Raw genomic sequence first — 453943 nt, forward strand, 5'->3', positions numbered from 1 at the left:
CTTGCCGATCGAGTGCACGCCGGCGTCCAGCGCCGCCACGGTCCCGGAACCTTCCGGCCGTGTCGCCGCCTTCTCACCCAGCTCGGCAAACAGCTCCTCGAAACTCTTCATCGCCCGCCCAGCCTACGGGTCCCGTCCGCGCGCCCCGTCCCCAGGTCCGCTAGCCGGACTGTGCGAGCGCCTCGGAGAGTTGCCGCGGGGGCGAGTGGGCGTCGACGTACCAGTTGTGGCGCTCGGCGAGCAGGCGCTTGACCATCGCATGGTCGACGGTGTCGTCGGGTGTGCGGAGGTGGTACGGCGGTGGGTAGAAGGCGTCTCCCAGGAGGGCGACGCCGTCGGCGACGACGATGACGGAGTCCGGGGCGTGGTTGCCGCCGACGTGCCGCAGTACGACGTCGGTCGGGAGGGTGAGCGTGTCCTCGAAGGTCTGGTCCGGGAGGACGATCCGGAAATCGGTCCAGTCGGGGACGGCCAGGGCGCGGGCTCGGAAGCTGGGGGCGAGCTTGGGGTTGGCTTCGACCTGGTCGCGGAGGTAGCGGTGGCTCCAGGGGCGGCCGGCCTCGGCTTCGAGAAGGTCGACAGCTGTGGAGTGGGCGATGACGGTGACGTCGGGCCAGGCGCAGGCGCCCCAGGTGTGGTCCCAGTGGTGGTGGGTGTAGACGAGCCACGTCGGCGCGGGCAGGCCGGCGGCGGCAATCGCCGTACCGACGGCTCTTGCGTGCTCGGGGCTGTTGCCGGCGTCGACGAGGACGCTGCCGCGTTCGTCGGCGATCACGGCGACGGACGGGCGGATCGCGTCGGGATCGGGGTCGTGCGGGTAGATCCAGACCCGGCCGGCCAGGTGCTGCAGCATGTGGCCGACGATAGCTGGATGCAGAGTCCTCGGAGAGTTCGTGAGCTGGGTGTTGTCGTCGGCACGCTGCCCACCGGGCCGCTCAACGCGATCACCGACGTACCGGGGGTGCGGGTCGGACAGACGACGATCACCGGCAACGGGCTGAACACCGGGGTGACGGCGATCGTCCCGGACGGCTGGGCGGAGACTCTGCCGGCCTCAGTTGCTGTCGGCAACGGGTACGGGAAGCTGGTCGGCTCGACGCAGGTGGACGAACTCGGCGTCATCGAAACCCCGATCCTGCTCACCGGGACACTCAGCACGTTCCGCGTCGCGGACGCGCTGGTCACCTGGCTCCTTGATCGCAACCCACGAGCGACCAGCCTGAACCCGATCGTCGGCGAGACCAACGACGGCTACCTCTCCGACATCCGCCGCCGCCCGATCACGCCCGAGCACGTCTACGCCGCGCTGGACACCGCCTCGGCCGACCTCCCCACCGAAGGCTGCGCTGGAGCCGGCACCGGCACCTGCGCACTCGGTTTCAAGGCGGGAATCGGTACTGCGTCCCGCACGATTCCGGCGGACCCCACCCGCTCTGCAGAGTTCGGCGAACACACAGTTGGTGTACTCGTGCAGGCGAACTTCTCCGGTCTGCTGACCGTGCTCGGCCGCCCGGTTCCCGCCCAGGCGATCGATGCGGACGGTAACTCCTGCATGATCGTGGTCGCGACCGACCTCCCGCTCGACTCCCGGCAACTCGGGCGACTCGCGCGCCGGGCGATCTTCGCGATGGGCCGAGTCGGCTCCGACTACGCCCCCGGCAGCGGCGACTACGCGATCGCCTTCACCACCGCCCGTACGCCGAACTTCCCCGACCGCGACCTCCGCACACCATTCCAAGCAGTCACCGAATCAGTAGAGGAAGCCCTCCTGAACTCCCTCACCACGGCCCGAACCACCACCGGCCACCAGACCCACACCGCCCACGCCGTACCCCACCACCTCATCGCGAACCCAAGGGTTCTTTGAGCACCCACCAACCAAATTCGCGGCCGAGATTTGGTTGGTGGGTGCCCAAAGATGATCGGTGGAGCTACGCGAGGACGGGCGTGGGTGGGGTGCGGTGCTTCGTGGGGGCTCGGTGGGTGAGGGCGGATGCGGTCAGGGTGCCGAAGGCTAGTAGTGCGGCGGTGGTGCGGATCAGATGTGCGAGCTGCCAGCGGTCGCGTACGGCGGCCCAGTCGGCGGGCGGGTTATGCACCGACCACGCGGACTGGTCCGAGTTGATCGGCAGGTTGATCGCCAGCGTCGTAGCGAAGACAACGACGAGCAGCGCGACCGCGACCAGCACCACACGCCGATCGTTGCCCCGGGCCCAGATCGTCAGCACCACCGTGGTGACGATCGCCGGTATCAGCGTCACCGAGGCGAGCCGGTCCAGCGAATCCAGTTCGACCAGCCGGACCTGCGTATAAACCGACGCCCCGAACCCCCGCAACGAGTTCTCCAGGACCAGCACGCACACCAGGAACCCGGCAAAGACCCCACTGAAGAGCAGGCTCAGTCCACGAACAACGCGCGCCATCAGTACGCCAGCCCAACCGGCTGACAGACCGTCGCCGGCATGTCCAGCGCCGCTAGCATCAGGTGCGCGACGTCCGCCCGCGAGATCGCGTACCCGCGGGTCACCGTGCCGCCGACCTCCGTCCGGTAGGTCCCGGTCAGCGCCTTGTTCGTGAGTTTCGGCGGCCGCACGATCGTCCACTCCGTCGTACTCCTCATGATGTCCGCCTCCATCACCCGCAGATCGGCGTACACGTCGGCGGCGAACGCGTTGATCATCGGATAAATCACCCGGCGGTTGAGGAAGCTCTCGTCCGCCGGCACCGGTCCGAGCGGTGCTGCGCTCACCGCGACAAAGCGCCGTACCCCAGTGGCTTCCATCGCCGCCAGCATGGACCGCGTGCTCTCCGACGCGACCGGCCCGTCCTTCCGCCCGCGGGCGCCGACACCGGAGATCACCGCTTCACTTCCGTCGACGGCGTCCCGCAGCGGCTCCGCCTCGGTCAGCCCGGGCACCCGAATCACCTCCAGCGCCGGGTGCTCCAGCTCGTACGTCGACGACGTACGCACCACCGCCGTCACCTTGTGCCCCGCGTCGAGCGCCTGCCGTACGACGTGACCGCCGATCCCGCCCGTCGCCCCGAACACCGTGATCCTCATCCCGACCGCCTCCTTCGAATCTTCTCTGTCCTTCATATAGTATGGAACTCATAAGATATGAGCCAGATAGAAGGAGGTGACATGCGCCACCGCCGGCGGACCGGGAACGAGATAAAGGCCGCGCTCCGCGACCTGCGGATCCAGCTCGCCCTGCTCAACCACCAGGTCGGCGGCAGGCTGGCACTGAAGGACGTCGACCTCGACTGCCTCGACGTACTGGCCCGCAGCGGCCCCCTGACGCCGAGCGCCCTGGCCCGTCAGGCCGGACTGCACCCGGCGACGCTGACCGGCATCCTCGACCGGCTCGAACGCGCCGGCTGGATCGCCCGCGACCGCACCGGGGCGGACCGCCGGAGCGTCACGATCCGGGTGCTGCCGGACCGCGGCATGGAGGTGTTCCGCCTGTACCAGCCGATGATGGGCGCGATGGACGACGTACTCACCGACTACACCGACACCGAGCTCGACCTGATCGCCACGTTCCTCCGGCGGAGCGCCGAGGCCTGCGAGCGTGTGCTGGGGCGCTCAGCTCAGGAATAGAGGTCGGACAGCGTTCGGCCGAGGTTCGCCAGCTCGGCCCGCAACTCCGTGGGCTCCAGTACCTCGAGCGCGTTCCCGAATCGGCAGAGGGAGGCGGCCGCGTTCGGGATCGACTCGATCGGGATCGTCACCACGACGCTTCCGTCGGCCTCGGGTTCGGTGGCGGCGACGGCTTTGACGAGGGCTGGGTACGAGACGTCGTACATTTTGGCGGCCAATCGTGCGGACACGCGGACGACGGCCTCACCGGTGAAGCGGACCTGGTCGAAACCCTCCAGGTGCTCCTGCCAGAACCGTTGCAGCTCGAATCTGTCGTCCCGCTCGAACGTCTCCTCGGTCGGCGTCAGGTCGAGGATGTTGGAGACGCGGTACGTGCGCAGTCCGCCGGGGGTGGACGCCACGACGTACCAGCTGCCGTTCTTCAGCACGAGTCCGTACGGTTCGAGGATCCGCTCGACCTCGCGCGGTTCCTCCCAGCGGCGGTACCGGACCTTGATGCGGCGGTCGTGGAGTACGGCGTCGGCGACTGCGGACAGCTGTGGTGAGGCTTCGGCGTCCTGGTACCAGGCGGGCAGGTCGAGGTGGAAGCGGTTCTTGAGCCGGCCGGCGCGGTCCCGCTGATCGGGCGCTAGCGCTGCTAGCAGTTTGAGTTCGGCGGCACTCGTCTCGGCGGTCAGACCGAGCGCGGCGGCCGCGCCCGGCATGCCGACGAGGAACAGCGCGGCGGCCTCCTGTTCGGTGAGGCCGGTGAGGCGGGTGCGGTAGCCCTCGACCAAGCGGTACCCGCCTGCTCGGCCTTGGTCGGCGTACACCGGGACTCCGGCCGCGGCGAGCGCCTCGACATCGCGGTAGATCGTCCGCAGCGACACCTCGAGCTCGTCGGCGAGCTCGCGCGCGGTCAGCTGCCGGCGCGTCTGCAGCAACAGCAGGATCGACAGGAGCCGGCTCGAACGCATACTTCGAGGTTAGTCCTTATCGCTGCCATAGGTTGTCAGGTTTTGCTCGCACGCTTGGTCGTATGACGACTTGGACCAAGGTGACCGGCGACTTCGACTTCCTCAACGGGTACTTCGACGTCCACCACCGAACCCTGAAACAGGCCTTCGTGGGGTGCGACGAATGGCTCGAGTACGACGGAACGACGACCGCGCGCACGTACTTCGACGGGCAGATCAGCATCGACGAGATGCGGTTCCCGACGAAGGGGTCGTACGGGCTGTCGCTGCGGCTGTTCGACCCGGTGAGCGAGCAATGGAGCATCTGGTGGGTCAGCAGCACCACGATGCAGTTGTACCCGCCGGTGCACGGCAGCTGGTCTGCCGACGGTTCACGCTGCCGGATGGTCGGCGAGGACACCCACGAGGGACGGCCCATCCTGTGCAGCTACGAGTGGTCCGACATCACCTCTGAGACCGCGCACTGGGAGCAGGCGTACTCCGATGACGGCGGCGAGACGTGGGAGACCAACTGGACCATGGACTTCACCCGGCGGCACACTCCCCCGCCCGCGCTCGACGTACCGAAGCTCACCGACGACTTCGACTTCCTGGTCGGCCGGTGGTCGTTCCACAACCGCCGCCGGCGGCCGGTCCTCGGCGAACCGTTCGAGTGGTACGAGCACGACGCGACGATGGAAGCGACGACATACTTCGACGGCGCGATCAGCTTCGACGAGGGCTGGTTCCCGAGCGAAGGTTTCCGCGGGGCGACGTTCCGCCTCTACGACCCTTCCGCGAAGGCGTGGTCCATCCACTGGATCAACAGCCAACGCGGCCGCCTCGAGTCCCCGGTCATCGGCTCTTTCGAGAACGGCACCGGCACCTTCGAAGGCCCCGACGTGTGGGACGGCCAACCCATCGACGTCCGCTTCCTCTGGATCCCCGGCACCGACAAAGCCGCCTGGGAACAAGCCTTCTCCACCGACCACGGCCAAACCTGGACCACCAACTGGCAAATGGAACACACCCGCACCGACTAATCCCATCCCACGCGCGCTACGCACGCTCCCACCCACACGGCGTCGACGGCCGGCGGGCGTCCCGCCATCGGCAGGGCGTCACGGGCCGCTGAGCCGGGGAAGGACGGGTCTCACGCGGCTGGGGAGACAACTCGCTGTGGTAATCTCGACGTCGCAGGCGCGGGTTCGAACCCGGTTGTAGGGCGCAGCGGCAGAGCAAGCCGAAAGGGCAAGGCCCACCTACTTCACGACCGAAGAGGGAGCGCCATGCCCAAGCTAGAAACCTACAAGAAGCAGGCGAAACTGCTCGTTCGCTGGCACCGCGAGGGAAACTTCTCGATCGGCGGTCGCATCCGACAGCTCGCGCGCTATCGCACGTTGTCCGACCGCGAAGCACTCGCGCTGAAGTTTCCCCTCACCGAAGCCCAAGAGATCATCGCCCTCGAAGCGGGCAGCGCCAGCTGGGCCGAACTCAAGGCGAGCACGGAAGCGGCCCAGCCCAACGGCGAGCAGCCGCGGACTCAGGACACGGCAGTCGCCAGCGCCAAACCGGTGCTGTACGTCGCCGACGTCGACGCCTCGGCCGCGTTCTACCGCGACCAACTCGGCTTCCGGATCGACTTCTTGCACGGCAACCCACCGTTCTACGGATCGGTGTCGCGCGACGGCGCGACCTTGCACCTGAAGCTCGTCCACGAGCCGGTGTTCGCGGCCGGTGCCGCGGAACGAGAAGGGCTCATCATGGCGTTCGTCGATATGCCGAACGTACGCGAGCTTTACGCGGAATATCGGGCCGCTGACGCCGAGATCGTGCAGAAGCTGACCAAACAAGCGTGGGGCGGCACCGATTTCATCGTGCGCGACCCGGACGGCAACGCGATCACCTTCGTCGGCTGAGACCCGACGCGGCCGAGGCGCGCGCAGGCTCGATATCCAGTCGCCGGTAGCACATCCATCTCATCGGGAGCGCTGGCCAAGTAGTCGCCCGCGCGGCAGCGCGAACTCGCCGCGCGGGATGGACTACGCGTTCAGTTGGCGGATGGCGGCCAGGGTGGACAGGGCTGCTTGGGTTGCTTCGTAGCCTTTGTCTTCGCGGCTGTCGGGGAGGCCGGCTCGGTCCAGGGCCTGGGGGTCGTTGTCGCAGGTGAGTACGCCGAAGCCGACGGGGACGCCCGTCGTGACGCCGACCTGCATGAGGCCGTCCGTGGCCGCCTGGCAGACGTATTCGAAGTGGGGAGTGTCGCCCCGGATCACCACACCGAGGGCGACCACCGCGTCGTACCCGGACTTTGCCGCATGCAACGACGCGACGGGAAGCTCGAACGAACCGGGGACCCGGATGACGGTGTGGTCGGTGACGCCGGAGTCCTCCAGCGCGCGGAGGGCTCCGGCGAGCAGGCCGTCGGTGACCTTCGGGTGCCACTGGGCGGCGACGATCGCGACCCGGGCGTCCTCAACGCGGGTTACCTCGATGGTGGGTGCTCCACTGCCCGACATCAGCCGGCTCCGTTCTCTTCGGTCAGCAGGCCGCCCGGCAGGTGATGGCCCATTCGATCGCGCTTGGTGCGCAGGTACCGCAGGTTGTGCTCGGTCGGGTCGATGGAGATGCCCCGGCGCTCGACCACGTCGATGCCGTACCCCTGCACGCCCGCGAGCTTGTCGGGGTTGTTGGTCAGCAACCGCACTTCCTTGACGCCAAGATCGGCCAGGATCTGCGCACCGGTCCCGTAGTCGCGCGCGTCCGCCGGCAACCCGAGGTCCAGGTTCGCGTCGACCGTGTCCCGGCCCGCGTCCTGCAGCTCGTACGCCTGCAGCTTGTGCAGCAGCCCGATCCCGCGCCCCTCATGACCGCGCAGGTACACCACGACACCGCCCTCGGCCGCGACCTGCCGCATCGCCTCGTCCAGCTGCGGCCCGCAGTCACAGCGCAGCGACCCGAACACATCACCGGTCAGGCACTCCGAGTGCAATCGGACCAAAACAGGCCCATCATCCAGCGAGCCGCGCACCAGTGCGAGCTGCTCCGACCCGTCCACCGTGTTGCGGTAGCCGTGCGCAACAAAATCGCCGTACTGCGTCGGCAGCGTCGTCGTCGCGACCTTCTGGATCTGGGATTCGGTACGGCGCCGGTACCGGATCAGGTCGTCGATCGACACCAGGACCAGCCCGTGCTCGTCCGCGAACGTCCGCAGGTCGAGCCCGCGCTTCATCGTCCCGTCGTCGTTCACCAGCTCCGAGATCACCGCGGCCGGCGTCAGCCCGGCCATCCGCGCCAGGTCGATCGACGCCTCGGTGTGCCCGGGGCGGACCAGCACGCCGCCTTCGCGACCGCGCAACGGGAACACGTGTCCCGGCTGCACCAGGTCGTACGGCTCCGAGGCCGAATCGGTCAGCACCCGGATCGTCCGCGCCCGGTCGGCGGCCGAGATCCCGGTGGAGATCCCGTCCCGCGCGTCGACGGAGATCGTGTACGCCGTCCGCATCCGCTCCCGGTTGTGCGGCGTCATCAACGGGATCCCGAGCCGGTCGAGCTCCGCGCCCTCCATCGGCACGCACACCACGCCGGAGCTGTACCGGATCAGGAAGGCCAGCAGCTCCGGCGTCGCCTTGGACGCGGCGAAGATCAGGTCGCCCTCGTTCTCGCGGTCCTCGTCGTCGACCACGATCACCGGCCGGCCGGCGCGGATCTCGTCGATCGCGTGCTCGATCGTGTCGAGCTTCAGTACGTCGCCCATCTAACCCACCACCACAGGCTCAGGAGCTTGGACCCGCTCACGGTTCTGGATCTTCCACCACGACACGAACCCGACGACGCAGAACAGCCCGTACACGATGTACATCGTCGCCGACGGGTAGAACCCTGCCTTCACCAGCAGCGGTACGCCGACCACGTCGACAGCGATCCAGATCAGCCAGAACTCGACGAAGCCACGCGCCATCCCGTACGTCGCCAGGATCGACCCTGTGAGGATCCACGCGTCCCACTGCGGGCCCCACGATCCGAGCTCACGCAGCACGAAGTACGAGATCGCGTACAGGACCACCGCGATGCCGCCGAGCTCGAGCCGCTCGCGGGCGGTCGCCCAACGCGGCTGGACGCCCGTGGCGGCGCCGCCGTGCCGGGTCTGGTACCAGCGGTACCACCCGTAGAGGCTGACGATCGCGAAGAACACCTGGCGGCCGGCCTGCCCCCAGAGGTCCTTGTCCTGCGGGGTGTCGAAGATCCCGCCGACGAAGACGGTGAACAGCAGGACGTTGCCGACGATGCCGACCGGCCACGCCGACACCAGCCGGCGCATGCCGAAGAGTGCACTGGCCAGACCGAACACGTTGCCGACGATCTCCCGGACCAGGACCTCCGACCCGGCGATCGTCACCGTGGAGTGCAACAGCCAGTCGATCGGGTTCACCGCACGCCTCCGTTGTCCGTCACGATGTTGTCCTTGACGATGCTGTCCTTCACGATGCTGTCTTTCACGACGCTGTCCTTCACGACGCTGTCCTTCACGACGCTGTCCTTCACGACGCTGTCCTTCACGTTGCCTGCCGTCAGAAGTCTTTCGACGTACTTCGCGATCACGTCCACCTCGAGGTTGACGGTGTCGCCGACCGAGTTCCCGCCCAGCACGGTCAGCTCCAGCGTGGTCGGGATCAGGCTGACCCCGAACGTCCCGGACGCGTCGTCGACATCGGTCACGGTCAGCGAGACCCCGTCGATCGCGATCGAGCCCTTCTCGGCGACATACTTGAGGATCTCCGGGGACGTCGCGATCCGGACGTCCTCCCAGTGCTCCCCCGGCGTCCGGCCGGCGATCGTGCCGGTGCCGTCGACGTGGCCCTGGACGATGTGCCCGCCGAGCCGCTCGTGCGCGGCGACGGCCCGCTCGAGGTTGACCGGCGAGCCCTTCTGCAGACCGCCGAGGCTGGTCCGCTGCAGCGTCTCGCGCATCACATCCGCGGTGAACAGGCCGCCGCCGTACTCCACCACCGTCAGGCAACAGCCGTTGACCGCGATCGAGGCGCCGTGCGCGGCGTCCTCGGTCACCTTCGGTCCGCGGATGGTGAGCCGCGCGGCGTCGCCGTCGAGCAGGTCCAGGGACTCGACGGTGCCGAGTTCTTCGATGATGCCGGTGAACATCTACTTTCCTCCCAGAGGAACCAGGGTCAGCCGGACGTCGTCGCCCAGGCGGGTGACGTCCGCTAGCTTGAACCGCCGCAGGTGGTCGATCGATTCCGCGCCGAGGTCGCCGACCGCGCCGTACCCGGAACCGAGGACGGCCGGGGCCACGTACGCGACGATCTGGTCGACGAGCCCGGCGCGCAGGAACGCGGCGGCCAGGGTCGGGCCGCCTTCGAGCCAGAGGTGCCGGATCTGCAGATCGTCCAGCTGCCGGAGCACCTCGGCGGGATCGTGGGTCGGCAGCAGCAACGTCTCCGCACGGTCGTTGCGGACCCGCGCGGTGGGTGGGATCTCCCGGTCGCCGACGACCACCCGCAACGGCTGCCGCGCCGCGGGTACGTCGTTCTCGTCGCGAACCGTCAGCTCGGGGTCGTCGACCAGCACCGTCTGGGTACCGACGGCAATCGCATCGCACTCGGCCCGTTGCCGGTGTACGTCGGCGCGTGCGATCGGCCCCGTGATCCATTTACTGCTCCGGTCCGGGGCCGCGGACCGCCCGTCGAGCGTGGTCGCGAACTTCCAGGTGACGAACGGCCGACCCGTCCGGATGCTGTGCAACCAGACCTGGTTGACCGCCTCCGCCTCGGTCTGCAGGACGCCCTGTACGACGTCGATGTTCTTGTTCCGCAGCTTGTCGGCGCCCCCGGAAGCGGTCCGGTTCGGATCGGGTACGGCGTACACGACCCGGGCGACCTCGGCCTCGATCAGGGCGTCCGCGCACGGTCCGGTCCGGCCGGTGTGGTTGCACGGCTCGAGCGTGACGTACGCCGTACCGCCGCGGGCTCGTGCCCCGGCCATCCGGAGCGCCTCGACCTCGGCATGCGGGCCGCCGGCAACGGCATGGAAGCCCTCGCCCACCGGATGCCCGTCGCGGCCGGTGATCACGCACCCGACCACCGGGTTCGGATGGGTGCTGCCGGTACCTCTCGCAGCCAACTCGACAGCACGCCGCATCCAGGCGATGTCGATCGGCGACGCGTCGTTCACTTCTCGGGCCCCTCGTCGTCACGGACGCACTCCGGGGCCTCGACCGGCACGTCTGCTCCGTCGCCCTCACCGTCCGGACCTCTCGTCCGGCCCGGTCTCGCGGTCCGTCGCCGGACCTCTCGCCGCCGCGTCCCGTGGGCTGTGCAGTCCACGCTCCGCGCCGTCGGGCGCCAGAGCACACCCGCCGACCGCGTGCGCCTCCCATCCGGACTTTCACCGTCGGTCCTGGAATTCCACCAGGTCAACCGATCGCCGAACCGCAGCGACCGGGTCGCGGACTGTAACCGCCGGCTCGGAATTACACCGACCCCGGAGCACGCGAGTGGGTTCACTCGTGCTTCAAGTATGCCCCTCCCCGCAACCCGCACCACGACCCAGGTCACATCGTGAGCCCATCCGCCCGACAAGGAACATGCCGCGGGGACTGGGAACAGGGTATTTCCTGTTCCCAGTCCCCACGGGGGGTTCCCAGTCCCGATCCACCGCGGCCGGGAGCCCCCGATATAGCACGATTTGAGTAGACATTCGGCGCTGTCTCAGGCTTCGTCGGCGGGGAATGCGGGTCGCTCGGCTGGTGTTGGCTTGCTCCGGCGGGGCGAACCGTCCTGCCTTCGTTGACGTTGTGAGGAGACAGTTGTGCGCGCGTTCGGCGCTTTTCGGCGGGTTGTCGCAGTGGTCGGGGCCATCACCTTGGCGAGCGCGATGGTTGCCTGTGGCAGCAATCAGGACAAGTCCGCGGGCGGCGAGGATCTGGGGCTGATGTCGGCGGGGACGCTGCGGATCGGGACCCTGACCGACGCACCGCCGAACGTCTACGTGAAGGACGGGAAGTTCACCGGTTTCGACAACGACCTGATCACCGCGGTCGCGGCGAAGCTGAACCTGAAGCCGGAGTTCGTCGGGACCGACTTCTCCGCGCTGCTGTCGCAGGTGAACGGCGGCCAGTTCGACCTCGGGAGCTCGTCGATCACGGTCACCGAGGCCCGCAAGAAGACGGTTGCGTTCAGCAACGGGTACGACTTCGGCTACCTCGGCCTGAACACCACCAAGAGCTCCGGAATCACGTCGTTCGACCAGCTCACCGGCAAGCGCGTCGTGGTCGTCCAGGGCACCGTCCAGGACGACTACGCCACGCAGAAGAACCTGAACCCGGTCCGCGTCCCGAACTACAACGCCGCGCTCGGCCAGGTCAAGGCCGGTACGGCGGACGCCTGGGTCTCGCCCGCCGAGATCGGCGAGAAGATGGCGAAGGAGCAGGGCGGCGGCACGGTGATCCTGGCCGCGAAGGAGCTGAGTGACGCGCCGATGGCGTTCGCAGTGGCGAAGAGCAACGACAAGCTCCGCGAAGCCGTGAACAAGGCGCTCGACGAGGTGATCGCCGACGGCACCTGGACCAAGCTGGTCGAGCAGTACTACCCGGGCCGCGCCGTACCGGCGAACTTCAAGCCGGGCAGCGGATCGGTCAAGTTCACGGCTCCCAAAGCCTGATGGACATCTGGTCCACCCTGAGTGACACCTTCCTCGACTGGGAGTCGATGAAGGCGGTCCTGCCCGAGATGCTGAAGGTAGGACTGGTCAACACGCTGATTCTGGCGGCCGCCTCGGTCGTGCTGGGCACCCTGCTCGGTATGATCGTGGCGGTCCTCGCCCTGTCCAGCAAGCGCTGGCTGCGCTGGCCGGCGAAGATCTACACCGACATCTTCCGCGGCCTGCCCGCGATCCTGACCATCCTACTGATCGGCCAGGGCCTGTCCCCGATCACCCGGCACTGGTGGGGCCCGAACCCGTACCCGCTCGGCATCCTCGCGCTCTCGCTGATCGCCGCGGCGTACATCGGCGAGATCTTCCGTTCCGGCATCCAGAGCGTGGAGAAGGGGCAGCTCGAGGCCGCCCGTGCGCTGGGCTTCAGTTACACGAGCGGCATGCGGCTGGTCGTCATTCCGCAAGGGGTACGGCGGGTTCTGCCGGCGCTGGTGAACCAGTTCATCGCGCTCGTGAAGGAGTCGAGCCTGGTGTACTTCCTCGGCCTGCTGGCGAGCCAGCGGGAACTGTTCCGGATCGGTCAGGACGCTGCCGCGACCAACGGAAACCTGTCCCCGTTGCTGCTCGCGGGCATCTTCTACCTGCTGATCACGGTCCCGCTGACGCACTTGGTGAACCACTTCGACAAGCGGCTGCGTGAAGGACGACCGGTCGAGTCGGAGGACGTAGAACTGGAGGAGCTCGCGCATGCGAACCGTTGAGGCAGCGAGCCTGGAGGTGAGCGGTGTCGAGCTCGCCTTCGGCAGCAACAAGGTGCTGCGCGGCGTCGATCTCGCCGTACCTGCGGGGCAGACCGCGTGCGTGATCGGCCCGTCGGGGTCAGGGAAGTCGACGCTGCTGCGTGCGATCAACCGGCTGCTCGAACCGGACGCGGGTGATGTGAAGCTCGGCGGCGAGTCGGTACTGCGGGGCGATGCCGACGTACTGCGACGACGCATCGGCATGGTGTTCCAGCACTTCAACCTGTTCCCGCACAAGAGCGTGCTCGACAACATCACGCTTCCGCTGCGCAAGATCAAGAAGCTCGACGCCGAGGCGGCACAGGCGGCGGCCCGCGCGCAGCTCGAGTTGGTCGGCCTGGCGCACAAGGCCGGAGCGCGACCCGGGAACCTGTCCGGCGGTCAGCAGCAGCGGGTCGCGATCGCGCGGGCGCTGGCGATGGAGCCCGAGGTGATGCTGTTCGACGAAGCCACGTCGGCGCTCGATCCCGAGCTGGTCAAGGGCGTGCTGTCGCTGATGGCGGACCTCGCCGAGGCCGGGATGACGATGGTCGTGGTCACCCACGAGATGGGGTTCGCCCGCGAGGTCGCCGACCAGGTGGCCTTCATGGACCACGGCGTCGTCGTCGAGTCCGGCGTACCCGAACAGATCTTCGACGCCGCCGAGTCGGCTCGGTTGCGCCAGTTCCTCTCCCAGGTGCTCTGAGACCCGTCCAGCCCTGGCCCCAAGAGTCATCTGGGCGCACGATGGAACAACCCCGTTCGGGGGTGGAGCAGCAACTGGGGGTAGTCATGTCTCCATATCGTCGGTCGTCCGGGCGGTCCAGCCGGTTCGTGATCGCAGCAGTCGCCATCGCACTCTCCGCTTCACTCGGCCTGGTGGCGACAGCCACGTCCCAGGCCACGAACCGAGCAGCTACCAGCTCGGTCGCACAGGTCAGTACGACGAGCAAGTACGTGTATCTCACCTTCGACGACGGCCCGAGTTCGCGCTACACCGCGCAGATCCTGAAGATCCTTCGCGCTTACGGGGCGAGGGCGACCTTCTTCGAGATCGGCCAGAACGTGGCGCGCTACCCGTCCCTGACCCGACGGGTCTATCAGCAGGGCAACAGCGTGCAGAACCACACCTGGTCGCACCCGGACCTCCGCCACGTCTCCGCGAGCGCCTTCAGGTCCCAGGTGCAGAAGACGGACCGGTACATCCGGGCCCAGACGGGGTACACCCCGCGCTGCCTCCGGCCGCCGTACGGCGGGACGAACAAACTGGTCTCGCGGAGGGCTGCTGCCCTCGGCAAGAGCATCCGCCTGTGGACCATCGACACCCGCGACTGGTCCCGCCCGGGCACGTCGGTGATCGTGCGCCGGGCACTGGCGCACGTGCACAGCGGTTCGGTGATCCTGATGCACGACGGCGGCGGCAACCGCAGCCAGACGGTCGCCGCGCTGCCGACGATCCTGCGGACCCTGAAGGCCAGAGGCTACGGCTTCACCACCATGTCCTGCACCTGACGCGCGTCCGCTATCCGTGATTTGTTGACGGGGAAGCGGCGTGGTGCCTGGCTTTCGAGGCCGACGCACCCAGGGTGGACCGCAGGAAGCGAGCCACCCACCGCCCTGGGGGGATGCATGGATGTTCGTTTGACGCGGTCCGGTCATCGCATGATCGGGCTCGCGATGATGATGCTGGTGAGCGCGGTGATCGGCTCGGTGGTCGTCGCTGCGGCGAAGTCACCGGCCGGACCACCCACGCCCACGTCCACTCCACCCGCAGCGGCACCTGCGACACCGACGAAGACGCCGCTGCCTACCAAGTACGTCGTACTGACGTTCGACGACGGGCCCGATGCCACCTACACCCCGATGGTGCTCGACATCCTCGCGAAGTACGACGCCAAGGCCACGTTCTTCGAGGTCGGGCAGAACGTCCGGAAACATCCCGAGCTGACCAAGCGGGTCCACGAGGCCGGCCACAGCGTGCAGAACCATACCTGGACGCACGCCGACCTCCGGCTCCTCGGCGCCGCCGCGTTCCGCCAACAGATCACGTCGACGGACCAGGCCATCCGAGCCCAGATCGGCAGTACGCCGGCGTGTCTGAGACCGCCGTACGGCGGGGTGAACCCGGCCGTCCGGCAACGGGCGAAGGCGCTCGGCAAGGACCTCGTGGTGTGGACCGTGGACTCGCGGGACTGGACCAAGCCCGGTACGGCGGCGATCGTGCAACGCGTGCTGAAGAACGTGCACAGCGGCTCCGTGATCCTGATGCACGACGGCGGCGGCAACCGCACCCAGACCGTCGCGGCACTGCCCACGATCCTCAAGGCCCTGAAGGCCCAGGGCTACGGTTTCCGTGTTCTGACCTGCTAGGGGGTGGCATCAGCCACCCCCTAAGACAGCGCGGTCACCAGCGGTACGACGTCGGCGATGGACTGGACCACGCGGGTCGGGCGGTACGGGAAGCGCTCGACCTCGTGGTCGGCGGTCGATCCGGACAGCACGAGCACGCTCCGCAGGCCTGCCTCGAGACCGCTGATGATGTCGGTGTCCATCCGATCACCGATCATCACGGTGGTTTCGGAGTGTCCCTCGATCCGGTTCAGTGCGCTGCGCATCATCAGCGGGTTCGGCTTGCCGACGAAGTACGGCGCGACGCCTGTGGCCCGGGTGATGAGCGCGGCCACCGAGCCGGTTGCCGGCAGCGGACCTTCTTGTGACGGGCCGGTCGGGTCCGGATTGGTCGCGATGAAGCGGGCGCCTTCGGCGATCAGCCGGATCGCCTTGGTGATGGCCTCGAACGAGTATGTCCGGGTCTCGCCGAGGACGACATAGTCCGGGTCGCGCTCGGTCAGCACGTACCCGATCTCGTGCAGCGCGGTGGTCAGTCCTGCCTCGCCGATCACGTACGCCGTTCCGCGCGGCCGCTGGTCGTCGAGGAACTGCGCGGTGGCGAGCGCGCTGGTCCAGATCGACCGCTCCGGGATGTCGATGCCCGCGGCAAGCAGGCGGGCGCGGAGGTCGCGTGGGGTGAAGATCGAGTTGTTCGTGAGGACCAGGAACTTCTTGCCGGAGGCCTGCAGCGCCGCGATGAACTCGCTGGCTCCGGGAATGGCGCGTTCCTCGTGCACCAGCACGCCGTCCATGTCGGTCAGCCAGGTATCCACCGGTTTGGGGTCGGTCACCCGCTCATCGTAGAGGCCTGACCGGCTGGGGCACGGAAACTGTCGGCGGCGGGGGCAAGAATGCGGGCATGGATTTGGCCGGGTACCGCGAGTTGTGGCGAGCGCACGGTGTGATGACGCTGCTGGTGGCTTCACTGCTCGCCCGGCTGCCCATGCTCGCGACGATGGTGCCGATCGCGTTCCTCGCCAAGGACGCGAGCGGCTCGTTCCGGTGGGCAGGCGTTGTCGCTGGCGCCTATTCGGTCGGTGCGGCGGTTGCGGGACCGCTCTGGTCGCGCACGGCCGATCGGCGGGGACCTCGTGGCGTCTTGCTCGCGACGGGGATCGCCTGGAGTGTCGCGCTGTTCACGATCGCTCTCCTGCCGTCCGGGCTGCATCGGTTGCTGCCGCTGCTGGCCGTGATCGCGGGCGCCCTGGTGCCGCCGGTCATGCAGACGTTGCGGGCCGCGTGGCCTCGGGTCGTCTCGGGCCCGGTACTGCGGACGGCGTACTCGGTGGATGCGACGGCGCAGGAGCTGTTGTTCATGGTCGGGCCGATGCTCGGGGCAACCGCGGTGAGCGTGGCGAGCCCGCGGGCCGGCGTACTGCTCGCGGCGGTGATGTCGGCAGTCTTCATCTGGTGGTATGCGCTCCGACAACCCGAGCCGCTCCCCCGCGACCACCACACCACGGTGCCGCTGACCGCGCGGCAGTTGCTCTGGCATCGGCACCGGTTGCCGCTGATCCTCGCGTTCGGCCTCTGGATCATGTCGTTCAACGGGATCTCGCTGGCCATCGTCGCGTTCGCCGACGACCACGGTCAGCGGCTGATCGCCGGGATCTTCGAGGCCGTCTGGGCGTTCGGCAGCCTGGTCGGCGGCGCTGTCGCGGGCGCGTTGCCCGGACGGCGTACGTCGTACCTCTGGCGGCGGGCTGCTCTGGTCGCGGTGGGGATGCTGCTGTGCGTCTTCGCTACCTGGTCGTCGGTGTCGCTCGGGATCGCATTGACGGTGTCGGGGCTGACGTTGGCGCCGGCGATCGGTGCGCTGTACGGGAGGCTGGGTTCGTTGACGCCGGACGTCGCGCGGACCGAGGTGTTCGGGTGGATGGGCAGCGCGGCGACCGGCGGTGCGGCGATCGGGGCCGCGGTGGCGGGTGCGGTGATCGAAGGCTTCGGCGTGCGGTATGTGTGGCTGCTGGCCGCCGTACTCGCGGTGGTCTCGACGGTCTTGCTGTTGCGAGTGCCGCCGGAGGTCGAGCCGGAGCCGAGCGGGCCTGACTTACCGGCCGGCGGACTGCTCGGCGAGACCGCGTAGCTGCTCGACCATCGCGTTCGGGTCGTCGGCGGCGTACACGGCCGAGCCGGCCACGAACACGTCCGCGCCTGCCTCCGCGCAGCGCTCGATGGTGTCGGCCGAGACACCGCCGTCGATCTCGATCCACAGGTCCAGGCCGTGCTTGTCGAGCAGTTGGCGGGTGCGGCGGATCTTGGGTAGGCAGACGTCGAGGAACTTCTGACCGCCGAAACCTGGCTCGACGGTCATGATCAGGATCATGTCGAGCTCGGCCAGCAGGTCCTCGTACGGCTCGATCGGAGTTGCGGGCCTCAGCGCCATCGCCGCCCGTGCGCCCTTGGCCCGGATCTCCCGCGCGGTCCGGATCGGCGCCCGGCAGGCCTCGACGTGGAACGTGACGCTCGACGCGCCCGCCTCGACGTACCCGGGCGCCCAGCGGTCCGGGTCCTCGATCATCAGGTGACAGTCGAGCGGCAGGTCGGTCGCCTTGGCCAGTGACTCGACCACCGGCAGCCCGAGGGTCAGATTCGGCACGAAGTGGTTGTCCATGACGTCGACGTGCAGCCAGTCCGCATTCGACACGGCAGCCGCCTCGTCAGACAGCCGCGAGAAGTCGGCGGCCAGGATGCTGGGCGCGATCTGAATCCCCATGGCGTCAATCTATCGACCCACCCACCGCCGCCCGTCAGCGCATGCCGCGCTGTGGGCAGGGCTCGTCGGGCGTGCTCTACACAGTCAGCTCAGCGACGAGTACTTCGCGGAGCGTCGTGGCCGGGCGGCCGAGGATCGCCGGCAGCGCGGGATCGACGACGGCGAACTCGCCGCGCCGGGCGGCTGCGAAGATGCCCAGTGTCAGGTCGACGAGAAACTCCGGCATCCCACGACCGAGAGCCGTCCGCTTCCACTCCTCGTCCGGCACAGTGACCCGGACGATCTTCCGGCCGACGAGCTCCGAAGCGATCGCGACGATGTCCGCGTAGTCGAGCAATGCGGGCCCGGTCAGCGCCGGCGTGATGCCGTCAAGGCGTCCCGGCTCGGTGAGCGCGAGCACCGCCGCGTCGGCCAGATCCCGGTGCGCTGTCCAGGAGAACGGCCCGTCCTCCGGCAGGATCAGCTCCCCCGTCTCCAGCGCGGACCGCAGCAGGAAGACCGGCGTACTGGCGTAGAAACCGTTGCGGAGCGCCGTGAACGGTACGCCGGAATTCACCAGATCCTGTTCGGTCGCGGCGTGGCCTCGGGTCGCGAGGAACAAGGAGTCCGGGTTCGCGGCCTGGTGGCTGGTGTAGAGGATCCGCTCGGCGCCGGCGGTCTTGGCGAGATCGATCGCGACGTGGTGCGGCTCCGGGTCAGCCGGGCCCGAGACGATCAGCACCTGGGTGGCGCCTTCGAACGCGTGCGCGAGCGAGTCCGGGTCGCCGAAGTCTCCGCGCCGTACCCGGACGCCACGGGCCGCCAGGTCCGCGGCCTTCTCCGGGTCACGCACGCTGACGCCGAGCTGACCGGTGGGAACACGGTCGGCGAGGCGATCGACAACAGCACGGCCGAGGCGGCCGGTAGCTCCGGTGACGATGATCATGCACAGCTCCTTGTTATCGATGGATACAGATTAACGCTATCACTGTTAACACGACGAGCCAACCGCTACCGTTGGGCCGTGGAGGAGCCGCAGACCGACAAGACGCCAGACGACGCGCCCACCGGTGGCGACGGCACGAGCGACGGCATCAGCGGGCGGGATCGGATGCGGGCGCACATCGTCGAAGTTGCTGCCGGGCTGCTCGCGGCGGGTGGGCGGGACGCGGTGTCGACACGGGCGGTCGCGACTGCGGCCGGCACGCAGGCGCCGACGATCTACCGGCTGTTCGGCGACAAGGACGGGCTGCTCGCGGCGGTGCTCGAGTACGGGTTCTCGACGTACCTCGCGGACAAACCACCGCTCGATCCGACGGCGGACCCGATCATGGACCTCCGCGCGGGCTGGGACCTGCACATCGGGTTCGGGCTGGCGAACCCGGCACTCTTCCTGCTGATGTACGCCGACACGCGGCCGGGCCGTCGCCCCGCGGCAGCCGAGGCCGGGCTGGCGATCCTGCGAACCCGGATCCGCAACATCGCGGCCGCCGGACGGTTGCGCGTCGACGAGGACCTGGCCGCGGAACTGGTACAGGCGGCCGGTTCAGGCGCCGTACTGGCGCTGCTGGCCGTTCCCGAGGACCGCCGCGATCCGCGGCTGCCAGACGCCATGTTCGACGCCTTGATCACAGCAATCGCAACAGACCACGAAACCGCAAACGGGCGCGCGGTTGTGGCGGTGAACCAGGATTTGGCGGCGCCTGCGAATGCGTTGCGGGCGCGGTTGCCGGAGCTTGAGATGCTGACTGAAGGCGAGCGTCACGTGCTCGGTGAGTGGCTCGCTCGCATCACCCACTGAACGGCCGCCTCGACCGTCTCGACAACCTCAGGCCCCGCCGGTAGGGGTGGGCGGCGGATCATGATGACAGGAATCGCCAATCCGCGGGCCGCGGTGAGTTTGGCGGCTGTCGCGGGTCCGCCACTGTCCTTGGTGACCAGTACGTCGATGGTGTGGTCGCGCAGAATCCTCTCCTCGTCGGCGACGGTAAAGGGGCCGCGGGCAAGAATCAGCGTGCACCAGGTGGGACGAGGTTGAGGCGGGTCGACGCACCGAGCGAGCGTCCAGAGCCCCGTACCAGCGAAAGCATCAAGGCCCTGCCGTCCGATCGTGAGAAACGCCCGCGTCCCCAGCTCTGGCAGCAACTCAGCAGCCGCGGAAGCGGTCTCGACCCAGTGCCAATTGTCGCCAGGCTCCGCGGCCCAACCCCGCCGCCGCAGCACAAGCAGCGGCACCCCGACCTCCCGCGTGGCGGAAAACGCATTCGCAGTGATCATCGCTGCAAACGGATGCGTCGCGTCGATCACCGCGTCGACCGGATGCTCCCGCAACCAGCCCGCAAGCCCGGCCGCCCCACCGAACCCACCGACCCGCACCTCACCAACCGGCACCCGCGCATCGGCAGTACGTCCCGCCAGCGACGACACCGCGTCGACCCCGGCCCCAGCCAGCAGACCCGCCAGCTCACGAGCCTCCCCCGTCCCGCCGAGCAGCAGAACCTTCATCGAGACCGATCGGCCGAGTAGAGATGACTGTCCCGGAAGGCTGTTGCCGACAGCACCTTTCCGGCGATGATGACGGCGGTACGGCGAACGCCCGCAGACTTCACCTGCTCCGCGATATCAGCGAGCGTGCCGCGCAGGACGACCTCGTCGTCGCGGGAGGCACGCGCGACGACCGCGACCGGGCAGTCCGCGCCGTAGTTCGGGACGAGCTCCTCGACCACCCGTTCGATCTGCTGCACCGCAAGGTGCAGGACGATCGTCGCCTGACTCGCGCCGAGGGTCGCGAGATCCTCACCGGCCGGCATCGCGCTGGCGCTGCCGCCGATCCGGGTGAGGACGACGGTCTGCCCGACCTCGGGGACGGTCAGCTCCCGGCCGAGGGTGGCGGCGGCCGCGGCGTACGCCGGTACGCCTGGCGTCACGTCGTACGGGATCTCGAGGGCGTCGAGGCGGCGCATCTGTTCGGCCATCGCGCTGAACACGGACGGGTCGCCGGAGTGCAGGCGGGCGACGTCGAGGCCGGCGGCGTGCGCGGTGGCGAGTTCGGCGACGATCTCGTCGAGGGTCAGGTTCGCGGTGTCGACCTTGCGGGCGCCGGGCGGGCAGTGGTCGAGGAGTTCGACCGGGACGAGCGCACCGGCGTACAGACAGACGGGCGACGAGGCGATCAGGTCGCGGCCGCGGACGGTGATCAGATCGGCCGCGCCCGGTCCGGCACCGATGAAGTGGACCGTCATGAGTCGATGCCCCAGCGGAGGCCCGGCATCAATACCGTCACTTCGTCACGCTCCAGATGGTTACCGGCATGGCGGGGCGCCAGCCGGTCATGGTGCCGATGGCGGAGGCGCGTTGTACGTCGAGGCGGATGAGGTCGCCGCCGACGGCCTTGTACCACTGGGCGATCAGGGACTCGGTCTCCAGCGTGACGCCGTTGGCGACCAGTCGCCCGCCGGGGCGGAGCGCGTTCCAGCAGGCGTCGAACATACCGGCGGCGGTCGCTCCCCCGCCGATGAAGATCGCGTCCGGCGATTCGAGACCGTCGAGCGCTGCCGGGGCTGCACCTTCTACGGTCTCCACGGCCGCACCCAGTGCGGCCACGTTGCGTTCCAGGCGTTTCGCGCGGTCGGGGTCGCGTTCGACGGCGATCGCATGGCAGGACGGATGGTGCCGGGACCACTCGATCGCGATACTCCCCGCGCCGCCGCCAATGTCCCAGAGGAGTTGGCCAGGGACGGGTGCGAGGCGGGACAGGGTGACAGCGCGGACTTCGCGTTTGGTCAGTTGGCCGTCGTTCTCGTACGCATCGTCGGGCAGGCCGGGTGCTGTTGAGAGCATCGGAGCGTCGAGTGGGCAGAGTACGGCGATGACATTGAGCGGGTCGACGTCGTCGGACCAGTCGGTGGCGTTCGTCGTACGGACGCGTTCGGCTGGGCCACCGAGCTGTTCGAGGACAGTGAACTCGCTGGAGCCGTAGCCGCGGGCAACCAACAGGTCCGCGACCTCGGCCGGGGTTTGGGCGCCTCGGCTGAGGATCAGGACCCGTCGACCGGGCTGCAGGTGCGGGTGGAGTCGCTCGACCGGGTTGGTCACCAGGCTCACCACTTGCACCTGGTCCTGCGCCCAGCCGAGTCGCGCACAGGCCAACGAGACGCTCGACGACTGCGGAATCACCCGTACGGCGTCAGCGCCGAGCAACCGGACCAGCGTGGTACCGATGCCGTGGAACGTCGGGTCACCACTCGCCAACACACAGATCCGCCGACCCCGGTGCTCCGCCAGCAACCGCGGGAGCGCCTCCGACAAAGGCGAAGGCCAGGCGAGGCGCACGGCGTCAAAAGAGCTGGATGAGGCGGATGCCACGGACGAAGTGGATGCGGTGGAGACCGGAGAGGTGGTGGGGGTTGGCGCCGGGATCAGGGCTAGTTGGCGGGGGCTGCCAAGTAGGACTTCAGCTTGCTCGACGGCTTGGCGGGCTGGGGTTGAGAGGCCGGTCCAGCCGTCGGCGCCGAGGCCTACGACGGTGATGGGGTCAGGCATTGCCGAGGACCTTCGTCACGGTGATCTCGATGACTACGCGCTGCGGGTTGACCCGTGGCTCCTTGTAGCGCTTGGCGTACCGCCGTTCGGCCTCGTGCACCCGCGCAGGGTCGTCACTGACCACAGCACGCCCTTCGATCGTGCTCCAGCGCCGGCCGTCCACCTGTGTGACGGCGACAGCCGCCTCACCGAGCCGCCGGATCGCCCGGGCCTTGTACGACGTACCGGAGCAAATCACCCGCACCAGCCCCGCCTCGACGTCCAAGGTCGCTCCGACCGGTGTCGCGTGCACCGTCCCGTCTGACCGGACCGTACTCAGCACACACAGGTGCCGCTCGCTCCAGAACTCCACCAGCTGCTCACTGAACACCCAGCGATCGTAGACAGGCCCGCCCGGTGACATGCCGGGCGGGCCTGTGAGCGCTGGACCCCTCAGACCAGCGCTGATCATCGGTTAACCGATATCGCGGCGGCGGAAGGTGGTGAAGCCGGCGATGGTGAGTGCGGCGGCGATCGCGGTCAGCCAGAGCACCGGCGCGACGGAGAAGTCACCGCCCGGCAACCGCGGCGTGTGGTCGTACGGGCTGAGGTTGATCATCCACTGCGGCAGGTTGAAGATCTCACCGAACTGACCGATCAGCAGGAACACGCCGTACAGCACCCACCCGCCCGTTACCAGCTTGGGCGCGAGTCCGAACAGGACGACGACCAGAGCGGTCACCAGCCAGATCGCAGGCAGCTGTACGGCGGCCGCACCGATCATCCGCGGCACCTGACGGCCCAAGTTGCCGAGCGAGGCCCCACTCGAGATGCCAGAGCCCAGCCCGGCGACCAGGATCAGTACGCCGGTGCCGAGCAGTGCCATCAGCACGTGACTCGCCAGCCACTGCGCCCGGGTCACACCGGTCGCCAGCAGCGGCTCGGCCCGGAGCGCGGTCTCCTCCGACCGCAGCCGGAGCGCCGCCTGAATACCGAACGCCGACGCGAGCAACCCCACCATGCCCATCTCGGTCGCCAGGAACGCATCCGTGATGCCCTCCACACCACCGAGCTTCTGCACCATCTCCTTGGCACTGTCGCTCGTGACGAACCCGTCGACGTTGCTGGCGATGTTGCCGACCAGCAGACCGAGTAGCAGGAACGCGAAACCCCAGGCGTACAGCGAGCCTCGGTGCAGCCGCCAAGCGAGTGCGAGCGGCGAACGCAACGACTTGGCCGCCCTGGGCGGTCCGGGACGTGGGCGCACCAGACCGGCTCCTAGGTCACGCCGCCGGATCAGTGCGGTCGCGGCAGTGATCAGTAGCGCGAGAAACGCCAGCGGCAGCAGCAGTACGGCCCACCGCTCACCGGCGTACGGACGGACCTGCTGCGCCCAGCCGATCGGTGACAACCACGAGACCCACTGCGTGCTGCCGTCCGCGGACGAGTCGCCGATGGCGCGCAGTACGTACGCCACGCCGAGCACTATCGCAGTGAGCCCGTTCGCAGCCCGGGCGCTCTCGCTGACCTGTGAGGTCACCGCAGCCACGCCCGCGAACGCCAATCCGGCAGCCGCCCACATCAACCCGAACGCGAGCGATCCCTTCGTGTCCAAGCCACTGCCCACCAGGGACAGCGCAGTCAGCAGCCCGAGCACGATCACGGTCGCCCCGGACACGATCAGTGCGGAGGCCAGAGCGGCGTACCGACCGAGTACGCCGGCACTCAGCAGCTCGAGCCGCCCGGACTCCTCCTCGCTGCGGGTGTGCCGTACGACGAGCATGCCGCCGAGCAACCCGACGAGTAGCGCGCCGAACGCGGTGAGCTTGAACAGCGAGACCGCCCCGAGCGAGGACTCGTCGAAGATCCGCCCGTACAGCGAGACCAGCGCCGGCGACGCGTTCGACGTACGCGCGGCCTCCACCAGAGCGTTCTGGTCGGAGTACAGATCGATCGACGCCTTGGCCGATCCGGCGGCCGTGATCACGAAGACCAGGATCCAGATCGGGATCAGGATCCGGTCCCGGCGCAGCGCGAGCCGCACCAGCGTCCCGGTACCGACGAAGTCGTTCATCGCACGGCCGCCTCGGGCTCAGTTGAATCCTGGGCAGGTACGTCGTCCTCGTAGTGCCGCAGGAACAGCTCCTCGAGCGTCGGCGGCTGAGCTACCAGGCTCTTGATCCCGCTCGCGGACAGCTGCCGCATCACAGCGTCGAGCTGGGCGGTGTCCACCTCGCAGCGGACCCGGTTGCCCTCGACATCGAGATCGTGGATCCCCGGCAGCTGGGCCAGCCCGTTCGGCGATCCGGCCAGCTCGGCCTGGATCGACGTACGCGTGAGGTGGCGCAGGTCGGCGAGCGTGCCGGTCTCGACCACCTGGCCGCGGCGGATAATGCTGACGCGGTCACACAGGGCCTCGACCTCGGACAGGATGTGGCTCGACAGCAGCACGGTGCGGTCGCGCTGACGCTCCTCCTCGATGCACTGCCGGAACACCTCCTCCATCAGCGGGTCCAGACCGGACGTGGGCTCGTCCAGGATCAGCAGCTCGACGTCACTCGCGAGAGCGGCGACCAGGGCGACCTTCTGCCGGTTGCCCTTGGAGTACGTCCGGCCCTTCTTGGTCGGGTCGAGGTCGAACCGGCGCAGCAGCTCGTCGCGCTTCTTCTCGTCCACCCCGCCACGGAGCCGGCCGAGCAGGTCGATCACCTCGCCGCCGGTCAGGTTCGGCCACAGGTTCACGTCGCCCGGGACGTACGCCAGCCGGCGGTGCAGCTTCGCGGCGTCGTGCCACGGGTCGCCACCGAGCAGCGAGACATCACCGGCGTCACCACGCAGCAGTCCGAGCAGGACGCGGATGGTGGTGGACTTCCCGGCGCCGTTCGGCCCGAGGAAGCCATGCACCTCACCGGTCGCGACCTCAAGGTCGAGACCGTCCAGGGCGTGCGTACTTCCGTACGACTTGTGCAGTCCAGAGACCACGATGGCTGATGTCATGATTCATAACGTACACTTCATTCAGAAGTTTGTGAATCTTGCTAACACGTTTCTCACAGGACAGGTAATCGAGTGACCCAGAGGGGATGATGGGGCGGTGAGTGCACTTCGAGACGACGACGCCGTCCGGCGATACACCGAGCAGTTCGGCAATCTGCTGGCCGAGACGGGCTGGCCGCGGATGGCCGCCCGGGTGTTCGCCGCGATCCTGTCCAGCGTGGACGGCCGGATGACAGCCGCCGAACTGTCCGACCAACTGCAGGCGAGTCCCGCCGCGGTCTCCGGCGCGGTCAACTACCTGCTGCAACTGCGCCTGGCGACCCGCGAGCGCGAGCCCGGCAGCCGTCGCGACGTGTACGTCGTCCAGGACGACGCCTGGTACCAGACGATGATGAGCGAGGACGCCTCACTGGTGCGCTGGTCCGAGTCCCTCCGCAAGGTCCTCGACGCAGCCGGCGAAGGCACCGACGCCCACCACCGCATCCGCATCTCCCTGGCTTTCATCGACTTCATCAGCGAAGAGGTCAAGGGCCTCACCGAACGCTGGGTCAAACGCAAAGCCGAACTCGACGCCGAAATCGCCGCGGAGTACGACGCGCCCGACCGCTGACCGCCGTACTGCGGACAGGCAACGGGGACCTTGAACAGGCTATTGCTTGTCCAAGGCCCCCATTGGGTGTCTCCGGTCAGCGGAGAGTGCTGTTCGCCACGACGTCGAGGCTCTGCTGCAGGATCGGGTTCACCCGCGGCTGCTTCGACTTCGGCAGGTGTACGGCGTTGCCGTCGACCGGGCCGTCGACCGGGTAGACCGACAGCTCGGCGGGAAGCGGTGACGTCCCGCAGACCTGGTCCTTGCCGGGTAGCTCGCCGGCGAACACGAACCGGTCGCCGATCTCCTCCACGCAGGCCGACGGCGAGCCGACATACTGCCCGTGCTGACCTTCGTCGTCGATGGCAACGAACCGGGTCGCCTTGGCGGTGTCGTCATGGGTCCGCAGCGCACCCTCGTACGCCGTCGCCGGGTCCAGCTCGTCCTGCACCATCAGGATTCGCGGCGCGCCCACCAGGTCGACCTTCCGGTCCTGCGGCGGGTACGGCCAGAACGCGCACATCGGTACGCCGTTCAGATAACCGAAGAAGCTGTACTTGCGCGCCATCTTGTCGGCCTCGCGCAGGTAGTACCCCGGGTCGTGGCTGAACGCGGTGTCGTTGCAGCGGACCGTCGTACTGATCGCGCCGAGGTTCACGGTCGCGTCACCGCTCGACCTCGCCGCAGTCGCCCGGGCGTCCGCAATGACCGACCGGGCCGAGTCGACACGCACCGCGGCGGCTGCCGCGGACGTGGCCGCCGGTGTCACGCCGTACCGGGCGCGGATCGCGGCGAGGGTGTCGAACGCCTGCAGTTCAGGCGAGATCCGGGCCCATGCGCGGTCGACGTGCCGCAGCTCGACCTCACCGGACGCCGACGGGTCCTTCACGTACTCGTCGTGCACGAGGACGTCGAGCGTGGCCCGGATGAAGCGCACGTTGCCGTACTGCGCGCTGTAGATCATGCCGTCCAGGTTGTCGCCGCGGACACCACTGGTGCCGGCCTTCACGAGCTTCACCAGGTCGGCGCGGACCTGGTCGTACTTCGCGGTCACCTGCTTCGGCGTCGACCCGAGCCCCTGGATCATGTCGGCGTGCCGGGCGATCCACGGGATGAGCTGGGTGTCCCGCCGCCGCTGGCCGGAGAACGGGTCGAAGTTCATGTTCTCCCACTGCGTGTGGGTCCAGTCCATGTTCGAGTCGAGCACGAACCGGCCGACCCGCGCCGGGTACGCGTCCGCATACCAGCCGCCGAGCCAGGTCCCGTAGCTGTAGCCGATGAAGTTCAGCTGACGAGCCTTCAGCAGTGCCCGCAGGAACTCCATGTCGTACACGGTCTGCTGGCTGCTGACGAACCGGCCGAACTCGGTCGCCGCGCACGCCTCGGCCTGCAGCTTCGCCTCGGCCACCTCGACCTCGTGCGTCAGCTTGGTGCGCTCCTTGTAGTCCGGCGTCACCGGCAGTGCGTTCAGCTTCTCGGTCGTAGTGATGCACTGCAGCGGCGTGCTCTGACCGAAGCCGCGCGGGTCGAACCCGAGCAGGTCGAAGTCGCTGAACAGCTGCGGCTTCTCGATCGCGAGCGACGCGGACAGCGTCAGGCCCGCGCCACCCGGTCCGCCCGGGTTCGTGGTCATCAAGCCCTTCGACGTACCGGTGGCCTTGCTGTAGGAGATCGCCACCTTCACGTCCGGATGCGCGTCCGGGTGCGCCCAGTCCATCGGGACGGTGACCGTGGCGCAGTTGGTGGTCGGCGCTTGCGGGTACAGGCGCTTGACTGCGGCATCGAACGAGCAGACGGACCAGTTGACCGGCTGGTCGAGGTACTTCTGCGGAATGGCGGGCACCGGCGGATCCACCGGTCCCCTCGACGGGTGCACCGCGTTGGCGGTGCCGACGGCCAGCTGCGGTACGACGAGCAGCGCGGCGAGGGCCAGGGCGATCGTGCGAGATCTCATCATCTGCGAACTCCGTGTATCCGGGCGGGGATCAGGAATGCAGGCAAACCTATCGTCAGAGCTCGTACGCGGTGAAGATCGTGCAGAAGATCGGCGGTGACTCGAGTCCCGGGTAGTAGAGCCGACCGGCTGCGTCGGTGATCTTGAAGTACGCCGTCGACGCGCCGACCTGGGACGGCGCCCGCAAGGTCATCCGCACCGTCACGACGTCGCCCGGCCCGGCGTCGGGCACCCGCTCGCGCGCCGGTGACCTCAGCCACCCCGGCGCGCCGGGGGCGCCTTGGCGGGTGAGGTAGCGGTTGCGCCACGGGCGTTCGCCGCTGTTGCGGAGCTCCCACGTCTTCTCGAACACCTGCTCCCGGCACACCCGCGTACCGTCAGGCACTGTCTCCCCCACCAGTTCGGCCCGGTCGTCGGGGTGATGATCGATCGGTACGGATCCGCCGAGCAGCACCGGTTGCACATGCCGGCGCATGTCCCGCTGCGACATGTCCCGGCCCGCGCGTACGGCGGCGTCGAGCTCCATCAACTGGTTGACCAGAGCCTGGTTCGCTCCGAACGAGTCGTCGTACCACTCGATCAGCTCGCGACTCGGCTTGGTGTGGCCGCGCTCGACCCGGGACAGGTGCCCCTTGTCCCAGCCGGACTCGGAGGCGGCGCGGGTCAAGGCGACCCCGGCAGCCTCGCGCAGCTCGCGCATGCGAGCTCCGATCACGTACCGAGCCTGGGCTGGGCGCACGGCGCACTCTCCGCTCTCGCCGTCACTTATCTACACAAAATACCAAACCGCAGTGAGTCACCTCCGTTGCCCACTGCGACAACACGGTCACTTTTTGGTTCCCTGCGAAGGACAACTCCAGAAGGGAACACCACCATGCGTACCGCCCTCATGCGCATCACGTCCCGTCTCACTGCCGTCGCCCTCCTCAGCGGCGCCGCCCTCGTCGGCACCGGCGTTCTCCCCGCCAGCGCCGCCACCGGAACCGTTGTCACCGACAGCGGCGCCGGCGTCACCATCCGGTCCGGCAACGCGACCAGCTTCGGCTCGGTCGGCACCCAGCCCGACGGAGCGGTCGAGATCGACTGCCAGATCTACGGCGAGCCGGTGACCGGCAAGTTCGGCCGCAGCCTGATCTGGGACCACATCCCCGGCAAGGGCTTCATCACCGACGCCTACGTGAACACCGGCAGCAGCGGCCTGGTCGCACCGCTGTGCGCAAGCAACCCGCGCGCCGACAAGGCCGTCGCCTGGTACGCCGCCCGCAGCGGGTCGACCGCTTACCAGGGGTACTGCGAGATGGCCGCCGAGAACTCGTACGGAAAGACCGGCATCTGGGCCTCGGCCATCGCCGACTGGAACGACGCCGTGGCCCGTGGCGCCGCGCACCGAGGCGACCTGAACCCACCGAAGGGCGCCCTGGTCTTCTGGAACATCAGCGCCTACGGCCATGTCGGCGTAGCCAAGGGCGACGGCACGTTCTGGGCAACCAGCGTCAGCGGCGCGATCGGCACCCGCGCGCTGCCCTACTTCAACAACTACCTCGGCTGGGCCTGGCCGAACTTCTGACCCACCCCTGGACGAGCGCCCGGACGCGCGTTCCGCCCCTCACGCGTCCGGGTGCTCGACACTCTGCTCGATTCTGGCCAGCCAGTCCGCCACCAGCGCGCGATACACCGCCGATCCGGGTCCGGGCAGGAAGTGGTCCTCCTGATCCAGTACGGCGAACGTCGCGCGTGGGTAGTCGTCGAGGATCGACCACGCGTCGGCGTACCCGGCTGTCGTGTCCTGCCGGCCGGTCACGAGCAGCGTCGGCCGCTCGAAGCGGATCGACGGGTCTTCCCGCAGGCTGTACGTCGACACATCGCGCTGGATCGCCCCGAGAAAGGCGAGGTTCGCCTGCGTCTCGGCCGCGTCGTAGTACTGGTGCTGGCGTTCACGTGACGCCGACGGCATCAGGTACTCGTCGGTCGGGAGCGTGCGTCGTGAGCGGTCGATGACGATGCCCGGCGCGCGCAGCAACAACCCCAGGACGCGGGCCGGGTCGCGTTTGACGATGCCCCGCGCGTGCAGGCCGCCGGCCGAGGTACCGGCGAGGGCGAACGGCTCGTCGCCGGCCAAGTCGTCGATCAGCTCCACGATCGCAGACAGCATGCCGTCCTGGTCGGTGATCGACGGAACAGCAGGCGACCGCCCGGTGCCTGGCGGGTCCACGTAGATCCGGCGCCATCCCGGCCGCTGCGCGAAGACCGGCTCGTGGACGTCGCGCCCTTCACCGGCGTCGCCACCCCAGCTGGGCAGGAAGAAGATCGGCCGACCGGCACCGAACGACTCGTAGTACACGCGTCGACCCTAGCCAGCGCGGCGAACTGTCACCGCGCTTTTCTCTTGCCGGCAGAATCCGGCGGGCGCTCCCCCGACCCGCGCTCGATCAGCGCGCACGGCAGCACGATCCGCTGCGGCGGGCGGGTGTCCGCACCGGACGCGCGGTCGAGCAGCAACCGCGCCGCGCTACGGCCGAGCTCGGCGATGTCGGAGGCAACGACCGTGACCGGCGTGGGCAGCATGTCGGCGAGCCGGAAGTCGTCGAACCCGACCACCGCCGGCTCATTGTCGAGCTCACTGCCGAGCTCACCAAGAGCACGCAGCACACCCTCGGTGAGGAAGTTCGTGGAGGAGAAGATCGCGGTCGGCGGATCGGGCCGCAGCATCACCTCGCGGGTCGCCTTCTCCGCGGCCTCCGCGTTGCCCTCGGGAAGCTGGATGACGAGCGACTCGTCGACCTCGATCCCCGCGGCCCGGTGCGCGCGGCGGAACCCACGCAGGCGGCGCCCGATCGTGTAGTACGACGGGGCAAGGATGATCGCGATCCGCTCGTGGCCCTGCTCCAGAAGGTGCTCGGCCGCGATCCGCCCGCCGCCCTCGTTGTCGACCATCACGATGTCCGCGTCGATCCCGGTCGCCGGCCGGTCGACGAACACGACCGGTACGCCGGCGCCCTGCAGGAACGCGTGATCGCCCTGGTCGGGCACGATCATCAGACCGGCCACCTGCCGGCTGACCAGCTCCTGGATGGCCCGCTTCTCACCCTCCGGGTCCTCGTCCACACTGCCGAGTACGACGGCGAAACCGGATTGTCCGGCGACTTCGAGCGAAGCCTTCGCAATGCTCGCGTAGAACGGGTTGGTCAGGTCGCCGAGCACCAGCGCGAGGCTGGTCGACTTCTTGCCCGGACGCAGTGCCCGGGCGACCTCGTTGCGCTGGAACCCGAGCTCGTCGATCGCGGCCCGGACTCGCTGCGCGGTCTCGTCGCGGACGCCATGGCCGCCGTTCACCACACGCGACACCGTGCCGAGGCCCACACCGGCCCGCCGGGCGACGTCGATCATCGTCGGCCGGCTGACCTCTGGCTGGCTTGGAAACGTTTCGGACACGGGGTTGACTTCCTTTTCGCGACACGGCATCGTCACCCAACAGTAAAACGTTGGAAACGTTACCGTCCAGGAGGCCGGATGAAACACTTTCCGAGCGAAGCGGAGGACGGATGACCGCAGTCACCACCGGCGGACCTGCCAACCGCAAGCGCGGCCGCACCCGGGGTGGGATGAGCCGGAACGCCGGCTCCGACGTGAGGGCGGCGTACCTGTTCATCGCACCCGCGGTGATCGGGTTCCTGGTCTTCGTGGGGTATCCGCTGATTCGATCGTTCTATCTCGCGCTGACGAAGTACAACGGGTTGACCGACCCGGTCTTCGTTGGCCTCGGCAACTTCCGGAGGCTGTTCACCACCGACCCGGCGTTCTGGCCGGCGTTGCGGGCGACCGGTTATCTGGTGCTGCTCTATGTCCCGTTGTCGCTGATCCTCGGTCTGGCGCTGGCGATGTTCTGCAACCAGCGCTTCGCCGGCGTGCGCGTCGTCCGGACGCTGGCGTACCTGCCGGTCGTGCTGCCGGCGGTCGCGACGATCACGCTGTGGAAGTTCATCCTCGACCCGCAGGTCGGGTTGATGAACACGATCCTCGACCGCCTCGGCCTGCCGACGAGCCTGTGGCTGCAGAGCTCCACGATGTCGATGCCCTCGGTGGTGCTGGTGATGCTGTGGGGTGTCGGCGGGACGATGATCATCTTCCTGGCCGCGCTGCAGTCCGTGCCGACCGAGCTGTACGAGGCCGCGAAAGTAGACGGCGCCGGCCCGTGGTCGGTGTTCTTCCGGATCACGATGCCGATGATCAGCCCGATCATGCTGCTGCAGGTGATCCTGCAGACCACTGCCGCGCTGCAGACCTTCAACCAGCCCAAGATCCTGACCAACGGCGGACCGGGGTTCAGCACCAAGGTGCTGATGCTCTCGATCTACGAGAATGGCTTCCCGACCCTGGGCCGGATCCCGCAACTGGGGTACGCGTCCGCGCAGGTGTGGGTGCTGTTCGTGATCATCATCGCCGTGATCGCCCTGACCGCGAAGTTCTCCTCGCTCTGGACGTACAGTGACAGCACTTCCGACTGAGACCACCGTCGCCGGCGCAACGCAGAGCGTCGCCCCGGCGAAGAAGAAGCCCCGCCTGATCGGTACGACGTCGTGGTACGTCGTCGCGTTGTTCATCTGCGCGGTGATGGTCGTACCGCTGCTGTGGATGATCACGATCGGGCTGAAGAGCCGCACCGCGGTGTTCGACATCCCGCCGAAGTTGCTGCCGCACGAGTGGACGTGGAGCAACTTCATCAACGGGCCGAAGGCGATCCACTTCCCGAAGCTCCTGCTGAACTCCTTCGTGATCACCGGGTTGAGCGTCATCGGCGGCGTGATGACCGCGATGATGGCGGGCTACGCGCTGGCCCGGTTGCGGTTCCCCGGCCGCAAGATGTGGTTCTACCTGTTCGTCGGCAGCATGCTGCTGCCGGGCGTGGTCGGGCTCATCCCGTTGTTCCAGATGTACAAGAGCATCGGCTGGTACGACACCTGGCTGCCGCTGATCGTTCCGGCGTTCCTCGGCGGGAACCCGTTGTTCATCTTCCTGGCCCGGCAGTACTTTCTCGCGATCCCCTATTCCATCGATGAAGCGGCGAAGATCGACGGCGCCGGGCACCTGCGGATCTTCGTCAGCGTGATGCTGCCGTTGACCCGGCCGGCCTGGCTGACGATGGCGATCCTCGCGTTCCAGGCGTCCTGGAACGACTACCTGAATCCACTGGTCTACCTGTACTCGTCCGGCAAGTGGCCGTTGTCGGTCGGTATGGCGTCGTTCATCTCCCCGTTCGCCGGGAAGACGCCGGACTGGAGCTACTACATGGCCACCAACCTGCTCTACATGCTGCCGCCGCTGATCATCTTCTTCGCCGCGCAGCGCTATTTCATCCAGGGCCTCGGCGCTCTCGGCAGCACGAACCAGAAATGAGGATTGTTGTGAAGAGGACAATCGGTGTCACCGCGCTGGCGTGCGCGGGGTTGCTGACGGCAACGGCCTGCAGCGGCGGGTCGGACGGCGGCTCGAGCGACGGGCCGGTCACCGTCAAGGTGATGACCTGGGAGTCGGCCGAGACCAACGCCGCGATCAAGAAGGCCTTGGCGGACTTCAAGGACGACAACGTCAAGGTCGAGCTGCTCGAGACCCCGAGCGGTCAGTACGGCGACAAGCTCGCATCGCTGACCCAGGCGAAGCAGCTGCCGGACCTGTTCTGGTGTGGCAACGACACCGAGCAGCAGTACACGTCGCAAGGCCTGCTGGTCGACTGGGCCGACAAGCTCAACAACGGTGACGGCGACTTCAAGGCCGACAAGTTCGTGCCGTCCGCGATCGAGAACTGGAAGACCGCCGACGGTCAGATGGGCGGTCTGCCGTCGCTGATGAACACGTACGGTGTCTGGTACAACGCCGACGCGTTCACCGCAGCCGGGATCCCGCTGCCGAAGGCCGGCTGGACATGGGACGACATGTACGCCGCGGCCGCGAAGCTGGCGAACAAGAACGGGGCGAAGTACGGCCTCGTCGCCGACCAGCTGACCGGTCCGGACGGGCCGTTCACGATGAGCATGTACTCCGTCTCGGCCGGCGGCGCGCCGTTCACCGACAACGTGAACCACCCGACGAAGGCCGAGGCCGACGACAAGTACAAGGAAGGCGTCGAGAAGCTGACCGCCGCGATCAAGAACGGGTCGGTCGCCCCGCCCGGGTACGACGCGGCGAACGTGCAGTCGCTGTTCGCGGCCGGCAAGGTGCCGATGACGTTCGGCGGGCAGTGGCTGGCGGCCGGGTTCCAGACCGACAAGCCGAAGATCAAGTACGGGTTCGCGCCGTTCCCGCAGGTGCAGACGCCGACCACGCTGTACGACTCGGTCGGGATCTGCACGCCGCAGTACACCAAGGACCAGGACGCGACGTACAAGGTGCTGCAGTACATCAACACCAAGGTGTGGGACGCCGTACTGCCGGCCTCCCCGGTCGCGCCGCCGGCGTACACACCCGCACAGACGAGCTACTTCGACGCCCTCACCAAGGCGCAGCAGCAGACGGTCGTCGACACGGTCAAGGCTGACCTGTCCGCGGAGAAGACGGTCGGCGTCCGCTTCACCACCCAGTGGGCCTCACAGGTCGGCGACCTCACGACCGCCAACTACCAGCCCATCCTGAGCGGCAAGAAACCCATCACCGACCTCCCGGCCTACGTAGACAAGATCAACGGATTGATCAAGCAGGGCAGCTGACCCATTTGCCTGGCTGACCCACGAATTTGCCTGGCTGACCCACGAAGTGAGGGGTTCCCCACCCGTGTTGAGGGTGGGGAACCCCTCATTTGCTGGGGCAACCAGCCACCGGGGACAGCACGAGACGCCGCGAGGCGCGGGGCGCGGCCGCGGGTGCGGGTGGCGGGTGCGGGGGCAGTGCGGGGCGCGGCCGCGGGTCAGGGTGCGGGTGGCGGGTGCGGGTGGCGGGTGCGGGGGGCGGGTGCGGGGGGCGGGTGCGGGTGGGCGCGGCACGGGGGTGCGGCGCGGGATGGGGGTTAGGTGGTTTGCCAGAGGGAGAGGGCGAAGCGGGATTTGGTGTCGGTCCACCAGGCGGCGGGGGTGAAGTCTGCTTTGTCGAGTTCGGCTTCGACGCCGGAGCGGTGGAACTTGGCGGAGATCTCGGTGCTGATCTCCTCGCCCTCCTCGAACGTGATCTCCAGGTGGATCTCCGGGATCAGCACCCGCATCGCGCGGGTGGCGCGCAGATGCATCTCGATCCACTCGTTGTCCGCGTCCCAGAGTGCGACGTGCTCGAACGCGTCCACGTCGAAGTCCGCACCGAGCTGCCGGTTGATCACCCGCAGCACATTCTTGTTGAACTCGGCGGTGACACCGGCGGAGTCGTCGTACGCCGCAACCAGCGTGGCCGGATCCTTCACCAGATCGGTGCCCAGCAGCAACCACTCCCCCGGCTCAAGGACCTCGCGAACCGAACGGTAGAACGCCTCTCGCTCGGCCGGGATCAGGTTGCCGATCGTGCCGCCGAGAAACGCGACGACCCGCGGCGGATCACCCGGGAGCTTGTCGAGGTGCGCGGTGAAGTCGCCGACCACACCATGTACGTCGAGACTCGGGTAGTCGGCGTTGATGGCATCGGACGCGTCCCGCAGCGCTGACTCTGACACGTCGAGCGGAACGAACGACGTGAGCGTCCCGTGGGCCCGGAGCCCGTCCAGCAGCAGGCGGGTCTTCTCCGAGGACCCGGACCCGAGCTCGACCAGCGTGTGCGCGTTGGTGATCGCCGCGATCTCACCGGCCCGTGCGTGCAGGATCTCTCGCTCGGCCCGCGTCGGGTAGTACTCCGGCAGCCGCGTGATCTCCTCGAACAGCTCACTCCCGCGCGCGTCGTAGAACCACTTCGGCGGCAGCCACTTGGGCGTCGCCGCCAACCCCGCCCGAACATCGTCCCGCAATGCCCGAGCCGCATAGTCCGGCGTCAGATGTACGTCGATGAGGGTCACTCTCGTCCTTCCATCGGGGTGAGCTGCAGTGTTGTGGCGGTGGCCACGAGCAATGAGTGGTCCGGTACGGCGGACCAGCCGTCGGAACCGAATGGTTCGGATGCGACCGTCACGGAGTCCTCGGTACGGCGGACCTGGAGCGAGTGGGTCCACGCCGTGGCGACGAGTTGCTCACCATCGGTCAGCAGGATGTTCAGTCGCGATCCCGGCGCCGCCGCCTCGACATCGTGCACAACCTCCGCGACCGCGTCGGCCGGCGGCACACCGTCGCCGAGGCGACGAGCGATCAGGGTCCACAGGAAGGCAGAATCGGTAGGGGCGTCGAGACTCAGCAGGTCGGCGACCGGTAACTGCTCGGCCAGCTTGAGCGTCGTGTCCGGCCAGCCGGGGATGCGCCCGTTGTGGCTGAACAGCCAGTGGCCCGACGTGAACGGTGCGACCGCCGACAGACCGTACGGCATCCCGACGGTCCCGTTCCGGACGGCCGCGACGACCGCACCGGACCGGATCGCGCCGGACAGGCCGGGCAGGTTCTCGTCGGTCCAGATCGGTACGTCCCGCCGGTAGCGCACCGGCCCGCCGGACACGGCGGCATCCCCTTCGGGATACCAGCCGATCCCGAAGCCGTCGGCGTTGACCGATCCCCCGCCGCGCATGTCGGCGGGGGCCCAGCTCTGTTCGTACAGTGAGTGCTCCGGCTCGAGCAGCAGCGACGCCAGCGTGACGGGTGGCCCGAGATAGGCCAGGTGGCGGCACATCAGGCGTGCAGCTCCTCGGCGTGCACTTCTTCAGGGCGAGCGTCCCTGGCGCACCGGAAACCGGCGAAGATCTGCCGGCGGATCGGGTAGTCCCAGTTCCGGAAGGTGCCGCGGGCAACGACCTCGTCGGTGCCGAACGAGCCGCCGCGGAGCACCTTGTAGTCGGGCCCGAAGAAGACCAGCGAGTACTCGTCGTACGGCCATGCACGGAACCCGGGGTACGGGCGGAAGTCGCTCGAAGTCCACTCCCACAGGTCCCCGATCAGCTGCTCGACGCCGAGCGGCGAAGCGCCCGCCGGATACGCACCGACCGGCGCCGGCCGGAGGTGCCGCTGACCCAGGTTCGCGTGCTGCGGACCCGGCGACTCGTCACCCCACGGGAACCGTCGCGTCCGGCCGCTCGACGGATCGAACCGCGCCGCGAACTCCCACTCCTCCTCGCTCGGCAGCCGCTTGCCGGCCCACTTCGCGTACGCCTCCGCCTCGTAGAAGCAGACATGCATCACCGGCTCGTCGAGCGGCAACTGCTCTCGGTGCCCGAACCGCAGCCGCCACCACTCGCCGTCGACCTGCGACCAGAACCGCGGCGCGACCAGCGAGGCCTTCTGGACATGTGCCCACCCGGCTTCGGACCACCACTGCGGATCCTGATACCCGCCGCCGAGCACGAATCGCAGGTAGTCGCCGTTCGTCACCGGCACGGTGTCGATCACGAACGGCTTCACGTGTACGCCGTGCGCGGGCCGCTCGTTGTCCAACGCCCACGGCTCGATCGACGTACCCATCTCGAACACGCCACCCGGCACGAACACCTCCGGCGACGGCAGCGGCCGACCCGCGGGAGGCGGCGGCGCGTCGAGCACCGGCGCACCCTCCCGCAACTGGTGTGTCGCCAGCATCGTCTCGTCGTGCTGCTGCTCGTGCTGCGTGATCATGCCGAACGCGAACGCGTTGTGTACCAGCTCACGGTCAGCGCCCAATTTCTCAGGATCGAACTTCACGTGGTCCAGCACATCCAGCACCTTGTCGCGTACCTCGGTCACATAGGCACGCGTTTCCACCGGACCGAGCAGTGGCAGTGACGGACGGTCCGCACGCGGATGCTGGAACGCGTCGTACAGCTCGTCGATGTCCTGACGCAGGGGCTCGCGGCCGCCCACGTCGCGGACCAGCCAGAGCTCCTCCTGATTGCCGATGTGCGCGTAGTCCCAGACCAGCGGCGACATCAGCTTGGAGTGCTGCTTGACCAGGTCGTCGGTGTCGACCGCATCGGTCAGCTGGACCGTCCGCGCCCTGGACCGCTCGAGCTGCTCACCGACGAAGGTGCGCAGACCCTCCGGCGACAGATCGGACAGTTGGTGATTCATGAAGCTCGCCTTCCGTGGGTGTTGTCGACGGCGCGCTGCAGCCGGGTTGCGACGGCAGCGATGTGTTCGGGATCCGCACCGGTCCGGTCCATCACCTCGGTGCCCAGCGCGACCACATCGCGCGCGGCACGCAGTACCAAGGCGTCGTCCAGCCCTTCGCGGGCCGCCGGGAACCAGCGGCCGGCAGCAGGCTCGGCCGCGGCCAGCACATGGTCGATCGGGGCGGACATTAGTGCGGTGAGCAGCAGGGTCGGGGCGATCCACCCGTCCCCCGGCTGCGCGTCGAGGTAACGCACCTCGAGATACCCGCGCGGCCGGACCGGCGGGAACAGCGTGGACAGGTGGTAGTCGAGATCGTCGTACGTCGGTCTGTCGCCGGGCAGCTGTCCGTCCGCCCAGGCCCCGAACGTCAGCCCGGTGGGTGCGTCCCACGTGTCGCCCCGTCGCAGACAAAGGACCGGCGCCTCCATCGCCGTCCGGGCCCAGGCAGCGGCCGGGTCGGCGTCGAGCGGCGGCGGCTCGGTGAACGGTGCACAGGTGCCGAACGTCGCCTCCGTGCGGGCCGAGGCCCAACCGGTGTCCGCACCGGCGCGACGGCGGGAGTTGGCGAACAGACCGACCAGAGCGGGACCGAGGTCGTGGAGTGCGCGCCAGCGGAGTGCGGTCTGGTCCGATTCACCGGCGTCCAGGCAGATCTGCAGGCCGGCGGTGCTGCACATCATCCGCGGCCCGTGCGGTCCGAGGCGCTGGAAGGCGCGTTCCATCGCGGCGTACCGCGGGACGGTGAGGATGCGGCGGGGTGTTCGGAAGGGGTCGAGGCCGTAGTCGCCCGGGACCAGGTCCGCATCCAGCAGGAGAGCCGTCACCTCGGCCGCGTCGGCGGCGGTGTCGTCGATCAGCTGCGGGATCGAGTCCGACGCGGGGCCGGAGATCTCTACCTGGCCACCCGGCTCCACGGTGACCAGCGCTCCCCGGCTCAGCGGCAGCTGCGGACTGCCTCTGACCAGGGTCGCGGGGGCGTGCACGCCCAGGGCTTTGCTCAGTCGGCCGGCGTCGAGGGGCCGGTGCGGATCATCCGCATGATGCACTGTCCACTCGAGCTCGACGCCGTACAACCGAGGTGGACCGTGCTTGAAACAGACCATCGCGACGTAGCCCTCCGCCTCGGCCCGGGAGCCGATCGGAGTCGTCGCCGGAGAACCACCGGACGAGGTCACGTCAGCGAACCTAGCTCCGGGCCAGGGGCTGGACAACCGACCAGAAATTACCTGCCGGTGACGTCTGGGGTGTGTATCGACTCATGCCGAACATGCTTCCCGGGGCCACCGACAGTTTCCGGCCGGATCCGGACGAACCCGGCCCTGGTTCAGCTCTCAGCGAAATCAGGTCAGCGGAATCGCGGACAGGTGGTGCACGCAGCCACGTTCGGCAGCACGTAGAAGTAGCAGCACGACGTACGCAGCTTCTCCTCCAGCGACACCCCGAAGGCCGTCGCGGCGCGGTCGGCGTACGGCGCATCCTCCGGCAGCCGGATCGCCGCCCGTACCTCGTCGTCAACCGCACCGAACCGCTGCAGCGACCCCAGCTTCACACCGGGTTCGTAGCCGTCCAGAAACGCCCTGGTGTGGTCCTTGAGCTGCACCGCCGCCGCAGCCAGCGGCACGACCTCGTCCGACAGCAGCGCCACCTCGGCCGGGTAGTGCGCAACCGGGTGCCGCTTGAACGCCAACGACGCCGGTGACACGTCCGGAGACAGCCCGGTGACTGCACTGGTCACACCTGCGACCAGTGACGGCACCTGGACGTACCACATGAGCGTGAACATGGCCGCGACCTGCACCGGCGGCTCGATCGAGTAGTCCCGTGCGTAGTCAGCTGCTGCGGCTGCGCGCCACGAGTACGTCGGGTCACCGCCGGCCTGCTGCTCCGCGATCAGGTCCGCACACGAGACCCAGTCGGGTCCGGGCACCGCGTCCGCCGTACGCACGGACAGCCAGCTGACCGAGTCAGCCAGGACCTCCGCCAGACGGCTCACGGTGTAGCTCATCCAGCCAGCCTACGATCCGGTACGACGACCGGTGCGCCGCCGACCTCCACCACCGTGGCCTTCAACCCGAACACGTCGTCCAGCAACGCCGCTGTGAGTACATCGAACGGACGGCCCTGCGCAGCGATCTGCCCATCGCCCATGACCACCAGGTGCTCGGCGTACTGCGCTGCCAGCGTCAGGTCATGCAACACCGCCACGACGGTCCGCCCCGTCGTAGCGGCCGCGTGGACCACGTTCATCACGTCTACCGCGTGTGCGAGGTCCAGGTACGTCGTGGGCTCGTCGAGCAGCAGGTGCTGCGTCCCCTGTGCCAGCACCATCGCGATCCACACTCGCTGCCGCTGGCCGCCCGACAGCTGGTCTACTGGCCTGTCACGGAGCTCTGTCAGCTCTACTGCCTGCAGCGCCTCGTTGGTCGCGGCATCGTCCTCGCTTGTCAGTCGCCCGAACAGACCGCGATGCGGATGCCGTCCCCGCGACACCAGCTCGGCAGCCGTGATCCCCTCCGGTGTCACTGGCCCCTGCGGCAGTACGCCGAGCTTGCGGGCCAGTTCCCGCGCAGGCAGCTGGTGAATGTCCTTGCCGTCGAGCAGCACCCGTCCGCTCGCTGGAGTGAGCAGTCTGCTCATCCCACGCAGCAGCGTGGACTTGCCGGACCCGTTCGGCCCGACAACTGCAGTCAGCTGACCAGACGGCACTTCCAGCGTCAGTCGGTCGACCACCGGCGCATCAGCGCCGTACGCGAGGGTCAGGTTCTCGACGTGCACGGTTCAGCGTCCCTTCTGCTGACGGCCGATGAGGTGAAGCAGGTACGGCGCTCCGCACGCAGCCGTGACCACGCCGACAGGTAACTCGTACGGACCGACCTGCGCCCACTGCAACCCGTTCCGCGCCAACAGGTCAGCCAGTACGACGAACAGCGCGCCGAGCATCGCGGTGGTCAGCATCGGCGGTCGTTCCATCCGGGTCAGGCGCAGCGCGACCTGTGGCGCCACCAACGCGACGAACGCGATCGGACCGGCCCCGGCAGTAGCCATCGCGGCCAGCACCGTCGCGATCACCAGCAGCACCAGCCGGATCCGCGCCACACGGACGCCGAGCGATGACGCCACATCGTCACCGAGAACCAGCGCGGACAGGTCCCGGTTGAACATCATTGCTACCGGCAACAGCAGTACAACCGCGATCAGCACGGGAACGGCGTCACTCCAGGCCCGCGAGTTCAACGAGCCCGCCAACCAAGCGGCCGCCCGGCCGGCGTCGTTGACGTCGCCGATCACCAGCAGCCAGGCGACCAACGAGTTCGCCGCGGCCGCGATGCCGACGCCGATGAGCACCACCTTGCCCGCGTCCACCACCCCGCGTTGGATCGACAACGCACCCACGATCAGCGTGGCGAGCAGCCCGCCAAGGACCGCGGCCAGCGGGATCCCGACCTTGGCCGCGACGCCCGAGATGTTGCCGCCACCGGTGCCCGCGAGCACGATCACCGCGACGGCGCCCGCGGACGCACCGGAGTTCACACCGACGATGTCCGGGCTGGCGAGCGGGTTGCGGGACAGCGTCTGCAGCAGCGCGCCGGACACCGCGAACGCGATGCCGACAAGGAGCCCGGTGGCAACTCGAGGCAGGCGCAGTTCGAGTACGACGAGCCGGGTGCCGCGACGGCCGCCGCCGAGCAGTACCTCGACGACGTCCGCGAGCGGGAGTTTCGTCGTACCGACGCTCAAGGAGACCAGCGCGACGACGATCGCAAGGGCCGCGAACAGGATGCTGAGGACGACCGTCCGGGACCTCACAGGGCCACCGCCCGGCGACGTACGACGAGCACGAACATCGGGGCGCCGACGATGCCGAGGACGACCCCCGCCTGCACTTCGCCCGCGCCGCCGACGAGACGGCCGACGAGATCCGCGAGTACCAACGCCGTCGCACCGATGACGCCCGCGGCCGGGATCAGCCAGGTGTTGCGAGCACCGAAGATCCGTCGTGCGACGTGGCCGGACAGCAGACCCAGGAACCCGATCGGGCCGCACGCCGCGACACCGGCCGCGGTGAGCAGACCGATCGCGCCTAGCCCGAGCAGCCGGGCTCGGCGGATCGACAGCCCGAGACCCGCGGCCACATCGTCGCCCAGAGCAAGCATGTCGAGATCACGGGCATTGACCGCAGCGAGCAGCAATCCGATCACCGCGAACGGCAGGACCTGGCCGGCGACGTCCATCCCGCGGCCGGCAACGGACCCGACTGCCCAGAACCGGTAGCTGTCCAAGGTGTCCGCGTCGAGGAGCACGATGGCGGATGTCAGGGCCCCGAGGAGCGCCGCGACGGCCGCGCCCGTGAGCGCCAGACCGACCGGAGTCGAGCCGGTGCCCCGCGACGCCAGCTGCTGTACGGCGAACGTCGCGATCAACGCGCCCAGCAAGGCGGCCCAGACCGTCGACGAGACGGACTCGACCAGGCCGACCTGGAGCCCGAGGACGACCGCGAACGCCGCGCCGGAACTCACACCGAAGATGCCCGGCTCGGCCAGCGCGTTGCGGGTGTGCCCCTGCATCAACGTGCCGGCGATCCCGAGACAGAGCCCGATCAGGATCGCGACGACCGTCCGCGGGAATCGCAGGCTTCGCACGATCACGTCTGGGTCCGAGCCGGTGTTCGCGGTCAGCGCGTGCCACAACGCGCCCGGTCCGAGCCAGCGTGAGCCGAGCGCGAGGCTGGCCGCGAACGTGAGCACCAGGACGACTACCAGGGCGAGGAGTGCGGCGGCCCGGCGTACCGGTCGACTCGCAGTGGGAGTGGCGGAGCACATATGGTTAGGTTTGCCTTACTTCGCTGTGGTCGTCAGTCACCTTATCCCGTTGCTTGGAGACACCTGTGCGCCTGCCCCGCATCACCGCTCTGCTCGCTGTCGCAGCCCTCGCCCTGTCGGGCTGCGGCTCCTCGGACCCTGACGATTCCGGCGATTCCGGCGATTCCGGCGGTGCCGCGAGCGCCGGGTATCCGCGGACGATCGAGCACGCGATGGGCAAGACCGAGATCAAGACCAAGCCGAAGCGGGTGGTCGCGCTCGACACCAGCTACGTGGACGCGACGCTGATCCTGGACACCCCGGTCGTCGGGTACACCGACTACCGCACCATCAACGGGAAGTTGCCGGACTACCTCGGCGACGACCGGACGACGTACGGCTCCGAGGCCCAGTCGGTCGGCACGCTCGCCGAGCCCAACCTGGAGAAGATCGCCGCGCTGAACCCGGACCTGATCATCAGCGCGAAGGTCCGGCACGAGAAGCTGTACGACCAGCTGTCCGCGATCGCGCCGACGATCATGTCGGAGACCACCGGGGCGACCTGGAAGGACAACATCCGGCTGGAGGCGAAGGCGGTCGGCGCGGAGGACCTGGCCGAGAAGGAGATCTCGGCGTACGAGCAGGCCGCGAAGACGGTCGGCGCCGCGATCAACGCCAAGGCCGGTGACCCGACCATCTCCGTCGTCCGGTTCGTCGACGGCCCGACCCGGCTGTACCAGAACGCGAGCTACTCCGGGATCGTGCTCAAGGACGCCGGCCTGAAGCGGCCGAAATCGCAGGACGTCGCCGGCTTCGCGCTCGAGATCAGCCCGGAACGGATCAAGGACGCGGACGCCGACGCGATCTTCGTGGCGACGTACGCCGACGACAAAGGCCTGAGCAAGAAGACCGAGGCCCAGTTCAAGGCCAACCCGCTCTGGAAGCCGCTGGCCACCAAGGTCCACGACGTCCCCGACCTCACCTGGATGACCGCCGTCGGCCTCCAGGGCGCCTGGTCCATCCTCACCGACCTCGCCAAAACCTTCGACGTACCAGGCCCCGTCAAGCCCGCCTGATCAGCTGGTTATGGTGCGGGTATGACGGCTCTGGTGCGGTGGCATGTTGGTCCGTGGACCGCTCGGGGGGCGCGGGTCGGTGAGGATGCGGTGCCGGGGCGGCGGCGGACGAATGACGAGTTGAACTTCGACGTCGTCGGGCTGGCGCGGATTCTCGGGAGGCGGTTGTCGGGGCGGGACGAGCTGCAGGTGCGGCTGTGGCAGAACGAGTTGCGGCCGACGCACACGCGCCAGTGCGGCGTACACACGCTGGCGGATCCGGACAACGCCCAGCTGCTGCGCGAGACCGCACAGGAGGCCCTTGCCTGGTTGGGCGAGCGCGCACCGACCGGCTACGAGTTCGTCCTCACCGACGCCGTCGAACTGCGTCCGCGCCTCGACTTGTCCGCCGCAGTGGTCGCCGTCGACGCCGTCGTACAACTCGCTGGTTTCCCCCTCCCTGCTGCTCGTCTGGCAACAGCTCACGTACGTCGGTCCACCACAGGTGACTGGTACGCCGGGGACGCGGTGTGCAACTGGTCCGGCCCGCACACCACGCCCGACGAGGCGGTAGCCGCCGTACGCCGTGCCCGTCACGAGTTGGTAGAGCAACTACGCGCCGCGGGACATGACGACCTCGCCGACACCGCGCCCCGATGGCCGGCTGTGCCGATCGAGTCCGACTAAGCGCTGGTTTCCGGAAGTTTTTCGGCAGCAGGTGACTGTTTCTTTCCGGAAAGCGGCGCTGTCAGGTGCCGGTTGAGGAAGGTGAGCTCTGCCTCGACCACCTGTTCGTGAGCGTCGAGGAAGGGCGCGTAGTGGTTGCCGGGGACCTGGAGTACGTCGGCGTTCGGGGAGCCGGCGGCAGCCTTGAGGGTCGGGGCTGCTAGGGCGGACTGGTCGTCCTCGCAGACGACGTACAGGATCGGGCATCGCACCTTCGCCGCGTGTTTCAACGGGCGGTAGAGGGCAGCGGGGACGATCGAACGGGCTGCGATCGCCTGCTGCCAGTCCGGGTATCGGTTGCCGGGGTTGAGGGTCGCGTTGCTCAGCTGGGCGTCCGGGGTGTTGAGCAGCGCCACCGTCCCGGGCGGGCCGGCGAGATCGACCAGGCGCGGCGGACGGCCGAAGAGACTGCCGGCCACGTCGAGCAGGCTTCGGCCCATCAGCCGGAGCACGCTGCCGGGCGTCTGGTAGCGGGAGGCGTTGCGGGTCACGGTCGGGCCGTCGACGTTGGCCGACTGGGCGATCGCCGCCGAGATGCCGAGATCCTCCGCGGCGAGCTGCACGACGTACCCGCCGGGTAGCGAGAACGCCCAGATCGCCACCCGTTCGACGCCCGGGAGCGTGTTGGCGTAGGCGATCGCGGCCCGCCAGTCGGCCAGCTGATCGGACACGCGGGCAACCTGCCGCGGTTCGCCCTCGCTCTCGCCGAGGTTGCGGTGGTCGAAGGCCAGCACACCGAATCCGGCCGCGGCGAACCGCTCCGCGAACCGGTCCGTCCCGGGCTCCTTCGTGACGCCGAAGCCGCCGGTCATCACCACGCACCCGCCGTTGGTCCCCGGGTAGTGCCAGGCCGCGCACGCGACGCCGCCACTCGTGAAGCTCACCTTCTCGCGCATGCTCAAAGTGAACCACGTGGTTCGCAAAACGTCTAGGCTCGTTCTTCGCGCTCCAGCGCGCGCACCAGCGCCGCGAACCCGGCCTCGATCCCGGCCGCGTCCCCGCTCGTCCGCCACTCGATCAGGAACCCGCGCAGCGTCGCCAGGATCAGCTCCGCGACCTCGGTCTTCCGCTGCTCGTCCCACTCATCCGGACACAACGACAGCAACGTCGGCAGGTACTGCCGCGACGCCGAGCGCGCCAGGTCGGCGTACCGCCCGGCGTCGTACATCGCCAGCCCGATCGCCTGATCCAGCACCCACGACTCCGCGCCGATCAGCGTGGGCCACATCGAGTGGACCCGCTCCGCCAACGACCGGTCGCCCTGCTCGGTCGCGGCCGCAAGAGCCCGGCTGATCCGGCGTTCGCGCAGTTGCAGGACAGCCTGCGTGAGCAGGTCCTCGGGTCCGTCGAAGTGGTACAGCAACACCTTGTGCGTCGTACCGGCCGCACGCGCCGCCCGCCGGAGCGAGAAGTCGACCAGCCCGTTGACCCCGAGTTCGTCCGCCACCTTGTCCAGCAACTCGCGCCGCCGCGCCTCACCCCGCGGCGACTTCGCCGACCGCCGATACCCCGTACGTTCCTCCGTCACCCGGCCAGTATCCCGGGCGGGCGTGTCGTCAGGACGGGGTCGGTGGCGGGAAGCCCCCGAGCGCAGTGGTCTGCTCATGGAGAAGTCTCCAGCGACCGTCACGCTCGACGTACACCACGGTGTGCCACGAGTCGTGCTGAACCCGTTCGGAGGCCGACACGGCATCGATGTGCGAGCGGTAGGTGAGGACGGCAGTGCCGCCGGCCAGCCGTACGTCGATGGCCGAGAGCGGCTCGAACGACGCGAAGTCCAGCGAACCGTCGGCGAGCGCTTCGAGGAACGCGCTCCGGGTGAGCCGATCTCCCGTGGGCGGCACGGCCCAGTAGTCCGCGGCGTAAACGCGCTCCAGGTAGGCCAGATCCGCGTCGACGACCGCACGCAGCCGCTGCAACTCGATCTCCTGCAGGCTCGTCACGGTCGCCCGATCACCCGAATCCGACCGCAGGCTGACCGTGTAGCCGCTCAGCCCGCCCACCACGAGTACGGCGGCCACCACGCCGACCCCGATCGCCAGGAGCCGGCCCCATCGCGGAACCCTCGACCACATCGCTCCCCCTCGTGACCACGGTCCCCGGAAACGGGCTGGGGCGCAAGGTCGAGATCAGGTAAACGAAGCGACGAAGTAGCCGACGCCGTACGGCGCTGCTTCGTAGGTCAGGTCGCCGGACAGCGACGTACCTTCGAGGGCTCCGGCAAGCACCTGCCACGGCGCGCGTCCGGCTGCTTGCAGCTCGGCGACGAGATCGGGATCCAGGGCCTTGAGTACGTCGAGATCTCTGTGGTGCAAGGCGTTTGCGACGGTTGCGTCGAAGATCTCCGCGCGCGGATGGAGGTGTACCGGGGAGTGCTCGCTGCGGCGGGCCGAGCCGTCGCCCATCACCAGCAGACCGACACGATCGTTGCCGTCAGCAATCTCACGGCCGAGCTGTACGCACATCTCAGGCACCGTATCGGCCGGGACCGCACGATAGGTGCGCGGCAGCTGCGCGGCCTTCGTCTGCTCGAGCAGCCATCCGCCGATCGCCAGCGACAACGGGAGGACAGGCGGGCCCGAACCGAACCGCACACTGGGCGCACCGTAGGCGCCGAACGAGCCGCCGGCCGAAGCGTCAAACGTGCGCGGGTCCGTGCCGGCCCCGATCAGCAGGATGTGGTCTGCGGTGGCGAGTGATTCGACAGCTGCCAGGCACGCCGCGCGCAGGTCGTCGAGCTCGGGTGCTGCGCCGGACGCGACCTCGGGCACGAGGAGCGGCGGATGCGGGCAGACCGTAGCAGCGACGACAGGCACGACTCAGGCCTCCCGGACGTAGCGGAAGAAGAAGTAGTCGTCCTCCGCGGACAGCGCCGTCTCGAGCTTCATCCGCCGGGTGAGAGTCGATGGGGCACCGGCGATGATCCGGCTGGATCCAGGTCCCGCCAACAGCGGTGCCAGCGCGAGGCAGAGCTCGTCGACCAGATCGGCCGCGGTCAACGCACCGAGGAGATGCGGTCCGCCCTCGGACAGGACCTGCGTCATACCGCGCCCGGCGAACTCGTCCACGACCGCCTTGAGGTCGACTTCGGCCTCCCCCAGTACGAGCACCTCGGCAACCTCCGCGAGCGCTTCCCGGCGGTCCTCCGGTGAGCTCGCATGCGTGACGACGATCGGCTGTACGGCGGACTTGAACACCGGATTCACCGGACTCAGCTCGAGCCGCGACGACACGATCGCGAGCGTCGGATTCTCGGCGATCCCGGTCGCCGTACGCCATTCGCGTGCCTTCGCGGACAGCTTGAGCGGGTTGTAGCCCTCGTCGCGAATCGTCCCCGCGCCGACCAGGACGACGTCCGCCAACCGCCGGAGCATGCTGAAAACCCGGCTGTCGGAGTCGCTCGACAGCGCCTTCGACTGGCCGTCGATCTCGACCGCGCCGTCCAGGCTGCTCACGAAGTTGGCGCGTAGGTGCGGCACCGCTCGGTCGGCGACCTCGTAGGCCGTGATCAGTTCCTCGTCACTCAGCTCGTCCACGCGGCGCATCAGGCCAGGCTCCTTCGGGTTCCAGCGGGCTGCGCGGTTCCACGCAGTACGGCGATGAAGTCAAGGGCTTGCCGCGCGGCCGGTACGTCGTGCACGCGGAAGACGCGGGCGCCCAACCAGGCCGAGACACTGAGCGCCGCGAGGGTGCCGTTGCCGCGCTGCCCGGGCGGCAGGTCGAGGGTCTCGCCGATGAAATCCTTGTTCGACACCGCGACCAGGACCGGCCAACCGGTGGCGGCGAGTTCGTCGAGGCGGCGGGTCAGCTCGAGCGACTGCAGCGTGTTCTTGCCGAAGTCGTGCGTCGGGTCGATCAGGATGCCGTCCGGACGGACGCCGGCGGCGAGCGCGCGGTCCGCGAGGGCGGTGGTCGTCCGGATCACGTCCGCGACCACGTCGTCGTACGCCATCCGGTGCGGATCGGTGCGCGGCGAGAGGCCGCCGACGTGACTGCAGACCAACCCGGTGCCGGACTCGGCGGCGGCGTTCACCAGGTCGGGATCGGCACCGGCCCAGGTGTCGTTGATCAGATCGGCGCCGGCCTGCGCGACCTGCCGGGCGACACCGCTGCGGTACGTGTCCACGCTGATGACCAGGTCCGGGTGCCGGGCGCGGATCGCGGCCACGAAGTCCACGGTCCGGCGGAGCTCCTCGGTCTCGCTGACCGGTTCGCCGTACCCGGCCTTCACGCCGCCGATGTCGACCAGGTCGGCACCCTCGGCGACGGCCTTGTCGATGGCCGCGAACGCCGCGTCGGTCGCGTACGTCGCCCCGCGGTCGAAGAACGAGTCCGGCGTCCGGTTGACGATCGCCATCACCGCGAACTCGCCGGGCCCGAACGACCGGCTGCCCAGGCGCAGCACTCCGTCACTCGTGGTCACGCGACCGACTGTACGGGGCGGACCTGCGGCACTCACCAACCCCCGCGCCGACGGCACTGCCGCCCCGTCCCGAGCGGGCGCGCCGCCAGGTTCCGCGAGTTGGTGAGTGCCGCAGGTCCGGGGCAATCTATCGCGGGAGCCCCATATCCTATAGGATTCGTCCCGACAGACCGCCCACCGCAGCAGATCGGGTCCTCGATGCCACGATTCACCGAGTTCGAGACGTACGACGTCCGCTTCCCCACGTCGCTGGACCTGGACGGCTCCGACGCGATGAACACCGACCCGGACTACTCCGCGGCGTACGTGATCCTGCGGACCGACGCCGGCGACGGGCTCGAGGGGCACGGGTTCGCGTTCACGATCGGTCGCGGCAACGACATCCAGACGACCGCGATCGAGGCGCTCCGCGACCACGTCCTCGGGCTCGACCTGGACGCCACGCTGAACGACCTCGGCGGGTTCTGGAAGTCGCTCGTGCACGACTCGCAGCTGCGCTGGCTGGGCCCCGAGAAGGGCGTCATGCACATGGCGATCGGCGCGGTCGTCAACGCGGTGTGGGACCTGGCCGCCAAGCGTGCCGGCGTACCGCTGTGGAAGCTGCTGTCCGACCTGACCCCCGAGCAGATCGTCGACCTGGTCGACTTCCGGTACCTGACCGACGCGCTGACGCGGGACGAGGCGCTCGACATCCTGCGCAAGGCCGAGGCCGGTCGCGCCGAGCGGGAGGCGGTCCTGCGGGAGCGCGGCTACCCGGCGTACACGACGACCCCCGGCTGGCTCGGGTACGACGACGCGAAGCTGGTCCGGCTCTGCCACGAGGCGATCGCCGAGGGGTTCACGCAGATCAAGCTCAAGGTCGGCGCGAACCTGGACGACGACATCCGCCGGATGCGGCTGGCCCGCGAGGCGGTCGGCCCGGACATCCGGATCGCGGTCGACGCGAACCAGCGCTGGGACGTCGCCGAGGCGATCACCTGGATCGAGGCCCTGAAGCCGTACGACGTCTGGTGGGTGGAGGAACCGACCAGCCCGGACGACATCCTCGGGCACGCCGCGATCGCGAAGGCGATCGCGCCGATCAAGGTCGCGACCGGTGAGCACGTGCAGAACCGGATCGTGTTCAAGCAGCTGCTCCAGGCCGAGGCGCTGTCGGTCCTGCAGCTCGACTCGGCGCGGGTCGCGGGCGTCAACGAGAACATCGCGATCCTGCTGCTGGCGGCGAAATTCGGCGTACCGGTGTGCCCGCACGCGGGTGGGGTAGGACTGTGTGAGCTGGTCCAGCACCTGTCGATGTTCGACTACGTCGCGGTGAGCGGTTCGCTGGACGACCGGGTGATCGAGTTCGTGGACCACCTGCACGAGCACTTCCTGGACGCGGTGGTGATCCGGGACGGGCACTACGTGGCACCGGTACGGCCCGGGTTCGGCGCCGAGATGGACGCGGAGACGCTGACCGACTTCCGGTTCCCGGGTGGCAAGATCTGGACAGACCTGGCAGAGGAGAAGAAGTGACGGATTTCGCCGGCCTGCGGGCCGTGGTGACCGGTGGTGCTTCGGGGATCGGCCTCGCGGCGGCGCAGCTGCTCGCGGCGCGCGGCGCCCAGGTGGTCGTGTTCGACCTGAAGCCTGAGGTCGACGCGCCGCTGACCGCGATCGCCGCGGACGTCAGCGACGACGGCTCGGTGCGGGACGCGGTCGCCGCGGCCGCGCTGCAGCTCGGTGGGATCGACGTCGTGGTGAACAACGCCGGCATCGGCGCGCAGGGCAACGTGACCGCGAACGACGACGCCGAATGGCACCGCGTGCTGGACGTGAACGTGGTCGGGATCGCGCGCGTGACCCGGGCCGCGCTGCCGCACCTGCGGAAGTCGGAGGCGGCCGCGATCGTCAACACCTGCTCGATCGCCGCGACCGCCGGCCTGCCGAACCGGGCGCTGTACTCGGCCAGCAAGGGCGCCGTCCTGGCGCTGACGATGGCGATGGCCGCGGACCACGTACGCGAAGGGATCCGGGTGAACTGCGTGAACCCGGGTACGGCGGACACGCCGTGGGTCGGACGTCTGCTCGACGTCGCGGCGGACCCGGCCGCGGAGCGTGCGGCCCTCGAGGCGCGCCAGCCGATGGGCCGCCTGGTGTCGGCCGACGAGGTCGCCCAGGCGATCGCATACCTGGCCAGCCCGCTGTCCGGATCCACCACGGGTACGGCGCTGGCCGTCGACGGCGGGATGCAGAACCTGCGGATTCCGGCGACCCGCTGATGAGGATCTTTCCGGAGGGTCAGCGCGTCGGGCTCGGCAGTGCGCCGCTGGGCAACCTGCTCGGTGAGGTGCACGAGGCCGACGCCGCCGCGGCCGTGAACGCCGCGTGGGACGACGGGTGGCGGTACTTCGACACCGCCCCGCACTACGGACTCGGGCTGGCCGAGGAACGACTCGGCAGGGCACTGCGGGACAAGCCGCGGGACTCCTACGTCCTGTCGAGCAAGGTCGGCCGGATCATCTACGAGGCCTCTGACGCCGCGACCGACGACGAGGGCTTCGAGGTCAGTACGACGCGCCGGCGGCGGTGGGACTTCTCGCGGGACGGCGTACTGCGGAGCATCGAGGACTCGCTGCGGCGGATCGGGACCGATCGGCTGGACGTCGTGTTCGTGCACGACCCGGACGATCACTTCGAGGAGGCGGTCGCGACCGCGTTCCCGACGCTGATCGAGCTGCGCGAGCAGGGCGTGATCGGCGCGATCGGGTCCGGGATGAACCAGTCGGCGATGCTGACCCGGTTCGTGCGGGAGGTCGACATCGACGTGATCATGCTGGCCGGCCGGTACACGTTGATCGATCCGGACGGTCTGGACGACGTACTGCCGGCCTGCCTGGAGAACGACGTGCAGGTCGTTGCCGTGGGCATCTTCAACTCCGGGCTGATGTCGCAGCCGCGGCCCGCGGCCGGGACCACGTTCAACTACGAGCCGGCTGCGCAGACGCTGATCGACAAGGCCAACAAGCTCGCGGACGTGTGCGAGTCGCACGGCACCACGCTTCCGGCGGCGGCCATCGCGTTTCCGTTGGCACACCCGGCGGTCGCTGGGATCGCCGTTGGCTGCCGCACGGCGGAAGAGGTCCACACCAACGCGACGCTCGCTCGCACCGAGATCCCGACAGCCCTCTGGTCGGACCTCAAGTCGGCCGGCCTCCTGCGCGAGGACGCGCCTACTCCGTAGGCGCAGAGCAAGCGAGGGGACGGCGGGCGGTCCGCGTCCTCCTCTCCCCGCACGGCGAGCGGTCCGTGTCCTCTCCTCCCCGCTTGGGGCGGGACTATTCCGTGGGTGATGTGCGGGAGGCAAGGTGTAGGGCGAGGCGCTCGTCCGGGTTGGTGAGGTCGACGCCCAACAGGTGCTGGATCTTGCTGATGCGGGCAGCGGCGGTGTTGCGGTGGATGCCTAGTACTGCGGCTGTTTCGGCCAGGGACGACTCGGTATCCAGGTAGACGGCCAGCGTGGTGACCAAGTCACCAGGCTGGTCCTTGATCGGAGCCAGCAGTGCCTGCGCAGCCGGCTGGAACGTGTCTGTCCGGGTCCAGGCCAGGAGAAGTTGCGCCAGGCCCAGACGGTCAACGTGGAGGAATCGCCCCGTTTCGGCGCGTCCGCGCGCCAGACCGGCCGCATCGCCCGCCTCGGCCAGCGTCGTGGCGATTCCACTCGGCCCCGGTTGCACTCGCCCGACTCCGACGTACGCGTCCACTGTCTGCACCAGTCGGCGGTGCACGCGGCGGATCACGGCGGCCTGCTGCTGCACCTCGGTCGCGGTCGGTTCGCGGACGGCGGTGACCCACGCGGACCAGCCGTCGCCCTGCTCCACCACCACCGCCCGCAAGCCCTCGGCGTCGAACGCCTCCACGACATCGGTACGTCGACCAGCAACGTCCACTTGTCCCTCGGCGCCGATCCGGATGCCCGTATGCCAGCCGTCGAGTTGCCATCCGAGATCCACTGCGCGCCGGCGCGTCGCCTCGGACGGTTCGCCGTGCAGGAGTTCGCCGAGCAACGACGTACGTTGACGGGCGTCCCGCTCGAGCTCCAGCCGGCGCAACGCCAATCGCTCCCCCACCGCCGGTGCCACCACGCTGAGCACATCAGGTACGGCGGCAACCTCAGCCGGCACCACTCGAGGCAGCCGCGCCACCAGCCAGCACACTGGCCCGACACCGACCACAGCAACCGCGATCAGCACCGCACCACTTGGCAGATCAACCCGGTACGGCGCCGCCCACGCCACTGGTACGCGCGGCAACGCACCCACCAACGCCGTACGCTCATCAGCCTCCAACGGCTCACCGGCCAACGTGCCGCCGTCAGTACCGGCCAACGTGACAGGGCGTTCCAGGACGTCGGACGTTGTCCGCAGTACCGAGGTGAGGTCATCACTCGCGCGCCGCAACGCTGCGACGGCCCGCAGTACCAGCTCCGACCGCACCACCTCTGGCTCGGCTGTCACGCGTCGCAGGTACTCATGTGCTGCCAGCGGGTCCGAGCATCCCAGCACCGGCAGCTGCAACCGCTCTGCGAGCAACTGAGCGCCACGGCCCAACGGCTCCACACCAGCGAGCAGCAACGCGCCTGCTCCGGCAGCCGATGCCCTACTGATCAGAGCGTCGATCCGCCAGTCGGTGTGGTCATCCGCCAGCAGTACGACGAGCAACTGCCCGTCGAGCGACTCCGGGTGGGATGACACCTCCAACGACACCCGTGATCCCGTGAGCCGAGGACCATCGTCGACCGCGGCGCTGAGCACCACCACGTCGCTCCAGCCGGGTGAGCTGAGCATGGCCGCCAACGATGGCGCCAGGTCCCTCATGACGCTTCCAGCAGCTGCGGGGCGCAGGCCAGGCCGAAAGCTTGTGGGCCGACATGGGTAATGCGGTCGGCGCGACGCCACCAGGCGGGACCGGGGAGGGCGAGGACCAGGATCTCGTCGCCGCTGCGGATGGCGTCCACGGCGATAGGCTGGAGGGTACGGCGGTCCAGGACGCAGAGCAGGTCCGGTGTGGTGGCCACGGGCGTGCCGTCGACCAGTGCGAGCAGGTACTCGTTCTCGGTCTCGATCCGGATGACTGCGCGGCTGCCGGCGTCGACAACGCAGACACTGCCGCGACCGAACGCTGCGCCGCCGTCTCCGATGAGGTGGCGGGCGACCTCCTCGACGCGACCGGTACCCAGCAATCGTCCGCCCAGGTCCTCGGCGACAACAGCCGGTGTGGCGCCGGGCTCGAGGGCGGCGTGGGCTCGGCCGAGGGCCAGCGCCCGGGTCAGGCTGCCCTGCACTGCGTCCGCCGCCGCAGCCTCCACCGGAGTAGGCGCGAGTGCCAGCACCGCCCACCCGCCGGTGTGCGCGACGAAGCTGCGCACTGCTCGTTCGAGACCCGCTGCGTCGACGTTGTCCACGACGATCACCTGACCGCTCGGTTCGCTCAGCGCACAAGGCGTCAGCGAGCGGCCGGCTACAGCCCACGAGAACTGGTCGAGCCGCGGCAGGGCCCGTCCCATCAGGTCCGCGTCGACTACCGGGAGGCCCAGATCGAGCGCGGCGATCAACGGTGTCAGCCCGTTGAGCCCGTCGGCCTCAAGCGACATCAGCCCGGTGACCTCGGTACCCGTCCAGCGGCTGACCGCCCGTACCGCCGCGTCGAACTCACCACCACCCGGGAGCTTCTCCATCAGCACACTGGTCGCTCCGACCACGCCGATCGGACTCACCGACACACCAGCCACGTCTGCGGCGTCCCGCAGTACCAACTCCCCCGCACCGAGCCGGCGACGCAGCATCCGGCCGAAAGCACCCGTGTCCCCGCCACCACCGGAGCCCAGCAGCGTAACCCCGACAACCAGCGCCCCCAGGTCCTGCTCCCGGATGACCGTACCCATAGGGGGATCCTGCCACCGCGGACCTGCAGCACTCAGTAAACGCGCCAAATCGGCAAGGTCGACCGCGTGTTGAGCGTGGCGGTCGCGCGAGAAGGGCGGTTGGTGAGTGCTGGGCGTCCGGGTGGAACCTCAGCCCGCCGTGGAGGGGTCAGCGCGGCGGGCCGAGGGCCTATTGGACGAGCGCCTCGGTACGGCGCTCGACGGGGGTGAACTCGACGTTCAATCCGAAGCAGGACGGGCCGAAGACGGCAAGCGCCTCGGGTGTTCGCATCAGGTCGGGTGTGGAGATGCCCACCACGGTCACGCGCTGGCCGTAGCGCAGGCCTTCCGTGGTGATCGGCTCCGCGGTGTCCGCCTCCAGTACGCAGATCAGGTCCGGCACGGTGCACACCACCTCTCCGTCGACCTCCGCGACCAGGTTCTCGTTCTGGAAGCGCAGCTCGAGCTGTGACGTCCCGTCGTACCCGGTGAAGCGTGCCCGTCCACGCGCGAAGCCCTCGAGGGTACGGCGTTCCACGTCGACGACCTTCCCGCGGAACAGCACCCGCAGGTGGTTGTAGAGCGTCGGAGCCAGCGCCGCCCGCACAGCCTCGATCGGGTCCTCGTGCGCCGCCCGCGCCTCCCGGACAGCGCGCCCGATCGACAAACCGAGTGAGAGCGTCCGCGGTACGGCGGTCCGCTTCACCTCCGCGCCCGTCATCGAGTACTCCGCGATGTGCGCAACCCCGCCGAGCCGGATGGTGATCCCCCGCGCCAGCCACTCCATCTGCTTGTTGTCCGCGCCGGTGTCGATCACCACGGTCTCATCGTGTTCCCCGGCGATCGCCATCGGCGACCCGGGGACGCCGTACACCGAGAACGTCTCCATCTGCAGTTCGGGGAACGCCCGCCCCATCCCGTCCGCGTCGACGACCGGCAGCCCGGTCCGCGCGGCGACGAGCAGCGGGATCATCGAGTTGATGCCGCCGCACTCGATCGGCATCGTCGCGTCGGCGCGCCGGCCGAGGTGCTTCTCGAGGGCGCGCAGGGCGCCGACCGGTTCGCTGCCGCGCGGGATCTTCTCCACGATCACGGTCGGCGCGCCCATCTGCGCGGTCGGGATGACGAACGCGTCGTCGTCCAGCTCGTCCGGATCGAGCACCGTGATCGGGCCGTGCTCACGGATCGCCTGCTCGACGAGCAACCGCCCGATCAGCGGATCACCGCCACCACCTGTCCCGAGGATCGCCGCCCCGCGAGCGAGATCCTTGAGGTGCTCGATCCCGAGTTGCCAGCTCATGCCAGTGCCCGGATCGGGTCGAGGTCGTAGCCGAAGTACCGGGGGCCGACCAGCTCGATGCCTTCCGGAGAGTGCCAGCGTTCGTCGGCCGGTGCGGCGAGCACGCTGACCCGGTGGCCGTAGCGCAGCGCCTCGGTGGTGATCGGCTCGCCCGACTCGGTGTCGAGCACGATGATCAGGTCCGGCGTGGTCGCCACCGCCGCCCCGTCGAGCTCAGCGACCAGGTGCTCGTTCTGGAACCGCAGCACCAGCAGCCGGCCGTGTGAGGCATCCAGTCCATCGACCGCCGCGTCACCGCGCGCGAAGCCGGTTGCCGTACGGCGTTGCACGTCGACGACCTTGCCCACGTGCAGCAGTCGACCGCCCAACTCGTCCACGACGGCCGCGACCGGATCGGTGTGCGAACGCTGGGCCTGCTCGATGGCGCGGCCGATCGTGACGCACTTGCTGAGGGTCCCGGCGACGAACGAGCCGCGGGCCTCCGCGCCGGTCATCGCGTACAGCGAGACGATCGCCGAGCACCCCATGTCGATGGTCGCCGAGCGCGCCAGCCGTTCGGCCCATTCGTTGGTGACCGTGTCGAAGACGCCGCGGTTGCCCTTCTCGTCGACGATCGACATCGGCGTCGCCTCGATGCCGGCGAGCGTCGGCAGCACCATCTGGAGTTCGGGGAACGCGCGGCCCATGCCGTCGCCGTCCACCAGCGGCAGTCCGAGTTGCGCGGCGGCGATCACCGGGACGGTCGAGTTGACCCCGCCGGCCTCGATACAGGCCAAGTGGCTCGGCGTCTTCCCGACATACTTCGCGAGCGTCTGCACCGCGACCGAGATCTGGTCGGCGGACGGCAACTTCTCCACCATCACGGTCGGCGCGCCCATCATCGCCACCGGGAGTACGGACGCGTCGTCCGGAAGGTCGCCGACGGCAACGATCTCGACCGGCCCGTGCTCGCGCAACGCCTGCTCGGCCAGCAGCCGCCCGATGTGCGGATCCCCGCCACCCCCGGTGCCCAGCACGGCGGCACCGCGGGCGAGGGCACCCAGATCTTCAGCACGCAGCTTCATCGCAACCACTCCACCCCGGACGTCAGGCCCATCACAATTGCCGACTCCGCCGCCCGTCCCGCGTGGCCGGTCGCTCGCGCCGCATTTGTGATGGCGTGGCGGTCCGCGCTCACGACGCAGCCCCCAGCCGGAGGTCGCCGACTGCCTTGCAGCGGATCCGAGTCGCGTTGCCGGGGAGGTACGGGATCGGGACCTCGTCGAAGTCCACGATCCGCACGGCCGCCGGATCGGCGCCGGCGGCGATCGCGCGGTCGACGGCCTCCTGCCGCGCCTCGTCCACCACCGCGTCCCGGCGGCCCGGGTCGATCGCGTACACCCGGTCGACCTCGCCGCCGACCTGCGCGATCGCGGCACCGATCGCGTTCGCGACCGCGAAGTGGTCCGGGCGATGGACGGCGAGACTGCCGGGGAGATCGTCCGGAAGCAGGATCGACCCGCCGCCGACCGCCACCACCGGCAGCGGGTCCGGCGACGTACGCATCCGCTCCACGGCGTCGGCGATGTCCGCCGCGACCCTGGCGAGTGCGGCCTTCACCAGTGTCGGATCGAGACCGGCGACTGCGGCCGGGTCCCCGACCTCGGCCCGTCCCGCGGCGACCGCGATGTCCGTCGCGGTGAGCGTTTTACCGCCGAAGACCAGTGCCTCCGAGGTCAGCCGGTAGCCGACCGAGCGCGGGCCGACGCTCACCTGGTCGTTGCCCTCGGCCACCAGACTGCCACCGCCGATCCCGATGCTGAGTACGTCGGGCATCCGGAAGTTGGTCCGCACCCCGGCGACGTCGACCTCGGTCGTCGCCTCCCGCGGGAAGCCGTGGGTGAGTACGCCGACATCGCTCGTCGTACCGCCGACGTCGACGACCGCGCACGTGTCGAGGCCGGACAGCAGCGCCGCGCCGCGCATCGAGTTGGTCGGGCCGGACGCGAACGTGGCGACCGGGTACCGGCGGGCGAAGTCGACGTCCATCAGGGTGCCGTCGTTCTGGCTCAGGTACAGCGGTGCGGAGATCCCGTGACCGGCGACCGCGCCGGACAGTCCGTCGACGATGCTCGCCGCCAGCTCACGGAGCGCGGCGTTGATGATGGTCGCGTTCTCCCGCTCCAGCAGGCCGATCCGGCCGATCTCGTGCGACATCGAGATCGCCACGTCGTCGCCGAGCTCGGCCCGGAGGATCTCGGCCGCGCGCAGCTCGAACTCGTTGCTCACCGGCGAGAACACCGACGAGATCGCCACCGACCGGACGCCGTGCGCCACCATGTCCGCGGCGTGCCGACGCAGCTCGTCCGGGTCCAGTTCGGCGATGTGCCGGCCGTCGAACTCGTGACCGCCGTGCGCCAGGTAGCTGCGGCCGCTGATCGCCTCGACCAGCCGCTCGGGCCAGTCGACGAGCGGCGGCAGGGACGCGGTGGCGGGCAGTCCGAGCCGCAGCGCCGCGGTCGGTGCCAGCCGCCGCGCCTCGACGAGCGCGTTGATGAAGTGCGTGGTGCCGATCATCACGGCCTGCACCTGCGCCGGGTCGAAGGATCGCTCCGCCTGCAGCCGGTCCAGGGTGTCGATGATGCCGGCCGTCACGTCCGCGCTGGTCGCCGACTTGTTCGCCGCCAGCACCCGAACATCGCCGCCGGTGCCGTCCAGCAGCACGGCGTCGGTGTTCGTGCCACCGACATCGATGCCGATACGCATTCCAGATCCTCCCGTTGGTGACACTCAGTTGGTCGCGGGTACGGCGGTGGCCGGGGCCGGCTCGCTGTCCATCGTGCGGCTCGTTCCGAGACCGCGGATCAGTCCGAGCTTGCCTGCCACGACGTACGCGAGGAAGCCGACGACGAGCGAGTTGATGCTCGGCAGGCCCCACGCGACGTACTTGCCGATCAGCGCGGCGCCGATCCAGATCACGATCGTGGCCGGTACCCAGGTCGGCGCGGTCGCGGGCAGCGTGCCGGTCGCGCGGGAAGCCTCGAGGTCGGGGCGCCAGCGCTTCACCACGAAGTACTCCGCGACCATGATCCCGGCGATCGGCGGGAACGCGACGCCGAGCACGATCAGGAAGTCGGTGAACTTGTCCAGGATCCCGCCCGCGGCGAGCACACTGCCGAGGACACCGACCACGAGCGTGACGGCGGCCCGGTTGACGTGCCGGCCGAAGACGGTGCCGATGAAGTTCACCACGCCGAGGCCGGAGCTGTAGAGGTTCCAGTCGTTGATCTTGATCGTGCCCAGGATGATCACCAGCGTGCCGACCCAGCCGACCGACGAGGTGACGATGGTGACCACGTCCGCCGAGCCGATCGCGTGCGCCAGCAGTACGCCGACCAGACCGATCACGTACTCGCCGAGGGTGATGCCGAGCACGGTCTGCTTCACCACGTCGCCGACCGTCCGGTTGAAGCGGGTCATGTCCGGGGTGATCACCGCGCCGACGATGAATCCACCGGCGACCAGCGTCGTACCCTCCAGCAGACTCAGGTGCGGACCGGCCGGTGCGGCGTTGACCAGCGAGCCGAAGCTGTGGTCGGACAGCTCGCTGATGATCGACCAGCCGACCAGGAGCAGGAAGGCCGGGACGGTCACGTAGGCGACCCAGGCCATCGAGTGGAAGCCGCGCAGGACGACGAGCGTGACGGCGAGACCGAAGACGAGCGACCAGCCCCAGGTCGGCAGGACGCCGACCAGCTGGCTCAGCCCGGCCGCGGACACCGCCGACTGGATCCCGAACCAGCCGATCAGGCTGATCCCGATCGCCAGCCCGATCAGCGACGAGCCGGCCTGGCCGAACCCGGTCCAGCGCGCGATCACCGAGGTCTGCAGGCCCTCGCGGGCGCCGATCACGCCGATCAGGATCGCCACCAGTTCGAGGACCACCGCGCCCAGCGTGAGCGCCCAGAACGCGGACCAGAAACTCATCCCGAACCCGAGCGTCGCGCCGAGCAGGAACTGACTGAGCGCCGAGATCTGCCCGAAGCGCTGGGTCGCGACCGACCACCACGAGTACCGTGCGTGGTCAGGGACCCTGGCGAGCGCGTAGTCGTCCGCACCAACAGATGTACCGGCCATGGAAACCTCCAGCCCTGGGATTTCACTGACCGTACGTCGGTTGCAGACGCCCCTCACCGTGGAATCTGCACACCCGGTGGGTCCTGACTGTGCAACCGGCCCACCTCGCCGCCCTTGTCGCGATGGCTGGTCGCGTGCTGCGGTTGCTCGGCGCACCCACAGTAGTTGGTCGTTCAGGCAGGCTGCCAGACGACCTGCAACCCGTCGCGTCTGGCGATCTGCTCGACCCGGTGCGCCACCCGGGCACTCTGCTGCTCGAGCTCGGCCGCGTCTTCCGCCTCGAGCCGCAGCACCAACTCCTGAGGCGCGGCACGCACCGACCAGGTCGCCGTACCGAGGTCGACGACCAACTCGTCGGCGGACGTGGACAGCACCGTCAACCCACCCGGGCCGTGCGACATGTGGCTCGTCAGCTGAGCGAGATACCGATCCGCACGCGCCGTACCGAGCCGTGCTTCGAGAGCCGCCACGGCACCCTCCTTTTTCGAGACACTGTGTCTCGATCATAGGCAGACTGTCCCGCTAGAATCCAGCCATGCCGAAGTTGTGGAACGACAGCATCGCCACCCACCGCCAGGCGGTCCGGGAAGCGATCCTCGACGCCACCGCCGCGCTCGTCGCCGAACGCGGACTGACCGGCATCACCATGGCCGAGGTCGCGCACCGCGCCGGTGTCGGGCGGGCGACGCTCTACAAGTACTTTGCCGACGTCGACTCGGTCCTCACCGCCTGGCACCAGCGTCAGGTCGCCGGGCACCTGCAACAGCTCTCCGAGATCTGGGAGCGGACCCATCGCATCGACGACGTGCTGGAGGCGTACGCGTTCATCTGCCACGAGCACCCGCCGGCCGAGGCCGCCTCGTCAGTGCATCGGTCGGAGCACGTCGGTCACGCCCGCGAGCATCTGGTGGAGTTCATCGCGGAGCGGCTGGGTGCGGTGCGCGACGACGTACCGCCGAAGGAGTTGGCGACGTACTGCGTGCACGCTCTCCAAGCAGCAGGCGCCGTACCGTCGAAAGCGGCGGTACGGCGCCTGGTGCAGGTCACGCTGGACGGGCTACGAAGCCAACCGGGTGGGTGAGAGGTCGAGGCGGCGGAGCAGCTGGGCGTTGAGAGCTACGACGATCGTGGAGACCGACATCAGGAGGGCGCCGGCGGCGGGCGAGACGACCACTCCGGCGAAGGCGAGGACTCCGGCGGCCAGCGGGACCGTGATCACGTTGTAGCCGGTGGCCCACACGAGGTTCTGCCACATCTTGCGGTAGCTCGCCTTGGACAGCTCGATGACCGAGAGGACAGCGCGCGGGTCGTCGGCGGCGAGGACGACGCCGGCGGACTCGATCGCGACGTCGGTGCCGGCGCCGATCGCGATCCCGACCTCGGCCCGAGCCAGCGCCGGCGCGTCGTTCACCCCGTCACCGACCATCGCGACCTTCAGCCCACGGGACTGCAACTCCGCGACCTTGGCGTCCTTGTCCTGCGGCAGCACCTCGGCGAAGACCTCGTCGATGCCCAGTTCCTTCGCCACCGCCTCGGCGACCTGGTGCGCGTCACCCGTGATCATCGCGACCTTCACCCCACGCTTGTGCAGCGCGGCGACCGCCTGCCGGGACTCTTCGCGGACCGCGTCCTCGAGCGCGATCGCACCCAGCACCTGCCCGTCCCGAACCACATGCAGCACCGCGGCCCCGCGAGCCTTCCAGTCGGCGACCTCCGCGTCGAGCGCGTCCGGCTCGGCCAGGCCGTTCTCCCGCAGGTACGCCGGTCCGCCGACCGCAACCTCCGAACCGTTCACGACCGCCTGCACGCCGCGACCGGTGAGCGACCGGAAGTCCGTAGCCGCCACCCGCCCGCCACCGACCGGAACCCGGTCGGCATGCGCACGAACGATTGCCTTCGCCAACGGATGCTCGCTGTCGGCCTCGACAGCAGCGGCCAGCTCCAGCAACTCGTCCTCCGACACCGCGTCGGCAGTGGCGACCCCGGTGACAGCCGGCTCGCCCTTCGTCAACGTGCCGGTCTTGTCGAACAGGACCGCGTCGATCGTCCGCATCCGCTCCAGCGCGAGCCGGTTCTTCACGAGTACGCCGGCCCTCGCCGCACGCTCCGTGGAGATCGCGATCACCAGCGGGATGGCCAGCCCGAGGGCATGGGGGCAGGCGATCACCAGGACGGTCACGGTTCGCGTCACGGCCTCGTCGAGCTTGCCGAGGAGCGCCCAGACCACGAACGTGATCAGACCGGCGATCGACGCGAAGTAGAAGAGGAACGCGGCGGCGCGATCCGCGAGCGCCTGCGCACGGGACGACGAGGCCTGTGCCTCAGCCACCAACCGCTGGATGCCGGCCAGTGCCGTGTCGTCGCCGACGGCGGTGATCTCGACCCGCAGAGCGTTGTCCGTGGCAACAGTTCCCGCGACCACGGCGTCACCGACCGCCCGGGACACCGGCCGCGATTCGCCGGTGATCATCGACTCGTCGACCTCGGCCTGCCCCTCGACCACGGTGCCGTCCGCCGGCACCCTTCCACCGGAACGCACCAGGACGACATCACCGGCCTGCAACTCGTGCAACGACACCTGGACGACCCCGTCGTCGGTGACCTTCTCGGCCGAGTCCGGAAGCAGCGCGGCCAACGCGTCGAGCGCACCGGATGCCGCGCCGAGCGCCCGCATCTCCAGCCAGTGCCCGAGCAGCATGATCACGATCAGCAGCGCGAGCTCCCACCAGAAGTCCAGGTCGAACCCGCCGATCCGCAGCGTGGTCACCCACGACGCGACGAACGCGACGGTGATCGCCATCGAGATCAGCAGCATCATCCCCGGGCGACGCGATTTCAGCTCGCTCCAGCCACCGGTCAGGAACGGCTGACCGCCGTACACGAAGATCACCGTGCCGAGCACCGGCGCGATCAACCCCGCTCCGGCGAAGTCCGGCCGCATGTACCCCAGCAGGTCCGCGAACATCTCGCTGAAGAACACCACCGGCACCGCCAGCCCCAGGCTAATCCAGAACCGGTCCTTGAACTGCGCCGCATGATCCCCGTGCCCACCGTGCCCGCTGTGCGCGTCGTGCCCACTGTGCCCGTCATGCCCGCTGTGCGCGTCGTGCCCGCCGTGGTTCATGTGGTCCTCGTGACCACCGCGCTCGTGCCGCTCATGCTCGTCCATGCGTCAGAAGATACCCCTAGGGGGTATCAGAAATCAAGGCACGGAAAAGCCCCGCCACCTGAAGGTGACGGGGCTTACCTCCGAACCGGCTACAGCGGATCGATGTCGGTCAGCGTCTCCGGTGTCAGTTCCACCCACCGGGTGATGCCGATGTCGCGGAGGAACGGCACGTCGTGACTGGCGATCACGAGCGCTCCGTTGTACGACGCCAACGCGTCCTTCAGCTGCGCCACACTGGCGAGGTCGAGGTTGTTCGTCGGCTCGTCCAGCATCAGCAACTGCGGCGGCGGTTCCGCGAGCAGCAGCGCCGCCAACGTCGCCCGGAAGCGTTCGCCGCCGGACAGCGTGCTGACCAGCTGATCCGCCGCCCGCCCACGGAACAGGAACCGGGCCAGCCGCGCCCGCCGCTCCTGGTTCTCCGTACTCGGAGCCAGCAACGCCAGGTTGTCCACGATCGACAGGTCGTCCCGCAGCAGGTCGAGCCGCTGCGGCAGGTACCGGAACGGGACGGCCGGCAACTTCCCCGCCACGATCGACTGCAGCAGCGTGGTCTTCCCGGCGCCGTTCGACCCGGTCAGCGCGATCCGCTCCGGACCCCGGATCTCCAGGTCGACGTGTGCCCCGGTCCGCAGTACGTGATCCTCCAGCCGCAGCACGATGCGGCCGGCGGGTACGGCGGTCTTCGGCAGGTCGACCCGGATCGTGTCGTCGTCGTGGACCTTCTCCTCCGCGTCCGCGAGCGCCTCCTGCGCCGAGTCGAGGCGCTCGGACTGCATCCCGAGATGCTTACCCGCCGACACCTGCGCGGACCGTTTCAGCCCTCCCGCGACGATCTTCGGGATCCCGCCCTGCTCGAAGGCACGCTGCCCCCGGGCCCGGCGCTGATCCATCTTCATCCGCGCCTCGACCAGATCCTTCTTCTGCTTGCGTACGTCGGCCTCGGCCGCCCGCAGCATCCGCTCCGCGGCTTCCTGCTCGACAGCGACCGCCTCCTCATAGGCCGTCAGGTTCCCGCCGTACCAGGTGACCTCGCCCTTGCGCAGGTCCCCGATCTGGTCGACGCGATCCAGCAGCTCCCGGTCGTGGCTGACGATCACCAACGCCCCCCGGAACTGATCCACGGCGTCGTACAGATGCCGCCGCGCCCGCAGGTCGAGGTTGTTGGTCGGCTCGTCGAGGAGCAGTACGTCGGGACGCCGCAGCAGCTCGGCCGCGAGCCCGAGCAGGATCGTCTCGCCGCCGGAGAGCTCGCCGACGCTGCGGTCGAGGTCGATCGCGCCCAGCCCGAGCTTGCCGAGCAGCGCCTCGGCGCGTTCGTCGACGTCCCAGTCGTCGCCGACGATCGCGAAGTTCTCCTCCGAGGCATCGCCCGACTCGATCGCGGTGATCGCCCGCCGGACGGCCTCGATCCCGAGCGCCTGGTCGACCCGCAACGAGGTGTCGAGGGTCAGGTCCTGCGGCAGGTACCCGAGCTCGCCGCTGACCCGGATCGCCCCGCGCTGCGGGGTGAGCCGGCCGGCGATCAGCCGGAGCAGCGTCGACTTGCCCGCGCCATTGCGGCCGACCAGGCCGGAACGGACCGGACCGGCGACGAACGTCAGGCCGTCGAACAGCACCTCGCCGTCAGGCCAGGCGAAGAAGAGGTCGGTACAGGACAGGGAAATGCTCATGAGTGTCGACTCCAACGAGGTCTCAGAACGAGACCGCACACCAGAACGGTGGCGATCAATCGGTTGCGGAGAAAGACCTCAGTTCGACAACTCGAACCCCTGCCGTCGGGAATGTGACTCCCCAAGCTTACGGACCCTGGTTGGGTTGATCAACCATTTTCCGAACGCTTGCGCCAGGCAACGACCACCAGGTCGACGAGCGCGACGACCGCGAACGCCCCGAAGACGATCACCCATCCCGCCGGAAGGTCGTAGACGACGGCCAGTACCGCGGCCGCCACGAACAGCACGACCCCGAAACACGCCAGCACGATGCGCAATGTCAACGCACTACGGGGTGGAGGCGGTTCGAACGCCATACCTCCGTAGTACCCAGCAACCAACGCTCCGACCCACCATCTGGTGGGTCCACCAGCCGCGTCCGGGGTTCTACACCCGCGTTCAGGGTGGATAACCCCCCATTTGCTGGGTCTGCCAGGGAAATTGCTGGGTCTGCCAGGGAAATGGAGGCGGGCTAGGAGGCCTTGCGGAGCCAGGTTTCGACGCCGGCTATGTGGGCGGTCATCCAGGCGCGGGCCGCCTCGGCGTCGCGGATCTCGATGGCGTCCAGGATCGCGGCGTGCTCGGCGAGAGTCCGCTCGACCGCGCCCGCCTGCGTGACACCACGCCAGATCCGGGCCCGCTGGGTCGCGCCGGAGATCCCGTCGAGCAGTGAGCAGACCACCTGGTTCCCGGTCGCCTCGGCGATCGCGCGATGGAACCGCAGGTCGTTCGCGACCAGTTCCTCGACCGAGGCATCCGGTCCCAGGTCACTGGTCAGCAGCCGAAGTTCGGTCACCTGTTCCGGGCTGATCCGCGTCGCGGCCAGCGCCGCCACGCCCGGCTCGAGCAACCGCCGTACCTCGAAGAACTGCAGCACCGAGTCGTCGCGGTGCAGGTCGACCATGAAGTTGAGCGCGTCGAGCAGATGCGCCGAGTCGAGGCTGGTCACGTACGTCCCGTCGCCGTGCCGCACGTCCAGCACATTGACGAGCGTGAGCGCCTTGACCGCCTCGCGCAGCGAGTTCCGCGACAACCCCAGCCGGGCGGCGAGGTCCGCCTCCTTCGGCAACCGGTCCCCCGGCCCGAGCTCCCCCGAGGTGATCATCCCCTTGATCTTGACGATCGCCTCATCCGTCAACGCCATCCCGTCAGTATGCCGCCAGCAGAGCCTAAGAACAGGTAGTAGTCCTCGCCCGACGAACCCCGCCCGCCTGACGCAGCCCACCGCCGGCCCGATTTCACCCACCACCTCCTGTTCTTAGGTACATCAACCCGCGCCGACCGCCCCAGAGCTCCGCACGCCCGAACACCGCCTAACATCCGCGTATGAGCACTCCGGGGTACTCGGGCAAGCCGCTCGCGGCCAAGCTCGGGATCAAGGCGGACCATCTGGTCCTGCTCGACAACGCCCCGGCCGGTTTCGTCGTCGAAGGACTTCCGCCCGGTACGTCGGTAGCGCGCCGGGCCGGACGTACGCCGTACGACGTCGTGCTGATGTTCTGCCCGGACCGGGCCCGGCTCACGAAACGGCTGCCGGTCCTGCTCGCCAGGACCACGACCGCCGGGATGATCTGGACCGCCTGGCCGAAGCGGTCCTCCGGGGTGCCGACCGATCTCGACGAGAACGGGATCCGCGAGCTGGCCCTGCCGCTCGGTGTCGTCGACGTCAAGGTGTGCGCGATCGACGCGACCTGGTCGGGCCTGAAGCTGGTCCGGAGGTTGTCCAGCCGATGAAGGCCAATCATGCCCAGGTGGACTGATTCGGAGCGTGACGTTGACCACACTTCTGCGCGGTCGTGATCGTCACGGGTGGCGAGTGGACAACTGCATACAGTGGGCAGCCACGCTCAGGACGCCGTACCGACCGGCCGTGACGGACCGCCGGAAAGCCACCTCTGCAAGGCGTCCCGCAGCGATGGCCGTTGCTCTCCGCGTCGGCGGGCGGTGAGAGGACGACATGTGGTCTGAAACACCTTGGTGGGCAGTGTTTCAGGGGCCGATCGGTCCGGTCGCCAGAGCCCGACCACTGGACACACTGGTCCGGTGGTCCCGAGCTGTGGAAGTGGTCCCCCTGCTATTAGCCTTTGCTTGGGACACCACCCATAACATCAGCATTGACGAACCGCGGTACCGGACCCGAAATCGGAAGAGGCGAACTGCCAAGTGGCCACCGAGCCATCAGACACCAATCCCCTAGCAGCCTTCGGTGCGAACGAATGGCTGGTCGACGAGCTGTACGAGAAGTACCAGCAGGACCCGAATTCGGTGGATCCGGCGTGGTTGGACTTCTTCAAGACGTACAAGCCAGGTGAAGCGACGCCGGTGAAGACCACCCCGGCCGACGCTCCTCGACCGGACGCGGTGTCCGACAACAAGACCCCAGAGGCTCCGAGCCGCGGTACGGCGACGTCCGCGCCGGCCTCGAGCGCACCCGCGGCCACGACCGCGGCGACCCAGCCCACCCCGGCCGCTGCGCAGGAAGCCGCACCTCAGACTCAGCCGGCAGCGAAGCAAGCACCGGCCACGTCCGGCGCCCCGACCGGAGGCACGGTGAACCAGCCGCCCAGCGCACAGCCCAAGCCCGCCCCCGCGACCAGCGCGGAGTCCGAGCGGCTGATCCTGCGCGGCGCCCCGGCGCGGACCGCGCAGAACATGGAGACCAGCCTCACGGTCCCCACCGCGACGAGCGTTCGCCAGGTGCCGGTCAAGCTGCTGATCGACAACCGGATCGTCATCAACAACCACCTCAAGCGCGCCCGCGGCGGCAAGGTGTCCTTCACCCACCTGATCGGCTGGGCGCTGGTCAAGGCGCTGAAGACGCTGCCGGACATGAACGCGTCGTACGACGAGACCGACGGCAAGCCGACCCTGGTCCACCCGGCGCACATCAACCTCGGCCTGGCCATCGACATGCAGAAGCCGGACGGCACCCGGCAGCTGCTGGTGCCGTCGATCAAGGCGACCGAGACGATGACGTTCGCCGACTTCTGGATGGCCTACGAGGACATCGTCCGCCGGGCCCGCGACAACAAGCTCGCGCTGCCGGACTTCCAGGGCACCACGATCAGCCTGACCAACCCGGGCACGATCGGCACCCAGCACTCGGTGCCGCGGCTGATGACCGGCCAGGGCTGCATCGTCGGCGTCGGCGCGATGGAGTACCCGTCGGAGTACCAGGGCGCGGCCGAGGAGACGATGGCCAAGCTCGCGGTCAGCAAGGTGATGACGCTGACCTCGACGTACGACCACCGGATCATCCAGGGCGCGCAGTCGGGTGAGTTCCTGCGCCGGATCCACCAGCTGCTGCTCGGCCAGGAGGGTTTCTACGACGAGATCTTCCAGTCGCTGCGGATCCCCTACGAGCCGATCCGCTGGGCCGCCGACCTCCCGCACAGCCACGAGGAGGACATCAGCAAGCAGGCCCGGATCCTCGAGCTGATCCACGCGTTCCGGGTGCGCGGCCACATCATGGCCGACACCGACCCGCTGGAGTACAAGCAGCGCAGCCACCCCGACCTCGACGTCGCCACCCACGGCCTGACGCTGTGGGACCTGGACCGTGAGTTCGCCACCGGCTCGTTCGGCGGCAACGACCGGCGGTTCATGAAGCTCCGCGAGATCCTCGGCATCCTGCGCGACTCGTACTGCCGGACCACCGGTATCGAGTACATGCACATCCAGGACCCCGAGCAGCGCAAGTGGATCCAGGAGCGGGTCGAGCGGCCGCACACCAAGCCGCCGCGCGAGGAGCAGCTGCGGATCCTGGCCAAGCTGAACGAGGCCGAGGCGTTCGAGACCTTCCTGCAGACCAAGTACGTCGGTCAGCGCCGCTTCTCGCTCGAGGGCGCGGAGACCACGATCCCGCTGCTCGACGAGCTCTGCGAGGAAGCCGCCGGCGCCGGCCTGGACGAGGTCGCGATCGGAATGGCGCACCGCGGCCGGCTGAACGTGCTGGCGAACATCGTCGGCAAGTCGTACGGCCAGATCTTCCGCGAGTTCGAGGGCAACATCGACCCGCGGACCGTGCAGGGGTCGGGTGACGTCAAGTACCACCTGGGCGCCGAGGGCGAGTTCGTCTCCGAGTTCGGCGACAAGATCAAGGTCTCGGTGGCGGCGAACCCGTCGCACCTGGAGACCGTCGACCCGGTGCTCGAGGGCATCGTCCGGGCCAAGCAGGACATCCTGGACCGCGGCGCGGCGTTCCCGGTGCTGCCGGTGCTGGTGCACGGTGACGCGGCCTTCGCCGGCCAGGGCGTGGTCGCGGAGACGCTGAACCTGTCCCAGCTGCGCGGCTACCGGACCGGCGGCACGATCCACGTGATCGTGAACAACCAGGTCGGCTTCACCACCTCGCCGGCCTCGTCCCGCTCGTCGATGTACTCCACCGACGTGGCCCGGATGGTGCAGGCGCCGATCTTCCACGTGAACGGCGACGACCCCGAGGCCTGCATCCGGGTCGCGGACCTGGCCTTCGAGTACCGGCAGGCGTTCAACAAGGACGTCGTCATCGACCTGGTCTGCTACCGCCGCCGCGGTCACAACGAGGGCGACGACCCGAGCTTCACCCAGCCGCTGATGTACGACCTGATCGAGCAGAAGCGCTCGGTCCGCAAGCTGTACACCGAGGCCCTGATCGGTCGTGGCGACATCACGATCGAAGAGGCCGAGCAGGCGATGCAGGACTTCCAGCAGCGGCTGGAGCGGGTGTTCGCAGAGGTCCGCGACGCGAAGAACGAGCCGGACACGCCGCCGCCGTACGTGACCGCGCCGGAGTACCCGGACAAGCCGGACGGCCCGGACGCGACCGCGATCAGCCGCGAGATGCTGAAGAAGATCGCCGACGCGTACACCACGCTGCCCGACGGCTTCACCGTGCACCCGAAGGTGCAGCCGCAGCTGCAGCGCCGGGCGCACGCGATCACCGAGGGCCCGCTCGACTGGGCCAGCGCGGAGATCACCGCCTTCGGCTCGCTGCTGCTCGACGGGCGCCCGGTCCGGCTCGCCGGTCAGGACAGCCGCCGCGGCACGTTCGTGCAGCGGTTCGCCGCCGTCATCGACCGGGTCAACGGGCAGGACCACGTCCCGCTGCAGCACCTGGACGAGGGTCAGGGGAACTTCTACGTCTACGACTCGCTGCTCAGCGAGTACGCCGCACTCGGCTTCGAGTACGGGTACTCCGTGGCGCGGCCGGAGGCACTCGTGCTGTGGGAGGCGCAGTTCGGCGACTTCGTGAACGGCGCCCAGTCGGTCATCGACGAGTACATCTCGTCCGGTGAGGCGAAGTGGGGCCAGAAGTCCGGCGTCGTACTGCTGCTGCCGCACGGCTACGAGGGCCAGGGCCCGGACCACACCTCGGCCCGGATCGAGCGGTTCCTCCAGCTCTGCGCCGAGAACGCGATGACAGTGGCGCAGCCGTCGACCCCGGCGTCGTACTTCCACCTGCTCCGCCGGCACACGCTCGGCGAGGAGCACGTCCCGATGATCGTCTTCACGCCGAAGCAGCTGCTGCGGCGCAAGGAGGCGGTGTCGCAGCCGGAGGAGCTGACCCACGGCACCTTCCGGCCGGTGCTCGGCGACGCCGAGGCCGAGGCGAACGCGGCGGGAGTCGAGCGGGTGATCCTGGCCTCCGGCCGGATCGTGTACGACCTGCTCGCGGAGCGGAAGAAGGTCGAGCCGGACAAGATCAGCACCGCGATCGTCCGGGTCGAGCAGCTCTACCCGCTGCCCGCCGACGAGATCGTCGCCGAGCTGGCGAAGTACGGCAACGCGACCGAGATCCGCTGGGTGCAGGACGAGCCGGCGAACCAGGGCCCGTGGCCGTTCATGGCGCTGAACCTGACCGAGCACCTGGGCGGCAAGCCGTTCTACCGGGTGTCCCGGCCGGCCATGTCCGCCCCGGCGGTCGGCTCGCACGGTGTGCACGGCACCGAGCAGGCGACCCTGCTGAAGCAGGCGTTCAGCTGACGTGTACTTCACCGACCGCGGGATCGAGGAACTCGAGAAGCGGCGTGGCGAGGAGGACGTCACGCTCGCTTTCGTGGCCGAACGGCTGCGCGAGTTCGTCGACCTGAACCCGGAGTTCGAGACGCCGATCGAGCGGTTCGCCACCTGGCTGGCCCGCTTGGACGACGAGGACGACTGATCCTCTAGCCCTCTAGCCTGAGTGAATGCCCTTCGCTTCCCAGCCCGTACGACGGGTTGCCGCGGCGGAGGGCATTCGCGCGTCCGGACGCTGGCCGCACACGATCCCCGCCGTCCGCCAACTGCTGACCGACGGCCTGGACCTCGAGCCCGGCGTCACGTTCCTGGTCGGCGAGAACGGCGCCGGTAAATCCACCCTGGTCGAGGCGATCGCGGTCGCCTTCGGCCTGTCCCCCGAGGGCGGCTCCACCGGCGCCCGGCTGACCACCCGGGCAACCGAGTCGTCACTCGCCGACGACCTCCAACTGACCCGCGGCGTCGGCGGCAAGCGCGCCGGGTTCTTCCTCCGCGCGGAAACGATGCACGGCTTCTACACGTACCTGGAGCAGAACCCGAGCCATGTTCGCGAGGACCCGGTCTTTCACGAGCTGAGCCACGGCGAGAGCTTCCTGACCCTGATCAACGACCGCTTCACCCGCCAAGGCTTCTACTGCCTCGACGAGCCCGAGTCCGCCCTCTCGTTCTCCAGCAGCCTGGCGGTCGTCGGCGTACTCAACCGTCTAGCCGAGTCCGGCTCCCAGGTCCTCTGCGCCACCCACTCCCCCGTGATCGCCGCCCTCCCCGGCGCGACCATCCTCGAAGTCGGCGACTGGGGCATCCGCCGCACAACCTGGGAAGACCTCCAACTCGTCCAAAACTGGAAGGCCTACCTCCAGGCACCCGAACGGTACCTGCGGCACGTGTTGTGAACCCGCGCATACACAAATGGCCCTAACCGGCTCGTTGCACCCGCTTGAGCACGGTTCTGCATGCACGCAGGCCCAGTTCAGTCCGTGTGGGGTGGTCTTGTGCGGCGGGGTGGGTCGGGGGCCAGCGTGCCGTCGGGGGCGATGTGTTCGAAGATTTGGTCTACCAGGTTCAGGACGTGGGGGTCGTCGACGGTGTAGATGTGGCGGCGGCCTTCGCGGCGGGCGGTGATGATGCCGGCGAGGCGGAGCTTGCCGAGGTGCTGGCTGGCGGTGGCGATACTGACGCCGACCCGCTCCGCCAGGGTGCCGACGTCGTACTCCCCCTGGGCGGCCAGCGACACAAGGTGCAGCCGGACCGGAGCGGAGAGCATGGCGAAGGTGCCCGCGGCGGAATCGAGCTGCGCCTTCGTCGGTTCAGGGTTGGTCATCGCGCAGTCATTGTGACCGCTCCGGCGGTCTCCGGGCAGCCCGGCGTGCCGTGGTGACCACGGTCTCATACTTTCGCAATTGCGAAAGTATCGAAACGGTGGCAGGCTGGAAGGCGTGTTCCGAGCTCTCCGCCCTGTTCTGCTGCTGCTCCTGGTGGCGATCCCCGCGGTCGCCCTCCGGGTCACCGGCACCCATCCGCCGGCGCTCGCGTCGATCCTGATCTTCGGTCTCGCCGTGGTCGCCGCATCGTTCGTGCTGGCCTGGGCGGCGGAAGCGGCGGAGATGGACATCTCCGGCGGTCTGGCGATCGCGCTGCTCGCGGTCATCGCCGTCCTGCCGGAGTACGCGGTCGACCTCTACTTCGCGCACACCGCCGGCTCGCACCCGGAGTACGTGCAGTACGCCGCCGCCAACATGACCGGATCGAACCGGCTGCTGCTCGGCCTCGGCTGGTCCAGCGTCGTCCTGATCAGCCTGTACGTCGCTTCGCGGCGGAGCGGACGCTCGGTCAAGGCGCTCGTGCTGGAGACCGGGTACCGGCGTGAGCTGGGCTTCCTCGCTGTCGCCGGCGTGGTCGCGTTCGTGATCCCGGTGACCGGCGAGATCCACCTGTTGCTGGGGATCCTGCTGCTCGCGTTCTTCGCGTTCTACCTGTACCGGGCGGCGACGTCGGAGCATGACGACGAGCCGGACCTGATCGGGCCGGCGGCGACGATCGGCGCACTGCCGAAGCTCCAGCGCCGGATCACCGTGACCGGGATGTTCCTGGTCTCGGCAGGGGTGATCCTGGCGGCCGCGGAGCCGTTCGCGGACTCGCTCGTCCAGGGCGGTCAGGCGCTGGGGATCGACCAGTTCCTGCTGGTCCAATGGTTGGCTCCGCTGGCGTCCGAGGCGCCTGAGTTCATCGTGGCGCTGCTGTTCGCGTGGCGGGGCAAGGGCGCCGCGGCACTGGGTCTGCTGATCTCGGCCAAGGTGAACCAGTGGACGCTGCTGATCGGGAGCCTGCCGATCGCCTACGGGATCGGTGGCGGCGGTGCCGCGCTGCACCTGGACGGCCGGCAGATCGAGGAGTTCCTGCTCACCGCCACGCAGACGCTGCTCGGACTTGCGATCCTCTTGAACCTGCGCTTCCCCCGGTGGGCGGCGTGGGCCTTGCTGGGCCTGTTCGCGATCCAGTTCGCCGTACCGGGTCAGACCGGGCGCTACGTGATCAGCGCGATCTACCTGGCGCTCGCGGTCGGCGCGGCGATCCACAACCGCAAGCAGCTGGTGCCGACGATCCTGGCCCCGTTCCGGCGTACCTCTGCAGAGCCCGCCGACGCGGACCGCGCCGACGAGCTCGTCAAGGTCTAGCTGGCCTGCTGCTCTTCGATGATGGGGCGGGTACGGCGTTCCTGCGGGCCGGGGCGGCCGCGGCGGCGGCCGGCGAGGAACTTCTCGCCCGCGGCGGTGCCTGTGAACTTGGTCCGGCGCGCCCACTCCCGGCATTCCTCGATCACCGGGCACGACGTCAGGCAGATGGCCTGGGCCTTGCGCTGCTCCCACGAGCTGGCCGTCTCGTCGTACGACGGCGCCTGACCGACACACGCGGCCTTCGTCATCCAGTTGTCGGCCGGGTCAACAATCACCGTCAAAGTGGGCCTCATGGGCTTCATCGCTCCTCGTCGATCGGGCGGATCGTAGGAACAGAGTGACCCCGTCGCGTTGCCCCGGTGCGACGCGAATGTTTCAGCCGTGAAACGTCACACCGGTTAAGTGTCACAGGTGTGCCGCTGGCACTACCTCCGGAGCAGCCGGATCTCCCACAGGTCGAAGTACGGGTCGTGCTTGCGGACGCCGTCCGGCTCGAACCCGTTCCGGCGGTAGAACCGCAGCGCCCGCTCGTTCCCCTCGAAGACCCACAGGAACGCCGGCTGCTTGCCCACAGCAACGTCGAACAGCCGGCCGCCGAGGCCGGTCTTCCAGTACGCCTGCCGGGTGTAGATCGCCTCCAGCTCGAACGCGACCGGCCCGTCCTCGTCGCGCCCCGGCCCGGTGCCGACGAAGCCGACCACCCGGTCCTGCGACAAAGCAGCTGGATCCGGGTTCAGCGCAATCCAGCGCGTGTCCCCCGCGCCCAGCCGGGTCGCCCAGCGCTCGGTACGACGGTCGATGTCGGACGTCCGCTCGAGCAGGAGATCGGCCGGCACCAGATCGGCGTACGCCTCCCGCCAGCACAACAGATGACGCCACGCGCCGGCCTCGGCGTCCTCAACCGTGGCCGGCCTGATCTCGGGTTGCATTCAGACAGTAAAAACGATCTTGCCGAAGACGTCGCCCGCATTCATCTTCTCGAAGCCGGTGCGGGCCTCGGTGAGGGGCAGGACCGTGTCGATGTGGGGCGAGATGCCGGCGTTCGCCATGAACTGCACCAGCTCGGCGAGCTCGGTCCGGGTGCCCATCGTCGAGCCCTGTACACGGAGCTGCAGGAAGAAGATCCGGTTCAGCTCGGCGGACTTCGGCGCCTGACCGCTGGTCGCGCCGGAGATCACCAGCGTGCCGCCCTGCTTCAGCGACTTGAGCGAGTGCGACCACGTGGCCTGCCCGACCGTCTCCATCACCGCGTCGACCCGCTCCGGCAGCCGCGCGCCCGACTCGAACGCGTCGTGCGCCCCGATTTCGACCGCCTTGGCCCGCTTGCCCTCGTCCCGGCTTGTCGCCCACACGCGGATCCCGGCGGCCCGCGCCAGCGTGATCAGCGCCGTCGCCACGCCACCACCCGCGCCCTGCACGAGGACCGTGTCACCCGGCTTCAGCCCCGACTGCGTGAACAACATCCGGTACGCCGTCAGCCACGCCGTCGGCAGGCACGCAGCCTGCTCGAAACTCATCCCGGCCGGCTTCGGTACGACGTTCCGCGCCGGTACGGCGACCTTCTGCGCCAGCGTGCCCTGGTACCGCTCGCTCAGCAGCGACCGCTTCGGGTCGAGCGTCTCGTCGCCCTTCCACGCCGGGTCCGAGACCACCGCGTGCACGACGACCTCGTTCCCGTCCGGGTCCACGCCCGCCGCGTCGCACCCGAGGATCATCGGCAGACTCTGCTCGGCCAGCCCGACCCCCTTCAACGACCACAGATCGTGATGGTTGAGCGCAGTCGCCCGTACGTCGATCGTCACCCACCCCTCGGGCACCGCCGGATCGGGCCGCTCCCCCACCTCCAGCGCGGCGATCGGGTTGTCGGCATCGAACTTCGCGGCATAAGCAGCAAGCATGCGAACCACCCTAGGCGCTGGTCCGCACCACGTCAGTTACCGACTTCACGCCCGCGGGCCGCGAGATCTGGTCAGCGGGGCGACGGTGTGGTTTGATCCGCGATTAACGGCCCTGACCGTAATTCCCCTGAGGAGGACCGATGTTCCGCGCTCTGGTGACCGCGGGCGTGACCGCCGCCCTGCTGATCGGACCAGCCGCCCCGGCTCCTGCCGCGACCACCTCGGAGGTCGCCGGCGCCTATCTCCAGATCACCGCGGACGGTGCTTCCACCAGTCCCGGGTTCGAGGGTGCGACGCACGCCTTCGCCGCGCTGGCGGCGATCTACGACGTGACCGGCGAGCCGGATCAGCGTCGTACCGTCGACGAACTGCTCGACTACATCCTGCGGCAGCGTCCGAACCACATGAACACCGATATCGCCCTGCAAATGCTGCGGAGCCCTTATCTGCAAGGCGATGCGCGACTGCAAGCCAACCTGGACAGGTACCTGACCTCGCTCTTCGACCTGTACGCAACCCGCCCGGACACGGTGTTGCGCAGCGGCGACATCCGGACCCTGAGCGGGCGCGCCGAACTCCTGGTCGGGTACGCGCGGTACCTCGAGCAGCGCTCCGGCGACCCGGCGCGCATCCAGGCGGCCGACACCGCGGCGCGCGCGATCCTGGATCGTCTGGCGGCCCTCCAGTACACCCGTCAGGAGGCCGTCCAACTGTTCCGCAACGACCGGTACGTCGGCGCCTTCCCGCACTTCGTGGCCGGTGACGACGGCAACATGGGTACCTGGGACGTCGAACACTGGGCGCCCGCGATGCTGTCGCTGGACCAGTACGCCGCGGTCCGCGCACTCGCCCTCGGGTACGGCCGGTTCCATTCCACGGCGTACAACAATGCCGCTGCCTCCGGGACCCGCCACCTGCTCGGCACCACCCAGATCGATCCCGAACTGGTCTACGCCGGTGCGCCGGCCGGATTCCCGCTGGACGGTGCGACGTACCAGATCGGCGAGGAGACCGGCGAGCACCCGTACCTGATCACCTACGGATGGTCACCCAACGCGATCGCCCAGATGGGTACGACGTTGCAGGCCGTCCGGGACAGCCTGGTCATGGTGCCGCAGTCGCCGGCCTGGCAGACGGCGTACTGGCGCGGTACTCCCCCGCGGTCCGTCCTCGCGCCCGGCCTGTTCTGGCTCGGGCTGGAGGAGAAGGTCCGGTACACGCACCGGTTCATCGAGGCCACGCAGCTCCCGGTCGCCGCGGACTTCCCCTGGCTCGACCTGGAACGGACCACGTTCCCAGGCACCGGCGACGACCCGGTCCGTCGCGACGGCTGGTACGACGGCTCCGGGCGCGGCGCGATGTCGGCGGTCTACTCACGGCTGGCGATGACCGGGTACGTGCAGTCCGGGGGCCACGACGCCGACATGCTGAACCGCGCCGCGCGCTGGTGGGAGCGCATGGTGGTCCGCAGCTAGGTCCTGTCTGGTGACAGGCAGGACCTGAGACCTCAGGGCCGGGCGACCCCGTCCGACACGGCAGCGGCGGCCACGGCCGCCGCGACCGCCGGCGCGACCCGCTCGTCGAAGGGCGACGGGATGATGTAGTCGGGGCGCAGGTCCGACTCGGTGATCAGGCCGGCCAGGGCGTCGGCGGCGGCGAGTTTCATGCCTTCGGTGATGCGGGAGGCATTCGCATCGAAGGCGCCGCGGAAGATACCGGGGAAGGCCAGCACGTTGTTGATCTGGTTCGGGAAGTCGGAGCGACCGGTGGCGACCACCGCGGCGTGCCGGTGCGCGATGTCCGGATGCACCTCGGGGTTCGGGTTCGCCAGCGCGAAGATCATCGCGTCGTCGGCCATCTGCGCGACGGCGTCCTCCGGGACGGTTCCGCCGGAGACGCCGAGGAACAGGTCCGCCCCCGCAAGCGCGTCGACCAGCCGGCCGGAGATCCCGCCGGTGTTGGTGTCCCGGGCGAGCGACAGCTTCACCGGGTTCAGGTCGGCACGGTCCTCGTGCAGCACGCCCTTGCTGTCGACCACCGCGAGGTCGCCGACCCCTGCCTGCAAAAGGATCCGGGCACACGCGACCCCGGCAGCACCGGCCCCGGAGATCACCACGCGGATGTCGGAGATCGACTTCCCGGTGACTCGCAGCGCGTTGCGGAGCGCGGCGAGTACGACGACCGCCGTACCGTGCTGGTCGTCGTGGAAGACCGGGATGTCCAGCCGCTCCTTCAGCCGGCGCTCGATCTCGAAGCAGCGCGGCGCGGAGATGTCCTCGAGGTTGATCCCACCGAACGACGGCGCCATTCGCGCGACCGTGTCGACGAACTCGTCCACGTCGGTGCAGTCCAGCGCGATCGGCACCGAGTCGACGCCGCCGAACTCCTTGAACAGCAGGGCCTTGCCCTCCATCACCGGCAGCGACGCGGCCGGACCGATGTCGCCGAGGCCGAGGACCGCGGTGCCGTCGGTGACGACCGCGACCACGTTCGACTTCCAGGTGTAGCGCCGGACCAGCGACGGGTCCTCGGCGATCGCGGTGCAGACCCGGGCGACGCCGGGGGTGTACGCCTGGGAGAGCTCGTCGGCGTTGGTGACCTTGACCGAGGACGTCACCTCGATCTTGCCGCCCAGGTGCAGCTTGAACACCGGGTCGCCGCCGAACGGATCGGGTGCGGCGCGGTCGGAGCCGGTCTCGGACGGGAGCAGTTCGGCAACCATGAATGACCCTTCATCGGGAAAAGCAAAGCGGCCCACCGCGAGGATGGGCAGGCGTCTACAGAGGAGTGGGGGCACAAGGCGGTCCGTTCGGGTGCGTCGAGCACCGCCGTTGCCACTCGGGGGTCACCCGTGCCTACGAGTAAACCACAGGCCCACTGGTCTGCTCTGTGAGGGCCACCACAGGAGCCTGCGACGGTGACGATCGAGTCTCGTCGGGAGTCGACAGCCGCCACGTACCTGCTTGCTGTGTCAGGATGCGAGGAATCCGGCCCGAGTGCTGTCCGGGGCCGGCGTTCCACAACCAGTGTCGAGGAGTACCAGCGATGAATATCGTCTCCACCCTCCGCAACAGTCGCCTCACCGTAACCGCTGCCTCGGTGGCGGTGTTCGCGCTCGCGATCTCTGCCTGCGGCAACGGCTCGGACAGCGGTGGAGGAGGCGAGGACAAAGCGAAAGCGGCCGGCATCACTCTGGTGAAGCCCGGCAAGCTGACGGTCTGCACGCACCTGTCGTACAAGCCCTTCGAGTACAAGGAGGGCACCAAGGTGGTCGGCTTCGACGTCGATCTGATCGACCTGCTCGCCAAGGATCTCGGCGTGGAGCAGGAAGTGATCAGCATCGAGTGGGCCCAGGTCACGTCGGGCGCCGCCTACCAGGCCAAGAAGTGCGACATGGGCATGGGCGCCATGACGATCAACGCGTCGCGCAAGGCCGCGATCGGGATCAGCGACCCGTACATGGACGCGACCCAGGTGCTGCTGGTGAAGAAGGGTGCGCCGTACAAGTCGCTCGATGACCTGAAGGGCAAGAAGGTCGGCGTCCAGGCCGACACCACGGGCAAGGACTACGCCGAGGCGGCGGCGAAGAAGATCGGCTTCGAGGTCGTGGTGTTCAACGATCTCGCCCTGCAGACCAACAACGTCAAGTCGGGCCGCGTCGACGCCGCCATCAACGACAACGGCGCGCTGTACAACTTCGTCCAGGGCAACCCGGACACCGAGGTGACGGCCGAGTTCAACACCGGCGAGCAGTACGGCTTCGCGGCCAAGAAGGACGACCCCAGCGGCACCAAGCTGCTGACCAGGTTCAACGAACTGCTGGCCAAGGCCAAGTCCGACGGCACCTACAACCAGATCTTCAAGAAGTGGTTCGGGGTGGAGCCGAAGAAGTGACGGTCAGCGACGCGGTAGTCGAGAAGCGCCGCGGGCTCAGCCCGCGGCAACGCGCCCAGCGCTCGCGCGGCATCCAGTACGCCGTCCTGATCGTCATCGTCGTGGTGGCGGCCTTCACGGCGAACTGGGGCCAGATCGCCAGCGTCTTCTTCAAACCGGAGTTCGTGAAGTCCGCGTTCACCAGCGGGCTGCCCGGAGCGTTCCTGAAGACCATCGAGTACACGGCCGGGGCCTTCGTCATCGGCCTGCTCGGCGGCACCCTGCTCGCGTTGATGCGGCTCAGCCGGGTCGCGCCGTACCGGTGGTTCGCGACGGCCTACATCGAGTTCTTCCGCGGACTGCCGGCGATTGTCGTGTTCGTGGCCTTCAGCCTGCTGCCCTTGGCGTTCGCCGACCTGGTGATCCCGCTCGACCCCTACGGCACAGTGTGGCTGGCCCTCGGCATCGTCGCCGCCGCCTATATGGCCGAAGTGATCCGGGCCGGCATCCAGGCGGTTCCGAAGGGGCAGATCGAGGCCGCCCGGTCACTGGGCATGCCCGCCGGCGTCGCGACCCGCAAGATCGTGCTGCCGCAGGCGTTCCGGATCGTGCTGCCGCCACTGGCCAACGACCTGATCCTGCTGGTGAAGGACTCGTCGCTGGTCTTCATCATCGGCACCTCCGCGGCGGCGTACGAGCTGACGGGTTTCGGCCGGGACCTGGCCAACACCGAGTCGAACCTGACCCCGCTCGTCACCGCCGGCTTCTGCTACCTGGTCATCACCCTGCCGCTCGGCCTGCTGGTCCGCTGGCTGGAGGCCAAGGCTGCGAGGGCACACTGATGGCACTGGTCGAGATCAAGAACCTGCACAAGTCGTTCGGCAGCAACCACGTCCTGCGCGGTATCGACTTCACCGTCGAGCAGGGCGAGGTGGTCTGTGTGATCGGGCCGTCCGGCTCGGGCAAGTCGACCCTGCTGCGGTGCGTCAACCTGCTCGAGGTACCGGAGGTAGGCGAGGTCTTCGTCCGCGGCGAGGACATCACCGACCGGGACTGCCACCTCGACGCCGCTCGGCAGCAGATCGGGATGGTGTTCCAGCAGTTCAACCTGTTCCCGCATCTCTCGGTGCTGGCCAACTGCACGGTGGCGCAGACGAGCGTCCTGAAACGCGGGAAGGCCGAGGCCGAGCAGATCGCCCGGGCCAACCTCGATCGAGTCGGCCTGAACGAGAAGGTGACCGCCTATCCCATGCAGCTGTCCGGCGGCCAGCAGCAGCGGGTGGCGATCGCCCGTGCACTGTCGATGGACCCGGCGCTGATGCTGTTCGACGAGCCGACGTCCGCGCTCGACCCGGAGCTGGTCGGCGACGTGCTCACGGTGATGCGCAAGCTCGCGCTCGACGGTATGACGATGCTCGTCGTCACCCACGAGATGGCGTTCGCGCGCGAGGTCGCGGACCGGGTGGTGTTCATGGACGCGGGCGTGATCGTCGAGCAGGGACCGCCCGCCGAGGTGATCGGCAACCCCAAGGAGGAGCGCACCCGCACCTTCCTCCGCCGCGTCCTCGACCCGACCCACGTAGAACCCACCCCCTGACGGCACCGTCACGGTGCGTGGCGGGATGGCGACCAGGGGTGGGGTTGCGGCGGGCAAGCTACGAATCGGTCTCTGTTCGGGGTTGGTCCGTGCGCTGTCCGCAGGTCGCTGTGTCAAGATGCGGACACATGGCACCGGGCCGACCGGTGCCCGGTTTTGGAGGATCAGATGTCTGTCGTGCGGAGGACGCTGGCGCTGTCCGGCGTTCTGGTTCTGGCGGCCGCCGGCTGCGGTTCGAACTCTCTCGGAGGTGGCTCGTCCACCTCACCCTCGAGCGCCCCCTCCAGCGCTCCCTCCAGTGCGCCGTCGAGCAGCGGACCCGACCTGAGCGGATCCTTGCCGCCGAAGATCAAGTCCGCCGGCAAGATCGTCGTCGGCGTGGACGCCAGCTACCCGCCGAACGAGTTCCTGCAGGGCGGCAAGACCGTCGTCGGCATGGACGTCGACCTGTTCAACGCGGTGGCCCAGAAGTTCGGCGTCACCGTGGACTGGCAGCCGGCCGGCTTCGACACCATCATCACCGGCGTCCAGGGCGGCAAGTACGACATGGGCATCTCGTCGTTCACGATCAACGACAAGCGCAAGGCGCAGGTCAACATGGTCAGCTACTTCAGCGCCGGCACGCTGTGGGCCACCGCCAAGGGCAACCCGAAGGGCGTCAACCCCGACGACGCGTGCGGTAAGACCATCGCGGTGCAGAAGGGTACGACGCAACTCGAGGACGACATGCCGAAGCGGCAGGCCAAGTGCAAGGCGGCCGGTAAGCCGGAGATCAAGCTCGTGGTCCGCGAGAAGCAGGACCAGGCGACCGCGGACCTGGCCGGCGGCAAGGCCGACGCGATGCTGGCCGACTCCCCGGTCGTGCTGTACGCGATCAAGCAGACCAGCGGCCAGCTCGAGCAGCTCGGTGAGATCTACGACGCGGCGCCGTACGGCTATGTGGTCCCGAAGGCGCAGACCGCGTTCGCGCAGGCGATCGTCGAGGCGCTGAAGTCGCTGGACAGCGAAGGCACGTACAAGTCCACGCTGGCCAAGTGGAACAACGACTCGGGTGCGATCACCAACTTCGCCGTCAATCCGTGAGCTGACATGACTACCGATACCGCAACCCGCCCGGCCGCATCGGACGCCGATCGGCCGGGCCCGATCAAGGCCGTGCCGGTCCGGCATCCGGGCCGGTGGGTCGCGATCGCGATCATCGCCGTACTGGCCGCGATGCTGGTGCACCTGCTGGTGACCAACAAGGCGTTCGACTGGGACTTCGTCTTCCAGGCGATGAACCAGAAGCCGGTGATCAACGGCTTCCTCAAGGGCACCTTGCTGGTCACCGTGCTGTCGATGGTGGTCGGTGTGGCCGGCGGCGTGATCCTCGCGGTGATGCGGCTGTCCGACAACCCGATCCTGTCCGGCGTCGCCTGGTTGTTCACCTGGTTCTTCCGGAGCATCCCGCGCTACATCCTGCTGTTCACGATGGGCACGCTGGGCATCCTGTTCCAGCAGGGCATCTCGTTCGGGGTGCCGTTCGACTGGAAGATCATCGACTGGCTGGGGCTGTCCGGCGACTGGCGGTTCTTCACCCTGGACGCGAACCAGATCTTCACCGGCCTGGTCGCCGGTGTGATCGGGCTCGGCCTGTCCGAGGCGGCGTACATGGCCGAGATCGCCCGGGCCGGCATCCTCAGTGTCGACAAGGGCCAGGCCGAGGCCGCGCAGGCGCTCGGTATGAGCAGCGGCAAGGTGATGCGCCGGGTCGTCCTGCCGCAGGCGATGCGGGTCATCGTCCCGCCGACCGGCAACGAGACGATCGCGATGCTGAAGGACACCTCGCTGCTGCTCGCGGTACCGGTCCTCGGCGAGCTGTTCTACCAGTTGCAGTCGATCGGCAGCACGTACTACAAGACGTTCCCGATCGCGGTCGCGGCGACCCTGTACTACCTGGCCGCGACGAGTGTCCTGATGGTCGGGCAGTACTTCCTCGAGCGGCACTTCGGCCGGGGCTTCGGAACACAGGCGCCGCGAGCCGCTCGTCCGGCCGGCGCGGGAGGTGCGTGATGACCGCAGCAGCAGCCGCCGAGCCTGCCCAGTCGCTGGCACAACCGCTGGTCCACGCGGTGAATGTGACCAAGTCCTTCCACCACAACGAGGTGCTGAAGGGCATCGACCTCGACGTGGACCGCGGCCAGGTGGTCTGCCTGCTCGGTCCGTCCGGCTCCGGCAAGACGACCTTCCTGCGGTGCGTCAACCAGCTCGAGACGATCGACGGCGGCCGGATCTGGGTCGACGGCGAGTTGATGGGGTACGCCGACCGCGACGGGAAGCTGTACCGGCTGAAGAACAAGGAGATCGCGGCGCAGCGGCGTGAGATCGGGATGGTGTTCCAGCGGTTCAACCTGTTCCCGCACATGACCGCGCTGCAGAACATCATCGAGGCGCCCACGCAGGTCCGGGGCGAGTCGCGGAAGAGCGCCCGGGAGCGGGCGATGAAACTGCTCGACCGGGTGGGACTCGCGGATCGCTGCAACGCCTATCCGGCGCAGTTGTCCGGCGGTCAGCAGCAACGCATCGCGATCGCGCGGGCGCTGGCGATGCAGCCGAAGCTGATGCTGTTCGACGAGCCGACCTCGGCGCTCGACCCCGAGCTGGTCGGTGAGGTGCTCGCGGTGATGCGCGAGCTCGCCCTGGACGGCATGACGATGATCGTGGTGACCCACGAGATGTCGTTCGCGCGCGAGGTCGCGGACACGGTCGTGTTCATGGACGCCGGCGTCGTGGTCGAGGCAGGCCCGCCGAAGGACGTGATCAGCAACCCGCAACACTCCCGTACCCAGGCATTCCTCTCCCGCCTCCGCTCGGAGCACGAACACCCCTGAGGCCCTTTGTCCACAGGTCCGGCCCGCCCGCCGTGCATCAGAGCGCCACAGCGGGGAAGATGTACGGCGTGGTGGGTCGATCGCCCGCCTGACACGAGGGAGGCAGCGTGAGCAGCATGGGACGACCCGCGGAGGTCCGTCTGAGCATCCCGGCGGACGGCGCGTACATCGCCGTACCGCGGTCTGTGGTCGGCAACCTGGCTGCTCGCAACGACTTCACACTGGACGCGATCGACGACCTGCGGATCGCGGTCGACGAGGCGTGCGCGCTGTTGCTGCCGCAGTCGGCCGACGGCGTGCTGGAGTGCGTCTTCGAGATCGCTCCGCCGCAGTTGACGGTGCGGACGAGCGCCGTCGTACCCAACGGCTGGCGGCCCGACACCACCTCGTTCGGCTGGACGGTGCTGACCGCGCTGGTGGAGTCGGCCGCCGCCGAAACCGTCGACGGCCGGCTGACGATCACTGTGACGGCCACCGCGACCGCCACGGAGAAGGCGTGAGTGACGAAAGCGGCCTGGAAACTCAGGAGTCCCCGGATCTGCGGACCCGGACGGCCGCGTTCTTCCGGCAGATGGCGGCAGGTCCGACAGATCCGGGGTACGCCGGGGCACGCGAGGGCCTGGTCGCGCTGCACATGCCGCTGGTGGAGCACCTGGCGCGCCGGTTCCGCAACCGGGGCGAGCCGTACGACGACCTCGTGCAGGTCGCCACGATCGGGTTGATCAAGGCGATCGACCGGTTCGACTCGGATCGTGGCGTCGAGTTCTCGACGTACGCGACCCCGACGATCCTCGGCGAGATCAAGCGGTACTTCCGGGACAAGGGCTGGGCGATCCGGGTGCCGCGGCGGCTGCAGGAGCTGCGGTTGTCGCTGACCGCGGCGACCGCGGAGCTGACGCAGGAGCTCGGCCGCGCGCCGACGGTGGCCGAACTGTCCGAGCGCCTCGGCCTCTCACCGGACCTGGTGATCGAGGGTCTGGAGTCCGCGAACGCTTACAACACCTTGTCCCTGGACGCTCCCGATCAGAACGAGACGGATGCGACCACGGTCCTGGACGGCCTCGGAGGCGAGGACGAGGCGCTGGAGAGTGTGGAGTACCGGGAGTCGCTGAAACCGCTGCTGGCACAGCTCGACACCCGGGAGAAGCGGATCCTGACGCTGCGGTTCTTCCGCGGCATGACGCAGTCCCAGATCGCCGAGGAGATCGGGATCTCGCAGATGCACGTCTCCCGGCTGCTCGCGCGGACACTGACCGAGCTCCGGGCCGGCCTGCTCAAGGAGTAGGGCAGCTAGAGCACCGGGTGGTCGTTGGAGCCACCACCGATCAGGGCCTCGGTGGAGGCCTTCTGGAACACGCAGACCAGGATCACGACGGCGAGCACCGCGAGGACGACGGCGATGGTCCGGGCGCCGCCGTTCCAGACGCTGTACGCGATCAGGAGCTGGATCAGCTGCGTGAACACTGTCGGCCCGCGGCTCCAGCGTCTGGCCTTCCACAGACCCCGTACGGCGACGAAACCGAGACCGGCGCCGTACAGGATGAAGAAGGCGGTCGTGGTCAGCCCGAGCACCAGGCGGGAGCTGTGAATCGTCAAGGCTTCGGCAATTCCGAGAACGATGAGCACAAGCCCTTCCACAGCGACCACTGCCGCGGCTACTTTGAGCGGTCTCGGGACGGCGGCAACTGGGGAGTCGGTCGGCACTTCGCCAGCTTAGTGCCCGGTTCGGTACACGGTCCTCGAGAGGTTCGCCAACCGCAGCCCTACAGGGATTTGAGGTTGTGCGTAACCAAAAGAAGGTTGCAACGGTTACTTGCAGTGAACGGGTGCTTGCGGAAGGGCTGCTTCGTCCGATAACCGGATGGAGAGAACCGCCGCGCTCCAGTTCGAAGTGTTAAGGAAGCGTTGTGATCGGATCGACAACTGCATAACCCTTGTTTCGATCCCCCAAGATTGGGAACATGGTCTCGTTCGTGAATGCGTTCACAACAGACGCGGCACCAAACCCCCGTGCTACACGAACCGACGAGTACAGCACCGCTGTTCGGGTACAGACCTAACCGGCAGCATACGTCAACTACTGAGAGAGATGGGATCCGCCATGGATTGGCGCCACCGGGCCGTATGCCTCGACGAGGACCCGGAACTGTTCTTCCCCATCGGTAACACCGGGCCGGCGATCATGCAGATCGAAGAGGCCAAGCAGGTGTGCCGACGCTGCGACGTGCGTGAGCAGTGCCTGGCGTGGGCTCTCGAAGCCGGCCAGGACCACGGTGTCTGGGGTGGTCTGAGCGAGGACGAACGTCGCGCTCTCAAGCGCCGCAACGCTCGCCAGCGCATCCGCACCGCCTGAGCAAGTCCTCCTTCGAGGCCCCGCGGAAACCCGCGGGGCCTTTGTGTTTCCCGAGCCGTCACGGGACGGCGAAGGAGCGCGAGGCGGCGCCCATGGTTTTGAGGACGCCGGAGAGCAGATCACGGGTCTTGTTCGGCCGTGGCGCCGCGATGCAGAGGGCTTCCATTGTCTCCGTGTACTGATCGAGGTCCTCGGCCTTGTCCAGGTAAAGCGCGCTGGTGAGGTGCTCGACGTACACGACGTCCGGCAGATCCTGCTCCGCGAAACGGAGGATGGTGAACGCGCCGGCGGACCCGGAGTGACTGCTGATCGTGAACGGCATCACCTGAAGCGTGACATTGGGCAGCTCGGTCATGTCGATCAGGTGCTCGATCTGCACCGCCAGCGCCTTCTCGCCACCGATCGGCCGCCGCAGCGCCGACTCGTCGACCACGGCCCAGAGTCGCACCGGGCTCGAGGTGGTCAGGACGGTCTGCCGCCGGACTCGTAGCGCGACCCGCCGGTCGACCTCCTCGGCGGGAATCACGCCACGCCCGAGCTGGACGGTGGCGCGAATGTACTCCTCCGTCTGGAGCAGCCCCGGGACGAACTGCAGCTCGTAGGTACGGATCAAGGCGGCAGCGGCCTCGAGATCCAGGTACGAGTGGAACCAGCTCGGCAGGACGTCGCCGTACCGGTGCCACCAGCCGGGGTTGTTCGCCTCGCGGGCCAGCGCGAGCAATCGCTGCCGTTCCTCGGCGTCGTCGAGGCCGTAGAACGCGAGGAGGTCGTCGACGTCACGTTCCTTGAAGCCGACGCGGCCGAGCTCCATCCGGCTGACCTTGGACTCCGAGGAGCGGATCTCCCAGCCTGCGTCCGACCGGCTGAAACCTGCTGCCTCCCGCATCCGGCGGAGATGCGCTCCGAGGATGATCCGAAGCGCGGTCGGCCCGCTCTGCGCGCCCAACGCGGTCACGCCCACCTCCCAGGCCCGCTTGCAGAATCTCAGAACGCCGTGCGTGCGCGCGCGACGCTGCGTCGGCGCGCGCGCACGGCGCGGCAGGTCACTCCTTCTTGGCAATCCCAGCCATCAGGATCCGCTGCCACGGCTGCAGCTCCGCCGCGTCCGGAACGTCGGCGTCGGGTTCCTCCGGGAACCAGCGGGCGAGGAAATCCAGGCCCGGAGGTACCAGCGGCATTCCGAGGAAGTGCTGCTCGATCCGCTCCGGCGTCCGGATCCAGCCGTTGCCGAGGCTCTCCAGACCGGCGCGCTCCATGTTCTTCTGCAGCGGCTCACCGGTGTCGACGAAGTCGGTGATGAACAGGTAGCTTCCGGGGGCGAGCGCGTCCATCAGGGTGCGGACCCACTCGTCCGGCTTCTCGTCGTCGTGGAAGTGCATGTGGATGCCCACGACCATCAACGCGATCGGACGGCTGAAGTCCAGGTGCTGCCTGATCTCCTCGTTGTCGAGGATCGTCTGCGGCTCGCGAAGGTCGGCGGTGACCACGATGGTGCTGTCGTTGGTGGCCAGCAGGGCCTGGCCGTGCGCGAGCACGATCGGGTCGACGTCGACATAGACCACCCTGGCGGTCGGATTGATCTCCTGTGCCGCCTCGTGGGTGTTCTTCTGCGTCGGCAGACCGCTCCCGATGTCGAGGAACTGGTCGATCCCCGCGGAGCGGGCAAGATACTGAACGCCCTTCACCAGGGCCTCACGGTTCTCGATCGCGCATCGGCCGGCATCCGGCACGTACTGCAGGTACAGCGCCGCCCCTTCGCGGTCGGCAGCAAAGTTGTCCTTGCCGCCGAGCAGAGCGTCATAGACGCGAGCGATGGTCGGTTGGGAAGTGTCGAAGCTCGGAACGGCATCCGGAGCGTCTGAGGTCGCCATCGGCAAAGCCTTCTTGGTCGGGGAGTCTTGGGGTCATCGTAGGGGTAGGTGGCGACGCGTGGACACACTGTGTAGCAAGTCGCTGACAATCAATCGATCGCTCTCCGCAGTGACCGATCGCGTCAGCTGAGTCAGTCCTTGACCGGGATGTCCAGGGTTACCTGGGCGCCGGGGTGGCCGTCGTGGCGGTTGCCGAAGACCAGGGTGCCGTCCAGTTCCCCGATGACGAGGGTGCGGACGATGGACAGACCCAGATTGCCGGACAGTTCGGAGTCGAAGTTCGCCGGCAGGCCGGAGCCGTCGTCGATCACGTCGACGTGCAGCCGGCCGACCGAGCGTTCGGCGGTGAGTTCGATCGTCCCGCTCGCCGCTCCCCCGTCGCGGGCGCCGAACGCGTGCTCCACCGAGTTCTGCATGAGTTCGGTCAGCACCATCGCCAGCGGGGTCGCGATCTCCGAGTCCAGTACGCCGAACGATCCGCTCCGCCGCGTCTCCACCGCGGTCGCCACCGTCGACACGTCCGCGACCATCGCGGCCACCCGGTCGGCCACGTCGTCGAAGTCCACGTGCTCGTCGAACGACTCCGACAGCGTCTCGTGGACGATCGCGATCGACCCGACCCGCCGTACCGCCTCGGCCAGCGCGGCCTGCCCTTCGGGAACAGTGATCCTTCGGGCCTGCATCCGGAGTAACGCGGCGACCGTCTGCAAGTTGTTCTTGACGCGATGATGAATCTCCCGGATGGTCGCCTCTTTGGTGACCAGCTCCCGTTCCCGGCTGCGCAGCTCCGTCACGTCCCGGAGCAGGATCAGCGCCCCCACGTGCTGTCCGTCGGCCCGCAGCGGGATCGCCCGCAGGAACAGCGTGGCGTCGGAGTTCTCGATCTCGATCTCCTTGGCCGCGCGCCCGGTGACCACCGACGCCAGTACGTCGTCGACCTTGTGCCCGGACTGCAGCAGGTCCGCGGTCACGTCCTTCAGCCGCGAACCGACCAGGTCCGTGACGAGGCCCATCCGGCGGTACGCCGACAACGCGTTCGGGCTCGCGAACGTCACCATCCCGTGCCGATCGACGCGGATGCAGCCGTCACCGACCCTTGGCGTCGTGGACAGCAGCCGTTCCCCGCCGTACGGGAAGATGCCGTCGGTGATCATCCGGGCCAGGTCCGTCGCGCTCTGCAGGTACGCGATCTCGAGGCGGGACGGCGTCCGGACACCGAGCAGGTTGGTGTTGCGCGCGATCACCGCGATCACCCGGGAGCCCCGGCGTACCGGGATCGTCTCGACCCGGACGGGTACGTCGTCGCGCCACTCCGGGTCGCCCTCGCGGCAGATCCGGCCGCCGTCGTACGCCTGGTCGAGCAGATGCCGGCGGCCGCGCGGGATGAAGCTGCCTACGATGTCGTCCAGGTACGCCGTAGGTCCGGTCGTCGGCCGCATCTGCGCCCCGGCCCAGAACCCCAGCCCTTCGGTGTCCGGCAACCAGAGCACCAGGTCGGCGAACGACAGGTCGGCCAGCATCTGCCAGTCCGAGACGAGCAGTTGCAGGCGGTCCAGGTCGGCCTGGTCCAGCGTGGTGTGGTTCCGCGCCACATCGCTCAAAGACGGCACGCCCCGATGCTACCGACGGTCAAGGGAAGGAAAGAAAGAAAGGGGTGGAGGAGGAGGCTACCGGTGCTTATACCAGCGCCTCGGGTGGTCCGCTCGACAAGAGGGTGTGGGTAGGTGTTGATTGATCAGGCACAGATGAAAGGATGCTCGGGTGGAGTCGACGTACTGGCAGGACGTGATGGCCGCGGACTACGCGGTACCGCACGACCGTACGCTGACCGAACTCACCGAGGAGCTCGTGCGCGGCCTGGCGAGCACCAACCCGCAGGTCCGTGACGCCCTGGCCTACCCGACGCTCGCCACCTGGCTGGAGCGCGGGGTGTACGACGACCTGCTCCCGGGGTTCGGGGACGGGCTCTGCGCCGGGCTGAACTACGGCCTCGGTGAGGACGGCACCGACACGGTCTTCCGGCGCTCGTTCACGGCGCTGACGCTCGCGGAGGTGATCCACCGCGACAACGCCGAGTTCCTGGTGCACGACGAGGTGGTGATGCGCTGGGGCGACCGCCTCGCGACCTGGCTGCTGCGTGAGCGCGACCTGCGCGGGTACGTCGCGGACTGCGGCTGGGCGCATGCCGTTGCCCACGGCGCCGACGCGATCGGCGCGCTGGCCAGGTCCCGGCACTGCGACGCCGGCGTCCTGCGGGCACTGCTCGACGTCCTCGCGGACCGGATCGTCAAGGACACGCCGTACCGCTGGGTGCACGAGGAGCACGATCGCGTTGCCCATGCGGTGATGACGATCCTGCACCGGAACATGCTGACCAGCGACGAGCTCGAGCGCTGGCTGAAACCGATCGCGGCGACCGCGGCCGAGCAGCCGTTGATGCACGAGACCCTGCCGGAATGGCCGACCCCGAACGTGTTCAACGCCCGCGGCGTCCTGCACGTCCTGCTCAGTCAGCTCGCGATCGGTGTGAAGGGCTTTCCGATCCCGGGTGACGACGACCTCTTCGGCCGTCCGATCGAGGCGCGTGCCGACCTGCTGCTGATGCTGACCGAAGCGGTCCAGTCCTCACAGCCGTACATCTACCGGCCGGCGACGAACTCCTCCTAGGGCAGCACGGCGGCGGTAGCGACAACGGCCCGATGATCGGTCCCCGCGATCGGGTACGTCGTGAACCGGCCGGGCTCGAACTGCCGCGACACCACCACGTGGTCGATCTGCGTCCGCAGCACCGCGGGCTGATCCGCGGGCCAGGTGCCGCGCAGCCCACCGCCCACGGTCGGGCCCACGCTGCGGCAGTAACCGCCCAGCGCCTGCCGGAAGTCCGCATGGTCGAGGGTCGCGTTGAAGTCACCCGCGACGACTGTCGGCTGGTCCTGCGCGCACCACCGGCGTACCGCCTGCAGGTCGGTCTTCCAGGTGGTGACCGAGTCCGGCAACGGCGGGAAGCCGTGGTACGCGACCAGCCGGACGGCACCGAGGTTCCCGCCCGTCACCACGATGTTGCCGAAGCTCGTGCCGGCCTCGGACGCGAACGCGACGTTGCCGAGTGACGAGGAAACCAGCACGCTCGTGGCGCTCTCGACTGCCCGGCTCGGCTGCGCCGTGAATCCCTTGTACTGCTGGTCCTGCAGCTGCGCCCGGATCTCCTCGCGGACGTCGACTTGTGCCTCCGGCAACGAAACCAGGTCGGGTCTGCGGTCCCGGATCACCTGCGCCACGTCCGCGGCGTGGGCGCCGCCGCCCAGCACGTTGGCGACCATGATCGTCAGCACCCGGGCCCCGGCCGGCGCCGGACGCGCGTCGGAGAACTGCCGGGGCGCGGTCGCCGCGGCACCGATCAGCGCCAGTACGGCGATCAGCGCGGCGGCGATCCGCCAACCCCGGCGTACCAGCATCAGCAGGGCCAGTGCCAGGACGACGACCAGGGCCTGTGGACGGAACGCGACCAGCTGTGCGAACGGTGTCACCTCGTCCAGACCGAACAACTCCGGATAGAGCGGCACGGCAACGACGACCAGGAACAGCACGGACAGCACGACGCGCCGTACGAACCATGCCTTTTCGTTATCCATGCACCAACCTGTTGGTCTAGTGGCCGCTCCGGTCGGACGGTAGCGTGCTGCGTTGCGCCTGTGTCCCGAGGAGGTTTGCAGTGTCCCGATTGTCCGCGGTCAAACCCGCGTACTGGATCTCCGGTGTCCTTCTGATGGTGGCCATCGTCGTACCGCTGCTGGTGCCGACGTTCGCCAAGGTGAACCCGCACCTGTGGGGTTTCCCGTTCTTCTACTGGTACCAGCTGATGTGGGTCTTCCTCTCGGCGATCCTGGTCAGCATCAGTTACCGGCTGCTCCGCACCGAGGAGCGCAGGCGGCGGGCGGCTCAGGGACTTGGTGACCCTGACGCACCGGACGCCGGTACGGCGAAGGAGGGAGACCAGTGAACACCACGGTCGACTGGGTGCAGCTGATCATCGTCATCGCGATCTTCGCCGGCGTCACGGTGATGGGCTTCATGGCGTCCCGCTGGCGGAGCACCGGCCGCCTGGACAACCTCGACGAGTGGGGTCTGGGCGGTCGCGGGTTCGGCACGTTCATCACCTGGTTCCTGCTGGGCGGCGACCTGTACACGGCGTACACGTTCATCGCCGTCCCCGCGGCCATGTACGCGACCGGTGCGATCAGCGGCTTCTTCGCGGTGCCGTACACGATCGTTGCCTACCCGATCGTGTTCATCTTCATGGCCCGGCTGTGGTCGGTCTCGCACCGGCACGGGTACGTGACGCCGGCTGACTTCGTCGGCGGTCGCTACGGCAGCAAGGCGCTGTCGCTCGCGGTGGCCGTGACGGGCATCCTGGCCACGATGCCGTACATCGCGCTGCAGCTCGTGGGTATGCAGGCGGTGTTCGAGACGATGGGTCTGGGCGGCAACAACACGCTCGCCAAGGACCTGCCGTTGCTGATCGCGTTCGCGGTGCTGGCGGCGTACACGTACTCCTCCGGGCTGCGCGCGCCGGCGATGATCGCGTTCGTCAAGGACATCCTGATCTACCTGGTGATCCTGGTCGCGATCTTCTACCTGCCGCACGTGCTCGGCGGCTGGGACTCGATCTTCGGTGCGGCGCAGGAGAAGCTGGCCAAGCCGAACCCGGCAACCGGCAAGCCGACCGGGGCGTTCATCCCGGGCGAGGCCGGCTACGTGTCGTACTGGACGCTGGCGCTGGGATCCGCGATGGCGCTGTTCATGTACCCGCACTCGGTCACGGCGGTGCTGTCGACCAAGACGCGCAACGTCGTACGGCGGAACGCGACGCTGCTCCCGGCGTACTCGCTGCTGCTGGGGCTGCTCGCCCTGCTCGGCTTCATGGCGATCAAGGCGAACGTCAACGTGAAGGGCCTGGACGGCCTGGCGAACCCGCAGCTGGCGATCCCGCGGCTGTTCGACCAGGAGTTCCCGTCCTGGTTCGCGGGGATCGCGTTCGCGGCGATCGCGGTCGGCGCACTGGTGCCGGCGGCCATCATGTCGATCGCGGCGGCCAACCTGTTCACCCGCAACATCTACCGCGACTTCCTCAAGCCGTCCGCGACACCGGCACAGGAGGCGAAGGTCTCCAAGCTCGCCTCGCTGCTGGTGAAGGTCGGCGCGCTGGTGTTCGTGCTCGCGATGGACAAGACGGTCGCGCTGAACCTGCAACTGCTCGGCGGGATCTGGATCCTGCAGACGTTCCCGGCGATCGTGGTCGGTCTGTACACCCGCTGGTTCCACCGGTACGCGCTGCTGGCCGGCTGGGCGGTGGCGATGCTGTTCGGCACCATCTCGGCGTACAACGTGGTGAACCCGGCGACCAAGAAGCACTTCGGTGGTTCGCTCGCGAACATCCCGGGCACCAGTATGCCGGCCTACATCGCGCTGACCGCGTTCGTGCTGAACCTGGTCGTCGTGATCGCGCTGACGTTCGTGTTCCGGGCCCTGAAGGTGCCGGACGGCAAGGACAGCACGCATCCGACCGACTTCGTCGCGGATCGCGGCGACCCGGGCGTGAAGGACCTGCCGGAGATCATCGACGACGGCGGAGCGGCAACCGCCAAGTCCTGAGGTGTTGCGACGGCGGCCCGGAGGTTCCGGGCCGCCGTTACGTTTTGCGGTTAAATCGACACGCTGCGGGGTCAGCTTGCCCGGTTCCGGGTCGGTGCTTGGGGCAGAATCGCACACGTGCTGCTGGTCCTCCTCGTCATGGTGCTCGCTGCCGGGGCGGCGGTCGCGACCGGCGGAGGGTTCGGCCGGTTGGCCGGCACCACGTTGACCGGCGTGCACTGGCTGGCCGCGGCGGCCATCGGGCAACTCCTCGGCTCCCTCTTCGGAGGTACGGCGTACCCCGTCGGACTGATCGGGTCGGCGGTCTGCATCGCGATCTTCCTGCGGATGAACCTGCGGCACCCGGGCGTCGGCCTGCTGGCGCTGGGATTCTTCTGCAACGCCGTCGTCGTCGCGCTGAACGGCGCCATGCCGGTGTCGCAGAACGCGTTGGCGCGGGCCGGGGTGAGCGGCGCCGCGGTGACCGATCCACGGCACGAGATCTCCGGTGCTGGGACGCGTCTGCCCTGGCTCGGCGACGTCGTACCGGTGGCGCTTCCCCGTCTGGGACAGGCGATCAGCCCAGGCGACGTACTGATTGCCGCCGGCGCCGGTCTGCTGCTGTACGCCTTGATGGGCGGCTCGGGGCACGTCCCGGCCACGACTGCTCCGGTGTGGGACGCACTGGAACCGTGCGCCGGTACGCCGGCCCTGCTCCACCTGTCCCCGAAGGCGAGTAAGGAACTCTCAGAACCTGAAGCCGCGGCCGACGATCCGGCGGAGTGACTCCACCACGACCGGGTCGTACTCCGCGCCGATCCCCAGCCCGATCGACTCCATCGCCTTGGCCGGCGACTGTCCCGACCCCTCGCCGACGAGCTGTTCGTAGGCCAGGGCAACGTTCACGATCCCGCTCTCCACCGGGATGGCCGAGTTGTTCGCCCGCCCGTGCCGGTACGGATCGTTGGAGTGCCGGACGATCTCCGCGACGTGGTCCAGTACGCCGGACCGCTCGATCACCGCCGCCCCGATCTCCGCCGCCCGCTGCCGCTCCTCCCGCGTCCGGAGCAGCGAAGCCCCGCCAGGACTGGGATCCGCCAGCGCCAACTGCCCGACACCCGACAGCAGAGCGGCGTACTCCAACGCCTCCATCCGCGCCGGCCTCAACCCCAGATCGTTGCCGATAGCCACCGCCAGCGCCGCCGTCCGCGCATTCTGCCCCGGACTACTGAACCCGGCAATCTCCGTACTCCGAGCCATCGACCGCACCGTACTCCGGTAGGTGCGCTGCGCCGACGAGTACCGCCGGAACGCGAACTGCGTCAACAACAGCGGCACGATGACGAGCGGCGGTGCCCAGAGCCCGGCGATCGAGGTCCCGGCCGCGAGCAGGATGCCGCTGATCGCCATCGCCATCCCGATCCGGGCCGTCACTCCCAGTTCGTCGCGCAACGCAGCGGGGAACGGCTTGCTGTACCGCTCGGTCATCTGACCGGCTCCGACGACGGCATCGAGCCCGGCGGCGGACAAGACCGCGAGCAGCATCGCACCGCCCAGCGGCAATGCGTGCGCCACCGAACCGTTCCAGGACATGTCGGTCGGCGCGATCGCCGCGAACACCACCGCGGCCGCACCGACCGACAGCAGGCGCCGGCACGAGACAACCGCGTCCCACCACAGGCCTGCGACGATCCGCGGCAGGAGACCGATCGCTGTGGCCACCGCGACGACCGCGACGATCTGCGCGACCTCCGGCGGCACCGTGACCTCCGGGCCCCGCAGCAGGCAGTAACCCAAGGCAGCACTGGTGGCGATCGGTGCCCGGTTGCGGGTCCGGTCGACCCGGAACTGGACCATCTCGCCGACCGCGATCAGGACCCCGAAAGTGAGCGCGAAAGGCCAGCCCGTGACCCCGCGGTGGGTAGTCATGGCCAGACCCGCCACCCCCAGCACGACACCCGCGAGCACGATCACGACACCGCTGCCGGACCTGGGGAATTCGAGGCGCTCGGCCTCGCCGGTCACGCTCATGCCGGTCCGGCCGCCGTTCCGGTGGCGCCGCCACCACTGCCGAGGCTCAGATCGTCATGGTCGATCGGCGACTCGAGCTCCGCGTTCGGGGCCGGCTGCTCGGCAGCCGCCGGTTGCCAGCCGTCGCGCCTGATGACCGCGACGAACGCATCCACAAGCTCTGGATCGAAATGCGTGTAGCGATCCTGGAGCAGGATCGCCACCGTTTCCTCGACGCTGCGCGCGGGCCGGTACGACCGGGTCGAGGTCAGGGAGTCGAACGCGTCGACGATCCCGATCATCCGGGCGAAGTACGGAATGTTGGTGCCGCTCAGTCCGGCCGGGTACCCGGTTCCGTCGTACTTCTCGTGGTGATGGAGGACCGCGGACTTCACTTCCTCCAGGAACGGGATGTTGCCGATCAACTCGACCCCGCGCGCCGGGTGCAGCCGGATCGCGTCCATCTCGGAGTCGTCCAGGCGACCAGGCTTGCGAATGATGCTGGTCGGTACGCCGACCTTGCCGACGTCGTGCAGCAGACCGGCGTGCTCCAGCGCCTGCTGGCGATCGACCGGCAACTGCAGGTGGCGGCCGAGCATGCCGACGCCCTCACTCACCCGCTCGGAGTGACCGCGGGTGTAGAGGTCCTTCGTCTCGATCACCTGGATGAACGCGCGCATCGTCGCGGCCTGGGCCGCGCGCTCGGCGGCATCCTGCGAGAGCGCCCAACGGGCGACGACCAGTGGAACGAGGGTGATCAGGCCTGCGACCAGCCCGAGGCCGCCCAGCCACATGAACGCCATGACCAGGCCCAGATAGCCGTATCCCAGCATCGGTAGGGCGGTCGCCAGTACGACCTCGCGGAAGAACGCGCCGACCACCTTGCGGCCACGCTCGAGCCACAGCACGGCCGCCGTCAGGAGCGCGTTCACACACCGGTGGGCGATACCCGTCAAGGTCACCGCGAGAATGGCTCGCGGTTCCTCGGTCAAGGCGGAAGCGCCGACCGGTCCGTGGACGGCGACGAAGGCGACGGCGCCCCCGGCCGCCGTGAGAACGCGTTGACCACTGTTGAAGACACGTTTGATCGGTGGAACCTGTTTGCCTTGGACGAGCGACCCGACACCCGCAACCACAACGGCGGTCGCGGGTCCGGCAATGACGTACACGGCCATCAGCACGATCGAGCCGAGCGAGGCGCCCTGAGTCGGGCCGTGGGGAGAGCGCAGCGCACTGCCGAACAGAACCAGCAGGCACAGAGCCACCATCGTGAGGTAGTTCGACAAGGCGAGAGCGGACATGACGAACACGACCAAGGCCGAAGCAGCAACGACCGCGACCAACAGGTGGAGCCCAGTGCGGTGTAAGGCCGGCGTCATGTAGTGCCTTTGCGGTCGGTCACCAGTCCCAGTCGTCAAACATCTTAAGTCACCTCCGATCAGCGGCGAAGTCTTGGGCCCGCGGTTTTCCGCGAGTCCAGGGGGGCCAGACAGCGCGTCGCTGACGCATCTCAATTTTGCTCATCCCCGCTGCGCCGAAACACTGTAAGCCAGACCGTAACCCGCGGCCGGCTTCGCGGCAGATGCCGCCGTATGAGAAACTGTGACTCTTTGCAGTTGTTACAAGGAGGCTTTGAAATGGGAAAGACCGGCCGGAAGCGCCGCGCACGCAAGAAGAAGGGCGCAAACCACGGCAAGCGCCCGAACGCCTGACTCAGGGCGACTACGGACAGCGAGGACCCCGGGGAAATCCGGGGTCTTTGCGATTTGGTCACAGATTTACAGCAGACCAGTTTTCCAGAGGTCTCGTATTCGGAGAGTTCCCGAGCGCATACTGAATGCTATCTTTCAAACGATCGTTGGTCATTCGGCGTCGCCACCGGCGAGGCTGTGGACAACGGCCGACGGCCATCGGCGAATCCCCCTAGAGTTGGGCCCGGCAGTTTTCGGCACTGACCGATATCGGGCCTGGATCCGAGGAGAGTGGGGCAATGAGCGGGTCGGCGTTGCCAACGCTGAGCGAGCTTCTCCGCACCTTCCGCATCCGCGCCGGCCTCACCCAGGCGGCTCTCGCCGAGAAGGCCGGCCTCAGCGAGCAGGCCATCAGCGTGCTCGAGCGCGGCACTCGCAGCCGCCCACGCATCGACACCGTCCGCTCGCTCACCGCAGCGCTCGCCCTCACGTCCACCGAGGCCGACCAGTTCCTCTCCGTTGCCCGCGGCAAGCTCGGCACACCACGGACGCCGCCGAAGGAGCCCGCTGCCGATCAGCTCCCGACCCCGTGGCAGCTACCGCCGGCCGCTCCGGACTTCACCGGCCGCGCCGCCCAGGTCGAAGCAATCCTTTCTGTACTTCGGGATTCGACCGGGGACGGCGCCGCGGTCGTCGGCCTGGTCACCGTCACCGGCATGGGCGGGATCGGCAAGACGACCCTGGCCGTCCATGCCGCGCACAAGCTGACCGAGAGCTACCCCGACGGCCACCTCTACCTGAACCTGCGCGGGTACGGCCCGGGCGAGCCGATGACCCCCGCCGACGCACAGCGTCACCTCCTGCGCTCGCTCGGCTCCGACATCGCCTCGATCCCCGAGGACGTCGAGGAGGCAGCGGCCCTGTTGCGATCCCGGCTCGCCGGCCGGCGCGTGCTCATGCTCCTCGACAACGCCGCAGACGTCGCTCAGGTCCTGCCCCTGCTGCCAGGTCATGCGGGATCCGGGGCGATCATCACCAGCCGCGGCTCGCTGGCCGGCCTGCCAGGCGCTCGTCAGATCCTCCTCGACGCACTGTCGGAGTCGGAGTCCGTCGACCTGCTGGCCGGTGTCATCGGGCCGAACCGGGTCGCCGCGGAGCCGGAGGCCACCCAGGTTCTGGCTTCCTACTCCGGTCGGCTGCCGCTGGCGATCCGGCTCGTCGGCGGGCGACTCGCCACCCGGCCGAGCTGGCCGATCCAGCACTTCGTCGACCTGCTGCAGGACGAGGAGCGCCGCCTTGACAGCCTGGGCTCCGACGAGACCGGAGTGCGTGCCAGCATCGCCAGCTCGGTGCACTTCCTGGAAACCAGCGAGCGCGGCCTCGATCGGCAGGCCGCCGACGCGCTGCCGCTGCTGTCGGTCCCGGACGGCTCCGACATCACGACGGCCGTTTCCGCCGCCCTCCTGAAGATTCCGCTCCGACGCGCGGACGCGATCGTCGAGCGGCTCGTGGACCTCAACCTGCTGGAGTCCGTCGCCCCGGCTCGCTTCCGGTTCCACGACCTCATCCGCGCGTACGGCCGGGAGGTCGCCGACCGCACTCTGTCCACGGCTGAGCGTGACGAGGCACTGGCCCGCGTTCTCGAGCTGTACACGGAGGCCGCTTGGATCTGCCATGCCTTCACGCATCCCACCAGTCCGCGTTTGCCGCTGGCAACTGTCGGGGTCAGCGGACTCCTCCCGGCCTTCAGCGGCCGAGACGATGTCGTGCACTGGCTGGATGCGGAGCAGCGAAATCTGATGGACCGCGTTCGGCAGGCTCGGCAGACCGGCCTGGCAAACCACCCGCTGTTCGCCGAGCTGCCACTTGCGTTCTTCAGCTATCACGAGTCACGAGTTCGCTGGCAGGAGATGCGCGAGCTGGGCTCCGGCGCGGTCGCCGTCGCACTACGGAACGAGCGCCCCGCGACCGCCGCCTGGCTGCAGCACGACAGCGCCATCCCGGACGCGGAGACCGGCGCCACCGGTTCTGCCATCGACAGCATCCGGATCGCACTGCGGATGTTCTCCGGGATCCACGATCCCTTCGGCCAGGCACGCTGCTGCTCGTCCCTGGCCTATTTGCTCGGCCTGGAGGGACAGCTCGACGACGCCTTGGCGTACGGCCGGCTGGCGCTCTCCCTGAGCCGCACGATCCAGGACGCCACCCTGGAAGGCGTCGCACTGACGGCGGTCGGCGCACTCTACGATCGCACCGGCGACTTCGACCGGGCCGACGAGGCATTTGCCGAGGGCATCGGCCTGGCGGAGCAGGCCAAGGACACGCGGGCCGTCTTCAAGCGGTGCCTGAACGCAGCCCTCGCACATGTCCAGGTAGGACGCAACGAGGATGCCGTACGGATGGCGCTGCGGGCTCTGGACACCGTTCAACGGGCCGGTGACGCGACCTTCCTGGGCGAGAGCCACCATCTCCTGGCGGTCATCTACGCCGCGCAGGGCGACTTCACCTCCGCAACCGCCCACGTCCGGTCCGGTCTCGTCGTGTCGCGAGCCGCTCGCGACGTCCTGCGAGAGGGACGGTTGTGCATGGAACTCGCGCGAATCAATGCGGCACGGGGCGACCGGGAGGCCGCCGCCGAGCAGTTGAACGCCGCAATGACGCTGCTCCGGAATGCACCCGAGGTTTACATCGCGGCTGCCCGGGATCTCCTCGAAAAACTCCACCGCGGCGAAATCGACACCTACCAGTTCGCCAGGTACTCGCTCTGACCGGCGCTGAATCAATCCGTCGTGGTGATGGAGGTTTCGATTTGGATTTGGGTGAGGCGGAGGAGGATTTTCTGGCGGAGGGCGTCGGGGGCGTGGTCGGAGCCGCAGGAGCGGTGGACCAGTTTCTTGACGCAGCGTTCCAGGTCGTACTCGTCGAGGCAGGGGGCGCACTCTTCGAGGTGCTGGCGGATCTCGTCGGAACTGGCGTCCTCGAGTTCGTTGTCGATGAAGACGTAAACCCGCTGCAGGATCTCTCCGCAGTCGACGTCGTGGTGCTCGCCGCAGCTCACGACTCCTCCTTCTCCGCAGCTTCGCCGGTGCTCGACGCGGCCGCGTCCGTGCTGTCGTCGGCCGGGATCAGGCCGCGGTCCCGGGCATAGTCGCCGAGCAGCTCACGCAGCTGGCGCCGGCCGCGGTGCAGCCGTGACATCACGGTGCCGACCGGTGTGCCCATGATCTCGGCGATTTCCTTGTAGGCAAAGCCCTCGACATCGGCCAGGTACACGGCCAGCCGGAAGTCCTCCGGGATGGACTGAAGAGCCGACTTGATGTCGGAGTCGGGCAGGTGCTCGAGCGCGACCGCCTCGGCTGACTTCAGCCCACCGGGAGTGTGCGACTCGGCGGCGGTGAGCTGCCAGTCCTCGATCTCCTCGGTCGGCGACTGCGTCGGCTGACGCTGCCGCTTCCGGTATCCGTTGATGAACGTATTGGTCAGGATCCGGTACAGCCACGCCTTCAGGTTGGTGCCCGGCGTGAACTGGTGGAACGAGCTGTACGCCTTGGCAAAGGTGTCCTGCACCAGGTCCTCGGCGTCCGACGGATTACGGGTCATCCGCATCGCCGCGGCGTACATCTGGTCCAGGAAGGGCAGCGCTTCGCGCTCGAACCGCGCGGTGCGCTGCTCGGGAGTCTCGGTCGTGGTGGGAGTCGGCATCGTGATCGAGAATACCGGGGTCTTCCCAGTAGTCCGCGCCGGAGCCTCTCTCGTCGCCATCATGTTCGTCACAACACGCCCGGCCGCGGGGGCATTCCCTCGCCCGGCCCCGCCCCGCGTCCCGTTATCCGGACACCTCGCGGCTCACCCATTCGAACACGGCTTCGACCAGCAGGTCGTAGGTCTCCTGCTGGTCCAGCTCCGCCCGCTTCGGCACCTTGAAGGAATGGTCGGCGTCCGGCACCACGGCCATCTCGGTGAGCGGCGGGAACTCCTCCGGCGTACCGAACGGATCCCTCTCCCCCTGGACCACCAGCGTCGGCAGGCCGGCCGACTGGAGCTCGCCGACCCGCGACTTCTCCGGTTTCCCGGGCGCGTGCAGCGGGAAAGCCAGTGCGAGTACGCCGGAAGCTCCCAAGCTGCTCGCGGTGCGGCAGGCCACCCGCGCACCGGCACTCCGGCCGCCGATGACCAGCGGCGTACGGACCCGGAGCTGCCCGATGATCGCGATCCACGCCTCGTCGAGCACCTTCGGCGCGGGTGCCAGCTTGCGGCCGGCGCGCCGCCAGGGCTGCTCGATCAGGAACACGTTGATGTCCTGCTTGGGCAGTCGAGCGGCCAGTGCGGCCAGGTCACCGGACTCGATCCCGGCCCCGGCGCCGTGCCCCAGGGCCAGCGTCGCCACCGGGCGGCGGGCGCGGTGTGCCACGATCCGGGCCTCTCCGTGCGGCGTCCCCACAATCCGTTCGTCGGTCACCCGCCCCATCCTGTCATCACGACCGGTGAAGAGCGGGCACGAAACTCAGAAGAGAGTGGTCGGGCTGTCCTGCGGGTCCTCGCCGTCGGGCGGCAGCGGATCGAGGAGGTGCGGGCCGTTGTTCTTCACGGAGCTGACCGCTTTCGACACGGCGTACGCCTCGAGGCGGCCCGGTGCGGCAGGGACCAGGAGCTCGAGCAGGTCGTCGGTGTTCGAGGACAGCGGATCCAGCCAGGCGTCGTACCGCTCGCGCTCGACCAGGAGCGGCATCCGGTCGTGGATGCGGCCGAGGTCGTCGGTGGCCGACGTGGTCAGCACGGTGCAGGTCCAGAGCCAGGCCTCGTCCTTGTCCGGGTCCTCGACCGACTTGTCCCGCCAGATCTCGTACAGCCCCGCCATCGACAGGATGCTGCCGTCCGGCGGGTGGATGAAGTACGGCTGCTTGACCGGCTTGCCGTTCACCTTCTCCTCGGCGGTGTACCACTCGTAGTACCCGTCGGCGGGCAGGATGCAGCGGCGGGTGGCGAACGCCTTCTTGAAGGCCGGCTTCTCCGCGACGGTCTCCATCCGGGCGTTGATGAGCCGCGAGCCGATCGACGTGTCCTTGGCCCACGACGGCACCAGGCCCCACTTGACCGTGGTCAGCTTGCGGATCGTCTCGTCGGGCTGGTCGCGGTTCTTCCGCTCGACCACCGCGACGACCTGATTGGTCGGCGCGACGTTGTAGTTCTCGCCGAGCTCCTCGACCGACTCACGCACGTTGCCCGCCTCGATCTCGAACTCCGCGACGAGGTCCGACGGAGCCCGACTGGACGCATACCTACCGCACATACCGACAGCCTAGGCCGAACTTCTCGGCGTCTGCTGCGTCAAACCGCAGGGCGGGCGGCGTACACCTTCCCGCGGACAGCTACCAGCAGTAGGAGGAGGACAACGTGCGAGTCGCGGTGCTGTGCGGTGGCGAGAGTTCGGAGCGGGACGTCTCGCGCTCGTCCGGTTGGGCGGTGGCGCAGGCGCTCGTCGCTCGCGGTCACGACGTGGTGCTGATCGATCCGGCCGCCGAGCAGCCGATCCTGGCTGATCCCGTGCCGGCCGGCGATGCCGTCGTACCGGTGCCGAAGGAGCCTCCGGCACCGGGGGACCGCGCTCTCCTGCGACGTCGGATGTACGACGCCCTCACTGGTGGACTGGAGCAGCTACGGAGTGCCGATCGGGTCTTCATCGCGTTGCACGGCGGCTGGGGAGAGGACGGGCACGTCCAGGCGTTGCTCGAGCTGGCGGGCATCCCGTTCACCGGTGCGGGCCATGACGTCTGCGCCGTTGCCTGGCACAAGGGCCGTTGCCAGGCCGTGCTCGAAGCGGCCGGGATCCCGGTGCCGCCTCGGGTGCTCTACAACCCGGCCGAGCAACCTGAGCCGCCGATCGGGGTGAAGCAGCTGCTGGCGAGCGGACCGGTGGTGGTGAAGCCAGTTGCCGACGGGTCGAGCGTGGCCGTCCGCAAGGTCGACTCGCTGGACGCGCTGCCGACCGAGGGCGAGCTGCTCGTCGAGCCGTTCCTGAGCGGCCGGGAGTTCACCGTCGCGGTGATCGGTGCAACGGCGCTGCCGGTGGTAGAGATCGAGCTGACAACAGCCGTGTTCGACTACGAGGCGAAGTACCAGCCGGGCGCGGTGCAGGAGGTCTCCCCCGCCGACATCCCCGCACACTTCGCCGAGCGGTTGCAGGAGCTCGCGATCGGAGCGCATCGAGCCCTCGGGTTCGGTCCGGCGTACTCCCGGGTCGATTTCCGCTGCGATGCCGCGGGTACGCCGTACTGCCTGGAGGTCAACGCGCTGCCCGGGCTCACCCCGGGCAGCCTGGTCCCGGTCGCCGCGCGGGGTGCCGGGATCGAGTACGGCGAACTGGTCGAACAGTTGCTGACCGCAAAGAAGGCATGAGGCGGCGGATCGCCCACCCCGTGTCAGGCGATCCGCCGCCGTACTGATGCGCCCGGCCGCCCCCCTGTAGGCGTCCGGACGCAAGCCTCAGGTTCTGGCCAGCTCGTCGAGCAACCTCCCGGCCATCTCGTCGCTACCGGGCAGTCCCTCGATCCAGGTCCGGGCCAGCTGGGGTACGTCGGTGTCCAGCCGCCACTGCGTGATCAGGGCTCGTACCGTCGCGACCTGCTCCGGCAGGTTCGGGTCGCGGCCGACGAGCGCCGCCGCGCGGCGTGCGCCGACGCGGCCCAGTACGTCACCGCCGCAGAAGACGATCCGCAGGCACTCCGCGACGTCGACGAGGGTGAGCTCGCGGTCGAACGGCGACGTACCCGGGGGATGGAGCGGCTCGACAACCACCAGTGCGTGGGTTTGCCGTACGGAAGTTCCACGGAGTTCCGCCTCTCGGTAGAGCTCGCCGAGCCGGGACCGCAGGTGCGCCAGGCTGGACAGCCCGGTCAGCGGGTCCTCGCAGGACAGCGAGTGCAGGTAGACCAGGGACGCCTCGGCCCAGCTGGAACTGAGTGCGCGTACCGCGGCGAAAGCCGGCTCGCCCCCGGCGATCGAGCGGTACAGCGCACTCAGCCCATCAAGTGCCTCCACCAGCGAGATGCCGTCGGCCGCCAGGCGGCGTCCGGTCTCGTCCGATGCAGGCACGACATCGGCACCGTCGGTGAGCGCCTCGGCGATCGCGAGATAGGCGCTGTGGTCGATGCCAGCTGTGCCGTGCGGCTCCCTCCGGCCGCGCGGTTGATCTGATGACGACGCTTCCGGCGCGATCCGGGCGGGCGACCCCGCCAGGTTCAGGGACTTGGCCGGACGCAGGTCGAACCGTCTACGGATGTCCGCGAACAGCGACATGGTCCTCCTCGAAAAAGCCCCGTCAGTCTCCCGACCGGTCGGCCGGAAGCGTCGTACGCCGATGAGACAGACCGTGACGCGATTCATGACGCGGATTCGCAGAAGTTTTTTCGCGTAACTTCCGGACTGGTCATCTCGTCAGACAAGGAGCACAGTTCCGCGTCAGGAAGGGTGCGCGATTCCGTCTCACGTGGGAGCCTTGTCTCCGGCAACAAAGTGACGGACCGTCACGTTGCGGCACAGACAGTCAGAACCACGGGGAGATCGATGGAGACGCCGGAAGGGCAGCCGGATGGCCCGAGCGACGCCGAGTTGATCTCGCGCGTTCGCAACGGCGACCTGGAGGCGTACGGCGAGCTGTACGCGCGGCACCACCACGCCGCCGAGCGGATGGCCCGCCAGCTGGTCCCGGCCAACGACGCCGACGACCTCGCCAGTGACGCGTTCGCCAAGGTCCTGGACGCGCTCCGGGGCGGCGGCGGTCCCGACGTCTCGTTCCGCGCCTATCTGCTGACGACCGTACGGCGGGTGCACGTCGACCGGATCCGCTCCGGGAAGAAGGTGCAGACCACCGACGACATCGCGTCGTACGAGCGGGAGCCGGAGACCTTCGACGACCCGACCGTCACCGGGTTCGAGAGCGGCGCGGCGGCGAAGGCGTTCGCCAGCCTGCCGGAGCGCTGGCAGGCGGTGCTGTGGCACACCGAGGTCGAGGGTGAGAAACCCGCCGCGATCGCCCCGCTGCTCGGTCTGACGGCGAACGGCGTGTCCGCGCTCGCCTACCGGGCCCGGGAGGGCCTGCGTCAGGCGTACCTGCAGCAGCACCTGGCCGACGTCGCCGGGGACCGCTGCCGCTGGACGACAGAGCGCCTCGGTGCGTACGTCCGCGGCGGCCTGACCAAGCGCGAGAACCGGAACGTCCGCGAGCACATGGACGACTGCGCGAAGTGCACCGCTGTCTACCTCGAGCTCGTCGAGGTCAACAGCGCGCTGCCGGCGCTGCTCGCCCCGGCCCTGCTGGGCACCGCGGGCATCGGCTACCTGGCCGCCGCTTCGGGCGCCAAGGTCGGCCTGGTCGGCTTCTTCGTCACCGGCTGGAAGAAGGTCACCGAGAACAGCACGCGCTCCGCGGTCGGCGCCGGCACGGTGGTCGTGGTCGCGGTCGCCGCCGTACTCGCGGCGTTGGCGCTGACCGGCAACGACACTCCCCCGGCCGCGATCAACCAGCCGTCGGCGCAGCCGACGCAGCAACCGACCCAGCCGCCCGCGCAGAAGCCGACCGTGCCGCCGGTCAAGCCGCCGGTGAAACCGCCGTCGGCCAAGCCGCCGGCGTCCAACCCGACACAGGCTCCGACGAGCGCACCGACGACTGCGCCGACCAGCGAACCCACGCAACCCAGCGCGACACCTACTCCGACGGCCACGACTCCGGTCCCGACGCCGCCTCCGACGACGCCGACACCGCCGACGCCGACTCCCACCACGCCGGTGTTCGACGAGGCTCTGGTGACGATCAGCATGCCGAGCGGCGGCGGCAGCCCGGCCTTCGAGGGAGCCAGGGCAGCAGCGAGTGGGATCCGGTTCGTGATCACGATCAAGACTCCGGCCGCGAACGCGAATCCGGTGGTGATCGGACTCAAGTACGGCACTGAGCTCGAGTGGCCGCTGAACGGCAACCCGCCGGGCTGGGTCTGCAACCAGGCTGCCGGCACCTGCACGGCGAGCGACCCGGCCGCCCCGGCGCCGCTGCCGGTCACCTTCGACGCCCCGACCGGCGGCTCGGCCGCGGACCGCACGTTCACCGTCTCGGCCAAGACCGGCCGGCTGTACGACGACGACTCGGCGATCGTGGACGCGAAGCCGAGCACCGACGAGAACCTGCTGAAGATCCTCGACGGCAGGACCGACCCGGACGTCCACCACCGGATCCTGACCGTTGCCCCGCGCACCAACCGCAAGAGCGTCACGCTGAAGCTCACGTACGGCGCGGCGCTCGAGTGGCCGATCGCGGCGAGCCCGGCCGGCTGGAAGTGCACCCGGTCGACCAAGACGTGTACGGCGACCAACCCGGACAAGCCCGCTCCGCTGGCGGCGGACTTCGACGTACCGGACAAGTCGTCGGACGTGGCGCGGACGTTCTCCGTGACGGCGACCGCGGACCTGGTCAGCGACACCGACTCCGAGGTACTGCCTGCTGTCCAGCAGGACGAGTCGTTGCTGCAGATCCTCACGCCGACGCCGCAGACCGATCCGAATCCGTTCGTCTACAACCGGTTCCTGAAGGTCAACGGTGCCCAGGGGCGGACGGTGACCCTCGACATCTCGTGGGGACGCAACCTGAGCTTCCTGCCGTCGTTCGACCTCGGCTGGACGTGCGAGCGAACCAGCGACATCCGCCGCGCGACCTGTACGACGAAGAACTACAAGAAGCCGCTGAACTCCGAGTGGAACGCCTGGCTGCCCGGCAACGGCTCCAGCAACGCGATCACCGTCCACGCGCGGGTCGGCGGCCGCGAAGACACCGACACCGCCCAGATCCCCCCGACGAGCTCCCGGCGATGAAATCGAGTTGCCGGGTCGCCTATCCTGGTGGTGTTCGCGTTGAAGGAACCAAGTAGCGTCGTACGCCACGTCAGAGAGAGTCGCCGGTAGCTGGGAAGGCGATACGTGGAGCGGTTGCGAAGACACTCCTGAGCGACTGTTGTGCAAGAGGCCGGGCTGCTTGTGGTCCGGTGAAGGTGTGGTGGCACCGCGAGATTCCCCTTCGCCCACACCTCCGGGGTTCGAGACAAACCTGGAGGTGAAAACAGCGATGCGAATTCTCAGCCATGAGATCCCCTCAGCAGTAGGCCAGACCGTCACGGTGGCCGGCTGGGTGCACCGAAGACGACGGCTCGCCGCCGTCAGTTTCCTGATCCTGCGCGACCGGTCCGGCCTGGCCCAGATCGTCGTCAAGGGTTCTCAGGCCCAGTTGGACGAGCTGGGTGAAGAGACTGTCGTTCAGGTGACCGGTACGGTCGCCGCCAACCCGCAGGCTCCCGGTGGCGCCGAGATCGTCGACCCGGTGATCGAGCCGCTGACCGAACCGGCCGTGACGCCGCCGATCGAGCTGTGGCGTCCGGCGGTCGGCGCCGGCCTGCCCGTGATCCTCGACAACGCCCCGGTCGCGCTGCGGCATCCGGCGGTGCGGGCCGGCTGGGAGATCGCCGCGGCCGCGCTGCACGGGTTCCGGTCCGCGCTGGACGGTCAGGGTTTCACGGAGATCCAGACGCCGAAGATCGTCGGTACGGCGACCGAGTCCGGGGCGAACGTGTTCGCGCTGGACTATTTCGGCGGTCCGGCGTACCTGGCGCAGTCGCCGCAGTTCTACAAGCAGACGATGGTCGGCGTGTTCGAGCGGGTCTTCGAAGTCGGTCCGGTGTTCCGGGCCGAGCCGCACGACACGGTCCGGCACCTGGCCGAGTACGTGTCGCTGGACGCGGAGTTCGGGTTCATCACCGACCACCGCGACGTTCTCGCCGTACTGCGTTCCGTGATCGCGGAGATGTTGTCGTCGGTGGGTGCGCGTGCGGGCGGCGCGTTGGAGCGGCTCGGGGTGACGGCGCCGGAGATCCCGCTCGACGTACCGGTGGTGCACTTCACCGAGGCGCTGAAGATCGCCGGCGCGGACCCGGAGGAGCCGGACCTCGCACCCGCGGACGAGCGCGCGATCGGCGAGTGGGCGTTGCGTGAGTACGGCAGCGACTTCGTCGCGGTCGAGGGCTACCCGATGGTCAAGCGGCCGTTCTACACGCATCCCCAGCCGTCGGACCCGCGGTGGTCGAACTCGTTCGACCTGCTGTTCCGCGGGGTCGAACTGGTGACCGGCGGCCAGCGCCTGCATCGGTACTCCGACTACGTCGCGGCCCTTGCGGCGCGCGGCGAGTCGGCGGACGCTCCGGCGTACAGCTCGTACCTGCAGGCGTTCAAGCACGGGATGCCGCCGCACGGCGGGTTCGCGATCGGGCTGGAGCGGTTCGTGGCGCGGCTGACCGGTGCGGAGAACGTCCGCGAGGTCACGCTGTTCCCCCGCGACCTGCACAGGTTGACGCCCTGATGGAGACCACCGAGTCGGTTGTCGCCGAGCTGAACGTTGCCCTCGGCACCGATTACCGGGTCGTGCGGCAACTGACCGGTGGTCTGCAGTCGACCGCGTACGAGCTGACGGGCGGCGTGGTCCTGAAGTGGACCGACAACCCCGGGTGGGCACCACGCGTCCGGCAGGCGGCCGAGCTCGTCCGCCGGGCGCGTGCCGTCGGCTATCCCACCCCGGCCTGGCTGACCGTCGGCACGACCGCCGCCGGGTCGCCGTACCAACTGCAGGAACTCGTCCCCGGCAGCCCGCCGACGCTCGACGAGAGCCTGGCACGACAGCTGATCGAGATCTGTGAGCTGCAGCGGGACCTGCTCCCGGAGAACCGCGACGCGAGCTGGTCCGCGTGGTCGCGCGGCGTCGTCTTCGACGGCTGGGACGGCGTGTGGGAACGGGTGCAGGCGTACGACGATGACGCCTCCGAACTCCTCGAACGGTACGGCGACTTGTGCCGCCCGTACCGGGACCACGATTTGCCCCACCACGACTTCGTCCACGGCGACCTGAACATGGGCAACCTGCTCGCGTCCGACGGGCGGATCACCGGCATCGTGGACATCGAGGCGGCCGGCGCCGGTTCACGCGTGTACGACCTGGTCTCACTGGCAGCCTCCGCCGCCCGCGACGGCGCGGCAGACGGCGTCGACGAACTCTTCCTCGAGGCAGCACTACGAGCAACCGGCCGCGCGGCAGTCGCCATCTGCGCGGGCGCCGCTTTCGCGAGTACGGCGGAGTTCGTCCACAAGCGTTCGACGTACGGCCAAGAGCTGGTCAACCACGGCGGCCGCCGCGTACTCGAACTGCTCAACGCCTAGCAGTCCTGTCTGTTGGCCGGGCTTGGGGAGGGTTTCTTCCCGATTCGGGAAGAAACCCTCCCCAGGTCCTAGTTGGAGATCGTGACTGGGATGCTGCTGCTCGGCTGGCTGGCGTTCGTGACGTTGTCGGTGCTGACAGCAACCAGACGGTAGGAGCCGTTGACCGGCTGACCACCCCAGATGACGCGATAGTTCGTCGCGGCTGACGTCGAGGAGGCGATCGGGGTCCAGTTGGAGCTGGTGCACGAGCCCGAGAGGCCGGCGCAGTAGTAGTACGCGACCGACTTCACACCGGAGCCCGACCCGTCATCGGTGGTGTCGGTGAGAGTTGCGCCATTGGCGACCGCGACCGTGACGTTGAAGGTCGACGACGGCCCGGTCGAGGTCAGACCGCTCGCTGAGGCAGTCAGCGTGAGCCCGACGGCTGCGGTATTGATGACCACGCCGCTGAAGGTGGCTCGGCCTGAGCCGTTGGTGCTTGCCGTGGCGCCGGAATCGATCACCCCAGTGGACGGGGTCAGCGTGACGCTCACGCCGGACGTCGAGACCGGGTTGCCGTACTGGTCCTGTAGCTGGACGGTGATCGCGGGCGTCAGCGCCGTACCGGCGGACCCGGACGTCGGCCCTTGGACAAAGGACAGCTTGCTGGCCGCACCAGCGGTGACTGTCACCTGCGGCGAACCCGCCGTCAAGTTGACCGCGCTGCCGTTGTTGCCGGCGCGAGACGCTGTCGTGAACGTTGCCGTTTGCGGGGTGGTCGGCGCGGTCACACGGGTCGCGTTTGTCCCCGCGCCATACGTCAGAGTCAGCTGATCGCCGACGTCACATGTCTGAGCCACGGTGATCGTCCAGGGACCCGATCCCGAGATCGAAGGGCTCACGCCCCCGCAGGACGACGCGCCTGACACCTGGACGAAACCGGCGTTACCCGACGTCGCCGACGGTTGGGTCCACCCGGCGGGCACGGCCAGGGTGATGAACGAGCCGGTGGTGAACTTGCCGGTCGTCGCCTTGAAGACGAACGTGAACTGATTACCCGTCGATCCGGCGACGACCGTGGCCGGCGAGACGGACATCGTCCCGTCGCCGCTGCCGGCATTGGCGGCGAAGGCGGGACCGGCGTTCATCGAACCGAGTGTCGCGAGCGCTGCGACCAGGGCGGCAACTGCTACCCGGCGCAGGCGGGATGTCCCCGTTCGACCCTCGACCTTCTTCCACAGGATGCTCATCACGGATGTCCGTTCACTGTCGGGCGGGAGACGGTGGGTGGTGTGGTGTCGACCGTCAACGGGGTGGCGACGCTCGGGACGCTGACGTTGCCGGTGGCATCGGTTGCGACGGCGACGACGCGGTAGGCGCCATCGGCGGCGAAGGGTGCGTTCCTCGTGATGGCGAAGTTGGTGGCCGCCGAGGTGGACGATCCGATCGCGGTCCAGTTCGTCGCGGTGCAGCCGCCGGCCGCACCGGTGCAGCGGTAGTACGCGACAGAGGCGACGCCTGAGAAGTCGTCGGTGGCCGCATCGGTGAAGGTGACAGCCGTGTTGCCGACGAAAGTCTCGAAGGATCCGGTGGCCGTGGCAACCGGTGCCGGCGCCGTGGGTGCCGTCGCGTCGTACGTGACTGTGTTGTCGGTGCTCGTCGACGCAGTGTTCCCGGCACCGCCCGAGTCGTAGGCGGTGTTGGCCGCGATCGACACCGTGACCGAGCTACTGCCGGCCAGTCCGCTGACCGCCAGGTTGTACGTCGGTCCGCTGCCGCTCACCACGACTGTCGCGGTGCCAGGGCTGACGGTGACGTCCGCACTGGTGAAGTCGGTCACCGCTTCGCTGAAGACCGCGGTGAAGTTCACGGGGGACGTAGCGGTCGGGTCCGCCTGCGCCGCGGCCTGATTGACCGTGACGGACGGCCGGGAGTTGTGCACGGTCACGTCGGCGCTCGCCCCGGATGCCGTCCAGCTCGCGGAGATCGCGGTGACGACGTAGTGGTAGATCCCGTCGGGAACATTGACCTCACTGCACGAGGTAGCAGTCGTCGTGCTGCAGGCCGCAGCGGTCAGACCGTCGCTGGTCCGTACGCGGTTCACGGTGTAGCCGGTCGCCCGGGCCGACGCCGTCCAGGTCACGTTGACCGTTCCGGCACCGGGTGGAGCCGAGGCGGTCACCGGGGTCGGCGGAGCTAGCGTTCCGGTCGTTGCGGATCCGGTGCCTGCACCGGCTGCGGACCAAAAGGCCCAGGCGGTGCCCCCGCCGGCCATCGCGAGGACCACGAGTCCGAGGACGAGCAGTACGCGTCGAGTCATGATCCGCTCCCTGCACCCGAGTAGGCGAGCTTGACCGTGGCGCCCTTGCATCCGTCCTGGTTCGTCGCCGTGTCGAGCATCGTCACCTGCGGCCAGATCGACTGCGGTACGGCGAGACCGGACAGCGCACGGCTCGCGTTGCCGGGAACAGTCAGCGGATACGTTCCGCCGTACTGCGTGATCCGGTAGTCCGCCGGTCCACACGGGAGGTTGTGCGCAACGGCGTACGGCGTCCGCGTGATCGAGCTCAGCGCGACCGTCAGATTCGTCACGGAGATGGGTTTCTTGTTCGGGTTGGTCAGCGTGAGGTCGAGTGGTCTCGAGATGCCCGGAGCGAGCAAACCGGACAGGTTGCCGCTGATCGCGAAGTCCTTGCCGGTGGTCTGCACGACCAGCTTGACGCTCGCGTACGCCGATCGCGTGACACCTGCTGGGTCGTTGCCGCTCGCGGTCAAGGAGAGCGTGTAGGTGTCGTCGGAGGCGGTGTCCGGCGTGCTGATCTGAACGCTCGCGGAGCTCCCGGTCACCGGGTTCGGTGTGAACGTGGCCACCGCCCCTTGCGGCAGTCCACCAGCGACGCCGAGGGTGACAGGCCCCGGCAGGTTCGTCCGGGTCAGTTGGATGCTGAAGACTGCGATCGTTCCGGGTGCCTGCGTGATCGAGGCCGGCGTAGCGGTCATCGACAACGAACTGGAGAGCGGGGCGTTCACCACCAGGCCGGCGGTGACGGTGCCACTGACCTTCGCGCCGGCGCCTTGGACGGTGATCCCGGCCGATCCGGTCGGCGTACTCGCCGTCGTGGTCACGGTCAGCGTCGTACTCGCCGTACTGCCGGACGTGAGCGTCACCGACGATGGGCCGAAGGACGCGGACGCCCCGTTCGGCACTCCGGTGGCGCTGAAGGCGACCGCGCCGGTGAAGCCGCCGGTCGACGTCACGCTGACCGTGTACGTCGCCGTCTGGCCCCGCGTCACCGACTGGCTGGTCGGTGTGATGCCCAGCTGGATGCCGGGTTTCGCCGGCTGGGCCGCGTACGACAGGCCGGCCACGGCGAGCAGCAGGCAGACACCGGCGATCAGGAACTTGATCACCCGGTACCGGCTCGTTCGCGTGCCTCGCATCTACTGCTCACTCCCCCCAAGAACTTTGTCGCGGTCCCGGCCTGGACGGGGCGCTGGGTCGAGGTAGCGCCCCGCCCAGGCCTGGGAAACCGCGGTGACGAGCTAGTTGCTGGCGTACGACAGGTTGACGGTCGCGCCCTTGCAGCCGTCCTGGTTGGTGGCCTTGTTGTTGAACTTCAGGGTCGCGCCGTTGAAGTTCGCCGTGCCGCCAGGGGCGACGTCGGTGGTCACGCTCATGGTCGGCGAGGCCAGCGTGTAGTCGGTGGCGTCGCAGATGCCGGTGGCGCCGGAGGCCTGGGTGACACCGGCGATGCTGACGGTGACGCTGTTGACGTAGGCGCTGCTGTCCGCGTTGTTCGTCACGGTGCCGCTGATGGTCTGCGCGGCGTCACCCGGACGCAGGTTCGAGACGGTGCTGGTCTGCACGATCGCGAGGTTGCTCGTGCCGGCGGACGTGGCACCCGAGCCGCTGCCGGAGCCGGTGGTGCTCCAGTAGGCGAAGGCCGAGCCGGCTCCGATGACGACGGTGGCTGCGGCGGCGATGATGATCTTCTTCTTGCGGTGCATGGCGGTTTCCCTTCCCCCCGGCCCCGATCGGGCCGTCTTCCCAGGAAGGTTGCCATCGACGAAATGGCCGGTCTGTCGGCCGAACGGCCAGACTTTGTCGTCCGATCGGTGGTATTCCTGTGCTGTGGATTTCGAGACTGAGCAGGCCGTCCTGGCAGCGGTCGACGACGAGCGGATCGTTGCGGAACTGCGGGAGCTGGTGCGGATTCCGAGCGTCGACGGGACCGCGGCCGAGGTCGACGTACAGGCCTGGTGTGCTGCCCGGCTGGAGGCGCTGGGGCTGACCGTTGATCACTGGCGGCTCGAGTTGTCGGCCGATGAGCCGGGGTTTCCCGGGATGGAGGTCGAGCGGTCCGAGGCCTGGGGCTGTGTCGGCGTACTCGGTGGCGATGCGACGCCGGGGCTGATCCTCAACGGGCATGTCGACGTGGTGCCGGGTGGCACATTCGACGCCCGGATCGAGGACGGCGTGATGTGGGGCCGCGGGACCTGTGACATGAAGGGCGGTGTCGCGGCGGTCCTCGGTGCGGTGGCGGCGATCGTTGCCTCGGGCATCACGCTGCGCAAGCCGCTCGCGGTGCACACCGTGATCGGTGAGGAGGACGGCGGCGTCGGTGCGTTCGCGACGTTGCGCCGCGGTCATCGCGGCGAGGCGTGCCTGATCGCCGAGCCGACCGCCGGGACGGTCATCCCGGCCAATGCCGGCTCGCTGACGTTCCGGCTGGAGGTCCCGGGGCTGGCCACGCACGGCTCGACCCGCAGTCGCGGGGTGAGCGCGATCGAGAAGTTCACCGTGATCCAGACCGCGCTGCAGGAGCTCGAACGTGAGCGCAACCGGGACCCGCATCCACTGCTCGCCCACCTCGACCTCGCCAACCCGCTGTCCGTCGGCACCATCGCGGCCGGCGACTGGGCGAGCACCGTTCCCGACCACCTGATCGCCGAGGGCCGGTACGGCGTACGTCTCGGGGAGGCCGTCGCGGACGCGCGGACCGCCTTCGAGGACGCGGTAGCGGTGGCGTGCGCGAAGGACGACTGGCTGCGTGAGCACCCGGTAACGGTCAGCTGGCCGGGTGGTGAGTTCGCCTCCGGTCTGCTACCTGAGGGCGACCCCTTGCTCGCGGACACGGTCGAGGCAGCGTCCGACGCGGGCGGAGCGGTCCCGGCGGTCAAGGGCGCGCCGTACGGATCAGACCTTCGGCAGTACGCCGCAGCGGGCATCCCCACGCTGCAGTACGGGCCGGGTGACGTGCGGTACGCCCACGCCGCCGACGAGCACGTCGTACTGGCCGACGTACTGCACGCCGCACGCACGTACGCCCTGCTGGCTGTACGTCGCTGCGGTTGATACAAATCCACCATGGTGCCGCTGCGGGGACGCTCTGAGGAGCTCGGCAAGCTCCTTGCCGCGCTACGAGCGGCCGGCAACGGACAGGCCTCGCTGGCCGTCGTCAGCGGTGAGCCCGGGATCGGCAAGTCAGCGCTGCTGGCCGCCGCTGTGGAGCAGGCTGAGCGCCAGGGCTTCCTCGTCGCGAGTGCGGCCGCGCACCAGACCGACAACATCAGTCCGCTCGCGTCCCTCGCTCCTGCTCTGCGGGCCGGGGCAGAGCCGCTGATCGACACGGACCAGTTCCTGGAGCTGGCGGCCCTCAACACCCAGCCGCTCTGGCTTGCCGAGCGGCTTGCCGACCTCATCGGCCGTCGTCTCGCCGGTGTTCGCGCCCTGATCGTGCTGGATGACGCCCAGTGGTCCGATCCGCTCACCGCGTTCGTACTGCGGGTTGCGGTCGACCGTCTGCCCGCGGCGAGCGTGCTCTGGCTGCTCGCCACTCGCCCGAGCCCGGGTGGCCCGGCCGACCAGCTGAGCGAGGCGGTGAGCGTTCCGGTGCACAGCATCCCGCTCGCACCCCTGACCGCGGACGCGATCCAGGACCTCGCGGCGGACCGTCTGAACCACGCGGTCGACCCGTCGCTGGCGCTACAGCTCGCCGGCGTCCAGGGCATCCCGTTCCTGGCCGAGCAGCTCATCGCGGGTCTGTACCTGAGCGGCAGCGACCTGTCCGCCGGGCTGATCGAGGGTGTACGGCGCCGGACCAGCGACCTGTCCGAAACCGGCCGGGACCTGATCCGCACCGCCGCCGTTTTCGGCAGCGAGTTCCGCCTGGAAGACGTCGCCGCACTGATGGCCGCACCGGTCGCCAGGCTCGCCGCACCGCTGGAGGAGGCGATCCAGGCCGGTCTGCTCACAGACGCCGGCTCGGTGCTGCGTTTCCGCCACGAGCTCCTGCGCTCCGCGGCGTTGGCCGACGTACCGCCGTCTGCTCAGCGGGCGCTGCACGGCGCGATCGCGAACCAGCTCATGTCCGCGGGGCGTGGTGCGGCCGCTGCCGCACCGCATGTCCTCGCAGTCGCCCAGTCCGGTGACACGAGCGCTGTCGCGACACTGCGGGAGGCAGCGCGGGACCTGCTCTCGACCATGTCGATCACGGCCGCGGAAGTGATCCAGCAGGCGTTCGACCTGACGCGGGTGGACGACCCACTCCGCGCTGAGGTCGGTGTCGACGTGGTGAGCATCCTGCTCGTCGCCTGGCAGTACGACCGCGCCAAGGCGTTCGCCGACGACCTGCTCAGCGGTACGGCGCTCTACCACGGACCGATCACCCCGGACCTCCAGGCGACCCTCCGTCTGCACCTGGCGCCGCACCGGCGTCTCGACGTACAAGAACTCACCGTCCCCGGCGCCGCACCCCACCTGGCCGAACGGCTCGCGGCCCACCGCGCGCTGGCCGGTGCGGACGCTCCGAGCGCTGCAACGGACCCGATTGCGCAGTCGCTTCAGCAGGTGGCTGCGGCCGAGGCGGCACAGTCCGAGGGCAGGTACGCCGACGCACGCGACCTGTACGTCGCAGCACGCCAGGCGGAACCCGATCTTGGGAGCTTGCCGCCTACGCTGGTCGAGGTGGGCGAGCTGTACTGCCGCGCCGAGTCGGACGACCTGTCCGCTGCTCTGGAACGTGCGCGGGAGCTGATGACCGCAGGCTCCTCCTGGGCCGCTCCACAACTCGCCGTGCTGCATGCGCGGCTCGAGTACGCCTCCGGCAACCTGCAACAAGCAGAGGGCGCGGCGCACGCCGGTCTGCGCTGGATGGACCAGCTGCATGACCGATCGCTCGCCCCTGCAGCGGACCAGGTACTCGCACTGGTCGCCCTGCTCCGTGGCCACCTGACCCAGGCGCGCAAACTGGCCGGCAGCGATCCGACGATCAGTGCGCTGCTGGCCATCGCGGACGGCGACGCCAAGGCGGTCAAGCGGTTGGCCGCGACGCCGCAGGACTTCCCGGAGCGCATCGGCCTCCTGCTGCAGGCCGACGCCCTGGACGAGCTCAAGCGACTCAGTCCGTCTGCAGCAAGCCGTGGCGCGCTCGCCGTGGTGGCTGCGGGCAACGACGTCGAGCAGCTAGCTGAAGCGGTCGAGATCGTCCGTACGGCGCAGCGGCCGCTGCTGCTCGCACAGGCCGAGGAGCGCTACGGGCGGGCCGCTCTGGAGTCAGGTGATCGCAAGACCGGCGTACCGGCTCTGGAGCGAGTGCTGGACAGTCTGACGGCTCTTGGCGCGACTGCTCCGGCCGGGCGGATCCAGGCGGTGCTGCAGGCAGCCGGCGTACGACGGCGTCGCTGGGCCGCCGTACCGCCGCGGGCTCAGGAGGGGTGGGAGTCGCTCACGCCGATGGAGCGACGGGTCGCCCTGCTCGTCGCCGAGGGGCACACGAACCGGTCTGCGGCCGACGAGCTGGTGGTGTCGGCCAGCACCGTCGGGACCCATCTACGGGCCGTGTTCGGCAAGCTCGGGGTGAATTCGCGCGTCCAGCTCACCCGGCTGGTGCTGGAACGGTTCGCCCCTCCCCCGAACGCATGAGATTCGGGTGCACCGCCTGCTCTGAGCACCGGAGCGGTCCCTGACAGGTTCACGTGTTCGCTCGATCCGCCGGAGCGGCCTTCAGCGGTTTCCTTCTACCAAGCAACCACGAAGGGAACAGCGAAAATGACTGAGCAGTCAGACAAGACCCCCACCGTCGTCCTGGTCCACGGCGCGTTCGCCGAGAACGCCAGCTGGTCCGGTGTGATCGCCGAGCTCACGAGCCGCGGCATCCCGGCGATCGCGGTCGCCAACGAGCTGCGCGGCCCCGCCCTCGACGGCAGCCGGGTCGCCGCCCAGGTGCGCGAGATCGACGGCCCGGTCGTCCTGGTCGGGCACTCGTACGGCGGTGCGGTCATTACCGCGGCCGCCAACGAGGCCGACAACGTCTCCGCACTGGTCTACGTAGCCGCGTTCGTACCGGAGGAGGGCGAGAGCCTGCAGGACCTGCTCGGCAGCTTCCCGGCCAACGACTTCGCGTCCGGCCTGGTCCCGCACCAGCTGCCCACCGGTGACGGCGGCGAGGAGACCTGGCTGAGCATCGACCGGTCCAAGTTCCGGGCGCTGTTCGCGGCCGACGTCGAGAACGCCGAGCAGCTCGGCCGGACGCAGCGGCCGATCGCCGCGGTCGCGTTCGAGGAGAAGTCCGGTGCGGCGAGCTGGAAGCGCGTCCCGGTCTACGACCTGGTCGCCAGCGGCGACGAGGCGATCCACCCGGACGGCCAGCGCACGATGGCCGCCCGCGCGAACGCCACCACGATCGAGGTCGACGGCTCGCACGCGGTCGCCGTCTCACAGCCGAAGGCCGTCGCCGACTTCATCGCGAGCGCCGTCGAGGCAGGTGCGAACCGATGAAGCCGATCAAGCTCAGGCACCTGGTCACGGTCGCCGCGACGGCGGTCCTCACCCTCACCGGTGTCACCACGGCGAGTGCCCAGACCGAGCACAAGCCGAAGCCCACCATCGTCCTGCTGCACGGCGCCTTCGCCGACGGAGCCAGCTGGTCCGAGGTGACCAGCCGGCTCCAGCGGGACGGGTACACCGTGGTCGCCCCCGCTGTCCCGCTGCGCGGGATCGCGTCGGACACGTCATACCTGAAGGGCGTGCTCGACAACATCTCCGGCCCGAAGGTGCTCGTCGGCCACTCGTACGGCGGTGCGCTGGTGAGCCAGCTGGCCGGGACCGCCGGGGTGAAATCGCTGGTGTACGTCGCCGCGTTCGTCCCGCAGGCCGGTGAGACGCTCGGGGCGCTGAACTCGAAGTACCCGGGCAGCGAGATCGGCCCGGACACGACGAACACGATCAGCTACCCCGGTGGGGTGGATCTGGTGATGAAGCCGGAGTCGTTCCGCCGGGTGTTCGCGGCCGACCTCCCGGCGCGGCAGGCCGCCGTACTCGGGGCCTCGCAGCGCCCGGTCAACGCCGCGGTCTTCGACGAGAAGATCCCGACGGGCGCTCCGGCCGCGCTCCCGAAGTACGCCGTGATCCCGACCGAGGACCACGCGATCGCACCGGCCGCGGAGCGCTTCATGGCCGACCGCGCCCACGCCACCACGGTGGCGGTCCAAGGAGCATCCCATCTGGTCGCCCTCTCCCACCCGGGCACGGTGACCCGAGTGATCGAGCAAGCCGCCCGCTGAAACAGCAACGTCGGCCGGACCGCAGCCAGCGGTCCGGCCGACGTGTTGCCGTCAGTCCTCGAGAGCCTGGTAGAGCGTGGTCCAGAAGTCGTTCATGAGCTGGACCGAGGACGGCACGGTCGTGCCGACCTGGGTGAGCAGGATGCCGACGACCTGGTTGACCGGGTCCGCGTACGTCGACGTACCGGCGCCACCGTCCCAGCCGAACTGACCGATCGGCGCGTAATCGCCCCGGTAGGTACGAACCGCCATCCCGAAGCCCCATCCGCCCTGCTGTCCCTGGCCGAACGAGATGTGCACGTTGTCCCGGGCCAGCGTCTCCCGGGCCGCCAACTGCTCGGCCGTGAGGCTGTTGCTGGTCATCAGCTGCACGGCCGGCTTGGAGAGAATCCGCTGGTCCTGATGTACGCCGTGGTTCAGCAGCATCCGGAAGTAGGCGTGGTAGTCGTCGGCGGTGGAGTTCAGCCCGCCGCCACCGCCCTGGAACGCCGGCGGGGCGCTGTGCCGGCCGCCCTCCGCCTCGTCCCACACCTGGAACTCGCCGGTGGCGGGGTCCGGCGCATAGAGCGGTGGGAGCCGGTGCAGTTGGTCGGCGGGAACGGAGAACCCGGTGTCCTTCATGCCCAGCGGCCCGAAGATCCGCTCCTGCAGGAACTCGTCGTACGACTGACCGGTGACCCGGGAGACGAGGACGCCGATCAGGTCGCTGCTGATCTGGTACTGCCAGCGCTCACCGGGCTGGTACATCAGCGGAAGCGTGCCGAGGCGCCGCATCCACTCGTCCGGCTCCGGCATCGGCACCGGCCCGTTGGGCGTGATGCCCTGCTCGAACAGGGCGGCCATGATCGGCGTACCGATCATCGTCATGTCCATGCCGAGCCCGAACGTGGACGTCAGCACGTCCCGGACGGTGATGGGCCGCTTGGCCGGCACGGTGTCGTCGACCTGGCTGTCGATCCGCTTCAGGACCTGACGGCCGGCCAGCTCGGGCAGCCACGGCTCGACCGTGTCGTCCAGCCGCAGCCGGCACTCGTCGAGCAACACCATGGCCGCCGACACCGAGACCGGCTTCGACGTCGAGGCCATCCGGAAGATCGTGTCGCGTCGCATCGGCGCGCCGCCCTCGTGACGCATCGTCCCGAGGGTCTCGACGTACGGCTCACCGTCGCCGCGGCTGACCAGGGCGACGACGCCGGGGATCTTCCCGGAGTCGACGTGCCGGGCCAGTACGTCGTGCAGTCGGCGCAACCCGGCCTCGGTGAAGCCGGAGGAAGTCGTTGACATGGTGGTGCTCCTTGGAGTGGTACGGATTGCGGTCAGAGGCTGCGGGCGACGATGTCGCCGACCGAGGTGGTCGCGCGGATCGTGAGTTCGGGGCCCGCGCCCTCGCTGTTCTTGAGCGCGTTGCTGATGCGGCCGGTGGAGGTGCCGGCATCGAGCGTGGCCGAGACTCCGGCGGCGGCGACGATCTCCACCTCGCCGACATCGGTGCGCAGTACGACGGTGCCGCGCACCGCCTCGGCGATCCGGATGTCGCCCTTGCTGGTGCGAATCTCCGCGGGACCGTTGAGGCGGCCGACGGACACGTCACTGGCGGAGGTCGTGATGCGAGCGCTCGCGACGTCCTCGAGGTCGATGGGACCCTGGGCGCTCTCGATGACGACATCGCCGAAGCGTCCGGTCGCCCGGAGATCGGCGCCGGCCGCCTTCACCTCGGCCTGGGAACCGGCCGGCAGTTGCACCGTCACCGCGACGGCTCCGGAGGGCCCGAAGTACTGGTTCTTCGCGACGACCGCGATCCGCAGCACGCCGTCGGCGTACTCGACCGTGGTCTGCTCGGCAGCCTTCACGTCGCGGCTCTTCGAGGCGTCCGCGGGGAGCACCTCGACGGCGGTGTCGGCCCGGTCGGTGGCAACGAGCTGAATGCGTCCGGCGGGGATGTTCAGGACTGCGGAGATCGGCTGGGAGGTGCTGTACGTCGGCATTGTGGTGCCTTCCTGGAGTGCTTGGTGTGTTGCTGACAAACACCAAGATCCAGGGCCGTCCTGACACCGAACCGCCGCGGCCCTGACACGGCTCCTGACACCGGTCGATCAGAGAATTCGATCCAGGGCCTCGTGCCCGATCGGGCCCCAGTGGGTCTTGCCGCCCGGGATGCCCTTCTCTCCGTTGATGCCCATGGCGATCAGGAACAGTGCGCGCGTCAGGGCCCAGCCGCGGGCTCGTCGTACCGTCGCCTCGTCCACCCCGTAGGCGTCGAGGAAGCGCTCCGCCTCCGGGAGCAGGATCCAGGCGGCCGCGAGGTCGTTGGCCGGGTCGCCGGCGCCGATCTCCTCGAAGTCCACGACGCCGGCGAGCGTACCGTCGGCAACGACTACGTTCGCCGGGTGCAGGTCGCCGTGCAGCCACACCGGCGCCCCGTCCCACTTGGGCGCCGCGATCGCGTCCTCCCACACCGCACGGATCTCGCCGGCGCGGCCGACGTACGCCTGCACCTCGTCGAAGCCGGGGGTCGGCGCGAGACTGCTCCGTTCGCTCACCGGCGCGTCGGCCGGTGGCTCGGTGTGCAGCGCCTTGAGGAAGTCCGCGAGGACGTCGGCGGCGGCCGGATCCGTGATCGGTGCGTGGTCCGCGGGTTCTCCGTGCACCCAGGTGGTGATCATCCACGTCCGCGGGAAGGCGTCGGACGGGTCACAGAGGTGGAGTGGGGAGGGGACGGGCAGCGGGAGCTGGGCAGCGAGGCTGGGCAGCCACCGGTGTTCTCGGCGGAGTGGTTCGGGACCCTGGTTCCCACGGGGCAGTCTGACGGCCAGGTCGTCGCCCAGGCGCCACATCTGGTTGCCCCAGCCGCCGATGATCTCCTTCAGTTCGAGATCGGCCAGGTCAGGATGCTGGGCTTTCAGCAGGGTCCGCACGAGGTCGTCGTCCATTTTCAGATCCACGGCCCGTCAGACGCATCACATCGGTGGCTGGTTGGGAATAGGTTCACAGAACGGACAGTTGCCGACAGTTATGCGCATTGATGTGTGGTCCGACGTCGTCTGCCCGTGGTGCTACATCGGGAAGCGGCGGCTCGAAGAGGCCCTCGCCGACAGCGGTGAGAGCGCCGAGATCGTCTGGCACAGCTTCCAGCTCGACCCTTCGTCGACGAACGACGACCCGCGGGACCTGGCGACGCGGCTGGGCGAGAGGTACGGTCGCGGCCGCGAGTGGGGCCTGCAGGCCAACGCCCATGTCACCGAGGTGGCGGCCGAGGTCGGGCTCGAGTACCACCTGGACCAGGCGAAGCCGGTCAACACCGTCGACGCGCACCGCATCCTGCACCTGGCCCGTGACCTCGCTGAGGCCGGAGAGGTGCCCGCTGACACGCAGGGCCGCCTCAAGGAGCGTCTGCTCAAGGGCTACTTCACCGACGGCCTCCCGGTCGGTGACCACGCCACGCTGACCGAGCTGGCCACCGAGGTCGGCCTTCCCGCCGAGCGAGTGCGTGAGGTTCTCGCGAGTACGACGTACACCGACGACGTGGCCGCGGATCAGGCACAGGCCCTGGCGTACGGCGCCAACGGCGTACCGTTCTTCGTCATCGACGAGAAGTACGGCGTGAGCGGCGCCCAGCCCGTCGACGTCTTCAAGGAAGCACTGCGCCGGGCGAACGCGGACCGCAAGCCGGTGACGCTCATCACCGCACCGGGCGCGACGACTGACGGTGACGCGGAGTGCGGGCCGGACGGCTGCCCCATCTGAGTCCGACGTTCAGCGGTGGGTACCGGGACTCATACGAAACGTGGTGTATGAAGGAGGCATGACTGTCGTGCGCGCACTGGCCAGGCCGTTGCTGTCCGTCATTTTCGTCGTGCAAGGCGCCAACGCCGTCCGGAACCCCGAGCCGCTGGTACCCAAGGCACAACCCGTCACCGACCGGCTCGTACCGATGGTGAAGAAGGTCGCGCCGCCGCAGGTCAGCGACCGCATCCCCGAAACCACCGCCAACCTGATCCGGCTGAACGGCGCGGTCCAGGTCCTCGGTGGTCTCGCGCTGGCGACGGGTAAGGGCCGTCGCCTCGGCGCCGCCGTGCTGGCGGCTTCGCTGGTGCCGACGACGCTCGCCGGGCACGCGTTCTGGCAGGAGAAGGACAAGGACGCCCGCAACCAGCAGCGCATCGCTTTCATGAAGAACCTGGGCGTGCTCGGCGGTCTGCTGCTCGCGGCGGTCGACACCGAAGGCAAGCCGGGTGTCACCTGGCGCGCCACGCACGGTGCGCGGGCGGCGAAGCGCGAGACCAAGCGCGGCGCGAAGGCCGCCAAGCGCGAGGCGAAGCAGTTCGCCCGCGAGGCGAAGCACGCCGCCCGTCTCGCGAAGGCGGAGCTCAGCTGATCGCGATGCCCTAGGCTCAGGGCAGTAGACAGCTGAGCTTGAGGGAGTGGGATGAGCGAGCAGGGTTGGCCGGCGCCGCGGGTCGATGGAGCAGTGACCGGTACCGTCACAGTGCCCGGATCGAAGTCGATCAGCAACCGCGCCCTCATCCTCGCCGCGATCGCGGACGGCCCGTCGCACCTGACCGGCCTGCTCGCGGCTCGCGACACGTCCCTGATGCGGTCGGCGCTGGTCTCGCTCGGCGTGGGCATCTCCGAGAGCGGTACGACGGTGACCGTCACCCCGGGCTCGCTCAAGGGCCCGGCGAACGTCGACTGCGGCCTGGCCGGCACCGTGATGCGGTTCGTCCCGCCGGTCGCCGCGCTGGCCGACGGCGTGGTCGCCTTCGACGGTGACCCGTACGCGCGGGAGCGGCCGATGGGCGTCATCCTCGACGCGCTGCGCACCCTCGGCGTACAGATCGACGACGGCGGCACCGGCCGGATGCCGTACACCGTGTCCGGCACGGGTTCGGTGCGCGGCGGGAAGGTGACCCTGGACGCGTCCGGGTCGAGCCAGTTCGTGTCCGCGCTGCTGCTGGCCGGCGCGCGGTACGACGAGGGCGTCGACATCCGGCACGACGGCAAGCCGGTCCCGTCGCAGCCGCACCTGGACATGTCGGTCGCGATGCTGCGCGAACGCGGTGTCACGGTCGACGACACGGAGCCGAACCGGTGGGTGGTTGCTCCCGGCCCCATTCGAGCGCTGGACACCGCGATCGAGCCCGACCTGTCGAACGCGGCGCCGTTCCTGGCCGCGGCCGTCGTCACCGGCGGCGAGGTGACCGTGACCGGCTGGCCGGCGGAGACCACGCAGCCGGGCGGCCAACTGCCCGAGCTCTTCACGCGGTTCGGCGCCGAGGTGACGCGCACCGAGGACGGTCTGACCGTGCGCGGGACCGGACGGGTGCAGGGCTGCGACCTCGACCTGAGCGAGGTCGGCGAGCTGTCCCCCGTGATCGCCGCGGTGGCCGCGTTCGCCGACGGGCCGTCGTACCTGCGGGGAATCGCGCACCTGCGCAACCACGAGACCGACCGGCTGGCGGCGCTCGAAACCGAGTTCAACGCGCTCGGCGGGGACGTCACGCAACTCGAGGACGGGCTGGCGATCCGGCCGAAGCCGTTGCGCGGAGGGCTTTTCCACACGTACGACGACCACCGGATGGCGCACGCCGCCGCTGTCGTCGGCCTGCTCGTCGACGACCTGCAGATCGAGAACATCGGCACCACAGCGAAAACCCTGCCCGAATTCCCCCAGTTGTGGTCGGGGCTCGCCGGCTGATGTCGCGGTACGACGAGGAGGCCAAGTACGACCGTCCGAAGCGCCGGACCCGGCCACGGACCAAGGACCGTCCCTCGTACGACGACGCCGCGATCGGGTTCGTCTTCACCCGCGACCGCGGGCGCTACGCCTGCTGGGTCGAGGATCCGGACGGCGGGCGCGAGGTGACCGCGATGAAGGCCCGTCAGCTCGGCCGCACCGGCGTGATCGTCGGAGACCGGGTCAAACTCGACGGCAACGCCAGCGGCGACGAGGGCTCGCTGGCCCGCATCGTCGAGGTTCTCCCCCGTACGACGCTGCTGCGCCGCTCCGCCGATGACGACGACCCCGTCGAGCGCCCGCTGGTCGCGAACGCAGACCAGCTTGTCATCGTCGTCGCAGTCGCGAACCCGGAGCCCCGGACCGGGTTGATCGACCGCTTCCTGGTCGCGGCGTACGACGCCGGCATGCGCCCGCTGCTCTGCCTCACGAAGACCGACCTGGCCGATCCGGACCCACTGCTCTCGATCTACCGCCCCTTGGGCGTCGAGTCGGTCGCCACGCACCAAGGCGGCGACCTGACGGAGCTCCAGGAGCAGCTCGACGACCGGACAAGCGTGCTGGTCGGTCACTCGGGCGTCGGCAAGTCCACGCTGGTCAACGGCATCATCCCCGGCGCCGCCCGGGCGGTCGGCATCGTCAACGAGGTCACCGGCCGCGGGCGCCATACGTCGACGAACACCGTCGTACTGCGCCTGCCGGACGGCGGCTGGCTGATCGACACCCCGGGCATCCGCTCGTTCGGCCTCGCGCACGTGGACCCCGACAAGTTGATCGGCGCGTTCCCGGACCTCGCGGAGATCGCGGCGGACTGCCCGCGTGGCTGCACACATGCCGCGGACGCGCCCGACTGCGCGCTGGACGAGGCCGTCGCCGAGGGGCGCGCCGACGCCGAGCGAGTCGCGTCCTTCCGCCGGCTGGTCGCCAGCCGCGGATCAGCCAACTGACTACTTGGGAAGCTGTCCTTGCCATACCGCCTTCGCGCCGGCGTCGCCGGTGCGGATGGTCTGCCAGATGACCAGTACGCCGATCACAACGACCGCGGCCTGGGTGAGCAGCTCGAGCGGCCGGCTCGTCGTTGCCTTGTCACCCTTGATGCCGGCCAGCAGCAAGAAGGCGGCGACGGCAACGACCGCGAAGATCAGGCAGTACCAGAACAGCAGGTCGCCGCGCTTCGCGTGCAGTTCGACGGCCTTCTCCAGCGTCGGCACCGCGTTGACGAACGCCTCACCGCTCTCCTTGGCCACGAACGCGCACACCACCGTCCCGACGCCGAGAATCAACGCCGGCCAGCGCAGCACCCCGCGCCACCGCGGCACCAGCGCGAACACGATGCCGGTGAGCGCGGCCACCGGGAGCAGCACCACGGTCAGATGAATCACCAGCACGTGCAGCGGCAGATCCCCGAAGCGCTCGAACATTGACGCCTCCCGGCGGTCGTAGGACGTGATCAGACACTAGTGGCACGTTCAACGACTGCCTTTGGTTCAATCCACACCGCAATCGATCCGCAACTGATCCCGGACACCCGGTCCGCTCCGCAGCGGTTCAGGCTAGCCTTCCGGCATGCCTTCGCACACGGATGACCTGCGGCTCGCCCACATCCTGGCCGACGACGCGGACTCGACCACGATGGACCGCTACAAGGCGCTCGACCTGCACGTGGCCACCAAGCCCGACCTCACCCCGGTGAGCGAGTCGGACAAGAAGGTCGAGGACGTGATGCGCAAGACGCTCGCCCGGGCCCGTCCGCGGGACGCGTTCGTGGGCGAGGAGGACGGCACCAGCGGCTGGGGCGTACGGCGCTGGGTGGTCGACCCGATCGACGGCACCAAGAACTACATCCGCGGCGTCCCGGTCTGGGCCACGCTGATCAGCCTGATGATCGAGGACCAGGTCGTCGTCGGCGTGGTCTCCGCCCCCGCACTCGGGAAGCGCTGGTGGGCGTCGTACGGCGACGGCGCCTGGACCGGCCGCGCACTGCACTCCTCGCAGCCGTGCCGGGTCAGCGACGTGAGCAAGATCGAGGACGCGTCGCTGTCGTACGCCTCGCTCAAGGGCTGGGAGAAGATCGGCAAGAAGAACCAGTGGGCGGACCTGATGGACTCGGTCTGGCGGACCCGCGCGTACGGCGACTTCTGGTCGTACATGCTGGTCGCGGAAGGCGCGGTCGACATCGCCGCCGAGCCCGAGCTCAACCTCTACGACATGGCCGCGCTGGCGATCATCGTCGACGAGGCCGGCGGCAGGTTCACCTCCGTCGACGGCGCCCCCGGCCCCAACGGCCCGAACGCCGTCGCCACCAACGGCCGTCTGCACGACGAAGTCCTCAAACGCCTCGAGTAACGTCCCCCGCCCGCTGCACACCACCACCACCTTGTCCGTATCCCCACCACTCCACCGCGTGGAACCGGCGCTTGTAACTGATGTGTGGGTGGGTCGACGGTTTCGAGGGCGGCTCCGGGCTTGGTGTGATCGGCAGCTCGACAGGATGTCTCAGGTGGCCGGGTAGTGCACCTGAGCGTGAACCCGTCCGCGCGTACACCGTCCCATCGGTGCACTACCTGTCGAGGTTGCACATCACACCGCCGCGAGCAGCCGAGCCACCAACCCCCACACATCAGACCGGAGAGCCGGAAACCTCTTTGGGCGCGGGTCAACCAGATCTCGTGGCGGATTTTGGTTGGTGGGGGCTCAAGGTGGGCGCGGGGTGGTTGGTGGGGGCTCAAAGTTGTGCTCGCTTTTGCAGGAAATCTGCTTCGGTCGGGTTGGTGGTGAAGGCGAGTGCTTCTTCGTAGGCTGCTCGCGCTTCTTGGGTGCGGCCTAGGCGGCGGAGGAGTTCGGCGCGGGTGGAGGCGAGATACGGGTACGTCGCCAACGCCGGGTCGTCCGGTAGTTGTTCAAGTGCAGCCGCGGGGCCGGCGACGTAGCTGAGCGCCACAACCCGATTCAGTGCTACTACCGGCGACGGCCATTTTGCGAGCAGTACGTCGTACAGCCCGAGGATCTCGGGCCAGTCGGTGTCTTCCCACCGTGCCGCCTCCGCATGCACCGCGGCAATCGCGGCCATCAGCCCGAACCGTCCAGCCGGCCCCACCGCTCCCGGCACCAACTCCAGCGCCTCGGCGATCAAGGCGTGGTCCCAGAGCGAGCGGTCCTGGTCCTCCATCAGCACCAACTGCCCGTCGACCTGTGCAGGACGCCGCGCTTCGGTCAGCAACAGCAACGCCAGTAGCCCGGCCGCCTCGGAACTCTCCGGCAACAGCAGGCGAATCATCCGCGCAAGATCAAGCCCCCGCCGGCTTGCGGTGTCGTTCGCGGTGTAGCCCGCTGTGTAGACCAGGTGGATGACGTCCAGGACTGCGTCGATGCGCTCAGGGAGATCTGTCAGGCGTGGGATGCGGTAGGGGATGCCGGTTCGGGAGATCTTCTGTTTGGCGCGGGTGATGCGGGCCTGCATCGTGGCTTCCTTGACCAGGAACACCCTGGCGATCTCCGCCGACGAGAGGCCGCACACCAGGCGCAATGTCAGCGCGATCCGGGCCTCCTGTGACAGCGCCGGATGGCAGCAGGTGAAGACCAGCCGCAAACGATCGTCCGGGAACGTCTCGTCGACGGCATCCTCAACCGGAATCAGCAACGGGAGCTTCCGCCGTACGACGTCCGCACGCCGCCGGTGCTCCAGCGCGCGCCTCGTCGCGACAGTCGTCAGCCACGCACCCGGGCGCCCAGGCACCCCCTGTTCCCGCCAGTGCACCAGCGCCTTCGCGTACGCGTCCTGAACGCAGTCCTCTGCCAGGTCGAGGTCCGCTGCCACGCGGGCAGTCGCGGCGAGGACGGCGGCCCACTCGGTCGCATGGGCCGCCGCCACCGCTTCAGCTACCGGATCAGCCACCGTTGACCAGCGGACGGACCTCGACACCGCCCATCGGCGACGGGACCTGCTTGGCGATCGCGAGCGCCTCGTCCAGGTCGGCGGCCTCGATGACGTAGTACCCGCCCATCACTTCCTTGGTCTCGGCGAAGACGCCGTCCGTGACGACGTACCCGCCGTTGCCGTCGGAACGGATCGAGGTCGCGGTCTCGCTCCCGTCGAGCTGCCCGCCGCCGCGCACGGTGGACCCGTTGGCCTCGACGAAGGCCTGATGGTTCTTGTGATTCTGCTCCGCCACCGACCCGTCGTCCGCGGCCCACTTCGCCTCGTCGTCGTAGATCATCACCAGGTACTTGCCCACTTGTGGTCACCTCTCTCGTCCACACTCGGTTACAGCATCCACCTCTCCGATGCGCGACCCGGGCCGGAATCGACAACCCCCGCGAGGAAGTTTCCCGACCACGTATGGTGGCCGGTATGCCCTTGACGTACCCCATCGCGGAGCAGACGCTCGACAACGGCCTCCGGGTCGTCGTGAGCTCGGACCGCGCCGTCCCGATCGTTGCCGTCAACCTCTGGTACGACGTCGGGTCGCGCCACGAACCACCGGGGCTGACCGGGTTCGCGCACCTCTTCGAGCACCTGATGTTCCAGGGGTCGCGCAACGTCGCCTCCGGTCAGCACTTCAGCCTGCTGGAGACCGCCGGCGCCAGCCTGAACGCGAGCACCTTCTTCGACCGCACGAACTACTTCGAGTCGCTGCCCAGCGGCGGTCTCGACCTCGCGCTCTGGCTCGAGGCGGACCGGATGGGCTACCTGCTCGACGCGGTCAACCAGGAGAACCTGGACAACCAGCGTGACGTGGTCAAGGAAGAGAAGCGGCAGAGCTACGACAACCGCCCGTACGGCGACTCGTACGAGCGGCTCGTCCGGCTCGCGTTCCCCGAAGGCCACCCGTACGCACACATGACGATCGGGTCGATGGAGGACCTGGACGCAGCCTCACTGGAGGACGTGCACGCGTTCTTCCGCAAGTACTACGGGCCGAACAACGCGGTGCTGACGATCGTCGGCGACGTGTCCGAGGAGGACGCGTTCGACGCCGCCAAGCGGTACTTCGGCCACCTGCCCGCGATCCCCACGCCGCCGCCGGCACCCGACGGGACGATCGGCCCGATGACCGGCGTACAGCGTGACGACGTCGTGTCCGACGTACCGTCCGACCTGATCACGATGATGTTCCGGCTGCCGGTCGACGGCACGCCCGAGCTGGACGCGGCCGGGCTCGCGCTCGACATCCTCGCCGCGGGGCAGAGCGGCCGCCTGAACCGGCGGCTGGTCCGCGACGAGCAGATCGCACAGTCGGTGTCCGGTGGGGCGCTTCCGCTGATCGGCGGGGTGTCGTTCGGGACGCTGACCGGGATCGCGTCGGACGGTATCGACCTGCAGAAGGTCGAGGACGCGCTGCTCGAGGAGATCGAGAAGCTGGCCGCGGACGGAGTCACCGCGGAAGAGCTGGCCACGGTGCAGGCACAGGCCGAGCGGGACTGGCTCGAGCAGCTGGCGACGTGCGCGGGCCGTGCCGACGAGATCTCGCACCATGCGTTGCTGTTCGGCGATCCGAACCGGATCAACACGCGCATCGACCAGATCCAGGCCGTGACCGTTGAGCAGGTGCAGGCGGCCGCGCAGAAATGGATCCGCGCGGAGGGCCGTGTGCAGGTCACCTACCGCCGCAGCGAGTCGGGAGAAGAAGAATGAGCCAGGTTCTGACCACCCCGCCGCCTGTCGGCGCGCCGCGTCCGTGGAAGTTCCCGGAGGCGGTGACCACGCGGACCAGCGTCGGCGCACCGGTGCACGTCTTCGACCGTCCGGGGCAGTACGTCGCCACCGTCCGGGTCACGATCGCGATGCCGCTGATCGCCGAACCGCGCGAGCTGGAGGGTGTCGCGACGATCATGTCGCGGACGCTCGACGAGGGCACCGAGCTGCATTCGGCCAACGAGTTCGCTGCCGCGCTCGAACGGCACGGAGCGGCGTACGGCGTCGATGTCAGCTCGGACGCCCTGCACGTGGAGATCTCGGTGCCGGTGTCGCATCTCGCGCCGGCGGTCGAGCTGCTGGCCGAGGCGATCACGCGGCCCGCGTTCAACCAGGCCGATGTCGGACGGCACGTGACGATCCGGCTCGGCGAGATCAACCAGGAGCGGGCCAACGCCGGGTACCGGGCGCGGGAGGCGTTCGCCGCGCACCTGTTCGACCCGTCGACGCGGCGGTCCCGGCCGACCGCGGGCCGGCCGGACACGATCCGTCCGCTGACCAACGTCGAGGTTGCCGACTTCTACCGGAACAACATCGGCCCGGAGCGGGCAGAGATCCTGTTCGCCGGCGACGCGACCGGTGTGGATGTCGCCGGCGTCATCGACGCGGCCTTCAGCAACTGGACGTCGTCCGCCGGTACGGCGCTGGAGACGCCGGAGCCGATCTACCTTCCGGGCAACCGGGTCGTGCTCGTCGACCGGCCGGGCTCGGTGCAGAGCCAACTGCTGATCGGGTGCGCCGGACCGGACCGGCGGGACCCGGGTTGGGGTGCCGCCGCGGTCGCGAATCACGTTGTCGGCGGGACGATCACCTCCCGGGTCGACACCGTGCTGCGCGAGGAGAAGGGGTACACGTACGGGACGCGGACCAGCTTCGCGGCTCCCCGCAAGGGCGGGACCTTCAGCCTCGGCGGCGCCGTACGGACCGAGGTGACCGGCGCCGCGATCAGTGACGCGCTACGGATCCTGCTGGAGGCCCGCGACGGCCTGACCGAGCAGGAGGTGCAGGAGGCGAAGGACAGCCTGATCCGCACCGCGCCGCTGCGCTACGAGCAGGCCGACTCCGTGGCCCAGCAGGTCGGCAGCAACATCGCGAACGGCGTACCGATCGACTTCGCCGACACGTACCTGACGAACATCGCCGCCACCACGGCCGCCGAGGCGACCGAGGCCTACCGCCGGTACGTCGGCACCGACGGCCTGCTCGTGGTCGTCGTCGGCGAGGCGAAGGACGTGCGCCCGCAACTCGAGGGCCTCGATCTGGGCGAACTGATCGAGGTGAACTGACCGACGCTGCCCCGGCCCCGGCCGGGGGTAGCGCGCATCAGCTGCTGATGTAGTTGGAGAGCTGTTCCCTCTCGAACTCGAGCTCACCGATCCGGGACTTGACCACGTCACCGATGCTGACCAGCCCGGCAAGGTTGCCGTCGACAACGACCGGCACGTGCCGGATGCGGCGATCGGTCATCAGCCGCATCAGGTCGTCGATGTGCTCGTCCGGCCCGCAGGTGGCGACCTCCGACGTCATGATCGCGCTGACCCTGACCTCGCCCGCGTCCGGCGTACCGTTCCAGAGCCGGACGATGTCGCGCTCGGAGACGATGCCGTCCACCGACGCTCCGTCCGCGCTGACCACCACGGCGCCGATGTTGTGGTCGGCCAGCAGGGCCAGCAGCTCGGTGACAGTGGCGTCTGGCGAGATGGTGACGACCTGGTTGCCCTTACCGCGCAGTACGTCGTTGATCTTCACGGAGCCTCCTGCAGATCGAGGGACCAATACCCAAAGGTAGCGAAATCCCACGCCCAGCGGCAGTCCCCGCATGTCACACCGTGTGACAACGAAAGACAACCTCCGGCCCTCGCGTCTGGTGCCGATGAACCGCCCCGACACCCAGGACGAAGGTTCTTTTCCACGCGTCACCAGGTCCTCCGGAGCGGCCGGCGGCGTTTAGGTGTTTGAACGCTCAAAAGGACTTCAGTCCCTGGTCCTCCTGCGGCTTGTTACATAGCGTTACCGCAATTGGTGCGCGCGGAGGGGTGCGCACCACAACGGGAGGCTGTTCATGAGCAAGCACGGCAGGATTGTGCGACGGGCGGCGCTGGGGACGGCGCTCGCCGCTGCCGCAGCACTGACCATCGGCGGTATCGCATACGCCGACAACATCAACGACACGATTGAGGGCCTCGGCGCCGTGACGTTGGTCGCGGGCGACTCCACGTCGACCGGATCGGCCCAGGTCAAGGTGGTCCCGAACAACGGGGACAGCGACAGCGGCTGCAACATCGACACGAACGAGCATTTCGTCATCACCTTCGTCACGCCTGCCGGCGTGACCGCCTCACCGGCCTCTATGTCCTTCAGCGACTGCAACGTCTTCCAGACCGTCAGCTTCAGTGCTGCGGCCGGGGCGGTCGACGGCACCGTGACCGCCACCATCACCACGAACACCACTGGCGCCGGCAGCTACAACAACAACGTCCAGATCCCCATCGACGTGACTGCCCCGGTGGTCGTCGTCGTTGACGCCGACGGGGACGGCGTACCGGATGCATCCGACAACTGCCCGGCCACAGCCAACGCCGACCAGGCGAACGCGGACGGCGACGCCCTCGGGAACGCCTGCGACACGAACTCCTACGCACCGAAGGCCGGCGCTTCCCCCGCTGACGGGAACGGCGACGAAGGGTCGACGCTGAGCACCTCCGGTGCGTTCACCGATGCCGATGGCAACGACAGCCTGACGATCACCAAGGTGAGCGGCGCGGGAACAGTCACCGACAACGGCAACGGCACTTGGTCGTGGTCTCACAGCACAACCGACGACGCCACCGGCACTGTGGTCGTGCAGGCTGCGGACGGCGAGCACCTGGCCGCCAGCGAGACGTTCAACTGGACCGCCTCGAACGTGGCACCTACCGTCGGCCCGGTCACCGCGACACACACCAGCGCCTGCGCGGTCTCGCTGAACGCACCGTTCACCGACCCCGGCACAGCCGACACCCACACCGCCACGATCTCGTGGGGTGACTCCGGTACGACGAACGTCGCCCCGGCCACCTCCGCGATCACCGGATCGCACGCGTACACCGCCAACGGGACCTACACGATCGGCGTCTCGGTCACCGACGACGACGGCGCGAACGGCACGGGCGACGCCTCGTTCGCCACCCAGAACACGCCGAGCGCGCTCCAGCAGCCCATCAACGCCACCGGCACCCGGAGCTCGTTCAAGATCGGCAGCACGATTCCGGTCAAGATCACGGTCACCGGCTGCGACGGCGGCGCCGTCTCCACTCTGACCCCGACGGTCACTCTGACCAAGCTCGACCCCACGCCCGACAACCCGCTGAACGAGGCCTCGCTCGACACGGTCGCGACCAACGGGCTGCAGATGCGCTGGTCGGACACGCAGTACATCTACAACCTCTCGACCAAGCTCAGCCAGCAGACCGGCGCCGCGCTGACCGGCGGCACCTACAAGGTCACTGTCTCGGACAGCAGCTTCTTCGCTCCTGTCTCGGCCCAGTTGGACCTGCGGAAGTAGCCAGGACGGAACCGATCGTGCGGGCGGTGAGGAGGGGGATCTCCCGCACGATCGGTTCAGCTGTCAGAAAGGTTGGTCACGGAGCAGGTCGATGGCGGACTGGCGGTCCTTGACCCGGAGTTTTCGCAGTACTGACGAGATGTGCACACGGATCGTGGTCGGCGACAGGTACAGCCGCTTGGCGACCTCCTCGGTCGTGAGGCCGTCTCCGAGCAGGCCCATCACCTCCCACTCGCGGGAGGTGAGCACGGCCGCCTTCGACCGCCGCTCGCTCCGCCGGCGCCCCGGTTCCCGGAACTCGTCCAGGATGCGGGCGACCAGCGACCGCGGGATCGCCGCCTCGCCGGACAGCACGCCCCGCAGCGCCTCCGGCAGCCGGCCGGGATCGGTGTCCTTCAGCAAATAGCCGGAGGCCCCCGCGCGCAGCGAGTCGAACAGGTCGTTGTCGTCGCGGGACACGGTGAGCATCACGATCGCGAGCTCCGGCAGCAACCGGGAGAGCTCCGCGGCCGCTCGGATCCCGCCGCCGGGCATGTGGATGTCGAGCAGTACGACGTCCGGCTGGTGCTCCTGCGCGAACCGGACAGCCTGCGGCCCGCTGGCCGCCTCTGCGCAGACCTCGAATCCACCCGTCTCCAGGGCCTGCCGGATGTGTGCCCTGAGCATCGGATGATCGTCCGCGATGACCACCCGGCGCGGTTCCGTGTTCACCACCTGACCATCACCGTTGTCCCCTCGTCCGGCCGCGACGTCAGTTCGAAGGTACCGGGCAACGCCTCCGCGCGCTCGCGCATGCTGACCAGCCCGAACCCGTTCTTCGGTCCCGCCGCGTCGAATCCCGGCCCCTCGTCCGAGATCCGCAGCCGGCGCCCGTCGCCGGCCCGGCCCAGCTCGACCTTCACCCGATCCACCTTGCCGTGCCGGACGGCGTTCAGGACCGCCTCCCGGGCGATGCGGACCAGCGCGTGCCGTTGCGGGCGGTCGACCACGATCGACTCGTCCAGTTCGAGATCGAGCGTCACGCCGTACCGCTGGGCCAGCTGCTCGACCGCCCGGTGCAGCATCAGACCGAGCGGCTCGTCGTCCGATCGCCCGAGTGCCTCCAGCATCTGCCGCGCCTCGTCCAGTGCGCGGTCGCTGGCGCCGAGGATCCGTTCGACCCGTTGGCGATCCGCGACGCTGAAGGCCGAGACCTCGGAGCGGATGTAGCCGAGCTCCTGCAGTACGCCGTCGTGCATCTCGCGAGCGACCCGTCGCCGGTCCTCGACCACCGCGGCCTCCGCCTGCAGCGCCCAGTGCCGGCTGATCTCACGGCCCGCGGCGACGAGCAGCAGCAGGTACGACGCGGTGCGCAACACGCTGCCGGAGTACAGCCAGTCGGCACGTTCCGGAGGAAAGAACAGGTAGTTCAGCCGCGCGAGCGCCCCCAACGCGCAGGCAGGACCGAGCCAGCGCAGCAGTACGTCGTCCCGGCTGCGCGCCTGCACTGTGAACGCCACCGCTGCCACCGCGAAGCAGATGAGCGTCAGGAGCTGCGGGACGAGGAGCGCCTTGGAACTGGGATCCTGCGGCAACGAGTCCTTCCGCCAATACAGGACGGCGCCGACCACGAACATCGCCGCGACCGCGGGCGCCAACGCCCAGTGCCGCCAGCCACGCCGACGCGTCCGGCGGTCCGGCACGAGGGCCGATGCGGCGATCAGCAGCGTTCCGACGATCCGCAGGGCCGGCGGCAGCCAGTTGCCGAACGCACCGGCCGGCTGGTTCTTGATGAGCGTGACGCTGAGCAACGCGTTCGCCGTACCGAGAACAACCAGCCCTTGCAGCAGCAGAAGATCCTGGCGAGTCTTCGTACGCCGGAATCGCCCGTAGACCAGGAACGCGAGCAGCAGCGCGACACACGCGTTGACCGTCTCGAGCACGAGATGCGCGGCCGGACTCTGAGCCCCGAACTCCTGCTCCCACCGCCCCACCACGACAGCCGCGCCCGCCAACCCGAGCACCAGCAACCCAAGCGCGACGCTCCCCCGCATCCGCCAAACCCGGTCTCTCACAATCACTGACCGTACGCCGAACCCATACCCTCCGGAAACACCCACCCAATCGTGGACTTCGGCCGGTCCCGCCAGCCATGTCTCACGACTCGAAAGACGCATCGCGAGCCGAACGCCACGACTCGGTGGGAAGGTGTCCTGAGGGAGGTGCGTTGATGGACGTTCTGGAGCCGGCCCGGGTCAGGCAGTGGGCGACGCGCGACTGCCTGGGGATCCGGGTGGTGACGCCCTTCCGGGGCATGTTGGGGAAGCGGAACGAACTGCTCGACGAGCTGATCGCCTGGCTGGCCGACCAGGGGATCGACGACGTCGGCCCGTTCTTCCTCCGGTTGCACGTGATCGACATGAGCGGGCCGATGGACCTGGAGGTCGGAGTGCTGACCCCGACCGCCCTCGCCGGCGACGCCCGCGTGAAACCCAGCACGCTGCCCGCCGGGCGGTACGCGACGTTGACGTACCGCAACCACTCGCTCCGGGCCAACCGCGCCCTGCTCGAGTGGGCAGCTGCCGAGGAACTCGCCCTCGATCGCCACGAGACCGCGGCCGGCGACGTCTTCGGCTGCCGGTACGAGGCGTACCGCACCGATCCGCGCACCGAACCGCGCAAGACCAAGTGGGAGGTCGAGCTGGGCATCCGTCTCGCCGACTGACGCGCGCGCTGCTCCTGGGCGACCCGTAGGATCTGCAGGTTCGCGAATCGGCCGGGGGGATTGCGGTGGGGTTTCGGCAGGATCTGGCCGTACTGCGGCACCGGGACGTGCGGGTCTTCGTGTCGGCGCGTTTCATCTCGATCCTCGGATCGGCGATCGCGCCGGTGGCGTTGGTGTTCGCCGTACTGGACGTATCGCACTCGGCCGGTGCCGTCGGGACGGTGCTCGCGGCGCGGAGCATCCCGAACATCGTGTTCCTGCTGATCGGCGGCGTGATCGCCGACCGGCTGCCCCGGCACCTGGTGCTGGTCGCGGCCAACACGATCAGCGGACTCACCCAGGGGCTGGCCGCCACGCTCGTGCTCACCGGGCACGCGACGATCTGGCAGCTCGCGGCGATCGAGGCGGTGAACGGGATCGCCGCCGCGTTCGTGATGCCCGCGATGACCGGGATCCTGCCGTCGATCGTGGACCGCGCCGAACTCCCCCAGGCCAACGCGATCTCCGGGTTCGCGCGCTCGGCGGCGATGATCGGCGGCGGCGCGGTCGCCGGTGTGATCGTCGGGCTGATCGGTCCGGGGGTCGGGCTCGCGGTGGACGGCGTGACGTTCCTGATCGCTGCGCTGTTGCTGTTCCGCCTGAGGATCCCGCGGATCGAGCGGGCGGCCAGCTCGGTCCTGACCGACTTGCGGGAGGGCTGGAAGGAGTTCGCGTCGCGGCAGTGGGTCTGGGTGATCGTGCTCGCGTTCGCGCTGCTCAACCTGATCTACACGGCCTGCTACCAGGTCCTCGGCCCGGTGATCGCGGACCGCACCTTCGGCCGGGCCGGCTGGGGTCTGGTGAGTGCCTGCTTCGGCGCCGGACTCATCGCGAGCGGCCTCATCATGCTCCGCCTCAAACCGCGCCGCCCGCTCCGCACGGGGATGCTCGGCATGCTCCTCACGGTCCCGGTGATGCTCTGCCTGGCGCTGCTCCCCCAGCTCTGGGCGATGGCGATCGCGGCGTTCGTCCTCGGGGTCGGCTTCGACATCTTCGGGATCAGCTGGGAGACAGCACTCGGCCAGCACGTCCCTATCGACAAGCTGTCGCGAGTGTCGTCGTACGACATGCTCGGCTCGTTCATCGCCGGCCCCGTCGGCCAACTCACCGTCGGGTACGTCGCCGTCGCCGTCAGCGCGAAAGCCGTCGAACTGTACGGCGCTGCACTCTTCGTCCTGATCACCCTCATCACGCTCGTCGTCCCATCTGTTTGGAACCTGCGTAGGGTGGACGTGTGAGCTCAATCGTGCCTGGACCGCAGAAGAAGATCGGCGAGGAGATCGACGCGGCTCGCTCCGGCGCCAAACCCCTCGACCCGAGCGCCCTCAACGCACCCGCGCCTCGTCAGCAGCAGTTGACCGGTCTCGACGACTGGCCGGAGTCGGTGCGCGCGGCGATCGAGGCGGAGCACGCACGCGTCTCCGCCCTCGACTCGAACCGCCGCAGGACGGCTGACAAGGCCGTACCCGAGCTCGTCAACCGCCTCGACACGCTCCTGGACGAGATCGCCGACCGCCTCCAGGCCGACAAGCCCCGCCTGTTCGGCAAGGCAGCTCCTGCCGCGGAGCCGTCGGAGGACGTCGCGGAACTTCTGGGCATTCCTGCCGACGAACTCGACCAACCGTCAGGCCGCGGCGAACACCGTACGGCGCTCCGCACGATCAAACAGCTCCGCGGTCAATTGAAGGACCTCGAGACAACCCCCGACCACTCCCGCCTGACCCGCCTGGCAACCTTCACCATCCGCCTGGCCCTAGTCGTCGAGGCCGCCCCAGAAACCGCCACCACGCTGGCCCCCATCGCCCTCTCCCGCTTCACCCAGGGCGTCTCCGACTCCCAATGGAACGCAACATTCGCTGAAAAGCTGACCTCCTGGCAAGAAACGCGGCGCACCCTCACCAATTCCTGAAACGACACCGCTGCGTGGCGGCGTCTTGTCGGCCGGCTCCGCCACCGTGCACGGCATGTGCTTTGTGTCGGAGCTCTTCGGCGTCGGCGGCTCTGGTGTGGTTCAAGCGGTCAGCGGGCGATCATCCCCACACCACCAACCACCCGCCACGACCCGCACAGGTCGGCGGCGCCCGGCAAAGAACAGCCGCCGCGAAGGGGTGGGGTTTCGCGGCGGCTGTTCTGTTGTCAGCCTTTGATGGCGCCGCCGAGGGCGAAGGCGCCGCCTAGTTTGCGGCTGAGGAGGAGGTAGAGGAGGAGTACGGGGGTGGTGTAGATGAGGGAATACGCCGCCAGCTGCCCGTAGTTCGGTTCGCCGTACTGGCCGAAGAACGTGAAGATGCTGACCGATGCCGGCAACCGCTCCGGCGAGAGCAGCAGCATGAACGGGACGAAGAAGTTCCCCCACATGCCGATGAAGGTGAAGATCAGCACGACCGCGATCCCCGGCCACATCAACGGCAGCACGATCGCCCGCAGCGCGCGCATGTTCCCGGCGCCGTCGACCCAGGCCGCTTCCTCGAGCGAGATCGGTACGCCGTCCATGAACGTCTTCGTCAGCCAGATCGCGAACGGCAACGCACTCGTCGCCATGAACATGATCGTGCCGCCGAGCGTGTCGACCAGGTTCAGCTGCACGAACAACCCGTACACCGGCACCATCACCGCGGTGATCGGCAACCCGGTGCAGAACAGCACCGTGAGCAGGAACGGCCGGTTGAACCGCGTCCGGAACCTCGACAACGGGTACGCCGCCAGCACCGCGCAGACCATCGTCAGCAACGCGGCTCCGCCGCACAGCACGATGCCGTTCAGCACCGGCCGGTACGTCGTGTCGGTGTTCAGCACCGCCTTGAAGTTCCCGAGCGTCGGATGCGTCGGGAACTCGACCCGCAGCCCCGCGGTCCGGTTGATCGACGCGAACAGCACCCACAGCAGCGGAAGCACGAACAGTACGCCGATGGCCAGCAGCACCAGGTTCGATGCCAGCTTGCTCATCTTGTCGCGGGCAATCACGCTGCCTCCGAGTTGAGTCCACGCAGGTAGATCAGCGAGAAGACCGCGCCGATCGCCAGCATCACCAACGCGATCGCGGTGCCGTAGCCGATCTGGGAGAAGCTGAACGCCTGCTCGTACATGTACAGCGGCAGCGTCTGGCTCTTGGTTCCCGGGCCGCCGCGGGTCATCGCGAAGATCAGGCCGAACACGCTCAGCGTCTGCAGCGTGATCAGCATCAGGTTGGTCATGATCGCGCGGGTGATCATCGGCAGCGTCACGAACGCGAGCCGCCGCCAGCCGCCCGCGCCGTCCATCTCGGCGGATTCCTCGATCTCCTTGGGAATCTCGCTCAGGGCGGCCGAGTACACCAGCATCGAGAACGCTGTACCGCGCCAGATGTTGGCCAGCGAGACCGCGATGATCGGTGCCGCGTACAACCAGTCCTGACCGGGCAGGCCGACCGCGCGCAGCATCACGTTCAGCGTGCCGTCGTCGTTGAAGAACGCGCTCAGCAGGTACGCCGCGACCACCTCGGGCAGCACCCACGCGCCGATCACCGCCGTACCGACGAAGTTCCGGACGACCTTGGTGGACTTGCGCATCAGCAGCGCGAGGCCGAGGCCGAGGCTGTTCTGCCCGATGATCGCCGAGATCAGCGTGAACACCAGGGTCAGCCAGATCGCGTTCGTGAACGCACCGCTGGAGAACGCCTTGCGGAAGTTGTCCAGGCCGACGAACTTCACGTTCGCCGCGCCGGTGCCGGTGAGCGCCATGTTGGTGAACGCGGCGTACACGCAGTAGAGGATGGGGCCGGCCAGGAAGACCAGCATGAGTCCGATCGCCGGCGACAGCGGCAGCATCCGGACCAGCTTGGCGGCCTTCGGCTTCCCGCTCCCTCCGGGGGACTTACCGGAGGGAGCGGTGGCCGAGGTGGGAGCGACGGTCGTCGTCACAGGGGAGATTTCCCTTCGAGCCGGGACCTACTGGCCGGTGCTCTGCGTCGTCGTCTTGTCCTTGCCGCCGACGATGCCTTCGACCGCCTGGTCGTAGTTCTTCGCGGCATTGTCAGGCGAGGTCTGACCGGTCATCACCGACTCCATCGCGGTGATGATCTCGTTCGAGACCTTCGGGTACTCCGGCAGCGCCGGCCGGTACACGGTCACCGACACCAGGTCGGTGAAGAACTGGGTGCTCGCCGACGAGGACTTGTACGCCGCGTCCGAGGCGACGTCCTTCCGTACGGCGATCTGAGCGCCGTCGGTGGCGTACTTCGCCGCGTTCTTCTGCGTCTGCAGGGTCTTGATGAAGTCCCAGGCCGCGTCGGGGTTCTTCGACTTGGCCGGGATCGCCCAGGTCCAGCCGCCGGAGAGGCTGACCTTGCCCTTGCCGCTGCCGTCCTGGGTCGGCATCGCGGTCTGGCCGAGCACCGTGCTCCACTGCGGCCACGGCTTGGCGCCGGACTTCAGCCAGTTCCCGTAGATCCAGGAGCCGTCCAGGTCAATGGCGAGCTTCTGCTGCGGCAGCAGCTCGGTGCCGACCTTGCTGCCCATGTTCGGGCTGAGCGCGTCCTTCGGCGACGGCGCCAGGCCCTCGGAGAAGACGGTCTTGACGAAGTTCAGCGAGTCCTTGAAGCCCTGGCTGCCGACGACCCACTTCTTCTGGTCGTAGTTGTACAGGGTGTCCTTCGTGCCGTAGAGCAGCATCTCGAAGCCCTGCATTGCCGAGGCTTCACCCATCGGCTTGCCGGAGTACATGTTGAACGGGATCACGCCCGGCACCTTCTGCTTGATGGTGCGCGCCGCGCTGAGCACGTCGTCCCAGGTCTTCGGCTGCCAGTCGGCGGGCAGGCCCGCCTTGGCGAAGATCTGCTTGTTGTACCAGAGAGCCCGGGTGTCGGTGCCGTCCGGTACGCCGTACGTCTTGCCGTCCTGACCGCGCGCCGCACCCTTGGCGGTGTCCTCGAACTGGCTCCACTGGTCCCACTTGGCGATGTAGTCGTCGAGCGGCTTCAGGTACCCCGCGGTGATGTCGGAGTTGATCAGGAAGGTGTCCTCGTAGACGATGTCCGGCGCCGTGTTCGGCGAGCGCATCATCAGCTGGATCTTGGTGTAGTAGTCGTTCTCGCTGGCAACGACCGGAACGATCTCGACCTGCGATCCAGGGTGCGCGGCTTCGTACTCGCTCTTCACGCCGGCGAGGAAGTTCTTCATCACGACGCCCGGGCCCCACTGCTGGTACGCGATCTTGATGTGCGCGGGACCGGAGCTCTGCGAGCTGCCGGCGTCCGGCTGCTTGGTCGTCGACCCCTGGCTGCAGGCCGTGACCGCCAGCAGCAGCGCGCTGGCCACGGCGGCCACTTTGAAACGTTTCCTAGACATCATTCAGGTCCACCTTCGGGCAATCGTTGTCATGCCGGTACCACGACCCAAACCCTGCGGGCTTTCCCGCGACCGTAGGAGCCTCGAATGGCCGAAGTCAATGCTTGACAGACAACGTTGTCGCCGCAGTCACGCGATAACGCGGCGACCGGAACGTAACGATCCGGTCACCGCGTTGCCATACCCCTACTTTGTCAGGCCGCGACGGCGGACGCCTCATGCCGAGCCGGTACGGCGCGTCCCCGAGAGCGCAGCGCGCCGAGCCCGCAGAGCAGGACTCCGGCGAGTAACCAGCACGCCAGTACGACGAGTGGCCGGGCAGCACCGGCGCCGTCGAAGAAGCTCACCGAGCGCAACGCCGTACCCGCGGCTCCGGGCGGCAGCAGCTGGCCCAGCGCGCCCCATCCGCTCGGCAGCATCTCCGGCGCGCTCGTCATGCCGGAGAGCGGATTGCCGAGCAGCATCATCACGGCGCCGCCGAGCGCGAGTCCCGCCGTACCGAGCAGCCACTCGAGGCCGAGCAGCGTGAGACTGATGGCCGCGATCGACGTCGCGATGACGCCTGCGTTGCCGAGGTAGCTGCCCTCGAGCGAGCCGAGCCAGTACTGCAGTACGGCGGCCAGTGCGAGCCCACCGGTGATCGCGAAGCTGACCGCGCCGACCATTCGTTGCGCACCGGATCGCACCAACTGGGTGAGCCCCGCGGCGGCGATGATCCCTCCGAGCACGAGCGGCAGCGCGCCGGCGGCGAGTCCCGCACCGCGCGGATCATCCTTCGGCAACGGCACGATGTCGGTCACCTTCGCCGGGTTCTCCGGGGACATCCGCGCCGACAACTGCGTCAGCACCTGCGCGACAGCGGGTCCGCCCGCGGAGGCGGTCAGTACTTCGGGCTGCGCCGCGTCCAGCACGATCGCGCCGTACGCGTCCCGGTCCTCGATCCGCTGCACGGCCGCCTGCCGATCCGGTACAGCGGTGATCTCGAAGCCACCGGGCATCGCCTTCTCGAGCGCGGCCTGGATCTGCGTGACCGCCGGCACCGGACCGGACACCGCGAGCGGGACGTCCCGCGGTTCGGAGCGCGCGGACGGCCACGCGAAGGCGATCAGGAACACCGTGAGGACCGCGGTCAGCAGCGTGATGACGGCGATCAGGGGCGGCCGGCGACGTTCGGCCGCGTGCGCCTCAGTGGTCATGGTTGGTACTCCCTCGAGCATTAAAACCGAATGATCGTTCTTTATATCTCCGAGCCTGGCAACGGCTCGGCGACTTGTCAAGAACGGACATTCGTTTTATGTTGCGAACGTGCCCAAGGTCACCGAGGAACACCGCCTGGCCCGTCGCGCGCAGATCGTCGCGGCGGCCCGCACCTGCGTGCTCGAGGAGGGCTTCCACAAGACGACGATGGCGGACGTGATCCGCGTGTCCGGGCTGTCCGCGGGCGCCGTCTACGGGTACTTCAAGAGCAAGGAGGAGATCGTCGGCGCGATCGCCGAGGACGCGCTCAGCACGATCGACGAGCTCTTCGGGAAGATCCTCGCCTCCGAGGAGCCGCTGACCCCGCTGGCGGCGCTCGAGGCCACCATCAAGCACGTCGTGACGGTCGCCGAGCGCCCCGGCGGCGACGTCACCCGGGTCGCGGTCCAGGCCTGGGCGGAGGCGCTGCGGAACCCGGCGATCATGGACACCGCCCGCGACAAGTACAGCCAGCTCCGCCGGAACTTCGAGGCCGTCGCCCGGCGCGCCCAGGCCGACGGAACGGTCGACTCCGACGTCGCGCCGGAACACGTCGCCCAGGTGATGCTGGCCCTGATCCCGGGATTCGTGCTCCAGCGGCTGATCATCGGCGACGTCACACCGGAGAGCTATCTCGACGGACTCCGCGCGCTGCTCCGTCCGGCTTAGGTGGACTTTCGTCCACCCTGCACGGCGGTCCAGCACCATGGGTCGGTACGCCGCTGATCCGTAGCGTCAGCGGCATGAAGAAACGGACGCAGGAAGCAGTCGACGGGACCGGGTACTCGGTCGTCCTGCAGGAGGTACGACGGGTCTACGGCCGTGGCGGAAACGCCGTCACCGCCCTCGACGGGATCTCGATGAAGTTCGCCCCCGGCACCTTCACCGCGGTGATGGGTCCGTCCGGATCGGGCAAGAGCACCTTCCTGCACTGCGCGGCGGGACTCGACCGGCCGACGTCCGGCAGTGTCTCCATCGACGGCCAGCCGCTCGCCGGACTCAGCGAGCGCAGGCTGACCGAGCTCCGGCGGGAGCGGATCGGCTTCGTGTTCCAGTCCTTCAACCTGCTCCCCGCACTGACCGTCTGGCAGAACGTCTGCCTGCCGCAGGAGCTCGACGGGCGCCGCGTGAACAAGGCCGCCGTACGCCAGGTGCTGGAGCGCGTCGGTCTCGCCGACCGGTCCAAGCACCGCCCGGGCGAGCTGTCCGGCGGCCAGCAGCAGCGGGTCGCGATCGCCCGCGCGCTCGTCGCGCGTCCGGCCGTGATCTTCGCCGACGAACCGACCGGCGCCCTCGACACCCAGACCGCTGCCGACGTCCTCGAGCTCCTGCGCGAGCCGGTGCGGACCCAGGGCCAGACGGTCGTCATGGTCACCCACGACCCGGTCGCCGCGTCGTACGCCGACCAGGTGGTCTTCCTCGCCGACGGTGCGCTCGCCGGCAGCCTGACCGCCCCGACCGCCGAAGCGGTCGCCGACCGGATGACCCACCTCGGCGCACGCTCGGCCCTGCAGGCGGTGGCGGGATGATGCGCCTCGCCCTCCGCACCTTGCGCCATCGCAAGAGCGGATTCATCGCCACGTTCATCGCGGTCGTCTTCGGTACGGCGATCGTGATGGCCTGTGGCGGCCTGATGGAGACCGGTATCCGTTCCAACGTGGAGCCGCAACGCCTCGCGGGCGCCTCGCTCGTTGTCACCGGCAAGCAGTCCCATCTCCGCCCCGGCGTCGAGGACGCCACTCCCCTGACAGAACGCGTCGGCGTACCTGTCGACCTGCTCGCCAAGATCCGTTCTGTACAAGGCGTTTCGTCCGCTGTCGGCGACTATACGTTCACGACCATCGGCCCTTCTGTTGCTGAGGGCCACAACTGGTCAAGCGCGTCCCTCGCTCCCTATCACCTGAGTGCCGGACGCGCACCTCGGTCCGGCGAGGTCGTCGTTTCGACCGGGAAGCCGGGCGAGCAACTGACCCTCCTGATCAACGGCGAGCCGAAGGCCTTCATCATCAGCGGCATCGCGCCGCAGGCCTCCAGTCACGCCTTCTTCTCCGACCACGACGCCGCGCAACTCGTCCGCAACCCGGTCCGCTTCGCCGATGTCGGCGTACTGGTTGCTCCTGGCACCGACATCTCCGCGGTCAAGGACCGGTTGGAAGAGGTTGACGGGAACCTGGCCGTCCGTGCGGGAGTCGACCGCGGCCTCGCGGAACACCCCGACGCCGAATCACACCGTACGGCGTTGATCGCGATCGCCGGCTCGTTCGGCGGGATCGCGGTGATGACGATGATGTTCGTGGTCGCGTCCACATTGGCGCTCGCCGCGCAGCACCGGGAGCGTGAGTTTGCACTGCTCCGCGGGATCGGCACGACGCCCGGTCAGGTACGGCGGATGATCCTCGGCGAGGCGCTCATGGTCGCGCTGCCGGCCGTCGTCCTCGGATGCCTGCCAGGGATCTTCCTCGGTCAATTCCTGTTCGATCAGCTCGGTGCGCACGGCGTCGCCTCGCCGGTCATCGAGTTCTCGCAGGGGTGGATCCCGTTCGCGGCCGGTGCCGGTGCCGCGGTCCTCGCGGCGATCGGCGCGGGCCTGATCGCAGCGCGGAAGTCGGCGAAGATCAAGCCGGTCGAAGCGCTGGTCGAGGCTTCGTTGCAGCGGAAATGGTTCAGCTGGATCCGGTTGCTGTTCGGCCTCCTGTTCCTCGGTGGCGGGATGGCGTTGCTGATCGTCACCGCGACGGTGATGTCCGGTCCGCTCGCCGCATCGACCGCCGGTCCGTCCATCCTGTGCTGGGCGATCGGTGTCGCGGTGCTCGGGCCGTTCTGGACCAAGGCGGTGCTGGGGATCTGGCGCTGGCCGGTCCAGGCCCTGACCCGGGTGAACGGCCGGCTCGCGATCCGCAACCTGTCGGCGCGTTCGGTCGCGCTGTCGGCCGCGGCGATGCCGGTGATGCTTGCCGTCGGCATCTCGACCGCCAACTTGTACATGCAGACCACGCAGGTGCACGCATCCTCGGAGGCGTTCACGCGGGATCTGCGTGCGGACGCCGTACTGGTGTCGGATGCCGGCCTCTCGCCGACAGTACTCTCGCAGGTTCGGGCCGTGCCTGGCGTGGCGAGTGCTTCGGCGTTCGTCCGCAGCATGGGTGCGGTGGATGAGCCTCGTAAGGCTCCGTTCGACGAGGACGGCGCGCCGGTGATCGGCGTGGATGCGCAGGGCGCGAACGGCACGGCGCCGGTTCGGTTGACGAGCGGATCGCTGGCCGGCCTCACCGGGGCGACCGCGGCGGTGCCGGAGTACATGGCGAGCAAGACCGGTCATGGCGTCGGGTCCGACATCACGATGACGTTGGGCGACGGGACCACGGTGAAGCTGCGGGTGATCGCGACGTTTGCGGCCGAGCGCGGGTACGAGACGATCATCCTGCCCGCCTCGCTGGTCGCGGCACACACGACGGACGGGTTGACCAAGCAGATCTTGGTACGGGCCGCACCGGGCGCCGACGTACGACCGGGTCTGGCCAAGCTCGCTGCCGCCCATCCAGGTGTCCAGGTCGCCGACCGCAGCACCCTGGTCGCCTCGAACGTCGAGGACCTGCAGACACAGGCATGGATCAACTACATGCTCGTCGGCATGCTGATCGCCTACACCGCGGTCTCGGTCGTCAACACCCTCGTATCCACCACGTTGCGCCGCCGTCGGGAGTTCGCCCTGCAACGGCTGACCGGCTCGACCCGCTTCCAGGTGCTCCGCATGCTGACCACCGAAAGCACCCTGGTCACCCTCACCGGCGTCACCCTCGGCACCGCAGTCGCCCTGGCCTGTCTCCTCCCCTTCTCCGCGAAGGTCTCCAACGACGCCCTGCCCACGGGCCCGATCTGGATCTACCTCGTCGTAGTGGGCGCAGCCGCCCTACTGACCTTCGGCTCAACCCTCATCCCAGCAACCACGGCCCTCCGCCACTCCCCAACCCAACCCACCTACTCGGATTGACCGCCGGCTTTCCGGAAGATTGTTGCCACCCAGCGCAAACTTTCCTCCGGAAAGCCGCTCTCGTGATGGGATGGACGGATGAGGTGGTTGGCCGAGGGGTCTTCGGAGGCGGTTGCAGACGCATTGCGAGTGGTTGCTCCGGAGCTGAGCGGGCACGAGGTTGTCGTTCGGGAGACGCTGGGCGAGGAAGATCCACAGTGGTGGGCCGCCAGCGCGATGGTCGGGGACCAGTACGTCGTGAAGTTCGCGTGGTCGCAACCCGCAGCACTCCGGGTCGCCCACGAGATCGGCGTACTGGCAGCACTGGCGAACGAATCTGGTGTTCCGTTCCTCCCGGAGGTCACTGCCAGCAGCACCGATCCGGTACTGCTGGTGACCAGGCGCGTTCCCGGTACGGCGTTGTTCGACATCGTCGACTCGATCGACCGTGATCACGCCGGCCGGCAGCTCGCGATCTTTCTGGCCGGCCTGCACCAAGCCTTCGAGCGGGCCGACCACCTCGTCGGCGGCCAACAGCCCGTATTGCTACCACCCGCGACCACTCAGACGATCCGCGCCGGCATCGGGCCGTGGATCCGGCCGGACCAGGTCGATTCGGTGATGCGCTGGTGCGATTGGACCGACGACATCCTCGCCTCGCCTGCGCCGACAGTACTGGCGCACGGAGATCTCCATGGTGGGAACCAGGTCTGGCAGGGCGATGAGCTCCGCGTGGTGATCGACTTCGAAACAGTCGGCACGGCCGAGCCGGAGTACGACCTCCGTGCCTTCCCAGGCACCGGACCAGGCGTCGAACTTTTACAGGCGACCATGAATCACTACCAACAGATCTCCGGCCGCAACCTGTCTCCTGAACGCGTCATGGCGTGGCATCTGCGCACCGCACTCGGCGACGCCCTGTGGCGGAGCGAAGCCGGCGTACCGCTCCCGGATCATCGAACCCCGATCGCCTGGATCGACGACCTCGCCGCCCGCTTCAGCGCCCTCCGCATCCACCCGGCCAGTTGAATGTGATCAGCCTCCCACCGCACGACACGTGAGGAGCCAGGTTTGCGCTAGCGGGCGGGGGTTGGTTCGGCTACTGGCTGGAGGGCGATTGTGGTGGCCTGGACGATGCCGGCGTTGTCGCGGATCCAGCCCGACAGCACGACCTGCAGGTCCTCGAGATCGCGCTCCTCCAGAATCACCCCGGGCACCGGAACGCTCGCGCCCAGCTCCGCCAGCACCGGACGGATGTGCTGATCCGCCAGCAGCTTGTGGCTCGGCGCCGCCGACACCGTCACCGGGACGACCACGGAGCCTGCCAGCGCAGAAGGTCGCAGGACGTCGAGGAAGCTCTTCAACAGCCCGGTATAGCTGCCCTTGTAGACCGGAGTCGCGACAACGATCACCGACGCCGACGACACCAGATCGACCGCACTCTCCAACGCCGCCTGCGCCTCGGCACCGGCCTGCTCGCCCTGGAAGATGGCCGGGGCGATCGTCACCAGGTCGATCAGCTCGTCGATCCGGTACGGCGTACCGAGCTCGGAGGCAAGCAACTCCGCGACGGACGCCGCCGCGGCCGCTGTCCGCGACCCGGCCCGCGGATTGCCCACCAGGGTGACCACCGACTGCGGCCAGACCGGCGGCTCTTGCGCACCTTGGGGCACGACCTGCGACTCGAACGCGACTGACGGCATCTGACCCATCTCCTGAAAACCTCGACGGCAACTCCCCTGAAGCGTAGTCAAAGTCGAGCCGCTTACTGGACTTTCTCAGAATCCGAACGCCGGGCCCGCAGCTTCGCCACGACGAACCACCCGACCGCGGCCACCGCGGCGGCGATCACCACCTTCTGGAACACCCCGACCGACGACTCCACCACATGCCACCGCTCGCCGAGCTGGTAGCCGGCCAGGATCAGCAGCGAGTTCCACACCAGGCTCCCGACGGCCGTCAGCGGGAGGAAGAGTGCGACCGGCATCCGCTCGACCCCGGCCGGGATCGAGATCAGGCTGCGAACCACCGGGACCAGCCGCCCGATCAGCACCGCCTTCGCTCCGTGCCGGGCGAACCAGTCCTCGGCCTTGTCGACGTCCCGCAGCTTCACCAGCGGCAGCTTCGCGGCAAGCGCCCGCGTCCGGTCCCGCCCGAGCGCGGCGCCCACGCCGTACAGCGCGAGCGCACCCACGACCGACCCGAGCGTGGTGAACAGGATCGCGGCGACCAGCCCGAGATCACCCCGCGCGGCCGCGAACCCGGCCAGCGGCAGGATCACCTCACTCGGCAACGGCGGAAACAGGTTTTCCAACGCCACCGCAAGCCCTGCCCCCGCCGGCCCCAACCGCTCCATGAGGTCGATCGCCCACCCGGCCACCCCACCCGTCGGCTCCTGCACCGCACCCGCCAGCACCTGATTCGTCATACCCACGACGCTATTTCCGCGGACAAGCCGACACACTCCAGCCACCCACCGACCCAACCTCCGGCAAACCACCGCCCCACCCGGGGGCTAACCCCCGGGTCGCCGGGTCCGCGGATGTGGGCACCCCCGCCGGGGACGGGGAACTAGCTATTGCCTGTTCCCGGTCCCCGGCGCTGGTTCGCAGTCCGGCAGGGCGCGGCGGTGGTCCGGAGAGTGTGCGAGCCTTTCTCCATGACTGTTGAGCACGCTCCTCGGGTCGTCACCTGTTCGGACCGCACGGAGCTCGGGCGCGCTGCGAGCGCCGCTGCCGCCGAGCGGCTGAGGAAGGCGATCGCCGCGACCGGGCGGGCGCGCGTCATGCTTGCCGCCGCGCCGAGCCAAACAGCCACCCTGGCCGCCCTCGCCGCCGAACCGGACATCGACTGGAGCCGGGTCGAGTGCTTCCACATGGACGAGTACGTCGACCTGAAGCCCGACGCACCGCAGTCGTTCCGCAACTGGCTGCGCCGGAACTTCCTCGACAAGGTGCCGCAGGCAACGTTCCACCCACTCGCCCCCGAGGACGGCCCGGACGCCTACGCGCAACTGATGGGCGACGACCCGTTCGACCTCGTACTGTTCGGCCTCGGCGTCAACGGCCACCTGGCGTTCAACGATCCCCCCGCCGACTTCAACGACCCGGAAGCCACGAAACGCGTCGCGCTCGACGAGACCAGCCGCCGGCAGCAGGTCGACGAGGGCAACTTCCCGGCGCTCTCCGACGTACCGACCCACGCGGTCACCGTGACCATCCCCCGCCTGCTGAACGCACACGCACTGATCGGCTCGGTCCCCGGATCCGTCAAACGCCAAGCTGTCCAGGACACTCTCACGCGACCGATCGGCCCCGATTACCCCGGTACGGCGCTGCGCACGCACCCCGACGTACAACTCTTCCTGGACACCGGGTCGACGCCGGGCTCAACCCCCTAGCCGACCCCGAGGTGCAGACCACCGGACGCGTCCACGACCTGTCCGGTGATCCACCGCGCCGCGGGTGACGCAAGGAACGCGACCACCTCCGCGACATCATCGGCGCTGCCCAACCGCCCGAGCGCTGTTTGCGCGACGATCAGCTCCGACAACCCGGGCGCCTCGAAGATCGCCCCGTTCGCCTCGGTCCGGGTCGCACCGGGAGCCACGGCGTTCACGGTGATGCCCCGCGCACCCAACTCCTGCGCCAACGCGAGAGTCATCGTCTCCAACGCACCCTTGGTCATCGCGAACGAGGTCTGGGCCGGGTTCGCCATCCGGGTCGCGACCGACGAGATCGACACGATCCGGCCGTCGTCGGACAGGATCGGCAGCAACCGCTGGATCAGGAAGTACGGCGCCCGCACGTTGACCGCCATCAACCGGTCGAACGCTGCCTCCGTGTCCGCACCGATCGGGCCCGCCGGCGACGCCGCCGCGTTGTTCACGAGCACATCCAGCCGCCGCCCGGACAGCCCCGCAACCAACTGGTCGACGACGAGCTCCGCATCCCCAGGCACCCCAAGCTCGGCCCCGATCACGAACCCACGACCGCCGATCCGCGAGAGCGTCTCCTCCGCACCGGCCTTGTCCTGGTGATAGTGCACGGCCACCTCGGCACCCGCCGCGGCCAGCCGTCCCGCGATCGCCCGCCCGATGCCCCGGGAGGCACCCGTCACCAATGCCACCTTGCCGTTCATGTTAGAAACTATCATGTTGTTAGTATCTACCATATGAACTTGAGAGACCGCCAGCGCGCCGACACCCGGCAGCGCATCCAGCGGCAGGCGCTCCGCCTGTTCACCGACCGTGGGTACGACGCGACCACGGTGAACGATGTCGCCGACGCAGCCGGTGTCTCGGCGATGACGGTCTACCGGAACTTCCCCACCAAGGAAGATCTGGTCCTGTACGACGACTTCGACCAGCTGACCGCGGCCACGCTCACCGAACTGCCCGCGACGGGCTCACTCACCGACCGCATCGGCCGTACCGTCCTGACGATCCTCGACCTGGCCGCCACGAACGAGCACGACCTACTGCTAGCGCGACTCCGGCTGATGATCTCGACACCGGCGCTGCAAGCCCGCCACCTGGACAGCCAGTACCGGTTGCAAGAGGCCTTCGTCAGCGCGATCGACCCTTCCCTCGAGTACGGCGCCCGCGCTGCCGCGAGCGCCGTACTGGGGGTGACTCACACCGCCTTGCTCCGTTGGGCCGCCGACGACGGCGAGCCCGATCTGGCCGATCTGTTCCGCGAGGCGTTCACGGCCGCATTCGGTCACGCACCATGACCGGATCACACCGTGACCGATCAGGTCAGCTCAGGGACTCGTAAATGGGCGATGGCGAGCTCGAACTCACCGACGTCCAGCATCTCGGCGCCGGCGTCCTTCGCGGTCGAGGCACGCATCGAGGCCGCCGCTTCCCGGCTGCCGTCCAGCGTCTCGTGGCTGTCGTAGGTGACCGACGAGACCGCCCGGCCGGACGCCCGGTCGACCAGCAGGCTCGCGCTGCAGAACCCGGCCAGGTCCTCCAGCCTCGGCAGTGAGGCGAGCTTGTAGACGTCGATCGCCCGGTCGAGGTTCGCGGGGTCGACCTTCACCCAGGTGGCCCGGACGCATGCGCCGGCCACCGAACGGTGATCACGGTGCAGTACGGCGATCTCCCACTCCTGCACCATCGGGCTGCCGCCGAGCTCCGCGGCGATCCGCTCCCGGACCGGCTGCAGTTCTTCGTCCGTGGCCCGCATCGCCTCCTCGGACTGCCAGGCGCTGGTCGTGATGCAGCGGCCCGACTCACGGTCGACAAGCATGGACAGGCCGATACAGCCGTCCATCCCCATCAGCATGGGCATCACCTCGTCGCGCACCCGCGCGACGCCGGCGTCGATCGACGCCGGGGCGGCATTGATCGTGGTGGAACGCGCGTACACGATCCACCCCCCTTACGCTCAGGGCAGCGCCCGGGCGGCGCCGCCGGACACTTCTCACCCTCCTCCCGGAACAGGTGCCTGGCAAGGCCAAGTTCAGTGGTGCTCGGCCACGTCGAAGACGTTGCCTTCGGGGTCCGCGAGGGTGATCCAGTGGGTGCCGTACTCGTTGTGTTCGTCGAGCCGCTTGGCGCCCAGTCCGACCAGGCGGTCGACCTCGGCGGACCAGTCCGTGGCGGCCAGGTCGACGTGCAGGCGGTTCTTGCCGTTGCGCGGCTCCGGGACCTGGAGGAACATCAGCGTCGGCCCGGCCGCGGCCCGGTTCACGGTCGCGAAGAACTGGTTGCCATCAGCATCGACCTCGGTCGACAGCACGCCGGCCCAGAAGGTGGCGAGCGCCTGCGCGTCGGCGCAGTCGAAGGCGATGTTCTCGAGCGTTACGGACATGGTTCAGCCTTTCAGCACAGGGATCCGCCGGATCGGCCAGCAGACCTCGGTTCGGTAGTCGGCCGGATCGGGGACGTCCCCCGGGCCGATGGGGTACAACTCACGGATCGGTCCCGGCGCCACCTCGCAGTACTCCGCGACATGGCTGCCGAGCGCGCCGTACGTACGGTCGAAATCGGTCATCGGGCCGGCGTGCACGGCGATCGCGAAGTAGCCGCCGGGCAGGTCGACGAGCTCGACCCCGTCGGCCGGCGGCTGGTCCGGCGCGACCGGGAGGAAGGTCACCACCTCACCCGCGTCGTCGGTGAAGAACTCGTCGCTGTACGTCGCTCCCGAGGTCGCCCGGATGTCACCGGCGACGGCGCCGAGCTTCCCGAAGGCGTACTCACACCACGGCCCGATCTCGTCCCGCACGACGTGCCCGGTCACGCCGTACGCACGGAACGGCGGAATGAACCGGTACTGCACGTCGAGCACCGGCCGGCCGGGGGTCAGCAGTTCACGCAGCGACGTGACGACGTCTCGCGTATGGGCGAGCTCCTGCTCCATCCGCTCGAGATGAGCGCGCAACGTCTCTTCCCGGGCCGGACCGTCGGACGCCTCGACCACCGCCCGGACGTCCGGCAGCGGCATCCGCAGTTCCCGCAGCCGCCGGATCAGCAATGCGGTATCGACCTGATCGGTCCCGTAGCGCCGATAGCCGGACGAAGCGTCGATCGCGACCGGCGCGAGCAGGCCGATGTCGTGGTAGTGGTGCAGGGTTTTCACACTCAGATGCGTCAGGCGGGAGAACTCCCCCACCGTCACCGTCGCCGTCATGCGACAAGCTTCCACCCTCCGGTAGCCGGAGGGTCAAACCCGAAACTGCCCGCCTGGAAGATCCAGGCGGGCAGTTGCCGTGCGAAGGGGGTCAGCCTCGGTAGCGGCCGATCACCTTCGAGAAGTCCCACGGGTTCTGGGAGACGCCGGAGCAGGTGTCGGCGCCGCCGCCCGTGCACGGACGGTCGCGGTTCACCGACCAGAACGTGAACCGGGCCAGGTGGTGCTCGGACGCGTAGGACAGCATCGACTCGAAGTCCGACAGGTTGACGCGCTCACCGGCCACGTCGGTGATGCCGTTCATCGAGGAGATGCCGATCTTCCGGTACGCCGCGTCGTCGGTCAGCCCGTACGCCGCCTTGACCCGGTTCTTCAGCCCGTCGGCCGCCTGCCGGGTCAGCGTGCCCATGTTGGTCGACCCGCCGCCGAAGTCGAACGGCATGATCACCCAGCCGTCCAGGTTCAGCCCCGAGTTCGCACCCCGCTGGATCAGGTCCTGACCGTTCCCGTCCGGCCCGGACGTCGTGGTGCCGAAGGTCAGGTACGTCGCGATTCCCGGGTTGTTCTGCTCGACGATCTTGAGCGCGTCGACGACCTTCTGCCGGACGGCCGCCTGCGAGAACTCCTGGTCCTCGATGTCGACGTCGATCGCCTTCAGCGACAGCGCGTTGATCACCTTCTGGTACGCCGCCGCAAGCTCGCTCGCCGTACCGCAGCTCTGACCCAGCTTGTTGCCGGACCAGCCGCCGACCGAGACCACGACGTCACCGCCGTTGGACCGGATCGTGTTGATCGCCTGCTGGTCGACGCCACCGGTCAGCGGCCGGTTCCCGTCCCACTGCGGGTTGCAGTACCCGTTGGACAGGATGAACGCCATCGTGAACCACTTCACGCCGGCCGCGTTCATCACGGTCGCCGGGTTCGGCGGCTCACCCCAGCCCTGATAGAGGTACGGCGCTGCAGCCATCGGCGCACCGCCCGCCGGAGGAGGCCCGCCATCCGCGGCCGGCACGTTCCACTTCTGGTTCGCCGCACCGGTGCAGGTCCACAGCTGCAACGGCGTACTGTTCGCCGAGTTGTTGCCGGTGACATCGAGGCACTTGTTGGCCTGCGGGTTCACGAGGTCACGGCCGGACGTGTACGTCCACTGCTGCGCCGCGGACCCGTTGCACGTCCACAGCTGCACCTTCGCACCGTTGGCCACCGAGCCACCCGACACATCCAGGCACTTGCCGAGGGCCCGTAAGGTCCCGTCACTCGATCGGCTCCACTGCTGCGCAGCTGTCCCGTTGCAGTCGTACAGCTGGACCGCCGTACCGTCTGCGGAGTTGGCGCCGGCCACGTCCGCGCACTTCCCCGCGAGACCGGTGATCGTCCCGGTCGCCGCCTGTGCGGGACTCGCCATCGTCAAGAGCCCGCCGCCGAGCACGAGAGCCGCGGCGGCCGCCGCAACGCGCTTCATGACACTGTCCACTTCTGGTTGGCCGCGCCGGTGCACGTCCACAGCTGCAACGGGGTGCCGTTGGCCGAGGTGTTGTTCGTGACGTCGAGACACTTGTTCGCCTGTGGATTCACCAGGTCTCTCCCACTCGTGTAGGTCCATTGCTGGGCGGCACTGCCGTTGCACGAATAGATCTGTACCTTCGCGCCGTTCGCGACGGAGCCGGCGTTGACGTCGAGGCACTTGCCGAGGGCGCGAATCGTCCCGTCACCAGGACGGGACCACTGCTGGGCCGTCGTACCGTTGCAGTCGTACAACTGCACCGCCGTACCGTCCGCGGAGTTGGCGCCCGCGACGTCCATGCACTTGCCGGCCAGACCAGTGATCTGACCACTGGTCCCGCCACCACCACTCTGCGAGCCGGACCAGGTGAAGGTCGCCGATGTCTTGGTCGGCAGCGTGTAGACGAACGACTGCGAGCCCCAGTTCACCCGCACGGACTGCGAGCTACCCGTGGTGTTGAAGGCGATCAGGGCCTTGGAGCCGTCCGGGTTCTTCCAGGCCACGTTCTTCACCGAGCTGTTCGCGGTCGAGTCGATCCGCAGCGCCCCCGGCTTCACGAACTTCGTCAGGTGGCCCATCGTGTAGTACTCGACGGTCTTGGTGACCTGACCGCGCTGGCTGTCGTTGCGGTGCACGGTGACGAGACCGGTGCACACGTTGCAGCCGGCGCCGACGTACGGCAGGTGGTTCTCGTCCAGGGCGATGCCCCACTTCACCCACGACTTGTCCCAGTTGCGGGTGTAGTCGATCAGGTTGTTCATGTCCTCGACCTGCTGGTTCGCGATCCACGTACCGCCGGAGTGCTCGGTCATGTACGCGTTCACGCCCGGGTACTGGTTGTGCACCTGGGTCTGCAGGTTCACGTCGCCGCCGTACCCGTGCCAGGCGATGCCACCGAAGTTCGGGTCGTTGCGCAGGGCGGCGTCCGCGATCGGGACCGAGCCGAGGTCGTTGTAGTTGCCCCAGTTGTAGTCGAGGATCAGCACCTTCGTGGTCAGCCCGGCCGCGTGCAGCGCCGGCAGCAGGTTGTTCTTGGTGAACTCGAGCAGGCCGGAGCCGTTCCAGTTCATCGACGCGTAGCCGGTCGAGTCCGAGCCGCAGCACGTCGGTTCGTTCTGCACCGAGATGTAGTCGATGTGGTTGCCCTGGGCCTCGTTCTGCTGCAGGTACTTGACGAAGTACTGCGCGTACGTCGGTGCGTACTCCCACTTCAGCCAGCCGCGGTGGACGAAGTCGTTGTTGTCCTTCATCCAGGCCGGCGCGCTCCACGGCGAACCCATGACTTTCAAAGCAGGGTTGAGCTGCCGGGCCTGCTTGGTGAGCGGTACGACGTCCGCGAGGTCGTGCTGGATGCTGAAGTCGTTCAGGTCGCAGCACGTGTCGTCGTACGAGTAGTTGAAGCGGGCGAGGTCGGACGCGCCCATCGGGTTCCGGACGAAGGCGAGGCCGATCCCGTTGACCGGGTCGAACAGGTCCTTCATCACCTGGTCGCGGGTCGCGGCCGAGATCACGTTGCTGCTGTTCAGCAGCCATGCCGAACTGTCGGCGAACGACGCACCGCCGCCCTCGAAGGACTGGTACGTCGTGTTCTCGTTGACGGTGATGGTCTGGTTCGCAGTGCCGCCGGCCGGACCGAAGTTCACCGGCGTCTGCGGCTGCAGACCGCGGGTCACGTTCTGACCGGCCGCGTCGTTGGTGGTGGTCAGCCAGATGTTGACCTGTTCACCCGCGGCGGTCGAGCCGGCAGCGGGTGGAGCGGTACCGAAGCCGAGCCCGGCGGCGGCCACGCAGAGCGCGGCGACCGCCACCGGCAGGAGATGTTTGGCAGGCATGGGGCGGTTCTCCCTTGTTGCGGTATCCCTTTAGATACGGGGAGTTCGGGGCGGTTCGAGTTGTCGGCGTCTGCCCGCGCCGCAACAGGTGGTCAGCAAGAGGTAACCATCCGTGCTGATCGCTGTCAACGCCGGAACCGAGACTTTTTTCAGATCTTTTATTTAGTCCCGGGGTTGACGTGGGAGCGTTCTCACGGCACGCTGCCGCCCATTCGTTGTCCTCATTCAGACGCCCCCGAAATGAGGTACTCATGAAGCGTTCCCGCTTGCTCGCGCTCGTCGCGATCGGTGCCGCACTGATCGGCACCGCCCTCCTCCAGCCCGCGGCCACCGCGCACCAGCAGGCCGCCGCGGCAACGACCGCCACGGTCTGGGAGGACAACTTCGACGGCCCGGCCGGCCAGGCCCCCGATCCCGCCAAGTGGCGGTACGACATCGGCGGCAGCGGCTGGGGCAACAACGAGATGGAGTACTACACCAACAGCACCCGCAACTCCGCGCTGGACGGCAACGGCAACCTGGTCATCACCGCCCGCCAGGAGAACGGCGGCTTCCAGTGCCACTACGGCCCGTGCCAGTACACGTCGGCGCGGTTGCTCACCGCGCAGACCTTCACCCAGACGTACGGCCGGTTCGAGGCCCGCATCAAGATCCCCCGCGGGCAAGGGATCTGGCCGGCGTTCTGGATGCTCGGCGGCGGCAACTGGCCGAACGACGGCGAGATCGACATCATGGAGAACATCGGCAAGGAGCCCGCGACCGTGCACGGCACGATCCACGGCCCCGGGTACTCCGGCGCCGGCGGGATCGGTGCCGCGTACAACCATCCGAACGGCTGGTCGTTCGCCGACGACTTCCACACGTTCGCGGTGGACTGGGCCCCGGACTCGATCACCTGGTACGTCGACGGCGTGCAGTACCAGCGCCGTACGCCGGCCGACCTGAACGGCAACGCGTGGGTCTTCAACCACCCGTTCTTCATGATCCTGAACCTCGCGGTCGGCGGCTACTGGCCCGGCTACCCCGACGGTACGACGGTGTTCCCGCAGACCATGACCGTCGACTACGTCCGCGTCTCCACCCTCGGCAGCTCCGGCGGCACCGGCTCGCAGATCACCGGACTGGCCGGCAAGTGCCTCGACGTGGCCGGCGCAAACGCCGCTGACGGTACGGCGGTGCAGCTGTACGACTGCAACGGCACCAACGCGCAGAAGTGGAGCCGTCCGGGCGACGGCACGATCCGTGCCCTGGGCAAGTGTCTCGACGTGAACGCCGGCTCACTCACCGACGGCGCCAAGGTCCAGCTCTGGACCTGCAACGGCACCGGCGCCCAGCAATGGACCTACACGGCCGCCCACGACCTGGTGAACCCCCAGGCCAACAAGTGCCTCGACGTCACCGGCAACAACTCCGCCAACGCAACCCCCACTCAAACCTGGACCTGCACCGGCGCCACCAACCAGAAGTGGACGCTCTGACCCACCTTCCCCACACGACCACCCCCGCCCACGCCACCGCCGGGGCCCTCCCCAAACCAGTTTGGGGGAAGCACACAACCACAACCGGGGAGCACAACCGCTCGATTCGGGTGGGTAAGGCTCCCCAAACCGGTTTGGGACACGCCCAACCGCGACCGGGGAGCGCTACTGCTCGATTCGGGTGGGTGAAACTCCCCAAACCGGTTTGGGAAGGTGCGCCCAACCGGGACTGGGGAGTGCTACTGCTCGATTCGGGTGGGTGAAACTCCCCGAACCCCCGACCAGCCTGGGCAGGGGGCCCTCGGCGACGGAACTTGATACATGAGCTTCGGCGCGGGACGACTATCGCGGTAGGGGTACGGCGCCGCCGTCGCGGAGTAGGCGTACTACGGGGAGGGTCGCGGCGCCGAGGGCTACGGCGTCGCGGCCCAGTTCGCACAGGACGATGGACACCTGGGCGTACGGGCGACGGAGGGCGTGCTTGCCCACCTCAACACGTAGCTCTTCCAGGTGCTTCTCGCCCAGCAACAGGCCCGCCCAGCCGCCGAGAACGATGCGCTCGGGGTTGACCAGGTTGACCAGGTTCGCGAATCCCGCGGCCAGGTAGCCGATCGTGTCGTTGACGATTGTCGTCGCCGGCTCGGTCGTCGACTCCAGTAGTTCGACGAAGGCTGTCTCCTCGTCGCCGTCGGCAGTCCCGCCGGCAAGACGGTACCGGTCCAGGACGCCCTCCGCGCCGACGTACGCCTCGAGGCAACCCAAGGCGCCGCAGCGGCACTGGCGACCGCCGTACACGATCGTCATGTGGCCCCACTCGCCCGCACTGCTGCGGGCCCCGCGGTAGCTGGATCCACCGGCCACAAGGGCCGATCCGACACCGGAACCGACCAGTGCGACGACGGCGTCGGTCGCGCCGCGGCCCGCGCCGAACCACATCTCCGCCTGACCGAGCATGTTCGCACCGTTGTCGACGTGCACCGGAATATCGGTGCCCTCGGCAAGCAGCCTGGCGAGCGGCACGGCCTCCCAGCCGAGCGTCTGCGCGTCGACGATCGCGTTGTCCTCGACCACACCGGCGACCGCGACGCCGAGCCCGAGCACCTGCTCGGACTGGATGCCGGAGGCAGCGATCACGGTCGAAAGCCCTTCCAGTACGTGCTTCACGACCTCTTCGGGTGTCGGCGTGGCGATCGGATGGTCGGCCCGCGCCAGCACGTTCATGGCCAGGTCGAACAGTTCCACCCGGACCCGGGTCTCCCCGACCTCGGCGCCGACGACGTACCGGAATGTTGGTGCCACCCGCAACAGGACCCGCGGCCGGCCGCCCTCGGACTCGACCGAGCCGGCCTCCTCGACCACGCCCTCCGCGATCAGTTCGGCGACCAGATTGCTGACGCTCGCGGCGCTGAGCGAGGTCCGGACGGTCAGCTCCTGGCGACTCAGCGGACCCTCGCGATAGATGCCGGTGAGGATCACCGAGCGGTTGGACCGGCGCATGTCACGCACCGTGGTCCGGCGTACTTCCATCCTCGACCTCACCGTGGCAGAGCGCAGTGCGGCCCCGGGCAGGCCGCTCGCCCTGAGTTCATCATGCCGCCCCGCGGGACGGAAGAGCTCCCTTCTTCCAGCTCGTGAATTAAGCCGCGATTCGTTACCACTCCGTGATTGACGGCCCGTTGCGGTAGGGGCTTTGATCTACGGAACCGCTTCCGAAACCGGTTCCGGATCCAATCGACGATGCAGCACCCCGACCGCCCGAGGGGAGATTCAGCGTGTCCATCACGATCGCCGATGTCGCGGCCCGTGCCGGAGTCAGCAAGACGACTGTGTCACGCGTCCTCAACGGCAAGGGCGAACTGGACCTGCGCACCGCCGAACGGGTCCGGCAGGTGATCGCCGAGCTCGGCTACGTGCCGAGCGCCCGCGCGGTGGGCCTGGCCCGCGGCCGGACCCGGATCGTCGGGATGCTGGTCCCCTCGCTCACCTGGCCCTGGATGGGCGAGGTGCTGCAGGGCGCGGTCGACGTGGTCGAGAGCGAGGGCTACGGGCTGCTGCTGTTCACCTTCAACCGGGGTGAGGAATCCATGCAGCAGTTCGCGTCCCAGGTCTCGGCGCAGTCGTTCGACGGCCTGCTGGTGATCGAGCCCGAGGGCACGCTCACCTACATCGAGCAACTCCACGCGCGTGGTCTGCCGGTCGTCCTGATCGACGACCGCGACAAGCGCCCGCAGTTCCCGTCCGTCGCCACCACGAACTACGCCGGCGGCCAGTCCGCCGCCCGGCACCTGCTGGAGCTCGGCCGTCGCCGGCCACTGGTGATCACCGGCGTCGAACGCTTCGGCTGCACCCATGAACGCCTGGACGGTTTCCGCGACACCTACGCGGAGGCCGGCATCGAGCTCGACCCGGGACTGGTGTTCGAGGGCGACTTCACCCACGAGAGCGGACGCCGCGGCGTCCAGCACGCGCTCGACGAGCGACTCGAGTTCGACGCGGTCTTCGCCCACAACGACCTCTCCGCCGGCGGTGCCATCCAGGCCGTCCGGGAGACCGGGCGGAACGTGCCGAACGACGTGTCGGTGGTCGGGTTCGACGACATCCCGTACGCCGAGCACACCGAGCCGCCGCTGACCACGGTGCATCAGCCGATGCGCCAGATGGGTCAGGCCGCGGCCCGGATGCTGATGACCCACTTCGGCGGCACCCCGCTGCCGGAGGAACCCCAAGTGCTGCCGACGACCCTCATCGTCCGCAGCTCCACCGCCCCGAAGGCCCGGACCAGACCCGCCCCCCAGACCCGGTCCCACTAAGGCTCCGGTGGCGGGGCAGCTGCCCCTGTCCCGCCGCCGGCGTACCCCTCGATATCGATCCGTTAAGGCGTCCGCTCTTCCCATGAGAGCGTTCTCACGCCACGATGCAGTCGCTCTCCCGGCTCAGGGGAGAGCATCCGCCAACAGATTCACAGGAGGAACCGATGCGAGCACGACGTACAGTCGCGCTGGCCCTCACGGGCTTGCTCGCGGCAGCCGCGCTGGCTGCTTGTAGCAGCGGGGACGGTCAGTCAGGCAGTTCCGGGAACAACGGCTCGGGCACCGCCGCGACCGTTCTGAACATCGGCATGCCGAACGGTCCGCAGACCGAGAACCACAACCCGTTCCTCGGCTCCTCCTCGGGCGCCTCGCTGGGCTACCGCTGGATGATCTTCGAGCCGCTGGTGATGATCAACGGGATCAAGCCGACCGAGCCGGGCAAGCCGTGGCTGGCGACCGAGTGGAAGTGGGACGCCAACTACACCAAGCTCTCGCTGACCGTCCGCGAGGGCGTGAAGTTCTCCGACGGCCAGCCGATGACCGCCGACGACGTGGCGTACTCGTTCCAGATCCGCAAGGACAACGAGGGCCTCAACCAGGACGCGATCCCGTACGGCACCATCACCGCGTCCGGCAACAAGGTCGACCTGACCTTCACCCGGTCGCAGTTCACCAACCAGAACAAGATCCTGACCGTGTTCGTGATCCCGAAGCACCAGTGGTCGACGATCAAGGACCCGAGCCAGGACACCCTGAAGAGCCCGATCGGCACCGGTCCGTACACAGTGAAGTCGTTCACCCCGCAGACCACCACGCTGACGTTGCGCGACTCGTACTGGCAGGACCTGCCGAAGGTCAAGGAGCTGCGGTACACGTCGTACAACGACAACAACGCGCAGACCACCGCGCTGGCCAACGGCGCGTCGGAGTGGAGCTTCGTCTTCGTCCCGAACGTGAAGGCCGTCTTCCAGGACAAGGACCCGAAGAACCACAAGCTGTGGTTCCCGGCGAACCTCGGCATCCACGGTCTGTGGATCAACACCACCCGCAAACCCTTCGACAACCCGGCGTTGCGGCGCGCGATGAACCTGGTGATCAACCGCGACGACATCTTCCAGCAGGGCGAGGCCGGGTACTTCTACCCGAAGGTCGAGTCGATGACCGGCATCCCGACGCCGGCCGGTGAGTCCTTCATCGCTCCGGAGTACAAGGACCTGAAGCACAAGGTGGACGTGGAGGCGGCCAAGAAGGAGCTCACCGACGCCGGCTTCAAGCTCGAGGGCGACGCGCTCAAGGACCCGACCGGCAAGCCGGTGACGATCACGCTGACCGACCCGGCCGGCTGGTCCGACTACATCACCGATCTCGAGATCATCAAGGACAACCTGTCCACGATCGGGATCAAGGCGACCGTCGACAAGGCCAACCAGGACGCCTGGTTCAAGAACATCGACGAGGGCAACTTCGACGCCGCGATGCACTGGACCAACGGCGGAGCGACGCCGTACGACATCTACCAGAACATCATGGACGGCAAGATCCTGAAGCCGGTCGGCAAGGGCGGCGTGAGCGGCAACTACGGGCGGTTCAACAGCCCGGAGGCGACCAAGGCGCTCGACCAGTACGCGAACGCCGCGGACGATGCGGCCCGCACCACCGCGCTGAACACGCTGCAGAAGATCATGGTCGAGCAGATGCCGATCATCCCGACCTCGGCGTCCAACGTCGGCGGTCTCTACAGCACCAAGAACTGGGTCGGCTGGCCCGACGAGCAGAACCAGTACGGGCCGGCGCAGCCGACCCAGCAGAACGCTCTGCAGATCATCCTCAACCTGAAGCCCGCCGGCACCCAGTGATTCGGACCGCGGCGCCGGAGGGCCTCCTCCGGCGCCGCGGACCCACCACCTACATCCGGCGAGCGCAGCCAGGCGGCGAGCGCAGCGAGCCGTGATTGGAGTCTCATGACGGTCACTGAGACCGAGGTTGTTCTGGAGGCCGAGGGCCTCACCAAGCATTTCCCGGTACGGCGCGGACTCCGCGACCTGCTCACCCGCGAGCACAAGGCCGTGCACGCGGTGGACGACGTGAAACTCACCCTGCGCCGGGGCCGCGTGACCGCGCTGGTCGGCGAGTCCGGATCGGGCAAGTCCACGGTCGCGCGACTGCTGGCGCAGTTGTACGGGCGTACTGCGGGTGAGATCCGGCTGCACGGGGAGCCGATCACCGTGCGCGGCGGCCGGAAGTTCCGTGCGTACGCGCGCCGCGTGCAGATGATCTTCCAGGACCCGTTCGCCTCGCTGAACCCGACGCACACCGTGCGGTACCACCTGACCCGGTCGCTTCGCATTCACGGTCGCGCGGGCGACCTCGAGGACAATCTGCGCGACCTCCTGGTGCAGGTTCAACTCACTCCCCCGGAGCGGTACCTGGACAAGTTCCCCCACGAGCTGTCCGGCGGTCAGCGGCAGCGCGTGTCGATCGCCCGCGCGCTCGGCGCGGACCCCGAGGCGCTGCTCGCCGACGAGCCGGTCTCGATGCTGGACGTGTCGATCCGCCTCGGCGTACTGAACCTGCTGCGGGACCTGAAGGAACGGCTCAACCTCGCCATCCTCTACATCACCCACGACATCGCCTCGGCCCGGTACTTCGCCGACGAGACGCTGGTGATGTACGCCGGCGGCATGGTCGAGGGCGGCGACTCCGAGACCGTCACGCAGAACCCCGCGCACCCGTACACCCGGCTGCTGATCGAGAGCGCGCCGGATCCCGATCGGCTCGGTGAGCTGAGCAAGCCCGAGGACCAGGCCGGTGGCGAACCGCCCAGCCTGATCGCGCCGCCGGGCGGCTGCCGGTTCAATCCGCGCTGCGTGCACGCGATGCCGAAGTGCTCGACCGATCTTCCGCCTCGCTTCGAGCTCCCTGTTGCAGGCCATTGGGCTGCCTGCTGGCTCTACGAAGAGGGGGCGGCGCGATGAAGTTCCTTCTGCAGCGGCTGGCCTTCTACCTCTTCACCGCCTGGGCCGCGCTGACCATCAACTTCTTCATCCCGCGGCTGATCCCGGGCGACCCGGTGACGTCGCTGATCAACAAGTTCCAGGGCCAGATGAGCACCGACGCGATCAACTCGCTGTACGTGCTGTTCGGCCTGGACAAGAACGCGTCGATCTGGAGCCAGTACGTCGACTACTGGGGCCAGGTGTTCCACGGCGACCTGGGGCTGTCGTTCACGTTCTTCCCGACGCCGGTGTCGGAGATCCTGAGGCAGAGCCTGCCGTGGACGATCGCGCTCGTCGGCATCACGACGTTCGCCAGCTTCATGATCGGTACGTCGCTCGGCGTGCTGGCCGGCTGGCGGCGCGGCTCGATCATGGACGGGCTGTTGCCCGTGACAACGTTCCTGTCGTCGATCCCGTACTTCTGGCTCGGTCTGCTGGCGATCACGCTGCTCGCCGGACCGGACAGCTTCTTCCCGTCGTCCGGTGGTTACGAGCCGGGGCTGGTTCCGTCGTGGAACGCCGAGTTCATCGGCAGCGCCGTACAGCACAGTCTGCTGCCCGCCATCACGATTCTCATCTCGTCGGTGAGCGGCTGGATCCTCACCATGCGGAACATGATGGTGACGGTGGCCTCCGAGGACTACATCACCGTCGCGCATGCCAAGGGCCTGCCCGAGCGCCGGGTGATGGTGAGCTACGCGGCCCGGAACGCGCTGCTGCCGAACGTGTCCGGATTCGCGCTGTCGCTCGGCTTCATCGTCGGCGGCACGCTGCTGGTGGAGATCGTCTTCTCCTACCCGGGCATCGGCTACAACCTGTTCCAGGCTGTCGGCGCGAAGGACTACCCGCTGATGCAGGGCGTCTTCCTGGTGATCACGCTGTCGGTCCTGGTGGCCAACCTGCTCGCCGACGTCGTGTACCTGCTCCTCGACCCGCGTACCCGGAAGGAGGGCTGAGATGTCCGCACCAGCCACCACCATCACCGCGGTCACGCCAGATGGGCCGGAGGTCGCGGTTGCCCCGGTCAAGCGCCGACGGCTGCGGTTCGTCGCGAACCCGAAGGCCGCGACCGGCCTGGCCGTGCTGGCGTTCTTCTGCCTGATCGCGATCATCGGCCCGTGGGTCGCGCCGTACGACCCGTCCGCCCGGAGCAGCGACCTGATCCAGGCGCCGTCCGGCAAGCACTGGTTCGGTACGACGCACCTCGGGCAGGACATCTTCAGCCAGGTGCTCGTCGGCACCCGCGGCGTGATGTTCGTCGGCCTGCTGGCCGGCCTGGTCGCGACCGCGTTGTCGATCCTGATCGGCGTCAGCGCGGGCTTCCTCGGCGGTGCCGCGGACGACAGTCTGTCCGCGCTGTCCAACGTTTTCCTGGTGATTCCGGCACTCCCGCTGATCATCATCGTCGCCTCGACGATCCCCTCGGCCGGTGACCTGATGGTTGCCCTGGTCATCGGTTTGACCTCGTGGGCGTGGGGTGCGCGGGTGCTCCGGGCGCAAACGTTGTCCTTGCGCCGGCGGGACTACGTCGAGGCCGCGCGGGCGACCGGTGAGAGCACCTGGCGGATCATCACGTTCGAGATCATGCCGAACCTGACCGCGATCATCGCGTCCGGTTTCGTCGGCACGGTGATCTTCGCGGTGATGTCCGAGATCACGCTGGCCTTCATCGGGATCTCGACGATCTCCGAGTGGAACTGGGGCACGATCCTGTTCTGGGCGCAGAGCCAGCAGGCACTCGCGCAGGGCGCGTGGTGGTGGTTCGTCCCGGCCGGTCTGGCCATCGCGGTCCTCGGTACGGCGCTGTCGCTGATCAACTTCGGCATCGACGAGTTCGTCAGCCCGCGGTTGCGGTCGAGCGGTCACACCCGGGTCAAGACGAAGGACGGGCACTCTGTGCGGATGCGGGTCGGGTTCACGCCCGTCCTGTCGTCGAAGGCCGCGCCGGTGACTCCCGTCGTACCCCGTCGTGAAAAGGAGGAGGTCGCGTGAAGGCGCCGGTGCTCGAGATCAAGAACTTTCACGTCGACTACGGCTTGGGGGAGCAGGCGGTGCAGGCGGTGCGGGACGTCACGCTCACGTTGCACCGCGGCGAGGTGCTCGGGCTGGCGGGTGAGAGCGGCAGCGGGAAGTCGACGCTGGCGTACGGCGTGACGCGGCTGCTGCCCCCGCCCGGGGTGATCAGCGGCGGGTCGGTCGTCTACCACCCTGCTTCGGGCGATCCGTACGACGTGATGACGCTGACCGATACGGAACTGCGGAAATTCCGGTGGGCCGAGACGTCGATCGTGTTCCAGGGGGCGATGAACTCGCTGAACCCGGTGCACAAGGTCTCGACCCAGATGCTCGACGTGATCAAGGCGCACGAGCCGCACCTGTCGCCGCAGGCCCGGATCGCCCGGGCTCAGGAAATGCTGAAACTCGTCGGGATTTCCGCGGACCGGATGGATGCGTACCCCCACCAGTTGTCCGGCGGGATGCGGCAGCGGGTGATGATCGGGATGGCGCTCGTCCTCGAGCCGCAGGTCGTGATCATGGACGAGCCGACGACCGCGCTGGACGTGGTGATGCAGCGGCAGATCCTCGCGCAACTGGTCGAGCTGCGCGAGCGGCTCGGGTTCTCGGTGCTGTTCATCACCCACGACCTGTCGTTGCTGGTCGAGTTCTCGGACCGGATCGCGATCATGTACGGCGGCCGCATCGTCGAGGAAGCCCGCTCCGCGGATCTGTACAAGGACTCCCTGCATCCTTACAGCGAAGGTCTGCTCAAGTCCTTCCCCGCACTCCGCGGCGAACGGCGCGAACTGGCCGGAATCCCCGGCTCCCCACCGGACCTGCGCGGCATGCCGTCCGGCTGCTCGTTCCATCCCCGATGCCCACAAGCCTTCGACCGTTGCGCTGCCGAGATCCCGCTGCTCGAGATCCCGTCGGCCCGCAACGATCCCAACCGTTCCGTCGCGTGCTGGCTCCCTGGCCGCACCGCCTAGAAGGGCAACTATGAACGAGCGAAGCGAGTTCATCATCAAGCACAGCGCATCTCGTGTCTCATCCGCGCCCGGAGCGAAGCGAGGACGTGGATGAGCACAACTTCTGTTTCGGGGGCGGCCGCACTGGTCGCGGGGTTTCCGTCCGGATTCCGCTGGGGTGTCGCGACGTCGGCGTACCAGATCGAGGGCGCGGTCGCGGAGGACGGCCGGACGCCGTCGATCTGGGACACGTACTGCCGGGTGCCGGGAGCGATCGACAACGGCGACACCGGCGACACCGCCTGCGACCACTACCACCGGATGCCGCAAGACGTTGCCCTGATCAAGGACCTCGGCCTGGACACGTACCGCTTCTCGGTGGCCTGGCCACGGGTGCAGCCGCACGGCAAGGGCCCGGTGAACCCGGCCGGGATCGGGTTCTACGACCGGCTCGTCGACGAGCTGCTTGCCCAGGGCATCGACCCGTGGGTGACGCTGTACCACTGGGACCTGCCGCAGGAGCTCGAGGACGCCGGCGGCTGGCCGGTGCGCGACACGGCGTACCGGTTCGCCGAGTACGCGATGCTCGTGTTCGACGCGTTGAAGGACCGGGTCAACACCTGGACGACGCTGAACGAGCCGTGGTGCTCGGCGATGCTCGGCTACGCGTACGGCGCGCATGCTCCGGGTCGGCGCGAGTACCCGGCAGCGCTGGCCGCCGTACATCATCTGCTGCTCGGCCACGGCCTGGCGACGCAGGCGATGCGCGAGGCGTCACCACGCAAGCTCGACATCGGCATCACGCTCAACGTCGCGACGTCGTACCCCGCTTCGGATGCGGAGCCGGACGTGGACGCGGCGCGACGTGCGGACGGGATGGGCCGACGGATCTACCTCGACCCGCTGGTGCACGGGCACTACCCGGCCGACGTGGTCGCGGACCTCGCGCGGGACGGGGTCGAGTTGCCGATCGAGGACGGCGACCTGGAGATCATCGCGGCGCCCATCGACGTACTCGGGGTGAACTACTACTTCAGCCAGAAGTTCACCGGGTACGCCGAGGACGGCAGCACCGTCGACGCTCAGGGCCTGCCAGTAAGTCGCGACGTACCGCTCGGCAAGCCGCGCACCGCCATGGACTGGGAGATCGTCCCGGAGGGATTCACCGACCTCCTCCTCAGCATCGCCCGCGACTACCCCGGCCTCCCGATGGTCATCACCGAGAACGGCTCCGCCTTCGAGGACGTCCCCGACGAGAACGGTTACGTCGACGACACCGACCGTACGGCGTACTTCACCTCCCACCTGTCCGCGGTCGCCGACGCCATCACCCAAGGCGCCGACATCCGCGGCTACCTCGCCTGGTCCCTCATGGACAACTTCGAATGGGCCTACGGCTACGCCAAACGCTTCGGCATCACCCGCGTCGACTACGAAACCCAGGCCCGCATCCCCAAGGCGAGTGCCCTTTACCTCAAGGAACTAGCCGAGCAACACCGGGCGAGGTAGGACGCCCAGGCCATCACAATCGTCCCGTTGCCCGCCCGTCAGGCGGGCACCACCTGCACAGCCGACGATTGTGATGGCCTGGAGATCCGCTTGGCGTGCGGCCATTGCCTCGGGCTCAGCCGCTGGTGGTGGCCTCGACGATCTGTTCGGCGACTACCCGGAGCTTCGTGTTGCCGTCCTGGGAGAGTCTGGTGAGGAAGGCGAAAGCGCGGTCGTCGGTGAGCTTGTATCGCTCCATGACGACCCCCACCGCCTTGCCGATGAGCCCGCGTGTGCGCACGGCCTCTTGCAGGTTGTGGATCTCCCGGGCGTACTCGATCGCCATCGCGGCCTGGTGCTGGAACAGCACGCCCAGCGCGCCGAAGTCACCGAACGCACCGGGCCGGCGGGCATAGAGATTCAGCGCACCCCGCGACTTCGGAGCGTCGAAGAGCCGGATGCCGGCCTGGGCCTCGATACCGGCGGCGACGGCTGTCGCGGCGTACCGCGGGAAGCGTGGATCGCCGTCCAGGTTCGGCGAGATGACGTGGACGGAATCGGCCGCGGCGTCGTAGCAAGGTCCTTCCCGCAACTCGTACTGGGCCGCGTCGACCCCCCAGAGCAACTCATCGGTCGGCGCGACCGTTTCCAGACGGCCGTCGAAGTGCAGAATCGTGATGCTGGCGAAGTCCACCTCCGGCAGCACCTCGACCGCGGCCGCCGTAATCCGCCCGAGAGTATGGTCGAGGTCACCGGGCGTGAGCACCTTCGACAGACGTTCTGCCTGCTCCAGCAGCAGTTGCGTATCCATTGCCGCCCGGTACCCGTTTCAAGCCCCACCGACGCCGACGTACACAACGTGGCCGTCCGGTCGCGATGTGACGCAGAATCGTCGGATGAACCTTCCTCTGATCCCGGCACCGGCGACCGCGTCCGCCTTCGATGAAACGTTTGTCCTGACGTCAGCCTCGGGTGTCGTCCACTCATCTGAGCTCGCCGGTCCCGTCGCTCGCTTCCTCGAGGACGTGCAGCTCGATGCCGGCCTCACGCTGACTGGCGACTCGGGTATCCACGTCGACCTCGGGAGCGTCGCCGGCGTACCACCGGCCGCTGGTCTGCGAGCCGACGGTGCGGCCCTGGACGAGCGCCACGGCGTGGAGGTCACGCCCGAGGGCGTCCGGGTGTGGGGTCCGACGCCGGAGGCGGTGTACCGAGGCCTCACCTCGCTCCGGCAACTCATCTCCGCGCAAATTCAGGAGGGTACGGCCGTGCTGCCGGCTGGTCGGATCGTCGACGGGCCGCGGTTCGCGTGGCGGGGGTTGTCACTCGATGTAGTGCGGACGTTTCACGCGCCGGACGAGGTACGGCGGGTCATCGACATGCTCGCGTTGTACAAGCTCAACGTGCTGCACCTTCATCTCACGGACGATCAGGGCTGGCGGGTCGAGGTACCGTCGCGGCCGGCGTTGACCGAGGTGGGTGCGACCGGGGCGATCGGTGATCGTCCCGGTGGGTACTACACGCAGGCGGAGCTGGCGGAGCTGGTCGCGTATGCGGCGGACCGCTACGTGACCGTCGTACCGGAGATCGACATGCCTGGGCACACAGCGGCCGTGTTCAAGGCGTACCCGGAGCTCGGGCCCGCGGAGCCTCAGACGATCGACGTCGGGAACGGCGACAAGCTTCACCTCGGCACGCTGGATCCGGGACGGGACGAGACCTGGGCGTTCGTCGAGGACGTGCTGGATGCGGTCATCCCGCAGTTCCCGCGAAGTGCGTACGTTCACATCGGCGGTGACGAGACCTGGGGTATGGCCGACGAGGACCACGCGGCGTTCGTCGAGAAGGCGGCTGCGCTCGTCCGGGAGCGCGGGAAGAAGGTCGTCGGCTGGCAGGAGATCGCCCGCGCGAAGCTCGGATCCGAGGATGTCGTGCAGTACTGGCTGGACCTCGACATCGACAAGATGGGCGAGAACCCCGACGCGCCGACACCGCCCGAGGAACTGCTGCCGGTGCTGGTCGAGGCGCTGCGGAAAGCGAAGTACGACGCCCCGAAGGCGCTCGAGCAGGGCGCGAAGCTGATCGTCTCACCGGTGACCTGGCTGTACTTCGACCGCCCGCACGCCGACACGTCCGCGGACCCATCGCAAGAGCAGGCGCGAGAGCGTCTGGGCCTGCAGTTCTACGGCGCGGCGTCCATTGAACACGGCATCTCGTGGGACCCCGTCGACACCTTGCCCGGTATCGACAGCACCGATCAGATCGCCGGCGTCGAGGCCGCCATCTGGTGCGAGACCATCACCAGCTCAGAGGATCTGGAGCTGCTGCTCCTCCCCCGCATCCCCGGTCTGGCGGAGAAGGCCTGGTCTCACCAGACCGCCACCAACTGGCCGGAGTACGCCCTCCGCCTGGGCCAGCAGTCCCCTACCTGGCGCAACCGCCGGTGGACCTGGTTGCGTTCAACCGAGGTGCCCTGGACCTGACCGCACCTTGAGCACCCCCAACCATTCTTGGTTGGGGGTGCTCGAAGGGCTGTCAGCAGGTTGCGGTGGGCGCTGCCCAGTCGGCGCGGTCGTTGTAGCCGCCGTCGCCGGCGTCGCCGACGAGCAGGTCGAGGACCCGTACGCCGGTCAGGTCGACGTCGAACTGCTTCGGGGTGAAGCGGTCGACGGTGCCGCTGTCGAACAGGACCTTGCCGTCCCCGGCGACCTGGAACGTCGACGTACCACCGTCCGGACCGACGTTACTGACCACATCATCGATGCCCACGGTGCCGGTCAGCCGCGAGCACGACTTGCCGAGGTAGTACCGGATCAGGGACGGGGACGCGACACCGATGCCGGTGGAGTACGTCGTACCGGTGAGCTTGATCGGGTTGCCGCCGCCGACGCTCTCGTCGATCGTCGGCGACATCCAGCCGCTGGTCGCGGTGATCCACTGGTGATGTGACAACGGCACGGTCCCACTCGGTGGCGCGGGTGCGACGACCACCGGAGACAGCACGGTCGTCTGCCGCTGCTCGCCGTACAGCAGCGTCCGGTACGTCGTGGTGGCCGTGAGGCTCGCTGTTCCGGGTGGCGCCGTGGGCGGGAGCGTCACAGTGAATGCGAACGTCGCCTGCTTCCCGCCCTCGATCAGGTCAGGCGCCTTGGACAACGGCGTCGCGGTCCATCCGGTGCCACCGGCAACCTTCACCGTCGGCGCGAACACAGGCACTGAACTATCGTTGCGCACGACAACCTGCACCGTCAGCTCGTCCCCACCGGCCACCACCGGCGCCGTACCTTCGGGCTGGGCGTCCGTTCCGACCTTCGTCACCTGCGGGATCCCCGCTGTCACATGCGGAATCCCCGGAACGCCACGGGCGGGTTCGACGCGGAACAACGCCGTACCGTGGGCGGGCACCGCTGCGCTGATCACGCCGGCGCTCTCGGTCACCTTGTTCGTCCACGCGTTCTTCAGCGTGAACCGCGACCCGCTCAGACCGACCGCGGTGGCCGTCGTCGTCAGGGTCTTCGCACTGTCACCCCGGTTGAGCAGTACGACGGCGCGGCTGCCGTCGGCGAGCCGCTTGACCCACGTCTCCGTCGTACCGGCCGCACCGACCCGGACAGCCTGTACGGCGGCTTTGTCCTGGTTGATCGCGAGTACGTCGGGATCGGTCAGCATCCCGATCGTCGTTGCGCTGAGCTTGCGGACGTCGCTGCCGATGACCAGCGGCGCGGCGGCCACCGCCCACAGCGTGAGCTGTGTACGGAACTCCTCGTCGCTCATCCCGAGCTCCGGTGCCAGGTAGTCCGGGTCACTGAACGCACCCGGCTTCACGACCTCCGGGTGCCGCGCGTTCGCGTCGTAGTTCCGCAGTACGTCCTTGAACTTGATGTCGCCCTGGAACCCGACGTCGGTGTACGTACGCCACGACTGCGCGATCCCCGGCGCGTACGACCACGAGTTGATCGACTGCTGGGACTCCGGGTAGTTGCCCCAGTCCGGCGACGTCACCGGGTTGCACAGGTTGAAGATCATCGGCCGGTGGCTGGCGTTGTTGCGCAGCGCCTGGGCGAACTCGGTGTAGACCGTCTTCGGGTCCAGGTTCGCCGCGATCCCGCACAGGTAGTCGACCTTGACGGCGTCGAACCCCCACGCGGCGAACTGATCTGCGTCGCGCTGGTAGTACCCACCGCTGCCGAGGCCGCACTTGCCCGGGATGTACGGACCGGCGTCGGTGTAGATGCCCGCCTTCAGGCCCTTGCCGTGGATGTAGTCGACCAGCGGCTTCAGCCCGTTCGGGAACTTGGCCGGGTTGGGCACCAGGTCGCCGGCGTCGCTGCGGGACTGATCGGCCTGCCAGCCGCCGTCCAGCCAGACGATGTCGTAGCCGGCCTTCGCGAGGCCGCGGCTCACCAGGGAGTCCGCGACCGACTTGATCGTGTCCTCGGTGAAGTCGCCACCGAGTCCGTAGTACGTGTTCCAGCCCTGGTACGGCGTCGGGCTGAGGACCGGAGCTGTGGCCTGAGCCGCCACAGCTCCGGTCGTGGTGGTCACGCCGGCTATCAGAGCCGCCGCGATCAACCCACCTAGAAGTCGCGTGAGAACCCCACCAGAAGGTCTTTTCATGTTTTTCTTCCCTTGCTGCCGTTTGAGCGGACGGTCAGTCGAGCTGCTCGACGACCAGGCAGTGCGAGTCGGCGGGCCCGTCGAACGGGATCCCGACCTGCAGCAGGTAGCTGCCCGGGTAGGTCTCGTTGTCCACCCGGTAGTTCTTCGCCGGATGCAGCCCGGCCAGCGGCACCCGCCGCGGCCGGGTCGGCAGCGTGCCGCGCACGTTGCCGTCGCCGGTCTCCCACAGGAACACCACGGACCGGTCCGCGCCGACGTACTGCACGCCGTCCGACAGCCCGTAGACCTCGCTTTCGGCAATCAACTCCCGAAAGTCCTTGTACTGCTCGATATGGCGTGCTGCCGTCTTCAGCGGGTGACCTGGACGTGGAGGCCGTCATTCAGGAACTGACGGAGATCGGCAAGGCCGGGAAGTACCTCTGGTCGTCGGTCCAGCGCGAGAGATCCGCGCCGATCCCGAGCACGCCGGCCATCGCGACGTGGAACCGGAAGTCGAGCGACCGCTCGCGACCGTCGTGCGTCCCCTCGGCATCGGTCACCCAGGAACTCATCAGGTGCGGCGCGAACCCGGTCCGGAAACCTTCCTGGATCCGCAGCCGGTCCAGCGGCGCCGTGTTGTCGCTCGGCCACAACGTGTCGACCCGCGAGGCCATCGCCAGATCGATGCGCGCCCCGCCACCCGCACAACCTTCGACGGAGACCTCCGGGTGCCGGTCCCTGAGCTTCTCGAGGATCCTGTACAGGTTGCCAATCACCCGACCATCGAGGTCCCGACGTTGGTCGCCACTGTCCAATCGCGGCCGATTGGCGTCCCACTTCAGGTACGAGATGTCGTACGTCGACAGCAGCCGGTCCAGCGTGCTCCAGATGAACTCCGCTACGTCGTCCCGGCTCAGATCGAGCAGGAGCTGGTTGCGGATCAGGATCGGATCGTGCCCCGGCGTACGAAGGATCCACTCCGGATGCTCTCTGGCCAGTTGCGATGTCGGGCTGACCGACTCCGGCTCGACCCACAGCCCGAAGTCGAGCCCGATTTCCTTCAATTGACCGATGAACGCGTCCAGTCCGCCCGGGAACCTGGCCGGATCGACCTCCCAGTCCCCCAGCCCGCCGGTGTCGTCAGAACGCCCGACGAACCATCCGTCGTCCACCACGAACGTCTCGACGCCGATTCCCGCCGCGCGCCGCGCCAGTTCGAGTTGATGGTCGGCGCGGATGTCGAACTCGGTCGCGAACCAGGAGTTGTACAGCACCTTCGGAACACGTTTTCTCGATGCGGCCCGCTCATAGTCATGGAATACTCGCGCCAACCCGTCGGTGCCCTCGGCACTGCACGCGCCGACGGCCTTCGGCGACACCCACGTCTCGCCCGGCTTCAGCGTGATCCCGAGACTCGACGACGTCCGGCCCGCCTGGATCCGCACCAGGCCGGTCGTGTCCACGTCCGCCGACATCTCCCACGACCCGGACCACGCAAGCTGTACGCCGTACGCCACGTCGTCATCGACTACCAGGTACGGCGAGTACGAATGCCCGGTGATGCCCTGCGCACTCCCGATCGTGAACCGCCCACGCGGCAGGGTGACCGAAGCCTGCTGGAACTCGCTGTTCCACTCGCCCCACAAGTACTTGACGGTGTTCCCACCAGGTACGACGAACCCAGCCGAGTCGTGCCGATGCAGCACGAGTTCATCAGGACCGTCGTTTCGCACGGCGACCCACCGCTCCACTACGTCCCCGACCATGCGGTAGCGCAGGACGATCCGCACCGCCCGCACCTCATCCACGAACTCGAGCTCGAGCCGCTGGGGCGGTTGGGTCGAGTTCGTCAGCGTCGGGCGGAGTTCGTCGGATCCGTCGGAGCCGCTCACCACCAGGTCGACGGGTGCGGTGTAGCGGACGCCGCGGACGGCGTACTCCAACGGCTCCACGTCCGCGCGCGGAACGAAATGCTCCGTCCCGGCAACAACAACTGGCGCGAGACCGTCATGCGGGCCCCAGGCGACCAGCTGCGCCCACTGACCGTGATCAGGTACGCCGACGACGTACGAGGTCGTCGTACCGCGTAAGGTCCACGTCCTCACTTGACCGCTCCGATCGCCAGCCCGCCGACGAAGTGCTTCTGGAACCGGAGGAACACCGCGACCGTCGGCACCGCGGCGATCACCGTACCGGCCGCGATCACGTTCCACGACGACACGAACAGGCCCTGCAGACCGAGCAGCGCCGGCGTGACCGGCATCTTCTCGCCGGAGCGGATCACCGTGATCGACCACAGCAGGTCGTTGAAGATCCACGTGAACGACAGCGCCCCTAGCGCCGCTAGCGCCGGACGGGTCAGCGGCAGGATCACCGCAGAGTAGATCTTCCCCGGCCCGGCCCCGTCGATCGTCGCCGCCTCCTGGATCTCCCGCGGCAGATCCCGCATGAACCCGTGCAGCACGAACGTGTAGAACCCCAGCCCGAACCCGACATGGACCGCGATGAGCGCGATCAGCGTGTCGTAGTACCCGATCAACTCCACGAACCGGGAGATCGGGATCAGCAGGATCTGCGGCGGCAACAAGTTCCCCATCAACATCAGCAACAGGATCGTCCGCCGGAGCGGGATCGAGTACCGCGCGAGCCCGTACGCCGCCACCGACGCGAGCCCGAGGCTCAGGAGCACGGCCGGGATCGTCACCAGCAAGCTGTTGATCAGCGCGCGGAACTCGTCCGCGTCCTCCCACGCCGACTTGTACGTCGAGAACGTGAACGAATGCGGCAGCGATCCCAGCCCGTTCGCGGCGACGTCGTCGAAGCTGCGGAACGAGATCACGATCACCCACAGGATCGGCGCCACCCACAGGAACGAGATCAGCCCCATCGCGACGTGGTAGCCGGTACGCCGTATCACGATTCCTCCCGGAAGGCGCGGATCAGGTAGCCGAGGATGACGGCCAGGGCGAGTACGAAGATCACCACGGCCAGCGCGGACGCGTACCCGAGCTGGGTGGACTGGAAGGCGGTCGAGTACATGTACGTGCTGAGCAGCTCGGACGAGTGGTACGGCCCGCCCTTCGTCATCGACCAGACGATGTCGAAGGACCGCAGCGAGTCGATGACGATCACCGACAGTACGACGGAGTTGACGCCCTTGAGCTGCGGGATGGTCACGTACCGCGTGCGTTGCCAGGCGGACGCGCCGTCGACCTTCGCGGCTTCGTAGAGCGCGGGGTCGACCGCCTTCAGGCCGGCCAGGTACAGCACCATCACGTACCCGATCTGGCGCCACAGGGCCGGCACGATCACGGCGTACAGCGCGGTGTCGGGGTCGGCGAGCCACGGGCGGATGAAGTTGCCCAGGCCAACGGTTCGGAACACCGTGTCGACAAGTCCATCCGGCTGGTAGAACACGCGCCAGATCAGTGCGGTGACGACCAACGAGAACACGACGGGGGTGAACAAGGCGGCCCGGTAGATCCCGACCCCGCGGCGCTCCCGCTGCAACAGGAGCGCCATCCCGAACCCGCCGATCACGCTCAGCCCACCGAACAGCACCAGCCAGATCGCGGTGTTCTTCAACGCGGTCCGGAAGATTGGATCCGACACCATGTCGGAAAAGTTCCCGAACCCGACGAAGCGGGGCGCCGACAACCCGTCCCAGCTGGTCAACGCCAACCAGAACCCCTGCAGAGCAGGCCAGAACACCCAAACAGCCTCAACAACAAACGGCACCAACACAAACGCAAGAATCAAAGGAGAAACCCGCCGCGGACCCGAGCGTTTCGTACGACGCGACGCACCCCCGCTCCCCTTCGCGCGACTTCCGCTCGCCCCACTCCCCCGCTCGTCCCGCCGCGAGCGCGACGAGCGGGTTTCCGCGGTTGACGATGACACGCTCACGCCTTGAAGACCTTTTCGGCGGCGGCCTGCCAGTCCTTGAGGATCTTGTCGATCTGGTCGGGCTTGTCGAGGAACTTGGTGAGGGCGGCGTCGGCGGTCGGCTGCAGGGCGTCGCTCGAGTCGCGGTTGAAGAACTGCGTGATCTCGGCGGCCCCCTCGATCATCGCCTTACCCTTCTGCACGAGCGGAGTGTCCGCGGACTTCCCGTCCGGGTTCGCCGGAATCACCGTACCGGACGAGTTCTGCACGTAGATCTCCTGCGCCTCGGCCGTCGCCAGCCAGGTCAGGAACTTCTTCACCCCGTCCACGTCCTGCACCTTCTTCGAGGCGAAGTACCCGTCCGTCGGCGCCTCTTCGGCCACCGGTACGGCGGGATCGATGATCGGGAACTGGAAGAAGTCGATGTCGTCCAGCGCGTCCTTCGGCGCCGAGTCCGCGAAGAACGTCCCGATCAGGAACATCCCGGTCTTGCCCGCGAGCAGCGCCGACGTCGCCTCCTGGAACGGGAACGACTTGCCCTTCGGATCGAAGTACGGCAGCACCTCGCGCCACTTGGTGAAGACCGCCTTCACCTTCGGGTCCGTGAAGTTCCCCTGGCCGGCCAGCAACTGCCGGTGGAACGGAGCGCCGTTGATCCGGATGTTGAGGTAGTCGAACCACGCCGAGGCGACCCACGGAGTGTCGCCGAGCCCGATCCCGATCGGCGGGATGCCCTTGCTCTGAATGGTCTTGCACACGGCGACGAACTCGGCCCAGGTCTTCGGCGGCGTCACGCCCCACTTGGCGAAGTTCGACTTCCGGTAGAACATGCCCCACCAGTAGTAGCTGGTCGGCACGAAGATCTTCTGCCCGGCGCTGCTCGTGGACAGCGTCTGCATCGCCTTCGAGTAGTTGCCCATCGAGTCCCAGACGCTCGAGACGTCGAGCAACAGGTCCTTCTTCGCGTACGAGTCCGCGACCGATCCGGCGTACCAGGTGTAGACGTCCGGCGGGTTCGCCGAGGTCAGGTACGTCGGGAGCTGGGTCCGGAAGATCTCCGACGCGACCGTGTTCAGCTTGACCTGGGAACCACCGGTCTTGTTGTACGCGGCAACGAGTTTCTCCATCGCGGCCTTCGCCTGCTCGCTGGAGAGGTTCGACTGCAGCGCCAGCTGACCGGATGGCGCGCTGCCGCTGCCGGGACTCTTCGACGACGTCGCGCACCCGGGCACCAGGGTTGCTGCCCCGAGCAGTCCGAGTCCCTTGAGGAAAGTCCGCCGATCCGAACGAGGCACTGCCAGACCCGTCATGCACAACTCCTGAGATCTGCCCGCCGGCGATGCCAGTCGGGTGGGTGGTGTGTTCCGGACGATCTTGCGGCGGCCCGTCGCAGCTGTCAATATTAATTCGTAAATTACGAGCAAATCGCTTGACCGGGAAGTGCCTTTCACGGTCAACTGATGGCTCGTTCATCGTTGGAAGCGGCCTGCCTCCGTGCTTGGGTAGGAGCAGATCGAAGGAGGCGCGGGTGCGGCTGGCAGGACGGGTGATCGTGGTGACCGGCGCTGCGTCGGGGATCGGCGCGGCCTGTGTCGAGCGGGCGCTGATCGAGGGTGCGCAGGTCGTGCAGGTGGACATCCACCCCTGCAAGAGCCAGCCAGGCAAGGCGATCAGCGTGGTCGGTGACGTCGCGTCGGCCGACACCTGGGCGGAGGTCCGGTCCCGCGGGCGTGACGAGCTCGGCCCGATCGACGGCCTGGTCAGCAACGCGGTCTTCGTCGACGTGAAGCCGGCGCACGAGCTGTCGCCACCATCCTGGCAACGCCAGCTCGACGTCAACCTGACCGCGTCCTTCCTCGGTTTCCAGGCGCTGTACGACGACCTCGTAGCGAACGCGGGCTCCGTCGTACTGGTCTCGTCGGTCCACGCCATCGCCGGGCTACCCGGCCATCCGGCGTACGCCGCGACCAAGGGCGCACTCGTCTCACTCGGACGGCAACTGGCGGTCGAGTACGGTCGCTCGATCCGGGTGAACACCGTGCTTCCGGGGCCGGTCGTGACGGCGATGTGGGACCGCGTCGATGACGAAGGACGCGAGCGCAGCGCCCAGGCGACGGCACTCAAGCGGCTCGGGCAACCGGACGAGGTGGCACAGGCGGTGACGTTCCTGCTGTCACACGAGGCGTCGTTCATCACCGCGACCAGCCTGGTGGTCGACGGCGGATGGTCCGCCGTCAAGGACTCGGCGTGAGGGAGAGCAGGGTGACGGGGATTCAACGCGGGGTGTCACGGGGCCTGCACGGGCAGATCGTGGAGGAGATGGCGCAACGCATCCTGTCCGGGCAGATCGCGGAGGGCGCGACCATCAACGTCACCGAACTGCAGTCCGACCTGGGCGTCAGCCTGACCGCCGTACGCGAGGCCTTGAAGGTGCTGACCGCGAAGGGCCTGGTCGACGCGCGGCAGAAACGCGGCACGTTCGTCCGGCCGCGCTCGGACTGGAACCTGCTCGACGCGGACATGATCCGCTGGCACTTCAGCGACGCGGACGCCCGGCCCGAGCTGCTCGAGGAACTGCACGAGGTCCGCGGGATCGTCGAGCCGGCCGCCGCCCGGTTGGCCGCGGTTCGATCCGACGATGCGGACCTCGCGGCACTCGACGAGGCGCTCGCAGCGATGGAATCCGCGGGTGACAACGTGGCGGCCGCGGCCGCCGACCTCGCGTTCCACCGTGCGCTGCTCGCGGCAACGGGCAACGAACTGCTGACGAAGATGGAAGTGATCATGGAAACCGGGCTCGCCGGCCGCGACCGGCTGGTGCACAAGGTGAAGCCGTCGGACGATCCGGTGCCGAGCCACCGGCGCGTCGTGGACGCGGTCCGTGCGCACGACCCCGAGGGAGCCGAACTCGCGATGCGGGATCTGCTCGCGAAGGCCGCCGAGGACCTCACCGAGGTCCGCGGATCGACCCGGCGGCGGCACCGGTGAAGATCGAGAGGATCGAGACGTTCCTGGTTCCGCCGCGCTGGTTGTTCTGCCGCATCGAGACGAGCGACGGTGTCGTCGGGTGGGGGGAGCCGGTCGTCGAAGGGCGCGCCGAGGTCGTCCGGGCAGCGATCGACGTACTGTCGGAGTACTTGATCGGCCAGGATCCGCTGCAGATCGAGCGGCACTGGCAAGTGTTGACGAAGGGCGGCTTCTACCGAGGTGGGCCGGTGCTGAGCAGCGCGGTCGCCGGGCTCGACCATGCACTGTGGGACATCGCCGGGAAGGTGTACGGCGCTCCGGTCGCCGCGCTCCTCGGCGGGCGGGTCCGGGACCGGGTCCGCGTGTACGCCTGGGTCGGCGGGGACGAGCCGTCCGCGATCGGTGAGTCCGTCGCGGAGCAGGTCGCGGCCGGGATGACGGCCGTGAAGATGAACGCCAGCGGACAGATCCAGGCCTCGCCGTCCGTGGCCGAGGTCAACGACATCGTCAACCGGCTCACTGCCGCTCGCGCGGTCCTGGGGGATTCCCGGGACGTCGCGATCGACCTGCACGGACGGGTCGGCGTGGCCGCGGCGCGCCGCATCCTGCACGCGGTCGAGGACCTGCAGCCGATGTTCGTCGAGGAGCCGGTGCTGCCCGAGCAGATGGCACACCTGGCCGAGGTGGTCGCGACGTCGACGGTGCCGGTTGCGCTCGGCGAGCGGCTGTACCACCGGTCCGACTTCATGGCGCCGTTGAACGCGGGCGTGGCGGTCGTCCAGCCCGACGTCTCGCACGCCGGCGGGATCTCCGAACTACGACGCATCGCCGTACTCGCGGACGCTCACGGTGCAATGCTCGCGCCGCACTGCCCACTCGGGCCGATCTCGTTGGCGGCTTCGTTGCAGGTGTCGTTCGCGACGCCGAACTTCCTCATCCAGGAGCAGAGCCGGGGCATCCATTACAACGTGACGAGCGATCTCACGTCGTACGTCGTGGATCCCGCGCCGTTCGCCTGGGTCAACGGTCATGCCGAATGGAACCCCCTGCCCGGCCTGGGAATCACGGTCGACGAGGAGGCTGTCCGCGCCGCGGACCGAACCGGCCACGCCTGGCGCAACCCGGTGTGGACCCACGAAGATGGATCATTTGCCGAATGGTGACCATCGATCCAGCTGACGGCGGCCGCTGGACCTCTCTGCGGCTCGGTGGCCGCGAATGGCTCTGGGCCGGGCCCGGCCTGGTCACCGGTCCGCGCACCGGCCTCGCCACTTTCATCGACGCGGGCGGCGTCGACGAATGCTTCCCCACCGTCCGCGGGTTCCCTGACCACGGCGGTCTGTGGAATCAGCCGTGGGACGGGATGGTCACGTACAACAACGTGATCCTGACGCGGGCGTTCAATGCCGGCACCGACACCGTCAGCGTCGACTACCACCTGCAGGCTCCGGCCGGCTACCGCTTCATCTGGGCCGCCCACGCGCTCCTCGACTGCGTACCCGGCGCAACCATCTCCGCTCACCCCGGCACCGAATGCCGCCTGTATCCCGAGGCCGCGCCGTGGTTGCCGTGGACGTGGCCAGGCGACGCCCACTGGGTGACCGCCATCTGGCCGACCCCTCTCGAGCTCGGAACCTTCGGCCCGACGGACGGGACGGCGGCCGGTGCGGTTCTGCTGGACTGCCCGACGGTTTCGGTCCGTGATCGCGGCGCCGAGCTCACCATGACCCTGAGTTGCCCGGGGCAACCAGTCTCCACCGCGTTGTGGCGAAACCAGGGCGGCTTCCCGGACGATGCGCCGTACCGGAGTCTCGGGGTCGAGCCGATGCTCGGCCGCGTGTTCGACCTGGCCACCGCCGGTCCGGGCGACGCCGCGGTGGTGCCGGAAAGCGGTGAACTGACCTGGCGGTTGACGCTGTCCGCCAGGCCAGTGTGATGTCACCCGAGCGGCAGATCGAGTACGGCGTCACGCACCGACGTGCTGTTCACGGTGCGAATTCGGTGTCCACGCCAGAGCTCATGGGATGTCCTACGTCTTCCTACATCACATAGGTTGGGGATTATGGATCTGCTTGCCGAACTCCGGAGCCGGAAACTGCTCGCGATCGTCCGTGCCGACGGGGCGGACACCGCCTTCGCCTGCATCCAGACCCTCGTCGAGGCCGGCATCATGGCCCTCGAGGTCTCGCTCACCACGCCCGGCGGCGTCGAGGCGATCGCCAAGGCACGCGCGCAGTACGACCCGAGCATCCTGATCGGCGCCGGCACCGTCATCACCGCGCTTCAGGCCGACGAGGTGGCCGCCGCGAACGCCGACTTCACCGTCACCCCTGCGATCACGCGTGGCGCCTACCGTTCGGTCGAGCTCGGTCTGCCGCTGTTGTGCGGCGCGCTCACGCCCACCGAAGTGGTGGCCGCCCTGGATCTCGGCGCCACCGCCGTCAAGATCTTCCCCGCCAAGCTCCACGGCCCCGGCTACCTCTCCGAACTTCGCGCGCCGCTCCCCGACGCCCCGCTCATCGCGGTCGGCGGCATCGACGCGGTGTCCGCCCCGAAGTACCTCGCCGCCGGAGCCCTCGCGGTCGGCGTCGGCTCCCCCCTCCTCGGCGACGCCGGCACCGGCGGCTCCCTCTCCGAGCTGGCCATCCGAGCAAGCACGTTCCGCACAGCCCTCAACATCTGACACCATGCGCCCGCTCCCTCCGCATTTGCCTGGCCCACCAGGCAATTTGGCTGGTCAACCAGGCAATTTGGCTGGTCAACCAGTCGAGTCGGGGGTTACCCACCCTCCATGACGGTCAGGAACCCCCCATTTGGTGGGTGGACCAGGCAAATGGGCGCGGGAGGCCGGCGCGGGCGGCGGGGCGGTCCGACGGGTCGCCCTCGTTCTCGGAGTACTGAAGGAGTACTGACATGACGGATCTGCTGACGCTGGGCGAGACGATGGTCTCGGTGCGGACTGCTCGCCCGATGCGGCTCGGCGGGGACGCGCAGCTCTCGATCGCCGGCTCCGAGAGCAACGTCGCGATCGGTGTCGCCCGGCTCGGGCACGACGTCACCTGGCTGAGTGCCTTGGGCAACGACGAACCGGGCCGGCTGATCGAACGCACCCTCCGCGCCGAGAACGTCGACACCCGGATCCGATTCTCGGACGATGCGTTCACCGGGTTCATCGCGTTCGACCAGCCGTCGCACGACATCACCCGCGTGAGCTACCACCGCCGCGGTTCGGCCGCTTCCACCCTCACGCCGGACGAGACCACAGCTGCTGTGACGACCACGGCCCCGACACTGCTCCACGTCACCGGCATCACTCCAGCACTCTCCGACACGGCACGTGCCGCAACGCTGGCCGCCGTACGCACGGCCTCCGCAGCCGGTACCCGAGTCTCACTCGACGTGAACTACCGCGCCCGCCTCTGGGCTCGCCCCGAAGCAGCCACTGCGCTGCGCGAGCTCCTGCCCCACGTCCACACGGTCTTCGCGTCCGACGACGAACTCGACCTCCTCACCGACGCTGAAGATCCGGTCGCCGACCTGCTCCGGTCCGTCGACACCGTCGTCGTGACGGCCGGAGGGAAGGGCGCTTGGTCCCACACCAAGGGCGCCGAATCCATCGACGCGCCCGCGCCTGAGGTGCACACCATCCACAGCCCTGCCCTCCCGGTCACGGTCGTCGACAGCATCGGTGCCGGCGACGCGTTCGTCTCCGGCTACCTCTCCGCCACCCTCGACAACCTCACCCCCGACGCCCGCCTGACGCGCGCCACAACCTCAGGCGCCTTCTGCGTAACGGCGTACGGCGACTGGGAATCCCTCCCCACCCGCCAAGACCTAACCCTCCTGACCCACACCCAAGGCACCGCCCTCCGCTAACCCCACCCCTCACCCACCCAGGCTGTTCCCCTCCGCCCCGCCCAACCAGCAGGCTGCTCCACCACCACCAAGCCCGACCAACGGGCTGCGCCACCACCACCCACGGCCCCGCCCGACTGGTGGCTGTTTCCCGCCGGTTCGTCGAGTGGCGGGTTGTTTCATGGCTGGCTCGCTGTAACCCGTCAGCGGTCACATAGCCCGCCACCCCGATCTGCTCGGTTCGCCTAGCGTTGCCGGACGGAGTAGGTCAGGTGGGTCACCTTCGGGGAGTGTTCCGCGTTGATCTGGTCGAGGGCGACGCGGCTCGCGTCGATGCCCTCGAAGAGGCGGATTCCGGAGCCGAACAGCACCGGCGACAACGCGATCGAGAACTCGTCGATCAGCCCGGCGTTCAGGTACTCCAGGATCGTCGCACCACCACCCGCGATGCGCACATCCCGATCGCCCGCGGCCTCGCGCGCCTGCTCGAGCGCGACCTCGATGCCATCGTTGACGAAGTAGAACGTCGTCCCACCCGGCCGCTCCCACGGGTCACGCTTCTCGTGCGTCACCACGAAGACCGGCGTATGGAACGGCGCCTCCTCCGGCCACATCCGCTCGCCGGCATCGAACATGCGCTTACCCATCACGCTCACGCCGGTGCGCTCGTACGTCTCCCGCGCGATGTCGTTGTCGCGCCCCTCCTCGCCGCCCTTTCCGAGCTTCAGGTTCTCCCGGAAGAACCGCAGCGGAAAGACCCACCGCTGCAGCTCCATCCACTGCTTCCCCATCAATTCCTCGGGCGAGTCGGGCGCGATGAACCCGTCCAGCGACATCGACACGCCGAAGAACACCTTCCCGGCCATCAGCCCTCCACTCCCAACCGAGAGCTGACGTACGTCGCCAGCTTGCTCAGCGTCTGCCGGCCGCCCTCGATCGCGCCGTACTTCTCGACCGCCTCGTCGCGCAGTTCCTTGGTACGGAACACCGTGCGCATCTCGATCCGCGTCGCCGCACCGTCGAGCACGAACGTCAGCACCGACTCGAACGGGTTCGGGTCATCGCGGGATTCACCGTGCAGCAACGCAATCCGCTCGGGTACGGCGATCTCGGTCCAGGTGATCCACTCGGCGTAGTCCGTCCCGTCCGGCCCGTGCATCACGAAGTCCCACACCCCACCGACACGGAACTCGAACGCCCGCGTGGTCGTGGTGAACCCCTCCGGTCCCCACCACCGCGACAGGTGCCGAACCTCGGTGAACGCCTCGAACACCAACTCCCGTGGAGCTTCGATGACCCGCGAGATGACGACCTCCCGCTCGGCCGTCGAGGACCGCACCGGCACCCCCTGCCCCGTCGCGGACTGCGTCGACGCCCCTTGCCCCATGGCGGACTGGGTCGACGCTCCTTGTCCCGTTGCGCTCATCAGTTTTCCTCCAGCCGCGTCTGCTTCAAGTCCTGCACGTATGCGTCCAACCGGTCGAAGCTCTCGTTCCAGAACCGCTCGAACCCGCCGGCCCACTCGTGAACCGGTCGCAGCCCCCGGGCATCCAGCCCGTACAGCCGCTGCTTGCCTGCCTTGCGGTCCCGCACCAGCCCCACCTCCCGCAGCACCCGCAGGTGTTTGGACGCCCCCGGCTGAGTCATCCCCAACTCCTGGGCCAACTCGGTCACCGGCCGCTCGCCCGCGCGCAGCAACACCAGGATCTCCCGGCGCTGCGGCTCGGCGATCGCGTTGAAGACGTCCGAAGTCGTCGCTGCTCGTGCCATGCCCGCAATCATATGCCCATATCGGAATGCGTCAAGCGACTGTCACCCCGGAGGTAGCTGGATCGTCCTGGACAGGTACGTCGGACGAGGAGGATCTGTGATGGGTCGATGGGATGAACTACCTGTCGTGCGGAGCGTGGCGGAGCTGGAGCAGTTCGGTACGCCGGAACCGATCGCCCGCGACAAGGTCGAGGCGCGATTGAGCGACGTACATGCCGAATGGATCGGAGGCTCACCACTCGTCTTCGTCGGTACGTCGTCCGCCAACGGCCACTGCGATGTCTCGCCGAAGGGCGACCCACCCGGTTTCGTGAAGGTGCTGGACGAGGTCACGCTCGCGATTCCGGAACGTTCCGGAAACCGCCGGATGGACGGATTCCGCAACCTCCTCGAGAACCCGTACGCCGGCCTGATCTTCGTCGTCCCCGGTCGCCCCGAGACGCTCCGGGTGAACGGCCGCGCGAGGATCGTCACGGACGGGCCGTTCTTCGACGAGATGATCGTCCGCTCGCACCGCCCGCGGCTGGCGCTCGTCGTCGACGTCGAGGAGGCGTTCTTCCACTGCCCGAAGGCGTTCGCGCGATCCAGCACCTGGAAACCCGAGACCTGGAACCCGACAGCGATCCGCCCGTACGCCGAGATTGCCCGGGCACTGTGGCGACAAGGCGAGTCGCTGGAGTCGATCGAGGCCCGGAACCGCCCCGAGGTGCTCGACGCCCAACTCTACCCGGGGCCTGCCGTGGACTAGGAGGCGTTGTATTACCAAGTCCCCGGACATCTGGACCCGGCAGTCGTCGCCGCCGTCGTCAACTGGTTGCCTTAAGCAAGCAGAGCCGGGTCGGACTCCAGTTCGCGTTCGGGGTCCAGGGGCAGGACGATCTTGAAGACCGTGCGGCCCGGCTCGGACTCGACGCGCAGGTCGCCGTGGTGCTTCTTCACCACGATGCGCCACGAGATGTCGAGGCCCAGGCCGGTGCCTTCGCCGATCGGCTTGGTGGTGAAGAACGGCTCGAAGATGCGGCGCCGGATCTCGTCGGGGATGCCCGGTCCGGTGTCGCCGATCTCGACGACCGCGTAGCCGCCGTCGCGACGGGTGCGGAGCGTCAGCGTTCCGGATCCGCCCATCGCGCTCACCGCGTTGTCGATGATGTTCGTCCACACCTGGTTGAGCTCCGCGGCGTACGCCGGGATCGCGGGCAGCTCGGGATCGAAGTCCTTGACGACCTCGTACCCCTGCAGCTTCCCCGACATCATCACCAGCGTCGACTTCAGCAACTCCCGCAGATCAACGGTCTGGTACGGCGCCCGGTCGATCTGCGAATACTGCTTGGCGGCGCCGACAAGAGTCGAGATCCGGGTCACGGAGTCGTCGATCTCGTTCATCAGCGACTCGGTGTCGATGGTGTACATCAACCACCGCACCGCGCCCTCGAGGTACTTCGGCCCGACCGCCGCCAGCACGTTCTCCATCCAGGGCACGTCCAGGCCCGCGGCCGCGAGCACCGGCGCCACGTCCCAGCTCGCGTGGACGTCGTGGTCGTCGAGCCAGTCCGTCAGCGTGTCCTCGCGGTCGGACAACTCCATCGGTGGGACATCCTTGTCCTTGTTCTTCTCCAGCCGCTCGACCGCGTCGTCCTGCAACGCGACGATCTGGTGCAGCTTGGTCGCGTCGAGGGTGCCGTCGGCGAGCATCGCCAGCTTCGACCGCATCCCGGACACTCGCTGCCGCAGGGTCGCCGCGGCCCGGACCGCCGCCGCTGCCGGGTTGTTCAACTCGTGGGTCAGACCCGCGGACAAGGAGCCGAGGGCAAGCAACCGCTCGCGCTCCCCCAGCGTCTCGTTGGTCCGCCGCATGCCCATCACGAAACCCTCGATCAGGTGCACCGCCATCGGGAACCAGGTGTTCATCATCGTCGCCATCGTCTCGGCGCTGACGACGAAGAACTCCGACGGCTTCGTGACCTGCATGGTCGCCGTGTACGCCTTCGTCTCGGCGGCACCGAAGAACGCGTTGAACGCACCGGCGTACACCCCGCGCTGGCTGGTCCGGTTGATCTCCACCAGCTCACCGTGCGACAGCTTGCAGAGCCGGAGCTCGCCCGAGAGCAGGACGTAGCAGCAGGTCGCCTCGTCGCCCTCGTTGAAGACGGTCCCGCCGTGCACTTCCTCGACGTACCCGGCGTTCGACAGCCACTCGAGCTGCTCCTCGGTGAGGCTCTCGAAGAGGAACAGCGTGCGCAACTCGTCGGGGGTCAGCCGCCGCGGCGCCACAGCTTGGTCAGTCATCAGAGCATCTCCAGGTATCGGTGCACCAGTGTCACGGCCATCGCTCCGTCACCGACCGCGGACGCGACCCGCTTCACCGACTCGGCCCGTACGTCGCCGGCGGCGAACACGCCCGGCATGCTCGTCTCCAGGTGGTACGGCTCCCGGTCCAGCGGCCAGCCCGGCGGTCTGCCGTGCAGGTCGGGTCCGGTGAGCACGAAGCCTCGGTCGTCGCGGAGCACGTCACCGGGCAGCCAGTCCGTCCGCGGAGCCGCGCCGATGAACACGAACATCCATTCCGTGTCCACTTCACGCTTCTCCCCGGTCTCGCTGTTCAGCAAGGTGAGGTGTTCCAGGTGCTCCGAGCCGATACAGGAAACGACCTGCGTGCAGGTGTGCACCTCGATGTTGTCGATCCCGTCGATCTGGTCGATGAGGTACGACGACATCGTCGCGGTGAGCGATGGTCCTCTCACCAGCATACGCACGCGTTTCGCATGCCTCGAGAAATAGACCGCCGCCTGACCGGCGGAGTTCGCCCCGCCGATGATGTAGACCTCGGCGCCGGCGCACGCCGGACCCTCGGTGGTGGCCGATCCGTAGTAGATGCCACGGCCGCACAGATCGTCGACACCGGGCGCTTGCAGCGTCCGGTACGAGACCCCGGTCGCCAGGATCACCGAGTGCGCCGAGATCTCGCTGCCGTCGGCGAACACCAGCCGCCGCGCGTTGCCGAGCGTCTCGAGGCCGACGACCTGGCGAGTCGTCAGCAGCTCGGCCCCGAACCGGACCGCCTGCCGCCGGGCTCGGTCAGTCAGCTGCGCGCCCGACACCCCGTCCGGGAAGCCCAGGTAGTTCTCGATCCGGCTCGACTGCCCAGCCTGACCGCCGGTCGCCAACTGCTCGACCAGCACGGTCCGCAGGCCCTCGCTGGCGCCGTACACCGCCGCACCGAGCCCAGCCGGGCCCCCGCCGACCACGACCAGGTCGTAGAAGTCCTTCGCCGGCGCCGTGGACAGGCCGACCTTCTGCGCCAGCTCGGCCTCGGACGGGGCGACCATCACTGTGGCGTCGGGCGTGATCACGACCGGCAGCGTCGTACCGTCCACGTCGGCGGCGTCCAGGAGCCGCTTGGCCTCGTCGTCGTCGACATTCAGCCAGCGGTACGGCACCGCGTTGCGGGCGAGGAAGTCGCGGGCCGCGAACGACGGCGCCGACCAGCGGTGACCGATCACCCGGGTCTCGTCGCCGGACGGCTCGGGGGTCGACCGCCACAGGTCGAGCATCGCGTCGACCACCGGATACAGCTTCTCCTCCGGCGGGTTCCACGGCTTCAGCAGGTAGTGGTCGAGGTCGACGACGTTGATCGCCTGGATCGCGGCGTCGGTGTCGGCGTACGCCGTCAGCAGCACCCGGCGGGCCAGCGGGAACAGGTCCATCGCGGCCTCGAGGAACTCGATGCCGGACATCTGGGGCATCCGGTAGTCGGCCAGCAGCAGCGCGACCGGTTCACCACGGAGCTTCAGCTCCTTCAGCGCGTCGAGCGCCTGCACCGGGTTCTCCGCCCGGACGATGCGGTTCTCCTCGCCGTACCGACGGCGGAGGTCACGGGCGATCGATCGGGAAACGCCGGGATCGTCGTCGACGGTGAGGATCACCGAGCGGGTCGTTGACGCTGTCATGCCTCCTTCATACCAGCGGATGCCTACAAACAGGGATCGGTAATCCACAGGCTCCGGCCCGGCTCGCGGGGGCGGCGCGAGCCGGGCAGGCCAGGAAAGGAGTCAAGGTACGGCGCGTGGCTGTCCAGCAACTCCCGGTTCGTTTAGTAGAGATGCTCCATAATCACCGGTCAATGCGTCGGCGACGGCGGATACCCGACGCTGTCGGGAACCCGGCCTAGGGTGGTCGCGTGACGGAGATGGACTGGGGCAAGGGCAGCTACGAACCGACCGCCGCGGATCTGCTGCCCGCAGCTCGGGAGCTGGTGACGGCAGCGAACATCCAGCCCGGTGAACATGTGGTCGATGTCGGTGCGGGCACCGGCAACGTCGCCTTGCTCGCGGCCGACCTCGGGGCCCGCGTGACCGCGGTCGAGCCGGCCGCCCGTCTCCGTGAAGTGATCGCGGAGACCGCCCTCGACCGCGACCTCACCGTCGTCGACGGAGAGGCCGCGTCGATCCCGCTGCCGGACTCCTCCGCCGACGTGATCCTGTCCAACTTCGCCGTCATCTTCGCGCCCGACCCGGCCGCCGCCTTCACCGAACTCGCCCGCGTCGCGAAGCCGACCGGCCGCATCCTGCTGACCACCTGGCAACCGGGCGTCCTCAGCAAGCTCGTCGGCGTCCTCATCGCTGCGCTTCGCGAAGTCACCGGCGGCGTCGACATGGGCACCCCGTTCAACTGGCACGAGCCGAACGCCCTGTCCGAACTGCTCGCCCCTCACGGCTTCACTGTCTCCGGCAGAACCCTCGACCTCGACATCGTGACTGCCTCCGCCACCGAGTACTGGGACACCCGTATCGCCACCCACCCCCTCGGCATCGAAACCCTCCCCATCCTCGAGAACGCAGGCCGCCTCGAAGAGGTCCGCAACCGCGTCCTGGGCATGATCAACGACGACTGGACCACGTCAACCGGCCAGGTGCGCCTGAAGGCGCAGTACCTCCTGGCAACGGCGGTGCGCTGACTGGCAGGTTTTCGCCAGCGGCTAGTTGAAGCCAAAACCGTGTGGTCGGAGCGGTGGATTGGCAGGCTCTTCGGCGTCCGAGCTCGGGGGCGGGCGGCCGGGGCTACAGCCACGGCCAGGACTACATGCCGTGGAGGCATCACGTGAACCATCCGAACCTGCGTCGGCGCGCCGCACTGCTTGCAGGGGCCGCGCTGATCACCACCGCCTTGGTGGCTCCACCGGGCTCCGCTGCACCAGGCACCGATGCGCCGTCCAGCAGCCGTTTCACCTTCGCGCCTGGGCGGTACGTCGTAACACTGGCCGACAAGCCGCTCGCGACGTACCAGGGTGGCGTGACCGGACTCAAGGCCACCAAGCCGGCAGCTGGTCGCAAGGTCGAGGTCAACAGCACGAGCGGGAAGGCGTACCGCGCCTATCTGACCGGCAAGCACGCAGAGGTTGCTGCGAAGGTCGGAGCACACGTCGACCAGGACTACTCGACCACACTGAACGGTTTCGCCGCTTCGCTGACCTCGAAGGAGGTCAACGAGCTCACCAAGACACCTGGTGTGATCGCCGTCGTACCGGACCAGCTGCACGTCGCCCTGGACGACCGCAACCCGACCGACTTCCTGAAGCTGTCCGGCCAGACCGGCGTATGGAACAAGCTCGGCGGTACGGCGACCGCGGGTCAGGGTGTCGTCGTAGGTGTGGTCGACACGGGCATCTGGCCCGAGAGCGCGTCGCTGGCCGGCCCCAAGCTCGGTACCGAGCCGCCGACGGCTGCGGACCCGTACCGTCCTTACCTCTCTGGCTCGACGACTCTGATGCACAAGGCCGACGGCAGCACGTTCACCGGCAGCTGCGAGGCCGGCCAGGACTTCACCGCCGACCTGTGCAACACCAAGCTCATCAGTGCGAAGTACTTCGGTGACGGGTGGCTCAGCCTGGTCCCGCCGGAGCGCCGTGCCGACTACGAGTCGCCGCGCGACGGTGAGGGCCACGGGACGCACACCGCTACCACCGCGGCAGGTCGTGCGGACGTGGACGTCGTACTGGGCGGCCGCGATCTCGGTACGGTCACTGGTGTCGCACCGGCCGCCAAGATCGCTGTTTACAAGGCACTCTGGTCCGGCAAGACGACCCAGGACTCAGGTGGATTCACGTCCGACATCGTCGCTGCAATCGACCAGGCCGTCGCGGACGGCGTCGACGTCATCAACTACTCGGTCGGCTCGACCTTCGAGTCCCCGGCCACGGACCCGATCCAGCTGGCGTTCCTGTCCGCTGCGTCGGCTGGTGTCTTCGTCTCCGCAGCCGGTGGCAACTCCGGCCCGGACGCGTCGACGCTCGACAACACCTCCCCCTGGGTGACCACGGTTGGAGCGACCACCGTCGCGCCGTGGAACGGGACAGTCGTGCTGGGCAACGGCCAGAAGTACTCCGGTGTGAGCACGACGGTCACGTCGCCGACGGGCAGCAAGCCGCTCGTCAACGGAGCTGCGGTCAAGAAGGACGGCGTGAGCGACGAAGACGCACTCATCTGTCTCGCGAACACTCTCGACCCGGCCAAGACGGCCGGAAAGATCGTCGCCTGCGACCGCGGTATCAGTGCGCGGGTCGACAAGTCCGCCGAGGTCCAGCGCGCCGGCGGCGTCGGAATGGTGCTGCTGAACCTCTTCGACCAGGACGTGGTCGGCGACTCCCACGTCGTACCCACTGTGCACCTGAACGCCCCGGGCTCGCTGTCGGTGAAGTCCTACGCGATGCAGGCAGACGCGACCGCTGAACTGGTACCGGGCAACCAGACGAGCACTACTACGCCGTACCCGCAGATGGCCGACTTCTCGTCGCGTGGACCGTCTCTGGCAAGCAACGGCAACCTGTTGAAGCCTGACCTCGCCGCACCGGGTGTCAACGTGCTGGCCGCTGTCGCGCCACCTACCAACGGCGGACAGAACTACGCGTTCCTCTCGGGTACGTCGATGGCTGCACCGCACGTGGCGGGTCTGGCAGCTCTGTACCTGTCGAAGCACCCGGACTGGTCGCCCATGGCGGTCAAGTCGGCGCTGATGACGACTGCCGGCAACGTGCTGACCTCTACTGGAGCCGTCAACACCAACCCGTTCGACGCCGGCGCCGGTGAGGTGCAGCCGTCGAAGATGCTGGACCCGGGCCTCGTCTACGACTCGAGCGACACGGACTGGCTGGGCTACTTGGAGGGCACTGGCGTCAAGACCGGTACCGGCGTACCGGCCATCAACCCGAGTGACTACAACGCTCCGTCGATCGCGGTCGGCCGGTTGCTGGGCACGCAGACGATCACCCGGCGAGTGACCGCTGTGACTCCGGGCCTGTACCGAGCGACTGCTTCGGTGCCGGGCATGAAGGCCGTGGTCACGCCGTCAATCCTGCACTTCAGCAAGGCCGGTGAGACGAAGACCTTCACAGTGAAGCTCACTCTCGACACGGCTGACTCCGGCACCACCACCAACGGCTGGCTGACCTGGCAGGGCGCCGACAAGGCAGTCCGTAGCCCGATCGTCGTCGTACCGACGTCCGCGCTCGCTCCGACTGCAGTAACCGGCACCGGCGCTTCCGGCTCTACATCGTTCACAGCAACCGTCGGAAAGGCTGGTGTACCGATCCGGTCGTACGGCGTGGTGTCGGCACCTCTCGTTCCTGGCGCGGTGCCTGCTGGCGCGGCGGATGCCGACCTTCCCAACTACCCGGTGACAGCGACCTCCCAGACCAAGGCAGTGCAGTGGAACATCAAGACCGTGGACCCGGCCGGCAGCATCTGGCTGGTGCTGTACAAGGTCGTGAACGGTCAGATGCAGTTGCTGTCGTTCGTCGGTGACGGATCGAACCAGGCGTCCGCCAGCGTGCCCGCGCCCACTCCTGGCGTGTGGGGTGTTCTGGCGATCACCCTGTCCAACCCGCCGGGTGCGAGCACGACGGAGTACACGATGCAGACGAACGTCGTGACCTCCTCGACCGGCAGCTCGCTCAAGGTCACGCCGTCGGTGGCACCGGCCGCGTTCAAGCCGTTCCAGGTGACGGCCTCGTGGTCCGGCATCCCGACCGACAAGCGCTCCACCGGCTTCGTCGAGTTCCCGAACCGGGCCGGGACGGTGGTGACGATCAACTAGGCCCTGTCTGGTGATCCAGACAGGGACTTAGATCCAGCGGCGGCGGGCGGCCTGGACGCCCGCCTGGAACCGGGTCTGCGCGCCGAGGGCATCCATCAGCGCGCGGACCCGGCGCTGGGTCGTCCGGGGACTGATCCGCAGCCGCCGGCTGATCATGTCGTCGGTGGCTCCGCCGGCCAGCAGCATCAGGATGTCGCGGTCCGGCGCCCGCAACTCCGCCACGTCGCCGTTGGCCTCCAGCTCCGGCATCGGTACGGCCAGTCCCCACAACATCTCGAACATCGCGATCAGCCCGTCGAGCAGACCGGACGACCTGATCAGCAGGTGGGACTCGGCGGGCGCCCGCTTCGTCAGTGCGACCAACGCCATGGTGTCGTCTCCGAGCACCATCTTCATCGGCATCTGCGGCAGCACCCGGCTCACCTCACCGGCTGCCCGCAGCTCCGGCAGCACCGCCATGACCTCCTCGGACTCGAACACCTCGAACCCGTAGATCGCCCGGTACACCAGCCCGTCCGCCAGCCGGTCCAGCTCGAGCTTCTGCTGCGACGCGGGCGGCGTCGAGTACGGCGGCCGATCCAGCGCCCGGACCTGCACCTGGCAACTGCGCTGCATCTCCTCGTACGTCCGCAGCAGTGTGTGCCCGTCCTCGATCAGCTCGACCTGGTTGCCCTCCAGAACCGGCTTCCCCCGAGCCTCCCGCAACTCGTCCGCCACTACCCGCAGCCGAGCCACCTGAGCATCCAGTTCGTCCAGCGGATCCACCACCGCACCGTCCGCCACCAGCACCACCCCTCACCAACCCGACCCAAACCCCCTCACACTAAACCGCGTCAAGTAACTCCTGGCACCGATGTCTCACGCACGGCTAGGGAGACGCACCCTAGGGACCGCAGTCGAGGCAGGGCCACGGGCGGCCGCAGCGTGAGCAGAGGCCGTCAGGAGCCGGTGCCGGCAGCCAGACCGTCTTCTCCTGCGGCTCGGGAGGTGGTGCGGCCGGCCGGACCGGCGGCGGGTCGAGCCAGTGCAGCCGGGTGTCGCCGTCGGCGGCGTGAACCGCCAGCAGTGCCTCGATGTCGTCCCAGGTCGAGGTGCTCGCCCAGCGGCCGAGCCACCTGAGCGCGACGGCACCATCGGACCACTCCGCACCTTCCGCGAGCATCCGGGAACCAGGGGCGGCGATGGGCCGGACCAGACGGAAGAGGCGAGCCTGTCGCTTCAGCGTGTTCACCTGCTCAGGGTCGCCCAGAACGCAGTGCGCACAACAGGTGTGGGCTGTGGGCTGTGGGAACAGCCCACAGCCCACATGCCCTTGTTTTCCACGGTTTTTGTCGGCGAGGGCTTGTAGCTTGTCCGGCACGCACCACATGAGCTCGAAGCGCGAACGGGGTGGTCCTGTGACCGAGACATCGATTGGGACATCGTTCGGCCCGTTGCTGCGGCAGTGCAGGCAGGCGGCCGGGCTGAGCCTGCGCCAACTCGCAGCACGGGTCGGGTACGACCACAGCTATCTGTCGCAGGTGGAGCGCGGGCAGCGGCCCGGCTCTGCGGACTTGGCCCGGCTCTGCGACCGGGAGCTCGGCACTGACGGCCGACTGGCTGCCACCTTCGAGCGAAGGCCCGCCCGCGCAGGTCAGCTCCGGCCGGAGGCCGACCCGTTGGAGACGGCGTGGCGAGGGCTGGTCGCGACGCTCGATGCCGGCGGACCGGTGCCCGACGACTACCGCAGTGTTCCACCGGCCTGCCTGCTACCGGAGCTGGTGAGGCAGCTGCACGGCGCTGATGGAGTAGAGGCAGCCGAGCTGAGCATGCTGATCGCCGAGACCCTCGCCAGGCTGGGTGAGCGAAGCACTGCCAGGCGCTGGTGGTGGGCCGCACGCGCGGCCGCGGACAGCGTCGGCGAGGGCCCGCTGCCGGCGCTGGTACGCGCCAAGGAAGCAATTACCGGTCTGGCCGAGCGACGCCCGTTGGCAGAGCTGCTCGAGCTCGCGGACGAGTCGGTCGCGCTGGACCTGCAGGCGCCGGGCGCAGCAGGCTGCGTGCCGCGGACAGCGCGGGCTCTCGTCCTCGCCGAGCTCGGACACACCCAGGACGCGCACCGCGCATTGCAGGAGCTGATCGGTATCGGCGACGAGCTCCTGCGCACCACCCCACAGGCCCAGCCGTACCAGTTGCACTGGGCCGAAGGACGGGTCTGCACCCTGCTGGGGTACGGCGTGCCCGGCTGTGTCCTGCTGGAGCGCGCCAGAGAGCTCTGCCCGGAGAGCTGGATCGGCGAGCGTGCACAACTCGACCTGTGCCTGGCCGAGTGCCTAGTGGTCGCGGGCGAGGTCGCGGCAGGCCTGGCCACGGCACTCCGGGTCCTCGTCGAGCTGCCGGACGAGTGGCACGACTCCTTGGTGTACGACGCTGCCGATCGAGTGCTGCGCGTCGTACAGGCAGAGCCCGGTGCAGCCGAGCTACGGCAGCTGCTGGCGCGATCGGCGTACCGGAGTGGTCGGAGTGTGGGCGGCGGGTCGAGCTGGAGGTGAGAGCAGGGGTAGCGTGCGGCGAGTGACAGGTGAACAGCGGGCAACGGTAGTGGCAGATGCGTGGGACTTCGCGGTCGAACTGCGCAGCGATCCGGCCGGTGCGGAGGCTCGGGCGGCCGTGCTTGCCGATCCGGCCTTCGGACAGTCGTTCACGGACCACATGGTCGTTGCGAACTGGTCGGTGGACCGCGGCTGGCACGACTCGAAGGTCACGGCGTACGCACCGCTGTCACTCAGCCCGGCGGCCGCTGTCTTCCACTACTCGCAGGAGATCTTCGAGGGCCTGAAGGCGTACCGGCACGCCGACGGCTCGGTGTGGGCCTTCCGGCCGGACCGGAACGCCGCTCGGTTCACCGCGAGTGCGGAGCGGCTTGCGCTGCCGCAGGTGCCGGAGGACGAGTTCGTAGCAGCCCTGCGTGCGCTGGTGACCGTTGACGAGGCGTGGGTGCCGTCGGCCGAGGACGGCGAGACCAGCCTGTATCTCCGCCCGTACATGATCGCCACCGAGGCCGCGCTGAGCGTCAGGCCCGCGCACGAGGTGCTGTTCGGCGTGATCGCCTCCCCCGCCGGCCCGTACTTCGACACCGGCCCCAAGCCGGTGTCCATCTGGCTCACGACCTCCACCATCCGTGCGACGCCCGGTGGGACCGGAGCGGCCAAGTGCGGCGGCAACTACGCGTCCAGCCTCGCCGGCCTGGCCGAGGCGGTTGCGAACGGGTGCGAACAGGTTGCGTTCGTCGATGCGGTCGAGCACAGGTGGCTCGAGGAGATCGGCAGCATGAACATGTTCTTCGTGTACGCCGACGGCCGGATCGCGACACCCGAGCTGAACGGCTCGATCCTCGAAGGCGTCACCCGCGCGTCCGTGCTCGAGCTCGCCGCCGACCTGGGCCACCCGGTCGAAGAGCGCCGCATCTCCGCCGACGAATGCAAGGACGGCATCCGCTCCGGGGAGATCACCGAGGTCTTCGCCTCCGGCACCGCCGCCGTCATCACGCCCATCGGCCGCCTCGCCTGGCCCGACGGCGACCTCACCATCGGCGACCACACCGTCAACCACGGCGTGGGTCCGGTCACCGCCAAGATCCGCACCACCCTCCTCGACCTCCAGTACGGCCGCACCCCCGACACCCGCGGCTGGCTCACCCGCCTGGCCTGATGCCGTTTGTCCCCGGCGCCGGTTAGGTTGGCGTCATGGCCCAGTCCAAGGCGAAGTCTCCGGCGATCGAGCTGGAGGTGGGTGAGCGAACCGTTCGGATCTCCAATCCGGAGCGGGTGTACTTTCCTGCGCGCGGGGAGACCAAGCTGGATCTGGTGAAGTACTACCTGTCCGTCGGAGACGGCATCGTCAACGCGCTGCGGGAGCGGCCGTGCATGTTGCACCGGTTCCCGGAGGGTGTCGCGGGCGAGAAGGTGCATCAGAAGCGGCTGCCGCACGGAGCGCCGCCGTGGATGGAGACCGTGCGGGTGAAGTTCCCGCGGTACAACCGGACCGCGGATGAGCTGTGCGTCACCGAGGTCGCCCACGTCGCCTGGGCGGTGCAGATGTCGACGGTCGAGTTCCATCCGTGGAACTCGCGGCGCGCCGACACCGAGAAGCCCGACGAGTGGCGGATCGACCTCGACCCGATGCCCGACTGCCCGTTCGATCGGGTACGTCGGGTCGCGCACACTGTCCACGAAGTGCTCGACGAGCTCGGCGCGGTCGGCTACCCGAAGACCTCCGGCGGATCGGGCATCCACATCTACGTCCGGGTCGAGCCGGCGTACGGCTTCTCCGACGTACGGCGGGCCGCGCTGGCGTTCGCACGTGAGGTGGAGCGGCGTGCGCCCGAGGACGTGACGACCACGTGGTGGCGCAAGGATCGCGACCCTCGATTGGTCTTCGTGGATTTCAACCAGAACGCCCGCGACCACACGATCGCGGCCGCCTACTCGGTCCGCGGCAACCCGGAAGGCACGGTCTCGACCCCGATCCGCTGGGACGAGATCGACGACGTGAACCCGAAGGACTTCACGATCGCCACCGTCCCCGCCCGCTACGCCGAACTGGGCGATCTGCACGCGACCATCGACGACAACGTCTACTCGCTCGCCACGTTGATGGAGTGGGCCGAGCGAGACGAACGCGAAGGCGCCGAGGAACCACCTCCGCCCGAGGACTAGCAGCTGGCGGACTGCCCGTTCGGTGTGCGGATCTGCGCCACTCATCAAGCTTCGCCTGAGGGCCGTTGTCACGCGTCGGCCTGCGGGCGAACACCCGATCGGACGACCTTGGTGAGTGGCTCAGGTCCGCATCTCCAGGCCATCACAATCGCATCGAGCTGCCGGCTCCACGCTGGACGAGGCTGACGACCGCTCGATTGTGATGGCCTGGGCGTCCGCCTCTACCCCGCCAGCCCGTGGTGCAGGAGGTTGGTGAGCGTGTCGATTGCGTCGTCGTCGGAGATGGTTCGGCCGTTGGACGGGTTGACGACGAGCCAGGTGTAGGCGAAGCCCTCCATCAGTGCGTTCATGGCGGAGATCGTGACCAGCGGATCGGCGGGCGGGTTCGGCAGGTGTGCGAAGTGCTCGACCATGTGCTGGTCGTCGTCGGCCATGATCTGCTGCAGCCGCCGCCCCAGCTCCGGGTCCGCCATCGCGGCCTGCTTCACCGCGATCATCTCCGGCAGATGCGCCTGGTAGAACCGCCAGAACGCCGCCACATGCCAGCGGATCGCCGACCGTTTACTGAAGTCGGCGTCGTGCCCGGCGTCGTCGAAGACCGCCTCATCCGCTGCCGCGAGCATGTCGCGAAGCAGCGCCTCGAGCAGCTCTTCCTTGCTCGCGAAGTGGTTGTAGAACGATCCCGTCGCGCGGCCCGCGGCCGCGGTGATGTCGGTGATCTTCGTGTTCAGGTACCCGCGCTCGGCGAAGACGTCGCGCGCGGCCTGCTTCAGCGCCACCTCGGTCCCGGCCGCCCGCTGCCGGCGGCTCACCGTGTCCGTCACGAGTACCTCCTTGACAGCGAACCCTAGTCCCGGACAAACTGAATCTGAATTCAGTGAATCATGATTCAGCCAAGGAGACCACCATGAACGTCCTGATCGCGGGTGCCGGACCGACCGGCTTGACCCTCGGTATCGAGCTGGCCCGGCGCGGCATCGCGGTCCGAGTGATCGACAAGGCGACCGAGTTCTTCAACGGATCGCGCGGCGACGGCCTGCAGCCGCGGACCCTCGAGGTGTTCGAGGACCTCGGCGTACTGGACGAGGTACTGCAGCAGGGCCGCCCGGTCCCGCTGATGAAGATCTATGTCGGCGGCCGGCTCGTCGACGAGCGCCGGATGGCCGACCCGGTCGAGCCCACACCTGACATCCCGTATCCGAACGGCCACATGCTCAGCCAGTCCCGCACCGAGAAGATCCTGCGCGACAAGCTCGCGGAGTACGGCGTGGATGTCGAACTGGCGACCGCGATCGTCGGCTTCACCCAGACCGCGGATGCGGTGACCGCCGAACTGTCGACCGGCGAGACGCTGGCCGTCGACTACCTGGTCGGTGCTGACGGCGGGAGAAGTTTCGTCCGCAAGCACCTGGGCGTCCCCTTCGAAGGGACGACCGACGAGTCGATCCGCATGCTGCTCGGGGACGTCGCGGCCGACGGTCTCGACCACGAGGTGGGCTACTGGTTCGGCGCGGCGGACAATCCGATGTCGGGCATCGCGATGACTCCGCTGTCCGGCGGCGATCAGTTCCAGTTCGGCGCTCCACTCGACGGCGAGGACGCGGACACTTCGCTCGAAGCACTGCAGGAGCTGGTCGACAAGTTCGCCGGCCCGGGAACGGCGAAGCTCCGCGACCTGACCTGGTCGACAGTGTGGCGTCCGAACGTGCGGCTCGCCGCGAAATTCCGGGTCGGCCGTGTCTTCATCGCCGGCGATGCCGCCCACGTGCACCCGCCGACTGGTGGTCAGGGGCTGAACACCGGCGTCCAGGACGCTTACAACCTCGGCTGGAAGCTGGCCGACGGACGTAAAGAGATACTGGCGACGTACGAGACCGAACGCCGCACGAACGCCGCGCGGGTGCTCGGTATCAGTCAGGACCTGATGCAGAAGCACGTCGACGGCGACGAGTCGGCTTTGGAGCGCGGCGAGAACACCCGCCAGCTGGACATCACGTACCGCGACCCGGCGGACGCCCGGCCCCTGGTCTCCGGGGACCGCGCCCCCGACGCTCCACTCACAGATGCCGAGGGCAACAAAGTGCGTCTGTTCGAGCTCCTCCGCGGTCCGCACGAGACCCTGCTGCGGTTCGCCCCCGCCACGGCGTCGCCCCACCCGCACGCAGTCGACATCACCTCACCCGAAGCGTTCGCGATCTACCATGCGCAGCCGGGCGACGAGATCCTGATCCGCCCGGACGGCTACCTCGCTTAGGATCCTGGACGTGCAGATCTTGGACTCAGCCGCCGCCTATGACCGTGCCGTCGAACTGGCGACGCGGGGGCGGCGGCAGATTCTGGGGATCACCGGGGCGCCGGCGGCGGGCAAGTCGACGTACGCCGAGCAACTCGCCGCGAAGCTGACTGCCGACGGACACAAGGTGGCGCTCGTACCGATGGACGGCTACCACCTCGCCCAATCGGTTCTGGAAGCTGAAGGACTGGCCGATGTGAAAGGCGCGCCGCGCACCTTCGACGGCTACGGCTTCGTCGCGCTGCTCAAGCGGTTGAAGGAATCACCCGACGAGCAGATCTGGGCGCCGCGCTTCGACCGCAGCATCGAGGACTCGATCGCCGCGAGCATCGGCGTTGCGGCCGAGGTCACGCTCGTCCTGACGGAAGGCAACTACCTGCTGCTGGACGAGCCGCCCTGGTCGACGGTCCGCGATCTGCTCGACCAGTGCTGGTACGTCGAAGTACCAGAGGACCTGCGCCACGAACGGCTGGAAGCCCGGCACCGCCTCTTCGGGAGATCACCCGAGGAGGCACACGAACGCACCTACGGGTCGGACGAACGCAACGCGCAGCTGATCGCCGCCAGCGCCCCGGCGGCGGACGCGATCATCCACCCTTGACGCCGACCCGGTCGATGAACGCGGCGACCCCGTCGAGGTAGATCTGCAGACCGAAAGCGAAGTCGGCGTCGCTGTCCTCCTCGAAGCTGGTGTCCATCGCGAAGACACCCGCGGCGATCACCTTCGCCACCGACGGGTACACCCGCGGATCCACGACCCGCGCGAGTATCGCGCCGTACTGCTGGAAGGCCGCCGGATTCTCGTCGAAGCCCGCGGCGAGATCGAACGCGACCCGCACCTCTCCCTGGACGTAGGTGATCAGGCCCATCACCACCCCGACTTTCGCCTCCTCCGCCAACCCCGTGTCCTCGAGCGCGCTGAGTGCAAGGTCGAACCAGGCCAGGTTGTTCGGCCCCGCCGGCGGACCTGAGATCGGGACCTTCGCGTACCACCTGTGCTTACGGATCGCGGTCAGGACGCCGTTCGCCCAGAACGTCAGACCGGTGCGCCAGTCGACGCCATCGGGCAGCGGTTCGGGACGTTCGAGAGCGGCGTCGGACATGAGGACGAACAGGTCGTCCTTGCTCTTCACGTGCCGGTAGAGCGCCATCGTGGAATTGCCGAGCCGCTCCGCGACCCGCGCCATCGAGACGGCGCCGAGATCGCCGTCTTCGTCGGCGATCGCGATCGCCGCCGCGACGATGTCGTCGAGCGTCAGCGACGGTTTCGGCCCGCGCCGCGGCGTCTCCCGCAGCCGCCACATCAGCGCGACGTCGGCCGGCAGCTCGTTGTTCTCCACCGGGTCAGTTTAGGGCTTGCCGGCCCATACTGCGTACCTGCTACGCTATTTAGCGTATTCGATACGCAGTAAGGAGGGGACGATGATCGTCGAGGCGACCGGCTTGCGGAAGTCGTACGGCGCGACCGAAGTACTGACCGGGGTCGACCTGAGCGTCGCGGAGGGGTCGGTGCTCGCGTTGCTGGGCCCGAACGGCGCCGGCAAGACCACCACGGTGCGGATCCTGACCACGCTGACCCGCCCGGATTCCGGTACGGCGACCATCGCGGGGTACGACGTACTCCGCGAACCGGCGCAGGTCCGCGGCGTGATCAGCCTGACCGGGCAGTACGCCGCGGTCGACGAGAACCAGACCGGGCGGGAGAACCTGGTGATGGTCGGCCGGTTGATGCACCTCGGCCGGCGTACTGCGCAGCGGCGAACCGGTGAGCTGCTCGAGCAGTTCGGGCTCACCGACGCGATGGATCGGCGCGTGAAGACGTACTCCGGCGGCATGCGGCGCAAGCTCGACCTGGCGATGAGCCTGATCGCGCGACCGCGGGTGATCTTCCTGGACGAGCCGACGACGGGGCTCGATCCGGCCAGCCGTTCGGCCATGTGGGACGCGATCGTCGAGCTGGTTCGCGACGGTACGACGATCCTGCTCACCACGCAGTACCTGGAGGAAGCCGACCGGCTGGCCGACCGGATCGTGCTGCTCGACCGGGGACGCATCGTGGCCAGTGGTACTGCGGACGCGTTGAAGACCCAGATCGGTGGCGAACGGATCGAGCTGCGCTTCACCGACGAGGTGCAGCTGCTGAAAGCGGCCGGTGTACTGAGCGGTGTGGTCGACCAGCTGGTGCTGAACGTTCCGTCGGACGGTACGGCGGCGCACCTGCACCAGGTCCTCGACGTACTGCGTGACAACGGGCTGACGCCGGAGCGGGTCTCGTCCCACCGGCCCACGCTCGATGACGTGTTCCTAGCACTGACCGCCTGAGAGGTTGCTGATGTCACACCAGGGAGTCGTCGCCGCCTGCTCGGACGCGGTGACCATGATCGACCGCAGTGTGCGGCTGGCGCGGCGCAACGTCGACACGTTGTTCGTGTCGCTGCTGCTGCCGTTGCTGATGATGGCGCTGTTCGTCTACGTGTTCGGCGGCGCGATCAACACGGGGACGGAGTACGTGAACTACGTCGTACCGGGGATCCTGCTGCTCACCACCGGGTACGGCGCCTCGTCGACGGCGATGGTGGTCGCTGACGACATGCACAGCGGGATGATCGACCGCCTGCGCTCGCTGCCCATCCACAGCCTCGCCGTACTGACCGGGCATGTGGTCGCAAGCGTCGCGCGCAACGCGACGTCGACGGCGATCGTCATCCTCGCCTCGCTCGCCATGGGGTTCCGCCCCGAGGGCGGGGCCGTCGACTGGCTGGCAGCGATCGGTCTGCTGTTGCTGTACGTCGTCGCGCTGTCCTGGCTCGCAGCGGGGCTCGGTGTGATCGCGAAATCGGTGGAGTCGGCCAGCACGCTCAGCTTCTTCATGCTGTTCCTGCCGTACCTGAGCAGCGCGTTCGTGCAGCCGGAGTCGATGCCGTCGTGGTTGCGGCCGATCAGCGAGCACCAGCCGATCACACCGGTGATCGAGACCGTCCGCAGCCTGCTGATCGGAACGCCGATGGAGAGCAACGGCCGGGTCGCACTCGCCTGGTGTTGTGGTCTACTCCTGTTCTCCGTCGTACTGGCGACTTCGCTGTATCGGAGACGGTCGAACCGCTGAACGAGCTTCTGATGCCGTTCGGCGAAAACTGCTGAGCGTGACCCCTTGGTCGGGTTAACGTCAAGGTCCCCCCCAACGTGTGGTGGTCCCACTCCCCCCGGGACCCACACGGACGAGCGCCCCGGTCATCGATCGGGGCGCTTTGTTTTCCCGATTTTTTCTTTCGAGGTCGTGTCGAATCCGGCCCCTCTGGTCCGACGTATCAGTAAGAGCGACCAAAGGAGAGGGTCAGAATGAACATCACCACCGACGTCCGGAACATGATCGTCACCATGCTGGCCGAGGGGAGCCCGGTCTGGTACGTGGCAGGCATGGTCAAGATGAGCAACCACGACGTCTACCTGGTCGGCCGCGAGGCCGGCTACCCGGACAAGGCCAAACTGCGCCGAGCCGTCTGGGCCGCCCGGAACCGCGTACTGCAAGCCGCCTGACCCGAATCCGTTCAGGCCGCTCGAACCGCCGCCTGCCCCGTGCTACCGGGGCGGCCGGCGGTTTTGTCTGTTTAGGGTGGATGCGTGGACGACGTCACTGTTGTGGACTATCACACGGCCGGGGAGCCGTTCCGGATCGTGACCTCGGTCGAGATCCCGGGAACCTCCGTGGCGGACCGCCGGGTCGTGGCGCAGTCGTCCGAGGCGATCGACGCCGTACGGCGGTTGCTGGTGAACGAGCCGCGTGGTCATGCGGACATGTACGGCGGGTTCGTCGTACCGGGTGATGACGACGGCGCCGACTTCGGCGTGGTGTTCTGGCACAAGGACGGGTACTCGACCGCGTGCGGGCACGGGACGATCGCGCTCGCGACCTGGGCGGTCGAAAGCGGTCTGGTCCAGGTAGCTGCTGATGGCGAGACGGATGTTGTCATCGACGTACCGTCGGGCCGGGTGACCGCTCGGGTCAGTTGCGCCGGTGGTTCGGTGGTGAGCGTTGCCTTCCGCAACGTTTCGTCGTACGTGCTGAGCCGTGGCGTGCAGGTGCCGACGGCGCGCGGGGAGGTGTTGGCGGACATCAGCTACGGCGGGGCGTTCTACGCGTCCGTCCTCGCCTCGTCAGTCGGTCTGTCGGTGACGCCGGCGTGTTACGCGGACCTGATCGCGATCGGCCGCGAGATCAAGTGGGCCTTGGACGCGGTCGCCGTACATCCTCACGATCCTCGCTTGAGCGGTCTCTACGGAACGATCCTGTACGACGATCTCGGGCCGGCGCACCAGCGCAACCTTGCGGTGTTCGCCGACGGTGAGGCCGACCGCTCCCCTTGCGGCTCAGGTACGTCGGCACGCCTGGCCCTGCTGCACAACGAAGGACACCTGCGCACGGGCGAGGTCCTGCGCCACGACTCCATCATCGGTACGACGTTCCTCGGCCGTGTCGTCGAGGAGACCCCGGAGGGCGTCATCACCGAAATCACGGGCACCGCCTACCGGACCGGCACGGCGACGTTCACCCTGGATCCACGCGACGCCCTCGGCACCGGGTTCACCCTTCGCTGATCTCAGATTGCGACCGCCGTCGCTGCGGTGACGGTTAGGTTTGTCCTCATGATCTTCATCACCGCGAAGTTCCGCGTGAAGCCCGAGCACGCCGACAACTGGACGACCATCACCGCCGACTTCACCACCGCAACCCGCGAAGAACCCGGCTGCCTGTGGTTCGACTGGTCCCGCTCCGTCGACGACGTGAACGAGTACGTCCTCGTAGAAGCCTTCGCCGACGACGACGCCGCCACACACCACGTCACCTCCGACCACTTCAGGGCCGCCCAGCAACACCTCCCACCCCACCTGGTCGAAACCCCCCGCATCGTCAACTTCAAACTCCCCCAAAACACCTGGTCCGAACTCGGCGAACTCGCCGTCAAGTGACTCGTTTGACAGTCGCTTCCCTCAACACCCGCGGCGTCCCACTCTTCAGCTCCGACCTACGCTCCCGTTACACCGCGATCGCCAAGGCCTTCGAGACGTCCGACACAGACGTGGTCAACCTGCAGGAGGTGTTCACCTACTACCACCTGCGCCTATTGCGCACGTCGATGCCGTCGTACCGCGCCAGCTTCCGCCCGTCCGCAGCCGGCCCGGCAGGCGGCCTGGTGACGTTCTCGCGCCACCCCGTCACAGGCACCACCTACAAGCGTTTCCCGACTCCTCCGGTCGCTGAAATCAGAGCTTTGCCACGCATGACTCGCCTGACCGCATCGCTCCAGGGCATGCTGCGCACAGGCCTCCCGGGCATCACAATCCTCAACACCCACCTCTCGGCCAACCGCGACGGGGACTGGTCTCCAACAAGCCGCTACCACGGGCTCCAACAGACCCAGTTGACGACGCTGGCGCAGTACGCCGGAACCGTTGAAGAGCCGGCGGTCCTCACCGGCGACTTCAACATCGCCCGCGACAGCTCGCTGTACCGCGACTTCCTCGGCAGCTCCCGCCTGACCGACGCCTTCGGCGACGACTGCCCACCGACCTTCCACCAGGCCTATCTCCCTCCGGACAGACCCCCGCACTGCATCGACTTCGTTCTACTCTCCGGTCCGAAGCTGACGGTCGAATCCGCCCACCTCGACGACAGCTACCCCAGTGACCACCTCGGCCTGACCGTCCGTCTGCTGATCTAAGAGGCGCGGGACGTCCGGAATATCCTGACGGCTCTCTCGCGAAGGGGCTTCAGGATGAACGGACAGGTTGTCTGGGATGCCGCGGTGATCGGCTGGCGCCGGTTGGCGGAGCTGCCGTCGGCCGACAGGGTATTCACCTGGGAACAGCACGGCGACGCCGACTGCTTCTGGTGGACCGGTCGGCCCGGCAAGATCGCGCATCAACTGTTCCTGAGTGCGCCGTCGAGCGAGGCAATGACCCGGTCGATTCGCCTGGCCCTGGGCTCACCGACCCCTCAGGACGGCTGCGACCTCTCCCTCCGCGTCCTCGATCGCCCGGATCTCGCGGCGGCACTCGACGAGCTCCATCCGACGTCCACCAACACCGCGCCCTTGATGCTCTGCGATCTCGCCAACCGCCCGCCGTCATCACCCTCAGAGTTCACCACCGGAATCATCAGCACTTCTGAGGAACGAGCCCGACTGCTCCGCATGGTCGGAGGCGTGTACGACGACCCAGACGGTCTCACCGGCTTCTTCCACGGCACGGGCGCCGCCGACATCGTCGGAGCCTTCGACGGCGACACCCTCGTGGCGTCAGCAACCGTCGTCACTGCCGGAGACACAGCCAACCTCTGGTCAGTCGCCACACCCCAAGAGGAACGCGGCCGGGGAGCAGCCTCAGCAGTAGTAGCAGCCGCCCTGGACCACGCAGCCGCCACGGGCTGTACCCAAGCAGGCCTCGGCACCTCAGACGAGCTCGTCCCCTGGTACACCCGCTTCGGCTTCACCAAGGTCGCCCGCGAACGCACCGCAACCCTAAGCAATCCCGTGCGAGCCGAGCACGGGCCGACCGCCTAGCTCACCGATCAACCTATCCGAGGGACTGGGGACACCCGCTGGGGCCTGCGAACAGGCTATGTCCTGTCCCCAGTCCCCGGCGCCTGTTCCCAGTTAACGCCTCGCTCTTCGCCGCGCGGCTTCGCCGAACAGGGTTTGACACGGCGGGTAGCAGCTGTCACATTCCTGCAGTGCACCCAGGGTAACTATTCACGGCGTCGGCTGTTCCGGTCGCCGCGCGTGCTCGCGGTCGTCGTACTGGCTCGCGCATTCCCACGCTGGTTCGCCTTGCTGATCGGGTGCATCGTCCTCACCGCCATCTGGCCGGCGATCTTCGCGGCGCTGGTCGCACACCTGATCACAGTCCTTCCCGCTGCCGCCCGGTCAGGCCCGAACTCACCCGCGGCAGCCGACCTCGTTTCGGCACTCGCCGGCATCGCGCTTGTGCTGGCAGCTCAGGAGATAACGCGCGCCGCCTACGAGGTGGTGCGCTGGGCGCTGTACCGGCGGTATGAGGAACACCTGATCGGTCGCGTGATCCGGGCCGCTCTCGGCGCAGGCACCTTGGACATCTTCGAGCGGTCCGACCTGGCCGCCAAGACTGACCGTGCCGTGCGCATCGCGGGCCTCGAACCCGGGGACCTGGTCGACGGCTTGAGCATGAAGTGGCCCCTGCAAGCCCAGGGTCTCGCGGCCGCTGTGCTGGTGGCCACCGTCTCCACCCCGGCCGCCGCAATCCTGGGCCTGGTCTGGATCCTGGTCGGCAACAGGCTGCAGGCGAACATGCGTCGCTCCGACCAGTTCACCTGGGAAGACGCCGTACACGCCGCGAGCTACACGCATCGGATCGGCTTGCGTCAGGAGTGGGCCAAAGAGGTCCGCATCTTCGGTCTCACCGGCTGGTTGTCGGATCGGTACGGTTGCCAAACGGCTCGCATACTCGCGGAGCTGGCCAAGGCCCGCAAAGTCGGACAGCGCCCGCTGGCCGTGCTCCTAGCCCTCGTCGTTGTGGTCAATGCCGCCGTCATCGCCCTGGCCACACGGTCAGACCTCGGCGTCGGCTCTGTCGTACTGCTGCTCCAAGGCATGCTCGGCATGAGCCTTCTCGCCGATCAGTGCGGTGACGATCTCATCGAGTACGGCGCTAGTCGCGTCCCGGTCGTTCTTGAGCTGGAACACCTCGTTTCCCACCACGCCACGACACACTCTGGCACTGCCAGGGCATCAGGACGTCCGACGGAGTCGATCGTGTTCGAGGAGGTGACCTTCGGATATCCCGAGTCCGGCAGAGTTATCTTCGATCGGCTGAACCTCGAGATCCGGGCGGGTACGTCGCTTGGCATCGTCGGCCTGAACGGAGCAGGCAAGACAACGTTGACCAAGCTACTCACGGGGCTCGAAGTACCGCAGAGTGGCCGGATCCTCATCGACGGAACCGATCTTCGCGAGCTCGATCAGGAATCGTGGCGGAAGTCCGTGGCAGCGATCTTCCAGGACTTCGTCCACTACGAGATGTCCGCGCGGGACAACATCGGTCTCGGCGCAGTCGAGCAGTTGGCACAGCCAACGATCGACGGGGAAATCGAGCGCTCCGCCGTACGAGCCGGCGCGGATGCCATCCTCGGCGCGCTCCCGCATGGTCTGGACACGACGCTTTCTCCCCGGCTCGAGAGTGGAGTCGACCTGTCGGGTGGACAGTGGCAGCGGATAGCCCTCGCCAGGTCACTCATGGCGGTTCAAGGTGGCGCGCGCATTCTCGTTCTCGACGAACCAACCGCGCAACTCGACGGACGCGCCGAGGCGGACATCTACGACAGGTTCCTCGATCTCACGTCCGGCTTGACCAGCGTCGTGATCAGCCATCGCTTCTCCACGATCCGCCGCTCCAGCCGGATCATCGTGCTTGACGGCGGACAGGTCACCGAAGACGGCAGTCATGAACAGCTCCTCGCGGCCGACGGAACCTACGCACGCATGTTCCGCAAGCAAGCGATGCGGTTCAGTTCCAACGCCGAGGAGGACATCGATGACTGAGAACTCCCGTCGTACCAGCCGCCGGCGCGTCATCACAACGATGCTGCGCCTAGCTTGGCAAGCAGATCGCGCAGCGGCGGTGCTCGCGTTCGTCCTGGCCGGGCTTGGGGCGATCACGCAGTCGTTCTACGGTCTGTGGCTGAAGTTCATCGTGGATGGCATCCACACCGGCAGTCCACTTCCCCTGGGGGTCGGCGCTGTCGGAGGCGTCGTCTCGATTGCCGCCAGTGTCGCTGTGGCCTACGGCGGACAGCGTGCCCAGTCTCGGCTCCGCGATCACACACGGTACCTGATGAACGCGCAGATCCTCAACCTGGTCAGCGCCGCGCCAACGCTGGAACTCCACGAGAACCCCCACCACCTGAACGAGCTGCATGCGTTCCAACGAGAAGGCCATCAGCTCAGTCAGGTCCTGCCGAGGATGGTCGAACTCTGCGCCGTCACCGTGCAGATCGTCACGACCGCGGTCCTCATGGTGCTTGTCGATCCACTCCTCCTCGCTCTGCCGTTGTTCGCAGTGCCGTCGCTGCTCGTCAGCTTCAAGACAAGCCGCATCTTCCGCGACAGTGGCCGGCGCGCAGCCGAACCCGCCCGGCTTGCTGAGCATCTCGTCGAGCTGACGGCCACGCCCGGCGGCGCGAAGGAGGTCCGCCTGTTCAGGTTGCAAGCGGAGATGCTGCGCAGGTTTCAGCGGGCCCACCACCAGATTCGACGCCTTCATGGACGAGCCCAGCTCCAGGCCGCCGGCTGGAGTCTCGCCGGACGACTGGTCTTCATCGCCGGATACATCGCTTCCATCGCTCTTGTGGTGCGGCAAGTCACCATTGGCGAGGCAACCATCGGCGAAGCCGCGCTGATCGCGGTGCTGGCCGGTCAGGTGCTAGGGCTGGTCAGCGGTTCCAGTGAGGTCCTACAGCTCACAATCCGAAGTCTGGTCGCCGCCGACCGTTTCGTCCGCCTGCAGGACCTCTTCGGCCACGCGGCTCGGGGCCATCGTCCTGTGCCGCAGCGGCTTGAGCACGGCATCTCGCTGCGCAACGTTTCCTACCAGTACGACGGCGCAGCGCAGCCTGCCCTCGAGGAGATTGATGTGGACCTGCCCGCCGGCTCGACAATCGCCATCGTCGGCGAGAACGGCGCCGGCAAGTCGACTCTGGTCAAACTCCTTGCGGGCCTCTACAGCCCGACCAACGGCAGCATCACCATCGACGGGGAGGATCTAGGCTCGGTCGAACTCACCCGATGGCAGCACAGAGTCTCTGCTGCGTTCCAAGATCACGCCCGCTTCGAGTTTCTGGTGCGCGAAACCGTTGCGCTCGGAGACATCGAAAACGCTGACACCGACCTGTTGGTCCTTGATGCGCTCGAACGCGCCGCAGCCACCGACGTACTGTCCGCCCTGCCCCGCGGGCTCGACACACAGCTCGGCTCAGGCTGGCCGGCCGGGGTCGACTTGTCCGGAGGCCAATGGCAGAAGCTCGCCATCGCCAGAGCAATGATGCGCCCAGCTCCTGCCTTACTGCTCCTCGACGAGCCCTCAGCAGCCCTGGACCCCGAAACCGAGCACCGCCTCTTCGAAGCGTGGACCCAGGCTGCACATCATCTCCGAGAGCGCGCCGGCTCCATTACTGTCCTGGTCTCCCACAGATTCTCCACAGTGCGCATGGCCGACAGCATCATCGTTCTCCAGCGCGGGACGATCGCAGAACACGGCTCCCACGAAGAACTGCTCCACAAGAACGGCCTCTACGCCGAACTCTTCAACCTCCAAGCCTCCGCCTACCGCTGAGCCGTATAGCTGAGACGCCGCAGTCCTCGGTCAGTGCCTCGGGGTCGATCGCGCTACGCGTCAGCAGCACCGCGGCCGCTAATTCTGGTCTTCGACCTGCTGCAGGCGGCGAACGAACTGGCTGGTGATCCAGCCGGGCGCAGTGATTGCGGTGCCGACGACAACTGCCCAGGCACCGGCGGACAGGGCTTGCGTTGCTTGGAAGGGAGTGCGGTATCGACCTTCGGCGACAACCGGGATCTGCACGCGCCTGGCCAGTTCACCGACCAGGGTCAGGTCTGGGGCTTCCACCTGTGGGCTGTCCGGTGTGTAGCCGGACAGGGTTGTGGAGACCACGTCGGCGCCGAGCGCTTCGGCCGCTTCACCCTCCGCGAGCGTCGACACGTCGGCCATCACCAGAGCTCCGGCCTCATGGATTGCCTCGATGCTGCGGATCAGTGGGTTGCCGTCCGGACGAGGTCGCGCCGTCCCGTCCAGCGCGACGATGGTTGCCCCGGCGGCCACGACCTCCTGGGCGTGCTGCACAGTCGGCGTGATGTAGACGTCGCTGGGCTCGAGGTCGACCTTCCAGAGCCCGATGATCGGTACGTCGACCAGCGGGCGGACAGCGCGGATGTCGGCCGGCCCCTCCAGCCGGAGTCCGACCGCACCACCCTGCACCGTACTCGCCGACATGGCGGCGATGACCCGGGAGTCGCGCAACGGATCCGAGCCCCGTGCCTGGCAGGAGACAACCAGTCCACCCCGGATCCGCTCCAGCACGTCGTTGACGGCGTTGATCGTCATCCTGCTCCGATCGCATCGAGGGGCGCGGCAAGGAGGGCGGCTGCACCGAGCACGCCGGCCAGCGAACCCAGCCGGCCGCGCAGGACCTCGACCTGCCCGCCCGGGCCAGGCAGACAATGGCGGCGGATCGCCTGCTCGACCTGTCGCCGGCACGGCTCCCCGAGCTCGGCGACGCCTCCGTTTATACCGCGGTCGCCCAGATCGGCGCGAATGACGAAGGCCCTCTGACCAGTTTCCTGATCAGAGGGCCTTCCCAAGTAGCGGGGGCAGGATTTGAACCTGCGACCTCTGGGTTATGAGCCCAGCGAGCTACCGAGCTGCTCCACCCCGCGTCGTTGTGTCTTTAGTTTAGAGGATCTGGGCCGAGCAACCAAATCGGTTCCCGGTGCGCCGAAAACCCGTGTCTGCCGGCGGCTCGGCGGCGTACCGTCCGAGTATGTCCCGACACGTCGTTCGTCCGTTCGAGGAGACGGATCTGCCGGCCGCGGCGGGTCTGCTCGCTGAGCGGCATCAGGCGCATCGCAAGCGTCACCCATTGCTTCCCGCTGACTACGAGGACGAGCAACTGGCGCTGGTCGAAGTGACGGCCGCCTGGGAGACCGAGGGTGCGTCCGGCGCGGTGATGGTCGAAGGCGGCGAGATCACCGGCTATCTGCTCGCTGCTCCGAAGCAGTCACCTGTCTGGGGTCCGAACATCTGGGTCGAGGCCGCCGGTCACGCCGTACGTGAGCCAGAACACATTCGCGACCTGTACGGCGCAGCTGCTGCGAAGTGGGTCGACGACGGCCGCATCGCGCACTACGTCCTGGTGCCCGACGACCCCGCGCTGATCGACGCCTGGTTCCGGCTCGCGTTCGGTTCGCAGCATGCGCACGCCGTACGACCTGTGCCTGACTCGCCCCTCTCGCCGCCCTCGGATCTGGTCGTACGCCGTGCCGTGCGTGCGGACATCCCTGTACTCGCGGAACTCGACCTGGAACTGCCCTGGCATCAGGGGTTGTCGCCGGTGTTCTCGTCCGGCGAGCTGCCGACTCTGGAGGAAGCGGTCGCGGACTGGGAGGAATCGATCGACGATCACGACTACGCGACCTTCGTTGCCTCGTACAACGGTGAGGTCATCGGCTCGTCGGTCGGCTGCTCGCTGGACAAGTCGAGTGCGCACAGTGGGCTCGCGAAACCGGACAACGCCGGTTTCCTCGGGTTCGCGGCCGTGCTGCCGTCGGCTCGTGGACTCGGCGCGGGGCGGGCGCTGGGTGAGGCCGTGCTGCAGTGGTCGGCGGAGACCGGGTACTCGTCGGTCGTGACCGACTGGCGAGTGACGAACCTGTTGTCGTCGCGGGCGTGGCCGCGGCTCGGGTTCCGGCAGACGTTCCACCGGTTGCATCGGCTGATCGGGCACTGACCGCGAGGTTGTCCACAGATCCGAACTCGCCGGTTCAGCCGAGGGACGATCACTGCACCTTCTTGGTCACGAAGGGCGTCTCGCAGCAGGCGGGGCGCCGCCGTTTCCAGGAGGCAGCCATGTCGCGTTCATCGCTTCGTTCCCGAGCCGTGCCGTCCGCCCGCCGTATCGTGATCGGAGGCGCGGTCTTCCTGGCCGCACTCGGGCTCTCGACGACAGTCCCTGCCTCAGCAACAGTTTTCACCCCGTCGTCGACGTACTCCGCGGATCATCCATCGACCGAGCAGAAGGCTGGCACCTTGGACGGCTTCGTGATCGAGAACCTTCCCGACGGCCTCGGCACGCCGAGCGACTTCGAGTACGAGTGGGAGGACGTGTCCTTCCACAGCCGGGTCTGGGAGACCGGACCGGATCCGGAGGGAGCGTTCAAGGTCGATCTGACCGTGAAGACCCTCCGCGGCGAGAAACTCACCGATCTCGAGGCAGTGAAGGACTTCCTGGTCGAGTACGAGGAGAAGGAGCCGGGCGACTGGCAGCTCGAACCGGTCAAGGTCGGCGGGTACGACGGCCTGTTCGCCGGCAACGAGGTCTTCTACTTCATCGAGCCTGGCGTCGCGGCCGAGGTCACGATCGACCACGAGCGCTTCACCGACGAGGACGTGCTCGATACAGCGGCCGGGTTCCACCCGGAGCCGACGACCTGATGCCGTAGGCAACCAGCCGCGCGAGCGGGCGGGCGAAACGAACGAGGCGGCGACGCCGACTGATGTCGGTGTCGCCGCCCCGGAACCAGCCTGCGGGCTCAGCCTGCCGGTGAGGTCGGTGGACTTGTCGGTGTCGTCGACGCCGGTGGGTTCGACGGATTCGCGGACGGCGTCGCCGATGGTGTCGGGGCAGGCGTCTCTGCTGCACCGGCGGCGGCACGGTCGAGCGCGGCCTTCATCTGGTTGAGGTTCGTCTGGTAGCCGGCGAGGTCGCCGTTCTTGAGGGCTGTCTGCGCCCGGGTCCATGCGGCCTGTGCGTCGGCGATGGCCTGCTTGACCGTCTGGTTCGGCTGCTGCGTAGTGGGCGGTTTCTGCGTTCCTGGAGGTAGCTCACCGGTGTCGACGCTGGTCTTGAAGACCTTCGTGAGGGCTTCCTGCAGCGTCCCGCCGTAGGCGACGCCGTCGCCGAAGGACACCAGGACGTACCGCAGGACGGGATAACTACCCTGCCCGCTGGTCCGGACGGAGTAGACCGGCTGGACGTAGAGCAGACCACCGCCGAGCGGCAGCGTCAGCAGGTTGCCGTACTGCGCTCTTGCTCCGCTGTTCGGCTGGTTGATCGGCAGCAACGCCTGTCTGATGCCTTCGTCGGTCTGGAACTTGTTGTAGACCTGCCCCGGACCAGGTATCTGCAGGTTCCCCGGCAATCGCAGGACGCGGAACTTGCCGTAGTCCGGCGAGGTGGCCTCGGCATCGACGGCCACGAACGCCGTCAGGTTCTCCCGTTCGCCGTTCGGTACGTACACCGACGTCAGCGAGAACTTCGGCTCGGTCTGATCGGGCATCCGCAACGAGAGATAGAAGGGAGGCTGGCTGATATGCGTCGCCGAGTCGCCACCGGAGGAGACCGCGGTCGGGTCGTCCGGCACCCGCCACAGGTCGCTGTTCTGGTACCAGGTGCCGGCGTCCTGGACGTGGTACTTCGCGAGCAGATCGCGCTGCACCTTGAACATGTCCTCGGGGTAGCGCAGGTGCGACATCAGGGCCGGCGAGATGTCCGAGCGCGGCTTGACCGTGCCGGGGAATGCCTTCATCCAGGTCTTCAGCACCGGGTCCTTCTCGTCCCAGGCATACAGCTCGACGGATCCGTCATAGGCGTTGACGACAGCTTTGACCGAGTTGCGGATGTAGTTGATCTTCTCGCTCGGCTGCTGTGCGATCGTCCCGCGGCCGGTGGTGGTATCCCTGGTGCTCACGTCCAGGTCGACCTTCTCGGAGTACGGATAGTTGTCCGAAGTGGTGTAGCCGTCGACGATCCAGACCACCTGGCCGTCGACGATCGCCGGGTACGGGTCACCGTCCGGCGTCAGCCACGGGGCCGCCTTCTCGACCCGCTCGCGCGGGGTCCGGTCGTAGAGGATCTTCGACTCCGGGTTCACCCGGCTGGAGAGCAGGATGTTCGCGTCCCGGAACTTTGTTGCATACAGCAACCGGTTGCCGAACGAGCCGATCGGGACGCCGCCCTTGCCCTCATAGGTGTTCAGCGTCGGGTCGCCGCCTTTCTGTCCTTCCGGCGTGTCGAGCTCGACCTTCTGGCCCCCCGCGGGGGCGCCGACGATCGAGTAGTCCGGCGACTGCTCGCCGAAGTAGATCCGCGGCTCGTACTTGCCGAGATCGCCGGTCGGTGGCAGGTCCTTCTCGGTCCACACCGGAGTACCGCCCTGCGACTGATTCCCGTTCGCGGCCACGACTCCGTAGCCGTGGGTGTAGACGGTGTGGTCGTTGTTCCAGTTGCGCTGCCCGGCCGGCAGACGGTCGACCTGGACCTCGCGGACCGCGAGGACCGTGTCGTTGACCTTGCCCTTGATGTTGTACCGGTCGACGTCGAGATCGGTCGGGAACGAGTAGAAGCCACGGACCTGCTGGAGCTGCTCGAAGGTCGGGCCGATCACGGTCGGGTCGATCAGCCGGATACCCGGCAGGACCTCGGCATCGGCCGTCAGCTCCTCCGGCTTCGCTGTGGTTTTCGCGTTGTACTCGGTGACAGCGGTGTCCTCGAGTCCGTACGCCTGGCGGGTGGCGTCGATGTTCTTCTTGATGTACGGCGCTTCCTTCACCGGCTCGCTCGGTCGCACCCGCAACTGCTGGAGAGCGGCCGGCCAGAGCGCACCGAGGAGGATCGCCGACAGGATCAGCACGACTGTTCCCACGCCGGGAAGCAGCCAGGTCCGGCGGACCACGTTGGCGAAGAACAAGATCGCACACAGGACCGCGATAACGGCCAGGATCTCCTTGCTCGGCAGGACGGCGTGGTCGCCGGTGTAGGAGACACCCGTGAACAGCTTGGCGTCCGAGGTCGTGAGACCGAACCGGTCCAGCCAGTAGCTGAAGGCCTTGAGCAGAACAAGCAGGCCGAGCAGCACCGAGAACTGCACCTGCGCCGCACCGGAGGCCTTCTGTCCCTTGGCGGACGGGCGGAAGCCGCCGTACAGGTAATGCGTGATGATCGCGGCGACCAGCGACAGCAGGACGATCGAGTAGCCGAAGCCGAGCAGCACGCGCAGCCACGGGTAGTCGAAGACGAAGAACGCGATGTCCTTGTTGAAGTGCTTGTCGGTGACGCCGAAGGGGGTCCGGTTCCGCCAGGCCAGGAAGACCTTCCACTCCCCCGACGCTGCGGAGCCGCCGAAGACCAGCATCAGGGTCGCGACGACGCCGACCGCGATCTTCCCGTGCTGCTGCAGCAGATCGCCGTACCGCTCGAAACCGGGGCTGGGCGACGGAGCGAGCGCTACCCGGGGACGGGTGCGGAAGGCGACGACGATGTTCGCGACGACCGCGGCCGCCATCAGCAGACCGACGATCACGAACAGCAGCACGCGGGTGCCGAGCACGGTGCTGAACACCGAGCCGAGGTCGACCGATCGGTACCAGAGCCGCTGGGTCCAGACGTCGGTGAAGACGCTGAACAGGATGAGCAGGACGATCAGCGTCGCGATCGTCGGCAGCAGAGCGCGCGGGCGGCCACCTGTTCGCCGGGTCCTGCGGGCCGGCGGCTCTTCCGGCATGTCATAGACGCCGTCGCTCATGGTCGCTTCTCCTCGTCGTCGCTCATGCCGTCGACCCCAGGACCCTCGCCCGACCGGATGCCGGCCGAAGGTTCGAATGTCAAAGACAGTACTTCGCACAGCGTGGGGACCAAGTCGACACCGGTGAGCACTGCACTGTCCTCGTCGTGGGCGCGCAACCGGACGGCGCCGAACCGGGTTCCTTCCCGGAGCACCGCTGCGACCATCCGGACCTCGTGCCGGCGCGGATCGCTGCCGGCCAGCCGGGCCAGCTCGGCGTCCGACTCGACGCTGGACAGGCCGGACTCGGCCGCCGCGGGCAGCACGATCCGCTCGATCGCCAGTGCGCATCCGGCGACGCCGTCCGGCCATTCGATCCGGCCCAGCGTGTCGGCGAGATGGTCGTCCTCGACACCGCCCGGCAGTTCGCCCTGGGCGACCGGGGTCAGCGGTTGCGATGCGTCCTCGGCGCCGAGTTCGGCGGCAAGGTTCGGTTCGGCGCGGAGCAGATCCGCCGTCGGAACCAGCGCGAACAACTGCGCGGGCTGGTCCCAGCCCGCGCTGCTCACGTGCTTCTCGATCTCGACCACCGCGCGGCTGAGCGCGTCCGGTGGCAGCGTGCCTACGGAATCCATGCCGGCAGATCTTCCCTTCGGCTCACCGGTACGTACTTGTCGCTCATTGGCTGCACGACGGGACATCTCCCTTGCCGTCCGAGACCGCCTGCAGGGCGCTGATGGCGTCGGTCAGCGTGCTGATCTTCACCAGCTGGATGCCCTTCACGTCCGCGTGCAGTGCGGCCGCGCAGTTCGGCGCCGGGACCAGGAACACCGTCGCGCCGTCGTTCCTGGCGCCGGCGATCTTCTGCTGGATACCGCCGATCGCACCGACCTGGCCGAGCGCGTCGATCGTCCCGGTTCCGGCGACGTGCTTCCCGTTCAGCAGCGCGCCCGGGGTCAGCTTGTCGTAGATGGCCAGCGCGAACGCGGTGCCCGCACTGGGGCCGCCGATGTCCTGACCGAGGTTGACCGTCACCTTGACCTGCGAGTCGACGCCGATCGTGATCCCCACCATCGGCCGGGTCTCGTCACCGGGCGTCGCGGCAGTCTTCAGCTGGACGGTCTGTTCGGCGGTGCCGCGGCGGATCAGGAACACGACGTTGTCGCCGACCTTGTGCCTACGGACGAACTCGCCGACCTGCGGGACCTGCGTCACCGTCTTGCCGTCGACGGCCAGCACGATGTCGCCCGGCTTCAGCTTGCCCTGCGCCGGCGAGTTGTCGGCGACTGTCGAGACCTTCGTGTGGAACGGAACCTTCGCCGCCTGGAGCGCGGCGGCGACCGCGCTGTCCTGCGAGCCGGTCATCTCCGCGGTGTTCTGCTGCTCGACCTCGTCGGCACTCTGGTCCGGCGGATAGATGATGTCGCGCGGGAACAGGTCGTGGTGCGGGTCGAGCCAGTTCCGCATCGCCTGCGGCAGGGTCAGCTGCCGGTCGGGCGAGGTCACGGAGACGGTCGTGAGGTCGAGCTGGCCCGTGGTCGGGAACGTCTCGTGGCCGGTGATCTCGACAACCGGCTTGTTCTTCGCCGATCCCAGGGTGTCCTTGACCGGCCCGGGGCTGAACGAGACGAACGGCACCGGGAACGCCGTGACCAGCCCCAGCGAGACGACAAGCACGACGATCGAGGTGACCAATGTGGCGGTACGACGTGTCACGAACCCTGCCCTGCGATCTTGGAGCCGGAGCTACGGATCTCGGAAGAGACCGGCTGATGGTTACGACGACCGAGGCCACGGCGACGTTCCGGAGTGGCCCGTGGGCCTGGCGCGGCGAGCGCGGCGTTGAAGCGGCGGAAGTCCTCGACCGAGGCGAAGGCGCCCCCGGACCGGCGGCGCTCACGGCTGCGCCACCCGCGCCACGCCGCCCAGCACATCGCCAGCAGCGTGGCGACCAGCGGGAACGCCAGCCACGCCAAAACCTTCATCCGGCCACCTTCATGCGCCCAGCGTACGGGTCAGTGAGCGCCGACCCACTCGCTGCCACCGTCGGTGAAGAGCTGGTGTTTCCAAATCGGGACCTCGGCCTTGAGGTCGTCGATCAACTGCCGGCACGCGGTGAACGCCACATCCCGGTGCGACGCCGCCACCGCCACGATCACCGCGGCGTCACCGATCACCAGGTCCCCGGTCCGGTGCACAGCGGCCAGGGCGGTCACCGCGGGGTCGTCACAAATACGCTGCGCAACCTTTCGCAGGTGCTCCAGCGCGTCCGGATGCGCCTCGTAGCTCAAGCGGTCGACCGGCTTGTCCTGGTCGTGGTTGCGCACAGTGCCGATGAAAAGCGCAGTTCCGCCCGCCGTCGGGTCCGCGACAGCCGCCAGTACCTCGTCGCTGGACAACGCAGTGCCGCGAATGTCCAGCAGTCTGATCGCGTCGCTCATCCGTTCCTCATTCCGGCCAGGTCCCCACGCTCACACCACAGCGTTGCATCCCACAGCATTGCATCCCCCACCATTCCATCCCCCGCACCGCAATTCTCCCTCCCACCCTCCCTCTCCAGCACATCCCCTCCCTTTCCGCGTCCCGGGGTACCGGGCTGCGGTGCGTGGTACGGCGTACACCGGGAGAGACTGTTGCCTTCCTCACCTACCTCCCGGGACCGGAGCTCGGCTCTGTCTGGGGCGAACAGGGACGGTTGTGCGTTCACCCAGCGAGGAACTGATGGACGGAACCAGTACGTTGGAGTTGTACGCCCCACCCGCACAGGAAGGCCCTCCGATGAGCGACGAACCGGACAACCCGGACAACCCGTTCAAGGGAACGCCGTTCGAGGCCATGTTCCAGCAGTTCTCCGGTGCGGCCGGCGCGGGCGGCGCCCCGGACCTGAACGCGATCTTCGCCCAGGTCCAGCAGATGCTGAGCGGGTCCACCGACGGCAAGCCGGTGAACTGGGACCTGGCCAAGGACATCGCCCGCAAGACCGTCTCCACCGCCGGCGACCGGTCGATGACGTCCACCGACAGCGATCGGGTCGCGGACGCGGTCCGCCTCGCCGAGCACTGGCTGGACGACGCGACCACCCTCCCCGAGGTGTCCGCGACCTCCGCGGCCTGGAGCCGCGCCGAGTGGGTCGAGAACACGCTCCCGGTCTGGCAGACGATCGTCGATCCGGTCGCGGAGCACGTCGCGGGCGCGATGGGCAACGCGCTGCCCGCCGAGGCGCAGCAGTTCGCCGGTCCGATGGCGGGGATGCTGCGGCAGTTGGGCGGTTCGGTCTTCGGGGCTCAGGTCGGACAGGGGCTCGGTGAGCTTGCCGGCGAGGTCGTCAGCTCGTCCGACATCGGGCTTCCGCTGGGTCCGACCGGCCAGGCGATCCTGCTGCCGGACAACGTGGCGAAGTTCGCCGACGGCCTCGGGCTGACCGACGAGGACGTCCGGTTGTACCTCGCGTTGCGTGAGGTCGCGCACCAGCGGCTGTACGCCGGGGTGCCGTGGCTGCGCCAGCATCTGCTGGCTGCGGTCGCCGACTACGCGGCCGGGATCGAGGTCGACACCGGGAAGATCGAGCGGGCAATGGCCGACATCGACCCGCAAAACCCGGAAGCCATGCAGGAGGCGCTCGCCGGCGGCTTGTTCGAGCCCGAGGACTCGGCGCAGCAGAAGGCGGCGCTCGTCCGGCTCGAGACCACGCTGGCCCTGGTCGAGGGCTGGGTCGATGACGTCGTACGGGAGGCGACGAAGGACCGGATGCCCGCTGCGGTGCAGCTCGCCGAGACGGTACGGCGTCGTCGTGCTGCCGGTGGTCCCGCCGAGCAGACGTTCGCGACCCTCGTCGGTCTCCAGTTGCGGCCGCGCCGCCTGCGTGACGCCGCGAACCTGTGGGCCGCCGTCCGCGACGCCCGCGGTGTCGACGGCCGGGACAGCCTGTGGTCCCACCCGGATCTGATGCCGAGCACCAGCGACCTGGACGACCCGATCGGCTTCGCGCAGCACGCCGGCGAACTCTCGGACATCGACATCAGCGACTTCCTCAACGAAGAGACGTCCGAGAAGCCCGAGGACGACGACGGCGACAACCCCACCAAATAAGGACGACGACCCCCCCCGGAGCAGGCGGCGACAACCCAACCCAGTAGCCGTCGCCGGACCTCACCTGAGTGTGGTCGTCCTACCCCCGCCTCTGGGTCGTCGTCCTACCCCCGCCTCGGGCCGTCGTCCTACCCCCCGGCTCCGGGTGGTCGTCGTACCCTCGCCTCGGGGTGGTCGTCCTACCCCGCCTCGGGGTGGTCGTCCTACCCCCGCCTCGGGGTGGTCGTCCTACCCCCCGACTGGGGTGGTCGTCGTACCCCGCCTGGGAGTGATTGGGTCGGGGTGGGGAGACTTGCGGAATGCTTCATGGGGATGCGGTTGAGGTCTTGGAGCGGTGGCGTGCGCCCGATGCGGAGCAGGAGGAGCTGCGGGCGCACTACCTGCGGCACCTGGCGACGCATCCGGACGGGATGTGGCGGAGCTGCCGACCGGAGCATGTGACGGCCAGCGCGCTGGTCGTCGACAGCACGGGTCAGAACACCTTGCTGACCTTGCACAAGACAGTCGGCCGATGGCTCCAACTCGGCGGCCACTGCGAGCTTGGCGACACCACGCTGAGCGGCGCTGCCCTACGCGAAGCGACCGAGGAGTCCGGGCTCCCGGGGCTGACGGTGAGCCGTGAACCGCTCCAGCTCTCCCGGCATCTACTGCAGGCCGGCGGCTGCGCGGGTGCGTACCACCTCGACGTGCAGTTCCTGGTCACCGCGACAACGACGGAGTACGTCGTCAGCGACGAGTCGGACGACTTGGCGTGGTTCCCGCTGAACGCCCTTCCGGTTGACACCGACACCAGCGTCCAGAGCCTCGCAACCCGAGCCAACCACCAGATCCCGCAGACCTGACCGCCCGAGGAACACAGGCGTGTGGGCCGACTCAAGTCAGCCGGCCCACCTCCCCACAGCAGGGCACTCCCCACCTCAGCCCCGCAACAACCACCTGTACGTCCCCGTTGTACTGCCCCCGTGATCGCCTGCTGGTAAAGCGGTTTCAGGCACCCCCGTGCCTTCCCCTGGTTGTACTGCGATCCCCGCGATCGTGCGTCCCCCATGATCCCCGTAGGTACAGCACTCCCCGTGATACCGCGTCCCCGTGATACAGCGTCCCCGTGTCCCCGTGGTGCTGCCGGTGTGCGCAGTCCCCCGACTGCGGCACGCCGTTGTGGTGCGATCCCCGTTGTATGGCAGGCCCGAACCGCATCCCCCCGGTGCGGTCGGGTCGTCGTCGGGTGCCGCCCCTGAACGGCATCGGCGATCACTTGGGCTTCCCCGTATTGCCTGCGTTCCCCGTTGCATGGTGAACGAGCGGGCGGGGAGAAGGTGACGGCTCAGGAGTGACGAAGTATGGATCTCGTGGCGTCCCAGCCTTCGAGGCCGGGATCCAGTCGCGCTAGGTCAGCGTTCGATCGCAGACGGTGCCAGCCAGGGCCGATCGCCACGGCGTGACGGCGGGGTTTGCGGGCCTCGAGGAGTTCGAGTGGAGTGTCGAACGTCGGGGCGAGTTCGACGAGCCAGTCGGCGACGGGGAGCTTCACGCCGATGGCCGCCAGCGAGCCGTCCTCGGCGGGCGTGACGGCGATGTCGGCGTTGCTCAAGGCGCGGAACAGCTTGCCGATGAGCAGCCCGGGAAGGTCCGGTACGTCGTGCGACACCGCGACCACTGCTGCGGCCGGGCCGGCGAGTTCCACCGCATGCAGGACGGGCCGATCGTGATCGACGGCGTACGTCGGTGTGCCGGGCCAGGTCAGTGCTCGCACCTCGGCCACAGCGTTCTCGTTACCGGCGACTGCGACCGCGACGTCGACCCGGTCGAGCGCGGCGATCACTTCGTACGTGTCCTCGGCCATCGCCAACCGCCACGCCTCGGAGTCCCTGCCCGGCGGAGCCCAGGTCCCAGCGGCCGGCACGACAACCACCACCACCCGACGATCTGCCCCGTCCGAAGCGGTCATGCTGGGGTGCTCGCGTCGTAGGTGCTGCGGGCGGCGGCTACTTCGGGCATGTGGGCTTCGGCCCACGACTTGATGGCGGAGATGAGTGGCATCAGGGTGCGGCCCAGTGGTGTGAGGTCGTAATCGACGCGGACAGGGACGGACGGCGTGACCGAGCGGGTCAGGAGGCCGTCGCGTTCCAGGGAGCGGAGGGTCTGCGTCAGCATCTTCTGGCTGACGCCGGCGATGCGGCGCGACAGGTCCGAGTAGCGCTGCGGGCCGTCCGCGAGGGCGGTCAGTACGAGCGTCACCCACTTGTCGCTGATGCGGTCGAGGAGTTGCCGCGCAGGACAGGTCGCCAGGAACGCGTCGTACTCGCGCGCTGCCTCTTCGCGGAGCTGTGCTGCGGTGCGGGTCGGCATGGCTCTCCTCGACGTACGGAACGCACTCCGAAGTGCGTACTTCCCAGGAGAGAGTAGCTCTCCGAGAGTGGTGCAGTCCCAGACACCACGAGGAGAGAACGATATGCGCGCACTAGTAGCCCGCCGGCTGGACGGGCCGGATGCGATCGAACTGATCGAGACCGACGTACCTGAGCCGGCCGCGGGGCAGGTACGGATCAAGGTGGCCGCCGCCGCGGTCAATCCCGTCGATCTGGCGGTCAGTGCCGGGATGCCGGTGGAGTTCGGCCTGACTGCCGCGAGGCAACAGTTCGGCCTCGGCTGGGACGTCGCCGGCACCGTGGACGCCGTCGGGCCGACCCAGAACGATGGCCGGAAAACCACGCGCGGAGGCCGGCTTCGCATCGGGGACGCGGCGGTCGGAGTTGCGGACCTGCTCGGGCGCGATCTCAAGACTCATGCGGAGTACGTAGTCCTGGACGAGGAAGCCGCGACGTCGGTGCCGAGGAAACTCGCCTTGACCGAGGCCGCGACCTTCGGGCTCAACGGCCTGACAGCGCTGCAGGCGATCAAGGCGCTCGAGCCTGAGCCAGGTCAGACGCTGTTGGTCACCGGAGCCGCAGGAGGAGTGGGCGGGTACGCAGTAGAAATTGCGAAGTACCTCGGCCTGACCGTCATCGCTGCCGCCAGCGCGCACGACGAGGAACTGGTGCGGCTGATGGGCGCGGAACACTTCGTGGACCGGTCGCAGGACCTAGCTACAGCGGTACGGCGGATAGCGCCGGGCGGCGTCGACGCCCTGGTGGACGCAGCGGTCGTCGGTGTCGGCGCCCAGGAGGCTGTGCGCAACGGCGGCCGCCATGTGCACCTACAAGGAGGACCGCGCCCACCACACCTCCGAGGGATCAGCGTGAAGCAGCTCTTCGTGCAAGCGAATCGGAGTGACTTGGAGGAACTGGTGCGACTGGTCGACGCAGGACCGCTCTCGACTCGCGTCGCGGACGTTCACCCGCTCACGGAGGCCGCGGCCGCCTACAAGCGCCTGGCTGGGGGCGGTGTGCGCGGCAGGCTGGTGCTGGTGCCCTAAGCGGTAGCGCTCAGCTCGGACTTGATCAGACCGAGGCGCAGCCCGGCCATGATCGCGTTGGCCCGGTTCGTCGCTCCGAGCTTGTCGTAGAGGCGGGACACGTACGTCTTGGCCGTCGACAGACTGACAAACATCGAGGCCGCGATCGCCGGCACCGAGTGCCCACTGGCCAGCAACGACAGGACTTCCTGCTCCCGCGGGCTGAGCGCAAGAGTGGTGACCGGCCGCGGGGCAACCTGCCCGCGTCGGGCGAGAGCCGATGCGAGACCGGTCGCGGTGAAGGACGCGGCCGCCACCGCAGCGTGCCGGATCGCCCCGAGCACTTCCGCGTTCGGGGCGGTCTTGCCCACGAACGCGGACACCCCGGTCTCCAGGGCCCGGAACAGGACGTCGTCCTCGTCGTGCGACGTGAGTACGACGATGCCCAGTGCCGGATGCCGGTCACGCAACTCACGGGCGAGCCGAAGGCCGTCAGCATCCGGCAGCACCACGTCGAGGATAACTACATCAGGGAGCGCGGCCGCGATCTGGGCCGGCGCCTCTGCGGCGAGGCCGCACTCACCGACGATGCTGATCTCGGAGTCGGCGCTGACCAGCCGGATCAGTCCGTACCTGGTCAATGTGTGGCCGTCGATGACTACGACCGTGATCGGCTTGCCCATGATGTATGCCCCCGTTGACTCCCCAGCACAGCGTGACGAGTATCACCTGCTGTAACTATGATCGGGCACGCTCAACGGATTGTTACGCACTTCAAACGGGTGCTTTTAATCTAAACGACCTAAACGCTCCGTAACCAAGTGGCGGAGGCCAGGCAGCATCAGGCGAGGAGCGCCTCGTACCACGCGGACAGCGGGCCCGCGGCGAAGACGGCGAGCAGGACGCCGGCAATCATGAACGGCCCGAACGGAAGCGCGGTCTTCCGGCCACCGCGCCCAATCCCCATCACCACAAGGCCGACGGCCGCACCGAGCACGAAGGCCGCGAGGGCACCGACCAGCAACGCCTGCCATGAGAGGTACGCCAGTACGGCGCCGACGAGGCCGGAGAGCTTGACGTCACCCCAGCCCATCCCCGCCGGGTACGCCACCGCCAGGAGCAGGTAGAACCCGAACAGCGCCGCCCCGCCGATCACAGCCCGTATCAGCGCCCGCCCGTCGTGGTCCCACGCGGTGGCGCCGACGAGCAGCGCCAGCAGAATCGGGTACGACGGCGCCACGATCGCGTTCGGTAACCGTCGTACGTCGAGATCTATCAGCGCGAGCGCCACACCGGCTCCGGTGAACCAGAGGTACGCCGGAAGCGCGGCAACCGTGTCGAGTCGCAGGGCGATCGCGCTGAACAGGAGGCCGGTCGCGAGCTCGACGAGCGGATACCGCACGCTGATCGGCAACCGGCAGTCCGCGCATCTCCCCCGCAACATGATCCACCCGATCACGGGCACGTTGTGCCTGGGACGCACGAGACTGCCACACCGCGGGCAGTGCGACGGCGGATTCACCACCGACTCGCCTCGCGGCACCCGGTAGATCACCACGTTCAGGAACGACCCGACGGCCAGTCCGAGCAGCCCGGCGAACAGCGCGATCATCCCGGCCTCGACCAACTGAGCACAGTCACCTGCCGATGCCCTGGACTGGGGGCCATCGGATTACTGTCCACAAGGGCCACCTTCGATCGCAGCACCGGCGCCCCACCGGTCGAACACGGTCCCGCACCGGAGCAGATGTACGCCGACAAGTACAAGCTGAAGACAAACCCGGGCGAGTCGTCAGGCACTTCGATCACCACACCGCCATAGGAGAAGCTGCCGGTCTCCTTGATCCACAACGACCTGGAGACGACCCCGAACCGGAACACCTGTTCAGCCGCGTTGTTGAGCGTGATGTCCAATGCGGCCTTCGGCGTGTACGTCGTTCCCTGAACGTAGAACTGGTTGCCGGATTGGTTCGGTGTCGACACCAGGGCACAGCTCGTACTGCCGGTTCCGGTGTACGGCCCGGTGCGGACACATCCGCTGCCGGCCCGGAAAGCCGGCGGCGTGAACTTCAGCTCCAACTGCAGCGCGTCGATGTCCAGCAGATCGGTTTTGGCCGGGTTGGCGAGGTTCGGCGTCATGGTGATCGTCGCGCCGCTGAAAGTCCCCTTGTAAATGGCATCTGCGATCGCGCCGGTGCGAGCAGCGTCGAGCGGGATCAGGTCCGTGCGGAAGGCTCCGCTGTTCGCCGGGATCGTGATCGAATCACCGACGGTCAGATTCGAAGGCTTGACCTTCAGCGTGACATCGAACTTCTCCGTCGAGGCCGGATCGCTGTGCCGATGAACGACCTTGACCGCTGCGGACTGCAGGACCGATCCGGCCGGCACCGCGCTCGGCGGGACGAAGCCGTCGACAGTCATGACCGTCGAGTCGTTCTTGCTCGTGCTCTTCCAGGTGGCGAACCCAGTGTTGTCGATGGCGGACAAGCTCGACGGGGTCGCCGTGACGCCGAATCCGCCCGCCCTGCTCACGGCGTCGAGCTTGAGTGCGCTTGCGTCGGCCCACGCCGTCGGCGTCTCCGATCCCGACGACAACCCGTACAGAGCCACCGGCGCTGCGTTGGAGTCGTACGTCCCGCAGAGCTCGGCCTGTGCGGCCCTGACGGCCAGTTGGCTCTCGCCGCCGAAGATGAACTGCACACCGATCGCGTTGCCGTTGTTGATCGGGTTGTCGCACGACCCCGGGATGGTCGGTCGCACGGGCGGGGTGGAGATGATCGCGCCTGCGGAATTGACCGGCGTACCGGCGACCAGGTAACCGTTGTCGACGGTCCAGACGTCGCCACCGTTGGAGTTCAGCAACGGGTTGGCGTTGTCGCCGCTGTTGTGGAAGTCGAAGTAGTACACGCCGGTTGCCGCCGGCTTGCCGCTCCCGTCGTACACCGGCGGGAACCAGAACGTACTGCCCTTGCACGAGCTGCTGGAGCTCATCATGTCGGACAGGCCCTTGGCGTCGTCGTAGTACCCGGGCTCGAAGCGGATCACCGAGTTCGGCGTCGTACAGCTCGGAAGTGTCCGGTGCGGCAAGCCTGCTATCGACGCCGCCGGCAGATAACCCGGGTCGTCCCCGAGCGGATTGCTCGCTCCGCCGATGTTGCAGTCCGCCGCCGGAACGGCCTGGATCGTGCCCGCGCAGCTACCACGCGCCCAGGCGTTGGCGTTGGTGTTCAGCGCTCCGTTCACCACGTTGATGTTGGAGTTGGAGAACACGTTGCCGTGAACCCGGAAGGTGGAACCGGTCGGCTGCTGGATGTTCAGTCCGTCCTCTCCGGAGATCTTGCCCAGGGTGAGGATGGCATTGCCGGGCCGGTTGCACTGCGAGAGCGACGGGCACTGGATGAGCACCTTCTTCGGGTCGGCCGTGCAGGTGACCGCGGCTGAGCTCGATCCGTAGAAGCTACTCAGCTGAAGAGTGTCGCTCGCGCCGAAGCAGTGTTGGCCGGCGTTGTGGTTGTAGGTGCTGTTGCGGAGGTTGTTGATCGCGGCCTGCATTGCGCCGTCGGCGTTATAGGTGTCGGCGACCTGGTCGCGCAGGCCGACGGTGGTGCGCACGCTGGTGTCCGAGAGGTTGAGCAGCGCGGTCAGGCTGAGCGCGACCACAGTGATCACGATCAGCGCCAGGACGAGCGCAGCGCCTTCGTCGCCGCGAGCGCGGGCGCGCGCGATGCGATCTCTCATTGCTGCCTCCGCTGACCGTTGAGGGTGATCGGGTAGTCGCCGACGGATGCCCGCGTGACCCGGAACGTCACCTTCACCTGGTCCGGTACGTCGGTGCTCTCGCAGTCACTCGAACAGGTCACAGCGAGACTCCCGGGCTTTACGTTGTGCGCGAGGACGACGTCTGTCCCGGTGATCGCGGGACCAAGGCACTTGATCCGGTGCAACTCACTCACGGCACCGACCGGTTTCAGGTAGTACGCGACGACATTGGTGGCGGCGTCCTGCATCGATACCGCTGGATTCCATGCGTCCGAGAGCAACCGCAGTGCGGCGGTCGTCGAGCCGCAGGTGTATCCGCCGGCGTTGTACGCCGCGTTCAGCTGCACCGATTGCCTGAACGGCACCGAGTCTCCGTTGATCGCGGCCCAGTCCCGCAGGCCGAGCTCGGCGACGTCACGAGCGAAGTACGACGAACTGATCTGGGCGTCGTGCGACAGTTCCAGCCGGTCGGAGGTGTCGGTGGTGTTCCGGAGGGCACCGATGACGACGTTGGCCAACGGCACCGTGATGATTGCGAGGATCGCCACCGCGAGCATCAGTTCGACCAGGGTGAATCCGGCCTCGGTGCGGGTTCTGCGGGTCAGCATGACGTCTCCAGTCCGCACGGCTTCCGCAGTACGACGTCCACGCGCTCGGTGGCCCGACCGTCGTCACTGGCCACCTGGACCGTGAGTTGCTGAAGCCCGAGATCCGTGGTGCAGCTCGACTGCCATGCGCTGCCGGACCAGTACCGCATCGAGCCGGTCACGACCGTCGGGGTGAATCCCGCCGGAGTGGTGAAGCCGGAGTGCGATTGGTACCAGGAGCTCGTCCCGCAAGCCTGGTAGTTGCCTGTAGCAACCGCAGATTGGATCGCCTCGGCGTAGTCACGGACCGCGGTGCCTGCGGTCGATTGTTTGCGATGGACATCGGAGACCAGCACGCTGGTCACCAGGCCGGCCATGATGGCGACCACCGCGATGCCCATGATCGCGACCGCGATCAGGACCTCCAGCAGCGATTCGCCCTGCTCTCCGCGGGGGCTGGTCATGTCTGGACCTGGCGGAAGATGCCGTACATCGCCGAGACCAGCGCGACCGCGACGAAGCCCACGATGAGGCCCATGACAACGATCACGAGCGGCTCGAACAGGCCGATCAGCTTCTTCAGCTTGTAATCGAGCTCGCCCTCGTAGTACTCGGCGGTGACTTCCAACTGGGTGTCCAGCGTTCCGGTGTCTTCGCCGACCCGCATCATCTGGGCCGCCGTCCTGGGAAAGAGCTTGGTCGCGGCCAGGGGCCGGGCCAGACCCTCTCCTTCCAGGAGGGCCTCACTCGCTATGCCGAGGGAGCGCCGGAAGACAAGATTCGGGAGAGAGCCGGTGGCCACCCGGAGGGCCTCGGGCAGCTGCACTCCGGCGCCCACCATCGACGCCAGGATGCGGCAGAACCGTTCGACGAGTGCGAACTGGATCGTGTTGCCCAGCACAGGCAGAGCGAGGAACAGCTTGTCCCGCGCATAACGGCCGCCGTGGGTCTGCACCACGCCGAGGATCAGCAGGGCGAAGAGTGCGACGCCACCGCCGACAGCCCACCACCATGCGGTGAAGAAGTCTGTTATCGCGAGCAGCATCCGGGTCGGCAGGGGCAGTGTTGCATGCAGGCTGTCGAAGAAGTCCTTGAAGCGGGGCAGGACGAACGCGGCCAGTACGACCACCGTGACCATCGACATCACGGCGACGATCGACGGGTAGATCATGGCCTGCTTGACCTTGCGACGGGCCTCGAGGTCGCGTTCCAGGTACTTCGCCAGTTGCCCGAGCACCGTGTCCAGCTGACCGCTCAGCTCCGCGGAGCGGAGGATGCCGCGGTAGTACTCAGGGAAGATCTTGGGATGGCGGTCGAAGCAGTCCGACAGCTTCTCGCCGCCGCGCAGCCCGTGCTCGACCTCGGCCATCATGCGGCGTACGGACGCGTTGTCGGCCTCCTCGCCGAGCGAGTGCACGGCGTCGATCAACGGCAAGCCGGCCCTGATGAACGCGCCCAGCTGGCGGGACAGGTGCATGACCTCCTCGCGCTTCACCCGGCGCGGGGTGATCTCCAGCTGCAGGAGGCTGCGCTTCTCGGTGACCCGGATGTCGCGCAGCTCGCGCTCGTAGAGAGCGAGCTCCGCATCCTCACGGCTCTCCGCCTTGGCGGTGCCCTTCGCGACCTGGCCGTCCGGCGCGATCGCGACGTACGCGAATCTGGTCATCGGTCAGCTCCCGACCATGTAGATGGAACGCATGACCTCGCCGACGGTGGTGATGCCCTGCTCGACCAGCCGGACGCCTTCCTCGGTGAGGGTTCTCATGCCCTCGTACCGCGCCACCTTGCGGATCTCGTCGTGCGAGGCACGGTCGACGACCAGCTCACGGATCGCGTCCGATACCGGCATCAGCTCGTACACACCGGTCCGCTCCAGGAAACCCGTCTGGGCGCAGAAGTTGCAGCCCGCGCCGTGCAGGAAGCCGTCTGCCGGACTCGCGCCACCTGCACTGGCAAGGAACGCGAGCTCCTCGGCCTTCGGTTCGTAGTACTCGCGGCAGTTCGTGCAGACCCGTCGTACTAGACGCTGGGAGACCACAGCCGTCACCGAGGATGCGATGAGGAAGGTCTCGATCCCCATGTCCAGCAGTCGGTGCAACGCGGTCGCGGCGTCGGTCGCGTGCAGCGACGAGAGCACGAAGTGGCCGGTGAGCGCGGACTGTACGGCGATCCGCGCGGTCTCCACGTCGCGAACCTCGCCGACCAGGATCACGTCGGGGTCCTGCCGCAGGATCGATCGCAGACCGCCGGCGAACGTGATGCCGGCCGCCTCGTTGATCTGGATCTGGTTGATCGAGTCGAAGGTGTACTCCACCGGGTCCTCGATCGTCATGATGTTGCGCTCAGGGCTGTTGATCTCACCCAGCGATCCGTAGAGCGTCGTGGTCTTGCCGCTGCCGGTCGGTCCGGCGCAGATGACCATGCCGTACGGCGCTCTGAGCAGGCCCGAGTACGTCGCGGCCATCTGGTCCGGCATCCCGAGCTGCTCGAGCCGGAACAACGGCCGGCTCTTGTCCAGCAAGCGGAGTACCACCTTCTCGCCGCCGACCACCGATGTCGTGGAGACCCGGATGTCGACCGGCCGCCCCTCGACGTCCATGCTGATCTGGCCGTCCTGCGGACGTCGACGCTCGACGATGTTGAGGTCGGCCAGGATCTTGATCCGGCTGACCACCGCCGGGCCGATCGACCCTGGCAGCTCGAGTACGTCGTGCAGCGCACCGTCGATGCGGTAGCGGACGCGGACGCGGTCGCCGTGCGGCTCGATGTGTACGTCGGACGCCCGGTCACGCAACGCCTGGGTGATCACCAGCTGGACGACCTGCACGACGGGCGCGTCGTCACTGGCCCCGGGTGCATCCTCGCGGAAATCCTTGCGAACCGCGTCGCGAGCCTCGAAGACCTTGACCCGGTCGTCGATACCGGTCAGCGCGCGGTACGCCGTACCGATCGCATGCAGGACGTCGCTCGGCGCCGCGAGCTTGACGATCACCCGCCGGCCGAGTGCGGATTGCAGATCCTCGACGACCGACGGGTCTGCCACGGCGACCGTGACGACGTCGTCGCGGACCTCGAGCGGTACGGCGACCAGACTGCGTGCCGTGTGCTCGTCGATCAGGGCTGCGGCGGTCGGGTCAGGGCTGGCTGTGCGCAGGTCGACCAGTTCCAGGTTGTACTGCTCGGCGAGGTGACGAGCCCTGGTCCGTTCGATGTGCAGGTCTTGTTCGGTCGCGGCGGGGAGAACCTCGGGCCGCAGGTTCGGCGCGGCGTGCCGGGCTTCGGGGGCGGCTTTGCGGAGCTTCATGCCGGCACCCCCGCCCGCAGCCGCGGCCGCGCCTCGACGTCCTTCGGGTAGAGGCTGCGCGCGACGGCGTCGTCGTACGTGATGACGCCGTTCTGCACGAGCGTCGACAGGGACTGTTCGAGGGTCAGCATCCCGTCGCGCTGACCGGTGACGACCGAGTTGCGCAGCTGGTGCGTCTTGCCTTCCTTGATCAGGTTGCGTACGGCGGCGTCGGCGACCATCACCTCGTACGCCGCGATCAGGCCACCGCCGATCCGTGGAATCAGCCGTTGGTACACGACTCCGGTCAGCGCGGCTGCGAGCTGGACTCGCACTTGGGCCTGCTGCTCGGCCGGGAAGACGTCGATGATGCGGGCGAGCGACTGCGCGGTGTCGTTGGTGTGCAGGGTCGCGAAGACCAGGTGGCCGGTCTCCGCGATGGTCAGGGCGAAGCGGATCGAGTCGAGGTCGCGCATCTCGCCGACCAGCAGTACGTCGGGGTCCTCGCGCAGCGCCGAACGCAGCGCGTCCGAGAAGCTCGCGGTGTCGCTGCCGACCTCGCGCTGGTTGACCGCGGAGAGCTTGTGGTCGTGGACGTACTCGATCGGGTCCTCGACGGTGATGATGTGGCAGGCGCGGTCGGTGTTGATCTGGCCGATCATCGCGGCCAGGGTCGTGGACTTGCCGGAGCCGGTTGGGCCGGTGACCAGGACGAGGCCCTGGTGCTTACGTGCGAAGTCGTAGAGGACGGGCGGCAGGCCGAGTTCGTCCATGGTCGGGATCTGGCGCGGGATCATCCGGAGCGCGACCGCCGTGTCACCGCGCTGGGTGAAGGCGTTGCCGCGGATGCGGGCCTCGTCGCGCCAGGAGAACGAGAAGTCGTGTTCGTGCTTGGTGTTCCAGAGTGCAGCTTGCTCGGCGGTCAGGACTTCGCCGAGAAGGACGTCGGTGTCGTCGCGGGTGAGTGGATCCAAGCCGTTGACGGAGTACAGGCGTCCGTGGACGCGGAGCTGTGGTGGCATGCCCGCAGTCAGCAGGAGGTCGGTGCCGCCGGCGTTCCAGAGCTCTTCGAGCAGCAGGTCGACCCGGCTGCCACGAGCAAGACTGATCATGGTGCTTCTCCAGGTAGTTGGTGTACGGCGTGGAACCGGCGGGGAAGGGCCTTGGCGAACCCCTCCCCACCGGAGTTCAGATGGTCAGCAGGCGCCGCCGCCAACCAGCACGCCACTGACGCTTCCGTCAGTGTTCGTGTAAGTGATCGTGTAGTTCGTCGCCGACGGAACTTCCTTCAGGAAGCCCTTCGGGGTCGCGGTGACCAGCAGACCGTTGATGTCGGTCGCGTACTTGGCGTACTGGGCGAAGTACGCCTCGGACGCCACCTCGACGTTCTTCACATCGGCCTTGCAGGCCGACTTCTTGCCGGTGTCGGTAATGCCGCCGACGGCGAAGACGACCACGCCGGCCAGGATGCCGAGGATGATGATGACCATCAGGAGTTCGATCAGGGTGAAGCCGGATTCGTTCTTGCGGGCTTCGCGGATTCGGTTGAGCATGATGTGATTCGCTTTCTGTGCAAAGGATTTGATGGATGTGAGGCGGTGCTACGCGGAGGGCGGATCGCGGCTGCACCTCCCATCACTCGCGACCAGGACGTCGGCGAACTCGCGCACGGCCTGGCTGACGGGGTGGTCCGGGTAGCCGACGGTGATGGGCTCGCCCCGGTTGATGGAGGCGGGTACGTCGGTCCAGTTGGGGAGCTGGACCGTGATCGGAGTCCTGACCAGCTGGTCCACGTCGGCCGCGGTCAGATCGGCCCGACGGTCCGACCGGTTGACCACGACCGACCGAGCGCTCGCGTCGTACAGGAGGTCGAGGACGTCGAGCGTCAGCCGCAGGTTCTTCAGCGACGGCCGCTCCGACGTCGCGACCAGCACCTGGTGGTCGGCCGCGTCCAGCGCCGCGAGTACGGACGCGTTGAACTGCGCCGGCGTGTCGACGACCACATAGTCGTACGCATCACGCAGTACGGGCAGGAGTTCGTCGATGAGGGTTTGCGGGATCTGCATCGCGTTGCCAGGACCTGTCGGAGCCAGCAGGCAGTCCAGGCCCGGGCGGAACGGCGTCATCAGCCCAACCGCTTGTTCGCTGGTCAGGCGTCCTGCCCACGGCAAGGCGTCGCACAGGCTGCGCGCCGGACGCAGGCCGAGGATGCAGGCGACGTCGCCGAACTGCAGGTCCAGATCAACCAGGCAGACGCGGCGGGTGCCCAGGGAGCTCAAGGCGACCGCAAGGTTCGTGGCGACAGTGGTCTTGCCACTGCCGTCCTTGGCCGCGAAGACCGTAATGATCCGCCCGTCTGACATCCCGACCCCCTGACGCCACCCTGTGTCACCGCATTGCGCGTTGACCTCGCCTAAAGAGTGGCGGTGCAGCGGATTTCGTCACAGCGGGTGAACGGATGACAGGCCACATCGTTCGGATGACGTGGTGTCAGCCGAACGGCTGACAGGGATCAGCCGAGGGCGGTGTGGAGGCGGAGGGCTACTTGGACGTCGAGGGCGCGGTCTGGAGACTGCCAGCCATCGCCTAGTAGGGCGGTGATGCGGTCGAGTCGTTGCTGCACTGTGTTGGGGTGGATGTGGAGTGAGGTGGCGGCTCGGGTTGGGCTCTGGCCGGCGGCGAAGTACGCCTGCAGTGTGCCGATGAGGTCGGTGCCTCGCTGGGTGTCGTAGTCGAGGACCTTGCCGAGCACATGGTGTACGTGGGTGCGTACGTCGACCTCGGAGGCTCCGACCAGGCCTGCCACGCCGAGGTCGTCAGGCGTCGCGGATTCGCTGGTGCGGCCCAGGCGGAGCATCGTGGTGACCAGGCGAGACGCCTGTCGGTGTGCCTCGACCAAGGGCTCTCCCCAGGTCGCGGGGCCGGTGACAGCGATTGTCACGCCGGTGCGCTTGGCCAGCTCGGACAGGTCGCGTGCTGTGGACGTGGCGCTCGTACGAGCAAACAGCAACACCAGGTCCCCGCCGTACGGACCAGACAGCACCAGTCTGTCTTCCAGCGGTGCGGACAGCCGAGCACGTACGGCGGTGTGGTCGCCACGGCACACTGCGACGACCAGGCGATCGTGACTGTGGTTGGGAGCGAGCAACCGGAGTCGATCGGTCAGAGCGCGCGGATCGGCGCTTCCGCTCAGTACGTCGGCCAACAGGTCTGCCTGTGCTCGTTGGGATTGCTCAGCGGCCTGTCGACGGAACAGCAGGACCAGTGCCGTGACAACGGCTGCGCGCTCGACGATGCGCTGGTCTGCGCCGGACAGGTCGTCGGCGCCGCCAATGACCAGCGCACCGAGCCGTTCGCGCTTCGCGGTCGCTGCCACGACCCAGCAGTCACCGATGCGAGTCAATCGACCGGACTCGGACTCCTGCCACGGCACCGGCGTACCGGGGACGTGTCCGGCCGCTGCCAGCTCGTTGCCGCTGGCATCGACCAGTACGACCCACATGTCGAGCAGCTCGGCCAGTGCGGCGGCGATGGCGTCCACATCCCCGCCTGACAACACGATCTCCGCAAAACGGTCGTGCGCGGCGGCTGCGTGCTCGACGCCCGCGTGTGCAGCAGACAGCTGGTCCAGTGCCGCAGCGGTCTCCGCCGCGGCACGTACCTGCACCAGGGTCACAGCGGCCAGTGTGGCCAGTGAACCGAGCAGCGACACCTCGTCACGGCTGAACGGGCGTCGTGTCCGGTTGGACGCGAACAACACACCGACGAACGCTCCGTCGACCACCAACGGTGTACCGCAGATCGCTACCAGCCCCTCCTCGCCGACTGCGTCGTCGATCGGCGTGGTGTGCCGAAAGCGGTGGTCAGAGGGGTAGTCCGCGGTCCAGTACGGCTTGTAGGTCTCGGCGACCAGTCCGCCGAGTCCCGCCCCGAGCGGCAACCGCAACTGCTGGAACGCGGCCGAGACGGAGCCGTCGGTGGCCCGCATGTACGTGTCGCCACGGGTCTCGTCGTACAGGGTCAGGTAGGCGACGTCCGTGCCGACGAGTGTGCGGGCGCGGTGGACGATGGTGTGCAGGACGCCGCCAGGGTCGCGGGCGGACGCCAGCTCCCGCGCCACGTCGACCAGTGCGGACAGCTCGGCCTCACGCTTCTTGCTGGCGTCCATGCCCGCCCGGATCCGCAGGGCGAGGTCGCGTGCCACCGCGTCCTCGCCCGCCGCCCGGGCCAGCTCGCTCCCGGACGCATCCTCGGCCAGCAGCCGCAGAAGCTCCTCCATGGTTCTACAGAGTAGTGAGGTCCCGACGATGTGTTTCGGAGTACGACGTCACTGCGACGATGGAGATGACCGCACAGGCCGCGACGTACACAGCGATTGCGTAGCCGGAGTCGTACGCCTTCAGCAGTGCGACCGCGATGAACGGCGCCAGGCCGCCCGCGACGATCGATGCGAGCTGGTAGCCGACCGACACACCGGAGTACCGCACCCGTGTCCCGAACAACTCGGTGAAGAACGACGCCTGCGGTCCGTACATGGCACCGTGCAGCACCAGACCGACTGTCACAGCGAGCGTCGCGAGGGCGAAGTTGCGAGTGTCCACCAGCGCGATGAACAGGAACGCCCAGATGCCGACACCGACCGCGCCGATGAGGTACACCGGCTTGCGGCCGATGCGATCCGACAGCGCGCCCCAGAGCGGAATGGCGAAGAAGTGCACGGCCGCGGCGATCAGTACGGCGTTCAGGGCGAACGACTTGCCCATGCCGAGGTGTTCCTTCGCGTACGTCGCGATCACGATGGTGAAGATGTAGTAGCTGACGTTCTCCGCCATCCGCGCACCCATCGCGGTCAGCACCTCACGTGGGTACCGGGTGATCACCTCGAGAATCGGCAGCCTTTCCGCCGGCTCCTCCTGCGAGCGAGCGCGCGCCTCCTGGAAGACAGGTGACTCCTCGATGCGCAGCCGCACCCACAGCCCCACCAGCACGAGGACCGCGGACAAGAGGAACGGGATGCGCCAGCCCCACGAGTCGAAGGCCGCATCCGTCTGGAACGCAGCCAACCCGGCCAGTACGCCGTTTGCGATCAGCTGACCCGCCGGCGCACCCGCCTGCGGCCAGGACGCCCAGAAGCCACGCCGTGCCGGATCACCATGCTCCGACACGATCAGCACCGCGCCTCCCCATTCACCACCCAGCGCGAACCCCTGGATGAGCCGGAGCACCGTCAGCAAGATGGGGGCGAGCGCACCGACCTGTGCGTACGTCGGCAGCAGACCGATCGCGAACGTGGCAATGCCCATCATGAGCAGCGACAACACCAGCAACTGCTTGCGGCCCAGCCGGTCACCGAAGTGCCCGAACACCACACCGCCGATCGGACGGGCGAAGAAGCCGACCGCGAACGTGGCGAAGCTCAGCAGCGTTCCGGTGAGCTCCTCGCCTTTCGGGAAGAACAGGTCGCCGAACACCACCGATGCGGCGACCCCGTACAGGAAGAAGTCGTACCACTCGACCGTCGTACCGACGAGACTCGCGCCGACCACCCGCACGATCGACGAACGGGTGCGCACTGGTTCTGTAGCTGTCATTGGGCGGGCTCCTGAGTTAATGGGCGGTCCAGCCGCCGTCGAGTACGAACGAGCTCCCCGTGATGGAGGCGGACGCCGGGCCGCACAGCATGGCTACCAGCTCTGCCACTTCGTCCGGCTCGATCAGCCGCTTCACAGCGACCGGCTCGAGCAGGACCTTGTCCAGCACCTCTGACTCGGACAGGCCGTGTGTCGCGGCCTGGTCCGCCAGTTGCGCGGTGACCAGCGGCGTCCGGACGTACGCCGGGTTCACACAGTTGCTGGTCACACCGTGCGCAGCACCTTCCAGAGCGACGACCTTGCTGAGTCCCTCCAGTCCGTGCTTCGCAGCGACGTACGCCGCCTTGAACGGACTGGCACGCAGCCCGTGGACCGAGCTGATGTTCACCACCCGCCCCCAGCCGGCGCCGTACATGTGTGGGAGCGTCTGCCGGATCAGCCGGAACGGCGCCTCCAGCATCAGCCGCAGGATGTAGCTGAACCGCTCCGGAGGGAACTGCTCGACCGGTGCGACCTGCTGTACGCCGGCATTGTTCACCAGGATGTCCACGTCCGTCGGGAGGTCGGCCAGCCGCTCCAGGTCGGACAGGTCGGCCACGACTGTCTCAACGCCGTCCAGCGCGCCGAGCGTCTCCAGACCGGCCTCGTCGAAGTCGACGGCCACCACGTGGACGCCGTCCGCGGCGAGGCGCTGGGCGCACGCGGCGCCGATACCGGATGCGGCGCCGGTGACGAGGGCTCGACGGGTCTCCATGGCCGATGACTGTAGAAATCCGGACCCCGGCGCACTATGGGATGCGGTCACACAACCCGGCGCAGCCGCATAGCCCGGCGAGCCACTCATCCACAACCTTGACTATCAGGGCAGCGCGGCACGATAGCTGGACCTATTGTTGAAACATGGTCGATATCGAACAGCCGAAGCAGAAGGCCGCCGGCGTGCCCGCCGTGCTGTCGTCGTTCAAGTTCGGTCTCCGCGAGATGGGGCCGGTGCGCACCGGCCGCGCCTTCCTGAAGATGAACCAGGACCGCGGGTTCGACTGCCCCTCCTGCGCCTGGCCGGACCCGGAGCACAAGCACACCGCCGAATTCTGTGAGAACGGCGCCAAGGCGGTGGCCTGGGAGGCGACCCGCAAACGGGTGCCGCGGGAGTTCTTCGCCTCGCATTCGGTCGCGGAGATGGACCGGATCTCGGAGTTCGACCTCGGCAAGCTCGGCCGGATCACCGAACCGATGCTGCTGCGGGCCGGCGCCACCCACTACGAGCCGGTCGGCTGGGACGAGGCGTTCCAGGTCGTCGCCCGGCACCTGAAGGCCCTCGCCGACCCCAACGACGCCGTCTTCTACACCTCCGGCCGGACCAGCAACGAGGCCGCATTCCTGTACCAGCTGTTCGTCCGCGCCTACGGCACCAACAACCTCCCCGACTGCTCGAACATGTGCCACGAGTCGTCCGGTACGGCGCTGTTGCGGGTGATCGGCAGCGGCAAGGGCGCGGTCACGCTGGAGATGCTCGAAGAGTCCGAGCTGATCGTCGTCGTCGGGCAGAACCCGGGCACCAACGCGCCGCGGATGCTCACCCACCTCGAGACCGCCAAGCGCAACGGCGCCTCGATCGTCGCGGTGAACCCGCTGCCCGAGCCCGGCCTGATGACCTTCATGAACCCGCAGAAGCCGCGCGGTCTGGTCGGCAAGGGCACGCAGCTCGCCGACCAGCACCTGCGGATCCGGATCGGCGGCGACCAGGCCCTGTTCCTTGCCCTCGGCCACCTTCTGCTCGAGGCCGAGGCGGCGAAGCCGGGCACCGTGCTGGACAAGTCGTTCATCGAGTCGCACACCAGTGGCTTCGAGCTGTACGCCAAGCACAACGCCGAGCTCGACTGGCCCGCGGTCGAGCAGGCCACCGGGCTGCGGCGGGCCGAGATCGAGGAGCTGGCGCAGCGCTTCATCCGGTCCAAGGCGACCGTGGTGTGCTGGGCGATGGGGCTGACACAGCACCGCGAGGCGGTCGCGACGATCACCGAGATCGTCAACGTGCTGCTCCTGCAGGGCAACATCGGCAAGCCGGGCGCGGGCCCGTGCCCGGTGCGCGGCCACTCGAACGTCCAGGGCGACCGCAGTATGGGGATCTGGGAGAAGATGCCGGACGCCTTCCTGGACCGGCTCGATCACGAGTTCTCGTTCACCTCCCCGCGTGAGCACGGCATCGACGCCGCCGCGACCGTGAAGCGGCTGCGCGACGGCGACGTACGGGTGTTCTTCGCGATGGGTGGCAACTTCGCGTCCGCGACTCCGGACACCGAGGTCGTGCATCGCGGGCTCCGGCAGTGCGACCTGACCGTGCACGTCTCCACCAAGCTGAACCGGTCGCACACCGTCACCGGCCGCGAGGCGCTGATCCTGCCGACACTCGGCCGGACCGACCACGACCACACCGCCGCGGGTCCGCAGTCGGTGTCCGTCGAGGACTCGCAAGGCGCCGTACACCTGTCGAAGGGCAACCTCGTCCCGCCGGCACCGGAGCTGAAGTCCGAGATCGGGATCGTGTGCGGGCTGGCGCAGGCCGTCGTACCGGATGTCGGGCAGATTCCGTGGGCCGACTTCGCCGATGACTACAGCCTGATCCGGCAGCGGATCGCGCGGGTCGCGGACGGATACGAGAACTATGAGCAGCGGCTGCGGGACGGTGACGGCAGATTCCTGCTGGCGCACGCGGCGCGGGACAAGCGCGTGTTCAAGACGTCCGACGCGCGAGCGCAGTTCACCGCGAACGAGCTGACCTGGTTGCCGACGGAGCCTGGCCGGCTGCTGCTGCAGACGTTGCGCAGCCACGACCAGTTCAACACCACGATCTACGGCCTCGAGGACCGGTACCGCGGCATCAACGGAACGCGCGAGGTCGTCTTCGTGCATCCGGACGACCTGGCCGAGCTCGGCCTGCAGGACGGCGGGTACGTCGACATTGTGAGCGAGTTCCAGGGCGTTGAAAGGCGGGCCTCGTACTTCCGGCTGGTCTCGTACCCGACGGCCCGTGGCTGTGTGGCGGCGTACTACCCCGAGACCAACGTCCTGATGTCGGCCGACGACCTCGCAAAGGGCAGCAACACCCCAGTCGCCAAGGGCCTCACAGTCAGGCTCGAGCCGCGTAGCTGAGGGCGTCAGCCCAACCAGGAGCCGATACCGTCCCATGCGTACTCGAGTTCACGGGCGGCGCCAGGATCCGGCAGCCGGGATGCGACCTGGGCGAGCGCTGCACGCATCCCCTGGACCCCGCCGTGGGTGTCCAGCTGACCGCCGAGCTCGCGGGCACGGGCCTCACCGGGGCCACCGTCGAGGTACTTCCCGGCCTTGCCGATCTCCGTCAGTTCCTGAATGACGGCCTCCACGTCCAGGTCACCCGTCGGTTGCGATGCCTCGGTCACCATTCCTCCGATCCGGATCGAGCTGCCAAGCATCCGTCAAGCGGCAACGGAGCGCAACCTCCGCCTGACCCACGGTTGAAGAGCTGCGAGCACGACGGCGACGCCGGCGGTCGTGAGCCAGAGACCTGCTGGGCCTGCGGCCTTGAGGAGTTGGGTGACGGTGATTGGCGCGATCGTGGTGGCGATGCCCCAGCTCAGGCCGAAGACCGCGAGGTAGCGGCCTCGCGCCTCGTCGGGCGCGAGGCCGGACGCCTGAGTGAGGTAGCGGGTCAGCAGGAACAGTTCGCCGAGGCTCCACAGGACCGACGCGAGCAGGAACACGCTGAGGTTGTGAGCGACCGCGCTGACCACCAGACCGGCAGCGACGAGTAGGTAGCCGATCGCGATGGCCTCGAAGTCGTCAAGGTGCTGCACGCGGAGCACACGTTGGGCGACGATCAGGGTGATCGCGGACACGGCGAGGATGATGCCGGTGCCCGACTTCGGGAGTCCTTGCTCGAGCAGCGTCAGCGGTACGCCGATGACGAGCTGCATGTAGATCGTCGCGAACACCGTGCCGCCCGCGAGGAGCAGTAGCAGTCGCCGGTCTCGCCAGACTGCCGCGGGGCGATCCGTCGGGCGTTCCCGGCGTACGTCGGCCGGAAGCGCAAGCGCGACCAGTGCGGCGCAGGACAGACACGTGATCGCGTCGGCGACGAAGAGCCAGCGGAGATCGACATGGCTGATCGCAGCCGCGAGCAGGCCGGCCAGGACACCCGCCGCGGCAAGTGCGGCGCTGTAAAGACCGTACGCCGCCGGGCGATCGTCCGGCTCGGTGACGTCGGCGATCATCGCTTGGCTGGGCGGCTCGTAGATCTCGAACACGAGGCCGAGCAGGATCGTCGCGAGTACGGCGGACCACAACGAGTGGCTGAGCGCGATCCACAACTGGGCGATCGCACAACCTGCCAGACCGAGCACGATCGTACGGCGGCGACCGAGGCGATCGGCCAACTGACCGCCGAGCAGCCGGGACGGGATCGTCGCGGCACCGAAGACCGCGAGGATCAGGCCGACCTGTCCGAGCGAAGCCTTGAACTCGACCGCGAGCACCACGCCGAGGAACGGAAGCGTGAACGCGCCGATCCGATTCACGGCGCGCGCGATGACCAGAGTCCACACCGCCCTGGAGAGCCCGCGCGCCGTCGTGGTGGAAACAGCACTCATCACAACTCCATGACTGTCTAAACGGATATGATCGGTCACGCGAGAGCCTACGGAGAGGGACCATGACCGGTCAAGTGTCTTTTGATAGTCACGCGCGGAGTGTGCTGGCAGCATCGGTCGAGTACGTGAACCGGCTGACCCCCGGGTACGTCGGCGGCGTCGCGTACGCCGCGCCCGCCGACGACCCCGAGTCCGTCACCTCGGCGGTCGCCGACGCGCTGACCGCGATCGGCCATCCGCCGAAGTCGGTTCCGGTGGACGACGCACGGCGCCTCGTGGCATTGGCTCGACGCATGCGCATCGTCTTCGAGTCCGCAGCCGCCGACGACCTCGACGCCGCCGCGGCGGAGATCAACCAACTCCTCCTCGACACCAACGCGCGCCCCCAGCTCGACCGCGGCCGCGACCGCCCCTGGAGCCTCCACTTCCACGGCCCCGACGAGCAACTCGCGAACGGCTGGGCAGCCGGCTGCGCCGCAGGCCTCGCCCTGGCCGTCGGCAGCGACCTGGCCGGCCGCCTAGGCGTCTGCGCAGCCCCCCAATGCGACCGCGTCTTCGTAGACGTATCGAAGAACGGCCAACGCCGCTTCTGCTCCCCCCAATGCCAAAGCCGAGTAAAAGCCGCCGCCCACCGAGCCCGCCAGGCCACCACCTAACCGAACTGGGGATAGGCAATGGCTACCTGGGACAGGCCATTACGTGTCCCCAGTCCCCGGCGGGTATCCCGAGTCCAAGCCGAGTCAGCGCGTCTCCAGCTCCAGCACTCGCCGAGAAGAGTCAGCGGCGGGTGACGGTCGGGCTGGTCGGGTCCTCGTTGTTCACGATCAGTTGCGCGCGTTCGGCCGGGCGGACCTGGTCGACGTACAGCTGCTCGCCCGGGATGTACCTGGTGCGGTAGCGCTCCTCGGCGGCCGCCAACGAGTCCATCCATGCCGCATCACGGGCGGCACCACGGCGGAGTACCGTCTCGAAGCTGACGGCGACGTAGATGCGCAGATCCCAGAACGTGTCCAGCTCCGATCGTTGCAGGAAAGCACCGTCAGCAACCAGGATCGCGTCCTTCGCAGCTGTCTGAACTGGCGAGTCGAGCACAGTCCGGGCAGAGCTATCACGAAGGCCGGCTGTGTATCGCCGATCCCCACCTGGCCCCAGCGGCCGCAGCAGCTTCTCGCGGATCGCGTCGTAGTCGTACATCTCGAAGTAGTAGCTCTCCGCCGAATCAATCGGGTACGCCGTCCGCAGCTCAGGCGCCCGCTTGAAGTAGTCGAGCCCGGCCCGAACCACCTCCCGCCCACTCCGCCCCCGCAGCACCTCCGCCAACTCATCAGCCAGCGTCGTCTTCCCATCGGAACGGTCAGTCGCCGAGGAAGCGCAGTTCCGCCCCCGTGCCGCGGCCGCCTGCTTCGCACAGCTCGGTGAGCCTTTCCAGGAACGGGCGAACACTCTCCGGAGCGTGGGACATGAACCGCCGGACGTCGGCCGCCAGCGCGCCTAGCTCCTCGCGCTCGAACAACACGTCCCCGTAGGCGTCCACCCGGCCGAGCATCGGAAACTCGGCTTCCCTGTCGTCAGCTGCGAGGGCGGCCTCGATGTCGTCCCACCACTGCTCAGCCCCATCGACCACGCGGCAGTCGATCCACAACTCGATCCTGACAGCCATCGCGATCAACCTCCTTCTCCAGCCAGGTCGCCCAGAACGTCCAGCAGTTGACCGCGGCGTTCGGTGCTCAGGGGAGACATTAGACGTACAGACGCGGCCCACCCGGATTCAGAATCCAGGTGGGCCGCGGCGGTCCGATCGGCCGTCAGCCGACCGGGGTCAGTTCGCGTTCTTCTTCTGGGGTTGGGGTGGCGTGCTTGGCGGTGTTGCCGCGGAGCCACCTGGGGGCCCACCAGTTGGCGTCGCCGAGGAGGGTCATGATGCTGGGGAGGACGACGGCGCGGATGATCGTTGCGTCGATCAGGATTGCGACCGCCAGGCCGACGCCCAGCTGCTTCATGTCCAGCGTGCTCAGGGTCGCGAAGACCGCGAACACGCCGATCATCACGGCCGCCGCGCTGGTCACCACGCCGGCCGAGCCGGTGATGCCTTCGGCCACCGCCTGCTTCGTCGGTACGCCGCGCAGTACTGCCTCGCGGATCCGGCTGACCACGAAGACGTGGTAGTCCATCGACAACCCGAACAGCACCACGAAGAGGAACAGCGGCAGCCAGCTGACCACTGCGCCGTTCGACCGGAAGTCCAGCAGTCCTTCGGCCCACGTGTTCTGGAAGACCGCGGTGACGACGCCGTACGCCGCGCCCGCGCTCAGCAGGTTGAGCCCGATCGCCGTGATCGCGACGACCACCGACCGGAACGTCACCATCATCACGATCATCGTCAGCAGCAGCACGAACCCGATCACCAGCGGCAGCTTGTCCCGCGTGTGTGCCGCGTAGTCCACGTCCGCGGCCACGAACCCACCGACCGCGTACTCGACTCCCGGCACCTTGCCGACCGTCTCCGGCATCAGTTCCTTGCGCAGCTTGGTCAGCGAGTCCCGCGCCTGGTCGCTACCGCCCTCGTACGGCGTGGCGACCTCGAGCGTCGCGACCGTGCCGTCCTTGGAGAACCGCGGTTCCTCGAGACCGTCCGACGCGAAGAGGTTGTCGCCCTTGGTCTTCTGCATCAGCTCGGCCAACGCGGCCTTCACCGCAGGCTGCTGGTTCGCAGGCGCCCGTACGGCGACCTCGTGGCTGGTACCCGTACTCGGGAAGGCCGCGGTCAGCCGGTCGTACGCCTTCATCACCGCGGTGTCACGCGGCAGATCCTCGGTGCCCGGGAACTTCAGCGTCATCCCCAGCGCCGGCGACGCGACCGCGAGCAGTGCGGTGACGGCGACCAGCAAAGTGGCGACCGGGTGCTTCAGGGCCGGCTTGAGGACCGTCGGCCAGAACCGCGGCTCCTTGTTACCGGACGTCAGCCGCCAGACGAGCGGGATCCGCGGCTTGTCCACCCAGCGCCCGAGCTTCGCCAGTACAGCGGGAAGCACGGTGAGCGAACCGACGACAGCCACCGCGACCACGAGGATCGAACCGACCGCGAAGGACGAGAAGACGGCATCGCGAGCGAGGAACAGTCCCGCCATCGAGATGATGACCGCCGTACCGGACACGACGACTGCGTGGCCCGAGGTCGCCGCGGCGATCTCGACCGCGTCGACGTGACCGCGGCCCTTGGCGCGCTCCTCACGTTCGCGGCGTAGGTAGAAGAGCGAGTAGTCGACGCCGACCGCCATACCGATCAGCAGGATCACGCTGTTGACCGCGTCCACAGCCGGCACCAACTGCGAAGCCGCAGCAGACAGGCCGATCGCGGCAGCCACCGCGGACAGCGCGAGCACCAGCGGGACGGACGCGGCGATCAGCGCACCGAAGGCGATCAAGAGGATCGCGAGCGTCACCGGCAGGCTGAACATCTCCGCCCGTTTGAAGTCCTTGCCCAGCGTCTCGTTGAGCGCCTTGCCGATCGACAGTCCACCGACCTCTTCGATCCGCAGGTCCGGGTACTGCTGCTGGACCTTGGCGGTCGTGTCGAGCAACGGCTGGACCCTGGCGTCGTCGTCCGAGCCCTCCGGAACAGCCTTCATCGTCACCCGGACGATCACCGCGTCGTTCTTCGGCGACGGCATCGGCTGACCGACCTCCGCGACCCCACCGAGGGCGCGCATCTGCTGGATCACCACTGCCGCGGCCTTGTTCGCCGCCGTGTGGTCGAGCTGTCCGGACGGCGCCGTGATCAGCACGCTCTCGACGTCCGGGTCGTCGAAGTTGCCGGACTTGACGATGTTGTCCGCCCGGGTCACCTCACCGATGTCACCCTCGTTCTTCGACTCCTTCGTCCCGGTCACCTGCCCGAGCGCGAAACAGGCGATCACGACGACAACCCACATCGCGATCGCCCGCCACGGATGGGTGGCGCTCCAGCGCGCTGCCCGGACCGTGATCTGTCCCCTGGCCATACGTTCCCTGCCCCTCTGCGCACCCACCGGCGCCCCACCCAGCGCTCCTTGGCGTGGCGCTGGCTACGGGAAGAAGCCTGGCTGCCGCGACCCGGTCGCGGCCATGCAGGAAGCCCCCCAGGTCACCCTGAGGCAAACCCCACCCCACCCTTTCCCGTACGCCGTACGCACCCCGGGTGATCGGACCTCAGAAGTCTTCGAGGTCGAGCGACGAGGCCGCGGAGACGCCCTCGAGGTAGCCCTCGGCGCGCTCGGCTTTCGGGTAGCGGTGGACGAGGGCCCAGAAGGCGGCGTTGTGGGCCGGCTCGATCAGGTGGGAGAGCTCGTGGACCAGGACGTAGTCGACGACCCAGGCCGGCATCGACTGCAGACGGGTCGACAACCGGATCGATCGATCCGCCGGAGTGCACGATCCCCACCGTCTGTTTTGGTTCGAAACCCACCTCACCGACGCAGGTTCGGGCACTTCCGGGAGGTGGCGACACGCGAGTTCGTGTGCTCTGGCCAACAATTTTTCGTCCGACACGCGCGATCGGCTGCGCTGCTTCTCGAGTCGCGCCAGCATGGTCTCGACCCAGCGCGCCTCCTCGGCGGCGGACAGCCGGTCGGGCATCAGCACGACCACCCGGTCGCCGTCCCGGTACGCGCTGACCGTGCGCTTGCGGCGCTTGCTGCGACGGATGTCCACGTGAGGCGGGATCGGGCGCAGTGGAGAGTCGGCCATGGCTCAAAAATGTACCCCCCGAATCCGACAACTTTCTTCGGTCCACATCCTGTGCATCGACGTTTCCGCAGGTCAGACGCCAGATCTTGAACCTGCCGACCCTGGTTGTTCACATCCTGTTCCCCCGCCCGTCCACAGTGTCCGGCGGCGCGTCCCACAGGTTGCTCACAGAGTTATCCACAGGGGTGGACAACCCGGGCTTGCCACCGCCGCCGGTACCTCCTAGCGTCATCGGCAACAGGCTCCCGGACCGCTACCGGGGCCGCTCGGAGGGGAAGCCGAGTGGTCGCGGAGGCGGATCACCGGGAGCCTGTTCCGCGTCGGCGAAAGTTTCGGTAAGGGCTTTCCTCGGGGGAATCACGCGGCACGCGGACCGGCAGGTGCGCTTGAGCCTGCGCCAGGAGGCCGTAGGGTGAATCCCGACTGGGCCGAACGGCCTACGGCAGGACGGTCTGCCGTTAGCATCCAACGACTGCCCGGGGCGAGACCCCGGGCTGGAATTCAGAGCAAGGAGAGGGCCCTCATGGCAGAGACCTGGAGCGGCGAGTTTTACTGCGTCAAGTGCAAGGCCAAGCGCACCGCCGACGGCGAGGTCAAGGTCAACGACAAGGGCACGCGCATGGCCAAGGCCAAGTGCCCCGAGTGCGGTACGAACCTGAACCGGATCCTCGGCAAGGCCTGACGCACCAGCACCAAGTCGTAGAGGCGGTGTCCGGCACGTTGCGCGTGCCGGGCACCGCCTCTCGTCGTACCCGGGCAGGCGGCACACAGCGACCCACAGCGACCCACGGCGACACACTTGGGCCCCACCGCAGCCGGGGCTTGGGTGACCGGACAGAATGGGAACGTGTCGGACCTTCCTCGTAAGGCGCTGAGCCGGACCGCGAAACTTGCCAGCCTGCCGCTCGGTGCCGCCGGGCGGGCGACTGTCGGCCTGGGCAAGCGCATCGGCGGCGCGCCCGCGGAGGCCGTGTACGCCGAGTTCCAGCGCCGTACGGCGGACCAGTTGTTCGCCGTCCTGGGTGAGCTCAAGGGCGGCGCGATGAAGTTCGGGCAGATGCTCAGCCTGATGGAGTCCGCGATGCCGGAGGAGCTCGCGGCGCCGTACCGGGCGACCCTGACCAAGCTGCAGGACTCCGCCCCGCCGATGCCGGCCTCGACCGTGGACACGATCCTCAGCCGTGAGCTCGGCAAGCGCTGGCGGGACCGGTTCGAGGAGTTCGGCGACGTGCCCGCGGCCGCGGCGTCGATCGGCCAGGTGCACCGCGGACGGCTGAAGGACGGCCGTGAGGTCGCGGTCAAGCTGCAGTACCCGGGCGCCGCCGAAGCGCTCCGCTCGGACCTGCGTCAGCTCGGCCGGGTCGCGCGGACCATCGGCTCGTTGGTCCCTGGCCTGGAGGTGAAGCCGCTCATCGCCGAGCTCCAGGAGCGGATCGGCGAGGAGCTCGACTACGACCGCGAGGCGCAGGCCCAGCAGCAGTACGCCGACGCGTTCAAGGACCACCCGGAGTTCGTGGTCCCGCGGGTGATCAAGCACTCCCCCGCGGCGATCGTGTCCGAGTGGATCGAGGGCCGGCCGCTGTCGTCGTACATCACCGACGGCACCAAACAGGAGCGGGACGCGATCGGGCTGAAGTACGTCCGGTTCATGTTCAGCGGCCCGAAGTACGCCGGTCTGCTGCACTCCGACCCGCACCCGGGCAACTTCCGGGTGATGCCGGACGGGCGGCTCGGCGTGGTCGACTTCGGCCTCTGCGCGCGGCTCCCGGACGGCCTGCCGCCGGCGATCGGGCGGCTGCTGCGGATCTCGCTGAAGGGCGACGGCCTGGCGGTCCGGGACGGGCTCAAGGCCGAGGGCTTCATCAAGCCGCGGATGGATATCGACCCGGATCAACTGATGGACTACCTCGCGCCGTTCGCGGAGCCGGCCCGGGAAGACAGCTTCCAGTTCAGCCGTGACTGGATGCGTGCGCAGGCGAACCGGACCAGCGACTTCCGGTCCCCCAACGCGTCCCTCGCCCTCCGCCTCAACATGCCGCCGTCGTACCTGCTGATCCACCGCGTCTGGATCGGCGGCATGGCCGTCCTGTCCCAGCTCGAGGCCGAGGCCCCGTTCCGCTCGGTCCTGGAGGAGCTCCTGCCCGGCTTCAACGACGACTGAGCGCGGGCAGCGCGCGGAGGGTGACCGCCAGCAGGATCGCCATCCCGGCCAGGGCGACGGCAGTGATCCCGGCAGCCACGTGCAGTCCGGAGGTGAAGGCGTCCCGGGCCTGATCGAGTACGTCGGCCGACGCGCCCTGGCTGACCGCCTCTCCCAGCGAGTTGCCGCTACGACCGTCCGTCCGGCTGCGGTAGACCGCGGTGACCACGCTGCCGAGGACGGCGATGCCGAGGGAGTACCCGAACTCGTTGCCGGTCTGGGTCAGCGCACCGGCCGAGCCGGCCTTCTCCGGCGGAACCGAGCCGATGACCAGGTTCGTCCCCAGGATGACCAGCGCGCCCGGCCCGAGGCACTGCACCGCGAAGGCGACGACCAGCACCGTGGTGGAGGTGGTCAGGCTGACCACAGCCATACCGGCCACCGTGAACGCGACACCGGCCGGGATCAGGATGCCCGGGCGGATCCGCTGCGCCAGCCGCGGCGCGAGCTGGAAGCCGATCGTCGACGTGATCATGCCCGGGACCAGCGCCAGGCCGGCGTCGAGCGGGCTCATCCCCTTGACCAGCTGGAAGTACTGCGCGACCAAGACCATCACGCCGCCGGACAGCATCGAGTACGCCGTCATGCTGCCGAGCGTCACGCTGAACGTCCGCTGTGCGAACAGCCGCACGTCGACCAGCGGGTCGTCCAGCCGCCGCTGACGCCGTACGAAGATCCAGCCGAACGTGCAGCCGATCAGCAGGGCCCCGATCGACTGGGCACCGGCGCCGTGCGAGGCGAGGTGCTTCAGCCCGTGGATCGCCGGCAGGATCGCCGCCAGCGACAGCACGACACTCGGTACGTCGATCCGCCCGGCCTTCTCGTTCCGGTACTCCGGGAGGATGAACGGCCCGACCGCGAGCAGAACCACCATCGCCGGGACGCCGATCAGGAAGGCGGAGCCCCACCAGAAGTGGTTGAGCAGCACTCCGCCGACGATCGGTCCGACGATTGCACCGACGGTGAAGCAGCCGCCCCAGACGCCGAGCGCGGTGGCCCGCTGCCGCTCGTCCGGGAACAGCGTGGAAATCAGCGACAACGTGCACGGCGCGATCGCTGCTCCGGCGATGCCCAGCACCGCGCGGGCGCCGATGAGCATGCCGGGGCTGACCGAGTACGCCGCCACGATCGAGGCGAGGCCGAACACGGCAGCGGCGATGAGCAGCAACCGACGGCGACCGAGGCGGTCACCAAGGCTGCCCATCGTGATCATCAGGCCGGCCACCATGAACCCGTACACGTCGAGGATCCACAGCTGCTGGCTACTGGTGGCGCCGAGCGCGTCGGTGACGGCCGGCACGGCCAGCAGCATCACGAACAGGTCCAGGGACACGAGCAGGGACGCGAGGCACAGCACGCCGAGCGCGATCCACTGCCGCTTGCCGGTGGACACGGGGTCCGCCACGAGGCTGAGGGTCATGATCCGGGTCCTTTCACAGAAGTGTTGTCACTCACTGCGTCGGACGGCATATTGCGAGATCGACAGCGGGGTACTGAATCTTCCAGGAGGTCGGGATGACAACGATGGACAACCTGCCTGAGGTCGTGTCGCCGGAAGAGTGGCTCACGGCACGTCTGGAGCTGCTGAGGCTGGAGAAGGAGGTGACGCGCGCACGCGACCGCCTGAATGCCGAGCGCCGGCGGCTGCCGATGGTCCGGATGGACAAGCCCTACGTCTTCGAAGGCCCGGACGGTGAGGTCGGGCTGCTGGACCTGTTCGGCGGACGGGACCAGCTGGTGATGCACCACTTCATGTTCGGCCCGGACTGGGACGAGGGCTGTCCGAGTTGCTCGTCCGCCGCCGACGAGATCGGCAACCTCCGCCAGTTGTACGTACGCAACACGTCACTGGTCGCCGTGTCGCGGGCGCCGTACCCGAAGATCGCCGCGTTCAAGGAGCGGCTGGGGTGGACGTTTCCCTGGTACTCGTCGTACGCGAGCGACTTCAACTACGACTTCCATGCCACGCTCGACGACCGGGTCGCGCCGGTGCTGCTGCATTTCCGCACTCAGGAGCAGCTGGCGAACGAGAAGGGGACGCCGTGGTCGGACGGCCCCTGGACCCCTGACATGAACGGCGAGGAGCTGCCGGGTATCAGCGCGTTCGTCCGGGTCGGCGACGAGGTGTTCCACACGTACTCGACCTTCGGCCGGGGCATCGAGGACTTTCACAACTGCTACCGGTACCTCGACCTCACCGTCCTCGGCCGACAGGAGGCCTGGGAGGAGCCGAAGGGGCGGGCCGAGCCGCTCGGTCTCCACGTCGGCGGACCCGCGATGCGCGTCCCCGACCGGTACGACGTGTGAATCACCAGTAGACCGAGTCGAGCTTTCCCTCGATGCTGCGGACGTTCTCCCGGGCACACCGGTCGCAGTACAGCAGCTTGCGACCGTCCTCGATCGAGGTCATCCAGGTCAGCGGCACGTCCTCAGACGGCGCCTGCTGACCACACAACGCACAGGTAGCTTTCGTCACGGGCATCAGTTTGCACCTCCGCCTCACCGGTACCCCGACCGGGTTGACTTGCTCAGTCCCCGAGGAACCGTCGTACGGCGGCGTTGAACGCGTCAGGTGCCTCGAGGTTGTTGTAGTGACCCACGCCGGGCAACAGCACGAGCTCCGCACCCGGTATGGCCGCGTGCAGTGTCCGCGCGACGGTTCCGATCGGCGCACGCTGGTCACACTCACCCCACAACAGCAGCGTGGGTACCTCGATCGTGGGCATCACCGCGCTCAGATCCGCCTCGGCGAACGCTGTCAGCATCGGCAGCATCCCCGCTGGACGGCTCTCGGCCATCATCGTCCGATTCAGCTCCAGGACCTCGGCCGGCACCGGACCGGCGAAGAAGCTCGGCAGGTACCCGTCGATCCAGTCCCCCGGCGGTCGTTCAGCCTCCGCGCGCGCCCGCCGTACTCGCGCCTCGACCTCTGCTGCCGGCAACGAGCCCTTCCAACCGGCATAGGCCCCTGCCAGGACCAGTGACCGCACCAGCTTCGGGTGGCGCTGCCAGACAGCAATGGCCAGGCCGCCGCCCCAGGACAGACCGCACAGATGCGCGGGGCCGATGTCCAGGGCTGCGACGAGCTCGGCCAGCTCATCGGCGTAGTCGGACATCGTCATCGGGCCCGCGGGGTCCTCCGATCCGCCGCAGCCCGGTGCATCCCAGGCGATCAGGTCGAAGCTGTCGGCGAGCCCCGTCAGCTGGGGGCGCCACGCCCGGCCGTCGCTCCAGCCGCCGTGCAGCAGTACGAGCGGCTCCCCGGAGCCGGCTCGGTAGTAGGCGATCCGCCGGCCGGCGATCTCGACGAGCTCCATGGTCGGAGCCTCCCCGACCGGGCCCCGTGCCCGGCCTATGCTCCTCAGCATGCGCTGGGTGATCCATGGTGAGGAAGAGGCCTGGTCCAATCCGTGGCTGAGCGTACGGCGGTTGGACGTCGAGCAGCCTGACGGTGAGCGGTTCGACTACCACGCGGTGCGCCTGAAGCACATCGCCGCTGCGGTCGTCACCCGGGACGACTGCGTGCTGCTGATGTGGCGGCACCGGTTCCTGACCGACACCTGGGCGTGGGAGATCCCCATGGGGATCATCGAGGCCGATGAGAGTCCGGAGGTTGCCGCGGCGCGGGAGCTCGAGGAAGAGACCGGGTGGCGGGCGGACGGGCTCACCGAGCTCATCCGCTCGGAGCCGGCCGCCGGGATCATGGACTCGCTGCATTTCGTGTACCGAGCGACGAGTGCGCAGTGCGCCGGGCCGCCGACCGAGCTAAACGAGTCGGACCGGATCGAGTGGATCCCGCTCGCTGACATCCCCGGAATGATCGCCCGACACGAGATCGTCAGCGGCATCACCCTGCTCGGCCTGCAGCAGTTACTGCTCTCCGAACGTGGCTGAGGGGCGACACCCCCTTTGGGTGCCGCCCCTCAGTGATTCAGCTGGTCAGGCTGTGGTTCTGGTGGATCAGACGAGGCGGGCGAGTGCGAGGCGCGCGCGTGCGCTGGCCCTCTCAGCTCGCCGGCCTGCCCGCTCGGCCTGCTTCTGCGCCTTCTCGATCTGGTGAGCGAGGCGGAAGCGCCGGTTCTGCTCTGCGTCCTTCAGCAAGCTACGACAGTGCGCGCGGGCGAGATCTTCATGAAGTAAATGCATTTCGGTGCTCCTGGTGAAAGTCTGAGTGGTCACGTTGACTCGATTCGGATGGGTTGTAGTCGTTCAGGCGGCGGTTACGGTGTCACTCTTGCGGGGACGCCCACGGGGCCGCTTGCGCGGAACCACCACACCTTGGACGAACAGCTCGCCACCCCACACTCCCCACGGCTCGGAACGCTCGAGCGCTCCGGCCAGGCACTCGGCCTTCAGCGGGCAGGTCGTGCAGAGAGACTTCGCGTACTCGACATCCGCCGGTGATTCGGCGAAGAAGAGTTCTGGCGCGTAGGACCGACAGGGCAGGTCCTGCGACGTTGCGACCTCGGTGAAGACATCGAGGAAGCTCACGCTCATTCCGGTCACCTCCCAGTGACTTTTGGTTGCTGATCTCTTGTCGTCGGTGACGGCTGCCGGTTTGACGGCCGCCAAATCTTGGGGACAAACAAAAGGGCCGCGGGACCCTAGGTGGGTTCCGCGGCCTGGAGGTGCCGGCTCTGACGTCTGTCAGACCGGTGGACTCCATGCTCGAGAACCCGAACCGCCGTACTTCACATCGCCGACAGCTCCGCCCTTGAACTGGGCAGCGCCGGAGGCCATGAGCACAACGGTCGCGACGTGCAGGCGCGGCGAGGCACCCTGAATCGGGGCGCACGGCAGCGCGGCAGCGTCGCTGAACGGCTTCTTGACCGTGTTGGTGATCATTTCCAGGGCACCTCCTCTCGTTGTGGCGAAGCGGGCGGTTAGCTCGATCGCTATGGTGGTTTGAAGTTTTCGGCCAGGCTTCGACCGCAGAAAGAACAGTACGCCGTCCGCGCCGGAGCCCGCAAACTATTTATTGCCAGTTCGCGAAGTTGGCCGGAAGTTGCCGCTCCGACGGCACGATCTCATTGCCGACGCAGCGATCAGGGGGTCTTCCGGCACGCTCCGGGACGCCATCCGCACGCTCCGGGATCGTTGCCTCTGTCACCTAACTGCCACGTCTGCCAGGAGCAGAACGCGGCACGTCCTCCAGGATGCGCCGCGAATCTCGTGCCTGGCAACAGGTTTGCCCGAAAGGGCACGGGTCAGCGTGTGCAGAGGTTGAGGATGTGCTCGCCGTACTTGGTCAGCTTGGTGTGACCGATGCCCGGGATCTGCCGGAGCGCCTGGGCGTCGCTGGGCTTGGTCTCGGCGATCGCGGTCAGCGTCGCGTCGGTGAGGATCACGAACGCCGGCATCTTCTCGGACTCCGCCTGCTCGGCACGCCACTCGATCAACGCGTCGTACAGCTTCTGGTCGATCGAGGACGGGCAGTCCTCGCAGCGGCCGAGCTTGCGGGCGCCCGGGTCGGTCAGGCTGCGGCCGCAGACCCGGCACTTGGGGATCGGCCGCCCAGACTTCTCGGAGCGCTCGGAGCGGGACGGGCGCTCCCAGCCGACGGACGACGACGGGGTCCACTCGGAACGCGCCGTACGGACGCCGATCGGGTCCAGGAAGCGGGTCGGCCCCCGCGTACCTCGGCCGCCCGGCGAGCGGGAGGTGGACCAGCTGATGAACAACTGCTGCTTGGCCCGCGTCACGCCGACATAGAACAGCCGCCGCTCCTCCTCCACCTGTGCCGGCGTCTGGGCGTAGCTGATCGGCAGCGTCCCCTCGTGTGCCCCGACGATGAAGACGGACTCCCACTCCAGGCCCTTGGCCGCGTGCAGCGTCGCCAGCGTGACGCCTTCCGCCAGAGGCGCGTGCTGGATCGTCGCTCGCCGGTCCAGCTCCGCCATCAGCTCCGGTAACCGGGCCTCCGGATGCTCCGCCGCGAAGTCGGCCGTCATCGTCACCAGCGCGCTCAGCGACTCCCAGCGGTCCCGCACCGCGCCGGTCCCAGTCGGCGGCTCCTGCGTCCACCCGGCACCACCCAGCACGCTGGTCACCGTGGTCACCAGGTCGTCCCCGGCTTGACCGGCCTTGGCCTGCCCGCGCAGCAGTACGGCGGCCTGCCGGATCTCCGCGCGCTCGAAGAACCGCTCCGCGCCCTTCAGCACGGTCGGGATCTTCCGCTCGGCCAGCGCCTGCTCGAAGTTCTCCGACTGCGCGTTGGTCCGGAACAGTACGGCGATGTCCCGCAGCGCGACGCCCTCGTCCTTGAGCCGTACGACGGCCCGCGCCACCGCATCCGCCTCCGCGACCTCGTCGGAGTACTCGCGGTAGACCGGAACCGGACCGGCCTCCTTCTGCGACCGCAGCGTGACCCGCCCCGGCAGCCCGGTCGGACCGGCCGCGTCGAGGATCTTGTTCGCCACGTCGACGATCTGCGGCGTCGACCGGTAGTCGCGGACCAGCTTGATCACGGTCGCCGACGGATGCCGGGAGGCGAACCGCACCAGGTTCTCCGGGTCGGCGCCCGCCCACGAGTAGATCGTCTGCGCCGGGTCGCCGACCACGCAGACGTCCTCGCGACCGCCGAGCCACAGGTCGAGCAGGCTCTGCTGCAGCGGCGATACGTCCTGGTACTCGTCCACGACGAACGTGCGGTACTGCCGCCGGATCTCCGCCGCCACCCGCTCGTCCTCCGCGAGCAGCGCGACCGTGCAGAGCAGCACGTCCTCCAGGTCGATCCGCCCGCGCTCCAGCTTCACATCCTCGTACGCCGCGAAGATCCGGGCGATCGTCGCCGGGTCGAAGGCCGCCAGCGCCCGCGCCGACTTGGGCGCCAGCCGCGCGTAGTCGTCCGGCCGGACGTTGCTCACCTTGGCCCACTCGACCTCACCGGCCAGGTCGCGCAGCGCGGGCGTGTCCACCCGGACGCGGCAGCGGGACGCGGCCTCGGTCAGCAGCGGGAACTTGCGGTCCACGATCGGCGGCAGCTCCCCGCCGTACACCTTGGGCCAGAAGAACCGGGCCTGCCGGAGCGCGGCGGAGTGGAACGTGCGGGCCTGCACGCCCTGGACGCCGAGCTGCGCGAGCCGGCCGCGCATCTCCCCCGCGGCCCGCTGGGTGAACGTCACCGCGAGCACGCGGACCGGGTCGAACGTCCCGGTGCGCACGCCGTACGCGATCCGGTGGGTGATCGCCCGCGTCTTCCCGGTCCCCGCGCCCGCCATCACCGCGACGGCGCCGTGCAAAGTGGTCGCGACGGCACGCTGCTCCGGGTCGAGAGCCTCCAGAAGGCTCTCGGCAGAGGCAGATCGTGTGAAGTCGCTCACGGGCTGGGACATGCGGGAACAGCACCACCTGCATCATGGTTCGGATACGTCGAGGGCAACCCTAGACGGGCGGCCCGACAAAACCCCTCCCCACTCCACAAGGAGTCCGCCGATGTCGGCATTCACGATGTACTCAACGCCTTGGTGCGGATACTGCCACCGGCTCAAGGGCCAGCTCAAGCGGGCCGGTATCGAGTTCACCGAGATCGACATCGAGCAGGTCCCGGAGGCCGCCAAGATCGTCGAGAAGGTCAACAACGGCAACCAGACGGTGCCGACCGTGGTCTTCCCCGACGGCACCGCGATGACGAACCCGTCACTCGCCCAGGTCGCGGAGAAACTCGTCGCCTGACAAACCCGACTCAGGTCATAGCGCCTGAGTTATGGACTTTACGGTCATGACCGTTATACCTTGCGGTGAACTACGCCGCAGGGAGTCCGCCCATGTTCTCGCGCCGTCAATTCCGGTATGCCCTAGTCACGTTCGCGGCCGCGCTCGGCCTGCTCGCGACGGGTGGCCTGCAGGCCACCGCGGGCCCGCCCGGGGATCTGCCGGATCCGTTTCCATCGGAGAACTGGCCGCTCGGCACCCCGACGCGGCCTATCGCGCCGTCGGCCGATGTCGTCAAGGACCTCGGCTCGCCGGTCAGCTCGCTCACGATCATGGAAGGCGCGATCGGCCACACGCCGGACGGCCGCGACGTCGTGTACGCCGTACCCGCCGGTGAAAACGCCCGTTTGAACGTCGTCGACCTCCACAGCCGCCAGCTGATCAGGACCGTGCCGCTACCCGGCGCCGCCGGCGGCTGGGCGATCGTCGTGACGCCGAACGGGGACGTCTACCTCGGCACCTACGCCAACGCGCACCTGTACCGCTACAGCCCGGCCACGGGTGAGGTGACCGACCTGGGGCAGCCCATTCCCGGCGAGTCCCAGATCTACGGCCTCACCTCCGACCAGGCCGGCAACGTGTACGCCGGGACGTACCCGACCGCCCACGCGTTCAAGTACGACGCGACGACCGGACAGGTCACCGACTACGGCTCACTCGACCCGGTGCAGCAGTACGCGCGGTCCACGGTCTACGACCCCGACCACAACAAGCTGTTCGTCGGCGTCTCCACTCCGAACGCAAGGCTGCTCCGCATCGACGTGGACACCAAAGCGGTCGAGGACATCACTCCCCCTGGTACGACGGCGAAGGACTTCATCGACCTGGACTACGCCGGCGGCAAGGTCTTCGCAAACGCGAGCAGCCGCCTGGTAGTGGTCGACGCGGTGACCGGCGAGCAGGTCAAGTACACCGACAGCACCACAGGCCAGCTGGTGATGGACTACCCGATCGCTGCGCGCGGTGTCTCCGCAGCCGGGCCAGGTGGCGTTTACTTCACCAACAACACTCTGTCCCTCACGCACTACGACCTGGACACCAACACGGTCGGTCCGGTCTCGCCGCCGCGCACACTGACCCGTGGTGCGTCCATCGGCTACGGCTGGGTGACTGAGAACGGCGTACCGGTGCTGTACGGCCTGGCCGGTAACTACTCCGGTGGAACGTTCCGCTACAACCCGGCGGACGGGACGCTCGCGCAGTGGAGCTCACCGTTCCAGTACGTGCCGTCGCCGCTCATGCACACCCTCGCCGACCCCAGCACGGGCAAGGTGTTCGTCAACGTCTACCTGAACGGCGCCACCTCCATCTACGACCCGGCGACCGGCAAGTCCACTGTCACCACCCGGCAGGGACAGGTGGAGGGCTGGGCCTGGGACGGCACCGGCAAGATGTACGTCGGCATCTACCCGTACGGCAGGCTCTCGCTCTGGGACCCGCGGCAACCGGACAGCCCGACCAACCCGAAGGAGCTGTTCAGCCTCGTCGACAGCGACCACCAGAACAGGCCCGTCGCAGTGGTCCCTGCCGGCAACCGCGTGTACGTCGGGACCACACCGGCGTACGGCGAGTACGGCGGCGCGCTGACTGTGTACGACGTACCGACCGGCGGCCACACGGTCTACCGCAACCTGGTGACCGACCAGACGATCTCCTCCATCGTTCCGTCCGGTGCTGACGTCTGGGTCGGCTCCAGCATCGAGGGTGGTCAGGGCACCGACCCGAGGGCCAGCGAGGCGCACCTGGTCAAGGTGAACCCGGCGACAGGAGAGGTGCTCACCGACGTCGTTCCGGTGTCCGGTGCGGCCAGCATCAACGAGCTGATCACGGGACCGGACGGCAACATCTGGGGTCTTGCGGACGGCATTGTGTTCGCCGTCAACCCGTCCACCGGTGAGGTGCAGCGCATGCTGCCCGTGTTCAGCGGAGCCACTGGCTCACAGGACGGCGCGCTGTCCTGGCGCGACGGCTACCTGTACGGCGTGACCGGCGGCCGGCTGTTCGTCCTGGACATCCTGAGCGGCCACACGACCGTACTGCGCGACCACGGCCTCAACCGACTCACCCAGACGCCGGACGGTACCTACTACACGCTGCTGCGTCCGGACGGTTACATCAACCCGACCAACCTGGCCTCGTACACGCCACCGGTCGACCCGTGTCCGCAGTCCGACGTCCGGCCGACGGTCTGGACCGGGAACATCGACAGCCACGTCCAGAACCGCTTCCTGACGTACGGTTGCACGCTGACCGATGTACTACCGGACGCGGAGGCGGACTGGCCGAGCCACAGCGCGTACGTCGAAGCGGTCAACCGCAAGCTCAGGCAGCTCGAGGCGGACGGCTCGGTCGAGCGCTGGGAGGGCGTCCTGATCAGGATCGCAGCGGCCCGGTCCGACGTGGGCCGGTGATCACCAGCTCCCGCTGAGGCTCTCGCCGTACCAGCCTTCGATCAGGCGGCGGGAGATCGAGATCGCCCCCGGGAGGGCCATCGTGCCGGCTTCGACCAGCGCGCGGAGGTCCTCCCGGGTGAACCACTTCGCCTCGGCGATCTCGTCCTGGTCCACGTCGATGTCGAAGTTCGTCGCCTTCGCGTAGAACCCCAGCATCAGGCTCGCGGGCAGCGGCCACGGCTGGCTGCCCGCGTACTCGATCTCCGGACCGACGATCACACCGGTCTCCTCGAGGACCTCACGCCGTACGGCGGCCTCCAGCGACTCACCTGGCTCCACGAACCCGGCCAGTGTCGAGTAGCGGCCGACGGGCCAGGCCTCGTTGCGACCGAGCAGTGCGCGGTCCTGGTCGTCGGTGACCAGAACGATGATGGCCGGGTCGCTGCGCGGGAAGTGTGACAGCCCGCACGCCGGGCAGCGCCGTACGTGTCCGGCTTCCACCACCTCGGTGTGCTCGCCGCAGTTCGCGCAGTGCGTGTGGACGCCGTGCCAGTTGGACAGCCCGATCACGTGCACGGCAAGGCCGGCCTCGCGGTCGTTCAGCAGTGCACCGAGCTCGCGGAGTCCGCCGTACGACTCGTCGGCCGCACTGTCGACCAGTACGCCGAACACCGCGCGGCCCTCCGCGGTCATCCCGGCTCCGGACTCGCGGTCGATGCCGAGGAAGACGCGGATGCCCTCCGGCGCCTCGGACGGTGCCACGAACCGCAGGGCGGAGCGGTCCTCGACCACCTGGATCTGGTCGCCGGCCACGACCACCACCTGCGTGTCCGGCGCGGCCCAGGCCTTCTCGAGCCAGTCGTCGTCACGGCGGCGGTCGGCGGCGCGGTCCAGTACGGACCGGGACAGGGCTAGCGAACCAGGTGCGATGGAGTAGGCCACGTGCCTCAACATATCCCGCGCCCGTGAGAGCATCCCCGCATGAGTATTCACATCGCCGCCGAGAAGGGGCAGATCGCACCGCGGGTGCTGTTTCCGGGCGACCCGCTGCGGGCCAAGTGGATCGCGGAGACCTACCTGTCGGACGTGATCTGCTACACCGAGATCCGCAACATGTTCGGGTTCACCGGCACCTACAAGGGTGAGCGCATCTCCGTGCAGGGCTCCGGCATGGGCCAGGCGTCCGCCTCCATCTATGCGAACGAGCTGTTCGACGAGTACGACGTACAGACCCTGATCCGGGTCGGCACCTGTGGCGCGCTGACCGAGGCGGTCCGGGTCCGCGACGTGATCGTGGCGATGTCCGCGAGCACCGACTCGCAGATGAACCGGCTGCGCTTCCACGGCATCGACTACGCGCCGACCGCCGACTACAAGCTGCTCCGCGCGGCCGTGGACGCCGCCGAGACCGCCGGGCTGAACGTGCACGTCGGCCAGGTGTTCTCCGGCGACCTGTTCTACAACGATCGCCCGGACCTGGTCTCGCGCACCGCGGAGTACGGCGTACTCGGCATCGAGATGGAAGCCGCCGCGCTCTACACGCTGGCAGCGAAGTTCGGCCGCCGCGCGCTCGGCATCATGACCGTGTCGGACCACCTGATCACGCATGAGGTGACGTCCGCGGAGGAGCGCCAGACGACGTTCTCCGAGATGATCACGATCGCCCTCGACGCGGCGATCGAGGTGCCGGTCTGAACCGCCGGTACGGCGCTGCCGTCCTGGCCTGCGCCGCACTGGTGCTAGGTGCCACGTCCTGCTCCGGTGACAAGCCGGAGTCGGACGGGAGCCCCAGCACGACTACGAGCACCTCTACCTCTAGTACGCCGGCCGCTAGTACGCCGGCCGCGAGCAACAGCTCGGCAGGACCTGAGGAGAGGCTGCCGGATCTCACGGCCGCACAGGTCGTGGCTGCGCTCACCGGCAAGCAGTACAAGTGCAGCACCGACGAGGCGTACGACACCTGCAGTCAGGGCACGACGTCGGTCCAGGTGCTCATCGGCGACCACCCACGTCCGCCGGTGCTGTCGCTGCAGGCGTCCGGGGTCGCAGCTGAGGCAACGACGAAGCTGACCGAGTTCGCGCCGGAGGCACTCGAGCTGGCGCACGTGAACCCACGGGGTCAGATCGTCGACTGGCTGAAGCAGCAGTCCGGCAAGACGTCCGCGCAGACGACGTTCGGCGACTGGAACGTCGAGTTCTCGACCGAGTCCGACTCCGAAGCGCCGGGCGCGATCCTCACGCTCACCGACAAGCTCTGCAAGGTGAACTGCGGGGCCGAGTAGTACCGGCGCGGAGTAGGTCTGGTTACGGCGCGACCAGCTTGGGCAGGACCTGCAGGAGCCGACCGGTCAGCAGGTCCGGGACCTTCTCCGGGTTCGCGGCGTAGCCGACCACGGCCTGCTCGAACAGGCCGTCGATCAGCGCGTACGCCGTCGGCGCGTCCACGGTCGGCGTGGTGCCGGTGAGATCGGCGTACCGGGACAGGATCCGCCAGATCATCTCTTCGAGCAGCTGGTCGATCGCCTCGACGTCCGGGCGGAGCTGCTCCTCGAACATGCTCTGCGCCCGCAGGTCGTACCAGAGCTTGTGCATCGGAGTCTCCTCGACCAGCGTCTGGGTCATCTTGCCCAGGAAGCCGGTCGCGAGCTCGTCGGCGGACGTCGCGGTCTCGACCACCTCGTCGTACCGCCGGGCGCACTTGGTCTTGTAGTAGCGCACGCAGTAACTGATCAGGTCGATCTTGTCGCGGAAGTAGTAGTGCACGACGCCGTGCGTGAACTCGGAGTTGTTCGCGATCTCGCGCAGGCTGGTGCGCGCGTACCCGAGCTCGCCGAGCGTCTTCAGCGCCGACTCCGCCAGCGCGACCCGGCGGCGCTCGATCTTGTCGATCCCGGAGACACGGGCAGGCCGCTCCTCAGCAGCGGACGCCACGGCAATCACCCACTCTCCAGCTCGGGCCGGCTCGGATCAGCTCGGACTTGCTCGGACACGGTCGGACATGGTCGATGCGTCAGGGTACCCCGCCCCGGGCCAGGCGCGTCCCGGTGCGGGGAGATTTCTTGACAAGTGTCAAACAAAGTCTTGACGACTGTCAAAAGGCTGGCCAGAGTGTGAAACACCCCGGCAAGCAGAAGGAGCTTCAGATGGGTTCACTCGATCTCTCCGGCCGCAAGGCCCTGGTCACCGGCGGCGCGCAGGGACTCGGCGAGGGGATGGCGAAGGCCCTCGCGGCCGCCGGCGCCAAAGTCGTGATCAGCGATATCCAGAAGGACCTGGGCGAAGCGGTCGCCGACGCGCTCGACCAGGAGTACGGCGCGGGCAACGGCTTCATCGCCCACGACATCACCGACGACGGCGACTGGGAGAACGCGGTGGTCGCCGCCAACGACATCCTCGGCGGCCTGGACATCCTGGTGAACAACGCGGGGGTGGAGATCACCAGCCTGCTCACCGAGGTCACCGCGGACCAGATCCGCAAGATGCTCGAGGTGAACGTCCTCGGCACCACGCTCGGCATCAAGTGGGGCCTGCGGACGATGCGTCCCGAAGGCCTGGCCGGCCAGGGCGGCGCGATCATCAACGTCGCGTCGGTCGCCGCCACCATCGCCTTCCCCGGCATCGCCGTGTACTCCGCGACCAAGTCCGCCGTCGACCGGCTGACCCGGGTCGCCGCGATGGAGTCCGGCAAGCTCGGGTACGGCGTCCGCGTCAACTGCATCTACCCGGGCCTGGTCCCGACCGCGATGGGAGCCGGCCTGGCGAACGACGTGGCCCAGCTCGGACTGTTCGAGTCGCCCGACGCCGCGGTCGCCGCGGTGATCGGACTGACCCCGGCAGGCCGGCTCGGCGAGGTCGCCGACATGGCCGACGCGGTCGTCTTCCTCGCGTCCGACGAGTCCCGGTTCATCACGGGCATCGGCCTGCCGGTCGACGGCGGGATGGGGATGTGATGGCTAACAAGCCTGTAGTTGTCTACGGTGCCTCTGGCTACACCGGCCGGCTGGTGTGTGAGTACCTGCGGCAGTACCACGTGCCGTTTGTGGCGGCTGGGCGAGACGAGGCGAAGCTCAAGGCCTCTATGGACGCACATGTTCCTGGCATCGAGACCGCCGACTACGAGATCGCTGCGGTCGACCATGACGTCGCTGCGCTCACCGAGCTGTTCTCGGGTGCTTCCGTCGTACTGAACACCGTCGGACCGTTCAGTGAGCTCGGTCCGGCGGCTGTGGAAGCAGCACTCGCAGCAGGTGCGCATTACACCGACACGACCGGTGAGCAGGACTGGCTGATGACCTGCGACGAGAAGTACGGTCCGCAGTTCGCCGAGGCCAACCTGGTGCTGGCCCCGGGTATCGCGCAGATGTACACCACCAGCGAGATCGCAGCGCAGCTGTGTCTCGAGCAGCCCGGTCTGGACACGTTGGACGTCGCCGTGTTCTGGGGCGGCAGCCCGACCATTGCGTCGACCCGCACGATTCTGGTGAACGCTGCGACGTCGAAGGCGCACTACCTGGAGAACAACCAGTACGCGGAGTTCCCCGAGCAGGGTCTGGTGCCGTTGGTGGTTCCCGGACAGCACGAGCTCGCGCTGTCGCTGCCCTGGGGCGGCATGTCGCACCCGGTGTGGTTCAAGCGCGATCCGCGGGTCGCGAACTGCAAGGCGCAGGGCGGTGTGTTCAACGCCGCGCTGATGAACGGGGTCCCGCAGATCGTCGCCGCGGCGCTGGAAGCCACGAAGGACATGTCGCCCGAGGACCGCAACACCGCACTGACCGAGACAGCTCGCCAGGTGATGAACGAGATGCCGCCCCGGGAGAATCCACGCGTCAACAAGACGCTGGACTCGGTGCACGCCTCCGGACCGCTCGGACGGGCGCACTGTGTCATCCACGGCAACAGCAACTACCAGCAGACCGGTCTGCTTCAGGCGTACGCGGCGTACTCGCTGCTGCAGACGCCGCCGAAGCGGGTCGGTTTCGCGAGTGGCTGCCAGGCGTTCGGTCACCGCGAGCTGCTCGGCGTACTGCGGAGCTTCGGGCTGGTGTCCGAGCCGCAGCTGACGGTGCAGCGCTAGAGGAGTTGCCGTGCGGCTGGTCGACTACCTGGACAAGGGCGCATCGCTGGCGCCGGACGCCTCCTGCCTGACCACGGACGGCGAGACGCTGACGTACGCCGACGTACAGCAGCTCTCGTACCGGATCGCGGGTGCGCTGGCGGCAACCGGCGTACGGCCGGGCGGCAAGGTGGCGATCCTGTCCGCGAACGACCCGGTGGCGTTCAGTTGTGTGTTCGGGATCAGTCGGGCCGGTGCGGTCTGGTGCCCGATCAACCCGCGCAACGAGGCCGCCGAGAACCGTGAACTGCTCGACCAGTTCGACTGCGAAGTACTGATCTACCAGGCGGCGTTCGCGTCGCTGGTGGACCGCATTCGGGACTCACTGCCGAAGATCCACACCTTTGTGTGTCTCGACGGGGAGCCCACGGATGCCCCAAGCTCCGGCCTCACCCCCCACCCTGCTGGCCGGAGGTCCGTCGGCTGGGACGCGTTCTGCGGGGGCGCGTCCCAGCCGGCACCTGATCTGACCGATCCAGACGACCTGGCGATGATCGTCGGGACCGGCGGTACGACGGGGCGTCCGAAGGGAGTCATGCTCGGCAACGGCAACCTGGAGACGATGACCGCGCTTACGCTGATCGGGTATCCGTTCGGCGAGCGACCGGTCTACCTGGCGCTGGCGCCGCTGACACACGCAGCAGGCGTGCTGTGCTTCCCGGTGCTCGCGTCCGGCGGCGAGATCGTGATCATGCGAGCTCCCGACGTACATGCGTTCCTGGAGCTGATACCGCGACACGGAGTGACGCACACGTTCTTGCCGCCGACGCTGATCTACATGGTGCTGGCAGCGCCGGAGCTCGACTCCACGGACCTGTCGTCGCTGCGGTGCTTCTGGTACGGCGCTGCACCGATGTCGGTCGCCCGGCTCGAGGAGGCGCTGCAGCGGATCGGTCCGGTGATGGCCCAGCTGTTCGGGCAGACCGAGGCCCCGATGATGATCTCGATGCTGCCGCCCGCTGAACACTTCGACACCGCAGGCCATATTGCGCGGGGACGGCTGTCATCCGCGGGACGGCCGTCCCCGCTGGTCACGGTGGCGATCATGGGAGCGGACGGCACGCTGCTCCCGCACGGTGAGCGCGGTGAGATCGTGGTGCGTGGGTCGCTGGTGATGCAGGGCTATTACCGGAACGCCGAGGCCACCGCAGCGGCTTCGGCGTACGGCTGGCACCACACCGGCGACATCGGGTACCTGGACGACGACAACTACCTCTACATCGTCGACCGGGCGAAGGACATGATCATCACCGGCGGCTTCAACGTGTACTCCACCGAGGTCGAGCAGGCGCTGATGGCGCACGCGGACGTACAGGACTGCGCAGTGATCGGCCTGCCGGACGAGAAGTGGGGCGAGCGGGTCGTGGCCGTCGTTCAGCTCCAGCCGGGCAGTGAGATCCAGCCGGCTGAGCTGATCGCGTTCGCGAAGGCACGCGTCGGCAGCGTGAAGGCGCCGAAGGAGGTGCTCGTCTGGCCCGACCTGCCACGCTCCAAGGTCGGCAAGGTGGTCAAGCCGGACATCAAGGCTCGACTAGCTGCTACCTGACGCTCCTGCGGTTGATGCCACCACGATGGCTGCTGTGACGGCGGCCTGCATCTCGGCGACCGCCTTCTTCACCGCGGCGGCAGCCCAGTCCGAGTCGGCGATCTCCTTCGCGCGCTGCTTCAGCGCCCTCTTGTCGACCGCATCCGTGACGACCTTCGGTACGACGTTCAGCGCGCTGAGGAGGGCGATCAACGCAGCGGTGCGCTCGTCCGGCGTCGTACCCACCTTCAGCGCGCTCTCGAGCTTGGAACGCACCTCGGCCTCGTGCCGCGCATCCTTGGCCGGCCAGCGCGTCACCGGGAACAGACCGAGCACCCTGCCCTCGTCCTCCTCCAGCACACCCCGCTCCGCGAGCCGCGCCAGCAGTTGGTTGCGCAGCCGCTTCGAGAGCGCACCGATCTGGTCCTTCGGCTTCTTGCCAGGCTTGTTGACCACGTACGCCAAGCGCTCGTCCAGGATCGCGTCCCCGGTCGGTGCGCCGTCCAGCACCTGCAGACGACCCACCTTGCCGTCGATGGTGATGTCGAGCTTCCGGCTCAGTGTCAGCTCGATCAGCACCGCACCCGCGAGCGCGTAGTCGAGACCGGGCGACCCAGTGATCGGCTTTCCGGTCTCGTCGTCGTACAGCAGCAACAAGAGGTCTTCGGCGATCAACATGCCTCCAACGTAGGCCTGCCCGCGGTTGCGGCACATCCGCCGCGCGGCGTACTTGCCGCATCCACCTACTCGCCGATCTTCTTGGAGCGCAAGATGATCTTGGTGTCGGCCGGGGCACGGGTGCCGCCCTTGGGTTCCTGGGTGACGACAACCCAGTTGCGGTCGTTGATCAGCAGCCGGCCCTGCCCGGTGGCGTCCTCCTCGGTCAGATAGTAGAAGCCCGCCGCCTGCATGGTGTCCTGAGCCAACTGATGGTTCAGGCCGACCACATTCGGCACCACCGCTGCTGGAGCAGTCGAGGTCGGAGCAGGCGGCGTACTGCTCGGTTGAGCGCTCGTCTGTTGAACGCTCGGGGAAGGACCGGGTGTTCCAGGACTGCCACACGCCACCAGTAGAAACAGCGAGCCGACTGCGAACCATCTTCGAGCTGCCATCTGCTCCCCCGTCCGAGGTCGTCCTACCAGTGTGGACGACTGCGCGCGTCGCCACGATACGAGCCGGTTTCGATGCCTCATCAGCTATCAAGTAAGGTAAGCCTTAGCTAACCAGGTCCGCCCACCTCGAAAGTAGAGCCGCCATGACCAGAGCACTGCCCGAGCCGACATACCGGCGGTTCGTCGCCGGCCTCGGCACCCTCAGCCTCCGGCCGTTCGACCTCGCCGAGGACGTGACCACGCTGCACAACTGGGTCACCCAGCCGTACGCGCGGTACTGGGGCCTGCTGACCGCGTCCGTCGCCGACGTGCACGCGGAGTACCTCCGGATCGCGGAGAGCGCGCACCACCAGGCGTTCCTCGGCGAGCACGACGGACGGCCCGCATTCCTGATGGAGCGCTACGAGCCGGCGTACGACGCAGTCGGCCGGACGTACGACGTGGCACCGGGCGACATCGGCATGCACGTTTTGGTCGGGCCGCCGACCGCGCCGATCGCCGGGTTCACCGGGGCCGTGTTCGAGACGATCATGGACAGCCTGTTCAGCGATCCGCTGGTCGATCGGGTGGTGGTCGAGCCCGACGTGCGGAACGTGAAGATCCAGGCGTTGAACGCGCGGATGGGGTTCCGCAAGCACAGGATTGTGTCGTTGCAGGACAAGGAGGCGTGGTTGAGCTTCTGCACCCGCGACCAGTACGCCGAGGCGCATCGAATGAACGAGGCGGGCTGATGGATCACTGGGCTGTCGTCAACCAGGCATTGGTCCGGAAGGCCTTGTCCGAATTCGTGCACGAGCGCATTCTCGAGCCTGTTGCTGTTGGCAATGAGTATACCGTCGGCCGGTACCGCTTCACCGCGCGGCATTATCCTTTGAATCATTGGGATATCTCTTCAGTTGCCCGCGACGACGGCTCGGCGATCGACGCTTTGGAGTTCATCACCGAGTTCCACGAGCAGCTCGGGATCGGGCGCGAGATGCTGCCGGTGTACCTGGAGGAGATCAGCAGCACGCTGGCGTCGGCGGCGTACAAGCTGTCGAAGCCGGACCTGACGGCGGCGGACCTGGTCACCGCGGACTTCCAGACCATCGAGGCAGCGATGACCGAGGGACATCCGTGTTTCGTCGCGAACAACGGGCGGCTCGGGTTCGGCCTCACGGACTATCTGGCCTATGCGCCGGAGACCGGCGCGGGCGTGCAGCTGACCTGGATCGCTACCCGGCGGGACCGGACTACGGTTTCCTGTAGTTCTTCCTTGGCGTTCGACGAGTTGATGCGGTCGGAGCTGGGCGACGACGTACTCGAGCGGTTCGCTGCGCAGGCGGACCCGGCGGAGTACGTGTACCTGCCGGTGCATCCTTGGCAGTGGGACAACAAGACGTCGATCACGTTCGCCGCCGACATCGCCCAGGGGCACATCGTCCACCTCGGGTCGACGGACGACGTGTACCAGCCGCAGCAGTCGATCCGGACGTTCTTCAACCGGTCCTCGCCTGGTCGATGCTACGTGAAGACGGCGTTGTCGGTGCTGAACATGGGGTTCATGCGCGGGCTGTCCCCGTCGTACATGGCCGCGACGCCGGCGATCAACGACTGGGTGCACTCGATCGTCTCGAACGACGTCGTCCTGAAGCGCTACGGCTTCACGGTGTTGCGCGAGATCGCGGCGGCCGGGTACCACAACCGATACTACGAGAACGCGACCGACAAGACCTCGCCGTACCGGAAGATGTTGTCGGCGCTCTGGCGCGAGAGCCCGGTGCCGTCGTTGGAGCCCGGTGAGCGGCTGGCCACGATGGCGTCGCTGCTGCACGTCGATCGGCACGGCGCGTCGATCGCCGCGGCGCTGGTACGGGCGTCCGGCCTGGCGCCGGCGGACTGGCTGCGCGCCTACGTCGACGCCTATCTGATCCCGTTGCTGCACAGCTTCTACGCGTACGAACTGGTGTTCATGCCGCACGGCGAGAACCTGATCCTGGTACTGCGGGACGCGATCCCGATCCGGGTGATCATGAAGGACATCGCCGAGGAGATCGCCGTACTGCGTTCTTCGACGCCGGTACCGTCCGAAGCGGAGCGGGTGCGGGCCGACGTACCGGACGACGAGAAGCTGCTGTCGATCTTCACCGACGTCTTCGACTGCATCTTCCGGTTCCTGTCCCCGCTGCTGGATCGGGCGGGCCTGCTGACGCCGTCCGAGTTCTGGTCCGTGGTGGCGTCGTCCATCCGCGACTACCAGGCGGCGACACCGGAACTGGCGGAAGCATTCGCGAAGTACGACATCTTCGCGCCGGAGTTCGCCCTCTCCTGCCTGAACCGCCTCCAACTGAAGAACAACCAGCAAATGGTCGACCTCACCGACGTCGCAGGCTCGTTGCAGTTCGCCGGCACCCTGGAGAACCCACTGACCTGTGGATAACTTCGGCGGGGGTACGGCGGGATTTGTCAGGCTGGTGCGGTGCGTACAGCAGAAGCCACCCGGGACGGCCGGCGTTACGAGATTGTCGACGGCCGCCTGCTCATCACCGGCCCGCAACCACCCGCTCACCACGCGGCCGTACTCGCCCTCATGGTGTTGCTGAAACACGCCTGCCCACCCGACCTGCTCGTCTCGGTCGGGTCCCTGGACTTCCGCCCCGCTCTGAACACGTCCCTCCGCCCGGACCTCCTGGTCTGCCACCGCACCGACCTCCGAGCCCAGCTCCTGACCGCACCACCACTCCTCGCCGTCGAGGTCCTCTCCCCCACGACCCGCACCACGGACGTCGTTCTCAAGCGCAGCCTGTACGAGCAGCACCAGATCCCGTCCTACTGGCTCCTGGACCCCGACGCCGAAGAACTAACAGTCCTGGAACTCACCCCCACCGGCTACACCTGCCAAGCCGTAGTACAAGCCGAAGAAGCTTTCGAGGCCACCACGCCGTTCCCGCTCACGCTTTCACCGGCAGCGCTCGCCGGATGAGACGAATTCCGGGGCATCCAAGGGCATCCAGGGGCAGATCGGCGAAATGGTACCAACCACTCCCTGAACACCACCATGCTGGTCGAGTGACCGAGAAGGAGGCACCATTGTGTCCGTGGAACCGATTGAGCGGCAGAAGCTCACACTGGCCGAGTTCGACGCACTCCCCGACGACGGGGAGCGACGCGAACTCCTGGACGGGGCGGTGCTGGTGACGCCCTCGCCGCTGCTCGTTCATCAGCGTGCCGCATACCAGTTCGCAATCCGGCTCCAGCCCGCCTGCCCCGATGAGCTCGAGGTCCTCTTCGCGCCTTTCGATTACCGGCCGAACGACAGGAACTCGCTACAGCCCGACCTGCTGGTCTGTCGGTCTGAAGATGCGGAGCAGAACGGCATCCGGCATCCGCTGTTGCTTGCCGTCGAGATCCTGTCGCCTTCCACGCGAGCCCAGGATCTGCTCAAGAAGCGTCGCTTGTACGAAGAGCACGAGGTGGTTTCGTACTGGATCTTCGAGCCCGAAGAAGCAGTGCTCACGGTCCTCCAACTCGAGAACGGGCGGTACGTCGAGGAGACGTACAAGGGCGACGAGGTGTTCGAGGCCCGCAGGCCGTTCGCGGTCCGGATCGTGCCTGCTGAGCTGGTGCGTCGGGCCAACCGCTCGGCAGTCGTCTAGCGTCCTACTCCCCAGGTCCGATCTGGGGAGGTTTGCCCTCCCTCGTTGGGCAGTAGGACTCCCCAACCTGGCCGGCGGGGCTGAGGACGTCCGATCTGTTCAAGACGTCGGGTGGGGGTGGTGCCTACCGTCGTTCTTGGAGCGACGGGAGGAATGGAGCATGAGAGTCGGGATCGGGTTGCCGGCGGCGGTGCCTGGGGTGGATGCGCGGCGGTTGGGCGAGTGGGCCGCTGCGGCCGAAGAGGCGGGGTTTGATGCGGTCGGCGTGATCGACCGGTTGGTCTACGACAATCTGGAGCCGTTGACCGCGTTGGCTGCTGCGGCGGCGCGGACTTCGCGGGTGGAGCTCGTCACGACTGTGCTCAACATCGGCTGGCGGAGCAACGCCGTACTGCTTGCCAAACAGCTCGCATCGGTCGATCAGCTGTCCGGCGGCAGGCTGACCGCCGGTGTCGGTCTGGGTGGTTGGCCGGACGACTTCATCGCCAGTGGAGCCGCGCAGCATGGATTCGGCGAGCTGTGGACAACGTCGTTGGAGACTTGGCGGCAGGTGTGGGCGGGGAAGCTTGAAGGCATGTCCAATCTCCCCGACGGCCGTCCCGGGCTTCTGTTCGGCGGTTTGGTTCCAGCCGCTTACCGTCGCGCCGCTGTTCACGGGCAGGGTTGGGTGGCTCCGCTGTTCGGTACGGCGACGCTCGAGCAAGGTGCGAGCGCCGTACGGACGGCTTGGAAGGACGCCGGTCGAAGTGGAGATCCTCGCATCGTCACCGGGCGGTATTTCGCTCTCGGGCCTGAGGCTGACGCGGTCGCCGACGAGTACATCCGTCACTACTACGGTGATGCGTACTTCGAGTTCGCGCGAGCCGACACCCTGACGACTCCAGCGGCACTACGCGACCACTTGACCGGCCTTCGTGCGGCCGGCGCGACCGACGTCATCTTCTACCCGGCTTCCCCTGACCACGACCAGGTCTCCCTGCTCGCCGAGGCGCTAGCCGTCAGCCGTTCAGGAGTTTGGTGAGTTGTTGTTTGTCGGGGAGGTCTTCCGGGCGGATGATGTCGGCGGTGCGGACGTAGTAGAAGGCTGCTGTTACCTGGTCGAGGGGGATGTTCATGAGTTCGGACCAGGCGACTCGGTAGATGGCCAGCTGGAGGGGGTCCGCGGTTTCGCCTCGGGTGGTTTTCCAGTCGATGACGTCGTACCCGCGGGAGCCGTCCGGACGGACGACCTGGTAGACGGCGTCGATGCGGCCGCGGATGACCCGGCCGTCCAGGGCGAGGGCGAACGGCGCCTCGATCTCGTACGGCGTGGTGTCGCCGAACGGGCCGTCGCGGAACGCGTCCATCAGGTCGGTGAGGTCGGTGTCGTCGACGATGTCCTCGTCCGCGGCGCCGGGGAGGTCGTCCGGGTCGATCAGCAGTTGCTGGCCGAAGTAGCTCTCCACCCACGCGTGGAACCGGGTCCCGAAACGCGCGGCCCGGTTGGGTTTGCGCGGCATCGGGCGGGCCAGCTCGGCGGCCAGTCCGTCCGGATCCTTCGCCAGCCGCATCAGCTGCGTCGCGGACAGCGCGGCCGGCAGCGCCACGTCGTACGCCTTCCGGCTCCGGCTTTCCCTTGCCTCGGACAACAATCGCTCGAGCTCGGAGTCCCAGCGCGCGACCGTCGCCTGCTCGTCGAGCAGCAGCGACTCCTCCGCCTCGATCGACGGACCTTCCGCGCGCGACAGCTGCACCAGAGCAGCCGATTCCAGTCGTCGCTGGTACGAGTCCACGTCGTACGGCGTCGGCCACGGCGCCTGCGTCTGCTCGGCCAGCTCCGGGTTCTCCGCCGTCAACTCCGGCTGCTCCGCCCAGGCGATGACCCGCTCCCCGGCGTGCTTCTTCAGCACCGAGAGGTACGACGAGGGACCGCGCGGCCGCTTCTGCGTCGGACCCCACCAGTGCCCGGTCGCGACCAGCAGTTCCTTCGCACGCGTGAACGCGACGTACCCGAGCCGCCGCTCCTCCAGTGCGTTCACTTCCTTGCACTCGTCCGCGAACGCCTTCAGCCCGGCGTTGGACAGGTCGTGGATGTCCGGCAGCGTGTCGGCGTCACCGCGCAACGGCCACGGAAGCACCTTTGCGTTCGTCGTCCACTTGTCCCGCCCGCGATCCGACGGGAAGACCTTCGACACCAGCGTCGGCACGAACACGACCGGCCACTCCAGGCCCTTCGACCGGTGTGTGGTGAGCAGCTTCACCGAGTCGGCTTCACTCGGTACGGCGAGGTCGAGGCCGGCGGCGTACTCCTCCTCGGCCGCGAGGTACGCGAGCAGACCGTCCAGTGATCCGTCCGACTCGGTCGACACGAAGTTGCCCACGGCATCCAGGAACGCGGCGAGGTGATCGCGTCGCCCGGCGTCGATGTGATCGGGGGTCGCGGTCAGCTCGACGTCCAGGCCGATCGTGCTGATCACCCGGCGGACCAGGTCGAGCAGCGGCTCGCCCGCATGCGCGCGCAGCTCGCGTAGCTCGACCGACAACTCCTTGAAGCGGGTCAGCGCCTCCGGCGCGTACGCCGCCGGACCCGGATCGTCGACCGCCTCGGCGAGCGAGATGACCTCGGTCGAATCCATCCCGGCGACGGCCGCGTCGAGCGCGGCGACCAGGTCGTCGGCGGCCGGCCGCTCCCCCGCGTCGGCGAGCGCGCGGGCGCGGTTGGCGAGCAGTGCGAGGTCGCGGTGACCGATCCGGTAGCGCGGGCCGGTGAGGATCCGGAGCATCGCCGCGTTCGCGGTCAGGTCGTTGACGGCCTGCAGGGTCGCGACCACGTCGACGACCTCGGGGAGCGCAAGCAGACCGCCGAGACCGACGACCTCGACCGGGACCTTGCGCGCGATCAGCGCCTCGTGCACCGCGCTGAGGTCGACGTTCGTCCGCATCAGGATGCCGATGTCCTTCCAGCGGCGGTTCCGGGTGCGGTGCGCGGCGACGATCGCGTCGGCGACCCACTCGATCTCCTGCGAGCGGGTCTCGAACAACCCGACCGTGATCGCGCCCTCCGGAGCGTTCTCCGGGGCCTCGAGCGGGATGACGCCGGGGTGCTGTTCGTAGAGCTCGGCCGCATGCTGGTTCGCCGCCGCGAGAATGCGGCTGCCGCAGCGGCGGTTGACGCTCAGCACGTACCGCCGAGCCGGCGATCCGTCAGCCTGCCGGAAGTGCGCGGGGAACTCGTCCAGGTTCGCGACCGAGGCACCGCGCCAGCCGTAGATCGCCTGGCACGGGTCACCGACCGCGGTGACCGGATGGCCGCGCCCGTCACCCGCGGCGAACAGCGCGGTGAGCATCCGGCGCTGCGAGACGGACGTGTCCTGGTACTCGTCGAGCAGCACGACCTTGTACCGCGACCGCTCGATGGCGGCGACCTCCGGACACTCCTCGGCGAGCCGCGCGCCGAGCGCCATCTGGTCGGCGAAGTCGACGACGCCGCGCTCCGCCTTGTACGCCTGGTACTCCTCGACGAGCTGCAGGATCTCCCCCCGCTTCAACGCGGTCTCGGCGAGCTTGCGGACCTCCACCGTCTGCTTGCGCACCGCCGCGACCTCTTGCCGTACGGCGTCGTCGTGCTCGCGGATGTCGTCGGGACGAAGCAGGTGATCGGCCAACTCGCCATCCAAAGCGAGCAGGCTGTTGACGAGCGTCGGCACGTGATGCGAGGCGAAGCGGATCGGCCCGGCGGACCGCCGTACGACGCGACCCGCCAACTGGAATCGGGTCGCGTCGGCGAGCACGCGGGAGTCCGGCTCGAGGCCGATGCGGAGGCCGTGCTCGGCGATCAACGTGCCGGCGAAGGCGTGGTACGTCGAGACGACGGGCTCGCCCGGCTCCTCGGGCTCCCAGTTGGGGATGTTGCTGCGCAGGTGCGCGGCCAGAATCGGGTGCTGGTCCTTCGGCAAGGTCGATCCGAGGACGCCGGCCTTCGTCAGGTCCTCGCGGATCCGGACGTCGAGCTCGTTGGCGGCCTTCTTGGTGAACGTCAGCCCGAGCACTTCCTCCGGTTTCACCTGACCGGTGCAGATCAGCCACACCACCCGGGCCGCCATCGCCGTAGTCTTCCCCGACCCGGCCCCCGCCACGATCACCCCGGGCTCGAGCGGAGCTGTGATCGCCGCGAGTTGCTGGTCGCTGAACGGGATGCCGAGCAGATCGCACAGGTCGGCTGTGGTGCGCAGTACCGCAGCGGGCATCAGACGATCTCCCGGCCTTCGGGCTGGATGGGGCAGAGGGCGCGGGCTTCGCAGCGGTTGCAGCCGTCGTTGCGTTGGGCCGTGAATTCCTCCGAGCGGATCATGGATTCGGCGTTGTCGACCGCTTCGTCGAGCCAGGTGCGGCCGTCCTCATCGGTTTCCAGAGGCCCTTGCGGCTGGACCTTCGGGAAGCCGCCGTTGTCGTCGTGGCGGAGCTGGACGAGCTCGGCTCCACCGGCGACCGCCTCCTCGCCGAGCTTCTTCATCTGCCGTGAGTTGATCGCTCGCTGGTAGATCGCCAGCTGCACGTGCCGCTCCAGCGCGGGCTTGGTCGGAATGTTCCGCCCGGTCTTCAGGTCGACCACCCGGACCGTACCTTCAGAATCCTTTTCGACGCGGTCCATCCGGCCCTTCACCCGAACCGCCGGGTGCTCCTCGTCCGGCAGCAGTACGTCGAAGTCCACCTCCGTCCCCACCAGCGTCCGGTCCGGCCGACCCTGGTGCCACGCCACGAACCGCCGCAACGCCTGCTCCGCCTCGACCCGCTCCCGGTCCGAGATCCACGCGGACTCGAACTCGAGCTGCGTCCACACCTTGTCCAGCCACCCGTTCAGCTCGTCGACCGACGGCGGCAGGGTCCCGGTCGCGACCGCATCGGCCAGCGTGTGCAGCACCATCCCGAACCCGATCGCGGACGTACTCGGCGTCTCCCCACCGGCCCGCCTGGTCAGGAACCACCGCAACGGACAGTCCACGATCGTCGTCAGCGCACTGCCCGACAACGGCACCGGCAGCTCGGGATCTGCGATCGGCCGCACCGACTCCGTGCGCTCCCGCACACCCCACCAGCGCGACGGATCAGCCGTCGGCACCAAGGGCTGATCCCGGTCGTCGACAGCCGACGCCAGCAAAGCCAACCGGTCCGCTGCCACTCGCTTCAACGCCGGCGACGACGCCGGATCCGCCAGCACGCAGCGCAGATCGGCGACGAGACCCGGCAACGACAACGGCCGCCGCGGCCGCCCGGCGACCAGTTTCAAAGGAATGTCCAGCTCGGCAAGGAATCGGGAGGGTTGATCACCGTCGGCCTCGGGCGCCTGTACGGCGGTCACGATCAGCCGCTCGCGCGCACGCGTGATCGCGACGTAGAACAACCGTCTCTCCTCGGCGAGCAACGCGCCCGCCGACAACGGATCGATCAACCCGTCCGTTCCCAACCGGTCCGGCTCCAGCAACGACCCGCGCCGCCGCAGGTCCGGCCACTGGCCCTCCTGCACCGAAGCGACGACAACGAGCCGCCATTGCAGGCCCTTCGACCGGTGCGCCGTCATCAGCTGTACGCCGGCCTCGCGGTACGTCCCGTCGAAGCGGTTGTCCCCCGCGATGTCGAGCGACTCCAGCTCCGACAGGAACGCCGAAACCCCCTTGAACCCGACCTGCTCCTCCGCCCGCCCGGCCGCATCGAACAACGCGCACAACGAATCCAGATCCCGGTTCGCCGCCCGCGCGGTCTCGCCGCCCGACGTGGCCTGCCCGCGCAGCCGCCGCAACCACGGCGACTCCGACCACAGCGACCACATCACCTCGTCCGGCGCCGCGCCCGCGGTCACGATATTCCTTGCCTTGAGCAACCGCTCGCCGAGCGCCGCGAACCGCGCCTCGGCCGGCGACGCCTCCTCGTCGAGCTGCAACGGGTTCAGCATCGCTTCCCGCAACAGCTCGTCCGACGACCGCGGCAACCGCTGCCCGTTCGCCGCGTCCCGATCGCGTCGCCGCAGCACCCGCGCCAGCCGCCGCAGTTGCCCCGCGTCCATGGCGCCCAGCGGCGACAGCGCCAACGCCCGTACGACATCGACGGTCAACGTCTCCGGGTCAGCCACCGCACGCAACGCCAGCAACATCGGCCGTACGGCGGGCTCACGCGACAACGGCAGCTCGTCGCCCGCAACGTCCACCGGGATGCCGGCCGCCGCCAACGCCCGTCGCAACGGAGGAATCGAACGACTCCCGGACCGGACGAGTACCGCCATCTCGCTCCACCCGATGCCGTCCTGAACGTGCGCGCGCCGTAGCAGGTCCGCGATGTGCTCGAGCTCCGCGCCGCTCGTGGAGTACAGGTTCGCCTCGACCTTTCCCGGACCGAAGACGCACGACGAGGCATCCGGGTTCCGGAACCGCTCGAACGTGTCCCGATCCAGCGACCCCGGTACGCCGAGGCGGTTGACGACATTGCGCGACACGCGTTGCAGGGTGGTCCCGAAACGTCGCGTCGTACCCAACGCGATCTGGGCTGCTTCCGCGCCGTCGCGGGTCCGGAACTCGTCGGTGAACCGGAGCAGTCCGCGCACGTCCGCGCCCCGGAACGTGTAGATCGACTGGTCCGGATCGCCGACCACGACCAGGTCGCGGCCGTCGCCCGCGATCGCCTGCAGCAGCTTCGTCTGGCCGGGATCGGTGTCCTGGTACTCGTCCACGAACACCGCTTTGAACTCGGTCCGCAGCTTGGCCCGCACCTGCGGCTGCTGCGCCAGGATGACCGCGCGATGAATCAGTTCGGAGTAGTCCAGCACCTGCTCCGCGTCGAGAACTCGCAGGTACTCCTCGAAGAAGTCGCCGACCGCGACCCACTCGGCCCGCTCCGCCGACCGCCCGATCGCGGACAGGTCCTCCGGGTCGAGGCCCAACTGCCGCGCCTTGCCGATCACCGCCTGCACCTCGTCGGTGAACCCGCGCGTCTTCAACGCCGGATGCAAACTGCCCGGCCAGTGCACCGCACCGACCTCACGACTTCCTGACAACGCCTCGCTCAACCGCAGCGACTGCTCCGGACCGGACGGAAGTCGCAGCGGTACGTCGAACGCGTCGGCCGGCGTGAACCGGCGCAGCAACGCGTAGCAGAAGGAATGGAACGTCATCGACGGCATCACCCGTGTCGTCCGCCCGAGGCGACCGGTGATGCGATCCCGCAACTCGGTCGCGGCCTTCCGGCCGAACGTCAGCACCAGTACTTCGTCCGGGCTCAACCCACGATTGCGAACCCGGTCGACAACGGCCTCGACCAACGTCGTCGTCTTCCCGGTGCCGGGCCCCGCGAGCACCAGCAGAGGCCCGCCCGGATGATCCACCACGGCTTGCTGGTCGGGATCGAGAACAGGGGCCTCCGCGCTCCGGCGCTCCTCCCGGACCAACCGGTACCGGGACCTCTGTCTGTTGACCACCGCCCTATCTCAACAGACCCCACCGACGTTTTCCGAATGGGGCACTCCGTAACTTTTCCACTCCGCTCCGCATCGAGTTCGTCGACAGCTTCACACACAACGAGGAGCACCGAATGAGGACGATGCGGCGTACCGCCGCCCTCCTGGGGGCGGCTGTTCTACTGGCTGGTCTCGGTACCGCCACTGCCACCGCGGCCGATCCGAAGGTCCAGTCGATCTGCTCGCTGGATCTCGGCTCGATCACCGCGCAAGGCAACTACGTCGACCAGGTTCTGTCCGCCGCGAGCCCGCCGGTCGCGAGCGAACGCCGGGTCGGCCCGCAGGTCGCTGACCCGGGCGAGACCAGGGCCAGTGCGACCTGGGAGTTCTCTTACGACAGCCACGACGGCATCGTCGACCGCGGCTACGCGATCTACGGCACCTGGCTCTACAGCACACTGATCGCCCGCCCGCCGGACGGGCCGTGGTGGGGTCGCGGGAACATCCAGGACGGTATGGGCGACTTCACCCAGCTGGCCCGGTCCGGTTATCCGAAGGGCGCCAGCCCGAGCCGGGAGTACCTGTACGGGCTGCGCAACGACGGTGTGCTGTTCCGGTGGAAGAAGGACAGCACCGGCTTCCACGCGCTCGGTTCGTACGCCGGGTTCGCCGCAGTCAAGACGATGACGCTGATCAGCCAGACCGCGACGTACGACACGCTCCTCGCCACGACGCGGGGCGGCGCGCTGTACACGATTCACATCCCGGTCACGTCGCCGCTGACGCCGGTGGTGAAAGTTGTCCGGACATCGACCTGGCAGGGCTTCGAGGCGATCGTCGCGGAGAAGTGCGGCACGCAGAGCACGCTGCTCGCCGCGATCGACCGGGACAGCGGGTCGGCGTACCTGTACGCCGTCGGCCACGCCAGCGGAACCGCAACGGTCATCCAGAACCTGGGCAAGTTGCCCGGCACGTTCAACGACCCGATCTACTTCCTGCGCACCTCGCAGGCAGGCACCTCGCTCAACGGCGAGTAGTAGAAGCTCATCGGCGGCGCGGGGACCCGGGGCGGGGTCGCCGCGTCGCCGATGTCAGTGCTGAGGGGCCCAGCGGAACTCGCGTAGGTTGACGCGGCCGTTGCTCACCCGGACGCCGTCCGAGCGCAACCGGTGCAGTTGCTCGTCGCCGACCTCGTCGGCCGGTACGCCGGACGCGCGGATCACCCGCCACCACGGCACACTCGCGCCGTACTCGCGCATGATCGCCCCGACCTGCCGCGGTCCGCCCTGCCCGACGTACTCCGCGATGTCGCCGTACGTCGCGACGCTGCCCTCCGGGATCGACTCCACGGCCTGCAGCACGGCCTCGACGTACTCCTCCCTGTCCACGGTGCTCAATCTAGGCGCAATCGGGCCAGATCTAGGCGAGTGGGGCGAGCGCCTTCGCGAGCGGCTCCAGGACGGACGGCGGCGCGTCGAGCGGGAGGTTCATGATCACCAGGTCGACGCCTGCTTCGCCGTACGCCGCGGCCTCGGCGACCGCCTTGTCGAGCGGGCTGTCGGGATCGATGCGGACGTTCACCGAGCAGGTGATCTCGTTGACGTCGCGACCGACCTCTTCGCAGCGCTGGACGAGGACGTCCTTGAGCGCCTTCCACTCCTGCGGGTCCGGGACGATGACGTTCCACTGCTGCGCCCACCTGGCGACCGCGCGGAGCGTCCGCTTCGGCCCCTTGCCGCCGATGGTGATCGGCGGGTGCGGCGTCTGCACCGGCTTCGGGTTGCAGTACGCCTCGGTGAGCTTGATGTACTTGCCGTCGAAGTTCGCGACCTTCTCGGTGAGCAGCGCGATCATCGCCTGCGTGCCCTCGTCGAACCGGTCGAAGCGCTCCTTCAGCCCGTACAGCTCGATGCCGTACGCCGCGGTCTCCATCTCGTTCCAGCCGGCGCCGATGCCGAGCTCGAGGCGGCCGTTGCTGATGATGTCCGTGGTCGCCGCCATGTTCGCGAGCACGGCGGGATGCCGGTAGATCATCCCGGTCACCTGGCAGCCGAGCCGGATCCGGGACGTCGCCTGCGCGAGCGCGGCCAGCGTCGTCCAGGCCTCCAGGTTCGGGCCCTGCATGTCACCGCTGAGCGGGTAGAAGTGATCCCAGTGCCACGCGGACTCGAAGATCTCGAACTGGTCCGCCGCGACCCACACGTCCCGCATCTGCTGCCAGGTGGTGTGTTCCGGCCTGGTCTTGATCGCGAACCGCATCCGCGCCTCCCTCAAGGCAACACAACTAGGGCAACCGAACTAGGGCAACCGTTTCCCGAAGGGAGACATTACTCCGCGGACGGTCAGTCGAGGCCGAGGCGGGCGCGGACTTCGGGGCGGCGCAGCGGTGGCACCGTCTGGGGTGGGTTGCGGCGGGCCGGCATCTCCTCGAGGAGTTGCTCGGTGATGCGGGCGACCTCGGTGGCCGCGCGCTCGATCGGGGCGCGGGTGGTCGCGCTCAGCGAGCCGACTCCCGTCACCTTGCGGACGTACTGCAACGCGGCCGCGTAGATCTCCTCGGAGGTCGCGGACGGCTCGAGTCCCCGGAGCACTGTGATGTTTCTGCACATGCCACAAAACAGTACGCGGGACCGGGGACAACCTACGAGGTATTGACATCCCTAATGCCGTTAGGTTTTCCTCATGACATGAGCACTACTGCGCCGGACCGCCGTACCCGCCGTCGTCAGCAGACGATCGGGGAGATCCTCGACGTCGCCGTCGAGCTGATGGAGGCCGAGGGCGTCGCGGCCTTGAGCCTGTCCGCGGTGGCCCGTCGGCTCGGTATGCAGCCGCCGTCGCTGTACCAGTACTTCCCGTCGAAGATGGCGATCTACGACGCCCTGTTCCAGCGGGGCGCCGAGCAGTTCCTGGCCGCACAGCGCCACGCGATCGCGGCCGCGCCGACGGACGACGTCGTCGAGTTGCACCTGATCGGCACCACGGCGTTCGCCCGCTGGGCGATGCAGAACCCGATCTATTCACAGCTGCTGTTCTGGCGGACGATCCCCGGGTTCGAGCCCAGCGCGGAGGCGTTCGCACCGGCTCAGGAGGCACTCGCCGACCTGCGCCGGCACCTGCAGGCGGGCGTGGACGCGGGCCGGTTGCGTCCGGACGCGGCGACCGAGGAGGGGCTCGCGGTGTTCACGTCGGTGACGTCCGGCGTGCTGTCGCAGCAGATGGCGAACGAGCCGGACGTGCCGTTCGAAGAAGGACGGTTCAGCCGGCTGCTGCCCGTCGTACTCGAGATGTTCTATCAGCACTACGCACCAACCAGGGGGTAGAGATGACCGCAGTACTCGCGGAGCAGATCGGGCGGGCCGACCGTCCGCGGTGCCGGATCCACCGGGACTCCGAGCTCCAGGCGTGGCACGAACTGCTCGCGTCGATCGAGGGGGACGAGTGGCAGCGCCGTACCGTCTGCGACGCATGGGACGTCGCGGACATCGCCGGCCACCTGATCGGCCAGGCGGAGGACGTGATCAAGCCGACCTCGTTCCCGCGGCGGTGGCTCAAGAACAAGCGGGTCTACCCCGGCGTGCCCCGGTTCGACGCGCACATGATGGTGCAGGCCGACGAACACCGCGGTACGCCGCCGGCCGAGCTCCGGGATCTGTTCGACCAGGTGTGGGCGAGGGCGACCAAGAAGATCTCGCGCACTCCGGAGTTGTTCCGGCGGGTATCGATGCAGGTGGACCCGGCGCCCCGGATGTCGTTCGGCTATGTACAGGACATCCTGCTGGCGCGGGACCTGTGGATGCACCGCGACGACGTGTGCCAGGCGCTCGGACGGCCGTTCGCCCCGGGGCCGTACGCCGAGGAGCTGATCGCCCAGGTCGTCTACGACCTGGAAGCGTCCGGGCCGTTCTGGGGTGACCGGCCGGCCGTCGTGCTAGAACTCACCGGGCCTGGAGGTGGGACCTATCTGCTGGGGAGGGGTGAGCCGGTCGGTCACGCCGCGGTGGACGCGGTCGCCTACATGCGAACGCTGTCCGGGCGTGACGACGCCCCAGTGGTTACAGGTGATCCCGTAGCCACTGAGGCGATCGCGTCCTGCCGGATGGACTTCTAGTACGACGGCTGGCTCGGGTCGATCTGGTCGACCCAGGCGACCACGCCTCCGCCGACGTGCACCGCGTCGGAGAAGCCCGCGCCCTTGGCGATTGCGAGCACCTCGGCGGAGCGGACGCCGGACTTGCAGTGGAACACCAGCTGCTTGTCCTGCGGCAGCTTCTCCAGCGCCACACCGGTCTGGAAGTCGGCCTTCGGGATCAGCACCGAGCCCGGGATCTTGTTGATCTCGTACTCGTTCGGCTCCCGGACGTCGATCAGCACGAAGTCCTTCTCGCCGTTGTCCTTCAGCTTGATCCACTCGCTGAGCTGCTTCACCGAGATGGTCGAGCCGACGGCCGCGTCGGCCGCCTCCTCGGTCAGGGCCCCGCAGAAGCTCTCGTAGTCGATCAGCTCGGTGACGGTCGGGTTCTCGCCGCAGATCGCGCAGTTCGGGTCCTTGCGGACCTTCAGCGCGCGCCAGTTCAGGTCGAGCGCCTCGTAGATGTTCAGCCGGCCGAGCGACGGGTCGCCGATCCCGGTGAGCAGCTTGATCGCCTCGGTGACCTGTGCGGCGCCGACCGATGCGCAGAGCACGCCGAGCACACCGCCCTCGGCGCAGGACGGGACCATGCCGGGCGGCGGGGGCTCCGGGTACAGGCAGCGGTAGCACGGCCCGTGCTCGGCCCAGAACACGCTGACCTGGCCGTCGAAGCGGAAGATCGAGCCCCAGACGTACGGCTTGCCGAGCAGCACCGCGGCGTCGTTCACCAGGTAGCGGGTGGCGAAGTTGTCGGTGCCGTCGACGATCAGGTCGTACTGCTCGAAGATCTCGAACACGTTGTCGTTGTCCAGGCGCACCTCGTGCAGGACGACGTTGGTGTTCGGGTTGGTCTCGAGAATGGAGTCCTTGGCCGACTGGGCCTTGGACTTCCCCACGTCGGACTGGCCGTGGATGATCTGGCGCTGCAGGTTGGACTCGTCGACGGTGTCGAACTCGACGATGCCGAGCGTGCCGACCCCGGCGGCGGCCAGGTAGAGCAGCGCGGGGCTGCCGAGACCGCCGGCGCCGATCACCAGCACCTTGGCGTTCTTCAGCCGCTTCTGCCCGGCCATCCCGACCTCGGGGATGATCAGGTGCCGCGAATAGCGCCGCACCTCGTCAATCGTCAGCTCGTCGGCCGGTTCGACCAGCGGTGGCAGTGACACGTGTCGGCTCCTCAGGAAGACGTCGGACGGGATCTCCGGTTTTCAACCATCTGTCCCTCCTCCATGTTCCCGCACTATCCCAACCGCCCCCGCCACAGTCCACATCGCGGTCCCCGCGTCTCAGTCGTTGTCGGTAATCGTGGCGGTCAGGGTCGCCGGGAGCTTCAGTTCGGCTCCGTCGATCTGGTTGATCACCGCGGTGAAGGTCTCGGACGGTTCCTTGAGTTTGTCGTCGAGGATCTTGACCTGGAGGTCACCGGTGGTCTTACCGGGTTCGACGTACCCGTCGATGGTCCGGTCGGCCGCGCCGGTGCCGTCGTCGTTGACGCTGCGGTAGTCCTTGCGGATCACCGCCGTACCGTCCTTCAGGACGCCGGAGAAGCTGATGTACTTGTCGCTCGGCGCGGACAGCTTGACCGGGAAGCTCACCACGCCCGCATTCTCGGTCGCCTTCAGGTTGCCGAGCGTCAACGTCGGAGTCGGGTCGTCGTCGAGGACGAGGCCGTGGCCGAACGACTCGTCCAGCAGCCCGTCATGCGGTGCTGAGAGCACTAGGCTGAACGGCAGGTCGTAGCTGTCCCGAGTGTTCGCTTTGATCGGCACGGTCACCTTCTGCCGTACCTGACCCGGTTTGAACACCAGATGCCGCGCAACGTCCCCCACGGACTCGCCGAGGTCCCCGTTCGTCTCGACGTACACGCTGACCGGCCGGATGCTCGGACGCGACATGCGCACCCAGAAGTCCACTGTGTGCGTGCCTGTGTCCCCCTCCTTCACAGTGACGCTGGACGCGGACAGCTTCGGCAGCAAGACCGCAGGTCCCGAGAGCCCGAGTCCGGGCGACGAGAAGCCCAGATCACTCACGTATGCCGACCCACTGGCAACCCTGTCCGTCCGCAGCTCCACGGCACGCACGTCGCGCAGGTTCACGCCCCTGAGCGACGACACCGGGATGCGTACGGTCCGCAGCAGGTTCTTGGGCAGCCCGACCTCGCTGCTGCCCGGCATCCGCACCAGTGCATCGCTGACCGCAGACACCGGCACTACAGCCGCCTGGCCATGTCCATCGACCACGCGAACGCTCAGGTCAGTCTTGGGCATGCCGGCCGGGTCCGGTGCGGCACGGAACGTCAGCGCCGCAAACCGACGTACGTCGCGCTGCCCTGCAGGTACGTCGACGCGCACGATCCCGTTCGTACCTGTCCACCTCAGCTTGGTGACCGCTGTGGTCGGTGTCCTTGCGGCGAACCACGCCGTATCCCAGTGCGGCGCGTTGCCCCAGTCCTCGGTCTCCATGCACGTCGGCACACCCGCGCGCCTGGTCGGACCGCTCACACCCGCGCACACGGTCGCAGACACCTTGCCGCTGACGGCGCCCCTAGGCAGCGCCTTGTCGAAGTGGTTCAGGTCCCGCCGCGACTCCAGTGGTGCCTGCGACACCACTCGTACGACGGCGTTCCCAGCGGACACCGCCCGCGAGTCCGACCCGTCGAACTGCGCCAGGAACTGCGTCTCGTGACCCAGTTGCAGCCGGAAGAACCCAGCGACGTATGCCGTACCTACGGCCTGCTGCTGCTTCGCCGTCAACCGGCCCGCGTACTTCGCTCCGCACGGCGACGCCTTCTCGTCACCGAACCAGTCGTCGTTCGACGGAGCCACCGACTGACCAGGGGTCCATTCGGTGTTGAAGAAGTTGTGGTTGGCGCCCAGCACTGTGACGGTGGAGCGCGGCGCGGTGTCACCGCCAACGGAGTACCTGGTGTCGTCGTAGAACTTCTGGCCCTGCAGATCGGACACGTCACCGTCGCAGTACGGGAGTACGACGCTCATCGCCACACCAGGCACCGTGGCTCGCGCAAAGTCGGTGGGAGCCAGCGGAAGCACTGCGCGGATCCCGTACTGACCGCCGCGGTCAGTGTTGAGCACTGCAGCCCGGGCAACTCCCTCGCCGCCACGTGAGTGCCCCATCAGCCCCACGTTCTGCAGGTTGAACTTGCCGACGAAGCGGGTACCGAACGGTGCCCCGCCGATCGTCGACCATTTCCGCCACAGTGCGAGGTGGTCCAGGATCAGTTCGGCCCGCGCCTGTGCGCCGGCGTCGTACGCGTCGCTGTCCCAGCCGTTGATCGCGTTCGCGCTGATCGAGACGACCTGGTACCCGTTGCTGGCCAGTGCGGTCGCCGGACCGTCGTACCCGCGGTAGCTGGGGATGGGCTTCATGCCCGGCGGACACGGCCAAGGCTTCTCCTTGTCGGACGGGTGACTGGGCTCGCCGTAGCAGACCTCGTGGCGCCCGTGCAGGAAGACCACGAGCGGCCGCGGACCTACCGCACCACGTGGCGAATACACCTTCCCGCGAAGCTCGGAGCGGTGCGCGAGACCTGGCAGGTACACGGCCTCGTCGCCAAGGTTGTACTCCGCGGTGTCGACCTTGTACCTGCCCACCGCACCGGGATCCGACGGCAGCAGCGGTCCACGCCGCGCCTTCAGCCAGTCGGCATCGGTCGGTCCGGCGGAGCCGACGCTCCGGCTCTTGCCGGCCTCTTTACCGAGATCCCCGGACCACAGCAGGCGGACGTCGCGCGCTTTCAGCACAGCCGGATCGGTGCTGACGAGCGTCAGCGTCTTCCGGTCCGGCGACTGCTTCGCAACACCGAGCGGCGTACCGTCGACCTCCAGCAGCGGCAGCGATGCACGCATCGGTGCGGGTGCGTCGAGGTGCAGGGTCAGTTGATATCCGCCGGCAACAGGCCGCACTTCCCATTGGCTGCTCTGAGCAACAACCGGCGGTGCGGCGGTCGCAGTCAGCGGCCCCACACCAAGGAGTACGGCGATTCCCAACGACAGATTTCGGGCGGTTCTGCCAATCACGCGCCCAAGTTGACCTGACGCTCCGCTCAGTCGTGTCTCAGCCGGGCGTCGGATTCGACTCGATCAAGCGATCAGGTGACGGAACGCCCGCGCCACCTGATCCGGGTGCTCCATCTGCGCGACATGTCCCGACTGCGGCAGGTAGAGGAGGTGGGCGTTCGGAAAGGTGCGCTGAGCCTTGGTACGGATTCGTGCGTCGACCAGCCGGTCCTTCCCGCCGTAGATCAGCAGCACCGGGCACTCGACTCTTGCGGCGTCCGCCCAGAGTGATCTGCGCGGTCTGGCCAGCGACGAGCGCAGGATGCTCCGGGCGGCCTCCACAGTGGCCTGCCGGCTCCACGGGTCGGTGTCGCGCCGGTGCAGCTCCTCCTCGTACGCCGCGCGCACCTCGGGCGCCAACGACCGCGGATCCCCGAACACCATCGCCAGCGACGCCTGGAACCGCTGGTCGAACGGCAACCGCTGCGTCCGCTCCAGTACGGCGGGACCGATCCGGGGCGTCGCCAGCGCGGCGAACCACAGCGCACTCGCCGACACCCGTGGATGCGGCAGTGCGGGCGACACCAGCGTCAGCGACGCCACCAGGTCGGGACGCTGCGCTGCGAGCGCCACGGACGAGGCACCACCCATCGAGTTCCCGAACACGTGCACCGGCTGGTCGTACTCGCGTTCCAGCAGCTGGATCAGTACGTCGGCCTGCTCCGAGATCCCGGTCACACCAGTAAGCGGCGTACGACCGAAACCCGGCAGGTCGGGAGCAATGCCCCGGATCGTGTCGTTGAGCAGCAGGCCGAGCGCGGTCCAGTTCAGCGACGACCCGCCCAGACCGTGGACGAACAGGGCGGGAGGCAGGTCCGGGGCCGCATCCGGCACGTCTCTGACCAGCAGGTCCACCCCTGCGACCGGCACCCGCCGCTCCGGCCACTTCCGCAGTTCCACGGGTACGGCGTCCCCGGTTACTGGCCCGTAACTATCCACGCACCCATGTTAGGACGCCGGCGAGGTGGAGACTGGGACGCATGGCAGGAGCGCAGCAGCAGCTGACGACCGAGGTGGATGGGCAGACGATGAAGCTCACCAACCTCAGCAAGGTCCTGTATCCACAGACCGGGTTCACCAAGGCCGAGGTCATCGACTACTACCACCAGGTGGCCGCGTTGCTGCTGCCACACCTGTCCGACCGGCCCCTGACTCGCAAACGGTGGCCGGACGGCACCGCAGCGGCGTTCTTCTTCGAGAAGAACGCTCCACGCGGTACGCCGGCCTGGGTACGGACCGAGACACTGCCTACCCCCGGTAGCTCGACGGGCCGCGACGAAATGAGTTTCGTGGTCTGTGACGACGTACAGACCGTGGTGTGGCTGGCCAACCTGGCTGCGCTCGAGCTGCACGTCCCGCAGTGGCGGATCGGGCTGTCCGACCAGGGCCGGGACCCCCAGGCGGACCTGATCGTGTTCGACCTGGACCCGGGCCCGGGAGCGAGCATCGTCGAGTGCTGCGACGTTGCGCTCGCACTGCGGCAACTCTTGGGCCACTACGGCATGGAGGGCTGGCCCAAGACGTCCGGGAACAAGGGGATGCACCTGTACGTGCCGATCGAGCCTGCGTCGTCCAGGCAGACCAGCGCGTTCGCCAAGCAGTTGGCCGAGCAACTGGCGGAGGCGTTGCCGGAGAGCGTGACCGCCAACATGACCAAGGCGCTGCGGCCCGGCAAGGTGTTCATCGACTGGAGCCAGAACGCCAGCGCGAAGACCACGCTGGCGCCGTACTCGCTCCGCGGCTCCGACGAACCCCGGGTGTCCACACCGATCGACTGGGACGAGGTGGCGTCCGCCACCTCACCGGAGGACCTCAGGTTCCTGCCGCACGACGTCCTCGCCCGGATCGAGGAGTACGGCGACGTACTGGAAGGGCTGTACGACGACCCGCAGCCGCTACCTACCAAGGAGGCGACATGACTGAGACCGACTTCGAAGGCCCCGACTACGACCCGGCCTTCGACGCCGAGCACGACACGGACGACGACACCGAGCAGGAGGAGTCGGAGCCGGACGTACCCGTCGAGGCGGACCCGGCGGACGTCGAGGAGCAGCGCCGCGAGGTGGGCGACTCCGACGAGGACGACTACCGCTGACACCTGCCACGATGGAACGCGGTTCGGCGGGGAAGCTACTGGCGAGGAGGACTGCTGGGTAGGATTCGGGGAACGACCTGGCGGCCGACGCAGACGGCCGCCGGAGCGCACCCTCGAAGGAGCCGACCGTGTCGACGACACCGGAGACCGCACCCAAGCGTGGCAGCCGCCTGCCCCGGCTGGCCCGTCGCGCGCAACTGCTCGAGGCTGCCCAGGAAGTTTTCGTCGCGAACGGGTACCACGCCGCCGCGATGGACGACATCGCGGACCGGGCCGGCGTGTCCAAGCCCGTCCTGTACCAGCACTTCCCCGGGAAGCTGGAGCTGTACCTGGCGCTGCTGGACAGCTCCTGCGACGCGATCGTCGCCTCCGTGCAGGACGCGCTGAAGTCGACCGAGGACAACAAGCTCCGGGTCGCGGCGACGATGCACGCGTTCTACGACTACGTGGCGAACGCTCAAGGTGCCTTCCGTCTGGTGTTCGAGTCGGACCTGACGAACGAGCCGGCCGTCCGGGAGCGCGTCGACCGCGTCACCCACGCCTGCGCCGAGGCCGTGTCCGAGGTGATCAGCGCCGATGCCGGCCTCAGCCGCGAGCAGTCGATGGTGCTGGCCGTCAGCCTGGTCGGCATGGCCCAGGTCAGCGCCCGCTACTGGCTCGGCGCCGGCGATCCCTCGTTCCCGCAGCAGCAGGCCGCCGACCTGGTCGCCTCGCTGGCCTGGCGCGGCATCAGGGGTTTCCCGCGTACCGACACCTGACGTCGAGGTTCTGCTCTCGGCGGACGGGTGAGAGCTCGGTAGTGGTAGCGGATAGGCTCGAAGCGTCACCGGCGAGAGTCGCCGGTCGGAGCGTGCCCGGAGGGTTTCGTGGAGGTCAAGATCGGCGTGCAACACGCCAATCGTGAATTGGTTCTGGAGAGCGAGCAGACTCCGGATGAGGTCCAGGAACTGGTGGCGGCGGCGCTCACCGGCAAGTCCGGTCTGCTCGAGCTGGCCGACGAGAAGGGCCGCCGGGTGCTGATCCCGGCCGACCGGCTGGCGTACGTCGAGATCGGCGAGGTGTCCACCCGCAAGGTCGGATTCGGCGCGATCTAGGCGACACGCCTTCATCCCGTTCCGGACACAGTCGCGCGTGTCCTGGTTGCGGAGTGCCACCGAAGGGGCACGATGGCGGTGAGACCTGCGTCCGTAGTGGTCCGGTTTGTCACGGGGCACCGGATCGGCGCAGGTTCACCATCCCTCACAAGGAGGACACCGTGTTCTGGGTCTGGATGATCATCGTCAGCCTCATCGCGGGCATCATCTTCGGGCCGCTGGCCCGCCTGGTGCTCCCCGGCAAGCAGAACATCAGCCTCGGCTGGACCATCCTGGGCGGCGGCATCGGCGCCTTCCTCGGTGGGCTGATTGCCTACTTCCTCGGCGTCAAGGACACCTCCGGCCCGGACTGGATCCAGTACCTGATCCAGGTCATCTGCGCCGCGATCGTCATCGCGATCATCTCCGCACGCAACAGCAAGCCCTCAGCCGCCTGAACCAGGCAGCACCAAACGGCCGCCACCCCACCCGGGGCAGGCGGCCGTTGCCTTTCCCCGACCAACCCACCTCTTTGCCCGGCAGCCCCCTTTGCCCGGCAGCCCCCTTTGCCCGGCAGCCCCCCATTGCCCGGCAGCCCCCATTTGCCTGGCTGACCCACCAATTTGCCTGGCTGACCCACGAGCTGCGGGGTTACCCACCCTGGTTCAGGGTCATCAACCCCCCATTTGGTGGGTCAGCCAGCCAAATTGGGCTTCAGGCCTGGAGGCCGAGGGCGGTCATCCGGGCGGTGTGGGCCTCGGTCAGGCGGGTGAGCATGCGGCCGATGGCGGCCAGGTCCAGGCCGGGGCGGTCGACGCTGCCGGCCAGCAGAGCGGCCAGGGAGTCCCGGTCCGCGGCGATCCGCTGCGCCTGGCTGAGGGCCTCGCCCACCAGCCGGCGGCCCCACAGCGCGAGCCGGCCACCGAGCTTCGGGTCCTCGTCGATCGCCGCTCGGACCCGGTCCACCACGAACTCGGCCTGACCGGAGTCGGCGAACACCTCCAGCACCAGGCCCCGCGTCTCCGCGTCCACGAACGACGCGATCTCCCGGTAGAAATCGTTGGCCAGCCCGTCCCCGACGTACGCCTTGACCAGGCCCTCGAGCCAGTCGGACGGCGCTGTGTGGTCGTGGAACGCATCCAGCGGCGTGACGAACGGCCGCATCGCGTCCATCGGGTCCACACCCAGCTGCACGAGCCGGTCCCGGAGCCGCTGGAAGTGGCCGAACTCGGTGGTCGCCAGCGCCGCCAGCTCCGCCTTGTCGTCCAGGGTCGGCGCCAGTTTGGCGTCCTCCGCCATCCGTTCGAACGCGGTCAGCTCGCCGTACGCGAGCACTCCCAGCAGATCCACCGCCGCGGCCCGGTAGGCGGGATCATCAAAGGCCGTCTGCTCCATGCCCGGCACCCTATCGGGCCGCGCGGGACAGCGAGTGGAAATGCAACAAAGAGAAAGGCGGTGGAAAGGGGCTGCCCGGCACCCTGGCGAGCCGCGCCGGACAGTGGCGCATGCCACACGAAGCGGCGTTGACAGCTGCTGCGGTTACACTGGTGAGTGATTCGCCGGTGACGCGCCCAGATGGGCAAGCTGGTGCGAGGTGCTTGCACAGTGTCCCCGCGCCTCACGATCGGGGCTTTCATGCCCCAGGCGCCCGGCCACTGAGCATCTGTCCGCACAAGCATGTGAGAGGCGATCAGCCTGACCACCTTCCGAGAGCTCGGGGTGCTCCCCGAGATCTGTGACGCGCTCGACCGCGTCAACATCACCGAACCCTTCCCGATCCAGGAGATGACTCTCCCGGTGGCCCTGATGGGCACCGACCTGATCGGGCAGGCCCGTACCGGCACCGGCAAGACGCTCGGTTTCGGCATCCCGCTGCTGCAGCGCACGATCTCCCCCGGCGAGGCCGACTACGAGGAGCTCGCCGCCCCCGGCAAGCCACAGGCGCTGGTCGTCACCCCGACCCGCGAGCTGACCATCCAGGTCGCCAAGGACCTGCAGACCGCCTCCACCGTCCGCACCGTCCGCGTGCTGACCATCTACGGCGGCGTCGCGTACGAACCGCAGCTGGACGCGTTGAAGAGCGGCGTCGACGTCGTCGTCGGTACGCCGGGACGCCTGCTGGACCTGGCGAACCGGGGCGTTCTCGACCTCGGCCACATCAAGGTCCTGGTCCTCGACGAGGCCGACGAGATGCTCGACCTCGGCTTCCTGCCCGACGTCGAGCGGATCCTGCGCAAGACGCCCGAGCTGCGCCAGACCATGTTGTTCTCGGCAACCATGCCGTCGGCGGTGATCGGGCTCGCCCGCACCCACATGCGGCACCCGCTGAACATCCGGGCGGAGTCGCACGAGGACACCCAGATGGTGCCGACCACGGCGCAGTTCGTCTACCGGGCGCACGACCTGGACAAGCCCGAGGTGGTGGCGCGGATCCTGCAGGCCGAGGACCGCGGCCGGGTGATGATCTTCTGCAAGACCAAGCGGGAGGCGTCCCGCCTGACCGACGACCTGCAGGACCGTGGATTCAAGGCGGCAGCGATCCACGGCGACCTGAACCAGCAGGCCCGCGAGCGCGCGCTCACCCGGTTCCGCGGCGACAAGATCGACGTACTGATCTGCACCGACGTGGCGGCCCGGGGCATCGACGTCGAGGGTGTCACGCACGTCATCAACAACACCTGCCCCGAGGACGAGAAGGCCTACATCCACCGGATCGGGCGGACCGGGCGCGCAGGAGCGAGTGGGATCGCGGTCACTTTCGTCGACTGGGCGGACGTCACCCGGTGGAAGACCATCAACAAGGCGCTCGACCTGCCGTACGACGAGCCACAGGAGATCTACTCCACCTCGCCGGAGCTGTTCCACGACCTCGGCATCCCGTCGGACGCGAAGGGCCGGATCCGTTCGGCGCGCGAGTCGAAGGAAGGCCACGAGCACCGTGAGTCGCGTGAGTCGCGGGAGCCTCGTGAGTCGCGGGAGTCGCGCGGCTCGAAGGACTCGCGGGGCCGTCGCGATGACGGACGGTCCGAGGGCGAGCGGTCGGCCGCCAAGAAGCGCAACCGGACCCGGAAGCGTACGCGGGCCGGTCAACCGGTCGAGGAGCTCGCCGACGTCACCACGAAGACCGAAGTACCGGTAGCGACCGAAGCTCCGGAGGAGGCGCCGGCGCCGAAGACCCGCAAGCGCACCCGCACCCGGAAGACCGCGGAGGCTGCGGAAACGGCGGCCGTGGAGACTGCAGCCGTCGAGACTGCAGCCGTCGAGGCTCCGGCCGAGGCAGCTGGCGAGGCTCCGGAGAAGAAGCCGGTCAAGCGCACCCGGACCCGCAAGACCGCAGAGCCGGCCGCGACCGAGTCCGTCGAGGCACCGGTCGAAGCTCCTGCCGAGGCTGCGGAGAAGAAGCCCGTCAAGCGGACGCGTACGCGCAAGACCGCCGAAGCGAAGGCACCGGCCGAGGAAGCTCAGCCGGCCCCGGCGGACGAGAAGCCGGTCAAGCGGACGCGGACGCGCAAGACCGCCGAAGCGAAGGCACCGGCCGAGGAAGCTCAGCCGGCTGCGGCCGACGAGAAGCCGGTGAAGCGGACGCGGAAAGCGGCCGAGCCGCGCACCGCGCCGACGACGCCGATCTTCAGTGCGCCGGAGTGACCGTTTCCGAATGGTGATCTGAAGCTGCAACACCCAGCCCCACGTGGGCCGTCCTAGGGCGGTAAACCACGAGAGAGGGGCTGGGTGATGAGGCGGATCAGAGCGGCAACAGCCGTGGTGGCTGTCGTGGGGGTCGTGGTACTGGCCGGTTGTGGTGCCAGCGGCAACGACAGCACGAGTGGGGACGCCGCGCCGGCGCCGGCCGCGAAGCAGGGCTCCGGCTCCGGTGAGTCGGCGGGCAACGCGAAACCGCAGGCACCGACCGAAGGCAAGTCGGAGGCGGCCGGGGGCGGCGGCAACGAACAGCCGGCGATCACGCGGGCGATCATCAAGAGCGGCTCGCTGGCCGTCGAGGGCGACGACGTCTCCGGCATGCGGCAGAAGGCGGTCGCCGCGATCGGCAGCCTGGAGGGTCAGGTGGCGTCCGAGGACACCGGCAGCGACTCCGACGGCAAGATCACGCGGTCGAACCTGGTCCTCAAGGTCCCGACCAAGTCGTTCGAGACCGCGATCCAGCGGCTCTCCGATCTCGGCAAACGCACGCAGATCCACCAGGAGTCGACCGACGTCACCGAGCAGGTGGTCGACGTGGCCAGCCGGATCGAGTCCCAGCGCGCCAGCCTGGACCGGATGCGCGCGCTGATGGCGAAGGCGAACACGATCGGCGAGATCGTCTCGGTCGAGAGCGAGCTCACCCGCCGCGAGGCCGACCTCGAATCCCTGCTGGCCAAGCAGAAGAACCTGGCCCTGCAGACCGATCTCGCGACGCTCACACTGACGCTGACCGAGAAGGGCAAGCCGCCGGCGATCACCGAGCCGAAGGAAGACAAGGGCTTCGTGCCGGGCCTGAAGAGCGGCTGGAATGCCTTCACCGCAGCGTTCACTTCGATCGCGACCGCCGTCGGCGCGCTAGTGCCGTTCCTGGTGCTGCTGGCGATCATCCTCGTACCGCTGTGGCTCTTCCGGAGCAAGCTGCGTCGGCGGCCGGCGGCTCTGCCGCCACCGGCGGCCAACAGCGGTCAGTGAAGCAGCGGTCAGTGAAGCAGTGCGCCGGCCAACGCCCGGTAGGCCTTCGCACCGGGCGAGGCCGGCGCCGTGCTGAGTACCGTCTCTCCGATCGCTGGCGCCTCCGCGAATCGGATCGACTTCGGGATCGCCGGCTGCAGAACGTCCAGCGAGTACGTGTCCGCGATCGTCTCCAGGACGGTGCGGGCATGCGTCGTGCGTCCGTCGTACAGGGTCGGGAGTACGCCGAGCACTCGCAGGCTGGGGTTGGTCAGCCGCTGTACGTCGTGCACTGTGTCGAGTAGTTGCCCTACGCCACGATGCGCCAATGTCTCGCACTGCAAGGGAATCAGTACGTCGGACGCCGCCGACAGCGCGTTCACGGTGAGCAGGCCGAGCGTCGGCGGGCAGTCCACGATGATCCAGTCGTACGACGAACGCAGCGTGCGCATTGCGGTCCGCAGTACCTGCTCCGGACTGCTCTCCCGGGCCAGCTGTACGTCGGCGGTCGCCAGCGCGATCGTCGCGGGCAGCAGGTCCGGGGCGTCGCCCAGCTCGATCAGCACGTCGCGGGCGCGCACACCGCCGAGGAGGACGTGGTGGATCGACTTGTCCAGGTCCTCGGGGTCGATGCCGACCGAGAACGTCAGGCAGGCCTGCGGATCCAGGTCGACCAGCAGCACCCGTTGGCCGAGCTCGACCAGGGCTGCGCCGAGGGTGGCGACGGTGGTCGTCTTGGCGACGCCGCCCTTCTGATTGGCGACCGCGAGAGTGCGAGGCACCCGGCCCATTGTGCCGTACTGCGGAACACCGACCACACCGCGTACCGAACGACGGGTAGAGGTCCGCCGCGCCAACGTCTTACTCGCCTGACACACCCGGGCGGTATCTGCCCGCGGGGCGACCACTACCCGTTCGTCGGTACGCTCTACTTGTGAGTACGCCACGTACGTTGACGCTGCCCGACGGGGTGCGCCCCGAGACACTCGAGACCGACCGTGGTGCGTTCGCCACGCTGACCGCCGTACCGGAGCTCGGTACGCCGCTCGGCACGGTCCTGCTCGTGCCTGGGTGGACGGGGAGCAAGGAGGACTTCACTCCTCTGGTCGACCACCTGTGCCGGTACGGGTGGCGCGCGGTGGCTGTCGACCAACGTGGTCAGTACGAGACCACAGGTCCGTCCGACAGGTCGGCGTACTCGCTGGCGGAGCTGGGCGCGGACGTGGTGGCGATGAGCAAGGCGCTGGGCGGGTACAGCCAGCTGGTCGGGCACTCGTTCGGCGGGCTCGTAGCGCGTGAGGCGGTGCTGACGGACCCGTCGGTGTTCTCCACGATCAGCCTGCTCTGCTCGGGACCTGCCGCGTTCACCGACGAGGCAACGCTGCAGAGCCTGCAGATGCTCGCGTTCGGGCTGGAGAACCTGCCGATCGAGCAGGTGTACGACATGAAGCTCGACCACGACAGCAAGGGCCGTGCGTACGTCGCTCCACCTGAGGACGTCGCAGCGTTCCTGCGGAAGCGGTTCACCGGCAACGTGCCGACCAGCCTGGCCGAGATCACTCGCCGGCTGACGGACGCGGAGGACAAGACCGACCAGCTCGCGAAGTCCGGCGTACGCACACAGGTGCTGTACGGCGAGACCGACGACGGCTGGCCGATCCCGGTACAGCAGGCGATGGCCGCAGCGCTGGGGGTGGAGGCGGAGGTCATTCCCGACGCCGGCCACTCACCAGCCATCGACCAGCCCGCAGCAACCGCCCGCCTCCTCGTGGACTTCTTCCACAACTACCCGAGCCTGACGACTACCTGACCGGTCGGACCTGCGGCCAGAACCGAATCAGGTCGAGGCCGAGCGGGGTGAACGCAGCCTTCACCTCCGGGGTGTATGCCACGAGCGACACGGATGCGCCGCCGCCGTAGATCCCGGATCCGCCGGCGCCGTAGATGCCGAGCGTCTTGTCCTTACTCATCAGGTCACCGATCGCATTGCTGATGCGCTCGTTGTCGGACCGGCTGAGCAGGACGGGGACGACGCAGTAGTTCCCCTGGTACACCTTCTCGAAGGCCTCCCGGAACGCGGTCGCGTCACCGTGCGCGATACCGATCAGGATCACCACGGGCGCGCCGCGGCTGGTGCCGTTCGGGTACCGGAAGATCGGGCCGTCGATCTGGGCCGCGTGCGCGGCGAGGAACTTGGTCACCGCGGTCGAGGAGATGTTGCTCGGCTTCGACGTCCAGCCGCCGGGCGGAACCGGGCACTGCAGTTCGTTCTGCGCTGGGTAGGACACCGGTTGCTCGGCCGACTGCTCTTCGACGTCGATCGCGCCGCCACGCCAGATGCCGGTGACCGCCGCGGTGCCAACGCGGACGCCCTTGACCGTTGTGATCCCGGGGACCTTGTCCAGGTCCAGGCCGTTGAGCTTGACCGCGAAATCGTCGGGGCAGCTCGGGGCCGGCTCCTTACCGGGCGGGTAGCCGATGGCTGGGACGGCCAACGGCGGGCAGAAGACGGCCGTCTTGCCCGGGACGGCGACGATCTTGCCGTTCACCTGCACTTTGTCGCCGGGCTTCACCAGGAGATTGTCGTTGCCTTGGGCAAACGACTCCGGAGTCCCGGCGTTCGGCGTACTGCCGGCGGGGGCACTGGCGACGGGACTGGCCGGGGCTTCTGCCGTCGGGGTCTTCGGGTTCGGGAGTACGGCGAGGACGCCGGCCGCGACCACCGCCACACTGGCCGCGGCGAGGGCGGGCACCCAGCGACGGTGCTTGCGGCCGCCGCTCAGCATGTACTCGAGATCAGGCTCCGGCGGCGCCTCCTGATCAGCCCGCCAGCGAGCCCCAGCGCGGGTCAACAGGTCGTCGACTTCATCGGTCTGCTTCATTCGGTCACCTCCAGGAGGGTGCGGAGCCGGTTGCGTGCGTCGGAGAGGGTGGATTTCACGGTGCCTTCGGAGCAGCCCATGACGGCCGCGGTGTCGGCGATCGACAGGTCGGCGAAGTAGTAGCAGTCGACCGCGAGCCGCTGCCGTGCCGACAGCGACATGATCGCGTGGTCGACATCCATCCGGGCGTCGAGATCCGGTCGCGACACCGCCGCGCCCGTGACCTCGTCGATCAGCGACAAGGACGCGCCGCCCGGGCGCATCCGGCGTACCGCTTTCCGGGCCTGATCCGCCGTGATCGCGAGCAGCCACGCAGACGGCGTACCGCGGCTCGCGTCGTACTGCGACCGCTTGGCCCACGCCCGCGCGAGCGCCTCCTGCACGATGTCGTCCCGATCCGCCCCAACCGCAAGCCGCCCCGCCAACCGCGCCATCGCCACCAGATGCGGCCGCACCCACGCGACGAACCCAGGCCCGTCCCCCGGCGGCCCCTGCACCCCCACCACCGGCTCACCCGTCATCGTCGGCATACCTTCTCTACCCCCGATCAGCCCACCCGGTTGGGTCCTACCCGCATTTCAACGACCCCACCACCCCAAGGTCACCACCCCCACCCATTCCGTAACCCACCCGAGTTATCCACAGATCCCAAATCCCACCCCACAACCCCTTCCGAACTCCCTACGGTCAAAGAACAACCCAACCGACCAAGGGGACCAGATGCCAGGCGCCCCAGCCCTACCACCCACCCCAAAATCCCTCCACGAAGCCCTGAACAACACCCGCCCCCTCGACTGGGGCAACGTCCCACCTTCCGCAGCCGAGATCAGCCGCCGCTACGGTCCCGAAGCAACCGACCGGAGCCTGCGCCTTCTCGAACAGGCAGCGGCTGTGGAACCCACCGTGACCGCTCAGTTCCTCGACTCACTTCCGTCAGGCACCATGCCGTACCAGCTGGACCGCCGAGTCAAGTCACCAGAGTCCCTCGCCCGCAAGCTTGCCGACTGGATGGACGCCGACCAGCACCTCCCGATCGACGACGTACTGCGCTACACGGCGCTGACCGAGAATCCTGACGAACTGGTCGCGGCAGCTCGGCAAACCGTCGACGAGCTGAACAGTCACGACTGGCACGTCAGGGCAGCGATGCACTCGTACACCGAAGGTTCGAGGTACAAGGGCATCCATGCGGGCATGACGATCTCAGGCTGTCCGCGTGTCGAGGTCCAGTTCCATTCGGTCGCGTCCGCGAAGGTCAAGGAGATGACAACGCCCTGGTGCGAGATCGACCGCAGTGCGACCGCCACGTTGGAGGAGCGTACGGAGGCCAGGCGGCGGTCCGTCGAGGCCTCGAGGACGTTGGCGCCTCCACAGGGGATCGACGGGTTGACGAAACTGGGCGGAACACGCGTTCAGGTGAACAACTACAGTGACTCCAGGCTGCGCCCTGTGGACAACGGGCGTGGGACACCACGAGGCGAGCGGCAGACGCCACGCACCACCGCGTTCGACAAGACTGATGGGATTGCGCGATGAGGCTCTACTTGGTCAAGGAAGAGGAGCGCTTGGTGTGGGTTGCTGCCCTGGCGCATGAGGTGATGTATTCGTATGTCGCGAACACCGGGAAGTTCCACAACAACAATGCCTTGCGCAACGACTTCTACATGGTTCGCAACCTCGACTATGAGCCGATCGGGCCAGCGGAGGCTCGGCGGCTGATCGATCAGGGGGTCGGCATGCTCGACGAGACTCGTTCCGCGACGTCACTCGCCAAGTGGCGCGCAGACCCGAATCCACTCGCCCTCCCCGACGTGCTCGCCATGGCCGCCGGCTCCAACGAGTAGGCGGCCGGCGTGACGCGGCTGTTTCTCGTGAGTCAGGGTGAGCGGCGGATCTGGGTGGCGGCGTTGGTGGATGAAGACGTTTGGACGTACGTCGCCAATACCGGGAAGTTCCATCGCAACGAGGGTGTGCGGGACGACTACTTCGTGAACGGCGAAGCGCAGTACACCGATATCGGGATCGCGGAGGCCAAGCGGCTGATCGCCGACGGCGTCGGGCGGGTCGACGCCGACCAGAACCCGGACCCGGTCCGCGACTGGCAACGGGACGAGGACGCGATGCACCCCGAGATCGTCTTCGCCTCGATGGCCGCCGACCTCGCCTAGCCAGCAGGACGGCGTACGTCTGATGAGGCTCTATCTGGTAACGGCAGAGGAGCGCTGGTTCACCTACGAGCCGATCGGGCCGGCAGACGTGTTGTCGATGGGCGCCGGCTCCAACGAGTAGGAGGTTCGCGATGACACGGTTGTTCTTGGTCAAGGATGGGGAGACGGAGCTGTGGGTGGCGGCGTTGGTGGATGAGGATGTGTGGACGTACGTCGGGAACACCGGGAAGTTCCACTACAACGAGGGAGCCCGGCATGACTACTACTTCCTCAACGGGTTGCAGTACGTCGACATCGGTATCGCGGAGGCAAAGCGCCTGATCCAGGCCGGCGTCGGGACGGTCGACGAGGACGAGCTACCGGACTCCGTCCACCGCTGGCGTGAGGATCCCAAGGGCATGGACCCCGACGTCGTCTTCGCCTCGATGGCCGCCGACCTCGCATAGCAGAGGCGTCGGGTTGGGGAGATTTCCTGCCCGATTCGGGTAGACAAACCTCCCCAAGTGGTCGACTCCGAGCCGTCTGGCGGACAGCCTGCCGAGCCCGCTCGGTCTGATCGGCAGTTTGATGCCGGGCAGGAGCTGTCGATGGAGAGAGGACGGGAGTTGTGGCGGATGTGCGGGATCCGGCAGCGAGCCGACCGCCGCCACGACCACCGAACGAGCAACCCCCGCAAGAACCCGTCCGGGCGGCCTAGTCCGCTGACCAAGCGGGTCGCCCCCGCCTAAACCCAGCGCCGACTCTAGTTAGGCGGAGTTGTAGAGCTGGGTTATGACGGATTCGATGGTGGGTTCGGAGACCGAGAGGTCTACGAGGGGGTAGTTGGCGGCGATCTGGGCCAGCAGAGGTGCCGCGCTGGTGCTGGTTGGGAACGTGAGGTGCTGGCGGGGACCGTCGACCTTCACGACGGTGGCTCCGGCGACCTCGATCGCTGGCAGGGAGGCGGCCAGGTCCACGACCAGCGTGCGCGGCGCGGACTGGCTGGACTTCAACCCGTCCAGGGTTCCGTCGAAGATCTGGTGGCCGTGGTCGATGACCATCACCCGGGTGCAGAGCGCCTCGATGTCGTCGAGGTCGTGGGTGGTGAGGATGATCGTCGTACGGCGTTCCGCGTTGACCTGGGCCAGGAACTCGCGGAGCCGTGCCTTGCTGATGACGTCCAGCCCGATCGTTGGCTCGTCCAAGTAAACGATCTCTGGATCGTGCAACAGCGCCGCCGCGATGTCGCCGCGCATCCGCTGCCCCAGCGACAACTGGCGAACGGGAACGTCGAGCAGATCGCGAAGGTCGAGCAGCTCCACGAAGGTCGCGAGGTTCTCCCGGTGACGTGCGAGCGGTACGTCGTACATCTTCTGCAGCACCGCGAACGAGTCCTTCAAAGGCAGGTCCCACCACAATGTGGTTCGCTGGCCGAAGACGACGCCGATGCGACGAGCGAGCTTCAGCCGATGCCGCGACGGATCGACCCCTGCCACGCGGATCGAGCCGCCGGACGGCACCAGGATCCCGGTGAGCATCTTGATCGTGGTGGACTTCCCGGCCCCGTTCGGACCGATGTATCCCATCACCTCCCCCGGTTCGACGCTGAACGTCATACCGTCCACCGCCCGCACTTCCCGCCGGGTACGGCGTAACCCGGACCGCGACGTGACGGTGAAGGCACGCGAAACGTCCGCCAACTCGATAACAGGCACGACCTCAACTCCCTGTACTGCGATAGCGACGAAGGCCGGCCCGCCACGCCAGCGATGCCAGCGCGACCATCACCACCGCGACCAGCGGCGACAGCAGTCCGATCCAGGACGGCAACCCCAACGGGGCCGGCTTACCCAGCAGGTACAGCACCGGGTAATAGTTGACAAAGGCAAGCGGTACGACGAACGTCACGGCCCGCACGATCTCCTTGCCGAAGACCGCCAACGGGTACTGCGTCAACGTCTGACCGCCGTACGTGAACGAATTGGCCAGCTCCGCCGAATCCACCGACACGAACTGGAACGCGGCCCCGAGCACGAAGATCGCCCCGAAGATCACCGTCCCGGCCGCGATCGACACCACCAGCATGATGCCGCGGGCAACTGTCCAGTCCACGTCGAGCCGGCTGAACGCGAACACCATCACGACCAGCGCCTGCAACGGCCGGCCGATCCGCCGCAGCGCGAACCCGTCGGCCGCGGTCTGCAGGAACGCCGGCACCGGCCGGATCAGGTACGCGTCGAACGTCCCGGTCCGGATCCGCTCCCCGACCCGCTCGATCGACCCGGTGAACAGGTCCGCGATCCCGAGCGTGATCGAGGCCGTTGCATAAAGCAACGCCATCTCCGCCAGTGAGAACCCGCCGAACGACGTGATGTGGCTGAACATCAGCACGATCGCGACGAAGTCCATCACCGTCAGCACCATCGAGCTGAACAGCATCAGCACGAACGACGCCGGGTACGCCATCGACGACCGCACCCACATCATGATCAGCATCCAGTACTGCGAAGGCGCCCGGACGATCCGCTCAACCACCCTGGATCACCACCTTCCGGGTCGCCACCGACGTGACCAGTTGCGCGCCGAGCAGCAGCACCACGATCCAGCCGAGCTGGAACAGCAGCGCCGAACCGGTCCCGCCCGGGTTCCGGCCGAGCCAGATGTCGATCGGCACCTGCATGGTCGCGGCCCACGGAGTCGCCCGGGCGATGGCTCCGATCGCGCCGGGGAACACCACCAGCGGCAGGATCATCCCGGAGAAGAACGTCGACAGCACCAGCGCCAACTGCTCCATCCCCCGCGTGTCGGTGATCCAGAACCCGGACAGGGCGACCAGGTAGCGGATCCCGAAGCTGACCAGGATCGCCAGGAACACGCCGGCCGCGACCCCGAGCCAGGCCTGCGGCGTTGAAGGGAACTTGAGGTCGAACACCAGCGCTCCGACGAGCAACGGCGCCCCGCCGCGCACCAGCAACTGGAACATCGCCCGCCCGAGATCCACCGACAGCCACCAGAGCAGCAGGTGCGTCGGCCGGTACAGGTCCACCGCGATCTCGCCGCTGCGGACCCGCTCCCCCAGCTCCCCCGTCGTCGTGGCGCCCCAGATCCCGACCGGCATCAGCAGCCCCTGCTGCAGCCAGACGAACGTGAGCGCGTCCGCGGTGTCGTACCCACCCAGGCCGGGTCGCTCGTGCCACAGCGTCAGGTAGATGCCGCAGAGGATGAACCCGAAAACGGTGTTCGTGAACGCGCCGGACGCGGTGGCGATGCGGTACGTCGAGAACCGCCGGAACGACCGTACGGCGATCGCCCAGTAGACCCCCACCCGCAACCTCCTCTCGAAACAGGTGATGTCCGAGAGCCACAGCGGCACGCAGAACCGCCCCGAATCTGGAAAGACCCGGGGGTTCGGACACCACTGTGACGGCATGGCTGAACCACGCCGATTGTCAAAGGCAGAAGAGGGACGCTACGCCGGACCACGGGAATACGTCAACACAAATAACCGGCCCGGACGTGGGACCCCTCAGACCCACGCCCGGGCCGGTGCCTGGAAGGTACAGGAACCTACAGGGTCTCGCTCTTCAGCAGATGAGCGAGGTGGGTGGCGAACGGTCCCGGGTGGCTCGCGTACCCGCCGTGCCCGCCCGGGAACATGACCACCGGCCAGCCGAGGTGGTCCGCGATGACCTCGATCGGCCGACCCGGAAGATGCATGTACGACTGCAGCCCGGCCGCCGGGACGACGCGATCGGCCACCCGCTTCAACGCGTCCAGATCCGGCTCGTACCGGGTGAACGGCAACAACTTGTGCTCGTAGAAGTTGGCCGCGTTCGCCTGCATCCGCTCCGCGAGTTCGCGGTACTCCGGCAGCAGGTCCTCCATCGGCGGCATCGCGTCGTCGTCCATGCCGGTGCCCATCATGAACACCACGTCGGCCGCGGTGAGCCCGTCCTTGCGATAGGTCTCGTACACGTCGGCGAAGAACGCCCGCGCGTCGTCCGCGTCGGAGCCCGGCAGTACCTCGGTGCACGGCGGCTCGTGCGCGACCAGCATCCGCACCCGCTCGGGGTGGCGGGTGATCAACTCGAGCCCGGTGATCGCGCCGGAGCTGCTGCCGAACACGTACGCCGGTTCGCTGCCGGCGACCGCATCGATCAGGGCCAGCGCGTCCGCAGCCGACTGCACGAGGGTCTCGTCCGTCGCGTCCCCGACGTACTCGCTGCGCGAGTTGCCGCGCGGATCGTAGGTCACCACCGTGTACTCGGCGGCGAGCTGCCCGACCATCCCACAGAATACCCCGGCGTCGGTCCCGCCGCCCGCGATCAGCAACAGCACCGGCCCCGAGCCGGCGACCTCGTAGTGCAGCGTCGCCCCCGGCACCGCCAACTTGTTCACAGTCTTCGCACCCATCAGGCGGACCCCTTTCGTTCCCCCTCAGGCTCCCCCCACCCGCTGGCACCCCACGCACACGGCGCTGGCACGGCGGCAGCTCGACAGGAAGTGTCCGCCGATCGATCCGCCCGTCAGGCGTGCGCACCCGCCCGCCGACCTGGCAGTGGGCGTATACGTACTGTCGAGCTGCCGCGGAAACTCAGCCGGCCTCTTCCAGTGGGATTGGGGATGGCTCGTCGAGGCCTGCCCAGGGGTCGCGGGTGGGGGCTTCGCGGCGGCCTTGGGGGCAGATTTTGGCGAAGTCGCACCAGCCGCACAGCGGGGACGGCTCCGGCGGGAAGGCCTCGTCGGCCTCGGCGGGGGTCAGTCCCTCGGCCCACTTCGCTTCAGCGGCGGCTGCATCGTCGGCCATCGACTCGGCGCGTTTCTGGTGCCGTCCGAGCGAGGCCTCGTCGTGGTCCGCGGCCGCGACGGTGTTGGTCGGCAGGTGGTGGAGCTCGACACGCGTGCACGGCTTGTGCAGGACGCGACGCGCGCCGAGCACGTACAGGGCCATCGCCAACGAGGATCGGGCGTCGACTGCGGTCAGCGGCCGGCGACCGGTCTTGTAGTCGACGATCGCCAGCTCGGTGCCACCGCTCCCGTCACGCGCCGGCCGCTCGTCGATCCGGTCCACCCGTCCGCGCAGCGAGGCCCGCTCGGTGGTGAAGGCGACCGTACGCTCCACTCCGCGAGGTTCGTAGTACGGATCAGAATCCCGCAGGTACCCGAGCACCATCTCGGTCGATCGGTCGCGCCAGTCCAGCGACTGCTGCTCGTCGCGGAACCCCTCGCTCCGCCAGCTCGACCGCATCTTCGCGACGACCTCGTCCGGCGTACGGCGGGACGCGGGCCAGCGCCCGAAGAAGTCGGCGAGCACCTCGTGGACGATCGCGCCGACCGTGTTGTGCGCCCACGGCGGACCCTTGGGCGGCCGCGGCGTCTCGAGGTACGTGTAGCGGTATTTCCGCTTGCAGTCCGCGAACGTCAGCAGCTTCGTCGGCGTCGCGACGAACAACCGCTTCGGCATTCCGGGAAGCACGTCACCCCGCCTTGATGAAGTCGGTGACCGCGTCAGCGACCAGTTGTACGGCGATGGCGCTCAGCAGCAGACCCGCGATCCGGGTGACGAGCAGTACGCCGTTCTCCCCGAGGATCCGCATGATGACGCCGGAGAACCGCAGCGTCAGCCACATCACCAGATGGATCGCGATGATGCCGATCGAGATCGCGACCACGTCCGGCAGCGAGCCGTTCGCCCGCTGCACGAACACCATCGTGGCCACGATCGCGCCCGGCCCGGCGAGCAACGGCGTACCGAGCGGAACGAACGCGATGTTCACGTTCTTGGTCTGCACCGGGTCCTCGGCGGTGTCTGTCAGCAGTTGCAGCGCGATCAGCAGAAGCAGCAGGCCGCCGGCGCACTGCAGCGCGGGCAGCGTGATCCCGAGGCGGTGCAGGATCTGTTGCCCGAACGCCGCGAACACCACGATCACGCCGAACGCGACCAGCACGGCCTGCCACGCCGCCTTCTTCCGCACCGCGCGGGACTGGCCCGCGGTCAGTGAGATGAACAACGGCACGGTGCCCGGCGGGTCCATGATCACGAACAGCGTGACGAAGACCGAGCTGAACAGGCCGAGATTGATGACGCTGTTCACGGCAGGTAGGCCTCGGGAACAACGGAGCCGGAGGCCGCGGCGTTGGCCTTGGCAACGTCCAGCAGACGCTCGAACTGCTCGGGCTCGGTGGAGTTCACGCCCAGGTCGTGGTCGATCTTGCCGAGGCCGTGGTGGTCGCTGGAGCCGGTGTAGATGATGCCGAGGTTCCTTGCGATCGCTCGCAACGCCTCCCGCGACGCCGGCGAGTGGTCCTGGTGGTCGACCTCGATCCCGGCCAGACCGTGGTCCGCGACGAGGCCGGCCAGGTTCTCCTCGGTCATGACCTTGTAGCTCGACCGTCCCCACGGGTGCGCGATCACCGGCACGCCCCCGGCCTCACGAACCAGCTCGATCGCAGCGCCCGGCTCGAGCGCGTAGTGCGGCACGTGGCCGGCGCGGCCGTCGGCGAGGAACCGGTCGAACGCCTCGCTGCGGTTGGCGACCGTCCCGTTCGCGACCAACGCGTCGGCAACGTGCGGCCGGCCGACCGACGGCGTACCCGTCGCCTGGGCCAGCACTTCGTCGACGGTGAGCGGTACGCCGATGCTGTTCAGCCGGGCCACGATCGTCGGAATCCGGTCGGTGCGGCCCTCGCGAACCACCTGCAGGTCCTTGGCGAGCGGGGCGTACGTCGGGTCGAGGAGATAGCCGAGCAGGTGAACGCTGATCCCGTTGAGCTTGCAGGAGATCTCCAGCCCCGGGACGAACCCGATGCCGAGCTCCTCGGCGGCCCGCCGGCCGTCCACCCAGCCGTCGGCGGTGTCGTGGTCGGTGAGCGCGATCACATCGAGCCCGGCCTGCTGCGCGTGCCTCATCAGGACGTCCACCGTGTCGGTGCCGTCCGAACGGTTCGAGTGGGTGTGCAGGTCGATGCGCACGATGCGGGCCGCGTCCCTTCGCCGGAGGTCAACTGTCACCGCTGATGCTAGCCGCGTTCATCTCTGGGGCCTGGCACTTGTGCACAGAACACCTATCCTCGGGGTGCATGGAGCGCGTCGACTGCGTAGGTGCCCTGGTGTACGACGAGCAGCACCGGTTGCTCGTCGTACGGAGAGCGAACGAGCCGGGCCGGGGACTGTGGTCGATTCCTGGCGGCCGGGTCGAGTCCGGTGAGGACGATCCGACCGCGGTCGCGCGGGAGGTCGCGGAGGAGACCGGGCTGACCGTCGAGGTCGGCGATCTCGTGGGCGAGGTCGAACGGCCGGGCCCGCGCGGACAGCTGTACGTGATCCGCGACTACGCGGCGACTGCCGTGGGCGGCATGCTCACGGTCGGTGACGACGCGTTGGACGCGCGGTTTGTGACCCGCTCCGAGTTCGCGGCACTCCCGACCACGACGCTGCTCGTTTCCACGTTGGAGCAGTGGAACGCACTGCCCGGCTAACAGGTACTCAAGGGCACACGGCCGGTCGCGTAGGCCTCGGGAGTGACCCGCATCAGGGAGCGAAAGTCGGCGATCAGGTGGGATTGGTCGGTGTAGCCGGCGCACGCCGCGGCGTCGGACCAGGAGCGGCGAGCGTGCGCGATCACAGTGCGTACACGGGTGATCCGGGCGAAGTGCTTGGGCGACACGCCGACTGCCTCGCGGAACACGCGCCGCAGGTACCGCTCGCTCACTCCGAGGCGCTGAGCGGTCTCTCCTACTGTGCGTGGTGCTGCCTCTGATGCCAGCTCGGCGGCCGCTTCGCCTACGAGCTCCAAACGATCCGGCAGGCGGCGCGGCAGTCGCCCGAGGAGGAAGTCGCCGAGAACCTCGACGGCCTGCTCGGGTTCGTCCTTATAGGTGACCAGGCGCCCGGCGAGAGCGTTCGCCGACGACCCGGTGAGGTCGCTCAGCGGGACGGTCCGGTCGACCAGTTCGTCCGCGGCCGCGCCGAGCAACGGCAGCGCACGGCCCGGGCGGATCCGGAGTCTCAGGCACACCGGCAGATCCTTCGAGGTGTGGTACGCCGCTCTGGTGCGCGGTCCTGCGATCAGTACGTCGCTCTCGCCGGCGTGTGTCATCCGCCAGACGACCGTGGTCGCGGGGTCCGGCGGGAGGACGGTGATCGGCGTCGTTGGCGCCTGCAGCGCGACGTTCTCGATCCACGGGTGCACGCCTTCGAGCGTAACCAGGTGATCCGGGAGTTCCGTAGTACCGAAACTTCCTATCCACTGGTCGTTCTGTTGGTCAGGGTGGCGGCATGATTCTGATCACGGGTGCGACCGGCACCGTCGGCAGTGAGCTCAGCCGGCAACTGATTGCCAGCGGCATCCCGGTGCGCCGGATGACGCGAAAAGCCCTTCCCGACTTCGTCCAGGGCGACTTCGAGGATCCGGTTTCGTTGCGAAAGGCAATCGACGGAGCTGACACGATTTTCCTGCTGAGCGCGCCGGGACCATGGGTGCCGGATCACGACCGGGCTCTGGTCGCGGCCGCGATCGACGCCGGGGTGCACCGGATCGTGAAGTTGTCGGCGATCGGGAGCACCGACCAGGGGATGCCGGGGAACTGGCATGCGGCCGGTGAGCGTGCAGTGCGTGAGAGTGGCCTGGCGTGGACGATCCTGCGGCCAACCGGCTTCGCGTCGAACGTGCTGCGCTGGTTGCCGGCTGTGCGCACCGGGCAGCCGATTCCCAACCAGACCGGGGATGGTCAGCACGCGTTCATCGACCCTGCAGATGTCGCGGCGGTGGCAGCCGAGGTCCTGGTCTCCGGAGCCCACGATGGGCGCGTCTACACGCTGACCGGCCCCGCGCTGTTGAGCGTTCCGGACCAGGTGGCGGTGATGTCGGACGTATTCGGGCTGGCGTTGCGAGTGGTCGACGTACCGCTGGAGGTCTATGCGGAGCAGTTGCGGGCGGCAGATCTGGACGAGACGGTGGTGTCCGTCGCCCTACGAGGCGCAGCCCTGATCCGGAGCGGCGGCGAGCGGACGCTGACGAACGACGTCGAGCAGGTCCTGGGCCGACCAGCCAGGACCTTCCGGCAATGGATCGAGACGCACCGCACTCTGTTCAGCAGCACTTGAACAACGCTGAGGTCGACAACGCTGACGCAGCGGGTAATAGAGGAGACGCAGGTGGCGTAGGTGAACGACACTGAGGCATCGCATAGTCGACGAGACTCAGGTGGTTCGGGTGGACGACGCTGATGTGGTGCGGGCGATCGAGGAGAACGCGGCCGAGTTGCTGATGGCGATGGGCGCGGCGGGCGGTGGGTCGCAGCGGGTCGACGACCTTGCGGAGTGGACGATCGGTGGTTCGCCGATCGACTATCACAATGCGGTGGTGCGGGCGTCCTCTGTGGACGTGGTTGCCGAATCCCTGGCGGAGTTGAAGAAACACGGCGTACCAGGCAACTGGCATGTCGGGCCGTCGATGCCGATCGGCGGCGCGTCCCTGACCGCGGCGGGGTTCGTCGCAGCTGGGAGCGAGCCGGGGATGGCGGTGCGGATCTCGGAGCTAATCGCGCCCCGCGCCGTACCGGGGCTGTCGTTGACGCGGGTGCAGGACGACGAGTCGTTGACGGTGTGGGAGGCGACGCTCGGGCAGGGGTTCGGCGAGGGAGAGCGCGAGGCACGGTGGGTCGCGTCGGTGTACCGGAAGCTCGGGTACGACGACCCGTGGCAGCACTACCTCGGATGGCTGGACGGTACGCCGGTCGCGACCGCCACGGTGTACCTCGGGGCGGGCGTCGCCGGGCTGTACTTCGTGATGACGGTGCCGGAAGCGCGCCGGCGCGGGATCGGGGCAGCAATCACGTACGACGTACTGCGTGCAGCAGGCACGGAGTACGCCGTACTGGAATCCTCCCCCGCCGGGCGACCCGTATACGAGGCCCTCGGCTTCCGCGAGTACTGCACGATCGACCTCTACGAGTGGACCGGCTGAACGCTCTCTCCGGTCTGCGCGGTGTCGGCGGTACTGCGTTCGCGGAGTAGTAGGACCGCGTCGAAGAGGACGACGAGTGCTGTGAGCCCGTGAACGCCGAGTGCCGTGGCCGCGGGGCCGTGGTGGGTGAAGACGGTGATCATGTCGACGATCGGGACGATCGTGGTGATCGCCATGACGACCCCCGTCGAGCGCCGCTGGCCGAGCGCGAACAGGGCCAGGATGACGAGCCCGAGGGCGATGTCGCGAACGCCCTTCACCGCGAAGTACCCGGCGGCGGTGCCGGTCGGCCACGGGTCGATCCCGAAGCTCGCGGCGGCGCCATCCCCGCCGAACAACCCGTTGAACACGAACTGGGACCCGAACGTCAGCGGAAAGACACCAAGCAGAACCGTCAAGACGGTGGTAAAGCGGCGCATCGCAGTACTCCTCAACATCGCAGGACTCCTCAACAGCATGGGCAGGATCTAGCAGCGCTAGATTTCCTAGCGATGCTAACCCTGTCGTTGCTAGATTGTCTAGCACTGCTAGATCGGCTAGCAGCGCTAGACCAACTAGCAATGCTAGGATTTGGGCCATGCCGACTCAGTCACGCCGTGAACGGGCCCGTGCCGAGCGTCACGAGCTGATCCTCCGGACCGCCCGCGAGCTCGCCGAATCCATCGGCTGGGGCGCCGTCACGACCCGCCGGCTCGCCGAGGCCATCGATTACAGCCAGCCGGTCCTCTACGGACACTTCGAGAACATGAACGCGATCGCCGACGCCGTCGCCATCCAGGGCATCGAAGAACTGATCGCCGTACTGCGCTACGCCCGCACCAGCGCACCGGACCCCGCAGCCGGACTCAGTGCTCTGGCCAAGGCCTACCTCGAGTACGCGTCCAACCACCCGGCCGTCTACGAGGCGATCTTCGTCCGCCCGACCGACCTGGAATTCGCTAGCAGTGATAGCCCGCTGCTACTGAAGACCGCCTTCGCCGAGTTCCAGGCCGCCATCGAGCCCTTCGCCGCCGGCGAAGACCCCGAAACCCTCACCGAGGTCCTCTGGAGCGCCCTCCACGGCCAAGCCACCCTCGCCCACGCCCGCCGCCTCCGCCCCGGCCAACGTGACGCCCGGGTTGAGCTCCTCGTAGCCCGCCTTTCCGGAAAGAATTCGCCAACCAGCGCAAAATAAGTTCCGGAAAGCAGCGGACGCCCTGGTTGTCCACAGGGGGTACGGCGGGCACGCACGAAATCGGTCATCCTTGGCCGCGTGGAATGGTGGTGGATGCAACCGTTGCGCGAGAAGGGGATCGATGCGCTGATCCACGACCAGGGCCAGATCGTGTCGCGCGCCCAACTACTCGCCGCGGGCTGGTCCGAGCCGCGCATCAGAAGACCGTTGCGCAACAGGCGGTGGCGAGCAGTGCATCCCGGCGTATACGTCACGCACACAGGCCCGATCGGGTACGGCGAGCGCTTGCTGGCGGCCCTGTTGTACGCCGGGCCCGAGGCAGCGTGGAGTCATTACACCGCCGCGGAGCAACTCGGTCTGATCAAGCCGGATCCGGAGCGCCGCGTGTACGTGACCATCCCGGAGCACCGCAAGGTCCTGCCACGCGCAGGTCTCGTCGTTCATCGCGACGAGCACTGGGCCGCCCGTCTCGCCGCAGTCGCCCCACCGCGACGTACGCCCACGGAGGCGGTCCTCGACATCGTGGGCATCGCGCCGTCGCTGGACGAGGCGGCCGCGGTCATCGCGGAGGCGTGTCAGAGCGGCCGCGTCGGCGCAGAGGACATCCTGGGCTCGCTCGCGCACCGCCCACGTCTGCGACACCGCAGCAGTCTCCGGCCGATCATCGCCGACGTCGTCGCTGGATCACACTCGCTGCTGGAGATTCGCTACGCACGGGACGTCGAACGTCGTCACGGTCTGCCGCGCGGGCACCGGCAGCGATCCGTCGACCACGAGTTCACGGACGTGCACTACACCGGGTTCAGCCTGAACGTGGAACTCGACGGCCGGCTCCATCTCGTGCCGCAGCAGCGGTGGCGTGATCTCGATCGGGACAATCGCGCCACGCTACGGACCGAGGCGACGCTGCGCTACGGGTGGTTCGACGTCACGAATCGCGCGTGCGATGCCGCCGTACAGGTTCTCCAGGTTCTTCGTCGTACGAACCCGTTCCTCGACCCCACCCCCTGCTCACCCAGCTGCCCCATCACAGCTTTCCGGAACATTTCTGCCAGCTAGTGCACGCGGCAAGAAATGTTCCGGAAAGGGCGAGCTAGCTGTTCCAGCGCAATACCGCTGGGGAGCCTCGTTCCCAGCCCAGGGTGGAGATGGTGGCGGTGTTGAGGACGAAGTGGCGGCCTTCGGTGACGTCCAGTTCCAGCCAGCGGGCGGTGAGGCCGCGGAGGGCGTGGGAGTGGCCGAAGACGAGGACGTCTCCGGGTACGGCGGCCAGGCGGGCGTTGACGCGGTCGAGACGGGCGGCGACCTCGGCGGCTGTTTCGCCGTGGGGTACCGGATCGTCCCAGACTGTCCAGCCAGGGACGGTCTCCCGGATCTGGGCAGTGGTGATGCCCTCGTAGTCGCCGTAGTTCCACTCGACCAGGTCGTCGTCGACCTGCGCTTCGGGGAAGCCCGCGAGTTCCGCCGTACGCCGGGCGCGCTGCCGCGGTGATGTCAGCACCAGGTCGAAGGACTCCTCCGCCAGCCGCTCCCGCAGACTCGCGGCGACTCGCTCGCCGTCCGGTGTCAGCGGGAGGTCGGTGACGGACGTGTGCCGGCCCGACCGGCTCCACTCGGTTTCGCCGTGCCGGACCAGGAAGACCCGGTCTTTCCGCTCCTGTGTGGTCACGCCTGCATCCTCGCAGACCAGAGATCCACCGGCGCCGAACCCTTGACCGTTCGATCGATACAAGGCAAGGTGTAAAAACTGTAAGCGCTTCCACTTTTCCCAGGAGCGAACCCAGTGCCTTCCGGACCCACCGGCCGGCCGGCGACGATCTACGATGTCGCGGCCCGCGCGAAGCTGTCGATCGCGACGGTTTCGCGTGTCCTGCAAGGGACCGGGCCGGTGTCGGCGAAGGCGCGGGCGCGGGTGGACCAGGCGGCGCAGGAGCTGAACTACGTACCGCTGCGAGCCGCGCGGAGTCTCGCCGTACAGCGGCACGAGGCGCACGGGCTGGTGCTGCCGGATCTCGCCGGTCCGTTCTACGGCGACCTGCTGATGGGGTACGAGCGCTGGGCCGGTGAACACGGTCAGAGCGTCGTCATCACTGTCACGCACGGCAACCCGGATCCGCGGCGCACCGTGATGGACCTGGCCGGGCGTGTTGACGGGATCGTTGTCCATGGCAACGCTCTCGATCTGCCGACGGTGCAGGGGTTGCGGAAGGCCGGCGTACCGGTCGTGCTGATCGCGCATCCGCCGGTCACCGGATGCGACTCGGTGCGGAGCGAGAGCGCGGCGAGTGCCGAGCAGCTCACTACCAGACTGCTTGATCACGGGCGCGAGAGTCTTCTGTTCGTTGGTGATCCGGCCAGTTCGTACGACGTTTCCGAGCGGTACGCCGGGTTCGCGAAGGCGCATGAGCTCCGCGGGCTGCAGGTGCCGAAGCCGGTGCGGGTCCCGCTGACAGAGGAGGCCGGACGGACGGTTGCCGAGAAGATGCTTCAGGCAACCACCCGCAGCGGGCGCCGCGCGCTGGGCGGGGCAGGCGGCGGGGGCCGCGCGCTGGGCGAGGTGGGCGGGCGGGCGGATGGGTTGGTTTGTGCGAACGACGAGTTGGCGCTAGCGGTGCTGGCGATGTTCGGCGCGAATGGTGTCGGGGTGCCTGGGGAGATTGTCGTGACCGGGTGGGACGACGTGATGGCGGCTCGGTATGTGTCGCCGGGGTTGACGACTGTGCGGCAGCCGATGGCCGAGTTGGGGCGGGTGGCCGCGGAACGGCTGCACGAGCGGGTGACCGGGGCTCGGACCCGGGCGCGCAACGACGTACTGGCAACAGAACTGGTGCTGCGGGACAGCTGCGGCACGAGCCCGGGGGATGCACAGCAGTAACTCCGCAGTAATACGTGAGGAGACAACACATGTTCACCCACAGCATCCGCCGCCGGCTGGTGATCGGCAGCGCTGCACTGACCGCGACAGCGCTCGCCTTGGCCGGGTGTGGACGATCCGAGGACACGCCGAGCGGCGGGTCGCAACCGACCACGAGTGTCAGCGAGGGACCCGCGACCGGGAACCTGACCGTCTGGGCGATGGGCACCGAGGGCGAGAACCTGCCCAAGCTGATGGAGCAGTTCAAGCAGGCCAACCCGGGCGTCAACGTGACCGTCACCCCGATCCCCTGGGATGCGGCGCACAACAAGTTCACGACCGCGATCACCGCGAACACGCTGCCCGACGCGGCCATGGTCGGCACCACCTGGATGGGTGAGTTCGCCGACCTCGGCGCGCTCGACCCGACGCCCCAGGGCTTCGACAACTCCGGGTTCTACGAGGGCGCGCTCGACACCACGAAGGTCGGCGGAACGCAGTACGGCGTTCCCTGGTACGTCGAGACGCGGCTGGTGTTCTACCGCAAGGATCTCGCCGCGAAGGCCGGCTTCAGCACTCCCCCGACGGACTGGGACGGGTTGAAGGCGATGGCCAAGGCGATGAAGGAGAAGGCCGGCGCGAAGTACGGGATCAACTTGCAGCCGGGCGGCGACGGGTCCTGGCAGACGGTGATGCCGTTCGCCTGGTCGGCCGGCGCGAACATCACCGGGGACGACCAGAAGGAGTTCACCTTCGACACCCCGGAGATGCAGGAGGGGCTGAAGTACTACCAGAGCTTCTTCACCGAGAAGCTGGCCGGCACCGACCTGCCGCCGAACCAGACCGAGGCGCAGTTCGTGAACGGGCAGGTGCCGATGTTCATCTCCGGTCCGTGGATGGCGGGGTCGGTGGCGAAGGCCGGCGGCGACGCGATCAAGCCGAACATCGGGGTGTTCCAGATCCCGAAGAACAAGACGGCGACGTCGTTCGTCGGTGGGTCGGACTTCGTGGTGTTCAAGTCGTCGAAGAACAAGGACAGCGCCTGGAAGCTGGTCAAGTTCCTGTCCGACGCGAAGACGCAGGCGTCGTGGTTCAAGCTGTCGTCGGACCTGCCGGCGGTGAAGAGCGCGTGGGAGGACCCGAGTATCGCGTCCGACCCGCTGCTGCCGGTGTTCGGTAAGCAGCTCGAGGACGCCAAGGCGCCGCCGGCGATCGTGAACTGGGAGCAGGTCGCGAAGGCGTTCGACACCGAGGTCGAGAAGATGGCCAAGTCCGGCCAGTCCCCCGCCGACACCGCCAAAGCCATCCAAACCAAAGCATCCGCCATCGGCACGGGCGGTAGCTGAGTACGATGACTGTCGTCACCGATAGGCAGTCCCAGGCGGTACGGCGTAAGTCGCCGCCTGGGCGCCCGCGGCGCCGGATCACCCGCGAGGCCGCGGCTGCCTGGATTCTCGTACTGCCGTTCGTGGTGTTGTTCTTGGCGTTTACCGCGGGGCCGGTGCTCGGGTCCTTCGGGATGAGTTTCACTGACATCAAGCAGCGGGATCTGCGGACGCCGTTCTCGGTGAACGGGGTCGGGTTCGACAACTACGTGAAGGCGTTGTCGGACGAGACGTTCCGCAAGGCGGCTTTCAACACGGCGTACTTCGTGATCGTCGGCGTCCCGTTGACTCTGGTGGTGGCGCTGGGTGCGGCGGTGCTGCTGGATCGCGGCATCAAGCGGTTCCAGGCGCTGTTCAAGGTCGGCTACTACCTTCCCGTGGTGACGTCGATCGTCGCGATCGCGGTGATCTGGCGGTTCGTCCTGTCACCGGACAACGGTCTGCTGAACACCGCGCTCGGCTGGGTCGGCATCGACGGCCCGAACTGGCTGGCGTCCAAGACCTGGGCGATGCCGTCGCTGATCGCGATGGCGGTCTGGCGGAACTTCGGCTCCGCGATGATCATCTTCCTCGCCGGCCTGCAGGGCATCCCGGAATCGGTCGAGGAGGCCGGACAGATCGACGGTGCGGGCCCCTGGCAACGATTCCGGTACCTGATCCTGCCGTTGCTGCGGCTGACGATCCTGTTCAACTGCGTGACCATCGGGATCGGTTACCTGCAGTTCTTCGAGGAACCGTTCGTGATGACCAAGGGCGGTCCCCTGGACAGCACGCTCTCGGTGTCGATGTACACCTACAACCAGTTCGGCTTCGGGAACTACGGGCTGGCCACGTCGATGGCGTACATCCTGTTCGTCGTCATCGCGGTCGTCACGTTCATCCAGTTCCGGCTGCTGAGGGAGAAGTGATGCGCCGTACCTGGTGGATCTACCTGATCGGAGTGCTCGGCCTGGTCGCCGTCGCGGCGCCGTTCCTGTGGATGGTGCTCGGCAGCTTCAAGACCCAGGGCGAGCTGCTCCGGGTCCCGCCGACGTGGTGGCCGGACCAGCCCACGTCGCAGAACTACGACGAGCTGTTCAGCAAGGCGAACTTCCCGCGCTACTTCCTCAACTCGACCCTGGTCGCACTGGCCGTCACGGCAGGCAACCTGACGTTCTGCTCGATGATCGGCTACGCGCTGGCGAAGCTGCGGTTCAAGGGCCGCAACGCGTTGTTCGTGCTGGTGGTGGCCACGCTGATGATCCCGGGCATGGTCACGTTCGTCCCGCTGTTCGTCCTCGTCACCAACGCCGGGCTCGCGAACTCGTACCCCGGCCTGATCCTGCCGTTCCTGGTCTCGCCGTTCGGCGTGTTCCTGATGCGGCAGTTCTTCCTGGGGCTGCCCGACGACCTGATCGACGCCGGCCGCGTCGACGGCACCAGTGAGCTGGGCATCTTCGCCCGGATCATGCTGCCGCTGACCCGGCCCGCGCTGGCCACGCTCGGCATCCTCACCTTCCTCGGATCCTGGAACAACTTCCTCTGGCCGCTGGTGATCGCCCAGACCGAGGACAAGTACACGCTTCCCGTCGCCCTGGCGCTGTACTCGACCGGACAGAACGCGCAGAACTACGGCCTGTTGATGGCCGGCGCGGTCGTGGTCGTCGTACCGGTGCTGGTGATGTTCCTGGCCTTCCAGCGCCACGTCACCCGAGGCATAGCCATCACCGGACTCAAGTAGCACAGGTCCGGACTCGAAGAGGAGACCCCAGATGACCGCCATCATCAGTCGCCGCACAGTCTTAGCCGCCGGCACCGCCGCAACATTGATCGGAACCGCAACGCCCGCCTTCGGAGGAACGCCTTCACCGGCAGAGCTCTTGAAAGGCGGCTGGAAACCGAGTCGCGAGGACAAAGCCACTGTAGGCCGGTGGGCTCGTGACACCTGGCGCAGCATCGTCGCGATGACCGACGAGCACACCGGCCTGCCCGCCGACAACATCGGCGAATCGGTGACGAACCCGGTGCGCAGCAACTACACCTCCCCCACCAACATCGGCGGCTACCTGTGGAGCACGGTCGTCGCCAAGCACCTCGGCATCATCTCGCCGCAGGAGTCGCTGCGCCGCATCACGCAGACGCTGACGACCATGAAGAACGTCGTACATCACGAGCCGAGCGGCATGTACTTCAACTGGTACGACGAAGCCACCGGCGAGGTCCGGTACGTCGACCCTGACGGGACCAAACCGATCACGCCGTTCGTCTCGAGTGTCGACAACGCCTGGTTCGCCTGCGCGTTGATGGTCGTCCGCAACGCCGAGCCGGGAGCACGGGCGCTCGCGGACTCGCTGCTGAACAAGATGAACTTCGCGTTCTACTACAACCCCGCGGCTCGCCCGGGCGGCCTGATGCGCGGCGGCTTCTTCGAGACGCCACCGCCGGACGAGGAGACCGACAAGGGTAACCACGCCGGCGTCGGCCCGGACGTGTACTACCGCAAGTTCCACTACGACACCTGCAACACCGAGGCCAGGATCGCCGGGTACGTCGGGTTCGCGCTCGACCAGGTCCCGCACACGCAGTACTTCGCGACGTACCGCACCTTCCCGGACAGCTGCGACTGGTCGTGGGTGGAGCAGAAACCGAAGGGCGTGCACCGGACGTACCTCGGCCTCGACGTTTTCGAAGGCACGTACGACTACCGCGGGATGCGGATCGTCCCGTCCTGGGGCGGTGACATGTTCGAGTCGCTGATGCCCGACCTGTTCGTCCCCGAGTCGACCTGGGCGCCGCGCAGCTGGGGTATCAACCACCCGCTCACGGTCCGCGCGCACATCGAGCACGGCCTCGACGACGCGAAGTACGGCTACTGGGGTTTCTCGCCGGCCTCGAATCCCAAGGGCGGGTACTCCGTCTACGGCGTCGAGCCGCTCGGCATGGACCCGGGCGGCTACCCGTCCGACCTCGAGGGCACCAACTTCGACGGAGGCTTCGAGGGCTGCCGCGAAGGCACCAACCCGAACCCGACGTACGGCGACGGCGTCGTCACTCCGCACGCGGCGTTCCTGGCGATGGCGTACGCGCCGCGGCAGGCGATCGACAACCTGAGCACGATCGAGAAGACCCTGCACGCGTACGGCGGTGGCGGGTTCTACGACGCGGTCGCCGTCAAGTCAGGGCTGATCGCGAAGCGGTACCTGTCCCTCGACCAGGCGATGGTGATGGGTGCCATCGGCAACGTGTTCGGCGACAACCTGGTCCGGCGGAACTTCGCCAGCCGGACGGTGGAGAGCCGGATCCGTCCCCTGATCGGGATGGAACAGTTCGAATCCGGCCTCGAGTAACGGGAGACGACCTAGATGCAGCACGACGCCAAGACCGACTGGGACGAACGGATCGCGGTCCGCAGTGACGAGGACCGCGCGTTCGCCTTCCCGGAGCTCGATCCGCCGAAGGAGGTCACGGCGGTCGGCGGCGTCGGCCAGGTGACGATCGACTGGTCGCCGGTGGACGGCGCGGTCGGCTACCTGATCCTCAGGGGGACCGGAGAACGCGGTCCGCTGGAGCCGGTCGATCATCACAGCGGCGACGTGCTGTCGGTCCCGTCGCCGCCGTACGTCGACACCACGGGCACTCCGGGTACGCCGTACCGCTACGCCGTCGCGAGCGTGCCCGAGGTGACGACCCACGGGCGTCCGAGTCAGACCGTCGGCGCCGTACCACTGGTTGCCGGCGGCATCTCTCCACAAGTCACCGTGACCGTCGATGTGGTTGCCGAGGGCACTGAATTGCGGCCGCCGTGGGAGCCGATGGTCGGCAGCGAGCGGCTCAGCCAGCTGCTCTGCAAGGACCTGACCGGCGGGCACGAGATCGGCCGCGAACTCGAGGACGCGTTGCGCCGGATGCACGACGAGATCGGCGTGCGCACGGTCCGCGCACACGCGATCTTCCACGACGACACGCACGTGATCGACGGTGATTCGTACGACTTCTCCGTCGTGGATGCGATCTACGACAGGCTGCTCGCGATCGGGCTGCGGCCGGTGGTCGAGCTCGGGTTCATGCCGCGGGAGCTGGCGAGCGACCCGACGAAAACGGTCTTCGAGTACGGCGCGATCATCTCGCCGCCGGCGTCGTACCAGCGCTGGCACGACCTGGTCCGCGCGCTCGTGCAGCACCTGGTCGACCGGTACGGCCTCGACGAGGTGCTGACCTGGGACTTCGAGGTCTGGAACGAGGCCAACCTCGAGGTCTTCTGGTCCGGCACCAAGGCCGAATGGCTCCAGCTGTACGACGTGTCCGCTGCCGCCGTGAAGTCCGTCGACCCACGCCTCGCGGTCGGCGGACCGTCCTCAGCCGCAGCCGGCTGGGTGGACGACCTGCTTGTCCACGCCAAACGGTTCGGTACGCCGGTCGACTTCGTGTCCACGCACACGTACGGATCGCCGCCGCTCGACGTACGCGCGTCGCTGGAGCGGCACGGGTACGGCGATGCGCGCATCGTCTGGACCGAGTGGGGCGTGACGCCGACGCACTTCAACCCGATCAACGATTCGGTGTTCTCCGGAGTATTCCTGCTCCGCGGCATGCGGTCCGCGGCCGGGCGGATCGACGCGCTCTCGTACTGGGTCGCGTCCGACCACTTCGAGGAGCTCGGTCGGCCGCCGCGGTTGCTGCACGGCGGCTTCGGGCTGCAAACCGTTGGTGGACTGGCGAAACCGCGCTACCACGCGATGACGCTGCTCAGCCGGCTCGGGCCGGTCGAGCTGCCGGTGACGTACGACGGTGACGGCGGCGGGAGCCTGGTGGAAGCCTGGGCTTCCCGGGATCGCGACCGCATCGCCGTACTGCTGTGGAACCTGACCCTCGATCAGACCAAGTCGTCGGGGGCGCCAGAACTGACCAGGAGGGTTCAGATCCAGCTGCCCGGCGTTGATCCGTCTTGGCAGGCCACCGCAACGACCTTGGCGATCGGCGTCGGCGACCTTGCCGCTGCGGCGGCCGGTCTCAGCGACTGGCCGACCGACACCGAACTCGCCGACCTGGCCGAGCGCAGCCGGATGGTCAGTACCCCACTCGAGTGGAACGGTTCAGCCGTCGAGGTGACGCTGCCGATGCCAGCCGCGGTGCTGCTGGAGCTCCGTCCACGTCGAGCTTGACCGCCTCGTTGAGCCAGCGTTCGACGCCTGCGATGTGCACGGTCGCCCAGGCCTGGGCGACCTCGGGCTCGCGGGCGGCGATCGCCTCCAGGATCGAGCGGTGCTCCGCGACCGAGCGGCTGACCGCGCCGGTCTGGGTGAGGCCGCGCCAGATGCGCGCCCGGTAGGTCGGCTGCCGCAGGCTCTCGATGATCGAGGCCAACGTACGGTTCCCGCTGCCGATCGCGAGCAGCCGGTGGAACTCGACGTCGCAGGCGAGCTGGTCGTCTGCCGACGGGTCGTCGCCGAGGTCGTCCAGCAGCGCGCGCATCGCGGTGATCTCGTCGTCCGGCATCCGCAGCGCCGCCCGGGCCGCGGCAGCCGGCTCGAGGATCCGCCGTACCTCGAAGAACTCCAGCACCGAGGCGTCCTGGTGCAGGTCGAGGACGAAGCCCATCGTCTCCATCAGCAGCGACGGGTCGAGACTCGTCACGAACGTCCCGTCGCCCTGACGGACCTCGAGCACCCGGATCAGCGCGAGCGCCTTAACGGCCTCGCGCAAGGAGTTCCGGGACAGGCCGAGGCGGGCAGCGAGGTCGGCCTCACGCGGCAGGCGATCGCCCGGCCGCAGTTCACCGGCGACGATCATCTGCTTGATCCGATCGATCGCTTCGTCGGTGACGCGCATCGCCTCACCTCCTGAGTCTGCTGAGACATCCGATGTTCCGGCACGATACATCGGATGTCTAGGGCTGAATTGCCGGTTCAGGCCATGAATTATGGCGCTGAGGTGTTGACTGCGCCGAATACCTCCGACTATAGATCGGATGAATCAGTACATCCCCTGGAGGTCAGCGATGAAAGCAACACCAGTGCGGGCGCACCGCTGGGCCCTGAAGACCGGCATGGCCGCCCTGTCGGTTCTTGCCCTGACCACCGTCGCTGCCTGCGGGGGCAGCAACGATGGCAGTAGCGGTAGCTCCGGCGCAGCAGACAAGGCCGATCTGACCTGGTCGTTCTGGGTTGCCGGCGCCGAGGACCAGGCCGCCTGGCAGAAGGTCGCTGACCAGGCCCACACCGATCACGCCGGGATCACCGTCAAGCTCCAGGGCGCCCCGTGGGACAGCTACTGGTCGAAGATCGGGACCACGCTGGCCAGCGGCAAGGCACCCTGCATCATCGGCATGCAGAGTCTGCGGATGGCGTCGTACGCCAACGCGATGGTGCCGCTGGACGACCTGATGAAGAAGTACGGCATGAAGGCCGAGGACTTCGACAAGCCGATCATGGACGGCCTGAAGGCGGACGGGAAACAGATCGCGATCCCGTACGACTCCGGCCCGATGGTGATCTTCTACAACAAGGACATGTTCAAGGCCGCCGGCGTACCCGATCCGAAGCCGGGCTGGACGATGGACGAGTTCAAGGCGGCCGCGAAGAAGCTGACCGCCGCTGGGAAGACCGGCCTGGTGACGACCCCCGGCGACCTGGGCACCATGTCCTGGGTGCGGACCATGACCGGCGCCGAGCCGCTGGCCGACGGCAAGCTCAATCTGACCGACTCGAAGTTCGAGCAGGGCTTCTCGCAGTACGCCGACTTCGTCAAGACCGACAAGATCGCCCCGCAGGTGCCGGGTGGCAACCCGGACTTCGAGACCCAGCAGTTCACCGGCGGCAAGGCCGCGATGCAGCTGAACGGGCCGTGGTCGCTGATCGACACCAAGGGCAAGGTCAAGTTCAACCTCGGCATCGCGCCGATCCCGGCCGGTCCGGACGGCTCGAAGACCTACACCGCCGGCTCGGGCTTCGGCATCGCCCGGTCCTGCAAGACGCCGGACGCGGCCTTCCAGGCGATCATGTCGATGACCACTGAGAAGCCGCTGACCACGCTGGCCGAGGCGGGCCGCGCGTACCCCTCCCGCACCGCTGCGCACCCGGCCTGGTTCACCGCCGCGAAGATCGACGGCGCGAAGGAGACCATCGACTACGCCTCCGAGCACTCGGTGCCGCTGGTCACCTCGAAGAACTGGGTCCAGGTCGCCGACCTGCTCAACCGGTTCGGTACGCAGGCACTGAACGGTGAGATCCCGCCGGACCAGGCCCTGAAGACCATCCAGGACCAGGCAGGCGCTGGGTCGTAATGGCTCTGCTGATGCCACGCCTCCGGCGCGGCGGGTCATGGGGCTGTAACTCCCGGCCTTCCCTCGTCGCTCCGGTCGCTGCGCTCCCTGCGCTCCTCAGTCCAGGCCGGGAGGCCCCATGACCACCAACACCACAACCGTCGCTCCCCCGGGCGCACCTGAGGGTGCGCCCCGGGCGGGGCGCCGGCCCGCGTTGCGGCGGGACGGGCGGTATGCGTCGATCTTCCTGGCGCCGAGTCTCGGTGGGCTGGCGCTGTTCACGTTGTTCCCGACGGCGATGGCACTGGGCATCAGCCTGTTCGACTGGCCGGTGTTCGGCACCCGCTCCTTCCTCGGCTTCGGCAACTACTCGCACCTGCTGCACGACCCGGTGTTCCGCCGAGTGGTGCTGAACACGGTGCTGTTCGTGGTGCTGTACGTTCCGCTGAACGTGGTCGTCTCGCTCGGGCTCGCGGTCTGGCTGGGCCCGCAGATCAAGGGCCGGCAGGTGTTCCGGGTGCTGTTCTTCATCCCGGTGATGACGCCGATGGTGGCCAACGTGATGGTCTGGCGGCTGCTGTTCCAGCCCGGTGGGCTGATAGACGGCGGCCTGCAGAGCTGGTTCGGCATCGACGCGCCGAACTTCCTGGGCTCGTCGAACTGGGCGATGCCGGCGATCGTGGCGATGTCGATCTGGCAGGGTTTCGGCTACAACTTCCTGGTCTTCTCGGCCGCGATCGACCAGGTTCCGCAGTCGCAACTGGAGTCCGCCCAGATCGACGGCGCCGGGCCGCTGCAGCGGTTCCGCTACATCACCTGGCCGATGATCACCCCGTCGATGTTCTTCGCCACCACGATGACGCTGATCACCTCGTTCCAGGTGTTCGCGCAGCCGTTCATCCTGACCCAGGGCGGCCCGGGCGTGGCCACCCAGACCATCGTCATGTACGTCTACAACCAGGGCTGGCAGTTCCTCACGATGGGGCTGGCGTCGGCGGCCGGATGGGTGCTGTTCGTGATCATCATGGGCATAACCGCGATCCAGTTCTTCGGGCAGAAGCGGTGGGTGAACTATGACGTCTGAGACCAACAGCGCCGCCCGCAAGGTCCGCAGCGGCGTCTCGCACACCCTGCTGGTGATCGTGGCGATCGTCTTCCTCGGCCCCTTGGTGTACGCCGTGTCGACGTCGCTGAAGCCCGCCGACGAGGTGTTCACGCCGACACCGCACCTGTTCGGCTCCGAGATCCGCTGGAAGAACTACGCGGACGCGTTCACGTTCGCCCCGTTCGATCGCTACTTCCTGAACAGTCTGCTGGTGGCAGTGGCCGGCACCTTTGTGGTGGTCGCTGCCTCGAGCCTGTCGGCGTACGCCTTCGCCCGCTTGAAGTTCAGGGGCCGGGAGCAACTGTTCGTCCTGTTCCTGGGCACGTTGATGGTGCCGCAGGAAGTCCTGATCGTGCCGATGTACTGGCTGATGCAGGCGCTCGGCTGGGTGGACAGTTACTGGGCACTGATCCTGCCCTGGGCGTTCACCGCGTTCGGCACCTTCCTGCTGCGGCAGTTCTTCCTGACCGTCCCGGCCGAGCTCGAAGAGGCGGCCCGGGTCGACGGGTGCGGCCCGTTCGGGTCGTTCTTCCGGATCATGCTGCCGCTCGCGCGGCCGGCCATCGCCGTACTCACCGTCTTCACCTTCATCAGTTTCTGGGGCAGCTTCCTGTGGCCGTTGATCATCATCAACAGCGTCGAGGACAAGGGCACCGTGCCGCTCGGCCTGGCGCAGTTCGTCGGCCAGCAGGGCACCCAGTGGAACCTGATGATGGCGGCGTCGGTGATGGCGATGATCCCCACTGTGCTGCTTGTCGTCCTGCTGCAGAAACACCTCGTCCGCGGTCTGCTCGTCACCGGTCTGGGCGGCCGCTAATCCTTAAGGAGATGTGAGATGACCGACGCGCCTCCTGCGCACTCCGTCGAGAAGTTCCGCGACTGGCGGTTCGGCCTGTTCGTCCACTGGGGCCTGTACGCGCTGCCGGCCCGGCACGAGTGGGTGAAGAACCGCGAGAAGCTCACCGACGAGGACTACCAGCCGTACTTCGACCACTTCGAGCCGGACCTGTACGACCCGGCCAAGTGGGCCCGCGCCGCGCGCGAGGCCGGCATGAAGTACGCCGTACTCACGACCAAGCACCACGAGGGTTTCTGCCTCTGGGACTCCGAGGTGTCCGACTACACGGTGGCGAAGACCGCGTGGGGCAAGGACCTGGTCGGGCCGTTCGTCGAGGCGTGCCGGGCCGAGGGGCTGGGCGTCGGGTTCTACCACTCGCTGATCGACTGGCACCACCCGGAGTTCCCGATCGACCTCGTGCACCCGCAGCGCGACGACGAGGAGGCGATCGCGAAGGCGGCCGGGCGGGACATCCAGGTGTACGCCGACTACCTGCACGCGCAGACGCGTGAGCTGCTGACCAACTACGGGCCGATCGACATCATGTGGTTCGACTTCTCCTACCCCGGCCGGAAGTACCCGGACGGGCGGGACGGCCACGGCAAGGGCAAGGACGACTGGCGCTCGGAAGAGCTGATGGCGATGGTCCGGGAGCTGCAGCCGGACATCCTGATCAACGACCGGCTGGACATCCCGGGCGACTTCGTGACACCGGAGCAGTACCAGCCGGACGGGCCGATGCAGCGCGACGGCGTACCGGTGCTGTGGGAGGCGTGCCAGACGCTGAACGGCAGCTGGGGCTACGACCGGGACAACCTGGACTGGAAGTCACCCGAGCTGCTGGTGAAGATGCTGATCGACTCGGTCTCCAAGGACGGCAACCTGCTGCTGAACGTGGGACCGACCGGTCGTGGTGAGTTCGACCCGAGGGCGCTGGCGACGCTGGCGTCCATCGGTGAGTGGATGCGGCTGCACGAGCGCTCCATCCGCGGCGCCCGGCCCGCTGACGGTTATGTCGCCCCGGTCGACTGCCGCTTCACCCAGAAGGGCAATCGGCTCTACCTTCACCTGTTCTCGTGGCCGATGGGACACATCCACCTGCCGGGGCTGGCCGGCAAGGTCAAGTACGCCCAACTGCTGAACGACGCCTCCGAGATCAAGCGCATCGTCAACGACCCCCATCAGCAGGCACAGAACACCACAATGGGCGGCGTCGGGCCCGACGTACTCACCCTCAAACTCCCGATCCAGAAGCCGAACGTCCTCGTCCCGGTCATCGAGCTGTTCCTCAGCTGATCTCATTTGATGGGTTGACCCACCTGGTTCGGGGTTCCTCACCCTGGTTCCGGGTGGGGAACCCCTCATCTGGTGGGTCGGCCAGGCAAATTGGTGGGTCGGCCAGGCAAATGCGGACGGGCGGAAAGGCGGCTACTCGGCGGGAACCGGGCGGCCGGGTTGTTCGCCGCCGCGGGACTCGAGGTAGTTGTTTTTCGGGACCATGACCTTGCGGCGGAACAGGCAGACGACGGTGCCGTCCTGCTTGTAGCCCTTGGTCTCGACGTACACGACGCCGCGGTCGTCCTTGGACTTCGACTCCCACTTGTCCAGGACGAGCGTCTCGCCGTACACGGTGTCGCCGTGGAAGGTGGGGGCGACGTGCCGCAGGGACTCGATCTCCAGGTTGGCGATCGCCTTGCCGCTCACGTCCGGGACCGACATCCCGAGCAGGATCGAGTAGATGTAATTGCCGACCACAACGTTCTTCCCGAACTGGGTCGACCCCTCCGCGTAGTGCGTGTCCAGGTGCAGCGGATGGTGGTTCATGGTGAGCAGGCAGAACAGGTGGTCGTCGTACTCCGTCACCGTCTTACCCGGCCAGTGCTTGTAGACCGCACCGACCTCGAACTCCTCGTAGCTGCGCCCGAACTGCATCTCGGTTCCTCCTCGGCTCTGGCCTCCCGATGGGATTCCCCATGCTGCCGGGTCCGGGCGCCTCCGGGCCGTGGTGTGGCTCTCACCGGCGGGAGAGATAGGTCACCTCAGTCGACGGGCCGCTGCGTGGTCTGCTGCGCCTCGTGATTCGGCAACACCGGGTGCACCTCACCCTTCAGGGCGAGCTTGGCGAGGTGGTTGCGCGCCTCTTCTGCGAACTTGAAGTCGCAGAGTACGTCGTACGTTGTGGCCACCACGGCGGTCCGCGACGTGAAGTCCCGCCGGCCGGCCGACTGCGCGTACCCGAGGCCGCCGAACACCAGGCCGAAGAAGGCGCCGAGTACGACGCCGGTCAGCACCGCCGCGAGCCAGTTGTTGGTGGTGAAGAGCCCCAGCAGCAGGCCCACGAACAGCCCGAACCAGGCGCCGCTGGCCAGACCCGCCGCCAGCGCCCGGCCCCAGGTGAGCCGGCCGGTGATCTTCTCGACCTGACGGAGGTTGTTGCCGACGATGGTCGTGTGCTCGACCGGGAACTTCTCGTCCGAGAGATAGTCGACAGCTCGCTGTGCCTCCCGGTAGGTGTCGTACGTCCCGATCGTCAGGCCGGTCGGCCTGGGGTCCATCGAGGGCATGCCCTGCGTGGTCATCGTCGTTCCTCTCCACGTGCTTGCATCCCATCATTGCCGACGGCTGGTTACCGCGTCTTGATAGCCTCGCCGGTGATGACCGGGCGACGATGGGACATGGGCGCGACACGCCGTGTGGGACGGGTCTTCGCCCGGCGCGGCGACGGTCCCGGCCGTCCGCCGGACGACGTGGTCACCGGCAAGCTCGAGGGCGCCCTGGTCGACTGGGGGCTGTACCGCGACGGTGTCCGCGACACCCGGGTCAGCTCCTACACCGAGGCGCTCGACCGGGCGCAGCGCGGGCAGGGGTTCGTGTGGATCGGCCTGTTCCAGCCGACCGACCACCAGCTCGCCATCATCGGTGCGGAGTTCGGGCTGCACCCGCTGGCGCTGGAGGACGCTTACGAGGCGCACCAGCGCCCCAAGCTGGAGCGGTACGGCGAGACGCTGTTCGCAGTGTTCAAAACGGTCACGTATGTCCCGCACGACGACCTGACCGCCACCAGCGAGGTGGTCGCGACGGGTGAGGTCATGGTGTTCTGTGGACCCGGCTTCGTCGTCACGGTCCGGCACGGTGAGCACAGTGAGCTGACCGGACTGCGGCAGGTGTTGGAGCGGGAGCCGCACCGGCTCGCCACCGGTCCGGGCGCCGTACTGCATGCCATCGCGGACCACGTCGTGGACCGGTACCTGGAGGTCGCGGACGCCGTACAGGCCGATATCGACCTGATCGAGACGTCCATGTTCACACCGCGTGGCTGGCGGAACATCGACCGGGTCTACCAGCTGAAGCGTGAGGTGCTGGAGCTCAAGCGGGCCGTGGCGCCGCTGACCGGCCCGATGCGGGCCCTGGCCACGCTGCGGCACCCGCTGATCGCCGACGAGACGAAGAACTACTTCCGCGACGTCGACGACCACCTGCAGCGGGTGAAGGAGCAGGTGATCTCGTTCGACGAGCTGCTCAGCTCGATCCTGCAGGCCGGGCTGGCCCAGGTCCAGGTGGCCGAGAACGAGGACATGCGGCGGATCTCGGCGTGGGTGGCCATCCTCGCGGTGCCGACCATGATCGCCGGGATCTACGGCATGAATTTCGATTACATGCCGGAACTGCGGCTGAAGTACGCGTACTTCGTCGTACTCGGAGTGATGCTGGCGGCGTGCACCGTCCTTTACCGGTTGTTCAAGCGGAACCACTGGCTCTAGACACCCTCTGGGCCCGGAATTCGCTCCGCCCGGTCGGGTGAGTTGGCAACCTTTTGCCATGGCCAGGACTACTCCGGGATTGGAATGTTCAAACGGTTGTCCCGCGATCTCCTCCCTTGATTGAATTCCGGAATCGCATTCGGTCAGGGAGTGATTACTTTCCGCGACCAAATGCCGACCAGGGACAGGAGGGGATCGCGGTGCTTCGCATTCATTTCACGCCGCGCGACCTGACCCGGGTCACGGTCGCTACCACGCCGGCGCCGCTCTGGGAGGTGCTGCTGAGCCTGCACATGCTGCAGCACTCGGAAGGCCGGCTGATCTTCGAGGACTGGCGGCGCCATGTGCGGGCCACGGTCGCACCGGACCAGATGCGGCTGCTGCTCGAGCTGACCCCGTCGAAGGGCTACTCCCCCGACTTCCTCACCCCGGCAGAGCCCGCTCCGGACTTCGACACCGCCCTGGAGCAGGCACTGGCGACACCGCGGCAGCAGATCCGCAGCCAGCTCGACCTGCTCGCGCAGTACCGGCCGGCCTCCCCCTGGACACGGGAGCTGGCCCAAGGTGGCCGTACGTCGATGCAGAAGCTCGGACGGGCCATCCGGACGTATCACGACGCCGCGATCGCGCCGTACTGGAAATCGATCGGGACGCACGTGTCCGCCGACCACGCCCATCGAGGGGAGGCGTTGGCCCGGCACGGTGTGGACCGGCTGCTGTCGTCGCTGCATCCGCGGGTCCGGTGGGTCGCACCGGTCCTGCAGGTGCTGGACATGAACGACCGAGATCTGTATCTCGATGGCAGGGGAATCGAGTTGCAGCCTTCGGCGTTCTGCTGGCAGGTACCGACCAAGCTGCGGGACCCGGACCTCAAACCGATCCTGGTGTACCCGATCCAGCATGCGCCCGGGATCCTGCGGCAGACGCCGATGGAGCACCCGCCGTCGAGTGACCCGCTGGGAGCCCTGCTCGGGTCGACCCGGGCCGCCGCGCTGGAGGCGACCGTCAGCGGCTGTACGACGACGGAGCTGGCGAAACGCTGCGGGATCTCTCCGGCTGCCGCGAGCCATCAGGCGACGGTGCTCCGCGAGGCCGGCCTGATCACCACCCGCCGCGATGGCGCGTCGGTGCGCCACGAGATCACCCAGCTGGGCATCTGGCTGCTCTCCGGCCACGGCTCCGGCAACACCCGGCAAGTCCCGACCCGCAGTACGGCCTAGACCCTGCCCCGCCGTGCGCTGGGCCGACCGGCACCGCCCCGCCTGTCGACCCAGCGTACGGTCAGAGTTTGTAGTCCTCGAGCAGGCGGCGGCCGATGATCATGCGCTGGATGTCGGCCGTCCCCTCGCCGATCAGGAGCATCGGGGCCTCGCGGTAGAGGCGTTCGATCTCGTACTCCTTCGAGAACCCGTAGCCGCCGTGGATGCGGAACGAGTCCTCCACGACCTGCGAGCAGTACTCGCTGGCCAGGTACTTCGCCACGCCGGCCTCGAAGTCGTTGCGGGAGCCGCTGTCCTTCTTCCGGGCCGCCTTCACCATCAGCTCGTGCGCGGCCTCCACCTTGACGGCCATGTCGGCGAGCCGGAACAGCACCGCCTGGTGCTCGGCGATCTTCTTGCCGAACGTCTCGCGCTGCTGCGCGTAGGAGATCCCGAGCTCGAACGCCCGCCGCGCGACACCGCACCCGCGCGCGGCAACGTTCACGCGACCGACCTCGACGCCGTCCATCATCTGGTAGAAACCCTTACCCGGTACGCCGCCGAGGATCTGGCCCGCGTCGATCCGGTACCCGTCGAACACCAGCTCCGTGGTGTCGACGCCCTTGTAGCCCATCTTCTCGATCTTGCCGGGGATCGTGAGGCCCTTGTCGACCTCACCGAACCCGGGCTCCTTCTCGACCAGGAACGTGGTCATGTTCTTGTAGACCGAGTCCTGCCCCTCGTCGGTCTTCACGAGTACGGCGACCAGGTTCGACGAGCCGCCGTTGGTCAGCCACATCTTCTGACCGTTGACGACATAGCCGTCACCCTCGCGAGTGGCTTTCGTCTTGATGGCGGCGACGTCGGACCCGCAGCCCGGCTCGGACATCGAGAACGCGCCGCGGACCTCACCGGTCGCCATCCGCGGCAGGTACTTCTGCTTCTGCTCGTCGGTCCCGTGCTGCAGCAGCATGTACGCGACGATGAAGTGCGTGTTGATGATCCCGGACACGCTCATCCAGCCGCGGGCGATCTCCTCGACGCACAGCGCGTACGTGAGCAGCGATTCGCCGAGGCCGCCGTACTCCTCGGGGATCATCAGCCCGAACAGCCCGAGTTCCTTGAGTCCCTCGACGATCTCGGTCGGGTACTCGTCGCGGTGTTCGAGCTCGGTCGCGACCGGGAGGATCTCGGCCTCGACGAAGGCCCGGACCGTCTTCAGGATCTCTTCCTGGATGTCGGTCAGCCCCTCGGTCTGCTGCAACCTGCTCATCGTGCGTCTCCTTCGGCCGGCTTACCCGCGAGTATCCTCGCTATCAGCATCCCGGCACGAGGGTGACACCCGCTGTGACACCGGCCACCTGGCGAAGGTCGCGTGCCTCACTCGTCGTCGTGGTCAGGACGAGGGAGTGACTGGCCGATGGTGAAGAACAGCGCGGCGATCTGCTGGGTCGCCTGCCAGCGGTGTCGTTGCTGTGCCTCAGCCAGCCGCTGCCGCGCCTCGTAGAAGTGCTTCGCGGCGGACTCGGTGTCGCCGTGGTCGATTGCCTGGGCAGCCTGGTCCAGGTCGTTCGCAGCCTCCCGCGGCGCCTTGCTACGGCTGCCCTGCTGCGTCGCGCGTACCTGTGCGGCCAGCGAGCGCAGCCGCTGCACCAGCATCCCTTGCGGGTTCTGTGTCTGCGTCGGCTTCTTCGTCGGCGTTGTCTTCGTCTTGGTGGGAGTGGGGGTCGGCTTGGGCTTCGGTGTGGTCTTGGGAGCCGTCGTGACCTTCTGCACCGGGGCAGTAGGCGTTCCGCCGGCCTGTGCGGGCGGATCGTTCGACACGCCTGCCCGCAGCAGGAGCGCCCCCACCAGACCCGCTACCACCACGGCGGCAGCCACACCTGCCTTGGCCAAGGGGAAGCCCCTACGGGTCGCCCGATGCGCCGGTTCGTCGGAGTCGTCCTCCCACTTACCCACACCGACCACCTCGGCAGCCGCAGGTGGCGTGAACGCCAGCACCTGCGTCTGGTTGGCCGGTGCGAGCAGCGCGGCCACCTCGTGCTCCGACGACGGACGGTCCGCCGGATCCTTGGCCAGTAGGTGCGCCACGAGGTTCGACAGCTCAGCCGGTACGTCGGCACGTGTAACAGGCGGAGGCGGTACGTCGAGATGCTGCCGCATGACCACGTCGACGGTCGGGCCTGTGAACGGCGGCGTACCGGTCAGGAGCTCGTGCAGGACACAGCCGAACGAGTACCAGTCGCTGGCCGCGGTCGCGGGGTCGCCACGGACCTGCTCCGGCGACACGTACGACGCCGTACCGAGCAGGACGCCCAGTCCGGTCGTCTCGTTGCCCGCACTCTTGGCGATACCGAAGTCGGTCATCTTGAGGGTGCCGTCGGGAGCCAGCAGCAGGTTGCCCGGCTTCACGTCGCGGTGCACGATCCCGGCCGCGTGTGCCGCGTCCAGGGCACGAGCGCCCTGCACGGCGATGTCCTCGATCAGGGAAGCGGCCGGGAGTCCCGACGTACGCATCAGTTTGGCCAGATCGGGTCCTTGCACGAGTTCCATCACCAGGAACACGTGGTCACCCTCGGTGCCGACGTCGTAGGTCGCGACAACGTTCGGATGGGTCAATCGAGCGGCTGATTGAGCCTCGGCGCGAAACCGCTGGACCGCGGCCATCGGGTCGCCTTCGAGGCTGCGCAGCAACTTCACCGCGACCTGGCGGGCGAGGAGCGTGTCCTCGGCCTGCCACACCTCACCCGCACCGCCCCTGCCGAGCAGGGTCAGCAACCGGTACCGACCTGCCAGTACCTCGCCGTTCACACAAACACACCTTCCGCAGCGGACCGGATCACCTTAGGCGGGAAGCGCCGGATGTTCGAGTCCGCGACGAATTCCTTGAACAACCTCTGCAGAGAGCAAGCGAGGTACTACGGTGTGGTGATGAAGCGATCACTCACCGCCCTGATCGCGGCCGTTCTGGTTGCGACGACACTCTCCACGACCACAGCCTCCGCCACACCGGCTGCCAAGCCGGTGGCCAAGTGCGAGTTCACGCCGACGCCTGAGAACCCGGCCGCCAAGCCGGTCCGGATCCCGTCCCCGGTGGCCCGTGCGAAGGGCACGGTCGACGTGTACTTCGTGACGAACTACGGACCGTTCGTGGTCCGGATGGACCGCGCCAACGCGCCCTGCGGCGTACACAACTTCGTGCATCTGGTGAAGAGCCGGTTCTACGACGCCACGCAGTGCTTCCGGCTGACGAACTCGTCCCGGCTGGGCGTCCTGCAGTGCGGTGACATCTACCGCCAGGAGGAAGGTGGGCCCGGGTACAAGTTCCCCGACGAGGTCACCGGCCAGGAGACCTACCCGCGCGGCACCGTTGCCTACGGCAACCAGGGCCCAGGCACCAACGGCTCCGAGTTCTTCGTCGTGCACTCGTTCGCGAACATCGCGCCGAACTACACCGTCCTCGGCCACGTCATCGCCGGCATGTCCACCTTCGACCGCATGGTCGCCGCCGGCATCGCGGACCCCGACCAGGACGGCCCCCCGGCCAAGCCCATCCGCATCTACAAGGTCTGGACCCACTGAGGGAGCGCAATTCAGGCGGCGCGCCGCTAGCTTGAGGATGTGGGCACACGCGGCCGGCCGCGGACAGTGCTCTTCAGGGACAAGGAGGCGCGGAGATGGTGCAGCTAGGTGCGATCGGGCAGATCGCCCGCCCGGTGAGTGACATCCAGCAGGCCGTCGACTTCTACGGCGGCGTACTGGGACTCCCCCACCTCTACACGTTCGGGGACCTGGCGTTCTTCGACTGCGGTGGAACGCGGCTGTTCCTGAGCGCCAACGAAGGATCCGAGAACCCTTCCATCCTCTACTTCCGCGTCGACGACATCCAGACGGCCTACGACGAACTCCGCGCCCGCGGCGTGGAGTTCGAGCAGGCCCCGCACCTCATCCACAAGCACGACAACGGCATCGAGGAATGGATGGCCTTCTTCCCCGACCCCGACGGCCACCTACTCGCAATCATGGCCCAGGTGGGTTAGTCGGCGGGGGGCTGCCAGATGTCGGTGCGGGTGAGGCCGGCGGCTCGGCCCTTGGCGGAGATGACGAGGGCCATTTTGCGGCTGGCTTCGTCGATCATCTCGTCGCCGAGCATCACCGCGCCGCGGCCGCCGCCGGCCGCGGAGGTGTAGTGGTCGTAGGCGTCGAGGATGTTCTCGGCGTGGTCGTAGTCGTCCTGGCGGGGCGAGTAGACCTCGTTCGCGGCGGCGATCTGGTCGGGGTGCAGCACCCACTTGCCGTCGAAGCCGAGCGCGGCCGAGCGGCCGGCGACGCGGCGGAAACCGTCGACGTCCTTGATCTGCAGGTACGGCCCGTCGATCGCCTGCTTGCCGTGCGCCCGCGCGGCCATCAGGATCTGCATCAGGATGTAGTGGTAGGCGTCGCCGACGTCGTACCCGGGCGGCTGCTCGCCGACCACCAGCGACTTCATGTTGATCGACGCCATGAAGTCCGCCGGCCCGAAGATGATCGTCTCCACCCGCGGCGACGCGGTCGCGATCGCGTTCACGTTGGTCAGGCCGAGCGCGTTCTCGATCTGCGCCTCGATCCCGATCCGGCCCGGCTCGTACCCGTGCACCTTCTCCAGCTGGGTGAGCAGTAGGTCGAGCGCGACCACCTGCTCGGCGGTCTGCACCTTCGGCAGCATGATGCAGTCGAGGTTCGCGCCGGCGCCGCCGACGACCTCGATCACGTCGGCGTACGTCCACTCGGTGGTCCAGTCGTTCACCCGGACGACGCGCAGCTTGGTACCCCAGCCGCCCTCGTTGAGCGCGGCGACGATGTTCTTGCGGGCATCAGGTTTGGCGATCGGCGCGACCGAGTCCTCGAGGTCCAGGAACACCTGGTCCGCGTCCAGCCCCTTCGCCTTGGTCAGGAACCGTGGGTTCGACCCGGGCGTGGCCAGACACGACCGTCGACTACGCAAGACCTGCTCCGTCATCGGGACCTCCACTCGGTTACTCGCCGGTCACCGGCAGCGTACGGCGTCCATGCCCGCCGTCCCGGTGACCCGGCTCACTTCCCCTCCGAGTGTGTCCCGATTCACCGTGTGACACTTGGACCTGTGAGCATCGAGGAGGCTGTCACCGAGATCGCCGGCGTGATGAAGAAGGCCGGACTCGTCTGGCTGGCGTGGGACGGCCGACGACCGGTACCGGCATGGTTCGCGACGGTTGAGGGCCAGTACGTCGTACTCGCGGACTCGGCTGACGGCGCGGAGCAGCCCCTGCCCGGACTCGCAGCAGCACCCACAGTCGAGGTCGTCGTACCGGCCAAACCTGCCACGAACCGCCTGGCGAGCTGGAAGGCGACCGTACGGCGCTTGCAGCCGGGGACCGACGAGTGGACAGCAGCAGCCCAGGTACTGCGAACCGAGCGGCTGAACGCAGCCGAGCTGGACACACAGCTGGAGCGGTGGCGGAACGAGGCCGACATCCTGGTCCTGGACCCGACCGGTGAGATCAGCGAGACGGCAGGACGCTACGACGCCACGCCGCGGGCCGAGGCTCCGGTACCGACCAGAGCCACGACCCGCGGCAAGCCACCGATGACACTGCACCGGCCAGTGCGCCGCCGCCCTAAGCTGAGTTAACGCACCCCGAAGGCCCGTTGGATCGTCTGGCTGACGCTGTTGCCGGCATCGTCGCGTGCCGTGACCCGCATGCTCACGTAGTCGGCTGATGCCGGTGCATCCAGCTTCCCGCGCCAACCGGCCCCCGACCGTTGCAGCCCGATCGACCGCCAGGTGGCACCGTCGTCGTACGACAGCTCCAGCGTCGCCGTACTGACCTTGCCTGTGTCCACAGCCCCTGGCAGGTGCGAGGCGGCCACCGCGAGGTCTGCGTGGCGTTTCGCTCGACCGGACAGGTCAGTTGCGATCGAGTAGTCGAGCTGGAGCAGCGGCAGCGTCTCCAGGTTCGCGTAGTCCGCCTGACCGGAGGTGAAGCCCCACTCGGTGTGCGTGCTCGGCGAGTACGGCCGGTTCGGCAGGTCGCGCTTGGTGTCAACGACCAGCCGGTACGGCAGCGGCTCCGGCGCGACCTCTACCGAGAGGATGTCGGGGCCCTCGCCGATCAACGTGTCGCCCTGGTAGAACGCCGACGTGACCGGCGCCCCGACGTCGTACACGATGCCCTGGTGCGGACCTGAGTCGGCGAAGCCGGGCACGCCGAAGACGCTCATGATGTCCCCGACGCGTGACGGCGGTGTCGACAACGCACTGTCGCCCAGCAGCCGCGGACGCTGGATGCCGGCGAACCAGGTCTCCTTCGTCGTGCTGCCGGCACGGTAGGACAGTGACGAGCCCTGCTGAGTCAGGTCCGGCACCGCGGCCATGCTGAGCCACTTCACCTTCGGCGAGGCCGTGACCCACACCGTGTGGTCATCCTGCGCGGGTACCGGTGTTGTTGCGGCCCCTATTGCCCAAGTCAGGTCCGCGGACAGGTCGAAGCGGATGTCCAGCGCATCCCCCGGCTTCGTGTCCCGGAAGGACTCGTCGATCCGTGCCAGATCACGTGTGCCCGGCCGGTACCCGGGGTCTTTCGGAACCGCACTGTCGTGGTGCTGGACGAGGTCGTAGATGTAGTCCGGATACGGATGCGAAACGAGCGGCAACAGCTTGGGACTGACCGCCAGCAGCCGCTTGCCCTGGTCAGTGTTCAGGGACGCTACAGGGAGTGCCGGCGCCTCCTCCTGCGGCAGATCGGCCCACGCGTCCAGAGGCCCGTATCCGTCGTTCAGGATGAGCAGCAGCTTCGCACCGCCCTTCGCGGCAGCTGCAGCCTGTGCTGTCGGCGGTACGGCGTCGTTGCGCTGAGCAACAACGATCTTGCCCCGGACGTCGTACGTCGCAGGGTCGGAGCCGACGTACACCACCGGATAGGTGCCGACGCCTTCAGGCAACTTCGGCGACCAGCTCTGTACGACGCTGTCGAACGAACCCACCGTGAGAGCAGGCTGAACCTGTCGCCAGCGTGTTGCGAACGTGTAGGAGCCCTGTGTCACCTTGCGGGTCGGTGTGGCCCAGAGGGAGTCGTAGATCCACCACTCGAGCTGATACACGTCGACAAAGCGATGCAGGTCGCCGTAACTCCGGTACTGGTCGACGCGCAGATACGTGTTGTCAGAAGGCCGCGGCGTGACCGCAGCGACCTTACGGAGTCCGGCAGCGTCGAACGTGAGCGTCTGGTCCTGGGTGACGTCTACCTCCGGCTGACTGATGACAGCCCGGCCCAGCGAATGCGGACCGTCCAGACCGGGTACGTCGGCGTACATCCATCCGGCGTACGTGCTCGGGCGAACGTCGACGTCGAGACTCCCGTCGACGACGTACACCTCCGGTACGACGTCCCGCTTGATGTCCTTGAGTACGACGACACCCGACAGCGCCGCGCCGTGCGGGTCCTTCGCGCGGAGCGACAGCTTGACGCGCTGACTCTGCTTGCTCACACCGATCGAGGTGTGGGCGAGCACTGCTCCATTGCCATCAGTTGCCGTGATCATCGAGCTGTAGCCGGCGTCGTCGACGGCCAGATCGAGGTGACTCACCACACCGGCGGTCGCCGTACCGTGCGCCGGGACGGTCAGGTGCGGAGTCGTCAGCGTGAACAGACCGGCCGGGATGCCCTGGTTCTTGAGAGACAGGTTCAGCGTGACGGGTTCGGCGCCGTTGTTGGTGTAGGTGACGTCCTTCTGCACCAGTCCGCTCGCCGGGTAAGGCCACTTCACCGCGGCGAAGGCGGAGCCGGACGCGTACAGCGTGCTGCGCACCGCAGTGGCTACGTCCAGCCGGCCGGTACCTGCCGCGAACGGGCTGTACTGCTGCGTGGTCTTCGTCGTGCTGACCAGCGCATCCTTCAACTGCTGCCCCGTCCAGTCCGGGTGCGCGTTGGCCAGCAGCGCAGCCGCACCAGCGACGTGCGGTGTGGCCATCGACGTACCGTTCATCGCGACATACGGCCCTTCACCTTCCGGCGAGTACTGCGACCGCGCAGCGAGCACACCGACGCCAGGAGCAGTCAAGTCGGGCTTGACCGCACTGTCACCGAGTCGCGGACCGCGGCTGGAGAACGACGCGAGGCGGTCCGCACTGTCGACTGCGCCAACGGTCAGGGCCGCGTCCGCGGCACCCGGTGCCGAGACGCTGTACGGATCCGGTCCGGAGTTGCCCGCGGCGATCACGAACAATGCGCCGGTCTCGGCGCTCAGCGTGTTCACGGCCTGGCTCATGGGGTCCGTGCCGTCGGTCGGACCGGAGCCGAGGCTCATGCTGATCACCTCGGCGCGCTGATCGCGCGCGGCCCACTCCATGCCGGCGAGGATCCAGGAGTCCTGGCCGCTGCCGTCGTCGTTCAGGACCTTGCCGATGTGGAGTCCGGCGCCAGGCGCCACGCCCTGCTCCTTGCCGCCGGACGCAGCACCCGTACCGGCGATGGTCGAGGCGACGTGGGTCCCGTGACCGTTGCGATCGGTGACGTCCTGGCCCGGCACGAAGCTCTGCGAGGCGACGATCCGGCCGCCGAAGTCGGGGTGCGCGGCATCGATGCCGGTGTCGAGCACGGCGACGTCCACGCCTTGACCGGTGTTGCCGCCCTGCCACACCTCCGGCGCGCCGATCTGGGTGGTGGTGTCCGACAGGGTCGCCTTGGCCTTGCCGTCCAGCCAGATCTTCGCGATCCCTGTGCGGGCCGCGGTGTTGCCGCCGGTGAAGGACGTCCAGAACGCGGCGGCCTCGTCGTGGTCAGCGGTCAGTGCGGCGCCTTTGATGCTGGTCAGTGCGCGGGTCTGCCGGGCGCCTGCCGGAGCGGCCTGCTTGCGTCCCTGGGCGTAGGAGACGATGAGGGGCGTGCCGTCACTGTGCGCGTCGTCGTACCCGTCGGACAGCAGCTCGGTGACGTTGAAAAGGCGCTCGTCGAGGACGCCGGACGCAAGATACGGCAGCGCGGCGTCCGGGTAGACGTACAGGTCGTTCCCCACGGTCATGATGTGCGCGCCGGCGGGGGTGCCGTTGGGCTTGCTCACGGTCGCGGTCGGACGGCCTTCGACGGTCGTCACGGTGACCTTGTCGCCCGTGATCAGGGTGACTGTGCGCGGCGGCGTACTGGCTGCTGGGGTGGCAGCACCGGCCTGCGGCACCGAGACGGCGGCCAGCGCCAGCACGGCGGCGCCGAGGGCGGTCAGCCCACGACGGCAGAAGGAAGACAAGGACACGGAAGCTCCAAGCTCAGGGGAGGTCCAACGATCTCCGCATTACATGCGGCTCCCCATCCGTGGTGCTACGGATTCGGCTGGCGCAAAGAGGTCACGACCAATCCGGCCAGAGAACTAGAGCCAGCCGCGGTCGCGGGCGTGCCAGCCCAGTTGGAGGCGGGAACGCGAGTGGGTCTGTTCCATCAGCTGCTGGACCCGTCTGGCAACAGTGCGCCGGCTGATCCCGAGACGTGCACCGGCCGCGTCGTCGGTCAGCCCTGCCACCAGCAACGACAGGAGGTGCCGGTCCTCGGCAGACATCGCCTCCTCCCGCTCCAGACCGTCTGACTCGGTCACTGACAGCGGACTGGCCCGATTCCACACGGTCTCGAACAGTGCGACCAGAGCGTCCAACAAACTGCATGGATGCACCAGCAGCGCCGCGTCCTGTGCCGGGGTGGCCCAGTCCAGCGGAAGCAGCGCCAGTTCCCGGTCCGCGACCGCCAATTTGGTCGGTAGTACGTCCGCGATCCGGGCCTGCTCTCCCGCCCGCACGTGGCTGACCGCGCTGGCGCTCAGCACTGCGTCGCCCAGTGCTGAGCTGTCGTAGACGACTCGGTACGTCACACCAGCCCCCTGCCGGGCCAGCTGCGTACTGTTCACCTCGGCCGACGCGACGTACGGCGGAGCGACCAGCTCACGCATCTCACTTCGGGCCGTCCGCTGCACGCGGTCGAACGCCAGACCGACTGCCGTCTCCCCGCTGACGATCTCGATCAGCTCCTCGGTCCGTCGCGCACCACTCTGCCGGGTCGCCTCTGCCGCCAGCCGGTACGCCGCCTTGCGGATCCGCTCGAACTCCTCCTCCTGCCGCAGGATCAGCTGCTCGACCGCGAGCTCCGGAGGCACCGGCACGATCAGCTCCGCCGGCGGCGGCGTACGGTGCACGAAACCCTCGCTCAGAAGTACGTCGACCGCGCGCAGAACCTCCTGCACCGGACGGCCGAGCCGTGCGGCCAGGTCCACCAACGACGCGGCACCCCGCCGGATCAGGTCCAGGTACGCCGCCTCGTCGTCGGCGCCCAGCCCGGTGGATCCGAGCATGCCCACCCCACCTTCGAAAGTCGCCCGAGGGGCAAAAGTCTACGAAGGGTCCTCAGCCGCGACGCACGGTCGGCGGGTTAGCCTTCGGACATGAGTGGATCACCGTCGCGGGTCTATGTCGCCCGATTGGCGGGTCTGCCGGTGTACGACCCGAACGGGGACCAGGTCGGCAAGGTGCGGGACGTGGTGGCCATGATGCGTCAGGGCGACCAGCCGCCCCGCGTGCTCGGCCTGGTCGTCGAGGTGTTCACCCGGCGCCGGATCTTCCTGCCGATGACTCGGGTCACCTCCGTCGAGGCCGGACACGTCGTCACCACCGGTCTGGTCAACATGCGGCGGTTCGAGCAGCGCACGACCGAAGTACTCGTCCTGGGCGAAATGCTCGACCGGACCGTCACCATTGCCGACACCGGAGCCGCCGCGGTGGTGTACGACATGGCAATGGAGCAGTGGCGGACCCGCGACTGGCTCCTGACGAAGGTGGCGGTCCGGGAGGGTTCGAAACGGTTCCGGCGCCGCGGACAGACCCACGTGCTCGACTGGATCGACGTGACCGGCTTCACCCAGGATGAGGAAGGACAGGGCGCGACACACATCCTGGCCGCCTTCGAGTCGATGCGGCCGGCCGACCTGGCCGGCGTACTGCACGATCTGTCCCCCAAGCGTCGCAAGGAGATCGCCGTCGCGCTGGACGATCAGCGGCTGGCCGACGTACTCGAGGAACTGCCCGAGGACATCCAGGTCGAGATCCTCGACGGTCTGGACACCGAACGGGCTGCGGACGTGCTGGAGGAGATGTCCCCGGACGACGCGGCCGACCTGATTGCCGAGCTGCCGACCGAGACAGCCGAGCGCCTGCTCACGCTGATGGAACCCGAGGAAGCAGAAGACGTCCGGCGACTGCTGACCTACGAGGAGCGCACCGCCGGCGGCATGATGACGTCCGAACCGGTCATCCTGCCCGCGGACGCCACTGTGGCCGACGCCCTCGCCCACGTACGCAACGCGGAGCTCAGCCCCGCACTGGCCGCGATGATCTACGTCTGCCGGCCGCCGCTGGAAACGCCGACCGGACGGTTCATCGGGATCGGTCACATCCAGCGACTGCTGCGCGAGCCGCCGTCCGAGCTGGTGTCCGCTGTCCTGGACACCGACCTGGACGGGCTGCGGCCGGACGACAGCCTGCAGACGGTCAGCAAGTACCTGGCGACGTACAACCTGGTCGCCGCGCCGGTGCTCGACGACGAGGGCCGGCTGATCGGTGCGGTGACCGTCGACGACGTACTCGACCATCTGCTTCCCAGTGACTGGCGAGAGCACGACCACGCGGATCGCGTGGAGCAATCACAGCTGCCCGAGCCGCAGGAGGTGGACCACGATGCCCCGTGACGACCGAAGCACCGACGACCGCCGCCAGCGCGGCAGCGGCACCGCCGAGGAACGCCGCCTGATGCGGAGCACCAACCGCCTCGACATCCCGCGCGAGCTGCGACGCACGATCGCACTGCGCTCGGCGTACGACGCGGACGCCTTCGGCCGCCTGTCCGAACGGATCGCGCGCTTCCTCGGCACCGGGCAGTTCCTGGTCTACATGACCGCGACGATCCTGTTCTGGGTCGGCTGGAACATCTTCGCGCCGGAGAGCGTGCGCTTCGACCAGTACCCGTTCATCTTCCTCACGCTGGCGCTCAGCCTGCAGGCGTCGTACGCCGCTCCGCTCATCCTGCTCGCCCAGAACCGGCAGGAGGCCCGCGACCGGGTGCAGTACGAGCGCGACCGCGACGTCGACGCCCGGACCCGGGCCGACATGGAGTTCCTGGCCCGCGAGGTGGCATCGCTGCGGATGGCCGTCGGCGAGGTCGCCACCCGCGACTTCCTGCGCTCCGAGCTCCGCTCCTTGCTCGCCGACCTCGACACTCGCGAGGACGACCGGGTTTGACACCGAGCTACCCTCGCTGTGAGTGAGGAAGGACGTGGGATGAAGACTCGATTCGCGCCCGATCGTGGGCTGTCCAGCCGGATGGTGGTCACGAGTTTCCTGCTCGGGCTGCTGTACGTCGGCTTCGTGGCACTGCTGATCGCGCTGACCCGCAGCGCGGTGCTGGCCGTGCTGATTGCCGGCGGCATGCTCTTCGCGCAGTACTGGTTCTCCGACCGGATCGCCCTGTATGCGATGCACGGCCGGATCGTCACGCCCGAGGAGGCGCCGCAGCTGCACGGCGCGATCGACCGGCTGTGCGCGCTGGCGGACATGCCGAAGCCGCGGGTCGCGATCGCCGACGTCGACCTGCCGAACGCGTTCGCCACCGGCCGCAACCCGAAGAACGCGGTGGTCTGTGTGACCACCGGCGTCATGCGCCGTCTGGACGCCGACGAGCTCGAGGGTGTGCTGTCGCACGAGCTCTCGCACGTCGCGCACCGGGATGTGGCCGTGATGACGATCGCGTCGTTCCTCGGCGTACTCGCCGGCCTCATCACCCGCTTCGGCCTGTACGGCGGCCTGGGACGGAACCGCGACCAGAACGCGGCCGTGATCATGCTGACGATCATCGCGGTGTCCATCGCCGTCTATGCGATCTCGTTCCTGCTCACCCGGGCCCTGTCGCGGTACCGCGAACTGGCCGCGGACCGGGCCGGGGCGATGCTGACCGGCAGACCCTCGACGCTGGCGTCGGCGCTGACGAAGATCAGCGGGGACATCGCGCAGATACCGTCGCGCGACCTGCGCCAGGCGCAGGCGTTCAACGCGTTCTTCTTCGCGCCGGCGATCACCGGCAAGAGCCTGTCGTCGCTGTTCTCCACGCACCCGTCCCTGGAGACACGCCTCGACCGCCTCGGTACGCTCTCCCGCGAGCTGGGCGAGCAAGCTTAGAGCTATGGGCCTTCTCGACATCCTGCTCGGGCGCAGCAAGGCTGTGCCGCCGAACCTCGATCAGCTGTTCTCGCTTCCGTCGGCCGCGATCACCCTGGAGACCGCGGCCGGCTTCCGTCCGACGGGCAGCGGCTCGGTCTGTTTCAAGGCGGCCGAGGGCGGTGGGTTCACCGCACTCCGCGACGAGGTCGACAAGCTGCTCGCGCTGGACAACGGCAAGTTCACGAGTACGACGGACTCGTACGGCTTCACCTGGCTGGTCCGGCAGACGGCGCCCGACGACCTGGAAACCCTGGTCACCGACCTGCACGCCGTCAACACATCCCTCGTCGACGCCGGCTTCGGCAACGCGCTGCTCTGCACCCTGGTTGCCTTCACCAACGGCAGCCAGTCCGTCGGCCTCGTCTACCTCTACAAACGGGGCTCCTGGTACCCGTTCGTCCCCGTCGGCACGGACCGCCGCGACAACGCCCAGGAACTCCAGATCAAGTCCGTCGTCGGCGCCGACCTGAACTTCGAATCGGACCTGTCCCGCTGGTTCCCCATCTACGGCGCACCGGGCCTGTAGAAAGTAAGGGTTACCTTTCCGGGCCTACGTCACATGGACCGTGGTCGGGCGGATGGGTGTGAGCACGTAGCCTGGGGGCATGGCTCCCACTGCTGATCAGGTGACCACAGCGCTCGGTGGCGTAATGGATCCGGAGATCAAGAAGCCGATCACGGATCTGGGGATGGTCGAGACCGTCGTCGTCCGCGAGGACGGCGTGGTCGCCGTGCGCATCCTGCTGACCGTTGCCGGCTGTCCGATGAAGGACACGCTGCGCCGGGACATCACTGCCGCGGTGAGCAAACTGGACGGTGTCACCGGGGTCGAGATCGACCTGGGTGTGATGTCGGCCGAGCAGCGGGCGGCCCTGCAGACGCAGCTGCGCGGTGGCGTGGCCGAGAAGGAGATCCCGTTCTCCCGGCCGGACTCGCTGACCAAGTTGTTCGCGGTCGCGTCCGGCAAGGGTGGCGTCGGCAAGTCGTCGGTGACCGTGAACCTGGCGGTGGCGATGGCCCGCCAGGGCCTGTCGGTCGGCGTCCTGGACGCGGACATCTACGGACACTCGGTGCCGGCGATGCTAGGTGTCGCGGACGAGCGGCCGACCGCGGTGGACGACATGATCATGCCGGTGCCCGCGCACGGCGTGAAGGTGATCTCGATCGGCATGCTGAAGCCGAAGCGCGACCAGGTGGTCGCGTGGCGCGGCCCGATCCTCGACCGCGCGCTGGTCCAGATGCTCGCGGACGTGTACTGGGGCGACCTCGACGTACTGCTGCTCGACCTGCCGCCCGGCACCGGTGACATCGCGATCTCCGTCGGCCAGCGGCTGACCAGCGCCGAGGTGATCGTCGTGACGACCCCGCAGGAGGCCGCCGCGGAGGTGGCCGAGCGGGCCGGCACGATGGCGCAGATGGTGCACCAGCGGGTGGCCGGCGTGGTCGAGAACATGTCGTTCCTGCCCTGCCCGCACTGCGGTCCCGAGCACCGCATCGAGATCTTCGGCACCGGCGGCGGTACGCGCGTCGCGGAGACCCTGTCCGCGCGGCTCGGCTACAACATCCCGCTGCTCGGCGAGATCCCGCTCGACGAGCGCCTCCGCGCCGGCGGCGACCTCGGCCAGCCGCTCGTGGCAGCCGACCCCGACACCCCCGCCGCGCAGGTCCTCGACAAGATCGCGTCGACCCTGGGCGGCAAGCCGCGCGGCCTCCTCGGCCGCCAGCTCGGCCTCTCCCCCGCGGGCCGCTGAACGTGGACCATCCCGTGCTGGAGACAGCACGGCTGCGGTTGCGGAAGTGGCGGGAGGACGAGGCACCTCGGATCTCCGCGGCTCGCACCAACCAGGCGACGGCGCATTTCCTGCCGTTCATCCCACAGCCGTTCACCGTGGAGGACGCGCGGTTCTGGCTGAAGGACCTGGCCGAGCAGGCAGCGGCCGGGAAACGGTTCAACTGGTGCGTGGCAGACGCCGCGACCGATCAGGGACTGGGCAACATTACGCTGTTCGGCATCCATGTCCGCGGCGCGGTCCGCGACGCCGAGGTCGGGTACTGGATGCACCCCGAGGCGCAAGGCCGCGGCGTGATGAGCGAGGCGATCCAGCGCGTCGCCCAGTGGTACTTCGCTCCGCCGAACGCCGGCGGATTCGGCGGCCGGCGGATCTTCATCCGTACGGCGGCCTCCAACACGGCGGCCCGCCGTACCGCGGAGAAGGCCGGCTTCCGGCACGTCGGCACCGAGCGCGCCGCCTTCGAGATCGGCACCCACGTCGACGACAAGGTCACCTACGACCTACTGATCACCGACTGACCAGATCGGGCGCAGCGGGGACAGACCTTCCTCGACGTACTCCGCGACCGGACGCACTCCGCCGTCCAGGTACCACTGCTCCAGCGCCGCGAAGTACCCGAAAACAAGGGCATTCGCGGCCACTCGGGCCTGGGTCTCGGTGAGCTTTCCGCCGGCCATCAGCGGGGCGATGCGCAGGCTGGCGCGGTCCAGCGAGGCGCAGAACGCCGTACGCACCGACGGCTCCTTGAAGAAGTAGCGGATCCGCCGCCACGGGATCGGCTCGCCGCCGCCCGGTGCCGCCTCGTAGTCACGGACGATCCGGGTCAACGTGGCGACCGGGTCCTCGCGGTCGAAGAGTTCCTCCAGCGCCTCCTGGCTCATCGTGTCGAACTCGTCGGCGACGATCAGGCCTTCCTTGGTGCCGAAGTAGCGGTACACCGAGGACGGCGACACCTCGGCCGCGGCGGCGATCTCCTCGATCGTCACCGCGCCGAACCCGCGCTCGTCGAACAGGTCGAGCGCGCACTCCTGGATCGTCCGCCGCGCCTTCTCGCGCCAGCGTTCCCGCAGACCGGTAGCCATCCCCCGACCCTAAGAGACAGCCACACGCTTCAGCAAGTCACTGTCTAAATCTCTTGACCATGCCGACACAGCGTTCGTACAGTCACTTGCATGAGACAGTCACTTTCAGAAAAGCGCACAGCGCTGGCCGCGGTCGGACTCTCGGTCCTGCTCGCCGCGATCGCGATCGTCGACCAGGCCGGCAGCCGCAGCCTGTTCGACCACGCCTCATCGGGCTACGCGTCGTACGGCAAGCACGCGTCCGAGGGCGCGCTCTATGGCCTGCTGTACGGCATTGCCGTCCTGGACGCCCTGCTGTGGTTGCTGGTCGCGGGCCTGGCCCGCTCACACCGCCTGGTCGCAGCTGGGGTTGGCGTACTCGCCGTACTGCTCACGGCCTCGCTGGGCGTGACCCTGCTGGTGGCATCCGAGTACGGCGTGCACCCGTACCCGCCGCTCTGGGGCGTGCTCGCGCTCCTGCCCGCGGTCGCCGGTGTCGCCGCGACCGCCCTGCTCCTCCGACGGAGGTAGGTCAGGTCGACTCGGGGTCGTACGGCGGTTTCGCGCCGGCTGGGAGGCGTTGCGGGGTGCTGTCGGCGAAGTCGGCGACGGGCTTGTCGTCCTCGTCCATCGGCTCGAGCAGGTGCTTGCGGACGAAGTTCTTCGGGTTCAGGTCCTGCAGCTCGAGGTCGGCGTACTCCGGGCCGAGCTCGTTGCGCAGATCGTTCTGCGCGTTCGTCACCATCTGACGGACCTGGCGCAGCAGACGTCCCGCCGTACGGGCGAACTCCGGCAGCCGGTCCGGTCCGAAAACGAGTACGGCGACGATCGCGATCACGACCAGTTCGAGTGGCCCGATGCCGAACATGTCCCCACCTCTCCGTACTTCGTTCCGGACTGCGCCCAGCCTATCCCGGCACCGGCTAGCACTCGTCAGCCGATCTGCTGGGCGAGAGTGAGCGTAACCGTTCGGGACCGCCCGCCGCGCTCGTAGGCGAGCCGCACGGCCTCCCCAGGCTGGTGAGTGCGGATAGCGACGATCAGCACCTCGGCGCTGTCCACAGGGTCGCTGTTGATCGAGGTGATCACGTCACCGACCCGCAGACCGGCCCGCGCGGCAGGCGAGCTCGGGCTCACCGCGCTGACCCGGGCGCCGCCCTCGAACATCATGTCCACACTGGCCCCGATCACCGGGTACGACGCCTTGCCGGTGGCGATCAGCTGCTGGGCGGTCCGCCGGGCCTGGTCGATCGGGATCGCGAACCCGAGCCCGATGCTCCCGCTCTGGCCCTCCTCGGAACCGCGAACGGTGGCGATCGCCGAGTTCACGCCGATCACCCGCGCGTTCATGTCAACGAGCGGACCGCCGGAGTTGCCCGGGTTGATCGCGGCGTCGGTCTGCAGCGCGCTGATGTACGACGACGCCTGCCCGGTGTCGTCGCCCGTCGTCACCGGGCGGTTCTTCGCCGAGATGATGCCCGAGGTGACCGTGCCGGCCAGTCCGAGCGGCGAGCCGATCGCGACCACGTCCTGCCCGACGACCGCCTGGTCCGACCGGCCGAACTGCACCGAGGGCGCGGTCAGGCCGGACACCTGCACGACGGCCAGGTCGTACGCCGGGGAGCGGCCGACGAGCCGCGCGGTCGCGGTCTTGTTGTCGTTCGTGACGACCTGGATCGAGCCGCCCTTGGCTGCGGCCGCGACGACGTGGTTGTTGGTCAGGATGTGCCCGGCATTGTCGATCACGAAGCCGGACCCGGTGGCGTCGGAGTTGTCCGAGCCCTCGACCTTCAACTGCACCACGCTCGGCAGCAGGGTCGCGGCGACCGCGGACACCGAGCCGGTGCGGATCTTCGGGTCGGCGCCGGTGCCGACCGGCGGCTCGGGCTGCTGTGCGATCGGGGTGTTGTTGCCGCTGAGCGCGACGACGGCCGTGGCCGCACCGGCGCCGGCGAGGACACCGATGACCAGCGCGACCAGAGCGGCGATGGTGACGACCCGGTTGACCTTCTGCGGCTCCGACGTGTACGAGCGGGCCTGCTGCTGGTGCCAGTCCATGGGTGGCGGCGGCACGTACGCAGGCCGGTACTGCGGCTGCTCGGTCGGCCAGGCCTGTCCTTGGTACACCGGGCGGAAGGTCGGCTGCTGCGGCTCCGGACGCCCGAAGCTACGCTGCGAGGTGGACCGGCCACCGTTCGTCTGGCGGTACGCCGCGTCCGAGCCGGGTGTCCGCAGTGGCATCGCGCCCGATCCGGGCGCCGGCGGGGTCAACGCAGTCAGCGGCGGGCCTGCCGCAGACCCGTTCCCGTTGGGCTCGCCCGCGGTGGGCAGGACCGCGGTCGGTTCCGTGGTCGCCGGATTCGGAACTGTCGGCTCGGCGTCGTCGCTGGTCACGGTGCCCGCCTCACGTCGTCGTCGTGGTCATCGGTGGAGCCTCCGGAGGTAACCGGGAGGACGTCCACCTTCGATTATCCCAGCTTCGGCGAGAGTGCACCCATCGGAGTGAGCCAGGTCGCGATTTTGGCCAGCCCGGTTCCCAGTCGCTGGATCGCGCTCAGCTCGGCCGGCAGCTCGTGCGGGAAGGATCTGACCACCTGTCCGAGCTGGTCGGGAGGCAGGTCCCCGATCAGCGTGTAGACGATTCCGCCGGACGACCAGACGACGTACGACGGCATGCCGTACCGCAGGTATACACCAGGACTGTCGGTGCTGCTGAAGCCCTCGACCGCGGCCGGATCCAGTGTGCCGCGCTGCTCGAACAGGGAGACGTTGAACAGCCCGTCGGAGTACGAGAACTGCAGAGAGCCGTTGCTGGTGTCCTGGTGGACGTCGTACAGCTTGAGCGACGCAGGCAGCTCCGGCGCGCAGACCCAGCCCTCGGAACGCAGGTTGTCGACCTTGCCCATGCCGAGCGCTTCGACACCGCTGGGGACCGTCGGTGGCAGATGGCCGAGGAACTCGGAGCCCTCGATCTCCAGCTCGGTGAACACGGTGGCGCGCACCATCGTCTTGCCGTCCGCACTGAACAGCTGACGCTGGAGCAGCAGTCCGGTCGCCTTGTCGATCCAGAACTTGGCCGCCAGCGTCTGGTCGTCCCGCAGCGCCTCCACGAGCACAGCGGTCCGGCCGATCAGGTCGGTGCAGCACTTGTCGACCAGCTGGTACGTCGCCTGCAGCAACGCCAGCGGTCCACCGTCGATGGCGGCGTCCGTGGTGGTGGCGCGCTGTACGAACGCCTTGGCCCCCGGTGCGGATGAGCCGAGCACACTGATCTCGGAGCCCTGTGACGCCGCGTGCACGATGTCCAGCATCGCCGAGCTGGAGCCCTGCGGTCCCCAGGCAGTGATGATCTGCGTGCCGTGGTACGAGATCTGGTTCGGCGCGACAGCCGCCCTCTGCAACCATCTGACCGCCGTCGGCGAGTCGGCCTTCGAGAGCGCCGGTAACAGGGCCGGGACCGCGGCGGCGGACGTGGGCAGGCCGAAGCCGATCAGGGCGGTGCTGACCAGGACGGCGAGCCGGGAGAGGCTCACCGGTCAGCGTCCTGTCAGGGCCACCGGGCGCAGTGTCGGGCTGTTCAGCCCGGCGTACCCCGCACCGTTGTAGGAGTTCAGCAGCGCGACCGGGTCAGCGAACGGTGCTCCGCCGCTGGTGCTTGCGTGGTCGGACGAGAAGCTCGCCACCGGCGGCTGCAGCGTCGGAGGCTGCTCCGAGCGGGACGGGTCGCCGACGACGAACGCCGTACCGAGCAGGGAGGCGACTGCGGCAGCTGAGCCGGCTGCGCCCAGGACGCCGCTGCGACGGCGGGAGCGAGTGCCGCGGGCGGGTCCCGGTCGGGTGCCACCTGTGCGGCCGGCCGGGAACGCGGACCGCTGCGGGAACAGGTTGACCGGCGTGACCACCGGGCGGACCTCTTCCCGTGGCTCGGTCGAGAACGACGAGACGCCCATCAGGCGCTGCATCAGGTCGGTCGACGGATCCGGCGACTCCAGCGCGGCGATCCGCGCCTTCAGCCGCCGCTGCGCGTCCACCTCGGACCGGCAGGTGTCGCAGCCGACCAGGTGGCTCAGGACCTTGTCACGGGAGTCGTGGTCGAGCTGGCCGTCGACCACGGCACTCAGCTTGTCCAGCGGGTGCGTCATGCGAGGTCACCTCCGTCGCCGAAGAGGCCGCCGTCGACCGGCGGACCGCCGACCCGGGTCTGGCCGGACCGCGGGGCCCGGTGCTCCAGGTGCTTACGCAGCATCGACCGGCCGCGGTGGATGCGGCTGCGGACGGTGCCGAGCTTCACGTCCAGGACGTCCGCGATCTCGTCGTACGTCATGCCCTCGATGTCGCACAGCACCACGGCCGCACGGAAGTCCTCGGGCAGCGCGTCCAGCGCGTCCTGCACGTCGTGGTCGAACAGGTCGGAGTCGAGCTTCTCGGCCGGGCCCTCGCCCTTGGCCGGGAGCCGGTCGTGCGCGTCCTCGGGCAGGCCGTCGAAGCGGATCCGCTGCTTGCGGCGGGCACCGTCCAGGAACAGGTTCGTGGTGATCCGGTAGAGCCAGCCCTCGAACGTCCCCGGCGTGTACGACGACAACGAGCGGAACACCCGGACGAACACTTCCTGGGTGAGGTCCTCGGCGTCGTGCTTGTTACCGGTCAGCCGGTACGCCAGGCGGTAGACCCGGGCGGAGTGTGTGCGGACGATCTCGTCCCACGACGGCAGTGCGTCCGGCACCTGCTGGGGTGCGGGGACCGTCGACGTGTCGAACGGCTTCACCGCGACGCCTCCCTGGGTCCTCTCGGCAATGAGCGTGAAGGCCATGGTGCCGCGGTCACCGTCCTCTGCGCACGTCGGGAGAACCCGGGTTCGACCCTGAGTTCCTGGTACGACGGCTCAACGCGGCGCTCCGGCCGGAAGTTCCCGGCCGGTGCCTTCACTACACAAGACGCCTCGGAGGCCATTTCGGTTGAGTCAGTGCTCCTCGATGACAGCGATCGGGTCGCCGTCGCGGACGACCTCGCCCTCGACGACCTTCAGTTCGGTGATGGTGCCGGCCACCTCGGCCAGCACCGGGATCTCCATCTTCATCGACTCCAGGATGACAAGCGTGTCGTCCGGGCCCACCGTGTCCCCGGCCTTGGCGGTGACCTTCAGCACGTTGGCCACCAGCTCGGCCAGCACGGTGTGACTCAACTCGCACTCCTCCCACTCCCGGAATCCCCGCTCCCGATCCTAGGCGTGACAGACCAGGGCCCAACTACTGGGCGTGCTGCCGGGCCCGGTACGACGCGACGCGCGTCCGGCTCGAGCACCGCGGCGTACAGAACCTCCGCGGCCGCTTCTCCGCCGCATTGGCGAACACCCGCTCGCAGTCCACCGCCGCACAGACCCCGAGCGCCTCGAACCCGTGACCGGCCGCGAACGTCGCCAGCCCGAGCGCAGTCGTCGCCGCCAGCCACTCGGCCCACGTGACTCCGGGCTTCGCCACATGCAGGTGCCACGGCGACCCGTCGTGGTCGGACAGATACGGGCGTACGGCGTACTCCTCCAGCAGCTCGTTGAGCTTCAGGGCCGCTGTGCGTGGGTCGGCGTGGAAAACCTCGCGGACCTGCTCCCGGACGCCCCGGACCGCGACCAGGTCGTCCTCGTCCAGCGTGACCGGGTCGGCCTCACCATGCTCGAGCAGGAACGCGCGTACGTCGGCCGGCGTCGTCAACTGCTCCGGCTCGCGGGTGCGCGTGTTGACCAGGTCGACCGCGAGCCGCACCTGCCGGTCCGGCGTCTGAAGATCCACTGGACTCCCTCCGTAACGCCTTTATGATAGTAACGCGTAACTGCAGGATTTGCGTTACAGGAGGTTCGGGCGTGGCGAGCTACTACTTGGCGGCGACGCTGGCCAGGCTTGCCGATGAGATGGTCGCGTTCACGCTGGTGCTGCTGGTGCTGGAGCGGACAGACAGTCCGGCACTGGCAGGGATCACCGGAGCCGCCTATGCGCTCCCGGCGGTCGCCACCGGGCCTCTGCTCGGTGCATGGCTGGACAGGACGCCGTACCGGCGGACCGCGCTCGCACTCAACCAGGCCGTGCTCGGCGTGGTCATGCTCAGCCTGCTGGCCGTAGTCGGCCACAGCGCGCACTGGATCACGCCGGCGCTCGCAGCAGTCGCCGGTGCAACGCTGCCTATGGTGAGCGGCGGGTTCACCAGCATGCTGCCGAGCCTGGTCCCATCAGAGCGACTGGCCCGCGCCAACTCCTTCGAGGCTGCGAGCTTCGGTGCCGCGACCATCACCGGGCCTGCGACCGCCGCCACGATCGCAGCCACCCTGTCGGTCGAGGTCGTTGTTGTAGTCATCGCCGTGGCCGCAACACTCAGTGTCTGCGCCATCAGCCGCCTGCCCGCCCTGCCGCCGTTACAGACCGCTGGACAGCCATTCTTGCCTGCCGTTCTGGCCGGTATGACTCACCTGGTCCGCACACCACGGCTGCGAGCCTCCACCGTGACCACGACCCTGCTGATGGGGGCCACCGGCATCCTGCTGATCGCCCTGCCACTGCACATGGCTTCACTCGGAATGCCCAGGTCAGCGGCCGGCTACCTGTGGACAGCCATCGAGCTCGGCAGTGTCACCACCGCGCTCCTGCTGACTCGTCTCCAAGCGCGGTGGCGCCCTGAGCAGGTCGTCATCGTGTCGGTTGCGGCCTACGGCGTCACCATGGCCACCTGGCCCGTGGCCACTAGCTTCGCCGTCCTCGTGCTGGTGGCCTTTGTCAGCGGCCTCCTGGAAGGCCCCACTCTCCCTGCCATGTTCGCCGCCCGCCAGCAGTACAGCCCGGAGTCCCTGCAAGGCCGAGTGAGCACCACCGCCGCCAGCCTCCGGGTCGGCGCTGCCGCGATCGGCCAAGCCACCGGCGGCCTCCTCGTCCCGGCTGTCGGCACCCGCAGCGCCCTGCTGATCGTGGCCCTCGCCCTACTCGCGGCCGCAGCCCTCGGCCGCGTCACAACCGTCTCGAGAGAGGCTGCTGCGGTCAGTCGAGGATGACCGAGCGGGAGAGGCTGCGCGGCTGGTCGGGGTTGAGGCCGAGAGCCAGGGACTTGGCCACCGCTACCCGCTGAGCGACGACGAGGGACGCCATGGGGTCGAGGTCGGCGTGGTGGACGATGGTCGCGCCGGTGGCCTTGACGTCGTCCAGCAGGCCTGCCGGCGGCTCACCGAAGACCCAGACGCCGCGGCCGGGCTGCGCGATCGCGATCGGGCCGTGCCGGTAGTCCATCGCCGGGTACGCCTCGGTCCACGCCGACGCGGCCTCACGCTGCTTGAGCGCGGCCTCGTGCGCCAGGCCGACGTTCCAGCGCGTTCCGACGTACGTGACCTGCTCGAGCTTGGCCAGGTCGTCGACGTCGATGGTCAGTGCGGTCTGAGCGTCCGCAGCGGCCTTGGACAGGTCCTCACCGAGCGACGCGCGCAGCAGCGCCAGTGTGGTGGTCGCGAACCGGGTCTGCACGACGGACTGCTCGTCGGCGAAGTCGAGCAGGATGGTCCGGTCGGCCAGCTCGACGATCGGCGAGTCCGGCGTCGCGGTGATCGCCACGGTCGGTACGTCGGTGGCGCGGATCAGGTCGAGCACCTCGGTCGTCGTACCGGAGCGGCTGATCACCACGATCGCGTCGTACGACCGGCCGGCCGGGAACTCGGATCCGGCGAACGCGTCGGTCTCGCCCTGGCCGAGGTCCTCGCGCAGCGCGGCGTACGCCATCGCCATGAACCAGGAGGTGCCGCAGCCGACCGCGGCGACCCGCTGACCGGCCTGCGGAAGTGCCCTGAACTGTGCACTGTCGGATTGCGCGAAACCGTCCGAGACCTGCCGCCAAAGGTCCGGCTGAGTGGCGATCTCAGTGCTCACAAATGGCTGCTGCGTCATGTCGTCTCCGCACTTGTCATGGTCGAAACTGCTCGAACGTGATCGAATGGTGCCAACCAGCCGCCACCGGGCTGACCGATTGTGTGAAGGAGGAGCCCCGGGTGAAGCGTTATGAACGCCTCAACACCTTGCTCGAGTCGCTCGCCGAAAAAGGCGCCATCGACGTCGACGAGCTCGCCGAGCAGTTGCACGTGTCCGCAGCCACGATCAGGCGTGATTTGGACCATCTCGGCAAGCAGCAGCTCCTCACCCGGACCCGCGGCGGCGCGGTGGCCAACGCGGTGTCGTACGACCTGCCGCTGCGCTACAAGACTGCGCGTTTCGCGTCCGAGAAGCAGCGGATCGCGCAAGCGGCGGCCACGCTGGTGCGTCGCGGCATGGTGATCGGGATGAACGGCGGGACCACGATCTCCGAGGTGGCGCGGACGCTGGCGACCCGGCCGGAGCTGTCGGCGGAGCACGGCGAGCCGGCGTTCACGCTTGTCACCAACGCACTGAACATCGCCAACGAGCTGATCGTCCGGCCGCACGTGAAGATGGTGCTGACCGGTGGTGTGGCGCGGCCGCAGTCCTACGAGATGATCGGCCCGCTGTCGCACCGGATCCTGTCCGACCTGTCGCTGGACATCGCGTTCATCGGCGTCGACGGGATCGACGAGACCGGCGCGACGGCTCATCACGAGGGCGAGGCGAACATCAACCAGCTGATCGTCAGCCGGGCCGCGAAGGTGGTCGTGGTGGCCGACTCCTCCAAGCTGGGGCAGCGGGCCTTCGCCCGGATCTGCGAGCTGAGCGAGATCGACACGCTCGTCACCGACGCCCAGGCCGACGAGTCGCAACTTGCCGTCTTCAAAGAAGCCGGCATCGACGTCATCCGCGCCTGACCTCATTCCACACCTCCCTCGACAGGTGAGTCACGTCTCCAAGAGACGATCATATCTGATCATCGCAAGGTCGTTATGAGCAAGAGTGCGCAACCTCCGCGCGTGCATCACGGAAAGCGGACCTCCAGCCGCTAGGCTCTGACTCAGCATGGGTACCGCAGCCGCAGACCGTTCCGCCGACTACTCCGCCGACCACTGGGAGGACGCCATCGCCACCGGCATCGACCCGACGTCCTGGGCGTACGCCGAGGACTACACCGGTGAGGACGAGGTCGTCACCGGTGCGCGGGCGAGCGCTGCGGACAGCGGTGTCGCCCCGATCGGCCCCGGCGCGGCCGCCGCGCTAAGCCTGCTCGCCGCGGGCGTGGGCGCGAAGGCGGTCGTCGAGATCGGCACCGGGACCGGCGTCTCCGGGCTGGCGCTGCTCCGCGGCATGCGCGCCGACGGCACGCTCACCACGGTCGACATCGACGCGGAGAACCAGCGGCTCGCGCGCAAGACGTTCCTGGACGCGGGCGTCGCGTCGAACCGGTTCCGCCTGATCGCCGGCGCCGGGCTGGACGTGGTCACCCGGCTCACCGACGGTCACTACGACCTGGTCTTCTGCGACGCGGACCGCCGCGAGAACACGGCGTACCTGCACGAGGCGCTGCGCCTGCTCCGCCCCGGCGGCATCGTCGCCTTCGCCGGCATCCTCACCGGCGGCCGAGTAGCCGACCCCGCCCGCCGAGACCCCGACACCATGGCCCTCCGAGACCTGATCCGCGCCGTCCGAGACGACGACAACCTGGTCTCAGCCCTCCTTCCCACCTCCGACGGCCTCCTCACCGCCGCCAAACGCCTGAAGTAGCCCGCTAGCTCGTGAGGCGGGTTAGTTCGGTGGTTACCTCGTGCCAAGGGTCGGACTGGGGGTCTATCAGTTCGTAGTGGCCGCAGTGGTTGACGCGGTGGAAGTGGGCGGTGGGGTGAGCGCTGAAGTAGGACTCGGTGATGGTGATGGGGACGACGGTGTCGTTGACGCCGTGGATGAGGGTCACCGGGGCTATGGATGCCGGGAGGTGGACCGGGTCCAGGTCGTTGCGGACGCCGCCGCCGATGAAGGCCTGTACGGCGCCCTTGTCGAGACCCTCGCGGTCCGCCATCAAGAGGTCGGCTACAGGCGCCAGAGCGACCACAGCGCGCAGGCGGACCGGGTTGAGCGTGGACGCGGCCCACAGCGCCAGTTGACCGCCGGCGGAGTGCCCCATCAACAGATAGCCCGCGTGGACGTCCACCAGGTCAGGTAGCGCGTCCAGCGCCGTACGGATGTCAGTAGTAGTGACATCGGGGTTGCCGGGCTCCCGGCGGTACTCCAGCGACAGGACCGGCCAGCCGAGGTCGGACAGCGCTGCGCCGAGGGAGCGGGCGTGCACCCGGTCGTACTGCGGTCGCCAGAACCCACCGTGTACGAAGACGATCAGCGGCCGGTACTCCTTGGCGCGCCAGTAGTCGATCACCTGGTCCGCATGCTCGCCGTACCGCAGTTCCTCGTCCGGCTCAGGCGCCGTACGCGACAGTACCGATCGGTCCTCGCTCATTCCGACCTCCCGAGATAGCGCAGGGCGTTCGACGTGAGCAGTTTGTGTTGCTGCTCCGCGGTCAGGAAGCCGGCCTTCCGCACCACCTCCCCGACCGGCCGCTCACCCAGTGGATAGGGATAGTCACTGCCGACCAGAACGCGGTCTTCCCCCAAGGTATCGACAAGTAGCCGCAAAGGCGCTGATTCGAACACGACCGTGTCGACCAGGATCCGGTCCAGGTACGCCGACGGTGGGTGCTCGGAGCAACCACGGACGATGTCCCCGCGCCGATGCCACGCGTTCTCCAGCCGCCCGAGCCAGAACGCGAAACTCCCGCCTCCGTGGGCGAAACAGATCCTCAAGGCAGGCGGCAACCGGTCGAACGCCCCGCCCAGGATCATCGCCAGCAACGACAGATGCGTCTCGGCCGGCATCCCGGCCAGCCAGCGCGCCATCCACCGATCCAGCCGCGGCCCGCCCGGCATGTCCCACGGATGCACCAGCACCGGCGTACCGGTCTCCGCGCAGTGGTTGAGGAAAGCAACGATCCCGGCGTCGTCGAGGTCCTTGTCGCCCACGTGGTTGCCGATCTCGACGCCGGCATGTCCGGCCGCCCGGCAACGGTCCAGTTCGGCACAGGCCAGGTCCGGATCCTGCAACGGCACCTGGCAGAACGGCACGAACCGGTCGTCACCGGCCAGCGTCTCCAAGGTGAGGTCGTTGAAGATCTCCGCCAGCTTGACGGCCTGCGCGGCCGGGCGTTCGTACCCGAAGAACACCGGGGTCGGCGACACCACCTGGAGGTCGATGCCGTCGGCATCCATATCGGCACGCCGTACGGCGGGATCCCAGGCCTGCGGCCCGACCGGGCGGAACTCCGACGAGCCGATCATGATCATGGCGGCCCGTTCGGAGTCGATCCGCAACCACGGCCAGCCGTCGCCGCCGCACGCCACCGAGAGATCCGGCCACCCGTGCGGGACCAGATGAGTGTGGACGTCTACGGTCATTTACCCGGGTGCAGCGTGCCGCACTCCGGGCAGGTGCGTGCGTCCTCGCTCTCGTAGAAGGCTTTGAAGACCGGAGGGAGGTCCGCGACGATGTCGGTCACCTGGAGCTCGACCTCGTGAACGATCGCGTTGCAGTTGGCGCAGTACCAGCGGAACTTCTCCAGTACGCCGGGTTCCCGGACTCGCTCGATCACCAGGCCGATCGAGTTCGGGCCGCGCTGCGGGGAGTGCGGCATGTTCCGGGGCAGCACCCACATCTCACCGGCGTTGACCGCAACCGTGGCCGGGCCGTCGTCGGTCATGACGTTGACCTTGAGCTCACCGGAGATCTGGTAGAAGAACTCCTCGTACGGGTCGACGTGGAAGTCGGTGCGCTGGTTCGGGCCGCCGACCACCATCGTGATGAAGTCGTCCCCGGTCGGGAACATCTGCTTGTTGCCGACCGGCGGCTTCAGCAGGTGCTTGTTCTCCTCGATCCATTGCGGAAAGTTCGTCGACTCCAAGTTCGCCATACCTACTCCTCCCTCAATGTTGCGGGATCGCCGCAACAGCCTGGATCTCGATCAGCAGCTGGGGATGCGGCAGCTGATGTACTGCGACGGTCGTGCGCGCCGGACCCGACTCGTCGAAGAATTCGCCGTACACCTCGTTGTACCCCCCGAAGTCGTTCATCGACACCAGGTACGTCGTCACGCTGACGAGGTCCTCCAACCCGGCCCCCACCGCCCCGAGCACGTCCCGGATGTTCTCCAGCACCGCCCGCGTCTGCACCCGGATGTCCAGCTCGACAGTGCCCATCGCATCCACCGAGGCGCCCGCGATCGAGTTGTCCGGCCGCCGGCTCGACGTCCCCGAAACGAACGCGAACCCACCAGAAACCTTCACATGCGGAAACCGCCCCCGCGGCGTCGCCTTCCCGGGCACAACCGTCATGTGAGCTCCACGCAGACGTTCGTGGTTTCGGTGTAGAAGTCCACTGAATGGCGTCCCCCCTCGCGACCGACGCCCGACAACTTCACCCCGCCGAAGGGCGTGCGGAGATCGCGGAGGAACCAGGTGTTGATCCAGCACAACCCCACATCAAGCGCTGCACCGGCCCGATGCGCCCGGCCGACGTCGCGGGTCCAGACGGTGGCCGCCAGCCCGTAGTCGGAGGAGTTGGCGAGGGCGTAGGCCTCTTCCTCGGTGTCGAAGGGGGCGATGTGGCAGATCGGACCGAAGATCTCCTCGCGGTTCGTCCGAGCGTCCGCGGGCAGGCCGGTGACAACGGTTGGTTGTATGTAGCAACCGCCGTCGCGGGCGTCACCGAACGTCGGTACACCGCCGCCGGCCAGTACGTCGGCGCCTTCCACTCGGGCGAGGTCGTAGTACGACAGGACCTTGTCGCGGTGCTGTTTCGAGATGAGCGGCATGTTCATCGTGGCCTCGTCGGCCGGCCAGCCGTAGGTGAGTTCGCCGGCTCGCGCTGCCAGGCGTTCGGTGAACTGCTCGAAGATCGGGCGTTCGACGTACAGACGTTCCGTGCACAAGCAGACCTGCCCGCCGTTCGTGAAGACCGACCGGACCGACCCCTCCACCGCGGCGTCGAGATCGCAGTCGGCGAAGATCAGCCCCGCGTTCTTTCCGCCGAGCTCGAAGGACACCGCCTTGACCCGGTCCGCGGCCACCTTCGCGATCGCCGTACCGGTCGCGGACTCGCCGGTGAACGTGATCGCGTCCACGCCCGGATGCCGAGTGAGGTACTCCCCCGCCGACGACGGCCCGAACCCGTGCACCAGGTTGAAGACGCCATCAGGTACGCCGGCCTCGGCCATCACCTCGGCGAGGACGGTCGCCGACGACGGCGTCTCCTCGGACGGCTTCACCACCACCGCGTTGCCGCAGGCAAGCGCCGGCGCGACCTTCCACGTGAGCAGCAGCAGTGGAAGATTCCACGGTACGACGATCGCCACCACACCGACCGGTCTCCGGACGGCGTAGTTCAACGCCCGCCGCCCGTCCGGGAGCACGGTCGTGTACGACTCGGTCGGCACCGTCGTCGCGAAATCCGCGAACGCACGGAAGTTGGCCGCACCGCGCGGAATGTCCAGCGTGCGCGCCTGGCTGATCGACTTCCCAGTGTCACCGACCTCCGCCGCCACCAGATCCTCGAACCGCCGCTCCAGCCCGTCGGCGACCCGCCGCAGTACGACGGCCCGCTCCTGTTCGCTCATCCGCCCCCACGGACCACTCAGCGCCCGCCGAGCCGCGGCAACCGCCGCGTCCACAGTCGACTCGTCCGCCTCACAGACATCGAAGATCTGCTGTCCCGTCACCGGCGAGATCTTTGCGAACCGCGAAGCACTCTCCACAAACGTTCCGCCGACGAAATGCCGCAGCAACCCCACGGAGCTGGGCTGCCCGGTCAACAGCGAAGGCGACCACAGGCTCACCGTCGTCGCCTCCGAACAAGTCCGAGCAGGACCCCGGCCGACGCAACCGCCGCAGCGCCGAGCAGCTGGTGCTGGCGGTGCACTCGGCGCTGAACTTCGGCGTACGGCGTGGTTGAGAACGACACGAGCTCGTAGCGGGAGACGTAGGTGCCGGGGAGTAGTCGTTCCAGGGCATGCTCGACGCGTTTCTGGAGGCGGAAGACCGGAGAGGCGACCTTGTCGCGCATCTCGACGAAGTTCGCGAGGGCCATCTCCGCGATCGCCTCGGTGTTCTCGCGCCGTCGGGTCTCGAACAGCGGCAGTGCGCGCGCCCACGAGCCGCCCGTGTCGTCCAGGCAGCGATCCAGCTCGACGACGTCCTCGAAGGCACAGTTCGCGCCTTGCCCGTAGAACGGCACGATCGCGTGCGCCGCGTCGCCGAGCAACGCCGTACGTCCATGGGCCTGCCACGGCAGCGTGTGCACCGTCCCGAGGACGCCGACCGGGTTGTTGAGATAGTCGTCGACCAGATCCGGTGCCAACGGCAACAGATCCGGATAGTTCACACGGAAGTGCTCCTCGATGGCAGTCGTCGACGTGAGCGCGTCGAACGACCCGGCCGGCCAGAACAGCGTGCAGGTGAACGAGCGGTCGGGGTTCGGCAGCGCGATCATCATCGACGTACCACGCGGCCAGATGTGCAGCGCGCCGGGATCCAGCGCGAACTCACCGGACGCCGCCGGGATCGACAACTCCTTGTACCCGTAGTCGAGGAAGTCCACGTCCTCCGCGACGATGCCCTCGGCAAGCAATTGCTCGCGCACCGCGGATCCGGCGCCGTCGGCGCCCAGCACCACGTCCGCCGCGACCGAAACCTTCCCGGACGGCGTCGCGAACACCATCTGACCGGCAGCCGAGTCCAGCTCCACCAACCGGTGCTCGAACTCCACCGACACGCCAGGAGCAGCCGACGCCGCCGACAGCAATGCGTTGTTCAGCGCGCCCCGGCTGATCGAGTTGATCGCCCGGTCCCCGGACGCCGAGTACGCCTGGAAGTCCAGCGGCCCCGACACCGGATGGATCATCCGGCCCTTCATCGGCAACGCGTCCGCCATCACCTCGTCGACCAGGCCGATCCGCCGCAAGGCGTCCAGGCCGCGCTCGGAGATCGCCAGGTTGATCGACCGGCCGCGTTCCTCCTGCGAGACCCGAGGATCCGGGCGCCGCTCGTACAGCGTCACGGTCAGGCCGCGGCGCGCGAGGAAGCACGCGAGCAGCGAACCGGTCAGCCCTGCGCCGACGATCGCGACCTTCATGGCATCACCTCGGCCAACGCCGTTCCGGCCCGCCAGCAGTCGTGGTACGTCGAGTACAACGGCACCGGCGCGAACCGCAGTACGTCGGGCTCCCGCGAGTCCGCGATCACGCCGTACTCGAACCGAAGCCGCCGCGACAGCTCACCGGCTCCACGCACCCGCACAGACAACTGGGCGCCGCGTCGCGCCGGATCGGCCGGAGTGATGATCTCCGCCGTACCGGTCAGCAGTTTCTCCAGGTATGCCGTCAACCGCACACTCCGCTCCCGTAGTACCTCGATGCCGACCTTGTCGAAGATCTCCAGCGACGTCCGCACCGGGCTCATCGAGAAGATCGGCGGGTTCGACACCTGCCACGCGTCCGCGGTCGCCGGCGGCCGGGACTCCGGTGTCATCTCGAACCGCGTCTTCGCGTCGGTGCTCCACCAGCCCTCGAACCGCGGCAGGTCCGCGCCGAGATGCCGCTCGTGCACGAAGGCACCGGCGATCGCGCCCGGCCCGGAGTTCAGGTACTTGTACGAGCACCACGCGGCGAAGTCCACGTCCCAGTCGTGCAACGCGAGCGGCACGTTCCCGGCCGCGTGCGCGAGGTCCCACCCGACGATCGACCCGGCCGCATGACCGGCCTTCGTGATCGTGGGAATGTCCATCAGCTCACCGGTCAGGTAGTTCACGCCGCCCAGCAGTACGAGCGCCACGTCGCCACCGAGCTGCTCGACGACATCCGCCGTACGCAGACTGTGCTCCCCCGGTCGCGGACGTAGCCGGATCACCGCGTCCTCCGCGTCGTACCCGTGGAACGCGACCTGCGACCGTACGGCGTAACTGTCCGAGGGGAACGCCGAGTCCTCGATGACGATCCGGTGCCGGGACCGTGTCGGACGGTAGAACGACACCATCAACAGGTGCAGGTTGACGGTGAGCGTGTTCATCACGACCGTCTCGCTCGGCAACGCTCCGACGAGCCGCGCCGCCGGACCGGTCAGCAGCTCGTGGTACGGCAACCAGGGCCGGGCAGCGTCCAGATGTCCTTCGACCCCGAGCGCTGCCCACGAGTCCAGGTCCTCGAGCAGCTCGGACCGGGTCGCCTTCGGGCGCAGGCCGAGCGAGTTCCCGGCGAAGTACGCGACCTCCGGGTAGTCGCCTCCCTGAGCGGGCGGTACGTCGAACAGCTCCCGGTGCCCTAGGTCCGCGGCATCGAGTTCCAGTGCCCCCGTCTCGGAAGGGGTCACGCCTCGGCAACCTCGTCGGCGGCGGCCTTCGGCGCCTCGATCACCTGCCCCTTGCCGAGCACCGTCACGCCGCCCTTGGACACCGTGAACCCGCGCTCCCGGTCGTAGTCCTGGTCGACGCCGATCTCGGTACCGTCCGGGATCACGATGTTCTTGTCCAGGATCACGTTCTTCAGCACGACGTCCTTGCCGATCTTGCAGTTGTCCATGATCACGGAGTACCGGATGTCCGCGCCGGCGCTGACAATCACGTTCGACCCGAGCACCGAGTGGTCGACATGTGCGCCGGACACGATCGAGCCCTGGCAGACGATCGACTCGCCGACCGTCGCGTCGTCGGTGAACTTCGCCCCGGGCAGTTGCGGGTGCGAGGTGAAGATCGGCCAGTCGTTGTTGTAGAGGTTGAACACCGGCTGGATCGACACCAGGTCCATGTGCGCCTCGTGGTACGAGTCCAGCGACCCGACGTCCCGCCAGTACGAGCGGTCCCGGTCGAGGGCGCCCGGTACGTCGTTGTCCTTGAAGTCGTAGACGCCCGCCTTGCCCTCGGCAACGAGCATCGGGACGATGTCGCCGCCCATGTCGTGCCGCGAGGCCGGGTCGGCGGCGTCCTTGCGCAGCGCCTCGACCAGCACGTCCCGGCTGAACACGTAGTTGCCCATCGACGCGAACGTCTCGTCCGGCGAGTCCGGCAGTCCCGGCGGGTCGGCCGGCTTCTCCAGGAACTCCTCGATCGTGTGCCCGTTCGCGGCGGTCTTGATCACGCCGAACTCGCTCGCCTCGACCCGCGGTACCCGGATACCGGCCACCGTCACGCCGTTGCCCCGCTCGATGTGCGCGGCGACCATCTGCGACGCGTCCATCCGGTACACGTGGTCGGCGCCGAAGACCACGATGATGTCGGGCTGGAAGTCGTCGATCAGGTTCATCGACTGGTAGATCGCGTCCGCGCTGCCCTGGTACCACTGCGGGCCGAGCCGCTGCTGGGCGGGCACACAACTGACGAAGTTGCCGAGCAGGGTGGACATCCGCCAGGTCACCGTCACGTGCCGGTCCAGTGAGTGCGACTTGTACTGCGTCAGCACGAACAGGTTCCGGATGCCGGCGTTGACGAGGTTGGACAGCACGAAGTCGATCAGGCGATAACTGCCGCCGAACGGCACGGCCGGTTTGGCCCGGTCCGCCGTCAGCGGCATCAACCGCTTCCCCTCGCCACCGGCCAGCACGATTCCGAGAACTCTGGGCGCCTTTGCCATGTCCGCACCTTAGCTCCGACGACCCGCGGACATAAGCGTTTGCGCGCGTCGCAACACTGGAAGGATGCCGATCCTCGTCGTACCGACCACTGCCGTTCACCGATCGTTTCTCGCGGCCTGGGACGAGCTCGGTCCGGATCATGAGCGGTGGATGGGTGCGCGGTCGATCGCCGGCGCCGAGGAGGAGTGGACCCGCGCGCAGGCCGCGGATCCCGCCGAGTTCGCCCGCCTGGTCGACGCGATCAGGGCGGAGGCCGAGCCGGAGACCGAACTGGCGGCCGGTCTCGTGCACCAGACCGTGCTGTGGTTCGTGGACGGCGTCGAGTTCCTCGGCCGGCTCTCGATCCGCCACGACCTGACGCCGGCGCTCACCGAGGTCGGCGGGCACATCGGGTACTGCGTCCGCCCGTCGGCCCGGCGGCGCGGGTACGCGACCCAGATGCTCACCCAGTCGCTCCCGATCGCCGGCGCACTCGGCATCGAGCCCGCACTCGTCACCTGCGACGTGGACAACACCGCGTCGCGCAAGGCGATCGAGGCAGCTGGTGGCGAACTGGAAGACGAACGACACGGAAAGCTGCGCTTCTGGGTGCCGACACACGTGTCCTGATGACCTAGGGTCGGAGCTTATGAAGGTCGCCATCCTGACGCGTGAGTTTCCTCCGGACGTGTACGGCGGGGCGGGGGTGCACGTGGACTTCCTGGTCCGCGAACTGCGCCGGCTGATCGACGTCGACGTACAGTGCATGGGCGAGCCCCGGAAAGGCGCGACCGCGCATTCCGAGGACGACCCGCGGATCCCGAACGCGAACGCGGCGCTGCGCATCCTCTCCACCGACCTGACCATGACCGCAGCCGTCGGGGCGGCGGACCTGGTGCACTCGCACACCTGGTACGCGAACATGGCGGGGCATTGGGCCAAGCTGCTGTACGACGTACCGCATGTGGTGACCGCGCACTCGCTGGAGCCGCGCCGGCCGTGGAAGGCCGAGCAACTGGGCGGTGGGTACCGGCTGTCGAGCTGGGCCGAGCGGACGGCGTACGAGGCGGCCGATGCGGTCGTCGCGGTGAGCCGCGGGATGCGGACCGACGTCCTCGACTGCTACCCGTCGATCGACCCGGCCAAGGTGCACGTGATCTCGAACGGGATCGACGCGGACTTCTACCGGCCGGATCCGTCGACGCACGTGCTCGAGCGGCTCGGCGTCGACCTGAACCGTCCGTACGTGACGTTCGTCGGCCGGATCACCCGGCAGAAGGGCGTGCCGCACCTGCTCCGGGCGGGGCTGCGTCTGGACCCGTCCGTGCAGCTCGTGCTGCTGGCCGGTGCCGCCGACACGGTCGAGCTGAAGGCCGAGACCGACGTGCTGATCAACGACCTGAAACTGGCCCGCGACGGTGTGTTCGTGGTCTCCGAGATGCTGCCGCGGGAAGACGTCCGGCAGGTGCTGACGCACGCGCTGGCGTTCTGCTGCCCGTCGATCTACGAGCCGCTCGGCATCGTCAACCTGGAGGCGATGGCCTGTGAGACCGCGGTCGTCGCGAGTGCGGTCGGCGGTATCCCCGAGGTCGTCGACGACGGCGTGACCGGCACCCTGGTCCCGTACGACGAGAACGATCCGGACGCCTTCGAGCGCGGTCTCGCGGACGGAATCAACGCGCTGGTCGACGATCCTTCGCGAGCTGACGCGATGGGTAAAGCTGGGCGGCGCCGCGCGGTCTCCGAGTTCGGCTGGGACGCCGTCGCCCAACGCACCGTCGAGCTGTACAACAGCCTGCTCGGGTAGCCAGACCGGAAATCGCCTCCCACGGTAGACCGGGTACGCCGCCGCAGCCTGGGTCCTGTCACTCCCAGGAACAGCGAGGCACTCCCTGTTCCGCGCGCGCCGACGAACAGTGGAGACATGACGAACTCAACCATCACCCTCGCCGAGGACCTGACCATCACCCGGATGGGGTACGGCGCGATGCAACTCGCCGGCCCCGGCGTCTTCGGACCGCCCAAGGACCGCGACCAGGCGATCGCCGTACTGCGGGAAGCCGTCGCACTCGGCGTCACCCACATCGACACCAGCGACTTCTACGGACCGACCGTCGTCAACGAAATCATCAAGGAGGCGCTGCACCCGTACCCGGAGGACCTGGTCCTGGTCACCAAGGTCGGCGCCCGGCGCGGCGACGACGCCTCGTGGATCCCGGACCTCTCACCGGACGCGCTGCGAGCCCAGGTCCACGACAACCTCGATCACCTCGGCCTCGACGTACTCGACGTGGTCAACCTCCGCAGCATGGCGCACGAAGGCCACAGCGAGGAGTCGATCGCGGAGTCGTTCACCACGCTGGCCGAGCTCCAGCAGCAGGGCCTGATCAAGCACCTCGGCCTGAGCAGCGTGACGATCCCGCAGATCCGCGAGGCGCAGGCGATCGCGCCGATCGTGACCATCCAGAACCTGTACAACCTGGTGAACCGCGATGACGACGACGTGGTGGAGTACGCCGCGGAGCACAACATCGCGTTCGCGTCGTTCTTCCCGCTCGGCGGATTCACTCCGCTGCAGTCCGAGACGCTGGCGAAGGTCGCCGCCCGTCTGGACGCCACCCCACAGCAGGTCGCCCTCGCCTGGCTCCTCCAGCGCTCCGCAACCAGCGTCGTCATCCCCGGCACGTCGTCCCTGGCCCACCTCCGCGAGAACGTCGCCGCGCGAGACCTCGTCCTCCCCGCCGACGCCATCACCGAACTCGACACGATCGGCGCCTGATCCCCGCTCTCCGGAACTTTTCTGCCGCCTGGCGCAATAAATGTTCCGGAGAGCTAGCGGAGTTCTCGCTGGAGCATCTGGATGAGGGCGTCGACGTCGGACTCGACCATCGGTTCGCCCGTCATACCCATCCGGTGCAGCAGGGTGCCGATGACGACGTCGATGAAGAACAGTACCCGCTGCTCGGACAGACCGAGCACCTCGGTGAGCACCTGGCGGTACGGGTCCTGGAGCTGCGTGGAAAGGATCTCGCGCAGGCCGGGATCGCCGATCGCGTCGGTGAACACCCCGGCGAACGCCGCCGCGACCCCAGGCTCCGCGATCCGCCGCGCGCCGAATCGGACCGCGGCGGCCAGGTCCTCCTCGCGATCACGGCCTGCCAACGGGAGGGGGCCGAAGGCATCCACCAGGCAGGCGGTGACAAGCGCACCCTTGGACGGCCAGCGCCGGTAGATCGTCGTCTTCGCGATCCCGGCCGCCGCGGCGATCCGGTCGACCGTGGCCCGCGTGTATCCGAGCTCGTGCACCGTCCGCAGCGTCGCCGCGAACACCTCCGCGTCGACGCTGGAACGGGGCCGGCCGGGCGGCCGCGACGGGGAAGCCATCGGCACAGCATAGCGAGTTATGCTACCGTCGGTATCGATACTAGTCGTAGCGAAACCCGCAACGTCAGGACGATGCCCGATGCTCAAGACCGCCACCACCACCCCCGCCACCCCGCACCGGCCTCCGCTCGGCATCCGGTTGGTGTACTCCCTGCGCAAGGAGCCCGACTACCAGACGATGTCGCCTGCGGACCTCGTGAAGTTCGGCGAGACCCAGAGCCGCATCGTCAACTCCCGCCTCGCCCGCCTCATCACCGGCCGTCCGCACGCAGGCGTCACGATCGACTGGCAACAGGTCCCGCTCGCGGACCGTACGCTCCGCGTCCGGGTCCACCGGCCGAAGCACGCAGGAGCGCGCAACCTTCCGCTGGTACTTCACGTGCACGGCGGCGGCTACACCGGGACAGCTGTGCAGTGCGACTGGATCAACAGCCACATCGCCGCACGGGCATCGGCTGTGGTCGTGTCCGTCGAGCACCGGCTGATGAACCACGAGACCCCGCTCGCGGCGATCGTCGACGACGGTTGGGACGTCCTACGGTATGTCTTCCAGCACGCCAACGAATGGGGGATCGACCCGTCCCGGGTGGCCCTCGCCGGCGAGAGCGCGGGCTCGATGGTGGCAGCTCTGTCCGCACTACGAGCCCGCGACACGGGCCTGTCGCTACGGGCCCAGGTGCTCATCAACCCGTGCGTCGACGTGACCTCAACCGCGCTCGACTACGAGTCCGCGACCCAGTACGCCGACACGCCGACACTCACCCGCGCCGGAATCGAGTTCTTCCGGCAACTCGCCGTACCGGAAGGAACCGACGCGCGAGCACTCTCACCGCGGTACGCCGACTTGGCCGGGCTGCCTCCCGCGCTGGTGGTGATCCCGGTCCTCGACCCGGTCGCAGACCACGGCCGGTTGTACGCCGATCAACTCCGAGCCGCAGGCACCGCCGTCCAGGTGAGCGAGTACCCCAAGGCCGGCCACGCCTTCATCAGCCTCCCCGGCCTAGTACCCCAAGCCAGGCCGGCCCGCGACCGAATCATCAACTTCCTCTGCACGCAGTTCCGTTAGTTGCTACAAGATTCCGGACGTCGGGGTGTCGGAGGCGAGCCAGGTGCTGAGTAGGCGGGCGCCGGCGCCGGTTGCGCCGGCGGAGTACTCGAAGCGGTCGGCCGGGGACTCCGCGATGGACGACAGGTCGAGGTGCGCCCAGGGAACGTCGCCGGTGAACGCCTTCAGGAACAGGGCTGCGGTGATCGAGCCCGGGCCCTTCGAGCTGTTCACCGAGTCGGCGATCGGCGTCGAGATCAGGTCCTCGTACTCGGCCGGCAGCGGCATCCGCCAGAGTTCCTCGCCGGACACCCGGCCGGCGTCCACGAGGTTGTCCGCCAGTGCGTCGTCGGTCGCGAACATCCCGCCGTACAGCATCGCGCCGAGCGACACCTTGATCGCGCCGGTCAGCGTGGCGATGTCGACGAGTACGTCGGGCTTCAGCTCCTGCACGGCGTACGCGAGCCCGTCGGCGAGCACCAGGCGGCCCTCGGCGTCGGTGTTCTTCACCTCGGTGGTGCGGCCGCCGAAGTGCCGGATCACGTCGTCCGGGCGGTACGCCGTACCGGACGGCATGTTCTCCGCGGCGCACACCAGGCCGGTCACGCGGACGTTGGCGCCGAGGTCACGCAGCGCCGACATCGTGGCGATCACCGAGCCGCCGCCGGTCATGTCGCGCTTCATCGACACCATGCCGTCGCGCGGCTTCAGCGACAGGCCGCCGGTGTCGTAGGTGATGCCCTTGCCGACAAGCACGACGTACGGCGTCTTCTTCGTCGCGCCCTTCGGCACGTAGTCGAGCCGGATCAGCCGCGGCGGGCGGGTCGAGCCCTGGCCGACCGCGAGGATGCCGCCGAACCCGTCCGCGGCGAGCTTCTGCTCGTCCCAGACCGTCACCTCGAGACCGGTCGCGGCGGCCACCTCGGTCGCCCGCGCCGCCAGCCAGGACGGGTCCTTCTCGTTCGACGGGACAATCGCGAGCTGTCGCGCCAGCCAGCCGGTGCGCCCGATCACGACACCGCGGTCGATCACCGGCTGCCGGGTGTCCGCCGTTCCATCGGTCAGCGTGACGGTGCCGACGGCAGGCTTGCCCGCGTCGACCGTCTTCTGCGTGTACGAGAACGAGCCGAGCACGACGCCCTCGGCGAACGCCTGCAGCGCCGCGTCATCGATGCCCTCGGCAACGACAGTGGTGAGCTCGTCCTTGCCGCACCCGAATCGCGCGATCGCCGCACCGGCGTGTCGCAGCTCCTTGGCGCTCCCCGCACCGGCCCCGACCAGCAGGACCTCGGTCACCTCACCGGTCAGCAGCGGGTACGCCGCGGTCGCACCGGCGGACGGGGTGAACCCGGTCGCGCGCTGCACCTCGAGCAGCCGGTCGAGGTCGACGCCGAGCCGCCCGCCGGCCTCCTTCGCGGCGGCCGGCAAACCGTCCTCCTCGCCGACGACGACAACCCACGTCGACGATCCGTGCACCGGCAGACCCGGCTGCCACGCGACAACCGGAAGACTGGGAAAAGGAGACGCACTGCTGCGGCGAGCCACTGGGTCGAACCTCACTGTTTGATCAGATAGAAGCTGCACAACCGTAACGACCCCGGCCGGTGCCGCAAAGAGGCACCCACCGGGGTCGGAATGATGTAGGCAGGGGGCGAGCTGACACCCCCGGAGGATGTGATCAGCCGACGACGGCCTTCAGTGCGTTGCCGAGCTCGGTCGCTTCGTCGGCGTTGAGCTCGACGACGAGCCGACCGCCGCCCTCGAGCGGAACCCGCATCACGATCCCGCGGCCCTCCTTGGTGACCTCGAGCGGACCATCGCCCGTCCGCGGCTTCATCGCCGCCATGCGCGCACCCCTTCCCAGTGTCGGTGTTGAGCGACGACACCGCGCGGGGGACCGTCGCCGGCGCCGTTGCGGTGATGCGCCGTCGGCGCGTATCGCAGTGTGTATCGGTGTGTGTCAGCCCCCATTATTCCCGATCACAGGCCAGAGCCGTGCACCATACGGCAGACTCGAGTCTTGTGCACGCCCGTTCAGCCCTCTTCGACCTGTACGGCGACCACCTGCGCGCGCGAGGTGCGCAGGCTCCGGTCGCGGCTCTCGTCCGGCTGCTCGCACCGCTCGGGGTCCACCCGCCAGCGGTGCGGACCGCCGTGTCCCGCATGGTCCGGCAGGGCTGGCTGGAGCCTGCCCGGATCGACGGCCAGCCCGGATACGCGTTGACGTCCCGGGCGCGTCGCCGGCTCGACGACGCCGCCGCCCGGATCTACCGGACCGCGCCGGACGGCACCCCGGTGGCGACCGGTTCCGAAGGGCCGGGCGACTGGGACCGGCACTGGCACCTGGGCATTCTCCGCGAGGTCCCGAACGCCCGTCGCCGCGAGCAGTTGGCGAGCCAACTTTCCTTTCTGGGTTGGGCTCCGCTGTCCGACGGCGCCTGGGTCGGACTGCGCAACGACGCCGAGGTGGACCAGATCCTCGGCGTGGAGGGCATCGCCGCGGACCGGTTCCGGGCCCCGATCGACGCCGGCGCGGTCGAGTTCGCCCGGCGGGTCTGGAAACTCGACGAGCTCGGCGCGTCGTACGACGCCTGGCTGATCGAGGCGAAGGCCCTCGTGGACGCCGCCGGCACGGAGACGAGCGACGAGCAGGCGTTCGCCGTACGGTCGGAACTGGTGCACGAGTGGCGCAAGTTCCTGTTCCGGGATCCGGGGCTTCCGGACGAGCTGCTGCCCGCCGACTGGTCGGGCACGAAGGCGGCCGCGTTCTTCGATTTCCATGCGGAACGATTGGGCCCCGCGGCCGGGCGTTTCGTCGACGACTGCCTGACACAGCACTGAAAATCTCACTGACAGTCAAGGAGCTGACCACGATGAGTGATCCCGCCCACCATGCAGTCACGTACGCCGTAGGTGCGGAGGGTGTCGCGACCATCACGCTCAATCGGCCGGACGCGATGAACGCGCTCGACACGCCGACCAAGGTGCTGCTCCGTGACACGGTCCGGGCCGCTGCCGACGATCCGGACGTGCGGGTCGTCGTACTGACCGGGACCGGCCGGGCGTTCTGCGTCGGGCAGGACCTGAAGGAGCACATCGGGTTGCTGCAGGCAAACGATCAGGCTGCGCTGTGGAGCACGGTGCCGGACCACTTCGCGCCGATCGCGCTCGCGCTCGCGGAGATGCCGAAGCCGGTGATCGCGGCGGTGAACGGTGTGGCGGCCGGGGCCGGCGCGTCGATGGCGTTCGCGTGCGACTTCCGGATCGTGGCCGACACCGCGGGCTTCAACCTCGCCTTCACCGGCATCGCGCTGTCCTGCGACACCGGAATCTCGTGGACCCTCCCCCGCTTGATCGGCCACGCGAAGGCACTCGAACTGCTCTACTTCCCCCGCACCGTGCCCGCCGCCGAATCCCTCGACCTCGGCCTGGCCACCTCGGTCGTCCCCGCCGCGGACCTGCAGACCGCGGCCGCTGAGCTGGCCGCCAAACTCGCAGCCGGCCCCACCGTCGCGTACGGCGCCGTCCGCCAGTCCCTCGGTTACTCGGCAAGCCACACCCTGGCCGAAGCCCTGGTCTTCGAGGCCGGCAAGATGCAACTCACCGGCTCCACCGAGGACCACCACAACGCAGTCGCCTCCTTCGTAGCCAAACAAAAACCCACCTTCACCGGCCGCTAACCGCCCCGCGCCCCTGGATGCACCCGCTCCGCCAGCTCTTGTAATCGTTTACGTAAGCGATTACAACCTGACGTGTGAGGAAACTGCTGCTGCCTGTCCTGACCGCTGCCACGCTCGTCGGGAGTCTCGTCGTCCCCGGATCCACTGCCGCGCCGACCGCCGAGCCGGGTGTCATCAAGCCGGCCGCCGTGCGGTCCGCGACGCTCGGTGAGGACATCAACTACAACGTCTACCTGCCCGCCGGGTACGACACATCGGACCGGCGCTACCCGGTCATCTACCTGCTGCACGGGCGCGGCGACTCGATGAGCGCGTGGACGCAGGTCAAGAGCCGCCTGGACGAGCTGATCGGCGGCGGCGAGATCCCGCCGACGATCGCGATCATGCCGGACGCGCCGTGGAGCAGCCGCGCCAGCTGGTACGTCGACTCGGCGTACCAAGGCACCGATCCGGGACGACCGGTCGAGACCGCGTTCTTCAAGGATCTCGTGCCGCAGATCGACGCGACGTACCGCACGATCGCGGACCGCACCGGCCGGGCGATCGCCGGCTACTCGATGGGCGGCGCCGGCGCGCTCCGCTACTCGCTGGCGCACCCGGAGATCTTCGGCGCGGCGATCGCCCTCAGCCCGGCCGTGTACTTCCCGTTGCCGCCGAGTGATTCGAGCACCCGCGATTTCGGTGCCTTCGGCAAGGGCAAGGACCCGTTCGTCGAGTCGACGTACCTGAAGCTGAACTGGCCGGTCGCGCTGAAGTCGTTCGCGGCGACCGGGCTGCAGTCGCATCTGTTCCTCGCGGTCGGCGACGACGAGTACAAGAACCCGAAGCCGATCGACGCCACACACGACCTCGACTTCGAGACGCACGTGGTGTTCAACCAGGCGGCGCGGGTGCCGACCCTCACCTCGGAGTTCCGGGTCGTCGACGGCGGGCACGACTGGGACGTCTGGGGGCCGACGTTCGCCGAGGGCGCGAAGTACATCTTCCAGTACCTCGGGAAGCCGCCCGCCACACCGATGCAGGCCGCGATCACCGGTACGGCGGGCGAGGACCGTGCCGGCGGGATCGCAACAGATGCCTCAGGCAACGTTTACCAGGCGGTCGCCGCGGCGGGCGCGCTGGACGGGCAGCCGTACGCCGGGGGCACGGATGTCGCGCTGATCAAGTACCGCGCCGACGGGTCACGCGAGTGGACACGATCGCTGGGGACCGCCGGGACGGAACGCGCGTACGGCGTTGCTGTGGACGCGGACGGGCGGGTCGTGGTGACCGGTTACACGAACGGGGATCTGGACGGCGCGCATGCGGGGAACGCCACGGACGATGCGTTCGCGGCGCAGTACGACGCCGACGGGAATCGCCGCTGGCTCACGCAGTTCGGCGTACCGGGGGTGGCGGATCGGAGCTACTCGCCGGCGGTCGACGGGACCGCGGTGTACGTCGGCGGCTATACGAAGGGCGCTCTGGGCGGAGCGAATCAGGGCGACAAGGACGTGTTCGTTGCGCGGCTCGATGCCAACGGGAAGCAGGTGTGGTTGCGGCAGACCGGCAGCGCGGGCGAGGACAAGGGCATGTCCGTCGCGATCTCCGGCGGCGCGGTCTATCTGGCCGGGATGACGGCCGGCGAACTCGGTACGTCGGCCGGCGGCATCGACGGTTTCCTCGCGCGCTACTCGGCCGACGGCGATTCGGTGTGGACGAAACAGTTGGGCACCGCTGCGTCCGACGAGGTGTGGGGCGTCGCGGCGGATCCGGCGGGCGGTGTCTATCTGACCGGCTACACGGCAGGCGATTTCGCGGGCACGTTGATCGGTGACAAGGACATCCTGGTCGCTCGTGCCGACGCGGACGGCGTACTGACGTGGCGGGACCAGTTCGGCACGACCGGCAACGACAAGGGCGCCGCGGTCGCGGTTGATGCGGGCGGTGCGCTGTACGTCGGCGGCTTCACGGACGGATCGTTGGCGACCCCACTGGGCAAGTTCGACGGCGTACTGACGAAGTACTCGCCCGACCACGCGCGCAGCTGGACGCGACAGTTCGGTACGGCGGACGACGACGCGGCAGATGCTTACGCCGAAGCGAATCTGTACCTCACCACCACCTCCGCCGGCACCCAACTTTCCGGTCTGACCGGAACCGATGTGTTCCGGACAACCTTCACCACGGACGGTGTGAACCAGCATCCGTAGAACGTTTGGTGGGCTCCACGACCGCGTTCCGGCCGGGCGAGTCACGGCCGGACAACCACCTGACAGTCGGGGAGCCCGCTGAACACCTCATCACGTTCAGTGCCCGAAGCACAACTCGTTCAGCCGTTTGTCTTTTGTTTCCGCCAAAGTTCCTTTTGCATCTGCAAAAGGCTTCTGCACGTGCACGCGGATTACCGGGCTATACAGGTCTTCAAGTGGTCGTTCACGATGCCCGTGGCCTGCATCAACGCGTACGCCGTGGTGGGTCCGACGAAGACGAAACCCTTCTTCTTCAAGGCCTTCGACATCGCCACGGACTCCGGCGTCGTGGCCGGTACGTCGGCCGGCGTCTTCGGGGCCGTGTGCTTCGCGGGCCGGAAAGACCAGAGCAGCTCGGTGAACTCGCCTTCGGCCAGGTCGAGCAGCGCGCGGGAGTTGGAGATCGTCGCGTTGATCTTCAACCGGTTACGGACGATGCCCGGATCGGCCATCAGGCGCTCGAAGTCGGCGTCGTCGTACTTCGCGATCGTCTCCGGATCGAAGTGCGCGAACGCGGCGCGGAAGTTCTCCCGTTTGCGCAGGATCGTGATCCACGACAGGCCCGACTGGAACCCCTCGAGGGTCAGGCGCTCGAACAGCGCGACATCGTTGCGGATCTCCTTGCCCCACTCGGTGTCGTGATATTCGACGTACTCCGGTGCGGACGTCGCCCATCCGCACCGCGGCTGCCCGTCCGGTCCGACGACCGTCATGCGTCGGCCTCCTTGACGAGCCGCTTGAGTGAGATCCGCATCATCGCTTCGAACGCCGGGCGCACCACCGGCCAGGCGAACGCACCCAGTCGACCGAGCGGCGGTACGACGTCCTCGGACCAGGTGAACGTGCTGCCGGGGACCGACGTCCCGCGGTCACTGAGCACTGTCGGCTCGATGGCGAACGTCCCGGTGCCGCGGACGAGCTTGCCGAGATGCTTCACCGTGCACTCGCGCGGTGGATCCCAGTGTGTGATGACCATGTCGTCAGTGAACCCGACGCCACCGACAGAAGTCCGCGCCGCGACTCCCCCGCCGACGCCGACGCCGCCGTTCTCGGTCCCCCAGACGCGGGTGAACAGCATCCAGCGGGACTGGCGCTCCCAGTCCATCGCCACGTCCCAGGCGACCTCAGGCGCCAGCCGCAACTCGACCGACGCCTCCGCGTGACAGCTCCTCGTCGCGTCCATCAGCTGGGGCGCTGGTACGCCCCTTCACCCTGCTGATCCGCAGGCGGCCAGAACCGCCACCCCTCCTGGTTCCCGTCGTCCCCGGCAGCCCCATTACCTTCCGCCTGCGGCGTCTCGGGCCGAGCCTGCTCCTGGGTCTGCGGCTGAGCCTGCTCCGGCCTCTGCGGCTGAGTCTGCTCCGGCCTCTGCGGCTGGGTCTGCTCCTGGGCCTCCTGCGGCGGCTGCTGTGTCCAGTGCGTGGCAGGCGGCTCGACGGGAGCTTCTGCGGGAGCTGCGTCCTGCTTGGGCTCCTGAGCGGGAGGTTGCTGAGCGGGGGTTTGCTGATGCGGGGCGGGCTTGCGGCGCGGGGTCACGGGCTGGGACTGAGCTTCGAGTACGGCGCGGGCCTCGGCCTGCAGGCGCTCGTACTCCTCGGCTGCTGCCTGGACCGCCCGCGGCAGCTCAGTCGTCTCATGCTCGTCGTCCTCCTCCTCGCCACCCGACGAGGAAGCACCCGAATCCACGGGCACGACAGACGACGCACTGTCCGCAGCCTCCGATGCCTCGGCCGCCGCGAGCGACTCCGCAGCACCATCAGACCGCAAAAACTCAGCTCCCCCGGCAGACCCGACCACCCCGGCAGATCCCGCCGACCCGACGACCCCTGCGGACTCAGCGGCGTGCGCGGATCCGGCGGCTCCCGCAGCTCCCCCAGCTCCTGCGGCTCCTGCAACTCCCGCAGCTCCTGCGACTCCCGCGGCTCCGGCGGACTCCGGCGGATCGCTGGGCCCGGCGGTGTCCTCTGCGCCGGTCGGGTCGGTGGGCTCGTCTGCCGACTTGGGCCGGGTGACGGGGTCGGGCCCGCCGACCAGGATCGGTGGCTGTGTGCCGGTGTCCTCGAACTCGGCCGGGTCGTACGGACGGGAGCTGAACCCGTGCCCGTCCGGCGCCTCGACGATCGGCGCGACAGCACGCTCCAGGTCGGCGATCCGGCGGTCGCGCTCGGCGACCTCCTTCGCGACCCGTTCGAGCAGCGTGTCGACCTCGTCCATCCGGTAGCCGCGCACCCCGACCGCGAACCGCGCCGACTCGATATCGGTCGACGTGAGCGCCTGCCGCGCCGGCACGGTCATGTCGGGCCGGTCGTCGTACGCCGTACTCATGGCACCCCAACGACCCGAGGCCACTACCGCGACAGCCCCGATCAACAGCACCACGATCAGCCCGAAGAACCACATCACGGGACCGATCGTGCCATGCCGGACGAGTCAACCGCGAAAACCCCCGGAGATTTCAGCTCCCGTCGGAGCCGAGGCGGTGGGTTCGGGAGGCCGGGGTGTTCGTCGAGTCGACCTCTCGGGCGGCCTCGGCAGCGGCTTCCTCGGCGGCCTCGTCGGCGAGTTCGCCGGACTTGACGATGTAGCTGATCGCCTCGTCGACGTCGTCCGTGACGACGAACATCTCCAGGTCGGCGGCCGAGATCTTCCCGTCCTCGAGCATCGTCGTACGCAGCCAGTCGACCAGCCCGCCCCAGTACGACGTACCGAACAGCACGACCGGGAACGACGTGACCTTCCGGGTCTGCGCCAGCGTGAGCGCCTCGAACATCTCGTCCAGCGTCCCGAACCCGCCCGGCATCACCACGAATCCCTGGGCGTACTTCACGAACATCGTCTTCCGGGTGAAGAAGTACCGGAAGTTCATCCCGATGTCGACCCACTCGTTCAGGCCGTTCTCGAAGGGCAGCTCGATACCGAGCCCGACCGACACCCCGCCGGCCTCGGACGCCCCCTTGTTCGCGGCCTCCATCACGCCCGGCCCGCCGCCGGTGATCACGGCGTACCCGGCCTCGACCAGCTTCCGCCCGAACTCCTCCGCGGCGGCGTACATCGGGTCGTCCACCTTGGTCCGCGCCGACCCGAACACACTGATCGCCGCGCCCAGCTCTGCCAGCATGCCGAAGCCCTCGATGAACTCCGACTGGATCCGCAGCACCCGCCACGGGTCGGTGTGCACCCAGTCCGACGGCCCGCGGCTGTCCAGCAGCCGCTGCTCGGACGTGGACTGCTGCACCTGGTTGCGCCGCATCGTGACCGGCCCGCGCTGCTGCTGGCCGACCGGACGGTCGGGGTGGATCGATGGTTCTGACATACCTCCAGGTTATTGCCTGAGCGGTAATCGGGCCGGGCTACGCGCGGTCTGTCAACCAACTCCTCAGCCGCTGTTCACACAGCTCGATCTCGCCCTCGGGTACGAACTCGTCCTGCTTGTGCGCGTACAGCGGGTCCCCCGGCCCGTAGTTCACCGCCGGTACGCCGAGCAGTGTGAACCGCGCGACGTCCGTCCACCCGAACTTTGGCTGCGGCTCCCCGCCCACCACCTGCAGGAACGCCGCCGCGGCCGGTCGCTCGAGCCCGGGGAGCCCACCCGGAGCAGAGTCCGTCACAGTCACGTCGTACCCCTCGAAGACCTCACGCAGGTGCGCCTCAGCCTCCTCCTCGGACCGGTTCGGCGCGAAGCGGTAGTTGATGGTCACAGTGCACAGATCCGGTACGACGTTGCCCGCGACACCGCCCGTGATCGCGACCGCGTTCAGCCCCTCGCGGTACTCGAGCCCGTCGATCGGCACCCGGCGTGGCTCGTACGCCGCCAGTCGCGCGAGCACCCCGCCCGCGGCGTGGATCGCGTTGCTGCCCATCCAGGAGCGGGCCGAGTGCGCCCGCTCGCCGCGGGTGGTGACCTCGATCCGCATCGTGCCCTGGCAGCCGGCCTCGACGACCGCGTTCGACGGCTCCATCACGACCGCGAACACGCCCTCGAGCAGCTCCGGGTTGGAGCGGGTCAGCTTGAACAGACCGTTCCGCTCGGCCTCGATCTCCTCGCAGTCGTAGAACACGTACGTCACGTCCCGGTTCGGTTCGGCGAGAGTCGCGGCGAGCCGCAGTCCGACCGCGACGCCGCCCTTCATGTCGCACGCGCCGAGCCCGTGGATCAGGCCGTCGGCGCGGCGGGCCGGGAGGTTGTCGTTGAGCGGCACGGTGTCGAGGTGACCGGCGAGGACGACCCGCTCGGCGCGGCCCAGATCAGTGCGGGCGACGACGGTGTTGCCGTGCCGGAAGACCTTGAGATGCGGGTACGCCGAGAGCGCCGCCTCGACCATGTCCGCGAGCTTCTCCTCCGTCCCACTGACCGAGGAGATGTTCACCAACGCCTCGGTCAGATCCGGCCCGGATACGGTCAGGTCGAGCTTGGTCATGGGGCCTCCGGTGGCAGAAAGACGCAGAATTCGTTGCCTTCGGGGTCGGCGCAGACGTGCCAGCCGATCTCGTCGTCCTTGGGCCGCAGCAGTGTCGCACCCGCGTCGAGGATCGGCTGCAGGGCCGGTGCGGTCACGTCCCAATGCACGCGGTTCTTGACCGTCTTCGGCTCCGGGACGGGGTTGAAGACCCAGTACCTGAACGGCAGACCGGGCACGTTCTCGAGCCAGTAGTACGGCCGGCCGGGACGGCTCGAGAACTCGCCGCCGACCACGCCCGCCCACCACCGGGCCTGCGCCTCCGGGTCGGCCGAGTCGACGACCAGTTCCATCAATCGGTATGCCGGAATCGTCTCGCGCACGAACCCGCAGAACTCACCGCCCTCGGGGTCCGCCATGACTGTCCACTGCTGCGCCTCGGTCTCCGGCGACAGGACGGTCGCGCCGGAGCGCTCGAGGTCCGCGATGTCACCGGTGATCACGTCGAGGTGCACGCGGTTCTTCACCGTCTTCGGCTCCGGGACCTTGCACATCCAGATGGTCTTCTCCGGGACGTCGCCGACCAGCACGTTCGGGGTGTCGGCCGGCGCGGTCAGCCCGATCGTCCGCCCCCAGAAGGCAGCCATCTCGCTCGGGCTCGCCACGTCCACACACAGGTCCTTGAACCGCGCGACGCTCATACCGCACAGATTATCCGGAGGTCCGTTTCCGGTAGTGGCGGTTCACCCGCTCGCGATTCCCGCAGGCCGGCGAGCACCACGTCTGCCGCGGGTCGTCCTGCAGGAAGTACTTCACGCACCGCGCCGCCGGGCAGGCGCGCAGCCGCGCGCGGTCCGGGCTCACCAGGAAGTCGATCGCCGACCGCCCGACCGCACCGACCAGCACCGCGACCGGATCCTCGCTCCGGTACATCCAGCGCACGCTCGGCTCCTCCGTCCACTCGAGGTGCGTCGTACCCAGCCGATCCGCCGCCCGATTCACCATCCGCAGCGCATCCTCAACGCTCATCAACCGCGAAGCATCCGCCTTACTGGGTTCCCCCGGCGCAACCGCCCGAGCAAACAACGCCCGCACCGCCCCCCGAATCCGCACCAGCTCCTCCCGCAGGTTGGGGAGGGTTTCTGTCCGATTCGGGTGCACAAACCTCCCCAAGCCGGACTCGGCCCCCAACACCTGCGCGACCAACTGCTCGTGATCGGTGAGCCAGGCGACTGCCTCCTCCGGGGTGGAGAGCAGGTCCGCGATGCCGCCGTGTCCGTCGTGCTTGACGGTGGCAGCCAAAGCGAAGGCGAGCGTGGTCATGGAATGATACTAATGGGACATTCGATTGATGGCGTGTGAATGAAGGAGCTCCTGTGCCCCTGAACGAAGTACGTGCGATCGCCGACCAGCTGCTCGCCGTGACGGCAGACCTCGACGACGCCACCGCACGCGCCGGCTCCGCCTTGCCCGGGTGGTCGCGCGGGCATGTGATCACCCACATCGCGAACTTCTCCGAGGCGATGACGCGTCAGGTCGACGAAGCGCTGCAGGGTCGGCTCGTCGAGGTGTACGACGGTGGGCGCCCGGCACGCGATGCCGCGATCGAGGCCGGCGCCGACCGCCCCGCCGCCGAACTCCGGTCCCACCTGGCGCAGGCCGTCACCACGTTGCTCGCCTCCTGGGACAAGGTGGGCCCCACCGACTGGCCGCTCCCGATCCTGCACCGCAACAGCAACCTCTCCGCCGGCCTGCAGGCGACGTGGCGCGAACTCACCATCCACACCACAGACCTCGACCTCGGCATCACCGCCAGCACCTGGTCCGACGACTTCTGCCTCCACCTACTCGACTTCCTCCGAGCCCGCACCCCCGACAACACCCACCTCATCCTCAAGTCCCCCACCCTCACCTGGGACAACGGCACCGGCACAGACATCACCCTCGAAGGAACCTTCACCGACCTCACCGCCTGGTACGCCGGCCGCCCAACCCCAGGCCCAATCAACGGCCCAACACCACCCCTCCTCCCCTGGCCGTAGAACGGCACCTGCAGCACTCAGGTGGGGGTTGGCTTTCCGGAAAGAAATTGCCTGTGGGTGGCGATTTCTTTCCGGAAAGGGGTTAGTTGACGGTGAAGTCGTCTACTTGGATCCAGGTGTCTTTGTTGGGGGCGTCGAAGCCGGCGTAGACGGTTAGTTCGTGGACGCCTGCAGGGACTTTCACCGTGACCTCGTGGTGGACGTAGCCGGTGCCCGCGCCGAAGGTGGTGGTCGCGAGGTCGGTCGTGCCGGTGCGGACGCCGAAGCGGCCCTGGTCGGCCGGGAGGTTCGCTGATGCGTTGATCCAGGAGCCGAAGGTGTACGTCGTACCGGGGACAACGGGGACGTTCTGGTAGAGCGCGCTCCAGCCCGTACACGTGCAGCGGATCCACCCGTTGTTGGCTCCGGAGTGTGCGAAGCCGAGGCCGCGGTCGACGCCGTTGGCCGCCGTACCTTCGAAGAGCCATGCCGGCTTGCCGCTGCCGGTGCCCTCGAATCCGCCGTCGGCCAGCTGCGACACGTACCGAACAACAACCTCGGAAACGGTCGAGTACGAACGCGTCCCGCCGGGCAGACCGATCACCCGGACCCCGTCCGTCTCCTGCACCGGGAAGGTGATCGTGTACGTCGTGTTCGCACCGGCCGACGCGTCGCCCGGGTACGTCGGCGACACGGTCTGCGATCCGACCTCGACCCACTGCCCGTTCTGGCGTACCTGGACCCGCGGCCGCCCCGTGAAGTACCCGCCCTCGGCCGACACCGCGCCGGACGTGAACTCCACGTTGTTCACCTTGTGCCGCGCAGGCCACTCGTATCCCCACCACGATGCTCCCTTGACCTCATCATCGAAGTCGGATTCGCTCCCGGTGCGAGAGCCGTCGTTCAGCAACGCGAGACTGCCCGACTGCGTCGACTTCGAGATCGCCACCGCACCAGTCGAAGCAGCAGCGAGGTTGTCCGATCCCGGGAGGTTCGACGCCGGCGTGTCAACGGACGGAGTGAGCACGAGCTTGCGCAGGTTGAAGTTGTAGACCGACGTACCGATCCCGCCTCCACCGCACGGGCACACGTTCGCCTGCAGGTACATCGTCTTGCCGTCCGGCTGCACGAACTTCGACGGGATCGTCACGCCGTACCCGCCGTACTTCGAGGTCGACCACGGATACCCGCCGAAGTCCTTGGACAGGAAGTGCTTCCACGGCCCCCACGGCGTCGGCGACTCGTAGAACTCGAAGGTGTACTCCGTCCACGACGTGTACACGTACCGCTTCTGCTGCGGCAGATAGGTCACGCCACCCTGACTGGTCACGCTGAGGTTGGACGCGTTCGTCCCGTACGTCTGCGCATACAACCGCCGCTGGTCGTCGAGCACCGGCTTGCGATCGGCGATCTTCGCCGACCACCCGGACCCGGTGTAGAACTTCCACGCGCTCCTGTCCTGCACGTCATGCTTGGGCACCCGCGCCAGGAACACCGACTGCGGATCGGGGACCGTGTCGTCGAACGAGTCCCGCCAGTTCCCGTCCAGCCCGTAGGCGTACACATATCCGTCGGGCGCCGCGGCGCCGCCCTTGCCGAAGTCCGCGAACCAGATCGTCGTGAACACGTGGTCCGAGAACATCGGCTTCGACTTGTCCCACGTCCATGTCCGCCCGTGGTCGGTCGACCTGAGGATCGTTGCCGCCGGTACGTCGTTGAAGTCGAGCGCGAGGTCCTGGACGGCGAGGTACAGCGTGTCGCCGACGCACACCATCCCCGTCGGCTTCCGGTTGTACCCGGCGCCGCTCCAGATCGATCCGACCTGGTCTCCTCGAGAGATCGTTGCCCCGGACAAGTTTCCCGGCGTACCGGTGATCTCGCTGACCGCGATGTCGGCGAAATCGCCGTCGAGGCTGAACCCCTTGCCGTCGCCGTTCGCGGCGTACAGCTTGTCGTTACCGGCCCAGCACGACGGCCACAGGTCGCCGTCGCTCTGGCTGGGCATGCCCTTGGACTCCACCTGGGCGGTGCCGATCGCGTTCACGGTGGCGGCCTCCTGGGGATTCGAGGATTGGGTCAGGAGTGTCGCCGTTCCGAAGACCAGCGGCAGGACAGCGAGCAAGGCCCCACGCTTCATGAGCGATCCCTTCAAGGTTTGGTGCCGGGCCGAGTGCCCCGCAGTAGGCGCGGACCCATCAGGCACCCCCTTGCCAAGTGAGAAGGGCAATCGATTTCTCGCAAATCTACGAGCGCCGATCGGGACGGTCAAGGGGCGACGTCGTGATGATGTCAGCCGCCTGCGCAATTCCCGCGTGTACACAAGGGTTTCGACCGGCGCGCAGCCGTTGACACCACCCGACCCCACTGCCTAATCTGCGGAAATCGATTTCTGAGATGAGAGGCGCTGGGATGCCAGTTGTGCCGAACCGTGCGTCCGCCCACCGCACGGCCGACGAGCTGTCCAGAGACCTGGTGGCACGGGGACTGCAGGCGGCGCGGGACGCCATCGAGACCGAGGCCGCCGCCGTGTCGGCACTCGCCGACCGCCTCGACGGGGTCTTCCTCGAGGTGCTGACCGCGGTCGCCCGCTGCGAAGGTCATCTCGTGGTGACCGGCCTCGGCAAGTCCGGCCTGGTCGGACGCAAGATCGCCGCGACGCTCGCGAGCACAGGTACGCCGGCCACCTTCATCCACTCCGCTGACGCGTTGCACGGGGACTCCGGCGCCGTGACGCCCCGCGATCTCGTCCTGGCACTGTCCGCATCCGGAGAGACGGCCGAGGTGTGCGCGTTCGCCCGGATGTTGCGGGACCGCCAGATCCCTGTGATCGCGATGACCGGGCGCGAGGAGTCGACGCTGGCCCAACTGGCGACGTACACGCTGGACACGATGGTGCTCCGCGAGGCGGACCCGCTGAACCTGGCGCCGACCGCCTCGACGACCGCCTCGCTGGCGATGGGCGACGCGCTGGCGTGCGCACTCGTCGTACTGCGGGAATTCAGCCATCACGACTTCGCGCAGTTCCACCCGTCCGGTGCCCTCGGCAAGCGTCTCTCGGAGGACCAGGAATGAACGATGTGTGCGTGCTCGGATCGTTCATGAAGGACCTGGTCGCGTCGGCGGAGCGGCGGCCGTTGCCGGGCGAGACGCTGCACGGCACCGGGTTCGCGGAGTTCCTCGGCGGCAAGGGCGTGAACCAGGCGATCGCGGCGGCCCGGATGGGTGCGCGGACGGCGATCGTCGGGACCATCGGCGAGGACCGGTACGGCGAGGAGTTCCTGGAACTGCTGTCGGCGAACGGGGTCGACACCTCCTGGGTCGTGCGGCACCCGTCGCTCGGCACCGGGGTAGGGCTCCCGCTGGTACTGCCGGACGGCGGGAACTCGATCATCATCGTCTCCCGCGCGAACGCGGCGATCACCGCGCTGGACGTCGAGGCCGCGACCGACGTACTGATCGCAAGCAAAGTGCTGAGCGTGCAGCTCGAGCTCCCGGTCGAGGCGAGCCACACCGCCCTCCGGCTCGCCTCGGCCGCGGGCGTCACCACGATCCTCACACCGGCCCCGGTCGGACCGGTCGATCCGACGCTGGCGACGTACGTCGACATTCTGGTGCCGAACGAGGTAGAAGCGGCAGCACTCACCGGGCTGAACTGCGACGACGAGTCGCAGGTGCCGATGATCGCGCGCAAACTCGCCGAGGACTGGGACCTGCGCGCCTGTGTGGTGACGCTCGGGTCCCGGGGCGCCTATGTCCTGGACCGGGTCGGCGGGTTCGAGGAGCGGATCAGCGCGCACGAGGTGGACACCGTCGACACGGTCGGCGCCGGCGACGCGTTCTGCGGTTCGCTGGCCGCGTCGCTCGCACACGGGGCCGACCTGGTGGACGCCGTACGACTGGCGAACGCGGCGGGCGCCCTGTCCACCACGGTCAACGGCGCCGCCGACTCCGCCCCTTCACAGGCCGCAGCGCTGGCACTACTGGAAGGTGCAACGTCGGCACCATGAGATCCTTTGGCCAGGATCGGAGTTAGAGTGCGATCCAGACGACCATCGGATCTCCAGCGGGGAGCGGGTATGACGACGATCTACGACGTAGCGCGTAGGTCGGGAGTGTCACCGGCCACGGTGTCACGTGTGCTGAGCGGCCGGCGCAACGTCGACCCCGAACTGTCCGAGAAGGTCCGGGCCGCGGTCGCGGAGCTCGGGTACCGGCCGAACGGGGTCGCGCGGAACCTGCGCAAGTCCTCGACGAACCTCTGGGCAGTCGTCATCTCGGACATCGAGAACCCGTTCTTCACCTCGCTCGTCCGCGGGCTCGAGGACGTCGCGCAGACCGAGGGGTACCACGTCGTCCTCTGCAACTCCGACGAGGACCCCGCGAAGGAAGCGGCGTACGCGTCGGCGGTCCTGACCGACCAGATGGCCGGCGTGGTGATCTCCCCGACGTCGACGGCCGAGGGGGTGCATCTGCTCGCGAACGCGAAGATCCCGCTCGTCATGATCGACCGGCGGGTCGAGGGCGTCGAGGCCGACACCGTGCTGGTCGACAACGAGCACGGCGCCTTCGAGGGCGTCAAGCACCTGATCGACGGCGGGTACCGGCGGATCGCCTGCATCACCGGGCCGCGCAAGGTGTCGACGGCGATGGACCGGCTGGCCGGGTACCGGTCGGCGCTGCGGGCCGGCGGGATCCGGTACGACAAGGACCTGGTCCGGCACGCCGACTTCCGCGAGGCCGGCGGGTACGCCGCGATGGAAAGCCTGCTCGAGCTCCCCGATCCGCCCGAGGCGCTGTTCGCCACCAACAACCTGATGACCGTCGGCGCCCTGGAATGCCTGGCGAAGAAGGGCCTCCGCGCCCCCGACGACATCGCGATCGTGGGCTTCGACGACATCCCGTGGGCGGACCTCGTCATCCCCAGCCTCACCACGGTCGCCCAACCCACCTACGAGCTGGGCCGCACCGCCGGCATGCTCCTGAAGGACCGCACCGCCGCCCCCGGCCGCCCGCCCTCCACCGTCACCCTCCGCACCGAACTCCACATCCGAGCCACCTCCGCCCCCAAGAAGTAGCCCGCCGAGTCGTGGCGATTGGCTGGGGCCAGGAAACTCGATTCGTGGATCGGGGTCGCCGTAGACGGCGTGTCGGCAACCAGATTCCACGACTCGACGAACGGTCCTGCGCGTCAGTGGAGGAGTTCTAGTTGGGCGAGGGTTGTCGGGGTGGGGGTGGTTAGGCGGTAGTGCTGGTATTCGCCGGGGGCTTTGATGGTGAAGGGGCGGGTTTGGCGGGACCAGCGGAAGGTTTCGTTGGTGCGTTCGTCGAGGACGGTCCACGTGCTGCCGTCGGTGGAGGCCTCCAGTTGCCAGGTGCTGGGGGCCTCTCCCGAGCCCGACGTCAGTGTGTAGAGGGTCGGGGTGCCGGGAGCGGGGAGGGACCAGACGGCTCGTTCGATGGTGGTCTCGGTGGTGGAGGTGTCGTCGAAGAGCGGGTTGTTCGGGTCGATCGGGATCAGGTCGACTAGGGGCGTGGCGACGGCGTCGTCGGAGGTGAGCGCCGGTGGGAGTTCCAGGGTCGCCCAGTCGGACGGTTCGGCGCCGAGGGTGAAGTGGAGTTGATCGGCGGCGGTCAGGTCCGCGTGGGTGATCGATGCTACGGGCACCTGCTTGCCGTCGACCTGGAGCTCTTGTACATAAGGGTGTTCAGCGCCTGAAGCACTGATCGTGAGCGGACGGCCGCCCAGCGGGGACACGAGGACCCGCGGGAAGAGCGGCGAGCCGATCGCGTACTCGGGGGCCCCGACCCGGAGCGGGTAGAGGCCCAGCGCCGCGAACAGGTACCACGCGGACATCTCGCCGTTGTCCTCGTCGCCCGGGTACCCCTGCCCGATCTGCTCACCGACGTACAGCCGGTCGAGGACCTCGCGGACGATCGCCTGGGTCTTGGCCGGCGCACCGGCGTAGTTGTACATCCAGGCGATGTGGTGCGCGGGCTGGTTCGAGAAGCCGAACTGGCCCATCCGGACGGCCTGGGCCTCGACCATCTCGTGGATGACGATCGAGTACGTGCCCTTCTTCACCGCGAGTTCGGGAGTCGCGAAGAACGCGTCGAGTTTCGCCTCCAGACCCCGAGGTCCGCCGTACAGGTTGGCCAGGCCGCGCGGGTCGTGCGCGACGTGGAACGCGAAGTTCCACCCGTCGGTCTCGGTGAAGTCGCCGCCCCACTCCTCGGGGTCGAAGTCTGCGGGGGCCTTGGCGAACGTCCCGTCCGGCCGACGACCCTGGAAGAAGTTGATGTCGTTGTCGAACAGCAGCACGTAGTTCAGCGACCTGCGCCGCAGGTACTCCGCTTCCTCGAGTAGCTGATCACGACGCTCGGGACAGTCGTCGGCCAGGCGCGTGGCCATCTCTGCCAGCGCGAAGTCGTTCAGGTACGCCTCGAGAGACCACGACACGCTCTCCTCGGTGTCGGTGCTCACGTACCCGGCGAAGAACCCCGTCTCGACGCCCTTCCGCCCGACCTCGGTCGCCTCCGGCGCGACGGTCGCGTTGCGCAGCCCGGCGTCGTACGTCGCCAACGGGTCGGGCAACGCCACGCCCTTGAGGTACGCGTCCGCGAAGGACACGTCCGAGCTCGTCCCGGTCATGCAGTCCGCGTACCCGGGCGAGGACCAGCGCGCGATCCAGCCGCCGTCACGGTACTGCTGCACGAACCCGTCGACCAGTTCCGCGGTCAGCGCCGGGTAGAAGAACGCGTACGCCGGCCACGCGGTCCGGTACGTGTCCCAGAACCCGCTGTTCACGTACATCTTGCCGGTCTTGACGACCGCATTGGTCTCCCGCGCGGTCGGCGTACCGTTCGTTGGCAGGACCGGGCTCGCGTAGCGGTACTCCGGTGCGTCCGGCGTACCCGCGTTCTCGAAGTGTGAGTTCGGGTAGAGGTTGAGCCGGTACAGGTTGCCGTACACGGTCCGCAGCTGCGGCGGCGTCGCGCCCTCCGGCCGGATGACCTGCAGGCGCTCGTTCCACACGGCGTTGGCGGCGGCCTGGATCTCCTCGAAGGATCGCCCCTGGAGCTCGAGCTCCAGGTTGTGACGAGCCTGGTCGACGCCGATGAAGGAGGTCGCGATCCGCAACGTCACTTCGGGTACGTCGAACGTCGCGGCGCGGGCGTTGGCACGACCACCGTGCGCTTCGCCGAAGGCTGTGGGAGCCGTCGAGAATTCGCCGTAGCAGTACATGCGGGTGCGACCGGTTTCCGAGCCGTTCTCGACCCAGCCGGTGAGGGCGTTCCCGTCGTACTCGAAGGCGCCGTTCTCGTCGATCGTGTCGAAGATCAGGTGCCGTCCGGGCGCGTCGTCGGGGAACGTGAAGCGGAAGATCGCGCCGTGGTCGGTCGGGGTGAGCTCCGCGCGAACACCGCTCGCGAGGTCGACCGCGTACAGGTCGGGGCGGGCGGTCTCGTCGTCGTGGCTGAACGCAGCGGCGCGCTCGGCGGGATCGCCCAGCGGCTCGGCGGCGGCGACCGGCATGATCGTCAGCTGATCGCGGTCGCCCATCCACGGGCTCGGCTGGTGGGAGAACGTGAGGCCCTGCAGCTCGGGGCGGTTGTCCGCGTTGTTGGCGCGGTGGTACTCGTACGGCCAGCGGTGCGTCGAGGCGTTGGTGACCGGGGTGAGGAAGTTGAACCCGTTCGGCCAGGCGGTGATCGGTAGCGTGTTGCCGCGGGAGAAGTCGTGGCTGGCGTTCGTTCCGCGGCGTGTGTCGACGTACGCCACCAGGTCCGACCCATCAGGCTCCGCCGGCGCCGGGCCGATCTCGACGTCGTCGATCCACCCGGCGAACTCGTGGCCCGCTTCGGGCGCATCCACCACGAGCACGACCTGCGCGATCGTCTTCCCCGCGGCCGCGGTCAGATCGACCTGTACGTCGTTCCACTGGTCGGCGTACAGGATCTTCTCGGCGCCCTGCCCCGCGGCGTCCGCAGCCTTCCCGTACTGATCCCGGGCCCCCTCGAGCCGCGTCCCGTCCGCAAACACCACCTCGACCGCCACGTACGTCGCCGAGTAACTCAGCCCCGCGTCGAGCTCCGGATAGACCTTGTACCGCAACCGATCCCCCGCCGCGACCACCCGTCCCCCACCAGGCAGCTCAACCTCGCGCCGCCCACCCGTCGTCCCGGAGTACCGAGTCCCGTCAACACTCGTGAACCCCGCCCGCGGGCTGGTCGCTCCGCCGGGCCCGCCACCAGTCTCAATCATCACGCCGCAATCCTACGAACCACCACACCACCCCCGTCACCATGTTTCCATCCCGGACTCGACCTACCAGCTGCTATTCTCAGGAACACGAGGCCTTCGATGGCCGCGGAGAGAACGCCAGGTCTGCTGCCAGACCCGCCTATCAGGTGCGGCGCTCCGGACCATCGAAGGCCTCGTCTCATCACAACCCACCCGCCGGCCACCACGGGTAGGCCGCCATCGTGCCGGGAAGGACGATCCCCTCGAATCCGTCCGGCTGCCGGATCTGGTGTCGCACAGCCATCAGGTGATGCTCTTCGAAGCCGCCGTACTCGTCCGTCTCACGTGTTCGGTCCAGTGCAGCGGCTTGCCGGCAGGCACCGACAACCGTCGACGGCACTGAGCGATCGCCCGACGGAGGACCGCGTCGTCCTCGTCGGCGACGACCACCGCGACCATGCCGAAGTACCGCGATGAGCGCGGAGACAGTCCACGGTCGCCGGTCTCGTCGACGTAGGCACGCACCAGCGGTCGTTCGAAGTACATGGACCGACACCCTAGGTGTCGAGAACCAGGCACTACGGGTCACGAAGCGCACCTGTGGATATCTGCCCCGAAATGCCCCGGGTTGCCCCGAAGATCAGTGTGGTGGGGGCGGTGGCACGTTGCCGGTTTTTACCCAAGTCACGTAGTCGTGGGCGGTTTGTTGGTCGGGGCGGAGGTTGAGGCCAGATGTGCGGGCGTGGGTGTTGTTGAGTTGGAAGGTGCCGTCGTTCGAGCCGTCGTGGGGTAGGTGGAAACGATCGACGGCCGGGGACCAGTCCATCGGTGGTGGATCGGGTACGGCGGTGCGCCAGGCGGCGGCCAGGTGGGTCATGGTGCGGGTGGGGCCTACTGCGTTGAAGGGGCCGGGGATGCGGTTGGCCGTGAGGTGCAGGAGGAAGGCGGCCAGGTCGCGGGCGTCGATGTACTGGATGGGCTGGTCGGGGCGGGCGGCGCATTCCATCGGGAGGTTGTGGGCCAGGGCCCAGCCCCAGTTGCCGAAGTCGGGGTTGTAGGGGCCGACGACGAAGCCGGAGCGTACGGCGGCGGTGCGGTCGCCGAAGGTGGCGGTGAGCAACGATTCGTTGCGGACCTTCGACGGGCCGTAGAGGTCCATCGTGAAGTGGTCCTCGGGGGCGCCGGCGGGCCACGGCAGCAGCGGCGCGGATTCCGTCATATCGGGTGTGGTCTTGCTCGCGTAGACGGCGATCGAGGACATGTACGTGTAGTGGCCGCAGCGGTCGCGGAGTACGGACGCGCTGAGTGTGACGTCCCGGACGAGGAGGCCGGACATGTCGATCACGCCGTCCCATTCGCCGGCGGCGAGGGCCTCGGGCGCGGCGCGGTCGCCGACGATCCGGCGTACGGACGGGAAGAGTCCCGGATTCGTCTGCCCGCGGTTGAACAGCGTCACCTCATGACCGTCCGCGAGCGCCGCCTCCACGACATGGCGCCCGAGGTTCTTGGTGCCGCCGAGCACGAGCAGCCTCATGCCAGCGCCCCGACGACGTCCTCGAGTTCGCCGAGCAGCCCGTCGATCCAGCCCGCGGACTCGGGGATCGTCCGCAGACCTTCCTCGACGATGAATCGCAGCGCCACCAGGTAGAAGCAGCCACCACCGACGAGCATCTGCCGCTCCACCAGCGCCGGATTCCCGCCGGCCGCGTCAAGGTAGTGCGCAACGATCGGCGCGCGGTCGTGGCCGAGGGCAACGGCATCGCGGACCAGCGTGTAGAGATCGCTCAAATGCGGCGCCGCATAGGCCCCGGGCCAGTCGATCGCCGTCCACCGCGTGCCGTCCGTGACCAGGTTCTTCGGCACGTAATCGCCGTGCACGACCGCCGTCGGCGCATCTCGGTGCAGCCCGGCCAGCGCCTCGGTGAGCGGTCCGAGATCGAACCCGATCCGCCCGATCCGGTCCGCCAACTCCTTGACCCGCTCCGGCGGGAACTCGCTCGGCCCGTCCACCGGCCGGCTCCGGATCGTCGCCAGCAGCTCCGCGGCCGCCACGAACCCTTCGGCGGTCGGCTCCTGCTCCAGCGTCACCCGACCGACATCCTCCAGCACGATCATGCCGGCCCCGTCGGACCGATACCGGTGAATCAAAGCGGGTGCCGGCAGCTCCAGCGGTACGACGAACCGCTCGTACGCCGCTGCCTCGTCGGCCTGCCCGTCGGTGCCCCGCTTGACGATCACGCTGTTCAAGCCGAACGACAACCGCCACACCTCAGACGATCCCCATCGCCGGAGCAACTCCCCGTGCAGCTCCGCGACGGCGGGTGCCTTGGTGGCTTCCAGAACCGGATCGGACACGACATCGAGCCACGCAGGAAGCATCCGAAAAGTAGACCATGGTCCGACCGCCGGGCGCCGCCGAATTAGGGTGTGGGTATGACGGAGAACGCCACGCACGCCTGGGGCTTCGGCCTCGCCACCGTTACGACCGCTGGGGATGTCCTGGATGTCTGGTACCCGGCGCCCGAGCTCGGGACGAAGCCGGACGACGCGAAGGCTCCGTCCGAGCTGGTCGCGGCCGAGGGCAAGGACGAGCTCCGACAGGTACGGCGTGAAGTCGTGGCGACCGAGATCGCGCTGGACACAGCCCCGAGCGGTACGGCGGACGCGTACCTCCGGCTGCACCTCCTGAGCCACCGCCTGGTCCGCCCGCACGGCGTGAACCTGGACGGCATCTTCGGCGCCCTCCCGAACAACGCCTGGACCTCGCACGGCCCGGTCCCGGTCGAGGAGATCGAGAACGTGCGGCTGCGGGCCCGTGCGGCGGGTCTGCACCTGAGCGTCACGAGCGTGGACAAGTTCCCGCGGATGACGGACTACGTCGTACCGTCCGGGGTGCGGATCGGCGACGCGGACCGCGTCCGTCTGGGAGCGCATCTCGCGGAAGGCACGACGGTCATGCACGAAGGCTTCGTGAACTTCAACGCGGGCACGCTCGGGACGTCGATGGTCGAGGGACGGATCGTCGCCGGTGTAGTGGTCGACGACGGCAGCGACATCGGCGCGGGCGCGTCGATCATGGGCACGCTGTCCGGCGGCGGCAAGCAGGTCATCTCGATCGGCAAGCGCTGCCTGCTCGGCGCGAACGGCGGCACCGGCATCTCGCTCGGCGACGACTGCGTGGTCGAGGCAGGCCTGTACGTGACCGCCGGCACCAAGGTCACCCTCCCGGACGGCAACGTGGTCAAGGCTCGCGACCTGTCCGGACAGCCCGGCCTGCTCTTCATCCGCAACTCGGTCACCGGCGCGGTGGAGGTCCGTCCGCGCAAGGGCGAAGGCATCACGCTCAACGAGGCGCTGCACGCCAACGCCTGACCGTCCGAAAGTATGACTTTCCCAACCATCGTGAGGCTGCACACGTCCACCAGTTCGTGACGCACGAACAGGAACCTGTCGCCCGCCCCCGAGCGTTGGGAGCAGTATGCCGGTGAAGCGTGGTGCCCTCGTGGCCGTGGGGGGCATCGGCGTGCTCGCGCTGGCGGTCGGGGTCGGCATCGTCTGGCTCGGCGGGAAGCACGTCGGGAACCTCCTGCCGCCGACCGAGGAATGTACGGCGTCGGTCGGCGGGCAGACGGTCGTGGTCGACTTCGAGCAGGCCGAGTCGGCGGCGATCATCGCGGGCGTCGCCGTACGGCGGGGTCTGCCGGCTCGTGCGGCGACGATCGCGCTCGCCACGGCGTACCAGGAATCCGGCCTGCGCAACCTGGCACACGGTGACCGGGACTCGCTCGGGTTGTTCCAGCAGCGGCCGTCACAGGGCTGGGGTACGGCGGCTCAGGTGCGGGACCCGCACTACGCGGCCGGGAAGTTCTACGACGCGCTCGTGAAGATCAAGAACTACCAGAAGCTCGCGATCACGGTCGCAGCCGACAAGGTGCAGCGCAGCGCGTTCCCGAATGCGTACGCCGATCACGAGGCGGACGCCCGCGTCCTGGCGTCGGCGCTGACCGGGCAGTCGAAGAGCGTTTTCAGTTGCACCGTGAACACCGACGCGGTGCCGCAGGAGGCGATGGGCAGCAACGGGCTGACGCCGCGTGCGGACGCCGTACGGAAGGACCTGCTCCGGACGTTCGGGAAGGTGTCGACCGGCGGGTATGCCGCGGGCGGGGTGAGCACCGGGCACATGGAAGGGTCGGCGCACTACGACGGGCGGGCGGTGGACGTGTTCGTGCGGCCGATCTCGGCGGCGAACACCACGAGGGGCTGGGCGATGGCGCAGTACCTGGTCGCCCGGGCGGACCTGCTGAAGATCAAGACGGTCATCTTCAGCGACAAGATCTGGACTGCCGGCGGCCGGTCGGACTCGGGCTGGCGGGACTACACCCCGCCCGAGCGCTCCGGCGACCCCAAGATCCTCCGCCACCTCGACCACGTCCACGTAGACGTCCTCGAGCAATAGCAAAGCGGGGTGCCCCTGGGACACCCCGCTTCATGCTGCAACCGACTGCTTACTCGTCGTGCTCATGCGGCGGCAGGGCGGCGATCCGCCTCACCACCGCTTTTCTTTACTCGTCGTGTTCCTGCGGCGGGAGCGCGGCGATCCGCCCCACCACCGCTTTTCTTCTTCTTCTTTACTCGTCGTGTTCCTGCGGCGGGAGCGCGGCGATGAACGGGTGGTCCTTGTCGATCTTGCCGAGTTTGGACGCACCGCCCGGCGAGCCGAGGTCGTTGAAGAAGTCGACGTTCGCGGTGTAGTAGTCCTTCCACTGCTCCGGGGTGTCGTCCTCGTAGTAGATCGCCTCTACCGGGCAGACCGGCTCGCAGGCTCCGCAGTCGACGCACTCGTCGGGGTGGATGTACAGCATCCTGTTGCCCTCGTAGATGCAGTCGACGGGGCACTCCTCGACACAGGCGAGGTCCTTCAGGTCAACACACGGCTGCGCGATGACGTAGGTCACTGCTACTCCTCCTATGGCAGGCAAGCGCAGCGGGATTCCGGGGTGCTGCGATGCGGTGGTGCACGGTGTCTCTAGTATCACGGTAGTACGTCGCCCACTGTGCCAGGAGTCCGGATCGTGTCAGGCCTGGATACCCGTGATATCGGCCACCGTGTCGTCGTTCGGCACCGGATACCGGGCGGTCTGACCGACGTCATCGGCGTTCTGCAGGCGTGGACCCCCGAACTCGTCACTCTCCGCCACGCCGACAGCGCGATCCACGAGATCCCGGCCGCCGACGTGACTGCCGCCAAGACGATCCCCGAGATGCCGCTCCGCCCGGTGGACGTCGATCAGCTCTTCCTCACCACCGCACTGGGCCGCCCGGCCGTCGAGACGGCGTACGTCGGCCACTGGTTGCTGCGGGCATCGTCCGGCTGGACGGGCCGCGGCAACTCGCTCCTGCCCGCGGGCGACCCGGGAATGCCGGTTGCGGACGCGCTCCAGCAGGCGATCGCGTTCTACGACCAGCACGGCCTTCGGCCACAGGCCCTGGTCCGCGTCGGCAGCCCGTACGACGAGGAGATTCGCGCCTGCGGCTGGGTCGACGCCCGCCCGGAGCAGTCCGACGTACTCGTCATGCACACCACGCTCGACCACGTGAACGGCTCGCCCGAGTACGACGTACAGCTCGCCGACGCGCCGAACGACGCGTGGTACGGGACTGCTTTCGACGGCCCGGTGCCGGATGTGGCACCGAAAGTCCTCGAAGGTGCCCCGAAGACGGCGTTCGCGTCGATCGTGCTGGACGACGCCGTGGTCGCGGTGGGGCGTGGATCCATGACCGGACACTGGCTCGGTGTGGACGCGATCCGCGTGGCGGACGGCTACCGCCGCCGGAGACTCGGTACGGCGATCCTGCAGGGGTTGGCGCGCTGGGCGGGACCGCACGGCGGCCGGCGTACCTATCTGGAGGTGCTCGTCGAGAACACCGCCGCGATGGCGACGTACACCCGTCTTGGCTACCGCGAGGCCTATCGCTACCGCTACCTGACCAGTCGGTGAGCCGCACGCGCGCCGACAAGCGTCAGCACGATGAATCCCGCTAGTACGACCCCCAACGCGCGGCTGGGGTCCTCAGCCAGCGCAGCGTAGATAGAACCGGCTATCGCGACACCCAGCGCGCCAGCCAGCTGTACGTTCGTGGCGAGCACTCCAGACAGGTCAGCGACGTACTGCGACGACATGCTGGATGTGACGGCGCCGATGAGGGTGTTGGAGGTGATTCCGAGCCCCAGCCCGCCTATGCCGAGTAGCGCGAACAGAAGCGGCCCTGTGCTGCCACCAAGCAGCAGGTACGTCAGCACGGACAGGTAGCCGCCCGCCAGGACCAGGCAGCCGATGAGGGGCATCCACCGCACTCCCCGTCGCAGTCGGGGCAGGATCGGTCCGGCCAGACCGAACGTGGCGACCCAAACGAGCATCGCGAAGCCGGAGTACGCCGGACCCTTGTGCAGACCGCCTTGGAGGTAGAGGGCGAGCACGAAGAGCAGGGCGAAGTAGGTGCCCGACGTACAGCCGTGGGCGAGAAGACCGGCGCGGACGGACGGATTGGCGAGGACCGGACGTGCGATCAGTGGGCGACCACCCCGGGCGGCTGCGCGACGTTCGCCGTACTCGAAGAGGGCCAGCGCCGGGACGCTGAGAAAGAGGCACAGCCAGGACCAGGTGGGCCAGCCGCGTTCGGAGCCGAGCAGGAGCGGGACGATGACGAGCAGAACCGTTGTGGACAACGCGAGTACCCCGCCAAGATCCAGGCGGTCACGGCGTCCGGGCGGGTCGGTGGGTAGCAGGCGACGGCCGGCCATGGCGAGGACGATGCCGATCGGCACGTTGACGAGGAAGATCGGGCGCCAACCGGTGCCGAAGAGATCTGCGGCGATGAGGATGCCGCCCAGCAGCTGGCCGGCCACCGCACCGCCGGACAGCGCGATCGAGAAGTAGCCGAGCGCCTTGAGCCGGTCGCGACCCTGGAAGTGCATCTGGATGCCGCTGAGCACCTGCGGGACCATCAGCGCAGCGCCGGCGCCCTGGACGAAACGGGCCACGACCAAGGTGACGGTTCCGGGGGCGAGGCCACAGGCGAGGGATGCTGCCGTGAAGACGGTCAGGCCGAGCAGGAACGTCCGCCGGTACCCGAGCGACGAGCCGAGACGGGCGCCGGTGATCAGCAGTACGGCGAACGCGACGACGTACCCGGACACGACCAGGCCGACGGCGCCCTCGGAGGCGTGCAGGTCGGCGCCGATCGACGGACCGGCGATGTTGGCGACCGCGGTATCGATATTGGCCATGAACTGACCGGTGAGCAGGACGGCCAGGATCGCACCGCGATGGACGGTTCGTGTCTGCGAGGTGAGCACGTCACTGGAACGGTGTGAGGTGGCCGAGATGTGAGGGCATTAGGCTCCGGTGGCATGGCGGATCATGTGATCGAGCGACCGGAGTACGCGAGGGACTTCGAGGGCACGGTGCGGGTGGAGTACACGCCGCACCCGGACGACGGGGTCGCGGATCCCGGCGAGATCGTGTGGACCTGGGTGCCGTTCGAGGAGGACTTCAGCCGCGGCAAGGACCGTCCGGTGCTGGTCGTCGGCTGGGATGAGCCGTTCCTGCTGGCGCTGATCCTCACCAGCAAGGACCACGACCGCGACGCGGCCGACGAGGCGCGCTGGGGCCGGGTGTGGCTGGACATCGGCAGCGGGGCCTGGGACAAGAACGCCCGGCCCAGCGAGGTCCGCCTGGACCGGGTCCTCCGCATCGACCCGCGACAGGTCCGCCGCGAAGGCGCCGTGATCGAGAAAGCGATCTTCGATCAGGTGGCGGCCGGCCTGCACAACCTCCACCGCGGCTGAAGGATCAGCTCGGCGGGCGGGTCGTCGTGGTGACACCCGGCTTCCGGCCGGGTGGGGTGGTGATCCCGCCCGGCGGCGGCGTGACCGTGGTGCCAGGCTTCGGCCCGCAGCGGATGTCGTCGGCCGCGTTGTACTTCGTGGTGAACGACTCGGTCTTCTGCCGTACGCCGTTCTTCGCGAGATACCGGTAGATGGTGATGTCGAAACCCGGCGTCGGTGCCTGCGGCTCGCACTTCGCGGCCGTGTTGTAGACGACGCTCGGCTGCCGGAAGTTCGTCCTCTCCGACTGCCCGGCGGTGACGTCGACGAACTTGGTGCCCCAGATGATGACCCTGATGCTGCCCTTGCTGCCCGGCGTCGACGCCTTGAAGATCGTCTGCACCAGCAGGCCGTGCCCGGAGTCGTTCAGGAACTTCAGGTCCACGTTCGGCCAGGCCACGGTCGCTTCACGGCCGACCGGGTAGCGGCTGATGTAGACGCTGTGCGCCTTGTGCTCGACGATCTTCAGCCCGGCGAAGAACGCCGCGTTGAAGGTGGTGGTCGCCGACTGCGAGACACCGCCGCCGAAGTCCTTCTCGAACTTGCCGCCGCTGATGATGTAGCCCTCGGCGAACCCGTTCTCCTTGGTCCGCTCACCGACGATCTTGTTCAGGCTGAACTCTTCGTTCGGCTTCAGCAGGGTGCCGTTGATCTTGGCCGCCGCCGTCCCGATGTTGGTGTTGCGGTACGGCGCGTGCGGGAACTCGGTCTTGAAGTCGCCGATGTTCTGCGTGATCCCGAGCGCGGCCGCCTGCGCGGTGGTGAACTTCGCCGGGGTCGCCGTCAGCGGTACGGCGGCCCGCCGCTCACCGGTCGGCTTCGGCAGGATCGCCAGGATCGCCGCGCCGACCTTCGCCCGGTCGACGACCATGCCGTTGACCGCTGGTACCACCTTCGGGCCCGCGCCGACGATCTGCACCGTCGCGTCCTTCGGCAGGGTCTCCAGCGACTTGAACCGCTGCAGGAACAGCGGCTCCAGCGACTTGGTGTTCAGCGCCGGGATGACCTTGCCCTCCTGCACGCTCACGGACAGCGCCGGTGCGAGCTCGGCCGGCTCCAGCTCGACCGACTTCGACCCGACGGTCAGCCGGATCGGACCCGACATCGCCGGCTCGGCGAACTCCTTCAGCGCCTTGTCGATCGCCTCGGTGGCGGCCTGCGGCTTGGTCACGCCGGCCGGCAGTTCCTTCGGGGTCCCGTCCGACGGGTACGCCGCGAACACCGCGTCGACCGCCTTCGCGGTGTCCAGCTGCAGGCCGTCGGCCGGGTCGTGTTTCACCGGCTGCGTGCCCTTGAAGGTGATGGTGCCCTCGGTCGCCTTGCGGTTCACCTGGCGGGCCAGCTTGTCGACGGCGGCCTTCAGCTTCGCGTCGTCCTTGGTGACGACCGGCTCGACGGCGTCCCCGCCGGTCAGCGCATGCCAGATCCGGCCGGGCGCCAGGCTACGGCCCGCCCCCGCGGCGGCGACGGTCTTGTCCACGTCGACGGAGAGTCCGGCGTCGGCCGGCAGCACCTGGAACTTGGAGTCGCCCGCCTGCAGCGCGATCGGCGCACTGATGCGGTCCTTGAGGCCCGCGGTCAGCTTGGTCTTCGCGTCGTCCTCGGACAGGCCGCCGATCGGGATGCCGAGCACGGTCGTTTCGGTCGGGATCTTGGCTCCGGCGAACGCGAACGCCGCGCCGTACCCCACGACGACAACACCGAGCCCCGCGGCGGCGATGATCCCCGCGAGCTGCTTTCTCCCCACCGGACAGAGTCCTCCCGCTCGAGCGCTTGGTCAGGGCACAAGCGCACATCTTACGGGACGGGACAGCCCTCACCGACCGTCGGGGCTGCCCCGTGATGCCCCGGCAGTAACGATCAGTTTCCGGGCAGTTCCCGGTAGTGACTGGAATGGTAGATCAACGCGCACGGGTCACTCGGATCGCCCGTCCCGAGGCTGAGCACCTCACCCACCACGATCGTGTGGTCTCCCCCGTCGTACGTCGCCCAGGTCCGGCACTCGAGCCACGACAGGGCGCCGTCGACGGTCGGGCAGCCGGTTTTCGGGCCGGCCGTCGTACCGATGCCGTCGAACTGGCTGTACAGGTCGCGCCCGGACCGCGCGAACCGCTCCGCGATCGCCTGCTGCGCCCCCGACAGCACCGATACGGCCCAGTACCCGCAGTCCAGTACGGCGGAGTGCATCCGGACGCCCTTGTCGACGCAGACCAGCACCAGCGGCGGATCGAGCGAGACCGACGTGAACGCATTCGCGGTCATGGCGTGCGCGACGCCGTCCTGCAGCGTGCTCATGATCGTGATCCCCGAGGCGAACTGCCCGAGCGCAGCACGGAACTCCGCAGGCGGGACGCTCCCACTCGACTCGGTTGAGGACACCTCAGCAGGTTATGCCCGCTGACAGGTTGATGCCTCAACCGAGCGTGTGGGAACGGTCACCTCACAGGTGGCCCGGCTGAATCGTCTACAGGCCCGCGAACAGGTCGTGCTCCAGGCCGTCCGGGCCGGGGGCGGGGGTGCCCTTGACCAGGCGATACGGCTCGGAGCTCCAGATCTGGTTGCCGAGGTTGTTCGACAGCGCGAAGAACGGGCCGTCGACGGTGATCTGGGTGGCGTGCGCCTTCATCGCGTTCATCTTCCGGTCGATGAACTCCTCCCCCTCGATCACGCAGTCGATCAGCCGGTCCGGCGTGACGAACGGACCGAGCGGGCCCTCGGGGTCCATTCCCTCGAAGGTGGTCGTGTCGCCGGATTCGCGCAGCAGCCGGAGCTGCTGCCGCATCCGTGACTCGGCCATCGCGGTCCAGTAGATCTTCGGGATGTCCCACGCCGGTCCGAGATCCTCGCGGTACGACCGGGAGGCGGCAAGGTCAGCGGCGTACGTCGCCACTCGGTGGGCCTTGATGTGATCCGGATGCCCGTAGTTGCCGTACTGGTCGTAGGTCACGAGCACCTGCGGCCGGACCTCACGGATGATCGGGACCAGGTCGTCGGCCGCGGTCAGCAGATCGGCCTGCCAGAAACTGTCCTTGCGGGTCTCCGGCGGGACGTCCGCGTTGCCCTCGGCGTTGTAGATCATCCCGGTGTCGCGGTACTTGCCCGCGCCGCCGAGGAACCGGTGGTCGGTGACACCGAGCTCGGCCATCGCGTTCGCGAGCTCACCGATCCGGTGCTCGCCGAGGCCGTCGTCCTGGTCGGAGGCCAGATGGGCCAGCTCGGGGACGAGGACCTCGCCCTCCTCGCCGAGGGTGCAGGTGATCAGGGTGACGTGGGCGCCCTCGGCGACGTACCGCGCCATCGTCACACCGTTGTTGATGGTTTCGTCGTCCGGGTGGGCGTGCACCAGCAGCAGCCGGCGCTCAGCAAGCTCAACCATGCCGAAAGCCTACGTCGGCCCCCGGACAGTTTCCCGGCAGCGGGTCAGCCGAAGCGGCGGACCAGCAGGCAGCCCGCCTGGAACCGCGATTTGGCGCCGAGGCCGGCGATCAGCGCGCTGATCTCGGAGCGCACGGTCCGCAGCGACAGACCGAGATCGCGCGCGATCGCGGCGTCCTTCGCACCGGTCGACATCATCCGGCCGATCGTCACCTGGCGGCTGGTCAGCTCCTTCACCGCGGCGGGAGTCCGCCGGTGCGATCCGAGCTCGTAGACCTCACAGACGACCTCTGGTGCGCCGTCCCGGTCCTGAATGGCCTCGAGCCGCACCGCCTCAACTGCCGGATACACCGACATGCGTCACTCCTCCCCAAGAGTTCAGGAAAGGATTCTCGTCCCCGGGCCGGACCACGTGCCAGGTACAACCCGTACAAACCACCCATACAGTTGCGGTGCGTGAACAGCAAGAAGGGCGGCGCCCGTAGGCACCGCCCTCCTCAGAAGTGTGCTGCGATCAGCTCACTTTCTTCACACCGATCTGGGTCAGGTCGGGGAACCCACCGGTGTTCGGGTCGCCCACCACGTTGTCGAGGTTCGAGCCCACGACGTACACGTTGAGGTCCTGAACGGTCGGCACCAGCGGAGCCGTCTTCATGATCTCGACGTACAGGTCGGACAGACCGGACTCGATCTTGTTCTTGTCGGTCTCGGACTGCAGAGCCTTCATCTTGTCCCAGCCGGCCTGGCTGCGTGCGTAGTTGTTCTGCGCGGGCTTGTTCGGCGCGGTCGTGTCCGGGCCGAAGACAGACGGAACGATCGTCGTCAGGCTCGCCCAGTCGTAGCACCAGCCGGCGGTGATCAGGTCGGTCGCCGCGGTGTCCTGCTGCTGCGTCGAGTAGTAGTTGTCACCCGGGATCTTCTGGATCTCGACGTTGACCCCGATCGCCTTCCAGGACGCCTGGGCAGCCTCTGCAGCCTTGACGGCCAGACCGGAGTCCGCCGTACCCAGGACGAGCTTCTCGCCCTTGTAGCCGGCCTCGGTCAGCAACTGCTTGGCCTTCGCCGGGTCGCCCGCGTCCGGAACCTTGAAGGTCTCTTCCTTCTTGTAGCCCTCCATGTCCTGCGGAATGATCGAGTCGACCACCTTGGACAAGCGCTCGCCACCACGGCCGTCGCGGTAACTCGTCCGGTCCAGACCGTAGTACAGCGCCTCGCGCAGCTTCTGGTTCTTCAGCAACGGCTTCTGCTGGTTGAACGCGATGTACCGGCGGCAGATGTCGGTGCCCTCGACCACGCGGTCCTTCACGTTCGGCTGGTTCGTCTTGGCGATGTTCTCCGGCTGCACACCGGCGAAGCTCAGCGAGCTCTGGTCCGCCGCGCCGTTCGCGATCAGCCGCTGATCGACGGTCGCCTCGGCGTCACCGAACTTGAAGATGAACTTGTCCGGCCGTGCGTCGCGCAGCGGGTCGGTCTTCTGGTCCCAGTTGGTGTTGCGGACCAGCACCAGCTGCTTCTTGCGGGTGTACGTCTCGATCTTGTACGGGCCGCTCGACACCGGGTGGTTGTCGTACTGCGTCTTGGTGTCCTTCGCCTTCGGCACCGGCGCGAAGACCTTCATGCTCGCCGTACCGTCGAACGACGCGACCGGGCGGTTCAGCTTGAACGTGATCGTCTTCTCGTCCGGAACCTCGATCGCGGCGCAGCCCTTGCCGCCGTTGTTGTCCCCGACGTACGGGCCCTTGTAACCCTTGCAGTCGAGGTACTCGTGCGCGTACGGCGCACCCTCGGCCATGTCCGCGGCGAACGACCGTTCGGCGTTGTACTTGATGTCGGCGGCGACGATCGGCGTGCCGTCCTCGTACTTCAGCCCGTCCTTCAGCTTGAAGGTCCAGGTCTTGAAGTCCGGGCTCGCCTCGTAGCTCTCCGCCAGGTCCTTCTCGAGGATGATCTTCTTCGCCTTGGCGTCGTACCGGTAGTCCGTCAGCGTCCGGGTGATCAGCTTGCCGATCATCTGGGAGTCGGTGACGAAGTTCCGCGCCGGGTCGAGGTGCTCCACGTCGCTGACGTGGTAGACGGTGACGGTGCCCCCCTTGGCACCGGCCGAAGCCTGCCCGCTCGGCGTATCGCTGTTTCCCCCGCCGCAGGCAACCGCGGTCAGGCTCAGTCCGAACCCAACGGCGATCGCCACTCCGGTTCGTTTGAGGTGATCCATGGCCAGTGTTTCCTTCCTTGTGTTGACACTTGTCGCCGGGTCGCGGCGGCTCGAAGAAAGTGATCTACGTCAGATGGCGGTCATCAACTCACGTGTTCACAAACTGCGCAATGCGGTTTGGGCCGCTTGACCGGATCGTGATCCCTTCAATGCCGTCGGTACACCCGACCAACGCTCTGTGTAGTCGTCAGACCACGTCCCGTTCCTCGGGGAAGTGGCAGGCCGCTTGATGGCCCGGGGCTCCGATCTGCAGCAGCGGCGGCTCCTCGGCCGCGCAGATCTCCTGTGCCTTCCAGCATCTGGTCCGGAAGCGACACCCCGAGGGCGGGTTCAGTGGGCTCGGTACGTCGCCCGTCAGCCGGATCCGCTCGCGCGCTTCCTCGGCGTCCGGGTCGGCCTCCGGCACCGCGGACAGCAGCGCGTGCGTGTACGGGTGCCGGGCGTGGTTGTAGAGCTCGTCGCGTTCGGCGGTCTCGACCACCTTGCCGAGGTACATCACCGCGACCCGGTCGGAGATGTGCCGGATCACCGACAGGTCGTGCGCGATGAACAGGTAGGCGAGGCCGAACTCGTCCTGCAGATCCTCGAGCAGGTTGACGATCTGCGCCTGGATCGAGACGTCGAGCGCGGACACCGGCTCGTCGCAGACGATCAGCTTCGGCCGCAGCGCGAGCGCCCGGGCGACGCCGATCCGCTGTCGCTGGCCGCCGGAGAACTCGTGCGGATAGCGGTTGTAGTGCTCGGGATTCAGCCCGACCCGTTCCATCAGGCTCTGGACGGCCTTCTTCGTCCCGCTCTCGCTCTTCACCTTCTGGATGTCGAACGGTGCCGCGATGATGGTGCCGACGGTCTGCCGCGGGTTCAGCGACGAGAACGGGTCCTGGAAGATCATCTGGACCTCCCGCCGGAACGGGCGCATCCGGGCCCGGTTCAGGTGCGTGATGTCCGAGCCCATGAACGAGATCGAGCCGCCGGTCGGCTCGTCCAGCCTGGTCACCAGCCGGCCGGTGGTGGTCTTCCCGCAGCCGGACTCACCCACCACGCCGAGCGTCTCGCCGGCGTGGATGCTGAGGTCGACACCGTCGACCGCCTTCACCGCGCCGGTCTGCCGCTGGAAGATGATCCCCTGCGTCACCGGGAAATAGCGTTGCAGCCCGCGCGTCTCGAGCAGCAGTTCGCCGCGCTCGGGCTGCTTGCCGGCCGTCTGCTCGGCAGATGTCGTCGTACTCACCAGCACTCCCCCGCCATCAGAGGCTCGGCTTGATCTGCTCGATGAACAGCTGCTTGCGCTGCTCTGACCTGATGTGGCACCGCACCCGATGCTGTTCCTGGCCGATCTGCAGCAGTTCCGGGAGCTCGGTGGAGCAGCTCGCCCCCTCGACGTGGTCCTGGTAGTCGCAGCGCGGCTGGAACGGGCAGCCCTTGGGCAGGTTGATCAGCGACGGCGGAGTACCCCGGATCGACTTGAGCCGCCCGTCGCCGCTGCGGTTCACCCGCGGGATCGAGCCCAGCAGACCCCACGTGTACGGCATCTCGGGCCGGTAGAAGATGTCCCGGACGCTGCCGGACTCGACCACGCGGCCGCCGTACATCACCACCACGTTCTCGGTCATCTTGGCGACCACACCGAGGTCGTGGGTGATCAGGATGATCGCGGAGTTGAACTCCTTCTGCAGATCCTTCATCAGGTCCAGGATCTGGGCCTGGACGGTGACGTCGAGCGCGGTGGTCGGCTCGTCGGCGATCAGCAGCGCAGGATCGCACATCAGCGCCATCGCGATCATCGCGCGCTGCCGCATACCGCCGGAGAACTGATGCGGGTAGTCGTAGAACCGCTTGTCCGGCGACGGAATGCCGACCCGGTCGAGCAGGTCGATGGCGCGCTTCTTGGCCACCGCCTTCGGCGTGTCGTTGTGCACGAGGAAGGCCTCGGTGAGCTGGTCACCGACCCGGAAGAACGGGTGCATCGCCGACAGCGGGTCCTGGAAGATCATCGCGACCTGCTGGCCGCGCAGCGCCCGCATCTCGGGCACGGACATCCCCACCAGTTCGGCGCCGTCCAGCCAGATCTCGCCGCTCACCCTCGCCTTGCTGCCCTTGTGCAAGCCCATGATGGCCAGGCTGGACACGCTCTTGCCGGAGCCGGACTCGCCGACGATGCCGAGCGTCTTGCCCCGCTCGAGGGTGAAGTTCAGGCCGTTGACGGCCTTCACCAGCCCGTCGTCGGTCGGGAAGTGCACCTGCAGGTCCTTGACTTCCAGGAACGGCTTTCCGGCGCGGGTGTCCGCCGGCGGCGCACTGGTCACGGATTCGGTCATCTCACCTCACCTGATCAGGACAGCCGCACGCGCGGGTCGATGACGGCGTACAGGACGTCGACGACGATGTTCGCGAGCACCACGAAGATCGCCGCGAACAGCACCACGCCCATGATCGCGGGCAGGTCGTTGCTGAGCACGGAGTCGATGGAGAACTTTCCGAGCCCGGTGATGCTGAAGATCTGTTCGGTGATCACCGCGCCGCCGAGCAGGCCGCCGACGTCCAGGCCGAAGATGGTCACGATCGGGGTCAGCGCGGACCGCAGCCCGTGCTTGAAGACCACGGTCCGTTCGTTCAGGCCCTTGGCCCGGGCCGTCCGGATGTAGTCCTCGTTCATTGTGTCGATCATGTTGGCCCTGGTGATCCGGGTGTAGAGCGCCGCGAACACCAGCGCGAGAGTGATCCAGGGCAGGATGTAGAACTGCAGCCACTTCACCGGCCCGACCGTGAACAAGGCGGCGTTCGCCGTGTCCGGGAACGGGATCCATTTGAGTTTGACGATGAACAGGAACAGCAGCAGGTAGCCGAACACGATCGTCGGGAAGGACACCCCGAACAAGGCCAGGCCGACGCTCAACTTGTCGATGAACCTGCCCTTGCGGAGCGCCGCTATCAGACCGAGCAGCACGCCGGCCAACAGCCAGAGGACGGCGGCTCCGAGGGCCAGCCACAGTGTCGACGGGAACGCGTCCTTGATCGAGTTCCAGACCGGGATGCCGTTCTGGTACGACTCACCGAAGCAAGGCCACGGGCAGTTGCGCTCGTTGCCCTCGGATCCGATCGTCCGCCCGCCCGGGCTCACCAGGCCCTGCATGTAGTGGCCGTACTGCACCACCAGCGGCTGGTCGAAGCCGTACGTCGCGTTGACCTGGGCGACTGTCTCCGCGTTGCAGTTCCGGCCGCAGATGAGCAACGCGGGGTTCGCCGGCGTGGCCCAGAACAGGAAGAACGTGATCGCGCTGATCACGATCAGGACGAATACCGCCTGGATCAGGCGGCGGACGAGATAACGGCCCACCGGGGTCAGCTCCTTCCGGCGCGCGGATCGAGGGCGTCTCGGACCGAGTCGCCGAGCAGGTTGAACGCCAGCACGGTGATGAACAGCGCCATCCCCGGGAAGAACAGGTACAGCGGGTTGCCCTCGATCCAGTTCGACGCGTCGGAGATCATCCGGCCCCACGAGGCGGTCGGCTCCTTGATGCCGACGCCGAGGAAGGACAGCGCCGCCTCCGCGGTGATGTTGGTCGGGAGCAGCAGCGTCGTGTACACCAGCAGCGTCGGTACCAGGTTCGGCAGGACCTGCCGGAAGAGCACGTAGTTCGGGCCGGCGCCGAGTGATCTGGCCGCCTCCACGAACTCGCGCTCACGCAGCGAAAGTGTCTGACCACGGACGATTCGCGCCAAGTACGCCCAGCCGAAGAAGCCGAGGACGAACATCAGCACGCCCATGCGCAGCGTGTTGTTGTCAGGGGTGCCGAACAGATCCTGGGCGCGCGAGGCGACCACCGGTGTCAGCGCCATCACGAACAGCAGCGACGGGAAGCTCAGCATGATGTCCATCAGCCGGCTGAGCAGCGTGTCGACCCAGCCGCCGAAGTACCCGGACACCATTCCGATCACCGTGCCGAGCACGACCGCGATGACGGTGCCGCCGAGCGCGACGAGCAGCGAGACCCGGGTGCCGTAGACCAGCCGCGAGAAGATGTCGCGGCCGTTCTGCGGCTCGATGCCGAGCCAGTGCTCGGAGCTCGTACCGCTGCCCCACAACCCGCCGATCGGGATGCCGCCGTCGCGCGTGTTCAGCAACGGGTTCCCGTTCGCGTCGACCTTGTTGAACTGATCGGGCGGGAACCCGTTCAGCTTCACGATCAGCGGCGCGAGCAGCGCCACCGCGATGATCAGCAGGATCACGATCGCACTGATGATCGCGATCTTGTCACGCCGCAGCCGTGTCCATGCGATCTCGCCAGGCGACCGGCCTTCGATCTCCTTCGCCTCGGCAGTCTCGACCAGAGCATCTGTCGGCAGCCCCTCATCGGGAGACTGCGTCTCCGATACCCCCAGCGTCATCGCCGTCACCCGTCCTTCATGGTGATGCACCCCGCACCTTTGACCCGAGCTCGCCGGGTTGCCGGGAACCCTACGTATCTCGCAGTGTGGACGCCATGGGAAGCCGACGCTAGTCACCGAATCGTGACCGGTGTGACTTCCGCCACTACCGGCGGGTTCGGAGTGCCCGGACGAACGGCCGATCGGCTACCAGCCAGTCACTCTCGTCGAGCTCCTCCGGCGCGAACCAGCGCAACTCCGAGTGCTCACGCAGTACTGGGTCGCCGGCGACGATCACCGCCCGGTAGACGTGCAGCCGGAACGCCTCCGAGATGTCCTCGCCAGGTCCGAGTGACTCGCCGACCTTGATCTCCAGATCGAGCTCCTCGCGGATCTCCCGGACCGCGGCCTGCTCGTCGGTCTCCCCCGGCTCGACCTTGCCGCCCGGGAACTCCCAGCCGCCTTCCGGCCCCGGCCGGTACGCCGCCAGCACCAGGCCGTCCCGTACCACCGCGACACCCACCACGATCTGCTGCACTGCGTTGATTCCTCCCCACCCCTCCGCCCCGGTCAGGGCGACTCTGCCAGAAACTGTCCGTCCCGTCAGACATGATCCCGGTATGCCGTTGCAGAACAGGGTTCTGCCCACCCAGGAGATCGTCGCCGACCCCGGCCGCGGTCTGCTGATGGGCAATCGCGGCAGCCTGCACGGCCCCGACCGCCGCCTCGGCACGACCCGCTGGCGGTCGAAGGCTTGGATCTGCTGCGTCCTCGACTGGAAAGGGATCCGCCGCGATCCGATGCCACCCGGCCGCTGGACCGCACTGTTCTTCTTCGACGAGGCGGTCGCGCTCGCCGCCGGTCATCGGCCCTGTCATTACTGCCGCCGCAGGGATTTCCTGCTGTACGCCGGTGCGTGGGCCAGCGGCCGCGGCCTGTCCGAACGTCCACGGGCCGCCGAGCTGGACGCCGTACTGCACCATGAGCGGGTCGAGTCGCGCACCAGACGGCAGCGAACGACTGTCCAGGACTTCTCCGGCCTGCCCGACGGCGCCATGGTGCGGTTCGACGGCAGACCTGCGCTGGTGCTCGATCAGCAGGTGCTGCCGTGGTCGTGGGAGGGGTACGGCGAAGGGCTGCGGCCACCTGGTCTGCGCGAGGTCGAGGTCCTCACGCCGCCCGCGAATCTCGTTGTCCTACAGGCCGGATTCGCTCCATTACTCCACCCGTCGGCGCACTCGCAACTGAGGTAAGCCTAACTGGAAACACGCCGTACCGAGGGGTCTTCCGTTGGGCGCTCGGCAGGGGCAAAGTGTGCCCATACTGACAGCTACAAAACCATCACTGGAGTCGGCATGGGTGACGGCAACAGCACCGTGGCGGCCGTGCAGCGCGCTCTCGAGGTGTTGCACGCCACAGTCGGCAAACTCAGCCAGGAGTACGGTGACACCCTCGGCATCCGCCGCCTGGTGTCCGATGTGGCCCGGCTGAGCGACGATCTCGCAGAGCTCGGCCCGCCCGACCCCAGGCACAGGCCCGGACCCGTTCCGGAGGAACTCGAGGAGATTCCCGACGTGGAATATGACGCGTCCATGTGGACCGACGCGGAACACGAAGGCTTCGGCGCGCCGGACAGGCACGCTCCCTGATGGCCACGGGAGTTAGTGCGCCGGGCCGCGCTCAAGTAGGCCTCAAGACTGCAAGAACGGATCGATGGTGGCTCGCGCCGTTGCGTATCGGCGTGATCCTGCTCTTCTTCATCGTCTACGCGACGATCCGGATCTTCATGAACAAGTGGTACTGGGTCGACGCGTACCACTACCTCACGCCGCTGTACTCGCCGTGTGTGACCAGCAGTTGTGTCGAGGGTTCCAGCCATCTCGGCACCTGGTTCGGGAACTTCCCGCGCTTCCTGCCGTTCAGCCTGATCACGTTCGTGGTCCTGGCCGGCTTCCGCGGCACCTGCTACTACTACCGCAAGGCGGGGTACCGGTCGCTGTTCTTCGCGCCCGCCGCCTGTGCGGTCCCCGAGCCGCACAAGAACTACACCGGTGAGCGGAAGTTCCCGCTGATCGCGCTGAACCTGCACCGCTACTTCTTCTACGGCGCCCTGGTCTTCGGTGTGCTGAACATCTACGACGGCGTCCAGGCCTTCCACGGTGACGGCGGCGGCTTCGGGATCGGTCTCGGCACGGTGATCATCTGGATCAACCTGGTGATGCTGTGGCTGTACACGCTGTCCTGCCACGCCTGCCGGCACATCGTCGGCGGCCGGCTGAAGAACTTCTCCAAGCACCCGATGCGCTACCGGTACTGGACCTTCGTGTCCAAGCTGAACCCGAAGCACGGCACCTTCGCGATGACGTCGCTGTTCACCGTGATCCTGACCGACTTCTACATCATGGCGGTCTCCGCCGGGTGGTTCTCCGACCTGCGCATCATCAATTGAGGATTTCATGACTGAGCTGGAACGACACTCGTACGACGTCGTCGTGATCGGGGCCGGCGGCGCCGGCCTGCGCGCGGCGATCGAGGCCCGCGAGCAGGGCAAGAAGACCGCGATCATCTGTAAGTCGCTGTTCGGCAAGGCGCACACGGTGATGGCCGAGGGCGGTTGCGCGGCCGCGATGGGCAACGCGAACTCCAACGACAACTGGCAGGTCCACTACCGCGACACGATGCGCGGCGGGAAGTTCCTGAACAACTGGCGGATGGCCGAACTGCACGCGCAGGAGGCGCCGGACCGGGTCTGGGAGCTGGAGACGTACGGCGCGCTCTTCGACCGCACGCCCGACGGCCGGATCAGCCAGCGCAACTTCGGCGGTCACACCTACCCGCGGCTCGCGCACGTCGGCGACCGCACCGGCCTGGAGCTGATCCGCACCCTGCAGCAGAAGATCGTCTCGCTGCAGCAGGAGGACTTCGAGGCCACCGGCGACTACGAGGCGAACCTCAAGGTGTACGCCGAGTGCACGATCACTGAGTTGCTGAAGGACGGCGACGCCATTTCGGGCGCGTTCGGGTACTGGCGCGAGTCCGGCCGGTTCATCCTGTTCGAGGCGCCGGCCGTCGTACTGGCGACCGGTGGCGTCGGCAAGTCCTTCAAGGTCACCTCGAACTCCTGGGAGTACACCGGTGACGGGCACGCGCTGGCGATGCGGGCCGGCGCGACGCTGATCAACATGGAGTTCATCCAGTTCCACCCGACGGGCATGGTCTGGCCGCCGTCGGTGAAGGGGATCCTGGTCACGGAGTCGGTCCGCGGCGACGGCGGCGTACTGAAGAACTCCGAGGGCAAGCGGTTCATGTTCGAGTACGTGCCGGACGTGTTCCGGGCGCAGTACGCCGAGACCGAGGACGAGGCGGACCGCTGGTACAAGGACCCGGACAACAACCGGCGCCCACCGGAGCTGCTGCCGCGGGACGAGGTCGCCCGCGCCATCAACTCCGAGGTGAAGGCCGGCCGCGGCACGCCGCACGGCGGTGTCTTCCTGGACGTGTCCTCCCGGCTCCCGGCCGAGGAGATCACCCGGCGGCTGCCGTCGATGCACCACCAGTTCAAGGAGCTGGCGGACGTCGACATCACCGCGGAGCCGATGGAGGTCGGTCCGACCTGTCACTACGTGATGGGCGGCGTCGAGGTCGACCCGGACACCGCGTCGTCCGTCGTACCGGGCCTGTTCGCCGCGGGTGAGGTTGCCGGCGGCATGCACGGCTCGAACCGGCTCGGCGGCAACTCGCTGTCCGACCTGCTGGTCTTCGGGCGGCGGGCCGGGATGGGAGCCGCGATGTACGTCGACGGTCTCGGAGCGGCTCGGCCGAAGATCGACGAGGCGGACGTCGACGCGGCGGCCGCGGACGCGTTGGCGCCGTTCGAGCTCGAGGGCGGCGAGAACCCGTACACGATCCACCAGGAACTGCAGCAGTCGATGAACGACCTGGTCGGCATCATCCGCAAGGAAGAGGAGATGGAGCAGGCGCTCGGCCGCCTGTCCGAGTTCCGCAGCCGGATCGCGAAGATGACGGTGGAGGGTCACCGGCAGTTCAACCCGGGCTGGCACCTCGCGCTCGACCTGCGCAACATGCTGACCGTGTCGGAGTGTGTGGCCGGGGCGGCGCTGATGCGGCAGGAGTCGCGTGGTGGGCACACGCGTGACGACTTCCCGGGGATGAACCCCGAGTGGCGCAAGAAGCTGCTGGTCTGCGCGCTGGACGCCGACGGCGTCGTCAACGTCACCGAGAAGGAGCAGATCCCGATGCGCGAGGACCTGCTGGAGCTGTTCGAACTCGACGAGCTGAAGAAGTACCTGACTGAAGAGGAGTTGCCCGCCACATGAGTTACACAGGGAAATTCCGCGTCTGGCGGGGTGACTCCGAGGGCGGTGAGCTCAAGGACTACGAGGTCGAGGTGAACGAGGGAGAGGTCGTCCTCGACGTCATCCACCGGCTGCAGGCCACCCAGACCCCCGACATGGCGGTCCGGTGGAACTGCAAGGCCGGCAAGTGCGGCTCCTGCAGCGCCGAGATCAACGGCATGCCGAAGCTGATGTGCATGTGCCGGATGAACACGTTCGCCGAGGACGAGGTCGTCACGGTCACGCCGATGCGCACCTTCCCGGTGATCCGGGACCTGGTCACGGACGTCTCGTTCAACTACCAGAAGGCGCGCGAGGTGCCGGCCTTCAAGCCGCCGGCGGACCTGAAGCCGGGCGAGTACCGGATGCAGCAGCAGGACGTGGAGCGCTCGCAGGAGTTCCGCAAGTGCATCGAGTGCTTCCTGTGCCAGGACACCTGCCACGTGATCCGGGACCACGAGGAGAACAAGGAGTCGTTCTCCGGTCCGCGGTTCCTGATGCGGATCGCCGAGCTGGACATGCACCCGCTCGACGCCGCCGACCGGCAGCACGCCGCGCAGGAGCAGCACGGTCTGGGCTTCTGCAACATCACCAAGTGCTGCACCGAGGTGTGCCCCGAGCACATCAAGATCACCGACAACGCGCTGATCCCGATGAAGGAACGCGTCGTCGACCGCAAGTACGACCCCATCGTCTGGCTGGGCAACAAGATCCGCCGCCGCCCCGCCTGACCCCAGCACCACCACGAGCCCCCTGGCCCCACCCGGAGCCAGGGGACTCGCTTTGCCCAACTTTGAGAAGCCACCAACCGTTTTCACTGCTCCGAAACGGTTGGTGGCTTCTCAAAGTTCGGCTCTCGGGGTTGGGTCACTCGCGTGGGTGAGTCGGTGGGGGCGGTTGGGCGCTTAGGGTGCCGGACATGGACGTTGTTGTGCTGCGGCTGGTCAATCTGGTCATTTTCATGATGGTCTTCGTGCCGATCTCGCAGCGGTTGCTCGGGGTGCGGTTCGGGCTCGGGCGGCTCGCGGTCGGTGCGTTGATCACGCTGAGCATCTCCGGGCCGCTGGCGATCGCGATGATCGGTACGCCGCCGTGGACCGGGTCAGGCGGCGCCGCGATCGCGTTCATGGCGCTGATCGTGCTCTGCTCGATGCTCGCCGGCCTGGTGTTCCTGGTGCTGGCGGAGGCGCTGGTACCGACCGGGTCGTTGCCGCGGGCCCGTGATCTGCGGCGGGACCTGAGCGGGCGGATCGCGCGCACCCGGCGGTACCTGCAGATCCTGCGGATCGCGATCAAGCACGGGCTCGGCCCGTACCTGCGCGGCCGCCGCCGTCCCGGCCGGGAGAACGCGGCAGGCCAGGCCGAGCTGGCCAGGTCCCTGCGGCTCGCCCTCGACGAGGCCGGTGTCACGTTCGTCAAGCTCGGCCAGGTGCTGTCCACGCGCAGCGACATCATCCCCCAGTCGGTCGCCACCGAGCTCAGCCGTCTCCAGGACCAGGTCACCCCGGCGCCGTGGCCGCAGATCGAGGAGATCCTCACCGAAGAACTCGGCGCCCGGCCGTCCGAGCTGTACGCCGCCTTCGACACAGAACCGCTCGCCGCCGCCTCGGTCGCCCAGGTCTACACCGCCCGCCTCACGAACGGCACGGACGTAGTGGTGAAGGTTCAGCGGCCTGGGATCGCCGGGCTTGTCGACCGGGACCTCGACATCGTTCGGAGGCTCGCCAGGCTGCTGGACCGGAACACCGACTGGGGGCGCTCGATGGGAGTGCGAGCGCTCGCCGACGGGTTCGCGGACGCGATGCGCGAGGAGCTCGACTTCACCGTCGAGGCCGGCAACATGACCACGGTGGCCGCCGGAAAGTCCGTTGCTGCCAGCAATGACCTCGTCGTACCGCGGCTGTATCCGGAGCGCTCCACCCGCCGTGTCCTCACCATGGAACGGCTCGACGGAATCGGCCTCGGCAACGCCGGCGAGGCGATCGCCGACCGCGGCCTCGACCCGGTCCGCCTCGGCCGCGCGCTGTTCGAGTGCCTGCTCGGCCAGGTGGCGATCGACGGCGTCTTCCACGCCGACCCGCACCCGGGCAACTTCCTGCTGCTGACCGACGGCCGGATCGGCATGCTCGACCTCGGCTCGGTCGGCCGCCTCGACCCGGCGACCCGCGAGGCCCTGCAACGCTTCCTGCTCGCCGTCGACCACGGCGACCCGGTGTCGGCCACCGATGCCCTGCTGGAGATCGTCTACCGCCCGGACGTCATCGACGAACGCGCGCTGGAGCGCTCCGTCGGCCAGTTCATGACCAGACACCTCGCAGCCGGCGTGACGCCCGGCCCGGCGATGTTCAACGACCTGTTCAAGATCATCACGTCGCACGAGCTCGGCGTACCGCCCGAGGTCGCCGCCGTGTTCCGCGCACTCGCCACGATCGAAGGCACCATCTCCCGGATCTCCCCCAGCTTCGACCTTGTCGCGGCGTCCCGCCAGTTCGCCAGCGAGCACGTGACCGACCGGCTCGCGCCCGACGCACTCCGCCGTACGGCGACCGAGGAGCTCGCCACGCTGCTCCCGATGTTGCGCCGCCTGCCGCGCCGGATCGACCGGATTGCGGCCGCGGCGGAGAGCGGCCGGCTCGGTGTGAATGTCCGCCTGTTCGCCGACGAACGCGACCGCCGGCACTTCACCGGACTGCTCCACCAAGCGCTACTGGCAGTGCTAGGTGCGACCGCGGGCATCATGGCGGTCCTGCTGCTCGGTACGCCGGGCGGCCCGAAGGTCACCGACTCGATGACGTTGTTCCAGCTGTTCGGCTACAACCTGCTGGTGATCTGCGCGGTCCTCGTGCTCCGCGTCCTGGTCCTGATCTTCCGGCTACCGGGAACCCGCTCGTCTTGACTTCAACTTAACTTGAACTTCGACGATAACGAGCATGACGACGACGACTGAAGCCCGCCCCAAGCTGTTCACCGGACAGCACCTGCCGCTCGTGCTCGGGGTGATCGGTCTCGTCACGCTCGGCGCGTTCGAGAACCGCGCGGTCGGTACGGCGTTGCCCACGATGGTCCGTGAGTTCGACGCGCTCGGCAGCTTCGGGCTTGCGAACGCGGCGCCGAACGCGAGCTACCTGATCTCGCTCGCGATCGCCGGTCTCTGGTCTGACCGCCGCGGGCCGATCCCGACCCTGCGTGCGGGCGCGATCTCGTTCACCCTCGCGCAACTCCTGGTCGGTACGGCGACCGCGATGCCGATGGTGATCGCGGGACGGCTGCTCAGCGGTCTGGCCGAAGGTCTGCTCGACGTCTCGTTGATGGTGCTCGTCGCCCGCGCGCTGCCCGCCGTACTGCGGCCGCGGATGTTCTCGTTGTTCGCCGCGATGTGGATCCTGCCGTCGGTCCTCGGACCGGTGCTGACCGGTGTGGTGACGGAGCAGTTCGGGTGGCGCTGGGTATTCCTGGGCGCGCTCGTCCTGCTGATCCCGAGCTGGCTGCTGCTCCGCCCGGCGATGCGTCAATCGGCAGACGCCCCCGCGCCGGAGCGCACCGCCGAGGACGCGGCCGAGCTCGCGGCATGGCGTGCCGCACTCCCCTGGGCCCTCGCCGCATCCGTCGCCCTGTTCTCGATGACGCTGGCCGGCGACCACCTGGAAGCGCACCCCTTTCTCGGCGGTACGACGGTTGCCGTGGCGCTAGTAGTGCTAGGACGGGCCGCCGTACGCGTGATGCCGGCCGGCACGTTCACCGCACGACGCGGCTTCCCCGCGGTCGTCGCCGTCCGTGGACTAGGCGGGGCTGCGTTCGCCGGAGTCGGCGCGTACCTCCCGCTGCTGCTCACGCTCCAGCACAACTTCAGCCCGTCGCGGGCAGGCGTGACGCTGTCGATCACCGGCGTCTGCTGGGCGTTCGGATCGTGGTTGCAGGGTCGTGAGCACGGGATCGAACGGGTCACCGTACTGCGGACCGGACTGGCGTTCATGACGCTCGGACTGGCCGTGACGTCCCTGCTCGCGTGGACGGACACGACCACCTGGATCGGCCTGATCGGCTGGGGCTTCGCGGGCGTCGGCATGGGGCTCAGCTCCTCGAGCCTGTCGGTGCTCACCCTGGATCTCTCCGACCAGAGCAACTCCGGCCGCAACACCAGCGCCGGTCAGATGGCCGCGACGATGAGTATCGCCACGGCGCTGGCGATCAGCGGCACCCTGCTGGCGTTCAACGCCGACGATCCGCAGCCGTGGGTCTTCGGCGCGATCGTCACCGCGGGATCGGTCCTGGCCCTGCTCGGATACCTCGCCGCACCCCGCGCCCGTCGCTCCCAGTAACCGCGACCAGGGCCCGCCTTGATCGAAGCTGCGCACAGCTGCGATCAATCGGTCATTTTCCAGCACGTGACGCCTTGACGCACTCATCCTCCAGCTTTACGGTGAGGACCGTAATTCCGGCGAGAGGAGCAGCTCGTGAGGAAGACCGGTTCGTTGCTCGTAGCAATCACTGTGCTTGCGGGCCTGACTCAGGTGGGCACGGCCCAGGCCGCCGCGCCGGCCGGCGTGTTCCAGGACTTCGAGTCCGACACCGACCTGCAGGGCGCGACCGTCACCCTGCCGCAGGTCGACAGGATCGAGCGCACCGTCGACCCGACGCACGGCAGCTCCGGCCTGAAGTTCACCGTTGGCCCGTCCAACACTCCGGGAGCCAGTGCGTCGTCCGGCATCAACCTGTACGCCGGAACGCCGAGCCTCCCGGTGTCGGACTGGTCCGGCCACACCGTGCTGGGCTTCGACTTCTTCACCGAGCAGGACTACACGACCGTCGGCCGGATCACCGTCCGGGATCAGTCGAACAAGGCGTGGGGCATGGACTACCCCATCCGGGCCCGCGACTGGACGCCGATCACGCTGCGGATGAGCACGATCGCGGCCGCCGGTGTCGACATCACCCGGATCGCCTACCTCAGCTTCTCGATGCCGCGATCCAAGACGCCCGTCATCGGTCACTACGACGCCTTCCGGCTCGTCGACAGCTACCCGTACGACCAAACGCCGTACGGCGACATGGCAGCCGCCCAGCTACTGCGGCTGGTCGACTTCAACGGCGTACTGACCAGGCTTGCGGACCAGATCAAGGGACTCGACCGGTCGCTGGGGCATGAGGCGGCGGACGAGCGTCTCAAGACTCAGGTGCGGGCCGCGGAGGCGCAGTGCGCGGACCTGCGGGAGAAGCTCGCCGGGGGTCCGATGACGTATGCGCAGTACCAGCCGTTCAACGCGGGCGTCACCGCGTTGCAGCGGACCGTGCCGCGATTGTCGAACACCATCCAGGCACGGGCGCACGACCGCGGCGCCGACTTCGGTGTGGAGTCCGCCGACTCGATGGCGCTGGTGTACCCGAAGGACCTGCCGTTCACCTCGACCGGTACGGCGCCGACGGTGTCGCTGACCCGTGGTGAGTACGAGAACGTTCAGGCCGTCGTACTGCCGTTCGCCGAGCCGCTGACCGGCGTACAGGCCAGGGTGACGTCGGTGTCCGGCAAGGGTGCGCTGCAGGCCACGGTGGCTCCGGTCGGTTCGCTGAACGTGACGCCGACGAACGTGTACCACCGACCCACGTACGCCGGTTGGACGCCCGACCCGATCCGTGACGACCTGACGTCGGTCGACGTACCCGCGGACACGTTCCAGCCGTACTGGATCCGGCTGAAGGCAGCAGCGACAGCCGCACCTGGCACGTACCACGTGACGGTTGCGTTTTCTGCAGCCGGCAAGCGGACCCGCACCATGACCGTGGCCGCCAAGGTCTGGCCCGTGACGGTGCCCGACGCGCCGAAGCTCAACACCACGTTCCAGTTCACGCCCGCGATCGTGAACGACCTCTACGGGATCACCGACCCGGCGGCGCAGGAGGCGGCCAAGCACCAGTACTGGTCCTTCCTGCACGACTACAAGATCGAGCCGGACCAGCTCTACACCTGCGCCTGCATCCCCTCGAACGCGAACCCGGTGATCGTGCCGACCCCGGTCGAGGACGTTCTGTACATCCGGGACCACTACGGACTGCGTGACTTCAACGCGTTCTACCTGTGGGCCGGTCTGCTCAACCCTTCCAAGCCGGAGACCTGGCAGGCACAGATCGACACGTGGATCGCCCAGTTGCGGACCGCGATGGACCGCTACCGCGCAGCTGGTGTCGACAAATATGCATATGTGTACGGCTTCGACGAGGCGAACGGCCCGCTGCTGCAAGCGGCGAAGCAGACCTTCGCCGCGGTGAAGCAGGCGTTCCCGGACCTGCCGATCCTCACGACGCTGCGGGACAACTCGATGGGCGTCGACACCGGACTGGCCGGCCTCGTCGACATCTGGGCGCCGCAGCAGGATCTGTACGACCAGGCGGTCGCCGAGCGAACCCGTGCCCGCGGCGACCAGGCCTGGTGGTACCCGGACATCGCCACCGGCTCGCCGTTGCCGAACTGGTTCAACGGCTACCCGCCGATCGACGCCCGGACGTTGGTCGGGCCAATGTCCTACAAGGCCGGTGTGGAAGGCGTTCTGTACTACGCGACCAACCGCTGGCTCCGCTCCGACCACGCCAACCAACTGCTGGTGAACGACGGCATCCTGTCCGCGTGGAGGGCAGCGACGTTCAACGGTACGGCGGGTGACGGGTCGATGTTCTACCCCGGACCGAGCGGCCCGATGGCGTCGATCCGGCTGGAGAACTTCCGCGACGGAATGGAGGACTACAACCTCCTGTGGCAGTTGCAGCACGACGTACAGAGCAACCCGGACCTCCCGGCGGCGCTGAAGGCCCACGCCGCCGAACTGCTCACGGCGGACGCCGTGGTGACCAACCAGCGCACGTTCACCGAGGACCCGGCGCGCTACCGCGCCTGGCGCACCGACGTCATCGCCACTCTCACCGCCATCGGGGGTCTAGAGTGAGCGCATGAGTGAGCTCTTGACCGACGACCAGATCGACCTCGCGTTGCGCGACCACCTCCCGGAGTGGAAGGTCGTCGACAACGAGCTGGTCCGAAGCGTCAAGAGGGACACATTCCTGGACGGCATCCGCCTGGTGGCGACCGTCGCGCAGTTGGCGGAGTCGATGAACCACCACCCGGACATCGACATCCGCTACACCACCATCACGTTCCGGGTCAGCAGCCACGAGGCCGGCGGCATCACCGACGACGACCTGGTCCTCGCGCGGCACATCGACACGGCTGCAGGCTAGGCGCCGGCTGACCGCTTTCCGTCATGGCGCTTGTCGGCCACGGCAAGCGCTGGTGGCCGTGAGGTCACAGCCCTTACACCTAAGGGCATGACCTCACGCCGATTCGCCCTCGCCACCGCGACCGTCGCCCTGCTCAGCGTTCTCTCCACACCTGCCGTCGCAACCCCGGACCCGTCCTGGAACCGGCCACACTGCGGCAAGGTGTACGGCGACGGATCGGTGACGTTCACCGAGACGGACGGCCAGGTTCTCGCGGGTACGACGGGCACGCTGCGCGCCGTCACCTACGCGAAGGTCGCCGCGCTGCAGGAACCGAACACGCTCATCGGCATCGGCCGGCAGACGATCCAGCGCTCGAGTGACGCCGGCTGCAGCTGGCAGTTGCTCGACAAGACACCGGACGACCTGAGCACGTACGACGTACAGCCGGGTCCGGGCGACTCGGCGTACGTCTACAGCGTCAACGACCAGCCCATCCATCGCGTGCACGGTTCGCAGGTCACCACAGTCCTCGGGCCGGTCGCCGGCGGCGGACTGGCGGCGCTGGACGCGCGACCTGGACGACTGCGGGCCGTCGCGGGCGACGGACAGCTCTACGACTCCATCGACGACGGCACGAGTTGGCAGCGTGTCGGCGGACCGGCGGCGCCTGATCTCTTCCTGTACGACGCCGTGGTGGATCCGCGGAACCCGGATCACGTGGTGGCCGGCGTCATGTCGGACGGCGTGTACGTGACGTTCGACGGCGGGCGGACGTGGACCCGGTCGCGGCCGGTCGAGCGGGTGAACGCGTTCAGCCTGGCGATGTCGCCGGCCGACCCGTCGAAGGTGTGGATGGAGGGGTACGACCGGGACCGGTCGACCCGGTTCATCTGGGAGTCGACCGACGGCGGGCAGAAGTTCCGCGAGGTGCTGGACCAGAGCCGGGCCGACCTGGTCAACGGCAACAAGATGTGGGCCTCACCCGTCGACCCGGACCTGCTCTACTTCAGCTACGGCACGTCCTTCATGAACTTCGGCGCCGACCTCTACCGCTTCGTCCCCTCCACCGGCGCCCTCACCAAGAACCACAACACCTTCGACGGCATCCCGTCGCTGGCCTTCAACCCCGCCAACCCGAAGATCCTCTACCTGGGCCTCGCCGAGGAGCGCTGAGGCGCGGCGGACCTGCGCCACTCACCAACCCACGCCAGAGCCCGCTCCGCCCGCCGGGCTGAGCGCAGACAGCCTGAACTCTCAGTGGTTGGTGAGTGGCGGAGGTCCGCGCATCAGATCGTAAGTCTCTGGCTCATTGAGATCGGTTACCGTTGACGAGTGACGAGTGTCGAGGAATATCGCCTGCTGGGGTTCGCCGATGTCGACCGGGAGGCGGCCGAGGCGTTCGGGCCGGACCAGGCTGTCGTGAAGGAGCTCGCGGACCAGATCCGCGGTGCGATCGGGAAGCTCGGCAAGGAGCCGGAGTTCCGGATGCCGGAGGACCCGCGGAACTCGATCCAGGCGTTCCTCGACACGGTTCCGGACATCCGCCGGTTCCACGCAGAGCGCGGGATCCCGGACGACATCAGCTGGGCGACGCTCGCCGACCTCGGGCAGCAGATCAAGGTGAACCGGCGTACCCACGGCGACTACGGTCTCGAGACGCACTGGTGGATGACGATCCACTGGACCGGGCAGATCTACGCGCTCGGCCGGTTGCAGTACCTGCTGCACCAGGTCCCTGAGGACAAGCCGGTGCCCGGCACCGAGCCCGGTGAGTGGATCATCGGCGTCCACATCCCGGAGACCGGCCCGCTGACGCCGGAGCTGGTCGACGACAGCCTCCAGCAGGCCCGCGAGTTCTTCCCGCGGTACTTCCCGGAGTACCCGGTGCGGACGGCGAACCTGTGGTCCTGGTTGCTCGACCCGTACCTGCTCGACAACCTCCCGCAGGACTCGAACATGGTGAAGTTCGGGCGCCGCTTCACGCCGTACGGGACGCCGAACGACAGCCAGGACAGCGCGATCTTCTTCACGTTCCGCACCCACGGCACCGACCACCTCGACGAGCTACCGCAGGACACCCGCCTGCAACGGCTCGTCGTCGGCCGGATCAAGGACGGCGGCACCTGGCAGAGCGCGTACGGCTACCTCAAGCTATGACGGGCGGTTCTGACCGCTAGGTACGCCGTACTTCGCGAGCCAGCTCGCCAGCTCCATGTTGGACACGCACCGTACGTCGGGCTGCTTGCACGTCTCCGTCACGAAGGCGGTCAGCGCGTCGGAGTACACGCTGTTGTTCCAGCGGTTGAAGTGGTTGCCGAGGAACAGCGGCGGGTTGCCGCTCGCGCGCGACTTCGCGAGCGCCTGCCGGTAGGTCGCGAGCACCTGTGCCTTCAGCGCGGGCGCCTCGGTGATCGGCGCCTTCCGCGCCTCGGTCTGCGCGAACCACAGGTTGTAGTCCATCGTCAGCGTCGTCTTGGCGGTGCCGGCCAGCGTCACCGATTCCAGCGGGAAGTTCCACAGGCCGTCGGCCTTCTTCGGCCAGGCGATGTACCCGGGCGCAGAGGCGTCGTACAGCATGCCGCGCTGCGCCATCGCGAGCCGGTACGCGGGGCGGTTGCCCTCGAGGCACGGTGTCCGCATGCCCTTCACGGTGGCCGGGTCGAACGGCGGCTCGACCGCTTTGCCCGCCGCCAGTGCCGGGCCGGTCCGCACCATCCTGTCGAACGCGCCCAGTTCGGCGGTCCATTGCGCGGTCGTCCAGCGGCCGATGCCGGTTGCGCCGCAGAAGTGCCCGTTCGCGTGGGTGCCGATCTCGTGGCCCTCGGCGATCGCTTCCCGCAGGACCTTCGTCCGGGCGAGGATGTCGGCGGTGTCGCCCCAGCCGATGTCGGAGGCGCCGGGTTTCTTGTACGGCGGCGTGTAGTCGGTACGCCGGTCGCCCGGGTAGAGGTACGGGCCGGAGAGGAAGAACGTCATCCTCGCGTTGACCTGCTTCGCGACGGCACGCCAGCGGGCCCACAGCGCGAGATCGCCCGCGCCGTCGAAGGAGACGACGACGAACAGCGGCGGTTTGCCGTTGGGCAGCCGTCCCGGGTAGGACCGCAGTACCGGAGCCGCTGCGGGCAGTTTTCCCGTCGGAGTCGTCGACGGTTTCATCGGAGGCGGCGTCGAAGGTGCTGGCGGCTTCGGGGTAGGTGCCGGGGTGCTGGGCTTGGGCGTCGGCTTACCCGTGGGCTTGGCGACGGTGGGTTTGGTGGGCGTGGACTTGCTGGGGCTGGGAGCGCCTTCCAGCGGTACGTCGGCGCATCCGGCCAGCACCGCCGCGACTACCACCGCAGCGGCCGCGAGGTTCGCCCCAGGCCTCACCACGGGTCTACTGACGCATGGAAGCCTGCAAAGGTTGGCGCGAGACACGCGCTCGCGCGGAAACCGGGGCGGGGATCGTTAAGCGGCCGTGACCTTCGCCGCGCGGCGCTTCACGACGATCCGCCGGGACGTCTCGACGACGAGACCGATCACCGCGGCGAGGCTCAGGCTGAACGCGAGCCCCTTCAACTGGTCGTGCGCGAACGCGTCACCGCCGAGGTACCCGAGCAGGGCGACGTACGTGTAGGCGACCGTCACACCGGCGAAGGTGAAGACGATGAACTTCTTGAACGAGTACCGCGTGGCGCCCGCAGTCAGCGTCGCGACCATCCGGGCGCCCGGGATGTAGCGGACCGTCATCAGGATCAGCCCACCGCGGGAGTGCAGCGCGGCCGACACCTTCTCGTAGAGCCGCTGGCGGCGCTCCTGGCGCTTCATCCAGCGGTGCAGTGCCGGTCCGGAGCCGCGGCCCAGGAAATAGCAGACGGATTCGCCGATGACCGAGCCGGCCATCGCGACCGCGATGACGAGCAGCAGGTTCTGGTGACCAGCGGCCGCGGCCATGCCGGCGGTGATCACCATGCCCTCGCTGGGCACCACCGGGAACACCGCGTCGATCGCCGCGGCGGCGAACAGGATGAGCAGCAGCCAATGCGAGGCCATCGCAATGCCGAGCAGCTGTCGCGCAACCTCCATCAACTCCGTCACCCGGAAAGGATGTCATTGATTGTCAAGCGAGCCGCAATCCCACCGATGTGATTCGGGCCCGTTCACCCGATGTTCAGGCGATGCGACTGACCGGGGTCAGAGCAGCACGGGGAGTTCGCGGATCGCGTTCATCAGCAGGCTCGGATGCCGCGGCGGATCCTGCTCGGGTACGGCGAGCCGCAGCCGCGGGAACCGCTCGAACAGCAGACCGAGCGCGATCCGGCCCTCCAGCCGCGCGAGCGGGGCGCCGAGGCAGTGATGGATGCCATGCCCGAACGCGAGGTGCGCGGTATCGGTGCGGGTGATGTCCAGCTCGTCCGCGCGCTCGACCTTTCGTACGTCGCGGTTCGCCGGGAGCAACGCGAACACGATCACCTCACCGGCCTCGATCCGGCGCCCGGCGATGTCGATCGGCGCGCGGGCGACGTATGGGATCGCGGCCTGCAGCGGACCGTCGTACCGAAGGAGCTCTTCCACGGCCGTCGGCAGGCGCTCCGGCTCGCGCTTCAGCAGCTCGAGCTGGTCTGGGTGCCTGAGCAGAGCGTGTACTCCGTTGGTGATCAGGCTGACCGTGGTCTCGTGGCCAGCGGCTAGCAGCAGGAAGACCATCGAGGTGAGCTCGTCCTCGCTGAGCCGGTCGCTGCCGTCGCGCGTCGCGATCAGGGCGGACAGCAGGTCGTCGGTCGGCGCCTGCTGCTTCTGCACGATCAGCTCGTGGACGAAGGCGAGCATCGAGGTGATCGCCTCGATGTACTCCTCGGCGGTGTACACGGCGGCGTTCACGAACACCGACGACCAGCGGCGGAAGTCGTCCCGCCGTACGGCCGGGATCCCGATCAGCTCGCAGATCACCGTGATCGGGAGCGGGTAGCTGTACGCGTTCACGAGGTCGACAGGCTCGTCTGCGGCGGCCATCTCGTCGAGCAGGCCGGTAGCGATCTCCCGGATCCGCGGTTCGAGCGCCTCGATCCGGCGTCGGGTGAAGGCGGCCGCGACGAGTTTGCGCAGCCGCGTGTGGTCCGGCGGGTTCGCGCCCAGCATGTGCTGCTCGGTGCGTGCGATCAGGTCGTCCATGACGCTGTCGCGGTGCGGCCCGTCCAGCGGCGAGCGCACCACGTCGGGATGGGCAAGCAGCTCGCGCGTCTCGGCATACCCGGTGACTAGCTGGACGGGTACGCCGGTGAACAGCGTGAGGCGCTGCACGGGGCCGGTGGACGCGAGGTCCTCGAAGCCCCAGTGGCGGGCGATTCCGCTGACTTCCGTGAACGGCTGCCTCATGCAGCCAGCCTACGGTCCGAGGTGCTCGGACAGTTCGGTGCGCGAATGGATGCCGAGCTTCGCGTAGACCTTGCGGAGGTGGTATTCGACGGTCTTCGGGCTCAAGAACAGTCTGGCCGCGGCCTCACGGATGCTGTTCCCGTCCGCGAGCAGTACGGCGATCTGCCGCTCCTGTGGCGTCAGGTCGTCCGCAGTACTCGGCACACGACGCCGTGCGGTCTCACCGGTCGCCTTGAGCTCCGCTGCCGCCTGGTCTGCCCACCCGAGTGCGCCCAGCGCGTCGAAACCCTCCACAGCGAGCCGCAGCTGCGTACGCGCATCCACACGCCTCCGCCCCCGTCGCAACCAAGCGCCGTACGCCAGCCGAGTCCGGGCAAGCTCAAACGCGTCCAGCGTCTCCTCGTGCCAGCCAAGCGCCAGAGCGAAGTCCGACTCGCTCTCACCGGCGACACCCCGCGCGCGTGCTGCTCGCGCCAGTGACCACGGCTGGCCTTTCGCCTCTGCCAGTGCCGAGTGTTCGCTCACTACGCGCTTCGCGTCGCCCGACCGCCCCAAGCGCAGGTAGACCTCGACCAGCTCCGGTGCCGGCGAAAGGTCCGGATCCTTCAGCCCGTACTCAGCCAGTACGTCGACCAACCGCTCGTACTGCGGTAGCGCCGCCGCCGGATCGCCACGTCCCAACTCCAGGTCTCCCAGCGCGAACAGCGACCACACCGTGCCGAGGCGGATCTCATGCTCCGCACAGATCCGCAGAGACTCGACAGCAAGCTCCTGGCACTCCGGTCTGCCCTGGTGGGACATCAGCCACGCCAGTCCGGCCAGGTTCATCGCCAGTTCAGTCGTTTGACCGGTCTCCCGCGACAGGCGGATCCCCTCGTCGTACGACGTCTCCGCATCGGGCCACCGATCGGTTGTCGCGTCGTCGCGGGCCAGCACGAACAGGAGACCCGGCAGCGTCCCGAGAGCGACCTGCTCGCGTCTTTCGAGCATGGCCTGCTGCAGTAGGGCTCGGCCCGTACCTGTCTCCCTGAGGAACAACGCAGCCAGCACCATCCACACCTGACGACGGCGGTCCCGGTCCAGCTCGTCGGAGGGCGCCAGCGCGATCGCTGCACGGATCTGGTCCGTACCACCGCTCCCGGCGAGCACCTTGGCGACGCCGCTCGCCAGCATGCCGATGATGCGCGGGCCAGGCCGATCGACCGCCGGCAGCAGACTGTCGAGGTCGTACGCCACCTCCAGCGCGCCTGCGGCGTCGCACAGCCGGAAACAGGCCGCGACTGCATCCGCGAGCAGACCAGTGGCGACGACCGGGTCCGTGGACTCCGCCGCGGCCGCGACCAGGATGTCGCGGGCGCGGCGCGGCGACCCGCACTTCACCTCGATGTCGCCACGAATCTCCTGCGCGCGGATCCGCACCGGCAATGGCGGCTGCAAGATCAGCGCATCATCCAGCAATGCCTCTGCTCGCTCCGCCAATCCCGCCGACCAGGCCGCTTCACCCGCCGCGACCAGTCTGACCGCACGGTCCGGCAGTCTCTGGCTCAACCGCCCAGCACGCTCGTACGCCGTTGCTGCGACGGCATGTGCTCCACGAGCAGCCGCATGCTCCGCTGCAAGCACCAGTCCGGCTGCCACCTCGTCGTCAGCGCCGAGGACTGCCTCTGACAAGTGCCACGCCCGCCGGTCCTGGTCCGGTGTGGCCAGAGCCACCGCGCGATGCGCCGTACGACGTGCTGCCGGGTCAGCACTCGTGTAGATCGCTGAGCGGACCAGCGGATGCCGCCACTGGACCTCACCGTCGCGAATGGCGATCAGACCGGCTGCCTCGCCCTCCTCCAGCGCGGCGACGTCCACGCCGAGCTCAGCGCACACTCGGGACACCGCTCCAAGGTCAGCGTCCAATGCCGCTACAAGCAGTGCGGTGCGTGCGTCCGGGCTCAGCCGGTTTGCCCTGCTGGCAAAGGCTTCTGCGAGCATCGCGGGGACTGGGAACGGTACGCCTGGTGGCATCCGGTGCAAGCGGGCCGGATCATCAGCGAGCTCCAGCAGAGCCAGCGGGTTACCTGCCACGGTCTGGTGCAGCTGCTCGACCAGGTCGCTCGGGAGATGCTGCACGACCTGCCTTGCGGCCTCGAGCCCGATGCCCTCCAGTTGCAGCCGGGGCAGGTCGGCCTCGAACGGGTGCGGCTCGTCGGCTCGCGCCGCGATCAGCATGACGATCGGGTCGGCCACCAGGCGCCGGGCCGCGAACAACAGCGCCTCTGCGGATGGTCGGTCCAGCAGGTGCGCATCGTCGATGATCAGTGCGAGCGGCGTGTTCTCGGCGTACCGGCAGATCAGGCTGAGTGTTGCGGCGCCGACGGCGAACCGGTCCGCCGGGCTGGCTGCGTCGGGTCCCGATCCGAGCGCCAAAGCCGATGCGAGCGCTGTCCGTTGCGGTCCGGGGATACGGTCGAGGCCGGCGAGGACAGGGCGTAGGAGTTGGAGCAGGGCCGCGAACGGCAACTCACGTTCGGCCTCGGTACCGCGTGCTCTCAGGACCTGCAGTCCGCCGGCCAGGGCAGCGGCCTCGTCCAGCAGCGTCGTCTTGCCGATGCCAGGCTCGCCGGTGATGAGCAGCACGCCTGCGGCTCCGACCCGCGCCCCCGCGATCAGTTGCTCGATCACCTGGCGCTCTGCCTCCCGCCCGATGAGCATGTCTCGCAGTGTGCACCAGGAACCCCACCTGATGCGATGGTCCGGCGCTGCTGCCTAAGTTCGCCGTACCACATCGCAAGGGGGAGAAAGCGAATGACTGTTGCAATCGACAGCGACAAACTGATGGGCTTCGTCTTCAAGGCGGTCGACGAGGTGGGGGCGACGCTGAACGCGGCACTGGTCGTGATGGGCGACCGGCTCGGCTTCTACCAGGCGCTTGCCGACCACGGCCCGAGCACGCCGGCCGAGCTCGCCGAGCGGACCAGCACCGATCAGCACTACACGCGCGAGTGGCTCAACGCGCAGGCCGCGGGAGGATTCGTCGAGTACGACGCGAGTACCGGCCGCTACACGTTGCCGCCCGAGCAGACCGTGGCGATGACCGACCCGAACAGCCCGGCGTACCTGCCCGGCTTCTTCCAGATCGCCCTCGGCACGGTGCAGCACACCACCGAGACGATCGAGGCCGCGCGGAGCGGTGCCGGGGTCGGGTGGCACGAGCACACGTCCGACGTGCATGTCGGCTGCGAGCGGTTCTTCCGGCCGTCGTACAACGCGAACCTGCTGTCCAGCTGGCTGCCCGCACTGGACGGCGTGGTGGCCAAACTGGAGCGTGGCGCGAAGGTGGCCGACATCGGCTGCGGGCACGGCGCGTCCACGATCCTGATGGCCGAGGCGTTCCCGAAGTCCCGGTTCACCGGCTCGGACTACCACCAGGCATCGATCGAGACCGCCCGGCAGCGGGCCGCGGGCCTCGGCGAGCGGGTGACCTTCGAGGTTGCGGCGGCCGACCAGTTCAGCGGGTCCGGGTACGACCTGGTGACGACTTTCGACGCCCTGCACGACATGGGTGATCCGGTCGGCGCGGCCCGGCACGTACGCGAGGCGCTCGCTCCGGACGGCACCTGGCTGCTGGTCGAGCCGATGGCCGGCGACCACGTCGAGGACAATCTCAACCCGGTCGGCCGCGCGTACTACGGCTTCTCAACACTGCTGTGCACGCCGGCCTCGCTGTCCCAGCCGGTCGGTCTCGCTCTTGGTACCCAGGCCGGCCCGGCGCGGATCCAGGACGTCACCACGGCGGCCGGGTTCAGCAGGTTCCGCACGGTCGCCCAGACGCCGTTCAACCTGGTGTTCGAGGTCCGTCCTTGACACAACAGTTCACCAACTGGTGAAGTGTTCCGTGTGCTGACGAGGACCTTCGGAGCGCTCGCGGACCCGACTCGGCTGGCTGTTGTGGGCCGGCTGAGTCGGGGCGACGCGACGATGGGCGAGCTGGCCGAGCCGCACCGGATCACGCGACCGGCGATGACCAAGCACGTCACGGTGCTGGTCGACGCCGGTCTCGTGAGCCGGCGTCGGGTCGGCCGCACCGTCGTGTGCTCGCTCCGGCCGGAGGCGTTCTCCGAGGTGGAGCAGTGGCTCGGCGACCTCACGACGTACTGGAACAGCACCGTGGACCGGTTGGAAGAACTCCTGCGAGGGGACGGCGATGGACACTGAGATCCGGCTCGAAAGGGTGCTCCCGGCAACGATCGGTCGCGTGTACGACGCCTGGACGCGCGCCGATCTCCTGGCTCAGTGGTACTGCCCGAACCCCGAACTCGAACTGAAGGTGCAGGCCGACGTGCGCACCGGTGGTTCCTATGTCGTGGAGATGGGGCCGCATGTGGTGCGCGGCACGTACCTGGAGGTCGACCCGCCGCACCGCCTGGTGTTCAGCTGGAAGTGGGACGGCACCGAGGACGAACCGACGCGAGTAGAGGTCGAGCTGACCGAGACGCTCGACGGCACCCGGATGCTGCTCAGCCACACCGGCTTCGCGAACGCCGAGGACGCCGCGAACCACCGGATGGGCTGGGATCCGGAGGTGCTCCGGCTGGTCGAGCTGCTCAACGCACGCCGGCCCGACCCCGCAGCCGACCGAGGATAACGGCGGTCGTCGGACCGCCAGGCCATCACAATTGCTTTCGCGCGGACGTCCTCCGCGGCAATCGCCCTGGAGAGGGCGATTGTGATGGCCTGGGGATCCGAGGAAAAGGTCGAGCCCCGGGCGGCAACCCGGGGCTCATGCGGATGGATGGACAGTTTGGCGGAACTCAGCTGCCGGACTTGCGCCGGAACTGGCGCTTCTGCTTGTCGTTGTGCGCGTCGCCGACGCCCTGCCCCCGCACTCCGGATCCCGGATGCGAGTGCTTCCCGGCGTTCTTCTTCTCGAGCGCTTCCCGAAACTTCTTCTGCAGATCGTCCGCCGGCTCGCTGGACTTGTCGCTCATACCGTCTCCTTCAAACCATAGGCGTACGCACCCACGCTAACCGAGGGTGAGTGTTACCGGCGAATGGATTCCAGCTCGCGGGAATCCCCCGCGGCGGATCGGGCAGCGCTGTTAGGTTCGGAGTACGTCGAGGGAGGGACACGGAATGCTGGTCAGCAACGAGGCACTACTCGGGATCGCTCTGGTCGAGCTGGGTCTGGTGATCGTGCCGGGACCGAACATGATCTACCTGATCTCCCGCTCGATCGCCCAGGGCCGCCGTGCGGGCCTGATCTCGCTGGCCGGCGTCGGGCTCGGCTTCCTCACCTACTTGCTCGCGGCAAGCGCTGGCCTCGCGACCCTGTTCGCGCTGGTCCCCCAGATCTATGTCGCGCTGAAGCTGGCCGGCGCGGCGTACCTGCTCTGGCTCGCCTGGAACGCGTTCCGCCCCGGTGGTACGTCGGTCTTCGCCACCCAGGAGCTCGAGCCGGACCGCCCGCGCAAACTGTTCGGCATGGGCCTGCTCACGTGCCTGCTGAACCCGAAGATCGCGATCCTCTACATCTCACTGCTCCCCCAGTTCCTGGACCCGTCCCGCGGTCACCTCGGCCTGCAGAGCCTGATCCTCGGCCTGGGCCAACTCACGGTGGGCGTGGCCATGAACGCCGTCTTCGTGATCACCGCCGGCTCGGTCGCCGTGTTCCTCGCCCGCCGCCCGACCTGGATGCGCATCCACCGCTACCTCACCGGCACCGCCCTGGCGGTCTTCGCCATCCGCCTCGCCACCGACCGCGCCCGCCCACTCGCAACCCACTGAGAACTAAATCGTGTGCGGCGCTCTGGGGACTCCCGGATACTTCTGGGCGTGATGCATGAGGGGCAACTGGATGTGACGGTCGAGCTGGTCGAAGGGCTCGTCAAGGAACAGTTCCCGGAGTGGAGCGGGCTCGCGATCCGCGCCGTACCGTCGCATGGAACCGTCAACGCGTTGTTCCGGATCGGCGACGGACTGGTCGCCCGGTTCCCGATCTTGCCGGGTGATGTAGCGACAGTGCGGCAGGAGCTCGAGGACGAGGCGGAGGCCGCGCGACGGTTGCGCGCGATGTCGCCGTACCCGACTCCGGAGCCGATCGCGATCGGTGCGCCGGGCTCGGGTTATCCGCTGCCGTGGGCGGTGCAGACCTGGGTTGACGGCACGATCGCGTACGACGCGGACGTCGCCGGGTCGACCGCCTTCGCCGAGGATCTCGCGCGGTTCGTGCTGGCGCTGCGGGCGCAGCCGACCGAGGGGCGGGTGTTCACGGGCTCGTGGCGCGGCGGGGTGCTGACCTCGCAGGACGAGTACGTCGCGGAAGGGCTGGAGCGCAGCCGCGGGATGATCGACGTGGACGAGCTCGCCCGGCTGTGGGCCGACTTGCGAACGACGCCGCGTACCGAACCGGACGCCTGGACGCATCGCGATCTGATGCCGGGCAACCTGCTGGCGAAGGGCGGCCGCCTGGCCGGCATCATCGACGTCGGCACCTTCACGGTCTCGGACCCCGCAATGGATCTGCAGCCGGCGTGGAACCTCCTCGACCCCACCGCCCGCGAGGCGTTCCGCACAGCTCTCGGCAGCGATGACGCGGAGTGGCGCCGCGGCATGGGCTGGTCGTTCGCCCAGGCCATCGGCTGCCTCTGGTACTACGTCGAAACCAACCCGGTCATGTCCCGCACCGCGCACCACACCCTGACCGCACTGCTCACATCGCTCTAGCGACGAACACCCATTCCTTCCCGGGCCGATCCGGAGCCTCCCGTACGTCGTCGACCACGAACCCGGCCGCGACGAGCGACTCCTCGACCTCGTCCCGCTCGCGGAACCGCAGAGTGGACTGCGAGGTGAGTACGGCGCCGTCCGACGAGAACACGTACGTGCCCTGGAAGGAAACGAACGGCAACTCCACCGACAGCAGATCGCTCCAGGCCTCCACCGTCTCACCGCCCGCAACCTGCCGCACCTGATGGGTGCGCTCGCGGGTCCACTCCTCCCACTGGCGCCGCGCCGGATCCCGCGTCTCGAACACGAACCGGCCTTGTGGTTCCAATGCGGCATGCACCCCACGCACCGTCGCCGACCACTCCTCGTCCGTCAGGAACACCTGCGCCACGTTCCCCGTCATCAGCGCAAGGTCCACCTGCAAGGGCGGCAACGTCGTCGCATCCCCGTGGATCCACCGCACCCGCTCCGCAAATTCCTTGCCGCGAGCAACCTCCAACGAAGCCTCCGCCGGATCCACTCCGACGACGTCCACTCCACCCTTGGCGAGCAGACAGGCCAACTCGCCCGTCCCGCACCCCACATCCAGCACCTTCGTGGCGCCGAACTCCTCCACGATCGCCGCGTAGTGCTCCAGATCGCCCCGATCCGGATCCAGCGCGTCATAAACCGCCACCAACCGAGGCTCCCCGAACAAGGCATCAACCATGCCCGCGACCGTAACCCGCTGCCCTCGGTCCAGCCACTGTTTTTGGCGCTAGGAACAGGACGTACATGTCTACGTATAGCGGCCCGCACGCCTGCCCAGACGGTGGATCGCCCTCAAATCAGGCACACCTCCTGTCCTTAGCGCACACTCAGGAGGTCGCCCCGGTGTACCGCCGCAACCCGGCCCGCCAAGCTAGCGCTGCTAGCGCAGCCGCGCCGGCTGCTGCCGCAACTCCGGCGAGCAGTACGCCGAATTGAGGGCCGCGGAGCAGTGCGGTTGACGGGACGCTTGCAATGAGCGCCATCGGGAAGACGTACGTGAGGAGGATGCGGAGCGGGCGGGCGAAGACATCCGTCGGGTACCGGCCGAGTTGCCAGGCTGAGTGGTAGAAGACGTCCAACTGCAGCTTCGGCGCCCAGAACGCCAAGCACGCCAGCAGCACGCTCAACGCCCACGTCACCACCGTCCCCGCCACAACCAGCACCAACCAACTCATCACCCCAGCGGCACCAGGCGACCGATCAGCGACCCCGATCCCCCAGGCCAGCACGCCGACTCCGAGGACAACCTGGATCAGCTGCAGCGGCGACGACAACGACAAGCTGGACAGGAACAAACTCGGAGCCGGCTGCAACAGGTAGCCGTCCAGCTTCCCCTCGCGGATGCCGGTCTCGGGGAACCACGACAGGTTCGGATCGATGAACGTCGTGCGCAGCCCGGTGATCAGCTGATACGTGCCGATCAGGACCAGGAACTCCGCCTTCGACCAGCCCGCCAACGTATCGGCGCGGGTGAACACGATCAGCACGGCCGCGATCGCCGTACCCAGACCTGTGAACGCGAGCAGCACGTCGAAGACGAGGTTGACGCGGAAGGCCACGCTCCGGCGCAGGGACATCGAGAAGCCGGCCGCCAGCAAACGAAGGAGTTTCACGAGCCCACCGCCGTGTACCGACGGACGCCGGCTCGCCACAGGACCATGACCACGCCGACCAGCACGACAACCCACACCAACTGATAGCCGAGCGACCCATCGCCACGCGTGCCGGCGGCGATCTCGGCCGGCAGGCCGCTCATCCCGTAGAACGGCAACACCTCCGCGACCCGGCGCAACCCGTCGGGCAGCAACCCGATCGGCGCCGCCGTACCGCCGAACAGGAACACCAACTGGCTACCGAACCCCACCACCGCATGCACCCGATCCGTCCAGAACGCCGTCAACGACAACAGAAATGTCCACAGGAAAACGAGCACGGCGGCGAGCACGAGGTACGGCGTACTCCGCGCCACCGCCCACCAGTCGAACCCGACCTGCAACGCGATCCCGGTGAGCAGCACGATCGGTGCCCCGAGCAACGTCAACCAGGCGCGGATCGCGAGATTCATACCGATCACGCCGACCGCCACCGGCTGTGGGCGGAGCAACTCGTGGCTGAGCGTCCCGTTGTAGATCCGTTCGGAAAACGTGTGCTGCTCGAACGACTCGGTCATCAGCGTCACCAGGATGACCGCGACGTAGTACCGCGCGATCGCCGGATCGTCCGGATAGACCGCGGACCACACGAACAACCCGATCAGCGGCGCGACCACGGCCTGCACCACGAGCGTCATCAGGAACCACCACGCGCCCGACCACTCCAGCACCTCCTGACGGAGCCGGAATCCGAGCAGTACGGCGGTTCTCATCGCAGCCCCTCGCGGTACGCCTGGTCGATCACCTTCTCCAACGGCGGCTCCTCCACCGCAAGGTCCACAACCTCCAACGCCTGCAGCAAACGGCCCGTCGTACCAGCGACCTCGTCCCGCGGCACCCGCAGCACCCATTGCCCGTCCGCCTTGTCGACCACCTCACCGAACGGCGAAGGGTCGCCTTGCGTGGAGATCCGGATCAGTTTGTACGGCGACAACCGCGCGGACAGCTCCGCGAGTGGACCGTCGTACTGGACCTTGCCCTTGTCGATCAGGATCAGGCGCGGGCAGAGGGACTCGACGTCGGCCATGTAGTGGCTGGTCAGGAGTACGGTCGCGCCGGTCTGCTCGACGTACTCCCGCACGAACTCGCGGATCTGGCCCGCGGCGGTGACGTCGAGACCGATCGTCGGCTCGTCGAGGAACAGCACCTCGGGGCGGTAGATCAGCGCCATCGCGAGCCCGACCCGCATCCGCTCGCCGAGGCTGAGAGCGCGGAGTTGGCGCTCGAGCAGCGGGTCGAGCTCGAGGAGCGCCTCGAGGTCGGCCAGGGTACGGCGGAACGTGGGGCGTGGGACGTCGTACAGCAGGCGCTGGTACTCGAGGGAGTCCATCACGGTCAGCTCCTGCGAACCGCCGACCGGTTGGCTGCCCCGCACGAACGCGATCCGTTTGAGGAAGGCGGAGCGGCGTTGCCACGGGACCGTGTCGAGGACCTGGACCGCGCCGCTGGTCGGGTGGAGGATCCCGGAGAGGATCTTCATCGTCGTGGTCTTGCCGGCGCCGTTCGGGCCGATGAACCCCGCGACCTCGCCCGGGGCGATCGTGAACGACACCTCGTCGAGGGCCTGGACGGTCTTGTACTCGCGGCGTACCAGCGAACCGAACGCCGCCCGCAACCCGCTCTTGCGAACCGGAGCCTTGTAGGACATCGAGAGGTTTTCCACCTCAACTGCACTCATGGTGGCGACCATGGCAGGAAAAGACGCCAGCTTCTGGCTTGTTTTCTTGAGATAGTCGGAGGATGCGCGCCGAACGGCTTCTCCGACTGCTGCTGCACCTGCAGACCCGCGGTCAGTCGACGGTCGCGCAACTGTCCGCCGCGCTGGACGTGTCGCCGCGCACGATCCAGCGCGACCTGGATGCGCTCAGCCTTGCCGGCGTCCCGGTGTACTCGATCCGCGGGCGCGCCGGCGGGTGGACGCTGCTGCCGGACTACCGCAGCCGGCTGACCGGGCTGACGCCGTCGGAGGTCATGTCGGTGTTCGTCGGCGCGACCGCCCACGTACTCGCCGACCTCGGCCTCGACGCCTCCAGCGAACTCGCCGTCACCAAGCTGATCGCATCACTTCCCGAGGGCACTCGCCGCGAAGCCGAGTACGCCCGCCAACGCCTCCTGATCGACCACGCCGGCTGGGACGACCGCCGCGAAACCCCACGCTGGCTCGACCTCTGCCGCCAAGCCCTCTGGGAGGAACGCCGCCTGGAGATCACGTACGGCGAAACCGCCGCCGGAGATCGCACCGGGCCCGACGACGACGGTCGGCGGCGTGGGCCGTTCGCGATCTCGCCTCTCGGGCTGGTCGCCAAGGCGCGCACCTGGTACCTGGTCGCCGCGCGCACCGACGGCCGCCTCCGCACCTATCGCCTGTCCCGCCTGACCTCGGCCGAGCTCACCAACGACGTCTTCACCAGACCCGCCGACTTCGACCTGGCCGCGTACTGGGCCCAGTCCCAGCGCGAGTTCCAGGCCTCGCGCCCGTCGTACCCGATCGTTCTGAAGGTTCGCGACCACGCCGTCCGCCGCTTCCGCCCGACCGCCCCGATGCTCCCCGCGGACGACAACTGGTGGATCATCCACACCGACCTCGAGAACCGCTACGAAGCCCAAGCCGCCGTCCTAGCCCAAGCCGGCGCCGCCCAGGTCATCGCCCCACCCGAACTCATCACCCTCGTCCACGACGCCGCCCAGCAGATCGCGAACTCTCACTGACACTCAGCCCTGCGCGGTCGCGATCATGAAGTTGTACGCCGCCAACCGCACCACGAACGACCGCACACCCCAGGGCCGCTGCTCGATCGGCCCCGGCTCTTGATGTGCCGCGTGAATCTTCTCGATCGCGTCAGCGGGTACCTCGACATACAACTGGACGCCCGCTCCGCGATGGTCCCGCGCCGCCGCCGACAGGAACTGCTCCGAGTCCACGCCGAGCATCACCTGCCCGCCGTGCAGCTCGACGACCGCCATCGGGTCCCCGGAGTCCTTCGGTGTCGCGTAGACGAGCGTCCACCCGTTGGCGACGAACTCGTCTGCGGCCGTGTACGGGTCGGAGGTCGCAAGGATCGGCGTCAGCACGGCACCGGAGCTTACGCCTGGGTCTGCTTCGGGAGGGTGAGGATTTCGGGGCCGTTCTCGGTGATGGCGATGGTGTGTTCGGTGTGGGCGGTGCGGCAGCCGGTGATGCTGCGGAGGGTCCAGCCGTCGTCGTCGGTGACGAGTTCGGCGGTGTCCTGCATGACCCACGGTTCGAGGGCGAGCAGCAGGCCGGGGCGGAGCCTGTAGCCGCGGCCGGGGCGGCCCGTGTTCGAGACGTGCGGGTCCTGGTGCATCGTCGAACCGATGCCGTGACCGCCGAACTCGGTGTTGATCGGGTACCCGGCCGCGCCGAGCACGGTGCCGATCGCCCGCGAGATGTCACCGATCCGGGCCCCGGGAACGGCGGCTGCGATCCCTTCGGTCAGTGCGCGTTCGGTCGCGCTGATCATCGCGACGTCCTCGGGGGCCTTGGACTCGCCCACGATGAAGCTGATCGCCGCGTCCGCTGCGATCCCTCCCAGGGAGACGGCGAGATCAAGCGTCAGCAGGTCACCGTCGGCGAGCTGGTAGTCGGACGGCTTTCCGTGCAGTACGGCGTCGTTGACCGCCGTACAGATGTAGTGACCGAACGGCCCGCGCCCGAACGACGCCTCGTAGTCGACGTAACAGGACTGCGCACCGGCGTCGGCGATCAGTGCCTTCGTCCACTGGTCGATGTCCAGCAGATTCGTGCCGACCGCGGTCCGGCTCTTCAGCGTCTGCAGAATCCCACCGACCAGAGCGCCCGATTCCTTGGCTTGGGCCAGCTGGCGGGAGTCCAGGATCTCGATCATGCGCGGCCTCTCGTGTGCATCCAATAACTATACCGGCCATATTATCCCGGTACTATCATCGGATCATGGTCCGGCTCCCGCTCACCCCCGCGGAGGTCGAGCGCGGCGAGCGCCTCGGCACCTTACTTCGCCGCGCCCGCGGCGAGCGCTCCATGCTCCAGACCGCCCTCGACGCCGGCGTCTCCCCCGAAACCCTCCGCAAGATCGAGTCCGGCCGCGTAGCCACGCCCGCCTTCCCCACCATCGCGGCGATCGCCGACGTCCTCGGCCTCTCCCTCGACACCCTGTGGTCGGAGGTCAACCAAACCGAACCGAAACGCCTGGTGTCCTGACCACGGACGTGGCGCTGCGCTCTGACGAGACCTGACATACCTGGTCCCACCGCCGACACGCGGCTGGCCAACCCCAGCGGATGGCGTGAAGCGGGGCGGAGGTGACTTTGGGGAGGATGTTGTCCCGAGCCAGGTAGAAAATCCTCCCCAGCCCTCCAACCCCTCTTCTCAGACGTTGAAGCGGAATTCGACTACGTCGCCGTCTTGCATCACGTAGTCCTTGCCTTCCATGCGGACCTTGCCGGCGGAGCGGGCGGCGTTCATGGAGCCGGCTTCCATCAGGTCGTCGAAGGAGACGATCTCGGCCTTGATGAAGCCGCGCTGGAAGTCGGTGTGGATGACACCGGCGGCCTCGGGGGCGGTGGCGCCGCGCTTGATCGTCCAGGCGCGGGACTCCTTCGGGCCGGCCGTCAGGTACGTCTGCAGCCCCAGCGTGTCGAACCCGACGCGCGCCAGTACGTCGAGACCGGGCTGGTCGATGCCCATCTCGGCGAGCATCTCGCGGGCCTCGTCCTCGTCGCCGAGCTCGACCAGCTCCGCCTCGAACTTGGCGTCCAGGAAGATCGCCTCGGCCGGCGCGACCAGATCCCGCATCTTCTGCTTGAGGTCCTCGTCGGCGAGTTCGTCGGAATCGCAGTTGAAGACGTACAGGTACGGCTTCGCGGTCATCAGCATCAACTCGCGGATCGCGTCCCGATCCACGCCGGTGGCGATGATCGGCGTACCCGCCTCGAGGTGCTTCTGCGCCTCCCGCACCGCCTCCAGGACGACCGCCGACTCCTTCTTCAGCCGGGCTTCCTTCTCCAGCCGCGGGATCGCCTTCTCGACGGTCTGCAGGTCGGCGAGGATCAGCTCGGTCTGGATCGTGGAGATGTCGTCGGCCGGCGAGACCTTGCCGTCGACGTGCGTCACGTCGTCGTCGCGGAACACCCGGGTGACCTGGCAGATCGCGTCCGACTCGCGGATGTGGCTGAGGAACTTGTTGCCCAGACCCTCACCCTCCGACGCGCCGCGGACGATGCCGGCGATGTCGACGAACTGCACGGTGGCGGGAATCACCTTCTGCGAGCTGAACAGCTCGGCGAGCTTCCCCAGCCGCGGGTCCGGGACACCGACCACTCCGACGTTCGGCTCGATGGTCGCGAACGGGTAGTTCGCGGCGAGTACGTCGTTCTTGGTCAGCGCGTTGAACAGGGTGGACTTGCCCGCGTTCGGGAGCCCGACGATTCCGATGGTGAGTGCCACGGGCGTCAAGGTTACGCGGCCAACACCGAAGTACCCCAATCCGTCAGATGAGGAAGGCCTCGAGTTCGGCGTCGTACCAGCGGGTGGTGCGGCCGATCGGGCGCATGCCGAGGCGGTGGCAGACGGCCAGCGACGCGACGTTGCCCGGGCGGACGACCGCGTAGATCTGCCCGATCCCGGCCTTGAAGCCGTGCTCGATCGCACCCCGTGCCGACTCGGTCGCCAGGCCTCGTCCCCACGCGTCCGGGTGGAGATGCCAGCCGACCTCGACCTCGCCACGCCCCGCGGTACCGTCCGTCGGGTCGGGCAGCGGGGCCAGTAATATGGTGCCCGCGATCGTCCCGGTGGCGCGTTCCTCCACGGCCCAGACGCCGTACGGCGCCTCGCGGCTGCGCTCGTTCCACCGCATGATCGCCTTCGACGCGGCACCGCGATCGGGCATCACCCGAGGCTCCGCGCCCAGCCAGCGCGACACCTCCCAGCGCCGGTAGATGTCGAAGACACGGTCGCCGTCCGGGTCCACCCAGTCCCGCACCACGAGCCGGTCGGTCTCGAAAACCACCATGCTCCCCACCTCCCAAGGCTGTTCATATTTCCGCGAACCAGCCGTTCGCAAGCAACGTCTCCATCCTGTGACCACTTGGACGGATCGGATCGGGATTCCTTCACGCTTCGTGTTCGGATGCCTGCAGTTCCTGCGTTTCGGGTGGCTGGAGGTGGTGTCGTGCCTGTTTCCGGGATTCCTGTTCGCGGGCCTGGCGATCTCGAAGTACGTCGACCTGCCGATCGCCCGGTACGACGCCCTGCTCATCTACTGCCTCGGCCTGACACTGCTGTTCTGGGTGGTGCGGCTGGAGACCTGGCGTGAGGTCGCGGTGATCTTCGGGTTCCACCTGGTCGGGCTCGGGCTGGAACTGTTCAAGGTCCGGGTCGGTTCGTGGCAGTACCCGGGCGACGCGGTGACGAAGTTCGCCGGGGTGCCGCTGTTCGCCGGGTTCATGTACGCCGCGGTCGGCAGCTACCTGTGCCAGGCCTGGCGCCGGTTCGACCTCCGCGTCAGCAACTACCGGCCGATCCTGACCACGGTCTTCGCGGTGCTGATCTACGCGAACTTCTTCACCCACCAGTGGATCCCCGACCTGCGGATCCCGATCGCGCTCGGTCTGCTCGTCGTGTTGCGCCGTACCTGGGTCTTCTTCACGGTCGGCGTCCGGCGCTACCGGATGCCGCTGGCGTTGTCGTTCGCGTTGATCGGGTTCTTCCTGTGGATCGCGGAGAACTTCGGCACGTTCCTCGACGCGTGGAACTACCCGGACCAGGTGAGTGTGTGGCGGCTCGTGCATCCGGCGAAGTTCGGCGCGTGGTCGTTGCTGGTGAGCATGAGTTTCGTGCTGGTCGCGAGCGTGAAGTCGCTGGAGGGCCGGCTGTACCACCGCGGCGGAACCGCAACAGTCGAGATCTCACCGCAACACGGCAAGGCCAACCAAGCTGACAGGTAAGGCGTCTTCAGTGGTGTGAGGGCGCCTGAGGGGGCGCTGGGGAACCGCCTTAGTTGCAAGGGGAAAGTCATGTCCCGAAAGTTCGCCGCGTTCGTCGCGACCGGGGTGGCCCTGGCCGTCGTCGCCGGTTCGTTGCTGGTCCTGGCGCTCGGGCACGAACGGCAACCACGACCGGCCGCCGCCACCACGCAAACCACGACACCGAGCCCGACGCCCACCGAGACACCGACGCTGAACGCACCGCCGTCGACACCGCGCAAACCGGCCCCGAACCCGACCGCAGCACTTGCCTCCGGCAACAAAAAGGTCCTGTTCCTCAGCTTCGACGACGGGCCGGACCCGTACTGGACGCCGAAGGTCCTGCAGGTCCTGAAGAAGTACGGCGCGCACGCGACGTTCTTCGAGCTCGGATCGATGCAGACCGCGCACCCCGGGCTCCGCGAGCAGGTGCTTGCCGCCGGCCACACGATCGGCAGCCACTCGATCACGCACCCGCAGCTGACGGCGATCTCACCGGCGAAGCGGCACCACGAGATCTTCGACGGACCCGACTCGACCTGCTTCCGCCCGCCGTACGGCGCCTCGAACCCGAAGGTTCGCGCCGACATCAAGGCGGCCGGCATGGTCCAGGTGCTGTGGGACGTCGACCCGCGCGACTGGGCCCGCCCGGGAACGAACGCGATCGTGCACAACGTCCTCACCCACGCGCACAACCACAACATCATCCTGATGCACGACGGCGGCGGCAACCGGGCCCAGACCGTCGCCGCGCTCGACAAGATCCTCCCGCTCCTGAAGGCCCAGGGCTACACCTTCCCCGCGATGAACTGCTGACGCCGGGCGCTCCGGGACGCACACTGAGCCATGGATGCTTCCCGGGAATTGTTCCGTCTGATCGGCGGGTACCAGGTGTCGCAGGCGATCTCCGTCGCCGCTCGCCTGCGGATCAGCGACGTACTGGCCACCGGTCCGATGTCCTTGGACGAGCTCGCCGCGGCGAGCGGGACCGATACACGAGCGCTGGCCCGGCTGATGCGGGCACTCACAGCCTTGGGCCTCTACACAGCCGACGGCGGGACCTTCGCGAACACCGAGCTCGGCGCGGCCTTGCGGGCCGATGCGCCGCGCTCGGCCGCCGGCTGGGCGCGCTTCATCGGCACGGGGTCGTACTGGCAGACGTACGCCGCCCTGGAGCAGAGCATCCGCACCGGTGACACGGCGTTCTCGATCCTGCACGGCGAACCGGTGTGGGAGTACCGCGCCAGGCATCCCGATGAACAGGACGCGTTCGACGCGGCCATGACGTCGATGGCTGATGCGGTATCCAGCGCTGTGGTCGCGGCGTACGACTTCAGCCGCTACGGCACCGTGGTGGACGTCGGGGGCGGGCACGGACGGTTGCTGCTCGGGATCCTCGAGCGCTACCCGACGGTCAAGGGCGTGCTCTTCGACCAGACCGACGTGGTGGCGGGCGCTTCCGCCGATCGGTTTCAGGTGGTCGGAGGCGACTTCTTCGACAGCGTCCCGGGCGGTGACGCGCTGGTGCTGAAGTCGGTGATCCACGACTGGGCGGACGCCGAGTCGATCGCGATCCTCCGGAACTGCCGCCAGGCACTGCGCCCGGGCGGTCGCGTACTGCTCGTGGAGCAGTTGCTCGATCTGTCGCCCGATCCGGTGCGTACGGCGTTCTCCGACCTCAACATGCTGATCATGACCGGCGGACGGGAGCGTACGACGGACGAGTACCGCACGCTGCTCGCCGCCGCCGGCCTCGAGCTCGTGGACACCGTCGCCACCGCGAGTCCTACGTTCGTGATCGAGGCCGCCGCGCGCTGACGGCTGCGATCCGGAACCGAATCGGACTTCTTCCCGCACTTTCCCGGAACTCTCGCGCGATCTGCCGGAAACTGTCGGTGGGGTTCGGCACTATCTGTGACATGACCGGTACGACGGTGTTGCTAACTCGCTAATAGTGTTACCTTCCTGCCATGGAAGTCAACACCGAGCTCGCTCGCGAGTACCTGCGGGTCAGCAAGGACAAGAGCGGCCGGCGTCGCTCCGTCGACGAGCAGCACGACGACAACCAGACCGCCGCGGATGAGCGCGGCTGGACACTGGGCGACCCCTACGCCGACAACGACAAGTCGGCATCCAGGTACGCCCGGAAGATCCGCGAGGACTTCGGAAAACTCGTCGGCGACCTTGAAACCGGGAAGTTCGGCGCCCGGTATCTGATCCTGTGGGAAGGCTCGCGCGGCAGCCGCGAGATGGAGGAGTGGGTCCGGCTGATCAAGCTCTGCGAGCGGGCCGGCGTGCAGTTCTACATCACGTCAGAGGACCGGATCCTCGACCCGCGCAACGATCACGACTGGTCGGCGCTCATCAGCATGGGGCAGGCGTCCGAGGTCGAGTCACGCAAGACCAGCAAGCGCGCGCGCCGAACAACCGCGGCCAACGCCAGGGCCGGACGTCCTCACGGGATCTGCAATGACGGATACCTGCGTCAGTACGACCCACAAACCGGCGATCTGGTTGCTCAGGTCATCGATCCCGACCGCTCCATGATCTTCGTTGCGCTCTTCGACTTGCTGCTGCAGTTGGTCCCCCTGAAGGAGATCGCGCGGCGCTTCGAGGCGAAGGGCTGGCTCAACAAGTCAGGTCGGCCGTTCCAGCCTGAGCACCTGCGCGCGCTCGCGAAGACCCACGCGTACGCCGGGCTTCGCGTCCACACCCAAGGTCGGGAGGGTAGCCGGAGGGTCCTGAAGCCGGATCTCCTGGTGGAAGCGACCTGGCCCGGCATCGTCAGCAAGGAGCAGTTCTGGAAGGTGCAGGCGCTCCTCGACGCCCCGGAGCGGCGCACCACACGCGGCGGCAAGGCAACCCACCTCGTCTCGATGATCGGCAGGTGCGGCAAGTGCCCGGCCCCGATCGTTGCGGCGAAGGGCCGTAAACCGCAGAGCACGCCGAAGTACGCCTGCCGATACGGGCACGTCTCCGTTGACCGGGCGGAGATGGACACGTACGTCACCGAGCTCGTCTTCGCGTACCTCGGCAGGCCGGACAACTACACCGCTCTGCTACCACCGCAGCGCACGGAGGAACTGACGAAGGTGCGCGGCCGCATCGCCGAGGTCGAGCACGAATTACAGGATCTCGAGCGCTCGCTCAAGGCCCGCGAGATCTCACCGCGACTGGCCGGCGCAGCAGAGCAGGAGTGGCTGACCGAGCTGGAGCAGTTGCGCAAGTCCGAGCAGGGCCTCCGGATTCCCGTTGTACTACAGGAGTTCCTGCGCCCAGACGAGGACGTGCGCGCCCGCTGGGAAAACCCTGACACGACGATCGCCGCAAAGCGCGAGATTGTGCGCATGCTGTTCTCGCCGGATGTCCTCGGAACGCTCGTGCTTGGCCCTGCTGACTACCTCCGTCAGCCCGTACACGAGAGAGTGCAGTTCCAGAAGGCCGACGACTCGCAGGAGCGCGTGAGTCGCTGACTGGTCAACGTGTGCGGTAAGCTGCTTGAAGCAAGTATCAGGGACCCACCACTCCGCTCGCGGACCCGGAGGCCCTCTCTCGGCACTCCAACCGATGGACCCGCCGACAGGCCTGAAGACCCGCTGATGAGCCGGAGGCCCTCACCCCTCGGCACTCCACCCGCTGGAGCCGCCGTCCGGTCGATGAGCCGCTGACTCACGGCACTCCGCTCGGCCAATTCGCGTACGCATGCCTGTGCGACGCGCATTGAGGGCTGAGGAGTGCACCCCCGATGGCCGGACGCCCATCTCCCGAAGTTGCATCCATCCGTGGCCGTGTCGCCGGCCTGTCCCGCGACAGGTCCTCTGATGATCCCGAGTACGCCGCTGCGCGTCGACACCTCCGCGCAGCAAAGGCCGCGGAGTACATCCAGAAGCTGGTTGACTCCGCACCGCCACTCACGCCCGGCCAGCGCGATCGGCTAGCTCAACTCCTGCGACCCAGCGCCGGATCGTACGGCGGTGCGAACGATGCCGCCTGAGACAAGAGAACGCCCCGGTCGCGAAACCGGGGCGCCTGCGATCCGCCGCGAAGAAGATCGTTACGGCCAAGGTACCCGACCGCGCCGACAGTCCTCGTACATCGTGGACGCGGAGCACCATCGGCGCCGGGTGCTGCAGGATGCTCTCGCGCAGGCCCTGGCGTCGTTCTGGGATCGCCGCGCTGCAGCCCTGGAGGCAGCTCTGCCGCGTCCGGGGGACTTCGTAGGCAGCGCCACCCCTGAAGAGATCCAGGCACGTACACAGCGTCTCCTGGAGGCGATCGCGGCCTGCCGGGTGCACGCCGAGCTGCTCGCCGGCACTGAGGCATTCACCGACGAGATCACATCGGTCTTGCGGGAGGTGTCATGAGCCGCGCGATCGTGTGGGTCACCCGCAATGAGGCGGCCGGCCTCGCCCTCGTCACGGGGCAGGGGCACGACAGCCTGGTGCAGGAGGTGGCACCACAAGCGAAGTGGTCGCGATCTGGCCGCGGCTGGGTGATCAACCTGCAGCAGGCCGCCGATCTCTGCACCTCTGCGAGGCCCAGCACGCCATCTACCGCGAGCGGGCGAAGCCATGACGTGGGCGAAGTACGGCGTGGAGTTCTTCGACCAGTGCGCGGACTTCGGACTGTCCGACGCCGCGGTCCGCACGCACACAGAGGCGCTGCACTACCTGTATCGGCTCGAGGAGATGGAGATGCGGATAGCCAAGCATCTCCTGCGCAGGTTCGCCGGGTCGGCCGACTGGGAGCAGGCAGCGAAGGATCTGGTCGCCCACGGCTTCTGGCGTGACGAGGGCGACGCGTACGTGGTCGAGCACCACGGTGACGTGTTCCGATCATCGCTGGCAACACAGCTCAAGCACCGTGACACCGAGCGCGAGAGACAGCGCCGGAAGCGTGCCAAGGATGAGCGTGACGTTGCTACCAACAACGGTCCCAACGTTGCTACCAACGACCAACCCAACGTACGACCAACGCAGACAGACAGACATACAGACCTACAGACGCCATCAACGGAAGCGCGATCAGTCGACTGCGCGGCATGCCATCGGCCACATGGCAACCCCAACTCCCTGTACTGCGACACGTGCCTGGCCAGGGCTCGGGAGGCATCATGAGCGGACCAGGGGACGCTGTGGCTATTGACTCATCTCTCTGCGCTGACAGTCCTCGCACAGCCGGAACAGCAGGACCCAGCCTTCGCCATCCGTCGTCGGGATGTAGTCGTTCTGATGGGCCGCCTGCGCCTCACCGCACCGATCGCACATCCCCGCCGGCGCGTCCATCACAGGCCCGATGCAGTCGGCGCAGAGCAACAGGTCAGGCGCCCACAGCGCATAGGCGTAGCGCTGGTGCTCGGGATCGGTCAGATGCGGACACGGCCTCGTCAGTTCCGTGGCGAGTCGCACCAGGAGATCGTCTTCGACGATGGAACGCACCCAGACGCTCGGCTCATATCGGTAGTGGTCGGTCACGATCCCCAGGCTACGAGCCCACTGGTTGTTCCCACGCCCAGCACGGCGAGGCGTCATGACCAGGCCGGGGGTGGGGGCGACACGCAACCACAGGGGCCTTATGACCGCACTCATGCCTCGCCACACACGAGTCACCCACACGCGGAGGTCCAGATGAAGGCCGTTGACGCCGCCGGCCGGTACGTCAGCACCCCCGCCGCCCAGCGGTTCGCATCCCAGTACGTCGTCGACACCGTGACGGGCTGCTGGGAGTGGACGGGTTCGCTCGACACCTACGGCTGTGGCCGTCTGCGGGTGGATGGGCGGCTGATGCAGGCGCATCGCTTCGCGTTGCTGCTGGCCGGTGTCGAGCTCATCCCAGGCCGGGAGGTAGTCCCGCGGTGTCGTCGCCGGCTGTGCGTGAACCCGGCCCACCTCGAGCAGCTGACGCGCTCGGAGAGGCAGCGGCGCCAGTCCCGCGCGCCGCGCAACACTAGACCTCAAGTAGAGGGTTAGACTATGCGCATGACGAATGCGCCAGACGCCTCCGAGGCGGCCCGCCTGGTGGCGCGGGCGCGCTGGGGAACGACGAAGCTCGACCGCCTGATCGGCGAGCTTCACGACCGTGCCGACGAGCTCGGCGAACAGCAGCGGGCCGACCTGCGGTCCCTGCTCGATGACAACGACGAAGGAGACCGCCGATGAGCGGAACGATGTACCGCGGCGGTTGGGGCGACGCCCCGCTGTCGGATGAGGCCCAGCGGACGGTGTCCCACCTGGAGGCGCTGGAGCAGCAGGAGGCGCACTCTGCCCGGATCGCCGATGAGCTGTACGCCGCGCACAACGGCGTCCCGGATATCGAGCAGCGCCGTGCGGTCTGGGAGGAGAACAACAACCGGCTCGCGGTCCGGATGGCCGCCGAGGAAGGCGTCTCGGCGCTCGAGGTGCACCGCGGCAACTACGGGCACACGCCGGCTGAGTTCGTCGCTCTGGCGGGCGCACGGCAGGACCACGAGGACCGTATGCGGGCCGTCCGGAATCAGCAGGCGTTCCAGAGGTGGCAGCGTGACAACGCTGGGTACGAACAGGAGCCGACACGCGCCGAACAGATCGCGGAGTCCCGTGAGGCAGCCAAGCGGGCCATGGTCGACAAGTACCGCCCGGAGATCGAGGCGCGGCGTGCCGACCGGGAGCGCCTGGCGGAGATCCGTCAGGTCGTCGGCGAGGTCGTCGAGCCGGTCGTCGGTGGGCTTCTGCGCGAGATCGACAGGACCCGCTGATGGCTGAGATCCGCGATGCCAACGAGGTGTACGACGAGCAGGTCGGAGGATTCGCGACCGCCGTACAGGCCGCACTCGACACCGTGACCGCGCAGCAGACGCAGGCCGCGGCGTTCATCGGCACCCATGCCGAGGGCGACGTCCATCGCCCCGGCCCGGCAGACGCGCCGTCCCAGTGATCCGGTGGCGGCAGCCGGTGCCTTGTGCACGCTTCAGCCGGCTGCCGCCGCCCGAACCGAAGGTGACTGACTGATGGTCGACAGCACGCTCGCATTCGACATCCTGGCAAGGGACCGCGCGTCGTCGGCGTTCGCCAAGGTCGCCGCCGCGAGCGACAAGACCGCGCAGGCGATGAAGCGGTCGCAGAAGGTCAGCGACGACGTCGCCCGCGCGGAAGCCCGACTGTCCAAGGCCCGTGACAGTGAGTCCGACGCGCTGGGGCGCGTCCGGGTAGCCGAGACCAAGCTTGCCGAGGTCCGGAGCAACTCCAACGCGAAGGCCTCGCAGATCCAGCAGGCCGAAGAGGCGCTCTCGGCCGCCCGCCGTAAGGCCGCGCAGAGCGGGCACACCGCCGCCATGGCCGAGCAGGAGCTGAGCAAGCAGCGGACCAAGCTCGCCGCGGACGCCGCTTCGGTGGGCAAGGATGCCGGTCACAGCTTCGGGAAGTCGTTCGGTGACGGCATCGACGAGGAGGGTGGCAAGTCGACCAAGCGGTTCGGTACGTCGGTGGCGAAGTGGTTCAAGGGCGACGGATCGAAGATCTTCGGTCAGGGCGGCCAGATTTCCGGCGAGGCGTTCAGCGGCGGACTCGGCGGTGTGCTGAAGACCCCGATCATCGGGCCCGCGATCCTCGCCGCCGGCCTCGCCGTAGCCGCGACCGTGGCACCGGCAGCGGGCGCCATCGTGGCCGGCGGTGTCGTCGCAGGATTCGGTGCCGGTCTTGTCGGCCTGGGCGCCGTTTTCGCAGCGAAGTCCCAGGCGGTGCAGTCGGTCTGGAAGAAGACGCTCGGCGACATGGGATCGCAGATGCGGGTCCTGTCGTCGCCGTTCGAGAAGACCCTGATCGGGATGGCGGCGGTAGCGAAGCGCACGTTCGCGACCTTCGCCCCGGAACTGGGGAAGGCGTTCGCGACCCTGGCACCTTCCCTGTCGACGTTCGGGGACCAACTGGGGAAGGCGTTCGGGAAGCTCGCGCCCGTGGTCAAGCCGCTGTCCGATGCGTTCGGCGCGGTACTGCGGTCACTAGGTCCCGCGATGCAGACGGCCATCAGCTCGGTGGCGCAGGGCCTGACCGATCTCGCCGAGAGCGTGAAGAACTCTCCGGACGCACTGGCCGACCTCGTGACCGGCATCGGCTCCATCATCCAGACCGTGCTCACCGGGATCTCGGCGTTCAACGGCCTCAACGACGCCTTCAAGGTTCTCCCCGGTCACGTCTCGGGAGTGGCGCGCGTGATGAACTCGCTCAACATGTTCACGAAGGCTGCCCTCGCCCCGGTCGTGCTGCTCAACGCCGGACTCGAGAAGGTCGGCATCACGACCAGGAAGGCCGGGATCTCGACCGGCGAGTTCCAGAAGTCGATGTTCGGCGTCATCGATTCCATCCGGTCGGGAATCCCCGCCACCCAGGGCGGCACCAAGGCGGTCGAGTCCCTGGCGGCGAAGTTCGACCGGCAGACCGCTGCCACGAACCGGTCGATCGACGCACTGAACCGGATGTCCGGTCTGCTGCTGACCCTGTCGGGTTCCCAGATCGCCTACCAGCAGGCCGTCGACGACGCGACCGCGAGCATCAAGGAGAACGGCAAGACCCACGACATCAACACCCAGAAGGGCCGCATCAACAAGCAGGCCCTCGACCAGGTCGCGGCGTCGGCGATTGCTCAGCGCGACGCGATGCTGAAGGCCGGCGACGGCAACGTCAAGGCCGCGAAGAGCGCCGAGGGCTCACGCTCCACGTTCGTCAAGCTGGCTACCCAGATGGGCTACTCGAAGGCCGAGGCCGAGAAGATGGCGCGGTCGCTGATCAAGATCCCGAACGTCACGCGTACGGCCACGCTGAAGGCGAACATCGCGGACCTCGAGGCCAGACTGAAGACCGCGAAGAGCAAACTGGCTGACCCGAAACTCACCGCCACGCAGAAGGCCACACTGAAGGCAGAGATCTCGAACCTCGAGGCCGGTATTCGCAAGGCCAAGGGTGACCTGGCCGGCGTCCCGAAGAGCAAGACCGTGACCATAACCACGAAGTACGTGACGATCGGCACCCCGGCCCAGAAGTCACGGGCGGCCGCTCAGGGCCACACGCCCGGCAGTTCCGCCGGCGGCCTGATCCCCGGCCCGCCCTCGAACGTCGACAACCACCTGCGCGCCATGGCGACCGGTGAGTTCGTGGTCCGGGCGAGCAAGGTCCGCGGCAACCTCGCCGTTCTGAACGCGATCAACGACGGCACGTCCCTCGCCAGGCGGCTGATGCCCAAGGTCGCCCTGTCTTCGCCTGGGAGGACCAGCGCGACGCCGCACGAACCGACCGCCACTCGTACGGCGGTCCACGCCTCCGCAGGCGGTGGCCGTACGGTGGTCGTGAACTACAACATCAACGTGACCGTCACCGGCGCGGGCGACAAGATCGCCGCGGCCAAGGAGATCCAGCAGCTGCTGCTGAACCTCAAGCGCACCAACGGGCGCGTCCCACTCGGGATCGACTGATGGCTACTCAGTGGCCGGTCGCGATCGTCGAGGTGGACGACCTGCCCGAGCCTGCGGACGGGGCCCTGGAGGTCCGCTGCCTGCGGCCCGACGTCGCGGCCTACGTCAACGGTCCCTACCCCGATCCAGTCGTGACGCTGTACGTGCGGACCGGGATCCCCTACGAGCGTCTGATCGAGTGGGTCGAGATGCGGCTATCCACAATCGGTCAGGGTCCCGGCGCGGACGACTGGAACTTCCACGAGGAGGGTGACTACCTGGTCGCAGACAAGCTCTGCGGCTGGGTCGAGATGCCGGAGTTCTGAGCAGGGCCCCGTGGGGGTGGGGCCGCGACGCACCCATGACCCCACCATGACCGCACTCATGCTCACATCTCTCTGTGACGTGTGACTGTCACAGTGACACCCAGAACGGGGAGCACCCCCCGCCGGTGGAATCGGCAGGGGGTGCTCCCAGGTGTACGGCTAGCGACGGGCTGTCCACCAACCGACGGCGAAGCCGACGACAAGCGCACCACCGATGATCAGTAGTTGCTCGGCGAGCGGCATGCTGACCCTGATCACTTCAGCCATTCGGGTTCTCCTCGTCCGGTAGTTCGATGACTCCGCTGCCCTCACCGAGCAGCGGCCAGCCCTTGTCGTCGGTCTCGACGGGCTGCGTCTCCCGGCGCGCGATCAGTACATCGAGCTGCCGGATCGCCTGAGCGATCAGCACGCGGACGGACTCGAGCTCGCCCCGGGTCACGGTCACCTTCCCGGCGCTCACTGTCCCGTCTCCTTGTCCCGCAGCGCGAGGAGTGCTGTGCTGATCGTGTCGGGGTTGTGGATCATGTCGCGGACCGCCAAGTTGTAGCCGGCCCGGTGGCCGTCCTCGTATCCGTCGTCGCGGCCGATCCTGTACAGCTCGACCTCATCCACGATCGACTGCAGGCTGGCGCGGATCGACCGGAAGGAGTGACCCTCCAGGTAGCTGATCCGCTCGACCAGAGCGGCGGTGGAGAGCCTGTGCGGCTGGCTCCACAAGTCATCGAGCAAGGCAGGCGGGAAGCGGCGAGATACCTCCGCTGTGATGACGTCCTCGGGGTCAGGTGATACCGGGTCGTCGGTAAGAGATGATGTGTTCACGGTCGAACCTCCTGGGGTTCGGTCTAGGCCCGCGCCTGGTGTCTTCAGCACCGGCGTGGGCCGCTTTCGTGGCCGCCGAACCGCTTCTGTCGGTCGCTGTCTGTAGCGTCAGGACTGCCCCTCGATCGACGCTCAGAGAAGGTGACCTCACTTGCAAGGTACGACGGTGTTGCTGATCCTGCTCTTCCTCGTGGTGGGGCTGTTGCTGGGCGCTGTGTTCGGCGTGCTGTGGGTGCGCGGACGGGACGGTGCTGCGCTGGCCCGGATCACGGCCGAGCGGGACGCGGCGGAGGACCGGGTGGTCGAGCTGACGCAGGAGCGCACGAGCGTCGGTCAGCAGATGGGCGGGCAGGCCGTCGTCAAGGAAGCGCTGGATCGCCTGCACGCGCAGCTGAATCAGCTCGAGCAGGGCCGCGCGGCGTGGCAGAGCCAGCTGCATCAGCAGGTGAACGAGGTGCGAATGAGCGGCGAGGCGTTGCGTCGCGAGACCGCCTCGTTGTCGACCGCATTACGCAAGCCGCAGGTGCGCGGCCGGTGGGGCGAGCTGCATCTGCGTCGCACCGTCGAGCTCGCCGGAATGGTTGCCCACTGCGACTTCACCGAGCAGACGACCACGGTCGCCGAGGACGGCGTACTGCGGCCGGACCTCGTGGTGAGGCTTGCCGAGGGCAAGAATATCGTCGTCGACTCGAAGGTGCCGCTGGCCGCGTTCCTCGACGCGAGCGAGTCCGACGACGCGGAGTACCGCGAGGACCGGTTGCGGGCGCATGCGCGGCACCTGCGGACCCATGTCGACCAGTTGGCCGCGAAGGCGTACTGGACGCGGCTGTCCCCGTCGCCGGAGTTCGTCATCCTCTTCGTGCCGGGCGAGTCCTTCCTGTCGGCTGCGCTCGACGTCGAGCCTTCCCTGCTCGAGTACGCTGCTGAACGCCGCGTGATCCTCGCGACGCCCACCACGCTGATCGCCACGTTGCGCGCCGCGGCGTACGCGTGGAACCAGTCGGCGTTGACCGAGTCCGCGCAACAGGTCTTCGAGCTCGGCCGGGAGCTGTACGAGCGGCTCGGCACGATGGGCGACCATCTCGGCCGCGTCGGGCGGTCGCTCACGTCGGCGGTGGAGGCCTACAACGGGACGGTCGGGTCGTTCGAGCGCCGGGTGTTCATCACCGCGCGCAAGCTCCGCGATCTGCATGTCACCGAGTCCGAGCTGACCGCGATGGAGTCGATCGAAGCGTCCGTGCGACCACTCACGGCACCCGAGTTCGTCGCGCTGGACGAGTCGCCGACCACAAGACGCTGGCCCCCGACACAGGCGGGCTGACAGTTCCGTAAGGTGATCGTCCGGAACCCGCACTACTGTCCTTGCCATGGACAACGCACAGCTCACCGAGCCGCCGATCGCCGGGACCGAGGCCGACACGTTGCTGGGGGCGCTCGAGCGCAACCGGCGTACGTTCGCCTGGAAGTGCGGCGGCCTGGACGCGGCCGGCCTGAACAAGCAGCACCCGCCGTCCACCGTGACGCTCGGCGGACTGCTCAAGCACCTGGCGCTGGTCGAGGACGAATACTTCACCCGTCGCCTGCTCGGCAAGGAACTCGGCGCTCCGTGGGACTCCGTCGACTGGGACGCGGACCCCGACTGGGAGTGGCACAGCGCGCCGGACGATTCCCCTGAGGAGTTGACGGCTCTGTGGGAGGCCGCGGTCGGCCGCTCCCGCGCGGCAGTCGCCGAGGTTCTGACCGCGGGCGGCGTGGATCAACTGGCCGACTGGAAAGGCCGCGGCGGCGCCTCCCCGAGCCTGCGCTACATCCTCGTGGACCTCATCGAGGAGTACGCCCGCCACACCGGCCACGCCGACCTGATCCGAGAATCCATCGACGGCCTCACCGGCGAAGGCGTACCGCAATAGGCGCGTCCGGCAGACCATCGTCCTCCCTGTCGGAAAGCCGACAGTAGTGAGGTGTTGACAGTCGGTGTCCTTCTCACGCAACGATGAGAGCGCTCTCTCGGGGGGCGACGTGAGGAGGAAGAATGCGCTTCAGAACCAGAGTCCTGGGTGCCGTCGCGGCCGCGGTGGCTGTGGCCGGCGTACTGTCGGCGATCCCGGACCGGCCGGCCGACGCGGCCGTACCGGCGACGATTCCGCTGACGATCACCAACAACTCGGGTCGTGGCGACCCGGTCTACATCTACAACCTGGGCACGAACCTGGCGACCGGGCAGCAGGGCTGGGCCGACGCCTCGGGCACGTTCCACGCCTGGCCGGCCGGCGGCAACCCGCCGACCCCGGCGCCGGACGCCTCGATCGCCGGACCCGCCAACGGGCAGTCCGTCACGATCCAGATGCCGAAGTTCTCCGGCCGCGTGTACTTCTCCTACGGCCAGAAGCTCGTCTTCAAACTCACCACGGGCGGCCTCGTGCAACCCGCCGTACAGAACCCGAGCGACCCCAACCGGAACATCCTGTTCCACTGGTCGGAGTACACGCTCAACGACGGCGGCCTGTGGATCAACAGCACGCAGGTCGACATGGTTTCGGCGCCGTACGCCGTGAGCGTGAAGGCCGCAGACGGGTCCACGAAGACCACCGGTCACCTCAAGTCCGGCGGCTACAACGCCGTCTACAACGGCCTCCGCAACGCCCCCGGCGGTTGGGGCGGCCTGATCCAGACGGCGCCCGACGGCTCGGTGCTCCGCGCGCTCTCCCCGCTGTTCGGCGTGGAGACCGGGGCGATTCCGGCGAGCGCGATGGACGACTACATCAACCGTGTCTGGTCGAAGTACAGCTCGGAGACCCTGACGGTCACGCCGTTCGGCGACCAGCCCGGCACCAAGTACTTCGGTCGCGTGTCCGGCGGCGTCATGAACTTCACCAACAGCTCCGGCGCTGTCGTCACGTCGTTCCAGAAGCCCGACTCGGCCAGCGTGTTCGGCTGCTTCAAGTTGCTCGACGCACCGAACGACCAGGTCCGCGGCCCGATCTCCCGGACCCTGTGCGCCGGCTACAACCGGTCCACCCTGCTGACGAACCCCAACCAGCCGGACCCGAACGACGCGAACTTCTACCAGGACGCGGTCACCAACCAGTACTCGAAGATCATCCACTCCCAGATGGCCGACGGCCACGCGTACGGGTTCGCCTTCGACGACGTCGGCAACCACGAGGCCCTCGTCCACGACGGGAACCCGCAGGCGGCCGGATTGATCCTCGATCCGTTCGACTGAGGCTTGACTCCCGGCTCCGTTAGTGGCAACTTACCGTTCGTGGGGACTTACGGATCACTCGAAGCTGCCGGACCGGTGCTGGACGCGCTCGGCGACCCGACGCGCCGGGTGATCCTCGAGACGCTGCGCACCGGCGGGCCGTGCTCGGTCGGCGTACTGGCCGAGCGCGTGCCCGTCAGCCGCCCCGCGATCTCGCAGCACCTGAAGGTGCTCGGCGCGGTCGGGCTGGTGCGGCACGAGTCGCGCGGGACCCGGAACATCTACCGGGTCCATCAGGCGGGTCTCGGCGAGCTGCGCAGCTGGCTCGACCAGTTCTGGGGCGACACGTTGCAGGCGTACGCCGACCACGTACGGCGGACCGAGGAGGAGCGGAAATGACTGTGGAACAAGACATCTCGCCGTTGGTGAAGACCGTCGTGGTACCGGTCGGGGTCGAGCGGGCGTTCGAGGCGTTCACCGCCGAGACGTCGGCGTGGTGGCCGCTGTTCAGCCACTCGGTCGGCGCGGCGGCGGCGAACGAGGTACGACTGGAGGGCGCCGTCGGCGGACGCATCGTCGAGTACGGCGCCGACGGCGAGATCGCCACCTGGGGCACCTTGTCGGACTGGGATCCGCCGAAGTCGCTGAGCTTCAGCTGGCACCCCGGGCAGGATCCGTCGGAAGCCGGACAGGTCACGGTGACGTTCAACGCCACCGACGGCGGCACACAGGTTCAGCTCGTGCACTCCGGCTGGGAGCGCCGCGACGACGGCGCCCGAGCCCGCCTCAGCTACGACACAGGTTGGGACTACGTGCTGGGCAAGTACGTCGAACACACCCGATAGTTGAGGGATGGCGAACCCTCCCGTTGACGCGCGCGCCCTGGAAGCCTCGCTGCGGCCGCATGGTGAATCGGTCATGTTGCCGCGGGCGGCGTACGTCGATCCGGAGGTGCTCGCCTGGGAGCGCCGGCACTTCTTCGCCGGCACCTGGACGTGCCTCGGCCGCGTCGACGAGCTGTCCGACGGTACGACGTACCGCGAGGTGACCGTCGGCGACATCGCGACCGTCGTCACGTTCGGCGACGTACCGCGGGCGTTCGCGAACACGTGCCGCCATCGCGGTCACGAGCTGCTCCGCCGGGACGAGACGAGTGACCGTCGGGCCGTGGTCTGCCCCTACCACGGGTGGTCGTACGGGCTCGACGGGTCGGTGAAGGCGGCGCCGCGGATGGGCGAGTCCTTCGACACCTCGCCGTACGGGCTCGTCGAACTGCCGGTGGCGGTGTGGCACGGTTGGCTGTTCGTGAATGCGACCGGTACGGCGGCGGCGTTCGAGGACCATCTCGGCGGGATCACCGACCTCGTCGCGCCGTACGCGCCGGAAACCCTTGTTCTGAAGGCGCGACACGCGTACGAGGTGGCGGCGAACTGGAAGACGATCGTGGAGAACTACCACGAGTGCTACCACTGCCCGCTGAT

454 protein-coding genes, 1 tRNA gene, 1 pseudogene and 1 riboswitch (2 of these 457 cut by a window edge) are annotated in these 453943 nt (G+C 68.1%); of the genes and pseudogenes, 220 read left to right on the forward strand and 236 right to left on the reverse strand.

Annotation, left to right across the window (positions count from 1 at the left end):
• Together EV137_RS24270 and EV137_RS24275 are read right to left on the reverse strand one after the other, a co-directional pair.
• Positions 1-111, reverse strand: partial view of a phosphoribosyl-ATP diphosphatase gene (locus EV137_RS24270; protein WP_134130940.1) — the 5' end (the start) only. The gene continues 153 nt to the left of window position 1, outside the view; only the first 111 of its 264 coding nucleotides appear in the window; the start codon lies at positions 109-111; its stop codon lies off the left edge, out of view.
• Between the two features lie 49 nt (positions 112-160).
• The gene (locus EV137_RS24275) at positions 161-853 is read right to left on the reverse strand and encodes an MBL fold metallo-hydrolase (RefSeq protein ID WP_134130941.1); all 693 of its coding nucleotides are present in this window, start codon (positions 851-853) and stop codon (positions 161-163) included.
• An 18-nt stretch (positions 854-871) separates the two neighbouring features.
• On the opposite strand from EV137_RS24275, the gene EV137_RS24280 reads away from it, so the two are divergent.
• The gene (locus EV137_RS24280; RefSeq protein ID WP_134130942.1) at positions 872-1867 is read left to right on the forward strand and encodes a P1 family peptidase; all 996 of its coding nucleotides are present in this window, start codon (positions 872-874) and stop codon (positions 1865-1867) included.
• A gap of 64 nt (positions 1868-1931) precedes the next feature.
• Here the strand turns inward: EV137_RS24280 and EV137_RS24285 are convergent, their stop codons facing one another.
• Together EV137_RS24285 and EV137_RS24290 are read right to left on the reverse strand one after the other, a co-directional pair.
• A complete protein-coding gene (locus EV137_RS24285) occupies positions 1932-2423 on the reverse strand; it encodes an anthrone oxygenase family protein (RefSeq protein WP_134130943.1) in 492 nt (163 codons plus the stop codon).
• The gene (locus EV137_RS24290; protein ID WP_134130944.1) at positions 2423-3061 is read right to left on the reverse strand and encodes an NAD(P)-dependent oxidoreductase; all 639 of its coding nucleotides are present in this window, start codon (positions 3059-3061) and stop codon (positions 2423-2425) included. The genes EV137_RS24285 and EV137_RS24290 overlap by 1 nt, the downstream gene beginning before the upstream one ends.
• Positions 3062-3142: 81 nt before the next feature.
• Here EV137_RS24290 and EV137_RS24295 point away from each other — a divergent pair, with 81 nt between their 5' ends.
• Positions 3143-3601 carry a MarR family transcriptional regulator gene (locus tag EV137_RS24295; RefSeq protein WP_238175530.1) on the forward strand — a complete coding sequence of 153 codons (459 nt, stop codon included), beginning with the start codon at positions 3143-3145 and terminating at the stop codon, positions 3599-3601.
• On the opposite strand, the gene EV137_RS24300 is transcribed toward EV137_RS24295, so the two are convergent.
• Positions 3592-4557: a helix-turn-helix transcriptional regulator gene (locus tag EV137_RS24300; RefSeq protein ID WP_134130946.1), complete on the reverse strand. Its 966-nt coding sequence runs from the start codon at positions 4555-4557 to the stop codon at positions 3592-3594. The genes EV137_RS24295 and EV137_RS24300 overlap by 10 nt on opposite strands.
• 62 nt (positions 4558-4619) lie before the next feature.
• Between EV137_RS24300 and EV137_RS41135 the strand changes: the two genes are divergently transcribed.
• Together EV137_RS41135 and EV137_RS24310 are read left to right on the forward strand one after the other, a co-directional pair.
• Positions 4620-5579 carry a hypothetical protein gene (locus EV137_RS41135; RefSeq protein WP_202871131.1) on the forward strand — a complete coding sequence of 320 codons (960 nt, stop codon included), beginning with the start codon at positions 4620-4622 and terminating at the stop codon, positions 5577-5579.
• Between the two features lie 246 nt (positions 5580-5825).
• Positions 5826-6455, forward strand: a complete 630-nt coding sequence (locus EV137_RS24310) for a glyoxalase superfamily protein (RefSeq protein ID WP_134130947.1) — start codon at positions 5826-5828, stop codon at positions 6453-6455.
• 123 nt (positions 6456-6578) lie between these two features.
• On the opposite strand, the gene ribH is transcribed toward EV137_RS24310, so the two are convergent.
• From ribH to ribD, 5 genes and pseudogenes are all read right to left on the reverse strand, one after another.
• Positions 6579-7055 carry a 6,7-dimethyl-8-ribityllumazine synthase gene (gene ribH, locus EV137_RS24315; protein ID WP_134130948.1) on the reverse strand — a complete coding sequence of 159 codons (477 nt, stop codon included), beginning with the start codon at positions 7053-7055 and terminating at the stop codon, positions 6579-6581.
• Positions 7055-8293: a bifunctional 3,4-dihydroxy-2-butanone-4-phosphate synthase/GTP cyclohydrolase II gene (locus EV137_RS24320; protein WP_134130949.1), complete on the reverse strand. Its 1239-nt coding sequence runs from the start codon at positions 8291-8293 to the stop codon at positions 7055-7057. Before EV137_RS24320 ends, ribH begins: the two co-directional genes overlap by 1 nt.
• On the reverse strand, positions 8294-8968 hold the full coding sequence (gene pnuC, locus EV137_RS24325) for a nicotinamide riboside transporter PnuC (protein ID WP_134007421.1): 675 nt from the start codon (positions 8966-8968) through the stop codon (positions 8294-8296).
• A 143-nt stretch (positions 8969-9111) separates the two neighbouring features.
• A pseudogene (locus EV137_RS24330) lies at positions 9112-9696 on the reverse strand (riboflavin synthase); the annotation flags it as partial.
• Positions 9697-10725 (reverse strand): bifunctional diaminohydroxyphosphoribosylaminopyrimidine deaminase/5-amino-6-(5-phosphoribosylamino)uracil reductase RibD, encoded by a 1029-nt coding sequence (gene ribD, locus EV137_RS24335; RefSeq protein ID WP_202871132.1) that lies wholly within the window; start codon positions 10723-10725, stop codon positions 9697-9699.
• 189 nt (positions 10726-10914) lie between these two features.
• Positions 10915-11046: riboswitch (FMN riboswitch) on the reverse strand.
• Between the two features lie 315 nt (positions 11047-11361).
• Between ribD and EV137_RS24340 the strand changes: the two genes are divergently transcribed.
• The 5 genes from EV137_RS24340 (at position 11362) to EV137_RS24360 (ending at position 15356) form a co-directional block, all read left to right on the forward strand.
• A complete protein-coding gene (locus tag EV137_RS24340; RefSeq protein ID WP_134130951.1) occupies positions 11362-12213 on the forward strand; it encodes a substrate-binding periplasmic protein in 852 nt (283 codons plus the stop codon).
• Entirely contained in the window at positions 12213-12968 is a 756-nt protein-coding gene (locus EV137_RS24345) for an amino acid ABC transporter permease (RefSeq protein ID WP_134130952.1), read from the forward strand. Before EV137_RS24340 ends, EV137_RS24345 begins: the two co-directional genes overlap by 1 nt.
• On the forward strand, positions 12955-13692 hold the full coding sequence (locus EV137_RS24350) for an amino acid ABC transporter ATP-binding protein (protein WP_134007412.1): 738 nt from the start codon (positions 12955-12957) through the stop codon (positions 13690-13692). Before EV137_RS24345 ends, EV137_RS24350 begins: the two co-directional genes overlap by 14 nt.
• A gap of 86 nt (positions 13693-13778) precedes the next feature.
• Entirely contained in the window at positions 13779-14498 is a 720-nt protein-coding gene (locus EV137_RS24355; protein WP_134130953.1) for a polysaccharide deacetylase family protein, read from the forward strand.
• A 117-nt stretch (positions 14499-14615) separates the two neighbouring features.
• Complete coding sequence (locus EV137_RS24360) at positions 14616-15356, forward strand: polysaccharide deacetylase family protein (protein ID WP_238175531.1); 741 nt, start codon at positions 14616-14618, stop codon at positions 15354-15356.
• 20 nt (positions 15357-15376) lie between these two features.
• On the opposite strand, the gene EV137_RS24365 is transcribed toward EV137_RS24360, so the two are convergent.
• The gene (locus EV137_RS24365; RefSeq protein WP_238175692.1) at positions 15377-16129 is read right to left on the reverse strand and encodes an HAD-IIA family hydrolase; all 753 of its coding nucleotides are present in this window, start codon (positions 16127-16129) and stop codon (positions 15377-15379) included.
• Between the two features lie 107 nt (positions 16130-16236).
• Between EV137_RS24365 and EV137_RS24370 the strand changes: the two genes are divergently transcribed.
• Positions 16237-17463 (forward strand): MFS transporter, encoded by a 1227-nt coding sequence (locus EV137_RS24370; RefSeq protein WP_134130955.1) that lies wholly within the window; start codon positions 16237-16239, stop codon positions 17461-17463.
• On the opposite strand, the gene rpe is transcribed toward EV137_RS24370, so the two are convergent.
• Entirely contained in the window at positions 17428-18093 is a 666-nt protein-coding gene (gene rpe / locus EV137_RS24375; RefSeq protein ID WP_134007404.1) for a ribulose-phosphate 3-epimerase, read from the reverse strand. The genes EV137_RS24370 and rpe overlap by 36 nt on opposite strands.
• A 76-nt stretch (positions 18094-18169) precedes the next feature.
• Positions 18170-19018, reverse strand: coding sequence for an SDR family oxidoreductase (locus EV137_RS24380; protein WP_134130956.1), 849 nt, complete (start codon positions 19016-19018; stop codon positions 18170-18172).
• Positions 19019-19096: 78 nt separating this feature from the next.
• Here EV137_RS24380 and EV137_RS24385 point away from each other — a divergent pair, with 78 nt between their 5' ends.
• Positions 19097-19873 carry a TetR/AcrR family transcriptional regulator gene (locus tag EV137_RS24385; protein WP_238175532.1) on the forward strand — a complete coding sequence of 259 codons (777 nt, stop codon included), beginning with the start codon at positions 19097-19099 and terminating at the stop codon, positions 19871-19873.
• Here the strand turns inward: EV137_RS24385 and EV137_RS24390 are convergent.
• The 6 genes from EV137_RS24390 to EV137_RS24415 form a co-directional block, all read right to left on the reverse strand.
• Positions 19834-20577 carry a cobalt-precorrin-6A reductase gene (locus EV137_RS24390; protein ID WP_134130957.1) on the reverse strand — a complete coding sequence of 248 codons (744 nt, stop codon included), beginning with the start codon at positions 20575-20577 and terminating at the stop codon, positions 19834-19836. The genes EV137_RS24385 and EV137_RS24390 overlap by 40 nt on opposite strands.
• The gene (gene cobM / locus EV137_RS24395) at positions 20574-21314 is read right to left on the reverse strand and encodes a precorrin-4 C(11)-methyltransferase (RefSeq protein ID WP_134130958.1); all 741 of its coding nucleotides are present in this window, start codon (positions 21312-21314) and stop codon (positions 20574-20576) included. The genes EV137_RS24390 and cobM overlap by 4 nt, the downstream gene beginning before the upstream one ends.
• Before the next feature lie 37 nt (positions 21315-21351).
• Entirely contained in the window at positions 21352-22614 is a 1263-nt protein-coding gene (gene cbiE / locus EV137_RS24400; protein ID WP_134130959.1) for a precorrin-6y C5,15-methyltransferase (decarboxylating) subunit CbiE, read from the reverse strand.
• The gene (locus tag EV137_RS24405; protein ID WP_134007394.1) at positions 22607-22984 is read right to left on the reverse strand and encodes a PPOX class F420-dependent oxidoreductase; all 378 of its coding nucleotides are present in this window, start codon (positions 22982-22984) and stop codon (positions 22607-22609) included. Before EV137_RS24405 ends, cbiE begins: the two co-directional genes overlap by 8 nt.
• An 84-nt stretch (positions 22985-23068) precedes the next feature.
• Positions 23069-24667 (reverse strand): ABC transporter permease, encoded by a 1599-nt coding sequence (locus tag EV137_RS24410; RefSeq protein WP_134130961.1) that lies wholly within the window; start codon positions 24665-24667, stop codon positions 23069-23071.
• Positions 24664-25590 carry an ABC transporter ATP-binding protein gene (locus EV137_RS24415; protein WP_134130962.1) on the reverse strand — a complete coding sequence of 309 codons (927 nt, stop codon included), beginning with the start codon at positions 25588-25590 and terminating at the stop codon, positions 24664-24666. The genes EV137_RS24410 and EV137_RS24415 overlap by 4 nt, the downstream gene beginning before the upstream one ends.
• Before the next feature lie 97 nt (positions 25591-25687).
• Between EV137_RS24415 and EV137_RS24420 the strand changes: the two genes are divergently transcribed.
• Positions 25688-26200, forward strand: a complete 513-nt coding sequence (locus EV137_RS24420) for a GbsR/MarR family transcriptional regulator (protein ID WP_134007388.1) — start codon at positions 25688-25690, stop codon at positions 26198-26200.
• 76 nt (positions 26201-26276) lie between these two features.
• Here EV137_RS24420 and EV137_RS24425 read toward each other — a convergent pair whose 3' ends face one another.
• Both EV137_RS24425 and EV137_RS24430 read right to left on the reverse strand, forming a co-directional pair.
• Positions 26277-28136: an alpha/beta hydrolase gene (locus EV137_RS24425; protein ID WP_134130963.1), complete on the reverse strand. Its 1860-nt coding sequence runs from the start codon at positions 28134-28136 to the stop codon at positions 26277-26279.
• A gap of 52 nt (positions 28137-28188) precedes the next feature.
• A complete protein-coding gene (locus EV137_RS24430; protein WP_238175533.1) occupies positions 28189-28833 on the reverse strand; it encodes an NBR1-Ig-like domain-containing protein in 645 nt (214 codons plus the stop codon).
• Positions 28834-29007: 174 nt separating this feature from the next.
• Here EV137_RS24430 and EV137_RS24435 point away from each other — a divergent pair, with 174 nt between their 5' ends.
• On the forward strand, positions 29008-29700 hold the full coding sequence (locus EV137_RS24435) for an SH3 domain-containing protein (protein WP_134007382.1): 693 nt from the start codon (positions 29008-29010) through the stop codon (positions 29698-29700).
• 39 nt (positions 29701-29739) lie between these two features.
• Here EV137_RS24435 and EV137_RS24440 read toward each other — a convergent pair whose 3' ends face one another.
• The gene (locus tag EV137_RS24440; protein ID WP_134130965.1) at positions 29740-30474 is read right to left on the reverse strand and encodes an alpha/beta fold hydrolase; all 735 of its coding nucleotides are present in this window, start codon (positions 30472-30474) and stop codon (positions 29740-29742) included.
• Between the two features lie 29 nt (positions 30475-30503).
• Positions 30504-31565, reverse strand: a complete 1062-nt coding sequence (locus EV137_RS24445; RefSeq protein ID WP_238175534.1) for a LacI family DNA-binding transcriptional regulator — start codon at positions 31563-31565, stop codon at positions 30504-30506.
• Positions 31566-31675: 110 nt separating this feature from the next.
• Here EV137_RS24445 and EV137_RS24450 point away from each other — a divergent pair, with 110 nt between their 5' ends.
• Genes EV137_RS24450 through EV137_RS24460 form a run of 3 tightly spaced genes read left to right on the forward strand, consistent with a single transcriptional unit; the run spans position 31676 to position 34834 of the window.
• A complete protein-coding gene (locus tag EV137_RS24450) occupies positions 31676-32638 on the forward strand; it encodes a carbohydrate ABC transporter permease (protein WP_202871134.1) in 963 nt (320 codons plus the stop codon).
• Positions 32619-33527 (forward strand): carbohydrate ABC transporter permease, encoded by a 909-nt coding sequence (locus EV137_RS24455; protein ID WP_238175535.1) that lies wholly within the window; start codon positions 32619-32621, stop codon positions 33525-33527. Before EV137_RS24450 ends, EV137_RS24455 begins: the two co-directional genes overlap by 20 nt.
• 8 nt (positions 33528-33535) lie before the next feature.
• Entirely contained in the window at positions 33536-34834 is a 1299-nt protein-coding gene (locus EV137_RS24460) for an ABC transporter substrate-binding protein (RefSeq protein ID WP_134007378.1), read from the forward strand.
• A 296-nt stretch (positions 34835-35130) separates the two neighbouring features.
• Here EV137_RS24460 and egtD read toward each other — a convergent pair whose 3' ends face one another.
• The 8 genes from egtD to EV137_RS24500 form a co-directional block, all read right to left on the reverse strand.
• Complete coding sequence (gene egtD, locus EV137_RS24465) at positions 35131-36096, reverse strand: L-histidine N(alpha)-methyltransferase (protein WP_134130966.1); 966 nt, start codon at positions 36094-36096, stop codon at positions 35131-35133.
• On the reverse strand, positions 36093-36854 hold the full coding sequence (gene egtC / locus EV137_RS24470) for an ergothioneine biosynthesis protein EgtC (protein ID WP_134130967.1): 762 nt from the start codon (positions 36852-36854) through the stop codon (positions 36093-36095). Before egtC ends, egtD begins: the two co-directional genes overlap by 4 nt.
• Complete coding sequence (gene egtB, locus EV137_RS24475) at positions 36854-38221, reverse strand: ergothioneine biosynthesis protein EgtB (RefSeq protein ID WP_134130968.1); 1368 nt, start codon at positions 38219-38221, stop codon at positions 36854-36856. Before egtB ends, egtC begins: the two co-directional genes overlap by 1 nt.
• Entirely contained in the window at positions 38218-39438 is a 1221-nt protein-coding gene (locus tag EV137_RS24480) for a glutamate-cysteine ligase family protein (RefSeq protein ID WP_134130969.1), read from the reverse strand. Before EV137_RS24480 ends, egtB begins: the two co-directional genes overlap by 4 nt.
• Before the next feature lie 170 nt (positions 39439-39608).
• Positions 39609-40268, reverse strand: a complete 660-nt coding sequence (locus tag EV137_RS24485; RefSeq protein WP_134130970.1) for a (2Fe-2S)-binding protein — start codon at positions 40266-40268, stop codon at positions 39609-39611.
• Entirely contained in the window at positions 40265-41038 is a 774-nt protein-coding gene (locus tag EV137_RS24490; RefSeq protein WP_134130971.1) for an ABC transporter ATP-binding protein, read from the reverse strand. The genes EV137_RS24485 and EV137_RS24490 overlap by 4 nt, the downstream gene beginning before the upstream one ends.
• 3 nt (positions 41039-41041) lie before the next feature.
• Complete coding sequence (locus EV137_RS24495; protein ID WP_134130972.1) at positions 41042-42070, reverse strand: FecCD family ABC transporter permease; 1029 nt, start codon at positions 42068-42070, stop codon at positions 41042-41044.
• Positions 42067-43083, reverse strand: a complete 1017-nt coding sequence (locus EV137_RS24500; protein ID WP_134130973.1) for a FecCD family ABC transporter permease — start codon at positions 43081-43083, stop codon at positions 42067-42069. Before EV137_RS24500 ends, EV137_RS24495 begins: the two co-directional genes overlap by 4 nt.
• 65 nt (positions 43084-43148) lie before the next feature.
• Between EV137_RS24500 and EV137_RS24505 the strand changes: the two genes are divergently transcribed.
• Entirely contained in the window at positions 43149-44138 is a 990-nt protein-coding gene (locus EV137_RS24505) for an ABC transporter substrate-binding protein (RefSeq protein WP_134130974.1), read from the forward strand.
• Positions 44139-44159: 21 nt separating this feature from the next.
• Positions 44160-44804 (forward strand): hypothetical protein, encoded by a 645-nt coding sequence (locus EV137_RS24510; protein WP_134130975.1) that lies wholly within the window; start codon positions 44160-44162, stop codon positions 44802-44804.
• Here EV137_RS24510 and EV137_RS24515 read toward each other — a convergent pair.
• Genes EV137_RS24515 through folP form a run of 6 tightly spaced genes read right to left on the reverse strand, consistent with a single transcriptional unit; the run spans position 44801 to position 49200 of the window.
• Entirely contained in the window at positions 44801-45739 is a 939-nt protein-coding gene (locus EV137_RS24515) for an alpha/beta hydrolase (protein ID WP_134130976.1), read from the reverse strand. The two genes, EV137_RS24510 and EV137_RS24515, sit on opposite strands and share 4 nt — an antisense overlap.
• Before the next feature lie 32 nt (positions 45740-45771).
• Complete coding sequence (locus tag EV137_RS24520) at positions 45772-46371, reverse strand: TetR/AcrR family transcriptional regulator (RefSeq protein WP_134130977.1); 600 nt, start codon at positions 46369-46371, stop codon at positions 45772-45774.
• A 28-nt stretch (positions 46372-46399) separates the two neighbouring features.
• Complete coding sequence (locus EV137_RS24525; protein WP_134007350.1) at positions 46400-46918, reverse strand: nuclear transport factor 2 family protein; 519 nt, start codon at positions 46916-46918, stop codon at positions 46400-46402.
• A gap of 54 nt (positions 46919-46972) precedes the next feature.
• A complete protein-coding gene (locus EV137_RS24530; protein WP_134130978.1) occupies positions 46973-47659 on the reverse strand; it encodes a class III extradiol dioxygenase subunit B-like domain-containing protein in 687 nt (228 codons plus the stop codon).
• A gap of 3 nt (positions 47660-47662) precedes the next feature.
• Entirely contained in the window at positions 47663-48388 is a 726-nt protein-coding gene (locus tag EV137_RS24535) for a pyrimidine reductase family protein (protein ID WP_134130979.1), read from the reverse strand.
• Entirely contained in the window at positions 48388-49200 is an 813-nt protein-coding gene (gene folP, locus EV137_RS24540) for a dihydropteroate synthase (protein ID WP_134131914.1), read from the reverse strand. The genes EV137_RS24535 and folP overlap by 1 nt, the downstream gene beginning before the upstream one ends.
• Before the next feature lie 264 nt (positions 49201-49464).
• Here folP and EV137_RS24545 point away from each other — a divergent pair, with 264 nt between their 5' ends.
• From EV137_RS24545 to EV137_RS24555, 3 genes are read left to right on the forward strand one after another with little or no spacing between them, the layout of a single operon-like run.
• Entirely contained in the window at positions 49465-50781 is a 1317-nt protein-coding gene (locus EV137_RS24545; RefSeq protein WP_134130980.1) for an L-fuconate dehydratase, read from the forward strand.
• Positions 50778-51527, forward strand: a complete 750-nt coding sequence (locus tag EV137_RS24550; protein WP_134130981.1) for an SDR family NAD(P)-dependent oxidoreductase — start codon at positions 50778-50780, stop codon at positions 51525-51527. The genes EV137_RS24545 and EV137_RS24550 overlap by 4 nt, the downstream gene beginning before the upstream one ends.
• Positions 51527-52489: an aldo/keto reductase gene (locus EV137_RS24555; RefSeq protein WP_134130982.1), complete on the forward strand. Its 963-nt coding sequence runs from the start codon at positions 51527-51529 to the stop codon at positions 52487-52489. Before EV137_RS24550 ends, EV137_RS24555 begins: the two co-directional genes overlap by 1 nt.
• Positions 52490-52583: 94 nt before the next feature.
• Here EV137_RS24555 and EV137_RS24560 read toward each other — a convergent pair whose 3' ends face one another.
• The 7 genes from EV137_RS24560 to EV137_RS24590 form a co-directional block, all read right to left on the reverse strand.
• Positions 52584-54122: a PucR family transcriptional regulator gene (locus EV137_RS24560; protein ID WP_202871135.1), complete on the reverse strand. Its 1539-nt coding sequence runs from the start codon at positions 54120-54122 to the stop codon at positions 52584-52586.
• Positions 54119-55189 (reverse strand): DUF917 domain-containing protein, encoded by a 1071-nt coding sequence (locus EV137_RS24565; protein ID WP_202871136.1) that lies wholly within the window; start codon positions 55187-55189, stop codon positions 54119-54121. The genes EV137_RS24560 and EV137_RS24565 overlap by 4 nt, the downstream gene beginning before the upstream one ends.
• Positions 55190-55358: 169 nt before the next feature.
• Positions 55359-56468, reverse strand: a complete 1110-nt coding sequence (locus EV137_RS24570; protein ID WP_134130983.1) for an S-methyl thiohydantoin desulfurase family protein — start codon at positions 56466-56468, stop codon at positions 55359-55361.
• On the reverse strand, positions 56465-57532 hold the full coding sequence (locus tag EV137_RS24575; RefSeq protein ID WP_134130984.1) for an S-methyl thiohydantoin desulfurase family protein: 1068 nt from the start codon (positions 57530-57532) through the stop codon (positions 56465-56467). Before EV137_RS24575 ends, EV137_RS24570 begins: the two co-directional genes overlap by 4 nt.
• A gap of 109 nt (positions 57533-57641) precedes the next feature.
• Positions 57642-59213: a hydantoinase/oxoprolinase N-terminal domain-containing protein gene (locus EV137_RS24580; protein WP_134007334.1), complete on the reverse strand. Its 1572-nt coding sequence runs from the start codon at positions 59211-59213 to the stop codon at positions 57642-57644.
• A gap of 24 nt (positions 59214-59237) precedes the next feature.
• Positions 59238-60584 carry a purine-cytosine permease family protein gene (locus EV137_RS24585; RefSeq protein WP_134130985.1) on the reverse strand — a complete coding sequence of 449 codons (1347 nt, stop codon included), beginning with the start codon at positions 60582-60584 and terminating at the stop codon, positions 59238-59240.
• A 173-nt stretch (positions 60585-60757) separates the two neighbouring features.
• Positions 60758-61054 (reverse strand): DUF2218 domain-containing protein, encoded by a 297-nt coding sequence (locus EV137_RS24590; RefSeq protein ID WP_134130986.1) that lies wholly within the window; start codon positions 61052-61054, stop codon positions 60758-60760.
• 65 nt (positions 61055-61119) lie between these two features.
• On the opposite strand from EV137_RS24590, the gene EV137_RS24595 reads away from it, so the two are divergent.
• On the forward strand, positions 61120-61665 hold the full coding sequence (locus EV137_RS24595; protein WP_134130987.1) for a TetR/AcrR family transcriptional regulator: 546 nt from the start codon (positions 61120-61122) through the stop codon (positions 61663-61665).
• Here EV137_RS24595 and EV137_RS24600 read toward each other — a convergent pair.
• From EV137_RS24600 to EV137_RS24615, 4 genes are all read right to left on the reverse strand, one after another.
• Positions 61642-63753, reverse strand: a complete 2112-nt coding sequence (locus EV137_RS24600; RefSeq protein ID WP_202871137.1) for a heavy metal translocating P-type ATPase — start codon at positions 63751-63753, stop codon at positions 61642-61644. The genes EV137_RS24595 and EV137_RS24600 overlap by 24 nt on opposite strands.
• Positions 63754-63842: 89 nt before the next feature.
• On the reverse strand, positions 63843-65423 hold the full coding sequence (locus EV137_RS24605) for an ABC-F family ATP-binding cassette domain-containing protein (protein ID WP_134130988.1): 1581 nt from the start codon (positions 65421-65423) through the stop codon (positions 63843-63845).
• Between the two features lie 149 nt (positions 65424-65572).
• Positions 65573-65782 (reverse strand): DUF6343 family protein, encoded by a 210-nt coding sequence (locus EV137_RS24610; RefSeq protein WP_134007324.1) that lies wholly within the window; start codon positions 65780-65782, stop codon positions 65573-65575.
• Positions 65783-65937: 155 nt separating this feature from the next.
• Positions 65938-66609: a FadR/GntR family transcriptional regulator gene (locus tag EV137_RS24615; protein WP_134007322.1), complete on the reverse strand. Its 672-nt coding sequence runs from the start codon at positions 66607-66609 to the stop codon at positions 65938-65940.
• Positions 66610-66791: 182 nt separating this feature from the next.
• On the opposite strand from EV137_RS24615, the gene EV137_RS24620 reads away from it, so the two are divergent.
• The 4 genes from EV137_RS24620 to EV137_RS24630 all read left to right on the forward strand — a co-directional run bounded on the left by EV137_RS24620 (position 66792) and on the right by EV137_RS24630 (position 72355).
• Complete coding sequence (locus tag EV137_RS24620) at positions 66792-67199, forward strand: DUF3052 domain-containing protein (protein ID WP_134007320.1); 408 nt, start codon at positions 66792-66794, stop codon at positions 67197-67199.
• Between the two features lie 429 nt (positions 67200-67628).
• Positions 67629-71429: a multifunctional oxoglutarate decarboxylase/oxoglutarate dehydrogenase thiamine pyrophosphate-binding subunit/dihydrolipoyllysine-residue succinyltransferase subunit gene (locus EV137_RS24625; RefSeq protein WP_134007318.1), complete on the forward strand. Its 3801-nt coding sequence runs from the start codon at positions 67629-67631 to the stop codon at positions 71427-71429.
• 1 nt (position 71430) lies between these two features.
• Complete coding sequence (locus EV137_RS40720) at positions 71431-71607, forward strand: DUF6104 family protein (protein WP_165546322.1); 177 nt, start codon at positions 71431-71433, stop codon at positions 71605-71607.
• A 25-nt stretch (positions 71608-71632) separates the two neighbouring features.
• Positions 71633-72355, forward strand: a complete 723-nt coding sequence (locus EV137_RS24630; protein ID WP_134007316.1) for an AAA family ATPase — start codon at positions 71633-71635, stop codon at positions 72353-72355.
• A 77-nt stretch (positions 72356-72432) separates the two neighbouring features.
• Here the strand turns inward: EV137_RS24630 and EV137_RS24635 are convergent, their stop codons facing one another.
• On the reverse strand, positions 72433-72783 hold the full coding sequence (locus tag EV137_RS24635; RefSeq protein WP_134007314.1) for an ArsR/SmtB family transcription factor: 351 nt from the start codon (positions 72781-72783) through the stop codon (positions 72433-72435).
• 115 nt (positions 72784-72898) lie between these two features.
• Here EV137_RS24635 and EV137_RS24640 point away from each other — a divergent pair, with 115 nt between their 5' ends.
• Entirely contained in the window at positions 72899-74137 is a 1239-nt protein-coding gene (locus tag EV137_RS24640) for a calcium:cation antiporter family protein (RefSeq protein ID WP_134130989.1), read from the forward strand.
• Here EV137_RS24640 and EV137_RS24645 read toward each other — a convergent pair.
• The 3 genes from EV137_RS24645 to EV137_RS24655 all read right to left on the reverse strand — a co-directional run bounded on the left by EV137_RS24645 (position 74134) and on the right by EV137_RS24655 (position 76035).
• On the reverse strand, positions 74134-74430 hold the full coding sequence (locus EV137_RS24645) for a WhiB family transcriptional regulator (protein WP_134130990.1): 297 nt from the start codon (positions 74428-74430) through the stop codon (positions 74134-74136). The genes EV137_RS24640 and EV137_RS24645 overlap by 4 nt on opposite strands.
• A gap of 132 nt (positions 74431-74562) precedes the next feature.
• Complete coding sequence (locus EV137_RS24650) at positions 74563-75066, reverse strand: GNAT family N-acetyltransferase (protein ID WP_134130991.1); 504 nt, start codon at positions 75064-75066, stop codon at positions 74563-74565.
• A complete protein-coding gene (locus EV137_RS24655) occupies positions 75067-76035 on the reverse strand; it encodes a zinc-binding dehydrogenase (protein WP_134130992.1) in 969 nt (322 codons plus the stop codon).
• 140 nt (positions 76036-76175) lie between these two features.
• On the opposite strand from EV137_RS24655, the gene EV137_RS24660 reads away from it, so the two are divergent.
• Positions 76176-77510 (forward strand): hypothetical protein, encoded by a 1335-nt coding sequence (locus EV137_RS24660; RefSeq protein WP_134130993.1) that lies wholly within the window; start codon positions 76176-76178, stop codon positions 77508-77510.
• Between the two features lie 32 nt (positions 77511-77542).
• On the opposite strand, the gene EV137_RS24665 is transcribed toward EV137_RS24660, so the two are convergent.
• Positions 77543-78757: an NAD(P)-dependent malic enzyme gene (locus tag EV137_RS24665; RefSeq protein ID WP_134130994.1), complete on the reverse strand. Its 1215-nt coding sequence runs from the start codon at positions 78755-78757 to the stop codon at positions 77543-77545.
• A gap of 323 nt (positions 78758-79080) precedes the next feature.
• Between EV137_RS24665 and EV137_RS24670 the strand changes: the two genes are divergently transcribed.
• The 8 genes from EV137_RS24670 to EV137_RS24705 all read left to right on the forward strand — a co-directional run bounded on the left by EV137_RS24670 (position 79081) and on the right by EV137_RS24705 (position 85660).
• Positions 79081-79929: an ABC transporter substrate-binding protein gene (locus tag EV137_RS24670; protein ID WP_134007300.1), complete on the forward strand. Its 849-nt coding sequence runs from the start codon at positions 79081-79083 to the stop codon at positions 79927-79929.
• Complete coding sequence (locus tag EV137_RS24675; protein WP_134007298.1) at positions 79926-80750, forward strand: amino acid ABC transporter permease; 825 nt, start codon at positions 79926-79928, stop codon at positions 80748-80750. The genes EV137_RS24670 and EV137_RS24675 overlap by 4 nt, the downstream gene beginning before the upstream one ends.
• Positions 80750-81505 (forward strand): amino acid ABC transporter ATP-binding protein, encoded by a 756-nt coding sequence (locus EV137_RS24680; protein ID WP_134007296.1) that lies wholly within the window; start codon positions 80750-80752, stop codon positions 81503-81505. Before EV137_RS24675 ends, EV137_RS24680 begins: the two co-directional genes overlap by 1 nt.
• Before the next feature lie 168 nt (positions 81506-81673).
• The gene (locus EV137_RS24685; RefSeq protein WP_134130995.1) at positions 81674-82588 is read left to right on the forward strand and encodes an ABC transporter substrate-binding protein; all 915 of its coding nucleotides are present in this window, start codon (positions 81674-81676) and stop codon (positions 82586-82588) included.
• A gap of 6 nt (positions 82589-82594) precedes the next feature.
• Complete coding sequence (locus EV137_RS24690) at positions 82595-83557, forward strand: amino acid ABC transporter permease (RefSeq protein WP_134007293.1); 963 nt, start codon at positions 82595-82597, stop codon at positions 83555-83557.
• A 47-nt stretch (positions 83558-83604) separates the two neighbouring features.
• Positions 83605-84375 (forward strand): amino acid ABC transporter ATP-binding protein, encoded by a 771-nt coding sequence (locus tag EV137_RS24695; RefSeq protein WP_445991797.1) that lies wholly within the window; start codon positions 83605-83607, stop codon positions 84373-84375.
• 116 nt (positions 84376-84491) lie between these two features.
• Positions 84492-84875 (forward strand): ATP-binding protein, encoded by a 384-nt coding sequence (locus EV137_RS24700; RefSeq protein ID WP_238175536.1) that lies wholly within the window; start codon positions 84492-84494, stop codon positions 84873-84875.
• Positions 84872-85660: an RNA polymerase sigma factor SigF gene (locus EV137_RS24705; RefSeq protein ID WP_134130998.1), complete on the forward strand. Its 789-nt coding sequence runs from the start codon at positions 84872-84874 to the stop codon at positions 85658-85660. The genes EV137_RS24700 and EV137_RS24705 overlap by 4 nt, the downstream gene beginning before the upstream one ends.
• Positions 85661-85665: 5 nt before the next feature.
• Here the strand turns inward: EV137_RS24705 and EV137_RS24710 are convergent, their stop codons facing one another.
• A complete protein-coding gene (locus tag EV137_RS24710; RefSeq protein ID WP_134007287.1) occupies positions 85666-86001 on the reverse strand; it encodes a DUF1266 domain-containing protein in 336 nt (111 codons plus the stop codon).
• 475 nt (positions 86002-86476) lie between these two features.
• Here EV137_RS24710 and EV137_RS24715 point away from each other — a divergent pair, with 475 nt between their 5' ends.
• Positions 86477-86728 carry a WhiB family transcriptional regulator gene (locus EV137_RS24715; protein ID WP_130383822.1) on the forward strand — a complete coding sequence of 84 codons (252 nt, stop codon included), beginning with the start codon at positions 86477-86479 and terminating at the stop codon, positions 86726-86728.
• Between the two features lie 58 nt (positions 86729-86786).
• Here the strand turns inward: EV137_RS24715 and EV137_RS24720 are convergent, their stop codons facing one another.
• The 3 genes from EV137_RS24720 to EV137_RS24730 all read right to left on the reverse strand — a co-directional run bounded on the left by EV137_RS24720 (position 86787) and on the right by EV137_RS24730 (position 90209).
• Positions 86787-87683, reverse strand: a complete 897-nt coding sequence (locus tag EV137_RS24720) for a Sco1979 family transcriptional regulator (protein ID WP_134130999.1) — start codon at positions 87681-87683, stop codon at positions 86787-86789.
• Between the two features lie 88 nt (positions 87684-87771).
• Positions 87772-88599 carry an SAM-dependent methyltransferase gene (locus EV137_RS24725; RefSeq protein WP_134131000.1) on the reverse strand — a complete coding sequence of 276 codons (828 nt, stop codon included), beginning with the start codon at positions 88597-88599 and terminating at the stop codon, positions 87772-87774.
• A 131-nt stretch (positions 88600-88730) separates the two neighbouring features.
• The gene (locus EV137_RS24730) at positions 88731-90209 is read right to left on the reverse strand and encodes a sensor histidine kinase (protein WP_202871138.1); all 1479 of its coding nucleotides are present in this window, start codon (positions 90207-90209) and stop codon (positions 88731-88733) included.
• 151 nt (positions 90210-90360) lie between these two features.
• Here EV137_RS24730 and EV137_RS24735 point away from each other — a divergent pair, with 151 nt between their 5' ends.
• A complete protein-coding gene (locus tag EV137_RS24735; RefSeq protein ID WP_134007281.1) occupies positions 90361-91266 on the forward strand; it encodes a DUF2785 domain-containing protein in 906 nt (301 codons plus the stop codon).
• On the opposite strand, the gene EV137_RS24740 is transcribed toward EV137_RS24735, so the two are convergent.
• Positions 91263-92231 carry an endonuclease/exonuclease/phosphatase family protein gene (locus tag EV137_RS24740; RefSeq protein WP_134007280.1) on the reverse strand — a complete coding sequence of 323 codons (969 nt, stop codon included), beginning with the start codon at positions 92229-92231 and terminating at the stop codon, positions 91263-91265. The genes EV137_RS24735 and EV137_RS24740 overlap by 4 nt on opposite strands.
• A gap of 80 nt (positions 92232-92311) precedes the next feature.
• On the opposite strand from EV137_RS24740, the gene EV137_RS24745 reads away from it, so the two are divergent.
• From EV137_RS24745 to EV137_RS24755, 3 genes are all read left to right on the forward strand, one after another.
• The gene (locus EV137_RS24745; RefSeq protein ID WP_134131001.1) at positions 92312-92599 is read left to right on the forward strand and encodes a DUF3311 domain-containing protein; all 288 of its coding nucleotides are present in this window, start codon (positions 92312-92314) and stop codon (positions 92597-92599) included.
• Positions 92596-94251 (forward strand): monocarboxylate uptake permease MctP, encoded by a 1656-nt coding sequence (mctP, locus tag EV137_RS24750; RefSeq protein WP_238175537.1) that lies wholly within the window; start codon positions 92596-92598, stop codon positions 94249-94251. The genes EV137_RS24745 and mctP overlap by 4 nt, the downstream gene beginning before the upstream one ends.
• 117 nt (positions 94252-94368) lie before the next feature.
• Entirely contained in the window at positions 94369-95016 is a 648-nt protein-coding gene (locus EV137_RS24755) for a DUF5317 domain-containing protein (protein WP_238175538.1), read from the forward strand.
• On the opposite strand, the gene EV137_RS24760 is transcribed toward EV137_RS24755, so the two are convergent.
• Positions 94978-96261 carry an HD-GYP domain-containing protein gene (locus EV137_RS24760; RefSeq protein WP_134007278.1) on the reverse strand — a complete coding sequence of 428 codons (1284 nt, stop codon included), beginning with the start codon at positions 96259-96261 and terminating at the stop codon, positions 94978-94980. The genes EV137_RS24755 and EV137_RS24760 overlap by 39 nt on opposite strands.
• Entirely contained in the window at positions 96258-97541 is a 1284-nt protein-coding gene (locus EV137_RS24765; RefSeq protein WP_238175539.1) for an HD-GYP domain-containing protein, read from the reverse strand. The genes EV137_RS24760 and EV137_RS24765 overlap by 4 nt, the downstream gene beginning before the upstream one ends.
• Before the next feature lie 336 nt (positions 97542-97877).
• On the opposite strand from EV137_RS24765, the gene EV137_RS42055 reads away from it, so the two are divergent.
• Both EV137_RS42055 and EV137_RS24770 read left to right on the forward strand, forming a co-directional pair.
• Positions 97878-97952, forward strand: coding sequence for a 50S ribosomal protein bL37 (locus EV137_RS42055; protein WP_369759046.1), 75 nt, complete (start codon positions 97878-97880; stop codon positions 97950-97952).
• Between the two features lie 278 nt (positions 97953-98230).
• Positions 98231-100699: a helix-turn-helix domain-containing protein gene (locus tag EV137_RS24770; RefSeq protein WP_134131002.1), complete on the forward strand. Its 2469-nt coding sequence runs from the start codon at positions 98231-98233 to the stop codon at positions 100697-100699.
• A gap of 11 nt (positions 100700-100710) precedes the next feature.
• Here EV137_RS24770 and rsrA read toward each other — a convergent pair whose 3' ends face one another.
• The 4 genes from rsrA to EV137_RS24790 form a co-directional block, all read right to left on the reverse strand.
• Positions 100711-100989 carry a mycothiol system anti-sigma-R factor gene (rsrA, locus tag EV137_RS24775; RefSeq protein ID WP_134007271.1) on the reverse strand — a complete coding sequence of 93 codons (279 nt, stop codon included), beginning with the start codon at positions 100987-100989 and terminating at the stop codon, positions 100711-100713.
• Positions 100986-101633 (reverse strand): sigma-70 family RNA polymerase sigma factor, encoded by a 648-nt coding sequence (locus EV137_RS24780; protein ID WP_133785456.1) that lies wholly within the window; start codon positions 101631-101633, stop codon positions 100986-100988. The genes rsrA and EV137_RS24780 overlap by 4 nt, the downstream gene beginning before the upstream one ends.
• A gap of 124 nt (positions 101634-101757) precedes the next feature.
• Positions 101758-102399 carry an alpha/beta hydrolase family protein gene (locus EV137_RS24785; RefSeq protein ID WP_133785457.1) on the reverse strand — a complete coding sequence of 214 codons (642 nt, stop codon included), beginning with the start codon at positions 102397-102399 and terminating at the stop codon, positions 101758-101760.
• Positions 102400-102435: 36 nt separating this feature from the next.
• Positions 102436-103221, reverse strand: coding sequence for an SOS response-associated peptidase (locus EV137_RS24790; protein WP_134007269.1), 786 nt, complete (start codon positions 103219-103221; stop codon positions 102436-102438).
• A gap of 104 nt (positions 103222-103325) precedes the next feature.
• Here EV137_RS24790 and EV137_RS24795 point away from each other — a divergent pair, with 104 nt between their 5' ends.
• Positions 103326-104327, forward strand: coding sequence for a D-alanine--D-alanine ligase family protein (locus tag EV137_RS24795; RefSeq protein WP_134131003.1), 1002 nt, complete (start codon positions 103326-103328; stop codon positions 104325-104327).
• A gap of 87 nt (positions 104328-104414) precedes the next feature.
• Here the strand turns inward: EV137_RS24795 and EV137_RS24800 are convergent, their stop codons facing one another.
• Positions 104415-105227 (reverse strand): hypothetical protein, encoded by an 813-nt coding sequence (locus tag EV137_RS24800; RefSeq protein WP_134131004.1) that lies wholly within the window; start codon positions 105225-105227, stop codon positions 104415-104417.
• Between the two features lie 267 nt (positions 105228-105494).
• On the opposite strand from EV137_RS24800, the gene EV137_RS24805 reads away from it, so the two are divergent.
• The 3 genes from EV137_RS24805 (at position 105495) to EV137_RS24815 (ending at position 110174) form a co-directional block, all read left to right on the forward strand.
• Positions 105495-107789, forward strand: a complete 2295-nt coding sequence (locus tag EV137_RS24805; RefSeq protein ID WP_134131005.1) for a sigma-70 family RNA polymerase sigma factor — start codon at positions 105495-105497, stop codon at positions 107787-107789.
• Positions 107790-108039: 250 nt separating this feature from the next.
• Positions 108040-109323: an aspartate--tRNA(Asn) ligase gene (gene aspS / locus EV137_RS24810; protein ID WP_134007261.1), complete on the forward strand. Its 1284-nt coding sequence runs from the start codon at positions 108040-108042 to the stop codon at positions 109321-109323.
• On the forward strand, positions 109323-110174 hold the full coding sequence (locus EV137_RS24815; protein ID WP_134131006.1) for a phosphotransferase family protein: 852 nt from the start codon (positions 109323-109325) through the stop codon (positions 110172-110174). Before aspS ends, EV137_RS24815 begins: the two co-directional genes overlap by 1 nt.
• 68 nt (positions 110175-110242) lie before the next feature.
• Here EV137_RS24815 and EV137_RS24820 read toward each other — a convergent pair whose 3' ends face one another.
• The 4 genes from EV137_RS24820 to EV137_RS24835 all read right to left on the reverse strand — a co-directional run bounded on the left by EV137_RS24820 (position 110243) and on the right by EV137_RS24835 (position 114161).
• Complete coding sequence (locus EV137_RS24820; RefSeq protein WP_134131007.1) at positions 110243-111403, reverse strand: hypothetical protein; 1161 nt, start codon at positions 111401-111403, stop codon at positions 110243-110245.
• Positions 111403-112473, reverse strand: a complete 1071-nt coding sequence (locus tag EV137_RS24825) for an Ig-like domain-containing protein (RefSeq protein WP_134131008.1) — start codon at positions 112471-112473, stop codon at positions 111403-111405. Before EV137_RS24825 ends, EV137_RS24820 begins: the two co-directional genes overlap by 1 nt.
• Complete coding sequence (locus EV137_RS24830) at positions 112470-113594, reverse strand: COG1470 family protein (RefSeq protein WP_134131009.1); 1125 nt, start codon at positions 113592-113594, stop codon at positions 112470-112472. The genes EV137_RS24825 and EV137_RS24830 overlap by 4 nt, the downstream gene beginning before the upstream one ends.
• A gap of 102 nt (positions 113595-113696) precedes the next feature.
• Positions 113697-114161: a hypothetical protein gene (locus EV137_RS24835; RefSeq protein WP_134131010.1), complete on the reverse strand. Its 465-nt coding sequence runs from the start codon at positions 114159-114161 to the stop codon at positions 113697-113699.
• A gap of 124 nt (positions 114162-114285) precedes the next feature.
• On the opposite strand from EV137_RS24835, the gene EV137_RS24840 reads away from it, so the two are divergent.
• The 4 genes from EV137_RS24840 (at position 114286) to EV137_RS24855 (ending at position 119717) form a co-directional block, all read left to right on the forward strand.
• Positions 114286-115509: a M20/M25/M40 family metallo-hydrolase gene (locus EV137_RS24840; protein WP_134131011.1), complete on the forward strand. Its 1224-nt coding sequence runs from the start codon at positions 114286-114288 to the stop codon at positions 115507-115509.
• Positions 115510-115521: 12 nt separating this feature from the next.
• Positions 115522-118077: an ATP-binding protein gene (locus tag EV137_RS24845; protein WP_134131012.1), complete on the forward strand. Its 2556-nt coding sequence runs from the start codon at positions 115522-115524 to the stop codon at positions 118075-118077.
• A gap of 126 nt (positions 118078-118203) precedes the next feature.
• Positions 118204-118932, forward strand: coding sequence for an alpha/beta fold hydrolase (locus EV137_RS24850; RefSeq protein ID WP_134007245.1), 729 nt, complete (start codon positions 118204-118206; stop codon positions 118930-118932).
• On the forward strand, positions 118929-119717 hold the full coding sequence (locus EV137_RS24855) for an alpha/beta fold hydrolase (RefSeq protein WP_134131013.1): 789 nt from the start codon (positions 118929-118931) through the stop codon (positions 119715-119717). The genes EV137_RS24850 and EV137_RS24855 overlap by 4 nt, the downstream gene beginning before the upstream one ends.
• Positions 119718-119768: 51 nt before the next feature.
• Here the strand turns inward: EV137_RS24855 and EV137_RS24860 are convergent, their stop codons facing one another.
• The 3 genes from EV137_RS24860 to EV137_RS24870 form a co-directional block, all read right to left on the reverse strand.
• A complete protein-coding gene (locus tag EV137_RS24860) occupies positions 119769-121001 on the reverse strand; it encodes a serine hydrolase domain-containing protein (protein ID WP_134131014.1) in 1233 nt (410 codons plus the stop codon).
• Between the two features lie 32 nt (positions 121002-121033).
• Positions 121034-121702, reverse strand: coding sequence for a DUF4097 family beta strand repeat-containing protein (locus EV137_RS24865; RefSeq protein ID WP_134131015.1), 669 nt, complete (start codon positions 121700-121702; stop codon positions 121034-121036).
• A gap of 108 nt (positions 121703-121810) precedes the next feature.
• Positions 121811-122647: an aminoglycoside phosphotransferase family protein gene (locus EV137_RS24870; protein WP_134131016.1), complete on the reverse strand. Its 837-nt coding sequence runs from the start codon at positions 122645-122647 to the stop codon at positions 121811-121813.
• A gap of 82 nt (positions 122648-122729) precedes the next feature.
• Between EV137_RS24870 and EV137_RS24875 the strand changes: the two genes are divergently transcribed.
• From EV137_RS24875 to rsgA, 4 genes are read left to right on the forward strand one after another with little or no spacing between them, the layout of a single operon-like run.
• Positions 122730-123461 (forward strand): DsbA family oxidoreductase, encoded by a 732-nt coding sequence (locus EV137_RS24875; RefSeq protein ID WP_134131017.1) that lies wholly within the window; start codon positions 122730-122732, stop codon positions 123459-123461.
• A 58-nt stretch (positions 123462-123519) separates the two neighbouring features.
• Entirely contained in the window at positions 123520-124092 is a 573-nt protein-coding gene (locus EV137_RS24880; RefSeq protein WP_134007235.1) for a DoxX family protein, read from the forward strand.
• Between the two features lie 51 nt (positions 124093-124143).
• Entirely contained in the window at positions 124144-125412 is a 1269-nt protein-coding gene (gene aroA, locus EV137_RS24885; protein WP_134131018.1) for a 3-phosphoshikimate 1-carboxyvinyltransferase, read from the forward strand.
• Positions 125412-126398, forward strand: coding sequence for a ribosome small subunit-dependent GTPase A (gene rsgA / locus EV137_RS24890; protein ID WP_134007230.1), 987 nt, complete (start codon positions 125412-125414; stop codon positions 126396-126398). The genes aroA and rsgA overlap by 1 nt, the downstream gene beginning before the upstream one ends.
• Here rsgA and EV137_RS24895 read toward each other — a convergent pair whose 3' ends face one another.
• Positions 126399-126872 (reverse strand): DUF2231 domain-containing protein, encoded by a 474-nt coding sequence (locus EV137_RS24895; RefSeq protein WP_134007228.1) that lies wholly within the window; start codon positions 126870-126872, stop codon positions 126399-126401.
• Between the two features lie 145 nt (positions 126873-127017).
• Between EV137_RS24895 and hisN the strand changes: the two genes are divergently transcribed.
• Positions 127018-127797: a histidinol-phosphatase gene (gene hisN / locus EV137_RS24900; protein WP_133785480.1), complete on the forward strand. Its 780-nt coding sequence runs from the start codon at positions 127018-127020 to the stop codon at positions 127795-127797.
• Positions 127798-128176: 379 nt separating this feature from the next.
• On the opposite strand, the gene EV137_RS24905 is transcribed toward hisN, so the two are convergent.
• Together EV137_RS24905 and EV137_RS24910 are read right to left on the reverse strand one after the other, a co-directional pair.
• Positions 128177-129346, reverse strand: a complete 1170-nt coding sequence (locus EV137_RS24905) for an RNA polymerase sigma factor (protein ID WP_134131019.1) — start codon at positions 129344-129346, stop codon at positions 128177-128179.
• On the reverse strand, positions 129339-129686 hold the full coding sequence (locus EV137_RS24910) for a YciI family protein (protein WP_134131020.1): 348 nt from the start codon (positions 129684-129686) through the stop codon (positions 129339-129341). Before EV137_RS24910 ends, EV137_RS24905 begins: the two co-directional genes overlap by 8 nt.
• Positions 129687-129802: 116 nt before the next feature.
• On the opposite strand from EV137_RS24910, the gene EV137_RS24915 reads away from it, so the two are divergent.
• Both EV137_RS24915 and EV137_RS24920 read left to right on the forward strand, forming a co-directional pair.
• Complete coding sequence (locus tag EV137_RS24915; RefSeq protein ID WP_134007225.1) at positions 129803-131086, forward strand: M16 family metallopeptidase; 1284 nt, start codon at positions 129803-129805, stop codon at positions 131084-131086.
• Positions 131083-132432, forward strand: coding sequence for a M16 family metallopeptidase (locus EV137_RS24920; RefSeq protein ID WP_134131021.1), 1350 nt, complete (start codon positions 131083-131085; stop codon positions 132430-132432). The genes EV137_RS24915 and EV137_RS24920 overlap by 4 nt, the downstream gene beginning before the upstream one ends.
• Positions 132433-132469: 37 nt before the next feature.
• Here EV137_RS24920 and EV137_RS24925 read toward each other — a convergent pair whose 3' ends face one another.
• Positions 132470-132895, reverse strand: a complete 426-nt coding sequence (locus EV137_RS24925) for a CBS domain-containing protein (protein WP_134007221.1) — start codon at positions 132893-132895, stop codon at positions 132470-132472.
• A 313-nt stretch (positions 132896-133208) separates the two neighbouring features.
• Here EV137_RS24925 and EV137_RS24930 point away from each other — a divergent pair, with 313 nt between their 5' ends.
• Entirely contained in the window at positions 133209-134690 is a 1482-nt protein-coding gene (locus tag EV137_RS24930; protein WP_134131022.1) for a PxKF domain-containing protein, read from the forward strand.
• Between the two features lie 63 nt (positions 134691-134753).
• Here EV137_RS24930 and EV137_RS24935 read toward each other — a convergent pair whose 3' ends face one another.
• The gene (locus tag EV137_RS24935; protein ID WP_202871139.1) at positions 134754-135401 is read right to left on the reverse strand and encodes a response regulator; all 648 of its coding nucleotides are present in this window, start codon (positions 135399-135401) and stop codon (positions 134754-134756) included.
• Complete coding sequence (locus EV137_RS24940; RefSeq protein ID WP_134131023.1) at positions 135398-136744, reverse strand: sensor histidine kinase; 1347 nt, start codon at positions 136742-136744, stop codon at positions 135398-135400. Before EV137_RS24940 ends, EV137_RS24935 begins: the two co-directional genes overlap by 4 nt.
• A 155-nt stretch (positions 136745-136899) precedes the next feature.
• On the opposite strand from EV137_RS24940, the gene EV137_RS24945 reads away from it, so the two are divergent.
• From EV137_RS24945 to EV137_RS24955, 3 genes are all read left to right on the forward strand, one after another.
• Entirely contained in the window at positions 136900-137394 is a 495-nt protein-coding gene (locus EV137_RS24945) for a GyrI-like domain-containing protein (RefSeq protein WP_134131024.1), read from the forward strand.
• A 65-nt stretch (positions 137395-137459) separates the two neighbouring features.
• Complete coding sequence (locus tag EV137_RS24950; protein WP_134131025.1) at positions 137460-138671, forward strand: MFS transporter; 1212 nt, start codon at positions 137460-137462, stop codon at positions 138669-138671.
• Positions 138668-139342 (forward strand): hypothetical protein, encoded by a 675-nt coding sequence (locus tag EV137_RS24955; protein ID WP_134131026.1) that lies wholly within the window; start codon positions 138668-138670, stop codon positions 139340-139342. The genes EV137_RS24950 and EV137_RS24955 overlap by 4 nt, the downstream gene beginning before the upstream one ends.
• A 227-nt stretch (positions 139343-139569) precedes the next feature.
• Here the strand turns inward: EV137_RS24955 and EV137_RS24960 are convergent, their stop codons facing one another.
• The 4 genes from EV137_RS24960 to EV137_RS24975 all read right to left on the reverse strand — a co-directional run bounded on the left by EV137_RS24960 (position 139570) and on the right by EV137_RS24975 (position 143953).
• A complete protein-coding gene (locus EV137_RS24960; RefSeq protein ID WP_134007210.1) occupies positions 139570-140397 on the reverse strand; it encodes a carbohydrate ABC transporter permease in 828 nt (275 codons plus the stop codon).
• Positions 140394-141332: a carbohydrate ABC transporter permease gene (locus EV137_RS24965; RefSeq protein ID WP_202871140.1), complete on the reverse strand. Its 939-nt coding sequence runs from the start codon at positions 141330-141332 to the stop codon at positions 140394-140396. The genes EV137_RS24960 and EV137_RS24965 overlap by 4 nt, the downstream gene beginning before the upstream one ends.
• Before the next feature lie 27 nt (positions 141333-141359).
• On the reverse strand, positions 141360-142757 hold the full coding sequence (locus tag EV137_RS24970) for an extracellular solute-binding protein (protein ID WP_134007208.1): 1398 nt from the start codon (positions 142755-142757) through the stop codon (positions 141360-141362).
• Positions 142758-142951: 194 nt separating this feature from the next.
• Positions 142952-143953 (reverse strand): ABC transporter permease, encoded by a 1002-nt coding sequence (locus EV137_RS24975; protein ID WP_134131027.1) that lies wholly within the window; start codon positions 143951-143953, stop codon positions 142952-142954.
• A gap of 109 nt (positions 143954-144062) precedes the next feature.
• On the opposite strand from EV137_RS24975, the gene EV137_RS24980 reads away from it, so the two are divergent.
• The 4 genes from EV137_RS24980 (at position 144063) to EV137_RS24995 (ending at position 148992) form a co-directional block, all read left to right on the forward strand.
• Positions 144063-144662, forward strand: coding sequence for a TetR/AcrR family transcriptional regulator (locus tag EV137_RS24980; protein WP_134007204.1), 600 nt, complete (start codon positions 144063-144065; stop codon positions 144660-144662).
• A 74-nt stretch (positions 144663-144736) separates the two neighbouring features.
• The gene (locus EV137_RS24985) at positions 144737-145522 is read left to right on the forward strand and encodes an ABC transporter ATP-binding protein (protein ID WP_134131028.1); all 786 of its coding nucleotides are present in this window, start codon (positions 144737-144739) and stop codon (positions 145520-145522) included.
• Entirely contained in the window at positions 145519-147984 is a 2466-nt protein-coding gene (locus EV137_RS24990) for an ABC transporter permease (protein ID WP_134131029.1), read from the forward strand. Before EV137_RS24985 ends, EV137_RS24990 begins: the two co-directional genes overlap by 4 nt.
• A gap of 78 nt (positions 147985-148062) precedes the next feature.
• On the forward strand, positions 148063-148992 hold the full coding sequence (locus EV137_RS24995) for a phosphotransferase family protein (RefSeq protein ID WP_134007198.1): 930 nt from the start codon (positions 148063-148065) through the stop codon (positions 148990-148992).
• Between the two features lie 47 nt (positions 148993-149039).
• Here the strand turns inward: EV137_RS24995 and EV137_RS25000 are convergent, their stop codons facing one another.
• The gene (locus EV137_RS25000) at positions 149040-149666 is read right to left on the reverse strand and encodes an NADPH-dependent FMN reductase (RefSeq protein WP_130383864.1); all 627 of its coding nucleotides are present in this window, start codon (positions 149664-149666) and stop codon (positions 149040-149042) included.
• A gap of 62 nt (positions 149667-149728) precedes the next feature.
• Positions 149729-150391 (reverse strand): DedA family protein, encoded by a 663-nt coding sequence (locus tag EV137_RS25005; RefSeq protein ID WP_134131030.1) that lies wholly within the window; start codon positions 150389-150391, stop codon positions 149729-149731.
• A 231-nt stretch (positions 150392-150622) separates the two neighbouring features.
• Between EV137_RS25005 and EV137_RS25010 the strand changes: the two genes are divergently transcribed.
• On the forward strand, positions 150623-151363 hold the full coding sequence (locus tag EV137_RS25010) for a 6-phosphogluconolactonase (protein ID WP_134131031.1): 741 nt from the start codon (positions 150623-150625) through the stop codon (positions 151361-151363).
• On the opposite strand, the gene EV137_RS25015 is transcribed toward EV137_RS25010, so the two are convergent.
• Positions 151360-152103: an SDR family NAD(P)-dependent oxidoreductase gene (locus EV137_RS25015; protein ID WP_134131032.1), complete on the reverse strand. Its 744-nt coding sequence runs from the start codon at positions 152101-152103 to the stop codon at positions 151360-151362. The two genes, EV137_RS25010 and EV137_RS25015, sit on opposite strands and share 4 nt — an antisense overlap.
• Before the next feature lie 33 nt (positions 152104-152136).
• Here EV137_RS25015 and EV137_RS25020 point away from each other — a divergent pair, with 33 nt between their 5' ends.
• Entirely contained in the window at positions 152137-152697 is a 561-nt protein-coding gene (locus EV137_RS25020; RefSeq protein WP_134131033.1) for a TetR/AcrR family transcriptional regulator, read from the forward strand.
• Between the two features lie 20 nt (positions 152698-152717).
• Here EV137_RS25020 and EV137_RS25025 read toward each other — a convergent pair whose 3' ends face one another.
• From EV137_RS25025 to EV137_RS25045, 5 genes are all read right to left on the reverse strand, one after another.
• Positions 152718-153338: an antibiotic biosynthesis monooxygenase family protein gene (locus tag EV137_RS25025; protein WP_134007188.1), complete on the reverse strand. Its 621-nt coding sequence runs from the start codon at positions 153336-153338 to the stop codon at positions 152718-152720.
• A 93-nt stretch (positions 153339-153431) separates the two neighbouring features.
• Positions 153432-153782, reverse strand: coding sequence for a VOC family protein (locus EV137_RS25030; protein ID WP_134131034.1), 351 nt, complete (start codon positions 153780-153782; stop codon positions 153432-153434).
• Positions 153783-153785: 3 nt separating this feature from the next.
• Positions 153786-154601 (reverse strand): MerR family transcriptional regulator, encoded by an 816-nt coding sequence (locus EV137_RS25035; RefSeq protein WP_134007184.1) that lies wholly within the window; start codon positions 154599-154601, stop codon positions 153786-153788.
• 91 nt (positions 154602-154692) lie between these two features.
• Positions 154693-156063 (reverse strand): chitinase, encoded by a 1371-nt coding sequence (locus EV137_RS41520; RefSeq protein ID WP_134131035.1) that lies wholly within the window; start codon positions 156061-156063, stop codon positions 154693-154695.
• Complete coding sequence (locus tag EV137_RS25045) at positions 156060-157937, reverse strand: ricin-type beta-trefoil lectin domain protein (protein WP_134131036.1); 1878 nt, start codon at positions 157935-157937, stop codon at positions 156060-156062. Before EV137_RS25045 ends, EV137_RS41520 begins: the two co-directional genes overlap by 4 nt.
• Positions 157938-158188: 251 nt before the next feature.
• Between EV137_RS25045 and EV137_RS25050 the strand changes: the two genes are divergently transcribed.
• Entirely contained in the window at positions 158189-159415 is a 1227-nt protein-coding gene (locus tag EV137_RS25050) for a glycoside hydrolase family 16 protein (RefSeq protein ID WP_134131037.1), read from the forward strand.
• 342 nt (positions 159416-159757) lie between these two features.
• Here the strand turns inward: EV137_RS25050 and EV137_RS25055 are convergent, their stop codons facing one another.
• Entirely contained in the window at positions 159758-160942 is a 1185-nt protein-coding gene (locus tag EV137_RS25055; protein ID WP_134007176.1) for an ROK family transcriptional regulator, read from the reverse strand.
• A gap of 245 nt (positions 160943-161187) precedes the next feature.
• On the opposite strand from EV137_RS25055, the gene EV137_RS25060 reads away from it, so the two are divergent.
• The 7 genes from EV137_RS25060 to EV137_RS25090 all read left to right on the forward strand — a co-directional run bounded on the left by EV137_RS25060 (position 161188) and on the right by EV137_RS25090 (position 169696).
• Complete coding sequence (locus EV137_RS25060) at positions 161188-162225, forward strand: LacI family DNA-binding transcriptional regulator (RefSeq protein WP_134007174.1); 1038 nt, start codon at positions 161188-161190, stop codon at positions 162223-162225.
• Positions 162226-162389: 164 nt separating this feature from the next.
• Positions 162390-164081 carry an ABC transporter substrate-binding protein gene (locus EV137_RS25065; RefSeq protein ID WP_134131038.1) on the forward strand — a complete coding sequence of 564 codons (1692 nt, stop codon included), beginning with the start codon at positions 162390-162392 and terminating at the stop codon, positions 164079-164081.
• 105 nt (positions 164082-164186) lie between these two features.
• The gene (locus tag EV137_RS25070) at positions 164187-165200 is read left to right on the forward strand and encodes an ABC transporter ATP-binding protein (protein WP_134131039.1); all 1014 of its coding nucleotides are present in this window, start codon (positions 164187-164189) and stop codon (positions 165198-165200) included.
• A complete protein-coding gene (locus EV137_RS25075) occupies positions 165197-166177 on the forward strand; it encodes an ABC transporter permease (RefSeq protein WP_134131040.1) in 981 nt (326 codons plus the stop codon). Before EV137_RS25070 ends, EV137_RS25075 begins: the two co-directional genes overlap by 4 nt.
• Position 166178: 1 nt before the next feature.
• Positions 166179-167213: an ABC transporter permease gene (locus EV137_RS25080; protein WP_134131041.1), complete on the forward strand. Its 1035-nt coding sequence runs from the start codon at positions 166179-166181 to the stop codon at positions 167211-167213.
• A complete protein-coding gene (locus tag EV137_RS25085) occupies positions 167210-168208 on the forward strand; it encodes an ABC transporter ATP-binding protein (protein WP_134131042.1) in 999 nt (332 codons plus the stop codon). The genes EV137_RS25080 and EV137_RS25085 overlap by 4 nt, the downstream gene beginning before the upstream one ends.
• A 90-nt stretch (positions 168209-168298) precedes the next feature.
• A complete protein-coding gene (locus tag EV137_RS25090) occupies positions 168299-169696 on the forward strand; it encodes a GH1 family beta-glucosidase (protein ID WP_134131043.1) in 1398 nt (465 codons plus the stop codon).
• A 115-nt stretch (positions 169697-169811) separates the two neighbouring features.
• Here the strand turns inward: EV137_RS25090 and EV137_RS25095 are convergent, their stop codons facing one another.
• Positions 169812-170486, reverse strand: coding sequence for a GAF and ANTAR domain-containing protein (locus EV137_RS25095; RefSeq protein ID WP_134007160.1), 675 nt, complete (start codon positions 170484-170486; stop codon positions 169812-169814).
• An 85-nt stretch (positions 170487-170571) separates the two neighbouring features.
• On the opposite strand from EV137_RS25095, the gene EV137_RS25100 reads away from it, so the two are divergent.
• Entirely contained in the window at positions 170572-172158 is a 1587-nt protein-coding gene (locus EV137_RS25100; protein WP_166680013.1) for a beta-N-acetylhexosaminidase, read from the forward strand.
• 52 nt (positions 172159-172210) lie between these two features.
• Here EV137_RS25100 and EV137_RS25105 read toward each other — a convergent pair whose 3' ends face one another.
• From EV137_RS25105 to EV137_RS25125, 6 genes are all read right to left on the reverse strand, one after another.
• On the reverse strand, positions 172211-174220 hold the full coding sequence (locus EV137_RS25105) for an NPCBM/NEW2 domain-containing protein (protein WP_202871142.1): 2010 nt from the start codon (positions 174218-174220) through the stop codon (positions 172211-172213).
• A 106-nt stretch (positions 174221-174326) separates the two neighbouring features.
• Entirely contained in the window at positions 174327-174599 is a 273-nt protein-coding gene (locus tag EV137_RS41145; protein WP_202871143.1) for a GH36 C-terminal domain-containing protein, read from the reverse strand.
• 76 nt (positions 174600-174675) lie between these two features.
• Entirely contained in the window at positions 174676-176379 is a 1704-nt protein-coding gene (locus EV137_RS25110) for an alpha-galactosidase (protein WP_202871144.1), read from the reverse strand.
• Positions 176376-177191: a carbohydrate ABC transporter permease gene (locus tag EV137_RS25115; protein WP_238175540.1), complete on the reverse strand. Its 816-nt coding sequence runs from the start codon at positions 177189-177191 to the stop codon at positions 176376-176378. Before EV137_RS25115 ends, EV137_RS25110 begins: the two co-directional genes overlap by 4 nt.
• Positions 177188-177985 carry a carbohydrate ABC transporter permease gene (locus tag EV137_RS25120; protein ID WP_238175541.1) on the reverse strand — a complete coding sequence of 266 codons (798 nt, stop codon included), beginning with the start codon at positions 177983-177985 and terminating at the stop codon, positions 177188-177190. Before EV137_RS25120 ends, EV137_RS25115 begins: the two co-directional genes overlap by 4 nt.
• A 191-nt stretch (positions 177986-178176) precedes the next feature.
• A complete protein-coding gene (locus EV137_RS25125) occupies positions 178177-179469 on the reverse strand; it encodes an ABC transporter substrate-binding protein (protein ID WP_202871146.1) in 1293 nt (430 codons plus the stop codon).
• A 218-nt stretch (positions 179470-179687) separates the two neighbouring features.
• On the opposite strand from EV137_RS25125, the gene EV137_RS25130 reads away from it, so the two are divergent.
• The 6 genes from EV137_RS25130 to EV137_RS25155 all read left to right on the forward strand — a co-directional run bounded on the left by EV137_RS25130 (position 179688) and on the right by EV137_RS25155 (position 185002).
• A complete protein-coding gene (locus EV137_RS25130; protein WP_134131046.1) occupies positions 179688-180410 on the forward strand; it encodes an SDR family NAD(P)-dependent oxidoreductase in 723 nt (240 codons plus the stop codon).
• Between the two features lie 11 nt (positions 180411-180421).
• Entirely contained in the window at positions 180422-181147 is a 726-nt protein-coding gene (locus tag EV137_RS25135) for a FadR/GntR family transcriptional regulator (RefSeq protein WP_238175542.1), read from the forward strand.
• A complete protein-coding gene (dgoD, locus tag EV137_RS25140; RefSeq protein WP_134131047.1) occupies positions 181144-182289 on the forward strand; it encodes a galactonate dehydratase in 1146 nt (381 codons plus the stop codon). Before EV137_RS25135 ends, dgoD begins: the two co-directional genes overlap by 4 nt.
• Positions 182283-183062 (forward strand): hypothetical protein, encoded by a 780-nt coding sequence (locus EV137_RS25145; RefSeq protein WP_134131048.1) that lies wholly within the window; start codon positions 182283-182285, stop codon positions 183060-183062. Before dgoD ends, EV137_RS25145 begins: the two co-directional genes overlap by 7 nt.
• 126 nt (positions 183063-183188) lie before the next feature.
• On the forward strand, positions 183189-183809 hold the full coding sequence (locus tag EV137_RS25150) for a bifunctional 4-hydroxy-2-oxoglutarate aldolase/2-dehydro-3-deoxy-phosphogluconate aldolase (protein ID WP_134131049.1): 621 nt from the start codon (positions 183189-183191) through the stop codon (positions 183807-183809).
• A gap of 230 nt (positions 183810-184039) precedes the next feature.
• Positions 184040-185002, forward strand: a complete 963-nt coding sequence (locus EV137_RS25155; protein ID WP_134131050.1) for a sugar kinase — start codon at positions 184040-184042, stop codon at positions 185000-185002.
• 224 nt (positions 185003-185226) lie between these two features.
• Here EV137_RS25155 and EV137_RS25160 read toward each other — a convergent pair whose 3' ends face one another.
• From EV137_RS25160 to EV137_RS25170, 3 genes are read right to left on the reverse strand one after another with little or no spacing between them, the layout of a single operon-like run.
• Positions 185227-185847 carry a dihydrofolate reductase family protein gene (locus EV137_RS25160; protein WP_134007141.1) on the reverse strand — a complete coding sequence of 207 codons (621 nt, stop codon included), beginning with the start codon at positions 185845-185847 and terminating at the stop codon, positions 185227-185229.
• The gene (locus EV137_RS25165; protein ID WP_202871147.1) at positions 185847-186407 is read right to left on the reverse strand and encodes an SRPBCC family protein; all 561 of its coding nucleotides are present in this window, start codon (positions 186405-186407) and stop codon (positions 185847-185849) included. The genes EV137_RS25160 and EV137_RS25165 overlap by 1 nt, the downstream gene beginning before the upstream one ends.
• Positions 186407-186751 carry an ArsR/SmtB family transcription factor gene (locus EV137_RS25170; protein ID WP_134007137.1) on the reverse strand — a complete coding sequence of 115 codons (345 nt, stop codon included), beginning with the start codon at positions 186749-186751 and terminating at the stop codon, positions 186407-186409. Before EV137_RS25170 ends, EV137_RS25165 begins: the two co-directional genes overlap by 1 nt.
• Positions 186752-186851: 100 nt before the next feature.
• On the opposite strand from EV137_RS25170, the gene EV137_RS25175 reads away from it, so the two are divergent.
• A complete protein-coding gene (locus EV137_RS25175; protein WP_134131051.1) occupies positions 186852-187499 on the forward strand; it encodes an MSMEG_1061 family FMN-dependent PPOX-type flavoprotein in 648 nt (215 codons plus the stop codon).
• A gap of 71 nt (positions 187500-187570) precedes the next feature.
• On the opposite strand, the gene EV137_RS25180 is transcribed toward EV137_RS25175, so the two are convergent.
• Together EV137_RS25180 and EV137_RS25185 are read right to left on the reverse strand one after the other, a co-directional pair.
• Positions 187571-189037, reverse strand: coding sequence for an ATP-binding protein (locus tag EV137_RS25180; protein ID WP_134131052.1), 1467 nt, complete (start codon positions 189035-189037; stop codon positions 187571-187573).
• Positions 189037-190698 (reverse strand): FAD-dependent oxidoreductase, encoded by a 1662-nt coding sequence (locus EV137_RS25185; protein WP_134131053.1) that lies wholly within the window; start codon positions 190696-190698, stop codon positions 189037-189039. Before EV137_RS25185 ends, EV137_RS25180 begins: the two co-directional genes overlap by 1 nt.
• Positions 190699-190937: 239 nt before the next feature.
• Here EV137_RS25185 and EV137_RS25190 point away from each other — a divergent pair, with 239 nt between their 5' ends.
• Positions 190938-191705 carry a class I SAM-dependent methyltransferase gene (locus tag EV137_RS25190; RefSeq protein WP_238175693.1) on the forward strand — a complete coding sequence of 256 codons (768 nt, stop codon included), beginning with the start codon at positions 190938-190940 and terminating at the stop codon, positions 191703-191705.
• Positions 191706-191848: 143 nt separating this feature from the next.
• Positions 191849-194839 carry a S8 family peptidase gene (locus EV137_RS41860; RefSeq protein WP_202871148.1) on the forward strand — a complete coding sequence of 997 codons (2991 nt, stop codon included), beginning with the start codon at positions 191849-191851 and terminating at the stop codon, positions 194837-194839.
• 27 nt (positions 194840-194866) lie between these two features.
• On the opposite strand, the gene EV137_RS25200 is transcribed toward EV137_RS41860, so the two are convergent.
• Together EV137_RS25200 and EV137_RS25205 are read right to left on the reverse strand one after the other, a co-directional pair.
• A complete protein-coding gene (locus tag EV137_RS25200) occupies positions 194867-195622 on the reverse strand; it encodes a helix-turn-helix domain-containing protein (RefSeq protein WP_134007127.1) in 756 nt (251 codons plus the stop codon).
• 100 nt (positions 195623-195722) lie between these two features.
• A complete protein-coding gene (locus tag EV137_RS25205; RefSeq protein ID WP_134007125.1) occupies positions 195723-196070 on the reverse strand; it encodes a hypothetical protein in 348 nt (115 codons plus the stop codon).
• 166 nt (positions 196071-196236) lie between these two features.
• On the opposite strand from EV137_RS25205, the gene EV137_RS25210 reads away from it, so the two are divergent.
• From EV137_RS25210 to ligD (EV137_RS25220), 3 genes are read left to right on the forward strand one after another with little or no spacing between them, the layout of a single operon-like run.
• Complete coding sequence (locus EV137_RS25210) at positions 196237-197370, forward strand: helix-turn-helix domain-containing protein (protein ID WP_238175543.1); 1134 nt, start codon at positions 196237-196239, stop codon at positions 197368-197370.
• Between the two features lie 13 nt (positions 197371-197383).
• Positions 197384-198529 carry a branched-chain amino acid aminotransferase gene (locus EV137_RS25215; protein WP_134131056.1) on the forward strand — a complete coding sequence of 382 codons (1146 nt, stop codon included), beginning with the start codon at positions 197384-197386 and terminating at the stop codon, positions 198527-198529.
• A 35-nt stretch (positions 198530-198564) separates the two neighbouring features.
• Complete coding sequence (gene ligD / locus EV137_RS25220; protein WP_134131057.1) at positions 198565-199536, forward strand: non-homologous end-joining DNA ligase; 972 nt, start codon at positions 198565-198567, stop codon at positions 199534-199536.
• A 221-nt stretch (positions 199537-199757) separates the two neighbouring features.
• Here the strand turns inward: ligD (EV137_RS25220) and EV137_RS25225 are convergent, their stop codons facing one another.
• Entirely contained in the window at positions 199758-200360 is a 603-nt protein-coding gene (locus tag EV137_RS25225) for a TetR/AcrR family transcriptional regulator (RefSeq protein WP_202871149.1), read from the reverse strand.
• Between the two features lie 83 nt (positions 200361-200443).
• On the opposite strand from EV137_RS25225, the gene EV137_RS25230 reads away from it, so the two are divergent.
• On the forward strand, positions 200444-201790 hold the full coding sequence (locus EV137_RS25230; RefSeq protein WP_134131058.1) for an FAD-dependent monooxygenase: 1347 nt from the start codon (positions 200444-200446) through the stop codon (positions 201788-201790).
• Positions 201791-201800: 10 nt separating this feature from the next.
• Positions 201801-202430, forward strand: a complete 630-nt coding sequence (locus tag EV137_RS25235) for a nucleoside/nucleotide kinase family protein (protein ID WP_134131059.1) — start codon at positions 201801-201803, stop codon at positions 202428-202430.
• On the opposite strand, the gene EV137_RS25240 is transcribed toward EV137_RS25235, so the two are convergent.
• Positions 202417-203169 (reverse strand): TetR/AcrR family transcriptional regulator, encoded by a 753-nt coding sequence (locus EV137_RS25240; protein ID WP_238175544.1) that lies wholly within the window; start codon positions 203167-203169, stop codon positions 202417-202419. The two genes, EV137_RS25235 and EV137_RS25240, sit on opposite strands and share 14 nt — an antisense overlap.
• An 82-nt stretch (positions 203170-203251) precedes the next feature.
• Between EV137_RS25240 and EV137_RS25245 the strand changes: the two genes are divergently transcribed.
• The 9 genes from EV137_RS25245 (at position 203252) to EV137_RS25285 (ending at position 212191) form a co-directional block, all read left to right on the forward strand.
• Complete coding sequence (locus EV137_RS25245) at positions 203252-204151, forward strand: ATP-binding cassette domain-containing protein (protein ID WP_134131060.1); 900 nt, start codon at positions 203252-203254, stop codon at positions 204149-204151.
• A 10-nt stretch (positions 204152-204161) separates the two neighbouring features.
• Positions 204162-204935: an ABC transporter permease gene (locus EV137_RS25250; protein WP_134131061.1), complete on the forward strand. Its 774-nt coding sequence runs from the start codon at positions 204162-204164 to the stop codon at positions 204933-204935.
• A 233-nt stretch (positions 204936-205168) separates the two neighbouring features.
• A complete protein-coding gene (locus tag EV137_RS25255; RefSeq protein WP_134007109.1) occupies positions 205169-205366 on the forward strand; it encodes a hypothetical protein in 198 nt (65 codons plus the stop codon).
• A gap of 84 nt (positions 205367-205450) precedes the next feature.
• Positions 205451-206425, forward strand: a complete 975-nt coding sequence (locus tag EV137_RS25260) for a proline racemase family protein (protein WP_134131062.1) — start codon at positions 205451-205453, stop codon at positions 206423-206425.
• 48 nt (positions 206426-206473) lie between these two features.
• Positions 206474-206797, forward strand: coding sequence for a putative quinol monooxygenase (locus EV137_RS25265; protein WP_134131063.1), 324 nt, complete (start codon positions 206474-206476; stop codon positions 206795-206797).
• The gene (locus EV137_RS25270) at positions 206794-207549 is read left to right on the forward strand and encodes an endonuclease/exonuclease/phosphatase family protein (RefSeq protein ID WP_375372040.1); all 756 of its coding nucleotides are present in this window, start codon (positions 206794-206796) and stop codon (positions 207547-207549) included. The genes EV137_RS25265 and EV137_RS25270 overlap by 4 nt, the downstream gene beginning before the upstream one ends.
• A gap of 54 nt (positions 207550-207603) precedes the next feature.
• Positions 207604-208389, forward strand: a complete 786-nt coding sequence (locus EV137_RS25275; protein WP_134131065.1) for a GNAT family N-acetyltransferase — start codon at positions 207604-207606, stop codon at positions 208387-208389.
• Positions 208390-208608: 219 nt separating this feature from the next.
• Positions 208609-210402 (forward strand): ATP-binding cassette domain-containing protein, encoded by a 1794-nt coding sequence (locus tag EV137_RS25280; protein ID WP_238175545.1) that lies wholly within the window; start codon positions 208609-208611, stop codon positions 210400-210402.
• Complete coding sequence (locus tag EV137_RS25285; RefSeq protein ID WP_134131066.1) at positions 210395-212191, forward strand: ABC transporter ATP-binding protein; 1797 nt, start codon at positions 210395-210397, stop codon at positions 212189-212191. The genes EV137_RS25280 and EV137_RS25285 overlap by 8 nt, the downstream gene beginning before the upstream one ends.
• Positions 212192-212269: 78 nt before the next feature.
• Here EV137_RS25285 and EV137_RS25290 read toward each other — a convergent pair whose 3' ends face one another.
• Positions 212270-212977 (reverse strand): N-acetylmannosamine-6-phosphate 2-epimerase, encoded by a 708-nt coding sequence (locus tag EV137_RS25290; RefSeq protein ID WP_134131067.1) that lies wholly within the window; start codon positions 212975-212977, stop codon positions 212270-212272.
• Positions 212978-213235: 258 nt separating this feature from the next.
• A tRNA-Met gene (locus tag EV137_RS25295) sits at positions 213236-213309 on the reverse strand.
• Between the two features lie 104 nt (positions 213310-213413).
• Here EV137_RS25295 and EV137_RS25300 point away from each other — a divergent pair.
• Both EV137_RS25300 and EV137_RS25305 read left to right on the forward strand, forming a co-directional pair.
• Positions 213414-214379, forward strand: coding sequence for a GNAT family N-acetyltransferase (locus EV137_RS25300; protein WP_166680015.1), 966 nt, complete (start codon positions 213414-213416; stop codon positions 214377-214379).
• Positions 214380-214498: 119 nt separating this feature from the next.
• Positions 214499-215083, forward strand: a complete 585-nt coding sequence (locus EV137_RS25305) for a hypothetical protein (protein WP_134007095.1) — start codon at positions 214499-214501, stop codon at positions 215081-215083.
• 98 nt (positions 215084-215181) lie between these two features.
• On the opposite strand, the gene EV137_RS25310 is transcribed toward EV137_RS25305, so the two are convergent.
• From EV137_RS25310 to EV137_RS25330, 5 genes are read right to left on the reverse strand one after another with little or no spacing between them, the layout of a single operon-like run.
• Positions 215182-218172 carry a UPF0182 family membrane protein gene (locus EV137_RS25310; protein WP_134131068.1) on the reverse strand — a complete coding sequence of 997 codons (2991 nt, stop codon included), beginning with the start codon at positions 218170-218172 and terminating at the stop codon, positions 215182-215184.
• Positions 218169-218786: a PPA1309 family protein gene (locus tag EV137_RS25315; RefSeq protein ID WP_202871150.1), complete on the reverse strand. Its 618-nt coding sequence runs from the start codon at positions 218784-218786 to the stop codon at positions 218169-218171. Before EV137_RS25315 ends, EV137_RS25310 begins: the two co-directional genes overlap by 4 nt.
• A gap of 43 nt (positions 218787-218829) precedes the next feature.
• Entirely contained in the window at positions 218830-219867 is a 1038-nt protein-coding gene (locus EV137_RS25320) for a YlbL family protein (RefSeq protein WP_134007091.1), read from the reverse strand.
• Positions 219864-220136, reverse strand: a complete 273-nt coding sequence (locus EV137_RS25325) for a hypothetical protein (protein WP_238175546.1) — start codon at positions 220134-220136, stop codon at positions 219864-219866. Before EV137_RS25325 ends, EV137_RS25320 begins: the two co-directional genes overlap by 4 nt.
• Before the next feature lie 30 nt (positions 220137-220166).
• A complete protein-coding gene (locus EV137_RS25330; protein WP_134131069.1) occupies positions 220167-220592 on the reverse strand; it encodes a molybdenum cofactor biosynthesis protein MoaE in 426 nt (141 codons plus the stop codon).
• Positions 220593-220929: 337 nt separating this feature from the next.
• Between EV137_RS25330 and EV137_RS25335 the strand changes: the two genes are divergently transcribed.
• Together EV137_RS25335 and EV137_RS25340 are read left to right on the forward strand one after the other, a co-directional pair.
• Positions 220930-222240, forward strand: coding sequence for a zinc-dependent metalloprotease (locus tag EV137_RS25335; RefSeq protein WP_134007087.1), 1311 nt, complete (start codon positions 220930-220932; stop codon positions 222238-222240).
• 299 nt (positions 222241-222539) lie between these two features.
• Complete coding sequence (locus tag EV137_RS25340) at positions 222540-223082, forward strand: NUDIX hydrolase (RefSeq protein ID WP_134131070.1); 543 nt, start codon at positions 222540-222542, stop codon at positions 223080-223082.
• Positions 223083-223564: 482 nt separating this feature from the next.
• Here the strand turns inward: EV137_RS25340 and EV137_RS25345 are convergent, their stop codons facing one another.
• On the reverse strand, positions 223565-224188 hold the full coding sequence (locus EV137_RS25345) for a DUF2064 domain-containing protein (RefSeq protein WP_134131071.1): 624 nt from the start codon (positions 224186-224188) through the stop codon (positions 223565-223567).
• A complete protein-coding gene (locus tag EV137_RS25350; protein ID WP_133785548.1) occupies positions 224185-224589 on the reverse strand; it encodes a winged helix-turn-helix transcriptional regulator in 405 nt (134 codons plus the stop codon). Before EV137_RS25350 ends, EV137_RS25345 begins: the two co-directional genes overlap by 4 nt.
• Positions 224590-224692: 103 nt before the next feature.
• Between EV137_RS25350 and EV137_RS25355 the strand changes: the two genes are divergently transcribed.
• A complete protein-coding gene (locus tag EV137_RS25355) occupies positions 224693-225655 on the forward strand; it encodes an NADP-dependent oxidoreductase (protein ID WP_134131072.1) in 963 nt (320 codons plus the stop codon).
• On the opposite strand, the gene EV137_RS25360 is transcribed toward EV137_RS25355, so the two are convergent.
• The 13 genes from EV137_RS25360 to EV137_RS25420 form a co-directional block, all read right to left on the reverse strand.
• Positions 225652-226317 carry a response regulator transcription factor gene (locus EV137_RS25360; protein WP_134131073.1) on the reverse strand — a complete coding sequence of 222 codons (666 nt, stop codon included), beginning with the start codon at positions 226315-226317 and terminating at the stop codon, positions 225652-225654. The two genes, EV137_RS25355 and EV137_RS25360, sit on opposite strands and share 4 nt — an antisense overlap.
• A 158-nt stretch (positions 226318-226475) precedes the next feature.
• Entirely contained in the window at positions 226476-227261 is a 786-nt protein-coding gene (locus tag EV137_RS25365; protein ID WP_202871151.1) for a prepilin peptidase, read from the reverse strand.
• Entirely contained in the window at positions 227243-229372 is a 2130-nt protein-coding gene (locus EV137_RS25370; protein ID WP_134131074.1) for a hypothetical protein, read from the reverse strand. Before EV137_RS25370 ends, EV137_RS25365 begins: the two co-directional genes overlap by 19 nt.
• Positions 229369-230001 (reverse strand): PulJ/GspJ family protein, encoded by a 633-nt coding sequence (locus EV137_RS25375; RefSeq protein ID WP_134131075.1) that lies wholly within the window; start codon positions 229999-230001, stop codon positions 229369-229371. Before EV137_RS25375 ends, EV137_RS25370 begins: the two co-directional genes overlap by 4 nt.
• Entirely contained in the window at positions 229995-230444 is a 450-nt protein-coding gene (locus EV137_RS25380) for a type IV pilus modification PilV family protein (protein ID WP_134007073.1), read from the reverse strand. Before EV137_RS25380 ends, EV137_RS25375 begins: the two co-directional genes overlap by 7 nt.
• A complete protein-coding gene (locus EV137_RS25385; RefSeq protein WP_134007071.1) occupies positions 230441-231646 on the reverse strand; it encodes a type II secretion system F family protein in 1206 nt (401 codons plus the stop codon). The genes EV137_RS25380 and EV137_RS25385 overlap by 4 nt, the downstream gene beginning before the upstream one ends.
• Before the next feature lie 3 nt (positions 231647-231649).
• Positions 231650-233284: a GspE/PulE family protein gene (locus EV137_RS25390; protein ID WP_134131076.1), complete on the reverse strand. Its 1635-nt coding sequence runs from the start codon at positions 233282-233284 to the stop codon at positions 231650-231652.
• Positions 233281-234375 carry a type IV pilus twitching motility protein PilT gene (locus EV137_RS25395; RefSeq protein WP_134131077.1) on the reverse strand — a complete coding sequence of 365 codons (1095 nt, stop codon included), beginning with the start codon at positions 234373-234375 and terminating at the stop codon, positions 233281-233283. The genes EV137_RS25390 and EV137_RS25395 overlap by 4 nt, the downstream gene beginning before the upstream one ends.
• 84 nt (positions 234376-234459) lie before the next feature.
• Positions 234460-234816, reverse strand: coding sequence for a type II secretion system protein (locus EV137_RS25400; RefSeq protein ID WP_134131078.1), 357 nt, complete (start codon positions 234814-234816; stop codon positions 234460-234462).
• Positions 234817-234864: 48 nt separating this feature from the next.
• Complete coding sequence (locus EV137_RS25405; RefSeq protein ID WP_134007063.1) at positions 234865-235626, reverse strand: CpaE/TadZ family protein; 762 nt, start codon at positions 235624-235626, stop codon at positions 234865-234867.
• 149 nt (positions 235627-235775) lie between these two features.
• The gene (locus tag EV137_RS25410) at positions 235776-237542 is read right to left on the reverse strand and encodes a helix-turn-helix domain-containing protein (RefSeq protein WP_134131079.1); all 1767 of its coding nucleotides are present in this window, start codon (positions 237540-237542) and stop codon (positions 235776-235778) included.
• A gap of 4 nt (positions 237543-237546) precedes the next feature.
• Positions 237547-238854, reverse strand: coding sequence for an MFS transporter (locus EV137_RS25415; protein WP_134007059.1), 1308 nt, complete (start codon positions 238852-238854; stop codon positions 237547-237549).
• Positions 238855-238870: 16 nt separating this feature from the next.
• A complete protein-coding gene (locus EV137_RS25420) occupies positions 238871-239608 on the reverse strand; it encodes a 3-hydroxybutyrate dehydrogenase (protein WP_134131080.1) in 738 nt (245 codons plus the stop codon).
• A gap of 146 nt (positions 239609-239754) precedes the next feature.
• On the opposite strand from EV137_RS25420, the gene EV137_RS25425 reads away from it, so the two are divergent.
• Complete coding sequence (locus tag EV137_RS25425; protein WP_134131081.1) at positions 239755-242007, forward strand: FdhF/YdeP family oxidoreductase; 2253 nt, start codon at positions 239755-239757, stop codon at positions 242005-242007.
• A 5-nt stretch (positions 242008-242012) separates the two neighbouring features.
• Here the strand turns inward: EV137_RS25425 and EV137_RS25430 are convergent, their stop codons facing one another.
• Together EV137_RS25430 and EV137_RS25435 are read right to left on the reverse strand one after the other, a co-directional pair.
• Positions 242013-242276: a hypothetical protein gene (locus EV137_RS25430; protein ID WP_134007053.1), complete on the reverse strand. Its 264-nt coding sequence runs from the start codon at positions 242274-242276 to the stop codon at positions 242013-242015.
• Positions 242277-242312: 36 nt separating this feature from the next.
• Complete coding sequence (locus tag EV137_RS25435) at positions 242313-243482, reverse strand: MFS transporter (RefSeq protein WP_134131082.1); 1170 nt, start codon at positions 243480-243482, stop codon at positions 242313-242315.
• Positions 243483-243544: 62 nt separating this feature from the next.
• Here EV137_RS25435 and EV137_RS25440 point away from each other — a divergent pair, with 62 nt between their 5' ends.
• Positions 243545-244138 carry a CGNR zinc finger domain-containing protein gene (locus tag EV137_RS25440; RefSeq protein WP_134131083.1) on the forward strand — a complete coding sequence of 198 codons (594 nt, stop codon included), beginning with the start codon at positions 243545-243547 and terminating at the stop codon, positions 244136-244138.
• Between the two features lie 121 nt (positions 244139-244259).
• Here EV137_RS25440 and EV137_RS25445 read toward each other — a convergent pair whose 3' ends face one another.
• From EV137_RS25445 to EV137_RS25460, 4 genes are all read right to left on the reverse strand, one after another.
• A complete protein-coding gene (locus EV137_RS25445; protein ID WP_134131084.1) occupies positions 244260-244802 on the reverse strand; it encodes a nucleoside/nucleotide kinase family protein in 543 nt (180 codons plus the stop codon).
• A gap of 34 nt (positions 244803-244836) precedes the next feature.
• Positions 244837-245142, reverse strand: coding sequence for a hypothetical protein (locus EV137_RS25450; protein WP_134131085.1), 306 nt, complete (start codon positions 245140-245142; stop codon positions 244837-244839).
• A 145-nt stretch (positions 245143-245287) separates the two neighbouring features.
• Positions 245288-247483 carry an MMPL family transporter gene (locus tag EV137_RS25455; protein ID WP_134131086.1) on the reverse strand — a complete coding sequence of 732 codons (2196 nt, stop codon included), beginning with the start codon at positions 247481-247483 and terminating at the stop codon, positions 245288-245290.
• A gap of 187 nt (positions 247484-247670) precedes the next feature.
• Positions 247671-248207 carry a M48 family metallopeptidase gene (locus tag EV137_RS25460; protein WP_134131087.1) on the reverse strand — a complete coding sequence of 179 codons (537 nt, stop codon included), beginning with the start codon at positions 248205-248207 and terminating at the stop codon, positions 247671-247673.
• Between the two features lie 523 nt (positions 248208-248730).
• Between EV137_RS25460 and EV137_RS40725 the strand changes: the two genes are divergently transcribed.
• Positions 248731-248889 carry a DUF5679 domain-containing protein gene (locus tag EV137_RS40725; protein ID WP_012922897.1) on the forward strand — a complete coding sequence of 53 codons (159 nt, stop codon included), beginning with the start codon at positions 248731-248733 and terminating at the stop codon, positions 248887-248889.
• 165 nt (positions 248890-249054) lie between these two features.
• A complete protein-coding gene (locus EV137_RS25465) occupies positions 249055-250368 on the forward strand; it encodes an ABC1 kinase family protein (protein ID WP_134131088.1) in 1314 nt (437 codons plus the stop codon).
• On the opposite strand, the gene EV137_RS25470 is transcribed toward EV137_RS25465, so the two are convergent.
• Positions 250355-251827 (reverse strand): MFS transporter, encoded by a 1473-nt coding sequence (locus EV137_RS25470; RefSeq protein WP_134131089.1) that lies wholly within the window; start codon positions 251825-251827, stop codon positions 250355-250357. The two genes, EV137_RS25465 and EV137_RS25470, sit on opposite strands and share 14 nt — an antisense overlap.
• Before the next feature lie 95 nt (positions 251828-251922).
• Here EV137_RS25470 and EV137_RS25475 point away from each other — a divergent pair, with 95 nt between their 5' ends.
• Complete coding sequence (locus EV137_RS25475) at positions 251923-252714, forward strand: DUF899 domain-containing protein (RefSeq protein WP_134131090.1); 792 nt, start codon at positions 251923-251925, stop codon at positions 252712-252714.
• Position 252715: 1 nt separating this feature from the next.
• On the opposite strand, the gene EV137_RS40730 is transcribed toward EV137_RS25475, so the two are convergent.
• Both EV137_RS40730 and EV137_RS25480 read right to left on the reverse strand, forming a co-directional pair.
• Positions 252716-252889, reverse strand: a complete 174-nt coding sequence (locus EV137_RS40730) for a hypothetical protein (protein ID WP_166680016.1) — start codon at positions 252887-252889, stop codon at positions 252716-252718.
• Between the two features lie 46 nt (positions 252890-252935).
• A complete protein-coding gene (locus EV137_RS25480) occupies positions 252936-253724 on the reverse strand; it encodes an alpha/beta fold hydrolase (RefSeq protein ID WP_134131091.1) in 789 nt (262 codons plus the stop codon).
• A 49-nt stretch (positions 253725-253773) separates the two neighbouring features.
• On the opposite strand from EV137_RS25480, the gene EV137_RS25485 reads away from it, so the two are divergent.
• Entirely contained in the window at positions 253774-254301 is a 528-nt protein-coding gene (locus EV137_RS25485; RefSeq protein ID WP_134131092.1) for an NUDIX hydrolase, read from the forward strand.
• Between the two features lie 66 nt (positions 254302-254367).
• Here EV137_RS25485 and EV137_RS42145 read toward each other — a convergent pair whose 3' ends face one another.
• The 4 genes from EV137_RS42145 to EV137_RS25505 form a co-directional block, all read right to left on the reverse strand.
• Entirely contained in the window at positions 254368-254586 is a 219-nt protein-coding gene (locus tag EV137_RS42145; protein ID WP_511194533.1) for a putative WhiB-interacting protein, read from the reverse strand.
• A 30-nt stretch (positions 254587-254616) separates the two neighbouring features.
• A complete protein-coding gene (locus EV137_RS25495) occupies positions 254617-254904 on the reverse strand; it encodes a WhiB family transcriptional regulator (protein ID WP_131285495.1) in 288 nt (95 codons plus the stop codon).
• Positions 254905-255054: 150 nt separating this feature from the next.
• Positions 255055-255252, reverse strand: a complete 198-nt coding sequence (locus tag EV137_RS25500) for a hypothetical protein (protein ID WP_131467411.1) — start codon at positions 255250-255252, stop codon at positions 255055-255057.
• Between the two features lie 362 nt (positions 255253-255614).
• Positions 255615-257741: an ATP-dependent DNA helicase UvrD2 gene (locus EV137_RS25505; RefSeq protein ID WP_134131093.1), complete on the reverse strand. Its 2127-nt coding sequence runs from the start codon at positions 257739-257741 to the stop codon at positions 255615-255617.
• 100 nt (positions 257742-257841) lie between these two features.
• On the opposite strand from EV137_RS25505, the gene EV137_RS25510 reads away from it, so the two are divergent.
• Positions 257842-258081 carry a mycoredoxin gene (locus EV137_RS25510; protein WP_131285498.1) on the forward strand — a complete coding sequence of 80 codons (240 nt, stop codon included), beginning with the start codon at positions 257842-257844 and terminating at the stop codon, positions 258079-258081.
• 92 nt (positions 258082-258173) lie between these two features.
• On the forward strand, positions 258174-260531 hold the full coding sequence (locus EV137_RS25515; RefSeq protein WP_238175547.1) for a hypothetical protein: 2358 nt from the start codon (positions 258174-258176) through the stop codon (positions 260529-260531).
• Here the strand turns inward: EV137_RS25515 and nudC are convergent, their stop codons facing one another.
• The gene (nudC, locus tag EV137_RS25520; RefSeq protein ID WP_238175548.1) at positions 260532-261455 is read right to left on the reverse strand and encodes an NAD(+) diphosphatase; all 924 of its coding nucleotides are present in this window, start codon (positions 261453-261455) and stop codon (positions 260532-260534) included.
• Positions 261456-261494: 39 nt separating this feature from the next.
• Between nudC and deoD the strand changes: the two genes are divergently transcribed.
• Both deoD and EV137_RS25530 read left to right on the forward strand, forming a co-directional pair.
• Positions 261495-262208 carry a purine-nucleoside phosphorylase gene (deoD, locus tag EV137_RS25525; RefSeq protein WP_134007026.1) on the forward strand — a complete coding sequence of 238 codons (714 nt, stop codon included), beginning with the start codon at positions 261495-261497 and terminating at the stop codon, positions 262206-262208.
• A 209-nt stretch (positions 262209-262417) separates the two neighbouring features.
• Positions 262418-262795: a hypothetical protein gene (locus tag EV137_RS25530; protein WP_238175549.1), complete on the forward strand. Its 378-nt coding sequence runs from the start codon at positions 262418-262420 to the stop codon at positions 262793-262795.
• 22 nt (positions 262796-262817) lie between these two features.
• Here EV137_RS25530 and EV137_RS25535 read toward each other — a convergent pair whose 3' ends face one another.
• Positions 262818-263444 (reverse strand): TetR/AcrR family transcriptional regulator, encoded by a 627-nt coding sequence (locus EV137_RS25535; protein ID WP_202871152.1) that lies wholly within the window; start codon positions 263442-263444, stop codon positions 262818-262820.
• Positions 263445-263656: 212 nt separating this feature from the next.
• On the opposite strand from EV137_RS25535, the gene EV137_RS25540 reads away from it, so the two are divergent.
• Genes EV137_RS25540 through EV137_RS25550 form a run of 3 tightly spaced genes read left to right on the forward strand, consistent with a single transcriptional unit; the run spans position 263657 to position 267172 of the window.
• Positions 263657-264463 (forward strand): SDR family NAD(P)-dependent oxidoreductase, encoded by an 807-nt coding sequence (locus EV137_RS25540; protein WP_134007022.1) that lies wholly within the window; start codon positions 263657-263659, stop codon positions 264461-264463.
• Positions 264463-265587, forward strand: coding sequence for a DUF5938 domain-containing protein (locus EV137_RS25545; RefSeq protein WP_202871153.1), 1125 nt, complete (start codon positions 264463-264465; stop codon positions 265585-265587). The genes EV137_RS25540 and EV137_RS25545 overlap by 1 nt, the downstream gene beginning before the upstream one ends.
• Positions 265588-265597: 10 nt before the next feature.
• Positions 265598-267172: an AMP-binding protein gene (locus tag EV137_RS25550; protein ID WP_134131096.1), complete on the forward strand. Its 1575-nt coding sequence runs from the start codon at positions 265598-265600 to the stop codon at positions 267170-267172.
• Here EV137_RS25550 and EV137_RS25555 read toward each other — a convergent pair.
• Positions 267158-267829 carry a GOLPH3/VPS74 family protein gene (locus tag EV137_RS25555; protein ID WP_134007016.1) on the reverse strand — a complete coding sequence of 224 codons (672 nt, stop codon included), beginning with the start codon at positions 267827-267829 and terminating at the stop codon, positions 267158-267160. The two genes, EV137_RS25550 and EV137_RS25555, sit on opposite strands and share 15 nt — an antisense overlap.
• Positions 267830-267894: 65 nt before the next feature.
• Complete coding sequence (locus EV137_RS41150; protein ID WP_202871154.1) at positions 267895-268098, reverse strand: PASTA domain-containing protein; 204 nt, start codon at positions 268096-268098, stop codon at positions 267895-267897.
• A gap of 308 nt (positions 268099-268406) precedes the next feature.
• On the opposite strand from EV137_RS41150, the gene EV137_RS25565 reads away from it, so the two are divergent.
• The 5 genes from EV137_RS25565 (at position 268407) to EV137_RS25585 (ending at position 272919) form a co-directional block, all read left to right on the forward strand.
• A complete protein-coding gene (locus EV137_RS25565; RefSeq protein WP_134131098.1) occupies positions 268407-268994 on the forward strand; it encodes a GNAT family N-acetyltransferase in 588 nt (195 codons plus the stop codon).
• Complete coding sequence (locus EV137_RS25570) at positions 268994-270682, forward strand: IucA/IucC family protein (RefSeq protein WP_134131099.1); 1689 nt, start codon at positions 268994-268996, stop codon at positions 270680-270682. Before EV137_RS25565 ends, EV137_RS25570 begins: the two co-directional genes overlap by 1 nt.
• A 39-nt stretch (positions 270683-270721) precedes the next feature.
• Entirely contained in the window at positions 270722-271225 is a 504-nt protein-coding gene (locus EV137_RS25575; protein WP_134007008.1) for a Uma2 family endonuclease, read from the forward strand.
• 115 nt (positions 271226-271340) lie between these two features.
• A complete protein-coding gene (locus tag EV137_RS25580; protein WP_238175550.1) occupies positions 271341-271898 on the forward strand; it encodes a Uma2 family endonuclease in 558 nt (185 codons plus the stop codon).
• A gap of 160 nt (positions 271899-272058) precedes the next feature.
• The gene (locus tag EV137_RS25585; RefSeq protein WP_134131100.1) at positions 272059-272919 is read left to right on the forward strand and encodes an LLM class flavin-dependent oxidoreductase; all 861 of its coding nucleotides are present in this window, start codon (positions 272059-272061) and stop codon (positions 272917-272919) included.
• Here the strand turns inward: EV137_RS25585 and EV137_RS25590 are convergent.
• Both EV137_RS25590 and EV137_RS25595 read right to left on the reverse strand, forming a co-directional pair.
• Complete coding sequence (locus EV137_RS25590) at positions 272897-276124, reverse strand: ATP-dependent helicase (protein ID WP_134131101.1); 3228 nt, start codon at positions 276122-276124, stop codon at positions 272897-272899. The two genes, EV137_RS25585 and EV137_RS25590, sit on opposite strands and share 23 nt — an antisense overlap.
• Positions 276124-279342 (reverse strand): ATP-dependent helicase, encoded by a 3219-nt coding sequence (locus tag EV137_RS25595; RefSeq protein WP_134131102.1) that lies wholly within the window; start codon positions 279340-279342, stop codon positions 276124-276126. The genes EV137_RS25590 and EV137_RS25595 overlap by 1 nt, the downstream gene beginning before the upstream one ends.
• Before the next feature lie 113 nt (positions 279343-279455).
• On the opposite strand from EV137_RS25595, the gene EV137_RS25600 reads away from it, so the two are divergent.
• Entirely contained in the window at positions 279456-280358 is a 903-nt protein-coding gene (locus tag EV137_RS25600; RefSeq protein WP_238175551.1) for a hypothetical protein, read from the forward strand.
• A gap of 54 nt (positions 280359-280412) precedes the next feature.
• Here the strand turns inward: EV137_RS25600 and EV137_RS25605 are convergent, their stop codons facing one another.
• The 3 genes from EV137_RS25605 to EV137_RS25615 form a co-directional block, all read right to left on the reverse strand.
• Positions 280413-280709, reverse strand: coding sequence for an MGMT family protein (locus EV137_RS25605; RefSeq protein WP_134006998.1), 297 nt, complete (start codon positions 280707-280709; stop codon positions 280413-280415).
• Between the two features lie 31 nt (positions 280710-280740).
• The gene (locus EV137_RS25610) at positions 280741-281580 is read right to left on the reverse strand and encodes a TIGR03560 family F420-dependent LLM class oxidoreductase (protein WP_134006996.1); all 840 of its coding nucleotides are present in this window, start codon (positions 281578-281580) and stop codon (positions 280741-280743) included.
• An 83-nt stretch (positions 281581-281663) separates the two neighbouring features.
• The gene (locus tag EV137_RS25615) at positions 281664-281930 is read right to left on the reverse strand and encodes a DUF2277 domain-containing protein (RefSeq protein WP_130383962.1); all 267 of its coding nucleotides are present in this window, start codon (positions 281928-281930) and stop codon (positions 281664-281666) included.
• A 78-nt stretch (positions 281931-282008) separates the two neighbouring features.
• Here EV137_RS25615 and EV137_RS25620 point away from each other — a divergent pair, with 78 nt between their 5' ends.
• Both EV137_RS25620 and EV137_RS25625 read left to right on the forward strand, forming a co-directional pair.
• Entirely contained in the window at positions 282009-282644 is a 636-nt protein-coding gene (locus tag EV137_RS25620) for a TetR/AcrR family transcriptional regulator (protein ID WP_166680017.1), read from the forward strand.
• Positions 282645-282646: 2 nt separating this feature from the next.
• Entirely contained in the window at positions 282647-283432 is a 786-nt protein-coding gene (locus EV137_RS25625; protein WP_134131104.1) for a maleylpyruvate isomerase family mycothiol-dependent enzyme, read from the forward strand.
• Here the strand turns inward: EV137_RS25625 and moeZ are convergent.
• The 3 genes from moeZ to EV137_RS25640 all read right to left on the reverse strand — a co-directional run bounded on the left by moeZ (position 283429) and on the right by EV137_RS25640 (position 288468).
• Complete coding sequence (gene moeZ / locus EV137_RS25630) at positions 283429-284619, reverse strand: adenylyltransferase/sulfurtransferase MoeZ (RefSeq protein ID WP_134006990.1); 1191 nt, start codon at positions 284617-284619, stop codon at positions 283429-283431. The two genes, EV137_RS25625 and moeZ, sit on opposite strands and share 4 nt — an antisense overlap.
• Positions 284620-284739: 120 nt before the next feature.
• Positions 284740-287490 (reverse strand): Calx-beta domain-containing protein, encoded by a 2751-nt coding sequence (locus EV137_RS25635; protein ID WP_238175552.1) that lies wholly within the window; start codon positions 287488-287490, stop codon positions 284740-284742.
• A gap of 63 nt (positions 287491-287553) precedes the next feature.
• Positions 287554-288468, reverse strand: coding sequence for an alpha/beta fold hydrolase (locus tag EV137_RS25640; protein WP_134006986.1), 915 nt, complete (start codon positions 288466-288468; stop codon positions 287554-287556).
• A 41-nt stretch (positions 288469-288509) separates the two neighbouring features.
• Between EV137_RS25640 and ligD (EV137_RS25645) the strand changes: the two genes are divergently transcribed.
• The 5 genes from ligD (EV137_RS25645) to EV137_RS25665 all read left to right on the forward strand — a co-directional run bounded on the left by ligD (EV137_RS25645) (position 288510) and on the right by EV137_RS25665 (position 291155).
• On the forward strand, positions 288510-289448 hold the full coding sequence (gene ligD, locus EV137_RS25645; protein WP_134006984.1) for a non-homologous end-joining DNA ligase: 939 nt from the start codon (positions 288510-288512) through the stop codon (positions 289446-289448).
• A complete protein-coding gene (locus EV137_RS25650) occupies positions 289445-289624 on the forward strand; it encodes a hypothetical protein (protein WP_134006982.1) in 180 nt (59 codons plus the stop codon). Before ligD (EV137_RS25645) ends, EV137_RS25650 begins: the two co-directional genes overlap by 4 nt.
• Before the next feature lie 128 nt (positions 289625-289752).
• Positions 289753-290382, forward strand: a complete 630-nt coding sequence (locus EV137_RS25655; protein WP_134131106.1) for a TetR/AcrR family transcriptional regulator — start codon at positions 289753-289755, stop codon at positions 290380-290382.
• Between the two features lie 108 nt (positions 290383-290490).
• Positions 290491-290718: a DUF3107 domain-containing protein gene (locus EV137_RS25660; RefSeq protein WP_133785600.1), complete on the forward strand. Its 228-nt coding sequence runs from the start codon at positions 290491-290493 to the stop codon at positions 290716-290718.
• Between the two features lie 161 nt (positions 290719-290879).
• Positions 290880-291155, forward strand: coding sequence for a GlsB/YeaQ/YmgE family stress response membrane protein (locus EV137_RS25665; RefSeq protein WP_134006980.1), 276 nt, complete (start codon positions 290880-290882; stop codon positions 291153-291155).
• Positions 291156-291411: 256 nt separating this feature from the next.
• Here EV137_RS25665 and EV137_RS25670 read toward each other — a convergent pair whose 3' ends face one another.
• Positions 291412-292092, reverse strand: a complete 681-nt coding sequence (locus EV137_RS25670; protein ID WP_134006979.1) for a ferritin-like fold-containing protein — start codon at positions 292090-292092, stop codon at positions 291412-291414.
• A gap of 324 nt (positions 292093-292416) precedes the next feature.
• On the opposite strand from EV137_RS25670, the gene EV137_RS25680 reads away from it, so the two are divergent.
• The gene (locus tag EV137_RS25680) at positions 292417-294342 is read left to right on the forward strand and encodes a DEAD/DEAH box helicase (RefSeq protein ID WP_238175553.1); all 1926 of its coding nucleotides are present in this window, start codon (positions 292417-292419) and stop codon (positions 294340-294342) included.
• 87 nt (positions 294343-294429) lie between these two features.
• Entirely contained in the window at positions 294430-295368 is a 939-nt protein-coding gene (locus EV137_RS25685; RefSeq protein WP_134131109.1) for a DUF4349 domain-containing protein, read from the forward strand.
• 8 nt (positions 295369-295376) lie between these two features.
• Here EV137_RS25685 and EV137_RS25690 read toward each other — a convergent pair whose 3' ends face one another.
• The gene (locus EV137_RS25690; RefSeq protein ID WP_134131931.1) at positions 295377-296138 is read right to left on the reverse strand and encodes a ParA family protein; all 762 of its coding nucleotides are present in this window, start codon (positions 296136-296138) and stop codon (positions 295377-295379) included.
• Positions 296139-296281: 143 nt separating this feature from the next.
• Between EV137_RS25690 and EV137_RS25695 the strand changes: the two genes are divergently transcribed.
• Positions 296282-297157 (forward strand): alpha/beta fold hydrolase, encoded by an 876-nt coding sequence (locus EV137_RS25695; protein ID WP_134131110.1) that lies wholly within the window; start codon positions 296282-296284, stop codon positions 297155-297157.
• On the opposite strand, the gene EV137_RS25700 is transcribed toward EV137_RS25695, so the two are convergent.
• Both EV137_RS25700 and EV137_RS25705 read right to left on the reverse strand, forming a co-directional pair.
• Positions 297150-298229: a hypothetical protein gene (locus EV137_RS25700; RefSeq protein ID WP_134131111.1), complete on the reverse strand. Its 1080-nt coding sequence runs from the start codon at positions 298227-298229 to the stop codon at positions 297150-297152. The genes EV137_RS25695 and EV137_RS25700 overlap by 8 nt on opposite strands.
• Complete coding sequence (locus EV137_RS25705) at positions 298226-298759, reverse strand: RNA polymerase sigma factor (RefSeq protein ID WP_134131112.1); 534 nt, start codon at positions 298757-298759, stop codon at positions 298226-298228. The genes EV137_RS25700 and EV137_RS25705 overlap by 4 nt, the downstream gene beginning before the upstream one ends.
• Positions 298760-299132: 373 nt before the next feature.
• Here EV137_RS25705 and EV137_RS25710 point away from each other — a divergent pair, with 373 nt between their 5' ends.
• The 5 genes from EV137_RS25710 (at position 299133) to EV137_RS40735 (ending at position 301125) form a co-directional block, all read left to right on the forward strand.
• A complete protein-coding gene (locus tag EV137_RS25710) occupies positions 299133-299765 on the forward strand; it encodes a hypothetical protein (protein WP_134131113.1) in 633 nt (210 codons plus the stop codon).
• Positions 299762-300073: a hypothetical protein gene (locus EV137_RS25715; protein ID WP_134006964.1), complete on the forward strand. Its 312-nt coding sequence runs from the start codon at positions 299762-299764 to the stop codon at positions 300071-300073. The genes EV137_RS25710 and EV137_RS25715 overlap by 4 nt, the downstream gene beginning before the upstream one ends.
• A 9-nt stretch (positions 300074-300082) precedes the next feature.
• The gene (locus EV137_RS25720; RefSeq protein WP_134131114.1) at positions 300083-300397 is read left to right on the forward strand and encodes a hypothetical protein; all 315 of its coding nucleotides are present in this window, start codon (positions 300083-300085) and stop codon (positions 300395-300397) included.
• Between the two features lie 131 nt (positions 300398-300528).
• A complete protein-coding gene (locus EV137_RS25725; RefSeq protein WP_134131115.1) occupies positions 300529-300843 on the forward strand; it encodes a hypothetical protein in 315 nt (104 codons plus the stop codon).
• Positions 300844-300984: 141 nt separating this feature from the next.
• Positions 300985-301125: a hypothetical protein gene (locus EV137_RS40735; protein WP_166680018.1), complete on the forward strand. Its 141-nt coding sequence runs from the start codon at positions 300985-300987 to the stop codon at positions 301123-301125.
• An 18-nt stretch (positions 301126-301143) separates the two neighbouring features.
• Here the strand turns inward: EV137_RS40735 and EV137_RS25730 are convergent, their stop codons facing one another.
• From EV137_RS25730 to EV137_RS25760, 7 genes are all read right to left on the reverse strand, one after another.
• On the reverse strand, positions 301144-302091 hold the full coding sequence (locus tag EV137_RS25730) for an ABC transporter ATP-binding protein (RefSeq protein WP_134006960.1): 948 nt from the start codon (positions 302089-302091) through the stop codon (positions 301144-301146).
• 4 nt (positions 302092-302095) lie between these two features.
• Positions 302096-302911 (reverse strand): ABC transporter permease, encoded by an 816-nt coding sequence (locus EV137_RS25735; RefSeq protein ID WP_238175554.1) that lies wholly within the window; start codon positions 302909-302911, stop codon positions 302096-302098.
• A complete protein-coding gene (locus EV137_RS25740; protein ID WP_202871155.1) occupies positions 302904-303701 on the reverse strand; it encodes an ABC transporter permease in 798 nt (265 codons plus the stop codon). Before EV137_RS25740 ends, EV137_RS25735 begins: the two co-directional genes overlap by 8 nt.
• 242 nt (positions 303702-303943) lie before the next feature.
• Positions 303944-304789 (reverse strand): alpha/beta fold hydrolase, encoded by an 846-nt coding sequence (locus EV137_RS25745; RefSeq protein ID WP_134131117.1) that lies wholly within the window; start codon positions 304787-304789, stop codon positions 303944-303946.
• 181 nt (positions 304790-304970) lie between these two features.
• A complete protein-coding gene (locus EV137_RS25750; protein WP_202871156.1) occupies positions 304971-305852 on the reverse strand; it encodes a RecB family exonuclease in 882 nt (293 codons plus the stop codon).
• 1 nt (position 305853) lies between these two features.
• Positions 305854-306471, reverse strand: a complete 618-nt coding sequence (locus EV137_RS25755) for a MarC family protein (RefSeq protein WP_133785617.1) — start codon at positions 306469-306471, stop codon at positions 305854-305856.
• A complete protein-coding gene (locus EV137_RS25760; protein WP_311136382.1) occupies positions 306468-307388 on the reverse strand; it encodes a PHP domain-containing protein in 921 nt (306 codons plus the stop codon). Before EV137_RS25760 ends, EV137_RS25755 begins: the two co-directional genes overlap by 4 nt.
• A 68-nt stretch (positions 307389-307456) precedes the next feature.
• Between EV137_RS25760 and EV137_RS25765 the strand changes: the two genes are divergently transcribed.
• Positions 307457-307855, forward strand: a complete 399-nt coding sequence (locus EV137_RS25765; protein ID WP_134131118.1) for an NUDIX hydrolase — start codon at positions 307457-307459, stop codon at positions 307853-307855.
• Here EV137_RS25765 and EV137_RS25770 read toward each other — a convergent pair.
• On the reverse strand, positions 307852-308568 hold the full coding sequence (locus EV137_RS25770) for a helix-turn-helix transcriptional regulator (protein WP_134131119.1): 717 nt from the start codon (positions 308566-308568) through the stop codon (positions 307852-307854). The two genes, EV137_RS25765 and EV137_RS25770, sit on opposite strands and share 4 nt — an antisense overlap.
• An 86-nt stretch (positions 308569-308654) precedes the next feature.
• On the opposite strand from EV137_RS25770, the gene EV137_RS25775 reads away from it, so the two are divergent.
• Entirely contained in the window at positions 308655-309482 is an 828-nt protein-coding gene (locus EV137_RS25775; RefSeq protein WP_134131120.1) for an NAD(P)H-binding protein, read from the forward strand.
• Between the two features lie 109 nt (positions 309483-309591).
• Positions 309592-310344, forward strand: coding sequence for a GNAT family N-acetyltransferase (locus EV137_RS25780; protein ID WP_134131121.1), 753 nt, complete (start codon positions 309592-309594; stop codon positions 310342-310344).
• Here the strand turns inward: EV137_RS25780 and EV137_RS25785 are convergent.
• Positions 310326-310763, reverse strand: a complete 438-nt coding sequence (locus EV137_RS25785; RefSeq protein WP_134131122.1) for a DUF4267 domain-containing protein — start codon at positions 310761-310763, stop codon at positions 310326-310328. The genes EV137_RS25780 and EV137_RS25785 overlap by 19 nt on opposite strands.
• Positions 310764-310921: 158 nt before the next feature.
• Between EV137_RS25785 and EV137_RS25790 the strand changes: the two genes are divergently transcribed.
• Together EV137_RS25790 and EV137_RS25795 are read left to right on the forward strand one after the other, a co-directional pair.
• Positions 310922-311518 carry a TetR/AcrR family transcriptional regulator gene (locus EV137_RS25790; protein ID WP_134131123.1) on the forward strand — a complete coding sequence of 199 codons (597 nt, stop codon included), beginning with the start codon at positions 310922-310924 and terminating at the stop codon, positions 311516-311518.
• Between the two features lie 78 nt (positions 311519-311596).
• Positions 311597-312577 (forward strand): putative endonuclease domain-containing protein, encoded by a 981-nt coding sequence (locus tag EV137_RS25795; RefSeq protein ID WP_134131124.1) that lies wholly within the window; start codon positions 311597-311599, stop codon positions 312575-312577.
• A gap of 34 nt (positions 312578-312611) precedes the next feature.
• On the opposite strand, the gene EV137_RS25800 is transcribed toward EV137_RS25795, so the two are convergent.
• A complete protein-coding gene (locus tag EV137_RS25800) occupies positions 312612-313187 on the reverse strand; it encodes a histidine phosphatase family protein (RefSeq protein ID WP_134131125.1) in 576 nt (191 codons plus the stop codon).
• A 114-nt stretch (positions 313188-313301) separates the two neighbouring features.
• On the opposite strand from EV137_RS25800, the gene EV137_RS25805 reads away from it, so the two are divergent.
• From EV137_RS25805 to EV137_RS25830, 6 genes are read left to right on the forward strand one after another with little or no spacing between them, the layout of a single operon-like run.
• On the forward strand, positions 313302-314393 hold the full coding sequence (locus EV137_RS25805; RefSeq protein ID WP_134006938.1) for a LacI family DNA-binding transcriptional regulator: 1092 nt from the start codon (positions 313302-313304) through the stop codon (positions 314391-314393).
• A 29-nt stretch (positions 314394-314422) separates the two neighbouring features.
• Entirely contained in the window at positions 314423-315718 is a 1296-nt protein-coding gene (locus EV137_RS25810) for a sugar ABC transporter substrate-binding protein (protein ID WP_134006936.1), read from the forward strand.
• A 5-nt stretch (positions 315719-315723) separates the two neighbouring features.
• Positions 315724-316665 (forward strand): carbohydrate ABC transporter permease, encoded by a 942-nt coding sequence (locus EV137_RS25815; RefSeq protein WP_166680019.1) that lies wholly within the window; start codon positions 315724-315726, stop codon positions 316663-316665.
• Positions 316665-317477, forward strand: coding sequence for a carbohydrate ABC transporter permease (locus tag EV137_RS25820; RefSeq protein ID WP_134006934.1), 813 nt, complete (start codon positions 316665-316667; stop codon positions 317475-317477). The genes EV137_RS25815 and EV137_RS25820 overlap by 1 nt, the downstream gene beginning before the upstream one ends.
• A 31-nt stretch (positions 317478-317508) precedes the next feature.
• A complete protein-coding gene (locus EV137_RS25825; RefSeq protein ID WP_134006932.1) occupies positions 317509-319083 on the forward strand; it encodes a glucoamylase family protein in 1575 nt (524 codons plus the stop codon).
• A 15-nt stretch (positions 319084-319098) separates the two neighbouring features.
• Positions 319099-320898, forward strand: a complete 1800-nt coding sequence (locus tag EV137_RS25830; protein WP_134131126.1) for a GH39 family glycosyl hydrolase — start codon at positions 319099-319101, stop codon at positions 320896-320898.
• On the opposite strand, the gene EV137_RS25835 is transcribed toward EV137_RS25830, so the two are convergent.
• Positions 320804-321565 carry a FadR/GntR family transcriptional regulator gene (locus EV137_RS25835; RefSeq protein WP_134131127.1) on the reverse strand — a complete coding sequence of 254 codons (762 nt, stop codon included), beginning with the start codon at positions 321563-321565 and terminating at the stop codon, positions 320804-320806. The genes EV137_RS25830 and EV137_RS25835 overlap by 95 nt on opposite strands.
• 169 nt (positions 321566-321734) lie before the next feature.
• Here EV137_RS25835 and EV137_RS25840 point away from each other — a divergent pair, with 169 nt between their 5' ends.
• The 4 genes from EV137_RS25840 (at position 321735) to EV137_RS25855 (ending at position 326236) form a co-directional block, all read left to right on the forward strand.
• On the forward strand, positions 321735-323018 hold the full coding sequence (locus EV137_RS25840; protein ID WP_166680020.1) for an ABC transporter substrate-binding protein: 1284 nt from the start codon (positions 321735-321737) through the stop codon (positions 323016-323018).
• 118 nt (positions 323019-323136) lie between these two features.
• Complete coding sequence (locus EV137_RS25845) at positions 323137-324081, forward strand: carbohydrate ABC transporter permease (protein WP_134006924.1); 945 nt, start codon at positions 323137-323139, stop codon at positions 324079-324081.
• Positions 324071-324919 (forward strand): carbohydrate ABC transporter permease, encoded by an 849-nt coding sequence (locus EV137_RS25850; protein ID WP_134006922.1) that lies wholly within the window; start codon positions 324071-324073, stop codon positions 324917-324919. Before EV137_RS25845 ends, EV137_RS25850 begins: the two co-directional genes overlap by 11 nt.
• Positions 324920-324937: 18 nt before the next feature.
• Positions 324938-326236, forward strand: a complete 1299-nt coding sequence (locus EV137_RS25855; RefSeq protein WP_134131129.1) for an alpha-L-fucosidase — start codon at positions 324938-324940, stop codon at positions 326234-326236.
• 132 nt (positions 326237-326368) lie between these two features.
• Here the strand turns inward: EV137_RS25855 and EV137_RS25860 are convergent, their stop codons facing one another.
• Entirely contained in the window at positions 326369-326872 is a 504-nt protein-coding gene (locus EV137_RS25860; RefSeq protein WP_134006918.1) for a MaoC family dehydratase, read from the reverse strand.
• A gap of 107 nt (positions 326873-326979) precedes the next feature.
• Positions 326980-327519 (reverse strand): YflT domain-containing protein, encoded by a 540-nt coding sequence (locus tag EV137_RS25865; RefSeq protein ID WP_134006916.1) that lies wholly within the window; start codon positions 327517-327519, stop codon positions 326980-326982.
• Between the two features lie 75 nt (positions 327520-327594).
• Between EV137_RS25865 and EV137_RS25870 the strand changes: the two genes are divergently transcribed.
• Entirely contained in the window at positions 327595-328701 is a 1107-nt protein-coding gene (locus tag EV137_RS25870) for a magnesium and cobalt transport protein CorA (RefSeq protein WP_134006914.1), read from the forward strand.
• 200 nt (positions 328702-328901) lie between these two features.
• Positions 328902-329921, forward strand: a complete 1020-nt coding sequence (locus EV137_RS25875) for an ArsR/SmtB family transcription factor (RefSeq protein WP_134131130.1) — start codon at positions 328902-328904, stop codon at positions 329919-329921.
• A gap of 61 nt (positions 329922-329982) precedes the next feature.
• Here EV137_RS25875 and EV137_RS25880 read toward each other — a convergent pair whose 3' ends face one another.
• Together EV137_RS25880 and EV137_RS25885 are read right to left on the reverse strand one after the other, a co-directional pair.
• The gene (locus EV137_RS25880; RefSeq protein ID WP_134131131.1) at positions 329983-331173 is read right to left on the reverse strand and encodes an acyl-CoA dehydrogenase family protein; all 1191 of its coding nucleotides are present in this window, start codon (positions 331171-331173) and stop codon (positions 329983-329985) included.
• A 107-nt stretch (positions 331174-331280) separates the two neighbouring features.
• Positions 331281-332711: a serine/threonine-protein kinase gene (locus tag EV137_RS25885; RefSeq protein ID WP_134131132.1), complete on the reverse strand. Its 1431-nt coding sequence runs from the start codon at positions 332709-332711 to the stop codon at positions 331281-331283.
• A gap of 120 nt (positions 332712-332831) precedes the next feature.
• Here EV137_RS25885 and EV137_RS25890 point away from each other — a divergent pair, with 120 nt between their 5' ends.
• Complete coding sequence (locus EV137_RS25890) at positions 332832-333482, forward strand: peptidylprolyl isomerase (protein ID WP_134131133.1); 651 nt, start codon at positions 332832-332834, stop codon at positions 333480-333482.
• A gap of 95 nt (positions 333483-333577) precedes the next feature.
• A complete protein-coding gene (locus tag EV137_RS25895) occupies positions 333578-333940 on the forward strand; it encodes a VOC family protein (RefSeq protein ID WP_134131134.1) in 363 nt (120 codons plus the stop codon).
• Here the strand turns inward: EV137_RS25895 and EV137_RS25900 are convergent.
• Positions 333937-334899, reverse strand: a complete 963-nt coding sequence (locus tag EV137_RS25900) for an HpcH/HpaI aldolase/citrate lyase family protein (RefSeq protein ID WP_134131135.1) — start codon at positions 334897-334899, stop codon at positions 333937-333939. The two genes, EV137_RS25895 and EV137_RS25900, sit on opposite strands and share 4 nt — an antisense overlap.
• 123 nt (positions 334900-335022) lie before the next feature.
• Here EV137_RS25900 and EV137_RS25905 point away from each other — a divergent pair, with 123 nt between their 5' ends.
• On the forward strand, positions 335023-335550 hold the full coding sequence (locus EV137_RS25905) for a hypothetical protein (protein ID WP_134131136.1): 528 nt from the start codon (positions 335023-335025) through the stop codon (positions 335548-335550).
• On the opposite strand, the gene EV137_RS25910 is transcribed toward EV137_RS25905, so the two are convergent.
• Together EV137_RS25910 and EV137_RS25915 are read right to left on the reverse strand one after the other, a co-directional pair.
• On the reverse strand, positions 335547-339167 hold the full coding sequence (locus EV137_RS25910) for a S8 family serine peptidase (RefSeq protein ID WP_134131137.1): 3621 nt from the start codon (positions 339165-339167) through the stop codon (positions 335547-335549). The two genes, EV137_RS25905 and EV137_RS25910, sit on opposite strands and share 4 nt — an antisense overlap.
• Before the next feature lie 114 nt (positions 339168-339281).
• On the reverse strand, positions 339282-340250 hold the full coding sequence (locus tag EV137_RS25915) for a helix-turn-helix domain-containing protein (RefSeq protein ID WP_134006896.1): 969 nt from the start codon (positions 340248-340250) through the stop codon (positions 339282-339284).
• Positions 340251-340340: 90 nt separating this feature from the next.
• Between EV137_RS25915 and EV137_RS25920 the strand changes: the two genes are divergently transcribed.
• The 6 genes from EV137_RS25920 (at position 340341) to EV137_RS25945 (ending at position 345475) form a co-directional block, all read left to right on the forward strand.
• Positions 340341-341639 carry a magnesium transporter MgtE N-terminal domain-containing protein gene (locus EV137_RS25920; RefSeq protein WP_134006894.1) on the forward strand — a complete coding sequence of 433 codons (1299 nt, stop codon included), beginning with the start codon at positions 340341-340343 and terminating at the stop codon, positions 341637-341639.
• A complete protein-coding gene (locus EV137_RS25925) occupies positions 341629-342189 on the forward strand; it encodes a DUF1003 domain-containing protein (RefSeq protein ID WP_133785652.1) in 561 nt (186 codons plus the stop codon). Before EV137_RS25920 ends, EV137_RS25925 begins: the two co-directional genes overlap by 11 nt.
• Before the next feature lie 39 nt (positions 342190-342228).
• The gene (gene htpX / locus EV137_RS25930; RefSeq protein WP_134006892.1) at positions 342229-343122 is read left to right on the forward strand and encodes a zinc metalloprotease HtpX; all 894 of its coding nucleotides are present in this window, start codon (positions 342229-342231) and stop codon (positions 343120-343122) included.
• Between the two features lie 4 nt (positions 343123-343126).
• A complete protein-coding gene (gene pspAB / locus EV137_RS25935) occupies positions 343127-343690 on the forward strand; it encodes a PspA-associated protein PspAB (protein ID WP_134006890.1) in 564 nt (187 codons plus the stop codon).
• Between the two features lie 79 nt (positions 343691-343769).
• A complete protein-coding gene (locus tag EV137_RS25940; protein WP_134131138.1) occupies positions 343770-344915 on the forward strand; it encodes an Mrp/NBP35 family ATP-binding protein in 1146 nt (381 codons plus the stop codon).
• 14 nt (positions 344916-344929) lie between these two features.
• Complete coding sequence (locus EV137_RS25945; RefSeq protein ID WP_238175556.1) at positions 344930-345475, forward strand: GNAT family N-acetyltransferase; 546 nt, start codon at positions 344930-344932, stop codon at positions 345473-345475.
• Here EV137_RS25945 and EV137_RS25950 read toward each other — a convergent pair.
• Positions 345458-346039 carry a TetR/AcrR family transcriptional regulator gene (locus EV137_RS25950; protein ID WP_134131140.1) on the reverse strand — a complete coding sequence of 194 codons (582 nt, stop codon included), beginning with the start codon at positions 346037-346039 and terminating at the stop codon, positions 345458-345460. The genes EV137_RS25945 and EV137_RS25950 overlap by 18 nt on opposite strands.
• A gap of 90 nt (positions 346040-346129) precedes the next feature.
• Between EV137_RS25950 and EV137_RS25955 the strand changes: the two genes are divergently transcribed.
• On the forward strand, positions 346130-346549 hold the full coding sequence (locus EV137_RS25955; protein ID WP_134131141.1) for a hypothetical protein: 420 nt from the start codon (positions 346130-346132) through the stop codon (positions 346547-346549).
• 1 nt (position 346550) lies between these two features.
• On the opposite strand, the gene EV137_RS25960 is transcribed toward EV137_RS25955, so the two are convergent.
• The 7 genes from EV137_RS25960 to EV137_RS25990 all read right to left on the reverse strand — a co-directional run bounded on the left by EV137_RS25960 (position 346551) and on the right by EV137_RS25990 (position 351801).
• Positions 346551-346886: a sec-independent translocase gene (locus tag EV137_RS25960; protein ID WP_134131142.1), complete on the reverse strand. Its 336-nt coding sequence runs from the start codon at positions 346884-346886 to the stop codon at positions 346551-346553.
• A gap of 65 nt (positions 346887-346951) precedes the next feature.
• Positions 346952-348412 carry a S1C family serine protease gene (locus EV137_RS25965; protein ID WP_134131143.1) on the reverse strand — a complete coding sequence of 487 codons (1461 nt, stop codon included), beginning with the start codon at positions 348410-348412 and terminating at the stop codon, positions 346952-346954.
• A gap of 74 nt (positions 348413-348486) precedes the next feature.
• On the reverse strand, positions 348487-349551 hold the full coding sequence (locus tag EV137_RS25970; RefSeq protein ID WP_134131144.1) for a sigma-E factor regulatory protein RseB domain-containing protein: 1065 nt from the start codon (positions 349549-349551) through the stop codon (positions 348487-348489).
• Positions 349552-349554: 3 nt separating this feature from the next.
• Positions 349555-350160 (reverse strand): anti-sigma factor family protein, encoded by a 606-nt coding sequence (locus EV137_RS25975; protein ID WP_134006877.1) that lies wholly within the window; start codon positions 350158-350160, stop codon positions 349555-349557.
• Positions 350157-350828, reverse strand: a complete 672-nt coding sequence (gene sigE / locus EV137_RS25980; protein WP_130384020.1) for an RNA polymerase sigma factor SigE — start codon at positions 350826-350828, stop codon at positions 350157-350159. Before sigE ends, EV137_RS25975 begins: the two co-directional genes overlap by 4 nt.
• A 150-nt stretch (positions 350829-350978) precedes the next feature.
• Entirely contained in the window at positions 350979-351200 is a 222-nt protein-coding gene (locus EV137_RS25985; protein WP_134006875.1) for a biotin/lipoyl-binding carrier protein, read from the reverse strand.
• A gap of 64 nt (positions 351201-351264) precedes the next feature.
• Entirely contained in the window at positions 351265-351801 is a 537-nt protein-coding gene (locus EV137_RS25990) for a CGNR zinc finger domain-containing protein (RefSeq protein ID WP_134131145.1), read from the reverse strand.
• Positions 351802-351872: 71 nt separating this feature from the next.
• Here EV137_RS25990 and EV137_RS25995 point away from each other — a divergent pair, with 71 nt between their 5' ends.
• A complete protein-coding gene (locus EV137_RS25995) occupies positions 351873-353048 on the forward strand; it encodes an MFS transporter (protein WP_238175557.1) in 1176 nt (391 codons plus the stop codon).
• Here EV137_RS25995 and EV137_RS26000 read toward each other — a convergent pair.
• Complete coding sequence (locus EV137_RS26000) at positions 353035-353910, reverse strand: SIS domain-containing protein (RefSeq protein ID WP_238175558.1); 876 nt, start codon at positions 353908-353910, stop codon at positions 353035-353037. The genes EV137_RS25995 and EV137_RS26000 overlap by 14 nt on opposite strands.
• A gap of 119 nt (positions 353911-354029) precedes the next feature.
• Here EV137_RS26000 and EV137_RS26005 point away from each other — a divergent pair, with 119 nt between their 5' ends.
• On the forward strand, positions 354030-354812 hold the full coding sequence (locus EV137_RS26005; RefSeq protein WP_130384025.1) for a DeoR/GlpR family DNA-binding transcription regulator: 783 nt from the start codon (positions 354030-354032) through the stop codon (positions 354810-354812).
• A 148-nt stretch (positions 354813-354960) separates the two neighbouring features.
• On the forward strand, positions 354961-355662 hold the full coding sequence (locus EV137_RS26010; protein WP_134006867.1) for an O-methyltransferase: 702 nt from the start codon (positions 354961-354963) through the stop codon (positions 355660-355662).
• Between the two features lie 4 nt (positions 355663-355666).
• Here the strand turns inward: EV137_RS26010 and EV137_RS26015 are convergent, their stop codons facing one another.
• The 8 genes from EV137_RS26015 to glgC are packed head-to-tail and all read right to left on the reverse strand — an operon-like array spanning position 355667 to position 363596.
• Positions 355667-356389 carry an alpha/beta hydrolase family protein gene (locus EV137_RS26015; RefSeq protein ID WP_134131147.1) on the reverse strand — a complete coding sequence of 241 codons (723 nt, stop codon included), beginning with the start codon at positions 356387-356389 and terminating at the stop codon, positions 355667-355669.
• Positions 356386-357381: an amidohydrolase family protein gene (locus EV137_RS26020; protein WP_134131148.1), complete on the reverse strand. Its 996-nt coding sequence runs from the start codon at positions 357379-357381 to the stop codon at positions 356386-356388. The genes EV137_RS26015 and EV137_RS26020 overlap by 4 nt, the downstream gene beginning before the upstream one ends.
• Positions 357378-357893: a 3-hydroxyanthranilate 3,4-dioxygenase gene (locus tag EV137_RS26025; protein ID WP_134131149.1), complete on the reverse strand. Its 516-nt coding sequence runs from the start codon at positions 357891-357893 to the stop codon at positions 357378-357380. The genes EV137_RS26020 and EV137_RS26025 overlap by 4 nt, the downstream gene beginning before the upstream one ends.
• 13 nt (positions 357894-357906) lie before the next feature.
• Positions 357907-358314 (reverse strand): RidA family protein, encoded by a 408-nt coding sequence (locus EV137_RS26030; protein ID WP_134131150.1) that lies wholly within the window; start codon positions 358312-358314, stop codon positions 357907-357909.
• The gene (locus EV137_RS26035) at positions 358311-359813 is read right to left on the reverse strand and encodes a 2-hydroxymuconic semialdehyde dehydrogenase (RefSeq protein ID WP_134131151.1); all 1503 of its coding nucleotides are present in this window, start codon (positions 359811-359813) and stop codon (positions 358311-358313) included. Before EV137_RS26035 ends, EV137_RS26030 begins: the two co-directional genes overlap by 4 nt.
• Positions 359810-361108 carry an FAD-dependent oxidoreductase gene (locus tag EV137_RS26040; protein ID WP_134131152.1) on the reverse strand — a complete coding sequence of 433 codons (1299 nt, stop codon included), beginning with the start codon at positions 361106-361108 and terminating at the stop codon, positions 359810-359812. The genes EV137_RS26035 and EV137_RS26040 overlap by 4 nt, the downstream gene beginning before the upstream one ends.
• Complete coding sequence (gene kynU, locus EV137_RS26045; RefSeq protein WP_134131153.1) at positions 361105-362340, reverse strand: kynureninase; 1236 nt, start codon at positions 362338-362340, stop codon at positions 361105-361107. Before kynU ends, EV137_RS26040 begins: the two co-directional genes overlap by 4 nt.
• Positions 362337-363596: a glucose-1-phosphate adenylyltransferase gene (gene glgC / locus EV137_RS26050; protein ID WP_134006850.1), complete on the reverse strand. Its 1260-nt coding sequence runs from the start codon at positions 363594-363596 to the stop codon at positions 362337-362339. Before glgC ends, kynU begins: the two co-directional genes overlap by 4 nt.
• A 64-nt stretch (positions 363597-363660) precedes the next feature.
• On the opposite strand from glgC, the gene EV137_RS26055 reads away from it, so the two are divergent.
• The 3 genes from EV137_RS26055 to EV137_RS26065 all read left to right on the forward strand — a co-directional run bounded on the left by EV137_RS26055 (position 363661) and on the right by EV137_RS26065 (position 366355).
• Positions 363661-364206 (forward strand): GNAT family N-acetyltransferase, encoded by a 546-nt coding sequence (locus EV137_RS26055; protein WP_134006848.1) that lies wholly within the window; start codon positions 363661-363663, stop codon positions 364204-364206.
• A gap of 19 nt (positions 364207-364225) precedes the next feature.
• A complete protein-coding gene (gene glgA, locus EV137_RS26060) occupies positions 364226-365383 on the forward strand; it encodes a glycogen synthase (RefSeq protein WP_134131154.1) in 1158 nt (385 codons plus the stop codon).
• Between the two features lie 117 nt (positions 365384-365500).
• Positions 365501-366355, forward strand: coding sequence for an oxidoreductase (locus EV137_RS26065; RefSeq protein WP_134131155.1), 855 nt, complete (start codon positions 365501-365503; stop codon positions 366353-366355).
• Between the two features lie 53 nt (positions 366356-366408).
• Here EV137_RS26065 and EV137_RS26070 read toward each other — a convergent pair whose 3' ends face one another.
• The gene (locus tag EV137_RS26070; RefSeq protein ID WP_134006842.1) at positions 366409-366960 is read right to left on the reverse strand and encodes a TetR/AcrR family transcriptional regulator; all 552 of its coding nucleotides are present in this window, start codon (positions 366958-366960) and stop codon (positions 366409-366411) included.
• Positions 366961-367039: 79 nt separating this feature from the next.
• Here EV137_RS26070 and EV137_RS26075 point away from each other — a divergent pair, with 79 nt between their 5' ends.
• Positions 367040-368026, forward strand: coding sequence for an alpha/beta hydrolase (locus tag EV137_RS26075; protein WP_134131156.1), 987 nt, complete (start codon positions 367040-367042; stop codon positions 368024-368026).
• Between the two features lie 3 nt (positions 368027-368029).
• On the opposite strand, the gene EV137_RS26080 is transcribed toward EV137_RS26075, so the two are convergent.
• Both EV137_RS26080 and EV137_RS26085 read right to left on the reverse strand, forming a co-directional pair.
• Positions 368030-369481 (reverse strand): leucyl aminopeptidase family protein, encoded by a 1452-nt coding sequence (locus EV137_RS26080; protein ID WP_238175559.1) that lies wholly within the window; start codon positions 369479-369481, stop codon positions 368030-368032.
• A 202-nt stretch (positions 369482-369683) separates the two neighbouring features.
• A complete protein-coding gene (locus EV137_RS26085) occupies positions 369684-369851 on the reverse strand; it encodes a DUF3117 domain-containing protein (RefSeq protein WP_012923066.1) in 168 nt (55 codons plus the stop codon).
• Between the two features lie 176 nt (positions 369852-370027).
• On the opposite strand from EV137_RS26085, the gene EV137_RS26090 reads away from it, so the two are divergent.
• The 3 genes from EV137_RS26090 (at position 370028) to EV137_RS26100 (ending at position 373877) form a co-directional block, all read left to right on the forward strand.
• The gene (locus EV137_RS26090; protein ID WP_134006838.1) at positions 370028-370846 is read left to right on the forward strand and encodes a PaaX family transcriptional regulator; all 819 of its coding nucleotides are present in this window, start codon (positions 370028-370030) and stop codon (positions 370844-370846) included.
• 32 nt (positions 370847-370878) lie between these two features.
• Complete coding sequence (locus EV137_RS26095) at positions 370879-371685, forward strand: enoyl-CoA hydratase/isomerase family protein (protein ID WP_134006836.1); 807 nt, start codon at positions 370879-370881, stop codon at positions 371683-371685.
• Between the two features lie 74 nt (positions 371686-371759).
• Positions 371760-373877, forward strand: coding sequence for an alpha/beta hydrolase-fold protein (locus EV137_RS26100; RefSeq protein WP_134131158.1), 2118 nt, complete (start codon positions 371760-371762; stop codon positions 373875-373877).
• A gap of 191 nt (positions 373878-374068) precedes the next feature.
• Here EV137_RS26100 and EV137_RS26105 read toward each other — a convergent pair whose 3' ends face one another.
• Genes EV137_RS26105 through EV137_RS26135 form a run of 7 tightly spaced genes read right to left on the reverse strand, consistent with a single transcriptional unit; the run spans position 374069 to position 379636 of the window.
• Positions 374069-374629 (reverse strand): DNA-3-methyladenine glycosylase I, encoded by a 561-nt coding sequence (locus EV137_RS26105; protein WP_134131159.1) that lies wholly within the window; start codon positions 374627-374629, stop codon positions 374069-374071.
• Positions 374626-375099, reverse strand: coding sequence for an SRPBCC family protein (locus EV137_RS26110; protein WP_134006830.1), 474 nt, complete (start codon positions 375097-375099; stop codon positions 374626-374628). The genes EV137_RS26105 and EV137_RS26110 overlap by 4 nt, the downstream gene beginning before the upstream one ends.
• The gene (locus EV137_RS26115) at positions 375099-376316 is read right to left on the reverse strand and encodes a DivIVA domain-containing protein (RefSeq protein WP_255517864.1); all 1218 of its coding nucleotides are present in this window, start codon (positions 376314-376316) and stop codon (positions 375099-375101) included. Before EV137_RS26115 ends, EV137_RS26110 begins: the two co-directional genes overlap by 1 nt.
• Before the next feature lie 55 nt (positions 376317-376371).
• Positions 376372-377229 carry an LOG family protein gene (locus EV137_RS26120; protein ID WP_134006826.1) on the reverse strand — a complete coding sequence of 286 codons (858 nt, stop codon included), beginning with the start codon at positions 377227-377229 and terminating at the stop codon, positions 376372-376374.
• A 37-nt stretch (positions 377230-377266) separates the two neighbouring features.
• The gene (gene dapE / locus EV137_RS26125) at positions 377267-378334 is read right to left on the reverse strand and encodes a succinyl-diaminopimelate desuccinylase (RefSeq protein WP_134131161.1); all 1068 of its coding nucleotides are present in this window, start codon (positions 378332-378334) and stop codon (positions 377267-377269) included.
• Positions 378331-379014, reverse strand: coding sequence for a VOC family protein (locus tag EV137_RS26130; protein ID WP_134131162.1), 684 nt, complete (start codon positions 379012-379014; stop codon positions 378331-378333). Before EV137_RS26130 ends, dapE begins: the two co-directional genes overlap by 4 nt.
• A gap of 10 nt (positions 379015-379024) precedes the next feature.
• Positions 379025-379636 (reverse strand): CGNR zinc finger domain-containing protein, encoded by a 612-nt coding sequence (locus tag EV137_RS26135; protein ID WP_134131163.1) that lies wholly within the window; start codon positions 379634-379636, stop codon positions 379025-379027.
• A 53-nt stretch (positions 379637-379689) separates the two neighbouring features.
• Between EV137_RS26135 and EV137_RS26140 the strand changes: the two genes are divergently transcribed.
• On the forward strand, positions 379690-380355 hold the full coding sequence (locus tag EV137_RS26140) for a maleylpyruvate isomerase family mycothiol-dependent enzyme (protein ID WP_134131164.1): 666 nt from the start codon (positions 379690-379692) through the stop codon (positions 380353-380355).
• Positions 380356-380437: 82 nt separating this feature from the next.
• Here the strand turns inward: EV137_RS26140 and EV137_RS26145 are convergent, their stop codons facing one another.
• Positions 380438-382471, reverse strand: coding sequence for a DUF5005 domain-containing protein (locus EV137_RS26145; RefSeq protein WP_134131165.1), 2034 nt, complete (start codon positions 382469-382471; stop codon positions 380438-380440).
• Positions 382472-382743: 272 nt separating this feature from the next.
• Here EV137_RS26145 and EV137_RS26150 point away from each other — a divergent pair, with 272 nt between their 5' ends.
• The 3 genes from EV137_RS26150 (at position 382744) to EV137_RS26160 (ending at position 385409) form a co-directional block, all read left to right on the forward strand.
• Complete coding sequence (locus EV137_RS26150) at positions 382744-383406, forward strand: KpsF/GutQ family sugar-phosphate isomerase (RefSeq protein WP_238175560.1); 663 nt, start codon at positions 382744-382746, stop codon at positions 383404-383406.
• On the forward strand, positions 383403-384341 hold the full coding sequence (locus tag EV137_RS26155) for a ribokinase (protein ID WP_134131166.1): 939 nt from the start codon (positions 383403-383405) through the stop codon (positions 384339-384341). Before EV137_RS26150 ends, EV137_RS26155 begins: the two co-directional genes overlap by 4 nt.
• A 69-nt stretch (positions 384342-384410) precedes the next feature.
• Positions 384411-385409: a LacI family DNA-binding transcriptional regulator gene (locus EV137_RS26160; protein ID WP_134131167.1), complete on the forward strand. Its 999-nt coding sequence runs from the start codon at positions 384411-384413 to the stop codon at positions 385407-385409.
• A gap of 113 nt (positions 385410-385522) precedes the next feature.
• On the opposite strand, the gene EV137_RS26165 is transcribed toward EV137_RS26160, so the two are convergent.
• The 4 genes from EV137_RS26165 to EV137_RS26180 form a co-directional block, all read right to left on the reverse strand.
• Positions 385523-388597, reverse strand: coding sequence for a GH92 family glycosyl hydrolase (locus tag EV137_RS26165; protein ID WP_134131933.1), 3075 nt, complete (start codon positions 388595-388597; stop codon positions 385523-385525).
• A gap of 282 nt (positions 388598-388879) precedes the next feature.
• Positions 388880-389122, reverse strand: a complete 243-nt coding sequence (locus EV137_RS26170) for a DUF3800 domain-containing protein (RefSeq protein WP_134131168.1) — start codon at positions 389120-389122, stop codon at positions 388880-388882.
• 94 nt (positions 389123-389216) lie between these two features.
• Positions 389217-390110: a Rossmann-fold NAD(P)-binding domain-containing protein gene (locus tag EV137_RS26175; protein ID WP_134131169.1), complete on the reverse strand. Its 894-nt coding sequence runs from the start codon at positions 390108-390110 to the stop codon at positions 389217-389219.
• Entirely contained in the window at positions 390107-390955 is an 849-nt protein-coding gene (locus EV137_RS26180; protein ID WP_134131170.1) for a phosphotransferase family protein, read from the reverse strand. Before EV137_RS26180 ends, EV137_RS26175 begins: the two co-directional genes overlap by 4 nt.
• Before the next feature lie 54 nt (positions 390956-391009).
• Between EV137_RS26180 and dapD the strand changes: the two genes are divergently transcribed.
• Entirely contained in the window at positions 391010-391948 is a 939-nt protein-coding gene (dapD, locus tag EV137_RS26185; RefSeq protein ID WP_134006804.1) for a 2,3,4,5-tetrahydropyridine-2,6-dicarboxylate N-succinyltransferase, read from the forward strand.
• A gap of 130 nt (positions 391949-392078) precedes the next feature.
• On the forward strand, positions 392079-393032 hold the full coding sequence (locus tag EV137_RS26190; RefSeq protein ID WP_311136383.1) for a VldE C-terminal domain-containing protein: 954 nt from the start codon (positions 392079-392081) through the stop codon (positions 393030-393032).
• A gap of 172 nt (positions 393033-393204) precedes the next feature.
• Here the strand turns inward: EV137_RS26190 and fdxA are convergent, their stop codons facing one another.
• Positions 393205-393531, reverse strand: a complete 327-nt coding sequence (gene fdxA, locus EV137_RS26195) for a ferredoxin (protein ID WP_012923087.1) — start codon at positions 393529-393531, stop codon at positions 393205-393207.
• Positions 393532-393648: 117 nt separating this feature from the next.
• On the opposite strand from fdxA, the gene EV137_RS26200 reads away from it, so the two are divergent.
• Positions 393649-394575: a GNAT family N-acetyltransferase gene (locus tag EV137_RS26200; RefSeq protein WP_134131171.1), complete on the forward strand. Its 927-nt coding sequence runs from the start codon at positions 393649-393651 to the stop codon at positions 394573-394575.
• On the opposite strand, the gene EV137_RS26205 is transcribed toward EV137_RS26200, so the two are convergent.
• On the reverse strand, positions 394557-395933 hold the full coding sequence (locus tag EV137_RS26205; protein ID WP_238175561.1) for an MFS transporter: 1377 nt from the start codon (positions 395931-395933) through the stop codon (positions 394557-394559). The genes EV137_RS26200 and EV137_RS26205 overlap by 19 nt on opposite strands.
• Positions 395934-395987: 54 nt before the next feature.
• On the opposite strand from EV137_RS26205, the gene EV137_RS26210 reads away from it, so the two are divergent.
• Positions 395988-396425 carry a type II toxin-antitoxin system PemK/MazF family toxin gene (locus EV137_RS26210; protein ID WP_134131172.1) on the forward strand — a complete coding sequence of 146 codons (438 nt, stop codon included), beginning with the start codon at positions 395988-395990 and terminating at the stop codon, positions 396423-396425.
• A 4-nt stretch (positions 396426-396429) separates the two neighbouring features.
• On the opposite strand, the gene EV137_RS26215 is transcribed toward EV137_RS26210, so the two are convergent.
• The 10 genes from EV137_RS26215 to EV137_RS26260 all read right to left on the reverse strand — a co-directional run bounded on the left by EV137_RS26215 (position 396430) and on the right by EV137_RS26260 (position 406957).
• Positions 396430-398211 (reverse strand): VanW family protein, encoded by a 1782-nt coding sequence (locus tag EV137_RS26215; RefSeq protein ID WP_134131173.1) that lies wholly within the window; start codon positions 398209-398211, stop codon positions 396430-396432.
• A gap of 113 nt (positions 398212-398324) precedes the next feature.
• The gene (locus tag EV137_RS26220) at positions 398325-398843 is read right to left on the reverse strand and encodes a flavin reductase family protein (protein ID WP_134131174.1); all 519 of its coding nucleotides are present in this window, start codon (positions 398841-398843) and stop codon (positions 398325-398327) included.
• 85 nt (positions 398844-398928) lie between these two features.
• Positions 398929-399840 (reverse strand): N-acetyl-1-D-myo-inositol-2-amino-2-deoxy-alpha-D-glucopyranoside deacetylase, encoded by a 912-nt coding sequence (mshB, locus tag EV137_RS26225; RefSeq protein WP_134131175.1) that lies wholly within the window; start codon positions 399838-399840, stop codon positions 398929-398931.
• A 44-nt stretch (positions 399841-399884) separates the two neighbouring features.
• Complete coding sequence (locus tag EV137_RS26230; protein WP_134006790.1) at positions 399885-400196, reverse strand: LuxR C-terminal-related transcriptional regulator; 312 nt, start codon at positions 400194-400196, stop codon at positions 399885-399887.
• Between the two features lie 157 nt (positions 400197-400353).
• Positions 400354-402051, reverse strand: a complete 1698-nt coding sequence (locus EV137_RS26235; protein WP_134131176.1) for an ABC transporter substrate-binding protein — start codon at positions 402049-402051, stop codon at positions 400354-400356.
• A gap of 187 nt (positions 402052-402238) precedes the next feature.
• Positions 402239-403282 carry an ABC transporter ATP-binding protein gene (locus EV137_RS26240; RefSeq protein WP_134006786.1) on the reverse strand — a complete coding sequence of 348 codons (1044 nt, stop codon included), beginning with the start codon at positions 403280-403282 and terminating at the stop codon, positions 402239-402241.
• Positions 403283-403298: 16 nt separating this feature from the next.
• Positions 403299-404369: an ABC transporter ATP-binding protein gene (locus EV137_RS26245; protein ID WP_134131177.1), complete on the reverse strand. Its 1071-nt coding sequence runs from the start codon at positions 404367-404369 to the stop codon at positions 403299-403301.
• A 14-nt stretch (positions 404370-404383) separates the two neighbouring features.
• Positions 404384-405388 carry an ABC transporter permease gene (locus EV137_RS26250; protein ID WP_134006782.1) on the reverse strand — a complete coding sequence of 335 codons (1005 nt, stop codon included), beginning with the start codon at positions 405386-405388 and terminating at the stop codon, positions 404384-404386.
• A gap of 5 nt (positions 405389-405393) precedes the next feature.
• The gene (locus tag EV137_RS26255) at positions 405394-406440 is read right to left on the reverse strand and encodes an ABC transporter permease (RefSeq protein ID WP_134006779.1); all 1047 of its coding nucleotides are present in this window, start codon (positions 406438-406440) and stop codon (positions 405394-405396) included.
• Positions 406441-406585: 145 nt separating this feature from the next.
• Positions 406586-406957 carry a (deoxy)nucleoside triphosphate pyrophosphohydrolase gene (locus tag EV137_RS26260; protein ID WP_305000162.1) on the reverse strand — a complete coding sequence of 124 codons (372 nt, stop codon included), beginning with the start codon at positions 406955-406957 and terminating at the stop codon, positions 406586-406588.
• 82 nt (positions 406958-407039) lie between these two features.
• Here EV137_RS26260 and EV137_RS26265 point away from each other — a divergent pair, with 82 nt between their 5' ends.
• The 11 genes from EV137_RS26265 to EV137_RS26315 all read left to right on the forward strand — a co-directional run bounded on the left by EV137_RS26265 (position 407040) and on the right by EV137_RS26315 (position 420140).
• Positions 407040-407672: a hypothetical protein gene (locus tag EV137_RS26265; protein WP_134006775.1), complete on the forward strand. Its 633-nt coding sequence runs from the start codon at positions 407040-407042 to the stop codon at positions 407670-407672.
• Positions 407673-407774: 102 nt separating this feature from the next.
• On the forward strand, positions 407775-408068 hold the full coding sequence (locus EV137_RS26270; RefSeq protein WP_134006773.1) for an Rv0250c family protein: 294 nt from the start codon (positions 407775-407777) through the stop codon (positions 408066-408068).
• Positions 408069-408148: 80 nt separating this feature from the next.
• A complete protein-coding gene (gene sdhC / locus EV137_RS26275) occupies positions 408149-408868 on the forward strand; it encodes a succinate dehydrogenase subunit SdhC (protein WP_238175562.1) in 720 nt (239 codons plus the stop codon).
• Positions 408869-408875: 7 nt separating this feature from the next.
• A complete protein-coding gene (locus EV137_RS26280; RefSeq protein ID WP_134006769.1) occupies positions 408876-410756 on the forward strand; it encodes a fumarate reductase/succinate dehydrogenase flavoprotein subunit in 1881 nt (626 codons plus the stop codon).
• A complete protein-coding gene (locus tag EV137_RS26285) occupies positions 410753-411505 on the forward strand; it encodes a succinate dehydrogenase/fumarate reductase iron-sulfur subunit (RefSeq protein ID WP_134006767.1) in 753 nt (250 codons plus the stop codon). Before EV137_RS26280 ends, EV137_RS26285 begins: the two co-directional genes overlap by 4 nt.
• 188 nt (positions 411506-411693) lie before the next feature.
• Entirely contained in the window at positions 411694-413670 is a 1977-nt protein-coding gene (locus tag EV137_RS26290) for an ABC1 kinase family protein (RefSeq protein WP_134131178.1), read from the forward strand.
• Positions 413671-413704: 34 nt separating this feature from the next.
• Positions 413705-415093 carry an MFS transporter gene (locus tag EV137_RS26295; RefSeq protein WP_134131179.1) on the forward strand — a complete coding sequence of 463 codons (1389 nt, stop codon included), beginning with the start codon at positions 413705-413707 and terminating at the stop codon, positions 415091-415093.
• Between the two features lie 135 nt (positions 415094-415228).
• Positions 415229-417709 carry a DUF4091 domain-containing protein gene (locus EV137_RS26300; RefSeq protein ID WP_134131180.1) on the forward strand — a complete coding sequence of 827 codons (2481 nt, stop codon included), beginning with the start codon at positions 415229-415231 and terminating at the stop codon, positions 417707-417709.
• A gap of 4 nt (positions 417710-417713) precedes the next feature.
• Positions 417714-418001, forward strand: a complete 288-nt coding sequence (locus EV137_RS26305; RefSeq protein ID WP_134006760.1) for a 4a-hydroxytetrahydrobiopterin dehydratase — start codon at positions 417714-417716, stop codon at positions 417999-418001.
• 87 nt (positions 418002-418088) lie between these two features.
• On the forward strand, positions 418089-419156 hold the full coding sequence (locus EV137_RS26310; protein ID WP_134131181.1) for a WD40/YVTN/BNR-like repeat-containing protein: 1068 nt from the start codon (positions 418089-418091) through the stop codon (positions 419154-419156).
• Positions 419157-419315: 159 nt separating this feature from the next.
• A complete protein-coding gene (locus tag EV137_RS26315; protein ID WP_134131182.1) occupies positions 419316-420140 on the forward strand; it encodes an acyltransferase domain-containing protein in 825 nt (274 codons plus the stop codon).
• Here the strand turns inward: EV137_RS26315 and EV137_RS26320 are convergent.
• The 4 genes from EV137_RS26320 to EV137_RS26335 all read right to left on the reverse strand — a co-directional run bounded on the left by EV137_RS26320 (position 420135) and on the right by EV137_RS26335 (position 426035).
• Positions 420135-421352, reverse strand: coding sequence for a polysaccharide deacetylase family protein (locus EV137_RS26320; RefSeq protein WP_134131183.1), 1218 nt, complete (start codon positions 421350-421352; stop codon positions 420135-420137). The two genes, EV137_RS26315 and EV137_RS26320, sit on opposite strands and share 6 nt — an antisense overlap.
• A 75-nt stretch (positions 421353-421427) precedes the next feature.
• Complete coding sequence (locus EV137_RS26325; protein ID WP_134131184.1) at positions 421428-422057, reverse strand: DedA family protein; 630 nt, start codon at positions 422055-422057, stop codon at positions 421428-421430.
• A 96-nt stretch (positions 422058-422153) separates the two neighbouring features.
• Positions 422154-423335, reverse strand: coding sequence for a cytochrome P450 family protein (locus tag EV137_RS26330; RefSeq protein ID WP_134006749.1), 1182 nt, complete (start codon positions 423333-423335; stop codon positions 422154-422156).
• 9 nt (positions 423336-423344) lie between these two features.
• On the reverse strand, positions 423345-426035 hold the full coding sequence (locus tag EV137_RS26335) for a helix-turn-helix transcriptional regulator (protein WP_134131185.1): 2691 nt from the start codon (positions 426033-426035) through the stop codon (positions 423345-423347).
• 93 nt (positions 426036-426128) lie between these two features.
• Between EV137_RS26335 and EV137_RS26340 the strand changes: the two genes are divergently transcribed.
• From EV137_RS26340 to EV137_RS26350, 3 genes are read left to right on the forward strand one after another with little or no spacing between them, the layout of a single operon-like run.
• On the forward strand, positions 426129-427187 hold the full coding sequence (locus tag EV137_RS26340) for a class I SAM-dependent methyltransferase (protein ID WP_134131186.1): 1059 nt from the start codon (positions 426129-426131) through the stop codon (positions 427185-427187).
• 33 nt (positions 427188-427220) lie between these two features.
• Complete coding sequence (locus EV137_RS26345; RefSeq protein ID WP_134131187.1) at positions 427221-427538, forward strand: ArsR/SmtB family transcription factor; 318 nt, start codon at positions 427221-427223, stop codon at positions 427536-427538.
• Entirely contained in the window at positions 427528-427968 is a 441-nt protein-coding gene (locus tag EV137_RS26350) for an SRPBCC family protein (protein WP_134131188.1), read from the forward strand. The genes EV137_RS26345 and EV137_RS26350 overlap by 11 nt, the downstream gene beginning before the upstream one ends.
• Before the next feature lie 166 nt (positions 427969-428134).
• Here EV137_RS26350 and EV137_RS40740 read toward each other — a convergent pair whose 3' ends face one another.
• Complete coding sequence (locus EV137_RS40740) at positions 428135-428311, reverse strand: DUF5302 domain-containing protein (RefSeq protein WP_157996243.1); 177 nt, start codon at positions 428309-428311, stop codon at positions 428135-428137.
• A 145-nt stretch (positions 428312-428456) separates the two neighbouring features.
• Here EV137_RS40740 and EV137_RS26355 point away from each other — a divergent pair, with 145 nt between their 5' ends.
• Together EV137_RS26355 and EV137_RS26360 are read left to right on the forward strand one after the other, a co-directional pair.
• Positions 428457-429107: a LysE family translocator gene (locus tag EV137_RS26355; RefSeq protein ID WP_202871158.1), complete on the forward strand. Its 651-nt coding sequence runs from the start codon at positions 428457-428459 to the stop codon at positions 429105-429107.
• 51 nt (positions 429108-429158) lie between these two features.
• Positions 429159-430046, forward strand: a complete 888-nt coding sequence (locus EV137_RS26360) for an aminoglycoside phosphotransferase family protein (protein ID WP_134131935.1) — start codon at positions 429159-429161, stop codon at positions 430044-430046.
• Here EV137_RS26360 and EV137_RS26365 read toward each other — a convergent pair.
• The 4 genes from EV137_RS26365 to EV137_RS26380 all read right to left on the reverse strand — a co-directional run bounded on the left by EV137_RS26365 (position 430033) and on the right by EV137_RS26380 (position 433409).
• Complete coding sequence (locus EV137_RS26365; protein WP_134131189.1) at positions 430033-430758, reverse strand: class I SAM-dependent methyltransferase; 726 nt, start codon at positions 430756-430758, stop codon at positions 430033-430035. The genes EV137_RS26360 and EV137_RS26365 overlap by 14 nt on opposite strands.
• 148 nt (positions 430759-430906) lie before the next feature.
• On the reverse strand, positions 430907-431692 hold the full coding sequence (locus tag EV137_RS26370; protein WP_238175563.1) for an ABC transporter permease: 786 nt from the start codon (positions 431690-431692) through the stop codon (positions 430907-430909).
• Positions 431689-432444 carry an ABC-2 family transporter protein gene (locus EV137_RS26375; RefSeq protein ID WP_134131190.1) on the reverse strand — a complete coding sequence of 252 codons (756 nt, stop codon included), beginning with the start codon at positions 432442-432444 and terminating at the stop codon, positions 431689-431691. The genes EV137_RS26370 and EV137_RS26375 overlap by 4 nt, the downstream gene beginning before the upstream one ends.
• Positions 432441-433409, reverse strand: coding sequence for an ABC transporter ATP-binding protein (locus tag EV137_RS26380; protein ID WP_166680021.1), 969 nt, complete (start codon positions 433407-433409; stop codon positions 432441-432443). Before EV137_RS26380 ends, EV137_RS26375 begins: the two co-directional genes overlap by 4 nt.
• Before the next feature lie 62 nt (positions 433410-433471).
• Between EV137_RS26380 and EV137_RS26385 the strand changes: the two genes are divergently transcribed.
• Positions 433472-434440 (forward strand): helix-turn-helix transcriptional regulator, encoded by a 969-nt coding sequence (locus EV137_RS26385; protein ID WP_134131191.1) that lies wholly within the window; start codon positions 433472-433474, stop codon positions 434438-434440.
• A 3-nt stretch (positions 434441-434443) separates the two neighbouring features.
• Here EV137_RS26385 and EV137_RS26390 read toward each other — a convergent pair whose 3' ends face one another.
• Positions 434444-434803, reverse strand: a complete 360-nt coding sequence (locus tag EV137_RS26390; protein WP_134131192.1) for a VOC family protein — start codon at positions 434801-434803, stop codon at positions 434444-434446.
• 11 nt (positions 434804-434814) lie between these two features.
• A complete protein-coding gene (gene map / locus EV137_RS26395) occupies positions 434815-435597 on the reverse strand; it encodes a type I methionyl aminopeptidase (protein ID WP_134131193.1) in 783 nt (260 codons plus the stop codon).
• A gap of 65 nt (positions 435598-435662) precedes the next feature.
• Here map and EV137_RS26400 point away from each other — a divergent pair, with 65 nt between their 5' ends.
• Positions 435663-435929 carry a helix-turn-helix domain-containing protein gene (locus EV137_RS26400; RefSeq protein WP_134006730.1) on the forward strand — a complete coding sequence of 89 codons (267 nt, stop codon included), beginning with the start codon at positions 435663-435665 and terminating at the stop codon, positions 435927-435929.
• A gap of 168 nt (positions 435930-436097) precedes the next feature.
• Here the strand turns inward: EV137_RS26400 and ychF are convergent, their stop codons facing one another.
• Both ychF and EV137_RS26410 read right to left on the reverse strand, forming a co-directional pair.
• A complete protein-coding gene (gene ychF, locus EV137_RS26405) occupies positions 436098-437174 on the reverse strand; it encodes a redox-regulated ATPase YchF (protein WP_133783149.1) in 1077 nt (358 codons plus the stop codon).
• Positions 437175-437217: 43 nt separating this feature from the next.
• The gene (locus EV137_RS26410; protein ID WP_134131194.1) at positions 437218-437739 is read right to left on the reverse strand and encodes a GNAT family N-acetyltransferase; all 522 of its coding nucleotides are present in this window, start codon (positions 437737-437739) and stop codon (positions 437218-437220) included.
• A gap of 67 nt (positions 437740-437806) precedes the next feature.
• Between EV137_RS26410 and EV137_RS26415 the strand changes: the two genes are divergently transcribed.
• The 6 genes from EV137_RS26415 (at position 437807) to EV137_RS26445 (ending at position 443808) form a co-directional block, all read left to right on the forward strand.
• Positions 437807-438673 carry a DUF817 domain-containing protein gene (locus tag EV137_RS26415; RefSeq protein WP_238175564.1) on the forward strand — a complete coding sequence of 289 codons (867 nt, stop codon included), beginning with the start codon at positions 437807-437809 and terminating at the stop codon, positions 438671-438673.
• A 69-nt stretch (positions 438674-438742) separates the two neighbouring features.
• On the forward strand, positions 438743-439507 hold the full coding sequence (locus EV137_RS26420; RefSeq protein WP_134006723.1) for a polysaccharide deacetylase family protein: 765 nt from the start codon (positions 438743-438745) through the stop codon (positions 439505-439507).
• Between the two features lie 30 nt (positions 439508-439537).
• Entirely contained in the window at positions 439538-440509 is a 972-nt protein-coding gene (locus tag EV137_RS26425; protein ID WP_134006721.1) for a methyltransferase, read from the forward strand.
• 152 nt (positions 440510-440661) lie between these two features.
• A complete protein-coding gene (locus EV137_RS26430; RefSeq protein ID WP_134131195.1) occupies positions 440662-442164 on the forward strand; it encodes a recombinase family protein in 1503 nt (500 codons plus the stop codon).
• A 651-nt stretch (positions 442165-442815) separates the two neighbouring features.
• Positions 442816-443055 carry a hypothetical protein gene (locus EV137_RS26440; protein WP_238175565.1) on the forward strand — a complete coding sequence of 80 codons (240 nt, stop codon included), beginning with the start codon at positions 442816-442818 and terminating at the stop codon, positions 443053-443055.
• 228 nt (positions 443056-443283) lie between these two features.
• Positions 443284-443808, forward strand: coding sequence for a hypothetical protein (locus tag EV137_RS26445; RefSeq protein WP_166680023.1), 525 nt, complete (start codon positions 443284-443286; stop codon positions 443806-443808).
• Between the two features lie 21 nt (positions 443809-443829).
• Here EV137_RS26445 and EV137_RS26450 read toward each other — a convergent pair whose 3' ends face one another.
• Positions 443830-444165, reverse strand: coding sequence for a hypothetical protein (locus EV137_RS26450; protein WP_134131199.1), 336 nt, complete (start codon positions 444163-444165; stop codon positions 443830-443832).
• A gap of 153 nt (positions 444166-444318) precedes the next feature.
• On the opposite strand from EV137_RS26450, the gene EV137_RS26455 reads away from it, so the two are divergent.
• The 6 genes from EV137_RS26455 to EV137_RS26480 all read left to right on the forward strand — a co-directional run bounded on the left by EV137_RS26455 (position 444319) and on the right by EV137_RS26480 (position 448438).
• Positions 444319-444660, forward strand: coding sequence for a hypothetical protein (locus EV137_RS26455; protein WP_134131200.1), 342 nt, complete (start codon positions 444319-444321; stop codon positions 444658-444660).
• Between the two features lie 9 nt (positions 444661-444669).
• Positions 444670-444849, forward strand: coding sequence for a hypothetical protein (locus tag EV137_RS26460; RefSeq protein WP_134131201.1), 180 nt, complete (start codon positions 444670-444672; stop codon positions 444847-444849).
• A complete protein-coding gene (locus tag EV137_RS26465; RefSeq protein WP_134131202.1) occupies positions 444846-445424 on the forward strand; it encodes a hypothetical protein in 579 nt (192 codons plus the stop codon). The genes EV137_RS26460 and EV137_RS26465 overlap by 4 nt, the downstream gene beginning before the upstream one ends.
• Positions 445424-445603 carry a hypothetical protein gene (locus EV137_RS26470; RefSeq protein WP_134131203.1) on the forward strand — a complete coding sequence of 60 codons (180 nt, stop codon included), beginning with the start codon at positions 445424-445426 and terminating at the stop codon, positions 445601-445603. Before EV137_RS26465 ends, EV137_RS26470 begins: the two co-directional genes overlap by 1 nt.
• A gap of 73 nt (positions 445604-445676) precedes the next feature.
• A complete protein-coding gene (locus tag EV137_RS26475) occupies positions 445677-448133 on the forward strand; it encodes a hypothetical protein (protein WP_134131204.1) in 2457 nt (818 codons plus the stop codon).
• Positions 448133-448438, forward strand: a complete 306-nt coding sequence (locus EV137_RS26480) for a hypothetical protein (RefSeq protein WP_134131205.1) — start codon at positions 448133-448135, stop codon at positions 448436-448438. Before EV137_RS26475 ends, EV137_RS26480 begins: the two co-directional genes overlap by 1 nt.
• 259 nt (positions 448439-448697) lie before the next feature.
• Here the strand turns inward: EV137_RS26480 and EV137_RS26485 are convergent, their stop codons facing one another.
• Entirely contained in the window at positions 448698-448898 is a 201-nt protein-coding gene (locus EV137_RS26485; RefSeq protein WP_134131206.1) for a hypothetical protein, read from the reverse strand.
• A complete protein-coding gene (locus EV137_RS26490; protein WP_134131207.1) occupies positions 448895-449257 on the reverse strand; it encodes a hypothetical protein in 363 nt (120 codons plus the stop codon). The genes EV137_RS26485 and EV137_RS26490 overlap by 4 nt, the downstream gene beginning before the upstream one ends.
• 151 nt (positions 449258-449408) lie before the next feature.
• Here EV137_RS26490 and EV137_RS26495 point away from each other — a divergent pair, with 151 nt between their 5' ends.
• From EV137_RS26495 to EV137_RS26520, 6 genes are all read left to right on the forward strand, one after another.
• Positions 449409-450578: a DNA recombination protein RmuC gene (locus EV137_RS26495; protein WP_134131208.1), complete on the forward strand. Its 1170-nt coding sequence runs from the start codon at positions 449409-449411 to the stop codon at positions 450576-450578.
• Between the two features lie 46 nt (positions 450579-450624).
• Complete coding sequence (locus EV137_RS26500) at positions 450625-451167, forward strand: DinB family protein (protein ID WP_134131209.1); 543 nt, start codon at positions 450625-450627, stop codon at positions 451165-451167.
• Positions 451168-451289: 122 nt separating this feature from the next.
• Entirely contained in the window at positions 451290-452483 is a 1194-nt protein-coding gene (locus tag EV137_RS26505) for a glycoside hydrolase family 64 protein (protein WP_134131210.1), read from the forward strand.
• Between the two features lie 39 nt (positions 452484-452522).
• On the forward strand, positions 452523-452861 hold the full coding sequence (locus EV137_RS26510) for an ArsR/SmtB family transcription factor (RefSeq protein ID WP_202871160.1): 339 nt from the start codon (positions 452523-452525) through the stop codon (positions 452859-452861).
• On the forward strand, positions 452858-453307 hold the full coding sequence (locus tag EV137_RS26515; protein ID WP_134131212.1) for an SRPBCC domain-containing protein: 450 nt from the start codon (positions 452858-452860) through the stop codon (positions 453305-453307). The genes EV137_RS26510 and EV137_RS26515 overlap by 4 nt, the downstream gene beginning before the upstream one ends.
• A 7-nt stretch (positions 453308-453314) precedes the next feature.
• Positions 453315-453943: the 5' portion of an aromatic ring-hydroxylating oxygenase subunit alpha gene (locus tag EV137_RS26520; protein ID WP_134131213.1), read on the forward strand. Its footprint extends 487 nt past the window's final position; the window shows 629 of its 1116 coding nt (coding positions 1-629); its start codon is at positions 453315-453317; its stop codon lies off the right edge, out of view.

Source organism: Kribbella pratensis (genome assembly GCF_004366075.1).
Taxonomy (GTDB): domain Bacteria; phylum Actinomycetota; class Actinomycetes; order Propionibacteriales; family Kribbellaceae; genus Kribbella; species Kribbella pratensis.

Excerpts from the sequence above, each read along its gene's own strand:
- EV137_RS26235 (WP_134131176.1), bottom strand. The coding sequence starts at position 402,051 with ATGGATCACCTCAAACGAACCGGAGTGGCGATCGCCGTTGGGTTCGGA.
- EV137_RS25100 (WP_166680013.1), top strand. The coding sequence starts at position 170,572 with ATGAACCTTCCTCTGATCCCGGCACCGGCGACCGCGTCCGCCTTCGAT.
- EV137_RS26335 (WP_134131185.1), bottom strand. The coding sequence starts at position 426,035 with ATGCTCATCGGGCGGGAGGCAGAGCGCCAGGTGATCGAGCAACTGATC.
- EV137_RS26015 (WP_134131147.1), bottom strand. The coding sequence starts at position 356,389 with ATGAGCGAGGACCGATCGGTACTGTCGCGTACGGCGCCTGAGCCGGAC.
- EV137_RS26255 (WP_134006779.1), bottom strand. The coding sequence starts at position 406,440 with ATGACGCTGGGGGTATCGGAGACGCAGTCTCCCGATGAGGGGCTGCCG.
- EV137_RS24680 (WP_134007296.1), top strand. The coding sequence starts at position 80,750 with ATGGCACTGGTCGAGATCAAGAACCTGCACAAGTCGTTCGGCAGCAAC.
- EV137_RS24580 (WP_134007334.1), bottom strand. The coding sequence starts at position 59,213 with ATGCGTATCGGCATCGATGTCGGTGGCACGAACACCGACGCCGTGCTG.
- EV137_RS24850 (WP_134007245.1), top strand. The coding sequence starts at position 118,204 with ATGACTGAGCAGTCAGACAAGACCCCCACCGTCGTCCTGGTCCACGGC.
- EV137_RS25625 (WP_134131104.1), top strand. The coding sequence starts at position 282,647 with ATGACCGCAGTACTCGCGGAGCAGATCGGGCGGGCCGACCGTCCGCGG.
- EV137_RS26355 (WP_202871158.1), top strand. The coding sequence starts at position 428,457 with ATGCTGGTCAGCAACGAGGCACTACTCGGGATCGCTCTGGTCGAGCTG.
- EV137_RS24715 (WP_130383822.1), top strand. The coding sequence starts at position 86,477 with ATGGATTGGCGCCACCGGGCCGTATGCCTCGACGAGGACCCGGAACTG.
- EV137_RS25425 (WP_134131081.1), top strand. The coding sequence starts at position 239,755 with ATGGTCGATATCGAACAGCCGAAGCAGAAGGCCGCCGGCGTGCCCGCC.
- EV137_RS25335 (WP_134007087.1), top strand. The coding sequence starts at position 220,930 with ATGAGCGACGAACCGGACAACCCGGACAACCCGTTCAAGGGAACGCCG.
- EV137_RS25045 (WP_134131036.1), bottom strand. The coding sequence starts at position 157,937 with ATGCCTGCCAAACATCTCCTGCCGGTGGCGGTCGCCGCGCTCTGCGTG.
- EV137_RS25555 (WP_134007016.1), bottom strand. The coding sequence starts at position 267,829 with ATGTTGATCGCCGAAGACCTCTTGTTGCTGCTGTACGACGACGAGACC.
- EV137_RS24280 (WP_134130942.1), top strand. The coding sequence starts at position 872 with ATGCAGAGTCCTCGGAGAGTTCGTGAGCTGGGTGTTGTCGTCGGCACG.
- EV137_RS24985 (WP_134131028.1), top strand. The coding sequence starts at position 144,737 with ATGAAGAAACGGACGCAGGAAGCAGTCGACGGGACCGGGTACTCGGTC.
- EV137_RS25545 (WP_202871153.1), top strand. The coding sequence starts at position 264,463 with ATGGCTAACAAGCCTGTAGTTGTCTACGGTGCCTCTGGCTACACCGGC.
- EV137_RS25435 (WP_134131082.1), bottom strand. The coding sequence starts at position 243,482 with ATGAGTGCTGTTTCCACCACGACGGCGCGCGGGCTCTCCAGGGCGGTG.
- EV137_RS24990 (WP_134131029.1), top strand. The coding sequence starts at position 145,519 with ATGATGCGCCTCGCCCTCCGCACCTTGCGCCATCGCAAGAGCGGATTC.
- EV137_RS26165 (WP_134131933.1), bottom strand. The coding sequence starts at position 388,597 with ATGATTGAGACTGGTGGCGGGCCCGGCGGAGCGACCAGCCCGCGGGCG.
- EV137_RS25315 (WP_202871150.1), bottom strand. The coding sequence starts at position 218,786 with ATGGATTCCGTAGGCACGCTGCCACCGGACGCGCTCAGCCGCGCGGTG.
- EV137_RS25495 (WP_131285495.1), bottom strand. The coding sequence starts at position 254,904 with ATGAGCGTGAGCTTCCTCGATGTCTTCACCGAGGTCGCAACGTCGCAG.
- EV137_RS26145 (WP_134131165.1), bottom strand. The coding sequence starts at position 382,471 with ATGAAGCGTGGGGCCTTGCTCGCTGTCCTGCCGCTGGTCTTCGGAACG.
- EV137_RS26065 (WP_134131155.1), top strand. The coding sequence starts at position 365,501 with ATGACGAACTCAACCATCACCCTCGCCGAGGACCTGACCATCACCCGG.
- EV137_RS25020 (WP_134131033.1), top strand. The coding sequence starts at position 152,137 with ATGAACTTGAGAGACCGCCAGCGCGCCGACACCCGGCAGCGCATCCAG.
- EV137_RS25090 (WP_134131043.1), top strand. The coding sequence starts at position 168,299 with ATGAGCACAACTTCTGTTTCGGGGGCGGCCGCACTGGTCGCGGGGTTT.
- egtC (WP_134130967.1), bottom strand. The coding sequence starts at position 36,854 with ATGTGCCGCCACCTGGCCTATCTCGGGCCACCCGTCACGCTGGCGTCG.
- EV137_RS24790 (WP_134007269.1), bottom strand. The coding sequence starts at position 103,221 with ATGTGCGGTAGGTATGCGTCCAGTCGGGCTCCGTCGGACCTCGTCGCG.
- EV137_RS25380 (WP_134007073.1), bottom strand. The coding sequence starts at position 230,444 with ATGACCAGCCCCCGCGGAGAGCAGGGCGAATCGCTGCTGGAGGTCCTG.
- EV137_RS26155 (WP_134131166.1), top strand. The coding sequence starts at position 383,403 with ATGAACGATGTGTGCGTGCTCGGATCGTTCATGAAGGACCTGGTCGCG.
- EV137_RS24565 (WP_202871136.1), bottom strand. The coding sequence starts at position 55,189 with ATGGGTACGGTCATCCGGGAGCAGGACCTGGGGGCGCTGGTTGTCGGG.
- EV137_RS24860 (WP_134131014.1), bottom strand. The coding sequence starts at position 121,001 with ATGTCAACGACTTCCTCCGGCTTCACCGAGGCCGGGTTGCGCCGACTG.
- EV137_RS25035 (WP_134007184.1), bottom strand. The coding sequence starts at position 154,601 with ATGACGGCGACGGTGACGGTGGGGGAGTTCTCCCGCCTGACGCATCTG.
- EV137_RS25765 (WP_134131118.1), top strand. The coding sequence starts at position 307,457 with ATGGAGCGCGTCGACTGCGTAGGTGCCCTGGTGTACGACGAGCAGCAC.
- EV137_RS24670 (WP_134007300.1), top strand. The coding sequence starts at position 79,081 with ATGAATATCGTCTCCACCCTCCGCAACAGTCGCCTCACCGTAACCGCT.
- EV137_RS24665 (WP_134130994.1), bottom strand. The coding sequence starts at position 78,757 with ATGGTTGCCGAACTGCTCCCGTCCGAGACCGGCTCCGACCGCGCCGCA.
- ribH (WP_134130948.1), bottom strand. The coding sequence starts at position 7,055 with ATGTCGGGCAGTGGAGCACCCACCATCGAGGTAACCCGCGTTGAGGAC.
- EV137_RS25400 (WP_134131078.1), bottom strand. The coding sequence starts at position 234,816 with ATGCTCAACCGAATCCGCGAAGCCCGCAAGAACGAATCCGGCTTCACC.
- EV137_RS24585 (WP_134130985.1), bottom strand. The coding sequence starts at position 60,584 with ATGGCCGGTACATCTGTTGGTGCGGACGACTACGCGCTCGCCAGGGTC.
- EV137_RS26465 (WP_134131202.1), top strand. The coding sequence starts at position 444,846 with ATGAGCGGAACGATGTACCGCGGCGGTTGGGGCGACGCCCCGCTGTCG.
- EV137_RS24430 (WP_238175533.1), bottom strand. The coding sequence starts at position 28,833 with ATGCGCGAGCTGCGCGAGGCTGCCGGGGTCGCCTTGACCCGCGCCGCC.
- EV137_RS26310 (WP_134131181.1), top strand. The coding sequence starts at position 418,089 with ATGACCTCACGCCGATTCGCCCTCGCCACCGCGACCGTCGCCCTGCTC.
- EV137_RS41520 (WP_134131035.1), bottom strand. The coding sequence starts at position 156,063 with ATGAAGCGCGTTGCGGCGGCCGCCGCGGCTCTCGTGCTCGGCGGCGGG.
- EV137_RS25900 (WP_134131135.1), bottom strand. The coding sequence starts at position 334,899 with ATGACGGAGCAGGTCTTGCGTAGTCGACGGTCGTGTCTGGCCACGCCC.
- EV137_RS24630 (WP_134007316.1), top strand. The coding sequence starts at position 71,633 with ATGCCCTTCGCTTCCCAGCCCGTACGACGGGTTGCCGCGGCGGAGGGC.
- EV137_RS26385 (WP_134131191.1), top strand. The coding sequence starts at position 433,472 with ATGCGCGCCGAACGGCTTCTCCGACTGCTGCTGCACCTGCAGACCCGC.
- EV137_RS25925 (WP_133785652.1), top strand. The coding sequence starts at position 341,629 with ATGCCCCGTGACGACCGAAGCACCGACGACCGCCGCCAGCGCGGCAGC.
- EV137_RS24370 (WP_134130955.1), top strand. The coding sequence starts at position 16,237 with ATGGATTTGGCCGGGTACCGCGAGTTGTGGCGAGCGCACGGTGTGATG.
- EV137_RS26295 (WP_134131179.1), top strand. The coding sequence starts at position 413,705 with ATGACGACGACGACTGAAGCCCGCCCCAAGCTGTTCACCGGACAGCAC.
- EV137_RS24835 (WP_134131010.1), bottom strand. The coding sequence starts at position 114,161 with ATGCACCGCAAGAAGAAGATCATCATCGCCGCCGCAGCCACCGTCGTC.
- EV137_RS25370 (WP_134131074.1), bottom strand. The coding sequence starts at position 229,372 with ATGAGAGATCGCATCGCGCGCGCCCGCGCTCGCGGCGACGAAGGCGCT.
- EV137_RS25170 (WP_134007137.1), bottom strand. The coding sequence starts at position 186,751 with ATGGCACGAGCAGCGACGACTTCGGACGTCTTCAACGCGATCGCCGAG.
- EV137_RS25515 (WP_238175547.1), top strand. The coding sequence starts at position 258,174 with ATGTTCTCGCGCCGTCAATTCCGGTATGCCCTAGTCACGTTCGCGGCC.
- EV137_RS24380 (WP_134130956.1), bottom strand. The coding sequence starts at position 19,018 with ATGATCATCGTCACCGGAGCTACCGGCCGCCTCGGCCGTGCTGTTGTC.
- EV137_RS25125 (WP_202871146.1), bottom strand. The coding sequence starts at position 179,469 with ATGACGGGTCTGGCAGTGCCTCGTTCGGATCGGCGGACTTTCCTCAAG.
- EV137_RS24945 (WP_134131024.1), top strand. The coding sequence starts at position 136,900 with ATGGACGTTCTGGAGCCGGCCCGGGTCAGGCAGTGGGCGACGCGCGAC.
- EV137_RS25480 (WP_134131091.1), bottom strand. The coding sequence starts at position 253,724 with ATGGAGCTCGTCGAGATCGCCGGCCGGCGGATCGCCTACTACCGAGCC.
- EV137_RS25330 (WP_134131069.1), bottom strand. The coding sequence starts at position 220,592 with ATGAGCGACGCGATCAGACTGCTGGACATTCGCGGCACTGCGTTGTCC.
- EV137_RS25010 (WP_134131031.1), top strand. The coding sequence starts at position 150,623 with ATGACTGTTGAGCACGCTCCTCGGGTCGTCACCTGTTCGGACCGCACG.
- EV137_RS26095 (WP_134006836.1), top strand. The coding sequence starts at position 370,879 with ATGAGTGATCCCGCCCACCATGCAGTCACGTACGCCGTAGGTGCGGAG.
- EV137_RS24690 (WP_134007293.1), top strand. The coding sequence starts at position 82,595 with ATGACTACCGATACCGCAACCCGCCCGGCCGCATCGGACGCCGATCGG.
- EV137_RS24785 (WP_133785457.1), bottom strand. The coding sequence starts at position 102,399 with ATGGGGCGGGTGACCGACGAACGGATTGTGGGGACGCCGCACGGAGAG.
- EV137_RS24500 (WP_134130973.1), bottom strand. The coding sequence starts at position 43,083 with ATGTGCTCCGCCACTCCCACTGCGAGTCGACCGGTACGCCGGGCCGCC.
- EV137_RS26420 (WP_134006723.1), top strand. The coding sequence starts at position 438,743 with ATGTCCCGAAAGTTCGCCGCGTTCGTCGCGACCGGGGTGGCCCTGGCC.
- EV137_RS24575 (WP_134130984.1), bottom strand. The coding sequence starts at position 57,532 with ATGAAGCTGCGTGCTGAAGATCTGGGTGCCCTCGCCCGCGGTGCCGCC.
- EV137_RS25340 (WP_134131070.1), top strand. The coding sequence starts at position 222,540 with ATGCTTCATGGGGATGCGGTTGAGGTCTTGGAGCGGTGGCGTGCGCCC.
- EV137_RS25685 (WP_134131109.1), top strand. The coding sequence starts at position 294,430 with ATGAGGCGGATCAGAGCGGCAACAGCCGTGGTGGCTGTCGTGGGGGTC.
- EV137_RS25920 (WP_134006894.1), top strand. The coding sequence starts at position 340,341 with ATGAGTGGATCACCGTCGCGGGTCTATGTCGCCCGATTGGCGGGTCTG.
- EV137_RS25275 (WP_134131065.1), top strand. The coding sequence starts at position 207,604 with ATGAACGGACAGGTTGTCTGGGATGCCGCGGTGATCGGCTGGCGCCGG.
- EV137_RS25485 (WP_134131092.1), top strand. The coding sequence starts at position 253,774 with ATGCGCTGGGTGATCCATGGTGAGGAAGAGGCCTGGTCCAATCCGTGG.
- EV137_RS26365 (WP_134131189.1), bottom strand. The coding sequence starts at position 430,758 with ATGGTTGATGCCTTGTTCGGGGAGCCTCGGTTGGTGGCGGTTTATGAC.
- EV137_RS26115 (WP_255517864.1), bottom strand. The coding sequence starts at position 376,316 with ATGTGGTTCTTCGGGCTGATCGTGGTGCTGTTGATCGGGGCTGTCGCG.
- EV137_RS25185 (WP_134131053.1), bottom strand. The coding sequence starts at position 190,698 with ATGACAGCGTCAACGACCCGCTCGGTGATCCTCACCGTCGACGACGAT.
- EV137_RS24620 (WP_134007320.1), top strand. The coding sequence starts at position 66,792 with ATGAGCACTCCGGGGTACTCGGGCAAGCCGCTCGCGGCCAAGCTCGGG.
- EV137_RS25255 (WP_134007109.1), top strand. The coding sequence starts at position 205,169 with ATGAACATCACCACCGACGTCCGGAACATGATCGTCACCATGCTGGCC.
- EV137_RS26515 (WP_134131212.1), top strand. The coding sequence starts at position 452,858 with ATGACTGTGGAACAAGACATCTCGCCGTTGGTGAAGACCGTCGTGGTA.
- EV137_RS25705 (WP_134131112.1), bottom strand. The coding sequence starts at position 298,759 with ATGCCGACGATGACGGGTGAGCCGGTGGTGGGGGTGCAGGGGCCGCCG.
- EV137_RS24510 (WP_134130975.1), top strand. The coding sequence starts at position 44,160 with ATGACGGCTCTGGTGCGGTGGCATGTTGGTCCGTGGACCGCTCGGGGG.
- EV137_RS25450 (WP_134131085.1), bottom strand. The coding sequence starts at position 245,142 with ATGGCTGTCAGGATCGAGTTGTGGATCGACTGCCGCGTGGTCGATGGG.
- EV137_RS25505 (WP_134131093.1), bottom strand. The coding sequence starts at position 257,741 with ATGTCCCAGCCCGTGAGCGACTTCACACGATCTGCCTCTGCCGAGAGC.
- EV137_RS25155 (WP_134131050.1), top strand. The coding sequence starts at position 184,040 with ATGACGGATCTGCTGACGCTGGGCGAGACGATGGTCTCGGTGCGGACT.
- EV137_RS25095 (WP_134007160.1), bottom strand. The coding sequence starts at position 170,486 with ATGGATACGCAACTGCTGCTGGAGCAGGCAGAACGTCTGTCGAAGGTG.
- EV137_RS24425 (WP_134130963.1), bottom strand. The coding sequence starts at position 28,136 with ATGATGAGATCTCGCACGATCGCCCTGGCCCTCGCCGCGCTGCTCGTC.
- EV137_RS25325 (WP_238175546.1), bottom strand. The coding sequence starts at position 220,136 with ATGAAGGTTTTGGCGTGGCTGGCGTTCCCGCTGGTCGCCACGCTGCTG.
- EV137_RS26055 (WP_134006848.1), top strand. The coding sequence starts at position 363,661 with ATGCCGATCCTCGTCGTACCGACCACTGCCGTTCACCGATCGTTTCTC.
- EV137_RS25080 (WP_134131041.1), top strand. The coding sequence starts at position 166,179 with ATGTCCGCACCAGCCACCACCATCACCGCGGTCACGCCAGATGGGCCG.
- EV137_RS25460 (WP_134131087.1), bottom strand. The coding sequence starts at position 248,207 with ATGGCCGACTCTCCACTGCGCCCGATCCCGCCTCACGTGGACATCCGT.
- EV137_RS24845 (WP_134131012.1), top strand. The coding sequence starts at position 115,522 with ATGGTGCCGCTGCGGGGACGCTCTGAGGAGCTCGGCAAGCTCCTTGCC.
- EV137_RS24655 (WP_134130992.1), bottom strand. The coding sequence starts at position 76,035 with ATGCTTGCTGCTTATGCCGCGAAGTTCGATGCCGACAACCCGATCGCC.
- EV137_RS26305 (WP_134006760.1), top strand. The coding sequence starts at position 417,714 with ATGAGTGAGCTCTTGACCGACGACCAGATCGACCTCGCGTTGCGCGAC.
- EV137_RS24555 (WP_134130982.1), top strand. The coding sequence starts at position 51,527 with ATGAGGATCTTTCCGGAGGGTCAGCGCGTCGGGCTCGGCAGTGCGCCG.
- EV137_RS24600 (WP_202871137.1), bottom strand. The coding sequence starts at position 63,753 with ATGGACGAGCATGAGCGGCACGAGCGCGGTGGTCACGAGGACCACATG.
- EV137_RS25070 (WP_134131039.1), top strand. The coding sequence starts at position 164,187 with ATGACGGTCACTGAGACCGAGGTTGTTCTGGAGGCCGAGGGCCTCACC.
- EV137_RS26500 (WP_134131209.1), top strand. The coding sequence starts at position 450,625 with ATGGACAACGCACAGCTCACCGAGCCGCCGATCGCCGGGACCGAGGCC.
- EV137_RS25285 (WP_134131066.1), top strand. The coding sequence starts at position 210,395 with ATGACTGAGAACTCCCGTCGTACCAGCCGCCGGCGCGTCATCACAACG.
- EV137_RS24435 (WP_134007382.1), top strand. The coding sequence starts at position 29,008 with ATGCGTACCGCCCTCATGCGCATCACGTCCCGTCTCACTGCCGTCGCC.
- EV137_RS25355 (WP_134131072.1), top strand. The coding sequence starts at position 224,693 with ATGCGCGCACTAGTAGCCCGCCGGCTGGACGGGCCGGATGCGATCGAA.
- EV137_RS26350 (WP_134131188.1), top strand. The coding sequence starts at position 427,528 with ATGGACACTGAGATCCGGCTCGAAAGGGTGCTCCCGGCAACGATCGGT.
- EV137_RS26130 (WP_134131162.1), bottom strand. The coding sequence starts at position 379,014 with ATGAGCGTCGCGCGGTTCAAGGACCTGTGTGTGGACGTGGCGAGCCCG.
- EV137_RS25565 (WP_134131098.1), top strand. The coding sequence starts at position 268,407 with ATGACCAGAGCACTGCCCGAGCCGACATACCGGCGGTTCGTCGCCGGC.
- EV137_RS25865 (WP_134006916.1), bottom strand. The coding sequence starts at position 327,519 with ATGACCACGCAGGGCATGCCCTCGATGGACCCCAGGCCGACCGGCCTG.
- EV137_RS25310 (WP_134131068.1), bottom strand. The coding sequence starts at position 218,172 with ATGAGCGACGGCGTCTATGACATGCCGGAAGAGCCGCCGGCCCGCAGG.
- EV137_RS24870 (WP_134131016.1), bottom strand. The coding sequence starts at position 122,647 with ATGGACGACGACCTCGTGCGGACCCTGCTGAAAGCCCAGCATCCTGAC.
- EV137_RS25420 (WP_134131080.1), bottom strand. The coding sequence starts at position 239,608 with ATGGAGACCCGTCGAGCCCTCGTCACCGGCGCCGCATCCGGTATCGGC.
- EV137_RS25950 (WP_134131140.1), bottom strand. The coding sequence starts at position 346,039 with ATGGCTACCGGTCTGCGGGAACGCTGGCGCGAGAAGGCGCGGCGGACG.
- EV137_RS26265 (WP_134006775.1), top strand. The coding sequence starts at position 407,040 with ATGCCGTTGCAGAACAGGGTTCTGCCCACCCAGGAGATCGTCGCCGAC.
- EV137_RS25015 (WP_134131032.1), bottom strand. The coding sequence starts at position 152,103 with ATGAACGGCAAGGTGGCATTGGTGACGGGTGCCTCCCGGGGCATCGGG.
- EV137_RS24345 (WP_134130952.1), top strand. The coding sequence starts at position 12,213 with ATGGACATCTGGTCCACCCTGAGTGACACCTTCCTCGACTGGGAGTCG.
- glgC (WP_134006850.1), bottom strand. The coding sequence starts at position 363,596 with ATGGCAAAGGCGCCCAGAGTTCTCGGAATCGTGCTGGCCGGTGGCGAG.
- EV137_RS24700 (WP_238175536.1), top strand. The coding sequence starts at position 84,492 with ATGGGACGACCCGCGGAGGTCCGTCTGAGCATCCCGGCGGACGGCGCG.
- EV137_RS25915 (WP_134006896.1), bottom strand. The coding sequence starts at position 340,250 with ATGCTCGGATCCACCGGGCTGGGCGCCGACGACGAGGCGGCGTACCTG.
- EV137_RS26170 (WP_134131168.1), bottom strand. The coding sequence starts at position 389,122 with ATGTACTTCGAACGACCGCTGGTGCGTGCCTACGTCGACGAGACCGGC.
- EV137_RS25190 (WP_238175693.1), top strand. The coding sequence starts at position 190,938 with ATGGACTGGGGCAAGGGCAGCTACGAACCGACCGCCGCGGATCTGCTG.
- EV137_RS25265 (WP_134131063.1), top strand. The coding sequence starts at position 206,474 with ATGATCTTCATCACCGCGAAGTTCCGCGTGAAGCCCGAGCACGCCGAC.
- pspAB (WP_134006890.1), top strand. The coding sequence starts at position 343,127 with ATGGGCCTTCTCGACATCCTGCTCGGGCGCAGCAAGGCTGTGCCGCCG.
- EV137_RS40740 (WP_157996243.1), bottom strand. The coding sequence starts at position 428,311 with ATGAGCGACAAGTCCAGCGAGCCGGCGGACGATCTGCAGAAGAAGTTT.
- EV137_RS24290 (WP_134130944.1), bottom strand. The coding sequence starts at position 3,061 with ATGAGGATCACGGTGTTCGGGGCGACGGGCGGGATCGGCGGTCACGTC.
- EV137_RS26270 (WP_134006773.1), top strand. The coding sequence starts at position 407,775 with ATGGGTGACGGCAACAGCACCGTGGCGGCCGTGCAGCGCGCTCTCGAG.
- EV137_RS24855 (WP_134131013.1), top strand. The coding sequence starts at position 118,929 with ATGAAGCCGATCAAGCTCAGGCACCTGGTCACGGTCGCCGCGACGGCG.
- EV137_RS25375 (WP_134131075.1), bottom strand. The coding sequence starts at position 230,001 with ATGCTGACCCGCAGAACCCGCACCGAGGCCGGATTCACCCTGGTCGAA.
- EV137_RS25815 (WP_166680019.1), top strand. The coding sequence starts at position 315,724 with ATGACTGTCGTCACCGATAGGCAGTCCCAGGCGGTACGGCGTAAGTCG.
- EV137_RS25305 (WP_134007095.1), top strand. The coding sequence starts at position 214,499 with ATGTCGCGTTCATCGCTTCGTTCCCGAGCCGTGCCGTCCGCCCGCCGT.
- EV137_RS25475 (WP_134131090.1), top strand. The coding sequence starts at position 251,923 with ATGACAACGATGGACAACCTGCCTGAGGTCGTGTCGCCGGAAGAGTGG.
- EV137_RS24920 (WP_134131021.1), top strand. The coding sequence starts at position 131,083 with ATGAGCCAGGTTCTGACCACCCCGCCGCCTGTCGGCGCGCCGCGTCCG.
- EV137_RS24830 (WP_134131009.1), bottom strand. The coding sequence starts at position 113,594 with ATGCGAGGCACGCGAACGAGCCGGTACCGGGTGATCAAGTTCCTGATC.
- EV137_RS24800 (WP_134131004.1), bottom strand. The coding sequence starts at position 105,227 with ATGTCGCTGTTCGCGGACATCCGTAGACGGTTCGACCTGCGTCCGGCC.
- EV137_RS25160 (WP_134007141.1), bottom strand. The coding sequence starts at position 185,847 with ATGGCCGGGAAGGTGTTCTTCGGCGTGTCGATGTCGCTGGACGGGTTC.
- EV137_RS24650 (WP_134130991.1), bottom strand. The coding sequence starts at position 75,066 with ATGCAACCCGAGATCAGGCCGGCCACGGTTGAGGACGCCGAGGCCGGC.
- EV137_RS24320 (WP_134130949.1), bottom strand. The coding sequence starts at position 8,293 with ATGGGCGACGTACTGAAGCTCGACACGATCGAGCACGCGATCGACGAG.
- EV137_RS26175 (WP_134131169.1), bottom strand. The coding sequence starts at position 390,110 with ATGAGGCTGCTCGTGCTCGGCGGCACCAAGAACCTCGGGCGCCATGTC.
- EV137_RS24275 (WP_134130941.1), bottom strand. The coding sequence starts at position 853 with ATGCTGCAGCACCTGGCCGGCCGGGTCTGGATCTACCCGCACGACCCC.
- EV137_RS25415 (WP_134007059.1), bottom strand. The coding sequence starts at position 238,854 with ATGACAGCTACAGAACCAGTGCGCACCCGTTCGTCGATCGTGCGGGTG.
- EV137_RS26400 (WP_134006730.1), top strand. The coding sequence starts at position 435,663 with ATGGTCCGGCTCCCGCTCACCCCCGCGGAGGTCGAGCGCGGCGAGCGC.
- EV137_RS24725 (WP_134131000.1), bottom strand. The coding sequence starts at position 88,599 with ATGGCGACCTCAGACGCTCCGGATGCCGTTCCGAGCTTCGACACTTCC.
- EV137_RS25775 (WP_134131120.1), top strand. The coding sequence starts at position 308,655 with ATGATTCTGATCACGGGTGCGACCGGCACCGTCGGCAGTGAGCTCAGC.
- ligD (WP_134006984.1), top strand. The coding sequence starts at position 288,510 with ATGGCAGGAGCGCAGCAGCAGCTGACGACCGAGGTGGATGGGCAGACG.
- EV137_RS25820 (WP_134006934.1), top strand. The coding sequence starts at position 316,665 with ATGCGCCGTACCTGGTGGATCTACCTGATCGGAGTGCTCGGCCTGGTC.
- htpX (WP_134006892.1), top strand. The coding sequence starts at position 342,229 with ATGAAGACTCGATTCGCGCCCGATCGTGGGCTGTCCAGCCGGATGGTG.
- EV137_RS24915 (WP_134007225.1), top strand. The coding sequence starts at position 129,803 with ATGCCCTTGACGTACCCCATCGCGGAGCAGACGCTCGACAACGGCCTC.
- EV137_RS24350 (WP_134007412.1), top strand. The coding sequence starts at position 12,955 with ATGCGAACCGTTGAGGCAGCGAGCCTGGAGGTGAGCGGTGTCGAGCTC.
- EV137_RS24805 (WP_134131005.1), top strand. The coding sequence starts at position 105,495 with ATGGAGACGCCGGAAGGGCAGCCGGATGGCCCGAGCGACGCCGAGTTG.
- EV137_RS24635 (WP_134007314.1), bottom strand. The coding sequence starts at position 72,783 with ATGACCAACCCTGAACCGACGAAGGCGCAGCTCGATTCCGCCGCGGGC.
- EV137_RS25650 (WP_134006982.1), top strand. The coding sequence starts at position 289,445 with ATGACTGAGACCGACTTCGAAGGCCCCGACTACGACCCGGCCTTCGAC.
- EV137_RS25245 (WP_134131060.1), top strand. The coding sequence starts at position 203,252 with ATGATCGTCGAGGCGACCGGCTTGCGGAAGTCGTACGGCGCGACCGAA.
- EV137_RS24355 (WP_134130953.1), top strand. The coding sequence starts at position 13,779 with ATGTCTCCATATCGTCGGTCGTCCGGGCGGTCCAGCCGGTTCGTGATC.
- EV137_RS24645 (WP_134130990.1), bottom strand. The coding sequence starts at position 74,430 with ATGAGGCCCACTTTGACGGTGATTGTTGACCCGGCCGACAACTGGATG.
- EV137_RS25745 (WP_134131117.1), bottom strand. The coding sequence starts at position 304,789 with ATGGGTGCGAAGACTGTGAACAAGTTGGCGGTGCCGGGGGCGACGCTG.
- EV137_RS25455 (WP_134131086.1), bottom strand. The coding sequence starts at position 247,483 with ATGGCCAGGGGACAGATCACGGTCCGGGCAGCGCGCTGGAGCGCCACC.
- folP (WP_134131914.1), bottom strand. The coding sequence starts at position 49,200 with ATGGCGATCGTCAACCGGACGCCGGACTCGTTCTTCGACCGCGGGGCG.
- EV137_RS25500 (WP_131467411.1), bottom strand. The coding sequence starts at position 255,252 with ATGATCACCAACACGGTCAAGAAGCCGTTCAGCGACGCTGCCGCGCTG.
- ligD (WP_134131057.1), top strand. The coding sequence starts at position 198,565 with ATGGCCCAGTCCAAGGCGAAGTCTCCGGCGATCGAGCTGGAGGTGGGT.
- aroA (WP_134131018.1), top strand. The coding sequence starts at position 124,144 with ATGAGCGAGCAGGGTTGGCCGGCGCCGCGGGTCGATGGAGCAGTGACC.
- EV137_RS24365 (WP_238175692.1), bottom strand. The coding sequence starts at position 16,129 with ATGGACGGCGTGCTGGTGCACGAGGAACGCGCCATTCCCGGAGCCAGC.
- EV137_RS26025 (WP_134131149.1), bottom strand. The coding sequence starts at position 357,893 with ATGGCGAACTTGGAGTCGACGAACTTTCCGCAATGGATCGAGGAGAAC.
- EV137_RS25590 (WP_134131101.1), bottom strand. The coding sequence starts at position 276,124 with ATGCCCGCTGCGGTACTGCGCACCACAGCCGACCTGTGCGATCTGCTC.
- EV137_RS25890 (WP_134131133.1), top strand. The coding sequence starts at position 332,832 with ATGAAGCGATCACTCACCGCCCTGATCGCGGCCGTTCTGGTTGCGACG.
- EV137_RS24610 (WP_134007324.1), bottom strand. The coding sequence starts at position 65,782 with ATGGCGTTCGAACCGCCTCCACCCCGTAGTGCGTTGACATTGCGCATC.
- EV137_RS24975 (WP_134131027.1), bottom strand. The coding sequence starts at position 143,953 with ATGACCACTGAGGCGCACGCGGCCGAACGTCGCCGGCCGCCCCTGATC.
- EV137_RS25005 (WP_134131030.1), bottom strand. The coding sequence starts at position 150,391 with ATGACGAATCAGGTGCTGGCGGGTGCGGTGCAGGAGCCGACGGGTGGG.
- EV137_RS24615 (WP_134007322.1), bottom strand. The coding sequence starts at position 66,609 with ATGGCGTTGACGGATGAGGCGATCGTCAAGATCAAGGGGATGATCACC.
- EV137_RS25345 (WP_134131071.1), bottom strand. The coding sequence starts at position 224,188 with ATGACCGCTTCGGACGGGGCAGATCGTCGGGTGGTGGTGGTTGTCGTG.
- EV137_RS24875 (WP_134131017.1), top strand. The coding sequence starts at position 122,730 with ATGCGCATTGATGTGTGGTCCGACGTCGTCTGCCCGTGGTGCTACATC.
- cobM (WP_134130958.1), bottom strand. The coding sequence starts at position 21,314 with ATGACGGTCCACTTCATCGGTGCCGGACCGGGCGCGGCCGATCTGATC.
- EV137_RS26135 (WP_134131163.1), bottom strand. The coding sequence starts at position 379,636 with ATGACCACGCTCGCCTTCGCTTTGGCTGCCACCGTCAAGCACGACGGA.
- EV137_RS24765 (WP_238175539.1), bottom strand. The coding sequence starts at position 97,541 with ATGTCCGCTCTCGCCTTGTCGAACTACCTCACGATGGTGGCTCTGTGC.
- EV137_RS26030 (WP_134131150.1), bottom strand. The coding sequence starts at position 358,314 with ATGACGGTTGTGCCCGGGAAGGCGACGCCGCGGGGGCGGTTTCCGCAT.
- EV137_RS26360 (WP_134131935.1), top strand. The coding sequence starts at position 429,159 with ATGCATGAGGGGCAACTGGATGTGACGGTCGAGCTGGTCGAAGGGCTC.
- EV137_RS26340 (WP_134131186.1), top strand. The coding sequence starts at position 426,129 with ATGACTGTTGCAATCGACAGCGACAAACTGATGGGCTTCGTCTTCAAG.
- EV137_RS25410 (WP_134131079.1), bottom strand. The coding sequence starts at position 237,542 with ATGGAGGAGCTTCTGCGGCTGCTGGCCGAGGATGCGTCCGGGAGCGAG.
- sigE (WP_130384020.1), bottom strand. The coding sequence starts at position 350,828 with ATGGCCTTCACGCTCATTGCCGAGAGGACCCAGGGAGGCGTCGCGGTG.
- EV137_RS40725 (WP_012922897.1), top strand. The coding sequence starts at position 248,731 with ATGGCAGAGACCTGGAGCGGCGAGTTTTACTGCGTCAAGTGCAAGGCC.
- glgA (WP_134131154.1), top strand. The coding sequence starts at position 364,226 with ATGAAGGTCGCCATCCTGACGCGTGAGTTTCCTCCGGACGTGTACGGC.
- EV137_RS26070 (WP_134006842.1), bottom strand. The coding sequence starts at position 366,960 with ATGGCTTCCCCGTCGCGGCCGCCCGGCCGGCCCCGTTCCAGCGTCGAC.
- EV137_RS25880 (WP_134131131.1), bottom strand. The coding sequence starts at position 331,173 with ATGAGCAGGTTGCAGCAGACCGAGGGGCTGACCGACATCCAGGAAGAG.
- EV137_RS24865 (WP_134131015.1), bottom strand. The coding sequence starts at position 121,702 with ATGCCGACGTACAGCACCTCCCAGCCGATCTCCGCAGTCCTGAACATC.
- EV137_RS24515 (WP_134130976.1), bottom strand. The coding sequence starts at position 45,739 with ATGCGCGAGAAGGTGAGCTTCACGAGTGGCGGCGTCGCGTGCGCGGCC.
- EV137_RS26150 (WP_238175560.1), top strand. The coding sequence starts at position 382,744 with ATGCCAGTTGTGCCGAACCGTGCGTCCGCCCACCGCACGGCCGACGAG.
- EV137_RS25955 (WP_134131141.1), top strand. The coding sequence starts at position 346,130 with ATGAGACAGTCACTTTCAGAAAAGCGCACAGCGCTGGCCGCGGTCGGA.
- EV137_RS25845 (WP_134006924.1), top strand. The coding sequence starts at position 323,137 with ATGACCACCAACACCACAACCGTCGCTCCCCCGGGCGCACCTGAGGGT.
- EV137_RS41135 (WP_202871131.1), top strand. The coding sequence starts at position 4,620 with ATGACGACTTGGACCAAGGTGACCGGCGACTTCGACTTCCTCAACGGG.
- cbiE (WP_134130959.1), bottom strand. The coding sequence starts at position 22,614 with ATGCCTGACCCCATCACCGTCGTAGGCCTCGGCGCCGACGGCTGGACC.
- hisN (WP_133785480.1), top strand. The coding sequence starts at position 127,018 with ATGCCTTCGCACACGGATGACCTGCGGCTCGCCCACATCCTGGCCGAC.
- EV137_RS25870 (WP_134006914.1), top strand. The coding sequence starts at position 327,595 with ATGACCGGGCGACGATGGGACATGGGCGCGACACGCCGTGTGGGACGG.
- EV137_RS25715 (WP_134006964.1), top strand. The coding sequence starts at position 299,762 with ATGAGGCTCTACTTGGTCAAGGAAGAGGAGCGCTTGGTGTGGGTTGCT.
- aspS (WP_134007261.1), top strand. The coding sequence starts at position 108,040 with ATGCGAATTCTCAGCCATGAGATCCCCTCAGCAGTAGGCCAGACCGTC.
- EV137_RS24300 (WP_134130946.1), bottom strand. The coding sequence starts at position 4,557 with ATGCGTTCGAGCCGGCTCCTGTCGATCCTGCTGTTGCTGCAGACGCGC.
- EV137_RS25510 (WP_131285498.1), top strand. The coding sequence starts at position 257,842 with ATGTCGGCATTCACGATGTACTCAACGCCTTGGTGCGGATACTGCCAC.
- EV137_RS25470 (WP_134131089.1), bottom strand. The coding sequence starts at position 251,827 with ATGACCCTCAGCCTCGTGGCGGACCCCGTGTCCACCGGCAAGCGGCAG.
- EV137_RS24485 (WP_134130970.1), bottom strand. The coding sequence starts at position 40,268 with ATGAGCTACACCGTGAGCCGTCTGGCGGAGGTCCTGGCTGACTCGGTC.
- EV137_RS24760 (WP_134007278.1), bottom strand. The coding sequence starts at position 96,261 with ATGAGCGTGACCGGCGAGGCCGAGCGCCTCGAATTCCCCAGGTCCGGC.
- EV137_RS25230 (WP_134131058.1), top strand. The coding sequence starts at position 200,444 with ATGAACGTCCTGATCGCGGGTGCCGGACCGACCGGCTTGACCCTCGGT.
- EV137_RS25300 (WP_166680015.1), top strand. The coding sequence starts at position 213,414 with ATGTCCCGACACGTCGTTCGTCCGTTCGAGGAGACGGATCTGCCGGCC.
- EV137_RS26455 (WP_134131200.1), top strand. The coding sequence starts at position 444,319 with ATGAAGGCCGTTGACGCCGCCGGCCGGTACGTCAGCACCCCCGCCGCC.
- EV137_RS25850 (WP_134006922.1), top strand. The coding sequence starts at position 324,071 with ATGACGTCTGAGACCAACAGCGCCGCCCGCAAGGTCCGCAGCGGCGTC.
- EV137_RS24780 (WP_133785456.1), bottom strand. The coding sequence starts at position 101,633 with ATGCCGACTCCCACCACGACCGAGACTCCCGAGCAGCGCACCGCGCGG.
- EV137_RS25350 (WP_133785548.1), bottom strand. The coding sequence starts at position 224,589 with ATGCCGACCCGCACCGCAGCACAGCTCCGCGAAGAGGCAGCGCGCGAG.
- EV137_RS26020 (WP_134131148.1), bottom strand. The coding sequence starts at position 357,381 with ATGACCGTAGACGTCCACACTCATCTGGTCCCGCACGGGTGGCCGGAT.
- EV137_RS26160 (WP_134131167.1), top strand. The coding sequence starts at position 384,411 with ATGACGACGATCTACGACGTAGCGCGTAGGTCGGGAGTGTCACCGGCC.
- EV137_RS25825 (WP_134006932.1), top strand. The coding sequence starts at position 317,509 with ATGACCGCCATCATCAGTCGCCGCACAGTCTTAGCCGCCGGCACCGCC.
- EV137_RS25180 (WP_134131052.1), bottom strand. The coding sequence starts at position 189,037 with ATGACTGACCAAGCTGTGGCGCCGCGGCGGCTGACCCCCGACGAGTTG.
- EV137_RS26105 (WP_134131159.1), bottom strand. The coding sequence starts at position 374,629 with ATGACGGTCGTCGGACCGGACGGGCAGCCGCGGTGCGGATGGGCGACG.
- EV137_RS26230 (WP_134006790.1), bottom strand. The coding sequence starts at position 400,196 with ATGTCGGTGTATCCGGCAGTTGAGGCGGTGCGGCTCGAGGCCATTCAG.
- EV137_RS26330 (WP_134006749.1), bottom strand. The coding sequence starts at position 423,335 with ATGAGGCAGCCGTTCACGGAAGTCAGCGGAATCGCCCGCCACTGGGGC.
- EV137_RS25250 (WP_134131061.1), top strand. The coding sequence starts at position 204,162 with ATGTCACACCAGGGAGTCGTCGCCGCCTGCTCGGACGCGGTGACCATG.
- EV137_RS24570 (WP_134130983.1), bottom strand. The coding sequence starts at position 56,468 with ATGAGCTGGCAACTCGGGATCGAGCACCTCAAGGATCTCGCTCGCGGG.
- EV137_RS25840 (WP_166680020.1), top strand. The coding sequence starts at position 321,735 with ATGAAAGCAACACCAGTGCGGGCGCACCGCTGGGCCCTGAAGACCGGC.
- EV137_RS24285 (WP_134130943.1), bottom strand. The coding sequence starts at position 2,423 with ATGGCGCGCGTTGTTCGTGGACTGAGCCTGCTCTTCAGTGGGGTCTTT.
- EV137_RS24895 (WP_134007228.1), bottom strand. The coding sequence starts at position 126,872 with ATGTTCGAGCGCTTCGGGGATCTGCCGCTGCACGTGCTGGTGATTCAT.
- EV137_RS24390 (WP_134130957.1), bottom strand. The coding sequence starts at position 20,577 with ATGAAGGTTCTGCTGCTCGGCGGGACGGGGGAGGCTCGTGAGCTGGCG.
- EV137_RS26410 (WP_134131194.1), bottom strand. The coding sequence starts at position 437,739 with ATGGTGGTTTTCGAGACCGACCGGCTCGTGGTGCGGGACTGGGTGGAC.
- EV137_RS26475 (WP_134131204.1), top strand. The coding sequence starts at position 445,677 with ATGGTCGACAGCACGCTCGCATTCGACATCCTGGCAAGGGACCGCGCG.
- EV137_RS26120 (WP_134006826.1), bottom strand. The coding sequence starts at position 377,229 with ATGTCAGAACCATCGATCCACCCCGACCGTCCGGTCGGCCAGCAGCAG.
- EV137_RS25175 (WP_134131051.1), top strand. The coding sequence starts at position 186,852 with ATGGGTCGATGGGATGAACTACCTGTCGTGCGGAGCGTGGCGGAGCTG.
- EV137_RS26285 (WP_134006767.1), top strand. The coding sequence starts at position 410,753 with ATGAGTTACACAGGGAAATTCCGCGTCTGGCGGGGTGACTCCGAGGGC.
- mshB (WP_134131175.1), bottom strand. The coding sequence starts at position 399,840 with ATGGTTGAGCTTGCTGAGCGCCGGCTGCTGCTGGTGCACGCCCACCCG.
- EV137_RS26210 (WP_134131172.1), top strand. The coding sequence starts at position 395,988 with ATGGCGGATCATGTGATCGAGCGACCGGAGTACGCGAGGGACTTCGAG.
- EV137_RS25620 (WP_166680017.1), top strand. The coding sequence starts at position 282,009 with ATGAGCACTACTGCGCCGGACCGCCGTACCCGCCGTCGTCAGCAGACG.
- EV137_RS25395 (WP_134131077.1), bottom strand. The coding sequence starts at position 234,375 with ATGATCAGTCTTGCTCGTGGCAGCCGGGTCGACCTGCTGCTCGAAGAG.
- EV137_RS25670 (WP_134006979.1), bottom strand. The coding sequence starts at position 292,092 with ATGGAGCAGACGGCCTTTGATGATCCCGCCTACCGGGCCGCGGCGGTG.
- EV137_RS24595 (WP_134130987.1), top strand. The coding sequence starts at position 61,120 with ATGCCGAAGTTGTGGAACGACAGCATCGCCACCCACCGCCAGGCGGTC.
- EV137_RS25585 (WP_134131100.1), top strand. The coding sequence starts at position 272,059 with ATGAGAGTCGGGATCGGGTTGCCGGCGGCGGTGCCTGGGGTGGATGCG.
- EV137_RS26380 (WP_166680021.1), bottom strand. The coding sequence starts at position 433,409 with ATGAGTGCAGTTGAGGTGGAAAACCTCTCGATGTCCTACAAGGCTCCG.
- EV137_RS25855 (WP_134131129.1), top strand. The coding sequence starts at position 324,938 with ATGACCGACGCGCCTCCTGCGCACTCCGTCGAGAAGTTCCGCGACTGG.
- EV137_RS25075 (WP_134131040.1), top strand. The coding sequence starts at position 165,197 with ATGAAGTTCCTTCTGCAGCGGCTGGCCTTCTACCTCTTCACCGCCTGG.
- EV137_RS26180 (WP_134131170.1), bottom strand. The coding sequence starts at position 390,955 with ATGCTTCCTGCGTGGCTCGATGTCGTGTCCGATCCGGTTCTGGAAGCC.
- EV137_RS25000 (WP_130383864.1), bottom strand. The coding sequence starts at position 149,666 with ATGCCGTCAGTCGCGTTCGAGTCGCAGGTCGTGCCCCAAGGTGCGCAA.
- EV137_RS24360 (WP_238175531.1), top strand. The coding sequence starts at position 14,616 with ATGGATGTTCGTTTGACGCGGTCCGGTCATCGCATGATCGGGCTCGCG.
- EV137_RS26290 (WP_134131178.1), top strand. The coding sequence starts at position 411,694 with ATGGACGTTGTTGTGCTGCGGCTGGTCAATCTGGTCATTTTCATGATG.
- EV137_RS25405 (WP_134007063.1), bottom strand. The coding sequence starts at position 235,626 with ATGTCAGACGGGCGGATCATTACGGTCTTCGCGGCCAAGGACGGCAGT.
- EV137_RS25940 (WP_134131138.1), top strand. The coding sequence starts at position 343,770 with ATGGCTCCCACTGCTGATCAGGTGACCACAGCGCTCGGTGGCGTAATG.
- EV137_RS26075 (WP_134131156.1), top strand. The coding sequence starts at position 367,040 with ATGCTCAAGACCGCCACCACCACCCCCGCCACCCCGCACCGGCCTCCG.
- deoD (WP_134007026.1), top strand. The coding sequence starts at position 261,495 with ATGAGTATTCACATCGCCGCCGAGAAGGGGCAGATCGCACCGCGGGTG.
- EV137_RS24995 (WP_134007198.1), top strand. The coding sequence starts at position 148,063 with ATGAGGTGGTTGGCCGAGGGGTCTTCGGAGGCGGTTGCAGACGCATTG.
- map (WP_134131193.1), bottom strand. The coding sequence starts at position 435,597 with ATGATCGAGATCCTGGACTCCCGCCAGCTGGCCCAAGCCAAGGAATCG.
- EV137_RS24685 (WP_134130995.1), top strand. The coding sequence starts at position 81,674 with ATGTCTGTCGTGCGGAGGACGCTGGCGCTGTCCGGCGTTCTGGTTCTG.
- egtB (WP_134130968.1), bottom strand. The coding sequence starts at position 38,221 with ATGAATCACCAACTGTCCGATCTGTCGCCGGAGGGTCTGCGCACCTTC.
- EV137_RS25835 (WP_134131127.1), bottom strand. The coding sequence starts at position 321,565 with ATGCGCGTCACCGACGAAGCGATCGATCGGATCAAGCAGATGATCGTC.
- EV137_RS26480 (WP_134131205.1), top strand. The coding sequence starts at position 448,133 with ATGGCTACTCAGTGGCCGGTCGCGATCGTCGAGGTGGACGACCTGCCC.
- EV137_RS25065 (WP_134131038.1), top strand. The coding sequence starts at position 162,390 with ATGCGAGCACGACGTACAGTCGCGCTGGCCCTCACGGGCTTGCTCGCG.
- EV137_RS25810 (WP_134006936.1), top strand. The coding sequence starts at position 314,423 with ATGTTCACCCACAGCATCCGCCGCCGGCTGGTGATCGGCAGCGCTGCA.
- EV137_RS25600 (WP_238175551.1), top strand. The coding sequence starts at position 279,456 with ATGAGGACGATGCGGCGTACCGCCGCCCTCCTGGGGGCGGCTGTTCTA.
- EV137_RS25700 (WP_134131111.1), bottom strand. The coding sequence starts at position 298,229 with ATGAAGCAGACCGATGAAGTCGACGACCTGTTGACCCGCGCTGGGGCT.
- EV137_RS25895 (WP_134131134.1), top strand. The coding sequence starts at position 333,578 with ATGGTGCAGCTAGGTGCGATCGGGCAGATCGCCCGCCCGGTGAGTGAC.
- EV137_RS25570 (WP_134131099.1), top strand. The coding sequence starts at position 268,994 with ATGGATCACTGGGCTGTCGTCAACCAGGCATTGGTCCGGAAGGCCTTG.
- EV137_RS25975 (WP_134006877.1), bottom strand. The coding sequence starts at position 350,160 with ATGACGCACCCGCTGGACAAGCTGAGTGCCGTGGTCGACGGCCAGCTC.
- rsgA (WP_134007230.1), top strand. The coding sequence starts at position 125,412 with ATGTCGCGGTACGACGAGGAGGCCAAGTACGACCGTCCGAAGCGCCGG.
- EV137_RS25150 (WP_134131049.1), top strand. The coding sequence starts at position 183,189 with ATGGATCTGCTTGCCGAACTCCGGAGCCGGAAACTGCTCGCGATCGTC.
- EV137_RS25385 (WP_134007071.1), bottom strand. The coding sequence starts at position 231,646 with ATGACCAGATTCGCGTACGTCGCGATCGCGCCGGACGGCCAGGTCGCG.
- EV137_RS24415 (WP_134130962.1), bottom strand. The coding sequence starts at position 25,590 with ATGACATCAGCCATCGTGGTCTCTGGACTGCACAAGTCGTACGGAAGT.
- EV137_RS26425 (WP_134006721.1), top strand. The coding sequence starts at position 439,538 with ATGGATGCTTCCCGGGAATTGTTCCGTCTGATCGGCGGGTACCAGGTG.
- EV137_RS24295 (WP_238175530.1), top strand. The coding sequence starts at position 3,143 with ATGCGCCACCGCCGGCGGACCGGGAACGAGATAAAGGCCGCGCTCCGC.
- EV137_RS24545 (WP_134130980.1), top strand. The coding sequence starts at position 49,465 with ATGCCACGATTCACCGAGTTCGAGACGTACGACGTCCGCTTCCCCACG.
- EV137_RS40735 (WP_166680018.1), top strand. The coding sequence starts at position 300,985 with ATGGAGAGAGGACGGGAGTTGTGGCGGATGTGCGGGATCCGGCAGCGA.
- EV137_RS25030 (WP_134131034.1), bottom strand. The coding sequence starts at position 153,782 with ATGTCCGTAACGCTCGAGAACATCGCCTTCGACTGCGCCGACGCGCAG.
- EV137_RS26460 (WP_134131201.1), top strand. The coding sequence starts at position 444,670 with ATGACGAATGCGCCAGACGCCTCCGAGGCGGCCCGCCTGGTGGCGCGG.
- EV137_RS24310 (WP_134130947.1), top strand. The coding sequence starts at position 5,826 with ATGCCCAAGCTAGAAACCTACAAGAAGCAGGCGAAACTGCTCGTTCGC.
- EV137_RS25165 (WP_202871147.1), bottom strand. The coding sequence starts at position 186,407 with ATGAGCGCAACGGGACAAGGAGCGTCGACCCAGTCCGCCATGGGGCAA.
- EV137_RS24525 (WP_134007350.1), bottom strand. The coding sequence starts at position 46,918 with ATGTGGTCGAGGGTTCCGCGATGGGGCCGGCTCCTGGCGATCGGGGTC.
- EV137_RS24880 (WP_134007235.1), top strand. The coding sequence starts at position 123,520 with ATGACTGTCGTGCGCGCACTGGCCAGGCCGTTGCTGTCCGTCATTTTC.
- EV137_RS26505 (WP_134131210.1), top strand. The coding sequence starts at position 451,290 with ATGCGCTTCAGAACCAGAGTCCTGGGTGCCGTCGCGGCCGCGGTGGCT.
- EV137_RS25830 (WP_134131126.1), top strand. The coding sequence starts at position 319,099 with ATGCAGCACGACGCCAAGACCGACTGGGACGAACGGATCGCGGTCCGC.
- EV137_RS24450 (WP_202871134.1), top strand. The coding sequence starts at position 31,676 with ATGACCGCAGTCACCACCGGCGGACCTGCCAACCGCAAGCGCGGCCGC.
- EV137_RS25690 (WP_134131931.1), bottom strand. The coding sequence starts at position 296,138 with ATGGGCCGGGTGCCTCGCACTCTCGCGGTCGCCAATCAGAAGGGCGGC.
- EV137_RS26375 (WP_134131190.1), bottom strand. The coding sequence starts at position 432,444 with ATGAGAACCGCCGTACTGCTCGGATTCCGGCTCCGTCAGGAGGTGCTG.
- EV137_RS25785 (WP_134131122.1), bottom strand. The coding sequence starts at position 310,763 with ATGCGCCGCTTTACCACCGTCTTGACGGTTCTGCTTGGTGTCTTTCCG.
- rpe (WP_134007404.1), bottom strand. The coding sequence starts at position 18,093 with ATGGGGATTCAGATCGCGCCCAGCATCCTGGCCGCCGACTTCTCGCGG.
- EV137_RS25725 (WP_134131115.1), top strand. The coding sequence starts at position 300,529 with ATGACACGGTTGTTCTTGGTCAAGGATGGGGAGACGGAGCTGTGGGTG.
- EV137_RS25055 (WP_134007176.1), bottom strand. The coding sequence starts at position 160,942 with ATGGAAGTACGCCGGACCACGGTGCGTGACATGCGCCGGTCCAACCGC.
- EV137_RS24770 (WP_134131002.1), top strand. The coding sequence starts at position 98,231 with ATGAGCGGGTCGGCGTTGCCAACGCTGAGCGAGCTTCTCCGCACCTTC.
- EV137_RS25145 (WP_134131048.1), top strand. The coding sequence starts at position 182,283 with ATGGTGACCATCGATCCAGCTGACGGCGGCCGCTGGACCTCTCTGCGG.
- EV137_RS25540 (WP_134007022.1), top strand. The coding sequence starts at position 263,657 with ATGGGTTCACTCGATCTCTCCGGCCGCAAGGCCCTGGTCACCGGCGGC.
- EV137_RS24820 (WP_134131007.1), bottom strand. The coding sequence starts at position 111,403 with ATGAGCATCCTGTGGAAGAAGGTCGAGGGTCGAACGGGGACATCCCGC.
- EV137_RS24970 (WP_134007208.1), bottom strand. The coding sequence starts at position 142,757 with ATGTCTAGGAAACGTTTCAAAGTGGCCGCCGTGGCCAGCGCGCTGCTG.
- EV137_RS26010 (WP_134006867.1), top strand. The coding sequence starts at position 354,961 with ATGGGTACCGCAGCCGCAGACCGTTCCGCCGACTACTCCGCCGACCAC.
- EV137_RS25050 (WP_134131037.1), top strand. The coding sequence starts at position 158,189 with ATGAAGCGTTCCCGCTTGCTCGCGCTCGTCGCGATCGGTGCCGCACTG.
- EV137_RS24535 (WP_134130979.1), bottom strand. The coding sequence starts at position 48,388 with ATGCGCCGCGTGGACGAGCTGAGTGACGAGGAACTGATCACGGCCTAC.
- EV137_RS25390 (WP_134131076.1), bottom strand. The coding sequence starts at position 233,284 with ATGAAGCTCCGCAAAGCCGCCCCCGAAGCCCGGCACGCCGCGCCGAAC.
- EV137_RS26430 (WP_134131195.1), top strand. The coding sequence starts at position 440,662 with ATGGAAGTCAACACCGAGCTCGCTCGCGAGTACCTGCGGGTCAGCAAG.
- EV137_RS24740 (WP_134007280.1), bottom strand. The coding sequence starts at position 92,231 with ATGGATAACGAAAAGGCATGGTTCGTACGGCGCGTCGTGCTGTCCGTG.
- EV137_RS25860 (WP_134006918.1), bottom strand. The coding sequence starts at position 326,872 with ATGCAGTTCGGGCGCAGCTACGAGGAGTTCGAGGTCGGTGCGGTCTAC.
- EV137_RS24605 (WP_134130988.1), bottom strand. The coding sequence starts at position 65,423 with ATGAGCATTTCCCTGTCCTGTACCGACCTCTTCTTCGCCTGGCCTGAC.
- EV137_RS26040 (WP_134131152.1), bottom strand. The coding sequence starts at position 361,108 with ATGAAGGTCGCGATCGTCGGCGCAGGGCTGACCGGTTCGCTGCTCGCG.
- EV137_RS24930 (WP_134131022.1), top strand. The coding sequence starts at position 133,209 with ATGAGCAAGCACGGCAGGATTGTGCGACGGGCGGCGCTGGGGACGGCG.
- EV137_RS24825 (WP_134131008.1), bottom strand. The coding sequence starts at position 112,473 with ATGACTCGACGCGTACTGCTCGTCCTCGGACTCGTGGTCCTCGCGATG.
- EV137_RS24560 (WP_202871135.1), bottom strand. The coding sequence starts at position 54,122 with ATGAGGGACCTGGCGCCATCGTTGGCGGCCATGCTCAGCTCACCCGGC.
- EV137_RS26245 (WP_134131177.1), bottom strand. The coding sequence starts at position 404,369 with ATGACCGAATCCGTGACCAGTGCGCCGCCGGCGGACACCCGCGCCGGA.
- EV137_RS26470 (WP_134131203.1), top strand. The coding sequence starts at position 445,424 with ATGGCTGAGATCCGCGATGCCAACGAGGTGTACGACGAGCAGGTCGGA.
- EV137_RS25290 (WP_134131067.1), bottom strand. The coding sequence starts at position 212,977 with ATGACGATCAACGCCGTCAACGACGTGCTGGAGCGGATCCGGGGTGGA.
- EV137_RS25610 (WP_134006996.1), bottom strand. The coding sequence starts at position 281,580 with ATGCGGTTCGCGATCAAGACCAGGCCGGAACACACCACCTGGCAGCAG.
- EV137_RS26085 (WP_012923066.1), bottom strand. The coding sequence starts at position 369,851 with ATGGCGGCGATGAAGCCGCGGACGGGCGATGGTCCGCTCGAGGTCACC.
- EV137_RS24660 (WP_134130993.1), top strand. The coding sequence starts at position 76,176 with ATGTTCCGCGCTCTGGTGACCGCGGGCGTGACCGCCGCCCTGCTGATC.
- EV137_RS24815 (WP_134131006.1), top strand. The coding sequence starts at position 109,323 with ATGGAGACCACCGAGTCGGTTGTCGCCGAGCTGAACGTTGCCCTCGGC.
- dapD (WP_134006804.1), top strand. The coding sequence starts at position 391,010 with ATGACGGAGAACGCCACGCACGCCTGGGGCTTCGGCCTCGCCACCGTT.
- EV137_RS26280 (WP_134006769.1), top strand. The coding sequence starts at position 408,876 with ATGACTGAGCTGGAACGACACTCGTACGACGTCGTCGTGATCGGGGCC.
- EV137_RS24410 (WP_134130961.1), bottom strand. The coding sequence starts at position 24,667 with ATGAACGACTTCGTCGGTACCGGGACGCTGGTGCGGCTCGCGCTGCGC.
- EV137_RS25790 (WP_134131123.1), top strand. The coding sequence starts at position 310,922 with ATGCCGACTCAGTCACGCCGTGAACGGGCCCGTGCCGAGCGTCACGAG.
- EV137_RS25440 (WP_134131083.1), top strand. The coding sequence starts at position 243,545 with ATGACCGGTCAAGTGTCTTTTGATAGTCACGCGCGGAGTGTGCTGGCA.
- dapE (WP_134131161.1), bottom strand. The coding sequence starts at position 378,334 with ATGACCAAGCTCGACCTGACCGTATCCGGGCCGGATCTGACCGAGGCG.
- EV137_RS25960 (WP_134131142.1), bottom strand. The coding sequence starts at position 346,886 with ATGTTCGGCATCGGGCCACTCGAACTGGTCGTGATCGCGATCGTCGCC.
- EV137_RS25360 (WP_134131073.1), bottom strand. The coding sequence starts at position 226,317 with ATGGGCAAGCCGATCACGGTCGTAGTCATCGACGGCCACACATTGACC.
- EV137_RS40730 (WP_166680016.1), bottom strand. The coding sequence starts at position 252,889 with ATGCCCGTGACGAAAGCTACCTGTGCGTTGTGTGGTCAGCAGGCGCCG.
- EV137_RS25615 (WP_130383962.1), bottom strand. The coding sequence starts at position 281,930 with ATGTGCAGAAACATCACAGTGCTCCGGGGACTCGAGCCGTCCGCGACC.
- EV137_RS26110 (WP_134006830.1), bottom strand. The coding sequence starts at position 375,099 with ATGGACGCGACGAGGAGCTGTCACGCGGAGGCGTCGGTCGAGTTGCGG.